A 461373-nucleotide genomic window follows, 5' to 3' on the forward strand; every position below is an offset into this window, starting at 1 on the left:
GGTTGGGTTTTTTTTCAACCCGTGGGGTGGCCCCCCCCCGGGGGGGGGCGCCTCAAAACCGTAGTTAAGGTCAAAACCGTAGTCAAAACCAAACCTATAGTGCTCTTCTGAATTTCAAAGCTGTATGTTCCTGTTGGGGGTTCTCGTTCTTAAGGCTGATTGTTTTTCATTCTTTGTTAGGAAGCTGTTTGGTGTGAGATGGCTTATAGTAGTAGAAAAGGATGGAGGGAAGGCTATGATTAAGAGTATTTATGAGACGCATGTGCATGTGCGGAGTTTGGAGGATTCGATTGAATTTTATAGACGTCTTGGGCTGACGTTTGTTCATAAAATTGAAGAGAGGCGCTGTGCTTTTTTCTTTGTTGGGGAACAAAAGCAGATGCTTGGACTTTGGGAAACCGATGAAAAAGAGTTGAAAAGTAGTCATTTTGCTTTTGGAATTGAAGCAGCAGATATTCATGAAGCGTTAACGTGGCTGCGTTCAAAAGGCATTGAACCGGAAGAGACGTCGTTTGGAAAGCCCCAAACAGAGCCGATTGTTCATACGTGGATGCCAGCGGCTTGCGTTTATTTTAATGACCCTGACGGCAACCGCTTGGAGTTGATTACGCTTTTGAATGATAAGCCCGTTATATCTAAGGATTTTCCTTATTTAAGTGAATGGAATAAAGAAACCGGGACGAAATTATTTTAGCTCAAGTGAAAAACGCACCATTGATCAACGTGTTTGATTAGCGGTGCGTTTTTTTTGTTATGGTTAACGTAGGTTTGATCTGTTTTGTTCCTTCTAGCAGTTGATTGGAGTCATTTCGTTATGTCTCCATCTTTTTATGTATCATAAACGTAGAATTGACATATTTATAAACATATAATATATTTGTTTATAAATTAATAAACAAAATAGAAAGGTGTCTATTTATATGGTAAACGATTTGTTTTGGGAATCATCTTTTGAAGAGATGAAGAAAGGGTACGGGGAAAGCGAAGATCACTACCACTGCTTACTGTGCGGTGAAAACATTGAAAAAGGCATTATTTATCCGGTGGAAGGTGTTTTTTATGAAGCAAAACGCTATATGAAGCTTCATGTGGAACAGCAGCACGGGTCTGTATTCCATCATTTAATAGGGCTAGATAAAGAGGTAACGGGTCTTTCTGATCATCAAAAAAATTTAGTGAAGTTTTTTAAGGAAGGAAAAAGTGACAGCGATATTCAAAAAGAAATGGGAATTGGCAGTTCATCGACCATTCGAAATCACCGCTTTACGTTAAAGAAAAAAGAGCGTCAGGCAAAAGTGTTTTTAACGCTGATGGAACTGTTGAACGACGGAGAAGAAGAGAAGAAGCTACCGGCATCCACTGCAGCGCCTAGAAGAAGTCAGCGCTACAGCGTCAGTGATGAAGAGCGTGAAAAAATTTTAGCGAAGAACTTTCCGCAAGGTTTAAACGGACCTCTTCGCACCTTTCACTTGCAAGAAAAACACCGTCTTGTTGTTCTTGAAGAATTAAGCGGACATTTTGAGTTTGGCAGCACGTATACCGAAAAAGAAGTGAACGATAGGTTAACACCTTTTTATGACGACTACGCCGTGCTGCGACGCTATTTAATTGAATACGGTTTCTTAGAGCGCAGCGCAGACGGAAGCAGCTACTGGAGAAAAGGAGAGACAGAGATGAGTATGGACTCAAAAGACTATAAAAAACAAATGAAGCAGCTAGCGAAAGAAGTAAAAACAGAAGGCGGCGTGTATCAAATTAAAAACCTTCACAATGATAAGATTTACATTGGCTCTACGCCTAACATCAAAACGTTAAACGGCGTAAAGTTCACGTTAAAGACGAACACTCATCAAAATAAAGAGCTTCAAAACGAGTGGAATACGTACGGGGCGGATGCTTTTTCAATTGAGATGCTGGAAACGATTAAAAGAGAAGAAGAAAAAGCACTTTCAAAAAAGGATTTGCTGAAACTGGAAGCGAAATGGTTAGAGAAGCTGCAGCCTTACGGCGAAAAAGGCTATCATTCGCCGAAAGCTGATACAAAGGAGAAATAGGTGTGAAGAATCAAGATGTTAAAAGTGAAGTAGTGGAATCAGAAAAATCCGTCAGTAAGCTGATGCTTGTGTTTTTGATTCCGCTCATGTTAAGTAACGCCATGCAGTCAGTTGGGCAGCTGGCGGGAAGTATTATTGTCGGAAGAGCGCTTGGAGTTGATGCGTTAGCCGCTATTTCTGCTTTTTTTCCTCTGTTTTTTCTGCTCGTGTCGTTTTCGATTGGAATTGGTTCAGGAAGTTCCATTTTAATCGGGCAAGCGTACGGGGCACAAAACGAAAAACGAGTCAAAGAAATTATCGGTACCACGCTCACGTTTACATTTCTAGTCGGAATTGTGCTTGCTGTTTTGGGAAGCATATTTGCTCCGGATATTCTTCGGATTATGGGAACGCCGGCTAATATTATTGACGTAACGGTTCACTACGCGCGCATTTTGTTTGTGGCGATTCCTGTTTTGTTTTTATACTTTGTTTATACGACGTTTATGCGCGGAACCGGAGACTCTAAAACGCCTTTTTACTTTTTAGTTGTGAGTACGGTCTTAAACATCATTTTTCTTCCGATTTTAATTTTTGGATGGATCGGAGTGCCAAAGCTTGGAGTGTACGGCGCTGCGTATGCAACGGTGTTTTCAACCGTATTAACGTTCATTATTATGATTATCTATTTACGCAAGAAAAATCATCCGTTAAAGTTTGACTCATCTATTTCATTAAAAATGGACGGAACGCTTTTAAAGCTGCTTATGCGTTTAGGGATTCCAGCGAGTATCAATATGATTTTAGTTTCTCTTTCTGAAATTGCGGTTATTACGTTTGTGAACGGGTTTGGCTCAGACGCTACAGCAGCGTACGGAGCGGTGAACCAAGTGGCAAGCTATGTACAAATGCCGGCAATCAGCTTAGGAATTGCAGTTTCTATTTTTGCGGCGCAGTCGATTGGTGCCAATAAACTTGAGCGTTTAAAAGAAGTTATCCGCTCTGGAATTATGCTGAATTACGTTATTGGCAGCGTATTGATTTTACTTATTTATCTCTTTTCCAATCAAATTTTAGCTCTGTTTTTAACAAGTCAGCATACGCTCCGTATTGCCGAAGAGCTGTTAGTTATAACACTTTGGAGCTATTTGATTTTCGGTCATGCGCAAATTATTACCGCTACGATGCGAGCAAGCGGTACGGTGCTTTGGCCTACGGTCTTTAGTATTATGGCTATTTGGTGTGTAGAAGTGCCCGTAGCTTACGTGCTGTCGCAGTTTACGCCTCTTGAAATTAAAGGGATTTGGATTGGGTATCCAGCGGCGTTTGTGGTTAGCTTAATCCTGCAGTACAGCTATTATCAATTTGTATGGAAGAAAAAGAAAATTGAACGTCTTGTCGGATAAAAAGCGAGCGGAAACGCTCGTTTTTTATTTTTTCTAATTAAAACACCCTTAGCTAAAAGTTTTAATAGGATAGTGCATATAACTTTTTGATGAAAAGAGGGTATGACACTATGAGTAAATCTGGATTTGTGCCGGATAATTCAAATATTAAAAAAAGCTCAGGAACGCCTAATCTGTCAGTAAACTATAAGCAAAATGTCCTGTTCAAACGAAATGACCAAAATATAGCGTATCAGCTAACCTCAACTCAGCTGCCTGCCATGCTCGGAGGTGCGTTTGTTGATTTATATATGACGAAAGGGCATATGAGAGAACCGCACTGGCATCCAAACGCGTGGGAATTAGATGTCGTCGTTTCAGGTGAAGTGCAGGTGTCTGTCTTAGACCCTGATACAAGCAGCATGCACAATTACCGAATAAAAGAAGGCGAAGTTGTTTTTATACCGATGGGCTGGTGGCATTGGATTGAACCGCTATCGGAAGAAGCGCATCTGCATCTCTTTTTTAACAATGATCAATTTGAGTCTACAGAAGGATCCGACGTGCTGCGCTTAACGCCTCCCATTGTGTTTCAAAAAGCGTATGGAGTAAGTGCAAGCGAAGTAGCAGAAGCCGTTGCTCCGATTACGGATACGGTTATCATTGGGCCGCCTAATAATCATTCTTTTTATCAAAAGAGCTGTTTTAAAGATGAACGTGATGAAAAGGTTGTTGTTAAAATAAACGAGAAAGTTGTGCCTGCTGAAGATAGGTAGCATAAAAAACCATTGAGCCTGGGGCCAATGGTTTTTTTTGATAAGTTTTATAAAAACAGCTCTTTGCGTTCTAAGTGCTTATACAGCCGCGTTGTGACTTGTTTTTGATTCCATTCGTTTTGCGGAAACTGCTGCTTGTCTACGTGAGAAACGGCCGGTTTGTAGGTTTTTTGAATCCGTTTGATATCATTAAAGGGTGCATTGGTTTCAATGTGATCAGCGAGCGTAAATACAAGAGAATGCAGCTTTGCAACATTGGGAATCGTAGCTGCTTGGCTGAAAATGGCTTTTGCGACGGACAGCTGTCTTTCATGTGCAGTAAAGATGTCTTGCTCATTACGCTCCTTTAAAAAAACAAGTGCTTCTTTTCCGTTAAGGCGAATCGATCCTTTTGGAAAAACAATGTTGCTGTGTTCAAAAGCACGCTTGTTTGTGACGATAATGCCGCCTAATTTATTTACAGCATCGACGACTGACTGCTGATCCATTTTGACATAATAATCAACAGGAAGCTTTGCATACGTTTCGACGTTCTTTACGACAGCATTCATATTTCCTCGATGATAAATGGTTCGCAGTGTTTCATTGCCGAGCTGAGTTGACCCTGGCAAGTGGGTCATTTTTATTGATTCATGCTGTTTATTAACAGTCATATATACAAATGACGTATTTTGATGGTTCTCTTGAATTAAAAGCAGGGAAAACGGTTGCCCTTTTTTTAAATTAACGTGTGTTTTGTTCCCATGCTCAAGCGGTACATACGTTTGTTCAACGGCGGCTTTCACCGTATGATAGCCCGCAAATGTGATGCTGACAAAACTGACGAGTAAAAATAGTACGAGACCGCCAATCCACTCTTTTTTTGCTTTGCTGCTCATCGTCTCACCTTTTTCTATCGAAGTCGTTCGTAGTATTGCCATCTTAAAAGGGGAGTAAAACAAATGAGCGCTATTTTTATTGCTTATCTCGCTTTTTCTTGGCGTAGGTTTTGAGCTCTGTAATTAAAATCGCTTGTTCTTCCGCATTGTTAAATGCTTCAATGCCATAAAGGTATTCGGTGTGCCGTTTTTCTTTCCACACGCAAAGTCCGGTAATATGAATGGGTTTTTCATTTAAATAAAAGCTGATTTTTAGCTGAATTTGATGGTTGAAAATAGGTAAATCAAGCGGCGTAATTATTTTGATTCCTTTTGGTGAAAGGTCGATAACGGACAAAGGACGTGGCTTAGAATCGATTTCTTTGTTGTCGTATTTAGCAATGGAAAACGTTCCAACAATGGGAGTCTCAAATAAAAAGCGAAATGGTTCTTCACGTTTAAGATGCATGTATCATCAGTCCTTTTCGTAATCTAAGTTTGTTAAGTAAGTATTCGATGAAAGTCCAAAAATTCCTACACGTTTTTCCCCATCACACATATAATGTTTATCGGTGTAGAAAATCTACCATGGCCGGTCTTTGGCCATGGCAGATTTTCTAGACCTAATCGTAGGCGATCCCCCTTGGTTGATCGTCTACGATTAGGTGAACCTTTGCGGGAGGATTCAAGCTTTATTAGTTATCGATTGCCGATTATAACTGCTTTTATAGTATCGGAAGTTTTGTTTGAAACTTTAAAAGGTGAGGAAAAGGTTTTGAAAAAAGCGCTACGCTAGAGTTGGATTGTATGTTAAAATTAAACTTTGTGAAGTAGCTGTATTACAAGTCAGCGTTCCTTCAACTAATTAGGAGGTGAGATGAATGGGCACTGATGACCCCATTTCGATGAAGGTTACTGCAAAACAAGATAGGGGCAACAAAGGTGTATGTGTTCCTCTCATTTCAACGAAGGAAAATACTCCTTAATGCCTCAATGATGTGAGGTGAAAAATCAATGATTAAAACATACTTATATGATGATGAAACAAAAGAAATGGTAACGAATCTTGATTTAGGAGACGTGCATGAGAAATTGCGCAATCCTGATAATTTGCTGTGGATTGATTTGTATGATGTCCACGGACAAGAGCTTGCTCAAATTGCTAAATTATTCGATTTTCACCCATTGGCGATTGAAGACTGCTTACACGACAGTCCTCGCGCTAAAATGGATGATTACGAAGACTATAAATTTTTCGTTTTTCACGCGCTTCGCTATAATGAAGAAAGTGATGACGAGATTACGACGCTTGAGTTAAATGCCTTTGTCGGATCAAATTACGTAGTAACAATTCATAAACATAAAATGGGCTGGCTTCGCAAAATGGATGCTGTGTGCTCACGTTATCCAAAGTTTATGAACCGCGGCGCCGACTTTTTATTATATGCTTTGATTGATGGCATCACGGACGAATACTTCCCGATTTTAGACCGAATCGACATGCGTATTGATGAATTAGAAGATGAAATCTACAACAAAGAAGTGCGCGGAGTGACGGAAGAGTTCTTGGCGTTAAAAAGAACGATTATCTTAATCCGTCGCGTTATTCTGCCTCAGCGCCGAATTTTCTTAACGGTTAATGGAAAGTGGAAATTCGATATACGAGAAGAAAATGTTCCTTTCTACATTGATTTGCTTGACCACTTAGAGCGTATTGTAGATTCTGCTGAAACGTTTAGAGACCTCGTAAACAGTGCGCTTGATACGTATTATTCTATTACCAATGCAACTTCATCTGAAAAGCTGAATGTCTTAACGCTGATTTCAACGATTATGCTTCCGCTAACGTTCGTAACCGGATTTTTTGGAATGAACGTACCGATTCCATATCAGAATTCCCACTGGGCTACTGCTGTTATTATCGTTATGTTAATTGTGTTAACGTGGGGAATGTGGAAATACTTTAAAAACAAACAGCTGTTATAACAAAAAGGCACTTGGCCATAAGCCAAGCGCCTTTTTTCTTTATTTTGTCACCGTTTTTGCTGTTGCTTTACTCGTATTGTTCGCTTTGTCTTTTGCGGTTACGCTTAAGACTGTTTTTTCTTTTTGCTTTTTAATTTTTACTGAGTATTGTCCTTTGCTGTTAGCAGCAGCAGAGCCAATGCTTTTTTTGTTGACTGTTACCGTTACGGTAGCATTTGCTTCTGCTTTACCTGTTACAGCCGTGCTTTTTGTTGTGACAGCATTTACGCTTGGTGCAGCAGGAGGAGTTTTATCGCTCACTTTTACAGTCGTAGCTTTACTTGTGTTGTTGGCTGCGTCTGCTGCTGTTACGCTGATTGCTGTACCTGCTTTTTGTTTTTTTATCGTAATGCTGTACTGACCTTTTGCATTGGCTTTTGCTTTGCCGATTTCTTTGTTGTTCACTTTCGCTACAACAGATGCATTTGCTTCTGCTGTTCCTTTAATAGCTGTATCCGCATCGCTGACTGGATTTACTTTAGGTGCATTTGGAGCAATAACGTCACGCACCGTTACTTTTACTTCTTCACTTTCTTGTTGTTGGCTGTTTGTAGCCGTGATGTACAAGACTGTGTTTTCTTTTTGTTTTGGAATTTTTACTTTGAACGCGCCTTTTGCATCAGCCTTTGCTGAAGCAATCACTTTCTTAGCGCTGTTTTTAACATTTACCGTAAAATTCGCTTTAGACGTTCCTGTTACATACTCATCTTTATTCGTCACCGCTTTTACCGCTGGTTTGGCAGGTGCTTTTTGAACAACTGCACGAATGCTCGTACTTGCTTTTCCGTTTGTGACAACTACTTGTAAAACGGTATCAGCTTTTTGAGCTGGAATGTTCACAGAGAACGTATTTTTTGCATCAGCTTTAACTGTGCCAAGTGTTTTTGAACCGTTCATTACTTTAACAGTTGAACCGCTTTGAGCTTTACCTGTAATAATTTTTTGCGTGCTGACAAATGGATTTACCTGCGCTTGCAGCTGCTGTGCACTTACAGCGCTGTACGCATTTAAACGTCCCCATCCTGATACGTAATCGTAGCCTGGAGCAGGGGGTTCTGCTGGACTTTCTTCATCATCGTATACAGGAGCATCTTTTTCATCAAATTTAATATCTTTAGCTGTATCGGTTAGGCGTTTTTCAACGTCTTTTGGCTTTAAGCCTGGGTTTTGGGATAGCAATAATCCCGCAACGGCTGCCACGTGAGGTGTTGCCATGGATGTTCCGCTTAAATAAGTGACGTTTCCGTCTGGAACAAGACTTGGAATATCAGAGCCAGGAGCTGTAATATCTAATCCTTTTCCATAGTTTGAGTAGTCAGATACGATATCTAAACGGTTTGATGCGCCTACTGAAATCGCATAGGCAGATGAAGCAGGGTAAGAAAGCTCTTCCATACCGTCGTTTCCACTTGCAGCTACAACTGTTACGTTATGGTCGTATGCATATTTTAATGAATATTCAAGCACGCGGCTGTAAGATCCGCCAAGGCTTAAGTTAATGACTTTTGCACCGTGATCAACCGCGTATTTAATACCGTACGCAATTTGTTCTGTATCTCCGCTACCAGATGCGTCTAGAATTTTAACCGGTAAAATTTTCGCATGAGAATTAATGCCGGCCATTGAATAGTTATTGTTTGCAGAGGCTGCGATAATACCTGCTACGTGAGTTCCGTGTCCATTGTCATCAGTTGCATTTGACGAACGATCCACGTAGTTATAGCCTGTTTTTGTATCCACCACGCCTTTTAAATCAGCTAGTGATGAATCGACACCCGTATCGGCAACGGCAATAACCGTATCTTTTAACTTTTGACCGTTTAGTAATTTTTCAAGTGATTCGTATTGAATATCGGCATGCTGAGTACCGTCATTTTTACCCGTATTGTTTAATGACCATTGATACGGATATTGTGAATCCATTGAAAGAGCGTGGTACTCTTGAACCGGCTCGATAAATTCAGTTTCAGGAAGTGCCTGAATTTGTTTTGCCGTCATTTTACCTTGAGCAGATGACGTGCTGAAGCTTTTTCCATTGCTGTCATCTAATTGAATAACAAACATATTATCAAAAGAAGCAGCTGATTGTTTTAATGGATTAATAGATTCAATGCTTGCTGATTTTGACTGTGCTTTTGTTTTAAATGATTTAGCATTTGCACCATCTTTTAATTTAACAATATAGCGAGTTTCAGCTTTTGTTGAAACGCTGTTTGCGCTGACTAACTTAGCTCTTACTAATACAGACGATACGTTTAAGTCCGTTACGTCTTTTAATTTGGTCTGTGCTGCTACTTTTTCTAAATCTTTCTTTAAAGCAACCGGAACAGATTTGTATGCGATGCTGTATAAATCATTGATTGCTTTTTGATCAGCACTTGTAATCATGTACGTGCTTGATGCGCCGTTTTTCGCTACATCTGTAAATAGACCTTTTAGCTGAACTAAATCTTTGTATACTTGTTCGCGCATCGATTTATCAATAATCATTTTAGAGCTGATAAACGGAGCGGCTTTGTAATAAAGAGAAGAAAGGTCTTTTCCGCTTGCTGTTTTTGAAAGCACAGCGTCACGAATCGTACGCAAATCTTTTAAAATACCTTTTCCGTTTTCTTTTTGGCTTGTACTTAATTCAGCCGGGCATTCTTCTGCCTCCATTTGAGAAGGGGGAAGCGAAGCGCCTTCATAGCTGATTGTGTAAGGAACTTCTGTTTTTAATTCCGGCTCAGGTTCCGAAGGAGTTTGTCCACCTTCTTCGGTATCATCTTCAACAATAAGATCTCCATCTCCGTAATACTCAACCTTTACATAATAAGGGCCAGTCCAAGCGATTGGAAAATCTAGCTGAGCAGGTTCATCTTTGTAAGAGTATCCCATATAACGGTCAAATGCCACGTTGTTTTTGGCATTTTCAAGACTAGAATAAACCGTGATATTTACTTCATCATCACTTTGAAGCTTAATTCGGTAGTGTGAAAACTTTGCTACCTCTTGCTTAGAAGGATTAATTTTGTACCAATGTGCTTGTTCTGGTTCTGTAAATGTTCCTTTTGCTGCTTTACCAATGCTTAATGTTTTTTCATTAGCAGGAGGATTGCCTGCCGCTTGTGTTTTGAGTAAGCCGAATTGGCTAAAACACAAGGTGAACATTAAAGCAAAAGCAATAAAACGATAAATTGACCCTTTTTTCATGTTAAACCTCCAAAAAAATATAGTAAAAAACAGGAATTACATACCTATTAAACCATAAAGTTTAAAAATTTGTAAATAATTACTGTTGCTTATTTTAGTATTTTGTCAAGTTATTAATCTCGCATAAGAAATGGTGAGATAAGTCCTAGTTGCAAAAAGTAGAAAAAATTGGAATAATAAAGATTGAGCCTGTTTATAAGAGGCGAGAGTAAGCTGAAAAGGGAAGAAGGGAATGAGAATTATTTTTCAAAGCAGAATTTACTGGAGAAAATCTGATCGGTTTCTTTTTACCTGTGTTTATAAAGAGGAAATCGGGCTATATAAATAAAGATTGGAAAAATTTTCAGTCTAATTAAGTTCATTTGTAGCATATAATACGAGCTGGATTTCTTTTATAATAAACAAAAGCAAAGAAAGAGCAAATGGTGAAAAGGAGTGAAAGAAGTTGTCAAATGTGATGCAACGACAGGAAAAACGAATGAAGTTTGATGCCGAACAGCTTGCACCCCTTGATATTGATGAAGAGATAAAGAAGTTGCTAACAGAAAAAGGATTGCCCAAAGAAGCTTCACCATTTCTAGAGTTCGTTTCATCCAAAGGAAAGCTAACAACGCTATGCGAAACATTTGAGTTATCATCTCGCTATCAACAATACTGGTTTTTAGGAACAACAGGCGCTGGAGATCCAATTTGTCTTCACCACCAAAACGGTTCTGTTGTACTGCTCGATACGTCCAACGATGACTGCGAGCGCTTTATTAATACAACTTTTCCACAGTTTTTAGCATGCTTAGATGTGTTTGAAGAACTAGTAGAAGAAACGATTCAAGCGAACGGAGAATCTGCATACTTAGAGCGACACATTCCTGCTGAGGTGCTTCAGCGATGCAAAAAACGTATGAATGAAATTGATGAAGCTTGTTTAGCCCCTTATTCTTTTTGGTTCAAAGAACTTTCTTTTTAATATAGTAGAAAAATAGACATGGCCATTTTGGTCATGTCTATTTAGTTGTGGCTGCAGGGCTAGTAATATAGATAGAATAAATAAAAATGATAGTATATAATGGATATAAATTCCTTTTTTGGAGGGGGAGGAGGGTGTAAATGATTTCTTTATTTGGATTAATGGGTGCCTTCTTTGTGCTGCTGTTTGGTGCGTCGTACTTCTTCTATAGAAAGAACTCGCCCGTGCAGTACGGGATTTCACTTAGCAGCATGTTAATAAGCATATTTCTATTTCTATATAGCATGTTTGGAGTTGGTGGCTTTGAAGGAATGGGTCTTGGTGCTTTAGCGTCTGCTTTGTTTGGAGCATCGGTTCTGAGCTTGTTCGTCAGCGTTCTTTTTAATATCATAAATAGACACGGGAAAGGTGCTGTGTGAAATGGGAGAAATAACCTTTAGAGAAGCAGTGCGGGAAGATTTAGATCAAATTGTTGGAATGCTTGCTGATGATATGCTTGGAAGCAAACGAGAGCGCTACGAATCACCGCTTCCAGCCTGTTATGTTCAAGCATTTCAGGCAATTGATGCGGATCCAAACAATGAACTGATTGTCGCATGTAAAGATAGTAAAGTAATAGGTGTTCAACAAATAACCTTTACGCCCCACCTTGCACGACAAGGCGGGTGGAGAGCAACGATTGAAGGAGTTCGAACCGCTTCATCACAGCGCGGAAAAGGGGTTGGATATCAGCTGATTACATGGGCGATTGAACGAGCGAAAGAACGTAATTGTCAGTTAGTACAATTAACAACCGACAAGGAACGGTCAGAGGCATTGCGTTTTTATCAAAAGCTTGGATTCACAGCTTCTCATGAAGGATTAAAGCTCCATTTGTAATTCGCTGTTAATGGGTGTAGCCCTGTGGTAAGAATTTTTTGATTAAAGTAAATTTTTTAGTTTAGTTCAATTGAAACGTGGTATACAAATAGTACAGAGCCGATAGAAATTTTTCTAAGGCTACTGTGAAAGGTAAATACTTAGCTTCATGAAGGGACTGGTTTAGTTTTGGAATACTTAACAGCAACTTCAGCAAACGTATTACCTCACATGAAAAGCAGATATTCTGATCTCACAATGGGTACTCTCGTTATGAACCGATATACGTAGCGAAAGGGCCTCACAAGGGCAAATGAACATGAAATGCAAATGAACATGAAATAATTAGCATGATATGAAGGGAAGAAGCTGCATCAGTTTTGATGCAGCTTCTTTTTTGTGAGATGCGGCAGGAAATCGTATACAAAATTTTGGCGGAAATTTATATGTAAAATCTATAAATTAAGTATAGTAAATTATTTTATCATCACGGATGAAATCATACATACAACAATTATGAAAGAAGCTAAAAGGCAGCTGGAACATTACCGCAAAAAAATCTTCAAATGAATGCACTACGAAATTTCTTATAACTTATTTGACACCTAAGGTATAAAAGAGTATAATTATGTTAAACATAGTAATTATGTCGGATAAGTAGGTTATGGTGCTGTGAACAAGACTTCTACTGATAAAGAGGAGATCTAGTCCAAATCGTACAGTCCGACTTTGATGAGATGCTTTCAAGCATCTTTTTTTTGTGCAAAAAAACAGCCGCAGGGGCTGTTATAGGGCAGTAATTCTTCCTTTGTAAGCATCAATCAACCGCTGGTTATGTTCATCTGAACCTTCCATGTTACCGCTTAAAAAGACAGGAGGCGTAATGCCACGGCTGAGCAGTTTTTGGATGGCTTTAGATAGGACATCGTTTAGGATAGCGCCTCCGATTACAGTAGAACCAGAAGCGAAAGAAATGTCTTGCTGATGAAGAAGAACGTCTCCTTTTGGAATGTGATTATTAATAACAAGATCCACGACATCATGAAGGTATTTTCCGCTTTTATGCCGCGAAGCCCGGCTCGTGGCATAAGAAGGAGAGGTAAGCCCGATCACAAAGGCGCCTTTTTCTTTTGCAATTAAAGCCACATCAATGGGAACAGGATTTACGCCTGACGTAGAAATGACAATCATAATATCGCCTGGTACGATATCTTCTTTTTCCATAAAGGTGGAGGCATAGTCGTTTTTACGCTCTAGCTGTGAAGAGCGCGAAGCTCCTTTATGAAGCATCAGTTCTTCTACAAAAATAGGATGAATCGGCGCAAGCCCTCCGGAACGGTAAAACACTTCTTCCGTTAAAATATGAGAATGACCGCACCCAAATAAATGAATGAGGTGGTGAGAAGCTAATTGCTGTGAGATTTTCTCGGCTGCGGATTCCATTGCCTGCTGTTCATGCGCCTCCACTTTAGCAAGCAGTTTTGTTAGTTCCTGTAGATATAAACTAGACATAAAAAAACTCCTTAGTTAAGATCGTGTCATGTTAATCGTAAACTTATAGCGGTCTGCTCGGTACGAAGACTTCACCACTTCAAGCGGCGTGCCGTCTTGCAAATACGTATTTCGTTGAATCAATAGAACGGGTGAATATGAGCTGATTCCAAGATGCTTCACTTCGGTTTCAGAAGCTAAAATGGATTCTAACGTTTGGTTGGCTTCGCCAATTTTCAGCCCGAGCTCTTCTTCAATATAGCGGTAAAGAGAGTCGTTAACAATGGATTCTGTTAATCCTTTGACTAAGTTAGCGGATACATACACGCTTTCAAGCGCCATTGGCACGTCGTCAGCTAAACGAATACGCTTGATTTCATAAACGGGCGCATGAAGAGAGATTTGCAGCTGCTCGGCAATTTTCTCTGAAGCTGCAATAATTTCAAAGCTCAGCAGCTTACTGCTTGGTACCATTCCACGCGCTTTCATATCTTCTGTAAAACTCGTTAATCCAACGAGCTGCTGCTCCAGTTTTTTTTCAGATACAAAGGTGCCGCGGCCTTTTTGACGGTATAAATAACCGTCGTTTACTAAATTGTTAATCGCTTGGCGAACGGTCATTCTGCTGATTTCAAATCGTTCTGCAAACTCTCGTTCAGAAGGAAGCGAATCATTTGGTTTTAACTCTCCGTTTTCAATTTGTCTTTTCAACTGTTCTTCAATTTGATAATAAATCGGAAGAGGTGAGCTTTTATCAATCACTTAAGTTCTCTCCTTTATGTAAACCTCCTCATCTAAAAAAGACGAGGAGGCTATAAATTAAACCGTAGTCGATACTTTAGCTAAAGCTTCTTGGTCCGCAATAATTGTAACACAGTGATGCTTCTTTAAAATAGAAGCAGGGAAGTCTTCTGTGATTTCTCCGTTAAGCAGCTGATACATCGCTTCTGCTTTGGCTTCCCCGGAGATAAGCAGTAAAATTTCTTTACTTTTCATAATCGATTCAATTCCCATCGTAATAGCCTGAGTAGGCACTTCGTCAAGAGAATTAAAGTAGCGCGCATTGGCTTTTCGCGTTGACTCTTCTAACGTCACAATATGAGTAGGAGAGTTGAATGACGTACCAGGTTCGTTAAAGCCAATATGTCCGTTTTGGCCGATTCCAAGAATCTGAAGGTCAATCCCTCCGTGATTTTGAATCATTTCATCGTAGCGGCGGCATTCTTCTTCAGGCGTATCAGCTAGGCCGTTAGGAACGTGCGTGTTGCTTACGTCAATATCAATATGATTAAATAACGCATCTGCCATATAGTAGTGATAGCTGTTTGGATCTTGCGGCTTCATACCGACATATTCATCTAAGTTAAAGGAAGTAACGTGTTTGTAAGACGTGCCGTGCTCTTTATGATCTTGAATTAAACGATCATATAATCCTTTCGGCGTGCCTCCCGTTGCAAGTCCCAGATTCATATTTGGCTTTTCATGAAGTTTGCTAATCAGCATATCAGCTGCTTTTGCACTCATTTCACTGTAATTTTTCACTTGGATGATATTCATTGTTAGTCCTCCTTTTTAAAGCTCAATGTGCCTCGGCAAAATGTCATTTCAACATCTAAATTTTCATTTAACACCACGATATCCGCATCTTTTCCAATTTTAAGGCTTCCTTTTGTATCAAACAGGTTAAGCTGCTTTGCTGGGTTTTCAGCGGTCATTTTTACGATGTCTTCTAATGAGCAGTTCGTAAAGCTCATCGTGTTTTTAATCGCATCGTTCATCTTTAAGATGCTACCCGCTAACGTTCCGTCTGCAAGGGTAGCCGTTGTGTCATTTACGTGGACAGGCTGTCCGCCTAAATCATACGTACCGTTTTTTAGCCATTTGGCACGAAGAGAATCCGTGATAAGAATCATGCGTTCACTTGTAATTTGATCGTACGCAAGCTTGACCATTTCAGGTCGGCAGTGGATGCCGTCTGTAATGAGCTCTACAAATAATTCATCTCTCAAATAAGCGGCGCCTAATACGCCCGGCTCTCTATGGTGAAGGCCGCGCATGCCGTTATATAAATGCGTAATATGAGAAGCTCCTGCTTCGATGGCTTCACCAACTTGATCATATGTGCTGTCAGAATGGCCAATAGAAGCGACGACGTTTGTTTCTTTTAAATAAGAAGTAAGCGCTAAGCCGTTTGGCTGCTCGGGAGCTAACGTAACAAGTTTAATATGTCCTCCGGCTGCTTTTTGCCACTCTTGAAACAGTGCTACATTCGGATCTTGAATGTGAGTAGGCGGCTGTGCACCCGCACGTTTTGGTGAAATAAACGGACCTTCTAAGTGAATACCAACTACTTCAGCATCTGCATCTGTTTGTTCTTCTATATAAGCCCCCGCATTGCGAAGCGCTTTTTCAACTGCTTCATTCGACTGCGTCATAGTGGTTGCTAAAAAGCTTGTTGTCCCTTCTTTTGGGAGCGTGCGCGCCATTGTTTTTAATGCTTCTGCTGTACCGTCCATCGCATCGGCATTGTTAACGCCATGAATATGCACGTCAATGGCACCAGGAATCACTTTATAGGAAGGAGAAAGCTCAATCACATGATCATTCGGCTGACGTAGGTATTGATGGATCTCTCCGATTTCAGTAATTTTCTTGTTCGTTAGTTTAATATACCCGTTTTTTAATGTCTGATTTTCACTATAAACGGTTACATTATAAATAATGATGGATGAATGTGTATCCATACATACACTCCTTTGCTCGTTGTATTGATTTAAGTGTAACGCTTTTTGGAATAGTTGTCTAGACCAGTTGTTTCTTTTTTGTGAACTAGAAAGTTTTGTAAGGGCTTTTAACATTGATATAGAGAGGTTTTTAAAAAGAAAATTGGTATAGACAACTATATATTTTATGTGCTAGTATGAGTCCATGCAGTAAAACCGCCGTTATTTCAGCTGATGATGTAATCATAGGCCGGGGATGAATGCGGTAACTTGTCATCCGATAAATATTGTTACGAAAATCCTTGCTCGTAACATCGGGTTAAATACGTTATACAAAGGGGATAGAAACATGCTGAATTTTTTACAACGTATTGGTAAATCGCTTATGCTGCCAATCGCAGTATTACCTGCTGCGGCATTGCTTCTTCGTTTGGGTCAAAAGGACTTATTAGATATTCCATTTATGGCTCAAGCCGGAGATGCGATTTTTGCGAATTTAGCACTACTGTTTGCACTCGGAATTGCTGTAGGGCTTTCAAAAGATGGAAGCGGCGCAGCAGCACTTGCCGGAGTCGTTGGTTATTTTGTATTAACAAAAGGAACTGTAGCTATTGATAAAGATATTAACATGGGTGTACTCGGCGGGATTGTCTCAGGGGTAACGGCCGGTTTACTATACAATCGTTTCTCAGCGATTAAGCTGCCCGAGTGGCTTGGCTTCTTTGCAGGAAAGCGGTTTGTGCCGATTATTACGTCAGTCGTTATGCTTGCGCTTGCAGGAATCTTTGGCGTTATTTGGCCGCCGATTCAAGATCAAATTAACAACTTAGGAACGTGGATTACAGGAGCAGGAGCGCTTGGGGCAGGTATATACGGATTTTTAAACCGTCTATTAATTCCAATTGGGCTGCATCACGTGTTAAACAGCTTAGTGTGGTTTGTATTCGGAGACTATCACGGCGTAACGGGAGACTTGAATCGCTTCTTTAAAGGAGATCCAACGGCAGGAACCTTCATGTCTGGATTCTTCCCGGTTATGATGTTTGGTTTACCGGCAGCTGCGCTTGCGATGGTTGCAGCAGCTAAAAAAGAAAAGCGCAAACAAGTCAGCGGTATGTTAATTGGGCTTGCGGTTACTTCTTTTTTAACAGGAATTACGGAACCAATTGAATTTTTATTTATGTTCGTAGCACCGCTACTATACGTTATTCATGCCGTTTTAACAGGAATATCGATGGCTTTAGCCGTTGCTCTTGGCATTCACGCTGGATTTGGATTTTCAGCAGGGGCCATTGATTTCTTCTTAAACTACGGAATTTCACAAAAACCGCTGCTGTTAGCGGGAATTGGAATTGTATATGCAGTGATTTACTTTATCATTTTCTACACGCTGATTAAAGCGTTAAATTTAAAAACACCGGGACGTGAAGATGATGAAGAAGTAGACACATCAAACGAAACGGTTGTAGCAACAGGCGATAAATATGTGGATATGGCATCGTATTTTATTGAAGATCTAGGCGGAAAAGAAAACTTAACCGTGATTGATAACTGTGCGACTCGTCTTCGCTTACAAGTAGCTGATGCCGGCAATATTAATGAAGCTGCCTTAAAGCGCCACGGAGCGAGAGGAATCATGAAGCTCAGCAAAACAAATGTTCAAGTCATTGTCGGAACAGAAGTAGAGTTTGTTGCAGACGCAATGAATCAATTAGTTAAATACGGCACGGCGTCAACCGGTGCACCTGTTGAACAACAGGCTGTTCAAGCAGACGCACACACAGAGTTTGTTTTACCGTTTGAAGGCGTTGTAAAGCCGCTTAGTGAAGTGGAAGATCAAGTGTTTTCACAAAAAATGATGGGCGACGGCTTTGCGATTGAACCAATTGAAGGAACGCTCGTATCACCGATTAACGGTGAAGTCATGACCGTGTTCCCAACAAAACATGCGATTGGCTTAAAAACAGCAGAAGGAATTGAAATCCTCATTCACGTTGGATTAGATACCGTGAATTTAAAAGGCGAAGGATTCGAAGCGCTTGTTCGAGAAGGTGACAGCGTTCAACAAGGGACGCCGCTTTTACAAGTGAATTTAGACTATGTTAAAAAGCATGCACCGTCTATTGTGACACCGGTTGTATTTACCAACTTGCCAGCGGATAAAGAAGTGAAGCTGTTAAAAACAGGCTACCAAAAGCAAGGCACAAAAGACGTTATTACATTTTAATAAAAAGGCTGGAACAAATGTGTTTTAGAAAAAGATCCGAATGATTCATCGTTCGGATCTTTTTCTTTTCTTCATAATTGCAAGAATTTTATGTTAAAATTTAGTGTGTTTGATACAGCTAGTGCAGAGCAGAGAGGAAGTAGAACAAATGAAAACAGAAACGGCATTATTCAAAGTAAAGGTGACAGCATGTTTATTATAGGAGCATTAGTAAATGGACTAGCGATTGTTGTAGGAACATTAATGGGCAAGCTTGCTCACCGCATTCCTGAAAAAGTAAGCGTGACGGTGATGCAAGTGATGGGGTTATCCGTTATCACGCTTGGTTTACAAATGGGTTTTAAAAGTCATCAGTTTTTAATTGTGATTTTGAGCTTAGCCATTGGAGCAGTTATTGGTGAGTTCATTGATTTAGATGAAAAGCTAAACCTTCTAGGCAATATAATTGAACGAAAATTTCAATCACAGCAAAATGACAAGCAAACATTCAGTATGTCACAGGGCTTTGTGACAGGAACGCTAATTTTTGTTATTGGAGCAATGGCAATCGTAGGAGCATTAGACAGCGGAATACGCGGCGATCACAGCGTATTGTTTACAAAAGCGGTGATGGATGGGTTTATCTCATTATTATTAACGACTACGCTTGGAATAGGCGTCATTTTCTCAGCTGTGCCCGTGTTTCTATACGAAGGCATTATTGCGTTATTTGCCACGCAAATTAATGCGGCTGTGCCGCAAGATTTAATGAATAGCATCATTGCCGAAGTCACAGGAGTAGGGGGCGTATTAATTTTAGCAATTGGGATTAATTTATTAGAAATTATTAAAATTAAAGTTGCGAATTTATTGCCTTCGATTTTAATTGCGGTTGTGATTGTAGTTGTACAGCATACATATTTTTTATGAAGAAAAAGCTTGTGAATAGTATTCGCAAGCTTTTTGTATCTATGAGCAAAAGTTAAGGGAATAGCAGGTATAAAGCGATGCGTGGATAATGGTATAAAATGAACCAAAAGCAAAAAGGAGGATTAAAAATGCCGAGTCCTGTTTTCAATAAAATGAATACGGTATTTATCCACGTAGCTCATTTAAAAACTTCGGTAAAATGGTATAGCGAGTTATTAAATCAAGAATACAAGATCAGCGAAGTTAAGAACCCAGTTTATAATCTTAACATTGATGGAGAAACAGGATTAACGCTAGACGCAGGTCCTGAAGGAAAAGAAAAACAAATAGCGGTTAGTCTCCATCCAATTTTTAATTTTCATACTGAAGATATTAAAGAAGCGTATGAATTTGTTAAAGGGCTGCACTATACGATTGATTCTCCGATTACTTCTTTTGAAGATTTTTCGTTTTTTACCATAAAAGATCCGGATGGACATGTGGTCATGATTTGTACAGGTTAAGTCGTTAGCTCCAAAAGTTTAAGGTATAGTATACTAAGAAGAAAACCCTAATGAGATGAAGTAAGGAGAAATACTGCTTATGAAAGACAATCAACAGATTACAGCTCTTATTGCTGCACAAGTGGAAAAGTTAGCACGTCAATTTGGCTATGACTTTTTATCTGAAAAACAAGGGAATCAAACGCTTTGTCAAATTCTTCAGCGAGATGAAGACGGATCTATTTTGGCAACGCCGCTTAGTTTTCATTTACATATGAATGAAGACAAAGGGACGGGAGATATTATTTACTACCATGAACAAGGAGAATTTAAGCGTCAGCAAGTGAATGTATATGAAGAAAACAGCCTTGTGAACGTGTTGTTATTTATCCAAGAGCGCTTAAAGGTCAATCGATAGAAGCGAGTTTCCTAACATATGCAAGAAAAAAGCAGGGAGTTAGTTCCCTGCTTTTTTTCTATGAATTGATATAGCGCAATCCTACGCGGTTATTAAAAATTTGGTTGTGATTTTTGAAGATAAAAGCACCTGCTGCGTGATCAATCACCAGCTCGTTGTCGTACACTTCTTCCATGTCATCATCAACAATAAATTCTAAGTCTTCAACCGTTACAACTTTTTCATAGGATTGAAGGCTGCGCTTTGAGATGATCTTCATTTCATAAATTGTATTAACAATATCGCAGCTTCCTCGATCAAAAGAAAGCTGAATCATTTGATTTTGTTCTACGTTCCGCAACGCTTCTTTTGCAGAAGGAGTGACGCGTATATTCATAATGATATCCTCCTTTTTCTATCCTCAAATTAAATTGTGTAAAATGTATTTAGCAATACTTTACTCGATTTTTATATCACCGGCAAGAAAAAAGCTTTCTTATATTATTTCCCTTTCGAACCAGAACAAAACGCTGCTTTTTTATCATCTTTCCATAAAGGCGTACATAGATATCACCTGTATATGATGAAAGGAAAAAGAATCGACTATAGAAAAGTGCCGATTCGTAATTCTTAGGTGTAAATGCTTAAAAATAGGAATATATTGTAATAAAATAAGAAGTTAAGTCATTTACCTATTTTAATAGTTATTGAGATAGTTTTGAATAATTGGTTTTATTTTCAATATATTGGGTACTTAAGTAGAGTACTTTGCACACGGTATTGCACCGAAAGACATCGGTTTATCGGACTAATTATTGTCTTATTTTGTCGAAGTAGTAGAATTTATGGAAACCATTCCTTATCATGTACAAAGTGACTAACAAAATACATAGGAGGTTCTGGTGTAGATGAGTGAGAAAGATCAAAACAGAACAACAGACGAAACAGCGGCTTCGCTAGAAACAGCGCCCGCTCCCAAAAAGGCACCGGCTAAATGGATTATCATTTTAGCAGCTTTAATTGTGATTATTGGAGGAGCAATTACATTTGCTACGGTATTTAAAAAATCTCCTAAGCAATTATACTTAATTTCTGAAGTAAATACGTATCAAAAAGCAGCTGATGAATTAGAAACAAAGTACAGTGAAACGATGGCTTATCAGGAAAAAGCGATGAAGCAGCCTTCTACTACAAATGCTACTATCAAAGGCGGCTTTAACATGGATTCACTTTCCTATGATCCAAGCTTTAAAATGATTCAAGATCTTATTAGTAAAGCGGAAATTAAAATTAAAGCGGAACAAGATCCGAAAAAAAGTGAAGGATACGGTTCACTGGCTCTTAATATCGGCGGTTCAAAAGCGCTTGACCTAGAAGGCTTTCAAACAAAAGAAAGAATAGGTTTTAAAGCCCCGATTCTTGCAAATGAATATTTCTATTTAAACTTAGACGAATATGGACAGGTAGCGCGTAAGTTCGATCCTTCTTATTCAGGTCCTGAAACGCTTGATATTAACACAAGCAACGTGAGTTTAGAAGACTTAAAGTTAACGGAAAAAGAAAAGACCTACATTGCAAAAGAGTACGGAACGTTCATTTATGATGAGCTAGACAGCGATTATTTTACCAAAGAAAAAAATGTGGATTATAAAACAAATGGCAAAACGCTTCAGTTAACAAGCGTGACGCTTAACATGTCTGATAAAGAAACAAAACAATTTATGGATAAGCTTATTGCGAAGGTAGCAAAAGATGACAAGCTTCATACCATCTATGCAAATCATGTATCTAAGCTGTTTAAATCTTCGGCAGCAACGAATCCAGAATTAAAAGATATGGCGGATCCAAAAGAATTGAAAAAATCAGTAAAAGAAAGTCTTCAAGACTTCCAAAAAGAAGCAAAAGATACGACTTACCCTGGCGGTGTTAAATCAACTGTGTACGTTCAAGATGATGTTGTGGTAGCTCGCGATATGAACATGGGCGTAAAAAATGCTTCTAACGATAAAGGCAAACTTAACGTAGTAACTAAAAATATTCCGTATGAAGATAACAAAACGGCTAAGCAGTTTAAAGCAGTTTTAGCGGATAGCACTACCGATGATGCGTTTACGTTTGATATGAAAAATAACGTAACAACGGAAAGTGAAAAACGAAAAGAAAACATGTCTATTCATTTGTTAACAAAAGATTCAAAAGATGAAGACACGAATATGACGTTTAAAATGAATTCAGTAATTAACGGTAAAACCGATGCAAAACAAACGGCTGACCGTACTTTCTCTTTAGACTTAGGTGATCAAGAAGATCTAGTAGTAAACGGAGAAGTAAAGCAAAATCAAGCAATAAGTGCTTCAAAAGGAAAAGCAGATTATTCGTTTGATATTCGTACAAAAATAGGACCAAAAGCAGATCCGGCAAACGTTACGTTAAAAATCGACTCTGCTTCTCAATTAAAAAAATCAGCCACTATTCCAGAGCTTGATGCGTCTAATGCAACAAATGTAAAAGATGTAACGCCTGAAGATATGCTGTCGATTCAAGAAAATTTCGCTAAAAATGTTCAAGGTCTCATGATGAATATGGGAACCGCTGGTTACTAAAAGGTGCAAAGCAGATGAAGATATATTTCTCTTTGACTCTTTTTACATGTAAAGCTCTATTGAAAAATATAAAATCTCTCATACTGCTAATAATGATCCCTGCTCTGTTTTTACTTGGAGCAGGGATCATTATTAGTCAGACCATGCAAGGTGAGGAGAAAGTCAATCGGTTTCCCGTGGCCATTGTGGATAAAGATGATACTGCACAAACGAAGTACGTCATCGAACAGCTGACTGAAGGTAAGCTTAGCAAGATTATGAAGCCTCTTTACACGAATGAAGAGAAAGCTAAACAGCTGATGCAGCAAAATAAAGTGGCAGCCATTGTAACGCTGCCAAAAGGTTTTAGTCACGATATTGCTCATGGAAAAAATCAGCCTTTACACGTCATTGGAAACAACAATAAGCCGCTTCAGTCACAGCTGTTTCGCTACGTGATGGAAAGTGCAGCCGACTACACGTCAGCCGCTCAAAGCGGTATTAATACGGTTGATACCTTTTTAGAAAAAGAAAATGTTTCCGATGAAAATAGACGCGCAGAGTTTAAGAAGAGCTTGGTGACGTTTGGGCTTCACGTGTTAGATAGAGGAAGTTTATTTGATGAACAAATAGAAACGAGTTTCTTTCAGCAGGATATGAAGCAATATTATGTCCTGTCTTTTGCTGCTTTGCTGCTTATGATTTGGAGCTACGGCGGATGGCTGCTTGCTAGTGAAACGCAGACTTCTCCCGTGCTGGCTCGAATGAAAACAAGAGGTGTATCGTTTGTCCACATTTATTTAGCGCAGCTGACGGCTCTGTTTGTTCTTTTGCTACCGGTATCTGTCGTTTTGTTTGGAAGCCTCATTAAAGGACTGAAACTGCCTGTAACCGGTACGTACGGAGAGCTTTTTTTAGGGGTAAGCGGAAGTTTGGTTGCTTTTTTATGTTTGTTTTTACTGCTTCGGGTTCTTTTTTTATCACAAAAAGCTTATCAAATAACCGGTTTGCTGTTTATTTTGCTGAGTGCGATGTTAAGTGGACATGTTGTGCCGATCGTCTATTTACCGGACTGGGCGAGTGGTTTTCAGAAATGGTCACTCAACACCCGTGTCTTGGAGCTGTTATTTTATGAATTTGATGGATATAACACAAACGAAGCTTTTCTTTACCTTAAGCCTATTCTCATTACGGCAGCAGGAAGTTTTGTTCTTGCCGTTGGCTACGTGATGATTATGCAAAGGCGGTGGAGAAAATGATCAGTGAAAAAATAAAGCAGCTGCTGAAGCGTCCTATGCTTATTGTCATGATTTTCTTTTTACCTTTAATAGGAACGGTCATCAGCAGCTCGTTTTTAGCAAAAGTACAAAGTGATTCAAAAATACCTGTTGCTCTTGTCGATCAAGATCATAGCAAAATGTCTAAACAAGTGGTGGATCGACTACAGAAAACAACAGAAATTCAGTTTATTTCCCTAAATGAAGAACAAGCGAGAAAGCAGCTGGCCAAAAATAAAATTGACAGCATTTTTATGTTTCCTAACGGATTTCAACAAGAAGTAGAAGCGGGGAATTATCAAGGAGTCATTGATTTGCTTACGCTGCCTTCCTCAGTTGCCACAGAAGCGGTTCGAGAAGTCGTGGCGAGTGAAGTGACAAGGTTAACGACAAATGTTAAAGCGGCAAATGAAGTGCGTTTTTTATATAGAGTTTATAACATTCATGCAGGACCGGATTTATGGAAAGAAGCGTATCGTTATACCGATAACCAGTGGAAGCCAAAGCCGCTGATGACAATTGATTACGAGGCGCAAGGAACGAAGCATACGAAGCAAGGGAGCGCTCAAGTGACCGGATACGTGCCGCTATGGGGATTCTTTACGCTTTTACTTTGCTGCCTCACATCAGATTGGATGATTAAAGAGAGGAAGCATCTTTTCAAACGAATGAAAACGATGCAAAAAGGGCTTTATGGTTATATTCGAAGCGTCAGCGCTGCTTATGCTGTGCTATACGTGTTTCAAGCTCTCATAAGCTTTGCTCTATTTAAATGGCTGTATGGAGTAGAGTCTTACAGTGTGCTGCTGTATATGTGTATCTATGTGATTGTGTGCGTTGCTTTTAGCACGTGGCTTGCAAGTGAAAGTCAGCGAGTTGGATCTTATTATATGATCAGCGTTGTCATGGTCACAGGACTCAGTATAATAGGAGGGAGCTTTTTCCCGGTAGGAGAGCTTTCTGCAACGATTGAAAGAATAAGTCAGTGGCTTCCGCAGCATCTGCTTCTGTATCAGCATGCACTGCCGCTTACGTTCATTTGGAAAGAGATAGCTGTTTCCATTGCATGTATATGTTTGTGCGCGTTTAAAATAGTGTGGAATGTGAGGAGCATCAAATGATTGAAATTAACAACGTTAGCAAAACATACGGAAAAAAACGGTCGTTAGCAAATGTTACGCTGACCGTAGAAAGTGGAGAAGTCATTGGCCTTTTAGGACCAAACGGCGCTGGTAAGTCGACGCTTCTGTCTATTTTGTCTACCATTACGGCTCCTTCAAGCGGGAATGTCACGATTGGGGGCTTATCGCTTAAGAAAAATCAAAAAGCGATTCGAGAAGTCATTGGCTATGTTCCACAGGACATAGCGCTGTGGGAAGAGCTTAGCGTAAAAGAAAACATGAAAATGTGGAGCAAAATGACTTCACGCTCTCTGTCGAATGTACAGCTTCAGTCTCTTTGCTCAGCTGTACAGCTCGAAGGAAGATGGAAGGAAAAAGTGAAAAATTTATCAGGAGGCATGAAGCGAAAGCTAAACATAGCCGTTTCACTTATTCATGAACCGTCCGTTTTGTTAATGGACGAGCCGACGGTCGGAATTGATTTGCAGTCCAAGCTTGAGATCATTCGTTATATTAAACAGCTGGCGGCAAAAGAAAAGACGATTATCTATATTACCCATGATTTGAATGAAATATTAGATGTATGTCATCGGTTTGCGGTCTTGAAGGAAGGAAAGCTGGAATTTGTCGGCACGATGGACCAAGCGAAGGAAAAGACTGGGGAAGAGGCAGAAGAGAACGTTGTGTATAAGCTGCTGCATGATTAAGATAAAGTAATGATAAAGTAATGATAAAAAAGAGCCGCTTCATGAAGAAGCGGCTCTTTCTATTATGCTTGTGTAACTTCTTGTTCTGGTGAATGACTTTCAGGCTGCACGCGTTCTTCTTCAGGAAGGGCACGTACTTCTACTTCTTTCATTTGGTGACCGTCCATTTCTTTTGCAATAAACTCGTATCCAAAAAGTTTGAACGATTCGCTTTCCTGGATATCGATATTTTGCATTAACATCCAGCCGCCAATTGTATCGATATCGTCGTTTTCAATTTCGATATGAAGGACTTCGTTAACTTCTTCAAGCAGTACTTTTGAGTTAAAGACAAAGTGCTGATCGCTGATTTTTTGAACAAGCGGCTTTTCATCTGTATCAAACTCATCTCGAATTTCTCCAACGATTTCTTCTAAAATATCTTCAACGGTAACGATACCAGCCGTACCGCCGTACTCATCAATCAACACAGCCATATGCGTACGTTTCTTTTGCATCGAGCGCAATAGGTCTTGAATCGCTACGGTTTCAATTACTTGAATAATAGGATTCATATAAAGCTTCACGCTTTGCTTTTTTAACGCATCGTTAATTACGACATCGTTTAGAATCTCTTTGACGTTGACTAAGCCGATAATGTTATCTTTGTCTCCGTCAACGGTAACAGGGTAACGAGTGTAGCGATCTTCTACAGCAAGCTTTAAGAAATCTTCAATGCTGTCGTCTTCAGAAACAGCTGAAATTTCTGTTCTTGGTACCATGATTTCGCGAGCAACACGGTTATCGAATTCGAAAATGTTGTTCACGTACTTATATTCAGACTGGTTAATTTCCCCGCCTTTAAAACTTTCTGATAAAATAATGCGCAGCTCTTCTTCACTGTGCGCAAGTTCATGCTCTGAAGCTGGCTTTAATCCAAACATTCCAGTTAATAAACGGGCAGAACCATTTAGTAACCAAATGAAGGGGAACATAATTTTATAGAATAAAATTAACGGACGAGCAAACAATAACGTAACGGTTTCAGCTTTTTGAATCGCAAATGTTTTTGGCGCTAATTCACCAACGACTACGTGAACAAACGTTACAAGCGCAAATGCGATAATGAATGAAAGAATATGTGTTAAAGATGCAGCAACACCCATTTTTTCAAACAGGGGTTCTACAATCTTCGCAACAGTCGGTTCTCCTAACCAACCGAGTCCTAAAGCAGTAATCGTAATACCAAGCTGACACGCAGATAAATATTCATCTAAGTGTGTCGTCACGGTTTTAACCGCATTCGCTCCTTTTTTTCCTTCAGCAACAAGTTGATCTACCCGTGAACTACGAAGCTTCACAATTGCAAACTCTGAAGCAACGAAAAAAGCAGTGAGTACAATTAAAATCGCAAAAATAATTAAGTTAATGGTTATCAATGAATATACTTACTTTATAATGCTATAAAGTAAGTAAACACCTCCTGTAAATAATAAATTTACGACAGCAGCAGCAGTAAAGAGTGCAAAAGAGTGACGCTTTCTGGTGAAAGCCGATTCATCATTACTTTTCGATCTTCTTCATTAAGCTTTTCCATAAGCGGTGCAACTTCTTTTAAACTGTCGTTTAGTACGTAAAATTTGGATGCTAATTCGTCTTTGGAGTGGCTATTCTCGGATTGCTCTATAGAAAATAGAGAAGAAATTTCTTCAAGAGAACGGCCTTCGCTTTTTAATTTTTCAATTAAGTAAAGACGTTTCAGCGCTTCTTCGTTATAAAAGCGATAGTTAGAAGCAGAGCGTTCTGCTTTTAACAAACCAATGTTGGTATAATAGTCAACCGTGCGTTTCGTTACATGTGCCATCTCTGCAAGTTCGCCAATTTTGTATGTCGCAACCCCATCAGAATACCACCTCCTTTAACTATGTCAACCATCACGTGATGGTTTTTATCTGTGTAACTATTTATCTTTTATCCTATCGTAATTAAGTATACGCGCGTAAGATCAAAAAGTTTCATTTTTTTATTAGCATTCAGTATATCTCAAAATAAGGTAGTTTGACAAAGATTTTATAAAAAAACTCGCTTATATTAAGCGAGTTTTTTAGTAGGATGACGTACGATAATGTGCATGCGTTCATACACATATTGAATACGTTCAGTATAATCTATGAACTCAGGGCTCATTGGAGATAGCTGATCAGCAATACGGTGCATAATAGCAGCTTCTTCTTTTAACGAATCTAAATTTTGAGTTCGGTCAATTCTTGCTTTAAATGTTAACGAAATCATGTTATTCACCTCGTTGTTATGTTACTTGTTATGAGGAGCTATGTCCGTGACTTTTATCACTCTCGTCAAAGGTGATAACGTAATTATTTGATGTTTGCCGGCATTTTGTGTAGGATGATTAGAAAAGGGTTTTTATGGGAGAATGAAATGAATTTAAAACGAATGCACCACGTAGCCATTATAGGAAGTAATTATGAACGTTCAAAAGCTTTTTATGTAAATGTGTTAGGATGCAAGATTATAGAAGAAACATATAGAAAAGAAAGAGATTCATATAAGCTAGATTTAGAAGTAGCTCCTGGCTATCAAATTGAGTTGTTCTCGTTTCCAAATCCGCCACGGCGTCCTTCAAGACCTGAAGCGTGCGGCTTACGCCATTTAGCTTTTGCGGTTGAAAGCGTAGAGGATTCCAAGCGTGAACTAGAGCAGCAAGGGATTGATGTGGAATCTATTAGGGTAGATGAACTAACGGGAAAAAAATTCACATTTTTTGCTGATCCGGATGGGTTACCGCTAGAGCTTTATGAAGAGAAAGAGGGGGAATAAGGAGTATGTGCAATTATTTATTTGTATACGGAACGCTTCTTGAAGGAGAAGGTAATCACGGATTGCTGCATCATGCGCGCCCTATTGCCAAGCAGGCAAAAACAAAAGGGAAATTATATGACACAAAGCAAGGCTACCCTATGCTTGATATCGACAGTGAACATATTGTGTACGGAGAAGTATATGAAGTGACCGATCAGCTTATGTGGAAGGCTCTTGATGAATTAGAAGGGTACATTCATGAAGGTCATAAAGACAATGAATATGATAAAGTTGTGCAAACGGTTGAAACGGACCAAGGTGAATTTGAAGCCGTTGTGTATGTGGCAAGCGATCGTTCGCTGCTGCACGAATTTATCCCGAGCGGAAACTGGCGCGTGTGGAAAGAAGATTTATTAGAAGGTATGCTGTATTTTGCTTACGGTTCATGTATGGATAACGATCGTTTTATTAAGCACGGGGTAGATCAGCATTTCCAAGACTGTCTCGGCAGAGCTGTTTTCAAAGGCTATACGCTTCGATATAACCACGTTATTCATGACGGAGGACGTGCAGACATGGTTGAAGAAGGCGGAGTCGTTGAAGGCAAACTGTACCGCGTGCCGCCTGAAGCAATTACGTACCTGTATGGCAGAGAAGGCGTAGATAATAACGGCTATCGTCCTGCTATTATTTCTGTCGAGCATGAAGGTAAGATGGTGGATCATGTTCTTACTTTTTTTGTGTTAAATAAAGAAAAAGAAGTCGCACCTCCGGATCATTATTCGACTGAAATTATTCGAGGGGCAACAGGTGTACTCAGCGAAGAATATGTTCAGAAGCTAATAGAACAAGTCCATGCGCTAAAAAATAGCGATGTTGTAAATAACTAATATAAAAAAAAGCAGGGACAAAAGTAGTTTAGTTGAAGAAAGCTCCGAACGATTACTCGTTCGGAGCTTTTTATTGTTATGGTGAACGTAGAGTTAATCTATTTAGCTGCTTCTAGCTGTTGATTGAATTGGTTTTGTTATGTGTTGAATTAGCTAAAGGAAACAGAGAATTCTGTTTGAAATACACCGTCTTTTGATAAACGGTTGATGCCTAATTTTTCTTTGAAATTTCCGTTGTGATCATGCGTATCTGCAATTCCAAACCAAGGTTCGATGCAAAGAAAAGGAGCGATTGTATGATTTTCTGCATCATACTTTGACCAAATACCGACATACGGGAAATCATTAAACTGAACGTTAATTTGATTTTCATTAACCGGCGATTTAATCGTAATTCCGTCAATATGACTAAAAATTAGCGCATCATTTGCAAATAAATCTGCGCTTAGCGGCAGCTGATGCAAATTTTCTGCAGCTCCTTTTTCATGAATAAGAGCGTCTTTTAATATAAATTCCTTCGGCGTAGTTTTAGAAGGCTCTATTTCTAAAAAGTAATCAGAAATCTGCTCGTTTTCACGTAACGGAATACGAAAAGCAGGGTGGGCTCCAATTGAAAAATACATATCGTCTTTATCTTCGTTCACTACTTTCCACTGAAAAGTTAATCGGTTATTTTCCAGACGGTAGCTGATTTCAACTGAACATTCAAACGGATATACGTCTTTAAAGCGGCCGTTTGTAGCAAATTGCAGCCGTGCCGTTTCGTTTGTTTGTTCGATCACGCTGAAAGCAGAATCACGTAAAAAACCGTGCTGTGGCAAAGAGTATTCGCGCTGATCAACGGTATACTGATCATTTTTTAATCGGCCTACGATTGGAAACAATACGGGGGATACTCGTCCCCAATAAGCGGGGTCTCCGCTCCACATGAACTGCAAGTCTTTTTCTTTATGAAATACTTCTACAACTTCCGCTCCTTTTTCTTGAATACTTACTTTCATTTTACTATTTTCTAGTACAATCATTACAACATCTCCCAAATCATTCTTGTACGCTCGAGCAGCCTCAAATGTACTGGCTTTGCCTATATTATACCCTTCTTGGCAAAAAAGGTATTAATTTCCCTATTTTTGTTCAAATTAATATAGAAAAAGGAGGGTTCAAATATGAATCATGCAACATTATTGCTCATTAAATTTGCAGCGGCACTTATTGCGTTTGGTATAGGCCTTGATTTGTTTTTTGATGCAACCATCGGAGACATTATTTCCTTTAGCTTGCTAACGACAGTTGTGACATATTTAGTAGTGGATCGAATTGTACTGCCTCGAGTGGGCAACCGTGATGCCATTATTGTTGAATTTGTTCTAACCTATATGAGCGTATGGATTTTTGGAACATTGTTATTAGACAGCTACGTTCAAATTGCTTGGGGAAGTATTATTTCTGCAGCTATTATTACATTTGCCGAGGTTTTTGTTCACCGCTACTTATTCAACCATATTGAAACGAAACATACAGCGAGAACGCGTCCCGCTTTTAAGCGAAAACTAGCGTATGACACAGAATTTGCAGAAGAACAGCATGTAGAAAACAAGGAAAATCCAAAATAAAAAGAAAGCTCACTTTTGAGCTTTCTTTTTTATGTGTTAATGCATAAGAGTCATTTCCTTTAAAGGCCAGTATTTCATATTGACTTCTCCTATGATCGAAGAAATCGGAGTGAGGCCAAAATGTCTGCCATCTCGGCTAATGCGTCTGTTGTCACCTAGCACTAATACGTATCCATCGGGTATCGTGCCGTCTTGAGACAGTTCGTACGTGGAAAAATTTTCAGTAAATCGCTCGTAAGCGGGTACTTTGGATAAATATTTATGAAGATGCGGTTCTTTTCTGACTTTGTTATTTATATACAGAACATCATCTTTGTATTCGACCGTTTCTCCTGGTAAGCCGACGATGCGCTTTACTAGAAAATCACTGCTATAGGGAGCTTGCAAAACGACAATGTCAAAGCGCTCCAGCTTGCTGTGTTTGTTAATAATAATTCGATTGCCTTCGTGCAAAATAGGCTTCATAGAATCGCCTTTTACAGTGTAGGGCTGAAACCAATAGTGCTGAACGACAACAGAAAGCAAAACAGTGCCGAGGATGACGCTTGTGTATGTAAGAATTTCACGCTTTAGTTTTTTATTGACCATAATGGATGAACACCTTCTTAACGGTAAGACTGTCAATTTAAGTTTTTCATAGAGATATAACAGTGTTGATTGTACCATTCAGAACTAAAGTTTTCCATATCTATATCTATCTGTTTATGCGTGTATGCCAAAAATATAAAAATATGCATGAGGGAACAAAAAATGAAAAGAGCCGTTATTCTAGGGAATAACGGCTCTTCTTTATTATAAGTGAGCGCGCTCAGTTCGAGTAGCTGGTTGATTTGGTTCTTCTTCCACAACAGGCTCAACAGGCTTATGCAGCTTGATTTCTTCTTCCAGCTCAGCAATTCGCTTGTTTTTCTGCTTCACTTGTCCTCTTAGTTGAACAATTTTTACAAAGCTCAATGAAGCAGCAACAACTCCTCCAAACACGGCCGTTGTTAAGATAATTAAAATAAGAGGCCATTTTTGTGAACCAAATACATAGTTAAATTGTACAGGATCGTTGTTAATTACAGCTAACACAGCAATGATAAGAGCAAATATAAGTCCTAAAATAAAAAAGCTCTGTCCTTTCATAAGCTGCACTTCCTTTCTTTACATGGTCATTACAACTTTTACAGCGTAACCACTCATCTTAAGTGTTTGCTATCTTGCTTATAGGTATACGTATCCACATTTAAACAAAATCAAACATTTTCTTGATTATATGTATCTTTCTTTTAAAACACAATATATCGATTGGTGTAGCAACTTTGACATGTCCAAAGACCTGGTATGTCGAATTTTTGGAATAAAGAGCTCGCGTATCCTTTTTGATTAAGCAGATTAAGCAGGGGGTGAGAGACTTCCATTTAAATCATATATGTACAAAGAGGCTGTGACATAACTGAATGAATCCAATCTAAAGACGAACAAATGAGATCCATGAGCTGAACCGCTTATGACACTGCAGTTGATTTCCATGCAAGACTTCGCTTTCCGCGGGCGGCCGCTGAGCCTCCTCGTCGCTTGCGCTCCTGCGGGGCCTCATCTGTCACGCTTTTCCCGCAGGAGTCTTCGTTTTACCCTTCAATCAACTGCTAGAAGGAACGAAACAGATGAAGCAGTATTCAAGTAACAAAAAAACGAACCACTCATCAAACATGTTGATCAATGGTTCGTTTTTCACTTGGGCTAAGATACTTTTGTCCCAGCCTCACTTTTATTAAAGCGGTTATATGAACTCAAGCTGAGACCTTGGCTTAATTGCATTAAACTATTTCATTATCTATCGCCCGGAGCAGGATGATCTACACCTTTGACATGATGCCGATGCTGGTTGTCTTCACTGGTATAAAAATCATAATAGTGAACGTGCATACCGTTGCCAATGGGAATAGCAGGGCCAGAGTAGGCTTTGTAATGATGTGTATGTCCGTCTTCAAAAACAACATAGCCTTCTGTATAGTGAATGTGGCTTCCATCCTCGCTTTGAATTGGAGGAGACGTTACATCGAGGCACTGATGGACATGTCCTGACGCAACAGAAGTGTAGTCGACTGAGCCATGATTATGATGAGGAACAAACCCTGAAATAAAATCATCTTTTCCTATTTTTTTCATTTTACTTCCCCCTACAAATTCAATTTTAAAAACTGTTTAAGTAAATTCTTTAAATTGGCATTTGAATTTCTCTTTTTAGTTAAATTCAAAAATACATGCTATTGATATGAACAAAGAAAAATAAATATGACTTTTGATAATCTGGATTTATAAAATAGGTAGTCTTCCTGTGTGTTTGCCGTTTCTACTTGATAACTTTCACATATATTTATTAAGAAAGGACAAGTTATGATACGAAAGGAAGTCAGCATAATGAGTTGGGAAAATAAAAAGAGTCTGTGTCAGGAGTTTGCGAGAATTCTAGGTGGACAAGGCAGTTTAGATGAAAATGGCGTTTGTTTGGTACAAAAGTTTCGGACGATTCGTTTTAAAATTTTAGGGCGTCCAACACGCTCTCCATTAGTTACTCCTCAATTTTTCACTTTTGAAGATTTAGATAGCAAGGGAAGAGCGCTAAATCTAGGTGAAACCGTGCTTTTGCAAGAAGAGGTAAATCCATTATTAACGGAGCTTAGAAAAAGAGATATTAAGGTTACAGCCGTTCACAACCATTGGCTATTTGAAGAGCCGAGAGCAATGTATATGCATTTTGAATCCGTAGAACCACCGTTAGATTTTGCACGAAAAGTAAGAGAAGCGTTTAGAGTATTAAAAGGATAAGAATCAGTTTTTTATAGAATCAGTTTATTCTTACTTACTGCTTTTAAAATTAGATTAATAAAACTTTAAACATGTATATTATATATTGGTTTATAAACTGCGCTTGAATGAACCTATCAGGTTAACTAATTTTTGAGCAGTGAGATTATTCGAGTACTTCTATCCAAATAAAAAAAGCACGCGTTCGCCGCGTGCTTTTTTTATGTATAAACTTAAAATGCGTTTAGGGTGTTATCGCTTAACCACTGTTTGCGTTCAGCTGCATCTTCGAATAACTCATCTGCATTTGTAAATTGAGAAGCAATGACATATTCAATTGTTGCAAGAGGAGCTGTTAGCAAACGCCAGTTTAATACGATTGTATTATCTTGAGTCGTAGCGTATTCTTCACCTAACTCGTCCCACTTAACAGATTCAGGAGCATTGTCTGCTGCTTTTTTAACAGATTTCAAAGCTTCTTGGAATTTTTCACCTGCGCGGCCTTGGTACCATTCTGTTAATAGTTGTCCAATACCTTCATTTGTTTGCTGCTCGTTCCAGCTTTCAGGTACTGTAGCAATGAATTTTGCACGGAATGTCATTTCAGCCTTTGCTACATCTCCACGAACGATGTTTAATCGATATTGACGTCCTAGGTAAGGGAATTTGTCTCCCTCTTCAAAAGAACCAGTTTTAGCTGCAGAAGCTGCTGCTTTAGGAGCCTCTTTTTTAGCTGTTTCTTTTTTTACTGCTTCTTTCTTTGGAGCAGCTGGCTTTTCCTCAGCTGGCTGTGAACCGTTTAGTTGTTTTAAAATCCATGTTGCTTTGCGTGCGATGATTGAACGCACATTGTTTTCATTAAGACCTCTTGGGATAATAACTTTTACCCCTTCTTTGTCACAAATTTGCACCGTGATATCGGTTCTATTTGGAACGACTTCAATTTTGTAGTCAATTGTTTGATTGCCTGTTTGATACGTATACATAAAATTTTTCGTACTCCTTTCTACAAATCTTCATTTTATAAGCAAAGGTAGAGTTTGGTCAAATGAAAGAATAATCAGACAGTTATCAACTGCTGTTGCAGCGCCTTGCAGAATGATATGTATTCCAATATTTAGTGGGAAAGCGCCAATAATAATTGCTTCAATTCTTCTTTAGTTTTTACAAAAACATATAAAAATATGCCGATACTACTAATATAGATTAGACATTCTATGTCTTTAGATGGTATAGGGAATGAAAAATAAAAAAAGCGTTTCAAAGTTTACATGTGAAATGCTATATATGATGGTCATAACACTTACTGTAATTGAAGTGACAAATTATTATCTTATTATGAAACAAGAGCAAGCAGCCTCGATTATGCTAGTGATTACATTTCTGTTTGCTTTTCTTACAACTACCGTGTTCTATTTTATCATACGTCGCTCTATAATGGCGGTTGAAAATTTAACGAAAGTAATGAAAGGGGTTTCGTAAGGGGATTTATTGATATTTGTTCAGTATAATAAACTGTAAGTATTGGTTTTTATGATAGCTTTCATAGAAAGAGATAATGAAAATTGACACGTTATAAAAGCAGTTGTATAGTGAGTACGCAAGGCGGCAGTCTGTCTTTTTTAATTCTTAGTAAACTTATAAGTTAAATAAAATATTTATACATAAGGAGACGAAGGGATGAAAAATGAATTCCGTTTGGCAACAAATGACGACGCAGATAACTTATTGAACTTAACTCTACAAGCATATAAGCCTATTCGAGAGATAGGCATTCCTTTCTTAGCAGCTACTGCTGATCTTGCCCTCGTTAAGAAAAATATTTCTCAAAACCTTTGCTATGTATATGAAGAAGAGAAAAGAATCGCTGCAACTGTGTCTATACGAATGCCTTGGGGAGAACATCCAGGTCCGTTTGCTGTTCCGCATCTTTGGTGGTTTGCAGTAGACCCGTCGTTTGCCAGGAAAGGCATTGGATCTAAGCTGCTGCATCTAGTAGAGGAAGAGATAATAAAAAATATGTTTAAATCACCAGGTGTGTCTTTAGGAACAGCAAAAGAACATCCTTGGTTAGTTGAGATGTATGAACGAAAAGGATATGTTCAAGCTAAAGAAAAGCACCTTGCAGAAGGTTATACGACCGTATTTCTTTATAAAAAATTTAATAAGGTACACTCTTTGTCATAAAAGATAGAGAAGTTCTCCAAATTAAGAAATGTGAAAGAGTGATAAATATGACAGATCAATTACTACTAAATACGCTAATAGACATACGCCGTGAGCTGCACCGGTTTCCAGAGCTTTCAATGAAAGAATATGAAACAACTAAACGTATTAAAAAGTGGTTAAAGCACTATGATATTTCTATAGCTGATGCATTCCAATTAGACGTAGGAGCAGTAGCGGAAATTGTGGGAGGAAAGCCGGGACCTACTATCGCAATTCGAGCTGATATTGATGCGCTGCCAATTGAAGAAAAAACCAATCTGCCATTTGCATCTGAAGTAAACGGAGTTATGCACGCATGCGGCCATGATTTTCATACAGCTTCTATAATCGGAGCAGCCACTCTTCTTAAAGAGCGTCAGCAGGAGCTTTGCGGTACGGTACGGTTTATCTTTCAACCGGCTGAAGAAACGGCTTCAGGGGCAAAAATGCTAGTTGAAAAAGGTGTGCTCGAAGGAGTAGAAGCGATATTTGGGATGCATAACAAACCGGATCTTCCTGTAGGAACCATTGGCATCAAATCGGGAGCTTTAATGGCAAGCGTTGATCGTTTTGAAATTGACATCAAAGGAGTAGGAGGTCACGCGGGCATCCCTGAAAAAACAGTAGATCCGATTGCTGCTGCTGGTCAAATTGTTACTAGTTTACAAACCATTGTCAGCCGTAATCTCAGCCCCTTTCAAAATGTTGTTGTCAGCATAACTCAAATCCATGGAGGGAGCTCGTGGAACGTCATTCCTGACAAAGTAACGCTTGAAGGAACGGTGCGTACCTTTCAAGAAGAAGCGAGAGAAAAAATACCGGGTCTTATGAAACGAACTGCTGAAGGGATTGGAGCAGCTTTCGGGGCTTCAGTAGACGTTAAATGGTATCCATATCTTCCTGTAGTAAACAATGATGATACGCTGGAAAAACTGGCTATTAACGCTGCAGAGAATCTTAGTTATCAAGTCGTAGAAGCTGAACAATCGCCTGGAGGAGAAGACTTTGCCGTATATCAGCAGCATGTACCAGGATTTTTTGTATGGATGGGTACAGCTGGAGAATATGAATGGCACCATCCTTCTTTTTCATTAAATGAAGAGGCATTGCTTGTAGCAGCTTCTTATTTTGCTAATCTAAGCTTTCATTTTTTGAATTCATTCCATTACCGAAAAAATTAAAATATTTTTATTTTTCTATTTACGGGGATGGAATTGTTTGATAAAATAAATTTTAAATTAAAAAGTTATCACGAGTGGACGAGAGATCTGGCTCTTTGACTCCACAGCAACCTACGAATGTAAGGTGCTCCTACCAGCAAAGCATGTGCTTTGGGTGATAAAACGGGTGAAAAACTCATTTTGCATCAAAGCAAAATGAGTTTTTTTTATTTTTCTAAAAGGAGAGGGTTTTATGAGTCATACAGCAGTTGCAGCACATACAGGAGAGAAAGCATTAAAGGAAGCAGTGAAATTATTAGGAAAGCATTATCAAGTAGCTTATCGTGAGTTAGAAACATTTTATGAAATTGTGGTCGAAAACCATGTTCGTACATATGCTGTAGGCATAGATATTAAAGATATACAAAAAGCAAATGAACTAGAAATTTATTCATCATGCTGTTCCAAGCTTGAGCGAGTAGGCTGTCTTTTATAGAAGAAGTCTGCTCGCGCCTCTATTTTTTAAGTGTTTTTAAATAGAAAGCATGGTTTTTGACAAGCAAAGAATCTGGTGGGTATAATCAATACTCAATAGATTTTAAAATTAATCATAAATTGTCGAAATTTTTACACAAATTAAAGGTTACATTCGAAATGAATTGTGGTATGTTATAAAACAAGAATATTTTATGAAAGGAGCATTGAAATGGAAATGTCTCTTGAACACGGAAACGATGCAGGAAGCGAACAGCTTATTGATCGTATCCTAGACTTTTTAGAAGATGACCAAAAGTAAAAAAAGAGTGTGCGGTGCTATCCCTAGCCGCGCACTCTTTTTTTATCATGTGCGTAAAGGCAGCGCCATACTATGATACATAGGGATAGAATGAAAGGGTCTCTGTCAAAGGGATTGACGAATGGTTTTGTTTGATAGAAAATTTAGAAAAAGGAAAGAGATGAAGGGTATGTCGAACAAAACATCTTTGTATCAAACAAAAGCACAGTTAAAAAAACTTGTAAGCGAATTGGTTTCTATACCTAGCGTGACAGGAACGATGGCAGAAGTGGAAATGGCTGAATCGATAGCGTCGTATTTATTGAAGCTGCCTTACTTTCAAAAAAACGAGCAAGTCGAGCTTCATTCAACAGGAGACGGGCGATCGATTGTCACAGCTTTTGTTCAAGGGAAAATTACGAATAAAACAGTTGTACTAGTAAGTCATTACGATGTAGTGGATGTACAAGATTATGGACAGTGGAAAAAGGATGCTTTTCACGCTGATACATTAACGAGTACTTTTTATAACCATATGGAACAAGTTCCGGCGCACGTACAAAAAGATATGATAAAAGGAGACTGGCTTTTTGGCCGAGGAACGATGGACATGAAAGCAGGCATTGCCCTGCATATCAGTATGGTTGAACGAGCATGCAACGGGGAGTTTGACGGAAACATCCTGCTGCTGTCAGTGCCGGATGAAGAAGTAAATTCGCTTGGGATGAGAAAAGCAGTGCCTGTTCTTTTAGAACTTGCCCGCAAACATCAGCTGGATTTTTCTCTCATGCTAAATGCAGAACCGGTGTTCAGCCGCTATCCTGGAGATCAAACGAACTATGTGTACTCAGGATCGATTGGAAAAATCATGCCAAGCTTTTTGTGTTATGGAAAAGAAACTCATGTAGGGGAACCGCTAGCTGGTTTAAATGCTAATTTACTAGCTTCTTATTTAACAAAAGAAATAGAATTAAACGTTGATTTTTGCGAAAAAGTAAGAGATGAAACGAGTCCACCTCCTACGGTGCTGATACAAAAAGATTTAAAAGAAGAGTATTCAGTTCAAGTTCCGCACTCTGCCGTTGTATTATTTAATTTATTTATGTTAAATCGCTCTCTTAAAGAAGTAACAGATCTGCTGTTGAAATCGGCTGACAAAGCGGCTTTGAATGTAAAAAAACATTATAATAAAGCCGCTAGGCAGTACGCTGAGGGAATGGAGGGTTCATCTCGTGATGTGAACGTATGGACGTATGAAGAACTTTATACTCATGCAGTCAAACAGCACGGCGAAAAATATGTGCACGAAATGGAAGCAGCACTTTTGGCACAAGAGGAGGATGACAGAAATAAAACCATTAAATTAGTAAACTCTTTAGCTGGTTTATGTAAAGAAGCAGCTCCGATGATGGTCTTATTTTTTACGCCGCCTTTTTATCCGGCCGTTTGTTCACATGATGATCCATTTGTACAAGAGATTTTGTCAAACGTACAGGCAACTGCCAAAGAGCAATTCCAATTGGAGCTAGTTGAACAAAGTTATTTTGGCGGAATTTCGGATTTAAGCTATGCCAGCCTGCAGCATCCGCTTCATACATTTAACACGTTAGTAGCCAATATGCCCCTATGGAATAAAGGGTATCATATCCCGCTAGAAGAGCTAGAGGAGCTGAAGATGCCGGTGCTGAACATTGGACCGCTAGGAAGAGATGCGCATCAATGGACCGAAAGATTAGACGTTCAGTATTCCTTTGAAATTTTGCCTCATTTCATTTATCAAGCTATAAAAGAAGCACACAAATAAACATCCGTCCGCGGATATTTATTTGTTGAATTTAAAAGAAGCTCCTTGTACGGTAATTTGTTGCGGTGTTAGAGCGTGATCCAATTCAACCAAAAATGGACGTTCTCCAACTTTTTTTAATGTATCATGGACAACACCTTGTGTTCCGCTGCAAAAAATAAGGTTTCCTCCATTGACATATAGTTTTTGACAACGTGCATCAAGTAAAGAGTCTTTGTAGCTTTCGCCAGACTGAACGTCCAGCAGTTTCGTCCACTTGCTGATGGATTCTTCGAGGTTATGTACAGCACAGTAAATATTTTTTAGCTGCAGCTGACCAGCTTGGTGGGAAGAAAGATCCGCTAGCTTTGGCTTGCGTTTTTCTTCTGGTTCACCCCATTCAATAAAAAAAGGAAGAGGCAGGGAATCGTGGTCAGCTTCAATAAAACACATTTTCCATTGAAGTCTTTCTCCATCATTGGTTTGGCGAGAACCCGCTACAGGACCTTTTACAGTGACGTTCTTGCTTTCCAGCTCTTTTATTAGCAAATCCATATCATCTGTACGAAGTGCAAATCGGCCAAAATGACCAAGCGGTGTATGTTCGTTAACAAGCTGCTGAATAAGGTCATTATCTGTAACGTTTTGAGCTAACGCGATATCTCTAAGCCCAAGCCATTCAATATAGCTGAGGTTAAAATAAGCCAACGTGTTAAAAGTGCCCCATTTTTCATGGATGCCGCCTTTAATGACATTTATTCCGTATTCGTTTAGTTCTTTCTGAGCTTTAATAGGATCAGGTGAAAAATGAACAAGATGATCAAAAGATAAGTGCATGGATAGGCCTCCTTTTAAGAGAGATTCTTTCCCATTATTATACGTTGTTTTCCTTTTCAAGAAGAGTAAAACGAATGATTATGTAAAATAAAAATCTTAAAAAAAGCAAGCCGCGTATGTTTTAAACTCGACTTGCTTTAGATTTATTTAGCGACCACAGCCATGCCCTTTAAAGCAGCAGCCAAATGATTTATTAAACCATGGATATGAGCAGCAAGGTGAACCGCAGCGACAGCGGCGACGGCTAGAACGGCGAGTAGAACGGCGAGTAGAACGACGAGTAGAACGACGAGTAGAACGGCGAGTAGTACGACGAGTAGAACGGCGAGTAGTGCGGCGAGTAGTGCGACGAGTAGTGCGACGAGTAGTGCGGCGAGTAGTGCGGCGAGTAGAACGGCGAGTAGAACGACGACGAGAGCGTCTGTGAAGAGCAGTTGGCTCTTGGTACATAAACGTTTCAAGCTCAGTAGAAGCAATCGCTTCTGTTGCTTCTCTAATTCTTTCAGCAGTGATATGCATATAAACACCTCCTGGCTAATTCGGTACATAATACAATATGTACAAGGAAGGCGTTTGGATATAGTGAAAACATGGAATTTGTCTAAATTTGTGAAAGAAATGGAGTGGTTTTCATGCTTCAAATCCTCGAACATCAAAGAGTGGATATCGCTCTTCAAATAGTAGCTGTGCAAGTAGAAGCTTATCAAGAAGAAGCAAGGCTCATTGGTTTTTCAGATATTCCTCAGCTTACAGAAAGCAAAGAAGATATTATGAAAAGCAAGGAAGTGTTTATCGGAGAAATGATTGAAGGTAAGCTAGCAGGAGTGCTGTCGTTTGAAAAAGAAAATGAGCGATTAACGATTTGCCGCCTCGTTGTGCGTCCTCGTTACTTTCGAAAAGGAATCGGAAGCTGTCTTTTAACACATGTACTTCAAAGATATTCTGAATGTGAATGTATAGTGTCTACAGCCGAAAAAAATACACCTGCGATTAAGCTGTACAAAGCACATCAGTTTTCAATTATAAAACACACTGCAGCTGCTGATAACCTTGTGTTAGTAACGATGAAAAGAGATTAAGACATCGCTAAATTAATCTAAAGGCCAACAAATGAGCTACATGAGCTAGTAGGAATCGACTGTTGATTTCCATGCAAGACTTCGCTTTCCGCGGGCGGCCGCTGAGCCTTCTCGTCGCTTGCGCTCCTGCGGGGTCTCATCTCTTCCGCTATTCCTCAGTAGTCTCCGTCTTGCTTTCCAATCAACACAGCTAGAATACTCATAACAATAAAAAAATCCGAACGCGTTGATTCTCCATCAAGAATCTCGATTCACCGTTCGGATCTTCTTTCGACTAAAATAATGTTGTCCCGGCCTCTACGATGAGAGTGTTTGCTCAGAATAATCTAGAGCTGTATGACGCTGAATCAGCAGTAAAGCAGCTAAAGTGACAACAGCTCCGATAATAAAAGGCAGCGTCATATTGAGTTTAAAGGCAAATGCACCAAGCAGAGGGCCAAAAATACGCCCTAAGCTATCCATTGAGGCGGTCAGCCCCGAAGCAGAGCCATATCCTACTTTGGTTCTCATTGTAATTAATGAGAGGACACAAGGACGAATAAGGGCATTTCCTGCTGTAAATATGCACAAAAATAAGGTAGCATTAACGGCACTAGAAGATAACAAAATAGACGTAAATCCTATTGCTGAAACTAATAAGCCAATGGCCATCAGCTTTTTTTCATTTCCTTTTTTAAATCGCTGCAGCACACCGCCTTGAATCAGCGCTTGAGTTAAACCGCTCGCCATAAACATCCATCCGATTGTCGTAGGAGTAGCATTAATTTTCGCTATTTGAAAAAATTGAAAAGTAGCTTCTAAACCAGCGAGCGTAAAAGTCGCTAAAAATGAAAGAACATATAAATACTTCATAGCTCCTTGAAAATCTGACGTGAAGTCATGCCATCTCGATGTCTGTACTTTATCAGCAGATTCTTTTCGTAAAGATTCTTTTAACGTAAAGAATGAGAACGCTGTCATAATCAGTGACAAGATACCAGAGATAACGAAGGGAACAAACAAGCCGAAAGATGAAAGGACGCCGCCTAATGCCGGTCCAAAAATAAAGCCTAAGCCAATCGACATTCCTAACAGTCCCATTGCTTTCGTTCGGTTTTCTTCATCTGTACTATCAGAAGCATATGCAAAAGCACAAGGAATAACAGCTCCTGCAAACAAACCTCCGATGATGCGCGACGTATACATTAAAGTCAGAGAGTTTTCTGCCACCGAAAAAAGAAAAAAGCTTGCGCTAAAGCCGAGTAAGCCCCAAAGTAAGATGGGACGCCGGCCTTTTATATCGGAAAGCTTCCCCCAAAAAGGTGCGGTAATAAAAGATGCGATCGAATAGCTAGCCATTAGTATTCCTAAATTGACCGTGCTTGCACCCGTGGCACGAATAACTTCAGGTACGATGGGGATGATCACTCCAAAGCCGACAAATACCATAAAAATAACAAACATTAACGTTCCAAGCTGTTTGTTCATATGCAATTAAGCCCCTTTCTCTGTAGAACATGCCGTGAGTTTAGTATACCAAATACAAAGAAGTTTTTTACGTATATTTGGTAAAAAGCGTTTTATTTACAAATGGATAACTATGTTAATATTTACCTGTTGTGCTGAGGATGATACAATTAAAAGAAAAGGGACGTGAAGTGATTGCCAATATGGATTGTATTTGCTGGGATCATAGGCGGTCTTTTAGGGTTTGGGGCGCTAGTGGATTATATAGCTAAGAAGAGAAGTATCGAATTAGATCCAGAAGAAGGAATAAAGAATGCTTCTGATGCAGAACAAATCTATGTGGAAAATTATCTTTATCAAACAAAAGAAAATAACAATCACTTTCAATAAAAAAAGCTTGGAGACGAATCTCCAAGCTTTTTTAATGCGGTAAAAAGATGAGCTGATAGAGGAATAAAACAGCAAAGACATACACAAGCGGATGGACTTGTTTGCCTTTTCCTTTTACCAGCTTCATTAACGGATAAGAAATGAAGCCAAGCGCAATTCCTGTTGCAATACTTGATGTAAGGGGCATCGCTAGAACAACTAAAAAGGCAGGGAACGCTTCATCAAAGTCATTCCAATTAATTTTAGCTACAGCGCCCATCATCAAGCTTCCGACAATAATTAATGCAGGTGAAGTAATAGCTGCTACGCCAGAAACCGAGCTTACAACCGGACTAAAGAACGCTGCCACAATAAATAAAATGGCTACCGTCACACCCGTTAGACCTGTACGTCCGCCTGCTGCTACACCAGATGAAGATTCAACGTAAGCCGTTGTTGGGCTTGTACCAAATAAAGCTCCAATCGTTGTACCAAATGAGTCAGCGAGCAATGCTTGACGTACGCGAGGCATCTTATTACCTTTCATAAGACCGGCCTGTTGAGCTACTCCTACCATTGTACCTGTTGTATCAAAAATTGTAACAAGTAAGAAAGAAAAAACAACTGTGTACAGATCATGATGAATAACATCTCCAAAAGCAGCAAAAGGATTTGAAATCATTAAGCCGTCTGGAAGGTGAGGAGAAGCAAACAAGCCTTTATCAAATGAAAGCTGTCCTCTAAAGAAAGCAATTAACCCCGTAATAATCATACCGAAGAATAAAGCGCCGTTTACATTTAGCGTATATAAAATGATTGTAATCGCAAGTCCAATCAGTGTTAAAACTACTTTTTCAGACTGCAAATCACCAAGTCCAATTAAATTTGACTTATTTGCAACAATAATACCGGCTGAACGAAGCCCGATAAAAGCAATAAATAAACCGATACCAGCACTAATCGCGTGCTTTAAATTGTTTGGAATAGCTTCAATTAATTTTTCACGAAACGATGTTAACGATAGGATGATAAAGATAATGCCCGCTACGAATACAGCTGAAAAAGCAGTAGCATAGTCGATACTTCCATTTGAACCAACAACTAAAGCAGCAAAGTATGCATTCATTCCCATACCGGGAGCAATAGCGATTGGATAGTTAGCTGCAAGAGCCATCCATAGCGTAGCTACGACTGCTGAAATAATAGTAGCTGTAAATACTTGATCAAAAGGAACGCCGGCGCTGGACAAAATAACTGGGTTCACAATGACGATATAAATCATGGTTAAAAACGTTGTAATACCAGCTAAAATCTCCGTTTTAGCATCCGTGTTATATTCTTTTAACTTAAACATAAGTAACCTCCAAAAATAACGAACATTAAAAGCAACATGATATATAATATTCGTTTTTTACTTGAAATGCAATAGATTTGCATATAAAAAATCAAAAACTAAAAAAGTGACGATAAAAGAGCTAAAACAAGTGTGAAATATTTCTTTTTTTCGGTGCTTTTTATAGTGTGTGCGTATAGAAGAGGCTCATACGAAAAAAAGCCGCTTGGGCTGCGGCGGCTATGTTGCTTGTTTTGAGGAAACGACTATTGGAAATTTTATTTTAATGGAAAGAGTTAAATCGTTATACGTATATTCCAAGCGTCCGTGGTAGTTGGAAACAAGTTCAGAAATGATCCACGTGCCAAGGCCTTCGTGGCGTTCTTTCTTTTCTGTAACATGAAAAGAAGTAAACAAGTGATCTTGACGCTCTCGTGATAAAGGAGCAGTAGAATTGCTGACTTCTAAAATGTAAATGCCACTTCGGATCATACTCGAAACGGTTATCTCTTTTTTCTCAGAAGAATGAGCGGCTTCTAAAGCATTATGCAGTAAATTCATAATGAGATTCATTTGGTCAAGGTGCTTTAAAGGCAGCTGTGATAACGGTGAATCTAATTGAACATTCATATGTATTCCCCACGTATGTGCTTGATTCTTGCTTTGATGTACAACAGAAGCAACGTGCGAATGTTCACCTTGAATATATGAATGGGTATCATTCAAAGCTTCAACGTAATCTTGAATGTACTCTTGTGCCTGCTGTCTTTGATTTGTTTCTAGAAGATAGGATACGGCGCTGACATGTTTAATAAAATCATGTCTTTCAGCCCTTAACGCTTGAAAAAGCTCATTGTTTTTTTGAATTTCACGTGAAGCACTGTTTTCCCGGTTGGTTACGAATATGTATTGTTGATAAGAGGAAAACATGTCGGTCATGTAACCAATCATTGCGATAACGGTTAGGGCAATGCTAAAAGGTGAAGATAGGCTAAATAAAAGCAGGAAAAAAGACGTCAGTACGATTGCTTTTTTTATCGTTAGTGGAGGAGCCGTTTGATATTTCTTTCTCCATATAAAAAATGAACCAATTATAAAAGAACAAAGTAGGAGATGTAAACTAACAGGCAGGTCTTTAAAAAAGAGGAGCACGAAAACCGTTAGTAAAACTAGTGTGTAAAATAGTTTCATTTTAGATAGTCCCTCCTTTAAAAGTATTCTTTTTGCAAGATGTCTAAATTTGTTTTCGTGATTAAAGCTGTTTTTTCGGTGCTTTGAAACATCACTGAGTAGGAGTGCTTAGTATACAGGGAGAAATTTTGAATATAGGAAATGTTGATAATAAAAGCTCGATGAGACCTTAGAAAATGACTCGCTGTTAATTCTTTTTCAATTTCGTTTAATGATTGATAAGTACTAAATTCTCCATGTATCGTTATGATTGTGGTAGAGCGACCTGTTCGTTCTGCAAATATAATATCTTGTTTGTTCAGCACTTGCATTTCGGTTTTTTGTTTTAAAATAAGCTTATCTCTTGTGTCAGTTGATTGTTTTTTTTGATGAAAACGCTGAATACCTTTTAACAGACGCTCTTTAGAATAAGGCTTCATAATGTAGTCTAAAACGTTGAGTTCAAATGCATGAACGGCAAAGCCGCTGTGCCCAGTGACAAAGATGACTTGAATATCAAGTGCGTAAGCATTGATAAAGTCTGCAAGCTCATAACCTGATAGCTTTGGCATTTCAATATCTGTAATTAATAAATCAATTTCATTTTTTTTAATTTCGTTATAAGCTTCCTCCGCGCTGCTAGTCGAAAAAAGTATGTCTATATCATCTTCTCTTTCTAAAGAAATCCTCAATTTTTCTAAATCATATGAATGATCATCCACTAATCCTACTTTCATAAATAAAAACCCTCTTTGTTTCATTCTATTGGATATTACCACACTATTTTACCATGATTTACAAGATAGAAAGGACGTTTCGCGACATAAAAAACCCTCTTTATGACAAGATGGAAGATGCTGTATGAAAAATAAGCTAAGATAGATTCAATCACAGTAAAAGGGGAGAGCAGATATGATTGAAATCAAAGGTGTGACGAAATATTTTAAAGAGAAAAAGCAAACAATTGCAGCTGTTCAAGATATTCATGTAACCATCGCACAAGGAGAAATTGTAGGACTATTAGGTGAAAATGGAGCGGGGAAAACAACTCTTTTACGTATGCTGTCGACTGTACTTGAACCATCGGAAGGTAATATGTTCATTCACGGAATAAACATTCATAAACAGCCTGATAAAATAAAGAAAAAAATCGGCGTCCTTTTTGGCGGTGAAACAGGTTTATACGACCGTTTGACTGCGCGTGAAAACTTAGCTTATTTTGCTAAGTTTTATGGAATGAGCAAACATGAAACTAAGATAAGGATTGAGGAACTGGCCAAACGTTTTGGAATGAAAGACTACTTGGATCGCCGCGTCGGAGGCTTTTCAAAAGGAATGCGTCAAAAAGTAGCCATTGCACGCACTATTCTTCATAACCCGGACATTATCCTATTTGATGAGCCGACTACAGGGTTAGACATTACATCAGCAAACATGTTTCGTGAGCTTATTAAAAGTCTGCAAAGAGAAGGAAAAACGATTGTTTTTTCCAGTCACATTATGGAAGAAGTGGAGATGCTGTGTCAGTCTATCATCATGATTCATAAAGGAAAAATGATTTATCAAGGAACAAATGAACAGCTTTATAAAGAAGAGGAAAGCACAGACTTAAACTACATCTTTATGTCGCGTATCGTGAGGGGGGCTTAATATGATTTGGCATATTTATAAAAAAGAGTTAATTGATTGTTTGCGAGATCGAAAGACGATTATCTTTAGTGTGTTGATTCCTATTTTATTAAATGTAGGGATGCTGTTTTTTGTAGATAGAATGATGTCTAGTAATCAACCTGATGGTATGTCCATAGCTGTTGAGAAAGGCTCAGATACAAGTGTAGTGGAATGGTTAAAGAAAGATAGAAACCTTCAAGTTGTGGAAAGCGAAGATCCGCTTCAAACAGTGGAAAAAGGCAAAGCATCAGTAGCTTTAAAAGTTGATAAGAAATTTTCTGATAAAATTCTCCATATGCAATCGCCGGACGTAATGATTTATACAAGTCCAGATAGCGTAGAATCTTCACGTACAACAGAGTACGTTACAGCTATATTAAATAAACAGAGAGACGGCATTATAAAAGAACGTTTAACACAATTAAATATTAATGATCAAACAATTCAGCCCTTCTATGTCAAGGAACAAAGCCTTTCAAATAAAGATAATAGTTCATTAATTATGGTGGCAATTTATGCTCCTATGATTATTGCTATAGGGGTGTTAGGTGGTATTGTACCTTCCGCTAATGATATTTTCGCAGGAGAAAAAGAGCGAAAAACGATGGAAGCTCTACTCATGGCTCCTATTAAAAGACTACATTTACTAATAGGGAAGTGGTTTACTATTTCTACATTTGGGGTCTTAAGCGGAGTGCTTTCTACTATTTCATTTGTGCTTTTTGTACGCTACTTTACCGTGACGTTAAATGATGCCTTGAATCTAAATAATCATCTCATTGCTTTTAGCGCTTCATTACTAGTGGCTATCACTTTGTTTGCCTTATTAGCAGGGCTAATTCTTTGTATCTTTAGTCTCTTAGCAAGTTCGGTTAAAGAAGCGCAAAGCTATACATCGCAAATTGTTACAGTAGCGATACTGCCATGCTTTTTACTGATGGGAAAATCCGTACACGAACTGCAGCCAAGCGGATTCTTAATTCCTATTTATAACGTATTTGCACTTATGAAACAGCTTCTCTACGGTGTCTATGACATGCAGAGTCTTGCCTACACAATAGGAAGCTTGTCGGTTTGTACAGTTGTTTTATTTACGATTGGTTATACGATGTTTACCAAAAGCCGCTGGGTGCTTGGTAAAGGTTAAGAGACTGGGCAAAAGTAGTTTAGTTGAAGGAAGGTCCGAACGATAAGTCGAGGTTCTTGATAAAGAATCCAACTCGTTCGGATTTTTTCATTGTTATGATTATCGTATGTGTAGTTGTTTATCTCTAGATTCAATTGATTTCGTTATGTCTCAACTGTTTGTGTAGGGAAAGAGCAATTAAAAGAGAATGTAGGAAGAAAGGAGAGTGAGACAGTTGCATCCTATTATAGTAGAAGAAATTCCTGACTCTATAAAAAAGTATGTGAAACAAATCGAAAAAGTGACGTTTCCAAAGCAGGGATGTACGTCGGATGTTGGTATCCTTCATACCGCTAAAGGAAGGTATGTTTTAAAGCGGACAAAAGGGGAAAAGTACAGAAAATGGTTATATAAGGAATATTATGTATTAAAGAATATACAAGCACTGGCAGAATGTCGAAGTCCGATCGTTTACAAATTCGTCAAAACAGCAGAAGAGAGCTGGCTGCTGCTAGAATTTTTTGAAGGAAAAACTGTAAGAGAGTATTTAGAGAAAGAAGATAATGAAGAAAAGCGCGAGCACATTGTCTACGAAATGGGGCGTCTTCTTGCTCGCATTCACGATGCGAAGTGTCCAGAACAATTAGTGAGTAAGCAGCTGTGGATCCACCGAATGCTGCAAGAGGCAGAGTACAATTTAATCCACTATAAGGTAGACGGAAATCAACAGCTGCTAAAACAACTGCAGAAGCAAAACATGATATGCAAACAAGAGGTGCTTATTCACGGAGACTACACGATTGATAATGTACTTGTGCACGACGGTCGGATAACAGCTGTTATTGACTGGAGCGGAGGAACTTGGGGAGACGCTCGTTATGATATGGCCCTTGCTGTTCGCTTTGAAGACGGAATTTTTACAGGTAAAGAGCGCGCGTGTTTTTTTAAGGGATACGGCAAGGGGATTTCACAGCACGAATTTTGTTATTTTGCAGAAGGATTGTACGAGTTTTTCTAAGCAATAATGACATCATTTTCTTCATTTGTTGAACGTCCACTTTCTTTGACGAATTCCTACTAGTTTTGTCACGTATGAAGGGATTTAAAAATTTCTCTCGAAATGGCTAGTAAATGAAAAAAATGGAGGGATGGAACATGACGATGAAAACGGTAGATGTGGCAAAAGCGCTAGGAATACATCCAAGTACGGTATTAAAGTGGGTCAAAATGGCAGATATCGAGCTAGAGAGAAATGAATCGGGACACTGTGAGTTTACAGAAGAAAATGTTGAAGCACTTAGAAACTTTCAAAAAAACCGCAATCGTCAAGCCGTCGTCAAAGTGGTAGAAAAAGTAGTGGAAAAAGAGGAAGTCGTTATATCTGATGAACGTGCACAAGACATGCAAAAGCAGCTTGATCAGCTTTTTTTAAGGCTAATTGAAAATGAAAAGCGTACAGAAGAAAAAGCGGGAGAAGTAGTGACTTTTCAAATTTTAGAGCATCGTTCAGAAATCGATCGATTAAATAAAGTTATTACGAAATTAGAAAATCGAGTAGTGGAACTTGAAAGTCAGTTAAAAAGTGAAGACAGCTTAAAAGGTAAAAAGCCTGTTCCGAGATGGAGAAGCTTTTTAACCGGTATTTTTAGCTATTAGCAGCGATTTACCATAACGGTAAATCGCTTTTTTTATGGAATTTTATGAAAAATACATCAATTTGTACAGAATTGTGGAAAAAAATCTCAATAATAGTTGACGAAACGCTTAGTAATTTGATAAAACTAATTAAGTTAAGAAAGTGAAATACTTTCGTAAATACATATTCGCTATCAGGCGATAGCGTTAAGGAGAGTGACAAGTGAAAAAAAGAGAAGAGCTCGTTCAAGAAATGGAGACGCTGTTTCGCTTTGTGTTCAGACAGCTACGCCAAGAAATTAATGAAGTATACAATTCAGAGCTATCAACAAATGAATTTATGGTGCTTCGTATGCTGGTTGATTCCGGCAGGCAGCGATCAACTGATTTATCAAAGTATCTTCAGGTTTCAGCAAGCCACATTACCGCGGTAACCGACTTGCTTTTATCAAAAGGCTACATTGCACGCAAACGGTCTGAAAACGATCGGCGTATTATTGATATCGAACTGACCAAGGAAGGACAGGATATTTTTAATGCTATTCAAGAGAAGAAACGAGCCTATTTCCTTGAGCGTTTTGAGCACTTTACAGATAAAGAAATTGAAACGGTGAATAAACTGTTTCACAAAATTAAAGGCGATCAAAAATAAAGCGCTTTAAATGCGGAAGAATAATCAGCGAACATGGCTTTCACTGATTATTTTTTTGTCTTAAAACGCAAAGAGTATGAAAGGCAAGTTAGTTGGTGAGAACATAAAATCAGCGTATAATAATAGAAAGAACACATGAAGGAGGTCATCTTTTTGACAGAACAATATGAAGTAGCAACTTTTGCCGGCGGCTGTTTTTGGTGTATGGTGAAGCCCTTTGATGAACAGCCAGGCATTATAAAAGTTGTATCTGGCTATACAGGCGGTCACAAAGAGAACCCGACGTACAAAGAAGTATGCTCAGAAACAACGGGCCACTATGAAGCGGTCCAAATTACATTTAATCCAGAGGTTTTTCCATATGAAAAGCTTTTAGAACTATACTGGCCTCAAATTGATCCAACTGATGCAGGCGGACAATTTGCGGATCGAGGCGATTCATATCGAACAGCTATTTTTTATCACAATGAACACCAAAAGGCACTAGCTGAAGAATCGAAGCAGCAATTAGAAGCAAGCGGTCGTTTTTCTGAGCCGATTGCTACACAAATTCTACCGGCAAAACCGTTTTATGAAGCGGAAGAATACCATCAAGGTTACTATAAGAAAAATAAATTCCGCTATGCTATGTATCGACGCGGGTCTGGACGTGATCGTTTTATTAAAGAAAACTGGAAAGACTTTGGACGCGACGAGCAGCTGAAAACGACATTAACGCCTATTCAGTATGAAGTTACTCAAAATGACGCAACGGAACCTCCGTTTCGCAATGAATTTTGGGATCATACAGAAGATGGTATTTATGTAGATATCGTATCAGGAGAGCCGTTGTTTAGTTCAACTGATAAATATGATGCCGGATGCGGATGGCCGTCTTTCACAAAAGCGATTAATAAAGATGAAGTAAAAGAAAACATGGACGTTAGTCATAATATGGTTCGTACAGAAGTACGAAGCAAGACGGCTAACTCTCATTTAGGTCATTTATTTGACGATGGTCCGCAAGATGCAGGCGGCTTGCGCTACTGCATCAACTCAGCAGCTCTTCGCTTTGTTCCGAAAGAAGATTTAGAAAAAGAAGGATACGGGGAATACACGGTTTTATTTAACAAATAAAATAATATGAGAAAAAGAGCGTGATTCAACTTAAAGTTGGCTCACGCTCTTCTTTTTGTGCTTTCTTTTGTTTTATTTTGGCTCGAATGAGGCTATAGAGAAAAAGGAAAGGAATGTAGCCATAAATAAAGTAAAAGCCGGTCATGGATAATCGTGTATTAAGCTGATCGATGGTTTCCCGATCATCAAAGAAAATAGAGAAACCAAGAAGAGCAATAAGAACGAATATGAGAAAAATCGTAGGCGGCTTATTAAATGTTTTACTAAATCCACGAATGGTACACCATACGCTGACAGCAATAGTAGGAAGAACGACTAAAAGCCACAGAGAAATTAAAATATATTCAAAACGCTGTAAAAAGGGGATTTCAATAATTTTGGCCATCGTTAAAGTTGGCCAGATCGTATGCATTAACTGTCCCTGGCTAAAGTAGGCAAATGAAACTAATGCTGTGCACAAGTATAAAAAAGCACTGAACAAAATCCCAAGCTGCCCCCATTTTTGGCTAGTAGCGCCGTTTTTTATAAAAGGATAGAAAAAAAGCACGGATTCAAATCCCAAATTCTCAAAAGTCATCATTTTAGTTGAAATTAAAAATTCCCATATCGTGTGGTCAAATAAAGGAAATAAATTATTAAGATGCCCATATTTTAATGGATAAAGTAAGGCAAATACGAGCGGCAAGGGAAGCATAACTCCAAAAAAAGCAATTCCAGTAATCACACGAAATCCACCGGAGACTGTATAGTAAATAATAGGTAAGTAAACAAGTGATACAATCCATGTTTCCAGCTGCGGAAACATCCATATTTGTAAAATTTCTACGTACGTCCGGTAAATGGTTAACGCAAAAATAAAATAATAAGCCGATGCCGCAAGAGTGAAAGCTCCTCCAAGGTATTTCCCAAAGTATAACCGGTGAATATCGACAATATCGCTGTTTTCACGGGTTAAGATATTAAAAATCATCGCTAATAAAATACAGACGCTGATCGCAGCAAGGAAGATAGATATCCACGCTTCATATCCAGCACCTTTAATAATATAACGCTGAAATCCTAGTATTCCAACGCCAATCTGAGTAGAGTGAACTAAGAAAAAAAGAAAAGAAGGGGAAACTTGATTTTCTTCTTTAATTGTATTGTGCATCTTTTCTTCCTCCTAGTTGCTAATACCGGTTTGAATAAGATGAACGCGAGCTTTTACTTCAATATTCATATCCGGATATTGCGCTTTGAATTTTTCACTGTTAAACCCTCGCGTTTTACTTCGAACATAATCTGTAAAACAAATGGGGTCGATTTTGTGCCGCTGAAGCTTCTTAATAAAGGCATCCCCGTCTTTTTCAATATCTTTTTGAAGCGTTTTTTCAACCATTTTAATACTAGCCGGGTCTGTTAAATCTATCCATCCAGGAAACTCTTTTACAAGGCCATTGATAGTTAAGTGCGCAATAATACTTGGATGTTGATGATTTCCTTTAATTTCATACTTTGTTTTGGTGCGCAAGTTTTGCAGTATAATTTCACCTTTACGGTCACTTTCTTTAATTTTTACTGAGTAGCGACCGTGCTTTGCTCCGCTTGTTAGCAGCTTAAATAAAAATGTTTCTTTCATTCCGATGGTTGTAACGACTTTTTGTTTTTTGAAAAGCGCCAGTCCCTTTAATTTAATGGCATCTTTTTGCTGCGCTAAAACAGGAAGATAAGGGTCGCGGTCGTCGCTAAAAAAACTGAATAAAAAAATTTGTAAATTGGTGTTAGGCAAATTTTCTGTGCGGATATTTTGTTCGATTAAATTAGAAATAAACTGATAGTCTTTAATTTTCTTTTTCGTAACAGAGCTCAATAATTCATGTGCGTTACCATCTGCAATGCTTAATTTAATATTACGTCCAAGGTCTGGATTTCTAGCAATTGTGTTTACTAATTCATCCACACCATGTGTTGCAAATTCTTTTCCCATGACGATGCTCCTTAATTGACCAAAAGCGACCGGAAGAGATGATTTATTGTTTAAACGAAGCGGAATATCAAAGGATGAATTAGCAGTAGCCGCAATAATACTAGGTTCTTCCGTTGGCCCGTACTTATAAATAGGGTATAAAATGGTTCCTCTGACTTTATTGCTTTGAGGAATATAATCATATCCGATGGAGTTGACTACTTGAATTTCGTCAATTGTTTCACGGTCTGCACAGCTTGTTAAGAAAGTAAGGCAAGTGCATAAAATAAGTATTCTCTTCATGACGTTTCCCCGCTTTACTCGTTATCTAAATTACTTTTTCGTTTAGTCTTATTCGCTTTATTAGGGTTATAGCGGAAGCGTTCTAAAGGACGCAAGTAGCTTGGCCGCTTTGCTGTATGACTATAGGGCAATCGCAGAAAGGTATCCCTATACTCTGTTGGACGAAACGGAAAAAGCGGAACAAGATAAGGCATGCCCAAAGATTTTAAACGAAGCAAATGAACCAGTAAGAAACAAAAACCAAAGGTAATGCCGACTAAACCAAACGCAGTAGCAAACAAAATAAACGGAAAACGTAATAAACGGATGGTGTTAGACATTTTAAAAATAGGCGTTGTAAAAGAGGCTAAAGCTGTCAGTGAAACAATAATAAGTAAAATATTGCTTGTTAATGCCGCTTCTACTGTTGCTTGCCCAATAACAATCCCTCCTACGATTCCCAGCGTTTGACCTACTTTTGTTGGAAGTCTGGCTCCGGCCTCTCGAAGCAGTTCAATGGTTATTTCTAAAAAAAGTACTTCGATGACCGGTGGAAAAGGAACGTTTGTCCTTGAAAAAATAATAGGCCCGAGCAAATCTTTTGGAAGCATCTCATAATGATACGTAACAATGGCTACATAAAGAGGCGTAGCAAAAATAGAGAAAAAGACGCCTAAAATACGAATAACTCGGAAAAAAGATCCTAGAACCCACGGCAGATAGTAGTCTTCAGGTGAAACAAAGAAGTCAAGCAGCGTTGACGGCCCCGTAACTGCGTAGGGTGAACCGCTTGAAAAGAAGGCAGCTTGCCCGTTTAACAGACTAAACAAGACTCGGTCAATCCGCTCTGTTGTTAAAAAAAGCGGAAACGCCGTAGAAGAATTATCGGAAATTAATTGATCAAGCATTGTACTATCAAAAATGACGTCGAAATCTATATCTTCAAGGCGCTGCGTCATAGTCTCTACGTGCTGAGGGTTCGTTACGCCTTCTAAGTAAACAAGAACGACGCGCGTTTTCGATTTGTTTCCTACGGTAAGTTCTTTAAAAATAAGATTTTCGGAAATGACCGTTTTTCTCATTAAATAGAGATTGACATCTAAATCCTCTACAAAACCAATTTTAGGACCAACAACGCTGAACTCATTTTCCGTTTCATTTTCTTTTCGAAAACCTGTATCAAAGCTTTGAACTTTAATAAGCGCTACTAGCTTATCGTCTTTATGTAATTGAAACATTACGTAGCCGCGCAGCATCTTTTCTAAAATCTCTTTTGTATCTTTTGTAACGGAAATATCTTCGATTGGCAGAACGTTTTCGACTTCTTGCACACTGCTTAACGTGAAGTCTAGTTTTTGAAAGGGCTCGAGTATTTTATCTTCAACGCTTTGCATGTTTACGAGCTGCTTAAAATAAGTAATGATGTATTTTCGATGCTGTGAGCCAATGGCTAATGTCATAAAGTCACTTGATTTCTTAAACTGTTTAATCAGTTCATCCAATGATTTTTTGGGCTGATCGTCTGCATTCTTTTTTTTAAATAAATGTTTAAACATAACCGTGCCCCTCACTTGACTTTCTATTACTGGTAGTTTGTTCATGTACTTCCTTTTTATTCGACTATTTTTTCTCAAGAAGAAAGGAAGAATATAAAGACAAACTTTACACTCTTTTACAGTGGGTAAACAGTGGATTTACGTTTGAATGGTAACTTTAGACATGTCGAAGATAATGAAATAAAGGAGCGGGTACATTTATATGAAGAAAAAATTAGCAGGTATTACACTGGCAGGAGCCGTAGCATTGGCCTCGTTTGGTGTAGGAAACTCACTTATTCAAACGGAAGCAAAAGTGGAGCACAAGTCAGCTAAGAAACCTCAAAATGTCATTATGATGGTAATGGACGGGACGAGTTCAAATGCTACTACACTCGCAAGATGGTACAAGGGAAAACCGTTACATATGGATCAGCTGATGGCCGGGGGAGTACGTGCGTATTCGGCAGAATCTGCTATTACAGATTCCGCTCCGGCAGCTACTGCTTTAGCAACAGGAAATAAATCAAATTCAGGCTATGTAGGTGTGCTTCCTTCAGTAGTGAATACACCTGGAATTAAACCCGTAGAAAAAGAAGATCAATTTCGTCCCGTAGCAAACGTTCTAGAAGGAGCAAAGCTTTCAGGGCGCGCGACAGGAATTGTGGCTACTTCTGAAATCCAGCACGCCACACCAGCTGGTTTTTCAGCCCACAACTATAACCGTGATGATTTTCAAACGCTAGCGGAGCAGCAAGTGTATCAAAACATTGATGTAGTGCTTGGAGGAGGTAAGCAATCTCTTCTTCCGGGAAAAGAAGAAAAAAGCCGGAAAGATAGTGAAAACTTAGTCAATGTATTGAATAAAAGAGGATATGACTTTGTAGAAAATAAAAAGGAATTAGAGCAGTCACGCGCCAAAAAAATCTGGGGGAGCTTCGCCGACCGAGACTTAGCGTATGATATGGACCGACCGCAGACAAAAGCAGAACAGCCAAAGTTGTCCCAGATGACAAATAAAGCAATAACAACACTATCCAAAGATAAAGACGGTTTTTTCTTATTTATTGAAGGAAGCAAAACAGATTGGGCAGCTCATGCGAATGATCCAATAGGCATGATTAGCGATGTACTAGCGTTTGATGAAGCAGTAGGCAAAGCAGTAGAGTTCGCTGAAAAAGATGGAAATACGATGGTTATTGCGATTGCCGATCACGGAAACAGCGGTCTTTCAATCGGTAATGCAAATACAACAAAAGGATATGATACCACACCTGTTTCTGCTTATATTGATCCATTAAAAAAAGCAAAAATGACGTTAGAAGGTGCTACGTCTAAATTAAAAGAAGATTTGTCAAATAAAGAAGAAGTAGCTGCTCTGTATGGTTTATCAAATCTAACTTCAGAGGAAAAAGCGCAGCTGACTAAAGCAAGAGATAAAAAAGAAATCAGTGCTGCACTATCGAAGTTATTAGCCAACCGAGCAAACCTTGGATTCACAACGGGCGGTCATACGGGTGAGGATGTATTTCTGTATTCATACGGCGTAAATCGACCAACGGGGCACTTTGATAATACGGATATTGCCAAACATATGGCTAAATCAATGAATATTAACTTAAACCAGTTAACAAATGAATTATTTATTGAAGCAAATAAAGCTTTTAAAGGCTCAAAGGTAGCGGTTGACTCAAAAGACAAAAACAACCCTGTGCTGGTTGTTACAAACAATAAGCGAACGGTGCGTTTTCCAGTAAATAAAAATATTGCTATTGTAAATGGAAAAGAAATTCAAATGGACAGCGTAGTGGTACAGGATAAAAAGAATCGCTTCTTTGTATCAAAACAAGCACAGCAAATTGTAAAAAATGAAAAATAAGAAATGAATGCAAAACAGGCCGGGTTATTAGGCCTGTTTTTTTACAAATAATAGATGGTTAATTAGGTTATGTAGCCTTTATAGAGGAATGAAGCTATTTATTTTACAAATAAATAGCTTTGAACACTTAAAGAAATGGAAAGTCTTCACGTTTAACTATATGTGATTTATACTATGAAATGGTATAATAATCATAGTTTTAAAAGGAACTAGTTCGGAATACATATGTAAGTTCATACCTTTGTATGCTAGAATTTTTATAATAAAATGAATAAAAAATACATAAATTCTTTTGGATGAAATCACAAAACCATGGTTGTTAAGGACAATATGTAAGTAATTACCTTTAATAAAAAGTAAAAAAATTAACAAAAGTATGGGTGAAAGAGCGTAGAACATGTTTTAATAGTAAGAGAAAACAAAATGATTGAAAGAGCGTGTCGCCTTTATCTAAAATGTTAAATAAAGATTTTGACATGCTGATTTACAGATTATAAAAAGGGTATTAAATCATTGTTAGGAAAATAAATGATAATGGATAAACGGTTTTTATGTCTTCTTCTAGAAAACCTACAATTATTGCAATATTCCCCATGAACAATCGTTGTGTGTTTATTAACGATTAGCGTCCGTGTAGATCATTCATCTCAACATAAAAACACTATAACGATGTGTAGACATGCATAAAACAGAATGGGCAATAGTTCGTACTATACTTTAACATTGTATCCTAGGGGGAGTCAGGATGAACAAAATCAACTTAATTATTGCCGATGATAACGAAGATTCGGTTGAAATTTTAGATTATTTTATAGAACAGCTTCCGGAATTTGAAGTGATTAGCATCTGCAAAGACGGAGAGCAGCTTGTACAGGAAGTGATGGCTAAGAGTCCAGACCTTTTGCTCGTAGACATTAATATGCCTACGATTAACGGTGTAGATGCAATAAAAAAGTGCCTGCGCATTAAGCCGAATTTAAACTTCATTTTTATCACTGGTTATGATGAATTTGCTGTGAAGGCATTTGAGCTGTCAGCACTGGATTACATTGTAAAACCGATTGAAAAAACCAGGCTTTATATGGCGTTAGAGCGGGCAAAAAACTCCATTGGAATTGATAAAAATCAGTCAAAAAAGCCAGGGGAGAAATTAAAAAGACTACCTGTAAAATTTAATGGTTCTACTTATTACATTCCAATTGATCAAATTATTTTTATCGAGAAATCCGGAAAAAAATGCTTAATCTATACTCAATCACGTGTCTATGAGACATATGAAAATATTAGTGATATCTATATGTATTTGAACCCTTCTGTATTTAGTCAAACACACCGGTCTTATATCGTGAATTTACAGAAAGTTTCGCACATCACACCAAAAAACGAAACATATCTTGTTTATTTCTTAGAAATTGATGAATATGCTCATATCTCAAAATTAAAAATCCAAGACGTTCAAAAACAGCTGCATCAGTTAATGACGAATTAAGAGATGCTGCTGCTTCTAAAATAGCTATGTTGATGAAAGGACGAAGCTTATGCAAGTTTCGTCTATTTCATGTGTCTGCTTTCGGAATAAATGATAGTAATATAGTTCTTATGAGAAGAGTTAGATAGAAGAAGTAACGTTGAATTGAAAGGAAAGCAAATGATGTCAATTACTGGTCACTATAATGAATTTACCGTATTTCTTGCTGTCATTGTAGGGATTCTTGCCTCTTATACAGCACTTGATATTATGAGCAAAATGATAAAAAAACAGCGGAACAATTATTTGTGGCTTACACTGTCAGCAACTTCAATGGGGCTTGGAGTGGGGGCGATGCATTATATTGCTATGCTTGCTTATTATGTTCCTGTTAGCTTTCATTTTGATGCTGTACTTTCTGTCCTTGCTTTAATAATAGCGATTAGCGGATCATTAGTTGCGTTTTGGACATTCTGGAAATGGCGCACGTCGGTATGGTCAGGGCTTATTTTAGGAAGCAGCATTCTGGGTACGCATTACATTGCAATGGCAGCAATCGAAACAGAAGCACGAATTCATTATGCCCTGCTATCTGTTTTGCTTTCTATCATCATCGCCCTGGTCGTTGCATTTTATGCGATGCACTTGTTTTTTCGTTCGAAAAGCGTGAAGGCTAATCCGTTTCTTAAACTTGTTAGCTCTATTTTACTGGGCATTGGAATTTCAGTTATGCATTTCATCAGTATGTATGGAATGAAGCTGCATATTGCACACTCAGTTGCTAGAAAATGGGGGCAGTGGCTGCCGTATCAAGCGCCATTTTCCAATATTATTGCAAGTATCACAATTACGCTACTCATTGTCTTCCTGCTCGTTGCAGCTTTTAAGCGTCAGGAAGAAGTGAGGGAGAGTCAATTAAAAGAAGAGTATTATCAATCTCTTTTTAACTACAATCCCAATATTGTGTGTGCGGTTGATTTGTACGGCAATATTCAAACGATTAATCCAAAAGGAATCGAGCTAACGGGATACACGTTGCATCAAATGGAGAAAATTCCGTTTCCTTATATGTTTAGAGAAGCTGAACAAGCTGAAGAATATATGTGGAAATCTCTGAGCGGAGACTCTGTTTATTATGAAGCAACGCTCATTCGCAAAGATAATCAGCCTGTATATGTTGAAGTAACGCAAATGCCTATTATTGTTCATGATCAAATTAAAGGCAGTTACGTCATCGCCAAAGATGTGACGGACCGAAAAAAGGCTCAACAGCAGCTGTTGGATTTACAAAAAGATTTAAAACGCACGCTTTCACAGCAAGATGGCGCTATTTTTAAATTTGTGAAAAACGATAAAGGATATATTCATACCATGTGCGAAGGAAAGATGGTTCGTGAAATGGGATATGAGGAAATAGATGTTGTTGGTAAAACACTTGAAGAATTTTTGCCTGAATCCTACGCAAAAGAAAATAAGAGATACTATGAGAAGGCATGGGCGGGAGAGAAAGTGTCTTATGAAGTACTTTTGAACGACTTTGCTTACTATACGAAGTTAATACCTCATATCTACAAAGGAGAAGTACAAGAGGTTATTGGTTCTATAGTAGATATTACTGATCTTCACGAAGCAAGAGAAAAGCTGGCTAAAAGTGAAAGCATGTATCGCTCCGTTCTCTCTACAATGTCAGAAGGTGTAGTGTTTCATGACCTTGAAGGAAATCTAATTGCTGCCAATGCATACGCTGCTAAAATTCTAAACGTGCCTTACGACCAAATATTATCGGTTAACCCTTTTGGTTTAGACTGGGAAATTATTCATCCTGACGGTACACCTTTTGCACTGGAAGACATTCCATCTGTTCGTTGTCTTCACACAAAAGAGCCTGTACGAAACACGGTCATGGGCATTTATTTAAATGAGAAAAAGTTGACTTGGCTTTCGGTGAATGCTGAACCTCTTCAAGAAAGCAAATATTATAAAGGCGTAGTTGTCACATTTTATGATATTACGAAGCAACAGGAACAAGAACACGATTTGCTTCATTCCAATCAGCAAATGATTATAGCAAAAGAAGAAGCCGAAAAGGCAAATCAAGCCAAGTCTGAATTTTTATCAAAAGTAAGCCATGAGCTTCGTACGCCTTTAAACAGTATTTTAGGCTATGCACAGATATTGGAAGAGCAAGGGGAAAAAGATTTAACAGAAAAACAATTGAATCGTATACGGAAAATTTTAAAAGCAGGTAATCATCTTCTTTATTTGATAAATGAAACGCTTGATTTATCGAAAATTGAATCAGGCCACTTAGCGATTAATCTTGAACCGGTGTCGGTAAAAGAGGCAATTGAAGACGCGCTTAAAATTATGAAACCACTAGCAAAAGATAAGCATAGTATACTTTATACTCGCTTTCACGCATACCAAGAAGTCTTTATTGAAGTAGATGAACTTCGGTTTCAGCAGATCTTATTAAATCTGCTTACAAACGCCATTAAATATTCGCCCGCTTATCGCGATATCACTATCTATACCGACATCACTCAGCATCACGTAACTATATCGATCGAAGATAAGGGTTTTGGAATTCCAGCTTCAGAATTAAATCGGATTTTTGAGCCTTTCTACCGTGTGAATAGACTAGAAAAAGACGGAACAGGAATTGGGTTGGCGCTTGTAAAACAGCTTGTTGTATTAATGAATGGAACGTACGGAGTGCGAAGTGAAGAAGGAAAAGGCAGTACATTTTGGGTGCGTTTTCCTATAGGCCATCCACCTGTTCCTAAACGATTATCCAGTGGAGGGGAAGCCGAGTCATTCTTAGGTTTTTCCATGCCAATTTCAATTGTGTATATTGAGGATAACGATACAAATATCGAGCTTATGCAATCGATTCTTTATCCATATAAAAACGTTAAGCTCTTAGTTGCCAAAACAGGAGAAAACGGCATCGGGCTAATCAGGTCCATTTCACCGGATATGATCTTAATTGATATTGATCTGCCTGATATGAATGGTTTTGAGGTATGCACACAGCTTCAGCTGGAAAAAGAGTTGAAGCATATTCCGCGAGTCGCCCTGAGTGCAAGCGCGATGCAAAGCGATATCGATCAAGCTTTTTTAGTCGGTTTTAGTGAATACGTAACAAAGCCTATTCATATTGCAACGTTTTTGAATGTATTAAAACGCTTAACAAAAGCTTAACAAAAGTTTAGAGGGCTTTTAATTGACTTATTAGTGGACTCTTTGTAAAATAAAAACAACTTAATACATTTACTTCTTAAGGAGTAAAGGGGAGTAGCGTCAGGGAAACCTGAAACAAAGTCGTCATTACATGGAGTATTCCATCGGCTTTGTTGGCATAATGATTATGCTTAGCAAGACCTTTGCCATATTTGGCAAAGGTCTTTTTGTGTTTTATTCCGGTAATGAGGATAAATAAACTTATACAAGAAATGAGAGGGGATTTTTATGGATGCATCGCTTTTGTTAGAGTATGGATGGGTATTGTTAGTGCTGGTTGCATTAGAAGGAATTTTGGCGGCGGATAATGCTCTTGTGATGGCTATTATGGTCAAACATTTACCGGAAGAAAAACGCAAGAAGGCATTATTTTACGGACTAGCCGGTGCCTTTATTTTTAGATTTGGTTCGTTGTTCTTGATTTCATTTTTAGTCGACGTATGGCAGCTTCAAGCTATAGGAGCCATTTACTTATTGTTCATTTCCATTAATCATATTGTGAAGCGATATGTGAAAAAAGACGATCATGAAAAAGTGAAAGAAGCAGACGGAAAAAAGGGCTCAAGTTTCTGGATGACGGTTTTAAAAGTAGAAATAGCAGACATTGCTTTTGCCGTTGATTCAATTTTGGCTGCTGTGGCTCTCGCTGTTACATTGCCAACAACAAATCTTCCTCAAATTGGCGGACTCGATGGCGGACAATTCTTGGTGATCTTCGCCGGAGGAATTATGGGATTAATCATTATGCGTTTTGCTGCAACTTGGTTCGTGAAGCTATTAAATACGCGCCCAGGCCTAGAAACGGCGGCTTTTGCTATTGTAGGCTGGGTAGGAGTTAAGTTAGCGGTGTATACCCTTGCTCATCCGGAATTAGGTATTATTAATGAACATTTCCCTGAATCAAAAGTGTGGAAAATTACGTTTTGGATTGTGTTACTTGGCATAGCAGCTTCAGGCTGGTTTCTATCTAAAAATAAAGAACAAATTGATCTTGAAGGCTCAGAGAAAGAAAAAGAATCGTTAAAAAAAATTGAAAATCAATAATATAGAAAACGCGCCTTCAATGCTAATTGAAGGTGTGTTTTCTATATTGAGACAAAATACCTAGTTTGGATTGTGTAGATAAAGGGTAAAAGAACTAACTAATGTTTAATTATTTTATATCCGAATGTTTTGCTTTTTCGTTCATATTCTGTAGAGAACAGAAGCAGCCGTGAGTAATTCAGTTCAATGAAGTTTATTTCAGTTTATAAACATATATTTCAAATGTATGTTAATTGGTAAAATTGAGCTATTATGGGTTATAATAAAGGGAAATTAAAAGGAGCAGAGCGCTTCTCAACCCTGTTCGTCATCAAAAGAATGGATATTAACATGGTATAAAGCAACTGAGTATAGTAAAAGAGGTGAAGCCAATGCTCACAAAAGTTCAAACGCCTCCATCGCTTGAAACGCTTGTACTGACGATTCAGCAAGGGGATAAACAATTACATAACGAAATGATTCAACAATATAAACCGTTTATTGCTAAAGTTGTTTCAGCTGTATGTAAACGTTATATAAGTGAAGCTGACGATGAATTTAGCATTGGTCTGATTGCATTTAATGAAGCCATTGAAAATTACACCATCCAAAAAGGCAGATCCCTTCTTGCATTTGCGGAACTTATTATTAAAAGAAGAGTAATTGACTATATTCGAAAAGAAAAGAGAAATCAAACGCTGCTCTATAGCCGAATTGAAAATGAAGGTTTTATTCAAGGCAAGGTAGAAAGGGATATATCGCTTTCTAACTATAAAAGGCAAAATGAAACTTCATATATTCAAGAGGAAATGACTTATTTTTGTCAGACGCTAAAAATGTTTAAATTAACTCTTGAAGACATTATTAACACATCTCCTAAACATAAGGATGCAAGGGGAAATGCAGTGGAAGTTGCATCCTTTATCGTCAGGGAAAAAGAATTAAAAGATAAGCTGTTTTTAAAGCGGCAGCTTCCTATTCGCTTGATTGAAAAACATGTCAAAGTGAGCCGGAAAACAATTGAAAGAAACCGTAAATATATTATCGCGATGGTTATTATATTAGCGGGGGACTACGTGTATTTAAAAGACTATATTATGTAAGAAAAAGGCACACGCAGGTGCCTTTTTTTAGCCATGTTATGAAGTTATGTTTTATTTTTGTGTGCTGCCGCTTAAGTGAGCTTGAGCTTGTTGCACCAAGCGTTTTGTGATTTCTCCGCCTACTGAACCGTTGCTGCGTGCAGCAGTGTCAGAACCTAGAGTTACCCCAAATTCTTGAGCGATTTCATATTTATATTGATCTAAAAATTGTTCTACACCTGGTGTTAATAGTTTATTTGTTCTAGCCATGATTAGTCATCTCCTTTTTTTTTAGTGGTACAGCAGTGAACTGCTGTACCTGTATTATTTGTTGTTTCCTATTTTGCATACTGGTAATGGTTTGCAAGAAAGTATAAAAAAGCCCAGCTTTCAAAGAAGCTGGGCTTTTTTATATATTATTTTACAACTGCATATTGCTCAAGAGACTGAGCAAATGACTTTTGAAGAGATTTTACTTGTTCTACGTATGCATCAGATACGTGTTGGAATTCTTGGCGCGTTTTCTTTTGCTCTTCTACTAATTGTGTTACTACTTGATGATATTGTTCTTGAGCTTGCTTTACTAAAGAATAGCTTGATTTGCTTTGGTTAAGAGAAAGCTCTTGTAATTTATTTAATGCTTCATGCGTGCGGTTTGTCCATTCTTCATAAGAATCGGCAACAGCGTTTCCAGCTGTTTTACGTAAGTTTTCAACTGTTTTTTGTTGAAGATCTTCTAATTCAGCTTTCCATTGTTTGTCTGTTGCTTGAAGTTGTTCAACTGCTTTTGTTACAAATTCTTGCTGTTGCTCAAGTGCTTTTAACGTCCATTGCTCAATTTGTTTGTTTCCTTCTGCAATGTTTTGTAACCCCTTTGTCCATTGTTCCCACATTGCATCAATTACTGTATCATACTTTACTGTTGACATAATCAAATTCCTCCTTGAATAATTTGGTCTGGCGAACAGTTATCGTAATGAACAAAACGTTAAAGAAGAAATTCGTAGTTGTGTGATAAACCTAACATTCCGCGCTCGCTGGTTGACCGTGAAATTTAACATTATATTAGGAAACGCAGATGTACTGCGTGAATCCCTTTAATCGTTTTCTTCCTCTTTTGATTCTTTTGACTTTTTAGAAGAAGAAGAGCTAAAAGGGAACAACATGTCGGTATACATGTGAAAAAATGAATCTAACATGTTTTGATACTGTTCAAGTGAATTAGCCCACATGCTTAAATATTGTTCGCCGGCATCTGTTAATGAGTAAATCCGGCGTGCAGGTCCTTCAGCTGACGTATCCCATTGCGATGTAATCAAGTTGTCTTTTTCAAGCTGTCTCAGCGTGCGGTAGACATTTCCCTGATCAACTGATGTGAATCCAAAGCTCATTAGTTGCTGAATGAGCTTGTAACCATGTAGATTCCAACCTCTTAAACTTAAAAGAAGAAAAGGAACCATCAAGTTTTTTGGTGCACCGCTAATCGATTTTTCTAAGTTGTTTGAATTAGAGGTGTTATCTTTTTCACTTGATCCCAAGGTAATCACCCCTTCGAAAAAAGAGAATTTGTTTTCCATATGTGTAATTTACACCTAGATGAAAAACTTGTCAACACTTTAAAACAGGTCTTTCAAATACAGGAAAAAAGAACGATTTTTTGGATTTCGACAAAAAGCGTCAAAAAAATTCAAAAATAAACAAAGATTTAGAATTGTTTATTTTGGAAAACGTATTTATAATAGTACATGTAGGTAATTTTTATAACATTTATAATTTGTTGGTAAGTGAATTGTGAAAAGATTTACATTATCCAATAAATAAACGCAAAATTGGTTGCGTTTACTTAGAGCTTCTAATATGTCGCTTGTCACATTAAGTGTCCATATTGAAAGCCATCACTTTTAACGTACACAAGAAAGGAGATGGAGTTTTGGAACAGCAAAAAGTATTTGATCCGTTTCAAGCATGGAAAGACGTATATGACAAAACCGAATCTTACTGGGGTAAAGTTATTGGGGACAATATGAATCGTGAAGAATTTTCCCAGCTCATGGGAAATGTGCTAAATATGAACCTTCAATATCAACAAGCAGTAAATGAAGTAACGGGGCGCTATCTGCACCAAGTAAATGTACCAACAAAAGAAGATGTAGCAAACGTTGCGTCATTAGTCATCAATGTGGAAGAAAAAGTAGAATTATTAGAAGAGCAATTTGACGATCGTTTTGGTGAATTAGAAGCACAGCAAGAAAGTGCATCTGCTTTGAAAAAAGATGTAACTAAGCTGAAATCTGATGTCAAATCGTTAGACAAAAAACTCGACAAAGTTTTATCTCTTCTTGAAGGGCAGCAAAAAACCCAAGACGAGTTAAAAGAAACTATTCAAAAACAAATTAAAACTCAAGGTGAGCAGCTTCAGGCTCAGCTGTTAGAAAAACAAGAAAAATTAGCTGAAAAGCCAAAGGCAGAAGCTAAATCTGAAGCAAAACCATCAAACGCTCAAAAAACTGAGCAGCCAGCTCGCAAGTAAGGTATAGGGGATTTTATAACAACATTAACTGCTGTATTTACAGTAAAAATCATCGCTGAAGAAGCAAGGGGGAAATTTTTCATGACAACATTACAAGGTAAAGTAGCAATCGTAACAGGCGGATCTAAAGGTATCGGGGCAGCAATTACACGTGAGCTTGCTTCTAATGGAGTAAAAGTAGCAGTAAACTATAACAGCAGTAAAGAATCTGCAGAAGCAATTGTAAAAGAAATTAAAGACAACGGCGGAGAAGCTATTGCGGTTCAAGCTGACGTGTCTTATGTAGATCAAGCAAAACACCTAATCGAAGAAACAAAAGCTGCGTTTGGTCAATTAGACATTCTAGTAAACAATGCTGGAATTACGCGCGACCGTTCATTCAAGAAGTTAGGTGAAGAAGATTGGAAAAAAGTAATTGATGTAAACTTACATAGCGTATACAACACAACATCAGCTGCGCTAACGCACCTTTTAGAATCTGAAGGTGGTCGTGTTATCAATATTTCATCAATTATTGGTCAAGCGGGCGGATTTGGTCAAACAAACTACTCAGCTGCTAAAGCAGGTATGCTAGGATTCACTAAATCATTAGCGCTTGAACTAGCTAAGACAGGCGTAACAGTTAATGCAATTTGCCCAGGGTTTATTGAAACGGAAATGGTGATGGCAATTCCTGAAGATGTTCGTGCAAAAATTGTTGCGAAAATTCCAACTCGTCGCTTAGGCCACGCTGAAGAAATTGCACGTGGAGTTGTTTACTTAGCAAAAGACGGCGCGTACATTACAGGACAACAGTTAAACATTAACGGCGGCTTATACATGTAATAAATGCTGGCCCTGACTTTTGTCGGGGCTGTGCTTGTTAACTAACTACTAATGGAATGAAAGGGTGTGTATATTCGTGGCAATTCCTTACGTGCAAGAGTGGGAAAAATTAATCAAATCAATGCCAAGTGAATATAAAAGTTCTGCAAGACGTTTTAAGCGTGCATATGAAATTATGACAGCAGAAGCGGAACCGGAAGTTGGATTAACACCAAAAGAGGTTATTTGGAAAAAGAACAAAGCAAAATTATACCGCTATACGCCAGTAAAAGATAACCTGCATAAAACACCAATCTTACTCGTATATGCATTGATCAATAAACCGTATATTTTGGATTTAACACCTGGAAACAGCCTTGTTGAATACTTATTAAACCGTGGTTTTGACGTGTATTTGCTTGACTGGGGAACTCCAGGGCTTGAAGACAGCAATATGAAGCTAGATGATTATATTGTAGATTATATTCCAAAAGCGGCGAAAAAGGTGCTGCGCACTTCTAAATCTCCTGATTTGTCTGTTCTTGGTTACTGCATGGGCGGAACTATGACATCTATTTTTGCTGCATTAAATGAAGACTTGCCGATTAAAAACTTAATTTTTATGACAAGTCCATTTGATTTTTCGGATACAGGTTTATACGGAGCATTCCTAGACGATCGCTACTTTAATTTAGATAAAGCAGTAGATACATTCGGAAACATCCCTCCAGAGATGATTGACTTTGGAAACAAGATGTTAAAGCCAATCACGAATTTCTATGGCCCATATGTAACGTTGGTGGACCGTTCGGAAAATCAGCGGTTTGTTGAAAGCTGGAAGCTAATGCAAAAGTGGGTTGCTGACGGAATCCCATTTGCTGGTGAAGCTTATCGTCAGTGGATTCGTGACTTCTATCAACAAAATAAATTAATCAATGGTGAACTTGAAGTTCGCGGACGCAAAGTAGATTTGAAAAATATTAAAGCTAATATTTTAAACATTGCTGCTAGCCGTGATCATATTGCGATGCCGCATCAAGTGGCAGCTTTAATGGACGCTGTTTCAAGTGAAGATAAAGAGTACAAATTGTTGCAAACAGGTCACGTATCTGTTGTATTTGGTCCAAAAGCAGTGAAGGAAACATATCCTTCAATCGGCGATTGGCTAGAAAAACGCTCTAAATAAAATAAAGAAGCGGCTGGGACAAAATTATTTTAGCCGAAGTGAAAAACGAACCACTGATATTAGTGGTTCGTTTTTTTGTTATGGTAAACGTAGGTTTCAAATATATAGTTGCTTCTAGCTGTTGATTGGAGGGCAAGGCGAAGACTCCTGCAGGAAAAGCGGAACAGGTGAGACCCCGCAGGAGTGTCAGCGACGAGGAGGTTCACGGGCCGCCCGCGGAAAGCGAAGTCTTGCACGGAAATCAACAGCGATGTCACGAGCGTTTCAGCACATGTATCCCATTTGTTCGTCTTTAGATTGGATTCATTTAATTATGTCTCAACCTCGTTTTTTTTTGTAAACAGACAATATTGATTGACGGTTCTTTATGCGGGCTGCTGGAATATATGATATCTAATGACAAGTGAGGTGACTTCTTTTATACTAATGTAGTCACCTTCTTGAACATGGGATTTTTTACATGGATATTGCAATCCGTGTAACAATGAGTATGCTTTGAGAAGAAAGAAGAAAACTATTAGTATTATAACAAAAAAGGAATGTCAGATTATGCCGCAACCATGGAAACGACGAGTAAGGCAGATGTCTTCAGCTCAAATTATTGTTACATTTTACATAGTGGCTGTTACGCTTGGATTTCTATTACTTAGTATTCCAGAAGCTTTAAAGCCGGGAGTGAAGTTAGCATTTATTGATCGCTTATTTATTGCCGTTAGTGCGGTAAGTGTAACAGGGCTGACACCTGTCTCTACTCCGGATACATTTAGTACAACGGGCTATTTTTTGCTCGCTTTTATTTTTCAAATCGGTGGTATTGGTGTAATGACACTCAGTACATTTATTTGGATGATTTTGGGTAAAAAAATCGGTTTAAAGGAACGTCAGCTCATTATGACAGACCATAACCAATCCCGCTTATCAGGATTAGTTGACTTGATGAGAAATATTTTATTTATTATTTTTGCCATTGAACTAGTTGGCGCCATTGTTTTAGGATTACATTTTCTCCGTTATTATTCGAGCTGGACAGATGCATTTTTGCATGGTTTCTTTGCTTCTGTCAGCGCTACAACAAATGCTGGCTTCGATATTACAGGATCTTCATTTATTCCGTATGCCCATGATTATTTTGTCCAAGTGGTAACCGTTATTTTAATTACGCTTGGAGCGATTGGATTCCCTGTATTAATTGAAATTAAGCACTATTTTTTAACATTTAAAGATAAGCGTAAATTTCAATTTTCGCTATTTACGAAGCTAACGACCATTATGTTTTTTCTGCTGTTAGCAGGGGGAACAATCTTGATTCTTGTGCTAGAGCATTCAGGATTTCTAGCAGATAAGTCTTGGGATGAATCGTTTTTTTATGCATTTTTCCAATCTGCTGCCACAAGGAGCGGAGGAGTAGCGACCATGAATATTAATGAGTTTTCACTTCCTACGTTAATTATGATGAGTGCGATGATGTTTATCGGTGCTTCACCGAGTTCAGTAGGGGGAGGAATTCGTACGACGACGTTTGCATTAAATATTCTTTTCCTGTTTTATTATGTCAGAGGAAATAAGACGATTAAAATCTTTCGCCGCGAAATTCATGAAGATGACATTATTAAATCAGTAGCTGTATCGATGTTAGCCGTAATCATTTGCTCGATTTCTCTTCTTATTTTAAGTATTACAGAACATTTTTCTCTCATTGAGCTTATTTTTGAAGTGTGTTCAGCTTTTGGGACAACAGGTTTATCAATGGGAATTACGGGAGGGCTTTCGGATATCGGCAAATGCGTTATTATGATTTTAATGTTTATTGGCCGAATCGGCATGTTTTCATTTATTTTAATGCTTCGCCGTCCAACGTCTGGACCGGATTATCACTATCCGAAAGAACGTATTATTATTGGATAAAAGAGGCTGAGGTAAAAATATGTTAGTTGAAGAAGAATCCGAACGAGCTTAATTCTTAATCAAGCTCGTTCGGATTTTTTTATGATGGTAAACATAGGTCTCATATGTTTAGCTGCTTCCAGCTGTTGATTGGAGGGCAAGGCGAAGACTCCTGCGGGAAAAGCGGAACAGGTGAGACCCCGCAGAAGCATAAGCGACGAGGAGGCTTACCGACCGCCCGCGGAAAGCGAAGCTTTGCACGGAAATCAACAGCGGTGTCACAAGCGGTTCAGATGAACTCATTTATCCCATTTGTTTGTCTTTAGATTAAAGTAATTTCGTTATGTTTCAACCGCTTTTTTACAGCTTTTTCTGCTTATATTACGCATCAGAAAGTGCATTCTAAGAAAAGGAAGTTCAATGGACTTCCAAGCATAGGAGGGATATATGATGGCAAAGCGTAAAGTAGGTTACAAATCAGCACTGACTAACAATAATACACCAAAAGAGAGCCTTTCAGATGCAGAATTTGCTGCTGAATATGCTGGCGGCGAGGAGCCGGCTAAAGGCGCGAATCGCAATTCGAAAAAAGGAAAGCAAGGTAAGTAACGATGAGCAAACATAAACAAAATAATAAGCATATCGCAAGCACTGAAGCGAAGCAAAAACAGTTACTGCAAGAAGAGTTCGGAGCGGAAATGGGCGATCCCAACGCAGCTAAAATATATGAATCCCTAGGAAAGACAAAGTCTGATAAAGAGCATGAAAAGAAAAAAGAATGTTAAAGAAAAAAACCTCGGATATCCGAGGTTTTAGCTTACAACTGGAAGGCCAAATGCCTCTACAGGTGCTGAATAAAGTTTTGTATCATTTGCTTTTTGATCATAATAAGCAAGAAGAACAGATGGTTGTTCATTTATTTTTCCCGTTTGTTTATAATACATATAGTCAAATGGAAGAATCTCTAAAACAGTGTGCTTGTATAATTCTTTTTCAGCAAGCTGTTCAGCTTCAAAAGCCTGTCCCATGATAGAAGGATTAGCAAGCATTTGCTGATAGTAATGAGAGCGGACTTGTTTTTCTACTTTATCGTCCCACCAAGGTTTACGAGGCTTATGCTTTTGGTTTTGTAAATAATCAATTTTCATAAACCCTTCAATCATTTCTTCATTTGAAAAATTCTCTGTTTCAATGTACTGTCTAAGGCGTTTGAATAAATCTTCAAGCTGATGGCCGATTCGAACCCAGCCCATTTCATCCCAATACGTCCCGAAGTTTTGGAAGAAATCAAAAGGTGTATCATAGCAGTGCTCTACTAAAAACTCTATTGTTTCATCCATTCGATGGTCATTCCAAAACTTTTCTAAAATATCTTCTACATGTTTAATGCGTACGACATCTGAAAATGGCAAGACGTTATTGCTTAAAATTTCATAAGGCGACTGATCCATGTATTGATAATTATAGTGAGGCGCACTTAAGCGTAAGCCTGTGCCGCGAAGCATTTTTAAAAAGCCTAGCTGAAGCTCTTCAGGGCGAAGTGCAAATACATCATTAAACGTATTCTTAAATGAGTTATAATCTTCGTCTGGCAGTCCCGCGATTAAATCTAAATGCTGATCGATCTTTCCGCCTTCTTTTACCATTGTTACGGTACGCGTTAACTTTTTAAAGTTTTGTTTGCGTTTGACTAGTTCATTGACAGCATCATTTGTAGATTGAACGCCAATTTCAAAGCGGAATAATCCTTTTGGCGCATTATCATTTAAGAACTGAATAACTTCTGGGCGCATAATATCGGCAGTAATTTCAAATTGAAATACGGTACCTTCACGATGTTCACCAATTAAAAATTGGAACATTTCCATGGCGTAGCTGCGGCTGATGTTGAATGTGCGGTCTACGAACTTAATCGTGCGCGCTCCGTTATCCATCAAATAGCGAATATCTTCTTTTACCTTTTCTCTATCGAAATAGCGAACGCCTACTTCAATAGAAGAGAGACAGAACTGACAGCTAAACGGACAGCCGCGGCTTGTTTCAATATATACAACGCGTTTTGAAAGTTCTTGACGGTCTTCTTCAAAACGGAAAGGAGAAGGCATTTCGCGCAGATCAATTTTATTGCGCTGCGGGTTTACAACTGGTTTTCCTCCTTTTCGGAAAGCCACGCCGCTTACGTTTTCAAACTGGCGCGCTCCGTGAAGTTCGTCCAACAGCTGCTTGAATGTTTCTTCTCCTTCACCGATCGCGATAAAGTCAGCTTCAGGAATACGCTCTAGCCAGTGAGTTACATCATAGGTTACTTCTGGTCCACCGAATATAATGATGAGCTCGGGATTGATCTTTTTTAGCATTTGTGCGACTTTAATCGTTTCTTCAATATTCCAAATGTAACAGCTGAAACCAATAATATCTGGGTTGCGTTTATATAAATCCGTGACAATGTTCATAGCAGGATCTTTAATCGTATATTCGGCCATATCCACTTTATAGTCAGGCTCGGCATAGGCTTTTAAACATCGAAGCGCTAAAGAAGTATGGATATACTTCGCATTCAATGTACTGACAACAATGTTCATTCAAAAAGCTCCTTTTAACTCGTAATATGAAATCAATTTACTATTTTAGCACATTTGAGAAATAAAGTATAAATACCTTGCCACTTTTGTTGTGGAGGGGAAAGGATTTCGGTAAAATGTAACAGAAACGTAAAAGAAGAAAGAGTCTCGGTTAATGTAAACCTTGGTGAACGAAAAAAATGAGGTGGAAAACGTGGAATATAAGCGAATTAAGCCAAAAAAAATATACGAAGAAGTAGCTGAAACGCTTCTTGAGAATATAAAAGAAGGCAGCTTAAAGCCTGGTGACCGTTTGGATTCAGTGCAGCAGCTGGCGGAAAACTTTCAGGTAGGGCGCTCAGCTATTCGTGAAGCTCTTAGCGCTTTGCGGGCGATGGGGCTTCTGGAGATGAAGCAAGGAGAAGGCACATTTGTACGCGAATTTAACTCTGATATGCTGTCTTTGCCTGTAACTAGCGCTGTATTAATGAATAAAAATGATATTGAATATTTGCTTGAAGTGAGAAAAGTATTAGAAATTGGAGCTGTTCGAGCGGCAGCTCAAAAGAGAACAGATGCGGACCTTAAACAACTGTCTGATAGCCTGGAGCAAATGAAAGGAGCGTTTGGCAATGAAGAGCTGGGAGAGAAAGCAGATTTTGCTTTTCATTTAGCCATTGCCAAAGCCTCGCAAAACCCTCTTTTAGTGAAGCTTATGAATAACGTATCAGAAATGATGATTGAAACGATGAAAGAGACAAGACGCATCTGGCTTTATGCGGAAGAAAAAACGGCTGAACGGATTTATAAAGAGCATCAGCAAATTTATGAAGCTATTCTTTCTCAGCATGCAGAAGACGCTCAGCATTTTATGATGAGTCATCTTGATAATGTTGAACACGTGTTAATGAAATACATACCAGAAGAAAAATAATGCCATTTCAGGTAGAAAAGTGTGCACCAAATAACAGAAAAACTAAAATTCAAGCACCTTCCGATAATTTATGCTTGCTCTATTGTGAAAAGATTTACATAATAGAAACTAGGATTGTCAAATGGAGGGTTACAAAGTATGAAAAAGCAATATAGAGATGATAGTTTAGCTTTGCATACAGATTTATATGAACTGAATATGGCACATACGTATTTTAAAGACCATATTCATAAACGCCGTTCTGTATTTGAAGCTTACTTTCGTCGGATGCCGTTTGAAAGCGGTTATGCTGTGTTTGCCGGGCTAGAAAGAGTAATTGATTTTATTGCTAATTTCAGATTTAGCGAAACGGACTTAGATTATTTATATGAAGAATTGCATTATGAAGCGGAGTTTATCGACTATTTAAAGCAAGTTCGCTTTAGCGGTAATGTTCGTTCGGTTGTAGAAGGCGAAATGATTTTTGCTAACGAACCGATGCTGCAAATTGACGCTCCTTTAGCGCAAGCGCAGCTTATTGAAACGCCGCTTTTAAATATTTTAAATTTCCACCCGCTGATTGCGACAAAAGCATCGCGTATTCGCCTGGCCGCGGGAGAAGATAATTTATATGAGCATACGGGTACGAATCAGCTTATGGAATTTGGCTCAAGAAGAGCACACGAGATGGATGCTGCATTTTACGGAGCGAGAGCTGCTTATATTGGAGGCTTTGATGCAACCAGTAATGTCAGAGCGGGGAAAGTATTTGGAATTCCTGTGTCCGGCACTCATGCTCACGCGCTTGTTCAAGTCTATCGTGATGAGTACAGCGCGTTTAAAAAGTATGCGGAATCACACCGTAACTGTATCTTTTTAGTAGATACATATAATACGTTAAAATCAGGTATTCCCAATGCTATTAAAGTAGCAAATGAAATGGGAGATCGCATTAATTTTATCGGTATTCGATTAGATAGCGGAAGACTTCCATATCTTTCTCAAGAGGCAAGAAAAATGCTTGATGAAGCCGGCTATCATGATGTGAAAATTTTTGCTTCGAATGATCTCGATGAGTACAGCATTCTAGATTTGAAAGCGCAAGGTGCCAAAATTGATGGATGGGGAGTTGGAACAAAACTCATGACATCTTTTGATCAGCCTGCGCTAGGAGCGGTGTACAAGCTGGTTTCGATTGAAGATGATCATGGAAACATGGTGGATACGATTAAACTGTCAGAGAATCCAGAAAAAATTTCCACTCCTGGTTTAAAAGAGGTATACCGAATTGTAAATCAAGTGAACCACAAATGGGAAGGCGATTATATTACGATGCAAGACGAAATGCCGAATGAAGAGCAGCATTTAAAAATGTTTCATCCTATTCATACGCACGTCAGCAAGTTTGTCACGAACTTTAACGCACGTAAAATTCACCAGCCAATCTTTACAGACGGCAAGCTGGTGTACGAGCAGCCTACCATTGAAGAAATGAGAGCCTACTGCTTACAGAACTTAAAGCATCTATGGGATGACTACAAAGTCATTACAAAATCGAACGAAGATGTATTCCGTCCTACAGAGTATCCGGTAGACTTGAGTACAAACTGCTGGGATAACAAAATGCAAAATATTGAAGAGACTAGAAGCAAGTTACTATCTGATACCGTACTTGTGTAGATTCCGTCAGCTAGTAATGAGAGGAGAGTTTTTTTATGAAAGAGCTACAAAAGCAAATTATTGAAGAAATGCACGTCCAAAAAGAAATTAATCCCGTGGAAGAAATTCGCCGCAGCGTTGATTTTCTGAAATCCTACATGAACAAATATCCGTTTTTACGTTCGTTTGTACTAGGTATTTCCGGCGGCCAAGATTCTACGTTAACTGGAAAGCTGGCGCAGCTAGCGGTTAATGAGTTGAACGAAGAAGCGGGAGAAGAGCGCTATCAGTTTATTGCTGTTCGTCTTCCATACGGTGTGCAAGCAGATGAAGCAGACTGTCAAGATGCACTTGCTTTTATTCAACCAACAAAATCTATTTCTATTAACGTAAAACCAGCAGTAGATGCTATGCTTTCTGCTGTTGAAGAAGCGGCAGATGATAAAGTTTCCGACTTCAACAAAGGAAATGTAAAAGCGCGTGAACGAATGATTGCGCAATATACGGTAGCGGGCATGTACAGTGGAGTCGTACTCGGAACAGATCACTCTGCTGAAGCTGTTACAGGATTTTATACAAAATTCGGTGACGGAGGAGCTGACTTAGTACCTATTTTCCGTCTGAACAAGCGACAAGGAAAACAAATGCTAAAAGAATTAGGCTGTCCCGAGCATCTATATATGAAAAAACCAACGGCTGATTTGGAAGAAGATCGTCCACAGCTTCCGGATGAAGAAGCGCTCGGCGTAACGTATGAGCAAATCGACGATTATTTAGAAGGCAAAGATGTAGGTGAACATGCAAGTAACGTCATTGAAGGTCACTTCTTAAAAACGCAGCATAAACGCCAATTGCCAATCACAGTATTTGATGATTTTTGGAAATAAATAAGTAAGAAGCTAAGACAACAGTAGTTTAGTTAAAGGAAGATCTGACCGGTGAAGATTCTTGATAGAGAATCTTCACCGGTCGGATTTTTTTAATGTTATGGCAAACGTAGGTTTCACGTATCCCAATTTCTTATTTTTTATGAAAAAAAGATAGCAAACAAAGAAAGGTATTTTCGAAAAACTAGTGAAATTAGAAAAACATAGGAGTATAATAGCATTAAGTCATCTGATGACCTGTTAACTAAAAGAAGTAAAATGATCAGCTTGGAGGGAGCAAATGATGAAAGTATCTTTATTTGCCACATGTTTGATTGATATGTTTCAAACAAATGTAGGAAAAGCGACGGTAGAATTGTTAGAACGATTAGGATGCGAAGTGGATTTTCCAAAGAGTCAAGTTTGCTGCGGACAGCCTGCATATAACAGCGGTTACGTAAAAGAATCAAAAGAAGCGATGAAAAACATGATAAAAGCGTTTGAACATGCAGAGTACGTTATATCTCCGTCTGGCTCGTGCGTGACAATGTTCAAAGAGTATCCCCATCTTTTTAAAGGTGATACTGCATGGTATGAACCTGCCGTGAAGCTTGCTGATAAAACGTATGAGCTAACGGATTTTATTGTAAACGTTTTAAAAGTGGAAGATGTAGGAGCCAGTTTAAATGGGAAAGCCGCTTATCATTCTTCTTGTCATATGACGCGTTTGCTAAACGTAAAAAAAGAACCTTTTACACTATTAAACAATGTAAAGGGTCTTGAAATGGAAAACCTTGAAAACAGTCATAACTGCTGCGGATTCGGCGGGACGTTTTCGGTTAAAATGGGGCAAATCTCTGAACAAATGGTCGATGAAAAAGTGAGCTGTATAGCTAAGACAAACGCAGAGTACTTAATTGGAGCTGACTGCGGCTGTCTTATGAATATTGGAGGAAGAATTGAACGAAAAGGACAGCCTGTAAAAGTGATGCATATCGCTGAAGTGTTAAATAGCAGAATGTAAAGAAAGGAGAATACCGAATGTCTATGAAAATAGGAAACGATCAGTTTAAAAAACGCGTCGATGATGGAGTCAATAATGCGTTTATGCGCTTTGCGGTTTCAGGTGCTCAAGAGCGCTTAAGAAGCCGTAGATTAGATGCGGCAGAAGAGTTAGGAAACTGGGAAGAATGGAGAGCGCTTGGCGAAGAAATTCGTCAGCATACGCTTGAAAATTTAGATTATTATTTAGAGCAGCTCACTGATAATGTAGCTAAACGCGGAGGCCACGTTTTTTTCGCTCAAACAGCTGAAGAAGCGAATGAGTACATAAAAAATGTAGCGAAGCAAAAACAGGCAAAGAAAGTGGTTAAATCCAAGTCAATGGTTACAGAAGAAATTCATATGAACGCTGCTTTAGAAGAACTAGGCTGTGAAGTTATTGAAACGGACTTAGGAGAATATATCCTGCAAGTAGATGATCACGATCCGCCTTCTCATATCGTAGCTCCTGCGCTTCATAAAAATAAAGAACAAATTAGAGATGTGTTTCAGGAAAAGCTTTCTTATAAAAAGACAGAAAAACCTGAAGAACTAGCTCTTCATGCCCGGGAAATGCTGAGAAAAGAATTTTTATCAGCAGATATTGGCATCACAGGATGTAATTTTGCGATTGCAGAATCTGGATCTATTTCACTTGTAACCAATGAAGGAAATGCAAGGTTAACAACAGCCCTTCCTAAAACGCAAATTACTGTTATGGGAATGGAAAGAATTGTGCCAACGTTTGAAGAATTTGAAGTGTTGGTAAGCCTGTTAACTAGAAGTGCAGTAGGTCAGCGGCTTACAAGTTACGTAACAGCGCTTACAGGACCTAGACTTCCTGGAGAAGTAGATGGACCGGAAGAGTTTCACCTAGTAATTGTGGATAACGGACGATCTGCGATTTTAGGAACTGAATTTCAATCTGTTTTACAGTGTATTCGCTGTGCGGCATGTGTGAATGTATGTCCCGTGTATCGCCATATTGGAGGACATTCATATGGATCTATTTATTCAGGTCCGATTGGAGCTGTATTATCTCCTTTACTTGGAGGCTATGAAGACTACAAAGAGCTTCCATATGCCTCAACGCTATGCGCAGCCTGTACAGATGCCTGTCCGGTCAAAATTCCGCTGCATGAGCTATTGCACAAGCATCGTCAGCGAATTGTCGAAAAAGAAGGAAAAGCACCTATTTCGGAAAAGCTGGCGATGAAAGCATTTGGCTTGGGAGCAGCTTCTTCTTCTCTATATACAGTGGGCGCTAAAGTAGCACCGGCAGCTCTTACTCCTTTTATGTCAGGAAGCAGTATTTCCAAAGGGCCTGGTCCATTAAAAGCGTGGACGGAAAGCAGAGAGTTTCCGGCGCCTACAAAAGAGCGCTTACGAGATTGGTTTGATAAAAGGAGTGATGATGATGAACGGAAGCATTCAAAATAGAGACAGTTTTTTAGACAATATTGCTGCTAATCTTAAGCGAAGCAGGCGAACAAGCGGCGTAGTAAAGCCACAATGGAAGCATGCTCCTCAGCATGAGGTCTACCGCAGCTATTCGCCAGATCAATTAAAGAAAGAGCTTGAAAACCATTGCGAACGTATTCATACTCGCTATGTAGAAACATCATCACAACACTTGCCAGCTGTCCTTGAGGAAGCCGTAGCGAACTATGGAAATGGTCTTGTCTGCACGTGGAATGATCCTAGGTTTTCCGAATATGGATTGAATCTGCTGATGGAGAAATGGGAAACAAGCAGTAGCCTTCATGTATGGAATTCTGGAAAAGGCGATGAGAATATTCAACTAGCTGAACAAGCAAATGTTGGCATTACCTTCAGTGATTTGACGCTAGCGGAATCCGGCACAGTTGTTTTGTTCAGTAGCGCTGAAAAAGGACGATCGGTAAGCTTGCTGCCCGCCACTTATATTGCAATCATACCTCAAAGCTCAATTGTTCCTCGCATGACACAAGCCGCTGAAATGATTCATGAAAAAGTAGAGCGAGGAGAAAAGATTGCTTCTTGCATTAACTTTATTACGGGACCGAGCAATTCAGCTGATATTGAAATGAATTTAGTAGTTGGTGTGCATGGGCCTATTCAAGCAACTTATATTGTAGTGAATGATCGATGAGGCTGTGACAAACGTATTTTAGCCCAAGTGAAAAACGAACCATTACTCAACGTGTTTGAGTAATGGTTCGTTTTCTTTGTTATGGTGAGCGTAGGTTTCATCCGTTTCGTTCCTTCTAGCAGTTGATTGGAAGGCAAAGCGAAGACTCCTGCGGAAAGAAAAGCCTTGCACGGAAATCAACAGCGGTGTAACAAGCGGTTCAGCTCATGTATCCAATTTGTTTGTCTTTAGATTAGATTGATTTAGTTATGAGCCTCTTTTATTCATGCTTTCTTTCTAAATAGCGGGATAATGTGAAGAAATGTCGTATTTTGAATAAACGTGCCTAATTTTAAAAAGGTAAAAAGCAAATCTTGTAGAATATTAAGTCTATAGATAAAAGGTGGGGAAATGGGAAGTGCAAAAGAAAGGAGCAATGAGCATGTCACCACACAGAGAATTAACATCTGAAGCTGAGCAAAAGCAGCAAGGTGAATTACAGCAGCTACGAGCTATTTTTAATGACGTATTAGATGCCATTGTCGTATTTGATGAGTATTTTCAAGTTATAAATGCAAATGAATCAGCCTGCGGGCTGTTTGAAAAAACAAAGGATGAGCTATTAACGTATCAAATGAAAGATTTTCTGATGTATTTTCCGTATGACATGATTGAAGCGTATTATCCAGCACTCTTAGAAGAAAGCTATTTCAAATATGAAGGCGCGATGACGCTTCGAAGCGGCATGATGAAACATGTTGAATTTACTTCACACAAACATAGTCACATGTCGGGCATTATTGTGTGTACATTTCGGGATATTACGCAGCACAAAATGATGGAAAATGAACGGTTTATTAGTCATCATATGTTTATGGATGTATTTAATGAAGCGGTAGACGGAATTGTCATTTTTGATCGAACGGGTCAGCTTATCGACGCGAACCCTTCATTTTGCGAACGATTAAATTATACAAGAGCACAGCTTCTAACCAAAACATTAGAAGAGCTTGTAGAACCTACTTATCATTATAAGGTGAAAAAATTATGGAGAACTCTGCATCAAGAAGGAAAGACAAGCGGTGAGCTACCGATCAGGCTCGAAAATGGAGACGTTACTTTTTTTGAATTTACCACAACGGCTAATATATACAGTCAATACTATATGTCCATTATGAGAGACGTGACGGAAAAACGGCTGATGGAGCAGCAGCTGTTGAGAAGCGAAAAAAATTTCAGGGCTATTTTTGAAAATGCGATTGAAGCGATCTTGATTTGGAGAGATGATGGTGAAATCTTGAACGCTAATCTTGCTTCTTCGCGTACATTTGAGCTGCCGTTAAACAAATTAATTGGAAGCAATTTGTATACATTTATCGATACAAAAAGCTTTAGTGCGTTAAAGGTGCTCCAAACGTTTCAAACAAAAGGAGAAATTCGCAATCAGCTTCCTTTTTACATGCCAAATGGAGAAATCAAACAGTTGGAATTCACAGGGAAAAAAGGCATTATAGAAGGAGACCATTTAACGATTTTTCGAAACATCAGTGAACGTACAAAAATCGAACAGGAGCTTCGGAATAACGAAGAGAAATTCAGACAGATTTTTAATGGTTCGATCGATGGGTTAGTTTTATGGGACGGCAAGCGAAATATTATTGATGTAAATTCTTCTCTTTGTGATATTCTCGAACTCAGCAAAGAGGAGATTTGTGCGCACTCCATGGAGGATTTTATTTCTTCAGCGAATTTGGATGCGGTCATTGAGCATAAAGAAACGATTGAGCAAAAAGGGGAAGCTGAAGGAGAAATTACGTACGTTACGGGGAACGAAAAAGTTAAAAATATCGAATTTTCCACGAAAAAAGATATCTTACCAGGTCTATATATGACGCTTTTAAGAGACGTAACGGAACGAAATCAAATGCAAGAGCAGATTCGAAAATCGGATACGCTTCAAGTAGTCGGACAGTTAGCAGCTGGGATTGCGCATGAAATCCGCAACCCGATGACAGCTTTAAAAGGGTTTGTTCAGCTGTTAGAAAGCAGCATTCAAGAAGACCACTCTCTTTATTTTGATATTATTAAATCTGAATTAAAAAGAATTGAAACCATTATTACAGAGTTTCTCGTACTCGCTAAGCCACAGGCCGTAAAGTTTGAAAAGAAAAATCTAGCTGCGGTTGTTAAAGAAACGATTGATTTATTAAATGCTCAAGCGCTTTTAGAAAATATTCAGTTTGAACTAAGTGTGTCTCCTCAGCTGCCAATGGTGTACTGCGAGCCGAACCAGATTAAGCAAGTACTAATAAATGTCATTAAAAATGCAATTGAAGTCACGTCAAACGGAGGAAGAATTATTGTTGAAGTCTACTCTACAGAGCCGCACTACGTGACGGTCTCCATTCGAGATCAAGGGGATGGAATGCCCGAAGAGCGCATCAAGCGCTTAGGAGAACCATTTTATACGACAAAAGAAAAAGGAACGGGACTCGGTTTGATGGTCTCATATAAAATTATCGAAGAACATAAAGGGCGAATTGAAGTGGAAAGCAAAATAGGAGAAGGCACAGCTTTTCATGTTATTCTTCCAGCTTAATTAGAAAGGATAAAAAAATATGTACTACGGAGAAATGAATTTATTTTCTGATTTGAAAATTTATATTGTAGCCTCGGAAACAGGGGTTCAACATATTTGGTTTGATAGCAATGATCATAATGAGCAGCTTAAAGAACTTGTCCATGACGAGAATTATCACCATGTGAAAGAAGCGAAGCGACAGCTGCAGGATTATGCTGAAGGGCGCACGCTAACATTTGATTTGCCTTTGGATATAAAAGGAACAGACTTTCAAAAAGAAGTGTGGCTAACGCTTAAAGGTATACCTTATGGACAAACGTGGTCTTATAGTGATGTAGCGGATTCTGTTAATCGCTCTAAAGCCGTAAGGGCTGTGGGACAAGCGAATCGTCGAAATCCACTGCCTATTATTTTACCTTGTCACCGTGTGATTGGAAAAAATGGAGCTTTAACAGGTTATGCAGGCTCCCAAACTCATATAAAAGAGAAACTATTAATGCTTGAAAGAAATGTAGCAAAAGGCGCTCTGGAGTTAAAATAACTATTCACCGTCCAATTTCCAGCCTTCTCCCTGCACAAAAACACCGTCAATTTGCTGAGGAGAAGGGAGGGAATTTAGTTCTTCATCTTTGGATAAATCGAATAGCTGATAATGCTGCTTACGATTCAGCGCTTTGTTTTTATCCGTTTTTTGCTCTGAACTCATATTTACTCCCCCTTATTCAAAAAGAATCCCCTATAATATATGTAGAAAAAGAAGAGAGTACTGTTACAATTGTGTTACAAATGCAGTTGAAAACCAGTGCTCAATAAAAAAAAGCCGCATAGCAGCGGCTTTTTTTATTGAGCAGATTGCAGCAAAACTTTTTGAATGGATTCCAAAGACGGGGAATGGATAATTCCATGCTCTGTAATAATGGCCGTAATCAGTTCGCTTGGCGTCACATCAAAAGCTGGATTGTACACAGAGATTCCGTCTGGAGCAATTTGTGTATCTTCAATGTGCGTTACTTCTTTAGGTGAACGTTCTTCAATAGGGATGCTGCTGCCGTCTTGAATAGATAAATCAAATGTGGACTGCGGCGCTGCTACGTAAAATGGAATACCGAATGCTTTCGCTAAAAGAGCAAGTCCATATGTTCCAATTTTGTTAGCCGTATCGCCATTTGCTGCAATGCGGTCAGCACCTACAATAATCCCATTAATTCCTTTTGTTTTAATGGTATGAGCGGCCATATTATCCGTAATCAGCGTCACGTCCACTCCCGACTGCTGAAGTTCCCAGGCTGTTAAGCGAGAACCTTGAAGAACGGGTCTTGTTTCACAGGCAAATACTTCAAGCGGAATATCACGCTGCTTAGACAAGTGAAAAGGTGCTAAGGCTGTTCCATAATAAGCTGTAGCAATTGAACCAGCATTACATATTGTCATGATTTTATCCTTCTTTTTAAATAAAGAAAGAGCATGATCCCCAATTCGGTAGCACGTTTCTTCATCTTCTACTTGAATTTGAATAGCTTCATGAACAACTTTTGTTTTAGCTTCATTAACGGACGAAGCGGATTCAGCGCTTTTCGCTACGCGCTCCAATGCCCAAAATAAATTGACGGCAGTAGGGCGTGAGCTAGCTAAATACTGTTGATCAAGAGCTAGCTTTTTGTTAAATTCCTTGACTGAATCTGTGTCATAGCTAAGCGCAGAAAGAGCAAGACCAAAAGCCGCCGTAATGCCAATTGCAGGGGCTCCGCGTACTTTCAAGGTAGTGATAGCATCCCATACGTCTTTAATGGTTTGCAGCTTAATATATTCAACGTTGCCAGGAAGCTGCTGCTGATCTAATAAAGTAATATATGATTCATTCCATTCCACTGAGCGCGGAAGTGATAGTGTATTTGTCATGCTGATACCGATCCTTTCATTGTGTACATTATTCGTTATCGAAGTAAATGTTCAAATTCATTTGGTGAAACGTCTTGTTGGTGCAGAAGCAAATAGCGTCCAATTTTTAACGCAGTACGTTTAGCGTTAATTTTTCTTTCCTCTGAAGAAATTTCGTCTAAGTCCGCCACGTGAGCTAAGCCAATCGTACGTCGAATGATTTCACATCCTGCATATCCAACAGCATCTTGCCACGTTTGCGTTAAAATTTCATGTAATAAGCGCTCATCTTTAGCGAAAGGTTCAGTGTTTTCAGCATGCCAAAGCGCAGTAAAGGTATCTTTGAATACGTTCCATGTGTTCGTAATGTGTGCAAATAACGGTTCGCGATTTGTTTCTCGAGAAAGAGCATTTAAAAATAAATTCGCAACAAATTGCCCTAAATCGAATCCAAACGGACCGTAAAAAGCAAACTCTGGATCAATCACTTTCGTTTCTTGACTGCTAGCAAAGATGCTGCCTGTATGTAAATCACCGTGGATTAGCGTTTGCGCATTTGTTAAAAATTTATATTTTAATTTTGCTGCTTGTAGCTTTACATCACCATCATTCCACAATTCTTCTACATCAGGACGCAGCGCTTTTTCAAATTCATTTGTATCAATATCAAAAAAAGGATCTGTAAAAACTAAATCTTCCGTAATATTGCATAAGTCGGGGTTGCTGTACTTAACAACTTCTTCTTTTTTATCCTGAGGTTTTAAGGCGAAATCAGACGTTTTGAACGCAATATGTCCTAAAAAAGAACCGATATGCTGTGAGATCAGAGGATAACTTTCACCTTGAATAAGTCCGGCGCGAGAAATCGTTAAATGAGACAGGTCTTCCATGACCGTAACAGCAAGCGTTTCATCGTGGTAATAAACAGCGGGCACAAGTTCTGGCGTAAATGCACCGAATTGCTTGAGCGCATTGCTTTCAATTGTGGCACGGTTCAAGGATAGAGGCCAGCTTTCGCCTACAACTTTTGCATAGGGAAGCGCTTGTTTGACGATAATGGATTTATTGGTTTGATCATTTATGATGTGAAAGACGAGATTTAAGTTGCCGTCACCAATTTCACGGGCAGTCAGTGCTTCTGTGGCATCAAAAAGACCTAGCTTTTTCACAAGTTTGATTGCTGAAATTTCTGTTAAAGGGTGATACTTCTCTGTTTTTGTTGTTGACATCGGAATCCCTCCATAGTTTATTAAACTGATTTGTTTACTAAGTTAATAGGTTTAAGAATATATGGAGGCTTTTATAATTTTAGAAAATATAAAAGCCTCTTTCGTTAGAAAGAGGCTTGATTGTAGTGTTCAAACCTCTTATCTGCCAGAAAAAATTACTTTCTGTTGGAATTAGCACCGTGCCTTTGTAAAACATGTTTTACGGGTGTGATCCATCTTAGGATGGAATGACGGTCGGTTGCTGGGCTTCACAGGGCCAAATCCCTCAGCCAACTCTTGATAAGAGTGCGATTACTTATTCAATTTTGATTTGTTTGAATATTTTATGATATCTGGTGAAAATCGTATCATGCAAAAAAACGGCTGTCAATACATAATTAATAAAATTCTGTACGGCGATCTGTAAAGACGGGAATTTGTTTACGAATTTCTTTTACAAGTTCCAGGTTAACGTCAGCACTTAAAAGTTCTTCGCTATCGCCAGCTTCAGCGATTATTTCTCCCCACGGATCGATGACTAAGGAATGTCCGGCAAATGTGTTATTAGGATCTTGGCCTACACGATTACATGCGATTACATAGCATTGATTTTCGATTGCACGGCTAATGAGCAGGGCTTTCCAGTGGGCAAGTCTTGGAGCCGGCCACTGAGCGACAACAAACAAGACTTCTGCTCCGCTGCTAGTATGAACCCGTATCCATTCTGGGAAACGAATATCGTAACAAATAACTCCTGCGCACAGTGACTGTTCAAGTGTAAAAAGGTTTTTTGCTGTTCCTGCTTCTAAATACAGGTGTTCATCCATTAATTTAAATAAGTGCAGTTTACTGTATTGTGATACTTCACGACCTTTTCGGTCAAAAATATACATCGTATTCGTGACGCCTTGCTCTGTTTTTTTCGCGATCGAACCTCCCACAATATTTACTGCGTTCGTTTTAGCAAACTGAGAGATTAATTGCTTGGCTTGCTGCCCTTCATCATCTGCAATTTCGTCTAGCCGCGTCAAATCATAGGCTGTATCCCATAGCTCAGGAAGCACAAGGATATCAGGGTTTTCTTTCAGGGCTTCCGTCATCTTTTGTTCGATATATTTTCGGTTTTTAGTTGGGTTTCCAAACGCAATATCAAGCTGCAAACACGTAATTTTTACACTCACTTTATCATCCGTCCTTTTTTTAGTAGTTGAAAAAAATGACTTTACAAGTTGAGTATTACAATATATTATTTGTGACTAGAATTTCAAGAATTTTTTGAGAAGGTGTGCGATGATGAAACAATTTGAGCAATCGGAACTATTAAAAAGTTTACCAAAACAATTTTTTGCATCACTTGTGGGCAAGGTAGGAAAAGTAATGGCCCAAGGGCACGACGTTATTAACTTAGGGCAGGGAAATCCTGATCAGCCTACTCCTTCACATATTGTAGAAACACTGCAAAAAGCAAGTGCTAATCCTATGCATCATAAATATTCTCCATTTCGGGGGCACCAGTTTTTAAAAGAGGCCGTTGCGACTTTTTATAAACGAGAATATGGCGTTGATGTGGATCCTGAAAAAGAAGTAGCTATTTTATTTGGCGGAAAGGGTGGACTTGTTGAAATCCCGCAGTGCTTGTTAAATCCTGGAGATACGGTGCTGGTTCCAGATCCTGGATATCCTGACTACTGGTCTGGAGTAGAGCTTGCAAAAGCCAAGATGGAAGTGATGCCTCTCACGGCTGAAAATCATTTTCTACCCGTATACGAAGAGATAAGTGAACGTGCTAAAGAACAGGCAAAGCTCATGTTTTTAAACTATCCGAATAATCCTACTGGTGCAGTGGCAACGGCAGAATTTTTTGAAGACACCGTGGCGTTTGCTGCCAAGCACGATATTTGTGTGGTACACGACTTTGCTTACGGAGCAATTGGGTTTGATGGTAAAAAGCCAATCAGTTTTTTACAGACTCCTGGTGCAAAAGAGACGGGAATTGAAATTTATACTCTTTCTAAAACGTATAACATGGCGGGATGGCGAGTTGGATTTGCTGTAGGAAATGAAAGTGTAGTAGAAGCTATTAATCTTCTTCAAGATCATATGTATGTCAGTCTCTTTGGGGCCGTTCAAGAGGCAGCAGCCGCAGCTCTGTTGGAATCTCAACAATGTGTGAATGATTTAGTTAAGCGCTATGAATCTAGACGCAATACCTTTATTCAAGGGCTTCGAGAAATTGGTTGGGATGTTACATCTCCAGCAGGCTCCTTTTTTGCATGGCTAAAAGTTCCTGAAGGATATACTTCCGAACAGTTTTCAGATTTACTCCTTGAAAAAGCCCACGTTGTGGTTGCTCCTGGTGTAGGCTTTGGAACATATGGTGAAGGCTATGTGCGCGTAGGATTGCTGACGGATGAAGAGCGCATGAGAGAAGCTGTATCTCGAATAAAAAAATTAAATTTATTTTAAAAACGCATTGACAATCCTTTTTGAGTTGGCTTAATATGTAAGAAGTTAACGAGATTAATAACCGATAAATCCTAGCGGTATTTTTTATTTAGTATATAATCTACGAATTCAATTTAAATAAATAGCAACTTTCTTATTAAGAGTAGGTGGAGGGACTAGCCCGATGAAGCCCGGCAACCGACTTAACGCATGTTAAGCACGGTGCTAATTCTTGCAGCAGCAGCTGAGAGATAAGAAGAGCAACGAAAGCCTCTTCTTAATCACAGAAGAGGTTTTTTTTATTAACGATATTAAACAGCAAGGGAGTTTTTAGCATAATGAGCGAAATCGTTGCAAGCTACTTACTACATGATAATAAAGGAAATTTTCATAAAAAAGCGGAAGGAATCGCTTTAGGACTAACCGTCGGCTCATGGACAGATCTGCCGCTTTTAGATCAGCAGCAGCTTCAAAAGCATAAAGGGCGCGTCGTGTCCGTAACTGAGCTTCAAGATTGCGAACGTGTAAACGGATATTTAGGCGGAGAAATTAAGCAGGCTATTGTCAAAATTGCTTATCCAACTGCCAACTTTTCAAGAGATTTACCGGCTATTTTAGTTACAGTTTTCGGAAAACTATCACTTGATGGAAAAGTGAAATTATTAGACTTGGATTTTCCTGATGAATTATTAGCTGAATTCCCAGGACCACGCTTTGGAATAGAAGGTATCCGAGAGAAACTAGGCGTTTATGACCGTCCGCTTGTGATGAGTATTTTTAAAGGCGTGATTGGAAGAGATATGACGTACTTAACAACTCAGCTGCGTGAGCAAGCGCTTGGCGGAGTGGATTTGGTTAAAGACGACGAGATTTTGTTTGATAGTGAACGAACACCTTTTGAAGCTCGCGTTACAGAAGGAAAAAAAGTACTGAATGAAGTATACGAAAAAACGGGACACCGCACGCTGTATGCTGTTAATTTAACGGGACGAACGTTTGAGTTAAAAGAAAAAGCGAGAAAAGCAGCTGAGCTAGGAGCCGATGCTCTTTTATTCAACGTATTTGCTTACGGGTTAGACGTACTGCAGGCACTTCGAGAAGATGATGAAATTAACTTGCCGATTATGGCACACCCAGCTGTTAGCGGAGCGCTTACGCCGTCAGAGTTTTACGGTTTTTCAAATTCATTGCTGCTTGGAAAGCTATTGCGTTTAGCCGGAGCAGATTTCTCACTGTTTCCATCACCATACGGAAGCGTAGCGCTTTCTCTTGAAGATACGACAGGCATTGCCTACGAATTAACGCGTCCTGTATACAAATATAAGCAGTCTTTCCCGGTTCCTTCAGCAGGAATTCATCCTGGAATGGTACCGCAGCTTGTGAAGGACTTTGGAATCGACAGCATTATTAATGCAGGAGGCGGAGTTCACGGTCATCCAGACGGAGCTATCGGAGGAGGAAAAGCATTCCGTGCGGCGATAGATGCAGTACTCTCTCATCAAACACTAGCCGAAAAAGCTGAAGAATCAAAAGAGTTGCAAAAAGCTTTGCAACTATGGGGAACAGTAGAGGTGAAAGCATGACATCGTTAAAAATCTTTTGTGACTTTGATGGAACAATTACAAATAGCGATAACATTATTGCTATTATGAAACAATTTGCTCCTCCGGAGTGGGAAAGTATTAAAGACGACGTGTTGGCACAGCGCGTCTCCATTCAAGAAGGAGTTGGGCAAATGTTTGCCTTGCTCCCCGTGGAATTAAAAGAAGATATTATTTCTTATATTTTAGAGACATCTGCTATTCGAGATGGATTTGATGATTTTATTGCCTATACAAAAGAGCACCATATTCCGCTTTATATTGTAAGCGGAGGAATTGACTTTTTTGTAAAACCACTTTTGGGAAATCGAGTTGCAGAGGAAATGCTCTACTGCAACGGATCTGATTTTTCCGGTGAGCATATTTCCATTACGTGGCCTCATACATGTGATAAACAGTGTACAAATGACTGCGGCTGCTGTAAGCCAACGATTATTCGCCATCTTGCAGATGAAAGAGATCATACGGTTGTTATTGGCGATTCAATTACGGATTTGCAGGCTGCCAAATTAGCTGATACGGTCATTGCACGTGACTTTTTAATTGAAAAATGTGAAGAGCTATCTCTACCGTATCGTCCTTTTTCTACTTTTTATGATGTAATTCATCATTTACAAGAATTAACAGAAGAGGTGAAAGCATGAGTATCATGGCTCAGCAAAGGTTGCATGAGCTTGCGGATATAAAAGATGAGTTGGCAGAGCGCGATTGGTTCTTCGGTACAAGCGGAAACTTAGCGATTAAAGTGGACCAAAATCCGACAACTTTCTTTGTATCAGCAAGTGGAAAAGACAAAAGAAAACGTACAAATGAAGATTTTTTATTAGTTGATCAATATGGAAAGCCTGCAGAAGACACGCATTTAAAGCCTTCTGCTGAAACGCTTTTACACGTTAAGATTTACGATTTAACGAATGCTGGGTGCAGTCTTCATGTACATACAATCGACAACAACGTGATCTCCGAACTGTACGGAGATGAAGGCGTTATTTCATTCAAGGGTCAAGAAATTATTAAGGCGCTAGGGATTTGGGAAGAAGATGCGGAAATTACTGTTCCGATTATTCCGAATTACGCAGATATTCCGACACTAGCAGAAGAGTTTTCTCATCATATAAAAGGCGATCAAGGCGCGATTTTGATTCGTAACCATGGGATTACGGTATGGGGAAAAAATGCATTTGAAACAAAAAAAGCGCTAGAAGCCTATGAATTTCTATTTAGCTACCACGTCAAATTACTGTCACTTAAAGGCATTAAGCCAAAGGTGCATTTATAAAAGGAGGAAACAACAATGGCGCACATTCGCTTACATGTAAACAATAAAAGAATTGAAACTCAAGAGGAAGTATCAGCTTTTCTGGCAAACAATGAAGTTATTTATGAAAACTGGGACATTACAAAACTTCCAGAAAATCTTCGTGAAAAATATGATTTAACTGATGAAGAAAAAACAGAAATTTTAAACGCTTTTGGTGAGGATATTAAAGATATTTCGGAACGCCGCGGCTATAAAGCTCAAGATGTTATCTCGTTATCGGAATCTACACCAAATATTGATGAATTGTTAAAAAACTTTCAGCGCAAGCATATTCACACAGATGACGAAGTTCGCTTTATTGTAAGCGGTCATGGAATCTTTGTTATTCAAGGAAAAGACGGCGAATTTTTTGATGTTGAATTAGAGCCGGGCGATTTAATTTCAGTACCAGAAAACATTCTTCATTACTTTACATTAATGGAAGATCGCAAAGTAGTCGCTGTCCGAATTTTCGTGACAACTGAAGGATGGGTACCTATTTACGCATAACAACTACTTGTAAAGCATAGGTCATCATCACCCCGCTTTTACATCTAAAAGCGGGGTATTCTTTGGATTATTATAAAACTAACTATTTTTATATGAATAATAAGTTTAATGGGAGGAACATCATGAAAAAGAGTAAAAAAATGCTGTGGCCACTTACTTTGCTCGTGCTTCTAATCTTTGCGCTGACTGCCTGCACGAAAGAACAGCCAAGTCTAAACGAGAAAGCACAGGCAGCTCCAGCGCAGCAAGCGGCTTCTGCTAAGCCTGTACAGCAAGAAGGAAAAAAGGTTACGAAAGATACAAAAATTGCGCTTATTTCTGAATTTACGTCAGGCACTCACGCTGCTCAGTACATAACAGGTGTGACAAAAGCGGCTAAAAAAGCAGGAGTACAGCTATCTGTTTCTGATTCAAACAATGATCAATCTAAAATGGCTGCTTATTTAGACACGGCTATTAACCAAAATGTAGATGGTATTATGATTGACCACGGCCGGGCTGAAACCCTTGAACCCGGCGTGAAGCGCGCGATTGCAAAAGGGATTCCGGTTATTGCAACCGATGTAGAACTAAAAGTAGAAGGCGTTACAACAATTGACCAAGACGATTATATGCTTGCGCTGCAAGGTCTGAAGCAAATGATGCAGGACATTAACGGAAAAGGAAACATTGTATATGCGTTTGTTGGAGGATTTGCGCCGATGGAAAAACGCGACAGCATTTATAAAATTATGATGAATCGCTATCCAGATGTAAAACAAATTGCCACATTTGGAAGCGCAACGGACAACACCTCATTAGACACACAAAATAAAATGGCAGCTGTGTTGAAGCAGTATCCAAATAAAGGAGACATTGCGGCCGTTTGGGCACCTTGGGACGAATTTGCCAAAGGAGTCACAAGAGCGATTAAAGAAGCAGGACGAGACGAGATTAAAGTATACGGAGTGGACTTATCTGATGAAGATCTGCAAATGATGCAGGCAAAAAACAGCCCGTGGAAAGCGTCAGCTGCCGTAAATCCAGCTTCAGTAGGAGAAAAGCAAGTTGATCTGCTTCTTAAAAAGATTTCCGGTCAAGAGATCCCTCGTTATTATTCTTTTGATCCGGTTTTAGTCAAACAAACTGATTTGCCTAATCAAACGATTAATATGGATCAGCTTAGTCAATACGTAGAAGAATGGGGCAAAAAAGAGTAGAAGTGGAGGGACAGACATGACGAACGAGCTTTCAATGAAGAACATTACAAAAAACTTTGGTTCTTTTCAAGCGCTGAGCAAAGTTGATTTTACTGTTCAAAAAGGGGAAATTCATGCTTTATTGGGAGCCAATGGTGCCGGTAAAAGTACGTTAATGAAAATATTATGCGGAGCTTACGACGAGTACGAAGGAAAGATCTGCAAAGACGGAGGAGAAATCTCTATTTCTTCTCCTAAAGAAGCTAAGCGCCAGGGCATCGGCATTGTACATCAAGAAGTCGATGTAGCGCTGATTCCTTCGCTGTCAGTAGCTGAAAACATTGTGTTAGACGTACAGGCTTCTAATAAAAGTAAGGCATTTGTAAACTGGAAATCTATTTATAAGAAAGCGGAAGAAGCCCTTTCTTTACTTGGTTCTTCTTTATCCGTTAAAAAAAATGTCATTGATCTAACTCTATCAGAAAAACAGCAGGTGCTTATTGCACGTGCAATTGTACAGAATGTTGATTATTTAATTTTGGATGAACCAACCGCACCTCTTAGTGTGGAAGAGACGAAACAATTGTTTTCTGTGATGAGAGAGCTGAAGAAAAGCGGAGTAGGCATTATTTATATTTCACATCGCCTTCAAGAAGTGGTTGATATTTGCGACCGCTTAACGGTGTTAAAGGACGGACGCTATGTAGCTACAAAAGAAACTTCACATACATCAATTGAAGACGTGATTACGCTCATGCTAGGAACGTCTTCTGTAAAGCAGTGGGTCAAAAAATCAGTAGAATTTGGAAACGAACTTTTACATGTAGAAGCATTATCTCTTCCAGGGCGCCTTTCGAATATCTCTTTTCATGTAAAAGAAGGAGAAGTAGTCGGTATTGCAGGACTTGTAGGAGCGGGGAAAACGGAGCTTTGCCGAAGTCTATTTGGTTTAGAGCAATATGTGAGCGGCAGCGTTCGGTTAAAAGACAAGAAACTAAAGTTGAATAAGCAGCCGTATTATTATATTGCACAAGGTCTTTCTCTTGTTCCTGAAGAACGAAGAAAAGAAGGAATTTTTGTTCATGAATCGATTGCCGATAACTTAGTTTTGCCAAGTCTGTCCCGCTTTACAAAGTATTCGTTTTTAAAGCGAGGAAAGATCAAAGAAAAAGCGCAGAAAACGACTGGGCAAGTGGGCGTAAAGTCTCATTCTATCGAGCAGTCAGTTGGAACGTTAAGCGGTGGAAATCAGCAAAAAGTAGCAATCGGAAAATGGCTTGTTACGGACTCTGACGTACTGCTGTTTGATGAACCAACTAAAGGAGTTGATGTCGGCTCTAAGCGAGAGATATTCGACTTAATTACAAATCTTGTGTCGCAGAAAAAAGGCGTTGTTTATGCAACCTGTGAATTTGAGGAGCTGCTAGGGGTAGCGGATCGAATTTATGTTATGTACAACGGAAAAATCGTGAAAGAATTATCCAAAGAAGAAGCAACTAGTGAAAAATTATTTTATTATACAGCAGGAGGAGTAAAAGGATGAGTGCGGAGTATGTAACAGAACCTGTAGCGAAACCAAAGAGAAAAATAAGTGTTTTCGACTTTTTTTATAAATATGGGACAGTCTTAATGATTTTTGTTATTATGATTATCTTCTCCATTGCCACACCTAACTTTTTAACAGGAGAAAACATTAGTGATATCCTGCGCTCTATTTCCATTGTTACCTTAATAGCGCTTGGTGTAACGATATCGTTAACCGTCAACGGACTCGATTTATCTGTAGGGTCTACGGCGGGGTTAGCCACTATTTTATCAGCCTCTATGCTTGTTTTACACAGACAAGAAATTGCAGTCGCTATCATTGTTCCGATTATTGCATCGCTTGTTATCGGGTTAGTAAATGCTTTTTTAGTAGTGAAAGTAAAGATTCCTGATATTTTAGCAACTCTTTCAATGATGTTCATCATACAGGGGATTTTATTAACGTATACAAAAGGCTCAGCTATTTATACCAATATGCCTTTACCAAGCGGAGACAGAGCTCCGGGAATTTTTATTCCATCTTTCCTTGCACTGGGGCAAGGTCATTTACTAGGTATTCCTGTCCCGGTTATCATTATGCTGTTGACTGTGCTGCTTGTTCATATCGTTTTTTCCTATACGAAGTTTGGGCGTTTTTTCTACGTAACAGGAGGGAACATAGAAGCAGCAAGACTTTCGGGTGTACCGGTTAATCGTTACCGTATGTATGCCTATATGTTTTCAGGTTTGCTTGCTGGAATTGGAGGAGTCGTTTTAGCTGCCCGTATTGGAGTAGGAGAAGTGAACGCCGGCTCACCATTTTTAATGGATGCCGTAGCTGCTACATACATTGGCTTCTCCGTATTTGGAGCAGGGAAACCGAATGTATTCGGGACGCTGATTGGCTCTATCTTAATTGGTGTGCTGTTAAATGGGTTAACGATGCTAAATGTTCCGTATTATATGCAAGACATTATTAAAGGAGCTGTATTAGCAGGAGCCTTGGCTTTAACGTATTACCGCTCAAAACAAACATCTACGGCTGTGTAAACAGCCGTTTTTTTCGTTTGAAATCGGGAAGAATAAGGAAAAACAATAGTATAGCCTATTATTTATGTAGAAAGAGGGAGTATAGATGAAACGTGTCGTCATTATAGGAGGAGTAGCTGCCGGAATGAGCGCAGCTTCACAGCTTCGCCGGATGAAAGAAAAAGAAGAAGTGGAAATCCTTGTGTTCGAAAAAGGTGGAGATATCTCTTACAGCGCATGTGGCATGCCTTACTATCTGTCAGGTGTTGTAAAAGAAAAAGACGATTTGGTTGCTCGGACGAAACAAGAGTTTGAAGAGCGAAACATCTCCGTCCATCTTTTTCACGAAGTAAAAGAAGTAAATCATACAAAAAAATACATAGTAGTGCAAAATGTAAAGGCGCAAACGGAAAAAGAGGTAACATATGATGAACTCATCATTGCAACTGGAACAACAGCTGTTAAACCCAATTTTATGAGTGATAACATGCCGAATGTATGCACATTAAAATCATTAGCAGACAGCGAAAGAATCTATACATATCTACAGGCTCACTCCGTAGAGAAAGTCACCATTATCGGCGGAGGATATGTCGGAATGGAAGTAGCTGAAGCAATGAAGGCTTTGGGAAAAGAAGTACGGGTTATTGAACAGGGAAAGCAGATTCTATCTATTTTAGATCAAGAAATGGCAGAGCATTTGCAAAAGCAGCTAGATGACGATATTTTATTTCATTTCGAAGAAGAAGTGGAAGCATTGCTGTATTCAGATGGTTCCGTCACTCACGTTCAAACAAACAGTCAAACGTATCAAACAGATTTAGTGATTGTAAATGTAGGAGTTCGTCCGAATACGCAATTCTTAGAAAGAAACGGACTAAGGATGCTTGAAAATGGAGCTATTTTAGTAAATGAGAAGTTGGAAACCAACGTGCCTCATATCTACGCAGCAGGAGATTGTGCAACGAGCTATCACCGCGTATTAAAAAAAGATGTTCATATTGCTCTTGGAACCATTGCCAATAAGCAAGGAAGGGTTCTTGGTTACCGATTAGGGGGAGAAAAGCGAGAATTTCCGGGTGTTGTAGGTACAAGTATTGTCAAAGTGATGGACTATGAAATTGGAAAAACCGGCATTTCAGAAAGAGAAGCAAGAGAAAATTCTCTTTTATACAAAGCCATCACAGCAGAGGCTCCGAGTCATGCTTCTTACTATCCAGGAGCTGAAAAGATTGTGATAAAACTTGTTTATCATCCTGAAACAAAAGAGATTTTGGGGGTTCAAATGATTGGTAAAGAAGGAGTATCAAAACGAATCGATGTATTTGCGACAGCTATTACTTGCCGCCTGACAACAGATGAAATAACCATGTTAGATCTTTCGTATGCCCCTCCCTTTGCTACGGTATGGGATGCTGTACAAATTGCTGCTCAGAAAGCTGAATAGAAAAAGATATAGAGACAAAAGTATGTTAGCTGAAGGAAGATCCGAACAAAGTGATTCTTGATTAAGAATCAACTTCGTTCGGATTTTTTTGTGGTGAGGACGAACGCAGGCTTCATATATTTAGCTGCTTCTAGCTGTTGACTCGAGGGCAAGGCGGAAATTCCTGCGGGACAAGCGGTTCGGCTCATGTATCCTATTTGTTCGTTTTTAGATTGTATTGATTTCGTTATGTTTCAATCTTTTTTCGATTCGACAAGCAGCATCTTTTGTCGAAAAACAAGTTGTAAAAAAAAGATAAATGGTATTCCTATAGTAATGTAAGCGTTTTTAAATTCCGACAAAATAATTTTTTTGCAAAAAAAATGTCTATTATTGCGACTCTATTTACATATTTAGTAGAATTTGTAATAATGCGTTATAAGCTAATTTCTTTGTCATAGGAGAGGATTTTGTGTTTGGAGTGAGAAATAGAACGAAATCAGAGAGATTATTAGTAGAAATCGTCCAAAAAAGACAAAAGATGGTGCAGCTCGGAGAAGAAAAAGGTTTGACTAATGAAGAAACCGTTACCTGTAGTCAAGAGCTTGATCAGCTCTTACTCGTTTATCAAAAGAAGCGTTTAAAAGAAGAGGAAGAAAAGACATCGTTTGCCACGCTGATTAGCCGCTTTTTATCTTTTTCAAAGCTGTAATACAGGACAAGCATTCGGGATCGGGCAGTAAAACAATCGTGCTGCCCGTGGCCTCTCTTCCCCTTTAAAAAATGTTAATTAAAAAGATCATAAACAAAATACCAAAAATAAACGAATAAGTAGCAAATCTTTCGTTTCCATCGCCGTGGCTTTCTGGAATCAACTCTTTATAAATAATAAAAAGCATGGCTCCAGCAGCAAAAGCTAATCCATATGAAACGAGAGAATCAACAAAATTAGTTAAATAAAACCCGAGTAAAGACGTTACAATCTCAACGGAGCCTGTAAGGGTAGCAATTAAAAATGCTTTTATTTTACTGATGTTTTGCTGAGCTAAAAATAGCGCGACCAACAGTCCTTCAGGTGCATTTTGAAGACCGATTGCAAGGGCAATTAAGTTCCCTGTATTTTCAACATTTGAAGCGTAGCTAACACCAACAGACAGTCCTTCAGGAAGGTTATGCAAAGTAATAGCGGAAACAATTAAAAGTGCTTTTTCATCAAACTGAATGCCGGTTTTAGAATGCTCAAGATCAATGTGAGGAATATTCTGCTCCAAGAGTGTTAATGTTACAACTCCAAGCAGTAAGCCAATGGCTAAGGAAAAAAAACCGCCACTTTGAAGAGATTCTGGAATCAAGCTCATAGTAGAAGCTGCTGTCATAATACCTGCAGTGAGCGCAAGAAGTATATCTTTCCAGCGATGAGTGAGTTCTTGATTCAAAAACAGAATAGGCAAAGCGCCTACTCCAGTCGATAGCGCAGAAAGAATGCTTCCAATTAGGACCTCAGTCATAAACCGTCTCCTTTTACGTATTCTTCTTTTTATCCTCAATTCACATCGTTCTTTTAGTGTATGTTTTTTTGGTTTCTATGAGCATGACTATTTTAAAAGTGAATAGCTTTATGCAATAACCTTACAAAAAAGTTGAACCAGTGAAGGTTCAACTTTTTAGGTAAAGTACAGCTCCTGAACTTGGTTAGCAATGTGCTCAAGCTTATTGGAAACTTGAGGAATGCCATATCCTACATACAAAGGAGATGTGGCAAAGCGAGGAATGATTTTCGCCGCAATTTTGCCGTTTTTAAGATTATAAAAAAATAAGTTGTAGCTCGTGCAGCTACGATGAAAATGATTTAATAAATAGTGAGCAGCCGTTTGAAGATAATCTGCAAATGCGTGCAGCTCTTTGTCAAGCTGATCCGTTATCACGTTAAATTCAAAAAAGCCCATTCTAGGTTTTACAGATAAATTAAATGTGACGTGTTCATTTTGGGCAATTGTGACTCCTTCAAACTGCTCTAGCTTCACATTTTCATTTACATCTATCTCATTTAAACCAATAATTTGCATATGAGGATGTCGTAATGATCCTCCGGACATGGGGCCGTGGTTTTTAAAGAAAAGAACAGAAGCATATTCTCCGCTGTTCATCATAGATATCCATCGTTCAGTAGCGAAGTTCAGCAAGGTGTACAGATGTTCCTTTGGATAAATAGATAGCTCCGAAGAACATTCATCGGTCTCAATAATAACCGTCTGATAAGCATCTTGCAGAACGGGAAACTTATTTTTCAGCCAAATGATAGGTCCTTGTTTTTCAATAATGCCTGTAAGAGATTCTACATCGCAAAAGGGACAGGGATTTTGCCGGTTAACGATTGTTTCAGGCTTTTGTGAACCAATCGCGGAATTAAATAATAAATGGGTTGGTTTCATAATCATTCACCTTTTTATGTAATGGTCATATGTTTATTGTATTAAAAGCATATGTATAAATCCACTTATATACATTTTTTATCAAAAAAATTGTACAAGCGGAGAGAATAACCGATGAAATAAGCCTGCTTTGATTGACTTTGAAGGGAAATTTTAGTATTATCTTGATATCAAGATAATATTAAAGGAACTGATTAAAATGACGAATGATGTAACTAGAGAAGAGTTAGACCAATCTCTTAAATTATTTATTGTACTATCTCGTGCCAATCGTTCAATTAATGATCATGTGCATAAATTTATTCAACAGCATGGAATGAATCCAACCGAATTTGCTGTCCTAGAGTTATTGTACCACAAAGGCCAGCAGCCTCTGCAGCAAATTGGCGGAAAAATTCTACTCGCAAGCGGCAGTATTACGTATGTAGTAGACAAGCTTGAGAAAAAAGGCTTCTTAGAGCGCGTTGCTTGTCCGAACGATCGTCGCGTAACCTATGCAGCTATCACCAAGCAAGGTAAGGAAATGATTGAAAGCATGTTTCCGAGTCACGAAAAAAGAATTCATGATATTTTATCCGTTTTATCTAGCGAAGAAAAGGAAGTTGCCATTTCGATGCTTAAGAAACTAGGGCACTATGCAGATGAATTTTTACCGGAATCGACTAATTAATTAAGGAAAGCTCGTTTGTTTCTGTTGAACAAACGAGTTTTTTTCTATGACTTCTTTCATGACCAATCGACATAAAAATAAAAAGTGACAAAAAATTGAAATTAACAGGAATACAGCTGGATAAAAACGAATTAGGTTACATACAGACAATAGAGGAAGGAGAACAAATGATGAAATTTGAAGATTATACATATACGCGACCTGATATGAATGAAATTGAAAAGCAATTTGAAAAGGCCATTACACATTTTACGGAAGCAGCGTCAGTCAGTCAGCAAAACGAGGCAATTCGTTTAGCAAATGATGCGTATTCCCAGTACAGCACAATGGGGAACATCTGCTATATTCGTCATTCTATCGACACAGCGAATGAATTTTATAAAGAAGAACAAGACTATTTTGATGAAACACAGCCGCTTTTAGAAGGATATGTAGAGAAATTTTACAAAGCGTTAATCTCTTCGCCTTTTAAACGGCAACTAGAAGAAAAGTGGGGCAAGCAGCTGTTCTCTCTTGCTGAAATGCAGTTAAAAACGTTCTCTCCGGAAATAGTAAAAGAGCTTCAGGAAGAAAATAAGCTATCGTCTCAATATACGAAACTAGTGGCGTCAGCTAAAATTGTATTTGAAGGAGAAGAAAGAACGTTAGCTCAGCTTGATCCGTTTATGGAGTCACCTGATCGAGGAATGAGAAAAAAAGCAGCAGAAGCGAAATTTCAATTTTTTACCGATCATGAAGAGGAATTTGATGATATTTATGACAAACTTGTAAAAGTGCGGACCAAGCTTGCTGAAAAATTAGGCTATAAAAATTTCGTAGAAGTGGGCTATGCTCGTATGTCTAGAATAGGCTACGATGCTGAAATGGTTGCCGCTTTTCGCAAACAAGTAAAAGAGTATATTGTTCCCCTTACTGAAAAACTAAAAAAGCGTCAGCAGGAAAGAATTCAAGTAGAGAGCTTAACTTATTATGATGAACCGTTTCAGTTTGAAACAGGAAACGCAGTGCCAAAAGGTGATGAAAAGTGGATTATTGAAAATGGACGAGTTATGTATAAGGAGCTTTCTAAAGAGACGGACGAATTTTTTTCATTTATGCTTGAAAATAATTTGATGGATCTAGTCGCTAAAAAGGGCAAAGCAGGCGGAGGCTACTGTACGTTTATTGAAGAATACAAAGCACCGTTTATTTTTTCAAATTTTAATGGAACATCAGGGGATATTGATGTGTTAACGCATGAAGCAGGGCATGCTTTTCAAGTGTATTCCAGCCGAGATATGGAAACCAATGAGTATCACTGGCCTACGCATGAAGGAGCTGAAATTCATTCGATGAGCATGGAGTATTTTACATGGCCTTGGATGGAGTTGTTCTTTAAAGAAGACAAAGATAAATACCAGTTTTCTCATTTAAGCTCAGGCTTAACCTTCTTACCTTACGGGGTAGCGGTAGATGAATTTCAGCATGCTGTATACGAACGTCCTGAGATGACGCCTTCGGAACGAAAACAAACGTGGCGAGAAATTGAAAAGAAATATATGCCTTCTAAAAACTATGACGGCCATCATTATCTAGAAAGCGGGGGCTTCTGGCAGCGCCAGCTTCATATTTACACGTCTCCGTTTTATTATATTGATTACACACTCGCTCAAATTTGTGCATTTCAATTTTGGAAAAAAGATCGAGAAAATCATGAGCAAGCATGGCAAGATTACGTTCATTTGTGTAAGCTTGGCGGAAGTAAGCCGTTTTTAGAATTAGTAGAGGAAGCGAATTTGATCTCTCCATTCGAAGAGGGTTGCGTGCAGTCTGTAGTAGATGAAATTGAAAACTATTTAAATAGTATTGATGATAAAAAGCTATAAAAAAAGAGATTGAGACACAACAAAATCAATCCAATCTAAAGACGAACAAATGGGATAAACAATCTAGTATGAATCGCTTGTTACACCGCCGTTGATTTCCGTGCAAGGCTTCGCTTTCCGCGGGCGGCCGGTGAGCCTCCTCGGCGCTCATGCTCCTGCGGGGTCTCACCTATTCCGCTTTTCCCGCAGGAGTCTTCGCCTTGCCCTCCAATCAACAGCTAGAAGCACCTAGATTAAATCTACGTTCACCCTCATAATAAAAAAATCCCAATGAGTTTGATTCTTAATTAAGAATCAAACTTGTTCGGATCTTTCTTCAACTAACATACTTTTGTTCCAGCCTCTTTTTTTAATGATTAATTTCTTGTTCCCATAAAGGAATCGTAAGGGAAACGCGGGTTCCTTCGCCAACAGTGCTTTTAATCTCAAATGTTCCTTTATGCTGATACAAAATGTTTTTAATCACAACAAGTCCAAGACCGGTACCTGAGGGCTTCGTAGTAAAAAAAGGCTTTTGAATGTGCGTAAGCAAATGTGAAGGAATGCCGACTCCTGTATCTTTAATGAAAATAGTAAGATCTTTAGTATGCTGAGTAACGTTTAAATGAATTTCTCCTCCGCTAGGCATAGCTTCAAGCGCATTTTTTAACAAATTAATGAGTACTTGCTTAATTTGATTTGCATCACAGCAGATGTATGTATGCGGGGCTTCCACCTGCGTTTTAACTACGACATTTTTTAATACACATTCTGATTCATACAGAAGAATAACGTCATTTAAAATAGTAGAGAATGCGTGCTTTTTCATAACCGTGTCATGAGGTTTAGCGAGCAATAAAAATTCTCCAACGATTGAGTTAATACGATTCAGTTCGCTCAGCATGATGGTTGTATAAGAATGATAGCGGCTGCTGTCTTCATGAATAAGCTGAATAAATCCATTCAGAGAAGTAAGCGGATTTCGAATTTCATGAGCGATTCCCGCTGCCATTTCGCCGGCTAAAGATAACTTATCGGTTTGGCGAAGAAATTTTTCTGTTTCTTTTTCTTCTGTAAGATCGCGTGAAATACCAAAAAGCGCAACGACTTGCTGATCACGATTAAAAATAGGTGAAACAGTGATTTCTACATCAATTATTTTTCCGTCTTTTCGCTTATCTTGAGTTTCAAAGGCTACCAGCTTTTCTCCTTTTTTAACCTTTTCTAATCGGCTTTCAGCGCCGCCCTTTAAGCCAGCAGGAATGAATGGAATGGCTTTTCCGACAATTTCTTCAGCTTTCCATCCGTATATTTGCTCAAAAGCATCGTTTACTTTAATCACTTTACCGTCTAGACTGAACACGGAAATGGCGTCGCGATTGTATGTAAAAAAAGATTGTAAATACTCTTGAGCTGAGTACAGTTCATCTTCGGTTTTGTTCATTTTGACCGTCTTAATAGCAATCAGTTTTTTAGAGAAATGAGCACAATACAACAAAATAATCATTGTGATCAGCGTAAACAAAATGAAATAAACGATATCTAATTTCACGAAAGTCACAGATGTAAAAAGAGTGTTGCTTACATAAAAGTACAAAACAATTATTATGGACATTAATGTAGAAATTACAATAGCGACATAGCTATAATAAATAAAGCTAACAATAATTCCAAGAAACAAAAATAAATAATTAATAACAGCAGGTTCAATAGATGTGATGTACGCAATATAGGCATAATAGCATATAAAAAAAGAATACATAATGATAGCAGGATGAAAATGAAAGTAGTACATAGCCGTCACTACCAATAATAAAATTCCTCCGCTTATAAAAACAATCATATGAGGATCAGCTGCAATAAAGTGGTATAACACAATGTGGACAAAATACAGCAGCCAAAAAATAAGTAAAAGAATAAAATTCCGTTTTTTTATGAGGTTGTGTGATTCCATAAAAAATCCCTTTCTTAAATGGTGAATAATTTTATAGGAGAATAACTTTATAGTCAGCTAGTCGCTCGATATAGTGATATATCACTCATATTAGCATAGTTACAACTGTGTGAATAGCCGAATTGAGTACTTAGACTAAGGAAGATAGATCTAGAATACAGCTAGTCATAAACTATTAAGGAAATATGAGGGGAATATGAATGAAATGAAGGGGATGTAAAGCTTTTGTGATAACCTTGTAAAAATGAACTTTTTTCTAATTGGATAGGCTATACTGCCAGTAGAGCCATATGAATGGTGACTACATAGAGGCTCAGATGATTCGAAAGGAGACGGTAAAATGAACAAAAGTTTATTAGTCAAGTTATTTGGATCACTTCTAGCAATTATGTTAATCACAGCATGCAACTCTCAAACGGATGAAAAAGATGCCACAGAACAGCAAACAGAACAGTCGGATGATACTCAAGCGGAGGATACAACTACAGATGATTCACAGGAAACAATGAAGCAAGACGAAGCAGATGATTCATCTGGGGATGAAGCAGCTGATGATCAAGAAGAATCAACGGATAGTGCTGACGAAAAAACAGATGAAAGCAAATAAACGTAAGTATTTCTATAAAAAAAAGCGACTCAAGTAGAGTCGCTTTTTCTATTAGTTTTGTACGGTGATTTCGCTTGCTTCATTTAACGTTACGTTCACTGTCGATACGTCTGCGTCATCTAAAAGTAAGTCTGTAATTCGATCTTCAAGCTGTTCTTGAATTGCTCGGCGGAGCGGTCTAGCACCGAATGCAGGGTGATAGCCAAGTTCAGCCAGTTTTTCTTTTACTTCAGCTGCTACGCTCAGCGTGATATTTTGTTCTTGTAATGTTTCTTTTAATTCAGCAAGCATAAGGTCCACGATTTTAATCAAGTTGTCTTTTTCAAGATGATTAAATTCAATGATTGTATCAAATCGGTTTAAAAACTCTGGTTTGAAATAAGATGAAAGTGAATCTAAAACGGATGCCTGTTTAAGTGCGTCATTTTCTGCGTCAAACCCAACCGTAATTTTCTTTTCACCTACACCAGCGTTACTTGTCATAATGATAACTGTGTCTTTAAAGCTTACTGTGCGACCTTGACTATCTGTTAGACGTCCATCTTCTAGAATTTGCAGAAACATATGCTGAACGTCTGGATGAGCTTTTTCAATTTCATCTAGTAAGATGATGGAATAAGGATTACGGCGTACTTTCTCTGTTAATTGTCCTGCCTCTTCGTGACCTACGTAGCCAGGAGGCGACCCGATTAATTTAGACACCGCGTGTTTTTCCATATATTCACTCATATCTAGACGAACCATAGCATCTTTTGAGCCGAACAGTTCTTCAGCTAATGTTTTGGTTAACTCTGTTTTACCGACACCTGTTGGGCCGACAAATAAGAATGAACCAATTGGGCGATGCTTCGCTTTTAATCCAGCGCGAGAACGTCGAATCGCTTTTGCTACTTTTTCTACAGCTTCCTGCTGTCCGATTACTTTTTGAGCTAAGTGCTCTGCTAAATGCTTCATTTTTGCTGATTCATTTTCTTGAAGTTTACCAACAGGGATACCCGTTTTCTTTTCAATAATTGCTTGAATATCAGCAATATCCACATTCATTTTTTGCTGTTCTTCGTTTAGTTGTTTTTCAAGAGCAGCTTCTTCATCTCGCAGTTTTGCTGCTACTTCATATTTTTCATCCTTTAGCGCCTGCTCTTTTTCTTTTGTAATTTCTTTTAAGCGAGCGGCCGCGTCGTCTTTATTTGTAATGCCCGCCTGTAAGTTCATTTTTGAACCTGCTTCATCTAGCAAGTCAATTGCTTTATCAGGCAAGAAGCGATCTTGAATGTAGCGGTGTGATAAATTTACACAAGCGCGGACTGCTTCATCTGTATAGCTAACGCCGTGATAATCTTCATATTTACTTTGGATCCCTTTTAGAATTTCAACGGCTTCTTCTACAGACGGTTCGTGAACCATAACCGGCTGGAAGCGTCGTTCAAGAGCCGCATCTTTTTCAATGGAACGGTACTCTTTTAAAGTTGTAGCTCCGACTACTTGAAGTTCGCCTCGTGCAAGAGCTGGTTTTAAAATATTGCTTGCGTCCATTGAACCTTCCGCTGAACCAGCTCCTACAAGAAGGTGAATTTCATCGATAAATAAAATCACGTTTTTTCGCTGTTGAAGCTCAGAAATTAACTGTTTCATGCGCTCTTCAAATTGACCGCGCACGCCGGTATTAGCTACGAGAGATGCTACATCTAACAGATATACATCTTTATTTAACAGCTTGGCAGGAACTTTTCCTTCCGCGATTTTTAAAGCTAACCCTTCAACAACAGCTGTTTTACCAACACCGGGTTCTCCGATTAGTACCGGGTTGTTTTTGTTTCTTCTATTTAAAATTTCAATGACACGCTCTACTTCTTCTTCTCGGCCAATAACAGGGTCAATTAATCCCGTTTTCGCAATTTGAGTTAAGTTTCGACCGAACTGGTCTAAAAAGCCTCCGCCGCCATTTCCTTGCTGTGGCTGTTCCGGTGCAGCTTGTTCGTGCGCCATTTGATTGAATAAATCATCGATGTTCATAAAGCCGCCACCTCCAAAACCTGATGGGATTTTATGTTCTTTCATTAGTGCTTGATAACATGTATGACATAAACGATATTGAGATTTTTGGTTATTTGTTTGTACATTTAATTGAATAGATGCTTCACGTTTATTACAGTTTTGACAAATCATTTAATTAGCCTCCCTAAATGATTTTAATCGAAGATCAGCAGGTGTTTGACCTTTCTTGACCTTTCGTAATTTCATTATACTTTGACCTTTTTTGACTTTCAAGTCTTTTGCTTAAAAAATTTTTGAAGGAAGTTCCTCGCTTATGTACAAAAGGTAGTACATTAAAAAAAGATGTGTTTTATGTGTACCCGTTCTATACATGTAAAAACATAAGAGGCATTTTGTACAATGATCTGCTGGGAGAGGGAATTAATATTAATAAGAAGAAAAGTGGAAAAATGAGTGCAGAGCTTACCGTTGGATAAAATAAGTTATTGACAGCAAGAAGGATAAAAATTATACTCAAGAAGGTTTGCACTTAACTGCGTAAAAGCATAAAAGCGTTTAAGTGGAAAAGAAAGATAGAAAGGGAATACCTCATGAAAAAAGAAATTTCATTTATACAATCAATAGCGGTGATTTTGGTGCTATTAGCTATTATTTTTGTTTCATTATTTACGTTAAAGCTGCCGCCTCATATTCCGCTGATATTTGGTGTAGCATTTATTAGTGTGATTGGCTTTTTGTTGAAATATAAGTGGACAGAAATGGAGAAAGGGATTTTAGACGGTGTCAGACTGGGCATTAAGCCTATCCTTATTTTAATGCTGATCGGGATGCTTATTGCGATTTGGATGGTAGGAGGAACGATACCGACGATTTTATCCTACGGCTTCCACTGGATTTCACCCCAGTACTTTTTAATTAGTGCTTTAGTTATTACCGTATTAGTTTCAACATTCACGGGAAGTTCATTAACAACCGTCAGTACGGTAGGGGTCGCTTTATTTGGCGTAGGAACTGCTATTGGTGTACATCCAGGGCTAGCAGCGGGGATGATTGTTTCAGGAGCTGTGTTTGGAGATAAGATGTCTCCATTGTCTGATACAACAAATTTTGCTTCTGGTATCGTTGAAGTTCCGCTTCCTAAACATATTCAGCACATTACGTGGACGACGGTTCCAAGTATTGTTATTACAGCAATCATTGCACTTGTAATCGGAATCAACGGAAATCAGGAAAGCGTCAATTACGGGGAAATTCAAGGAATTCAAGACGCATTAAAACATACGTTTAATTTACATGTGTTAACGTTGCTTTCTCCACTTTTAGTTCTTATTTTTTCGATGAGAAGAGTCGATGTACTGCCAACGTTAGTTTTAGGTATTGTAACGGCCATCATTACAGGAATGATCACACAGCATGAATTTACGCTGAGTCAATTGCTAGGCGTTCTTCAAAGCGGGCCTGCAGTAGAGTCAGGAAATGAAGTAGTGGATGCGATTGTGAATAAAGGCGGAATGCAGTCCATGATGTTTTCAATTTCCCTTATCATGATTGCCTTGTCGCTAGGTGGCTTGATGAGAGCCGTTGGAATTATTGATGCTTTGTTAGAAGGATTAGCAAAACAAATTCGCCGCAGCGGAGACGTTATTTTTGCTACGCTTCTATCTTCAATTGGAGTGAACGTTATTACAGGCGAACAGTATTTATCGATTCTCTTGCCTGGACAGACGTTTAAGCCGCTGTATGAAAAGTGGAATTTAGATCCAAAAAACTTATCACGAACGCTTGAAGACGGTGGAACGGTTATTAATGCTATTATTCCATGGGGGGTCAGCGGTGCTTTTATTTCAACTGCATTAAATATTCCTGCAGCTGACTATATTCCATTTACATTCTTTAGCATTTTATGTCCTATTTTTTCAATTATTTTAGCATATACAGGCATTGGCATTGCCAAGAAAAAAGCTCAGTCTTAACTGGGCTTTTTTTTTGGAAAAAGGACAGGTGAAAAACGACAAAAAAGTATCATTCCACTTTTCAAATCTATAATTTAATAATACAATTTACTATACGTCTTTCTTGTTAATGTATTTGGATGAATTCTTATTTCTTTATTGATGAAGAAATTTGAGTTTTGCGGTATGATAAATAAGCTGTATTGGCGATGGGATGAATGCCCTTTTTAGCAAACATTTAAGAAGGGTAAAGCCAAATGAAAACACTCATTATAAAAGAGAAAAGATATTTATTGAGGAGAGGGTTTCTGTTGAAAAAATGGGGCATCATTGCATTAATCACTGTAGCTGTGCTCGGTGTGACAGCGGTTTTCAACCGAGCTGAAAGTGATGATGTAAATAAAGAAAAATTGAATTTATTATCGCCTTATTCAAATAAAGTAGATGTATATAGCATTACGTATCCTAGTGATAATTTAAAGATAAAAGGGTTTTTAGTACAGCCTAAAGACATTGCAGACAAACATTATCCGCTTTTAGTATATAATCGCGGAGGAAATCGCGAACATGGCATGATTCGCGCAAAAACACTGCAGTACTTATCATATTGGGCAAGTAAAGGCTACGTCGTGGTTGCGACTCAATACAGGGGAAATGGCGGAAGTGAAGGTACAGAGACGTACGGGGGTAAAGATATTGACGACGTATTAAATCTTATTAAGTGGGGAGAACAGCTTCCTTATGTAAATCACCAGCAAAAGGTAGCGCTAGGATATTCACGCGGCGGCATGATGACGTATTTAACGATGAAAAACGGCGTTAAATTTGATGCAGTTGTCGTACAATCAGGTATTACAGACATGTTTCAATTCTATGATCAAAGAGGGCCTGAAATGAAACAAGTGCTGCGGACGATTGTAGGAGATCCGGCGCAGTATCCAGAGAGGTATAAAAGTCGTTCTGTTGTCTATTGGAGCGATAAAGTAAATTCACCTCTTTTGATTTTACAGGGTGATCATGATCGTAAAGTTCACCACACGCAGGCTGAAAAGCTTGTGAAACAATTAGATGAGCAGGGAAAAGAATATAAATATGTACTGTACAAAAACGGAGACCATCCGCTAACTGCTTATTATGATCAATATAACGCGGAAATTGATAAATGGTTTAAAATACATTTAGCTAAGCAGTAAAGAAATTGGAAGTAGTTTTGATGAATGGAAAAGAGCAGCTTGTTTTATCCTACTACATGTAAGCATATAAAAAGGGGATGAAGCAAAATGACTCAGTCTAAAAGTCAAAAAGAGCGTCAGTGGAATGTGCGAAAACAATCACAAAACCCATCGCATGGAAAAGTGAAATCTTTTGAAGAACTATCAGAAGAAATCACGCCTAAACGTAAATCAGGTAACCACCACATAAAGGAAGACACAAAAAAGGAGAGCTGAAGCTCTCCTTTTTCTATGTTTGTTTATGGATTTGTGGACCACATGCCCGCAGATTTGATAAAAATACGCGGATGCAATTTTAATTGTGCGACCATAATTTCTGCTAGGTCTTCAGGCTGCATCACTTTATCAGGATTGCCATCCGTTAAGTTTTCTTTATACGCTAATTCCGTTGCTACTGTACTTGGTGTTAGAGCTGTTACACGAATATTGTGTTTGCGCACTTCTAACGCTAGAGATTCAGTTAAGCCGAGCACGCCAAATTTTGAAGCGCTGTAAGCACTTGTAACGGGAGCACCTTTTTGACCAGCAGTGGATGAAATATTGATAATGTCTCCACCATTTTTTTCGATTAATTGAGGTAGAACGGCGCGCGTTACGTAGTAAACGCCCATTAAATTCACATCAATGATTTGTTTCCACTCAGCTGGGTCTAGCTCTAAAAAGCTTCCGAATTTACCGATTCCTGCATTGTTGATTAAGATATCTGTTGCCCCTAATTTTGTATGTAGATGCTCAACTGCTGCATTTACTTCTTCCATAGAAGAAACATCTGCTGTTGCATAAGCAACTTGTACATCAAATGCTTCTAGTTCAGAAGCAACAGCCTTTAAATCTGCCTCTGTACGAGCAATTAAACCGATATTTACGCCTTCTTTTGCTAATTCAATCGCAGTTGAACGACCGATGCCTTTTCCTGCTCCTGTAATAAGAGCTACTTTGCCTTTAAGTGATTGTGCCATGTATAGACTCCTTTCAATGTTCCGCATAAACATTCTTCATAATAACAAAGAATTATCCATTACTATCCTATAGAAATGCACAAATGATGTCAAAAATAAAGATTATTAAAATGGCTTCAAGTATAAATTTCCTTTTCATACAAAAACTATAGAGACTAAAAAGAAGAAATTCCGTTTCTTTTCGTTCAATGTAGTGGAGGATGAACAATGCGTATAAAAAAACTATCTGAGTTAACGAATAAATCCAAAAAGCGGAAAGAAAAAGCTGATGAATCGAAGGACACTAAGGACACTAAGGATACTAGTGCTTCTTCTACACAGGAAGAGCAGAAATTATCTGAGAGGGTGGGAGATAATTTATCCCGCATGAAAAAAGCACTGGGACAGAGCACGGATTTAGTTGTACGAGAGTTTCGAATTTCGATTGAAGAAAAATTCACTTTAGGTGTTGCTTACATCGACGGATTAGTAAATAAAGACGAAGTTGAACACTATTTTGGATGTTATCTATTTTTTTTAAAGTTGTCATTGTGTTCTATGCCATTTAGTTAAGTATCGTCCAATTGTGTAATTTACGGGTGCGCAATTTTTTAAGCTTTCCTTTAGGTCTAATTATTACAGGCGTGGCGTATTACATTATTCCCAACACAGCGTACTTCAATTATTTTGAAAAATATTACTGGCCGTTTTATTTATTTGTACTAAGCGTCTGTTTTCCGGCGTTATTTATTGCTCTTTCTTATATAAAGAAAAATAAGGCAGCTAAAGGCGATAGAAGCCAACAAACATAGCATTATTTATACGCATGTGGTATAATACGATGACAATTCAAGAAGAAACGCCGTGCACGTTTGTATATGTACGGGAGAGGTTCGAAAACTCCCTCTATAAAAAACTAAGATCATCGTTGATGACAAAAGACACGGTTTTAGCGTGTCTTCTTTCACGTGCTTTTCTATCAACGCGTCTTTTTGATGTGTATGCTGGCGAGGACGTGTATCTTAGTTGCTTTTTAGGGAGATTGCTGGAAAAGAGCAGTCTCTTTTTTGTGTTATAAAATTAGTCACAAAGGGAACGAACGGTTCAATAAAGTTTCTTCTTCTTTTGATTTCAATCAAAAAGGAGACGAACAATAATGATAAAAAATGAAAAAGCTATTGTTGTATTTAGCGGAGGTCAAGATAGTACAACATGTCTATTTTGGGCTTTGAAAAACTTTAAAGAAGTAGAAACGGTTACTTTTCAATATGGTCAGCGTCATAGTCAAGAGATAGAGGTAGCAAAAGCTATTGCAGCTGATTTAGGTGTGAAGCACACCGTACTAGATATGTCACTTTTAAATCAATTAGCACCAAATGCCTTAACGCGAGATGATATTGAGATCGAGCAAAAAGAAGGAGAGTTGCCTACCACATTTGTGGATGGCCGCAATCTGTTATTTTTATCATTTGCAGCCGTACTGGCTAAAAACAGCGGAGGCCGTCATATCGTAACAGGCGTTTGTGAAACTGATTTTTCGGGATATCCAGACTGTCGAGATGTATTTGTAAAATCGTTAAACGTCACGCTTAATTTATCAATGGACTTTGAATTTGTGATTCATACGCCTCTTATGTGGATTGATAAAGCAGAAACGTGGGCGTTAGCGGATGAGCTAGGGGCGCTTGAGTATGTGCGTGAAAAAACATTAACATGCTACAACGGTATTGTTGCTGATGGATGCGGCGAATGTCCCGCATGTCAATTGCGAAAACGCGGGTTAGATCAATACATGCAAACAAAAGAAGGGGGAGAGGAATAATGCTGCAACAAATGTATCCTCAAGTATTTCATGACTATCAATACGAACTGAACAAAGATATGCAGTTTGCTGCGGCACATTTTGTTCCTCACACAGAAGCAGGAAAATGCCGTCAAGTCCATGGACATACGTATTTCGTAAATCTAACTGTTGCCGGAGATACATTAGACGAAGCGGGCTTTTTAGTAAACTTTGCGCTATTGAAAAAAATTGTTTCTGGTCAATTTGATCATACATTATTGAACGATCATTCTATCTTTAACGAAGAAAATCCAAATGATTTTCCTACAACTGAAGTTGTTGCTCGTAAAATTTATGAGTTGGTTCAAGAATATCTAGACACACTACCAAATAAGCCTTCTTGCGTACAAGTATTCGTGCGGGAAACGCCGACAAGTTACGTAGTTTACCGCCCAAAGAAGGTGAAAAAACGTGGCTAATACAATTCCAGTACTTGAAATATTCGGACCAACGATTCAAGGGGAAGGAATGGTTGTAGGACGTAAGACGATGTTTGTTCGTACCGCGGGCTGTGATTATTCCTGCAGCTGGTGTGATTCAGCTTTTACGTGGGATGGATCTGCTAAAAACGATATTCGTCAGCTAACAGCAGAACAAATTTGGACGGAGCTAAAAGAAATTGGAGGAGAGTGCTTTGATCACGTCACCATTTCTGGAGGAAACCCTGCGCTTATCAAGGCAATTGGTTCACTTGTAGAGCTTTTGCACAGTCATGGGGTAAAAGCAGCTCTTGAAACACAGGGAAGCCGTTATCAGGATTGGTTCCTAAAGATCGATGATTTAACGATTTCTCCTAAGCCTCCAAGTTCATTAATGAAAACAAATTTCGCCGTATTAGACGATATTATAGAAACATTAATAAAGGAAAAACGCATGGCGCACATAAGCATAAAAGTCGTTGTATTTAATGATGAGGACTTTGAGTATGCAGCGTCTGTTCATGAACGTTATCCTGAGGTTCCATTTTTTGTTCAAGTAGGAAACGAGGACTTAACGACAATCGATAATGCGTCGTTAACACAAGAATTGCTTAAAAAGTATGAATGGTTAATCGATAAGGCAGTGGCAGCTAAAAACATGAACGATGTAAGAGTTCTGCCGCAGGTTCACGCCCTTGTTTGGGGAAATAAACGAGGCGTGTAAGCGCATAGCAAAAAATTTACAAAGAAAAATAAAAACAGATATATACAAAATAAAAAAACGCTGTTAGAATGACAATCGTAGAAAGAGAGGAAATACAAATGAGCGGTCGAAAAGATGAAGAATTAGAAGGTGTATCACTCCTTGGAAATCAAGGAACAAACTATTTGTTTGAATATGCACCAGAGATTCTAGAAGCATTTGATAACAAACACCCAAATCGTGATTATTTTGTGAAATTCAACTGTCCGGAATTTACGAGCTTATGTCCAAAAACAGGTCAGCCGGATTTCGCAACCATTTATATTAGTTACATTCCAGATGAGAAAATGGTAGAAAGCAAGTCGTTAAAGCTTTATTTGTTCAGCTTCCGTAACCATGGAGATTTCCATGAAGACTGTATGAACATTATTATGAATGACTTAATTAAACTGATGAATCCAAGATATATTGAAGTATGGGGAAAATTCACACCACGCGGCGGGATTTCAATTGATCCATATACAAACTATGGCCGTCCCGGTACAAAGTATGAAGAAATGGCTAATTATCGCCTGATGAATCATGATTTATACCCAGAAACAATTGATAATCGTTAATTCGAACAAACAGGTTGTGTATGCAACCTGTTTTCCATTGCAAAAACAACAGGTGAGAAGGTGAAAGAATGTCACAGAGATCAGCATTAGTATTAGGTGCAAGCGGACTTGTTGGTCAAGAACTTTTAAAAATGTTATTAAGCAACAGCTTATATAACCATGTGACAGTGTTTGTTCGAAAAAAGCTACCAATCGAACACACAAAGCTACGTCAGCTTGAAATTGATTTTTCAGAGCTTGATAAGCATGAAGAATGCTTTGCAGTTGATGATGTATATTGCTGTTTAGGCACGACAAAGAAAAAAGCAAAAACAAAAGCGAAATTCATTAGAGTGGACTACGAATTTCCTTTAAAAGCGGCTAAATGTGCAGAAAAATATCGCTGCAAAAACTTTTTAACGATCACAGCAATTGGTGCTGATCTTCGTTCGCCATTCTTTTACAGTAAAGTAAAGGGGCAAGTAGAAGAAGATATCGCAAGCTTGTATATCCGTTCTACTCACTTTTTCCGCCCATCGTTATTATTAGGCAAGCGCCAAGAGTTTCGCCTATTTGAAAAGATTGGGGGATACACGTTAAAGTCGTGTTCATTTTGCCTTGTAGGAAAGTGGAGAAAGTATCGTCCAATTAAAGCGTATAACGTAGCCAAATCGATGATGAAAGCTGCTCTTGAAGATAAATGTGGGGTTCATGTACATGAAAGCCAAGACATTTATACAGGTGAATGCTATTATTCGTTTACCAACGGCAAGCGAGTATTATCAAAATAAAGAAAAGCCTCTTCATAAGAAGGGGCTTTTTTCTATCTTCCGTCACCATCCGCATCTCCATCTCCACCGCTATCTCCATCGCCATCATGATCGTGGTTAGAAGCAGTTTCACTCCAGCTTGTGTAGGAGTTAGAATCTTCTTCGGCATAATTCATGGGTTCAACGGATGTTTTTTTATTTGAAGTTTGTTTGCGTTTAAAAACGAACTGCACGATGAAAAAAAGAATGACAATAAGAGCAACGATAAACAATACAGTATCAAACATGCTAGTAATTCCTTTCGGTAAGAAGTTAGTAGTAGCTTGTTGTTATTGTCACACGAAAATAAGCCCCTTTCAAGAAAAATGGGGCCTGTTTTTGTTTCTTTAAGGAAACTTTTTTTATCTCAACCATATATTATTGTATAAAGAAACATTTTAGAAAAGAGGGAATACAGTGAAAAAAAGTTCGAAGGATGTTAAGGTGCAACAGTATATTTACCTCATGTATAAGCTGGGGATTATTACAGAAGAACAAAAGAATCAATTCTTTCAAAATCAATAAAAAAGCAACCGCTTTTGCTGTCCGGCTGCTTTTTTCCTTTACATAGCTGGATTAATGATGATGTAGTTTTTATGGTTGACAACAGTTCGCTGTTCTAAGTCTAAATCGCGGTAGTTTGTCATGTAAGTCAAATCTACAATCACGGAGTTTTCATTTACTTTTTCGACAATGCCCTGTAAGCCATTTTTAAATTCTATCAAGTTTCCTACCTCTGCTATTTTCATGATTCATCGCTCCTTTGTTTTAAATTAGTTCATTATAAATTTTTTCAATAATTTTAATTTTAAAAATAGTAAAACTAGTTAGCGTTTTCTTTTTTACAATTTTGCCTTAAAACTGGGAATTAGTAAAGGGTTTTTTGAAAAAATATAAAATAAAATTGAAAAAACAAGTAAAATGTGCTGAGAAATAAAAGGAATTGATAGCTTTAACGAAAGAGAGAAGCAGGACAGTTCCATCTTTGTTCATCTTTCGTTATAATAAACGAGGTATAATCTTGTCATAAATTATAAGAATTAGAAGGTGTAGAAATTGAAAGATACTGGACTCGTGCTCGAAGGAGGCGGTATGAGAGGCCTTTATACAACTGGAGTTTTAGATTACTTTATGGAAAGAAATCTGTACCTTCCGTATGTAATTGGCGTTTCAGCCGGCGCTTGTCATGCCACTTCTTATTTATCTAGACAAATAGGAAGAAGTCGCAAAGCTAATTTAGATTTTTTAGAGGATCCTCGCTACTTGTCGTGGAAAAATTATTTTAAAACAAAAGAGATATTTGGAATGGATTTCGTTTTTGATGAAATTCCTAATCAGCTTCTTCCATTTGACTTTGAGGCATTTGCTGAGCGTACAGAGAAGCTTGTAGTAGGAGCAACGGACTGTGTGACGGGAGAACCCGTTTATTTTGATGAATATGACCGGGACATTTTGACAGCGGTTCGCGCTTCTAGTTCCCTTCCATTTTTAGCACCTGTCGTTACATATAAAGGAAAAGAGCTGTTAGACGGAGGAATTAGTGATCCGATTCCAATCAAAAAAGCAGTGCAGGATGGATATAGAAAAAATATTGTTGTGCTAACGCGAAACGAAGGATATCGAAAAAAGAAATCAAATATGCTTTGGTTATTGAAGCGCAAATATCGTCATTATGATGGGCTGACTCGTGCGCTTGAGAACCGCTATAAATTGTATAATGAAACATTGTCATATATTGAAGAACAGGAAAGACAGGGGAATATCTTTGTGATTCGTCCGCAAACCCCTCTTGTAGTAGGGAGAATTGAGAAGAATCGTGAGCGTCTCGACGCTCTTTACAACCAAGGATATAAAGAAGCAGAAGCTCAATTTGCATCTCTGCAAAATTGGCTGAACAGTTAAAAGCGAGGTGAAACTGAATGGATGAACAAACAGCAATAAACATGTTGAATGAGTTAAGTGAAGGAAAAGTAACCGAAATTAAAGTTAAAAAAGAAGACTTTCTTGCTTTTCGCCCTTTTTTAGTAAATCGCCCTGATTTCAAACATTTTCGTGGAATAGCTGGACGCGGTGGAGATTTCACCTATACGTATCTAGAAATTCCTAGGAGCTAAACGAAATGATGGCATTATTTGATTATGCCTTATATAATGAATGTATGAGCCTGTACAGTAGAGAATATACTGTTACAAGTGCTTGTGCGTTTATTTAGTAACGTACGGTAAGAACGAATAAACGTGTTTAGTTATAGGAGGGATATTATGGATGAGTTTCGAAAAAGTACAGCACCTTTTTATTTTGCAGATCATATATGGAAAGATAAAAATGGAATGACGACTTATGGGATGCTGTTAACGAACCGGCCCGAAGATGACGGGGACTATGACCTCCATTCGTTATTAGAAGAAGCATATGTAGATCATAAAAAAATTCTAATTACTACTGTTTACGACAACAGTGAACAGCAGTTGACCGGATACGTAATACATTTATCAGATGATCAAGACGTCTTTACGTTTATGGATGATACGGGTGCTAAGTTAGTGATTGATTTCTATGATGTTGTAGAAATTGAGATCGAAGATTAAAAAGAGCTGAATGTTGATTACAACATTCAGCTTTTTTGTGTAAAAGTAGATGAATTTAAATGTTTATCATAAGAATTATAAGGGAAAAACGAATGAAGAAATTTCTGATTAAACTGAAATAAATCGGGAAAATATACCTGCATTTTAGAAAAATTACCGTGATTATGACAAAAAACAAGGTACAATGTCATAATTGTGTTCCGAACGTAATTTTGTTCATCAAACTTAAAGAAATGTAATTGAATCGTTCGGTGAAACCCCTATATAGCTATGATAGAGTAATACCATACGAAATTTCAGGAGGTATTACCTATGAAACATAGTTATATGAAATCAATGGTAGTAGCTTGTTTAGCTACTCTTTCATTTATAGGTTTTAATGCAACAGCTACGGCTGCAACTAATTATAAAGTAGTCAAAGGCGATAGTCTTTGGAAGTTAGGTAAAAGATATAGTGTAACAATTGACGATATTAAAAAATTAAACAATCGTCAAGGAGATATGATTTATATTGGTGAAACATTAGCGATTCCGAGTAAGACAAAAGTGCTGGCTGCTGAAACAACGGAACCTTCAACGGCAGCACCGGCTAATACGGCTAAGCCAGAACCAAAACCAGAAGCCAAACCCGCAGAGCAGGCAACACCTGCAGTTTCAATCTCTGCAAGTGAAAAAGATTTATTAGCTCGCTTAGTAGAAGCTGAAGCAAAAGGCGAATCTTATGAAGGAAAAGTAGGGGTAGCAACAGTGGTGTTAAACCGTGTAGATTCTCCGAAGTTTCCAGATACGGTAACAGGAGTTATTAAACAAGTTGTCGGAAAAGCATACGCTTTTTCACCGGTCCAAAACGGATCAATTAACAAACCTGCTTCAGAAGATTCGAAAAAAGCAGTAGAGCAAGCATTGACTAGAAAAGATCGTTTAGACGATTCCATTTACTTTTATAATCCAAAAACAGCTACCGATAACTGGATTCGTTCACGTGCTGTAATTAAAACAATTGATCATCATGTATTTGCCAAATAAAAAAGAGCCGTTCTGGCTCTTTTTTTTTAGTCTAAAAAAATATCTCGTTCCAAACTGCCTTCAGAACCTGTTAAAACCAGACCAATATCGGTATCAGCTTCTAAGTTCTGAACGATGGTAAAAGGCACTTTATGTTGGTTAGCCGCTTGAATATAGGGGGAGAGGTATGAGTAAGACAAGGAGCCATTTAAAAACAAATGACCGTCTTTCAATTTTTTTAAAAGAGGCTTTATTTTTGCTGCATCCTTTTTCATGACTTGCCCTTTTTTTAGCGCAAGTTCAATATTCTCACGTAGAGCAGTTAAGAAATATCTTCTTTCGTCTCTTTTTGTTTCCTTTGCTCCGTACATTCCTCGTTCTAAGTATTCTTCTAGTTGATCAGACATTGCGTCACTTCCTTTCGTTATAAACTATAAACGATTATGGCTATAAGTAAAAGGGACAGGAAAAAAGGAAAATCACTGTGCTATATCACCTGTTTTTTTGCTGAGTACAAAGAAAAACAAAAAATGTGTTGAAATTTAGCCTGAAATATTGTTTAATGTAAATAGATAGGAAATCATATCGGTTTTTTATTAAAGGTTTGTAAGCGATTACAGATATACATACATAGCAGCGTTTGGGGAGACGCTCCTATGATTTTATGTTCAAAGCGCATTGTATAAAAAGGGGATTATATAGCTTTAGGGCATATACGGTCAAGCAAAGGGTCAGATAAATTAATAAAAAATCGTTATGTATTTTCATAAGAAGAACGGTCAACATTTTTGTTGAGCGTTCTTTTTATGCGTTCATATTATGTTTATTCCTCATTGCAGCAGACAGCAGATGCTGAAAATTGTAAAGGTCCATTCCTCGTTGCATCTCTCTTATTTTACATAAGTTACATGTAGTATGTTTCAAAGCCTTAAAAAATATATGTCTCTACGCTTGTTTAATCCTAACGAGGTGGTAGAAAAGGAATATTTTTTAAGAAATCACAAAAAAAGAGGCGATCGCCTATGCAAGAAGTAGGTGAATAACATATGTAATAAAGAGAATGAAATATAATTTGAGGAGGCATGTATCATGCAAGAATTTGATATTAATGACATAAGAAGACCATTCGGTGGTTTTGGAGGCTTTGGTCGTCCAGGATTCGGTTTCGGTCGCCCAGGTTTTGGTTTCGGTCGTCCTGGTTTTGGCTTCGGCCGTCCGGGGTTCGGCTTTGGCTTTGGTCGCCCTTGGGGTTGGGGTTTTGGAGCTCCATTTCTTGGAGGATTAGTTCTTGGAAGTGCATTAGGAGGTCCAGGTTATTACGGTTATCCAGCACCATATTATCCGCCGTACCCACCATATTATCCTTATTATTATTAAAACAATGAGCGCTGATAAAGCGCTCTTTTATTATGTTCAGTCCAAGATATATATAGAATGAATGCAAGACGTTACGTTTAGAAAATGATAACAGTTTTAAATAAGGAATGAACGCTTAAGCTAAAGAAGACAAGTTTTCCTTGCAACAATTGTTGATTTTGCTATAATAACTTCGGTGGCATTTTTGGTCACTGGGTGGGCGAGGGATAGATGAAAAGAAGGAAATTAGATTGAACGCATTATTTGAAAAGTTGTTTCGTTTAAACGACCACCAAACAACTGTTGGAAAAGAAAGCTTAGCTGGGGTCATTTCATTTCTTTCCATCGTGTATATTATTGCTGTTAATTCAACCATTTTGTCTGATGCTGGTATTCCGCTTGAAGCAGGAATATTCGCAACAGTAGCTTCGGCTTTTGTAGGCTGTGTTATTATGGCTTTTTGGGCAAACGCGCCTCTTATTCTGGTGCCAGGTATGGGGATTAATGCATTGTTTACGTATACGATGGTTCAATCAATGGGGTTATCTTGGCAAGAAGGGTTATTAGCAGTAGTAATATCCGGCTTTCTTTTTATAGCATTAGCTTTCTCACGACTGTCTGCCAAAATTGTCTCTTCGATTCCGCATTCGCTAAAAGAAGCGATAACAGTCGGTGTTGGCTTATTTTTAACATTTATCGGTTTGCAAAAAGGGAAGCTTGTAGTTCCAAGCGAAAACACTTTTGTAGCACTTGGAGACTTGTCAGATCCGTTTGTGATCAGTACGCTGTTGACGTTAATTATCACAATCGTACTGTTTATCCGAAATGTGAAAGGTAACTTTTTGTTAAGCATGATTGCTGGATCAGTCCTTGCCTTCTTACTTGGTGTAAGGAGCGGTGCAGAAAAAGGACAGTCCGCTGGGAGCGTGAACGACTTCTTTAGCAGCTTTGGTACATTGTCTTTTGGAGCTATTGGAGACGTTGCGTTTTGGGCAGCTGTCTTTTCATTAACAATGGTATTGATTTTTGAAAATATCGGTTTGCTGCATGGTCAGCTAGGTATGATGAATCAAGATAGCAAATTTCCCCGGGCCTTTCAAGCAACAGCCGCCTCAGCTTTGCTAAGCGGCGTGTTTGGAACAAGTCCAACGGTGTCTTCTGTAGAAGGAGCATCTGGTATTGCAGCTGGAGGGCGAACGGGTTTAACATCGCTGATTACAGGAGTTTTATTTTTAAGTTCACTTCTGTTTATTCCATTTATTAAGCTCGTTCCAGATAGTGCTATTGCACCTATTCTTATTGTTATTGGAGCATTGATGATTCAAAATATCAAAAACATCAATTTACAGGACTTAACAGAAGGTTTCCCTGCATTTTTAATTATTGCGCTTATTCCTCTTACGTACAGCATTGCTGATGGAATTGCATTTGGGTTCATTGCGTATCCACTGCTTAAATTATTCCTTGGTAAAATGCGTGAAGTATCGATGTTTATGTATGTAAGCGCGCTGTTGTTTTTCTTGAATTTTGTGCTGCATTATATTGCTTAAAATAGACAGCTGAGTACTTTTGCTCAGCTGTTTTTTGTATTTGCGGTAAAGAATCCTCTTTTTAGATATCATACTCCGTATTTCGTGTCCTTTGGCTAACTTTCGCTTCTAAAATGACGTTTCCTGCGTAAAGTAGTACAGAAGTCGGAGGGGGATATAAGGGGGAGAAAATGATGGGAATTAAATTAATTAAAATATCAGCCGTTTATTTTGGACTTGGCATCATATTGGGGTATTATATGTCAATTGTTCACAGCTACGCTTTGACACCTGTTCACGTGCACATCAATTTATTAGGATGGACGTCGCTTACGTTAGCGGGACTTATTTATTATTTGTTTCCTGCGTTTAGCGAAAGTAAATTAGCCAAACTGCACGTATGGTTGCATAATATAGGATTACCGGTCATGATGATTGGTTTATTTTTCATGATCGTACTAGAAAACCAAGCTTTTACACCCGTAGTGGCAGCAGGAGCAACACTTACGGCTATTGGCGTTTTAATTTTCGTATGTCACATCCTTAAAAATTTGAAATCTGAACGATAAACGAAGAAGGTCGTTGACGATGACTGCTAATTTCAAAAGGAAAAAGAACCAGCTATAGCGAATATACATGTAAACAAGGTGAAAGTGTGATTTACATAAAGGTGTGCTAGGCATCTTTATAAGGAGGGGTAAGCTGCAGGGAGTTCTAGCTCTTATAAAAGCCAATAAAAGGGCTGATTATAAGTTTCTTGCGGCGGAGATACTATGGGAGAACATCAACAATTAGTGCGTGTTAGGGAGCTAGCAAATGAAATTATTCGACTTCGTCTTCAAGACCGTACGACTTATGACGAATTAGAGTTGCAAAATAATGTAGAGTTGTTGTCTCGTTCTGTGGTTGACTTAGTAAACATTATGTTAGCCGAAGATGTGGATTCGTCTACGTCTTTAAAAGCTACAGTTTCTAAAATGAAAATGGTGTATAATAACATGCATCAAGCTGAGAAAAAAGATTATTTGCATTTCTAATTGCTAGGCTCCTTTTCGCCACAAACGAAATGGAGGTGTACGAGGCAGATGCTATCGTCACTAACGACTTCTGAAGCTATTGTAGCATCCGTTCTTGCACTGGTTGTCATTGCCGTTTCCATTATCTTTTTTGCCACTCTTATTATGGTTGTTGTTCGACGAGAAAGAATCAGCAGCTTGGTTAATCACGGAGAGCATGCAGATGGAAAGCAAAAAAGCTTAGGTGAATTTTTTCGTTCTTTACGGAAAAAATAACTACCGTTTTCTTATTAAATAGATAAAAGCGGTCAATTTAAACGTTGACCGCTTTTTTTAGATGGTTTGCTTATTTTTTTCTAAAACAATACCCGCTGCTTCACTAACAGATGACACAACAGCAGAGGCGTGGCGCTGCACAGCTTCAGGAGCTGTAGCCATAGCGAAACTGTTCGGCGTTAATTGAAACATAGGAATATCATTAAATGAATCCCCCACACATGCAATTTCCTCTGGTTTTAGCTGAAGATGATTTAATAAAATTTCAATGGCATTTCCTTTGCTGATATGTTTAGGCATAATATCCAAACACTGCTTGGCGGAAATATATGTATCAATATAATCACCAAACTCTTCGTTCACTTCTTTTTGCAGAGCTACCATTTCATCATGATCTCCAAGAACCGTGATTTTGGATGGAGAAAGAGCGTGACCAAATGAATCCGTCATTTCAATTTGTTCTTCGATAGGGAAAAACATGTGGGTTTCAATCGCTTCAATAATTTCATTTCGCTGCTCTACATAATTCGTGTCGTTTGAACAGACAAGCGTAATACGGTTAGGATCTATCGTTTTTTTATAAAGTTGAACCGCTAAATCATCTTTAAACACTTTTCCATGAAGTTCTTGATTTTCTTTGGTCCACACAAATCCTCCGTTTTGGCTAATGCGATGAAATGTATTATTAATATCAGTAGAAATCTTTAAAATTTCCGTATCCATTCGTCCAGAAGCAAGACAAACCTCTACTCCTTGGCGCTGAAGTTCACTAAGTGCGTCTGCATTATGCTGTTCTACGTATTTTTCTTCATGTAAAAGAGTGCCATCTAAGTCGCTTACAAATAATTTAATAATTGCTTTAAAATTCCTTTCCTTGAAAAATTTTCCGTGATAAGAGCGTTACAAATTTATTACATTTCTTATTCTATCAGTGTTTCCCAAGAAACTCATAAAAAAAGCTCAAACCGGCGGTGAATTTAAAGAGATTAAGACATAACTACATCAATTTTTTCCGCAGGAGTCTTCGCCTTGCCCTTCAAACAGCTAGAAACAGCTACATGAAATCAAGTTCACGATCACAATGAAAAAAATCCGAACGCAGTTGATTCTCAATTAAGAATCTGGATTTACCATTCGGATCTTTCTTCAGCTAAAATCCATTTGTCGCAGCCTTTTTTTCAGGTTTGTTCACTGTAAAAAAACAGCCACGGTCTAAAAGACCGCGGCCATATTTTACAATACGTTAAAATATTTCGCTTCAGGATGTGCAAAAACAAGGGCTGTAACAGAAGCTTCTGGTTCCATCATGAAACCGTCTGTTAACTGAATGCCGATGTCTTCAGGTTTAAGTAATTTAAACAGTTTTGCTTGGTCTTCAAGGTCTGGACATGCAGGATATCCGAATGAAAAACGCTGACCTTGGTATTTGGCTGAAAAACGCTCCGCCATTGTAAAGTCAGGCGAATCAGGGAATCCCCAGCGGTCACGAATTTGCTGATGAACACGTTCTGCTAATCCTTCAGCTAGTTCAAGCGCAAGAGCTTGGAACACGTGACTCTTTAAAAACTCGCCGTTTTCTTTGAATTTCGCCGCGCGTTCGCGAATGCCTGTTCCTGCTGTTACAGAGAAGAAACATACATAGTCCATCTCTTTTTCTTTAGGTTTTGCAAAATCAGATAAGCACAGGAACTGTCCTTTTGCTTGCCGAGGGAAGGTAAAGCGTTCAATTTCTGTTTTTTCATCAGCAGGATCATAAATAATTAAATCATTTCCGTCTGCTTGAGCAGGGAAGAACTGATAAATAACCGCTGGCTTAATTAAGTTTTCTTTTAGTGCCAGTTCGAGCAGGTCATCAACGGTTTCTTTTAATTGAACAGCGCGCTCGTCTTTTTCAGCAAGCAGTTTATTCACTTTTCCTTTTAGTCCTAAGTGATGGCCTAAAAGCATCTGCCAGTTAATATACGGAAGAACCTGTGCCAAATCGTAGTGTTTGACAACGTGCCGCTTTAAATCAGCCGGTACAAAAACAGGAGCGTCCGTTGAAATGGCGGATCTTTCTAAAACAGCGGTAGCTGCTTGAGCGGTTTGAGGCTGGCGTTCTCGAACCGTTACTTTCTTTTCTTGCCGCGTTTTTAAATCTGCTAAAAGCTGAATAACTTCTTCTTTGTTCTGCAGCTTATTTGCTAACGCTAATCCGTCCATCGCATCTTTGGCGTAGAGGACCGCACCTTCATATTCCGGGGCGATTTTAAAGTCAGTAAATTTACGGGAAAGGGCAGCGCCTCCTACCATAATTGGAACATCAATGCTTGATTGTGTTAAATCCTGGGCAGTCAAAACCATTTGCTGAGCTGACTTTACTAGAAGACCTGACAGGCCAATGATGTCTGGCTTTTCTTCTTTTACTGCTTCAATCAGCTGCTGGGGCGTTACTTTAATTCCTAAATCAATTACTTTAAAACCATTGTTGCTTAAAATGATGTCTACTAAGTTTTTACCGATATCGTGCACGTCGCCTTTAACCGTTGCAAGAATAACTTTGCCTTTTCCAGAATCATTTTCAGTTGCTTCCATATGAGGTTCTAAAAAGGCAACGGATGCTTTCATAACTTCCGCACTTTGAAGCACTTCTGCTACAATCAGCTGGTTGTCATTAAACAAACGTCCAACTTCCGCCATCCCCTTCATAAGCGGTCCGTTAATAATATCTAACGGATCATCATATTGAGCTAAAGCCTGTTCTAAATCAGGAAGCAATCCTTCTTTTGTACCTTCGACAATATACATTGCCAATCGTTCTTCGAGTGTTAACGTAGAAATTTCTACTTTTGCTTCTTTCTTTTTATCACGATAAAAGTCGGTAAACGTGCTTAACGTTTCATCAGTTGTGTTAAATAATAACGCATTAGCAAGCTCAATTTCAGCTTCTGGAATAGAAGCATAGCGCTCTAATTTTTCGGTATTAACAATGGCATAATCGAGTCCAGCCTGCGTACAGTGATAAAGGTAAACCGCATTTAGTACTTCACGTCCGACTGGAGGAAGACCGAATGACACGTTACTTACGCCAAGAATGGTCAGGCAATCAGGCAGGGCTTCTTTAATCATTTTAATTCCCTTAACTGTTTCTTCAGCAGAACCAATATATTGTTCATCACCAGTCCCTACAGGAAACACAAGAGGGTCAAAAATAATATCTTTTGGATTAAAGCCATGTTTTTCAACAAGCAGATCATGTGAGCGTTTAGCAATCTCTACTTTTCGTTCTGCAGTAACGGCCATGCCTGTTTCATCGATTGTACCGACAACCAGAGCTGCACCGAATTTTTTTACTAGCGGTAAGATTGCATCAAAACGCTCTTCACCGTCTTCTAAGTTAATGGAGTTAATAATGACCTTACCTTGTGAGTACGTTAAAGCTTTTTCAATAACTTTCTCGTCGGTTGAATCGATTACAAGAGGAACCTTCACTTTTTTTACAACTTCTTGAATAAATTCCTCCATGTCTTCCATTTCTTCACGGTCCGGATCCGCTAAGCAAATATCAATAACGTGAGCACCATTTTTAACTTGAGCACGCGCAATTTCAGATGCTTCTTCAATTTTTCCTTCCGCAATCAGACGCTTGAACTTGCGAGAACCGATTACATTCGTACGTTCTCCCACAAAAAGAGGGCGCATAGAATCGTCATATACAAGTGGTTCAATACCGGTTACAGCATGGTTATGCTCGGAGCGATCAAGCGAACGGGGCGCAACCTCTTTTACCGCTTCAGCCAGTGCTTTAATATGAGCAGGCGTTGTACCGCAGCATCCGCCTACAAAGTTCAGCCAGCCTTTATCAGCAAACCCTTTAATTTTTTGAGCAAGCAGCTCAGGGGATTCATGATAATTGCCTTCTTCATCCGGAAGTCCAGCGTTTGGATAACAGCTAACTGCTGAAGTGGCTAGGTCTGAAAGAGAGCGAATATGATCCGTCATAAATTCAGGGCCTGTCGCGCAGTTAAGTCCGACTGAAAGAGGCTTCATGTGTTCCAGTGATAAGTAAAAAGATTCGATATCTTGACCAGCGAGAGTTGTTCCCATCGGCTCAATTGTTCCTGAAATCATAATAGGAACTTCGATTTTTAGTTTTTCAAACGCCGCTGTAATGCCTAAAAATGCGGCTTTTACGTTCAGCATGTCTTGACAGGTTTCGACTAAAAGCAAGTCAACGCCGCCGTCTAACAAACCTCGAGCTTGCTCTTCGTACGATTCTACTAACTCAGGGAATGTAATACCTCCGGTAACAGAGAGAGTCTTAGTGGTAGGACCGATAGCTCCAGCTACGAACCTAGGCCATTCGGGAGTTGAATATTTATCGCGGGCTGCACAAGCAAGCTTCACAGCTTCGATATTCAATTCATAAGCCAAGTGACCTAAATCGTATTCATCAAGTACGGTAGATGTTGAGCCAAACGTATTGGTTTCAATGATGTCAGCACCTGCTGCAAAGTACTCTTCATGAATGCGCTGAATCACATGAGGCGCTGTTCGAGTCAAATATTCGTTGCAGCCTTCATATTCTTCGCCGCCAAAATCTTCAGCGGTTAAATCAGCATCTTGAATCATCGTTCCCATTGCTCCATCGATGACGAGTATTCGCTTCTTTAGTTGTTGTTCGATAAGTGAGCTCATTTATATCTTCCTTTCTGATGTAACAAGTTGCTTGTCATGAATATAGCGTGTTAGAATTTCGGTCATTTCATAGCGCATAAACGGCGTAATTAAGTAAATACCGTCAAATAACTCATATGCTGTATCAATTAAGTTTTTTGCAATCGCAAGACCTTCGACTTCACCGCGGATTCGGTCATTTCCCGTTGCATCCATGCGTTCTAGAATATCTTCTGATAATTTAATTCCAGGTACTTCATGGTGAATAAATCGAGCATTTCTTGCGCTTGTTAACGGCATGATACCGATATATACCGGTGTTGTTAAATGTTTGGTTGCTTCATATACCTCTTCAATTTGCTTAGTTGAATAGAGAGGCTGAGTAATGAAATAGTGAGCCCCGCAGTCGATTTTCTTTTCCAAACGCTGAACGGCTCGGTCTAAGTGACGCACGTTTGGGTTAAAGGCAGCTGCAATGGAAAAATTGGTTTTTTGACCAAGTGGTTTGCCGGAATAAGATAGTCCTTCATTAAACTGAGCGATTAAACTAATCAAGTCAAATGAAGATAAATCGTAGACCGAAGTGGCGCCAGGGAAATCGCCAACTTTTGACGGATCACCGGTAATTGCAAGTACTTGATTCATTCCTAGCGTATGAAGTCCCATTAAATGAGATTGAAGTCCAATTAAATTTCGGTCGCGACAGGTAATATGAATAAGCGGTCGTGCTTTTGTTTCTTGCTGCATCAGTGTTGCCATTGCCAAGTTGCTGATGCGAGGTGAGGCAAGAGAATTATCAGCTAATGTAATAGCATCTACGCCGACTTTATCAAGTGCTTTTGCGCCTTCTAAAAATTTCGTGGGACCAAGCTGTTTAGGGGGATCTAGCTCGACGATAACCGAGCGGCGCTTCTTCACAATTTCATGCATATGAGGTTTATCCTGCTGCTCACGCTCTTGAACCGTAACGGCAGGTCTCATTTTAACGACTTTGCTTGTAATCGGAGGCAGGTCTTTTAAGGCAGATGACATTGCGCGTACGTGAGCTGGTGTTGTACCGCAGCATCCTCCAATTAAGCGAACCCCTTGTTCGCGGAATAAACGCGCGCTTTCTACAAAGTAGTCTTCATTTGTTTCATATTCCAGCTTTCCTTCCACATACGCCGGAAGGCTGGCATTAGGATAAGCAGATAAGAAAGCACGATCAGGAAGCGGTACTTCTTCAAGAGACTGAATCATATGATAAGGACCTAAACGGCAGTTTAGCCCGACAACATCTGCTCCCAGCGCCTCTAATTCTTTTAATGCATCTGCTAAAGGACGGCCATCTTGCAGTACGCCAATATCATGCAGGGAAACGTGGGTAATAATAGGCTTATCCGTTTCTTTTCTTGCCAGTGTAAGAACGGTTTTTAATTCTTCGAAGTCATAGTATGTTTCAAACAAAAGGCCATCCACGCCTTCATTTAAAAGCCAAAACATTTGTTCACGAATGCTTCGCTTAACCTCTTCTAAACTAATAGCGTTTTTTTGGAAAGAACGAATTCCGCCGAGTGTACCAACCACGTAAGCCTGATCTTTTGCAGCTTGTTTCGCTAATTTTACACCAGCAACATTGATGTCTTTGACTGAATCTTCTAATCCATAACGGGCAAGTTTTTGATAATTAGCAGCGTACGTATTTGTTTGAATAACGTTTGCACCAGCTTCTACATAGGCTCTGTGAATACGAGAAACCTCTTCTGGTTTGGTGATGTTTAGTTCTTCAAAACAGCTGTCGATACCGTGTGAGTAAAGGAGGGTACCAGTGGCACCATCCCCAATTAAAATTTTAGACTTTAAATCTTCAAGTAACCCCATGTCAAAACCTCCTTAAATTGTTCCGCTTCTATTTCACGAGTGATTCGTTTTATGCAATATGCCGATAAAATAGAAAAAGTCTTCTTAAGAAGAAGACTTTTTTCGCCTTCTTATCTTCCAAGCAATAAATTGCTTGCTGGATTTAGCACCATGTCTCTAACGACTGGTTGCTGAGGTTTCAAAGGGCCAGTCCCTCCACCTCTCATGATAAGAATCAATTGTATATAATTGAAACATATTTTTTTAAATAGAAAGAATACTTATTTAATAATTTATCTGATTTTTAGAAATTATACAACATTAAATTGTGAATTTCCAGCAAATATTGAGGAAAATTTAAAAGCTAAAGGGAAAATATCCGTATATTTTGTTTGGAAACGACTGTTATGTTAGGGGTTAAGGAGTTTTTTGTGAGAAATACAAAAAGAAAATGAAAAAAATAAACGAAAAGGCACAAGCGCTGGGATATGCGTAGATTTCCACGTAAAAAGGCTCGTCTTTTTTTTATCGTTTCTACATATAGTGAACTATGAAGGGTAGAAGGGTGATGGGCATGAAAAGGTGGAAACTCACGCTGCAGGTTGCTGCTACGTATGTAGGCACCGTTGTAGGAGCCGGTTTTGCAACAGGCAAGGAAATCGTTCAATTTTTTACACAGTACGGGGAACTTGGAATGGTCGGAATTTTGGTCAGCGGCTTGTTTTTTATTTGGCTAGGTTCAAAAATGATGCTGCTTTCGCACGCAATTGGGGCTTCTTCTTATCAGCAGCTTAATACATATTTATTTGGTGATGTGCTTGGAAAAGCGGTAAACGGTGTAATGATTGTCATTTTATTTGGAGTAACTTCAGTCATGCTAGCGAGTACGGGGGCAATAGGAAAAGAACAGTTCGGGCTGTGGCCTCCTGTTGGGATGATTTTTACAATTGTTTTAACTTATATATTTATCGCAAAAGGAATTAACGGTATTTTAATGGTTAATTCTCTTGTTGTGCCGATGATGCTTTCATTTGCTTTTATCATCTTTATGCCGAATATCAGCTATTTCTCACTGATTCAAACGAAGCCGGATTTAACGCTCGTCACGCAGTGGAAGTGGGCGGTTAGTCCCTTTTTATATATTTCCCTGAATCTAGCTTTGGCTCAGGCCGTTTTGGTTCCATTAGGAAGCTCGGTGAAAGATAGGAGCGTGATTAAAAAAGGGGCCGTAATAGGAGGATGTGTACTTACGTTTATGCTTGTTTCTACTCATCTTGCCCTTTCCAATTTGCCTTATTCATTTCAACTTGATATTCCGATGAGTGCGGTTGTTAAAAATATCTCAGTGTGGGTGAATGTTTTATTTACGGTAGTTGTGTTGGGCGAGATTTTTACTACATTGATTGGAAATGTATTTGGCATCGCTAAGCAGCTTCAGTCATTTCTTCCCCTCAATGACAAACAAGCTTTTGCATTTATTATCTTGGCTTGCTTTATTATTGGGCAATTCGGATATGCCCAGCTTCTTGAATTTTTGTATCCCATATTTGGCTATATTGGACTAGCTTTTGTATGGATGCTATGTATTAAAAAAGAAAAAATAAGCTAAAAGCTGGATTTTAAAGAATAGATGTGAAAAAACGAAGTTAAATGATGTGACAAGTCGATTTTACTTTGCTATAATGTAAAACAAATAAGACTATAGCAGTCGAATATATTATTATCCTTCGGGGTCGGGTGTAAGTCCCAACCGGCGGTGATAAAGCGTATGCTTTTAAGCCCGTGACCCGTTTTCATACGATGTATGTTAGCGGTGGATCTAGTTAAAGTCTAGAGCCGACAGTAAAAGTCTGGATGGGAGAAGGATCAGGAAGCACAGTTGTTTTTTTGTGTTGAATTAATAAGGGGCACGCTTGCCTTTTTTAAAGCTACCCTTGTTTTTGTACACAAAATATAACTGTTTATTTCGTATACAATTAGCGGAATTTTGCATAGATAAAACTGATTCAGCTCAGCCGACCCCTTGGACATTTGTTCAAGGGGTTTTTTATTTTCAGTGGTTGGGGGAAAGATAAATATGAAAAAAAAGCAGCTGCTATTTCAAAACGGTATAAGAAATGGGAATAGCGCCAAAGCAGGTGAAGAAAATGTTCACAGGTATCATTGAAGAAATTGGAAAAATAAAACGTATTCAAAAGGCCACAGAAGCAATTGTTCTTACGATTGATGCGAAGACCGTGTTAGAAGATGTGAACTTAGGGGACAGTATTTCAGTTAACGGCGTTTGTTTAACCGTAACGGCTTACTCTCAAAATGAATTTACGGTCGATGTCATGCCGGAGACGATTAAAGCAAGTACCCTTCAGCTTCTAACCGTTGGAGCACGTGTTAACTTAGAGCGGGCGATGGCTGCAAATGGCCGGTTTGGAGGGCATTTCGTTAGCGGACACGTTGATGGAATTGGAACCATTGTAAGCAAAACACGTAAAGGAAATGCCTTTTATTATGAAATTCAAGTCGATCCTGAACTTCGTGAATTTATGATGTTAAAAGGATCTGTTTCCGTAGACGGAACAAGTCTTACTATTTTTGATGTCAGCAACCAATCATTTACTATTTCTCTTATTCCTCACACGGTGCTTCACACAGTCGTTGGAGACAAACAGCGAGGAGACAAGGTGAATATTGAATGCGATATGTTAGCTAAATATATGCATCAGATGATGACAAATAAGTCAACTCCTGGCGCCTCGAATCGTTCAGGTAACATGAAGGATTTATTGCAGCAGCATGGTTTTACAAATTAACAGTGAGGTGAAAGAGATGTTTCATAAAGTAGAAGAAGCCATTGAAGAGTTAAAAAAGGGAAAAGTGGTTATTGTATGCGATGATGAAGATCGAGAAAACGAAGGAGATTTTATTGCATTAGCCGAAAAAACGACGCCTGAGGTTATTAACTTTATGGCTACTCATGGAAGAGGATTAATTTGTACACCTGTTAATGAAGAAATTGCGCATAAATTGAATCTTCACCCGATGGTAGCGAACAATACGGATGCACATGGCACAGCATTTACAGTAAGTATTGATCATATTTCAAGTACAACAGGTATCAGTGCATATGAACGCTCTGCTACCGTTATGGCTCTTGTAAATGAAGCGACGGTAGCAAGTGATTTTCAACGCCCAGGACATATTTTCCCATTGATTGCAAAAGACGGGGGCGTTCTGCAGCGTGCAGGTCATACAGAGGCTGCTGTTGATTTAGCAGTATTAGCAGGAGGAAAGCCTGCGGGTGTTATTTGTGAAATTATGAATGAAGATGGAACAATGGCACGTGTACCGGATTTAACAAAAATTGCAGAGCAATTTGATTTAAAAATGATTACAATAAAAGATTTGATTGCCTACCGCCGCAAACATGATCAGCTTATTAGCCGTGAAGTAGAAGTGAGCTTACCTACGGCATTTGGTGAGTTTAAAGCTGTAGGATATACAAATAAACTTGATAATAAAGAACATGTGGCTCTTATCAAAGGTGATATTGATCATAATAGCCCCGTTCTCGTTCGCGTTCACTCTGAGTGTTTGACTGGAGATGTGTTTGGTTCTGAACGCTGCGACTGCGGTCCTCAGCTTCACGCAGCTCTTACGCAAATTGAAGAAGAAGGACGCGGCATTCTGTTGTATATGCGTCAAGAGGGCAGAGGTATTGGCTTACTAAATAAGCTAAGAGCATATAAGCTGCAGGAAGAAGGATACGATACCGTAGAAGCGAATGAAAAACTCGGGTTTGCTGCAGATTTACGAGAGTATGGAATCGGTGCTCAAATCTTAAAAGACCTTGGAGTCAAACAAATGAAGCTTTTAACGAATAACCCTCGTAAAATTACTGGGCTAAAAGGCTACGACCTTGAAGTGATCGAGCGAGTGCCTCTTCAAATGCCGGCAGTGGATGCCAATAAAAAATACTTAGATACAAAAGCTAAAAAATTAGGTCATTTATTACATTTATAATTTTACACTTTTTTTCGTTATAACAAATGAAGCTAATTCATGAAAAGAAATGTAAATAACTATATATTAATACTAGCAGGAGGAACAAAAGATGAATCATTTATATGAAGGAAATTTAGTAGGCACAGGATTAAAAATCGGAATCGTGGTAGGGCGTTTTAATGAATTTATTACAGGCCGTTTACTTAGTGGAGCAGAAGATGCACTCAAACGTCACGGCGTAGCTGATGAAGATGTAGACGTGGCTTGGGTGCCGGGCGCTTATGAAATCCCATTAATCGCCAAAAAATTAGCTGAATCTAAAAAATATGATGCAGTGATCACGCTAGGAACCGTTATTCGAGGAGCTACTCCACACTTTGATTTTGTATGTAATGAAGTAGCAAAAGGCGTTGCATCTCAAAGCTTACAAACAGGCGTGCCAATTATCTTTGGTGTATTAACAACTGAAACAATTGAGCAAGCAATTGAACGTGCAGGAACAAAAGCAGGAAATAAAGGATGGGAAGCTGCAGCATCAGCTATCGAAATGGCTAACCTTTCAAAAATGATTGAAGGATAATAGATACCATTCCAGTTTTTATAAGCTGAAGAGTTAAAAGAGGCTGAAACAAAAGTATGTTAGTTGAAGGAAGATCCGAACGATGAATCGTTCGGATTTTTTTATTGGTAGGGTGAACGCAGGTTTCAGGTATGTAGTGGCTTCTACCTGTAGATTAAAAGGTCAGGCGAAGACTCCTGCGGGAAAAGCGGGAGAAGTGTGACCCCCCAGAAGCGTAAGCGACGAGGAGGCTCAGCGGCCGCCCGCGGAAAGCGAAGTCTTGCACGGAAATCAACTGCAGTGTAGAAAGCGATCTATACTGTCTCATGTATCCCGTTTGTTCGCCTTTAGATTGGATTGATGTAGTTATATCTCAAGCTTTTTTGAATAGAAGCTAGCTATGTATAATTTAGCTAAAACGTCTTACTCTAAGTAATAATTAGGTCGTAAAAGGGAGACGTCTATGCCTCATTATACTGCTTTTTTTGCATTGATTATTATCAGCACAGCCGTTTTGCTTACAGTATTCATACGTAAAAAAGATAAAAAGCTAGTCGTTTTGCTCTTTTTTATCATTGGAATGGCTTATGTACTAGAGTATGTTGTATTTGTGGTGTTTGAAAGTTACGATTACGATCCTGATTTTATGACCCATGAATATTTTGATAATTTGTTCGGATCCTTAACTTCTCAAGCGTTTGCTTTTCCAATCATGGCTATGGTGGTAGCTGCTTATCAATTGAAATTTCGCTATATTTTAATCATTTCAGCTATGTTTATGGGGATTGAAGAATTATTTTTACACTGGGATATTTATACACATCACTGGTGGAAAACAGTTTATACAGGCGCTTTAATGACTATAGGCTTTAGTATTTCAAAGATTTGGTATGTATGGCTAACAGAACGGTATATGACATTTGTGCATTACGCTACATTTTTTCTCGGAATGCTCGCCATTACTTCTACTATTATGTTTATGCTGTTAGCATATTTTCATAATAATTGGTTTTATACGGGATGGTTTGCGTCGGCTACTCATGATTCCGTAAATGCCACGATGATTTACGTTTGTATTGTTACGATTCTCCTCGTTTGGAGTGTAGCCAAAGAATTTTTTATTGGGGCTGGGATGATTATAGCGGGGCTGCGTATAGTAGATATTTTGCTGATTCACTATGGGGTGTTGCTGGTATCTGTTACCACTTCACTTGTTCTTTTTACGCTTTTACAAGCGGGTGTATTCATTCTGAGCGTTATGCTTCAAAACTTTATTATGAAAAATTGTTATGGGACGAGCAAAAAAGACGTTGCGTTTCCAGCGAAGAACTACTAAGATAATACGTAACTCAAATAGTTTAGTTCAATAATATTTGAAACAAAGAAAAATGAATTGACGGTTATGCGTATTATTTGTAAGATAGGAAAGCAAATAATAGAAAGCCGAAACAGGGGAGTGAAGGATTCGTGAAAGAGTCCTTTTTTGTAGAAAAGGTACTTAATAATAATGTATTAATTGCTAAACACCTTACCTATGATGAAGTTGTGCTAATTGGGAAAGGAATAGGGTTCAATAAGAAAAAAGGCGATGAAATCGATGCAAAAGCCGTGGAGAAAATGTTTTTGTTAAAGAGTGAAGAAGAGCAAGAACAGTACAAGCAGCTTTTAGCGCAAGTGGATGAAGACGTGATTGAAATGATGAATGATATTGTAACGCACATTCAAAAGCGTGTTAACATTCCTTTGAATGAGCATATACACATTTCATTGACGGACCACATCGCGTTTGCGATAAAACGTTTTCAGCAGGGAATGGGGCTTAAAAATCCATTTTTACTTGAAACCAAAGCTTTATATCCAGAGGAATATACGATCGCATCTGAAGTGGTAGAAATTATTAGTCGCAAAATAGGCGTGCAGCTTCCAGTAGGAGAGATTGGTTTTATTGCGCTTCATATCCACAGTGCGCTGACTGAAAAAAACCTGCTGGAAGTGAATCAAGACTCGCAGCTTATTCAAACGATTATTAATGTGATTGAAGAATCGCTTCATCTGCAGGTAGACAAAGAATCTGTGCACTATATGAGATTGATTCGTCATTTGCATTTTGCGATTGATCGAGTAAAAACAGGAGAAAAAATAGAAGAGCCAAAAAAAATTGCTTTGCTATTGAAAGAAGAATATCCCCTGTGTTACAATGTGTCTTGGAAAGTGATAAAAGTAATGCAGCAAGCGTTACATTTACCTGTGTATGAAGCAGAAGCAGTTTACTTAACGATGCATCTGCAGCGACTTATAACAAAAACGGATTTATAAAATCATTTCAATACGTGTTACTGATACGATCAGGCATGAGTGAGAAATGAAGCGATGTGTAATTGGATGAGTGTATCCATTTATCGTTTCTTTTTCCTCATGCCTTTTTTTGTTATAAGAAAGCGCAATCATTTAAAGCTTAGGCTTCAGGACACTAGGAGATGTAAGGAGTTTTCCAGTTAAAGAAAGCGTTTTATGAAAGCGCGTTAATGATTCACGTATCAAATAAATAGCTTGTTGCACACTAAATATATAAAAGGAGGTAAGCGCCATGTTTAAAAAACTTTTTGGAGTATTACAAAAAGTCGGAAAAGCGCTTATGTTACCGGTTGCGATTTTACCGGCAGCAGGGATTTTACTTGGAGTAGGGACAGCGCTTCAAAACCCTACATTGTTGGATGCAGTACCGGCACTTGGTGCAGACTGGGTTCAATTGGTTTCAAATGTTTTGTCACAAGCGGGTCAAATTGTATTTGACAACTTGTCGCTATTGTTTGCCGTTGGTGTTGCCGTTGGTTTAGCTGGTGGTGACGGTGTAGCAGGTATTGCTGCAATCGTAGGTTACTTAATTATGAACAAAACGATGAGCACAATCTTAGTTGCTACAGGACAACTAGATCCTGACAAAATGGGTGCCAATCCAGCTTACACTAGCATCTTAGGAATTCCTACGTTAGCTACAGGTGTATTCGGGGGTATCATAGTAGGTATTTTAGCTTCATCCATGTATAATCGTTATTTCAATATTGAATTACCATCTTATTTAGGGTTCTTTGCGGGAAAACGATTTGTACCAATCATTACTGGGGTATTTTCAATTGTTTTAGGTGTTATTATGATTTTCATTTGGCCGCCAATTCAAAGCGGATTAAATGCTTTCTCTACTAACATGATTGATGCAAACCCAACCTTATCAGCTTTTGTATTTGGATTGATTGAACGTTCATTAATTCCATTTGGACTTCATCACATATTCTACTCTCCGTTCTGGTTTGAATTTGGTGATTACGTTAATAAAGCAGGTCAACATATTCACGGTGACCAAAAGATTTTCTTTGCTCAATTAGCAGATGGCGTGCCTTTAACAGCAGGAACATTCCAAGTTGGTAAATTCCCGTTCATGATGTTCGGATTACCAGCAGCAGCTCTTGCAATTTATCACGAAGCTCGTCCTGAAAACAAAAAATATGTAGCTGGTATCATGGGTTCAGCTGCTTTAACATCTTTCTTAACGGGTATTACAGAGCCGCTTGAGTTCTCATTCTTATTCGTAGCACCAGTACTATTTGCAATTCACGCAGTATTTGCTGGTTTATCATTTATGGTTATGCAATTATTAAATGTTAAAATCGGTATGACATTCTCAGGTGGGGTTATCGATTACGTTCTATTTGGAGTTATGCAAAACCGTACAGCATGGTGGCTAGTTATTCCAGTAGGCTTAGTTCTAGCAGTTATTTACTACTTCGGTTTCCGCTTTGCAATCCGTAAATTTAACTTGAAAACACCGGGTCGTGAAGATAAAGAAGAAGGAGAAGAAGATGTAAAAGTAGAAGCAGCAGAGCTTCCAACAAATGTTTTAGCTGCACTTGGCGGTAAAGAAAACATTACACATTTAGATGCTTGTATTACGCGTTTGCGTGTATCAGTAGATGACGTAGGTAATGTTGATAAAAACCGCTTGAAAAAACTTGGAGCAGCTGGTGTTCTTGAAGTTGGTAACAATATTCAAGCTATTTTCGGTCCGAAATCTGACACGTTAAAAGGTCAAATTCAAGACATTATGAATGGCAAAACACCGGTTGTCACAAAAGAAGAGACAAAAACAATTGAAAAACCTGTTGCAACATCTGAAGTAGGAAGCGATAATGGTAATGATATTGTTTCACCGATTGAGGGAGAATTGGTACCTTTATCGGAAGTACCAGATCAGGTATTTTCACAAAAATTAATGGGTGACGGTTTTGCGATTATTCCGAAAACAGGCACAGTAGTTGCACCAGTGGACGGAAAAATAGTAAACTTATTCCCGACGAAACATGCTTTAGGTATTGAATCAACGACTGGACGTGAAATTTTAATTCACGTTGGTATTGATACAGTTAATTTAAAAGGCGAAGGTTTTGAAGCTTTAGTTGCCCAAGGCGATGAAGTGAAAAAAGGACAGCCTCTATTGAAAATTGATTTAGACTTTGTAAAAGAAAATGCGCCATCGACGATTACGCCGATCATTTTCACGAATTTACAAGCTGATGAAAAAATTGATATCTTAAAGCAGGGCCAAGTTTCTCAACAAGAAGCAAATATTATTAACATTTCAAAGTAAAAAGGAGATTGATTTAACATGGCACAAAAAACATTTACAGTAACAGCAGACTCAGGAATTCATGCACGTCCAGCAACAACTTTAGTACAAGCAGCAAGCAAATTTGATTCTGATATCAACTTAGAATTCAACGGTAAAACTGTAAACTTAAAATCAATCATGGGCGTTATGTCTTTAGGTATTCAAAAAGGCGCTACAATCACTATCTCTGCAGAAGGTTCTGACGAAGCAGATGCACTTGCTGCTCTTGAAGATACAATGAGCAAAGAAGGATTAGGCGAATAATGACAAAGGAAATTCAAGGCATTGCCGCTTCTAGCGGCATTGCTATTGCTAAAGCATTTCGTCTAGAAAATCCAGAATTAACCGTTGAAAAAAAATCAGTAACTGAAGTTGAAGCAGAAGTAGCACGTCTAGAAGCTGCGCTAGAAAAGTCAAAATCAGAACTTGAAATTATTAGAGAGCACGCTCGTAAAGAACTTGGAGATGACAAAGCAGAAATCTTTGAAGCTCACTTATTAGTTCTAAGTGATCCTGAACTTATTAATCCAATTAAAGATAAAATTACAAATGAAAATGTAAACGCTGAACATGCACTTGATGAAGTAGCGGCAATGTTCATTAATATGTTTGAGTCAATGGACAACGAATATATGAAAGAACGTGCTGCTGATATCCGTGATGTAACAAAACGTGTATTAGCTCATCTTTTAGGTGTAAACGTTTCAAATCCAAGCTTAATCTCAGAAGAAGTTGTCATTATCGCAGAAGATTTAACGCCGTCTGATACAGCACAGTTAAATCGTAAGTTCGTAAAAGGATTTACAACAGATATTGGCGGACGTACTTCTCACTCAGCAATTATGGCGCGTTCCATGGAGATCCCAGCTGTTGTAGGTACAAAAACAGTTATGGAAGACATTCAAAACGGCGTATTAGTAATTGTTGATGGTTTAGATGGCGAAGTTATCGTTGATCCAAGCGAAGAAACAGTAAAAGCTTACGAGAAAAAAGCCGCTGAGTATGCAGAACAAAAAGCTGAGTGGGCTAAGCTTGTAAATGAAAAAACGGTTTCAGCTGATGATCATCACGTTGAACTTGCAGCTAACATTGGTACACCAGAAGATGTAAAAGGCGTATTAGAAAACGGCGGCGAAGGCGTTGGCCTTTATCGTACAGAATTCTTATATATGGGCCGCGAAGATCTTCCGACGGAAGAAGAGCAGTTTACTTCTTATAAAACAGTTCTTGAACGTATGGAAGGTAAACCAGTGGTTGTTCGTACTCTTGATATTGGTGGAGACAAAGAGCTTCCTTACTTAAATTTACCAAAAGAAATGAACCCATTCTTAGGATTCCGTGCCATTCGCTTATGTCTAGAGATGCAAGACATGTTCCGTACACAGCTTCGTGCGCTTCTACGTGCAAGCGTATACGGTAATCTGAAAATTATGTTTCCTATGATTGCTACTGTTGATGAGTTCCGTCAAGCAAAAGCTATTCTTTTAGAAGAAAAAGCTAAACTTCAACAAGAAGGCGTACAAGTTTCGGAAGACATCGAAGTAGGGATGATGGTAGAGATTCCTTCCTCAGCGGTAATCGCAGATTTATTTGCTAAAGAAGTAGATTTCTTCTCTATCGGAACAAATGATTTAATTCAATACACGCTTGCTGCTGACCGCATGAATGAGCGCGTGTCTTATTTATATCAACCGTATAACCCAGCGATTCTTCGCTTGGTGAATATGGTAATCAAAGCGGCTCACAAAGAAGGTAAGTGGGTAGGCATGTGTGGAGAGATGGCAGGAGATGAGATTGCAATTCCAATTCTTTTAGGTTTAGGCTTAGATGAATTCTCAATGAGTGCAACATCTATTCTGAAAGCTCGTTCTCAAATCCGTCAATTATCAAAAGCTGATATCGAACCTCATTTAGATACAATTCTATCAATGTCTTCTACGGAAGAAGTTATTGAGTTTGTAAAATCAACTTTTCATATTGGATAATAAAAAGGTGTGATCATATATGATCACACCTTTTTTATCTTTTAAGCGAAAATAGTAGGCAGAAGCATATTCGCAAACAGCATTGTAAGAAGTGCTGCTACGATCATGCCAAGGCTAGAAAAAGTACCTTCAATTTTTCCAAATTCAAAAGCTCTTGCTGTACCTGTCCCATGAGAAGCTACTCCTAAAAGAAGACCTCTTGCTAGAGAAGAGTGCAGTGCGAGGAGCTTAATCAGTTTTGGAGCGACCATACATCCTACTACACCGGTTATAATCACAAACATAATGGTAATATTCGGATCTCCTCCTAGCGTCTGAGATACATTAACAGCAATAGGAATCGTAACCGATCTTGGAATCAAGCTATGAACCAGCGTTGATTGTAAATGAAACACTAATGCTAACAGCATGGAAGATATCATGGCAGCAAACGTGCCAAGCCCTACGCTTAAGCTGATTTCAACACGGTGTTTTTTGAGCAAATCAAAATACTTAAACATAGGAACAGCAAAAGCAACGGTTGCTGGTCCAAGCATAAAGCTAATAGCACTGGCACCTTGCTTATAATGATCATAAGAGCCATTCGTCACTAATAAGATGCCAATTAAAAGAATGGGGGCTAGTAAAATAGGGGAAACTAGCATAGACTTATATTTTTTATAGAGCACTTTTGTACCGACATAAACGAGCAGTGTAAGCGGAAGAGCAATCCATGTGAGTAATGTCATTTTAGCGAACCTTCCTTTCTTCTTGAAATATGTTCTGCAATGATTCCCGTTACAGACATCACAATAATCGTACTGATTGTGATAATAATCACAATCTGGATTCCGAAATGCATCAATACATCTCCATAATTGATGAGTCCAACGACGGCTGGTATGAAAAATAGTAATAGTTCTCCCACTAACAGTGTTCCACCTTGTTCAACCCAGCTTAATTTAATTACTTTAAAGTACAGTAAGAAAAACAGTAAGAAAAATCCGATGATACTACCTGGCACTGGGAGGTCAAACCATTGTGAAATACTTTCTCCTATTAAAAACAGAGCCGTTAGTAATAAAATCTGTAAAATCACCATAATCAGTTTCATGATTAGCCTCCTTTATTTATGTTTTTATTCATTCATTTCTAGTTTGTTGAGACAATAATGGAGTCGTCTATGCTGAAAAGACGACTCCATCATGGGAAAAGAGAAACTATTTGGATTTTGCAAATGGGGATACAACTTCAGTAAATGAATGCTACACACTTATCTTACAAAAAATCGACTATAATATGAAATATATAATAACTATGATAACTATTCTTTTTAGTTATAGTTGAAAGAAATCTCTTTACAAATGCGTTGGTAACCTTTTCAAAAAAGAATTTGTGAAATATAAGGTCTAATTATTTAATAAAAGAGATGGAGACATGCCTAAATCAATTCAATTTAAAGACGAACCAATCGGATAAATGATTTAGTATGAATGACTTATTACACCGCCATGAAAAAAATCCGAACGAGTTGGATTTTCTATCAAGAATCAAACTCGTTCGGATTTTTAATTAAACTACTTTTGTCTCAGCTTTGTTAAACTGTACTTTTAATATAATCAATAAAAGCCTGTGTAGCGTAAGAGATATAGCGATCTTTTTTTACGATTAAAGCAATTTCCCACGGAATAGCATTCTCGAGATTAATTACTTTCACATGCTCCAAATCAAGCTTTTCACATAATGAATAAGGGAAAAGAGCAATGCCGAGATTAGCAGCTACCAGCTCTCCAATGAAGTCCCACTGAGAGCTTTTAAAAGCAATATTAGGTGTAAATCCATTTTTTAAACATTCGTTATAGACCATTTCATGCATGGTAAAGTCTTCATGAAAGGAAATAAGCGTTTCGTCTTTTAACTCTTTTAATGAAATCGTAGAATGCTGAGCCAACGGATGAGATTTATGAACAACAAGCTGCAGTGTTTCTCGGGCTAAAGGAGTCGTAAAAAACATGTTTTCATCAACTGGAAGTAAAACTACGCCCACATCCACTTCTCCTTGTTCCACAAATTTTTGCATTTTTTTAGCGCCATATTCCACTAATTGAATATGAATCTCAGGGTATTGCTCTCGAAATGCTTTAATAATAGTAGGAAAAAACAATGTACCAATAATAGGGGGAATGCCTATTTTGATGGTTCCTCTTTTTAAATGCATTAAATCATAGAGGGAATCCGATAAATCTCGGAGAGAAGATAAAATGCTTTCTGCTTGCTCGTACACAATTATTCCTGCATCGGTAAGCTGAACTTGTTTGCCAGCGCGATCAAACAAAGGTGTGCCGAGCTCTTCTTCTAATGATTTAACCATTTTACTGAGAGAAGGTTGCGAAATATGCAGCGCTTCAGAAGCTCTTGTGAAATTTTTATGTTTAGCCACTTCTGTTAAGTAATGCAAATGGCGAACATCCATTTTGTATACCTCCGTGTTCATACATGCTAATTAATAAGATACACACATTCTACCACATTCACAATCAGCTCTATACCTTTCTTTCCTATCAAATAAAATGATCAGTAGAAGAGGCAGTGAATACAAAAGAAATTGCCAACAATATATATTTACACATTGTTTATTTTAGAAGTATAATATATAAATCAGTAGAACGGTTACATATCGATCACAGAATCAATCAATAAGGTGGTTAGAACGGTTGAGTAAAGCAGATGAAATAAGAGATATCGTTTATATTAATGGCCATGTAAATAAAAAATGCTTTATTACATATGGAATTGAATTTAAAGAGTTTTATCATTCCCTTCCTACGCCGCTTGCAAATATATTATTGTTAAAGCACGGTTTTGAAGACAGTGATTACCATTACCAAACCCATATGGACTACGTAGAAGAAGAACAAATTCATCTTTTAGCAGAAGATGATGTTTATAATTATGGTGATTTTTGTTGGATTGATTTTGAGGATGTATCTTCGTTAGATTTGTTAGAACCTCAAGATATTGCAGCGCTGCTGTATTTAGGTCATTTAAAAAAACCGCTCAATTCGCCATTTAATAATAAACTCGGTAATCAATTTGTTTATTTAGCTCATGATGATGGATTTTATAACAAAATCTATTTTCGAGACGTATATGATATGAAGCATATTTTAAGCCGAATCATTCCGTTGAAAATGTCAGAAATTAAGCAAAAAAGATTTGTATTTAGAAGGAAGAAGTTAGAATATCCAATATTGCCGCTCGTGTTAGCAAATACGCTTCTTACTTTAACGAATGACGGTTTGTTTATTGATTTTGAACACATGGTGCAATCGCGTAGAGATATTAAAATTCCTTTGTATACAATCGGTGACTTTGACGACATGAATGAAATGTATAATGATCGGTTTGAGCACAAAGAGATGAGTAAATTGCAGGCGCATCTTGTTCTCACTCATAAAGAGCTAGAGTGGAGCATTGAAGAAGTTCAATAATCTAAAAAGAGGCTGAGACATAACTAAATGAATTCAACCTAAAGACGAACACATGAGATAGATGAGCTGGACTGCTAGAAGGAACGAAACAGATAAAACTATATTCACCATCACAAAAAAACGAACCACCAATCAAACGTGTTGATTAATGGTTCGTTTTTCACTTGGGCTAAACTATTTTTGTCCCAGCCTCTTTTTGAATAGCCGTATAAAATGGATTTTTCCATTCCATTAGTACGGCGTAGTTGTGTGAATCTTCATCTTCAATATAGTTTGCTGCGAGACCAATAGGCGATCTGCCACAGCGCATTAAAAAGGTCATAACCGGGTCGTAGAGAGTTCCAGCTGATACAAGGTTCATGTATTCAACGGGCGTGTACAAGGAAGACACTGATGCGTATCCAGGGATGCGGCATCCACCAAGCAGCCTTTCTAACTTGTAATGAATCACAACTTCATATAAAGACTGCAAAAGCAGCTTCCCAAGCCCCATCGATCGATGCGAAGGAGTGACGCATACGTCCACTACATAAAGTGTATTACCAGAAGGGTCGTGCGTATGAATATATCCGCTTCCTGTTACTTCATCCCATGTGTGAGCTTCATTTCCTTCCACTGAAACAATCGCGCTTGTGATAGATCCGCATATTGTCCCGTCTATCTCCACGCATAGCGCTCCATCCGGAAAAAGGGACACATGGTTATTTAACTGATCTTTGCTCCATAATAATTCAGAAGGGAAAGGAGGGGGGAAGCTTTCTTCTTGAATCCGAATCAACTCATCGAAGTCATTTGATGTATATGATCGTACCGTACATGTTACAGGCTTATTTTGATGAAAGACAAAGCATTGCTTTTTATACACTGCTTTTTTGCCTCCTTTAAGAAATAATTTTCAGATAATTAAGTATACCATATGAAAAAAAGAAATTATTTCATATTTATTGAAGAATTTGACGAGAACGTGATAAAGTTAAAAAGATTCGAACTATTAGACGAGGTGAAAGAAATGGATGTTGAATTAAAAGGAAAAACAGCGCTTGTATTTGCGGCGAGCCAAGGGCTTGGCAAAGCGATTGCTGCCAGGCTCGCAGAAGAAGGCGCAAACGTTATGATTGCAAGTCGTTCAGAAGAGAAACTAATCCAAGTAGCGGAAGAGATTTCATACCTTGGAAGCGGACAAGTGTTACATAAAACGGCAGATGTCACGAAAACTCAAGACATTCAAGATGTTATTCAATATACAGTAGATACGTTTGGAACCATTGATATTTTAATTAATAATACAGGAGGTCCTAAAGCAGGGAACTTCCTTTCGTTAACAGATGATGATTGGAAGCGTGCATTTGAGTTAAATCTCCTCAGTTATATTCGTATCATTCGTGAGGTAGTGCCCGTTATGAAAAAGAGCGGAGGACGTATTGTCAATATTGCTTCTTCTTCCATTAAAGAGCCAATTGCTGGACTTATTCTGTCAAATACCTTCCGTACAGGAATCGTGGGGCTTACCAAAACACTTGCTTCAGAACTAGCAGAGGACGGTATCTTAATTAACACGGTTGCCCCAGGAAGAATTGCAACAGACCGAGTGAAAGAGCTAGATACCACTCGTGCTGAAAAAATGGGAGTAGACGTTTCAAAAATTGAAGAAGAGATGAGAAACCAAATTCCTCTTAAGCGCTACGGTCAGCCTGAAGAGTTTGCAAAAGCCGTTGCTTTCTTTGTCTCGGGAGCAAATTCATATATGACAGGCCAGTCGTTTCTAATCGACGGAGGTATGGTGAAATCCATTTAGTTAAATAGAAAAACCCTGCAGCCGCAGGGTTTTTTGTTAAATCCAAGTTGTAACTTGATCTAATGGTAAACGGTCGCTAGCGTGTGCTTCTTTAGCCGCTTTTCCAACTGAGATAAGCATAACTGGAATGTATCGATCCTCAATTTTAAATTCTTCTACAAATTTTTGAGCGTTAAATCCGCCCATTGAGCAAGTGTCTAATCCTTTTGCTTTTGCTGCAAGCATGAATGTCATAGATGCAAGAGAAGCATTCGTAAACGCTGCATCGCGGGCGAAAGCACCGTTTTTATAAGCGCCGTTAATTTGTCCTGACAAAATATTTTTTACGTCTTCTGTCATGTGACCTGCTTCGACTAGTGGATTGTACACGTCATCTACATTTTTATTGGCTTCTAAATCACCTAAGACAGCTACTACAGCGCCTGCTTCTGTAATTTGTTTTTGGTTGTAAGCAATTGGAAGTAGACGTTCTTTCGCATCTTGGTCTGTAATAACAACGAAATGCCAGTGCTGTAAGTTCCAAGCTGATGGTGACTTCACTGTTGCTTCTAAAAGTTCCGTTAATTCTTCTTTGGTTAATTTAGCTGAAGAGTCATATTCTCGAATTGATGTACGTTCATTTACCACATCAAAAAAATTTTTTGTCATAATAAAAACCTCCGTTAAAAGTATGTATTTCTTTAGTGAATCGATGCACATTTTATAATGATACACTATTGAAGTCAATTTATATGCTTCTAGTATACCCGCTCTTATGTGCTGTCACTCACAAAAGAATGCATACACTTCTTACCATCGGCTTAGCGTGATTGACGAGATGTAAGATAAGCTTCAATTCGATCACAGGCTTCACGCAGCGTGTTCATGGAATACGCATACGACAGGCGTACATATCCTTCCCCGTGGGAAGAAAAAGCGCTGCCGGGTACTAGTGCAACACCTGCTTCTTTTACTAACTCCAGGGCAAAATCAAATGAATTGCTGTGGAAGTTCTGAATAGAAGGGAAGATATAAAAAGCACCCGTCGGCTTTTCTACGTCAAATCCCATGTTTACTAATCGGTCATACACATAATTCAGCCTTTGTTCGTATTCTTTTTTCATATCCACCGCATCGTTTTTACCTGCTGTCAGTGCCTCGAATGCAGCTGCTTGAGAGACAGAAGAAGCACAGCTCACGTTGTATTGATGAACTTTTAATATATGTTTGGCTAAATAAGAAGGAGCAAATAAAAGGCCAATTCGCCAGCCCGTCATAGAATGAGACTTTGATACTCCGTTAATAACAATTGTTTTCTCTCTCATAGAGGAAATGGAGGCAATGGACTGATGTTTTTTATCAAAAACGAGCTCGCTGTATATTTCATCAGATAGTACAAAAATATTTTTATCGCTTAAAAGAGCGGCAATTTCTTCTAATTCTTGCTGGGACAACGTCACTCCTGTAGGGTTAGACGGATAAGGTAAGATGACGCATCTTGTTTTAGACGTCAGATGTTGTTGGATTAAATCCGCTGTTAGTCGAAATCCTGTTTCGGTTGTATCAATATGTACAGGTTTAGCGCCGTTTAACCGGATAAGCGGTTCGTATCCTGGGTAAACAGGTCCAGGTAAAATAACTTCAGAATCTTCTTCTAAAATGGTGCGAAGAGCAATGTCAATTGCTTGACTAGCTCCAATGGTCACAATCACTTCATCCGCTGGGTTATAGTGCAAGTCATATTTTTCTTTGACAAATTGAGCTGCTGCCTCGCGCAGTTCTATTGTTCCAGCATTGTGGGTATAAGAAGTTTGGTTACCATCAATTGCAGATTTTGCCGCTTCTTTTACATGCTGTGGTGTTAAGAAATCAGGTTGTCCAATTGTGAGGGATAAAACATCTTGGTATTGTGAGACCATATTATAAAATGTACGTATTCCTGATAGTTCAATTTCTTTGACACGTTTATTGATTAAGTGCTCCATGGTTTCAAATCCTTCCGCGTATTTTCAACTCATTTTATCTTATCACAATGAAAATAGGTAAAAAACCACTATTTGCGCATTTTGCAAATAGTGGTTTTAAGTTAGGCGTTATATAGCTTATTATAAGCAGTTGTTAGTTCATAAAATTGTTCTTCGTCTCTGTTATCTAACGCATCGTCGATAAGAGATTTCAAATGCTGTTTATTAAAGTTTGTACTCATAGTCGTTAAAATACGATCAGCTTCTTTCGCGTAATAGTGTTGGTAAGGTGTGTACTGAGATGAGTGAGGATAGTGATTCATATTTTTGCGATAAGAACTCATAACATAAACCTCCTTTTTTAAAATAAAACGCAGCTTCTATTACTTGAAATGTACCCTTTCTATATAGTTGTTAACCCTGTTTTTAGCTGCGAATGTGCTGAGGTATGTGTTAGGAAATCAGAGGTTCCTCGCTTCACGTTCAATTCTAGATTCAAAATAATAAGCGCATAAAAAGACCTGCATATATATGCAGGTCTTGTATATTAGTCAGTGTGTATTTGGCCTTCACGCCAATAAACGGGGGAAACGTAGCCAAAATCAACTTCATGATCGTCCAATGTTACAACGCAGTGATCAGAGCCTTCTTGTTCTTTAATATCTTGATATACAGCTTCTTCTACGTTTTCAATAATGGTCATTTCATTATCGTCATTAAAAAGAATGACGGAGCCTTTCATATTACGAACACCTTCTTTTAAGATTATTCATTCACTTTGTGTAGTATAAACCGTTTTGGCTGTAGAGTCCACAGCTATCTTCGATTTCTTGTTAAAAATTTGTGAACAGGCTTTTAGGAATGAATAAGAAACCCTCTAAATAGAAGAGTAACCGACTTGTCTATTCTTTCTTGAAGGGTAGCAGAGTCGGGTTGGTTGGTACACCAGTAAAGAAGTGTGCCAAAAAAATTAAGTATAGCAATAGAAGCCATTTCTTCGGCAGGGATATCGACTATAAGTTCACCTCGGTCTTGTCCTGTTTGAAAAACTTTTGTAAAATGAGCACGCATTTTTTCAATTTGAAGAATTTCGGATTGTTGAAAGGAACTGTTGGTAATAGCAATATGAAACCAAGAACGGATTAGGTGAGGGTTCGCTTCTTCGTTTGATTGTGCTAGTAATAAAAACAGTTGTTTAACAATGGCAGCAGTTGATTCTTCTGTTTGAAGGAGCTGTTCTAATTTGTAGGAGATACGGTTTGTAAAATTAATTCCAAGGTAGTGAAGAACTTCTTCTTTTGTTTTGAAGTAATTAAAAAATGTTCCCTTTGCTACACCCGCTTCATGGGTAATTTGAGACACAGTCGTTTTTTGATATCCCTGCTGTTGGAATAAAGAGATAGCGGCTTTTTGGATGCGTTTTTTTGTTTCTTCTTTTTGTAATCCTCTGTTCATAAATTACACCTCGTTCGAATAGGAGTAGTCGTTTGACTCAAGTTCATAAGCTAGTATAGAGAAGTAAAGTAGAGCAATTAAAAAACTGAGCAGAGGATGAGACGAAAGGGATCGGCGCTCATGTTTTTATATAGTATATAATATTCTGTTAATTCATAAAACAATATTTTATGTATATGTTTTAGGGAAAAAGGATAACAAAATAAGAAAATTTTTCTTTACGGATATAAGAGGCGGTCACTATAATGGGAAATATGGACTATTAGATAAGCAGGTGAGATGAGAGGAGTAAGTATATGAATCCAGATAAAGGAATACTGTTGGAAAGTGGTACAAACGAACTGGAAATTGTCGAATTTGAGATAGGAAATGTTTGGTTTGGCATTAATGTAGTAAAAGTTAGAGAGATTATTAATCCCGTATCTATTACACCTGTTCCCAATGCGCATTCTTACATAGAAGGTATTATAGAGCTAAGAGGGGAAGTACTTCCTGTTGTTGACATAGCAAAAGCATTAAAAATGGAACCTTCAAATACGCCGGAAAAAGATAAGTTAATTGTTACAGAGTTCAATCAGCAAAAAATTGTCTTTCATACCCATGCAGTGACGCAAATTCACCGTATTTCTTGGAAAGAAATTGAGAAGCCTTCAGATTTGTATCAAGGTTTGGAAACGCAGATTACTGGAGTGGTAAAATTACACGGTCAAATGATTCTGCTGTTAGACTTTGAAAAGCTGATTTCTGACGTGAACCCTGATGCGGGTATTAATCAGTCGAAAATCAAAAAGCTAGGGGCTAGGGAGCGCTCTAATAAAAAGATTGTCGTAGCTGAAGACTCACCGCTGCTGCGCCGAATGATTGAAGATACTCTTGCACAAGCAGGTTATGAGAACACGGAATTTTTTGAGAACGGTGAGGAAGCGTGGAACTATCTGAGCTCAGTGATCGATGAAGGTGTGGAAATCAGTGATCAAGTCCAGCTGCTTATTACAGATATAGAAATGCCGCAAATGGATGGGCATCATTTAACTAAAAAAGTGAAAGAAAATCCTCAGCTTTCTATACTTCCAGTCATTATCTTCTCTTCTCTTATCACAGAAGATTTACGTCACAAGGGAAAGATGGTAGGAGCGGAAGGACAAGTAAGTAAGCCGGAAATCGGAGAGCTTGTTGAGTTGATCGATCTCTATATTTTGTAGGATCACAAAAAAGTGCCTGAAAGCAGATTGCTCCACTTCAGGCACTTTTTTAAAAATAACTTTTACCCAGCGGTTTAAACACAGGTGCTTGCCGTTTTCTTGGAGTCGAAACAGGGCTTTTCGCCGGCTGTACGAGATGACCCGTATATTTAGATAATAAGCGCTTCGCATAAGATAATGACATAGTCGTTTTGGGATTTCGATACTGATGGTTTAAATGGCCGAGGTGTGATAACTCTTTGAAGTCTTCTTTCTTTGGAGGCATATGGAAAAAGTAGTCTCCAACTGATACAAGTACATCTGATTTTTGTTGACTTTTACCAGGGTTTGGCGAAAAGTGAAGTCCTTCTTTTTTGGCTTTTCCTTCTAAAATTAGTTGATCTAATGCAATTTTCTTTAACGTATATAACTGCTTAGGATCAGGAGCAGCTTTTGCGTGACGATTTACAGTGAAAATAGCTTGTGCAATCTCAGATACAGACGGGGTCAAAGAGCCTTGTCCATTTGCTTGAGACATACGTTCACTCCCTTTCTATCATATCAGCTGTTCAACCTATAAGGTGAAAGCTGATACGTTCATTATAGCGTGTCTTGTCCCATTTGAAAATAATTACACGAAGAAGTATTTTGGTAATTAATGAAATTTCCTATGTATAGGGTTTGTTTTGTTACGCTTCCTTATACAAGTAAAGTGGAACAGCACGCCATACTTTCTATTTTAAAAAAATGCTGCTCCCACAGTTAAACCATCATTGATTAGTAAATCCCGAACTATTGAGCCATTCGTCGAGAAGGTCGAATATAAACACCAGTCCCATTTGGCACAATTTGAGCTAGCTCATTTACTTGGGCATTATACATGCGAATGCATCCTTTGGATACGGCTTTTCCAATAGAACTTGGATCATTTGTTCCGTGAATGCCATATGACTTTTTAGACAAGCTTAGCCACATTGTGCCAAAAGGCCCCCCGGGGTTTGGCTCCCGGTTAACGATAACAAAGTCTCCAGTAGGGGTTGTGCTCAGCATTTTTCCTGCTGCAATGGGATAGACTTTTTGTATGATATTATTTCTTCGTAATTCAAGCTGCTTTTCAGCAATAAACACGTGGATCGTGTAAGGAATGAGCTCTTTATCAGGGAGGTTTGGAATGATGATTACTTGCCCAGGCTTCAGCGTACTATGGCTTACAAAAGGATTAGCCATCCACAGATCTTCAACCGGAGTCCGGTAGTCACCTGAAACGCTTTGCCAGGTTTCACCGCGCTTTACTATATATCTCATTAACTTCGCTCCTTTGATATATGACTATGTTGTAACAGTATACGGTTGAAAAAAGTAAAAGTGACCTTTGTGAGCATAAAGTTATTTTGAAAAAGGTGTTGAAATTACATTGACTTATAAACATGGACTGATTGATATAGGCTCAAATACGATACGCCTTGTTATTTATGAATACAAAAAAGGCAGAGGATTTAAGCAAGTTGAAAACGTGAAAGTAGCTGCACGGCTTCGAAATTATTTAAGTAAAGAAGGAATGTTAACGGCTAAAGGAATATATACCTTGCTTGATACGCTTAAAACGTTTGGAGTTATTATCAAGCATCAGCAGCTGCCGCACGTTACCTGTGTGGCCACAGCTACCATTCGTCAAGCGGCTAATGCAAAAGAAGTTCTAGAGCTTGTAAAAAAAGAAACGGGCTTTTCTATTCAACTATTGTCTGAATATGAAGAAGCATATTACGGCTTTGTTGCCGTTATTCATTCTACTTCGATCGAAGAAGCCATTACAATTGACATTGGTGGGGGAAGTACGGAAGTTACGTATTTTCGCAATCGAGAGTTAGTGCAGTACCACAGCTTTCCGTTCGGTGCCTTATCTCTGCGTCTGCAGTTCGTCAAAGGCAATATTCCCACTGCAGAAGAAAAAGTAAAAATCCGCGATTTCCTGATCCGGTATTTCCATGCTGTCCCGTGGCTTTTAAATCGCCAAGTTCCGATTGTGGCAATTGGAGGAAGTGCAAGAAGTATGGTGCAAGTGCATCAAGGTTTTATCCACTATCCTCTCGCCGGGCTGCATCAATATGAAATGAATTTAGCTGATATATTGCATGTGAAATCCGCTATAGGCTCATTGTCTTATCACAATCTTCAAAAGCTAGACCGCTTGTCAAAAGATCGTGCGGATACAATTTTGCCAGCGATTGAAGTATTTCAATCATTATATGAAACAGTCAACGCGACTCGCTTCATCTTAAGTCGCAAAGGCTTAAGAGAAGGGGTGTTATTTAAGGAAGCGTCTGATGCTAATATCCAGCCAATGTACCCCGATGTCATACAGCAAAGTTTTCAAGAAATAATGGAAGAGTTTGAAATAAATAAAGATTATGTCAAACAGCTTACCCGCACAGCTATTATGATTTTTCAGCATCTTAAGGAGCAGGGACCAGTTGATTTAAAAGAGGATGACTTAGCGCTTCTTATAAAAGCTGCCCAAGTGTATGATATAGGAGAGTATATTGATGCGGAATCAAGCAGCCAGCATACGTTTTATGTGCTTGCTAATCGTACAATCGATGGAATTTCACATAAAGAACGTTTAAAGCTGGCACTTGTTTCTTCATATAAAGGGAAGTCTTCTTTTAGGCAATATGTTGCTCCTTTTAAAAAGTGGTTAACAAAAAAAGAACAAAAAAAAGTCCAGCTGCTCGGTGCGGTTTTAAAAATAGCTGACGGTTTACATGCAACAAAGCGAAATATTATTCAACATATTGACATGAAAAGCGATGAAAACACAGTTACGATTAAACTATTATGTACAAAAACCTTTCGTCCTGAACAATATCAGGCTGAAAAACAGAAAAAGCATCTAGAAAAAGTAGTGGAAAAAAATATTGTTCTTGAATTTGCTAAGCTTTAGAATAACGCTGAATCGGTTAGAATATTCAGTATAGCTAACTAGATTAAATCCATTATCCTGGAAGGTGAGGCTAATGTTAGAAAGTAATCGCACTTATAAGCAAACCATACAAGTGGCTGATTCAGCTTATTACAATAATCGTGAATTGAGCTGGCTGGCTTTTAACAAGCGGGTGCTGGAAGAAGCAGTAGATACGAAAAACCCTTTGCTTGAGCGGTTTAGATTTCTAGGAATTTTCAGTTCAAATTTGGATGAGTTTTTTATGATTCGGGTAGCCGGATTAAAAGATCAAGTGAAAGCTGGATTTAGCAAACCTGAAAACAAAGCAGGCTTAACTCCTAAACAGCAGCTATTTTCTATCTCCAAACAAAACCACGATCTAATCAAGCAGCAGTATGATACGTATATTCATACACTTCTTCCCGAATTACAGAAATACGGCGTGGAAATCATTGCGGTTGAAAAGCTGGAGAAATCAAATCTAGATAAGCTTGAACAGTATTTTGACGAGCAAATCTTTCCCGTATTAACTCCTATGGCTATTGATACCTACCGGCCGTTTCCTATGTTGATGAATAAAAGCTTGAACTTAGCAGTCGTCCTTTCAGAAAATTTAAATGATGAGCAGCAAATTGCTGAAATAAAAGGAAGGCTAGCTATCGTTCAAGTACCTTCGATGCTAACGCGCTACATTGAAATAGCCACATCAGATTCTACCCGTCTATTTGTATTGCTAGAGGATGTGATTGCCTATTTTATTAAGAAGTTGTTTAAGGGATATCGCGTTTCTTCCGTTTCTCAATTTCGAATTACCCGCAACGCAGATATGACTATTCACGAAGAAGACGCTCAAGATTTACTAAAAGAAATTGAAGAAGAATTGCAGAAGCGAAAATGGGGAGCGGCTGTTCGTCTTGAGATTAAGAGTCCATATGATCAGGGTGTACTAGCGTATTTAAAGTCAGTACTTGAAATTGACGATGAAGATGTGTATGAGATCGAAGGACAGCTGGATTTAACCAGTTTATTTTCGTTTTATAGATTACTTAAATCTACGCATGAAGAGTTGGCTGAAAAAGCCTTTATTCCTAAGCTTACAACAGAGTTACACCCGGATCAAAATATTTTCGATCAAATGATTCAAAGAGATATTTTGCTTCACCATCCTTATGAATCGTTTAAGCCGGTACTCGATTTTGTTAACGGTGCAGCAGACGATGAAAATGTGCTTGCTATTAAGCAAACGTTATACAGGGTAAGCGGAGATTCTCCCGTTATTAAAGCATTAAAACGAGCGGCTGCAAAAGGTAAACAAGTGACGGTACTAGTTGAACTAAAAGCGAGGTTTGATGAAGAGAATAATGTGCAATGGGCTAAAGAGCTAGAGCGGGCAGGGTGCCACGTGATATATGGAATGACGCATTTAAAAACGCATGGTAAAATTACGCTCGTGGTGAGAAGAGAAGGAGAGCATATTAAACGGTTTGTTCATCTTGGTACTGGGAATTACAACGATGCCACAGCAAAGATCTATACGGATATAAGTCTTTTTACTGTCAACCGAAACATCGGGATAGATGCGGCCAATTTTTTTAATTACTTAAGTGGCTATACGCAAAAACCAGTATATCATCATTTATCCGTTGCACCATTTGATATAAGAAATGATTTTTTGCACCTCATTGATCAGGAAATCCATTATCATAGACGGTATGGCAATGGAAGAATCATTGGGAAAATGAACTCATTGACGGATAAAATTTTAATTATGAAGCTATATGAAGCTTCTATAGCTGGTGTGACAATCGAACTCATTGTTAGAGGAGCGTGCTGCTTGCGCCCTCAAATTCAAGGCGTTAGCGAGAATATAAGAGTAAGAAGCATTGTCGGACGATTTTTAGAGCATAGCCGAATCTATTATTTTCATCATAATAAACAGGAAAAGTTTTTCTTTTCATCTGCAGATATGATGACAAGAAATATGGTGAAACGAGTAGAAATTTTATTTCCTATCTTGGATACACATTTGAAAAAAAAAGTGTGGAAGTGGCTTGAAGTTATGCTTGCTGATAATGTAAAAGCACGAGAACAAGACCAAGAAGGGAATTATCATTACGTCATAAAAAAAGACCATGAGCTCTCTATTAATAGTCAAGAGATTTTTTGTCAATATGCTCTTTGCGACGATCAAGAATAACATAAAAAAAGCCGAGTGCTCGGCTTTTTAGTCATGTTATTATCTAGGAATGGGACCAACAGGACCGTATCCAGGTCCGTAGTATGTGTTATAAACAGGAGCACCGCCTCCATAGCCGGCACCAGGGTAGCCTCCTCCAGGAAATCCACCGCCGTAAAACGGAACTGGATAAGGATAAGGTGGTGGACAGCACCCAGGTCTGCCTCCAAAACCGCCAACAGCTAGTCCGCCAAGCAGCCCACCAGCTAAGCCAGCAACAAAAGGAAATCCAAAAAAGCGCTCGTCGCCATTTGGAATATTACGATATCCTGTATAGGGATATTGATAGTACATATTTTAACCTCCTTGTCAGTTGTCTTTGTAGTGTATGGCTGAACAGAAGTTTTTGAGCCTGGTTTATTTCTTTAAGACTAGAATTAGGCGGTCATGATCAGCTAAAAAAAGACAATCAACATAAAAACGCCCTGTAAGGGCGTTTTTATGTTGATTGCAGGGTGAAAAGCGTAATTTCAGGCGTAGCTAAAAAACGAAAAGGAATGCGAGTGGTTCCTAAGCCTCTATTCACATAAAGCTTCATTTTAGAATCTCCAACTTCGTACATTCCTTCAGGGTAAACCGTCCCAAAGGGCGGTGTAATCAAAGGACCGTAAAAAGGAATTTGAATTTGGCCTCCATGACTATGGCCGGAGAGCTGAAGATCCACTGGAAAAGGAGCTGCTTTGACAGCAACGTCAGGTTCATGAATCATAGCAATAGAAAAAATATCCGGCTGTAATTGCCCTAGTGTTCCTTCATATTGTGGATTCCCAAGCATAATATCATCGAGTCCACAAATATGAATGTAGCTTTTATCAGGCATGAATACCGTGTCAACTTCATTTACTAAAAGTCTAAATCCTGCGTCTTCAATGGCTTGTTTATAGATATTTGTTCCATATCCTCCGTGATCATGGTTACCATATATGGCATACTTTCCAAGAGGAGCCTGAAGCCTCTGTAAAATCGGGGGAATTCTTTCTGGATGTGGGTATTCATTAGGTACATCCATTAAATCTCCGGTAAATAATATAATAGTAGGCTTCAAATTATTTATGGTCACCATAAGCTGTTCTAGTTGTAATAAATCATAAGAGAGTCCAAGATGAATATCACTAAATTGTAAAATTTTTATTCCGTTAAAGCTTTTCGGAATATTTTTAGAAGTAATTGTATGACGAACAATTTGCAGACGTCTAGGCTCAATATATTTGGCATATGTATACCCAAAAGACGTGGTGAGCAAAGACCCTAACGAAATAGACGCTAGTCCTTTCAAAAAAGATCGTCTTGTATACGTCTTTTTCATGCAAAATCAACCTATTCCTTATAGTTTTCAAGTTTTAATTATAGCATTGTTTTTTTTATCCTCACAACGAGAAGTCTGCTTTTAAGTTAAATAGATAAAAGTTTCACTTTATTCAGAAAAAATAGTAAAATGATAGTTGTACAACACTTATGTTTTGGGGAGGAATATAAATTGAAGAACAAGGTCGTAATTGTTACTGGCGGTTCAAGTGGCATGGGAAAACATATGGCGAAGCGATTTGCAGAACAAGGTGCTCATGTGGTAATTACAGGTAGATCAGCCGATCGATTACAAGAGACAGAAAATGAAATTAAAACGTTTGATGGACAGGTACTTTCAGTGGTGATGGATGTACGCAATCCAGAAGATGTGGAGCGCATGGTTCAAGAAACGGACAAGGCATTTGGACAAATTGATTTTTTAGTTAACAATGCTGCAGGCAATTTTATATGTGCAGCTGAAGACTTATCCATTAACGGATGGAACAGCGTAATTAATATCGTATTAAATGGTACATTTTATTGCAGTTCCGCAGTAGGAAAATATTGGATCAATAAAGGCGCAAAAGGGGCCATTACAAACATTGTAGCTACATATGCCTGGAACGCAGGAGCAGGTGTTATTCATTCAGCTTGTGCCAAGTCAGGAGTTTTAACCATGACGCGCACGCTCGCAGTAGAGTGGGGGAAGAAATATGGTATACGAGTAAATGCGATTGCACCGGGGCCGATCGAGCGAACAGGAGGAGCCGATAAATTATTTGAGTCAGAAAAAATGAAAGCGCGTACATTGGATTCTGTACCATTAGGACGCCTTGGAACTCCTGAGGAAATAGCAGGATTAGCTAGTTTCTTATTCTCCGATGAAGCGTCTTATATCAATGGGGAATGCATTACAATGGACGGGGGACAGTGGCTAAATCAGCATCCTTTTTAAGTTTGGATACGCACTAAAAAGTACAAAGCAATCCGAGAAGGACTAGCAAAATTATGCTATTCGTATTATACTAACGTAAAGTGAACAAGGAGAGGGGAGAGTTGAGTGGACCCGTTAGATGTATTAACAAACATAGAAAAAACTCTTCCGTATTATCAAGCAATTTTTAGTGCAGATGGACATAGAGTAATTGGCTATGAAGTGTTGGCGAGGTTTCAAAATGAAGGGGAAATTGAAAGTCTCGGCCCATTCTTTCATGATGATGCGATTCCGGATGAATATCGCATAGAAGTTGATTATGCTGTTTTAACACAAGCGCTCGAGCATATGTTGACCCAGGAAGAACAATTTTTAATTTTTATTAATCAGAACCCTAATTTATTAATGAACGATCATGGAGAATCCTTGCTGGAATTATTGCAACTTTTCGAAAATAAAGGATTATCGCTTGATCGAATTGTTCTCGAAATTACAGAACACAATTTTAGTGGAGATTTGGAATCACTTCAACACTTACTAAAGTATTATCAAACATATGGTATTAAGATTGCAATTGATAATATAGGAAAAGAAAGTAGTAATCTAGACAGGATTGGGTTGCTTTCACCAGATATCTTAAAAGTAGATTTACATATTCTGAGACAAACGGACATGGCGCAGTCGTATCAAGACGTATTGTATTCTTTATCTCTGTTAGCAAGAAAAATGGGTGCTACGCTTCTATACGAAGATATAGAAGCCTCCTATCAGCTGCAATATGCATGGAGAAACGGAGGCAGGTATTTTCAAGGTTATTATTTACATAAGCCGGCTGCTGAACTTGTCGATCCCAACATCTTAAAGGATAAACTAAAGGAACGTTTTGAAATGTATATCGCTCACGAAAAGAAAAAGCTGCTTGCTGTTTACCAGCTGACAGAACGTTTTCAAGATAAAATGCAGCAGGTAATGACAAAGTGCAGAAAGTTAGAAACGTATGACGATATGCTGCCTGTTATTGCAGAAGAACTATCCAACGTGTGTTTTCGCCTTTACATCTGCGATGAAAATGGATTTCAAAAGTCTTCTAACTATGTAAAGAAAAACGAGGATTGGATTCTTGAACCTGAATATGTAAAGAAAAATTGGAGCTGGCGCCCATATTTTCTTGAGAATATTATTCGAATGAGCTATGAAAAAAAAGGCATATTATCAGATTTGTATAATGATATTGAAACAGGTGAGAATATCCGAACTTTTTCGTATCCAATTGATAATATGCACTATATATTCCTTGATATTTCATATTCTTTTTTATACGAAAGAGACGTTTTGTAGAGAATAAATAAGTTGAAGTTAAACCGGCAACCAGCAAAAGTGGTTGCCGGTTTTTTATGTTTTTTTAAAGGAGAACGACAGTCGGTTATAGGGATATGCATAGGCAGGGAAAATTTCGGAATTCTAATAAAAAAGAAGTTAAGGAGCTGATTTAATTTGAAGAAAATATGCTTACTTGTCTTTTTGCTGATTGTCTTGTACTCAGGAAAATCTGTTCATGCAGAAGTATCAGGAGAGATTAGGCATGAAATCTTTATAAATTTGCAGGACGCTTATCAGGCTCAGCTAAGAGCTGCGTCTGCCCATACTAATCAAGACGCTGTTCGTGAGCTGAAATTGTTTTTAGATGATGAGTATGCATCTGTGTTTTTTAATGAGGCTCTCTTACAAAAAGCTCAAGGGTATGTCGGAGAGGGACCTGAATATTTAACACATTACATCCCTTTCTTTTCTTTTGATGAACAGACGAAGGTAGCTCTTCATTCCGACCAAAACAAAGCTTATGTCTATCAATTTTTTCCGGCTGTGCATAATGAACGGGTAAAATACCAAGATCATTACGAAATGATCACGTTAGTAAAAAAACAGGGGAAATGGAAAGTGCAAAAGTTTATATATAGTAAGAAACACTCAAAATAGCCGAGGAAAGCTTATTTTGAGTGTTTCTGTTATCCGATGTTAAGAAGCTTCTCAAGCGCTTGAAGGTCAAATCCTCTGATAATTTCCTGGTCAACACGAATGGTCGGAGTGGAATAAGACTCTAACTCAGTAGTCATTCGTTTTCGAGCAGAAGCATCTTTAGATACGTCAAATTCTTTATAGGAAACGTGATGATGCTGTAAAAACTGTTTAACAATTTCGCAAGGTGGGCAAGCTGGTTGTGTGTACAACTCTATAGATCTCAATGAAAGCACCTCCCTATATTAAAATGAATGGTGTTAAAGTAGAATGAAGTTTTGTATGATACATAGTATATCGCTATGTTATTATAATAAAAAACGACATATATCGCTATAATAAGGCATTTTCTTATGAAAAATCACGTAAAGTACTTGTGTTTTTTTAGTATGTGGCATATAGTGAAATGGTGTCTTTTAAGTATTAGTTTAGATAACGTATTTATTTGAATTGATATTGTAGAAAAGTCGAATGCGTAATGATGTAATAGGTGAAAGGAGAGATTATATGTCACAATTACAAGGTATTTTAACTCGTCTTGTGAATCTCCGTGAGCAAGCAAGTGGAAGTGAAGCGCCACAACGCTTCTTCGAAGTAGAGGGAAAAAGAATTTGCAGCGTGAAATATCATGCAAAAACTGAAACATACGAACTTGAAGTATATCAAGATGGTGAAAAGCCAGCCGTTTATCAATTTGATAACGTTGATATGATTGCAATTGAAATTTTTGAACTTATTCATTAAGGGATAAAGCAAAACGAATGCCGCAAAGGATTTTATACTTTGCGGTATTTTTTTGTTACTGCGTATGGAGTTTTTGCGGTGGCTTCCGCCCTATTTTCCCGAGAAATATCGACAAAGTGATAGCGGATTTTCTGATAAATAGAAGGAACGGGTCGAATGCTGTAAAAAAATCAAAATAAAAAATTCAGATAATTATGAACTTTCGTTGACACTTGTTTTAAAAAAATCTAGACTTAACATATAAGGGAGAACATCGATTGGGTCTGTTTCTATTCCCTCTTAAAGATTCGCATTTACGTAAGCAAGCTATTTTCATTTTGTAGCTTGTTCTTTTTCTCTTTACACACGTGGAAGTTATGAGAAATGGAAGGAGAATGTATAAATGATTGATATTGATCACAATCAGTTAAATCAAATTGAACTTCGAGATTTGCTTGTCACTTCTGATAAAGTTGCTCATGTTCAAGTGGGAAATAATTTAGAACATGCTTTGCTTGTGTTAACAAAGACTGGCTATACGTCCATTCCCGTATTAAATCCAAGGTTTCAGCTGCAGGGGTTCGTGAGTATGACGCTTATTTTAGATTCGATTTTAGGATTAAAGCGCATTGAATTTGAACGATTAGAAACCATGAAAGTAGAAGAAGTTATGAATCAAAATGTTCCTCGTGTCTCCATGAAAAAATCCGTATTAAAAGTCATAAATGCCATGATTAACCATCCTTTTTTGTGCGTAGAGAATGAAGATGGCATTTTTGAAGGGATTTTAACACGAAGAAATTTGTTAAAGTCATTAAGAAGGCAGTCCATCATTCTCCCGAAAGAGTTATTTCAATAATTTTTTTAAGAAATCGTGTTTCAGCCTATCTTTCTCCGTTTTTTTCTTATATGATAAAGGTAAAATGAAAGTAAAAAGAGGCTTGAAAGGAATAACTGAATGCAATTAATAGAATGTCGAATGCTCGTTGTATTAGCTCAAGAATTAAATATGAGAAAAGCTGCAGAGAGATTATTTGTATCACAACCAGCTTTATCACAGAGGCTGCAAACCATTGAAAAAGCATGGGATACACAAATCTTCATTCGTTCGCAAAAAGGACTGTCATTAACGCCTGCTGGAGAAAAGATTGTTCAATTTGCAAAAGAAGTGGTAGAAAAAGAAGATCGGGTTCGTGAGGACTTGCATCATTTAGATAATGAGGTATATGGTACACTCAAATTAGCGGTGGCTTCGATTATTGGACAGCACTGGCTGCCGGCGGTGTTAAAACGCTATATGGATCGTTACCCACATGCTAAAATCTCTCTTGTAACCGGATGGAGCAGTGAAATGCTTCGCTATCTGTACGAAGATGAGGTACATATTGGAATCATACGCGGAAATCCGGATTGGAAAGGTGTCAAAGAACATTTGTTTACAGATCCTCTTTACCTAGTTGATTCAGAAATTGAAAGGGCAGCGGAAGTAGTAAATACTCATCGACCATTTATTCAATTTAAAAGTGACTCAACGTATTATCAAGAAATTTTAGAATGGTGGCATCGAGAGTTTCATACTACACCGAAGCGTACGATTGTAGTGGATCAGATTGAGACGTGTAAGCAAATGGCTTTAAATGGTCTTGGCTTCGCTATTTTACCATCGATTGCTATTAAAGAAGCTGGAAGCCATATTCACCGGACGCCGCTTCTGAAAGCAAATGGAGAGCCAATTACGCGAGACACTTCTTTAGTTGGATATGAATCAGCGTTTAAGCTGAAGCAAGTTCGAGCATTTGTTGATATTGTACGTGAATATGTAAGAGAAACGGTCTAAAGCGAGCCTAGATGCTCGCTTTTTTTATTTGCAATCGTTATCTTTTTATTAAAACGATAATGATGCTTGTCATTGTGAAAGCATTTTGTTACATTAAATGAGACATTGCTTACTTAGGAGGAATACATAATGAAAATGATGGATGCTAATGAGATTATCTCATTTATTCAAAACAGCACAAAATCAACACCGGTAAAAGTTTACGTAAAAGGTGAAGTAGAAGGAATTGACTTTGGTTCATCTTCTAAAACATTCGTAACGGGAAACACAGGTGTAGTATTTGGCGAATGGAAAGAAATCAAAGCTGCTATTGAAGCAAACGAAGGAAAAATTGAAGACTACGTAATTGAAAACGATCGCCGCAACTCTGCGATTCCTTTATTAGATATGAAAGGAATTAAAGCTCGTATTGAGCCAGGCGCTATTATTCGCGATCAAGTTGAAATCGGGGACAACGCTGTTATTATGATGGGTGCATCTATTAACATCGGCTCGGTGATCGGTGAAGGAACAATGATCGACATGAACGTAGTACTTGGTGGTCGTGCAACAGTAGGTAAAAACTGTCACATCGGTGCAGGTTCTGTATTAGCTGGTGTTATTGAGCCACCTTCTGCAAAACCAGTTGTAGTAGAAGATGATGTAGTAATCGGTGCTAATGCTGTTGTTCTTGAAGGTGTAACAGTAGGTAAAGGTGCCGTAGTTGCTGCAGGTGCAATTGTGGTAGAAGATGTAGCTCCTTACACAGTAGTAGCAGGTACGCCGGCTCGCGTTATTAAAGAAATTGACGAAAAAACAAAGTCTAAAACAGAAATCAAGCAAGAATTGCGTCAATTAAACGAAGAATAAGAAAAACAATCGGTTTGCGCTTTTTCTTTGCTGAATTAATAGGTTTTAGCGATTGGGATACTGAATCCTTGAACGTATCATAGGGACAAGTTGGAAGCGTGGGCAACCACGCTTTCTTCTTTATTTCGTGAGGAGGACATACACATGGCTGAAAATGAATTTGTGAAAATAAGAAGAGAGCTACATAAAATTCCTGAATTAGGGTTTCAAGAGGTGAAAACACAGCGTTTTTTGCTTGATTATATTAAAACTCTTCCGCAAGAGCGCTTAGAAGTAAAGACGTGGAAAACAGGACTCTTTGTTAAAGTACATGGTAAAAATCCAACTAAAACAATAGGCTACCGAGCAGATATTGACGGGCTTCCTATCACGGAAGAAACGAATTATTCTTTTCAATCACAGCATGAAGGACTTATGCATGCCTGCGGACATGATATGCATATGGCCATTGGGCTAGGCGTACTGACTTACTTTGCTCAGCATGAAATCAAAGATAATGTACTGTTTATCTTTCAACCTGCAGAAGAGGGGCCAGGAGGAGCACAGCCAATGCTCCAAAGCGATATCATGAAAGAATGGCTTCCAGATTTCATCTTCGCCCTTCACGTAGCGCCTGAATATCCGGTTGGGTCGATTGCGCTGAAGGAAGGGTTGCTATTTGCTAACACGTCTGAGCTATTTATTGATTTAAAAGGAAAAGGTGGCCATGCTGCTTATCCACATACAACAAATGATATGGTAGTTGCTGCATGTCAGCTCGTTTCACAGCTTCAAACTATTGTTGCTCGCAACGTTGATCCGCTAGACAGCGCTGTAATTACAGTAGGAAAAATTCAAGGCGGGACGGTTCAAAATATTATTGCGGAGCGAGCTCGCATAGAAGGAACCATTCGCACGCTATCTCCTGAATCAATGACGCGTGTTAAAGAACGAATTGAAGCGATTGTTAAAGGAGTAGAAGTGGGGTATCAGTGTGAAACAGCCATTGATTATGGCTGTATGTATCATCAAGTATATAATCACCATGAAGTCACGCGAGAGTTCATGGAATTTGCCAAAGCGCAAACGAACGTGGATGTGATTGAGTGCAAAGAAGCAATGACGGGAGAAGATTTTGGCTATATGCTAAAAGATATTCCTGGATTTATGTTTTGGCTTGGCGTTCAGTCTGAATATGGGCTTCATCATGCAAAGCTGCAGCCTCATGAAGGCGCAATAGACATTGCGATTTCACTTATTACAAAATATTTTGAACATAAAGGCAATCAATAAATCGTATAATCATTTTTCCTTATGGCTAAATTAATACCATGAGGAGGTGGGCAACGATGGCACGAATTGGTGTAGAATACGGTTTAACAGATGTACAGGCTGCACTTCAGCAGCTCGGACACGAAGTGGTACAATTACGCAACGAAAGTGATGCACAAGGGTGCGATTGCTGTGTTGTAACAGGACAGGATTCAAACGTAATGGGGATTTCTGATGCAGTAACGCAAGGCTCAGTTATTACAGCTAGCGGATTAACAGCAGAAGAAATTTGTCAGCAAGTAGGCAACAAGGTACAAGGATAAAAGAAAGCCGAAGGATATAAATCCTTCGGCTATTTTTTATGCATGCTGAGGCTGCTTGGCATCTTCAGGCTGCTTTTTATCAATATTTACTTGATGAGGGAACGGAATATCAATACCGTTTGCGTCAAACGCTTCTTTAAACTCTTTGCGAAGCTGACGTTCAACTCCCCACTGTTCACCGTTTTTAGCTTTGCCAACTACACGAAGCACAACGTCCGATGCGCCTAGGCCTTGAACTCCTATCACGTTTGGGCCTTCTACAATGTTTTCATTTGTTGCAGCAACGCGCTCGCATACTTTTTCTAGTACGGAAATAGCTTTGTCAATATCATCATCATACGAAATGCCAATATCAATCAACGCACGCATATTGCCCCGGGAATGATTGCTTAAACTTGTAATTTCACGGTTAGGCACATAGTGTAGAGTTCCATCAAATCCGCGAATTTGAGTAGTACGAAGACCTACTGATTCGACAATTCCTGAAAAACTTCCGGTTGTGACATAGTCGTCAACATCAAGCTGTTTTTCAAGAAGCAAAAAGAAACCTGTTACAACGTCGCTAACCAGTCCTTGAGCACCGAACCCGATTGCTAGGCCAACAACTCCGGCACCAGCTAATAAAGCTGTGGCGTGGATATTTACTGCTTCAAGCAGCATGACGACAAAAATAAAAATAAGTACATATGAAAACACATTAACGGTTAAACTTTTGAGTGTGAGCATACGTCCGCGCGTAGCATTTTCGCGCTCACTCATTTTTTCAAAGGAACGTTCAATAACTTTTTTACCAATTGCTCGTACAAGTAAAAACACAATGGTAATGGCAATGAGTTTTAACACAATAACTCCAGCATTGGTAAGAAGCTGTTCCCAGTTGATGTCTTGCATCTTAAACATTAATTGTTCATCCTTCCTATGTTCTGTTTCAATATTAATAAGTGGGAATTTATTCTCTGGAAAATATTTTGTAAGAGTATGAGCACATTTGTTTATTCCCGATATTAGACATGCTAAACTGAGAAGGTAAATAAATGCAACCCTTTTATAGCATTTTTTTGCTGAAGTCAGGGTTTAATTTGCCCTAAAGGCGGGCATAACAACTATATTGCCATTATAAGGTGTTGTTTAAATTAATTCTTAATTAATATTGACTAAAAAAACAATATCCATTATAATGAAAACCGTTATAACAGTACATAAGTGAGAATGTTTTATACATTTTCTCATTTAATAATTATTTGGAGGGATCATGTATGCCAGAACGTATGGTAGGTAAACAAGCTCCACGCTTTGAAATGGAAGCTGTATTATCAAACAAAGAATTCGGTAAAGTTAGCTTAGAAGAAAATATTAAAAATGACAAATGGACAGTATTATTCTTCTATCCAATGGACTTTACATTTGTATGTCCAACAGAAATCACTGCACTTTCTGACCGTTATGATGAGTTTGAAGATCTTGACGCAGAAGTAATCGGTGTTTCTACAGACACAATCCATACACACTTAGCTTGGATCAACACTGATCGTAAAGATAATGGTTTAGGTGATCTTAAATATCCATTAGCAGCTGATACAAATCACGTTGTTTCTCGTGAGTACGGCGTTTTAATTGAAGAAGAAGGTGTAGCACTTCGCGGTTTATACATCATCAGCCCAGAAGGCGAATTACAATATTCAGTTGTAAACCACAACAATATTGGCCGTGACGTTGATGAAACTTTACGTGTTCTTCAAGCGTTACAAACTGGCGGACTTTGCCCAGCTAACTGGAAACCAGGTCAAGCTACTTTAAACGCGTAAGCACAACGTTTAAAAGGTCTAACGTCCACGTTAGGCCTTTTTTTCATCGGATAATAAAGAACATATAGTTAATAATAGTGAAAATAAGGGAGGCTTTTATTCATGAAATTACGTCAGCCAATGCCTGAGTTAACGGGCGCTACAGAATGGTTAAACGGAGAGGTTACAAAAGAGCAGCTAATCGGCGAAAAGCCAACGCTTATTCATTTTTGGTCAGTAAGCTGTCATTTATGTAAAGAAGCAATGCCTCAAGTAAATGAATTTCGCGACCAGTACAAAGATCAATTAAACGTAGTAGCAGTTCATATGCCGCGCTCTGAAGATGATTTAGACTTATCAAAGATTAAAGAAGTAGCAGCAGAACATGATATTACGCAGCCAATTTTTGTAGACAGTGAGCATAAATTAACGGATGCATTTGAAAATCAATATGTACCGGCATATTATGTATTTGACAAAACAGGTCAACTACGCCACTTCCAAGCTGGTGGAAGCGGTATGAAAATGCTTGAAAAGCGCGTGAATCGTGTATTAGGCGAGAACGAATAAATACAGGCAGTTGTAACAGGTGAAAAGCATTCGATGCTTAGTAGAACTTGCATCGAATGTTTTTCTTTTTTGTGTGTAGGAAGTAACTGATAAAGGAAATATAAAAATGTGGATTTTTTCTTGTGAGTTTACACCATACTAACACTAACAACATGATACGAAACTTACTATTGGAGGTAATTTACATATGAAATTAGGTATGATTGGCTTAGGAAAAATGGGAGCAAACTTAGTATTGAATTTACTAGATCATAACCATTCTGTGGTAGCATTCGATGTAAACAACGAAGCCGTACAGAAAGTAGCAGAAAAGGGAGCAGAAGGTGCTTCTTCCATTAAAGAATTAGTGAGCAAATTAGAAAAACCACGCATTGCTTGGGTAATGGTTCCAGCTGGGGAGCTCACAGAAAAAGTAATTTCTGAGCTCCAAGAACTACTTGAAGAAGGAGATATGATTATTGAAGGCGGTAATTCCAAGTATAAAGATTCTGTACGACGTGCTGCAGCTTCTGCTGAAAAAGGAATTCACTACTTTGATGTTGGAACAAGCGGCGGAATGGAAGGTGCCCGAAACGGCGCTTGTATGATGATTGGGGGAGATAAAGAAGCATTTGCTACAATCGAACCTATTTTCCGCGACATCAACGTAGAAAACGGCTATCTCTATTCAGGTGCAGCAGGAAGCGGCCACTTCTTGAAAATGGTCCATAACGGAATTGAGTACGGCATGATGCAAGCAATTGCTGAAGGTTTTGATGTGTTAGAGAAAAGTGAATTTGACTATGACTATGAAGCTGTAGCCCGCGTATGGAATAATGGCTCTGTTATTCGCTCATGGTTAATCGAATTAATGGAACGTGCATTTTCAAAAGATGCAAAACTGGACAGTATTAAAGGAGTTATGCATTCTTCCGGTGAAGGAAAATGGACGGTTGAATCCGCTCTAGATTTACAAGTGCCAACGCCAGTTATTGCTCTATCGTTAATGATGCGCTATCGCTCACTTGAAGACGATACGTTTACAGGTAAAGTAGTTGCCGCTCTTCGCAATGAGTTCGGCGGACACGCAGTAGAAAAACAATAAAAAAACAGGCTGGAACAAACGTATTTTAGACGAATTGAAAAACGAACCATTGATCAACATGTTTGATTAGTGGTTCGTTTTTTTGTTATGCTGGATAGTTTCGTCTGTGTAGATCTTTCTAGCAGTTCAACTCATGTATTCCATTTGTTCGTCTTTAGATTGAATTCATTTAGTTATATCCGAGCCTCTTTTTTATGACTATTTACCTTTTTTTGAAAAATTATCTAAAAATTATGGTAATTTATTTCGGAAACCGATATATTTAAATATGTGTGCCGCATTTTAGCTAAAGGAAGGACGGGGTATATGGAAACGTTTAAAAAACTAAAAGATTTTTATTTGCCGTACCGAATGTACTTTTTTTATTCTGCTATTTGCTTGTTGTTTGTAACCTCCATCACTGTGATTTACCCTATTGTGCTGCAATATACGATTGATCATATTGTGTTAGGAAAACAATATCAGCTAGTCGATAATGTAGCATTTATTTTTATTGGGCTAATGATTGTCAAAGGAATCTTTACATATATTCAGCAATATTACGGCGACTTATTTGGAATTAAGTCCGTGTATACTCTTCGCAATAAACTTTACCGCAAACTTCAGTATTTACCGTTTTCTTACTATGACAATGCTAAAACAGGGGACTTGATGTCCAGATTGACAGCTGATGTAGAAGGATTTCGTTTTTTTCTATCTTTTGGATTCTCAGAATTAATTCGCTTCGTTATTTTACTTACTGCCAGCTTTTCCGTTATGTTCTATTACTCTATTTCACTCACTCTCGTCACGATCTGCCTGCTGCCTTTTTTGGGGGTAGCTGTTTATCGCTTTGATAAGCGCGTTCATCCAGCGTTTCGCTTAATTCGCCAATCGTTTGGGGAACTTAATACAAATGTTCAAGAAAATATAAGCGGCATACAAACGGTCAAGTCATTATCAAGAGAAAAATTTCAAACATCTAAATTTAACGAGTCCAACGGAGTTTATAAAAATCGAAACATTGAAACCGCGAATGTGTGGGCAACTTATTTCCCCTTAATGGAGTTTATAGGAAACTTATCTATTGTTGGTCTCCTTGCGTACGGAGGAGCGCTTGTTATGAACGGAAGCGTACGTCCGGGAGAGCTTGTTGCTTTCTTTAGCTTAACCTCTTATTTAATGTGGCCTATTATGAATCTAGGGTTTGTTATCAATATGTTTTCACAGTCTAAAGCTTCAGGTGAAAGGCTGCTAGAAATTTTAGAAGAAGAAGAAAAAGTCCATGAGCATGCCGGAAGTTTCTCTATTAATGGAACGGTCGAGTTTCAACATGTTAGCTTATCCTATCCAAACGAAGAAAAAAAGTCGCTTGAGAACATATCTTTTTCTGCTTCTAAAGGAAAAGTAGTAGGTTTAATCGGAGCAACTGGAGCCGGCAAAACAAGCTTAACCCAGCTGCTCACGAGGTTTTACGAACCGACTTCAGGACAAATCTTAGTTAACCATCGTCCGATTAAAGAGTATCCGCTTCCTGTTCTTCGAAAAGAAATTGGCTTTGTACTTCAAGAAACCTTTTTGTTCTCAAGCAGTATAGGAACCAACATTTCCTATGGCGTGCCGGGTATTTCTAGAGAAGACATTATTGATGCTGCAAAACGAGCGCAGGCGCATGAATTTATTATGGAGCTTCCGGATGGGTATGACACGATGCTGGGAGAGAGAGGACTGGGGTTATCAGGCGGACAAAAGCAGCGCATTGCAATTGCACGAGCGCTTATCTTAAACCCTAGCATCTTAGTATTAGATGATGCCACGAGTGCTGTTGATATGAAAACAGAAAGAGAAATTCAATTGGCTTTAAAAGAAGTGATGAAAAATCGTACTACGTTTATTATCGCACACCGCCTTTCTTCTTTGCGACATGCCGATGAAATCTTAGTCTTGCATGAAGGTCAAATAAAAGAGAGAGGAAGCCATAAAACGCTCATTCAAAAGGAAGGGATTTATAAAAATATTTATGACATTCAATATGAAAGCAATACGTCAGTGATGAACGTATAACAAGGGAGGAATAGAATGGAAGCCGGAAAAAATAAAGTTGTGCGAGAGCGCTTTTATTATCAAACAGATCAAATCATTGATAAGATGTTTAACTGGAAGCAAATGGCCCGCTTGTTTCGTTATCTTCATCCATATCGAAAAAACTTGCTTCCTTTCTCGTTTCTTATGGTCATTATCACAACGGTCATTAGACTCGCTATTCCTATTTTGATAGGTGTATATACGCTTGATCATGCTGTAAAAGATAAAAATAGCACGCTGCTCATGCAGTTAGTTTTCATAATCTTTAGCTTGTATGTACTATCTTATATTTCGAATATCTTTCGAATTAAATGGATGAACCAACTCGGGCAGCACGTTATATATGATTTAAGAAAACATTTATTTACGCATATTCAAGGGCTGTCGCACCGGTTTTTTGATACGCGTTCAGGAGGCTCTATTCTTGTAAGGATCATGAATGATATTAACTCTCTTCAAGATTTATTTACCAACGGGGTAGTTAACCTGTTTATGGACCTCTTATTGTTAGTTGGGATTGTAGTTATATTATTTTCTCTCAGTCCTGCTTTGACATGTGCTGTTTTAATCATTTTACCGATTATGTTTTTGATTTCCACAAAGCTGAGAAGAAGAATTCGTCGGTCGTGGCAAGTTGTTCGTATGAAGCAGTCAGTATTAAATTCACATTTAAATGAGAGTATTCAAGGCATTCGCGTCACTCAATCATTTGCTCAAGAACAAGAAAATATGCTGTTTTTTGAGCGCATAAACAGTGAAAATTACGAGAGCTGGAGACAAGCTACTCGAAAAAATGCCATGTTTCGACCGTTTGTAGAACTCACAAATGCTGTCGGAACGGCTATTTTAATTTGGTTCGGTGCTGTACTTATTCAAGATGAACGGCTAACAATTGGTATTTTTGTATCATTTGCTTTTTATCTTGGAATGTTTTGGGAACCGATTTCTCGTTTAGGGCAAGTGTATAATCAATTATTAATGGGAATGGCTTCATCCGAGCGTATTTTTGAATTTCTAGATAAAAAACCTCTCGTCGCAGATTTGGAAACCGCTACGTCTTTAGAGGATATGAAAGGAAAAGTTGAGTTCAAGCACGTCTCATTTTCCTATGATGGGAAGCGGAAAGCTTTAAACAACGTATCAATTGACATAAAAGAAGGCCAGACGGTTGCTTTAGTGGGGCATACTGGATCTGGAAAAACGTCCATTGCTAATTTAATCACACGTTTTTATGATGTAAACGAAGGGCAGATTTTAATTGATAATATGCCTATTCAAGATATTACGCTAGCGAGTTTACGAGCGCAAATTAGTATTGTGCTGCAAGAAACCTTTATTTTTTCAGGAACTATTATGGAAAACATTCGGTTTGGAAAACCGGATGCTACTGATGAGGAAGTGATTAAGGCCGCAGAAGCGGTAGGGGCTGCAGATTTTATAAAGCGTCTGAAAAAAGGCTATGATACGGAAGTAGAAGAGCGTGGAAACGTCTTATCCGTGGGAGAGCGTCAATTGATTTCATTTGCTCGAACGCTGTTGGCTAATCCTCGTATTATCATTTTAGATGAAGCGACAGCAAGCATCGATACAGAAACAGAAGTGAAGATTCAACAGGCGCTTAAAACGCTGTTAAAAAATAGAACGGCCATCATGATTGCTCATCGGTTATCTACTATACGAGAAGCAGATAAGATCATTGTATTAGATCATGGAAGCATTATTGAAACGGGGAATCACGGGGAACTAATGCAGCAAAAAGGCGTATATTATTACCTTGTTCAAACCCATGCTACAGCTTAAAAACAGAGGGAGCTGATCCTTCTGTTTTTCTATGAGTGTGAGAAATAGTAAAGAGATATAAGTGTTAACGGGAAAATGAGGTTGATACAAAAGAATTGTGGTAAAATAACGGTAGTTCAGATTTTTTCCTGTACATAATGGAGGAATTCAAATGAAAAAAGAATTTGCAGTCATCGGATTAGGTAGATTTGGAGGAAGTATTTGTAAAACATTAAGCGATCAAGGAATGGAAGTTCTGGCGATTGATATTGATGAAGAAAAGGTAAATGAGTATGCTAACGTTGCTTCCCATGCAGTAGTGGGCGATTCAATGGATGAAGGGGTTCTAAAAAGTTTAGGAATTCGTAATTTTGATCATGTTATCGTAGCTATTGGTGACAATATTCAGGCAAGTATTTTGACGACCCTTATTTTAAAAGAGCTGGGGGTTGAGAAAATAACGGTAAAAGCGCAAAATGATTATCATGCCAAAGTATTATCAAAAATTGGCGCTAATTTTATCGTGCATCCCGAACGAGATATGGGCCGAAGAATTGCCAATAACATGATTTCAAACAGCGTGCTAGATTATTTAGAGCTATCTGAAGAACACAGTATTGTCGAATTAGTAGCGAGCAAAAGAATGGCTGGCAATACGCTGATTGAGTTAGACATTCGTGCAAAATATGGCATTAACATTGTAGCCATTAAGCGTGATCGAGATATCATCGTTTCTCCTCAGGCGTCCGAAACGATTCAAGAAGGGGACGTGTTGATTGTTATTGGAGCAGATGCAGATATCAACCGCTTCGAAAATAAATTTGCCAGTGCTTAATAAAAAAAGAGCAGATGCAATTGCATCTGCTCTTTTTCTTTTATTAAACCTCCATAATGATTGGTAAAATCATTGGACGGCGCTTTGTTTTTTCGTAAAGGAATGGAGCCAATGTATCTGTGATTTCATTTTTAATTTCAGACCATTGTGACGTACGACGTTCCATCACTTTGTTCAAGTGTTTTGTAATGAGGGACTGTGCATCATTAATTAAGTCGCCAGATTCGCGCATATAAACAAAACCACGAGAGATAATGTCTGGACCAGCAGCGATCTTGAAGTCTTTCATATTGATGCTTACAACCACAATAACAAGACCTTCTTCAGATAAAATGCGGCGATCACGAAGTACGATATTTCCAATGTCACCAATTCCGCTTCCGTCAATATATACAGAGCCTGAAGGGATTTTGCCGGCTACTGAAGCTTCGCTGTCGCTTAAAGCTAGCACCTCTCCATTATCCATAATGAAGCAGTTTTCTTCAGGAACTCCACAGTCTGTTGCAAGTTTGATGTGCATCTTCTGCATGCGATACTCACCGTGAATTGGCATAAAGTATTTTGGTTTCATCAAACGAAGCATTAATTTTTGCTCTTCCTGTCCGCCGTGTCCAGAAGTATGGATATCGTTTAGAGCACCGTGAATAACCTCTGCTCCTGCACGGAATAGCATATCAATTGTTTTGCTAACACTTACTGTATTTCCTGGAATAGGTGAAGATGAGAATACAACCGTATCTCCAGGGATAATTTGAATTTGGCGGTGAGTACCGTTTGCAATTCTAGATAGCGCTGCCATCGGTTCACCTTGGCTGCCTGTACATAAAATAGTCACGCGGTTAGCTGGAATTCGGTTAATTTGAGAAGGCTCAATGAACGTATCTTTTGGACATGAAATATATCCAAGCTGTTGGCCAATCTCAATAGCTGCTTCCATACTGCGTCCGAATACAGCAACTTTACGGTTATGCAATACGGCTGCTTCCACTACTTGCTGTAAGCGGTGAATATTTGAAGCAAACGTTGCAAAAATAATACGGCCGTCTACTTTACGGAAAATGTCATGAATGCTGTCACCTACGCGGCGCTCAGACATCGTAAAGTTAGGAATTTCACTGTTTGTACTGTCTGAAAGCAAGCATAGAACGCCTTCTTTACCGATTTCAGCCATTTTTGTTAAGTTAGCCGGTTCGCCCACTGGTGTAAAATCAAACTTGAAATCTCCTGTATGTACGATTTGTCCGTTTGGTGTTTTTACCACAATTCCGTAAGAATCAGGAATACTGTGAGTTGTGCGGAAGAAAGTTACCGATGTTTTACGGAATTTAATTACGTCATCTTCAGTAATCTCATGAAGCTGAGCTGTACGAAGCAACCCATGCTCGTCTAATTTGTTGCGAAGAAGTCCAAGGGCTAATTTCCCTGCATAAATAGGAATGTTTAATTCTCTTAATAAGTAAGGAATTCCGCCGATGTGATCTTCATGACCATGTGTAACGAAAAGGCCACGGATTTTATCTGCATTTTTTACTAAATAACTGTAGTCAGGAATAACGTAGTCAATTCCTAAAAGCTCATCTTCAGGGAATTTAATTCCTGCATCAATAAGAATAATTTCATCTTGAAACTGTACGGCATACGTGTTTTTACCGATTTCGCCTAGTCCACCCAGGGCGAAAACTGCCGTTTGATTATTTTTTACAAATTTCATTTTCATCATATCTCCAATACTTTAAAATCTTCATGCTGTTGTTCATATTCTAGATAGTCTCCAGTCACTGCTTGAACAAACTCAATATTAATTGAACGCGCTTTTAACTTTTGACGAACGTCACGCTCAGAATCTGCGTTCACATACACTGTTTTTGTATTTTCACGTACAGCTACTTCACTCATTTTTTCTTGAAAATAAACTTTAAAAATCATAACAAAAATCTCTCCTTAATTCCGAAATTCAAATAACTTATTTTATTATATTATAAAATGTGTATGTATTTCATGTATTTTCTAAAGAAACTTGCTTTCACTACATTTTAGTCATCTAAATATAACAAGTCAATTAATTATAGAATAATATTAATAGGAAACGGATACAAGACTATATTTTCCGGGCGTATAAAAAATAAGGGCTATTCCATTGTACGATGCAGACACACACTCTGCAAATTTTACAACAGAAAGCCCTAAAAAAATCGATTATGCCATCGTTTTTTTACGCAATAATTCATTCCAGCGTTTTAGCAGCCTTTTTCGAAAATCTTTTAACATGATTTTTCAGCTCCTTTGTTTTTTACAATACCTGCCTGTCTCTCTCTGTACTTTTATTATATGATGAAAAGGGAGAGGTTTCTCGTGGTTAAATATGGAAAAACTGCAAATAGGACCGTCCATTTATAGAGAAACCAGCGCTTGTTTGATATAATTGGAAAGGCTTAACAAAGAGATAAAAAATTATAAAAAATAAGGTGATAAACGTGGAACGAAAGATTATTTTTTTTGATATTGATGGAACGTTATTGGATCATGATAAAAAACTGCCTGCTTCTACAAAAAAAGCTGTCCAGCTGTTAAAAGAACAGGGGCATGAAGTGGCAATTGCAACTGGAAGGGCTCCTTTTATGTTTAAAGATCTGCGTGAAGAGTTGGATATTCAAACATATATTAGCTTTAATGGTCAGTACATTGTTTTAAATGGAGAAGTTCTTTATAAAAACCCGTTAAATAAAGAAGAACTTCAAGATTTAACAGCTTTTGCTGTTGAGCATGATCACCCTGTCGTATACATGGATCATGAAGATATGAAATCAAACATTGAGTTTCATGACTATATCGAATCCAGCATCAGCACGCTGAAAATTGGATTTAACCACCCTCACCACGATCCTACTTATTTCGAAGGGCGTGAAATTTATCAATCCCTCTTATTCTGTACAGCGGGAGAAGAAGCTCCTTATGAAGAAAAATTTAAGAAATTTGACTTTATTCGCTGGCATGAATTTTCAACTGATGTTTTGCCAAAAGGTGGATCAAAAGCGCGAGGAATTGAGACCATGATTGAAAAGCTTGGCTTTGACAAAAAAGATGTATATGCATTCGGAGACGGCTTAAACGATATCGAAATGCTAGAATTTGTCGGAAATGGAGTAGCGATGGGAAATGCGGAAGAAGTCGTGAAAGAAGTTGCTAATCTTGTTACAAAAGATGTAGCAGAAGATGGTATTCTCCACGGATTAGAGCTAGTAGGATTATTAAAGTAAGAAAAACGCGAGCTCTAGCTCGCGTTTTTTAGCGTTCATATGGAAAAGCATTTTCAGGTTCTTGAAATGGATTTTCTTTATTAATGTAATCATAAAACATAATTCCGTCTAAATGATCAATTTCGTGCTGAAAGACAACAGCAGGAAGACCTTTCAAACGAATTTTCACTTCTTCGCCTTCAAGCGTTGTGCCTTTTACTGTGATACGTGCATATCGAGGAACAAATCCTGGGATATCTTGATCGACAGACAAGCAGCCTTCACCGCCTGTAAGGTATGTCTTTTCAACTGAGTGGCTAATGATCTTAGGGTTAAATAATGCATAGCTGTATAGCTTGCCTTTTTCATCCGTAACGTGTACCCCAATCATTCGTTTTGATACATTAATTTGAGGAGCGGCAAGCCCGATACCAGATCGCAGTCCATATTTAGCAGCAATTTCAGGATCTTGGCTGTTTTTTACATATTCTAATAAGCTATGTAAAATCTTTTTGTCTTCTTCAGAAGCAGGTAACGGTACTTCTTTTGCTACTTCTCGCAGCGTTGGGTGTCCGTCTTGAATAATATCGTTCATTGTAATCAACTTTCACATCTCCCTAGGCTATTTTATAGGTATAAAGTGTACCAAATCCGTATAAAAAAGTCATTACCTCGACCTTGACCACATAAATGTTTCTACTAATTATATGTATCAAACATATGGAAAAACATGCATAAGAAAAAATAAAAGCGACCGTTAGCCGCTTTTATTGTATAATTACCAGCCGCCACAGCTGCAGCCGATAATAACTAATAAAATGAACAGTACGATTAATAACACAAAACCTTTATTAGAACCGCCACAGCCATATCCACCATAACCCAACATAATGTAACCTCCCGTAGTTATCAATCCCAAGGTAAAAAGTAATAAACTCCCTTTTTTTCCCGATTGGGTTAGTATAATATATTAAAAGGTGGAAAAAGGGTGTAGATAAATTGCTAATTCCCTACAAAAATTGTATAATGACCCATGAATAAGGGAGGATTTACCAGATATGAAATGCATCGGAAGATATATAGTTATCGGCATTGCTGCTATGTCACTAGCAGGATGTGCAGAGGGCTCATCGCCTGAGCTTGAGGTATATAATGGACTAGAAAAAGTGGTAGCACAAGAAAAGCAATTTGCTGATCAGCAAAAACCGTTAGCTGATTTAGAACAGCAAGAAAATGCGATATACGACCAAATTATTGAGCTAGGGATTAAAGATAAAAAGAAAATAAAAAATAAAGCACAAAAAGCGCAGCAGTTATTAGATGAGCGTGAAAGTAAATTACAAAAAGAAGAAAAAAGCATCAGCGCTTCGCAAAAACAATTTGAAGCGACAGAGCCGAAGATCCAAAAACTAGAGGATGGCAAAGCAAAAGAAGAGGCGCTTGAACTATCTTCGTTAATGAAGAAGCGTTATAAGGCGTACCAGTCCTTACATGATGTCTATCTTCATTCCATTGAATTAGATCGTCAGCTATATAAGCTCTTTGAAAAAGACAATGTGAAATTAGAGAATCTTGAAACACAAATCGCTTCGATCAATGCTACTTATAAAGAAGTTGAAAAGAAAAAAGAAGCGTTTAACACATTAACAGCTGACTATAACAAAGCCAAAGAGGATTTTTATAACAAAACGAAGTTAAAGGTGAAAAATAGCGAGGATAAATAAGAAGGCCTGTGAAGTTTACAGGTCTTTTTTTGGCTGAAAAGGAAGGTTTTCTGAAATAAAGAAAGAGTTTCGACATGATTCACGTAAAAATTACAAAAGGTTATTGTTTTAAAAAATCGTTTATTTGTGGCAAGATAGGAGATGTGCAGACGTAAAAAAAGAAAAGGTTATTATAAAACATATAATACAGTTTGCATCTGTGTAATAGTACAGCATGTCTTTTTTATGTGTTTTATTTCACAAACTAAAAAAGCGTAATTTCTTGATGTAAATGCATTGACGAACTGTTTTAGTGTATTGTAAACTAGGTAGCGTAGTAAGTGTTGTATTAATCATTTTTGCAAAATAATTAATACAGTTTAACGAAACGTTCGTTTCGCTTAAACTTTCCTTTTACGTAAATGTTTGCACAGAATTCGCTGGGGAATACATAGAAATGTTAAGGATTAGCGAATTCAAAAAGCTACTCGACAAAATATGACTTTTACTTGTCCATTTGGGACATTCTAAAAGCGTGTATGTTTGTTTGATTAGTAAAATGAATTTATACGGCTTAAATGAAAGGAAGAGGTGACTTAGATGGCTGCTAAAACTAAAAAGGCTATTATTGATGTATCAAAGCAACTTGATAAAATCGCTGAGCAGTACCAAACGTTCCAAATTCTTAATGAAGAGGGCGAAGTAGTAAATAAATCAGCGTTGCCAGATTTATCTGACGAAAAATTAAAAGAGTTAATGACTCGCATGGTATACACTCGTATTCTTGATCAACGTTCAATTTCATTGAACCGTCAAGGTCGTTTAGGTTTCTATGCACCAACTGCTGGGCAAGAAGCTTCTCAAATCGCTTCACATTTCGCATTAGAAAAAGAAGACTTCATTTTACCTGGGTACCGTGATGTGCCTCAGTTAATTTGGCATGGTCTTCCACTATATCAAGCGTTCTTATTCTCTCGTGGTCATTTCCACGGTAACCAAGCGCCAGAAGGTGTAGATATACTTTCTCCACAAATCATCATCGGTGCACAAATCGTGCAAACTGCTGGTGTGGCACTAGGTCTTAAAAAGCGCGGTAAAAAAGCAGTAGCAATCACTTATACAGGTGACGGCGGAGCTTCACAAGGTGACTTCTACGAAGGTATGAACTTCGCAGGTGCATTCAAAGCTCCAGCAATCTTTGTTGTACAAAACAACCGCTTTGCAATTTCAACACCAGTTGAAAAGCAATCTGCAGCACGTACAATCGCTCAAAAAGCAGCGGCTGTTGGTATCCCAGGCGTTCAAGTAGACGGTATGGATGCACTAGCAGTATACGTTGCAGTAAGCGAAGCTCGTGAGCGTGCAGTAAACGGTGAAGGTCCAACTTTAATTGAAACATTAACTTACCGTTATGGTCCACATACAATGGCTGGTGACGATCCAACTCGTTATCGTACAGCTGAGCTTGACACTGAGTGGGAAAAGAAAGATCCACTTGTTCGCTTCCGTAAATTCTTAGAAGCTAAAGGCATCTGGAATGAAGAAGAAGAAAACAAAGTAATCGAGCAAGCTAAAGAAGATATCAAACAAGCTATTAAGAAGGCTGACGATTATCCAAAACAAAAAGTTACAGATTTAATGGAAATCATGTACGAAACTATGCCTTCAAACTTACAAGAGCAATATGAAATCTACAAAGAGAAGGAGTCGAAGTAAGCCATGGCGCAAATGACAATGATTCAAGCGATTACTGATGCGTTACGCACAGAAATGAAAAACGACGAAAACGTATTAGTTTTTGGTGAAGACGTTGGCGTAAACGGTGGAGTATTCCGTGCGACTGAAGGTCTTCAACAAGAATTCGGCGAAGATCGCGTATTCGATACGCCATTAGCTGAATCTGGTATCGGTGGTCTTGCTGTAGGTCTATCGACTCAAGGTTTCCGTCCGGTTCCTGAAATTCAATTCTTTGGTTTCGTATACGAAGTACTTGATTCTGTATCAGGTCAAGCTGCACGTATGCGCTACCGTTCTGGCGGTCGCTGGAATGCACCAATTACATTCCGTTCACCATTCGGTGGAGGCGTTCATACACCAGAACTTCACGCTGATAGCTTAGAAGGTATCGTAGCATCTCAACCTGGTTTAAAAGTTGTAATTCCTTCAACTCCATACGATGCAAAAGGTCTTTTAATTTCATCAATTCGTGATAACGATCCGGTTGTATACTTAGAGCACATGAAGCTTTACCGTTCATTCCGTCAAGAAGTACCTGAAGAATCATACACAATTGATTTAGGTACAGCTGATGTGAAACGTGAAGGTACAGACGTAACGCTTATCGCTTACGGTGCAATGGTACACTCATCATTAAAAGCAGCTGAAGAACTAGAAAAAGAAGGTATCTCTGCTGAAGTAGTGGACTTACGTACAGTTCAACCTTTAGATATCGATACAATTCTTGCATCAGTTGAAAAAACTGGTCGCGTAGTAGTAGTTCAAGAAGCTCAAAAACAAGCTGGTATCGCAGCTAACGTTGTAGCTGAAATTAACGATCGTGCAATCTTAAGCTTAGAAGCACCAGTATTACGTGTAACAGCACCGGATACTGTGTTCCCATTCTCTCAAGCTGAGGGCGTATGGTTACCAGACCACAAAGATATCGTTGAAACAGCTAAGAAAGTACTTGAATTTTAATTAGCATTTTACTGTGATAGAAATCAGCTTTGTGCTGATTTCTGTCTTAGATAAAATAAACACTAACAAATTGAACGCAACTAACTAGGAGGGTGAAGACACGTGGCATTTGAATTTAAACTGCCGGATATCGGTGAAGGTATCCACGAAGGTGAAATTGTAAAATGGTTCGTAAAAGCTGGAGATGAAATTGATGAGGATGATGTACTAGCAGAAGTACAAAATGACAAAGCTGTTGTTGAAATCCCATCTCCTGTAAAAGGTAAAGTATTAGAAGTAAAAGTTGACGAAGGTACAGTAGCTACTGTAGGACAAGTTATCGTTACTTTTGATGCTCCTGGATACGAAGACTTAAAATTCAAAGGTGACGATCATGATGATGCACCAGCAGAAGAAGCTAAAGAAGAAGCTTCAACTGAAGAAGTGACTGAAGAAGCAACAGCTCCTGCAGCACAAGCTGATGTTGATCCTAACCGTAAAGTAATTGCTATGCCTTCAGTGCGCAAATATGCTCGTGAAAAAGGTGTAGACATTAAAGCTGTTCCTGGTTCAGGTAAAAACGGACGTATTGTTAAAGATGACATCGATGGCTTCCTATCTGGTGGTTCTACAGCTACAGCAACTGCTGAAGCTCTAGCTAAAGAGGAAACTGCTTCAGCTGAACCAAAAGCAGCAGCAGCACAAGCTATTCCTGAAGGCGACCTACCAGAAACTCGCGAGAAAATGAGCGGTATCCGTCGTGCAATCGCAAAAGCTATGGTTAACTCTAAACACACTGCTCCACACGTAACATTAATGGATGAAATCGATGTAACAGCTCTTGTTGCTCATCGTAAAAAATTCAAAACAGTTGCAGCAGATCAAGGTATTAAATTAACATTCTTACCTTACGTGGTAAAAGCGTTAACTTCAGCACTTAAGAAGTTCCCAGCTCTTAACACTTCAATCGATGACTCTACTGATGAAGTAATTCAAAAACATTACTACAACATCGGTATCGCTGCTGACACTGAAAAAGGTCTTTTAGTACCAGTTGTGAAAAATGCTGATCGTAAATCTGTGTTCGAAATTTCTGATCAAATTAACGACCTTGCTGGAAAAGCACGTGATGGTAAATTAGCCCCTGCTGAAATGAAAGGCGCTTCTTGTACAATCACAAATATCGGTTCTGCTGGTGGACAATGGTTTACTCCTGTTATCAACCACCCAGAAGTTGCAATTCTAGGTATCGGACGTATCGCTGAAAAACCAGTTGTACGCGACGGTGAAATTGTAATTGCTCCAGTATTAGCATTATCACTAAGCTTTGACCACCGTATTATCGATGGCGCAACAGCTCAAAACGCTCTTAACCAAATCAAGCGTTTATTAAATGATCCAGAATTATTATTAATGGAGGCGTAATAAATGGTAGTAGGAGATTTCCCAATCGAAACTGATACTCTTGTCATTGGTGCTGGCCCTGGTGGCTACGTTGCAGCAATTCGTGCAGCTCAATTAGGTCAAAAAGTTACAATCGTAGAAAAAGGTAACCTTGGAGGCGTATGCTTAAACGTTGGTTGTATTCCTTCAAAAGCATTAATCGCTGCAGGTCACCGTTTTGAACACGCTAAACATTCTGAAGACATGGGGATTATCGCTGAGAACGTAACAGTTGATTTCTCTAAAGTTCAAGAATTCAAAAACGGCGTTGTAAACAAACTTACTGGCGGTGTTGAAGGCCTTCTTAAAGGTAACAAAGTTGACATCGTAAAAGGTGAAGCTTACTTCGTTGACAGCGAAACTGTACGTGTAATGGATGAAAATTCTGCACAAACGTACAAATTCAAAAATGCTATCCTTGCAACTGGTTCTCGCCCAATCGAGATCCCTGGATTCAAATTCTCTGAGCGCGTAATCAACTCTACAGGTGCATTAGCGCTTAAAGAAGTTCCTAAAAAATTAGTTGTAATCGGTGGAGGTTACATCGGTACTGAGCTTGGTACTGCTTTTGCTAACTTCGGTACAGAAGTTACATTTGTAGAAGCTGCTGATGAAATCTTAGCTGGTTTTGAAAAACAAATGAGTTCACTTGTTAAACGTAACCTTAAGAAAAAAGGAAACGTTGAAATTTATACAAAAGCAATGGCTAAAGGTGTTGAAGAAACTGCTGACGGCGTACAAGTTACGTTTGAAGTAGGCGGAGAGTCAAAAGTAATCGATGCTGACTACGTATTAGTTACTGTAGGTCGTCGTCCTAACACTGATGAGCTTGGTCTTGAGCAAGTTGGCGTTAAAATGACTGACCGTGGTCTTATCGAAATCGATAACCAAACTCGTACATCTGTAAGCAACATCTTTGCAATTGGTGATATCGTAACTGGACCTCCACTTGCACACAAAGCTTCTTACGAAGGTAAAATCGCAGCTGAAGTAATTGCTGGCGAACCTGCTGAAATTGACTACTTAGGAATTCCAGCAGTTGTATTCTCTGAGCCTGAGCTTGCATCTGTAGGTTATACTGAAGCACAAGCGAAAGAAGAAGGATTAGCTGTTAAAGCTTCTAAATTCCCATTTGCTGCTAACGGACGTGCACTTGCACTTAACGCTGCAGAAGGCTTCTTGAAGCTTATCACTCGTAAAGAAGACGGAGTAGTGGTTGGTGCTCAAATCGCTGGACCTAGCGCATCTGACATGATCGCTGAGCTTGGTCTTGCTATCGAAGCTGGCGTAACGGCTGAAGATATCGCATTAACAATTCACGCTCACCCAACATTAGGTGAAATCACAATGGAAGCTGCTGAAGTAGCTATTGGAAGCCCAATTCACATTGTAAAATAAATAATGGTTTAAAAAGCTGATGCGTACGCATCAGCTTTTTTTTTGAAGAAAACGGTTTTCACAAAGCACCAGGTGCTTGTCAGACAGTTTTTGTTGCTGATGAGCACTCCTTTTTAGAAGAAACGTGTAAAAACGCTGAGGCAGTCTTAAATGAGCTCTAGATGCATACATATGAAGTGGGACGTGCTTTCTTATAGGTAGATAAAAAACTGCTCTTTTGGATAACGAATGAAAAGGCGGCGTAGGAGCTATGAAGACGTATTTCGTTTGGAGCTTACACATTGTTATTTGGATGGGTTATTCACTGGTTGAATTGCTATCAAAACGTGATCAGTTGACATCTAAAATTATTTTATTTTTAGTATTTGCTTATTTAGCTTACGGCATAGCAGAAATGAACGTCAAATCTAAAAGACTGGCGCTTATGATGACTGGTACAACTTCAGCTGTCTGCTTGACATGTTATCAACTAATTTTATTTTGCACAGCGTAAGATTGCATAAAAAAAGCGTTAGCTTATATAAGCTAACGCTTTTTTTGTCTTACACAGATTTCTTTTCTCTTTTCAATGCGCCTTCTTCTTTAAATGCTTTCATTAATGAGAAGACCGTTAGCACTAGCACAATTGAGAATGGAAGTGCTGCTATAATCGCAGCTGTTTGGAGCGCGTCCAAACCACCTGTCCAAAGCAGAATGATTGCTGTTAACGATTGAATTAAGCCCCACGTAAGTTTAATAGAGCCTGAAGGATTTAGATCACCATTTGTTGTCTGCATTCCTAAAACAAATGTAGCTGAGTCAGCTGATGTAATAAAGAATGTAGCAATTAAGCAAATAGCGACAATGGACATGAACGTACCAAATGGAAACTGTTCAAGTACATAGAATAAAGCAACTTCTGTTCCTTTATTATTAATAACATCCATAACAGGAAGGTCTTTAAAAAAGTCTAAATAGACCCCAGAACCTCCGAATACGGCAAACCATAAACCACCAAATACGGTCGGAACAGCTAGTACACCAATTAAAAATTCTCGAATGGTTCTGCCTCGTGAAATACGAGCAATGAACGTACCAACAAACGGTGCCCAAGCAATCCACCATGCCCAGTAGAAAATTGTCCAATCTTGAACCCAGGTGCTGTTATCAAACGGGCTCAATCGAAAACTCATTGACGGCAAGTTTTGAATGTAGCTGCCAATGGTTGTAACGAATAAGTCCATAATAAAGTTGGTTGGACCTGCAAATAACAAGAACAGCATTAGCAGAATAGCTAAAACAATATTAATGTTACTCAAATACTTAATACCTTTGTTCAGCCCCGTCTGTGCTGACAGCATGAACAAGAACGTCACGATAATAATAACAATTAATTGAGTCGTGAAATTGTTATCAATACTTGGCGACAAGTAAGAGGCTCCACCGGTAATTTGAATAGCGCCAAGTCCTAGAGATGTTGCTACCCCAAAGACAGTTGCAAATACGGCGATGACGTTTATGATCGTTCCAAGAGGCCCATCAACACGTTTTCCTAGTAGTGGACGTAAAATATTGCTGATGATGAACGGGTAACCTTTTCTAAATTGAAAATATGCAAGGGCCAGTGCAAGAACGGAATAAATAGCCCAAGGATGTAAACCCCAGTGGAAAAACGAATAGCGTAGAGCTGCACGAGCTGATTCTGCTGTACCGCCTTCACCAGAAGGTGGAGTATGAAAATGATTGATTGGTTCTGAGACACCCCAGAATACAAGACCAATGCCCATACCAGCACTAAATAACATGGCAAACCATGAGACATAACCATACTGAGGTTTTTCGTCAGGCTTCCCTAGTTTGATGTTTCCGTACTTCGAAAAAATTAAGTACAGTGTAAAAACTAAGAATAATGTAGCTGCTAGTAAGTAATACCAGCCAAATTTCTCGATGATAAAACTATGTATTGCCGATGTAACAGGTGTGAGCGCTGCGCTTCCTAGCGTAGATTCCGGAATAACACCCCATACGATAAATACTGCAGCAATAATAACCGAAATGATAAAAACGGGAGTCAGTTTTTTCATCGATTAACACTCCTTTCCTATTCTATTTTACATAACATAGTGTTTCATATAGCCTTTTCAGGTATATATGAAACCACATGGTTATACATTTTAGTGAAGTTTGTATGAAATGTCTACCCCATTAGTAAGAAAAAGCGGAAAGAGAACAAATTTTTATTTTTCGTAATTATTTTAAAGTGATGAAATAGATTTGAAATTAGACATTGTTTTTTCATATAAATAGATATGATGCTAAGCGTTCAGCTTTTTGAAAACAAATATAACATTTATGAGAAAAATATTTTTAATGTGACATACTAATTAGTTGTTGACATATTTAATGTGACATAATAATATAATATCAAGAGTTGTAAAACGCTTACAAAAAAAAGACGGTTAAAGGGGAGTTTACAAAATGGGAACAATCGTATGTCAAACATGTAACTGCACAATTGATCATTTCGAAGATGAGAAAGTGACGCGATTATACTCAACATGTAAAAGCGGAGAATGTCAAAAAGCAGATGAAGATTTAGATTAATCAATAAAAAAAGGTGCGGATTTCCGCACCTTTTTTATTGAATTGCTTTATGTTCTTTAATGACACGAAATGTTTTTAATTCAAAATCTTCCGGACCCTGCACTGGTAAACCTGCCTCTAAGTTTGTTTCAATATAGGTTAAATTTTCCTCAGTGATGATTTCCCCAGGAATAAAAATAGGAATACCAGGAGGATAGACCATCACAAATTCCGCAATAATACGACCTGCCGACTCATGAAAAGGTACCACTTCGGTTTCAGCGTAAAAAGCATCGCGAGGTGTTAAAGCCAATACAGGAATATCAGGCAATAAAATAGCCGGTTTTGCCGTTGTCTCAGAAAGATTATGGAATTTTGCAGATAACTCACGCAGAGCCGTGACCAGACGTAATAGATCTTCTTCTGTATCTCCAGGCGTGATAATACATAGAATATTATAAAGGTCAGACATTTCAACTTCGATATTATGAGCTTCACGCATCCATTTTTCTACGTCATAGCCCGTAATTCCTAAATCTGAAACAGAAATAATTAATTTAGTAGGGTCTAAATCATACGTAGCTTTTGTCCCTAAAATTTCTCTGCCTATACATCGGATATGCTCAATGGTATTAATTTCTTTTCGTGCTTTTTCAGCAAGAGAAATTGCACGTTCAGCCAGCTCTTTTCCTTCTGTAGCTAAACGTTTTCGTGCAACATCTAAAGAAGCCAGCAGCAGATAAGATGTTGATGTTGTTGTCAACATGCTTAAAATAGACTGTACACGTTTTGGAGAAATTAAGCCTTCGCGTATATTTAGAATTGAACTTTGCGTCATAGAGCCGCCTAATTTATGCACGCTTGTTGCTGCCATATCTGCACCGGCCTGCATAGCAGACAAAGGCAAATCATCATGGAAGTGAATATGAACGCCGTGAGCTTCATCAACAAGTACAGGCACTTGATACGAGTGGGCAATTTCTACGATTTTACGAAGGTCTCCGGAAATTCCAAAATAAGTTGGATTGATAACAAGTACTGCTTTTGCTTCAGGGTGCTGCTTTAAGGCTTTTTCTACAGAGTCCGATGTAATACCGTGAGAAATGCCAAGATTTTCGTCAATTTCAGGGTGAATAAAAATAGGCGTAGCTCCTGAAAAAACAATCGCACTCATAACAGATTTATGCACGTTTCTAGGAACGATAATTTTATCTCCAGGCCCACATGTCGCCATGACCATTGCCATAATTGCTCCGCTCGTTCCTTGAACAGAGAAAAAAGTATGGTCAGCACCGAATGCTTCTGCAGCTAAATCCTGCGCTTGTTTGATAATGCCTTTTGGCTGGTGAAGGTCATCAAGAGGACCGATATTAATTAAATCAATGGATAAAGCATCATCGCCAATAAATGAGCGGAATTCAGGATCCATTCCATTTCCTTTTTTATGTCCAGGGATATGGAATTGTGTTGGGTTTTTCTTAGCGTGATTAACTAATCCAGTAAATAATGGAGTTGAAAATTGAGAAGACAACTTTGCTATACACCTCTTTTATCATAAATTGTCAGTCCCTCTAAGCAAAGCTTAGAGGGACTTTGATTGTTTTTTTATCAAATTACAGCATTCAATTTTATATACCAAAAACTAGTGGCTGTTGAATTCTACATATTAAAATATCACATCTTTTTTCTATAAAAGAAATTCAACAGAAATTCTATTCGGCAGTTTTCTTGATTTTAACCATTATATAAATGAATGAAACGTGTATGTTTACTACTGTTTGATAATATAAATACAATTTTTAGTTAAAAAAATACAAGTAATTGTAAACTGCTTATTACTCATTATTTTATAGTTCTTTATGTTTTGAAAATCCCCATAAAACAAAAGAATTATAGCACTTATTAACCCATTTGCAAAGATATTTTAAAGAGAAAATAAAAAGAAAAAAAAGGAGAAATTCTTTTGTGTGAAAAGAGAATAAACTTTGTGTACATTATAGATTGTGATAGAGTTAAGAATATAGATATACATAGATTGAAGAAATAAATGGAGTGATGAGAAGTGGAATATCAATACCCTATCTCCCTTGATTGGAGTACAGAAGAAATTATTGATGTAGTGAAGTTTTTTGAAAGCATTGAACGAGCTTATGAAAAAGGTATTGAGCGTGATCACCTAATGGCAGTCTATCGCCGATTTAAAGAAATTGTGCCAAGTAAAGCAGAAGAAAAAACAATCTGTAACGATTTTGAAGATCAAAGCAAATACTCTTCTTATCGAACGATTCAAAAAGCAAAGGCTGCTTCTTCTGGAGATATTATAAAAATGTAAAAAATGAGGCTGGGACAAAAGTAGTTTAGCCAAAGTAAAAAACGAATCATTAATCAAATTGTTTGATTAATGATTCGTTTTTTTTGTTACGGTGAACATAGAGTTTATCTGTTTCGTTTCTTCGAGCAGTTGATTGGAGGGCAAGGCGAAGACTCCTGCAGGGAAATCAACTACGGTGTCACAAGCGTTTCAGCTTATGTATCCCCTTTATTGGTCTTTCGATGAGCTTCCTTTCGTTATGTCTCACCCTCATTTTTTTATATCAATTCGTTAAAATTATGCATATGCTTTTTTAGTTAGTTCATATAATGGAGTTACCGTATGAAATGTTTGTTCAATACGAGCCATCCATTCTTCGCCGTTCATTGCAATCGCTTCTTCTTTTGGAATTGTAATGCCGCATAGGATCTCAGCTTTTTTAACCGTCTCTAGACGTTCAAACAAACTCTCTAAGTCTTCAGAAGATAAGTCGCCCATTTTGTCACTATCAGGTTTTGTATGATCTTTCGACCAAACAAACGAGGCTGGGATATTTTGACGAATCTCCTCAATGTTTTGTTTTAGCAGCTTTCCAAATTGTTCTTTAATAGGTGATTCGTAAATGACGGCGAACCACACAAAGACATGTGTTTCCCAAAGGCCAATTTGAAAATGAGGGAGCTTTTTATACCCGCGTTTACTGTTAGCAAAGGCTACCCACGTATCTACTGGCGGGTTAACTGTTCTTCGTGCATGTTTGGCAATGTGTACGAACATTTCATCTCCACAAAGTGAAGAAAGAGTAGGAGCAAAATGATTGCTCAATTGTTCGAATTTTGGGCGTATCGTTGTCTTGATGGCTTCCATACGTGCATCAAGTCCCTCGATACGGAATACGTTAAAGTCATCTTGTGAAAATCCTGAGAATGCCATGTGAAACCTCCGTTTTTTAGTGAATATGTATAGCTGCTGTGCATCTATGCAAGTAAGTATGATTTACGCGAAGATTCTACCACATGACAAGCATAAACACCAATTAATTCGCATATGCTTGTCAAAACGTGTCTATCATTTTTTTATAGGTAATCACACAATTTAGTTACATGAGATTAGGTTTCGACATAGACTATATCAATCAAAATATCTGAAAATTTAGTTTTCTATAAGCGGGTTCAATAATTTGAGAGGGGTGTTTGAAACATGAAACAAGTGGTGAATATGTATAAGAAGAATGATGGACAAAAAAGATTAGGTGTAATTCGTTTGGAGTTAGATTACGAGTTAGCGACGTTATATGAAGCCATGATGGAGAATAATGAGGAACAAAAACAAAAATGTAAGCGAAAGCTCGAGAAACTTCGTGAAGAAATGATATCTCTTCAGTAGCAGATACGGGAATAAAATAGAACAAATAAGGGTAAACTGTAAAAAAGGATTAAACTGAATGAGCAGATTCATAAGTGGTAACAGAGCACGTGGGAGAAGAAGCGGCAGTTCTTCTCCCACGTGCTCTGTTAATTGACATCTTGCAGAGGTTTTTTTAAGCTTAAATAAGAGACGTATTTTTGAGGGGGAATTGAGATGACGCAACGCTGGAAAGAAATCGATACATACGTTAAAGAGTGGCTAAAAGAAGCTGGACAAAAAATTCAACAGTCGTTTAGTAAAGAACTTCTCATTCAAACGAAATCGAATCCAAATGATTTAGTAACAAATATGGATAAAGAAATCGAACAGTTTTTTATCTCAAAAATCAATGAAACCTTTCCGGAACATCATATTCTTGGAGAAGAAGGATATGGAGAAGAGCTTGAATCAGAAGAAGGAACGATTTGGATTATCGATCCAATCGACGGGACGATGAACTTTGTTCATCAGCAGCGGAATTTTGCTATTTCTATCGGTATATTTGAAAATGGTGTAGGACAAGCAGGTTATATTTATGATGTTATTCATAATGAGCTGTATCATGCTTTAAAAGGACAGGGCGCGTTTATGAATGACATCCAATTGCCGAAACTTGAACCTGTACCAGTTGAACAAGCTATTATTAGCCTAAATGCAACATGGGTAACGGAGAACCGCCGTATTGATCCTTCCGTATTAAGTCCGCTTGTGCGCAAAGTAAGAGGGACCCGTTCATATGGATCCGCAGCTATTGAGCTTGCTTACGTAGCGGCTGGACGCTTGGATGGATACATTACTCTACGTTTGGCTCCATGGGACTTTGCTGCCGGTAAAGTATTGATTGAAGAAGTTGGAGGAGTTATGACGGATTTAGAAGGAAAGCCGTTAGAAATTCTTGAAAAAAGCAGTGTATTTGTAAGCAAACCAACATTACATGACGAAATCTTTCGTACGTACCTTGAAGGAAAGTGGAATAAATAAAATAGAAGTGAAGACTTACGTGTAGGCAAAGAATTTTGTGATGAAAAAACGTCATGAACCATTTTGATGTTGCAAATGGCCATGACGCTTTCAATCATCGCAAAAAAATTACAGCTGCCCTTTTTCTCGCATTTTTTTCTTAGTCGTAAAGCCAAGGCCCATTACAACAATTAAAGCTGCGATAGCTAAAATGACTCCGAGAGCGCTTCCTTCTCCGATAAATATGCCGATTGACATAATTGCCGCAGTTGCGATAAATGCATATAAAACAAATACCCACTTAATGTTTCTCATGTTGATTCCTCCCATTTATAAAGGATATTTATAGTGTACAACAAAATCATTCTGCAATTCTAGAGTTAGTGTGATATAATAGCTTAGTTATTACAAGCATAGGAGTGAAATGCGTGAACATTCGTAAAGATTTACGTAATATTGCCATTATTGCCCATGTAGACCATGGGAAAACAACGTTAGTAGATAAATTATTACATCAGTCCGGAACATTCCGTACTAATGAGCATGTTGAAGAACGTGCGATGGATTCAAATGACCTTGAGCGTGAGCGTGGAATTACAATTTTAGCGAAAAACACAGCTATTAATTATAAAGATACGCGTATCAACATTATGGATACGCCGGGACATGCTGACTTCGGTGGAGAAGTTGAGCGTATTATGAAAATGGTAGACGGTGTTCTACTTGTAGTAGACGCATATGAAGGATGTATGCCTCAAACTCGCTTTGTATTGAAAAAAGCATTAGAGCAAAACTTAACGCCGATTGTTGTTGTTAACAAAATTGACCGTGACTTTGCTCGTCCAACTGAAGTAGTGGATGAAGTAATTGACTTATTTATTGAACTAGGTGCAAGCGAGGAACAAATTGAGTTCCCTGTTGTTTATGCTTCAGCAATCAACGGAACAGCTAGCACGAACCCTGAAAAGCAAGATGAGAACATGTCATCTCTATTTGACTCAATCATTGAGCACATTCCAGCACCGGTAGACAACAGCGACGAACCACTTCAATTCCAAGTGGCAATGCTTGACTACAATGACTATCTTGGTCGTATCGGTGTAGGTCGCGTATTCCGCGGAACAATGAAAGTAGGCCAGCAAGTTGCATTAATGAAGCTTGACGGTACGGTAAAACAATTCCGTGTAACAAAATTATTCGGTTTCCTAGGCTTAAAGCGTGTTGAAATCGAAGAAGCAAAAGCAGGAGACCTGATCGCTGTATCAGGAATGGAAGACATCAACGTAGGTGAAACCGTATGTCCGTTTGACCACCAAGATGCACTGCCAATTTTACGTATTGATGAACCTACTTTACAAATGACGTTCTTAGTAAACAATTCACCGTTTGCTGGTCGTGAAGGTAAATTTGTTACATCTCGTAAAATTGAAGAGCGCTTAATGTCTGAACTTGAGACGGATGTAAGTTTACGCGTGGAAAATACTGATTCACCGGATGTATGGGTTGTTTCAGGACGTGGAGAACTTCATTTATCTATCTTAATTGAAAATATGCGTCGTGAAGGATATGAGATTCAAGTATCAAAACCTGAAGTAATCGTTCGTGAAATTGATGGCGTGCGCTGTGAGCCAGTTGAACGTGTGCAAATCGACGTGCCTGAAGAACATACGGGTTCTATTATGGAATCGATGGGTGCTCGTAAAGGTGAAATGGTTGATATGATTAACAACGGCAGCGGTCAAGTGCGTCTGATCTTTATGGTTCCTGCACGTGGTTTAATCGGTTATACAACTGAGTTCTTATCGTTAACTCGTGGATTCGGTATCATTAACCATTCATTTGATAGCTACCAGCCAATGCAGCAAGGTCAAGTTGGAGGTCGCCGTCAAGGTGTGCTTGTTTCTATGGAAAGCGGTAAATCATCTACTTATGGAATCCAAGGCGTAGAAGACCGCGGTACAATTTTCGTTGAGCCAGGTACAGAAGTATACGAAGGTATGATCGTAGGAGAACACACTCGTGAAAATGATATCGTTGTTAACATCTGTAAAATGAAGCAAATGACGAATATGCGTTCTGCTAATAAAGATCAAACAACAGGCATGAAAAAACCTCGTATTATGTCTTTAGAGCAATCACTTGAATATTTAAACGAAGATGAATATTGTGAAATCACACCAGAATCTATTCGTTTACGTAAAAAAATTCTTGATAAAAATGAACGTGAAAAAGCAGCGAAAAAGAAAAAATACGCTGACACGAAATAATAAAAAAAGTAAGTCGTTAGCTCTATCTGCTAGCGGCTTGTTTTTTATCTATTATATCAGAATTTTCTATTTTTTGAAAGCGTTTTATAAAGAAGGGGTTTGGAAAGGAAAAAGGTGGCTTATATCGAATAATATAAAGTAAGGAATAGGGGGAAGAAGTATGGATGTAAAAGAACACCTTTCATTTTTTGCCGCTCTGTATCAAGTAGATGAACATGCAAAAATAGGAATGTGGCTGTTATACTTTACCATTTTAGGGCTATCTGTTCTCGTGTACAAACTCGGGTTTGCAAAGAAACTGCCGCTTTTAAAATCTGTGGTTATTTATCTATTTTTAGCTTTTGGATGTACGATTTTAACGTTTTTAGGCATTTTTTTACCTGTAGCTGAAGGGCTTGTGGTTGCAGCACTTGTATTAATTATTTATAAAATACGGCTGTATCAGGCTAAAAAGCAAAACTCCTCGTTGGGTTCATAAACGACTACATAAAAAGACGCTTGTAGCTACAAGCGTCTTTTTAGTATGATATAGCCGAAGACAAGAGCGGCTGTGAAAACTAAATGGCCAGCTGTCCAATAAAAAATCGCTACTGCATCATCCACCGCAGGCGTAGGCTTGAGCGCAAGCAGCGTCAACGGAAAATACAAAGGAATGGTTGGAAGTGTTAATAAAAAGGAACACAATACGATTTTTCGAATAGACATATTAATTAATTTACCTACTATGTAAACAAAAACGATCCCAATTGCAGCGGCAATGAGCAAATGAAAAACAAACTCTACCCATTCAGGCCATTGAATAGGGCCAATGATAGGAATAAAATCAACATTTAATAAAAGGGTATAAACTTGTTTGCCGGTTAGCCATTCTATCCATTTTAAACATAACCCAAGGATAATCCCGCTTAACATGCCAATACTTATTCCTAATCGGAGCACCTTACCAATCCTCCTCTGTCTTTTTCGACTCATATAGTTTAAAGTTGCCAGTAGCTATGCGTTCTTTTGTTCGTTTTTCAATCCGTTCAGAACATTCATTGCACATATATGTATGGATAGGACGGTTGCGCAGTCGTTTTGCTACGAGCGTTTCATCCTCAATTGTTTCAATTTTATCGCACATGACACATTGTACTCTCATTTCTATCACCTCAACTTCTCTATACATCATTCTAGCCGAAAATTCTTGTTTTATAAAGTTTTTTTGCGGTGCTGTCTCTCAGTAGAAAAGGAACGATAGGAAAACATTCCTAAAGAAGCAGGTAATTTTGCTTGTTAGCTCGAAGATAGTAACTAGTAAGTACATAAACAGTAGGAGGGATGAAAATGGCCAACGAAGTCGAGACTCAACTAGTAGATGCATTATACGATGAGCTACAGACAGAGAGATTTGCAACCATTTCAACTATTGATTTTGAAACAAACGGTCCAAATGTTAGTGCCATTTCGTGGTTAGTAGCTCCGACTAAACAAAAAATTCGATTTGCCGTAGATGTCAAATCGAGGATTGTAGAAAACATTAAACATACGAATAAAGCAGTGGTAAATATTCTTGCTAATGAATCATGCTACTCAATCAGCGGAATAGCTGAGGTAGTGCAAGAAAAGTTAGAAGGAGTAGCTTTAAAGCTGACGCTAATCGAACTAGATATTAATGAAGTAAGAGATGTTATGTTCTATGGTTCTAAGATTTCAGTAAACCCTTCATATGAAAAGACCTATGATCCAGTAGCAGCTGCTAAACTCGATAAGCAAGTAATTGAAGCGATAAAAAAAGCTTAGCAGCAGCCTGCCGCTAAGCGACTTTCTTATTCATTTTTTTGAAGATGATTATTAGATTGTTTTTCCTGCTCATTCTTTAAATTTTGCTCTTGTTTATTATTTAATTTTTGATTGTTTGTATCTGTTGAGCTAGGATTTCGGCGAATTTCTTCTGCAAATTCAGGCATCACTCGGTTTACAATGGCTGCTAATTCATCTAAAAATCCTGTAACCGGCCGACCTTTGCGAATTTCATTTCCAATTTGTTTTAGCCGAGCGACCGTATCAGGATCTGCAATAACAACAGAATTAGCGCCGTACGGATCAGCTTTCAGACCTTCGGCAACTGTATATTTGATTGAACTTACTTCTGAACGATCAATGTCTTTGCCGACGTCAATGCCTACGATTGCATACTTACCGAGCACAATGGCAGTAGCATCATTTACATTCGGAACGCTTGAAGCCAGTTCGACTAAATGAGCTGATATTTCATTAGCAGTACGCTTGTGAGAGCGCTCAGGAGATGAATTTTTGACCTGTACAATTCGATCTGTTTTTTGCCCTTCTTCAATGTCTGCTTGGTTATTGTTACAGCCGGTTAGTGTAATAAAACATAAGCTAATGGATAGAAAAAATTTGTTCATGTGGGAGACTCCTCCTTATGAATGACTCATTTTTTGTAGTAATTTGTATTTAGTTTCTAATAGTTCTTCTATCTTTATACACGTGTTCATATATTTAAAGAAAATGGTCCGTCCATTTAAGGTCACTTCACACATGTGCGTTACATAGTATATAAATGGATGGGTGCCTTGTTTCACTCCTTACAGGAAAAACAATCGGAGTAGGAGGCTGAATTATTGGGAAAAATTTATGTATTAGATACGAATGTTTTATTACAAGATCCGCATTCAATTTTTTCATTTGATGATAATGAAGTAGTGATTCCAGCCGTTGTGCTAGAAGAAGTTGATTCGAAAAAAAGAAATATGGATGAAGTCGGACGAAATGCAAGGCAGGTATCCAAACTCATTGATAACTTGAGACAACATGGAAAGTTATATGAGAAAATCCCTTTAGAAAATGGGGGCCATTTGCGAATTGAACTCAATCATCGCTCTTTTCAACAGCTTCAAGAAATCTTTGTGGAAAAAACAAATGATAATCGAATTTTAGCTGTTGCTAAAAATCTATCTCTTGAAGAGGAAACAAAAGAAGATGGACGTGAAGTGATACTAGTGAGTAAAGATGTGTTGGTACGTGTGAAGGCTGACGCAATCGGCTTAAGAGCAGAAGATTTTTTAAGTGATCGAGTAGTGGAATTCAATAGTATTTATACAGGCTTTTCGGAAGTCTATATTGCAAAAGAACTGCTGAGTCAATTTTACGAAAAAGGAGAACTGCTAACGTCTCAAATTGCGAACCACTCCTTTTTTGCAAATCAATTCTTAGTGATGAAAGATGCATTTGGGGGATCCGGATCAGCCATCGGCATTGTCGATCAAACAACAACGAAAGTAAAAAAGCTTTTATTTGAATATGATCATATCTGGGGAATCAAACCTCGAAATGTTCAGCAAATCATGGCTTTAGAACTTCTTCTTAGAGACGACGTTCAACTGGTCACGTTAATTGGAAAGGCAGGTACGGGTAAAACGCTGCTTGCTTTAGCTTCAGGACTTATGCAGACGGAAGATCTAGGATGTTTTAAAAAGCTACTTGTAGCTCGTCCAATTGTTCCTTTAGGAAAAGATATTGGATTCTTGCCAGGAGAAAAGCAGGAGAAACTTCGTCCATGGATGCAACCAATTTATGATAACCTAGAGTACTTATTTAACACTAAAAAACCTGGAGAATTGGATGCCATTCTAGCAGGGCTCAGTTCAATAGAAGTGGAAGCCTTGACGTATATAAGAGGCCGAAGCATTCCGGAACAGTTCATTATTATTGATGAAGCGCAAAATTTAACGAAGCATGAAATTAAAACAATTTTAACAAGGGTAGGGGAAAAGAGTAAAATTGTCCTTATGGGAGATCCGGCTCAAATTGATCATCCTTATTTAGATGAGTATAACAACGGATTAACGTACGTAGTTGAAAAGTTTAAAGAGCAAAAAGTATCGGGCCACGTTCGGTTAATCAAAGGAGAGCGCTCCGGGCTAGCACAATTAGCAGCTGATATTCTTTAAAAGAAGCGGGGTTCCTTTTGGAACCCCGCTTCTTTTATTATGTAACGATGATTTCTTCCACATATTTAATAGGGTTATTTCGGTTAGATCCGTCAGGTAAATAGACATAGATAGGCCCATCTTCTCTAAGAGGCTTTCCATCTTGGCTGAAACCAAAGATTAGTTTTTGTGCTTCTTCTAATGAAAAAGAAATCAGTGCGTCTTTTGTTTTAAATGAAACGTTGGTAGCTTCTTCAGTAGGTGAAGCGTTAGCTAGAAAAGGTGCAAATAAAATGCCGAATGTTCCATTTACTAGCTCCTGTTTTTTGAATTTCTTTTCGGTTTTTAACGTAGGAGGAAAGACGGCTCCCTCTTGAATTTCACGGTCCCAATGCTTCGAAACAGCCTTTGTGTACGCTTCTGTCTCGTCTTTTTGCTCCGGTGGATGTTCAAAGAAAACCTCCATATCGAGCTTGCGGTCATCGAAAATCCACACGCTTGGGTCGAGTGTCAGTGTATATTTTACTTTTCCTTTTAACATAATAATTGAATTCATCATAAATGCCCCCTTGCTAAAAGTATAAGCGCTTTCTACTTATTTGTCACTTTGATGAAAAAATTTAGTTGAGAGTGATTCTCGTATGATATAATGTAAAGGTCAACGAAAGTGCGAAATTTCCTACATCTATGGTAACGGTTTTGAGAAAGTAACAGTATAAAAAAGACGGCCAGCCTCACGGACATGTTTATCCTTGCTTTTTTGGAGCATAGCCTTTAAAATTGAGAGATAGATTAGGTAATCGCTCGCGAACGGAGGGATTGAGTTTGACGCCTGAGACAATGATAGATCATCGTGAAAAAGCGTATGCGTTGTTAAAAGCTGATGCAGATAAGATTTTGCAATTAATTCAAGTTCAAATGGATAACTTAACAATGCCACAATGTCCTCTTTATGAAGAGGTTTTAGATACACAAATGTTTGGTTTATCAAGAGAAATTGATTTTGCAGTTCGTCTTGGTTTAATTGATGAACGTGTTGGAAAAACATTGCTAGACCGCCTCGAGCGTGAACTTTCTGCACTGCATGAAGCGTTTACAAAAAAATAAAAATCACGCGATCGAAACTCAAACTATATACAAACGTAGTTTGAGTTTTTTATTACAGGTGGTTGAAATTTCCTAATTTACTCAAATTTGTACATAAAAGATGAAACGAAACAGAAACACGTCATTTTTAAAGGAAGAGGGTTATGGTAAAAAAAATATTTAGGCATTTTGACTATTCAATTGTAATTCCAGTGCTGCTTCTTTGTGCGGTTGGACTAGTTATGGTTTACAGTTCAAGTATGATTGTAAGTATTACAAGATATCATACATCAAGCGATTTCTTTTACAACAGACAAAAAATGTGGCTTGCTTTTACGCTTGTATTGTTCATTTTAACAATGCTAACACCTTACAAGCTGTATCCTAAAATACTGCCTTATGCGATTCTAGGGATTTTTGTACTGCTTTTGCTTGTGTTTGTAATGGGGCATACGAGTAACAATGCGCAAAGTTGGCTGCAGCTTGGCGGGGCAAACATGCAGCCGGCTGAGTATGCCAAGCTTGTTGTCATTTTATACTTATCGTATGTTTTGTCTAAAAGGCAAGAGTATATTGACAACATCAAAAAAGCTTTTTTTGGACCTATGGGTCTTGTATTTCTAATATTAGGCTTTGTAGCTATTCAGCCTGACCTTGGAACGGGATCAATTATTTTTGCTATTGCCGTTACCATTATGCTATGTTCGGGAATCTCTAAAAAAACCTTTTTCCGCATGCTAGCACTAGGTATCATTTTGCTTACGGTAATTATTACGATTGGTTTTTTTACAGGGCAGTTTACTCCCAATCGAATTGGCCGTTTTACCGGTGCATCAGATCCATTTACGAATGCTCAAGGAACCGGTTATCAGCTGGTTAATTCATATTTAGCAATAGGTACAGGAGGCTTAAAAGGCCTTGGTTTAGGAGAAAGTGTACAAAAGTATGGTTATCTTCCGGAGCCCCATACCGATTTCATTATGGCTATTATTGCAGAAGAATTAGGGTTCTTTGGAGTTATGCTTGTGCTGGGTCTTTTAGGCTTCTTAATTTTCAGGATTTTAATGCTGGCTAAAAAATCTCAGGATCCGTTTGCCAGCATGATTTGTATTGGAGTAGCCAGTATGATAGGTATTCAAACAGGCATTAACCTTGGAGGGCTTACGGGACTCATTCCGATTACCGGGGTCACGCTTCCGTTTATCAGTTACGGAGGGTCTTCGCTGCTAACGCTGATGGTATCTATGGGAATTATTGTAAATATTTCGTTTTTCGTAAACTATCAAAATAAAAAACAGAAAAATACGGAAAATATTGTGCTACATCCGAACAATACATCAACAACAAGCGATTGATTTTCGTGAAAAAAATGTGTAAAAAAAGCAAAAATTTATTGGAATTTTATCATTTTCCATTGATTTTTGCTTTTCTTTTATCCAATTTTGCTATATATTGAAGTTTATACGAAATTGAGAGGAGATTAGCAACATGAGTTTTGTAACTAAAAAAATCAAAAAAGTATTAGTAGCAAACCGAGGAGAAATTGCGATTCGTGTATTTCGAGCATGTACTGAACTGAATATTCGGACTGTTGCAATTTATTCTAAGGAAGACGCAGGTTCTTATCACCGTTACAAAGCGGATGAAGCCTATTTAGTAGGAGCGGAGAAAAAACCGATTGATGCTTATTTAGATATAGAAGGCATCATCGACATTGCTAAGTCTCATGATGTAGATGCTATTCACCCTGGCTACGGTTTTTTGTCAGAAAATATCCAATTTGCGAAACGTTGCGAAGAAGAAGGCATTATTTTTATTGGTCCAAAATCCAAGCATCTTGATATGTTTGGGGATAAAGTAAAAGCACGTCATCAGGCTATTCAAGCAGATATTCCCGTTATTCCTGGTACCGATGGTCCTATTGATTCAATTGACGAAGCAAAAGAATTTGCTAATCAGCATGGATATCCTCTAATGATCAAAGCTGCTTTGGGCGGAGGCGGTCGAGGCATGCGTATCGTTCGCGATGCAGACAGCCTGAACGAATCTTATGACCGTGCTAAATCAGAAGCAAAAGCTGCTTTTGGTAATGATGAAGTGTATGTCGAGAAACTAGTTGAAAATCCAAAACATATTGAAGTGCAAATTTTAGGTGATGAACAAGGAAATGTTGTGCATCTTTATGAACGCGACTGTTCTGTGCAGCGTCGTCACCAAAAAGTAGTAGAAGTAGCACCAAGTGTTTCTATAGATGAAGACTTACGTCTCCGCATTTGTGAAGCAGCTGTGCAGCTGATGGAAAAAGTGCAGTACATAAATGCTGGTACAGTAGAATTTTTAGTATCAGGAAACGATTTTTATTTTATTGAAGTAAATCCACGTGTTCAAGTAGAGCACACAATTACTGAAATGATTACAGGTATTGATATCGTTCAATCGCAAATTTTAATTGCAGACGGCTACGGGCTTCACAGCAAGGAAGTATCCATTCCTGCACAAGATCAAATTCACGTACATGGATATGCGATTCAATCTCGTGTAACGACAGAAGATCCGTTAAACAATTTTATGCCGGATACGGGTAAGATTATGGCTTATCGTTCTGGTGGCGGTTTTGGCGTACGTTTAGATACGGGAAACAGTTTCCAAGGTGCTGTAATTACGCCTTATTATGATTCACTGTTAGTAAAAGTAACAACATGGGCATTAACATTCGATCAAGCCGCATCAAAAATGGTACGAAACTTAAAAGAATTTCGTATTCGTGGAATTAAAACCAATATTCCGTTCCTTGAAAATGTAGTGAAGCATGATAAGTTCTTAACAGGTGCTTATGATACATCATTTATTGATACAACGCCTGAACTTTTTGTTTTCCCGAAGCGAAAAGACCGCGGAACTAAAATGCTTACATACATTGGGAATGTTACGGTAAACGGATTCCCAGGTGTATCGGAAAAGAAAAAGCCAATCTTTACAAAACCGCGCGTTCCTAGTGTGGATATAAGCAAACCAATTCAAAACGGAACAAAGCAGATTTTAGATGAAAAAGGCGCTGAAGGGCTAGTAAATTGGGTGAAAGAACGCAAGGAAGTGCTATTAACGGATACAACCTTCCGTGATGGCCATCAGTCTCTTTTAGCAACGCGTATTCGTACAAACGACTTAAAACAAGTAGCTAACCCAACTGCACGCTTGCTTCCAGATTTATTTTCTATGGAAATGTGGGGGGGAGCAACGTTTGATGTTGCTTATCGATTCTTAAAAGAAGATCCGTGGGATCGCTTGCTTACTTTACGTCAACAAGCCCCAAACGTTCTTTTCCAAATGCTTCTTCGCGCGTCAAATGCGGTTGGATATAAAAACTATCCTGATAATGTAATTAAAGAATTTGTTGAAAAATCAGCTTATGCAGGTATTGATGTTTTCCGTATCTTTGACAGCTTAAACTGGGTGCAAGGAATGACTCTTGCAATTGACTCCGTTCGTCAAACAGGAAAGATTGCAGAAGCAGCAATGTGTTATACAGGTGATATTTTAGATCCGACGCGCCGTAAGTATGATTTGGATTACTACAAGAACTTAGCAAAAGAGCTTGAGCAGTCTGGAGCACATATCCTGGGCATTAAAGATATGGCGGGTCTTTTAAAACCACAGGCAGCTTATGATTTAGTATCGGCTCTAAAAGAAACGGTTGATATTCCAATCCACCTTCATACGCATGATACAAGCGGAAACGGTGTATACACGTATGCAAAAGCAATTGAAGCAGGTGTAGACATTGTAGACGTAGCCGTAAGCTCAATGGCAGGCTTAACGTCTCAGCCAAGTGCTAACTCTCTTTATTACGCCTTAGAAGGTGCGGACCGCAGACCAAATCTAGATATTAAAAATCTAGAAGAGCTTTCTTACTATTGGGAAGACGTGCGAAAATATTACCAAGACTTCGAAAGCGGCATGAACGCTCCTCATACAGAAGTATATGTGCATGAAATGCCAGGCGGTCAATATAGCAACTTACAGCAACAAGCAAAAGCAGTTGGTTTAGGAAACCGCTGGGATGAAGTAAAAGATATGTATTCACGCGTGAATTTGTTATTTGGTGATATTGTAAAAGTTACGCCATCATCAAAAGTAGTTGGAGATATGGCATTGTTTATGGTCCAAAACAACTTGACAGAAGAAACGCTGTTTGAGCGCGGTGAAACGCTTGACTTCCCGGATTCAGTTATTGAATTGTTTGAAGGGTATTTAGGACAGCCTCACGGGGGATTCCCTAAAGAGCTTCAGCGCATCATTCTAAAAGGCAGAAAACCTATTACAGTTCGTCCTGGAGAACTGTTAGAAGATGTGGACTTCGATGCAGTGAAAGAAAAGCTGTTTAAAGACTTAAATCGTCAAGTAACGAGTTTTGATGCCATTGCTTATGCGTTGTATCCAAAAGTATTTATGGATTATCACAAAGCAGTCGAACAATACGGGGATATTTCTGTTCTTGATACCCCGACTTTCCTATACGGCATGCGTTTAGGAGAAGAGATTGAAATTGAGATTGAAAAAGGAAAAACCTTAATTGTTCGCCTTGTATCCATTGGAGAACCGCAGGCAGACGGTACGCGAGCAGTATACTTTGAATTGAACGGTCAGCCTCGTGAAGTCGTGATTAAAGACGAAAGTGTTAAAACAACCGTTACGGCAAAACAAAAAGCCGATCAAGCAAATCCGGCCCACATCGGTGCTTCAATGCCTGGAACCGTTATTCGAGTAGTAGTAGAAAAAGGCGATAAAGTCTCAAAAGGTGATCACTTAATGATCACAGAAGCAATGAAAATGGAAACAACCGTGCAAGCACCATTTGACGGCGTGATTAAACAAGTACACGTGTCGAGTGGAGATGGCATTCAGCCGGGAGATTTATTAATTGAATTAGAAAGCTGATCAAAAAAGGTACGAGCTCTGAGCTCGTACCTTTTTTGATCAATTATGTGTATGACGCGTTGCAAGTAAGGTTAAGTAGCTTAATACACCGAATAGGAAAGAGATAATTAAAGAATGAGCAAGCGCGAGCTCTAGCTGCAAACGTGTGACAACAACAAGCATACCGGAAACCGCCTGAAAAGTAACTAGAATGAGAGCAGCTAACCATCCGTAAAAAATATTTTTTTGATGGCGATAATATTTAACTGCATGGATAAAGGCGGCTAAAATCCATACAAACGTTAAAACAGCAGCGAATCGATGTCCCATTTGAATCCACTGATTCAAATCAACAGGCAGCCAACCGTTTCCGTTTGAACAAAATGGAACGTCTGGACAAGCTAAGCTAGCTTCTTTATGGCGAACAAGCGCGCCCGTGTACACAACGGCATATGTGTACAAGATAACCCCGTAAATATGTTTTTTCATTTTAGAGCCTAGCTGCATATTAGTTGCGTCGAGCTTTTGATCCACTTCAAAGATAATAAGTGTTAACAGCAGCACAGAAGCAAACGAAATAAGAGAAATACCAAAATGAAGAGCAAGCACTGCATCTGATTGCCCCCACATAACGGCAGCGGCCCCAATTAATGCTTGCAGTACTAGGAAGAAAAAAGAGATAAACGCTAAAGGTCTAACTTCTTTTATATGCCCTAGTGAAATCCATGCCCATACGCATAAAGCGAGCACAAGAAAGCCCGACACGCCAGAAACTAAGCGGTGGCTTAATTCAACAACGGTTTCAAATGTTAAAGGGTCAGGAATGAGCTGTCCATTACACAGAGGCCAAGAATCTCCGCACCCGTCTGCTGAACCAGTTTTCGTGACAAGGGCACCGCCAAGTAGAATAAGTAACATGGCCATGCTCGTCACAACGGATAAAAATTTTAATCCCAGTCGCACAATAATCACCATCCTAAAAGCAAAGTAAGTAATATAACGAGCTAAACAATTTATCCTAATCTTTTTGTATATTAAACATAAATTTCATTTATTCTCCATAAACTTGATTGAATTTGTTATAATGGTAGAAAGTGTAAGGTTTATTCATGAGTTTGACTCTGCAGATATGTAAAAGGTACCGTGCAGAAAACTATTTTACTTGCACAAATATCTTTTAACAAGTGACAGGGACATGCATTTAGCTCATGACAAAAAAAATCCATATTTTTTTCATGAATTATTCACAAAGTAACGGCAAAATATGGTTTAATAAACATGAGAAATAGATATTTCTCTACTATTTTACCGTTTACATGTGAAGCTTTTAAGTAGCTTTGGTGAGAGGAATATGACTTCTTTGTGAACAAAGAGGAGATTTTTGTAAAAATATGTTGAAAACGCCTTCATTTATAGACTCTTTATTTACTAGATAAAAGTCTGTGGATGAGTAAAGGAGGAAGCGCCATGGAAGATTCAAAAATGGTGGAAGATTCAACGCTTTCTGCATCGCCTAACACAGCTCATGTAAGCGAAAATAGTTCCGTTTGGTCAGACTTTTTAGCTACGATTAAAATTGGAATAGTCAACTCGAATTTCATCACCACCTTTACTGGTTTTTGGCTAGCTCTTTTCTTCAACGAACAACACTTCTTAGAAAACCTGGATAAAGCATTTTTTACTTTAATAGGTTCTTCACTTATCATCGCCGGTTCATGCAGTTTGAACAATTACATAGATCGTGACATTGACCCTCTAATGGAACGAACAAAGGGACGACCTACAGTGACAGGGAGTTTTACACCTTTGACGGTCCTTGGGATTGGAATCGGTTTTACGTTAACCGGCTTGCTTATGCTACTAGTTGTTTCTTCAGTAGCCGCTCTCATTGGATTAGCAGGAATACTTACATATGTAGTTCTTTACAGCATGTGGTCCAAAAGACTATACACAATTAATACAGTAATCGGAAGTATATCAGGAGCTGTCCCGCCTTTAATTGGATGGGCGGCTATTGATCCCAATTTACATGTAGTGGCTTGGGTATTATTTTTAATCATGTTTATTTGGCAGCCCCCTCATTTTCTAGCTCTTGCTATGCGAAGATGTGAAGAATACCGGGCAGCGGGAATCCCTATGTTGCCTGTTGTACACGGGTTTGAGCTTACAAAACGACAGATTCTCATTTGGATTGCTTGTTTGTTGCCATTACCTCTTTATTTATACGAATTAGGCACTCCATTTCTAATTTTGGCCACTGTTTTAAACATAGGATGGCTATTTTTAGGATTTGCTCAATACAATAAACAAGAAGACACAAAGTGGGCTAGCATGATGTTTGTCTACTCACTAAACTATTTAACTATTTTATTTGTCTCAATGATTGTCGCAACGCTTTTTGCCTAGATAAAATCTTTCACTGAATGCGACACTGCACAAGGGGGATTTCTTCTACATGTAGAATTCATTATAGAAGGAATAAGTTTTATGCTCAAGAGGGCATAGATGAAATCACGTCAATGAAAGAGAGGTTGGGGAATGGTATGAAAAAATGGCGATTGAACTTTCGCGTTTTGTCGTTATTTACGCTGCTTGCATTCGTGTTATCGGCCTGTGGAAAACCGTTTTTGTCAACACTTAAGCCTGCAGGTGAGGTAGCTGAAGAACAATATTCGCTTATGCTGCTTAGTACAGCCATCATGGTTTTAGTTATTATTGTTGTCACCATTATCTTTATATTTGTTATTTTGCGCTTTCGTCGTCGTAAAGGCGAAGAAAATGTGATTCCAAAGCAAGTAGAGGGAAGCAGAAAGTTAGAAATTATATGGACAGTGATACCTATCTTGCTGCTGATTATTTTGACTGTTCCAACGGTCATCTCAACATTTAAGCTAGCGGATGTAAAAGGAATGAAGGACAAAGATGCTGTCGTAGTAAATGTGCGCGCTAACTTGTACTGGTGGGAATTTGAGTATCCTAATCAAAAAATTATTACATCGCAAGATCTAGTTGTTCCAACGGATAAAAAAGTCTACTTTAACATTAAAGCTTCTGACGTCAAGCACTCATTCTGGATTCCTTCAGTTGGAGGAAAGCTCGATGCTAACACAGAAAATGATAATAAATTCTGGCTAGTGTTTGATTCTAAAAAATCGAAGGAAGCTAACGGGGTTTTCTACGGAAAATGTGCTGAGCTTTGCGGTCCATCTCATTCTCTTATGGACTTTAAAGTACGGGCTGTATCAAGCGATGAATTTGATACGTGGGCAAAAGATTTGAAAAAGGCAAAGCCTGATGTAGAAACAGCATCCGCAAAAGCTGGTCAAGAGGTCTTTAATGAAAGCTGTATCGGATGTCATGCTGTTGACGTCAAAGACAATCGTCCAGAACAAGCTCGTCAAGCACCAAACTTAGCCGGTTTTTCTGAACGTGAGCGTGTAGCTGGGGTGCTTCCTCACAACAAGGAAAATATCAAAAAATGGTTAAAAGACCCTGAAAAAGTTAAGCCGGGTAATAAGATGAGTGGTACATATCCTGACTTAACAGATGAACAAGTGAATGAGCTAGCAGACTATTTAATGAGTTTAAAAGAAAAATAAACGTCCAGTCGTTTTTAAAAGGGGAGGTTTAGCGATGAGTACACTCAGTCAAAAGAAGGGTGTAGGTGGAACAATTTGGGACTTTATGACAACCGTTGACCATAAGAAAATTGCCATTCTTTATCTAATTGCCGGCGGTATCTTTTTTCTAGTCGGAGGAGTGGAAGCGCTATTTATACGTATTCAGCTGGCTATACCAAGCAATGACTTTGTTAGTGCAGGAACGTATAATGAAATTTTAACAATGCATGGAACAACAATGATTTTCTTAGCCGCAATGCCGCTTCTTTTTGCCATGATGAATGCAGTTGTTCCGCTGCAAATTGGAGCTCGAGATGTAGCATTTCCATTTTTAAATTTGTTAGGTTTTTGGTTGTTTGCCTTTGGGGGACTCTTTTTAAATCTAAGCTGGTTTTTAGGAGGAGCACCTGATGCAGGGTGGACCTCATATGCTTCGCTGTCTATTGCATCACCTGGTCACGGAATTGATTTTTATGCGATAGGTTTGCAGATTTCCGGAGCCGGGACATTGATTTCAGGTATCAACTTTCTCGTGACAATCATTAACATGAGGGCGCCAGGTATGACTTATATGCGTATGCCGCTGTTTACGTGGACGACGTTTGTTGCATCAGCCCTTATTTTGTTTGCGTTTCCAGCACTAACGGTTGGATTGTTTTTAATGATTTTTGACCGCTTATTCGGGGGAAACTTTTTTGACGCCACAATGGGTGGGAACACCATTATCTGGGAACATCTTTTCTGGATATTCGGTCATCCGGAAGTATATATTTTAATTCTTCCAGCGTTTGGTGTTTTCTCTGAAATTTTACCTACTTTTTCAAGAAAGAGATTATTCGGGTACTCGTCGATGGTTTTTGCTACCGTATTAATCGGATTTTTAGGGTTCATGGTGTGGGCTCACCACATGTTTACAACCGGACTTGGTCCAATTGCAAATGCCATTTTTGCTGTCGCTACGATGGCTATCGCCGTTCCAACTGGAATTAAAATTTTCAACTGGTTGTTTACGCTTTGGGGAGGAAGTATTGAGTTTACGTCTCCAATGCTGTATGCTGTCGCTTTTATTCCATCATTTGTTATCGGGGGAGTAACAGGAGTTATGGCAGCTGTAGCACCTGCAGATTATCAATTTCAAGATTCTTATTTTATCGTTGCTCACTTCCATTACGTTATCGTAGGCGGTGTCGTATACGCTATATTAGCAGGTGTCACATACTGGTGGCCAAAAATGTTTGGGAAGATGTTAGATGAAAAGTTAAGCAAAGCAACGTTCTGGCTCTTTTTGATTGGTTTCCACTTAACGTTCTTTATTCAGCATTTCTTAGGACTAATGGGGATGCCTCGCCGCGTATGGACGTTCTTGCCTAATCAAGGTCTTGACCTTGGGAATGCAATCAGTTCATCAGGAGCTGCTTTCATGGCGGTTGCTACGCTCATTTTACTGGTTAATATTATAAAAACAACTGCCAAAGGACAAAAGGTAGGAGGAGACCCTTGGGGAGACGGACGCACATTAGAATGGGCTATTTCATCTCCGCCTCCAGAGTATAACTTTAAACAAACGCCGCTTGTACGCGGGTTAGATGCATATTGGATTGAAAAAATGGCAGGAAATAAAGAAATGACGCCAGCCGAACCTCTTGGTGATATTCATATGCCAAACTCGTCGTTTATTCCATTTATGATATCGCTTGGAATGTTTATTGCAGGGATTGGCTTTTTGTATCGAAATGATCATGCGTGGGGAGATATTGTAGGGATTATCGGAATGATCGTCATGTTTTTATCGATGTTCTTCCGTTCATGGATTGATGATCACGGCTTTCATATTCATAAAGAAGACTTAGTTGATGATGACAAGGAGGCGAAGATGTAATGGAGACTGAACAAAAGCTAACTGCTGAAACTTTCCCTGCTTCGCCTGAAAAAGCAACGCTTGAAGGGAAAAATAAATTTACTGGCTTTTGGCTCTTTTTAGGCGGAGAGACGGTTTTGTTTGCTTCACTTTTTGCTACTTATTTAGCTTTACGTAATTCAACGATGTCAGGACCTAAGCCAGAAGAATTGTTTGATATTAAGCTTGTTTTTGCAGCCACCATGATTTTATTAACAAGTTCACTAACAAGCGTATATGCTATGTATCATATGAAAAATTTTGAATTTAAAAAGATGCAGCTATGGTTAGGCGTTACGTGGCTTTTAGGTTTAGCGTTTTTAGGGCTAGAAATTTATGAGTTCAGGCATTATGTTCATGAAGGGCATACGTTTACAAGCAGCGCATTCGGTTCTTCTTTCTACGCGCTGGTTGGGACCCACGGAGCTCACGTAACGTTCGGATTGCTTTGGATTGGTTCTTTGATGATTCGAAATGCGAAGCGGGGGTTAAACTTATATAACGCTCCTAAATATTATGTCGCAAGTTTATACTGGCACTTTATCGATGTTGTGTGGGTCTTTATTTTCACGGTTGTATATTTAATGGGAATGGTGGGATAAGCTGATGACGACAAATCAATCAAACTCAGATAACCCAAGGCTCAATTTAGATTATCGTAAAAAAAGAAACGCAGAAGATATGAAAATGCAAGTTATCTCTTTTGGGATGATGTTGTTTCTAACGCTAATTGCTTTTTTTGCGGTTTATCAAGAGTTTAGCGGATGGTACATTATGCCGGTGATTGTGCTCTTGGCCGTTGTTCAAGTCATCTTTCAACTTTATTATTTCATGCATATGAACCACAAAGGACATACCATACCAGCATTTTTCTTGTATTCAGGTGTATTGGTAGCTCTTTTAACCATTTTAGCTTTTGTAACCATTATTTGGTGGTAAAGAAAAGGGCTGGCATGCGCCAGTCCTTTTCATCATCTGTAGAAGGAGGAATAGACGTTGATTAACAATTTGCAGATGTTTGGTTTTGAAGCACTTTGGAGTCCTTACTATTTTTTAACCATTTGTCTGGTGACCGCCTTATATTTTTTCATCGTTGGTAGATGGAGAGGGAACTTTATAGGAGCGGTGGCCGTAAACAGAAAAACAAAAGCGTATTTTGTTATTAGCATGGTTCTTTTATATATATGTAAAGGAGGACCTGTAGATTTACTAGGGCATTTTATGTTTAGTGCTCATATGACGCAAATGGCAATCGTTTACTTGGTGATTCCTCCGCTTTTTATTTTAGGAATTCCGCCGTGGTTAGCTCGTTCTGTTATTTATGTAAGAGGAGTTAAACCTATTTTTAAATTCTTTACACAGCCCTTAATTGCGCTACTATTATTCAATGGGTTATTCTCTTTGTATCATATTCCGCTGCTTTTTGATTTTATTAAAACGGATATGATGCTCCACGGAATCGTGAGTGTTGTATTATTTGTCGCTGCATTTTGCATGTGGTGGCCACTCGTTAATCAGCTAGAAGAAGAACAAAAGCTAAGTTCTTTAAAAAAACTTGGATACATTTTTGCAGATGGCGTACTCCTTACTCCAGCATGCGCGCTGATTATTTTTGCAAATCATTCTTTATATGCGACGTATACAGATTCAAGCGCTTGGGTACAAGCTCTTTCCCTTTGTGTACCGCCTTCTATGATTGCAAGTTTAGGGCAGCTTGCTCCCGAGATGTTTAATACGCTGCCGCCCGTGGAAGATCAGCAGCTAGGCGGCGTTATTATGAAGATTATTCAAGAAATTGTGTATGGAACGGTTTTAGGATTTATTTTTTTTCAGTGGGCTCGAAAAGAACGAGAGAAAGATACGTACATGCCCGATTTTACTGAGCCTCAAGATATAAAACCAAAGGAATTTTCGACTACTCCTCCTTTGAATTAAAAAAAGCGCAGTGTGATTACTGCGCTTTTTCTAATTCTATAGCTGAACGGTTTCAAGCTGTGATTTGATTTGTGCTAATATCTTTTCACACTGTTCTACAAGAGATGGTGGAAAGTATTCGCCGTCTCCATATTCTACACCGTGAGGATAATAATGTTTGCCTAGCAGAGGTGTCATAAGGTGAATAACAGCATGCCTGCCCCCTACATCGCCTGAAATAGCATGTCCTTGGACTCGCAAATAGAAGGTATCTCGCTGAAACTCGAATTTTCGATCGTACGTGACGCGTTCATAATCCCATTGTCCGGCGCGGACCAGACCAAATTGATGCATAATCTCATCTAATAAATCTAAATCAACCTTTAATGAATCAAATTTTGCATATTCAAATTTCATATGAACTCCCTCCCAAAACAGATATACCCCAATTAAATCATAAGCCGAATGGATAAAACTTGCAATATCTAATAAGGAAAAATGTAAACGTTATCTATTTTTATTTAAACGTTTTAAATACGAAAGTTTACTAAAAAGTTGGTCACACTATAAAACGAGCACACGATGTAAAGGAGGATGAAACAATGAAAACTGTACAAGAGGTAATGACAGCTGATACGGAAACATGCACCACGCTTGATAACGTATATGAAGTAGCAGTGAAAATGAAGGAATGGAATGTAGGAGCAATTCCAATTGTCGATAGAGATCAGCTAGTAGGAATGATTACAGATCGAGACTTAGTTATAAAAGGCATCGCAGAAAAGAAGCCAAATTCAAGTAAAGTAACGGATGTTATGAGTGAAGAGCTTATAACTATTACAGCGGAAGCCTCTGTAGAAGAAGCTTCTAAGCTTATGGCTCAACATCAAATCCGTCGTCTTCCTGTTGTGGAAAATCAAAAGCTAGTAGGGATTGTATCGCTAGGTGATTTATCAACGTTTCGCTATGCAAATGAACGTGCAGGAGAAGCGCTCTCAGACATTTCACAACAAACGCATTAAAAAGCGAAAGCCAACTGTTTGCAGTATATTCGTAAATAGTTGGCTTTTTCTTTTGTTTCCTTCATACCGATAGCTATTTTTTTTTGAATGCATGTATAATAGAGATAAAAATAAGTTAAACAGGTAAAGAAAACAGGTGTAAGGAGAGGAAGAAAAGCTGAAAAAAGTTATTTTTATTCTCGTATTAATAGTGGCATTTGTATACGCGGAGGATTATTTACCTCAGCTAGAAAAATATCTAACGGGTCAAAATATTGAGCAAAACCAAACGGATTCCAAAAGTCAGCCCACACAAGAAGTGGCTTCTTATGAAAAACAAAGTGAAAATATGATGAGGCTCATTGGAGATCATTCAGAACAGTTAATTGGAATGCTTGGAGAGCCGGATCGTATTGATTCTTCTGCATATGGCTATGATTGGTGGATTTACAAAAAGAATCGTCAAACTTATGCGCAGGTAGGAGTAGAAAATAATCAAGTCGTATCTGTATACGTCATTGGCTCAAAAACAAATACAGATCCTTTTGAGATTGGTGAGAAGCGAGAGGAAGTAGAAAAAAGAGTTTCACTTTCATCGGAACTCACGCTTCAAAAAGACGGAAATGAATACCGATTTCGTCTGAGTGAAGAGGATATGAAAATGCGTCCCATTATTAAATATGGAGATGTATACGTCCAACTATATTTTGATCAGTTCCTTAATACAATCTCAAGTATTCGAATTATGGACATGGACACGCTATTAAAACAGCGTCCGTACGAAATTGTTTACCGCGGCGAGCTTCCCACAGCTCCGTCATTGACATCGGAGGAGTGGAAAAGTGTCCAAGAAGGAGAAGAACAGCAAATTATCGATATTACAAATGTAATTCGAGACCGGTTTCAGCTGTCGCCTTTAGCTTGGGACGAAGCCACTGCCGGAGTAGCTTATTTACACAGCAAAGAAATGAGCGACTTAAACTATTTCTCTCACGTTTCACCAGCACAAGGTGATTTAGGCAACCGTCTGCAAAAAGGTGATGTAGTATACCGTATCGCGGGCGAAAATATTGCCTCGAATTATCAGGATGGAATCGCTGCGGTTGAAGGGTGGCTTAATAGTGAGGGACATCGTAAGGCTTTACTCAATAAAGAGTTTACGCGTCTTGGTGTAGGTGTATATGAGAAATATTACACGCAAAACTTTATCACTCCGATGAATGAATAGTAAGATTAAAACTTCCTTTTGAAAATTGGTCTACTCTTGTCCTCTTTCTCATAAGTTTTAGTAGAGGTTAGAGGAGGGACGAGAATGAAAGGAAGAATAGTAGGAATATTGCTCGTACTTTTCTTTGCATATACGACTACTGTACATGCAGCTGAAGGGCAGTGGGAAAAGCTTGATAACTTATCTGATCAAACGCTATCGCTTGTAGAGCAAAAGGAGTATAAAGCAGCCCAACATTTGTTCAGAAACTTTTCGAATGAATTTACCAGTCTCAATACAGCTTCTTTGGGCGTATCGGCCGAAGATATACGTATTTTAACTCTTTGTTATGAACAGGTAGAAAGGTCTCTTTTATCTTCTGATTCCAGTGATGAAGAACGTCTTCAAAAAGCTACTCAATTTCGATTGTTAGTCGATGCGCTGCACAGCAAGCATCAGCCTATGTGGACTGAGCTCGAAGGCAGTATGCTAGCAACATTTAAAGAGATGCGAAATGAAGCGGTAAAAGGAGAACAATCGGCTTATGAAGCGCAGCTTAAGCAATTTTTGAAGGAATATGATATGATCTTACCGAGCGCGCAGGTAGACGTGTCGTTTCCCTATGTACAGCGTGTGAGCGCGGACGTTCACTTTTTACAAACTGAAGGAACGCTAAGTGAGATTAACGATGAGCAGTTTAACCAAATGGAACAAAACTTAAAAGATTTTTTTGAACAAGTAAAAGAAAATCGTACAGACCCGTCTTTTATTTGGGTTACAATTACCACCGGAAGTATTATTATTGCTACACTTTTTTATGTAGGAGCGCGAAAATATTTTGCTGACCAGAAAAGAAAGTCAGCTAGAGGGCGTAATGATTGACGTAAAAGCGCAGAATTGTCTAAAATAAAAGAGTAGTCAAACACATAATGAAAGGTGTGGGTAAATGAGCTTTTTGATTTATTTTCTCATTATTATCCTTGTGCCAATTTGGGCACAGTTTAAGGTGAGAAGTGCTTACAAAAAATATTCAAAAGTAAGCAACTCATCAGGAATGACAGGCGCAGAAGTAGCAAGGAAAATTTTGGATGAAAACGGATTGTACAATGTTCACGTAGAGCCTGTAGGCGGATTTTTATCGGATCACTACGATCCTCGCTCAAAAGTCATTCGTTTATCAGAAGACAACTACTACGGAACGTCTGTCGCAGGCGCTGCCGTTGCGGCTCACGAAGTGGGACACGCGATTCAAGACAAAGAAAACTATTCGTTTTTACGCCTTCGTCACTCGCTTGTGCCGGTAGCAAGTTTAGGGTCTAACGTATCATGGATCTTAATTATGATTGGAATTATCGCGCAGGCTAGTGGGTTATTACTACTTGGAATTATCTTCATGGCAGCAGCTGTCGTATTCCAACTTGTAACACTGCCTGTTGAATTTAACGCTTCAAGCCGAGCGATGACGCAAATCGTCTCAGTCGGAGCGATTAGAAATGACGAAGAGCGCGAGACGCGTAAAGTGCTTAACGCAGCGGCTTTAACATACGTAGCAGCTGCAGCCGTAGCAGTTCTTGAGTTGGTTCGTTTAATCATGATTTATACAGGAATGAATAACGACGACTAAAAAAAATACCGCATTAGCGGTATTTTTTTATCTTTCAAGCGGTTTTTTATTTTCATCAAGGGTAAATCCTTCGCCTAAGACATCATGAACATCCGTAACTGCAACGAATGCGTGCGGATCTACAGAAGTAATAACTTGCTTTAAACGGAAAATTTCATTTTTACTAACCACGCAGTATAGCACGTTGGTATCTTGCTTAGAAAAAGAACCTTGTCCTTTTAAAATCGTCACGCCTCGATCCATTTCTTTCATAATTTTATCCGATATGGCTTCGTTATGATTTGAAATGATCGTTGCTCCTTTGGCGGCATACGCGCCGTCTTGCATAAAGTCAATAACCCGTGCAGCGACAAAGACTGCAACAAGTGTGTACATAGCTTCTCGGTAGGATAAATAAATGAGAGACGCACTAATCACAATAAAGTCAAAAAGAAACATCGTTTTCCCCATATTCCACCCGATATATTTTTGCACAACACGTGCGATGATATCGACTCCTCCTGTTGTTCCTCCAAACCTGAAAATAATGCCAAGACCCACTCCAATAAAAACACCGGCAAAAAGAGCTGCTAGAGTCATATCATGACGCAGGGGCATATTCACTGGGAAGCGCTGGAATATCCATAAAAATAGGGATAAGCTAACGACTCCGAGCATGGTATAAATAAATGCTGTTCTCCCTAATAGTTTCCACCCTACAAAAAACAAAGGAATATTTAACACTAAGTTAGAATAAGAGGGATCAATGTTAAATAAGAAAAATAAAAGCAGGGTAATGCCTGTGAATCCACCTTCAGCTAAATTGTTTTGCATGTTAAAATTAACAAGTCCAAACGCAAATATGGCAGCACCAAGCAGTATAAAAATAATATTTTTTAATCTGAGACCTTTCATACTTACAAACCTCCTATGACCGTTTTTGCACTACCTTATCATAAAGGAATATATTTCATTTCGTAAATAACTATCGAAAAGATTTTTGAAAATAGTAAAAAGTGATGATGTTTCTTCTAGTGCTATGTATTAGTAGTATCCTCAATTCGTAAAATATAGACAGATTTTTGAGAATTAAGGGCAACGTGAGGAATATTGTGAAAGAGCATCTGGTAAAGGCTTGGTAAGAAGAAGTAATTACACTAAATAATTTGAAGTAAAGATGTTATAATAGTAAGCTGAGTGTACTTCTAAAAGAGGTGAAATAAAAAGATGTCAAAAAAAACGATGGAGCAAATGCAACAAGAAGTTGATGCATATATTAGCCAATTTAAAGAAGGATATTTTAGTCCTCTTGCTATGCTTGCGCGCATGTCGGAAGAAGTGGGCGAATTATCGCGCGAAATTAACCACTATTATGGTGAAAAGCCGAAGAAAACGACTGAAGCAGAACGTACGGTCGAAGAAGAAATGGGCGACATTTTATTTGTATTAATTTGCTTTGCAAATTCATTAAATATTGATTTACAAGAAGCGCATGATCGCGTTATGAATAAATTTAATACGCGTGACAAAGATCGCTGGACGAAAAAAGAAGACTAAGGAGAGAAAAAGAATGGACAAAATTCGAATTGTACTTGCAGGACCAAGAGGTCGTATGGGAAAAGAAGCTGTATTATTAATAGAAGAAACAGAGCATTTTGAATTAGTAGCAGCGGTAGATCGTATCAATGAAGGAAAATACATAAGTGATATTGAAGGAATGCCAAATGTACAGGCACCAATCTACACGGATATTGAAAAATGTTTTCAAGACGTTAAGGCAGATGTTTTAGTTGACTTGACAACACCTGAAATTGGGCGCGTTCATACTAAAACAGCCCTAACATATGGAGTAAGACCTGTTGTAGGAACAACTGGCTTTTCAGAAGAAGATTTAAAAGAATTACAGCAGCTTGCTGAAGAGAAGGAACTTGGCTGTATCATTGCACCTAATTTTGCGATTGGCGCTATTTTAATGATGAAGTTTTCACAAATGGCAGCTAAGTACTTTGATGATGTTGAAATTATTGAAATGCATCACGATCAAAAGTTAGATGCACCATCAGGAACAGGCTTAAAAACAGCGGAGCTTATCAGTGAAGTTCGTGAAGCAAAAAAACAGGGTCATCCTGAGGAAAAAGAATTGCTAGAAGGGGCGCGCGGTGCAGATTATGAAGGAATCCGCCTACATAGCGTACGCCTGCCAGGGCTGATTGCTCACCAAGAAGTGATGTTCGGAGGATTTGGACAAACATTAAAAATCCGTCATGATTCATACAACCGTGCTTCTTTTATGTCAGGTGTGAAGCTAGCTGTTGACACAGTTATGAACGTAGACACACTTGTATATGGATTAGAAAATATTATTGACTAAGGAGCGAGAAAAATGAAAATCGCCTTAATTGCACATGATAAAAAGAAAAATGATATGGTACAATTCACAACAGCCTATCAAGCGATTTTACAGGAACATTCGCTGTTCGCAACAGGAACAACAGGAACGCGTATTTCAGAAGCAACAGGTTTGAAGGTTCACCGCTTTCAATCAGGACCGCTTGGAGGAGATCAGGAGATAGGAGCTTTAATTGCTCAAAATGAAATGGATATGGTTATTTTTTTCCGAGATCCGTTAACAGCTCAGCCTCATGAACCTGATATTTCAGCTCTGATGCGCCTATGTGACGTCTATGCGGTTCCTCTTGCAACGAATATGGGAACAGCAGAGATTTTAATTCATGGACTTGAACGAGGCGATTTGCATTGGCGTTCAATTATAAAAAAATAGGGTGAAGATAATGAAAGAAACAATAGATATCCTTGCCTTTGGTGCTCATGCCGATGATGTAGAAATCGGCATGGGTGGAACCATTGCAAGAATGAGTGAACAAGGTTTGAAGGTAGTTATTTGCGATTTGACGCAAGCTGAACTTTCTTCAAATGGAACGGTTGAAATTCGAAAACAAGAAGCGTCTAAAGCTGCTGATGTCTTAGGTGTTCATGAGCGAATTCATCTGCATTTACCAGACAGAGGTTTGGTTTTAAAGGCAGAGTATATAGCTGAAATAGCCTCAGTCATTCGCACGTATCAACCAAGGATTATATTTGCTCCTTACTTTGAAGATCGTCATCCTGATCATGGAAATTGTGCAAAGCTTGTAGAAGAGGCCATGTTTTCCGCTGGCGTTAAAAATTATATCGATTATAAAAAGCAAAAAGCTCATCGTGCTGAGTCTCTTTATTTCTATATGATAAATGGATTTCATAAGCCAGATTTTATCGTAGATGTATCAAGCACGTTTCAAAAGAAAGTAGCTAGTCTAGAGGCTTATGAAAGTCAATTTATAAAAACAGCAGATACGTTTGATACGCCGCTGGTAAACGGATATATTGAAACGGTAGAGAGCAGAGAGCGATTATTTGGCAAAGAAGTCGGGGTAGCATACGGTGAAGGTTTTTTATCTAAAAAACCGATTTTGATGTACGACGATTTAGTAGGTGGAAAATAAATGAAGTTAAAAATTGGTATTACATGTTATGCTTCCGTTGGAGGTTCAGGAGTGGTAGCAACGGAGCTAGGGAAGCTGCTGGCTGAAAAAGGGCACGAAATTCATTTTATTTCCTCTAGCATGCCTTTTAGATTGACGAAAGTATATCCAAATATTTATTTTCACGAAGTAGATGTAAATCAGTACTCCGTCTTTAAATACCCTCCGTATGATCTGGCTTTATCCAGTAAAATGGCTGAAGTGGCTAAAAGAGAAAAGCTTGACATTATTCATACGCACTATGCAATCCCCCATGCCGTTTGCGGGATTTTAGCTAAACAAATGGTGGAGCACGAAGTGAAAATTGTGACGACTCTTCATGGGACAGACATTACGGTTCTAGGAGAGGATCCATCGTTAAAAGACTTAATTAAATTTGGAATTGAGAAATCAGATGCAGTGACGGCTGTATCTCAGTCACTTGTTGATCAAACTCACCATTTGATTAGTCCAGATAAAGAAATTGAAACGATGTATAATTTTATTGATGAACGAGTTTATCATAAAAAAGAAGTGCAGTATTTAAAAGCGGAGTATGGCATATTAGAAAATGAAAAAGTCGTTATTCATATTTCAAACTTTCGTCAAGTCAAACGAGTTACAGATATAGTCAAAACATTTGCTATTATTAATAAAAAGCTTCAGTCTAAGCTGCTGCTTGTAGGAGACGGCCCTGAAATGACGGTTGTGTCTCAATTAGTAAGAGAGCTAAATCTTCAAGATTCTGTATTATTTCTTGGGAAACAAGAAAATGTAGCAGAATTATATTCGATTAGCGATTTAAAACTGTTATTGTCTGAAAAAGAAAGCTTTGGGCTTGTACTTTTAGAAGCTATGGCCTGTGGTGTTCCATGCATCGGAACAAATATAGGCGGAATTCCTGAAGTAATTGAACACGAAAAAACAGGATATATTTGCGAAGTGGGAGACGTCGAAGACGCAGCGAGCAAAGCAATTCAGCTACTTGAAAATGAACAGCTGCATCACCAAATGAGGGAAGCGTCTCTAAGCGCAGTTAATCATAAATTTCATTCAACAGAGATTGTGAGTCAATATGAAAAACTTTATTATAAATTGGTACAGGGTTGAAGAATGGAGGAAGTTATGAAAGAACCGTTCATTCATCCGCTTTATGTTATTGAAAAACTGGAGACAGCCGGTTACGAAGCGTATTTTGTTGGAGGAGCGGTTAGGGATCTCATTTTAAATCGGACGATTGGAGATATTGATATCGCTACGTCAGCTAGGCCTGAACAAGTGATGGAACTCTTTCCTAAGACGATTCATGTAGGAATCGAGCATGGTACGGTTGTCGTTGTCCATGAGAACGAGACCTATGAGGTAACCACTTTTCGCTCTGAGGGAGAATATGATGATTTTCGTCGTCCCTCGTCCGTTACGTTTATTTCGTCTCTGATAGAAGATTTGCAGCGTCGCGATTTTACAATCAATGCAATGGCTATGAATGCAAAAGGAGAAATCATTGATCCATTTAATGGAAGAGAAGATTTGCGAAACCAGTTAATTCGTACTGTCGGAAATGCTAAAGAACGCTTTCATGAAGATGCTCTTCGTATGATGAGAGCCGTTCGCTTTGTCAGTCAGCTGGCGTTTTCGCTGTCTGATCAAACTAAAAGAGCCATTCAACAATACGGTGAACTGCTGAGGCATGTTTCTATTGAACGCATTACAGTGGAATTCGAAAAAATGCTGAGCGGAAAGCGTCCGTCTTTAGCATTAGCACTTGTAGCAGATACGGAGCTGTATCGCTACTTGCCTCAATTGAATGTAGATCCGCAAAAATTCCGATCTGTTTGTGCACACGATTGGATGATGCTTCAGCGAGTATCGGAGTCATGGACACTTCTGGTACATCTACTCGACATTCAAGACAAGCAGGCATTTTTAAAAAGCTGGAAATTATCTAATAAGCAAATTAAAGATATTCAGCTTCAGTCTATTGGTCTTCGAGACGTTTTGGAAAATGGATGGTCAAAACGCATCATGTATACAATTGGAGAGCAGGCCAGCGTAAGCGTGAATCGTATTTTACAACTTCTTCGAAGCAATGAGCATATGAATGAACATGAGCTTCTTTACATCTATAGCGAGCTGCCTATTCATTCTTTAAAAGATTTAGATATAAATGGTCAAGATCTTTTAGTGTGGACAGGTAAAAAGGGTGGTCCATGGGTGTCTCAACTGTTAAAAGAAATTGAGGAGAAAGTTCTATACAATGAGTTAATGAACACGAAATCTTCAATAAGAAAGTGGGTGCAGTCTTGCAGTCAGATATAAGAAGAACGCTGCTTGAAATGTTTACGAACGCAGATGGGGACTATGTCTCTGGCCAAAAGATCAGCGATTTATTAGGCTGTTCAAGAACAGCTGTATGGAAGCATATCGAAGAGCTGCGAAAAGAGGGCTATGAACTTGAAGCTGTTCGTAAAAAAGGCTATCGTATTGTTGGGAAGCCGAACAAAGTAAGCAGCAACGAGCTTTTATTAGGGCTCCAAACAACAAAAATCGGTCAGTATATTCATTATGAGGAAAGCGTGCATTCTACTCAAAAGATTGCTCATCGAATTGCTCAAGAAGGAGCCAAAGAAGGAACGGTCGTAGTTGCTGAAGAGCAAACGGCAGGGAGAGGAAGACTTGATAGAGCGTGGTATTCCCCAAAATATACTGGTGCCTGGATGAGTATTATACTGCGTCCTTCTATCCCACCGCAGCAGGCTCCTCAGCTGACTCTACTATCAGCAGTGGCTGTTGTACAGGCCATTCAAGAAGTGACGAACCTTTCTCCAGACATTAAATGGCCTAATGATGTTTTATTAAATGGGAAGAAGCTAGTTGGGATTTTAACAGAAATGCAGGCTGATTTTGACCGGATTCATTCGGTCATCATTGGAATCGGCATCAATGTGAATCAGCAGGAAACGGATTTTAATGAACAAATCAAACACATTGCCACATCTTTACGTATTGAAAAAGGTGAAGAAATTAATCGTGCAGCTTTGATGCAAGCGTTTTTCTTAAAGTTAGAAACCCTTTACGAAGAATACTTAAAAAATGGCTTTGGTTTAATTAAAGTTCTTTGGGAAACGTATGCAATTAGTATTGGCAAGCGAATTATAGCGCGCACGATGACAGCCAACATTGAAGGCTTTGCAAAAGGCATAACAGATGAAGGCGTTTTATTGATTGAAGATGATGAAGGAGTTATACACCGAATTCATTCTGCAGATATTGAGCTCTCTGCTAAAAAATAGTAGAAAAATAAAGAAATTTTTATTATAATACGAGTATCAAGGTAGTATCGCAAGAACTTCACTTGATACTCGTTTGTTTATTTTTAATACGACAATAAATCTGCCTTGATCCATTAAGGACTAGGACAGAGGGATGACGCATAGGTAAGCACATTAGGTAAAGTGTGCTTTTTATAGATGAAGTCTGTCAAAGTCCTTCTTCCTTTTATAGGTAGAAGGGCTTTTTGTGTGCAGACGTGCGCTCATCTCCTCTGAGAAGGAGGAGAAAGTTAGTGAAAACAAAATTAGATTTTTTACGTATGAAACAAAACAATGAACCAATTGTGATGCTGACCGCGTACGATTATCCGTCAGCTAAGTACGCTGAGGAAGCAGGCGTAGACATGATTTTAGTAGGTGATTCTCTAGGAATGGTCGTTTTAGGATATGACTCTACGATTCCTGTAACGGTAGATGACATGATTCATCATACAAAAGCGGTTAAAAGAGGAGCTGCTGATACATTTATCGTCACCGACATGCCATTTATGTCCTATCACGTGTCGAAAGAAGACACGATGAGAAATGCTGCTCGCATTATGCAGGAAAGCGGAGCTCATGCTTTAAAAGTAGAAGGAGCAAATGATGTTCTCTATACAATTTCAGAATTGACGCAAGCTGGTATTCCGGTTGTTGCACATCTCGGGTTAACACCTCAGTCTGTCGGTGTTCTGGGCGGTTATAAAGTGCAAGGGAAAGAAGCGAAAGAAGCAAAACAGCTAATCCAAGACGCGATCAAGTGTGAGCAGGCGGGAGCTATTGCTGTTGTATTAGAGTGTGTTCCTAAACAAGTAGCAAAACAAGTAGCTGAACGCTTAAGCATTCCTACAATCGGAATCGGAGCAGGAGCTGACACGGATGGTCAAGTACTTGTATACCACGATATATTAACGTACGGCGTAGAGCGTGTGCCCAAATTTGTTCAGTCATTTGCGAAAATAAATGAGCCTATTTCACAAGGGCTTTCACAGTATGTAAGTGAAGTGAAAAAAAGAGAGTTTCCGAAAGAAGCACATACTTTTTCAATGAAAGAAGAGCAGTTAACGGCACTGTACGGAGGGAAATAAGATGAAAGTCATTACAACAATTAAAGACATGCAGCAGGAGATGAAAAAAGAAAAGCAGCTTGGACATTCAATTGGATTTGTCCCGACGATGGGCTATTTGCATGAAGGCCACGCTACTTTGCTTGGAGCAGCTCGCACAGAAAATGAAGTAGTGGTGCTAAGTATTTTTGTGAACCCGACTCAATTTGGACCAAATGAAGATTTTGATACGTATCCAAGAGATTTTGAACGTGATGAGCGCGTGGCAAAAGAAGCTAACGTCGACTATCTATTTTATCCTTCAGTAGAGGAAATGTATAAGTCAAGCCGTTCAGTTGCTATAACCGTGACAGATCGTGTAGACGTATTGTGTGGACAGAAGCGCCCCGGTCATTTCGATGGAGTAGCTACGGTACTAACAAAGCTTTTTCACATTGTAACTCCAGATCGTGCATACTTTGGTAAAAAAGATGCGCAGCAAGTTGCTGTAGTAGATGGCTTAATTGAAGACTTTAATTTCCCCGTGGAGCTTAGAGCAGTAGACACGGTGAGAGAAGCAGACGGATTAGCTAAAAGTTCTCGTAACGTATATTTAACAGATAAAGAAAGAGAAGAGGCACCTGTTTTATTTAAGAGTTTACAAACCGCTCTGCAGCTTCTTGAAAGCGGAGAGAAGCATGTAGAAATCCTTAAAGGGACCATTCGAAAAGAAATTGAGCAACATACGAGCGGTAAAGTGGATTATATCGATGTTTATACGTATCCAGAGCTAAAAACGATTAAGCAAGCCGCTGGCAAAATCATTATTGCTTTAGCTGTTCAATTCTCTAAAGCCCGTTTAATTGATAATGTAATTGTAGACGTACAGGGGGATAACTAAATGTTTCGCACGATGATGAATGCCAAAATACACAGAGCTCATGTAACTGAAGCCAACTTAAATTATGTTGGGAGCATCACCATTGATGAAGATATCATTGACGCAGTGGGAATCGCAGCAAATGAAAAAGTCCAAATTGTAAACAATAATAACGGAGCTCGCTTGGAAACGTACGTGATTCCCGGCGAACGCGGGAGCGGTGTAGTTTGTTTAAATGGAGCTGCTGCAAGACTCGTGCAGCCTGGAGATATTATCATCATTATCTCTTATGCGCTCGTAGCAAATGAAGAAGTAGCTCACCATCATCCAACCGTAGCGATTATGAATGAGCAGAATAAAATCCAACAATTGCTTAAACAAGAACCAGCTGGTACAATTCTATAAGAACAGTCCCCCTTTATGAGGGGGATTTTTATTTGAATACATACGCTAGTAAGTGAACGGTATAAACCTCTATACACACTAAAGTAAAACTTCTATGTATGAAAGCCTCTCTGTTTTTCACGAGAAGGAGTTGCGCTTTTAAAGCATATAGAGCAGGCTTTCACTTTATACTATAAAAAGACAGACTTGCGAGGTGTTGACCGTGAATAAACGCTTTGTTGTGGTAGATCTTGAAACGACGGGACATTCTCCAAAACAAGGAGATAAAATGATTCAATTTGCTGCTGTCATAGTAGAAGACGGCAAAATTGTTGAACGTTTTTCTAGTTTTTTAAATCCGGGTATGGATATTCCGCCTTTTATTACACAACTAACTAACATTCAAAATGATATGGTGAAAGATGCGCCTTTATTTGAAGAAATTTCACCTAAAATTATAGAATTGCTAGATGATGCTTATTTTGTTGCACATAATGTGGCATTTGATTTAACTTTTTTACAAGAAGAACTCTATCAGTGCGGAAGGGAGACGCTTTATAATTCAACGGTAGATACCGTCGAACTGGCCCGGATTCTGCTGCCTACAGTTGATGGGTACAAACTTAGCCAATTAGCTGAGTATTTACATATTGAACATGAAAACCCTCATCAAGCAGATAGTGATGCAGAAGTAACGGCACGTATTTTACTATTACTAATTGAAAAATTAAAGAAGCTACCTCTAACAACTTTAAAGCAGCTGTATGCGCTAAGCTTGCACTTTAAAAGTGAAATTGGAGAACTGATTCAACAAGTTATAGATGATAAAAGTTATGCCGAGGATGATTCTTATGAATTTATACATGGCATTGCGCTAAATAAATATCAGCCGCATTCAGCTAATGAAAAGCAGCACTCTCATACTTACGAAATATTTGAAGCTGAAAAGCAAAAGCTGTTCCATCAGGCTCTGCCATTGTTTGAAGAACGAAAAGGGCAGTGGGAGATGATGAACTTTGTACAAGAGTGCTTTGCAGGTAATGAGCATGCTTTAATTGAAGCCGGGACCGGTATTGGTAAAACCTACGCTTATTTAGTTCCTGCTGTGTTTTATGCTTCTGTTCATCATCAACCAGTCATTATCTCAACTAACACGGTAACGCTTCAGCAGCAAATCATCGAAAAAGATGTACCTATTCTAGAAAAGATTGTTCCGTTTCCTGTTACAGCAGCTGTTTTAAAAGGAAGAGAACACTACATTAGTATAAGAAAGTTTATTCAGCTCTTAAAAGAGCGCAATAATAATTACGATGCAATCCTCACAAAAGCGAAGCTGCTTATTTGGCTGACGGAAACGGAAACGGGCGACAGCGATGAAATAAACCTGCCTTCTGGCGGCAAACTTTTTTGGGAACAGCTAAATGAAAGCAATCCGTCTCCAAGTGATTTTAAGCATCCTTGGAAACTTTATTCTTTTTATGAACGAGCGCAGAACAGGGCGCAAAATGCCCATATAGTAGTGACAAATCATCGCTTGCTGTTGATGGATGTGATGAGTAATCATGAGCTGCTGCCTGAGTATGAACAGATTATTATTGACGAGGCTCATCACTTAGAAGACATTGCCGGAGAAGAGCTGGGAGAGCGCTTAGATTATTTTGCGGTTCATGCGCTATTAAACCGAATCGGAACCATTCAAGACAAAGGGCTGTTAAAAAAAATTCATCATACGTTTGTAAAATATAGCATCGAGCTTAACACTGAATTTCTTCAAAGGCTGTTTGTGCAGCTTCATTCTGAGTGCGATGACTTATTTCGTTTGATTCATTCTTTTGTCCAAAAAAGAATCGGCAATCAGCAGGGTGAGATTGGAAGAAGCAGCTATCGATATAAAGTGGAAAAAGAGCATGGGCATTACTGGACGGCTATTCAAGAAGCAGCGTCGCGCATTCGTTTTTTAATTCACGATCTTTTTACATGGAATGATGGGGCAAGACATTCTTTTGACGAACTATATGACAAAGTCACAAAAAATGAACAGTCGTCTCTTCATGAATTTCAAACGGCTGTTAAAGGATTTGAACACATATCTCAGCAAATAGAAAAGCTTTTGTTCAAACAGCAGAGTCATCACGTAACGTGGTTTGAGATTGAACCAAAAGGAGCAGCGAATGCTACGTATATCTATAGTCAGCCTACTTCCATTGCCGATACGCTGGCTGATGAATTTTTCGCCAAGAAACAAAGCGTTATTTTAACATCGGCTACATTGACGGTGAATGGAACATTTGATTATTTAATTCAAGAGCTAGGGTTATATGACTTTCAGCCTGCTCAACTCATTCTCCCTTCTGAGTTTGATTATGAGAAGCAAGCTAGAGTCTATATTCCTCAAGATATGCCTGCTGTTAACGAAGTATCATTATATGAGTATAGCGCTATGATGGCAGAAAGTATTCTTGACGTAGCTAAAGTAACAAATGGTCGTATGCTGGTGCTTTTTACTTCATATGACATGTTGAAAGCTACGTATGGTTATTTAAAAGAGTTAAACGATCTTGAAGAGTTTGTACTGCTCGGTCAAGGAGTCACAACTAGAAATCGTAATAGACTGCTAAAGGACTTCAGCCAGTTTGAGCATTCCATTCTATTAGGTACAAATAGCCTGTGGGAAGGAATTGATCTGCCAGGAGATTTATTATCATGTCTCGTAATTGTCAGACTTCCTTTTTCATCTCCAAATCAACCTCTGCTGACAGCTAAATTTGAGCAGATGAAAAAAGAAGGAAAAAGCCCTTTTATGAATTATTCACTTCCTCAGGCCGTTATCCGTTTTAAACAAGGATTTGGACGGTTGATTCGTTCGAAAAGTGACCGAGGAGCTATATTTATTTTTGATAATCGTATTACGCGAACAGCATATGGGTATCATTTCCTTCACTCACTTCCAAAAGTCCAGGTTGTTCAAAAAACGTTTTCGGATGTCTTACTGGACTACAAAGAATGGTGGAATGAAAAGACTTGAGCATACGCTTAAGTCTTTTTTTATGCATACTGTTTCTTCACTTGAGAGACGATAGTAATATACTATGATAAGCAAATGAGGACAGTGTATGATTAAAATATTAATAAGTGCCGTACTGTTTTTTAGTTTTATGAACTGTTCGGTTTCAGCAGCCGTCATTAAAAACGTAGATTTTGGTTTACAAGTTGATGAAGTAGTGATCACCTTTTTACCTCTTTCAGCTGGAGAAGCGAGTCTGATTCAAGACGGAAGCGGTGAGACTATTTTGATAAATACTGGGAATGCATCTTCCTATCCCGAGCTAAAGAAGTGGTTGAAGCGATATAAAGTGAAAAAAATCAACCAATTAGTGATTACGAAACAGCAAAAGTACTATGATTCAAATGTTCAGCGAGCTGTGAATGATTATCATATAGAGCGTATTATTGTCCCCGCTCAGTACCAGGCGGAATTTCAAACAGAGAAGTGGAAAGAAAATGATTTATTTCAGTTAACAAATAATATACACGTTGATGTCTTGCATGCATCGAAGCAAAAAATAGCGGCTATGGATCTATTATTTACGATCGGAGAACATCGGATTCTATATGCAATGAGCAGCTCAGATGAAGTAGAAGAAAAGTTTTTACGCATTCCTCTTACCCATGTAGATGTATTGAAAATTCCTGATTTTGGAGAGGGAACGTTTTTTTCGAATGCATTTTTGAAGCAATTAGATACACAGCTTGCGGTTGCGTTTACGAAACCAGGCCGTTCCTATTCCCCTCGACTGCTTTCAAATTTAACAGCTGAATGGATTGAGTTATATGATGTAAGAGAGGGGAGCGCTTACTCTATTAAAATGTCGCTAAAATCCTATGATGTGATGAAATTTTCTGCAAAATAAACAAATTTCCTTTTGCAAAAAGAGGTAAATTCCTTATAATATTATATATGTTTACTTATTTATTCGGTTTTTACGCAAAACGTACAGACGGGATTGATGAGTGAAAAAGATGACGATGGTTTTTGATACCTGTTATAATACGGATATCGTCATTTTTGCGTCGTGATAGACGAGCTAGGAGGTTTACAATGGAAAGTAGGATTGAAGTATTATCAACTGTCCGCGTGGAAAATTCCTCGGATTTATATAAAATTGTTGATAGTTTGAATCGCACGTTGAAAAAGCAAGATTTGATGTTCGGATTAGCGTTAGATGAAGAAGATCAAAGCAAAGCTGTATTTACAATTTATCGTACATAAGTAGGGATTTTATGAAAAAGTTAATTATTGTAGCGGTAGCTGCTGTGCTTTTAATTATCGGAGGCATTTCTTTTAGCATTTATCACTCGTCCGTTAAGGATGTTCAGTCTGCTGAGGAAAAAGCAGCATCCCAAGCAAAAAAAGAATTTAATTTGAAATCTGTCACAAGCACCCAGCCATATTTCGGCAATCATGCATTTTATGTAGTAGAAGGTACAAACCGAAGCAATCAAAAGGTAATTGCTTGGATGCCTAAAAGCAAAAAACAAACAGCTGTTTTAAAGAAAGCAAGCAGCGGGATCACAAAAGAGAAAGCCATTTCCATTGTGAAAAATGATAAAAACCCGCAGGAAATTAAGTCGGTGCGCCTAGGCATTGAAAATAAAAAGCCGCTGTGGGAAGTAACATATGTGGATAAAGATAAGAAACATTTAACATACTATTATCTTGATTTCTCTAGCGGTGAATTTATAAAACGATACAGCTTATCTCAATCATAAATCGTTTATACCATATGAAATACCATATGTGTCATAATATAAGATTTCAGCGCTTTATGAAAATGAAGCCAATTTTTTATCTATAATCAGCCCGCGGGCTGATTATAGCTTTAGTTCATAGGGGGAGATTTTAGTGAAGTTAGCAAAACGTGTATCAGCATTAACGCCATCATCAACATTAGCGATTACAGCAAAAGCGAAAGAATTGAAAGCGGCTGGTCATGATGTGATTGGACTTGGAGCAGGGGAACCTGATTTTAATACGCCGCAGCACATTTTAGAAGCGGCTGTTACAGCAATGAATGATGGTCAGACAAAATATACGCCAGCAGGCGGCCTTGCACCATTAAAAGAAGCGGTAATTGAAAAATTCAAACGCGACCAAGGCCTGACGTATTCACCTTCTGAAATTATTGTTTGTACAGGTGCTAAGCACGCACTGTATACGTTATTTCAAGTTCTGTTAGACGAAGGTGACGAAGTGATTATCCCAACTCCTTACTGGGTGAGTTATCCTGAGCAAGTAAAGTTAGCAGAAGGTACACCAGTATTCGTTGAAGGTTCTGAAAATAACGAATTTAAAATCACACCTGAACAATTAGAAGCGGCTATTACTGCTAAAACCAAAGCTGTTATTATCAATTCACCAAGCAACCCAACAGGTATGATTTACACAAGAGAAGAGCTTCAAGCTTTAGGAGAAGTTTGCTTGAAGCACGATATTTTTATCGTATCAGATGAAATTTATGAAAAGCTTGTATATGGTCAAAATGAACATGTATCGATTGCACAGCTTTCACCAGCGTTAAAAGAAAAAACAATTATCATTAACGGTGTTTCTAAGTCACATTCCATGACGGGCTGGCGTATTGGATATGCAGCTGGTGATGCTACAGTTATTAAAGCGATGACAAACCTAGCGAGTCACAGCACGTCAAATCCAACATCTATTGCTCAATATGCAACAATTGCTGCTTATAACGGCACTCAGGAGCCGGTGGAAATGATGCGACAAGCTTTTGAAGAGCGTCTAAACGTAATTCATGAAAAGTTGATTAACATTCCAGGGTTCTCATGCTTAAAACCACAGGGTGCTTTCTACTTATTCCCTAATGCAATTGAAGCTGCAAAGTTAACTGGTTTTGATACAGTTGATGCATGGGTAGAAGCTATTTTAGAAGAAGAGAAGGTAGCGCTAGTGCCTGGATCAGGATTCGGTTCACCAGAAAACGTACGTCTTTCTTATGCTACATCACTAGATTTGCTAGAAAAGGCATTGGAACGAATTCAATCATTCATGACTCGTCACATGAAATAAAAAAATAACAATAGGTAGAAACAAAAGAGTCTTTTAGCACAAATTACACGTGTTAGAAGGCTCTTTTTGTTTGTTACTTGTTATTATGTTTGTCGAAATGTATAATAGGATGGCATACATAATTACGAAATGTAAGTTTTTTGGAGGGATATTAATCGTGAAAATTACGATTTCAGAAGCAAGCAAGCATGTAGGAAAAGAAGTAACAATTGGTGCTTGGTTAGCGAATAAACGTTCAAGTGGTAAAATTGCCTTTTTACAGCTGCGCGATGGATCAGGATTTATGCAAGGGGTAGTTGTAAAAGCTGAAGTAGAAGAAGAAACTTTTAAATTAGCTAAATCTATGACGCAAGAATCATCACTATATGTAACAGGTATAGTACGTGAAGATGAGCGCTCACCGTTTGGCTATGAATTAACAGTTACAAGCCTTGAAGTTATTCATGAAGCTGTTGATTATCCAATTACGCCAAAAGAACATGGAACAGAGTTCTTAATGGATAACCGTCATTTATGGCTGCGTTCTAAACGTCAACATGCTGTTATGAAGGTTCGTAACGAAATTATTCGTGCAACGTATGAATTCTTTAACGAAAACGGGTTTACAAAAGTAGATCCGCCAATCCTAACAGGAAGTGCTCCTGAAGGAACAACAGAATTATTCCACACGAAATATTTTGACGAAGATGCATATCTTTCTCAAAGTGGACAGCTTTATATGGAAGCAGCGGCAATGGCGCTTGGAAAAGTATTTTCATTCGGTCCAACGTTCCGTGCTGAAAAATCTAAAACACGCCGTCATTTAATTGAGTTTTGGATGATTGAACCAGAGATGGCTTTCTACCAATTCGAAGATAACTTGAAAGTACAGGAAGAGTATGTGTCTCATGTCGTACAGTCTGTTTTAACAAACTGTAAGTTAGAGTTAAATGTACTAGGCCGTGATACATCTAAGTTAGAACAAATTAAAGCGCCATTCCCTCGTATTTCGTACGATGACGCTCTTAAATTCTTACATGAAAAAGGATTTACAGACATTCAGTGGGGAGATGACTTTGGAGCACCGCATGAAACGGCTATCGCAGAAAGCTATGACAAGCCGGTATTCATTACACACTATCCAACGTCATTAAAACCATTTTATATGCAGCCAGATCCAACAAATGAAGACGTAGTATTATGCGCAGACTTAATCGCACCAGAAGGCTACGGAGAAATCATTGGAGGCTCTGAACGTATTCATGATCAAGAGCTTTTAGCTCAGCGTGTAGAAGAGCACAAATTAGATACTGAAACGTATAAGTGGTATTTAGAGCTTCGTAAGTATGGCTCAGTTCCACATTCAGGATTTGGTTTAGGCCTTGAGCGTACGGTAGCATGGATTAGCGGCGTAGAACACGTTCGTGAAACGATTCCATTCCCACGCTTATTAAACCGTCTATACCCGTAAGGAAGTGAAAAAAGTATTCTGACTCTTGTAGTCAGGATACTTTTTTAGCTTTTTTTATGAATCATAAAAAGAAAAGAAAAACGAGGCTTTTACTTATATCATAAGAAAACAAAGGCAAACATAGAAAAGAGCCTAACTTAAAAGGGAGTTGCAATTCTCGAAAAAATAAGTTAGTGTAATATTCTTGGAAGGAAGTCATCGTTCATATATATTTTATATGTGCAGAGCAATGGTACGGTTTCAGCGGAAAGTTTTACATAGAAGCTTTTTTAGCTTCGAATAATTATTACTTTGACTATAAACTTCATGATATACTAACTACTGAGGTGTTCGGATATGAAAAAAGAAACGTTAATTGAATGGTTTGAACAAGGCACAGTTTCAATTCCGAAGCTGCTGTTTAATCACTATAGCGATTTGGGAATGAACGAAACGGAATTCATGACGTTAATGCATATTTATGTTTCCATTGAAGGCGGTGAAGGTTTCCCGACACCTAACGAATTGGCGGCAAAAATGAGTATTTCAAGTGCTGTCTGTATGGATACGCTGCGAGCATTAATTCAGCGCGGCTTTTTATCTATTGAGCAAGATCAACAGCAAAACGCCCTTATTTGTGAACGTTATTCATTAAAACCGCTTTGGGAAAAGCTTATTCATCATATGATGCAAGAAACAAGAGAAGTAGAAAAAAGTGAAGAAGAACAAGAAGAGCTTAATTTATATACAATGTTTGAAAAAGAGTTCGGCAGAGCATTGTCTCCGTTTGAATGCGAAACGCTAGCGATGTGGATTGATCAAGATCATCATGATCCTATTATTATTAAAGCGGCACTAAGAGAGTCGGTGATGTCTGGAAAATTAAACTTCCGGTATATTGATCGGATTTTATTTGAATGGAAGAAAAATGGTATTCAGACCATTGATCAAGCCCGCAAGCATAGCCAAAAATTTCGTCAAAATCAACAGCCCAAAAAACTATCTTCTGTTAACCCTTCTCAGTCTACATCAGCCATTCCTTTTTTTAACTGGCTAGAGCAATGACAGGATAAAAAGCTGTTTCAAGATCCAAGTAATTGAATCTTGAAGCAGCTTTTTTAAAAGAATATGGACAAAAGTAGCATTTGACAGGAACCCTATTGTAAAATAGGAGGGAACTACCTGTAAGGAGAAGGAGAACTAGTATGTTAACGTTAAAACAAATCAGACAGTGCCTAGATGCTATGGCGGAAATGTTTCCTGACGCCCACTGTGAGTTAAATCATCGGAATCCCTTTGATTTAGTCATTGCTGTGGCGCTATCTGCTCAGTGCACAGATGCTCTAGTCAACCGCGTAACAGCGGATTTATTCAAAAAATATCAAACGCCCGAAGACTATTTAGCCGTTTCGTTAGAAGAGCTGCAGCAAGATATTAGATCAATCGGCTTATATAGAAACAAAGCTAAAAATATTCAAAAGCTCTGCCGTATGCTCATTGATGAGTATGGAGGAGAAGTTCCAACAGATCGTGATGAGCTGACCAATCTTCCAGGAGTAGGGCGTAAGACGGCTAATGTTGTTGTATCCGTAGCTTTTGGAGTACCGTCAATAGCAGTAGATACGCATGTAGAACGTGTAAGTAAACGCCTTGGGATTTGCAGGTGGAAAGATTCTGTTTTGGAAGTAGAAAAAACGCTAATGAGAAAAGTTCCGAAAGATGAATGGTCAGTTACGCATCATCGACTTATCTTTTTTGGACGCTATCACTGTAAAGCACAGTCTCCTCAATGTCATGTCTGCCCGGTTCTTGATCTTTGCCGAGAAGGAAAGAAACGAATGAAAGGAAAAGAGAAGAAGATAGATGTTACCGATTGAAGTGCCGTCACATTTCATATGCGAACCATTCTATTCAAAAGAAGATCGGATTCTTGAAGTGGGTGGAAAAAATTATTTTGCTTATGATATTTTATACGATGTACATAAAGAAACGAAAACACCCTGGAGGGATGTTCAAAAGAATATACGGCCATTTTTTGAAAAGTGGGAAACTCAAAGGGAAGAACTGCATACGCTTTTTTCTCTGCGAAAAGCAAAAGAAGCAGCTCCTTGTATGAAACAAGCTGCTGCTATGTATATTAGTTTACTGTTTTGGATTAACGGACAGCCCGTTCGGCGTTTAAATCGGCTGCAAGAAGATATAGCGGACCTAACCTATAAGCCTATTAACTGTGCTGAGAGACTTGTGTTTTTGCTGCAACGAGTTTCTTCTTATCAAGCGTATATTCAGCTGACAGAGTTATTTAATGAGCTGCGTAAGCAGTATGCAAAAATGCTTATTCTTCACAAGAAATAAAGCCCCTACACGTGTAGGGGCTTTTTACTGCTACGTTAATTTTCAGTTGTTGGCTCTTGCTGCGGTGTAGCAGATGTTGACGGCGTCGATGGTGTAGCAGGGGTTGTTGGTGGTGTCTGACTTCCTGAGTCACTTCCACCGTTGTCTGCTGGAGGAGTTGTTGTGCCTCCGTTATTACTGTTGTTGCCGCTGTTACCATCGTTAGCATTGCCGCTATCATTATTGTTATTATCGGTATTGCCGCTATTGTTACCGCCGTTATTGCTGCCATTATTGTTGTTTTGGTTATCATCCGGCTGAGTAGATGAATCGTCACCTTGATCAGAGCCGTTGTTTTGATCAGGGTTGCTATTGTCTTCATTTTGATTATCGTCCGTTGTTCCGTCATCTTCAGGCTTAGTAGAATCATCTTCGGTAGCTTGATCTGATGAATCAGGGACTTTTACAGAAGAACTAGCGCTTTCGCCCGTATTTGTTGTTACGGTGAAACTATACGTTGCGCCTGGTGCTGGGTTGGAAATTGTTTTTCCACCGGCTCCTGCGCCAGATGCGAGTTGTTCAGAACCGTTAGGAGATGACATTGTGACTGTAAAGGTCGTATCACTGGCTGCGTTTGAAGCTGACCAGTTAACTGAAATTGCTCCTCCGCTATACGAAGCAGTAATTTTTGGCTTCACATCTTTATTGTCTTTATTGTCTTTTTTCTCTTTTTTGTCCTCTTTTTTCTCTTCTTTCTTTTCTTCTTTTTCTTTCTTCACAAACGTTTGAGATACTTTTGTCGGTGCAGTACCGCGTACAAAGTATTCTTTAGTAATTAAGCTCGAAGGAGTAGAGCCGCTTGGGCGTTTTAAGTCTTTGCCCGTTGGTTTTTCCACGGAACGTTCAACTACGCTGTCCGGCTGCTTGAAACTTCCTTTAGGTTTGCCTTCAGAAATATGAGTAATAACATGCTTAAAGATATTTTTTGCCATGCCTGTTTCATTAGGACTTAAAATATAGCCATCTTTAGCAGTTTCATAGCCTGTCCATACAGAAATCGTATAGTTTGGCGTAAACCCATTAAACCAAACGTCTTTTTCACCAGCGTCTGGAATGTTGTATCGTTGTTTTTCTGCAGCACTAAAGTTCGAAGTTCCCGTTTTACCCGCAATTTCTAATCCTGGTGTACGAACAGCACGAGCTGTACCATATGATTCGTTTACAACAGATTTCATCATGTCCGTCATCATAAATGCCGTGTAATCTTGCATTGCGCGTTTTGATTTTGGTGTTAAATCAATTTCTGTTCCATCTGGGAATTTTACCTTTGTCACTGTATGAGGTGCATTGTACATACCTTCATTTGCAAAAGCGCTATAGGCTCCAGCCATTTGTAGCGGTGTAACACCTGTACGGAATCCTCCGATAGAATAAGATTCAGAATAAGCTTCGCCGTCTTCTTCGTCTAATTTTAGCCCAAGGCCCGTAGCGAACTCTTTTGCTTTGTCCGCACCGGTTGCTTGAAACGCTTTTAAAGCAGGGATATTCAGTGAACGTCCTAATGCTTCACGCGCTGAAACCCAGCCTTTATAGTTTCGTCCGAAGTTTCGGATTGGCGTGCCGTTTGAATAATGATATTCTTCATCTTTTAGCGGTTGTCCAGTGGACCACTTTAAGTTCTCAATCGCTGGACCGTAATCTAAGATCGGCTTAATGGTTGAGCCGGGCTGGCGTCTCATATTTGTTGCAAAGTTTAAGCCGCCTGATACACGATTACGTCCGCCTCCAATTGCTTGAATACCGCCTGTTTCATTATCTACAACGACAAGACCTGCTTGGAATTTATCGTTCGGGAAGTTGACTACTTTGTTATTCATCACATCATCCACATAGTCCTGAGCATTAGTGTCAAGCGTTGTATAAATTTCTAAGCCCGCAGAAAATGGATCCGCGTCTGTTTTCTTTTTTACTTCTTCGATTACTTGATCAATAAATACATCGTACTTAGATGTTGATTCAGTTTGTTTAGCTAAGTGAGCCTGTACATCTACTTGTTTTGCTTTGTCGGCCTCGGCTTGTGTAATGAAGCCGTTTTTAGCCATTAAGTTTAATACTGTGTTACGGCGTTTAGTAGCATTCTCTGGGTTTGTAACTGGGTTATAAGTAGTTGGCGCTTTTGGTAAGCCTGCCAACATAGCAGCTTCATCAAGAGTTAAATCTTTTACGCTTTTAACTCCGTAAAATTTCTCAGCTGCTCGTTCAATACCGTATACTTCACCTGATGCGAAATATATTTTGTTTAAATACATTTCAAGAATTTGTTGCTTGGAATATTTACGCTCAAGCTGGTAAGCTAACCACATTTCTTGTACTTTACGTTTAACCGTCTTCTTTGGTGATAAGAACGAATTCTTTACCACTTGCTGAGTAATCGTGCTACCGCCCTCAGCACCGAAGCCGTTTTTAAAGTTCGCCATTAATGCTCCGCCAATTCGGTAAAAGTCGACGCCGTGATGTTTATAAAAACGAACGTCTTCCGTAGCGATAAATGCGTTTTTGACGACTTGAGGGATTTCATCGTATTGCACATATGTACGTTTTTGAGCTCCAATTTCTTTTACAACTGTCTTTCCATCGTTTGCATATACTTTAGATGAAAAAGAGTTTTTTAATACCGAGTCATCAACTTTTGGAGCATCGCTTATCATAGCAAAAAAAGTTCCCACTCCGGCAATGAGCCCGATGATTCCTATTAGTAAAACTGCGGCAACAATTTTACGAAATAGGCCTCCTTTTTTCTTCTTTTTCGGTTTTCCTTGAGATTTACCTTCTGGTTTGTTGTCATTCATAGCTCTTCGTCGTTCTTCACGAGAGCGATAATTATCTGACATAAAAACTCCTACCTTTCAACGCATTGTAAGAGAATGATTTCCGTAAACATATATATCATACTCTTAAAAGTATAATTTATCTATAGTTTTTATGTAATCGATTCTCGGATGGTAACCAAGTTCGATGAAATGTCCTTTTTTTTCAATATCTGCCTTAGGGATTGATTTTCGTCCATCTTTTTTCATGGCATCCCAATAAGGAAAAAGGAACTGTGCTTCGAACAAGTATATTTCTTGTAAAGTAGAGAACATTAATATAACGAAACAAATCCCGTTTTGTTTCACAATTTGCTTCATATGTTCAATTTGATGTTCATGAAAATTACGCAGCGGAAATGAGGTTTTATTTCTCGTTTCTTTTGCTTCAAAGTCAAGGTGTTTTCCCTTATAGACTCCATTATAGTCTGTAGTAGAAGCCTGTTTAAAATAAGCTTCCTTAATAACAGCGGCACTTCTCTTCGGATAGTCTACTTTTACAATTTGAACAGGGGTTGGTTTTTTGTGAACAATGGCTATTCCTTTTGAAACATAGTATTCGTTTGTTTCGTTTAAATCGTCCTCCAGCGTCATACCACGATTGCTATAGCTAGCTTCTAGCTTTTTAGGGGAAGGACTGCTGGTATTCAATGGCTTATAAGCCTTTCCGTTAGGATAGCGAATCATAACCATCACTCCTTTAGTGTAAATCTATTAAACAAACAAATTCTATTATACCAAATCCTACAAATAAAAATAGATGAAAGAAGATGAAGAGATGTCACTCAATAGTTCGGAACAAGCGCTGTTGACGGCGATTAAAAAAACCACAGACAAGCTGAATATTGATAATATATCAAGAACGCAGGCTTATGCAACTTTTTATCATAGATATCCTGAAGTAAAGTGGGCATTTCTCGCAAGTATGGTGTCACGAAACGCAGGATGGAATATGTGTGATTTGCAAGGGAAAAACATGAAAAAAGCGTTATCAAAGCAAACGCGCGATTTATTATTTTTGACGTATGAAAGAGCAAATTGGCTTATTTTTAAAGATGTCTTCCCGCAATTACTATTGTATGCTGTTTCGCGTAAAAAACATGTCTCTTACGTTCATTTACTTCCCTATTTAAATGTTTCATCTTTTATCGAAGAGCAGTGGAGACAATTTATGCAGAGACCTTGTGAACTGCAGCTTATTCATGCGTTAATTGTGAATGAGCAGCATGTTATTCAACAGCCCGTTATTGAACAGCCTTTTTATCAAGATAGAGTGTTTAAAACTACGCTGTTTTTTTTTCAAGATATATTCCACTTTAGTTCCGTCCTTTTTCCTACTACAAAAGGGGAGCTATACGGTTGTTCTGTTCATGATTTTACAAAAGTAAATAATCGGATTGATTTGGGAAAGAAATTAGCGGCTTTATTATTTCATGAAAAGTATTATCCCTTGTTTTATGAATTTTCTTTGAAAACAAAGCATACGGGTTCGAGATACGATTATGAGCAGTATTTTGTGAATGAAATCAGTTGCCGTACACCTGCTCTTCGAAAGGTGTATCCGGCTATTAGACATCATGAAAAGAAGAGAGAAGAGTGGTTTTTAACGAAAAAAGAGGAGCAAAAGCTTATGAAAAAGCCGTCTTTTCCAAAGAAAGTTCATTTTACAAAGTGGTATCTTCAAAAGCAACAGCAGCTGTATATATTAATGAAAGTAGCGCAAGTATTTAATGTAAATAAAAACGGTCACAAGTGACCGTTTTGTTCTTAAGTAGAAGGCTGGTTAGGACCGTTTAACTTTTTAGGATCACCGTAGGTTTTTGTTTCAGGCTTATTTTTAGGCTGTGATTTTTGCTGTTTGTTGGCCATATCTAGGCACCTCCTATCATGTTGTAATAAACGTTCAGCAGCGGAATGTATCTGCTTAGCTGAAATGTCTATACTAGTGTTTTCAATATGTTCACTTTCGATTCACCATAAACGAAAATGTCGAAAACATCTTTCTTTGACGAATAGAAACTAGTTTTGTCATGTGTGAAGGGACAATGAAGAAAAGAGAGAATACGTTATGCAAAGGAAAATTTGGAGGGATGGCGATGAAACAAAGTATGGTTAAAACAAGCGAAATGATGACTTTATTAGATAGCTTACTAGAGCAAGTAGATTTAGTGGATAAAACGATGTCTACATCTATAAATGAAGCATTTACACATTGTGAAGAAACATATATGGAACAAGTTCATCGCATTGACCAATCACTGCAAGAAATTGAAGTAGCTGTGTATGAAAGCATGCCTTCCGAAACAGAATGGAATAGAAGCCGAAGAGAAATGGTTCTTCATACAGTATAAAGACTGTTTATGTTACAATAGTCATCGTAGAGGTGACGAATAACGATGAATGAAGATGTGAAAAAAAGTACGGAGATCATGTTTCAATATAATGAAGTAGCTGTAGAACGATTAGCGTCTATTCAACAGGAAGAAAATTATGAAGTGAAATTTTTTGAAGAAGTAAAGCCTTATGGAGATATTTTCTTCAAAGAACTTGATGAATGGGCTAGTCTCGTAACGGAATGGCTGAAGAAAGAGCGACCAAAATATATTCATGTTAATCAAATAGAGACGTTAAAAGAAAATTTACAAAACGTTGTACTACAGTCGTTTTATCCCGAGACGCGAGAAAAGCGATTTAAAAAGATGTATCACTCAAATAAGTATGTGCTCGAGTCGATATTGAATAATTAATCCCGGCCTTCCGTTGAGACTTATAAGGTGGGGATTTTCTATGTATGAGATTGTGACAAAAGTATTTTACACGAAATGAAAAACGAACTATCGATCAAAACTTTTGATTCGTAGTTCGTTTTTTTTGATGAGAAGCATAGGTTTCATTTGTTTTGTTCCTTCTAGCAGTTGATTGGAGATCAACTGCGGTGTCATAAGCGGTTCAGCTCATGTATCCCATTTGTTCGTCTCAAGATTGGCTTCATTTTGTTATGTCCCAGCCTCTTTTTATCATATCAATCAAAGTCTTTTTGAGATTGGATAGAAACAGCTGGGTGATCTTGTGAAGCGACTGTATCGATATGATAATCAACTTTTTCAGTATGTTTAGAAGCAACGGTGTTATTTGTTTTAGTTGCTGCACTTTGGCCTTGCTTTTTATGATCAAAATGTTTTCCACGACTCATGAGATAGACCTCCTTTATTGAATACTACGTTAAAGCTTTTATAGTATAAACAAGTCAAAAAAGAAGTATGTGTCCACTTTATAGGAAACAAAGAAACCACCGATTTCTCGGTGGTAGTAAAAAAATTAATCATCTTGTGCACTAAAATCGGGCTTAGTAGCTCCAATTTGTTCGAGTTCACGTACAGCGGCTTTGTAATTCATAGGAGTTAAAAAACCTTTTAAATACTGCTGCTGAGCAAAATCGAGTAATTCATTACTTGACTGCGGCTCATACTGTTTCACCGCAATAAAAGCTTCTTGAAGTTCGTTCACATACATGTAAATTCCCTCCTAATCCCCATTTGTGCCACTACGTATCGTAGTATCACTTGTTCTTATCGTACCATATATTTAAATAATCTCGTTTTTTTGAAAAATTTAAACTTTCGACAGAAACCTACATATTTTTGAATGTGTTTTCCAAAAGTACAAGTAGACGAACGTCACCTCTTATTTCTGCATACATACTATATATTATGTAATATTAAAAAGGAGGTATTGATTTTGCATGTATACAAGTAAGCATTATCCGTATTATGAGCAACATCAACCAGAACGTTTTGATTTAAGTCAGGTACATCCATTTCCGCAGTATCATCAGCAGCCATGGACGGAAGCTTATATGCCGCAACATCCGTACGCTCAGCAACAAATGCCTTTTGGTCCTCAGCAAATTCCCTACATGAACGGAATGTACCAGCAGCCCATGTACAATAATGCAGGTGCGCCTTTTAATCCATACCCTAAAGCTCAGCAACAAAAGCCTCAGCCTTCTCAATTTCAGTCATTAATGTCTCAGTTTAAATCGAGTGATGGCAATTACGATATGAACAAGATGATGAATACTGCGGGGCAGATGATGGGAGCCATGAACCAATTAACATCCCTAGTTAAAGGGTTTTCCGGGATTTTCAAAGTATAAGGACTAGAAGGTGTTTTCTAGTCCCTGCTTATTATTTTTTCTTTTGATTTTTCAAATAGGTTTCTCCAAGAAGTGTAAATACTTCATTGTAAGTTAATCCAGACTGAGCATTTAAACGTTTGACTTCTTCGACATCTGTTGTTGATGAAGTTGAAATTTGATGCTTGCTTTTTTTCATAAAACCTCTCCTTCTCTATGTAAAATGAATAACATCCATCTTAGTATATTTCCAAATGTGCCCTACTATAAGTGGAAAAAAACGCCGAAGACACTCATGGTTCTTCGGCTTTTTTTTGCAATAAAGATGAGTGTTTAGAGAAATTAAGAGCGGCGTGAACGACGAGTAGAACGACGTGAACGACGAGTAGAACGACGTGAACGACGAGTAGAACGACGTGAACGACGAGTAGAACGACGTGAACGACGAGTAGAACGACGAGAACGGCGAGTAGAACGACGAGAGCGGCGAGTAGAACGACGAGAGCGGCGAGAAGAACGACGAGAGCGGCGAGAAGAACGACGAGAGCGGCGAGAAGAACGACGAGAGCGGCGAGAAGAACGACGAGAGCGGCGAGAAGAACGACGAGAGCGGCGAGTAGAACGACGAGAGCGGCGAGTAGAACGACGAGAAGAACGACGAGTAGAACGACGAGAGCGGCCAGTGCTACGAGAAGAGCGACGCGGCTTTGTTAGTGGACCGGCAGTTGGCTCTTGAAACATAAAAGATTTCAGTTCTGTACATTCCAGGGCTTCAGCAGCCTCTTTAATTTTTTCAGGTGTAATATGCAATACAAAAACCTCCTTGTCAATTGGACTAGGTCTTGCATTAATAGAATACGCACTGATGCTTGTCCTTGATATGAGTCAAAAGTGGAGTTTGCGCAAATAGTTGATGCGGTGGGGTATCATGGAGAATTTACCCTTCATATACTTTAATAATTGAAGAAAGGTGGTCGAATAATGAAGCAAAAAGAAATCCCTCAATACGCTCTGTTTGTGAATGTAAAAGATTTAAAGGAAATGCAAAGAGATATTTGGTCAGAAGAAGCGATTCAGGCAACGATGAAGTTTAACAAAAAACGCTACGATATTGATTTGCTGCTAAGAGGCTCCCACATTCGGAAGATGAAAAAAAAGTCATATTATATTGAATTTTATTCTCCAAAAATATTTCAGCGAGCCAAAGAAATACACCTAAACGCTGAATACAAAGATCCATCGCTTATGCGCAACAAATTGTCCCTCGATTTTTTCTCTTCTCTGGACGTTTTATCTCCGCATTCTCAGTTTGTCACCCTTAAGATTAATGGGAAAAATGAAGGAATATATCTTCAGCTCGAATCGGTAGACGAACTATTTTTGAAAAAAAGAAATTTAGCGGATGGATCCATATTTTATGCAGTGGACGGAGATGCGAATTTTTCTTTAATGAGCGATTTGGATAAAAGGCCGAAAACAACTTTGTTATCTGGATATGAAGATAAAGCAGTAAGAGAAGGGGATGAGGAAAAATTAGAAAAGTTTATATTTAATCTTAATACGTGGACAAATACGGAATTCGAACAGAATATTGAGAAGTACCTGAACGTCGACCGCTACTTATCTTGGTTAGTCGGTATTATTTGTATGCAGAATTACGACGGTTTTGTCCATAACTATGCTCTCTATCTAAATCATGAAAGCGGGCGCTTTGAACTGATCCCATGGGATTATGATGCAACTTGGGGAAGGGATGTAAATGGAAAAGTAATGGAAGGAGACTATGTCCGCGCACAAGGATTTAATACGCTTACAGCTCGCTTACTGGCCGTGAACAGCATTAAAAAGCGATATATTCAAAAAATGAACAATGTTCTAAATAATCAATTTACAATAGAATACATGAAACCAATCATTTATCAACTGCATGAGTATATTGCTCCTTATGTATTAAAAGATCCTTACGTAAAAGATAACTTGGAACAATTTTACAAAGAACCGGAATTTATGCTGTCTTTTATAAAAGAACGAACAGCGTATATTGAAAATAACCTTTTGACTCTTTAAAAAGAGATAGATTTATAGGCAATTTATAGGCAACAGTGGATTTTGTTAATAATAGGCAAATGCAGGAAATCAATAGCTGTACATGATACGTATATATACAGTATGAATGACCAATAAGGATAACTAATAAGGAGGAAAAACAATGAGTAACTATTACTATGGCCAAGAACAAGGGCAAAATCAAAATCCGCGCCAAAAATCAAGCCAAAAACGCAGCCGAAATATACAAATGCCTGATAAAGGCTATTCTTCTCACTTCAAACCCCTAAAAGGAAGAGTGGTGACCGTTTATCGTGGAGGACCTGAATCTAAAACAGGTTATTTAGTTGACGTGCAATCAGATTATTTAATCTTAGCAGTGGAAAGCAACAATAACAATAATAACAATAATGGTGAAAATAACAACCAAAACAACCAAAACAACCAAAATAACCAAAATAATAATCAACAAGAATATACACTTGTATATTATCACTTAGCCCATGTAAAAAGTATCACTGAAGATACTATGTCAAATTCGGCACAAACGTTTACTGGAATTAGCGCAGAATTAGAATTATATCGAGGAAAAACTTTTGCTACAACTTTATCATTGATGAAAACTAAATATGTGCAGGTTAACCAAGGTGGACCTGAGAAAAAAGCAGGTCAGCTTCTTGATGTCTTAGGTTCATTTGAATCTGCTTATATAGTATTACTCACAGAGGACGACGGTGTCATCTATATTAATACTGAACACGTTAAGAGTGTGAGTGAATATCAAAACAACAATGGAAATCAAACTAGTCAATCTGCAAATGAACTCTTAGTGAGCCAAGAACCAGAATATATGAAATCCAAAAGTTTTAACGATCTTTTTGCCCACCTTTCTCATAAATGGGTATCAATCAATAATGGAGGACCTGAAGCTGTAGAGGGCGTGTTAGTACAAAGCCGAAATGGTACATTTACACTTGTGCAGAATAATCAAGTATTACGCTTACAGCCAAGACACGTTAAAACCATTTGTGTAGGAGCAAAAGGGGCTTTTAAGCAAAACGATAACAATCAAAATAATGAAGAAACAGAAGAAAATGGAGAGACTGAAGCTGCGAAGTCTACAGAAGAACGCACAGGCGGACGTACGGGAAGTCGCACAGGCGGACGTACGGGAAGCCGCACAGGTGGACGTACAGGACGCCGCACGGGTGGACGCACAGACGATCGTTCTCGAGGACGCCGCACAGGTGATCGCTCGGGAGGACGCCGTACGGGTTCACGCTCTTCAGCACCGGCCGAGAAAGTTATTAAAACGAAAAATTATCGTTGGAAAGCATGATGAAATGGAACATAAAAGGTGCTTATAAAGCACCTTTTCTATCATATAGGAAAAAGGAGGAGAATGAGAATGAGTATGAATCATTATATCAATAAAATTGTAGAGTTAGATATTTCAGGTAAAACGACATTTGTTGGCAGACTTATTGATCTTGGATTAGATATTATGGTTTTGTATAATGGACATGATTATTTGTATATTCCTCTTTTACACATGCATCGTTTGCGGGAAGTATCAGAAGAAGACTATACGGTTTTACGTGAAATAGAAGAGAACTTAATAGAAGAAAGTCAGCGGATTTCTTATCGTAATATTTTACAGCAGGCAAAAGGGAAATTTATTGAAATTTATGTAACAGGAGGAAAATCATTGCATGGCTATATTACAAGCGTGCTGAATGATTATCTTGTGTTTTATTCTCCAGTGTATAAAAATGTCTTTGTTTCTCTGCATCATTTGAAATGGCTTACCCCTTACAGTAATGAGTTAACCCCTTATTCTTTAAGTGACAAAGAGCTCCCAGTAAGACCTGCCTCTGCACCTTTTGTCAGAAACTTTGAAGAGCAGCTTAAAAAATATGAAAATCAACTGGTTGTATTAGATTTAGGGGATCAATCAGAAAAAATTGGCGTACTTAAAGAAGTTTCTAATAATATTGTTGAACTAATTACGGCAAATGGAGAAAGTATGTATTGGAAGTTAGCTCACGTAAAATCTGTACACTTGCCTTAGAAAAAGAGACCTCGCTTTCGTCTCTTTTTTTATGTGCTTATCAGGACAAGTATATTGAATAAACAAATGAGACGATTTAAATTTTTTAGAAAATTATGTTGACAATACAGAAAATCTTTATTAAAGTTATTAACAACAAACGTTAATCACCAACAATTATATAGAACTCTTATCCAGAGTGGCGGAGGGACTGGCCCTGCGATGCCCGGCAACCATCAAATGAAACATTCATTTGAACGGTGCTAATTCCTGTGGAACATCAGTATTGTTCTAACAGATGAGAGAAATCGTGTATAAACGAACACTCTTCCATCTGTGAAGAGTGTTTTTTATTTTGAGTTAAGGAGAGAAATAGATGAAAATTGAAACATTATTAGTTCGTTCAGGAGTAGGCCGTGACCCTTCAACAGGTTCTATTACAACACCCATTTACCAAGCATCAACATTTGCTCATCCTGCTTTAGGGCAAAGTACAGGATTTGACTATGCACGTACGGCAAATCCTACTCGTGCAGCATTGGAAGAAGCAATTGCTGCTTTGGAAAAAGGAGAAGTAGGAGTAGCATTCGCTTCAGGAATGGCGGGGGTAATGGCAGTTTTAGCACTATTTAAAAACGGAGATCATTTAATTGTATCAGAGGATTTATACGGAGGAACGTACCGAGTACTAAATGAAATTTTTTCAGAGCAAGGAATTACTGTTTCATACGTCAACACAGCCCATCTCGAACAAGTAAAAGATGCGCTTCGTCCCAATACGAAAGCTTTATTTATTGAAACACCTACGAATCCAATGATGCACGTGACTGATTTGCCAGAAGCAATTGCGTTAGCTAAACAGCATGATTTGCTTACTATCGTTGACAATACCTTCATGTCCCCTTATTATCAGCGTCCTTTAGAGCTTGGAGCAGATATTGTGATACATAGTGCAAGCAAATACATTGGGGGTCATAATGATGTAGTTGCTGGTCTTGTAGTGGCTCGATGTAGTAGCTTAGGAGAGAAAATTCGTTTTTATCAAAATGCAGCTGGGGCAATCTTAGGTCCACAGGATAGCTGGCTGTTATTACGCGGTGTTAAAACGCTAGCGCTTCGTATGGAAAAGCATAATGAAAATGCACTGAAAATTGCAAATTGGCTTACTGCTCATGATCTCGTGGAAAAAGTGTATTACCCTGGTCTTGAAACACATCCAGGCTATGAAATCATGAAGAAACAAGCAACTGGATTTGGAGGCATGATTTCTTTTGCTGTCTCACACCCTGACATCGTTTCAGTACTTTTAGAAAATGTCAAAGTTATTACATTTGCAGAAAGCTTAGGGGGCGTGGAAAGTTTAATGACATTCCCAGCTCGTCAAACACATGCTGATATTCCGGAAGAAATTCGAAATCGTGTCGGAGTAACAAACTGTTTACTGCGATTATCAGTTGGAATTGAGCACGCAGATGATTTAATTAAAGATTTGAAGGAGGCATTTGATGCATACCAACAATAATAAATATAGATTTGGTACGAACTTAATTCATGCAAATACAGGAATTGACGGTCATTTTGGAGCGGTTAACGTACCTATTTATCAGGTATCTACATTTAACCAAGAAGATGAGACGAACAACGGCCGCTATGACTATTCTCGTTCAGGAAATCCAACTCGTGAGGCTTTAGAAAACAGCATTGCTCAGCTAGAAAATGGATACGCTGGTTTTGCTTTTTCATCAGGTATGGCTGCTATCTCATCGGTGTTATCTATTTTTGAATCAGGGGATGAAATTTTAGTTTCACATGATACGTACGGCGGGACATATCGTGTATTAACACGGTTATTTTCAAAGTTTGGTATCAAAACAACTTTTGTTGATACAACGAAGGTTGAGAAAGTAGAAGAAGCTATCACAAAAGATACGAAGGCTATTTATATCGAAAGCCCTTCAAATCCATTTTTACAGGTAACGGATATTAAAGCAGTAGCAAGTTTGGCGAAGGAGCGCAACCTCCTTACAATTGTGGATAACACGTTTTTAACACCTTATCTACAGCAGCCGATTGACCTTGGCGTAAATATTGTGATTCATAGTGCTACAAAATATATCAGCGGTCACAGTGACGTCATTGGCGGTCTAGTTGTGGTAAGCGATGAAAAGCTAGCAGAAGAAGTAAAGTTTGTACAAAATGCTTTTGGTGCTATCTTAGGACCGCAGGATTGTTTTTTACTGCTTCGAGGAATTAAGACATTAAAAGTTCGTTTAGATCAGCAGTTAAAAACAGCGCTGCAGTTTGCAAAGTGGCTTGAAGAACAATCTCTAGTGAGCCGTGTATACTACCCGGGTTTAAAAAGTCATCCAGACCACAAACTGATTTCAGAACAAGCAAATGGATATGGAGCTATGATTTCTTTCCAAGTACAGGATGAAAAAGTAGCGCGACATATTTTACAAGGAGTCAAATTGGCTTCAATTGGTGTTAGTCTAGGTGCAGTTGAATCCATTCTAACGCATCCTGCAACAATGTCTCATGCGAGTATCCCAAAAGAAGTGCGTGAAGAAAAAGGAATTACTGATTCACTTCTTCGCCTTTCAGTAGGGTTAGAGGAATTCGAGGATTTGAAGCAAGACTTTAACGCTGTTTTTCAAAGCTTAGAAGAAAAGGCGTTAATTAAATAAAGAAAAGAGACTGGGACAAAAGTATTCTAGTTAAAGTTAAACAAGAACTATTAATCAAAATTACTGATTAATAGTTCTTGTTTTTTGTTGTCACGGTGAACGTAGGTTTCATCTATTTCGTTGCTTCTAGCGGTTGATTGGAGGGCAAGGCGAAGACTCCTGCGGGAAAAGCGGAAGGGGTGAGACCCCGCAGGAGCACAAGCGACGAGGAGGCTCATCGGCCGCCCGCGGAAAGCGAAGTCTTGCACGGAAATCAACCGCGGTGTCACAAGCCGTTCAGCTCCTTTATCCCATTTGTTCGTCTTTACACTGGATTGATATCCGTTATATACAGCTATCTAAAAGGTTTGTGTATAGGGACGTAAGCGCAACTTTTTCATCAGAGGAAAGACTGCTGTTTAGAATTCTTTTTATGCCAAGATGATATTTTACATACGGTGTTTGCCGGACGCGTGGATGAGTCATTTCATCTTTTAAATCCTTCATAATGGCTTCGTGAAGCTGATCTTCACTTGTCATGGCTTGTTTAGAAGCGAACGAACGGTTCAACCATAGGGTTTGATAAGCTGCTAGTAAATGTTCAGAAGTCATTGTGCAAAGAGCTCCTTTAAATTAGTTTCTTCATTATAATAATCTATAGTTTACCATAAGTATTAATACGTGTACGTAACTTTTACAGAAGCAGATACAGTCAAGGACTGAGCTTGAATAGGGGGAGAGGCTGCTAATAACTTAGGCGAGGAGCCAGATGACTGATAGACGGGGCCTTCTTCGATTAAAATGGGGATTTGGTTAATAGGGAGCTGCAGCGTGTTGGCAATGGTAAAGGCCTTTTCTTTAGCGTTAAGCAAAGCTTTACTTATCGCTTCTTGTTCATATTTATCATCATTTGTAACGTGGAATTGAAGATCTTGCGCTACGTTGGCTCCGCTTGAAAAAGTAGCGTTATAGACATCGCCAGCTTGTTTTACATCTTGTACTCTTACTCTAAATAAGTGCTGTACTTCGTATCCTGTAAGAGTCGATTTTCCATCACTGTAATCATATTTAGGGTTTATGGTAAACGAAGCTGTTTCAATTTGCTGGTCATTGATTCCAAGTTTTTTTATCTCTTGCAGCAAAGTATTTGAAACAGCTGAATTTTCTTTTAAGGCTTCTTGAACGTCTCGATTTTCCGTGCGGGTTCCAATCGTCATGGAAATTTCATTGGGAACTGCTGAAACACTTCCTTCCCCAATTACTTTAATTTCTCTATTTTGTGTATCTACGCGCAGTTGCTGTGTAGGTTCATAAGGGAAATAAGAATGTTGCATACCAAAAACCTCCTTTATTGATCTTTAGTATATATATGATAAGAAAAGGAGATTAAAAACAAAAAGAGATTGAGACATAACTAAATCAACCGCTAGAAGCACCTACATACATGAAACCTACATTCACCATACCAATAAAAAAATCCGAACGAATTTGATTCTTCATCAAGAATCAAATTCGTTCGGATCTTCCTTCAACTAACATACTTTTCTTCAGCTTCTTTTTGTTTATTTCGATTCTTTTATTAAGATTTCTTTCATTTCAATGAATTGATTTTGAACATCGTTTGACGGTTTCTTTGTTAGTAAACTTACAATAATAACAGCTAATAAGCTTAAAAAGAACCCAGGAATCATTTCGTAAAGGGCATCCTTCAATGGAGTATTTACCCAAATTAATACTGTAGCAGCACCTACAATCATCCCTGCAAGTGCTCCCCATCGAGTCATACGCTTCCAGTAAAGACTTAGTAAAATAGCAGGACCAAAAGCTGAACCAAATCCAGCCCAAGCATATCCAACCAGCCCTAAAATCGTATCACTAGGTTTTAAAGAAAGCAAAATGCCAATAATTGCAACACCTAAAACCGCAGCTCTTCCAACCGTCACAAGCTCTTTGTCAGAGGCCTTGCGTCGGAAAAATGTTTTATAAAAGTCTTCTGTAACAGAGCTTGCCGTTACAAGCAGCTGAGAAGAAATGGTACTCATAATTGCCGCTAGTAAAGCTGCATATAAGAATCCAGTAATTAACGGATTGAAGAGTATATCCGCAAATTTAATAAAAATAGTTTCAGGATCTGCTAGTTTCATACCTGTTTTTTCTACATATGCAATCCCAACAAGTCCTGTCAGCATAGCACCAATAATAGAAATAATCATCCAGCTCATTCCAATACGACGTGCGGGTTTTAACTCCTTAACAGAAGAGATAGCCATAAAGCGAACGATAATATGAGGCTGCCCGAAATAGCCAAGTCCCCAGGCTAAGAAAGATATAATACCTAAAACGGTCGTACCTTTAAAAATGTCAAGATATGCTGGATTAATGTCCTGTACAATATCTATTGTTGTGTTAACGCCTCCAACATTGGTGAAAGCTACAATAGGTACTAAAACTAAGGCAAGAAACATAATAACACCTTGAACAAAATCTGTTAAACTAACGGCTAAAAATCCGCCGAAAAGGGTGTAGGCAATAACAACAGATGCTGTTACAAATAAGCCAATTTGATAATTCACACCAAATGCCGATTCGAACAATCGTCCGCCTGATACCATACCAGCTGAAGTGTAAAGAGTGAAGAAAATAAAGATAACAATCGCTGATACTGTTCGAAGAATCTTGGCATGGTCGCCAAAGCGGTTTTCAAAAAAGTCTGGAATTGTAATGGAGTCATTCGCTACTTCCGTATAAGTGCGAAGACGCGGAGCGAGGATTAAATAATTTAAATAAGCACCAATAGATAAACCTACTGCAAGCCATAAACTTGAAAGACCTGTCACATACATGGATCCTGGAAGCCCCATTAACATCCATCCACTCATATCTGAAGCGCCAGCTGAAAGCGCAGTAACGGCCGGACCTAGTCCGCGTCCGCCTAGCATGTAACCCGATACGTCTTGAGTTGTTTTTGTGTAGGCATACCATCCTATTCCAAGCATTCCTACAAAATAAATGCCCAGTGAAATATAAACACCAATATCCACCAAATCTCCCCTTTATGCATTTTTTATGCACGAAACGAGCACTGCTCGCCATGCAAACATCTTATGGTTTCTAAAACTAACAAACTTTTCCCTTACTATCAACCCACAAAACCGTAAATTACCTAAGTCTAAAATCCCCTAAACCTTTATATTATAGAGATGAAAACGTTTTCGAAATAAAGTAAAATAAAAATATTCAGAAATTTACAAGCGCATTTTTTATGCAATATTTTATGCAATAGGTAAAATGAAAAGAGCATTTTATAAAATGCTCTTTTGACATTCATGTATATTAGCGTGAGTTCGGGAATACGCGGCGAACAACTTCTGAAAACTCGTCAAATAGTCCAGAGACTGGTTTGCCGGTTTGAAGCTTGTCTACATATCCGTTCATACGGTTTACAAAGTCAGGGTTTGTTGATACAAACACTCGATGAACACTGCCGTCAGCTTTTCTCACTTCATGTGCGATCTTATGCTCCATATCTTTTGTGAGATTACCTTCTTTGTTATCGTCTAATACAGCTGCTACGTAAGCTGTATGATCGGTTACGATTACGTTAGCATCTTTAACGTTTTTTAACGCTACGATACGATCAGCAGCCACATCGGCTACTCTCATTCCGCCCGACTGGTTATATTGTTCTTTTTCGTTACGCTGTACATCTTGCGTATCGTTTACGTCATTCATTTTCGTTTTATTGTTTCCATTTTCATATGTGACGTTGCGGACTGTATCATCATCAATGACGCCATCTTTACCTTGATCTGCTGTGCTGCAGCCGAATAAAGAAAGGGTCGTCATGCAGCCTACAACAAACAAAAACGATTTCTTCATGATAGTATCACTCCTTATAAGTTTTAACCTTTCTTATAATTTGTTAAAAACGTGTGAAGCATACATGAAAAATATAAAAAAGCCTATACTATCGAAAAAGGAGGAATATGTATGAGTGGAATTCAACAAAGCATATTTGTGCTTCATACAAAAGAAGAAAACCATGAAGAAACAACAACGTTTGCACTAACTTCAGAAGAAGCTAAGTTATTATTTGAGACCCTGCAAAATAAACGAAAAGAAATTATCGATGCCCATATTGATAACATGTTGACGTAAGGAAGATCAATATTTTGCAAAACGGCTGAGCCATATGCTAAGAATGGCCCAATATTTGCATTCTACATATAGGTATAGTATAATGTAAACGCAACCAAATTTAATAAATGTAATGAATACTACGCTTGACCATACACTCGAATTAGATTTAGTGAAAATTCACTTGTTATAAAGGAGATCTACTTCGCGTAGGTCTCTTTTATAATATGTGAATTTTTTATTTACGGTATAAATGTAAATATAGATTAACATATTAAAATTTTTACATTTTCGGAGGTTTTTTACATGGCTACTACAGGTACAGTAAAATGGTTTAACAGTGAAAAGGGCTTCGGTTTTATCGAAGTACCAGGCGAAAATGACGTATTCGTTCATTTTTCAGCTATCCAATCTGAAGGCTTCAAAACATTAGAAGAAGGCCAAAAAGTTGAATTTGAAATCGTTGAAGGTCAACGTGGACCTCAAGCGGAGAATGTTGTAAAATTATAATTCAACGCTACATATGAAAGCTGCCGATAGGCAGCTTTTTTTATACAAATTTGTTTTATTTGTATGATTAAGAAAATAGATTAAAGTAGGGGAGAAGGGAAGGCATGAGTTCATTTCATTGCTGTGCCACATGTGAACATTTTCGAAGCATTAAATTGGATAAGGGAATGAAGTATCGATGCAAAAGACTAGGCTATGAAACCCGTCCTTCTTATCAGTTTACATGCTGGGAGCCAAAAGAAGTAGTTAAAAAGCTAATGGAAAAACGAAATCAAAAATGAGGATTGGACATAACGCAATCAATTCAATCTACAGACGAACAAATGAGATAAATGAGCTAGTAGGGATCGTTTTTTACACAACAGCTAGAAGCAGTTACATACATAAAACCTATGTTCACTCTACCAATGAAAAAATCCGAACGAGTTTGATTCTCCACCAAGAATCTCGATTCATCGTTCGGATTTTCCTTCAACTAAAATACGTTTGTCCCAGTCTCTTTTAATTATTCCTCGTTATTTGTACCTTCCTCTGAAGGTAAGTGCTTCCCGCAAAACTCTTTTACAGCTTCTTCTTCCTCTTCTTCAAGGTCGAAGTCTAATACTTTATTTGTTGAAACTTCGTAAAAATGAGTTTGGGCAATAGAAGTGTTATCTTCGCCTTTAATATATACTAAGCGTAGTGCTAGGTCGTTGCCCGTATATAATTCATCATCTTCTTCTACCTCAATGTATAAATGAAATTCATAGCGTTCACCTAGAAGGAGACCAAATGGATCCTGCAATTGTTCAGCTGTATATTCTTTAATTGTAAACATATGTACGTCCTTTCCATATATCAGTAAAATGCTTGCATCATCTATTATAGTTTTTCTTTGCAAAGAAAGAAAGTGCAGGCGTAATTCATGCACGGATTTATTCCTTGATCATTCTATTTAGCGAATCGATGGCGCAAGGACTTCGATGATTTACTTAAAGGCGGAAGAAACGCGCGTATGTTTTTGCTTATACATGGCAGCATCTGCTTTTTGAATTAATGTATCTAGGTTGGCGTCGTCTGAAGGCGCACATATAATAAATCCGTAACTCGCAGACAGTGCATATGCCTTATTAAATTCTTTCTTTTTATTTTCTAGCTGTTCATTAATATTTTGCCACAGCTTTTGTACGTATTCTTCCGTTTGTTCAGGAGCCATTAATAAAAACTCATCGCCTCCGTACCGAAAGAGCGTATCATCTTTGCTAATATAACCACTAATTGATTCTGCAATTGTTTTAATAACCCAGTCGCCTTCTCTATGACCGTATTGATCATTTACTAGTTTTAAAGAATTAATATCGATAAAACATAATAGAAAAGGTGTATCATTGGTTTTAGCTCTCAGCAGTTCCAGCTGCAGTTTTTCCATTCCGCTTCTTCGATTTAAAATTCCCGTTAGCATATCAGTTGAAGCGTGCAAGCTCAATTCATGCTCTACTGCTTTTAAATCGGTTATATCGGTAATACCTGCGAGTATGCAGCTTTCGCTTTGATACTCTAGTAATTCATAATTGATCATAACCCACTTAGAATCTCCATGTTCACGTGCTTCTAGGATGTAGTTTTTTACATATTTCTCTTGTTGAAGACGTTTTAAAATATCCTCTCGATCTTCATCGGTAGGATAGATTATAAACCCGTCTATTTGATCAAGATCTTGAGAAGCAAGATTGTAAAAATGAATAGCTTTATTGTTAATGAGCAGCACTTTGTGGTCGGATAATCTCGTTAATAGTAAAGGATAGGGATTAATTTTGAACAGCGTAAAAAAATTACGTTCGCTTTCTTTTAGCTGTAAATGATTCATATATTCTTTGTGACGGTATGTATAAAGAATGTATGAAATAAGTAAAGCGATAGCAACTGCTGCAGTTGTATTGATCTGCTTTGAAATAAGAGAAAAAGAATCTGGTACATATCGTGATAAGCCGTATAGTAAAAAAAGATGGTTAGGAATAAAAATGATGCACAGATGTTTTAATTTCATAGGACATAAAACAGCTGTGGAAATCAAAAGCATCATATACACGTCTACGCGACCTGTGAAAAGCTGACTGTTAATAGTAGAAAGGGCTGCAGCAAATACGTAATAAAATATATAGCCATATACAATGGTGCTTAAGTAGTTAGCAAACCGTTCTTTTCTCTTACTAACATAATAGAAAAATAAATAAAGAGAGGAGATAGCAAAACTAGTGAAATGAATACCAATTAGTGTATGTCTAAACTGAGATGTCCCCGCATGTTGAAGTAAAGAAAACCCTATATAAATATAAATAGGATAGGAAACTACAAGAGCAAGTGAAACTAGCTTGACTCTCTGTTGAAGCATCTCTGCATTCGTTTTATCGAACATTTTATCTTTATTAACTTCTCTTCCGGAAGGAAAACGATATTTCTTCAGAAAGGAGAAAGGTAAAAGCGAAAGAAGAAATGACATGACCATCATCTCCATATCTTTTTTTAGGTATTTTAGCATGTTTATATAAGAAAAGACATGAATTTTTTAGATGAGAATGTCTGCTTTTTGATCAAGAAAAAGCATAAAGATTTACATGATTAAAGGTGAGGCCAAAGAGCCTCACCTTTTTATTGAAGTTTATTGGATTCAGCATGCCGTACAAACATGGTCTCATCTTCTACTAAGCCGCAAGCTCCGCACTGAATACGTTTTTGCGGTCCGTTATAAGCAGCGTGAAAGGCATCGAGCGTATCGTTTGTGTATTCTTCTACGACGTCTCCGCTTCTTGGGTCCATTTTTACAGGTTTTGCATTTTGTTCAATGATATTAAAGCGCGTTCGATTTGTTTTGCAGCTAGGGCAAAGATAAGGGCTTCCCATTTTTAACATCTCCTTGAAAAATTTACTGTATTAATACCATGTCCGAATCCCCCAAAAACATACAAAAACTTATGGTTTTCTATCGAACGTTCATTCGTTAAAATAGAAGCAGGTGATGAAAATGAGAATACGAAAAAACTTACAAGAAGTAATGGATATCTTACAAACGAATCCGTCATATCAGAAAAATATTGTTCATTGGCATACAATCGAAGAGAAAGAAGCTAAAACTGCGCCATTTCCGGCTTCTTTGCATACGAAACTGCGGCAAGCACTTGAGAACCGAGGAATTGGTTCGCTTTATACGCATCAAAAAACAGCGTTTGATTTGGCGACATCTAAGAAGAATGTTGTGGCTGTGACGCCGACAGCATCGGGGAAAACATTGTGCTACAACTTGCCGGTACTCCAAAGTATTATGGAGAATGATCAGGCTAGAGCTCTTTATTTGTTTCCAACAAAAGCGCTTGCCCAAGATCAAAAAAGTGAATTAAATGAAATCATTGAAGAAATGGAAGTACCAATCAATAGCTACACGTATGATGGAGATACTCCGGCAAATATCCGTCAAAAGGTAAGAAAAGCAGGTCATATTGTTATTACGAATCCAGATATGCTTCATTCAGCTATTTTACCTCATCATACTAAATGGGTATCACTGTTTGAAAACCTGAAGTACATTGTGATTGATGAACTTCATACGTACCGCGGTGTTTTTGGAAGCCACGTAGCCAACGTTATACGCAGGTTAAAGCGAATTTGCCGCTACTATGGAAGCAATCCTATCTTTATTTGTACATCAGCGACCATCGCTAACCCAAAAGAACTCGCTGAACATTTAACGGGAGCTCATGTTATGTTAGTAGATAACAACGGAGCGCCTAGCGGCCGCAAGCATTTTATTTTTTATAACCCGCCTATTGTTAATAAACCGTTAAACATTAGAAGAAGTGCTACGCTTGAAGTGCGAAATATTGCAGGAGAGTTTTTGAAAAATAAAATTCAAACGATTGTATTTGCACGAAGCCGAGTACGAGTGGAAATTATTTTAACGTATCTGCAGGAGCTCGTAAAAAACCAGCTTCAAAATAAGTCTATTCAAGGGTACCGCGGAGGATATTTGCCGAAGCAGCGACGCGAAATAGAAAGAGGACTTCGAGAGGGAAGTATTTACGGGGTAGTCAGTACGAATGCTTTAGAGCTAGGAGTAGATATCGGGCAGCTGCAGGTGTGTGTGATGACAGGTTATCCAGGCACGGTTGCAAGCGCTTGGCAGCAAGCAGGACGAGCAGGGAGACGTCACGGAGAAGCCGTCATTGTGATGGTCGCAAGTTCAAGTCCGCTTGATCAGTATATGATTCAGCATCCGGACTACTTTTTTAGCAGAAACCCAGAAACAGCTCGAATTAATCCTGATAATCTTGTTATTTTAGTCGATCATTTAAAATGTGCGTCCTATGAGCTGCCGTTTAAGCAGGGAGAAACATTTGAGGGGGTAGAAATTGAAGACGTGCTGGAGTTTTTGCAAGAAGAGCGAGTGATTCATTTTAGCGGAGACAAATGGTACTGGATGAACGATTCGTTCCCAGCTCATAATATCAGTCTGCGTTCTGCATCCCAAGAAAATGTTGTCATTATTGATCAATCGGACGTTGCAAATGTGAAAGTAATTGGAGAAATGGATCGGTTTAGTGCCATGACGCTTCTTCATGATGAGGCGATTTACTTGCATCAAGGCATTCAGTATCAAGTAGAATACTTGGACTGGGATGAGAAAAAAGCGTATGTTCGTGAAGTCGATGTAGACTATTTCACCGATGCAAACTTAGCAGTTAACTTAAAGGTGCTAGAAGCTGATAAAGAACGGATGGAGAGAACATATTCAATTGGTTATGGCGATGTAATGGTCAGCGCTATGGCTACGATATTTAAAAAAATAAAGTTTGAGACGCATGAAAACATAGGGTCAGGTCCCATTTCACTTCCAGAAGAAGAGCTTCATACAAATGCCGTGTGGCTAAGCTTTGAAAAAGAACAGTTTTACGAATCTGAAGAACGATTGGAACAAGCGCTCATTTCCGTGGCAAATGCCCTTCAGTCAATTGCACCGCTTATGGTGATGTGCGATCCGTCTGATTTACATGTAGTGCCCCAGGTAAAAGCGGTGCACAACGAACAGCCGACTATCTTCTTATATGATCGATACCCGGGAGGCATTGGGCTAAGTGACAAAGTGTACGAACAAATGAATGATGTGCTAAGTCAAACCAATCAATTAATTGTAAATTGTTCTTGCGAAAGCGGCTGTCCGTCTTGTATCGGTATGGAAGCACAGGGAGAACACGCAAAAAGCGATGCGCTCGTGCTGCTACAACAACTGCAAAGTAGGTGAACTCTTGTCTTTTAAAAATAAATTAAACCGTATGAAAAAGCATCTTCACGTTACAGAAGCAAAGCCGCCGGTTGAAAGTAACCCGCAGCAACCTAAAAGCGCGTCTATTCCCTATGAGCAGGAATGGAAGGGAAATCATGCTGTTCCTTACTTTGCGGAAGACAGCTACTGTATGATAAGAGAGGTGGTTTACCCGCTCGACTACAAGCATGGACATTATGAATTTAATGAGCTGAAAAAAGTAGTGGAAGTATGGAATGGGTCTACAGTTGCTCATCCGCTTTCATCAAAAGGCCGCACATATTCAGATTTATTTTTCTTTGATACGGAAACGACGGGGCTTAGTACAGGTACGGGAACAACTATCTTTTTGCTAGGATATGCAAGGGTGCTAAAAGATTCCGTCGTTTTTCGTCAACATATATTAACAGAGCCAAGCGGAGAAGTAGCATTTTACGAAAGTTTCTTAAAAGAAGTAGACTATACGACGCTTGTGACTTATAATGGGAAATCTTTCGATTGGCCTCATGTGAAGACTCGTCATACACTATTGAGAGATCATTTGCCCAAACTGCCTAAGTTCGGTCACTTTGATTTACTGCATGCATCAAGAAGGCTGTGGAAACACAAAATGAATTCGGTTAAGCTTGCGAATGTCGAAAAAGAAATACTTGGAATTGAACGAGTTGATGATATTCCAGGTTTCTTAGCTCCCATGATTTATTTTGATTTTATTGAAACGAAAAATCCAAGAGGCTTATTCGACATTATGAAACATAATGAACATGATATTTTATCACTTATCACCTTATACATTCATTTATCAAAACATCTCCTTACTAGTGAGGAGTTTACAGAAAAAGAAACATATGAAGTAGCAAGGTGGTATGAGCAGTTAGGGGAGAATAAGCACGCTTTCTCTCTTTATCAGGGCGTAGCGGAAAAAGAAAAAGAAGAGCATGAAAAAGCTCAGCTAGCGATGGCTTATCATTATAAAAAAGAGAAGAGCTGGAAAGAGGCAGTGGACATGTTTGAACCCTTGGTTCAAACATGTGAAGGTGACGTCGCTATAGAAGCATTGGTTGAGCTAGCTAAAATTTGTGAGCATCGTCTCAAAGATGTGCATCAAGCACTTCTATATACTGAGCTCGCCTTGGAAAAGTGGAATCAACTCAGAGAAATGACTAAAAAAACGTCGAAGGAAGCGCTTGAAAAAAGACTTCTTAGACTAAAAAATAAATCAGCTAAAGCATAGACTTCAGCTGATTTATTTTAAAATATTCAGAATTATTATTCTTTCGTTTTTGTGGATGTTTTATATTGTTCTATTTTTCAGTCATTGATAAAATTAGTCAATGTAAGACTTATTCTTACAGCTTAAAAACAGAACTTTGGTGAGATGGAGAGAGGCCTCATGAAAAATGTGATTTTAGTATCATTTTTCGCATTAATTTGTTTAACAGTAATTGTCTTAAGCAGTTTGAAAAATTCGTATAACTCCTTTATGTAGGCCAAAAATAGGTGTTTGTCTTAGTACATGTACACTACCCTTCACATATTGTAATAGTGTAATAACTAAACAGTGAAAGGGGAAAAAGGATATGTATCCAAGACCAACAAAATGTATGCCACCAATTGTGCATCCAACAAAATGTTGCACGCAGTTTACTTCTCAGGAGGTAGTTGTACCTCACATTCATCCAAGTCATAATACATTGGTGAATCATACAAATGTGAAGCACGTACATTACTTCCCGCAAACGCAATCTGTTGTAAATGAAACTTCAAATCAACAGTTTTTTGGCGGTGCGCAGCAATATCCAACTCAAGTAGGGGGAGCAGGCTATCCAGGTCAAATGGGAGGCTACCCAGGTCAAGTAGCAGGTGCTGGTTACCCAGGTCAAGGAGGTTACCCAGGTCAAGTAGCAGGTGCTAGTTATCCAGGTCAAGGAGGCTACCCAGGTCAAGTAGGGGGAGCTGGTTATCCAGGTCAAGGAGGCTACCCAGGTCAAGTAGCAGGTGCTAGTTATCCGGGACACAAAGGTTGCGGCCAAGGAAGCTGTCATACAAAAGGCGCGCATCAAGGACCTAATTCAGGGTATTTTAGATAATGTACGTTAATAGGAGCTGATTACATCAGTTCCTATTCTATTTTGTTACAAAGGAGTTATATAATGAAGGTGCTGACGGTTACTGGTTATAAGCCATTCGAACTTGGGATTTTTAATGAAAAACATCAAGGCATTACATACATAAAAAAAGCGCTCTATAAAAAATTACAGGAATTAGTAGAAGATGGATTAGAATGGGTATTGATTAGTGGCCAGCTAGGAGTAGAGATTTGGGCAGCGGAAGTGGTATTTGATCTCCAGCTGGATTATCCCGAGCTTCAGTTAGCTGTTTTAACACCATTTTTGGAGCAAGAAGAAAAATGGAATGAAGCCAATAAAGAATTGTATGAATTCGTCTTAAGTCAAGCAGATTATGTAGATAGCATCACAAAAAAGAAATATGAAAGTCCAGCACAGTTTCGGTTAAAAAATCAGTTTTTAGTAGAAAAAAGTGAAGGTATTTGTTTAGTTTACGACGAAGAGCACGAAGGAAGTCCTAAATATATGTTAGAAACGGCTAAAAAACGTGCTGAACGAGAAGAATACCCTATTATAATGGTGACGTCTCACGACTTACAGGATATCGTGGATGAAGAAAAATTTTCGTCTTTTTAACGCCATTTGGTGAAACATTTTAAAAGATAAATTGACATTTGAAGCTATTTTTGAAAAAATGAATTATAATAAAGATAAGGTTTATCGTATTCGAGGTGATAGAGATGTTAGCTGATAAAATTCGTTTAACGGCCAAAGAAATTTTAGAAAAAGAATTTAAAACAGGCATGAGAGGCTATAATCAAGAAGAAGTAGATAAGTATCTAGATTCTGTTATTAAAGATTATGAAGCATTTCATGAAGAAATTGAAGCATTACAAACTGAAAATTTACGCTTAAAAAAGCAAGTAGAAGAGTTATCTAAAAAGCCGCAACAACCTTCGTTTACCCCGCCGCCGGCTCAACAGCAGCAGCAAGCGGGTACGACAAACTTTGATATTTTAAAACGTTTGTCGAACTTAGAAAAACATGTGTTTGGAAGTAAATTATACGAATAACCTAAAAATAGGAGTTGCATTCAACTCCTATTTTTATTATACTAAGGAAAGTCGTTATCAATAACGTTCGGGTAATTGCTGCATCACATATGAGGATGTAGAGGAAAGTCCATGCTCGCACAGACTGCGATGTCTGTAGTGTTCGTGCCTAGCGAAGTCATAAGCTAGGGTAGCTGTTAAAAGCTAACGGCGGGGAAAAAGCCTAAGTCTTTTTAAGATATGGCTTGACTACTCTGAAAGTGCCACAGTGACGAAGTCTTATCAGAAATGGTAAGAGTGGAACGAGGTAAACCCCTCGAGCGAGAAACCCAAATAATGGTAGGGGAACTTTCTGGAAGGAACTGAACGGAAGGAAGGACAAAATGGTTACATTTTGTAGATAGATAATTGCCACCGGAGTACGAGGTAGCTAGCCGCTTGCAGTACAATGGTACAAAACATGGCTTACAGAACGTTATTGAAAAGCAATCGACACTTGTTGTTATACACTATACTTTAATCCAACCCAGCTCTTCGTATAATGGAAGAGCTTTTTTTATGTCAAAATGACAGCTTATCATAAGCTGTCATTTTTTTGTACAATCAGACTGAGCTTGTTGTCAGCCTCAGGTCTTAGGAGAAAATAAAGCTCTAGCTCGTTTTGAAAAAACGTCATAATCCTTAAACTAAGTATATAGATAAGCGAAAGGAGGAGACAAAATGCAAAAAGTTGGTTTGTTTTTGATTGGAGCGGTAGCTGCTATCGTTCTTTTTGCAAATGCCGGTCCGATGGTAGGGCTTGCACTTGGCTTGGTTATTTTGTACGTAGCATTTAAAGGGTTTGTTAAAGCAGAGACCCCCTTTAAAAAATGGCTCTGGGGGTTTATTGGTGTTGTCGTACTCTTAACAACCGTTTCAAACCTTCCGGCCCTTGCAGGTATCATCGCAGCAGTCGTACTTTATATTGTATATAAAAAGTGGAACAGCAGCAGCTCTATAAAAACGGAAAAAGAAGATCCGTTTAAGCACTTTGAACGTCAGTGGGCTGACTTAAATCAAAAATAATAAAATTTCACTTTATTATCTAAGGAGATGAACAAAATGAGAAACTTATTTACTCGAATGAAAGAAACGATTTCTGCAGACCTTCATCAATTACTTGATCACAAAGAACAAAAAAATCCAATTGCTGCACTAAACCACTATTTGCGTCAATGCGAGCAGGAGACCGAAAAGGTAAGGCAGCTTGTTGAGCGACAGCACACGTTAAAAGAACAGTTTAATCGCGAATATCATCTGGCCCTTGATATGATGAAAAAGCGCCATGAGCAAGCACAAGTAGCACAAGCAGCTGAAGAAGCGGAATTACATGAATTTATTTTAAAAGAACATGCTCACTACGAAGAGAGAGCAAAGCGCGTAAAAGAATCTTATGAAGATGCATCCAAGCAGTTAGAAGAGCTTGAACAAAAGTATGAAGAAATGAAGCATAAGGTAAAAGATATGCATATTCGCCGTATGGAACTAATGGGGCGCGAAAATATTGCTCGTGCGCATCATCGTATGAATTCAGTAATGAAAACAGAAGCATCTTATACGTCTTACAGCCAGTTTGACGAAATGGAAACCTATATTGACCAGCTTGAAAATCAAATTAATACAAATTACTATAGACAAACGGTAGACAGCAAGATTGCTGAATTAGAAAAAAGAGTAAAATCATCGTAAAAAATCAGTGTTTCTGCATAAAACATGGTATTCTAAAAAAGGCGTAGGTTTCTGCGTCTTTTTAAGGTGAGAGAATAGATACCTGCAGCATCCAAAGAACGCTATGTCATCTACGAGGAGAAGGGAGAGAGAGCTGTGCAAAGCGTAAACAAAACAGAATTTCTTATGTTCATTTTTATTTGCAGTTTATTTGTCCTGTTTATTGAAATTATGTTTTTTCACAGCGGCTTGATCTTTTCTGTATTAATTGCCGGTGCGTTCATGTATATTGGGCGAAAAAAAATGAGAAGAAAACTAGGGCGCATTTTATTTTGGATTGGCGTTATTGGGCTTGTGTTGAATATATTTAATACAGTTGCCTTTAAGTTTTTAATTATTGCTCTTTTTCTGTATTTTTTACTTAGATTTATTCAATCAAGAAAGCATCCGGTTGAATTCAGACCAACTGACGAATTTACCCAGCAGCCAAACCAAAGTTTGGTGCAGGTCCGGCCGGTTTTGACGAATAAACTTCTTGGTAGTCAAAGAACCGAAGACTCCGTATACGAATGGGATGATATTAATATTCAAAGCGTATGGGGAGACATTGTGGTTGATTTAAGCAATACCGTTCTGCCAAAAGGCGATGCGGTTATTTTTATTCGTCAAGTGTTTGGAAATATTAAAGTGCTCATTCCTTACGAAACGGAAGTATCTGTGAATCATTCTAAACTAGCAGGAAACGTAACGGTTTTTGGACATCAGCGCGGCTTTTCGTTCAATGAAAATTTGTCTATCAAAACAGAGGGATTTGATCAATCTGCTCATAGGGTGAAGATTGTTACAACTGTTGTGATTGGAGATTTAGAGGTGCAAAGGATATGAGTATTCTTCAACGGCAGTTATTATGGGGGATTTTCCTAAGTTTTTTTGTATTTGTATCCGTGCTCCTTACCGTGTTTTTTGCATATCCTGTTTTTCAACTTAGCGACTTATGGAAAACAAGCGTATTGGGGATGCCTTTTGTGCTGTTTTCCTTCAGTTTGAGCCTTACGATTGGAAGCGTGATTGGAGGAATCATGGGGTTTATGTGGAGACAGCAGTGGACATATGTTGAAAACCGATTATATGAAATAGAAAATGGCCACCGGTATATGTCGGCAAATGAACCGCTTATTCAAGAAACGTCTCGAATTATAAGCCGTTTAAATAAAGTAGATTATAAAATGATTCTTCAAGCACAGCAATCTCAAAAGATGGCAACGGAAAAAGTGGAAAATCAGCAAAAGCAAGTGCAAGAAATTGTTTCTCAGGAACGAAATCGGCTTGCTAGAGAACTGCATGACTCCGTTAGTCAGCAGCTATTTGCCGCTTCGATGCTTATGTCTGCTATTACGGAGTCCAATCTTACGCTACAAGACTCTGAAGCTAAGCAATTAAAGATGGTTGAAAAAATGATTAACCAATCACAGCTTGAAATGAGGGCTTTGCTTCTTCATCTTCGTCCTGCAGCATTAAAAGGAAAATCGCTGCAGGCTGGAATGAAAGAACTGATGAATGAGCTTGCTCAAAAAGTACCGCTTGAATTAAATTGGAAAATAGAAGCATTTGAACTTGATAAAGGCATTGAAGACCACTTGTTTAGAATTTTGCAAGAATCCGTATCAAATACGCTGCGTCATGCCAATGCAACAGCTTTAGATGTGCTGCTGATTAAACGTGATTTTTCCATTATTTTACGTATTGTTGATAACGGAGTTGGTTTTGATGTAGAAAAGGAAAAAGTCGGATCGTACGGACTGCAAAATATGTACGAACGCGCAATTGAAATTGGGGGCCTATTAAAAATTATTAGCTTGCCCGACAAGGGAACAAAGCTAGAAGTAAAAGTACCGTTAGTAGAAAGAGAGGAGAAGCAAAATGATTAATGTACTGTTAGTGGATGACCATGAAATGGTTCGTATTGGCGTAGGAGCGTATTTGTCGGCTCAAGCAGACATTCATGTAATAGCTGAAGCAGCAAACGGCCAACAGGCCGTTGAATTAGGGCTTCAGCTGCGCCCGGATATTATTTTAATGGATTTAGTCATGGAAGAAATGGACGGGATTGAAGCAACAAAACAACTGATTAAGCAGTGGCCAGAAGCGAAAGTGATCATTGTCACTAGCTTTCTAGATGATGAAAAAGTATATCCCGCTCTAGAGGCAGGGGCAACAAGCTACTTATTAAAAACGTCTAAAGCAGGAGAAATTGCAGCTGCTATTCGCCGTACATATGAGGGGCAATCTGTATTAGAGCCCGAAGTAACCGGTAAAATGATGTCTAAAATGAGAAAACCGTCTTTACCTCATGAAGAACTGACAGCTCGTGAAATGGAAATTTTACTGCTAATGACACAAGGCAAAACAAATCAAGAGATTGCAGACGAATTATTTATTGCGCTAAAGACGGTAAAAACACATGTGAGCAATTTATTAAGTAAGCTGGATGTACAAGACCGGACTCAAGCCGTCATCTACGCCTTTAAACACAAATTAGCGCAGTGAGAATCGTTATTCAAAAGAGAATAACGATTTTTTTTGTGAAAAACCTATTTTTTTGCATGTATTCATTATAAAATAGCGATATGCGTAAAGGCAAACGCTTACGTAAAAGCACTATTTTGAGGGGTTGAGCACATGGAAAAGAAATGGTGGAAAGAAGCTGTTGCGTATCAAATCTACCCGCGAAGCTTCATGGATTCAAACGGTGACGGAATTGGTGACATTCAAGGGGTTATTTCAAAATTAGACTATTTATCTGATCTTGGAATTGATGTCATTTGGATTTGCCCGATTTATCAGTCTCCTAACGACGATAATGGCTACGATATCAGTGATTATAAAGATATTATGAAAGATTTCGGAACAATGGAAGACTTTGATGAGCTGCTAGATGAAGTTCACCATCGCGGAATGAAGCTGATTATGGATTTAGTTATTAATCATACTTCAGATGAACACCCTTGGTTTTTAGAATCCAGGTCTTCTAAAGAGAATCCATATCGTGATTATTATATTTGGCACGAAGGTAAAGATGGAAAAGAGCCAAACAACTGGGAATCTATTTTTAGCGGATCAGCTTGGGAGTTCGACGAGAAGACAAAAGAATATTACATGCACGTATTTTCTAAAAAACAGCCCGATTTAAACTGGGAAAATGAAAAAGTACGTCATGAGCTTTATGAAATGGTTAACTGGTGGTTAGATAAAGGAATTGATGGTTTTCGTGTAGATGCTATTTCGCATATTAAGAAAGTGGCCGGCTTCCCAGATCTACCGAACCCTGAAAAACTAGATTATGTGCCATCGTTTGAAGGGCATATGAATCGACCGGGAATTCAAGAACATTTAAAAGAGCTAAAAGAAAATACGTTTGCCAAATATGATATTATGACGGTTGGAGAGGCAAATGGTGTAACATCGGACAGCGCAGATGAGTGGGTAGCTGAAGATGGCGGAAACTTCAATATGATTTTTCAGTTCGAGCATATGGGACTGTGGGATAAAGGAGAAGAAAAACCGCTTGATTTAATCGAGTTAAAAACGATTTTAACTAATTGGCAAAATGGTTTAGAAAAAATCAACGGCTGGAACGCTTTATATTTAGAAAATCATGACCAAATTCGTTCTGTAAATAAATTCGGCAGCGTAGCTTACCGAGTGGAAAGTGCAAAGTGCTTAGCTGCACTATACTTTTTAATGAAAGGAACACCGTTTATTTATCAAGGACAAGAACTTGGAATGACCAATGTTAAGTTTGATTCTATTGACGATTATGATGATGTTGGTATGATTAACTACTACCGTATTCAGCGTGAAAAAGGCGATACACATGACGAGATTATGAAAGTAATTTGGGAAACAGGCCGCGATAATTCAAGAACGCCAATGCAGTGGAATACAGAAAGAAATGCAGGATTTTCTACTGGTACCCCTTGGATGAAGGTGAATCCAAATTACGTAGATATTAACGTAGAAGAGCAGAAAAGTGATGAAAATTCGGTACTGAATTTTTACAAACAGCTCATTAAAATTAGAAAACAGCATGATGTGCTGGTGTATGGAACTTATAAGCTATTGGCAGAAGAAGATTCCGCTATTTACGCGTATACGCGAACATTAGAAGGTAAAACCGCTGTTATTATTTGTAATATGTCACCGAAAAATCAAACGTTCGAGTTTCCTTCAGAGAGCTCGTTTTCAAACAGAGAAGTGCTGATTCATAATTATCCGTTGGATAAAAATGAAACGCTTGAAAAATGTACGCTGCACCCATATGAAACACGTGTATACTTACTTTCATAAACAAGTTGAGCAACCGATTGCGCAATTTTTAAAGTGAAAAGCTTTTAAAAACACATTTATAGGCGACATAGGTGAAGAAACTGCTGGCTCTGTCAAGAGCGAGCAGTTTTTGCATTTTAATAAAAAGACGGAGAAAGCTTTGACTACGGCGCATGTATATGGTACTTTTACACTTAGTGTAGATAATTAGAAACAAAATGAGGTTGAAAAATGACGAAATATAAAATTATTGCAACAGCAGCAATGGGAATTGAAGCACTGGTCGCTAAAGAAGTGCGTGCTTTAGGATATGAATGTGAAGTAGATAATGGCAAGGTTATCTTTGAAGGAGACGAGCTCGCAATTGCTCGCTGCAATTTATGGCTTCGTACAGCAGATCGAATTAAAGTGCAGGTTGGACAGTTCAAAGCTCGTACGTTTGATGAGCTTTTTGAACAAACAAAAGCATTAAATTGGGGAGATTATTTGCCCGTAGATGCACAGTTTCCTGTATCGGGAAAATCAGTTAAATCTAAATTGTTCAGCGTATCAGATTGTCAAAGCATTGTGAAAAAAGCAATTGTTGACAGCATGAAAAAACATTATAACAAAACAACAGGATGGCTCGAAGAAACAGGGTCAACGTTTAAAATTGAAGTAGCGCTATTAAAAGATGTTGCTACATTAACAATTGACGCAAGCGGTGCAGGGCTTCATAAGCGCGGTTACCGCGTGGGGCAAGGGGAAGCTCCTTTAAAAGAAACGCTGGCAGCGGCTCTAATTATGCTAACGCCGTGGAATGCGGATCGTCCGTTTGTCGATGTTTTTTGCGGTTCAGGTACAATTGCTATCGAAGCAGCGCTTATCGGTCAAAATATTGCACCAGGATTTAACCGTGACTTCTTATCAGAAGAATGGCCATGGATGTCAGCAAGTATTTGGGACAAAGCGCGCGAAGAAGCAGAAGACTTAGCGAACTACGACCAAGTGCTAGATATTGCTGGTCATGATATTGACCATCGTATGGTAAAAGTAGCGGAGCAAAATGCATTTGAAGCTGGACTTGGAGATTTAATTCAATTTAAGCAAATGCAAGTGCGCGATTTTACGACGCCGAAAGAATATGGAATCATTATTGGTAACCCTCCGTACGGCGAACGTTTAAGCGATCGTCCTTCTGTTGAAAAAATGTACGCTGAAATGGGCGAAGCGTTTTCTAAGCTTGATACGTGGTCGATTTATATGCTTACATCTCATGAACAATTTGAACAATACTACGGTAAAAAAGCAACGAAAAAACGCAAATTGTTTAACGGGTTTATTAAAACAGACTACTATCAATATTGGGGACCTCGTCCTCCACGCAACGATCAATAAATACAAAAGCCAAGCGGTGTAAAAACCAGCTTGGCTTTTGTACGTTATTTTCTTTTAAAACCTCGATAAGCTAGCATTCCAAACATGCCTATACCGAGCACGACAATTAATAAAATAAACCAAAATGTAGCATTAAGCAGGTATTTATATAGTCCGTCATAATAATCATGCATATACTCACCCCATTATGTTTTTTATAGTATGGGCGAGTAGCAGGGCAATATATGTATTCATTTCTTTTCAATAGCAGGCCTAAAACGAGAAATGATTAGCTTATTTCTAACATATTTATGAAAGGGAAATCTCATACTAAAACCTAAGAGGCGATAAAATGAGAAAGAATCGATCAGCAGGGATTTTTGGGGGCTGATGCTTCTTTCATGGTTAACCATCCCTTTTATAGGACGACAGCATATTAAGCGCTATTTATCATCTACTATGTTTATTTCCTTTTTAATCATGGTTGAAAGCTATATTGCTGAAAAAAAGAAGTGGTGGATATTCCCTAATCCTCCTCATCCATATCTAACAGGTGAAGCTGCTTTACTTTTAGGTCCATTTTTAGCAGGTTCTTTATGGATTAAAAAGTTCACATATGGCCATTTTGGAAGGTATATGTTATTAAATGCAATCGTAGATACATTTTTTGTTTATCCTTTTCAACGAGCTATGAGCCGTGCAAAGCTTTTTAGGGTAGGCACATTTAAAAAGTACCATTTGCTAGGTACCTTTCTGTTGAAAGCTGCTTTAATGTACGTTTACCAACATCTAGTAGTAGAGAAACTGAAACCTCAGCGTGCTTTAAAAAATAATCCTATAGAATAATGGGACAGGCAGGGAACCGTGATTTTCTTGCCTGCTATTTTAATGCCCCAGATGTCATTCCTGAAATGAAATGCTTTTGCAAAAACACGTACGCAATCAATAATGGGATAGAAGAAAGAACGACTGCTGAAAACAGCATAGGGTAATTAGTCAGAAATTCCCCTTGAAAGTCCAATAGTGCAATAGGCAGCGTTTTTACTTCTTTAGATTTTAACAATAGCAAAGGGAATAACAGATCATTCCACACAATCACAAACGAAAAAATTCCTACTGTAGCCATTGATGGTATTGAGAGTCGAAGAGCGATTTTTGAATATATTTTCCACTCTGACGCTCCGTCCATGCGAGCAGCTTCGAATAGTTCCCTTGGCAAAGTTTTCATAAAACCCGTGATAATAAACACACCGATGGGAAGCAAAAAACTTATAGAGACGATAATGACGCCTGTTAGCGTATTGACGAGTCCAAGCTTATTCATCAGCAAAAAGACAGGAATCATATTGACTTGAGTAGGGACAATCATTCCGCAAACAAAAAAGCCGTATACAATCCAGCCAAGCTTTTGAGGTAGTTGAATAATAGCATAAGCAATCATGCTTGAAAACCATAGAATAAAAAACGTGCTAAAGACGGTAACAATCACGCTGTTTTTAATATAGCCAAAGATGGGTTCATTGACGAGCAGCTGTTTATAATTTTCAATATTCCAGCCTGCTGGTAATCCGATTGGGTTGCTGTAAAGTTCAGGCGTTGTTTTAAAGGTTGTTAATAAAACCAAGCTTAAGGGCAACAGAATGATCAAACCGTATATCCCTAAAATCAGTTGTCTGAATGGGTTTTGTTTCATAAAAGAATCTCCTTTTACATTTTGGTCAAGCGAAGTACGCGAAATTGAAGAAACGTTAAAAGAGCAATTACAATCATAAATACAACTGAAATGGCAGAGGCATAGCCGAAACGAAAATTAATAAAAGCTTCGTGATAAAGAAGTGTCGAAAGAATTTCAGTTGAGTTGGAGGGACCTCCATTTGTCATTGCAATGATTAAATCAAATGCTTTAAAACTTTGTATGGTCGTATAAGCTACAACCATTGTCGTAGCTGGAGCTAAAAGAGGCCACGTAATGCGCTTGAATTTTTGCCATCGTGTTGCTCCATCAATACTAGCAGCTTCATATAACTCACTGGGAATAGCTTGAATTCCAGCTACAAAAATAATAAGCATTTGACCAGTATGTGCCCAAAATTGTACAAAAGCCAAGCTGTAAATTGCGATATGTCCATTTCCAATCCAAGACTGGGTCCAATGCTCAAGGCCTATTTTACTTAAAAACAGGTTAACTCCTCCAATGTTGGGGTCATACATAAAGTTCCACGTGAAGGCAATCGATACGGACGAAATAATCGTCGGTACAAAAAAGAGTGAGCGATAAAATGTATTCCATGCAGAATTTTTATAAAGTAAAAGTGCAAATCCCAAGCTCAATAAAGTTTGAAAGATCAGCACGCCAATTGTGAATTTTAAGTTGTTTGTAAGAGACTGTGTAAAAATAGCATCGTTTGTTAAAATTTCTTTGAAGTTTTGAAACCCTACAAATGAGAACTGAGAAGACAATCCATTCCAATCAGTTGTGCTTAAAAATAAAGCAGAAAGCGTTGGCAATGCAAAGAAAACAGTATATATGATAAAGCCGGGAAGTAAAAACAACCATAGATGTCGGCTTTTAGAGATACTTTTAAATGAAAAGAGAGGAAAAGAGAACGAAGGGGTTCTCTTTTCTTCTTCTTGAATAGACGTATTAGTTTTTAGCGACACGTTCTACCTCTCCTTGTGCTTTTTCAGCAGCTTTTTTCGCTGACATACCGGATAGTACGTCCTGTACAGATGTTTCAACAGCTTTTGATACGCGCTCATTTAAAATTGTAAATCGAGGTTGGAAGACCGTTTTTTTGCCTTTCCATTTTGCGCTTTCTTTGAGTTCAGGTGAATTATATTTCACGTCTTTGACCGTTAATAACTGGCCAGTAGCATTCGCATACTCAGAAGAAATCTTTGGATCTGCAAGGAAAGTTAAAAATTTCTTAGCAGCTTCTTTGTGTTTTGATTTTTCAGCAACACCTAATAAGAATGTCGTGGTATGAACACCTTCGTATTTTGCTTTATCTTGATCCACTGTAATCGGTGCAAGCAAACCTTGATCAATCTTCGGATTTTGCTGTTTGACTGTAGCCATCATATAAGAACCTTGAGCAAGCATTGCGCCTTTTTCCTGAGCAAAAAGTGCTGCAGCACTTTCTTTTTTCGTACCAAGAGCATCTTTTTGGAAGTAACCTTTGTCATTTAATTCTTTAATTTGGGATAGGGTTTTGATAAACCATTCATCAGTTAGCTTGCGCTTGCCCGTTTCTACTTCGTGAAGGGCGTTGTTTGTAGGTTCGTTATTCATAATCATTGGATTAATAAATTGAGAAGGACTTACGTCTCCTGAAAATAAAATCGGCGTGTATCCATTTTTCTTTAATGTTTCAGATGTTTTTAAAAAGCTATTCCAATCTTTAGGAACATCTAAATTTAATTTTTCAAAAATGCCTTTGTTATAGACAGGGATGTTATAGACTAGCTGATAAGGAAGAGCATATTGCGTATTATCCGCTTTCCCCGCTTGGATTAGCTTTTCGTCAAATTTGCTGAGTAAGTTTTGGTCGTCCAACTTTGCAAAACCGTTTGCTTTGCGAATCGTTTCAAATTGACTTCCTGGAAAACTAGCAAATACATCGATACCTTCTCCAGATAGTAGAGATCCTTGAATTTGTGATTGATAGGAATCAGAAGGAAAGACGGTCATTTCTACATGAATATTTGGATTTTTCTTTTCAAATTGCTCAATGATAGAATCAAAAGCTTTCGAATCTTCTCCTCGCCAATGCGTAAAGTTAATGGTTACTTTTTTAGAAGAGTCGCTGCTGTCGCCGCTTGTTGAACTGTTTTTGCCGCAGCCTGCGATGATCACGGTGAGCATTGCTAACAGAATTAATAATTTTTTCATTTTAGTTCCCCCACTTATAGAATTCATTTTAGATAGTTATTGGTCAATTTTGATACGGTTGGTAGATGCCTGGTCAAAGAAATGTGCATGATTCATTTGAAAATGAAATGGAAAGTGCTGATAAACTTGAATATGTTCATCCCCAGGGATTTTAGCCACAAAGAGCTGGTCTCCTAAACTACTGTATAGCATATACTCTGCTCCTAATAACTCAGACACATCTACCGGTAATGAAATATGAGGAGCATCAGAAGAGGCCCGTGTAATATGCTCAGGTCGAATTCCTATAGTAACGAACTGATTGTTGTAGCCTTTTTCATGTAACGAATACATTTGATTTTCTGTCAGTTGAAACTCATGTTCACTGATGTGCAGTTTGTTGTTCACTACTTTTCCTGTGAAAAAGTTCATTCCCGGTGATCCTATAAAACTAGCTACAAACGTATTCTCTGGAGCATTATATATTTGCATAGGTGAACCTATTTGCTGAATTTTTCCATCTTTCATAACTACAATTCTGCTTGCCATCGTCATCGCTTCTGTTTGATCGTGGGTTACATAAATAATGGTCGTCTGCAACCTCTGATGAAGCTTACTAATTTCAGCTCGCATTTGTACGCGAAGCTTGGCATCAAGGTTAGATAAAGGCTCATCCATTAAAAAAATTTGGGCATTCCGTACAATGGCTCTTCCTAAAGCCACCCGCTGACGCTGCCCTCCTGATAACGCTTTTGGCTTGCGTTTTAAATAGGGTTCTAAGTCCAAAATACGAGCCGCTTCTCGAACGCGCTCATCAATTTCTTGTTTTGGGACTTTGCGGAGCTGCAAGCCAAATGCCATGTTGTCGTAAACTGTTAAATGAGGGTAAAGCGCGTAGTTTTGAAACACCATTGCAATATCTCGGTCCTTAGAAGGTAAATCGTTTGCACGATCTCCATTAATAAGCAATTCTCCTTCTGTTATCGATTCAAGGCCGGCGATCATTCGAAGGGTAGTGGATTTGCCGCACCCTGAAGGGCCTACAAATACAATAAATTCTTTGTCTTGAATATGAAGATTGAAATTATCAACTGCAAGACTATCTTTTCGGTATTTTTTATACACATGCTGTAACTGCAGTTCTGCCATTTTTTCTCCTTTCAGCAGGCTTTTAAAAAAATAAAAGCCTCTAATTGCACAGACGGATTGTACGTGTATCTGGCAATTAGAGGCTATCGGTTGACCGGTAAGCCTGTATTATGTAGTTTTGAGTGATTGAATCTGTAAGTAATTTTAAAATATATTATTCCTATATGTCAAGTGAGAATTAAGATATTTTAATAAGTTCGATTATTTTCTTAAATGAAAGAAGCCACTTATTAAGCTAGAGATGCTGGTTTTGAGAATAAAACAAACAGCTGGTGTGTAGAATGATAGTATTCACTTTTATAGTAAGCACTACAGAGAGAGGATGTTTATAAATGGATAGAAACACAGAGTTCACTATGATTCGTCAAGCGTTGGAAAACAGCTATCATTTAATGCAGCAGGGAATAGAAGTAAGCGGAGAAACGCTTACTCAGCTGGAACAAGCAAAAGCCGAGTATGAAGCGGCCTTTTTATTGTCTCAGTCCACGGACTCAAAATTCCGCTGTAATTAATTTTTAATAGCACTTATTCCGTTTGTGCTCTATACACTCAGCTTTTATACAAAAAGGTTCTGTCCTTACAGGCAGAACTTTTTTATGTTCAGCTCTTTTTATTGACATTTTAGATAAAGTAGTCAATAATTAAGTTTTGCTTATATGAGAAATTTACTAGATAAAAAGAAGTGAAGCTAATTTTTATTGATAGATATTTACATAAATAAAGGAGTCAGTATCGATGATGAGAGAGCGGTTGCCTTTTACAATTGAGCGGGATGAAAACTTTTTTGACAAATTAAATGAATGGATAGGTGATGTTTTTTATGATCATCTTCCAGACGCGGGGTTAGAACTTCGGGATGAACAAATTTTTATGGCTTTTCAAATCGAACGAGCTTTTAAAGAAAAAAATGTAATATTTGCAGAAGCAGGTGTAGGAACAGGGAAAACTATTGTGTATTTACTGTACGCTATTTGTTATGCAAGGTATATTGGCAAGCCAGCTATTATTGCCTGTGCGGATGAAACATTAATTGAACAGTTAGTAAAAGCCGAAGGAGACATTGCAAAGCTCTCTGGTATTTTAGATGTTAACATGGATGTTCGCCTAGCAAAATCTCAAGATCAGTATCTGTGTTTAAAGAAATTAGATGCTGTGACAGCACGAACAGATAATGAAAACATTGAAGAAATTTACGATACGCTTCCTGATTTTGTTCATGATCATAGCGGTATGCAGTCGTTCTATCACTACGGAGACCGTAAAGAATATCCTCATTTAACGGATGAGGAATGGAATCAAATTAACTGGGATACGTTTCAAGACTGTTCTTCCTGTGAGCAGCGTCATAGATGCGGCTTAACGCTTTCACGTGAGCACTATAGAAAAGCACATGACTTAATTATTTGCTCTCACGATTTTTACATGGAGCACATTTGGACATATGAAGCCCGCAAGCGTGAAGGACAGCTTCCCCTTCTTCCTGAAAGCAGCTGTGTTGTATTTGATGAAGGTCACCTGCTGGAATTTGCTGCACAAAAGGCTTTAACATATCGCATTCAAGAAGATACGTTAGAAAACTTGTTAACGCGTCTATTAGAAAATGACGTGCGAGAAGAATTTGCTGTGAAGATCGAGCACGCTATCGATGTATATGCAATGTTCTTTGACCGTTTAAGTGAAGCAAGTACAGAAATCGTTGGTTCTAGCCGTAAAGAAGTAGCCCGCACAAACGGATTACAAAGTGTAGGAAAAGAACTTTTATCGCTGCTTGAGCATATCGGAAACGAGCTTGTGTTTGAGAGTGAGACCTATACAGTAGACGAGTATACGCTGCGAATTGTAGATGAGTACCTAGATCAAATTGATTATTCGCTGCGCTTATTTATGGACAACGAAAATGCCATCTACTGGGTAGAAGAAAATAACTGGCAGCTGACGTTGGTTATTATGCCGCAAGCAGTAAAAGACGTCTTAAAAGAACGAGTATTTGCGAAGAAAATACCATATATTTTCACTTCTGCGACTCTTTCAGATAACCAATCGTTCGATTATTTAGCATATAGCTTAGGAATTGCAAAGCCGCTTTCTTTTTCTGTTGAATCGCCATTTGATTATGATGAGCAAATGAAAATTGCGGTAAAAAATGTTTCGGATGATCAAGAAGAAGCGTTTGCTGAAAAATTCGCCTTTGCTGTTGCGCAGCTCGAAAAAACGAACGGACGAGCACTTTTACTGTTTAACAGCAAAGAAGAACTAGAGATGTTCAAAGAAGTTTCCAAAGAGTTAAATCAGTACACATTTTTATTTGAAGGCGATCAAGAAATCAGTAAATTAGTATCTCAGTTCCAAAGGGAAGAAGAAACGATTTTATGCGCTGTTCATTTGTGGGAAGGATTGGATATTCCTGGACCTTCGCTATCTAATGTAATTATTTGGTCTCTGCCGTATCCACCAAATGATCCGGTCTTTGAAGCAAAGCGCAATCAAGTAGTCGATCCATTCTGGGATGCAGATATGCCGTATATGCTTCTTCGCTTAAAGCAAGGAGTTGGAAGGCTGATTCGCTCTCATAACGATAAGGGTCTAATCACGATCTTTATGCCAAAAAGCACAGATTCAAAAGTGCGTTCAATCATTGAACAAAATGTCCCAACGAAAATAGAAAACGTATAAAAAAGCGCGGTTGTAGCCGCGCTTTTTTATACGTATAATAGATTGAATATTCAGTTATATACATGCCGTTACTATTATGATAAAATAATTTATGGTGAAATAAGGAAAGTAAGGAGGAAAAACAATGAGAGAAGACATACAGAAAATTGAGAAACAGTTTTATGAATACATGAATAAAATCAAAAGTTATCAAGAGGCAATCGGAGTGATGTACTGGGATTTGAGGACGGGTGCTCCAAAAAAAGGGGCGGATCAGCGTTCTGAAGTTATTGGCATGATTTCATCAGAAGCGTTCAATCTTTCTGTTTCTGATGAAATGGCAGGTTTTATTGAGAAATTAACGAACCCTGAGTCACAGCCTTACATAAACGATATTACGACAAAAGCAGTGGAAGAATGTAAAAAAGAATATGATTTAAATAAAAAGATTCCTCCGCATGAATATAAAGAATACGTTACATTAACTTCAAAAGCTGAGTCGGTTTGGGAAGACGCAAAAGAAAAAGCAGATTTTGCTTTATTTCAACCGTACCTCGAAAAAATTGTAGCGTTCAATCAGAAGTTTGTGGAGTATTGGGGGTATGAAGGAAACAAATATAACCGTTTATTAGACCTTTTTGAACCGGGGATGACGGTTGAAATCTTAGACGAGGTATTTGGAAAGCTACGGGAGCATATTGTGCCTCTTGTTCAGCGAATCGCCGGGTCGAATACAAAGCCAAATACGGAATTTTTATTCCGTACTTTCCCAAAAGAAGCGCAAAAGCAATTTAGTCTAGACGTGTTAAAAACGCTTGGCTATGATTTTGAAGCGGGGCGACTTGATGAAACAGTCCATCCTTTTGCTACTGGCTTAAACCCGGGAGATGTGCGCATCACGACTAAGTATGCTGAAAACGATTTCCGAACGGCTATTTTTGGAACGATTCACGAATGCGGCCATGCTTTATATGAGCAAAATATTTCAAAGGATCTTGTCGGTACGGTTCTATGTGAAGGTACTTCAATGGGAATTCATGAATCGCAGTCGCTGTTTTTTGAGCAGTTTGTCGGAAAAAATAAAGCATTTTGGCAGCATCATTACCACGTACTAAAAGAGCATGCGCCGGGACAATTTGACGATGTAGATTTAGAAGATTTTTACCGAGGAGTAAATGAGGCGAAACCGTCGCTTATTCGTATTGAAGCAGATGAGTTAACGTATCCTCTTCATATTATGATTCGTTATGAGATTGAAAAGGGATTAATAAACGGAGAATATAAAGTTGCAGATTTACCAGAAATTTGGAATGAGAAATACGAAGAATATTTAGGAGTTCGTCCAGGTCACGATGGAGAAGGCGTGCTTCAGGACGTACACTGGGCCGGAGGAAGCTTTGGGTATTTCCCTTCCTACGCTCTTGGCTATATGTACGCAGCTCAGTTTAAGCATACCATGTTAAAAGACTTGCCCAATTATGATGAACTCCTCGAAAAAGGAGAAATTTCGCCGATTACAAATTGGCTAACAGAACATATTCATCAGTACGGAAAAATGAAAAAGCCTCTTGAAATTTTAAACGATGTAACGGGAGAAGGCTTAAATGTAGATTATTTAATTCAGTATCTAGAAAAGAAATATGGAGAAATTTATCACGTATAAAAAGCGCTATAACCGAATATTATGTTTTGTATCACAAGTAAATGTTCGAAAATATCGTTTTTAGATATTTTCAAATAAAAGATTTGCTGATATAATACAATTAACTCAATAACGCACTCATATAATGACGAGAATAAGGCTCGTAAGTATCTACCAAACTACCGTAAATAGTTTGACTATGGGTGAGCGATGAAGTTTGTTTTTCACTTTTGTGCGTAAAAGCTCAAAGACATTGCTCTACTCATATACGAGTGCAGCTATGTTTTTGAGCTTTTTTAATACAAACGTTGGAGGAACGAACTATGAAAGCTTTGCAAAACAAAATTTTAACAGATGGTATCGTATTATCAGACACGGTTTTAAAAGTAGACACATTTTTAAACCACCAAATGGATCCTGTATTAATGAAAGAAATTGGAGAAGAATTCGCTTCGCGTTTTGAAGATGCAGGAATTACGAAGATTTTAACGATTGAATCATCTGGAATTGCTCCAGCGATTATGACCGCATTGAAGCTAAACGTTGAGATGGTGTTTGCTAGAAAAAGAAAATCTTTAACACTTCAAGACGGACTCATTACATCAAAAGTATATTCATTTACAAAAAAAGAAGAAAATGAAATTTCAGTTGCTGATAAATTTATTCAAGAAGATGACGTGATTTTAATTATTGATGACTTTTTAGCAAACGGTCAAGCTGCATTCGGCTTGATGGATATCGTGCAAAAAGCAGGTGCTAAAGTAGGCGGCATTGGTATTGTTATTGAAAAAGCGTTTCAAGATGGAGGAAAACAAATTCGTCAATCAGGCGTTAAAGTAGAATCATTAGCACGCATTCAGTCTTTATCAAATGGTAAAGTGACATTTGTTGAAGATAAACCAACAGTGGAGGTTTAATATGAATAAAGGAAAAGTCTTTTCACTTGGTTTACAGCATGTTTTAGCTATGTACGGAGGTGCGATTGTTGTTCCGCTTATTGTTGGAGGAGCCATTGGCTTGACTCAGCAGCAGCTTACGTATTTAGTGGCGATTGACTTATTTATGTGCGGTGTGGCAACGCTACTGCAAGTATGGAAAAATCGTTTTTTTGGAATTGGTCTTCCAGTTGTATTAGGGTGTACGTTTACTGCCGTAGGACCTATGATTTCAATTGGAGGTTCTTACGGCGTTTCCTCCATATATGGTTCTATTATCGTGGCTGGTTTACTCATCGTCCTTCTTTCTGCTTTTTTAGGTAAATTGGTTAAGTTTTTCCCTCCTTTAGTTACAGGTTCGGTTGTAACGATTATTGGAATTACGTTAATTCCCGTAGCGATTAAAGATTTAGCCGGAGGAGAAGGAAGTAAAGATTTTGGCAGCTTGAGCAATTTAGGTTTAGGTTTTGGCGTTTTGTTATTAATTATTGTTCTGTATCGATTTACAAAAGGATTTATGCGCTCCGTCTCTGTGTTATTAGGATTAGTTGTTGGAACAATTGCAGCGTCTTTTATGGGAAAAGTCGATTTTTCCGGCGTAAAAGAAGAAGCGTGGGTTCATATGCCACATGTGCTGTACTTTGGGATGCCAACTTTTAATATTATGGCCATTCTGACAATGTTCCTTGTTTTACTTGTTGGCATTGTCGAGTCAACAGGCGTTTATTTTGCTGTTAGTGATATTTGTAAAAAAGAAGTGGATGAAAAAGATTTGTCTAAAGGCTATCGTGCAGAAGGATTGGCCATTTTATTAGGCGGATTTTTTAACGCATTTCCTTATACAGCGTATTCTCAAAATGTAGGACTTTTACAGTTGTCAGGTGTTCGCACAAGAAATGTTGTATTTGCAGCGAGTGGAATTTTAATCGTTTTGGGTTTTCTACCTAAAATCGCAGCCGTGACGACAGTTATCCCGAGCTCTGTACTTGGAGGAGCAATGGTAGCTATGTTTGGAATGGTAATCTCTTCAGGTATTAAAATCCTTAGTCAAGTTGATTTAGCCAAACAAGAAAATCTTCTTGTGATTGCATGTTCGGTTGGCATGGGTCTAGGGGTGACGGTTGTACCTGAACTCTTCAAAAACTTACCAGAGAGTCTTCAAGTTCTTACTGGAAGCGGTATTGTAATGGGGAGCTTTACAGCAATCTTTTTAAATATTGTCTTTAATATGATGAAATCACCACGTACGCAAGTTGCAGAAACAAAGTTAACAAATGAAGTAGTATCGAAATAAAAAGAGGCTAGAACAAAAGTATTTTAGTGAAGAAGATCCGAACGATTAATCGTTCGGATCTTTTCATTGTCCTAAGGAACATAGCTTTAACAAGCGATCCATAGCAGATCATTTGTCCAATTTGTTCGTCTTTCCTATTAAGACCGTGTTTTGAAAAAGAGTGTATAAAGCATTTTCCCCACGTCAGGGTTTTTTGCCACTAATGAAATTTCTCTTTTGAATTTGAAGTCTGTAATGGGTAACGCTTTAATGTTTGAGCTTTGTAAATGGCGCATAAAAATTTCAGGGAGAATTGAAATACCTAAATTAGCTGAAATAAATCCCATAATACTTTGCGCAAATTCAATTTCATTGGAAATGGAAATTTTTAAGTTATGACGCTTGTACGCTTTTTCTACTAGTGTCCGAACATCGCACCTTGGGGGGAGAACTACAATGGGTTCTTCTTTGAAATCTTCAAATAATACGCTTTCTTTTTCGGCTATCGGGTGCTGATCATTCACAAATAAATAAAAGTCTTCTTTGAACAATAGTTTTGACCAGTAAGTATGTTGAACCTCTCGATCATCAAATAAAGCCCCGTCAATTTGATTGCTTTCTAACTGCTCTAACAAATCATAATAGTGATGCGAGGTTTTTATATCAATATGGCGATTGTGCTCTTTAGCAGAAGCCAGTTGATAAGGTAAGTAAAAAGCAGCCATACTTTGCCACGTTCCGATAGTTAAATCACAAGCTTCTTGCGTAGACACTAATTTTTTTTGAAGAGCATGAACACTTGAAAGTATGGATTCACCTTCTTGTAAAAGAATTTCACCCGCTGAGGTTAATTCTACTCCTGTAGCGGAGCGAATAAAGTGACACATGGCAAAAAGACGGACGCATTCGCAAATTAACATTTACTGGTTCAACAGCGGTTGGTAAACATTTAATGCGCGGTGCTGCGGATACTGTGAAAAAATTATCGCTGGAATTAGGCGGTCACGCACCGTTTATCGTAACAGAAAAAGCAGATTTAGACGCTGCTGTAAACGGCGTAATTGCTTCTAAGTTTGTCAACGCAGGTCAAACGTGCATCTGCACAAACCGCGTATATGTACAAGAATCCATTGCAGATGCTTTTGTTGAAAAATTTGCAGCAAAAGCAGCGCAATTAACAGTAGGAAATGGATTAGAAGAAGGTACACAAGTTGGACCGTTAATTAACGACAAAGTGGTTGAGAAAGTAAAAGCACAAATTGCGGATGCAAAAAGTAAAGGAGCTAAAGTTGTGGTTGGCGGACAAGCTATAACAACTAAAAACGGTTTCTTTATGGAGCCGACAATTATTACAAATGTAACTGATGACATGAATTGCATGTTTGAAGAAACGTTTGGACCATTGGCCCCTGTAGCAACATTCAAAACAGTAGAAGAAGCTGTAGAACGAGCAAACAATAGCCCTTATGGTTTAGCCGCTTACGTATTTACAGAAAACATTAAAGAAGCAACGTTTGTATCTGAAGAGTTAGAATACGGCATTGTAGGAGTAAATGATGGCTCTCCGTCTGCAGCTCAAGCTCCATTCGGCGGCTTTAAAGAAAGTGGTCTTGGACGCGAAGGAAGTCATTACGGCATTGACGATTATTTAGAAGTAAAATATATCTCAATGGGACTTTAATCAAAAGTAGAGGGACAAAAATATTTTAGTCGAAGTGAAACACGAACTAGCAACTAATAATCAAAATTATTGGTTGTTAGTTCGTGTTTTTTTGTTGTGAAGATGGACGTAGCTTTCATGTGTTTCGTTGTGTCCCAGCCTCTTTTTTATGCACTTTTGTAAAGAAAATTTGGAATAATAGTTCTTTAACGCAATTAATTGCATTTCTAGGATGTCTGTGCAAGAATAAGTATTTCAAAAATGGTTTAGCTTTGTTTAAAGCGTGGGTAATACAACAAACGCACATGATTGCTTGTTAGATGAAATAAAAAGCAGAACTTTACCACTGATAAATTACCCACCCTAGAACCAAAATAATAGTACTGAATGGTGAAAAATATAGGAGTTGATATAGATGATTACAGCAGAGAAAAACATAGTGAAATTTAAAGCAAAAGACGGACGTGAAGTCACTATTCGCCCTGCACAGGCAAGCGATGCAGAGCATATTACAACAGCGGTAAGAGAAATTATTGAGGCTGGGGAATTTATTCAAAAAGATGAGCCGCGTACAGTCCAAGAAGAGCAAGATTTTATTGCATCAGTAGAAAAGAACAATCACATGTACGTTGTAGCTGAAGTCGAAGGTGAAGTACTTGGAATTGCACGTGTTCTTAGAGGCGAAATTAAAATGAAGCGCCACACGGGGCTCTTCCGTACATGGCTTATTTCAAAAGCACAGGGAATGGGAATAGGAAAACAATTTATGAATTATACGCTAAACTGGTGCAAAGAAAATAATCTTCATAAACTTTCTTTAACTGTGTTTGCTTCGAATAAAGTGGCATACGAATTGTATAGAAAGGTAGGATTTGAACAAGAAGGCGTTATGAAAGAACAAGCTTATTTCAACAATGAATATGTAGATGAAATCTATATGTCCATTTTCTTTTCATAAAAAATAAGCACTTATTTTCGTCAATCCATAAATTGTATCTGTACATTCAGATTATTTGCGCTATAATAAAAGTGCACAACAAACATACATTTCTTCAAAACGTAGACTTTCCTGAGTTACAGGAAAGTTTTTTTATGTTTCGCTTCCATTCCACTAAAAAAGAATTGAATAAATCCCCAGCTATTACAAATGTTAAATGTAACGCAATCAAAGAGGTGAAGTGTATGCCAAAGATTATCTCAGTTGGATTTGGAGTTCCCCCTTATGAATTAACTCAGCAAGACACGCTGCTATTTGCAAAAGAACTTTTTTCCGAATCATTTAAAGATATTAATCGGCTGCTGACCGTTTTTCAAAATGGTCAAATTGAGAAACGTAATTTTGCCAAAGACTTATCTTGGTTTCAAGAAGATCATACATTTGAAGAAAAAAATGATGCTTTTATAGAATCTGCTGTTGAATTAGGTACAAAAGCGATTGAAGACTGCTTAACAAATAAGAACTATGTAAGTACTCCTTTGCCGTGTGGAGAAATTGAGGCTGTTTTTTATGTTTCAACAAGCGGTTTAGCTACGCCTAGCATTGAAGCGCGAATTATGAATAAGCTTGCGTTCTCAGACCATACAAAAAGAATTCCTATTTGGGGATTAGGGTGTGCTGGAGGAGCGTCTGGGCTTTCAAGAGCTTATGAGTATTGCAAAGCCTTTCCGCGTGCCAAAGTCCTTGTTTTATCCATTGAGCTTTGCAGTTTAACTTTTCAGCGAAATGATCGTTCAAAAAGCAACTTAATTGGTACGTCTTTATTTGCAGATGGAGTAGCGGCTGCTTTAGTCGCAGGTGACGAAGCTGATACCACTTTTGCCCTTGCAAAAAACTATCCTAACATTTTACATACACAATCGACGCTCATGCCCAATTCAGAAGATGTAATGGGGTGGGAGATTAAAAATGATGGACTATTTGTTGTCTTTTCAAAAGATATTCCCACGATTATCGATTCGTGGTTAGGCGGAGAAGTTGAGTCATTTTTACAAACTCGGCATTTGACCAGTCGCGATTTGAAGCATTTTGTTGCTCATCCTGGAGGGAAAAAAGTGCTTGAAGCATATGTATCAACGCTGTCGTTAAACGAAAATATGATTGCTGATTCCCTAGATGTACTTAAAAACCATGGAAACATGTCTTCGGCAACCGTTTTGTATGTGCTAGACCGCTTTATGAAGAAAGAAATTTCAAGTAAAGAATACGGTTTATTAACAGCTCTTGGCCCTGGATTTAGTTCTGAAATGCTTCTATTAGAGTGGAGGTAAAGCGATTGTTTTTTTATAGCTTTTTTGTATTTATTATCTTACAGCGTCTATGTGAATTGGTTATTGCCAAAAGAAATGAAGCTTGGATGAAGAAGCAGGGAGCATACGAAGTTGGTCAAAGTCACTACAAATGGATGGTAAGCATGCATGCCGCTTTTTTTGCTGCTCTTTTTACGGAAGTGTACGTGTTAAACGATGGAATGTATCGCTTTTCTTTTTTGTTGTTTAGCTTTTTTGTGCTTGTGCAACTTGCAAGAATATGGGCTATTTCTTCGTTAGGAAAGTATTGGAATACAAAAATTATCGTTTTGCCTAATGCGAAGGTTGTGCTAAGAGGTCCTTATCGTTTTATGAAGCACCCTAACTATACAGTAGTAGCGGCAGAATTGGTGTTAGTTCCGCTTATGTTTCAGGCATACTGGACGTTAGCTGTTTTTTCTGTTTTCAATTTGTGTATATTAGCCGTCAGAATTCCCTTAGAAGAGCAAGCGTTAACGAATGAAACAAATTACGGCGAAGTGAGGCAAAACAGGGGACGTTTCTTTCCTGTAAAAAAATCTTAAAACTAATTGAAAATGATTATCTTTCATGATAAGATGAAACAAATGATAAAGATTATCAATTTCATCAAGTAGAAACGGTGGTGGACGTAATGGTTAGTCTTTTTGTGATCGGAGCACTTGCTACATATGTTGGCGTCACAACGTATGTAATGAAAAATATTGAAAAAGCCCAGAAGGCGTAACATACATGCGATGAATAAAAAAAGCTGTCAAATTATTGACAGCTTTTTTTATTGTTTTTGTAACTAAAAATTCAGTTTTTTATGGGAAAACGCATGCGAATCAAGTAAAATAGAGAAAGAATAAGCAGAAATGAAGATGGATAGAGCACATTTAAATACAGTCTTGAATGAGGCAAAAGGGGTAGAGTAATAATGGGTAAAGTGAGTGTGAAACATCAAGAAAATCTCCGATTGGAAGCATCTCTTTTTCATTTACATAAGCAATTTCAAGCAGCTGGAGATGAACAGCAGGCAGCAAAAGCAATACAGCTGTTAAAAAAGTGGGTGAACGGCGAATTTGTTGTAGCATTTTGCGGACATTTTTCGGCTGGAAAATCGAGCATGATTAACGAATTAATGGGGCAAGCAATTTTGCCTGCAAGTCCTATTCCAACAAGCGCAAACTTAGTATCAGTAAAAGCAGGGGATGAGCATGCAACCGTTTATTATCGCAAACAGTCGCCGGTGCGTTATGAAGCACCTTATGAGTATGAGCAAATTAAGCAGTTTGCTGTGGATGGAGATGAAGTAGAGTCCATTCATTTATCGATAGATACAGATGCTATTCCTAAAAATGTTGTGGTGATGGACACACCAGGAATTGATTCAACAGATGATGCACATCGTGTATCGACCGAGTCAGCTCTTCACTTAGCGGACGTTATTTTCTACGTGATGGATTATAATCATGTGCAGGCAGAATTAAATCTTCAATTTGCAAAACAGCTGCAAGAAGCTAATAAAACGCTTTATTTAATTGTAAATCAAATTGATAAACACCAAGAAGATCAGCTAACATTTCAAGCATTTAAAGAATCTGTAGAAACGTCATTTTTAAAGTGGAATGTGAGACCAGAAGGAATCTTCTATACGTCGTTAAAAGAGCCAACCAACCGTCATAATGACCTTTCGTACGTAAAATCTCTATTACTTGCTATGATGACGGAAAAAGAAAACCGGCATCAGCATATTCAACATGCGATGCAAATGTTAATTGACGATCACCTTGCCTTTATTGAAGACCAAGAAGAAGAAAAGTTAACGATTCATGACGAGCTGCGCCATAAGCTGACGCTTGAGAATCATGAAATGAATAAGCATCAAAAAGAGCAGCTTCTCGAAAAAGAAGCGGAAATAAGGCGTGCTGAAAAGCAGCTAGCAGAAACGTACCAACAAGAAACAGGTAAGATACTAAGCAACGCCAATTTAACACCATATGAAATGAGAGAAAAAGCTAGGCTGTTTTTAGAAACGACAAAGCCTGATTTTAAAGTAGGTCTTTTATTTGCTAAGAAAAAGACCGAGGAAGTAAAAAAAGAGCGGCTGACGTTATTTTTTGATGATATGAAAGAACGAGCAGCTTCTCAGCTGCAGTGGCACTTGCAGCAATATGTGCAAGAGCTGGTGAAAAATCAAAATCTTACCGATCCGGATCTTATACGCCAGGTTCAGCAGTTTGAAATTCCGTTAGAGCCGCATGATTTAATTGAAACGGTAAAGGCAGGAGCTACGATTAATGGTGATTATGTTTTAACGTACGCAAAAGATGTAGCCGAGCATATTAAGAAAAAAGCGACGCGATTATTATACGAGCTTTATGCGCAAATTGAACAGAGCAAAATCGAGCAAGATGAAGTAAAGCGTAAAAAAATTTATCAACACTTGCAGGAATGTGAAGTATTTGAAGAAGCGTATACATCTCTTCAGGAAATGAAATCAAAATTGGCACGTACAAAAGCTTTGCTTCAATCTTTACAGCAAACTGATGACGACCTAACGGCAGAAGATACAAACGAGTTGTCATATATGTTACAAGAAGAATATGAAACGGGCATCATGAAAGCTGAAGAAAAGCAAGAAGCTGTGAGTGAGCAGCAGTTAGTTTCACAGCCTGAGGAAGCTGTGCATGAAACAGGAACGGAAAAGGTTCTTCAAGATGTATCAGCTGTTCTCGAACAGCTCCGTTCATTTGGAAAGTTAGACCGCTTTATTACCAGACTTCAAGAAAAGCGTAAAAAGCTATCAAATCAAACGTTTACTGTAGCTTTATTCGGAGCGTTCAGTGCCGGTAAGTCATCTTTTGCTAATGCGTTGATTGGAGAAAGATTACTTCCAGTATCTCCGAACCCAACGACAGCAACTATCAATAAAATTATGCCTCCAACAGAAAAACGGCCGCATAAAACAGCTGTTGTGCAAATGAAAACAAACGAGCAGATGATCCAAGATTTGAATGGTGCACTTAAGCTGTTTCACCATGAAGTAGAATCAATTGACGAAGCGTTAACAATTATTCCAACTCTGCAGGCAACAGAAGAGCTGCAGCTGCATTTGTCGTTTTTACAGGCAGTAGAAAAAGGCTACGGCGAAGTCAAGCAGCATATCGGTTCAGAAGTAGTGGTGGATATAGAAGGATTTCATGATTATGTAGCTAAAGAAGAAAAAGCGTGTTTTGTTCAATTTATTAACCTGTATTATGACTGTGAATTTACTCGCTTAGGCATTACACTCGTTGATACACCCGGAGCTGATTCAATAAATGCGAGACACACTGGAGTAGCGTTTGAGTATATCAAAAATGCAGATGCCATTTTATTTGTAACGTATTATAATCATGCGTTTTCAAAAGCTGACCGCGAATTTCTTATTCAGCTTGGCCGTGTAAAAGATGTATTTGCGCTTGATAAAATGTTTTTCTTAGTAAATGCAGCGGACCTAGCCAGCTCGGATACAGAGCTGCAGTTAGTTCAGACCTATGTAAAAGAACAGCTTGAACAGTATGGTATACGTTTTCCGCGCTTATACCCGGTATCAAGCTTGCAGGCTTTGCAAAACCATGAGGATAAAATGTTTCTGCCATTCAAAAATGCGTTTTACCGCTTCATAAATTATGAATTACCAGAGCTTGCTATCCAAAGTGTCTATGCAGATTTCGAACAAATTTTAGCAGTTTCCAATGAAATGAAACAGGTGCAAACAAAATCAGAAGTGGATAAAAAGCGATACATTCAATCTCTTCACATAAAAAATGAGCAGGTAGCAGCAAAACTGCATGAAATTCATTTTGAATATGAACAACAGCAGTTTGACCGAGAATTAGAAGAGCTCTTATTTTATGTAAAAAAACGTCTGTTTGTAAGGTACGATGACTTCTTTAAAGAAGCCTTCAGTCCGGCAAACTTAAGGGATGATCGAGGTGAAAAGCAAAAGCAGCTGCGCCTTTGTTTGCAGGAGTTGTTAACGTCTATTTCCTTCGACGCAACGCAAGAAGTGCGTGCGACCACTTTGCGAATCGAAAAATACATCGTAAAATTAATCGAAGACTGGCATCGAATGATCATTACAAAGCTACAGCGCTATGAACCGACGTTTACTCCAACGTTGAACTCGTTAGAGCCTCCAAATGGCAGTGAAGTTGTGACAAGTCATCAATTTGATGAGAATGAATCGTATCAAAAAGAGCTTTCACTGTATAAAAACAATAAAAGCTTTTTTGAAAAAAATGAGAAAGTAAAGCTTCACGCTGCTTTACTAGAACGTATTAAGCCGGATATTAATCACTACATTGCGAAAGAAGAAGCCGCTCTTCATTCACACTATACCAATTTAGTGAATCAGTACGTTTTAGCGCATAAACAGTCTGTATCTGAAGAATGGTATGATTATTACAAACAGCTGCAAGCGGCCGTGTCTGAAGAATTTCCAATTCAAGAATTGGTAAGTACAATGACGGTGCTAGAACATGTATTGGAGGAAAGAAAGGGTCATTAATTTTTATGTCTACACACATAAATAAACGTTTACAGGAAATTGAAAAAGAATATAATGTGGAAATTTTGTTTGCATGTGAATCAGGCAGCCGTGCTTACGGACTCGACACGTTAGCGAGTGATTTTGACGTCCGCTTTATATACAAGTATAAAGCATCACGCTATCTTCATCTCAATAGACCTCAAGAGGTCATTAATGTAGCAGAAGGCAATTATGATATGCAAGGGTGGGATTTGTACAAAACCATTTATTTGTTTACAAAATCAAACCCTTCGCTTTATGAGTGGCTATGGTCGCCTTTTGTTTATTATCAGAAGCCATCGTTTGCTGAGCCCCTGCGGCAAATGATGGCTCAATCATATTCCTTAAAAGCATTGGGGTATCATTATTTTAAAATTTTAACGATAAATAGTAAAAGAAATCTGACTTCTTCTGTTACAATAGAGGATATAAAAGTGATGCTTCAACTGATTCGTGCATTTTTATCACTGAAAGTAGTAGTAAAGCAGCGCAGTTTCCCTGTCATTTTATTTGCCGATTTATGTAAGCAGGCAAATCTCGACGATAGGCAGCAATCCATCATTGAGCAATTTGTACAGTGCAAGATAAGCGGGAAAGTTGCTTTTAATGAAAAGATGAAAAACTTTTTGGACAGCATTAAGAAAGAAGCTGCAGCGATAGAAAAAAGCGTAAAAGAATTACCGGAAAAGCAAATCAGTTATGAGGACATTAACTTATTTTTACTAACTCAGCATAATATAATGGAGGAACGAACATGAGTGTACATAAAGAAATTTCAGCCCATTCTAAAAAACAACACGAATTAGTACGTGCTTTTGCAAGCTTAGAAGCTCGACGCGAGCAAGCTATTGAAGCAGCTGTGCTTCTTTGCAAAGAAGGGAAACCCTTTTCTGTAGACGGTATTAATGCTGTAACAGCAGAAATTAATGAGCTGTCTCAAAAATATACCATCATTCCAGGCCGTAAAGTAGTGACAGAAGAAATGGTTAAAGAGTACGTAGCAAGAATATAAACGTGCTAAGCTCTGGTGTTTTTACCTTAATTTGAACAGGATATGACGTGCCGCTTGATCCATACTAATAGTGTACCAACGAGGTACAAATAGGAGGAGATAGCGATGGGTCGTCAAAAATTAGGTAATAAAAATGCGCAAGCGAATAACAATGCAAAGCATAATTATAACCAAGAGTTCTCTTCTGAGTTTAAAGCAAATCAGGCTCAAAAAGCAAAACGTGCAAAAAGTGCAAATGACACTTATGCTGGGGAGTTTGCTTCTGAGTTCAACGTGCAACAAAACCAAAACAATTCTGTTAACAAGAAGTTAGAAGCTAATAAAAGTGCAAATAATCAATATGGCCAAGAATTCGGCTCTTATGCTGAAGTTGAATCTGCCAAAATGAATAATGCTGCACAAAAAAAGCGTAAAAAATAACAGAACTGTTTCCAAAAGCGCCGAGATTAGTCTGCTCTGTCAGTAGATTAGCCCGGCGTTTTTTGTTGGGCAATATTTGCTTGGGTACGAGATGTCAATCCATCGCAAACTATAGATGAGGTGAAGCAATATGAATAAAGGAATTGTCATTGCTCTTTCATCAATCGGTTTAGCCCAAGCCTTAAAAATCCCCATTAAAAAGTATCAAACAGGAAAATGGGATATGCGGATGATTGCTGCGTCGGGTGGAATGCCAAGCTCTCATTCAGCCGGCGTATCTTCTTTAGCGACCTATGTAGCGTTAAAAAGAGGTGTTTCTACGATTGATTTTGCGTTAGCATCTGTTTTTGGAATTATTGTGATGTACGATGCACAAGGAATTCGAAGGCAGACTGGCGAAATTACTATTAAAGTGAATACGTTAGATGAAGAAATTGAAAAGCTTGCGGGTCTTCCAGACGGAGGCTTTCACGATTTGACGGAACAGCGCTTGAAAGAAATGCTTGGGCATCAGCCCGAAGAAGTGATTGGCGGAGCCATTTTAGGAGTAGCACTTGGAGCGATTGGCTATTTTTTAGAAGGGAAATCATAGTCAAATAGCCAAAAGTAAGCTAAGATAAAGAAGAACCTTTGCAAAAGGATGGGACGAAAAAGTGACAAAAACAGCTCAAACGGTTGAAGAGTATCTTCTTTATCTTGAAGAAAAAGGCTTTCATTTAGCAGAAGATGCACGTGGATTTATTTCATTTGGTCAGCAGTATACGCGTGCAGCTGACGAGATGGTCATATTTACAATTGAATGGACACTAAAAGTACAAAAAGAATTTGACGGCAGTTTTTTTGTATCGCTCCTCGAGAATTTGACATCAAATCGTATTAGCAATCAAAAACAAGCCATTCAATATTTAAAGTCATCAGGTATGATTTAAGCAGGATTACATTCCTGCTTCTTTTTGATTAATGGCTTGTCTGGCCAGCTGATCAGCACCTGCATTTTGAGAGCTAGGGATCCACTTTATAAAAAATAACTCAAATTGACTGGACAATTTGAGGGCTTCTTCCAGTAAAGGAGCAAACGCTTTATTTTTAACGTATTCTTGGTTCATTGCGCGGTCTACTAGCTGAGAGTCGGTTCGAAAAGATACGCTCGTATACTTTTTTTCTAAACAAATTTTTAATGCATGAAGAAGTGCATGGTACTCTGCTTCATGATTCGTCATTGTCCCAAGAGCAATAGCGTAACGATGATGTTCACCATTTCCTTTAATTAAAATACCAGCTCCAGAAGGACCAGGGTTGCCAGCAGTGGCTCCGTCTATATAAACTTCAATCATCATACAGCCTCCTTGTTAAAACAATATAAGCTTAAACCATGTTTTTTCATCAATAGTATTGTATCATAAGTACTTCAGCTATTTTATATTAGCACGTATAAACGCTAAAATCCGCTTATTAGGTAAGAAAACTGTCATGAAAAGACATAATAGAAGATAAAATACAAAAAAGCAGAAAAAGTGTTGAATTCAAAATTGCTGATGAAAGGAATGCTCGTTATGAATTTCCAAATTGAATGGCATTATAAATCCTCGAAACATAAACAGTTAATTTTCACCTCCGATTTCACAGATGCGAATGAGGCGCTAATGATTGTGGGTGATTTAGAAAAAACAGGTCGAACGAAGGAAATTTTTCTACTTGATGAGCAGCAGCAAAAATGGACTGTAAAAGAAGCGAAAAAGCTCTTACAGGAAGTACAGACAGAGCCCCACGATATTGTGGCATATTTTGACGGAGGCTATGAGCATGATACGCTCTTAGCGGGGCTTGGGGTTGTGATTTATTTTAAACAGAACAACAACTCTTACCGAATACGACGCAACTCAAGGCTGCAAGAGATTGAATCAAATAATGAGGCAGAGTATGCTGCTTTTTATTATTTAATACAAGAGCTTGAGGAACTTGGTGTTCATCATATACCGGTAACGTTTAGAGGGGACTCTCAGGTTGTATTAAATCAGCTAGCTGGGGAGTGGCCCTGTTTCGAAGAAGAGTTTAATCGGTACTTAGATCGAATAGAAGATAAAATGCAGGAGCTTGGTATCCGGCCGGTATATGAGCCTATTTCAAGGAAGGAAAATGAAGAGGCTGATCAGCTTGCTACTCAAGCTCTTCAAGGGATACCAATTGCTAGCAGGAAGCAAGTGTAACACACAGAACGAAATGGAGATGAACGAGAGTGGAACGTAAACAATTATTAGAAGAAGTAACGGAGTTATTGGATTACTACTGTAGTGATTGTTTTGTAAAAAAAACGTTTAATAAAGAAAAGGGCAAAACATACGCTCAGACGTTTTGTATTAAAGAGTGTACCGTAGGAGAAAAAATTAAGCAGTATGGAGATTTGCTGACTAAAAAGTAAGCGTGTATAATTTGCCGGCAGCAGCTTCATTCTATCCATATGGAGGTGTTCTTTCAATGGATAAGTTTTTAAATGAAGAAGTAACAACAGGATATAATGATTTAAAGCAAGTAGAAGTGTCTATTCAATCTGCTCAAAAGATGATTGGGACAGCTACGATGAGTATGAGTCCTCAGCAGCTTGAAGAGGCAACGAATGCGCTTAATGATGCAAAAACACAGCTTCAATCTGCCAAAGCTCATGGCACAGGAGTAGACGAGCAATTTCTTCAGCAGTGCATGCAGTCTATTCAAACATGTGAACAGCAGCTTACTGAGGCCAAACGCTAGGCATAACAAAAAAGAGACTCGGAAAAGAGTCTCTTTTACTATAAAATAAAAAGATCTATTTATGATAGCTTAGTGACATTAGCGGCTTGCGGGCCTCTATTGCCTTCTACAATTTCAAAAGATACCTCTTGTCCTTCTTCCAAGGATTTATAACCTTCGCTTTGGATGGCAGAAAAATGTACAAATACGTCGCTGCCGCCTTCAACTTCAATAAAGCCATAGCCTTTTTCATTGTTGAACCATTTTACTTTACCATTTTGCATAACTTGAATCCCCCTAGTACTGTGCAGCCTCATGCTGCTGAAACTCGAATTATCATTTCCAATAGAGGTAAATGATTGTTTATATTATATAATAAGAAGAAATAAAATTTCAATATTAAAATTTAACTTTTCTGAAAATTAAATTTTATTTAACGTAGGCGTAGTACAATTATAACTAAAAAAATTTCTTATGAGATGAAAAATAACTGAAAATTTAGTTTATAATAAAAGTATAGTCAGCATAATTTTAAAGCGGTGATAAGGAGTGGATCGTGTATGTATCGTACACAAGTAAATGGAAAAGAAATCATTTTGTTATTTTCAACGCTCGAAGCAGCAAAGAGCCGCAGCAACCTAGAGAAAGAGCAAATTTATAAGCGCGTATTGCATTTAAATGAGCAGCTGCTAATGTTTCAAAATGGAACAAGCTTCACCATTGGCGATCCGTTAGGATTAATTGTAGCTCAAGTGAAAAAAAGTGATTTGACAACCATATATATCGAACATATCATTGATAAACAGTTTATGTATGATGGAGAGGGGCATCGAGGTGAAGTAGTGTAACAAGGTGACACCTATATATGAAGAAGCGTACGGAGATACTCGTACGCTTCTTCATATATAGGATTAAAAATATGCGATTTTACAAGTATTAACAGGGATAAATAACAAAGTTTAATAAATTAAAGAAGAACAGTGAAACCATGAATAGCAATCACCTTTTTAGCTAAAAAATATAGATACACATCATCTTATGTAATGAGATAGTTAAGCTTTAAAATCAATGAACACGAGAGGTTTTATAAAGCTTAAATTGAAAAACGTGTGATTGTGACGTTAATTAGAAGTAAGGTTTGGAGGACGCTATGGAAAGTAGAAAAAAATTGGATTTACTTGCTCTTGCTTCTGTGCCACTTATCATGACCCTCGGAAATTCAATGTTAATTCCGGTATTGCCGGTGATTGAAAAACGTCTACAGATAAGCTCGCTGCAGGTATCCATGATTATCACGGTCTATTCAATTTTCGCTATTTTTTTAATCCCGATTGCTGGTTATTTATCAGATCGATTTGGCCGCAAGAAAATTATTATTCCAAGTTTGCTGCTTGCTGCAGTAGGAGGGGCTTTAACAGGCTGGGCTTCATGGCAAATGGCCAATCCTTTCTGGGTTATTTTAATTGGCCGCGCGATTCAAGGAATAGGTTCAGCAGGAGCTATGCCTGTTGTGATGCCTTGTGTAGGAGATATGTTCAAAGACGAGCAAGAAATTACAAAAGGACTAGGTTTAATTGAAACAGCTAATACGTTTGGGAAAGTACTAAGCCCAATACTGGGAGCTTTTTTAGCGGCTATGATTTGGTTTCTTCCTTTTTGGTTCATTCCTATTCTTTGCCTTATTTCGATTCTTTTGGTTATCTTTTTAGTAAAAGTTCCGAAAAATGATAGTTCTTCTGAATCTGAACAAAAAAAGAAAAGTATTAAGCAGTTTTTGAAGGATTTGAAGAAAACGCTCAAAGAAAATATTGGATGGCTTATGGCTATTTTTATTTTAGGCGCCATTATTATGCTTGTATTATTCGGTGTTTTATTTTACCTATCGACCATACTAGAGGAGCGTTATCATATTGTGAATACGAAAAAAGGTTTAGTGATGGCTATTCCTTTGCTCGCTTTATCTATTTCTTCTTTTGTGGCGGGGAAAAAAGTTGGAAACAATAAAATCGTTATGAAGTGGTCTGCTTTTTTTGGCTTCTTATTGTTAACATGTTCTTTCATCATTTTATTTTTTAATACGTCTCTTTTTAGTATTTTACTCACTTTAGTGCTTGGTGGAATTGGAATTGGAGCAGCTCTTCCCAGTCTTGATGCGCTTATTACAGAAGGAATTGAAAAGGAAGAGAGAGGAACCATTACGTCTCTTTACAGTTCGATGCGCTTTGTAGGAGTAGCAGCTGGGCCTCCCCTTTATACATTGCTTATGAAGTGGTCGGACATGGCTGTGTTCCAAACGTCTCTAGGGGTTAGTGCGGTAGGTGCCATTTTAGTTTTAAAAGCGATTAAACCAAAGCCTGAAGGTGGCGTAAAACTGAAGAAAGCTGAAGTGTGATTTTATGGAGCTGTCTTATGATAAAAGACGGCTCTTTGCTATTTAAAGACCCGTCAATATGCTTAAATTTATATTGTGTCTAGAAAAAATCCTTGAAATTTCTTATACTTCAATTTATAGACAGCAGATGCAATAGTTCTTATTTTATTGAATAAGGTGGTTTTGAATTGAGTATAAATTATCAGAAATTAAAAAGCATGGTGGATCATTATCAAATATTTGATCTTGTAGCGTATATAACAGAAGAAGTACAAAGCCTTCAACCAAAGAGCCTTACGGGGATTGTGAAAGAATGGTTAGCAAACTTACAAACGGAAGAAGAGCTGTACGAGCTTATCCGCTTTTGTGATGAAGCTTTATTAAATCGTTTAAGTCGAATGTTAACGACATATGGATATCGTCGATTTGGCTCGATTCGAATGGTGACTCTTTATTGTGATGATCTCCTGCGAGAAGGCAAGATACTCGACGCTGATGATAGACTTTCTTTATTAATTTCTCAGCTGGATACGGAATCAGTTAAAGAGGAACAGCTTGAGAAAATCTATTTTTTAAAGGTAAGAATTCTTTTAGAAATGAAACAAGTGGATGAAGCTTCTGAGTGGATGAAACAAGTAACGTCCCATAATCAAAAGGGTATGGCTGACAGATGGGGCTATTTTTATTTGCAGCTCAACGACAGAATGAAAGCTGAAGCCTGCTTAAAAGAAGGAACGACATATAAGAAGAATGGAGATTTTTGCTATGCAATGCTCGCAGACTTATATGCGTATGAAGGGAAGCATAAACAATCGCTTGAAAAAATTAACGAGGCTATTGTCCGCTACCCACAGCTTCCGTCTTTATATATGGATAAAGTGATGCGATTAAAAGATTTAAAAGAGTATTCTCTCTTGCTTGAAACAATTGAATTTATCGATTCAAAGTTACCCTATCACGATTATCAAGATTTTTTTACGCTGCTGCGCGCCGACATTTATTTTGAACAGCAGCAGCAATCTCAGCTTACGCATCTGCTATCGACCAAGCGATGCTTAAAAGATTCACCTTATCAAAAATTAATTGGAAAGAATACAGACGATAAATGCAGTACAATCAAGCTTCCTATTGTACCAATTGTTCAAAAAGATAATTATTGCGTGCCAGCTAGTATGAGTATGATGTTAAGGCTTTTACATACCGAAAAAACACAGGATGAGATTGGGACGCATATTTACGGAGGGTTAGGCTCCAAATTATCAACTGCGGTGAGCTACTTTGAATCTCTTGGCTTTGCAGCGATGTTTTTTACAGGCACAGGTGAACAGTTTAAAGAACTATTAGACAAAGGACTGCCTATTTTGGTCAGTCTGGAATTTGAACAAGCTTCCCACGTTCAAGTTGTATTTGGCTATGATGATGAACTTGAACTTTTTCATGTACAAGATGCTAATTTTCTAAGTCCAACGTATGTAGAATATAAAAATTTTGATCAGCATTACGCTAATTCGGGTTTTTTATCAATTGTTGCTTCTAAAGCGGCAGCGGATCTCGCTTCACTTTCTAAAGAGCAAGATATGTTTATTCGTCAGCTGTATGACTTAATCGAACTAGTTGAAGCGGATGAAGAGGCACACATTAATGATCTCGTTTCTTTACTAAAAGCAAATGAGCATGTTCCATTTGCCGCTATTTACAGTATGAAGCATTTGTATAGAAAAGAGCATGAAGCCTATATTCGTACGTGTATTAACCATGTGTTAGAGAAATATAGCAATCATGATTATCTTAAGCTTCACGCTGCATATGCCTTTTTTAAACTTGACGACAGTAAGGGAGCATCTTCTTTGTTACACCACATAGATAACAAAAAGCATAGCTCTTTTTATCACTATCTTAAAGGAAGAATTGCGCTGGATGAAGAGAAATATGATGAGGCTGTTGAAGCACTGCGCAGCTCGCTGCAATTAGACGTAGAGCAGCATTTGAACTGGAGCTATTTAGCACTTGCATATATGTACAAAGGAAACCTCGAAAAGGCTTTTGAATGCTCGACTATTTCCTTAAATATGTATGGCGATGAATCTTATACACAAATCAATCACGGACTTATTTTAATGGAGAAAGAAAGATACGCAGAAGCCAGAAATCTTTTCGACGCGTTATTAAAAGAAAACCCAAAAGATGCGCACAGCTGGTTTGAAAGAGCCCGTTGTGATGAACATTTAAAGAAGTTTCGTAAAGCTTACCGGGGATTTCAAGTAGCTAAACAGCTTTTGCCGACTGTTCCTTATCCATATCTTTCGATAGCTGATTTGCTACAATATCAACTAGAAAAAACAGACGAAGCTGAAAGCTATCTCAAAGAAGGCATGAAGCATCTCCCAAGCGACATGACAATTCGAGGAAGACTAGGCGATTTATACGTCGCGAATCAAAGGTACGAAGAAGCTATTGCTTTGTATAAAGAAGGCTTAAAAATAGAAGAAGATGCCCTTATGTATTTGGGCTTATCTTATGCGTATCTAGAAACAGGTGAACATTTAACGGCCGTTGATACGCTCACGCTTATTGCGCAGAAGTTTTCATCGAACAGCGACGTCCTGTTGGATGCAGGCAGTATGCTTTTAGATGCTGCAAAACAACAGGAGCTAGACAACCAAACGATAGAGTTTGGATTTGCTCTTTATGAAGAAGGAATTCATTTTGCTCAAACAGCGTTAGATGAAGTGTTAGAAGCATATACGAGTTATTTAGAAGACACGGCTTTACTGACTCGTGGAATTAAGTTTTTAACCGCAGAACATCAAGAGCGCCCTAATGAGATTTTGTACATGTGCTATTTAGGCATATTATACGAACAAGCCAAGCAGCTAACAAAAAGTGAGAAACTTTATCAACAAGCGCTTCGTATCAAGCAAGATGCTTTACCATATTATCGGTTAGGTGAAATATATCAATCAATGAATCGCACTGCTGAAGCAAAAGAGGCCTTTCAAAAATGCTTAACTCTTGATAAAACATTTGAAGCCGCTTGTATGAAGCTTGCTGAAATGGCTTGTGAAGAACAAAATCGGACGGCTGAAAGGAATTGGCTGCTTCAATGGATACAGCTGAATCCTATGGAAGTAAACGTTGAGCACGCAACTTCACTTTGTGAAACAGAGAAAGAGTATGAAGAGCTGTTAGAGGTATTAAAAAGCGTAGAGGAAATCGTTTTGCCTCAGTGGCTTGCTGACAGCCAGGCTCATGTGTATCGCCTAAAAGGAGACATTTCACAGGCTGAAACGTATTTAGAGAAGGCGCTTGAACTAGATCCACAGAATCCTGCTATTCGCCATCATCAGGCGAAATGGCTCATCATGGAGCATAGATATGAAGAAGCTAGAAAAATTCTTACAGAGTTACTAAGTGAGGATCCGGAAGATTACGCTCTATTTCAAACGGTCATGTCCAGCTTTCCAAATGGAAAAAAACTGTCCGGGCTTACGGCAGATTTAAAAAAGATAAAAATGGAAAAACACAGCAAAAGCTTGTTATTTAAAAACGCAGCCGAGGCTTTAAATGAGTATGCCGATTCGATCGTAGAAGAGCAGCAAGGATCTATCTTCAAACGAAGCTTAGCAAAGTTCAAAGCAAAAGCAAAAACGGTTACGCTGCTTGGCTTAACGATTGAACTGTATGAACTGGCTATAAAAACGGATCCGAATAATAAAGAGGCTGTGCATGCATTTGCGGCTTTTTACGAAGAGAAAGGATTAATTGAAGATAGCATCACCGTGCTGAAAAAATCGCTGCATCAAAGCTGGGATTTTGATGTTGCCTATCATTTAGCCAATATACTCGTTAATATCCATGAAAATGAACAGGCTGCACATGAAGCGCTAAACTTAGTTCAAAAACTTCTTGAACAGCAGCCGTATCATATAGATTTGCAGATATACCGAGCATTTATTTTGAGTGGCCTTGAAGAGGTAGAAAAATCGGAGACAGCTTTTCAAGAATTACTTCAACAGGAGATTTATCAGCCTGACATATATGCAGGACTAGCAAAACTGTATAATAAAACAGAACGTTATCATGAAACTGTTCAGCTTCTTCAAAAAGCGATTGAACAGCGTCAAGAGTATGAAGGTATGTATACTGATTTAGGTATCGCGTATCATTTAGAAGGTGAAACGGAAGCAGCAGCTTCGCTTATGATAACCAGAGTAGAAAGTGGAGACGAAGATCTTTTTATTCGCTATAACTTGGCATGCTATCTAGCTGTTCTTGGAAAAACTGCTTCCGCTCAGGAAGAATTGGATTATGTTTTAGCACACGATGAAACGGGAGAATTTTATGCAATGGCTATGGAAGACGATGAACTAAAAGGATTAACGGTAAGAAGGTAAAAAAAAGAAGCTGAGTTTCAGCTTCTTTTTTTTATCCCTCTTTTGCACCTTGTCTTTTCAAAGAAATGGATTCGGAAATTTCCAGTGCAAGAATGATAATGGTGCCAAGAACTAATCCGTTGCTTAAAAACGTAGTAACTAAAGGTGGCAGTGTTGAAAAAGCTTGAGAAGGCAAAAACATAACCCCTATCCCCGACAGCAACGCAATACCGGCTTTTTTCATTGCTTTTTCGGGCTGTTTGGCATGCTTGAATTCTCCAATTCCAAGAGCCATCATACCTGTAAAAACAGGAAAGATTGCCGCGTATCCGACGGCAGGAGGAAGAGCGGACATAATGGATGTTAAAGGAGTAAAGATACTCAGAAAAAGCAAAAGACCCGATGCTACAATAAAAGGAACTCGACTATAAAGATTTGTAGCTGAAATAAATCCACCGGAACCGGAAATAGGCACGGCACCGACACCTGAAAACAATCCTCCAAGCAGCTGACTTATACCCGAAACCATCCCCGAACGCTTAATATTGTCTTTTTCAATTTTTTCTCCTTTGTGTTTATAAACAGACTCAACAACACGAATAGAAGCTAGCATGTTTGTAATTAAAATGAGCGTCACAAAAAAAGCAGTGACAACCATATTCCATTCAACGCGAGGAGCTCCAAATACAAACACTTTAGGTATGTAAAATAACTGCGCCTGAAACTCGATAGGTTTAGCTAACCCTAGCATTGCAAATACTCCCCAGCCTACACCAATACTAATAATAATGCTGAGCTTATTTAACGTCCGGTGCGATAATAAATAAAAAGTCAGCAGCAAAATCGCAGCTGAAGCCAGCGCAATAGGAAGTTTAATAGCTGAATTCGTTTCTGTAATACCAAACATTCCTTTTAAAAAGGAACCGCTGAGCTGCGTCACTAATAAAATTAAATATGTACCGGTAACTGTCGGGGTAAAGTATTTTGCTAGTTTATCAATGAGACCAAGCAGGCTCATCAAAATAGCAATTATCCCGCTTATAAGGAGGGTGAACTGCAGCACGCGGAGCGTTTCAGAGTGAGAACCAAATAGAACGGTTCCAAGACTCGCATACAGAGAAAAGACGCCCCACCAAACACCAGCTGGCCCTTCCATGATGGGATATTTATGCCCTATAAATACCTGCAAGAGCCCGGATAAAGCTAAAATAAATAACGTTCGCTGTAAAAATTGAATAGAATCCGCTGCGTTTAAATGAAACTGAGAAGCAATTACAATAGGAACAATCATACTATTAGAAATCATAAATAAAAACCATTGTAGTGAAGCAATGGAAACTCGAAACATTCTTAACACCTCAATTAATGCCGACGAGCGGCTGAATGAACCAACAGGCTGCTCTATTATTTTACCATGGGATTTCCAATTTGTAAGCGATATCTTGTTAAAAGGAAGATGAGTAAAGTGTCAAAAAATTCAATATATTGTTGTAAAAAGAAGAAAGATAATTTATAATTTTCTTACAATTATAAATTATAAACATAAGAATAATTTATAATGAACTGACTAACAGTCAAGGAAGGAGGAATAAGACAAATGAAACTATATCTGTCGGTTGATATGGAAGGAATTACGGGACTCGTCGATCACACAAATGTTCTGCGGCAGAAAGAAAATTATGAAAGAAGCCGCAAAATAATGACGGATGAAGCAAATGCAGTAATTTATGCAGGATTTAGAGAACAGTGCTCAGAAGTTGTGGTAAATGACAGTCATTCGAGTATGAATAATCTCCTTGTTGAACGGCTTCATCCAGAAACTCAGCTTATTTCAGGAAGCGTAAAACCATATTCAATGGTACAGGGATTAGATCAGACTTTTGATGGTGCTATGTTTCTAGGATATCATGCTAAAGCATCCATGCCTGGTGTCATGTCTCATTCGATGATATTTGGTGCTCGCAATATGTACATAGACGATACGAATATTGGAGAGTTAGGCTTCAATGCATATGTCGCAGGCTATTACGGCGTGCCAGTTTTAATGGTAGTCGGTGATGACCAAACGGCGTTGGAAGCACAGCAGCTTATTCCAAACGTGACGACTGCTATCGTCAAACAGGCCATTTCACGTTCTGCAGCCAAAACATTAACCCCTAAGAAAGCAGAACAATTACTTCAAGAAAAAACAGCCGCAGCTATTCAACATAGACACCTTGTTAAACCTTTACTTCCACCTAAACATCCAACCTTACGAATAGAATTTGCAAATTACGGTCAAGCAGAGTGGGCGCACTTAATGCCGGGCACAGAAATTGAGCCTGGAACGACGACTGTTCGGTTTCAAGCAAAAGATATTTTAGAAGCTTATCAGGCCATGCTTGTTATGACTGAATTAGCGACGCGCACAACATTCTGTTAGAAGGTGGGATAAAGGTGAAAAGTTATATTTTGAAACGATTTTTATCCATGCTTGTTACGCTATGGGTAATTGTGACCTTAACCTTCTTTTTAATGCATTCGATTCCTGGATCTCCATTTAATGAAGAACGAGCGACAAGCGATGCAGTTCAAAAAAACCTGGAATCATTTTATCACTTAGATGAGCCGCTAGCTGTGCAATATATTCTTTATTTAAAGTCCATTGTTACCTTTGACTTTGGTCCTTCCATTAAACAGCCGTCTCAAACGGTTAACGACCTTTTAGGAAGAGGGTTTCCCGTTTCATTTGAACTTGGAATGGTGACGTTAATTCTTGCGGTGACTTCCGGTATTACACTAGGCATTATCGCTGCTCTTAGAAGGAATGGAATAATTGATTACATGGCGATGAGCATAGCAGTTATCGGATTGTCGGTTCCAAATTTTGTTATGGCCACGTTGTTAATTCAACAGCTTTCTGTTAATTTGAAAATTTTACCTGCCGCTACGTGGACGAGCCCTTTACATATGATTCTTCCGACTCTAGCTCTTGCCACAGGTCCTATGGCTATTATTGCACGTTTGACTCGCTCAAGCATGATAGAAGTACTAACTCAAGATTATATTCGAACAGCGCGTGCAAAAGGGCTTTCACCAGTAAAAATTGTATTTAAGCATGCGCTTAGAAATGCTTTAATGCCCGTTATAACAGTTCTTGGAACGATTGCAGCCAGCGTATTAACCGGCACATTTGTTATTGAACAAATCTTTGCTATTCCTGGCATGGGAAAATATTTTGTGGACAGTATTAATACGAGAGACTACCCGGTAATTATGGGCACGACGGTCTTTTACAGTTCGATTCTCATCATTATGCTTTTTTTAGTAGACATTGCTTACGGAATACTTGATCCACGAATCAAACTGTATAAGAAGGAGGGATAACGTGCTGGAAAAACAGGAGTATAAGCAAATTCCTGATGAGTGGTTTGTGCCAAAGAAAAAGAAGAAATCTGAAGCTGAAGCAGTTGTAAGGCCGAGTCTTTCTTATTGGCATGATGCTTGGCGCAGGCTTGTAAAAAATAAGTTGGCCATGCTGGGTCTCTTTTTTTTAGTCATTCTCGTTGTGATGGCTATATTCGGTCCTATGTTTTCACCCTACAGTGTAACGAAAGCTTCTTTTACAGAGCAAAATCTTCCTCCTTCAGCTAGTCATTGGTTTGGAACGGATGACTTAGGCAGAGATATGTACACCCGGACATGGTACGGGGCTAGAATCTCTTTATTTGTAGGACTGATGGCAGCGCTTATTGATTTTATCATCGGTGTCATTTACGGGGGATTCTCAGGCTACAAAGGCGGAAAAACAGATAATGTCATGATGCGCGTAATTGAAATTTTATATGGTCTTCCTTATTTATTAGTGGTGATTTTACTAATGGTAGTCATGGGCCCCGGGCTTTCTACGATTATTGTGGCACTTTCCGTTACAGGTTGGATCGGGATGGCGAGAATTGTACGGGGGCAAGTATTGCAAATAAAAAACTATGAATACGTGCTTGCATCCAAAACGTTTGGAACAAAAACTAGTCGTATCATTAAGCGAAACCTGCTTCCAAATACGATGGGACCGATTATCGTTCAAATGACACTAACCGTACCAACTGCCATTTTTGCTGAAGCTTTTTTAAGCTTTTTAGGGCTGGGTGTACAGGCTCCTTATGCCAGCTGGGGAGTAATGGCAAACGATGGTTTATCAACGATTCTATCAGGCTATTGGTGGCGTTTGTTTTTTCCCGCTTTTTTTATTTCTCTTACCATGTTTGCTTTTAATGTCCTTGGAGACGGACTGCAAGATGCACTTGATCCGAAATTAAGGAGGTAAGCAAATGGAAAAAATGCTCCAAATCAAAAACTTACACGTACAGTTTTCAACTTACGGAGGGCGAGTTCAAGCTGTAAGAGGCGTTAGTTTTGATTTACATAAAGGAGAAACACTAGCGATTGTCGGAGAGTCAGGGTGCGGAAAAAGCGTAACATCTCAAAGTATTATGAGGTTAATTCCGACACCTCCGGGCAGGATCACAAGCGGATCTATTTTATTTAAAGGCCAGGATTTAACGAAACTATCAGAAAAAAAAATGCGAGACATTCGAGGCGCTGATATTTCGATGATTTTTCAGGATCCCATGACTGCGCTTAATCCAACTCTTCGCGTAGGTGAGCAAATTGCAGAAAATATTATGCGCCATGAAAACATTTCAAAAGAAAAAGCCAAAGAAAAAGCATTTGAAATGCTGGAGCTAGTCGGAATTCCAAATCCTAAAGAACGCCTAAAGCAATATCCTCATGAATTTAGCGGGGGAATGAGACAGCGTATTGTCATTGCAATGGCTCTTGTATGCAATCCCGAAGTGCTAATTGCTGATGAACCTACCACAGCTCTTGACGTCACGATACAAGCGCAGATTTTAGAATTGTTTAAGGACATTCAGCAGAAAACGGATGTCTCTATTGTTTTAATTACCCATGATTTAGGTGTAGTTGCTCAGGTAGCTGACCGTGTTGCCGTAATGTATGCAGGAAAGATTGTAGAGATTGGAACAAGAAGAGACATCTTTTATACGCCGCAGCATCCGTATACAAAAGGATTGCTGCGTTCAGTTCCTCGGTTAGATTTATACGAAAGTGAACTTGTGCCTATTGCAGGATCACCTCCCGATTTATTTGCACCTCCATCCGGATGTTCGTTCGCACCTCGCTGTCCTTACGTAATGGAAGTATGTGACCGCATGTATCCTGCGTCAACAAAGCTGAAAGAAAGTCACCAAGTGCACTGCTGGCTTCAAGATGAGAGAGCCCAAAAATTTGTAACAACTATAAGCTAGATTTATAGATGAATAGAGAACTTATGAAAGAGGGGGAAATGATGAAAAAAATAGGGTCTTTACTAATGATGTGTGTACTTATATTTGCACTTGCTGCCTGTACGGCCACAAAAGATTCAGGCGCGGAGCCAGAAAAGAAAAGCAGTACAGCAAAAGAAGACGGTAAGGTCCTTTATATGAATAATGGCGCAGAACCTACGTCTTTTGATCCACCTATTGGATTTGATTCATATTCATGGAATATGCTTAATAACTTAATGGAAGGGCTGACTCGTTTAGGAAAAAGCGATGAGCCTGAAGGAGCAATGGCCGAGAAATGGGATATCTCTGAGGACAAAAAGGTCTATACGTTTCATTTACGAAAAGATGCTAAATGGTCAAATGGAGATGACGTGAAAGCAAGTGATTTCGTATTTGCTTGGAAGAGGCTGTTAGATCCTAAGACGGGTTCACCAGCGGCATTTTTAGGTTATTTCATCCAAGGTGGAGAAGAATTTAATACGGGTAAAGGTAGTGCTGATCAAGTAGGGGTAAAAGCGCTAAATGACAAAACCTTTGAAGTTACGCTTAAAAGCCCTCAAGCCTATTTCTTAAGCGTAGTTTCCAATCCAGCGTTCTTCCCAATTAATGAAAAAGTAGCAACAAAAAATCCGAAATGGTTTACAGAAGCAGATACGTTTGTTGCGAATGGTCCCTTCAAATTAACTCAATGGAAGCATAACAGTAATCTAGTCATGGAAAGAAACGATCAGTATTGGGATGCTGAAAATGTAAAGCTCGACAAGGTAAAATGGGCAATTGTTGAAAATACAAACACAGAATATCAAATGTATCAAAATGGAGAACTAGATGTTTCTGAAATTCCATCGGATTTAAGTGAAAAGCTGCTGAAAGATGGAGATGTTCATATCGAAGACCAAGCGGGAACTTACTTCTATCGCTTTAACTTAGATAAAGAGCCCTTTCAAAACAAAAATATCCGTAAAGCATTTGCAATGGCTGTAGATCAAGATCAAATTGTTAATTTTGTTACAAAGAATAAAGAAAAACCAGCTCGTGGGTTCGTATCTTATGGATTTAAAGATGCAGATGGAAAGGATTTCCGTAAAACGGGCGGCGATTTATTAAAAACAGATGGCAAAGAAGCAAAAGCACTTCTGAAAAAAGGAATGAAAGAAGAAGGATATAAAAAGCTGCCAGCTATTACGCTAACATACAGTACAGACGATACGCATAAAAAAATAGCAGAAGCACTGCAGCAAATGTTCAAAGAAAATCTAGGCGTAGATGTGAAGCTTGCCAATATGGAATGGAATGTTTTCCAAGAAGAACAAAAAGCGTTAAAGTTTCAGCTATCACGAAGTTCATTTTTAGCTGATTATGCAGATCCAATTAACTTTTTAGAGAGCTTCCAGACGGGTCATTCAATGAACCGTACAGCTTGGAGCAATAAAGAATATGATGAGTTAATTAAACAAGCTATGAACGAAACTGATAATAAAAAACGTTTTGAGCTTATGTATAAAGCAGAAGGTATTTTATTTGATGAGATGCCGATCATTCCTATCCATTTCTACAACTATGTGTTTTTAATCAAAGATAACGTATCTGGAATTGTTCGTCATCCTGTTGGCTATTTAGATTTGAAGTGGGCAGATAAACAGTAAAGTGGAACTTTTCGTCAGAGGGGATTTCAATTCCCTTCTGACCCAAGTTTCACTTTCTTCATTTCTTTACACAAAAGGAGTGTGACAGATGATAAAACCAAAACCATTACAAAAAGGTGATACAGTAGCTGTTATTGCGCCTGCTAGTCCGCCTAATCAGCACAATCTAAAAAAAGGAATAGAATATTTAAAGGGAATAGGATTAAACGTAGTAACAGGCGCACATTTATATAAAAAAAACGGGTACTTGGCAGGGACTGATGAACAGAGAGCAGCCGATATACATGCGATGTTTGCCAATAAGGAAGTAAAGGCAATTATTTGTGCATGCGGAGGGTACGGGACTGCTAGGCTTGCCTCGCAATTAAACTACGATTTAATCAAGCGAAACCCAAAGATTTTTTGGGGATATAGCGATATTACGTTTTTACATACGGCTATTCATCAGCGCACAGGTTTGGTTACCTTTCACGGGCCAATGCTTTCGTCGGATATCGGAAAAGAAGATGTTCATATAGAGACGAAGCAAGCTTTTTATCAATTATTTTCTCACCGTTCTTTTTGCTATACGGATCAAATTAGTTCGCTCGACACTATTTGTGAAGGAGAAGCAACTGGTCAGCTGATAGGAGGAAATCTTACTTTGCTGGTAAGCACGCTTGGTACACCATTTGAACTAGATACGAAAAATAAAATTTTATTTATTGAAGATATTGATGAAGAGCCGTATGAAATTGACCGCATGATGACACAGCTGTATATGGCCAATAAACTACAGGATGCAGCGGGAATTATTATCGGAGATTTTCATAACTGCTATCCTAAAAAACGTACAGAGTCGCTTTCATTGGAAGAGGCATTAACAAGTTACCTAACTTCTTTAAAAAAGCCTGTTATGAGAGGGTTTTGCATCGGACATTGCTCTCCTCAAACACCTGTGGCGATTGGAAGTTATGCCACGATGTCGACGTATGAACGAATGGTGGAATTTGAATCCGGTATTACATTACCAAAAGATAAAGTCGAACGCTGAAGGTTAAACCTGCGGGGAGGAGAAATAAGTGATGGATAAAAAAACGTATTACGTTTGTGTGGCTGTGGCGACTGTGTGGACTTCCTATGACTCTTGCAGAGAAATAGATGACAATGCAACAAGTGTCCCAGTAAAACTAGATAAATGGCTAGAACAATTAACGTATACACGTCGGTTGGAGCTTTGTGAGAAAAATTTAGTTCAAACGCAGCTGTTACTAGGAGAAGAAGTATACGTAACGGAACGGAAAGGTAAATGGGCAAAAATCGTTATTCCTTCTCAGTTTTCTTCTAAAGATGAAAGAGGATATCCCGGGTGGGTTCCTTCCCACCAACTGATTTCCCAAGCTGAATATTCTCCATTGAATAAACCAACGGCAGTGGTAACAGCAGCGATTGCGACACTGCAGCTAGCGGAAGAAGCCTTACAAATTAGTTATCAAACGCAGCTGCCTCTTTTAAAAGAAGATAAAGAATGGCTAGAGGTTCAAACGCCGGTTGGCAGTGGGAAAATAAAACGTCAAGATGCTGTTGTAATAGAGGATAGAAATCGTAAAGCAACAAAAGGAACTGGAGGTATGATTATTGCAGCAGGAGAACAGTTTTTGAATTTTCCATATTTATGGGGTGGCATGAGTGCTTGGGGATATGATTGTTCCGGGTTTGCCTATGCTACTCATAAAGCAAACGGCTATCTTATTCCAAGAGATGCCACCGATCAAGCAAGGCGAGGCAAAGAAGTAGGATTAGACTCTATTCAACCTGGAGATTTGCTGTTTTTCGCTCATGAAAAAGGTGAAGGTTCTATCCACCATGTTGGTATTTGGTATGGTAACGGAAAAATGCTTCATTCACCTAAAACGGGTAAAACCGTCGAAATCATTGAATTAAAAGGAACGCTTTATGAAGAAGAGCTGTGCGCAGCCCGGCGCTATTATTAGGAGGTGGCAGTTATGACAACAAAGCATTTGTTAGAAGTAAAGCAGCTGAGCAAGTATTTTTCGATTACGAATAAGCAGGTTTTAAAAGCAGTAGACGGCGTGTCTTTTCATATTTCAAAAGGAGAAACCTTTGGACTTGTTGGTGAATCCGGCTGCGGAAAATCAACTGCCGGGCGAACAATCATTGGGTTGTATAACCGTACATCGGGAGAGGTGCTTTATAAAGGAAAAAACGTGCATGAGCTATCAGAGAAAGAGAAATTTGCTTTTCATCGTAATATGCAAATGATTTTTCAAGATCCATATGCTTCACTAAACCCTCGTTCTACCGTAAAGGAGATTATCTCAGAACCAATGGAGGTTCACGGACTTTATTCGAATAAAAAAGAAATGCTGAACCGGGTGTATGAGCTGCTAGAAGACGTAGGGCTAAATCGTGATCATGCCAATCGCTATCCTCATGAGTTCAGCGGCGGGCAGCGCCAGCGCATAGGAATTGCGAGAGCTTTAGCGTTAAATCCAGAATGCATTATTGCAGACGAACCTATTTCTGCTTTAGATGTATCTGTACAGGCTCAAGTAGTTAATTTATTAAAGAAACTCCAAAAAGAAAAAGGATTAACTTATTTATTTATTGCACATGACTTGTCGATGGTAAAGCATATAAGCAGTCGTATTGGAGTTATGTATTTAGGGCATTTAGTAGAATTAACAACAAGTGCGGAGCTGTACCAAAAACCGCTTCACCCTTACACTCAAGCTCTACTGTCAGCTATTCCTATTCCTGATCCTGACGTTGAGGATAATCGGAAGCGAATTGTTCTTAAAGGAGAATTGCCAAGTCCAATGAATCCGCCCTCGGGCTGCGTGTTTAATACGCGCTGTCCTCTTGCAGTAGCAGCCTGTAAGACTCAAAAGCCAGAGTGGCAGGAAGTTGAAGACAATCACTTTGTAGCCTGTCACTTATATAATCAAAGGATAATGAGTAACAACTATATTGAAACAGCTGCGACAAAATGATGGAAAAAGCGAGAATGAAAATCGAAGATGCAGTTACTACGTGGAAGCGGAGTAATAATGGACTTATACGTATTCATATTGAAGGAAAAGAATCCATACGGATTAATTCTTTTATCCAACAACGAGCAGCAAGTACAATCAAACTGCTGCTTGCAATAGAAGCGTTTCGTCAAATTGATGCGGGCATCTTGGCTTTAACATCTGCCATTCAAAGAATGGAAAAAAACACGGTTGGCGGAGCAGGCGTACTTAAAGCTCTTCCGCAGTTAACACATATTAAAGTGGAAGAGCTGCTTACCCTTATGATAATTGTTTCTGACAACACAGCTACTAATGAGCTCATTTCTTTAGTAGGATTTGAAAAAATTAACGAATGTGCTAAAAATCTAGGATTAAAGAAAACCGTTTTAAACCGCTATATGATGGACGAAATCGCTGTTGAAAAAGGGATTGATAATTATACGTGTGCCTCTGATGTAGTAAAGTGTCTAAGGGAAATATATGAAGGAAGCCTTTTGCGGAAATCTAGTCGCGGAAAAATAATGAGAATGTTAGAAATGCAGCAGTTTCAGCATAAGCTTCCAGCACGTATAGGATCAGCGTTTCAAGCTGCGAATAAGACTGGAGAACTACAGGGAGCAGAACATGATAGTGCTATTCTCATGCGAGGTAACGAAACGTATTATGCCGTTGTTTTGATAGATGGACTAAGTGACAATGAACAGGGAAGGAGATTAATTGCTGATATTGGATATCTTCTGTCATCTAACATCTAAAAATCTCTTGACCATATACTTCAATAAGCGGGATTGGTTTGCTCCCTTTTATTTAATGTCTTCTATCAAAGAAAAACGCACATTTACTAATAATAAATGCTTGTCTTCTCAGATTTTGGCGAGACCGTTGTTTGCTGCGCTGGATTTGTGCTAGTAATAGATAAACATGTTCTTTTTCATAAAATTTTATGAAAAAATAACGATAAATCATTCATCCTATACCAACTTATTCATATTTTTTATATAATAGAATAATAGTATATATTTTAAACGAATAGTGAATGTCTATGCAAAGCAGCAAGGAGCATGAAATTATTCGATTCATAAATGGTGGTGTATGTATGGCAAACGAACATGTAATGATAGATATTATAAAAGCATTTAAACGCAATTCAACTGAATCCATTGCCATGGATTTAATTAAGGAAGTGCGAGGGACATTTAGTCCATTACCTAAATATATAGCGGATTTAATTGATGAGCTGAGAAAATTAAATTTAAAAGACGAAGTGATCAGTGTAATCTTGTATCAATCTGTATATGTGGCAGATCATCAATTTAATATTAAAGATACCATTACCAATCGTCAGTTTGTAAAAGATACGATTGAAATGGGCAGAAGATGGGTGCATCAGTACGGCCGAATTGAAACAGTAGAAGAAGCAATTCATATTGCAGAGCAAGTGTCTACAAAAGAGGACTTGCCTCATCATTTGCAAACAGCAACAATTGACGAAAAAATTACGCTTGAGGTGCAGCTTGATCATCAAACGTATGAAATGTTAAAAAATATAGCGGTTTATTATGATCATCATTCCTATGAACAGTCAATGACTGTAGCAATTAATCGTTTATATACGCAGCTGCGCGATGCACAATCAAAAAATAGTTAAATGTCAAATCTCACATGTTTCGTGCACCATGTGAGATTTTTTAAGATGTGAAAGAGGCGCAGATGAAAATGTCTTGCTCCATCATTCACCAAAAGGAGGGAGAACATAGATGAGGATATATTTATCTCCTCTTCAAAAAAAAGATGCTTCTAAAGTTTTTGAATATTGGTCGGATGAAGAGGTTACTAGATATATGAATATTGAGCCCTTTACGACGCTTTATCAAGCGGAAAGCATGATTGCACTTCTCCAAAGTTTGACGAAAGAAGGGAAAGCAACACGCTATGCTATTCGATTAAAGACTTCCGATGAGATCATTGGAACCTGCGGTCTAAACCGTATTGATTATGTTAAAAAGCAAGCAGAGATTGGGTATGATTTAGGCAGACCTTTTTGGAAAAAGGGCCTCATGACAGAAGCGCTCTGCCTTTTGCTAGAAAAAGCTTTTGAAGAGTTTCATATACAAGAAATTGAAGCAAAAGTTGATCCTAATAATAAAGATTCAATTACTCTTTTAAAAAAATTTTCGTTTCAACTAGAAGAGGCGTATGAGTCAGATGATTGTACTTGTTTATACACCGTCAACAAGGAAAAAGTGAGCGTGATATTGTCAGGACGTTCAAAAGGTAAGAAGTAAATCGAGCATAAGTTCTTTTGAAATAGTAAATATTTTTAGGCCTTAACCGATAACAAAGAAAAGAACGAATTGAAGGAAGGTCATGAATGAATCATCATACACATTTACTAGAAGGGACGTACAATGAGTTACTCGTTACACTCTCTTTCCTTATCGCTATTACTGCGGCGTACGCTTCTTTTGGGTTAGCTAATCGTGTAAAAATTTCCCGGGCAAAATTTATTCAGTTTTGGTTAATCAGCGGGGCATTTACATTGGGGATAGGCATTTGGTCAATGCATTTTATCGCCATGCTTGCTTTTCACCTGCCCGTAGATGTTTCATATAATTTATGGTTTGTTCTTCTCTCAATCTTGGGAGCAATAACGGGATGTTATATAGGCCTCTACCTCATTCACAAACAAAAGAAAAGTATAAAAGCACTTATCACTGCAGGGAGCTTTATGGGAGCGGGAATTGTTTTTATGCACTATTTGGGCATGATGGCTATGGAGCCAATTATGATTTCATATGATTCATTTATCGTTTTTCTCTCTATTCTTATTGCTGTTGCTGCTTCTAATACAGCTTTGTGGCTTGGTTTTTATTCAAAGCTAAATGAAGGGAAGCTTACCGTTTTTGCTAAGGTTATTTGTTCTACTATTATGGGCATTGCTATTGCAGGTATGCACTATACGGGCATGCAGGCAGCTTCTTTTTCAGGAATGTCAATGTTTGAACACTCAAACGGTTTTGCCTTAAATCCAATATATTTATCCGTCGTTATTGTTTTTTTTATTGTCTGCCTATTTACGGCTGTGTTTTTAACCATTTTTATGGATCGACGCGTACAAAAACAAGAAGTTTTAAAATGGGCTTTTTTTGAATCCGCCTTAGATGCTATTTTGGTGATCGATGAAAAAAGACATGTTTTATCGCTCAATTATGCAGCGGAAACGCTTTTCTCTCTTAAAGCATCAGATGTAATCGGGAGTAATGTTGTTAAGCTGCTGCCCTTCTATGAGTCTTCTTCTCTACAAGATGGACGAACTGAGCACTCCCTTTTGATAAGTAATAGAGAAGTTACGGTTGAGATAACGGTGATGGCGGTAGGAATTGAAGAGACGGTTGAGTATATGCTGTATATCCGCAATATGACGCAAGAGCGCGAAGCGGAAAAAACGTTGATTGAAGCAAAAAATCGCTATGAAAACTTGTTTTACTCCTCTCCATTGGCAATTATGGTCCATCGAGAAGAAGAGGTCGTGTCTGTGAATGATGCTATGATTCAGCTTTTAGGAGTAACGGAAGACCAGCTCGTTGGTAAATCGTTATATGATTTCTTTTCATCTGAACAAGTTCCTGATATTAAAAAAGGATTGAAGGCAGTAAAGGATAGAAAAGATGAGCCAAGATCTCCATTAGCTCAGTTGAAAATGTTTAATGCGTTAGGTAAGGAACTCTTCTTAGAAGTAAAATCTACGCTCATTCAAATTAATGGAGAGACGCTTTTTCAGACAGTAACTAGAGATGTAACGGAACAGAAAAAAGCTCAAGAATCGCTTCAATATATGGCTTTTCACGATATGCTAACAGATTTACCAAATCGAAGTATGTTTTCAAGCATTGTAGAGAAATCCATTGATTCAGCAGCTGCTTCAGGAAAAAAGCTTCATTTCTTATTTTTAGACCTAGATCGTTTCAAACAGGTAAATGACACGCTTGGTCATCATGCTGGAGATCAGCTTATGCTTCAGGTTGTTGATCGAATGAAGAGCTGCATAAGAAACCAAGATATGCTTTCGCGTTTTGGAGGAGATGAGTTTTTAGTTTTACTGCATGATAGGACTGATGAAGAAGTGAAAAAAATCTGTCAATCATTAAATGAATGCTTATCCACTCCTTTTGTAGTGCTATCGAGAGATGTTTATTTAGGGGTAAGCATCGGAGTTAGTTTATTTCCTAAAGATGGAAAAATGCTTGAAGTGCTAGTTCGCCATGCTGATTTAGCGATGTACGAAGTCAAAAAACAAGGGCGTAATCATTATCTGTTTTATCAAAAAGAAATGCAGGTTCATACTACGCGACGAATGAGAATTGAAGATGGATTACGCAAGGCTTTTGAGCTGGGCGAAATGGAGCTTCACTATCAGCCGAAAGTCAATATTCAAAGTGGCCATATTGTTGGGGTGGAAGCTTTAATCCGGTGGACTCATGCCGAGATGGGCGTCATTTCTCCTGCAGAATTTATTCCGATTGCTGAAGAAACAGGCGTTATTGTTACACTGACGAAATGGGTATTAAAAAAAGCGTGCCATCAAAATAAGTATTGGCAGCTTCAAGGACTTCCTCCCTTAAAAATGAGTGTGAACATATCAAGTGTGGATTTTGGGACAACTGATTTTGTTGATTATGTGTTAGGTGTCTTGCGTGAAGTAGAGTTAGAATCACGATATTTAGAACTTGAAATTACAGAAAGTGTAACGATGAAGCATGTTGAGCAAACAATCGAAAAGCTACAAATCTTAAAAGATGCAGGAGTATTTATTTCGATTGATGATTTTGGCTCAGGATACTCCTCGTTCAGCTATATTCAGAAGCTGCCTATTCATACGCTGAAAATTGACCGGTCTTTTATTAAAGATTTAGATCCTAATACAACGGAAGTATCGATTGTCAGAGCCATTATTACACTAGCCAAAAGTTTGCAGCTATCCGTCGTAGCAGAAGGTGTAGAAGAAATTGAACAAGTAGAACTTCTTCATAAAGAAAAATGTGATGAAGTGCAGGGATACTATTTCTCCAAACCGATTTCAGCGGAGGAATTTTATGAGAAATTTCATAAAATCGAAGAAAAAATGGAATTTGTTCATTAATGTAAAAAGCCGTTCTTATTTAAAAGAACGGCTTTTTACATTTAAGGTCAGAGCTAACAGTTTATACAATACATAGATTCCAAGGTATGCACCGGTTAATAAAAAAGCTGAATTTAAAAAGATTGCATGAATGCTCGTCATAAAAACAGTATGGTTTTTTAAGATACGATAGATAGAAGCAGCAGCTATATTTCCAAATACTAGCGCTGAAAGAAGGGCTAACGTATTAAAAACTAGCTCTGCTCCTTTCCATTTGAGTGAGAAAAAGAGCATGATAATAGGAATAATAATACTTCCAGAAACTAATAGAAAAATCAATGGACCATCTCCAATACGTTATCTTATTACAGTTACATAAGATAATGTTTTTGCTTATTTTTAGATAGTCTTCCCTTTTTATAGTCTGTTAAGCTTTTTTCTTCCATTTTTCACTTATATAAAAAAGTAAGATGATGGATAAAACCATTAAAATGATTTTGCCTTGCATAGATCCTTGTGAAATATGATAAACCGAATAAACTTCAATAAAAAGCGCTGGAATTTTTCCAAGTGCGCTAGCAGAAATGAATACCGCAAAGGAGCCTTTTCCTATAGCGCTGAGGAATGTAATGAGGCCTGATGGAACAAAGGGAAGTAAACGCAAAGAAAGAATCAATATAAAACTCTCTTTCCCTTGTACGCGCAGCAGCTTCAGCGACTTGGAGTGAGAAGGTGTTTTTGTATGAACAAGTGTACGGAAACCTTTTCGATACAGCCAAAAAGAGAGAGCTGCACCTAAAACTTCTCCAATAAAAGAAAGCAAAAATCCGTTCCAAAAACCAAATAATTTTACGTTTACGAACGTAAGGGGTGCACTTGGAAATACGCCCGTAATGCTAATAAGGATGTTCAAGAGAATGCTGATAAACCCAGCTGCTTCTAAATGTTCAAGCAGAAATGTTTGAAGATAATCAGTCATGGTTATACTCCCATTTATGTTTTACTTGTAGGGCTATTTTAGATGATTTTCTACTATTATATAATTTTTGGCATGAAATAAGTAGGTAAGCAGTTTATAAAAAGCAAAACAGGGTAACTACTTACTAATGAAAGATGATTTACTGATTTGAAGGGATGGACAACTCATGTTGAAATTTTTGCTTGTTATTGTAGTTGTATTATTAATTATTATGATTTTTAAACGCTTTATCCGAAAATGAAAATGCTAAACTAAGCAGCTCGTGGGATCTTTCTCACGAGCTCTTTTGCGGAGCTATTCAGTAGCTCAACAATACACTTTTTACCTGTGATGAATATCACTGCAGCTAGAGAAATGAAGGGGTAAGATAGAAATGGGAGGGAGGTATATGGAATTATTATTCTATCTCAGCACTTATTTATCAGGGGGAGCTATCGCATTATGGCTAATTAATGCAGCATTTAATGGATTATTAAAATAACAGAGGGAGAGAAAATGAACGATTCTAAAGGTATATTTAACGATAAAGAAAGAAAGCTTGCTCGCTATTTGGAGACGTACACAACTGAGCAGATTTTAACTGAAGCAGGCATGTCTTCGTCTGCTGCGCTATATGAGTTGAAAAAAATAAGATTACCGCGGGCAGTTGCTAATACGATTGTTTATTACGTACTGGCAACAAATAATCAAAAGCTGGTTATGTACAAACTGCTCATGTTAGCTGGCGTTTGTAAAAAGCTTGGCATTCAAGATGCACAGGCAGCCCTCACTTTTATCAAAAAATATTACGTTTGTCATCAGCATTTACACTAGAAAGTACATTTGTCTGAGGGGGAAAAGAGATGAATATTGTCCCGTTTAAGCAGCGTTCATCTGCAAAAAACGATCAAGGCAGAGAACAGCCGTTTCAATGTTTCATTGAGGGAGATCGATTTCAGTTAGATTTGTATATGACATATTTATTTCATCGCTGCCATCCTAGCAGGTATAGATATAACCGTGCTAACAGAAAGGGTAGGATGTAATGATAAGATACCAGTGGTAACGGCTTCATTATTCCATCAGGAAAAATGAAGCCGTTTGTTGTGTTAGAAAGAATGATTTACTATGATGTAGTTAATGATAAAAGAAAAAGGAAGGGAAGGAACGTAATGGATTTACATAAGTGGGAATATTGGATTTCAAAGCTCGAGCTTCAGCCTCATCCAGAAGGAGGGTATTATAAACAAACCTATCGCTCCAACGATGAAATTTCTGATAAAGAAGTGTCATCGCAGTTTGATGATAAACGCTTCCTATACACGAGTATTTACTTTTTATTAAGGTCTCAAGATGTATCGCATTTCCACCGGCTGCAATCAGATGAACTATGGTACTATCATGGGGGAAGTCCTTTAACCATTCATATTATTTACCGCGACGGAACCTATCAAGAAGTAAAACTAGGTACAAACTTAGAAAATGGAGAAGTTCCTCAATTTTTAGTTCCAAGAGATACGATTTTTGGTTCCTCTGTGGCAAATGAGAATACGTTTTCTCTCGTTGGATGCATGGTCGCACCAGGTTTTGATTTCCGTGACTTTGAATTATTCACAAAACAGCAGCTGCTTGATGAATTCCCCGAGCATGTTGTGATCATCGACAAATTAGGGTACGATAAATTGCCAAATGATTGAAAAGCATGCATCTCGGTTTGATGCATGCTTTTTTCATTTGAACCAGCCTTTTTCCTTAAAGCGAGTAATGGCTTCAATGCGGTTCTTTACTTCAAGTTTGTCTAGAATGGTAGAAATATAATTGCGCACCGTTCCAGTCTTAATAGATAGTTCGTCAGCAATTTCTTTTGTGTTTTTTCCATCAGCTACTAGAGCTAATACTTCTTTCTCTCTAGCTGTAAGAGGACTGGTAGATTCACTATATAAGTCATCCACTAATTCTGGGGCATAGAGGCGTCTGCCTGCCATCACGCTTCGAATGGAATTTGCGAGTTCTTCACTCGGACTATCTTTTAGCAAGTATCCGCTTACGCCGGCTTTCAAAGCTCTTTGAAAATAGCCGGAGCGAGCGAATGTTGTCAAAATGATGACTTTGCAGTTTAAATCTTTCAGTTCCTCTGCAGCTTCAAGCCCAGTTTTAAGAGGCATCTCGATATCCATTACGCATATATCTGGCTGGTGCTGCTTAGCAAGTGATACGGCTTGTTCCCCATTTGAAGCTTTTCCGACAACTTCCATGTCATCCTCTAAATTTAACAAAGAGCCTAAAGCCCCTAACATCATTTGCTGATCTTCGGCAATGACAATTCGAATCATAATTGTTCCTCCTTAATATGTTTAACGATGTTTGGAACTGTAATATGAATAATCGTCCCCCCTTGACTGGAGATATCAAGATGGCCGTTTACAAACTCCAGCCGTTCTTTCATTCCTAAAAGACCGTTTCCTTTCCAGCAGGTTTTCTTCGTATTGATACCAATTCCATTGTCTTCTACCGTTATGCCTACTTCTTTTGCAGACTGATGTAAAGTAATCGTGCAAACGGTGGCTTGACTATGTTTGACCACATTGGTTACTGCTTCTTTTAAGCACATGCTAAGAATATTTTCAATGAGCAACGATACATTCTCTAATGAAATGGCCTCTTCTCCTACAAACTTAATTTCGGCAGCTTCTAAAAGCTCTTGAACGCGTTTTAGTTCTTCACTAAGGCGGATTCCACGCATTTGAGAAACCATGTTTCTCACTTCATTAAGAGCCGTGCGCGCTGTTTGCTGGACATCTTTTAATTCTGATTTTGCTTTTTCAGGATCTTTTGTAATAAGTTTTCTTGCTAAATCACTTTTTAGACCGATAAGAGACAGCTTTTGTCCTAACGTATCGTGCAGATCGCGAGCTATCCGCTGGCGTTCTTCCTGTTTTACAAGCTCAGAAATACGTTTATTTGCATCTTCAAGCTGTTCTTCCAGACGGTCTCGCTTCTTCCGATTATAAATGCTAAATGGCAGTACAATCACACTGATGGAAATTACAAAAATGAAAGGCAGCTGTTTTAAAAAGATCTCCTCTTGCATAACAACGTTAAAGTTTACAGAAATAACGGTGCTAATTAAATGAACAGCATACAAAGTGAAGAAAGCGAGTCGTTTTTGGATATTTCCAATAAAATAAGCGATAAAAAAAGCAAAGTAAAAGGCAAAGTAAATATAATTGAAAATAGTTGTCAGGGCTAAGGAAATAACGATTAACAAAGCCGTCCATACGTAAACGGACTTGCCTGTTGAAACAAACGCAAAACGATAGAAAATAAAAAATAAGATGGTGAGTAACGAACCAACAATAATGTGATTCATGGATGAAGACTGTAAAATAAAATAAAATGGTAGAATGACAAATACCGTCCATATGTAAGGAGATAGCCCAGTGATTTTTTGGAAAAACGTATATTTTTTCATAAAGAACCTCGTTTACTTGTTAAAATACACTATTAGTTTACCACAAAGTAGAACGAAATAAGTTTAGAGAGATAGATAAAACAGTCAAGCTTTTGAAAGCTTGACTGTTTTGTTTTATTTTATTAAAGTTCTGCTTTTGTTTGAGATGAAATTCTGCTTGCTTTTGGTGCAGCTGAGCGTGTTTTTATTTCTTTAAAGCTCACAAACATTTTGTTTTCTTCATCCCATAGACGGAATCGAAGAGAGCGAAGACTTGTTGCGAGTGTAATGGTTGGTACATTTTGAAGAGGCTGTGTGTGTTGATGAACAGCTTCAAGCTTATAGTTGGGCACTCTTGGGCTTAAATGATGTACATGGTGAAACCCAATATTGCCTGTTAGCCATTGCAATAGTTTTGGAAGCTTGTAAAATGAACTTCCTTCAACGGCTGCTTTTACATAATCCCAGTGCTCATCTTCTTCAAAATAAGAATCTTCAAACTGATGCTGTACATAAAACAGCCAAATTCCAATTGAACCTGAAATGAAGAAAATCGGTCCTTGAATTAATAGGAACGCCTGCCAACCTACCAACCAGCAGGTCGCTGCTGCTAATGCAACGATCAATACATTTGTAAGATACGTATTCATTCTTTCTTGTTTCTTCGCATTTTTTTGATTGAATCGGTTTGTAATCAAAAATACATATATAGGTCCCACGCCGAACATAATGAACGGATTGCGATAGATACGGTAAGCGATTTTTTTCCAAATAGAAGCTTCTTTATATTCTGTTACGGTTAACACCCAAATGTCACCCGTACCTCTTTTATCTAAGTTGCTGCTTGTTGCATGGTGAATTGCATGGCTATGTCCCCATTGACTGTAAGGGAACATCGTTAAGACACCGGTAATGGTTCCGAGAATTTTATTGTGTTGTCTACTCTTAAAGAAAGAATAGTGACAACAGTCATGAAAAATAATGAATATTCTTACTAAAAATCCTGCTGCGATAACAGTTAGCGGAAATGCTAAAAAATAAGAAATTGAAAGGCTCTCATAAGCGAGAAACCACAGTGTGAAAAAAGGTAAAAAAGTATTAATCAATTGTCTTATGCTGTCTTTCATTACTGCTTTTTCAAAAGGTGCAACTTGTTTTCGTAAATTTTTTTGTTTTTGTATAGTCATATGAAATTCCTTTCATCACCGTATATTACCCTCAGTATAAAGAGATTTTTCTGACTATTTAAGACATACGTGTCATATAGAAACTATGACAGTTGTCATATATACGTAGGGGGAAGCTGTAAAAAATGAAAAAAAGCGGTATTTAACAGTCTGCGGTTCTGATAAAATTATACAGTGAAGGCTTATTGCTACGGAGTATTTAAGAAGAAAAAAGGAGTTTGAAATGAATAAAAGAAATAGATGGGTATATCTTCTTCTAGCTTTTGTGATCATGGGAGCAGGCCTTTTATCAAGAAAACTTACCGCGTATCTTCCTCACATCGTAAATATATATGCGGGAGATTCGTTATGGGCCTTAATGATTTTTGTCAGCGCGGGTTTTTCGTTTCCTGCATGGAGGACAAAAATGATTGGTATGTTTGCTATAGTGTTTTGTTACTTCATTGAATTTACACAGCTGTATCATGCTCGGTGGATTGATGACATAAGAAAGACTCCGCTAGGAGGGCTCATTCTGGGGTATGGCTTCTTATGGAGCGATATACTAGCTTATTCGATTGGAGTCGGGGTAGGAATGAGCTGGGAGTATTATAGACATCGATTTAAAAGATCCGCCTAGCAAATACGGATCAACGAATCTTAGAACTCAGCTGAGGATGGAATAAGCCGTAAGGTTATGAAGCAGGACGTATATACATAAAAATAAATTTATGCATAAAAATTTTTTACTTAAAACCAATTGTCTATTCGTTGAAGGAGAGGAAGAGAGGGGATTATTTGAACTTAATAGCCTGGATGATTATTGCATGTGAAATCGCTTTTTGGATAGTCATCGTTTTAGGATTAGCAGCAAGGTATATGTTTAAAAAACAAAAGCTCAGTTTTTTTATTTTAGCTCTAACACCTGTTGTTGATTTTTTTCTTCTGATTGTGACAAGCATAGACCTTTACGGAGGTGCTAGAGCGACGTATGCTCACGCTATTGCAGCCGTGTATATTGGAATTTCGGTCGCTTTTGGAAAAAGTATGATTCAATGGGCAGACGAACGCTTTCAATATTATGTGATGAAAAGCGGAGAAAAACCTCGTAGGCGCTATGGAAAAGAATATGCAAAGCATTATTTTAAGTCATGGCTACAGCATCTTGTTGCTTACGCTATTGGAGCAGCTCTTTTAGCGGCGATGATGTATATAGTACCAAATGGAAAAACCAACGTGCTGAAAAGTGTAGTGGAATTTTGGACAGTTATTGTAGGAATTGATTTCTTATTATCTCTTTCTAATTTCGTTTGGCCTAAAAAAGAAAAAGAGTCCGGTTATACCAACTCATAAAAAGACATCGTCATGCGTGTAAAACAAAAAACCTCCTTACGGGGAGGTTTTTTGTTTTACCATCCAGGGTATAGGTATATGAATGATGCTTGTCTGAGGTAGTTCAGTTTAGTTGCTTAAGCGGCTAAACTGCTTTTTGTGCAAATATATGTACAATTTATGTAGCGTGCATGATAAGAATTCTGTGTATTCCATATACTACCTCATATGAAAGGTAGACAAGTGATACAATACAGTTTGTTTTTAGGAGAGCTTTTATGAAAAAACGCCGGTTGGACTTTATTTTTTTATTTATTATTTTACTTTCCATTTATGCTTTCTTTTTTACCTCTATTGATGTTCATTGGAAGTATGCCTTAGTTGGATTATATGGGGTCATCATTTTCATTTGTATGTATTCACTTATGCTTGAAAATCGAACGCCTGAAAGTACGTTGGTTTGGATGTATGTCCTCTTTTTCTTCCCTGTTGCAGGCTTTTTCTTTTATTTGTATTCAGGACAGCTCTATTTAAAGGGGCATATGTTTAAAAAAAAGCGTATGCATAACCGAGAGATGCTTAGAAAGATGGCAGACAAAGAAACGACGCCTGATCTATCGCCGCTTCAATCGCATCAGCGTTACTTTGCTCAGTATCTTCAATGTGTATCTTTGACGAAGATGAATGTTCATACAAAAACCTACGTCCTTAAGAACGGGCAAGAAACGTTTAATGAAATCAAAAAGCATTTGCAATTAGCAAAACAGTTTATTCATATGGAATACTATATGTTTCACTCAGATTCTCTAGGAAAAGAAATCATTGATATTTTAATAAAAAAAGCAAGCGAAGGTATAGAAGTGCGCTTTACATTCGATACAATGGGAAGTTTTACACTATCGGGTTCAGATATTAAACGAATGAAAAAAGCGAATATTAAAGTGCATCCTTTCTTACCTATTAAGTATGGATTTTTCAATCAAAAATTTAACTTTCGAAACCACCGTAAAATAGTCGTAATTGACGGGGAAGTAGGTTTTGTAGGGGGATTGAATGTTGGGGATGAGTATCTAGGAAAAAACAAAAAAATTGGTTTTTGGAGAGATACTCATCTGATGCTAAAAGGAGAATCTGTTCAAACCTTGCATTCGATCTTTATGTTCGATTGGGAATACGTTTCTGGAGAATGCTTAATTAACAATGAAGCGTATACAAAGCCTCATCCTGTCGAAGGAGAAGGCTTTGTGCAAGTGGTGGCGACAGGGCCGGATACGCAGGAAAATATGAGTGATTATTACTATACTATGATTACAAGCGCGACGAAATCAATCTGGATTTCAACTCCTTATTTTGTTCCAAATGAAGCCATAAGAACCGCCCTTCGTATTGCGGCTAGAAAAGGTGTAGAGGTACGGATTATGGTACCAGAAATTAATGATGGCTTTCTGACTCAATATGGAACGAGGTCATATTTTGCTGAACTTCTTCGCTGTGGAATTGAAGTATATTCGTATAAAAAAGGGTTTTTGCATCAAAAAATTGTGATTATAGACGGAGACTTGGCTTCGGTCGGTACTGCAAATATGGATATGAGAAGTTTTCATCTGAACTTTGAAGTTAATGCATTTTTAATTGAAGGAGAGACGATTCAAACGCTCATCAAAAATTACGAAGAAGATATTGAAGACAGTCATTTGATTAAACCAGTAGCATTTTACAAACGAAGCTTAGTAGAACGTTCGAAAGAATCATTTGCTCGCTTATTTTCAGGTGTTTTATAAAATAAAGTTTGTTTTCAAAAAGCAGGAGGAAACGTATGGGTGAATCTCCATTTGTTAAAAAAGATACGTTTGGTCGAAAGTTACATCGCTTAAAAGAACGTACTAAGCCATTTGTCGTGCGTTTTTCACGGTTTGGTCATGTGGCTCAAGGTGTGGTCTATTTTATCATCGGTATATTAGCAATTCAGACAGCTTTCGGATTAAAAGGCGATTTAGTTACTTCTCAAGGAGCCCTACACACCATTGCAAAGCAGCCGTTTGGATTTTTAATTTTAATTATTTTGGCAGTAGGTTTAAGTGGATATGCGTTTTGGCAAATCATTTCTGCTATTTTTGATCCTCACCACGTTGGGCATGGCGTAAAAGGCGTTTTTACTCGTTTAGGCTATTTAGTGGTAGCCACGTTTTATATTAGTCTTTGTGTGAGTTCGGTAAAAATTTTGCTTCATGCTCACGTTCATACGTCAGGTAAGCATTATCAAACGGTATCAGCCAAGTTGTTATCTTATCCCTTTGGGCAAACCATCATTGCGCTTACAGGTATCGGCGTTATTATCTTTGGGATTGGACAAGTATATTGGGCTCTTTCAGGACGCTTCCTAAAAAAACTAAAGAAAAACGAAATGTCAAAAGAAGAGTGGCGATGGAGCGGGCATATTGGAAAAACAGGTATTATTGCTCGAAGTATCGTCTTTGGCATTATTGGCTTCTTTCTGATTCGCACGGCTCTTCAAGCAGATCCAGACGAAACGAAAGGGTTAGATGGAGCCCTTGCTGAAGTAGCACAGCGTCCTTTTGGGTCTGTACTGCTGGCTATCGTATCAATCGGGCTTATGGCATACGGAGTATATATGTTTGCAGAATCAAGGTATAAACGAATTGATCCTTAATAAAATTAAAAAGATGAAAAAGCTACTTTTTGGCCTTCTGCTCATATCATATAGCAGATAGATAATGAACAGGAGGAGAGGCAGATGCCATCGGTAGTAGGAGCCGTAAATATCTCAAATGTATTGGTTTCATCTTCAGTGGAGTTTGGTGATTGTCTGGCTATTAAGCCAAAGAGTACAGCTTTTACAACAGTCGGTTCTGGCAGCGGGAACACAGGGAATTTTATGAATATTACAAGCAGTACCAGTACCGCTAATACAATTGATATGGATATTAAGGATCAAAATGTAGTGGGAAATGCATAAGAAACGAAAGCTTATCGTCATCGGACGGTAAGCTTTTTTATTTGAATTTCACGTATACCCAGACGTTTCTTTACCACAATGTACCTCTAGGATTCTATCTTATAGGAGTAGTAAACTAGACAGGTGATGTCAAAAAGTGGGGAGGCGAAATTATAAAATGAAGAAAATATGTATGAGCCTGATCGTTCTCTGTCTTTTCAGTGGAGGATTGGCCCCGATGAGTAAAGGAGCCGCTGCTTCTTCAGTGGGCACTGTCAAAGGTGACAACGTAAACGTATATCGTTCTCCTTCCTTACATTCTTCTGTTATGCAAACAGTGAAAAAAGAAGAAGAATTTCCTGTCATTTCATCTGAAGCTGGAGATGCAGCTCAAGTTACTACTCATACGGTAGTGCCGGGAAATACACTATGGCTACTAGCTAAGCAATACGGTGTAACAGTCAGTGATCTAATAAAACAAAATCAGCTAAAAAAGACGGAGCTGATTCCAGGGCAAACGCTGAAAATACCACCAAAAGGCTTGTTACATAAAGTAGTATCAGGAGATACGCTTTGGAAAGTCTCCGTAAAGTACGGTGTAAAAGCAAATGAATTAACAAAGTTAAATCAGCTATCCTCAACAAATATTAAGCCCGGACAAACGCTTATTATTCCTGATTACTATGTACAAGTACAGCTTTTGGAAGGGAAAAAGGGCTGGATCAAAAAATCTGATTTAGTGCAAAAGAAGCATCAGCCTGTAGTTATGGGTTGGAGCTTTAATGAAAAAACAGCAGGCTATACAGAATCGATGAAGCAAAAGAATTTAGACGTTGTTTCACCTCGTGGGTTTACGCTAACGTCGAATGACAAAGTTGTTTCATCTTCTATAAATGAATCATATGTTCAAACGGCTCATAAAAACGGCAAAAAAGTCTGGCCGCTTATTGGTAACAATTTTGATGATGTACTTACAAGTGATGTGCTAAGCAATAAAGCAAAGCGGAAAAAGCTTGTATCATCAATAGAAAGTTCGCTAGTAAAAACAAACAGCGATGGGATCAATGTTGACTTTGAAAACATTAATATTAAAAACAAACAAGATTTTGTTTTATTTATTAAAGAATTAAAAGCAGCGTTAAAACCTCATGGTATGACTATTTCAGTAGACGTAACAAGAGAAAATAATGATCCTTTTTGGTCGGGAAGCTTTGATAGGAAACAGATTGGTCAAGTGGCAGACTATGTCATTATGATGGGATATGAAGAACACTGGGGAGGAAGTCAGGTTCCAGGATCTGTTGCTTCACTGCCTTGGGTGAAAGAAGGCACACAACTTCTTATGAAAGATGTACCTGCACACAAAATCCTTCTGGGAGTTCCTTTTTATACGCGAGAATGGAAAACGGACCTATCGACCAAAAAAGTTGTCACAAAAGACTTAACGATGAAAGAAGCCGAAGCTGTTATCTCTTCTAAAAAGTTAGCTAAAAAATGGGATAGCCAAGCCTCACAGTACTATGTAGAATACACGGAAAATGGTACGAAGCATCAAATATGGCTCGAAGACAAAGCATCTATGCAGCGCCGGGTTAAATTAATTAATGACTATCATTTAGGTGGGGCGGCAGCTTGGTATATTGGTTCAGAAACCTCAGATATATGGGAGTTATACAACTTTTAAATAAAAAACACACCTCTTGCTTGATTTAGTGAGGTGTGTTTTTTATTTGCATCATAATGAAGCGCATACATCTATTTACAAACGAGATAAATTTTACAATATTTGTTTTTCTTGAGTTAATTTATAACTATATTCCAAAATGAGCCTATTTAACCTTTTTTTAGTTGGAAACGCTTAATGACTTTACGATAAAGATAATTTATAGTAAATTCAGTTTCTATACAATAAATTTACTAAATGAACAATTAATTAATTTAATTATTAACTAAGTGAAAGGAATGAATGTTATGGGAAAAGTATTAGTAATAGGCTTTCCAGGTGAAGGGCATGTGAATCCTTCTTTAGGAATTGTAAAAGAGTTGATGATTCAAGGGGAAAAGGTCGTCTATTACGGCATTGAAGACTATGCTGAAAAAATTCGGAAATCAGGCGCGGAATTTCGTGAATACGAAGATTTTCGTCCAAGTCTTGATATGAGCAACCGGATGACAAACGAAGAGTCTTACGACCGCTATGAAATAATGAATTTGTTTTTAAATGAATCTGAAAATATTATTACTAAAATTATGAGTGAAACGAAACATGAAACATATGATTATGTACTTTATGATTATCACCTTTTAGCAGGTTCCGCTGTGGCCGACCTTCTTCAGCTTCCGAAGGTTTCTCTTTGTACAACATTTGCGTTAAATAAGGAGTTAGCAACTTGTATGATGCCAAGTGGTCAAACAGAACCTGACCAATCTTCCTTTTATCCTCAATTCGAAAAATCATTAAATAAGTTCAACAACCAATATAATACTCAGTTAAAAGATTCCATTGACATTATGTCGAATCCAGGGGATATTACGCTAGTATTTACGTCAGAATTCTTTCAGCCAAACGTATCTGAATTTACGAGTGAGTACAAGTTTATTGGTCCTTCAATTGTTAAACGATTAGACATTGAAGATCCTTCTTACTTACAAAATGAAAATGAAAAAATTATTTTTGTTTCTATGGGAACTATTTTTAATCAGCAGCTAGAAATCTATAACTTATGTGTAGAAGCATTAAAAGATTTTGAGGGTAAAGTTATTTTATCTATTGGTAAAAATACAAAACCTGAAGAATTAGCACACATTCCAGAAAACTTCGTTGTGAAACAATACGTACCGCAGCTAGAAATTTTAAAACGTGCGGATTTATTCATTACTCACGGCGGAATGAACAGCAGCAGTGAAGGGTTATACTACGATACGCCCCTTGTCGTTATTCCAATGGCAGTGGATCAATTTATGGTTGGCGATCGCGTGCAGGAGTTAGGAGCAGGTGTAAAATTAGATAAAAATAATGTATCTGCTGAGCTAATCAAAAAGACAGTTAACGACGTTTTAACTACTCACACATATAAACAGCATGCACAACAAATTGGAGAATCACTTCGCTCAGCGGGAGGATACAAGCAAGGAGTGAAAGAAATTTTCAATGTGGTGCCTGTCAAAGCGTAATAGATGTAAGGCAGCTAGATAACTAACAGAGAGGAGTAAATATAATATGCAGACTATAAAAAAAGCAGTTATACCAGCAGCAGGGTTAGGTACTCGTTTTTTACCCGTTACAAAATCTATCCCAAAAGAAATGCTTCCAATTGTAAATAAACCCGTAATTCAATTTATTGTAGAAGAAGCCTTAAAATCAGGAATCGAAGATATTTTAATTGTTACAGGAAACGGGAAACAAGCAATTGAAAATCATTTTGATCACAATATTCAGCTGGAGCACTTGCTTCATCAAAAGGGAAAAACTGAACTATTAGAAGAAATGGAGCATATCTCTGAACTAGCGAATATTCATTACGTTCGTCAAAAAGAAATGAAGGGCCTTGGCCATGCAATTGGCTGTGCTCGACAGTTTATTGGAAACGAACCGTTTGCAGTTTTACTTGGAGATGATTTAACAGACCCAGATCAGCCTTGTTTAAAACAGCTGATTGACCAGTACAACCAAACGGGATCATCGGTTATCGGCGTACAGCGCGTAGAGGAAGAATCCGTTCACCGTTATGGGATTATAGATCCAAAAGCAAATGAAAACCGGTTATACGAAGTGAATGGTTTTGTAGAAAAACCATCATTCGAAGAAGCTCCGTCTAATTTAGGAATTATTGGACGCTATGTATTTACACCTGACATTTTTGATTATCTTGAAACGCAGGAAGCTGGAAAAGGCGGGGAAATTCAGCTGACAGATGCTATTCAGCGTATGAATATAGACCGTTCTATTTATGCTTACGAATTCGAGGGCGAACGTTATGATGCAGGAGAAAAATTAGATTTTATTTTTACGACTCTTGCTTTTGCATTAAAAGATGAAGAATTAAAAGCACCTCTTTTGACCAAATTCAAAGAACTTATCAGCAAAGAAGAACAAAAAGAAAAAATTGCTGTACAAATTGGAAAATAACCTTCATTTACACACCTTTCTTCTAATTTTTCTTGAAGAAAGGTGCATTTTTTTGCGGAAATGGAACGTTTGACAGCTGAATAGAAAGGGTTGAAATGAGTTTATGTCGAAAACAGAAAATTCGTTTGTATCAGGCATAAAGATTGTATTTACAGACCGGGATTTTCGAACGATTTTTATTTCATTATTTATTATTGGATTATCTGTTGGCGGCTTTATGCCTTATTTAACGGTTTGGGCAACAAATACATTGCATGCCACTTCTTTTCAAGCAGGATTTTTATTTGTGCCAATGAGCATTATTGGTTTAGTCGTATCGTTTTATTTAGCTTCGTTATCAGACAAATGGGGGAAACGAAAGCCATTTATTATTTGGGCGTTACTGATCGGAACCATTTCAAGAATGCCGTTAGCGTTTACGCATTCTTATACAATAGCACTCGTTTTACTTGCTATAGGAGGGTTTAATGCGTTCTCTTTTTTCTTTGCCCTGCTGAATGATTTTATTGTTAAAAAGCAAGAAAGCAAATCGCAGGCAGGTACGATTACTGGTACCGTGCGAATGGCTTTTTCACAAGGCTATATTTTTGGACCTATGCTTGGCGCTTTAATTATTGACCACGGAGGGTATACTCTTTTATTTTTATTATCAGGGTTGTTATTGCTAGCAACTTTAGGGTGGGTTCTTTTTGCGCTTAAAGAAGACAGTATGCCTCAAACTTCAGTTCATGGATCTTCAAAAGCGCCAGCCGGTATACCTTCTGTATTAATAGCTGTATTCGTAGCAGCTCTTTTCATTTTTGCGGGTGATTCCGGGCGTTCTATGTATTTGCCACTCTACATAACGGATACGTTAAAACAATCCGTTTCGATTGTAGGGATTCTCTTTACTGTTACATCTGTTTTTGAGCTAGTATTTATGCCGTTAGGGGGCTATTTTTCTGATAAGATCGGAGTTAAACGATTCTTTATCATTGGAATTGCTTGCCAAGTGCTTTATTTTATTTTAACGAGCCTTCATTTACCGCTGAGTGGGTTAATTGTGCTTCAAGTATTTTATGCTTTTATTCTGTCCGCTACAATGGGAGTGGGAATGGTGTATGCTCAGTCACTCTCTCCGCGTCAAATTGGACTAGCCACAACGGCATATATGACCGCTATACAAACTTCAGCAGTTGTCAGTAGCTTAGCTATGGGGTCGCTAGTCAGCGTGATTCCGCTGCCTTCTACTTTTTACATTTTGGCTGTTTTCTCGGTTATTTCAGGTGTGATGTTCCTGTTTATGAAGCAAAAATCAGCTGAGGAAATGAGTTGAAAAGAAAAGTTAAGAAGAGGTTGAGACATTACCAAATTAATTCAATCTAAAGGCGGACAAATAGTATACATGAGCTGGACTGCTTGTGCCACCGCAGTTGATTTCCGTACAAGTCTTCGCTTTCCGCGGGTGGCGGATGAGCCTCCTCGTCGCTTGCGCTCCTGCGGGGTCTCATCTGTTCCACTTTTTCCGCAGGAGTTTTCGCCTTGCTCTCCAATCAACTGCTAGAAGGACCTAAACAAATGACACATACGTTCACCATAACAAAAAAAAACGAACCATTGATTAATGGTTCGTTTTTTTTACTTTCTCTAAAATATTTTTGCCCCCGCCTCTTTTTTATGAGGCTGTTTCTTGAATTTGTTCGCTGCGATTTTTATTTAAGATTTTGCGGTAGCGGTAATTAACAAAAGCTGCCGCTGCCATACCTACTACTGAGAGCATCGCATCAAAAATAAAGATAATTGAAATATGTCCCGTTTTAGACATGAGCCCTGTTGCTAAAGGCAATAAAATAGCAGCTAATCCAGCAGCCGTCGCGACAATTCCGGTAACCGTTCCTTTTTTGTTCCAGAAAAGCTCGGTCATAACAGTAATCGCTAATTGAAAGACCCCAGCCGTAGAAAATCCCATGAAAAAAGCAGCTGCAATTGCAATAGCAGGTACTTTAACAAAAAGAAGCGTAAGTACGGCTATAAGGGTAATCATCGGGTAAACGAGAATAACCGTTACAGGACGAAGCACGTTGCTTAATAATACAGCTAATACTAAAACAGAGATTAAAGCTCCGATGCTGTAGTAGCTTAAAAGGCGGACTGAGCTGCTTTCAGCCATACCTAATACTTGTTGACCATAAGTAGGGAGCCAAATTTGAGCCACCGTAAAAAGCGCTGTAGAAGTAAATCCAATCACAATAAGAGCAATTCCTTCTTGTTTCATTTTAGGAGCAGAGATAAATTTATTCTCTGCTGTATTTAGCTGTTGAACTGTACTCTGTTCGCGTTTATGATTGGGAAAAGGCAGTTTGAACATAAAGATCATATTTAGTAAATAAATAAGAGCAGGAAGAAAAAAAGCATACCCATAAAACAAATCACGATCTGCAAAAAAGGCAATCATAAACGGCAAAAGTGCCGCTCCTGCAGAAATAAATGCTTTTACAAGAACACTGGCTGAACCTGAAGATTTAGGAAAGACCTCAATCAAAGCAGGGTACGTTCCAGCATCCATAGCAGAGTTTGCAATACCAGCGATAATAGCAAAGATAAAGGCTGTTTGATAATTTGGCGATAATGGAATGCCAATTAAAAAAATCGCCATCGTCAGAGACGAAACCATAATCAAAGGCTTTCGTCCAACTTTATCAGACAAGACGCCTGATAGAGAATACGAAAGCAATTTTCCAATTCCGATAGCAGAAATGATATAGCTGATTCCAGCACCGTCGGTATTTAATTGTTTTGTCAAAAATGACATATTTGATGCAAGCATGATATTGACCATGCCCAGTAGAAAGTAGTTAATATACATACCTGAAGCTGACAGCATGTACTTATTTTTCATCGTTTACACATCCTTACGTAAAAAAGCTTATATGAACTGGATAAAAGTAATCACCCGTTCCTCCTTTTTTCTTCGTTATTTATAAACCTACTTCCATGATAAGTTTATGAAGACATTACCTTTATCTTTTATCATTACATCTATTTAGTCCTTTTTAGTATGTGACTAAATGCCTAGTGCTTCAAATCAATATGAAATCTATTCTAACATGTTTTTAGTGCTTTAAACCAAAAAAGTGATATTTTATAAAAAAATCCTGTCTTCTTTTGCGGATTCACAAAAGAAACCCGCAAAAAATGTTCACTTTAAAGCCAGGCTGCACAAGAAGTGCCTCCTAGTAGTGGTTATTAAAAAGGAGAAAAGGGTATTTATAAATTAAGGAAAAAGAAACAAAAGAAGAAAGGTGGAAACAATGAAACACAAAGTATTTTTTGATGCGCAATGTCCTTTATGTTACAACGTAAAAAAAATAATTAAAGCGCTGGACTGGACCAACCGAATCCAGTGGATTCCAGTTCAATACATTGAACGAACGGAGTATAGTTACTTAAAAGAAGAAGGAAGAGACTTATATGATCAAATTCATATGGTGACCAAAAAAGGAGAAGTTCTAGCAGGATTTGAAACGGTCAGACGCCTTTTAGCTGTTTTGCCTCTTACATTTCCAATAGGTGTGCTTTTGCATTTACCATTGATGAACAAAGCCTTTAGCCCGCTATACAAGTGGGTCTCCACAAACCGGTACGACTGGTTTGGGCGCTACGATTCTCCGCGAACCACATAAAAATATAAAAGGGACAAGCTTTGAAAAAGCTTGTTCCTTTTGTTTTGAAGACATTATACTTTATACATACTTTAATTTTAAAAAACGTTAATTTAGTGTGACTTAGACGCGTAAATTCTAGAAAAACAGCTATAGCTGAAAGGGAGAACTTATATGATAACAAAATGGACAGCTGAACGAATGCCCGATGTAACGGGAAAAACAGCCCTTATAACGGGAGGAAACAGCGGTATTGGATTTGAAGCTGCAAAGGCTCTAGCTGCGCGCGGAGCAGAAATCATTCTTGCTGTACGTAATGAAGCAAAAGGGAAAGAGGCTGAAAAGAGAATTAAAGCGGCTAACGGGAATGCTAAAGTGACGATTATGTCATTAGATCTCAGTGACTTGATCTCTATTCGACATTTCACCAATCAATTTCTTCAACAATACTCGTCTTTGAATCTTCTCATTAATAATGCAGGCGTGATGGTGCCGCCTCACAGCAAAACGAAAGATGGATTTGAACTGCAGTTTGGCTGTAATCATTTAGGGCATTTTGCATTGACGGGTTTGCTTCTTCCTTTGCTAATGGAAACTCCACATTCACGAGTCGTAACGGTAAGCAGTATAGCTGCTAATTCTGGAGAAATCTATTTTGATAATCTAGACGGGGAAAAAGGCTACAGTCCAATGAAGTTCTATAGACAAAGTAAACTCGCCAACCTGTTGTTTGCAAAAGAATTGCAAAAACGTTTAGAAGCAGCGGGATCAACGACAATTAGTGCGGCGGTGCATCCAGGCATTTCGAATACTAACCTATTATCACGCGGTTCAGGCAAAGAGCCAAACGCTTTGTTGAAGCTTTTGGTCAAGCTATTTAGTCAATCTGCAGAAATGGGCGCGCTGCCTACCCTTTACGCAGCCACTGAAGCAATAGAAGGCGGTGCGTATATTGGGCCGGACGGAAAAGATGCTAAAAAAGGATATCCTGTAAAAGATATGATGGGAGACGTTTTATTTAAACCGGACGTAGCAGAAAAACTATGGAGCGCATCGGAAGAGTTAACAAAAGTGACATATATATTCAAGAAAAGGTAAAAACCAGCGGCTATTGGTCGCTTTTTATCTTTTTTTGAATCAAAACATTATAACGTTATATTTACTTATTTAATTCTTTATGTTATTCTACATTTGTAAAAGCAGAAAAATAATTAACATTAGTGTAAGCGTCATCATAAGGGGAGTGAACGAAATGGAGAATCGGTTTCTATTACGGAATGTCAAATCGGTCACTGAAAAAGAGTTTGATATTGTTATAGAAAATGGAAAAATCTCTGAGATAGCAAAAGCTGGTGAAGGAAAAGCACCGCTTGTTTATGATTACTCAGGAACCTACATATCAAGCGGATGGATTGATTTACATGTTCATGCATTTCCAGATTTCGAGCCGTATGGAGATGAGATAGACGAGATAGGAGTGAAACAAGGAGTAACAACACTTGTAGATGCAGGTAGCTGCGGTGCTGATCAAATAGCAGATTTAGTTCAAAGCCAATATGCAGCAAAAACTAATTTGTTAGCGTTTTTAAATATTTCGCGTATTGGTCTAAAACGCACAGATGAGCTTTCAAATATGGAGTGGCTAAAAGCGGAAAAAATTTTGGAAGCCATGAAAGCATATAGAAGCATTATTGTAGGTTTAAAAGCCCGTATAAGTAAAAGTGTAGTAGGTAAAAGCGGTATTGAGCCTTTATATTTTGCTCGAAAAATGTCTAGTGAAATTTCACTTCCATTAATGGTTCATATCGGATCTGGCCCTCCTGCTATTGAGGAAGTTGTTTCGATTCTAGAAAAAGGAGACATTATTACTCACTATTTGAATGGAAAAGCTAATAATCTATTTGATAATGAAGGAAAGCCGCTTCCACTCCTAATGGAGGCCATCCAACGAGGTGTTCATTTGGATGTAGGGCATGGAAATGCAAGCTTTTCGTTTCAAGTAGCAGAAGCTGCCAAAAAGCATAATGTTAAATTCGATACAATCAGTACAGACATTTATCGGAAGAACCGACTAAATGGGCCTGTATATAGCTTAGCTCATGTATTATCTAAATTTCTTTATTTAGGATACAGCCTTGAAGAAGTAGTTAATGGTGTTACTGTTAATGCGGCAAAATGGCTTAACAGACCCGAGTTAGGAAGGATACAAGTTGGAGACCGTGCCAATTTAACTCTCTTTACTATAGAAGACGAGCCTGTTCTGTTTATTGATTCCGAAGGAGAGCAGAGAGAAGGTAAGCAAATAATTAAAGCAAAAGGAGTAGTTGTAAATGGAACGTTCATTGAATGCTAAATATGGCTTGAAACGAGTAATTAATGCGAGCGGCCGAATGAGCATCTTAGGAGTATCAGCACCAACTGATACAGTAATGGATGCAATGAAGCAAGGAGGACAAAATTACGTTGAGATTGCTGATTTAGTTGGTAAAGCAGGTGACTATATTGCTGACATTCTAGGATCAGAAGCAGCTGTGGTTGTTAACTCAGCTTCAAGTGGAATTGCTCTCTCTATTGCTGCTCTTGTTACACAAGGAAACCGCCGTAAAAGCGAGCGCCTTCATCAAGAGGTCATCTCCAAAAATGAAATTATTATGCTGAAAGGTCATAACGTACAGTACGGGGCCCCAGTTGAAACCATGGTTTATTTAGGTGGCGGAAAGCTTATTGAAGTTGGCTATGCTAATGAGGGTAGAGCGACTCATATTGAAGAAGCGATTTCCGAAAATACAGCTGCTATCCTTTATGTGAAGTCTCATCACACTGTTCAAAAAAATATGATTTCTGTGGAAGAAGCGTGGGAAGTTGCACAGAAAAATAATATTCCATTGATTGTGGATGCCGCGGCAGAAGAAGACCTTCAAAAGTATGTAAAATACTCAGACCTTGCGATTTATAGTGGTTCAAAGGCAATTGAAGGTCCAACATCTGGAATTGTTGGTGGTAAACGTAGCTACATTGAATGGTTGAAAGTTCAATTACATTGCATTGGAAGAAGTATGAAAGTTGGTAAGGAAACAACGTTTGGATTACTTCAAGCTCTTGATGAGTATCGCGAGAAAAAAGATAAAAGTGAACAAGAAAAAGAAAGTTTACAAGCATTGATGTCATTAAAAGATATAGAAGGCGTGAATGTGACAATTGTACAAGATGAAGCAGGTCGAGCTATATTCCGTGCACGAATTCAAATCAGTCCAGAACGGGCTAATACAACTGCGAAAGAGGTTGTAAAAGAGTTGTGTGAAGGTGAAATTGCTATTTATACACGCGATTATGGGATAAGACAAGGATATTTTGATATCGATCCCAGACCTTTAAAGGGCGACGATATACATGTAATTGAGTCTAGAATACGCGAAATTGTAGGAGGAAAGTGACATGTCAAACATTACAAAACGTTTTTATAAAGAGCGCGCAGCGTTAAACGTATTAGCAAACAGTATCGAAAATGCCAAAGAAGTATTTGAGGCTGCAGAAGGGCATGTCTTAGTAGGCGTGTTATCCAAGGATTATTCTACTGTTGAAGAAGCAGTAAAAGCAATGAAAGAATACGGAAAAGAAATTGAAGAAGCAGTATCAATCGGTTTAGGCGCTGGAGACAATCGTCAGGCAGCTGTAGTAGCAGAAATTGCAAAGAATTATGCTGGCAGTCATATTAATCAAGTATTTCCTGCTGTTGGAGCAACACGTGCTAATCTAAGTGAAAAGGATAGCTGGATTAATAGTTTAGTGTCCCCAACCGGCAAAGTCGGCTATGTAAATATTTCGACTGGCCCAGTTAGTGCAGCGCATGATGAACAAGCTATTGTACCGGTCAAAACAGCTATTGCCCTAGTACGTGACATGGGAGGAAACGCGCTCAAGTATTTTCCTATGAAAGGGTTAAGCTATGAAGAGGAATTCCGAGCTGTGGCAGACGCTTGCGGGGAAGAAGGATTCGCTTTAGAGCCAACTGGCGGAATTGATAAAGAAAACTTTGAAACAATTTTGCGTATTGCTTTGGAAGCAGACGTTCCAAAAATTATTCCGCATGTTTATTCGTCAATTATTGATCAGAAAACAGGAAAGACAAAAGTAAATGATGTACGTGAGCTTCTTGAAAAGATGAAAAAGTTAGTTGATCAGCATGGCTAAGAATTTTGCAGCATTTGGAGAGGTAATGATGCGTTTACAAGTACCAGGATATGAATTACTTTCTCAAGCTCATACATTAAGCTATTCGTTTTCTGGTACAGGGGTAAATGTAGCGGCGGGGTTAGCTAACTTCGGATATACGGGATATTTGATTTCTGCTTTACCGGATAACGCTGTGGGAGATGCGGCTGTATCTTATCTTAAAAAGTTAGGTATTTCACAGTCATTTATTAAACGCAGCGGAAAACATGTCGGTATGTATTTTTTAGAAAATGGATTTGGGTCCCGATCTAGCCGGGTTACATATACCAACCGTTTAGAAAGCAGCTTCAACAGAGCTCCTGAAGGCATATATGATTTTGAGAATATTGCGGAGAAAGTAGATGTGATGCATTTTTGCGGAATCTCTCTGGCAATGAATGATTCCGTCCGGTTCCATATGAAATCATTTGCCAAAGCGGTAAAAGAACGCGGTGGTATGGTCGTATTTGACTGTAACTACCGTCCGTCTCTATGGGGAGATGGAGGATATGAAAGTGCAAAACCTCATTATGAAGATATGCTGTACCTTGCAGATATCGTAATGATGAATGAACAAGATGCTATGCACATTCTTAAGATGGAAACAGAAGAAACAAGCAGAAGAGAGCAGCTGATGAAACTAATTCCAAAGGTGGCAAAGAAGTACGATCTTTCTGTCGTAGCCGGTACGCACCGATCTATTAATAAGGACAATAAGCACTCTTTGTGCGGTTTTATATATAAAAATCATACATTTACATTTTCTGATACGATTACTTTTTCTGTCTATGATAGAATAGGCGCAGGAGATGCCTATACAAGCGGCATTTTATATGGCGAGTTAGAGGGCTTTTCGACAGAAAAGACTGTTGCATTCGCTGTAACAGCGGGAATGCTTGCTCATACAATCGTAGGCGATACTCCTATGTCATCCCAGCACGATATACAAAAAGCGATGACAGAATCAGTAGGCGATGTAGAAAGGTAGAGGATGTAATAGTGAACGTATCTCGAAAAAAAGGACCATTGTATTTGCAAATAAAAAATATCTTAAAAGATCGAATTTTGCATGGCGTGTATCCCATTCAAACAAATATTCCTTCTGAACCGCAGCTGGAAGAGGAATTTCAAGTAAGTAAAATTACGGTTCGAAATGCTATTAAAGAACTTGTGAAAGATGGATATTTAGAAACAAAAAGCGGTAAAGGAACAAAAGTTATTCGAAATACATCCATTTCAAGGCTGTCAAAAGGAAAACGCTTTACCGAAGTATTGGTGGAAAAAGGGCATATCATTCAAAAAAGGCTGCTTGGGGCAGAGACAATTGAAAATGCACCAGAAACAACTTTATATAAGCTGTTCGGTGAGCAATGCATTCGAATAGAACGTCTTTACTATTTAGATAATGAACCTTATATTCATTACACGCATTATTTAACCATGCAGCGCATGGAAGGGATAGAATTAACACACTTAAATGCACAATCGTTATACGATTTGATTGAAGAACAGGATATTACATTGGAGAAATTTCGAGATCAGTTTGCTGTTGCAAAAGCTGATTCTTATGTAGGCGAAAGACTGAATGTGCAGGCCGGAGAAGCGCTATTAAAAAGATCACGGTATTCATATGATGAAGAAGGAAATATCATCGAATACAGTGAGGGCTATTATAATACAGAGATGCAGCAATACATTGTGAATTACGATATTTAAGAAGTGCGAGAAGAATACATATTCTTTTCGCCTGAAAAAATGAGAGCGTTTACTAAATGGGGAAAAAGAGGAATTTAGTATGGATATGTATCTATTGCTTGTGACATGCCTAGCCATTGTTATTGTTGTATTAGGGGTCTCTTGGTGGAAGTGGCACGCTTTTATCAGCTTAACCGTTGCCAGTTTATTTCTGGCTATTATGTCAGGGCTTTCAATGGACAAAATTGTGGGAGCTTATGAAACAGGAGTCGGCAGTGTTTTAGGTCACCTTGTTGGAATCTTGGCGCTTGGAACGATTTTAGGAAAAATGATGTCAGACTCAGGTGCTGGCATGCAGGTCGCGGAGTTTTTTATTAGGTTTTTTGGAATCAAAAAGTTGCCGTGGGCGATGCTCTTTGCTGGCTTTATAATAGGCATTCCGGTTTTTTTTGAAGTCGGAATTGTTATTTTACTGCCGTTAGTAATTTCTATTCATAAAACAACAAGACAGAATATTCTACTAATTGCACTGCCTGTAATTGCAGGACTATCGATTGTCCACGGTCTGGTGCCCCCCCATCCGGGAGCGATGACAGCCATTGGAATATATAATGCAGACTTAGGAAGAGTTTTGCTCTATTCATTGGTTATTGCTCTTCCAGCAGCAATAGTAGCAGGTCCTGTATTCGCAAAATGGGTGCATAAACGTGTGATTCCTGAAGGGGAACCTGAATTAATTCGTGTCAGCACTTCATCTGAAAAATTACCTAACACAGATATTTCATTTTTCATTATCTTATTACCTGTGTTATTAATGGTGTTATCTGTTATGGCTCCGTATATACCGCTTTCTAGCTTTTTAACTAAATTTTTTGGATTTATCGGCAGCCCTGTCATCGCACTTTTAATTTCTTGCTTTGCCGCATTTTATCTTTTGGGCATGCGTCAGGGAATGAAGAAAGGTGTGATTAAAAAATTAGTGGAAGAATCTTTACTTCCGGTCGGATCTATTATTTTAATTATTGGAGCTGGAGGGGGATTTAAACAAATTTTAATTGATAGCGGTGTAGGTACATCAATTGCTCAAATGTCTGAGCAATTATCGCTTTCTCCTATTGTCTTAGCATTTATGGTAGCAGGATTAATTCGTATTGCTACAGGATCGGCAACCGTTGCATTAACAACAGCTGCGGGCATTGTTTCACCAATCATTGTGCATATGTCTGGAGTCAATCTGGAACTGCTGGTTATTGCGACAGGAGCAGGATCACTAATGTTCTCTCATGTAAATGACGCAGGCTTTTGGCTAGTAAAAGAATATCTAGGTCTAACAGTAAAAGAGACGTTTAAAACATGGACGGTACTAGAAACCCTGCTTTCGTTTATTGCTTTTGGAGGCGTTCTATTATTTGATGTTTTTATTTAAAAATTGCCTCCTTCTGATTATTTTGGAAGGAGGTTTACTAGTTGACTTGAAATATAGTATTTGTAGAATAAGGAGGCAATGTATATGACCTGGTTAAAAGAAATACTTGGAACAGAAAAAGCTATTATTGCTATGTGTCACTTGTTACCGTTGCCCGGAGATCCATATTTTAATAATGAAAAAGGCATGGACTATGTGGTAGAAATGGCAAGAAAGGATTTGCATGCTCTTCAAGAAGGCGGAGTGGATGCCATTATGTTTTCAAATGAGTTTAGCATGCCATATTTAACGGATGTTAAAACGGAAACTGTAGCTGCGATGGCCCGAATTATAGGTGAATTGATGTCGGAAATTAAAGTGCCTTTTGGGGTAAATGTATTGTGGGATGCTAAGAAATCTTTGGATTTAGCGGCTGCTACAGGGGCTAAATTTGTTAGAGAAATTTTTACAGGCGTATATGCAAGTGATTTTGGTACTTGGAATACCAACGTTGGAGAAACAATTAGACATCAGCATCGAATTGGGGCACAAAACGTTAAATTATTATATAATGTTGTCCCTGAATCTGCTGCGTATTTGGCTGAGCGGGAAATTGAAAGTATTGTTGCATCTACGGTATTTAATAATAGACCAGATGCACTATGTGTATCTGGATTAACAGCAGGGGCCAAGACGGACGTGCAGTTATTAATACGCGTAAAGGAGGCTGTTCCCAATACAATTCTACTTGTTAATACAGGAGTTAATTTCACTAATTTCAAAGAACAGTTATCCATTGCTGATGGGGCAGTTGTAGGTACAACATTTAAATACGACGGCAAATTTGAAAACCATGTGGATGTTGATCGTGTAAAAAAATTCATGGACAAAGTAAAAGTTTTTCGTGACAATCTTTAAACGAAAGAAGGGGTAAAGATGAATCAATTAGCTTTTATTTTTGATATGGATGGCGTAATTGTCGACAGTGAACCTGTATACCGCATCCGTAATAAAGATATCTTTAAAAAGCTAGGAATAGAAGTAGATGAGGATACACAGCTCAATTTCATTGGAGGAACAGCTAAAAGAAAATGGACAATATTAAAAGAGCAATTTTCACTGTCCTCACCCAATTTGGAGAATACAAACTATCTGGTCAATTAACTTTTATTGTAGCAACGATTTAATAAAAAACGAGCCTTTTCATATTAATTAGAATCTTAACTATACAAATTAAACGTAAAAACAGCTCTGTAATCGGAGCTGTTTTTTGTTGCCTGAAAAGCTGTTTGTTAGAGATTTAAATAAAAAAAAGAATGTTGGATAGCATAATGATAAGTAAACGTACAATGAGTATGTTCTCTTTTGAACAATAAAAGCACTCAATAAAGCTGAAGAAGCGGAGGGAAGTAACAGTGCCTGACAAACCTAGTATTACCTCAAGTGAAATTGGAACGCTGTGGATGACATATCAGCAGAAAACGTTAATTATTTGCTTGTTAGATTATATGATTGAACATGCGGATGATGAAGATGCTAAAACAATTATGACGGACTTGCGTGAGCAGCTTATTATATACATACGAAAAATAAAAACAATATTTGAAAAAGAAGGAGCCGTAGTGCCAACCGGGCTTTCATCTCAAGACGTAAACGTACAGGCTCCAAAACTATTTACTAATGGATTTGATATTATGTTTCTTCGTGTCATCAAAGAAATTAGTATGGGGATGTATACATTAAGTTTAGGCAAGGCCTACAGAGAAGATGTGGTGAAATTTTATCAGGATTTAACAAAAATTACGCAAGAGTGCTACGATTCCTGTACGCAGTACTTATTGAGAAAAGGAATTTTATCACGCCCACCCTATATTCCAATGCCAACTACCGTTGAGTTTGTTTCAGATAGAAAATATCTGAGCGGCTTAAATGTATTTGCGGACAAAAGAGTACTAAATACGATGGAGCTAGCGCAGATTTATCATGGAGTCGAAACAAACATTGTCGGGATGAAGTTAATGAAGGCTTTTTCTCAAACGGCTAAGGATACCGAAGTGAAAAAGCATTTTTTGAAAGGAAAAGAGGTCAGTAAAAAAATTATTACGCGACTTGAAGAAATAATTATACAAGACGATATTTCACCTTCTGTTGCCTCAACAGGAAGCATAACCACTTCTGAAACGCCTGCTTTTTCGGATCGTTTGATGCTGACATGCGATATTTTACTAAGTAACTTCAGTATCGGAAGTCAGGCGTTTGGAGCAGCATTTAGTTTTCGAAGAGATATTGTGGCTAAAATGATGCTGATAGGAGAAGATGCGTTTCAATATGCAAGCGAAGCAACAGAAATTATGATTAAAAAAGGCTGGCTTGAAGTTCCGCCAAGTATGGATTAGCTAAAATGAAAGCCTCTTTCATGCATTGTAAATGGAAGTTTATATATCTTTACACACCTTTAACCTTTTATTCAAGTTGATTTAACAGACTGCGTGTACAGTTAAGTTATGTCAATAATAAACAGTAAAGGGTGTAAACAATGAAAAAACGTGCAATTGGAGCGGCAGTATTATCAGCGGTAACTGTAGCAGCGCTGGCATTTGGAACAAATTCACCAACAGATGCTAAAGCAGCTAAAGGCGTAAATAACCAAAAAGCTAAAAATGTTATTCTTTTTGTTGGAGACGGTATGGGTACCGACCATCGTGATGCAATCCGACTGGCCGCCGTAGGAGCAAATGGAAAGTTAGCAATGGATGATATGCCGGCAGTAGGGAGAGTCCATACATCTTCAGGAAATTCATTTGTTACGGATTCTGCAGCAGCTGCTACAGCCATGGCTTCAGGAGTTAAAAGTTATAATGGCGCTATTGGCGTAAATATGAAAGGAAAGCCTGTTCAAACAGTTTTAGAAAAAGCAAAATTAGCTGGGAAAACGACGGGGCTTGTGACAACAAGTCAAGTAACAGACGCAACTCCAGCTGCTTTTGGCGCACATGTTAAAGATCGAAGTGCTCAAAGTGACATCGCGAAGCAGTATCTTGAAAACAGTAAGATAGATGTGATTCTAGGTGGCGGAGAAGATTATTGGTACACAAAAGGAAATGAAGGTGCACACTCAGATGCCCCGCCAGAAGATAAAACTGAAGGAAGCAAAGGAACGCAAGGAAACTTAGTAAACAAAGCACAAAAACTTGGGTATACGTACGTTAATAACGAAAATGAATTAAAATATGCTAAGGGAACAAAATTGCTTGGTCTGTTTGCTAATGAAGAAATGTTTCAACAAGCTCCTGAAGGCCAAGGTGATGTGTACAACCCTCAAGTATCTCTAAAAGACATGACAAAAAAAGCAATCAATACGCTATCACAAAATAAAAAAGGGTTCTTTCTTGTAGTAGAAGAGGAGGCCATTGATGAAATGGCTCATAATAATAATGCTGAACTCATGATTAAAGCAGGTAAGCAGCTTGATGATACGGTGAAGATGGCTAAAGCTTATGCTAAAACACACCCAGACACTCTCGTATTAGTAACAGCTGACCATGCAACCGGAGGTTTAGCACTTGAAAAAGTAGACAATAAAGATAACGGTGGAGATGAAGTATCAAAAGAAGATGGGCCATTTGCAATCGCTCATTCAAAAGAGCAGTTCGTTGCGGATTGGACAACTGAAGAGCATACGTCATCAGACGTTCCTTTAAATGCAATGGGTGCCGGCTCAGAAAGATTTACCGGAGTATATGAAAATACGTATTTACATGATGCTCTTCTAAAAGCAATGAATTTAAAATAGGTGAGATAAAAGCACCGTGTTGATTGAATACACTTAGTATGTAAATCAACACGGTGTTTTTGCTTTGTTTGAGCAAGTTATGATGGAGTTTCTTCAAAGGTATGCTACGATAAGAATTATCTTGAATTGAAGAGGTGTCACAATGAAAATAGAAGTTTGGTCAGATTTTGTCTGTCCTTTTTGTTATATTGGAAAGCGCCGATTAGAACAAGCGCTTCAGCAATTTGCACACAAAGATGATGTGCAGGTTGAATTTAAAAGCTTCGAGCTAGATCCAAATGCCCCAGTTAATACTGGCAAAACGATTAATGAAGCTCTTGCTGCTAAATATGGAATGACCATTGAACAAGCAAAACAAGCAAATGAAGGTATCGGGCAGCAGGCAGCTAGTGTGGGCTTATCCTTTAATTTTGACGATATGAAGCCAACTAATACATTTGATGCTCACCGCTTAGCTAAATTTGCAAAAGCTCAAGGAAAAGAAGCAGCCATTACAGAAAAACTCTTATATGCATACTTTACTGAATCAAAACATCTAGGTGAAGAAGAGACGCTGGTTGCTGTTGCAGAAGATGCAGGTCTTGACCGAGAAGAAGCACGTCAAATTCTCGCGGATAAAAACGCATACGCAAATGAAGTGCGCAGTGATGAAGCAACGGCTCAGCAATATGGCATTAGCGGTGTTCCATATTTTGTTGTTAATCAAAAATATGCGATTTCAGGTGCACAGCCAGTCGAAACATTTGTAGGAGCTCTCCAACAAGTATGGGAAGAAGAAAATCCGACTCCCGCTTTGAAGAGCCTTTCTCCAGAAGGCGCAGATGATGCCTTTTGTGCAGATGGTCAATGTGCCGTTCCTGATTCCTCTAAAAACCAACAATAAATAAAAAGCAGAAGCGGAAATTTCGCTTCTGCTTTTTATTTATTTGCAAAAAAATTCACAAAAATACAAACACACGTTCTGTTTTTGTGTTATAATAAGTTTAGAAGCAACAAACCTCGATGAGTAAGCTCCAAAAATAAGCGATTAAAAGTGATCCCACCATGAACTAGCTTCCATTTAATCCTGCAGGGGGAATCTGAATGAAAAGCAAAGTGCGCATTATCCCATTTCAAGTAGTTGAACAATTGAATCAATTTAATGAAGTCCCAGAAGGAGTCGCTCTAATTGGAGCAGAGCAAGTATGGAAGCAAACAAAGGGACGGGGAATAACCATAGCGGTTTTGGATACCGGCTGTGATGTTACACATCCAGATTTGCAGGAGCGAATTATTGGAGGAAAAAACTTTACACAAGATGATCAGCAAAATCCAGATATTTTTCAAGATTATAATGGTCACGGCACTCACGTAGCAGGCACAATTGCAGCAGCGCATAATGGAACGGGTGTTGTAGGAGTGGCTCCTGAAGTGGGCTTACTTATCCTAAAAGTACTTGATGGAAATGGTTCAGGTCAATACGAGTGGATTATTCAAGGTATTAACTACGCCATCGAGCAAAAAGTAGATATCATTTCGATGTCGCTTGGAGGTCCGTCGGATGTGCCTGAGCTGCATGAAGCGATTCAAGATGCTGTTGATCAGAATATTTTAGTTGTCTGCGCAGCGGGAAATGAAGGAGATGGAGAAGGCTCCACAGATGAGTTTGCGTACCCTGGCTCATATAATGAAGTGATTACCGTAGGAGCTGTTGATTTAGAGAAACGATCTTCGGTATTTTCCAACTCAAACAACGAAGTAGATGTAGTAGCTCCGGGAGAGAAGATCGTATCAACTTACTTGAATGGAAAGTATGCCGCACTGAGCGGAACCTCTATGGCAACACCTCACGTAGCAGGGGCCTTAGGATTGATAAAAGTTCTTTCAAATGAAATGTTTGGAAGAGAACTTACAGAACCAGAGCTTTATGCACAGTTAATCAGAAGAACCCTTCCATTAAATGAATCACCAAGAGAAGTAGGAAACGGATTTGTGCACTTGACCGTTGTTGAAAAGCTGTTGCGTGAAATTCAAAGTCAAATGACTTCAGAGGTGATCAGATGAGAAGCAGTTTAGATATGTTAATGATGGAAAAGCAGCAGGCAAAAGCTCTTTATCACGAATACGTAAACAATCGAAGTTATTATGATGAAAAGACGGATGAAGAAAATAAAAATCTTTATTATCAAGATACGCTCTTTGAAAGAGAAGCCATGCAAACTTTGTTAACGGAAACGCATCAGCATTTGCTAAGTTATTCGCCGCATAAATATGTATACCCATGGGTGGATCTACAGGAGAATGGGGAGCTGAAAAGTCTATACTCAGGGAAAGGGATGGATCCGTTAGAAACTATACAGCAAGATATTGATCAACTTCAATCGTTTAGTAACTCCTCTCTTTCAAGCAATGACATACTGCTAAACTGTGAGCACGTTGTCCCGCAATCTTGGTTTGGAAAACATGAGCCTATGAGAGGTGACCTCCATCATTTATTTGCGTGTGAACCTTCTTGCAACAGCCGAAGAGGTAATTCTTCTTATATTGACTTCGCGGATTATACGCCGGAAGTAAAGCAATCAGATGTGAAAGAAGGATGTGGCAAAGCAGAAAAAGGTAAGTTTGAACCTGAATATGGAAAAGGAATTGTGGCTCGATCAACTCTTTATTTTTTAATTCGCTATCATAATAAAATTGACTCTTCGCGAGTAGATCTTCCTCTTTTACTAAAATGGCATGAAGAATTTACTGTTTCACTTTATGAAAAACATCGCAATGCAGCAATCTTTGAGTTGCAAGGCAACCGAAATCCTTTTATCGATTTTCCTGACAAAGCAGGTGCGTTAATGAGTTCTGCTTTCTAAAATAGCGAAGAGCTCCGCTTCAATTCGAAGCGGAGCTCTTTTGGATAATCTAATATGAAAATCCATATTTATCACTTAAAAGGGCGTCCATTTTATTTAATAAGCGAAAATATTCTTCTTGTTCTTCTACACTTAGAGCTGCTAGCATATCTTTTAAAAATCCATTTCGCTTCTCTGTAATCATTGAAACAAGTTTCTTGGATTCATCGGTCAATGAAACCCACACGACTCTCCGGTCTTTTTCGTCTCGCACGCGCTGAATGAGAGATTCTTCTTCCAATTGATTTAATAAGCTAGTTGTAGCGCCCGAGGTTAAGTGAAGTTTATTTGAAATATCTGCTACCATATACTTTGTGCCGCTGGCAATGTAGTTTAAGATATAAAATTTAGTGGGTGTTAAGTGATAAGGCTGTGTTTTTAATGTTTCTTCGACTAAATGTCGCATATATTGAAAAAAAGATGTGTTAATTTGATAAAGGTGTTCAATTTTTGAATCTAAATTGTTATCCATGCTAGCTTCCATCTCCTTGTACACTACGGACGTATATAAACTAACTCTAAAATAAAATGAAACAATTGTAAAGGATGGCAATGATTATCTTTAACCACCATTATTATTTTTAAATTAATACCTTTACGAAAAAATATCTTTATGATAAAGTTATTTAGGTGGTTAACCAAATAGATGATTGTAAAGAAACATATCTCATAATAGATGGAGATAATATCTTTATGAAAAAGCTATATAAAAAAGTAATTTCATTAGTGAAGTATTAAGGAGGAGTAATGAATGTCTAGAAGTCGCTTAATGGTAACAAATTTTATTGGAATCATCGTTATTTTAGCTTTATTAATTGGAGGAGGATATTATTACGTTCAAAAATCCAACTATATTACAACGGATAACGCTAAAGTATCTGGAGATGTATACAATGTAGTTGCACCTGCAGCAGGTAAAGTAGCAAGCTGGACAGTAGAAGAAGGAAATGATGTATCAAAAGATGCTGAAATTGCTAAGATTCAAGCTGAAAAAGGCTCTGTAGCTGCTACAGTACCAGCAGATGGAAAAATTATTCAAACAAACGTAAAAGAAAATCAAATGGTTCAAGCTGGACAGCAAATTGCAACCGAAGTAGATATGAAAGACCTATTTATCGTAGCAAATATTAAAGAAGATCAGCTTAAGGATATTAAAGAAGGCGACGATGTAGATGTAACGGTAGACGGAGACAGCAGTGCAAAAATCGACGGCAAAGTCGAAGAAATTGGATATGCAACCAATTCACTTTCATCTTTAACATCGAACTCAAGCTCAGATGGAAACTACACAAAAGTATCTCAAACGGTTCCTGTAAAAATTTCTATTTCTAATTATTCAGAGCATGTACTGCCAGGTATGAACGCCGAAGTAAAAATTTCGAAAGACTAATTCTTACTACAACAGTTCAAGAAGGGAGGAAATATGATGACAGCCAGTATAGAAAACACAAGTGATGGATCCATCAAAAAGCATATTCCGCTATTGATTGTTTTAATGCTTGGTTTGTTTCTTGCGATATTAAACCAAACGTTACTGAACGTGGCCATCCCGCATTTGATTACTGAGTTTGGCGTAACGGCAAATACAGCTCAGTGGTTGTTAACTGGATATATGCTTGTGAACGGGGCATTAATTCCGCTTTCAGCTTTTTTAATTGAACGATTTGGTGTGCGTCGCTTGTTCTTATTTGCAATGTTTTGTTTTACAGTAGGATCATTGATTTGCGGAATTGCACCTACGTTTTCGATTATGCTTACCGGCCGTTTAATTCAAGCTATTGGCGGAGGTGTCTTATCGCCTCTTGTTATGACTATTATTGTGTTTATTTTCCCTCCTCACATGCGAGGAAAAGGGATGGGGATTTTTGGTTTAGCCATGATGTTCGCACCGGCTATTGGACCAACGTTATCTGGATGGGTTATTCAAAACTATGATTGGCACATCCTTTTTAACGGCATGGTGCCATTAGGTGCCATTGTATTAATTATTGCTTTCTTTCAATTAAAAGACATTCAGCCTCCAAAGGATGTAAAAGTTCACATGCCTTCTGTTGTGACATCACTTGCAGGTATGGGATTATTGCTTTACGGATTTAGTGAAGCTGGAAATGACGGCTGGACGGATTCAGTTGTTCTTTCTACAATCATTGGCGGGGCAGTTCTTTTAATTATATTTGTTCTTCAACAAATTAAATCTGAAAAGCCGCTATTGGATATGCGCGTGTTTAAATATAATATTTTTTCACTATCAAATATTATTAGTATTGCGATTACAATCAGTATGTACGCAGGTATGTTCTTGCTTCCAATTTACTTGCAAAATATCCGCGGATATTCTGCTTTTGATTCAGGGCTGCTGCTGCTTCCTGGCGCACTTGTTATGCTGGTTATGTCGCCGATTTCAGGTACATTGTTTGATAAAGTTGGACCTCGTCCGCTAGCAATCGTTGGTATGCTCATTACATCTATTTCAACGTTTGAATTTACGAAGCTGACGATGGCTACACCGTTTACTCATATTTTAGCGATTTATATTATCCGCTCGTTCGGTATGTCACTCTTAATGATGCCGATTATGACAGCCGGTTTGAATCAGCTTCCGCAGCGACTAAGCAGTCACGGAACATCAATGTCTAATACGCTTCGTCAAGTAAGTGGTTCAATTGGTATTAGTTTAATGACGACCATTTTTACGAATCGTACAACGTATCATGTAAATGAAATCAGCAGTTCCATGAATACGTCTGATCCATTCTTTATGAACAGCTTTCATTTATTTGTACAAAAGGTAGCTGCTACTTTGCATTTATCACAAGATGCGGCTCAGCAGCAAGCGCTGACGATTTTATCTGGAAAAATGACGCAGCAAGGTACGATCCAAGGTATTAACGATGCCTTTTACTGGGCAACAGCAATTTCTGTTATCGGTTTAATTCTAAGTTTCTTCCTTCGTGACGTACGTAAAGATAAAGTAGTCCAAGAAAAGAAATCAGAAGCTCAAGAGGAAGATATTCGTATGCTTCCAGCTCCTAAAAGTATAAATTCATAAGGTGCTATAGAATCAAAAGTTCCTCATAAAAATGTTGGAGAGAAAGGGGTGGTGAGGTGGATGGATCCATTGATATTTGGTGAAGAAATTCAAAGAATTTCAATATCTTTAAACAAAAAAGTAATGACAAATGTAAAAAGCCTTTTACATCATTACGGAATTACCCCTTTTCAATATCATATTTTACTGATTGTTGAACGTGCACGTACAATGCCTGTCACCAAAGTGGCAGACGAGATAAAGGCGAGCCCAAGTGTTATTACAGCATCGATTACACGTTTGTATGAATTGAATCTTGTGGAGCGCTACCATTCAAAAAGAGATCGGCGTAAAGTTATGGTCGAGCTTACAAACAAAGGGAAACAAGTGATTCAAGCTGCTGAAAAAGACATGCAGCAAGGGGTTGAAAAACTGTTTGCTTGCTATAAAGAAGAAGAACAGCAGCAATTTCTCACGCTCTGTCGACAGCTAGATGAACATGTGACTTGAACTTGAGTAGAAAAAAGTATATTGAGTTAAGCGGAGTGAGTGTAAATGAATAAAGAAATGGTAAAAAACATTCGGAAAAACTACAATATGAATCAGCGAAACTTTGCTCAAGCAGTGAACTGCAGCTTTTCTTTAATTGCACTGGTTGAAGTGGGGAAGCGAAGAGTAACAAAAAACTTGGAAGACAAAATTAAGCAAGCATTTCAATTGAACGATGATGATTTAAAAACACTGCAAGGTTAATACAAAAAGTAGGTGTGAAACGAGCGCACCTACTTTTTTTCGTCTTGTTTTTTTGTAAGCGGATCTACCGTATGTTTGTAATCATAAGCTTTCGAAGTAGTAACTATGCATAGCAGTAAAATAACAAATACAATGATAATAGAGAGTGTAATAATGATGATCATATAAAACGTCCTTTCTTTTTCTTATTACGTATGCTTTCGGTCTTATTGGTAAAATTCCTTCTTTCTCCACATAGTGCAGAAACGACAAACGCATACTAGTAACAGTCTAGAATAAAGGAGTGTTTATAATGAATGAAAAAGAGTTGAAAAAACAATTAAAAAAGGTAGCGGATTATCCTGCATCTAAAGCAGATGGAGTAGACGAAGAGTTTTCTCGTGAATTAGCAGACCAAGACGATTTAGAAGCTCAGGCTAGAGCGAACGCTGCAGATGAGAGACAAAAAAAGCAAAAATAAAGCTGAGATAAAAGTATTTTAGCCCAAGTGAAAAACGACCCACTAATTGAAATGTTTGATTAGTGGGTCGTTATTTCTCAGCCTCGTTTATTATCTTTTCAAAAGCAAATAAATAAAGTAAGGAGCACCGATTACGGCAGCAATAATTCCTGCTGGTAGACCGTTAGGATCGGCAATGTTATGTCCTATTGTATCTGCAATCAGCAAAAGCCAGCCGCCAAGTAAAATAGCAACGGGAATAAAAAGCTGGTTTCTCGGTCCGACTAAGCCTTTGGCAATATGAGGAGCAAGAAGCCCAATAAAGGCAACCCCGCCTGTAACTGAAACTGCGGCTGCCGCTAATGCAACCGCTGCTAAAAGCAATGTTACACGTTCTTTCTCTATAGCGATGCCGACTCCAATAGCTGCAGCTTCATTTAAGTTAAAAATATTTAATGAATTTGCTTTGTACAATATAAAAGGAATCAAGACAAGAAGCCAAGGCAGAAGTGCCCATATAAAAGGCCAGTCTGTCCCCAAAATGTTTCCTGCAATCCATTTAGCAATAAAATCAACTTTAGCATGATCAGCTGATGACATAATCACCACCATCATTCCAGAAAGAGCCATCGAAAAACCTACGCCTGTTAAAATAAACTTTACAGGCTGCAGCCCTTGGCTTTTACTATATGCACAAAGGTAGATAAGGCCAGCTGTAAACAAGGCGCCGATGAACCCTACTAACGGAAGAGCATACACGAAAGAGCCAGCTTCAATTGGAAAAAATAAAAAGAATACGGCAATTGCGACGCCTGCTCCCGAATTAATTCCTATAATTCCAGGTTCCGCTAAATCATTGCGCGTAACACCTTGTAAGATAGCGCCTGATAAAGCTAGAGCCATTCCTGCTAAAAGAGTAATGATAATTCGCGGAAGTCGAATTGAAAAAAGAACAAACTCATCCGCAAAATTCCCTTTGCCAAAAAGAGTAGGAAACACTTTATTATAAGGAAGGGAGGCAGCACCAAGCCCCACTCCTATCACAATCGTTCCAAGAATCAAAACAGTGAGCAGCATCATAATTATTCGTTGTTTTCTAATAAGGGCTGGGTGGATCATGAGAATGCTTTTCCTCCTTTACGAACAATGATTAAAAAGAAAGGTAAACCAATCATGGATACAACTGCTGCTATTGGTGTTTCATAAGGCGCACTTACGGTTCGGCCCAACGTATCAGCGAGCAGCATAAACGCTGCGCCAGTGATAGCCGACATAGGGATAATATAACGATAGTCGGTTCCTACAATTCCTCGTACAATATGAGGAATCATCAAGCCGATAAACACCATGTTTCCGACTAGCGCAACAGAAGCACCTGCAAGAAGAACCATGACAACAAATAAAATGGTTTTGACCTTTGTTGTTTGCTGACCTAACCCCATAGCAACTTCTTCATTTAAACTTAAAATAGTAAGCTGCCGAGAAAGCAAAAGGGCAATGAATATACCTCCGACAATAAAGGGAACAATGATTTGAAGCTGTTCCCAAGAAGTGCCTACCATTCCGCCAGCAGTCCACATCGATACATCTTTTGAAATTTTAAAATAAATACCGACGCCTTCTCCAATCGCATAAAGAAACGCTGAAACGGCAGCCCCGGCTAGTACAATTCGAAGCGGAGAAAAACCACCTCTTTTTATAGCGGCAATTCCAAACACCAAAATTGCGCCAACCGCAGCTCCAATAAAGCAAGCAATCGTAATACCTAAATAATTTACAGAAGGGATAAAGGCAATGGTTACAGCTAAAGCTGCATTTGCGCCAGAAGTTAAGCCTAAAAGTCCTGGATCTGCAAGAGGATTTTTTGTCATACCTTGCATAATCGCCCCTGATACTGATAAAGCAGCGCCAACAAAAGCAGCGGCGATTTCACGAGGTAGGCGAATATCTCGGATGATCGAAATCTGTTCGTTTACACTGCTTGATGAAAGTGCTAGCCACACATCTTTTATCGATATGTCAGCAGCACCAAAAACCATGGAAAGACCAAACATTACGATGAATACGAGCAGCATACCTATTAATTTATATAAGAAAGGAATGAACCGCTGATTGTCTATTTTCATAAAACACCCATCTTTTCATATAAGAATAAATTTAGTAAAACAAAGTAAGAGGAATTCTAAAAAGAATTCCTCTTGAATGAATTACTTGCCAAGAAATTTTTGAGTAAAGAAATCTAGTTGATAATCTAATGTGATTGGATCATTAAAATAAAATTCTTTTGCATTTGCTTCAAATACGTGATTATTCTTTACAGCAGGAATATTTTTGTACGTATCTGTTTTCTCAAATGATGTATCTCCATCTTGGTTTTTGCTGAAGATTAAATAATCTCCGGCATATTCAGGAAGAACTTCTGGCGAAATCGCATAGTATCCATCTTTCAAAGCCATTTTCTTTACTTTCTCTGGCATTTTTAATTTCATTTCTTGATAAAGAATTTCCGTTCCGCGTCCCCAGTTATCGCCAAACACATACAACTGCTTGTCAAAGTTCTCAATAACTGAAACCGTGGTATCTTCGCCAATTTTAGCTTTGATGTCAGAACCAGCTTTTGCCGTACGCTTTTTAAAATCGTTTACCCATGACTGTGCTTCTTTTTCTTTATTTAATAGTTTTCCGATTTCTACATGCTGAGTAAGGTAATCTACTTTATCGTATGTATACGTAACGGTAGGAGCAATTTTTTTCAATTTATCAACGTTTTTTGTAGTAGATAAGCCAATAATTAGGTCGGGCTTTAATTTAATGATCTTTTCTAAATTTTCATCTGATACTTCTTCAACGCCTTTTAATTTCTTTTCAAAGCGGGGATTCATTTTAGACCACGAATCAACTCCGACAATATTGACACCTAACGACATGACGTTACCTGCGTAAGAGCCTAACACTACGACACGTTTCGGGTTAGCCGGAACTTTTACAGGACCGTCTTCAGATTGATATGTGATTGTCTTGGATCCGCTGTTTCCTTTATTAGAATCGTTTTTGCTTTCAGTTGAACCGCTGCTGCAGGCACTAATAAGTAGTACGAATATGAGCATGAATGGAAGCAGTAATTTTTTCATTTAGTTATCTCCTCTTAATAAGTTATACGTGATGCACATTGGTTTATTGGTTCTCGGGTCTCGTCCGATTTCAGCGTCGATATGAAACACTTTTTTTAGAACGTCATGCGTAATAACTTCGTTACACGTTCCAGCTTTAACAATTTCTCCATCTTTTAAAGCGATAATATAATCTGCAAAGCGAGCGGCTTGATTTAAATCGTGAAGCACCATTACGACGGTACGTTCTTGCTCTTTGTTTAGTTTTTGAAGCAGCTCAAGCACTTCTAACTGATGGGCCATATCTAAGTAGGTAGTCGGCTCGTCGAGGAATATAATGTCGGTTTCTTGAGCTAAAGCCATTGCAATCCACACTCGCTGACGTTGACCGCCTGAAAGAGAGTCAACGAGACGAAACTTGTAGTCTTTTATGCCGGTGACTTCAAGCGCCCAGTCAATCGTTTGATAGTCTTCTTTTGATAGACGTCCAAAACCTTTTTGATAGGGAAAGCGCCCATAAGACACGAGCTCGCCAACAGTCAACCCACTGGCACTTTCCGGCGTTTGAGGGAGAATGGCCATTTTTTTAGCGAGTGATTTTGTATGTTCTTTTGAAATGTTTTCCCCATCTAAAATAACGGAACCAGATTGATGAGAAATAATGCGGGTAATGGCTTTTAAAAGCGTTGATTTGCCGCATCCGTTGGAACCAATAATCGTTGTAATCTTTTTGTCTGGAATGTTAACGCTTAAATTCTTTACTATTAGACGTTCACCATAACTAATATGTAATTTCTCTGTATATAGGCGAACCATATCTGAACCTCCGTTTATATTTAATACAACAAATATATGATAATGATTATCAATATCGTTTTCTTTACATACTATAATTCGAACGTTTTCGTATGTCAATAGTTATTTTTATTGTCAAAACGGTGAAGAAGATGTATATTTAAATGAGAATGATAATCAATAACGGTTGATTATAAGGAGTGAACGTGCATGACACACCATGAACTTTTTGATGTGACAATTATCGGCGGGGGACCGGCTGGCCTTTACTCGGCCTTTTACAGTGGACTAAGAGAAATGAAAACAAAGCTGATTGAATATCAGCCAAAGCTAGGCGGGAAGCTTCACGTTTATCCTGAAAAAATGATTTGGGATGTGGGCGGACAAACTCCTGTGGCTGGTGCAAAGCTTATTGAACAGCTTGTTGAGCAAGGGCTGACGTTTGATCCAACTGTTGTTTTAAATGAGAAGATTGAATCCATTTCTCGCTTAAAAGATGGTATTTTCCAGCTAACGAGTTCTTCAGGTGAACATCATTACTCTAAAACTATTATCCTTGCTGTCGGAGGAGGTATTTTAAACCCGCAAAAGCTCAAAATTGAAGGAGCAGAACGATTTGAAGTAACAAACTTAAACTATACAGTTAAATCTCTGCAGCATTTTAAAAATAAAACGGTGATTGTTTCCGGTGGAGGCAATTCAGCCATTGATTGGGCAAATGAGCTAGAGCCCGTTGCTAAAAAAGTGTATATTACGTACCGAAACAGCGAACTAAATGGTCATGAAGCACAAGTGAGACAATTAATAAATAGCTCAGCTCGGTGTCTGCTTAACACATCTATTACAAAATTAGTGGCTGATGCGACGCATGAATTTATAGAAAAAGTTGAACTGACTAATCATCAAACCGGTGAAATTGCTTACTTGCCCATTGACGAAGTTATTATTAATCACGGCTATGAAAGAGACACAGAGCTGTTAAAGGGCAGTGAACTACATATCAAAACTATTGATGACTATTACATCGCAGGTAATGCAGCAAGCGAAACGTCTGTAGAAGGCGTGTATGCAGCGGGAGATATTCTCATGCACGAAGGAAAAGTCCATTTGATTACAGGTGCTTTTCAAGACGCTGCTAATGCCGTAAACAAAGCAAAAAAATTCGTTCAGCCCTCTGCTGCTAAGGCGGCTATGGTTTCTTCTCATAATGAAGTATTCAAAAAACGTAATTCAGCACTAATTAAACAAATGATGAAGTAAAGCGAGGTGCAGGGTGCATGTCGCTTCTTTCTCTACGGTGGAATTATCTACATGGAGAGGCAGGGAACGAAAAAAGAAAAGAGAAATATAATAAAAGAAAACGCTTACATTTTTCGGAAATGACATAGTGCTTGTGTGCATAAGGGGGAAGCCGTATGAACGAAAAAGAGAAATATCAGTTTGAAACAAAAGCCATTCACGCAGGGTATGAATCAAAACATCATTTTGATAGCTTAGCTCCGCCTATCTATCAAACGTCTACATTTACATTTTCATCTATAGAACAAGGTGCAAACCGGTTTAGCGGAGCAGAAGATGGTTATGTATATTCCCGGTTATCGAATCCAACGGTCACCATTTTAGAAGAGCGTATGGCACAGCTTGAAGAAGGAGAAGCCGCTTTGGCATTTGGATCGGGAATGGCTGCAGTATCCGCTGTATTGATTGGACTTACAAAAGCAGGCGATCATATTTTATGTTCTAAAGGAGTGTATGGATGCACATTTGGTCTCTTAGAAATGCTTGAGGAAAAATATCAAATCCATCATTCTTTCTCCCACTTGGAAACTGAGGAAGAAATTCTTGCTGCTATCAGAAAAGATACAGCATGTATTTATATTGAAACACCGATTAACCCGACTATGACTTTAGTAGATTTAGAGTTAGTTGCTTCTATCGCTAAACAAAAAGGAATTCCTGTGGTAGTAGACAATACCTTTTCAACTCCTTATTTGCAACAGCCGCTGAAGCTTGGGTGCGACTTAGTCATTCATAGCGCAACAAAATTTATTGGTGGACACGGAGATGTTGTAGCAGGAATTGTAGTAGGGAACGAAGAAGTTATTTCCGTACTGCGCAAAACGACGCAAAAAGATATCGGAGGCATTCTTTCACCGTTTGATGCTTGGCTATTACTCCGAGGCTTAAAAACGCTGGCCGTTCGAATGGATCGTCACTGTGAGAATGCTGAACATATCGCAAAACAATTAAGTCTCCACCCCAAGGTGAAAGCCGTTTATTATCCAGGTGATAAAAAAAGCACTGCTTATTCTCTCATGCAAAAGCAAATGAAAAAAGGAGGGGGGCTTCTCTCCTTTGAAGTGAAAGGAGGTTATGAAGAAACCGTAAAAGTGGTTAATCAGCTTAAGCTCATTTCTATTGCGGTGAGTCTTGGAGATGCTGAAACACTTATTCAGCATCCTGCCTCGATGACGCATGCAGTTGTGCCGGAACAAACTCGGAAAGAAATGGGGATTTCAAACGAACTCCTTCGTTTATCAGTTGGACTGGAAGCATGGGAAGATATTATGAGAGATTTACAGCAGGCATTAGATAGTATATAACAAACGTTCAAACAACGCTTGAAGTATCTTAAGGATATTTCAGGCGTTGTTTTTTGAATATCAACCGCATGTCATCACTCATACATCCTTTTTTGCGAATAGAACTTTACCTACATCTTTAGACAAATGTCCTAGACAGAAGAGATGCCTTTCAATAGACTAAAGGTTATCTGTAAAAATACAATATTTAGGTGAGGAAGGTGCTCTGCTATTATGCTTCATAACCCAACTGGAAAAAAACGTCTAGGATTGGCGTTTCTCCTCAGCACGCTTGCGATATTAGGTCCCCTTAATATCGATATGTATTTGCCAAGTTTCCCTGCTATTGCTGATCATTTAGATGCGCGAGCTTCACTTGTTCAGCTTAGTTTAACATCGTGTTTATTAGGCCTTGCCATTGGTCAAATCGTGATCGGTCCAATCAGTGATGCGAAGGGACGAAAACGGCCTTTACTTATCTCCATCTCTTTATTTATGATATCGTCCTTGCTCTGTGCTTTGGCTCCTACTATTACAGCTTTAGTCATCGCACGCTTTTTACAAGGGTTTACGGCTTCGGCAGGAGTTGTTCTTTCTCGAGCCATTGTCAGAGACGTTTTTAGTGGAAGAGAGCTTACGAAGTTTTTTGCTCTGTTAATGGTTATCAATGCCTTTGCGCCAATGATAGCACCAATGGCCGGAGGTGCTATTTTACTTCTTCCTTTTGCAAGCTGGCATACTATTTTCTTGTTTTTAAGTTTAATAGGTCTTTTAATTGTTCTAACAATCTCAATGCGTTTAAAAGAAACTTTGCCAATTGAAAATAGAACGCCAAGCTCAATTGGTCATTCCGTTCGCACGATGGGCAGTTTATTACAAGACCGTTCTTTTATTGGGTATGCCTTAATTGTCGGACTGGTCCACGGAGGAAGCTTTGCTTATGTATCAGGCACTCCATTTGTCTATCAAGGGATCTACCATGTTTCTCCGCAAATTTTCAGCATTTTGTTTGGGATTAACGGCTTGGCCATTGTGACTGGAAGCTTTATTATAGGGCGCTTTAGCGGAATTCTTCATGAAAGAAGCCTGCTTCGCATTGCCGTGATTACGGCTGTAAGTGCTACTAGCGTACTTCTTATCATGACCATGCTTAAAGGGCCGCTGGCTACGATTGTTATTCCCATTTTTATTTACATGATCTCTATAGGAATGACGATCACAGGCTCGGTGACATTGGCAATGAAAAATCAAGGACATAGAGCAGGAAGTGCGAGTGCCGTGTTAGGCATGCTTCCGCTAACTTTAGGATCAATTGTTTCTCCTTTAGTGGGTATTAACGAAACCACAGCGATTCCGATGGCTGCTATTTTATTTAGTACGGCGCTTTTAGGTTTTGTAGCTTTCTTTACGTTAACTAAAAACAAGAAAGAAACAGAAAAGTGCGAAGTTAATGAGTTTAAAACGGAGGTTTCTCCGTAATCACTTTTTTGATTGTTTGAAAGCATCACTCCTTTGTGAAAATGAGTGGTGCAAATTTATTCAAGTATTGGATAATATATGCTAACCTTAGGGCATGATCGAAAGGAGTGGATAATAATGAGTAAAGTAATTCCTGAAATAACCCTTAATGACGGGGTAACCTTGCCTGCTATAGGTTTTGGTACATATAAGCTTAACGGAAATGAAGGAGTCAACGCTATAACGAGTGCGATTGATGTAGGGTATCGTCTAATTGATACAGCTTATAATTACGAAAATGAAGGCACCGTGGGCCAAGCTCTTCGAAGAACACCGGTTTCTAGACAAGAACTATTCGTTACATCTAAACTCCCAGGGCGCTACCATATGTATGATAAAGCAATTCCTACTATCCAAGAATCTTTATATCGCGCGAATTTAGACTATTACGATTTGTATCTTATTCATTGGCCTAATCCTAAACAAGATCATTATGTAGAAGCTTGGCAAGCATTGATTGATGCGAAGCGCTGGGGCTTAATTCGTTCAATTGGTGTTTGTAATTTTCTTCCCGAGCATGTTGAGCGCTTGGAAAAAGAGACCGGCATTTTGCCAAGTATCAATCAAATAGAACTGCATCCTTTTTTTAATCAACATCAATATCGAAATTGGTATCAGGAGAAAAACATTCAAATTGAATCTTGGAGTCCGCTAGGGCGAGCAAGTGCTGTTTTAGAAAATGAAACAATTAAACAAATTGCCGGCCGTCATAATAAAACAGTTTCACAAGTAATTTTGCGATGGCATTATCAGCTAGGAGCGATTTCAATTCCAAAATCGTCATCTCGCAAGCGGCAGCTTGAAAACATATCCATTTTTTCATTTTCTTTAGATGAAACTGAGATGAATATGATTTCAGAATTAAATCGCGAGGATGGAAGACTTAATAATCAAGACCCCTCTGCTTATGAAGAATTTTAATTATAAAGCCTCACTTACTTTTTAAGTGAGGCTTTTCTTCTATTATGATTTTTAGTTATTTAAGCTTGAAAATAGTCCGTTTAGTTCTAACGATTGTAGAAGAAAATGTGTTAAAATATTCCGAAAAAAGGAGTGGTGAACCATGGGAAAAGTAGTAAAAGCGATTCAAGACGAATATCCGGATGATTTTGCATGGTGTTACGGATGCGGCCGATTAAATCAGGAAGGCTATCATTTTCGGACAGGATGGTTAGGAGAAAAAACCATTACCCTTTATACACCTAAGCCTGAACATACAGCTATACCAGGATTTGTTTATGGAGGACTTCTTGCATCACTGATTGATTGCCATGGAACAGGCTCTGCTTCTCTTGCTCTATACCGTAAAAATGGCTACGAAATAGGAGATTCAGCAGAGCCGCCGCGATTTGTTACCGGTTCTCTCCACGTGGATTTTAAAAAACCAACGCCGCAGGGTGAAGTACTAAAAGCAATAGGAACGGTTGAAGAAATTCACCCGAAGAAATGGAGAGTTAAAACAGAAGTATACGCGAGTGACATCATTGTTGCGACCGGAGAAGTTGTAGCAGTTGTTATGCCAAGTACGTTTAAACAAAAAGAAGACTAAAAAATGTAAAACAGTTACATAAAAAGGGAGGAAAAGGTATGGGTAAATGTAATTTAGACCACTCGGTAGAAGATGTACAGCAGAAGTTTAACTCGCAGTCACAATGGCTGCCAGAAGATATTCGCTCGTTATTTCATGAGTTTCTCGTACGAAATCCTTCGCAAACAACATTAAACGAGATGTTTCATTTGCTGAAGAAATATGATTTGGTTGATGAACAAGAAAGAAAAGAGCGAGATCGAAAAATCAAATGGCTGATATTAAATAAAGAAAATACGAACAACTAGAAGCAACTACATGCAGTAAACCTACGTTTACGACCACAGTGAAAAAGTCCGAACGAGTTGGATTCTCCATCAAGAATCTCGCTTCATCGTTCGGATCTTTCTTCAGATAAAATGCTTTTACCCCAGCCTCTTTTTAACGAGATTAAAAGTAATCACCACCACTTAAACCCGTCGTCTTCTAACAAATGATTTGAAGCCGCTGGTCCCATCGTACCCGCAGGATAAAAATGAAGAGGAAAACGTTCATCATTAAAAACTTCTAAAATAGGTTGCACCCATTTCCAAGATAATTCAACTTCTTCCCAATGAGCAAAAAATGTGGAATCTCCCTGTAAAGCATCAACTAACAGCAGTTCATAAGCTTCGGGTACTTCTCTTTGATTTGTTGAGAAATTGATAAAAATAGGTTCGATTTTATTATCATTCAAAGGGTTTTTGCTGTTTAATTGCAGTGATATACCTTCATTTGGGCTGATTTCGACAACCAAAAGGTTGGGAATAACTTCTTCGTCTGTATAAACATCCTTTAAAGGATGTTTAAATTCAATGACGATACGCGTGCATTTTTTACTCATTCTTTTTCCTGTGCGAAGATAGAAAGGTACTCCTTTCCAAAGCTCATGATCAATCCATACCCGCACTGCTATAAATGTATCATTAACGGAAGCAGCATTGATGCCGGGCTCATCTTTATATCCTATAACGGAACGATTTTGGATTTTTCCCGCTTCGTATTGACCTCTTATGACGTTCGAATGGATAAACTCTTTTTGTAGAGGACGAAGGCTTTTCATAATTTTTATCTTTTGTTGGCGAGTCTTTGCGATGTTAAGTGTCTTTGGCAGCTGCATGGCAGTCATCATAAGCATTTGAAGCATATGGTTTTGGAGCATATCCCTAATTGCACCGGCCTGATCATAGTAAGGCGCTCTTTCTTCTACACCAACTGTTTCACTAGCTGTAATTTGGACATTTGCAACGTAGTGATGATTCCATAGTGCTTGTAAAATAGGGTTTGCAGATGCTAAAGCCTCCAAATTTTGGATCATTGGTTTTCCTAGATAGTGGTCGATACGATAAATCTCTTCTTCATTGAACGTTTCAGTAAGCTTTTGATTTAACACTTGAGCAGATTGTAAATCGTGTCCGAAAGGCTTTTCGATAATAAGACGTTTCCAGCCTTTTGTAGATCCTAATCCGCCGCTGTTTATATTTGAAGCAATGACGTCTACAAATTCAGGAGCCACTGATAAATAGAAAAGACGATTTTCAGGAATATTTAATTCTGCTTCGCCTTCTTGAATAGCATGCAGCAACTGGTCATATCCATCACTATTGGTAACATCCATTTTATGATAGCGAACTGTCTTAAGAAATTCTTTTATCTTGGATTCACCTTGTCTAAAGCGCCTTGAAAAAGTCTTTACTGATTCTTCTACATATATTTGAAAGGCATCATCAGACCAGTTGCTTCTATCCGTACCAACAATAGAAAAGGAAGAAGGAAGCTTTTTATCTAAAAATAAATTATATAACGCAGGAAAAATTTTTCTTTTAGCTAAATCTCCTGTTGCTCCAAATAAGGTAAAGGTCATGGAATCCACTTCTAACGCTTGTGGTGAATGAGACTTGAGACAATTATCACGTGAACGAGCTACACTGCCCAATTGATCTCCTCCTTTATTTTAACGGTCTATTGCAGTGAATATAGTCTTTTACCACCTTTACAGATTACAGTATAGCAGGTACAATTTTCCTTTATAAGTAGACACTTTATTTTCATATAGTGTCTAAAACTATACTATTACGCATAAAAAGGGAGGAAAAAGGATTGAGCAGACTTTTTAGCAAAACGTTTAACTGTGAAAAGGAATTAACGTTAACGATTATTGGAGGCAAGTGGAAAATGCTGATTATGTGGCACCTAGGAAAAGAAGGGACGAAACGATTTGGGGAGTTAAAGTCCATGATGCCGGGAATTACTCAGCGAATGTTAGTAAGTCAGCTGCGAGAATTGGAAGAAGATCAAATCGTTCACCGAAAAGTCTATCCGGTTGTCCCTCCAAAAGTTGAATATTCCTTGACTGAACACGGGAGAAGCTTGATGCCCATCCTTGAGAGCATGGATGAGTGGGGAAAAAATTATATGGAAACCGTTATAGAGCCTGAAATGAATAATTCCAGCCATATGGGTTAAAATCTTTTGGTGAGAAGGATAAAACCACCCTTATTATTCAGAATTTTCTAAAATAAATACAAATGATACGCTGCATTGAAGCGTCCATAGTATATTTTTAGTGACTATATGTTTTAAAAGTGCCTACTTTTTTTTTGAAAGTAACGGTTTTACAATGAATTCATGCTAGATAACCCCATTTAATGAAGGAGTGAAGTAAGTATGGAACTTCAATTAGCATTGGATCTTGTAAATATTTCAGAGGCAAAAGAAGTAGTGCAGGAGGTTCAAGAGTATATCGATATTGTAGAAATTGGAACTCCAGTTGTAATTAACGAAGGGCTAAAAGCAGTCAAAGAAATCAAGGAAGCTTTTCCGTCTTTAAAGGTATTAGCTGATTTAAAAATTATGGATGCAGGTGCTTACGAAGTAATGAAAGCTTCTGAAGCGGGTGCTAGTATTATTACGATTCTTGGCGCTACTGATGATTCGACTATAAAAGGCGCTGTAGAAGAGGCCAAAAAACAAGGAACACAAATTCTTGTTGATATGATTAATGTAAAAAACCTTGAGCAACGTGCAAAAGAAGTCGATGCGCTCGGTGTTGACTATATTTGTGTACACACAGGGTATGATCTTCAAGCTGAAGGAGAAACCCCGTTCGAGCAGCTTCAAACGATTAAACGAGTTGTAAAACATGCAAAAACAGCGGTGGCAGGAGGTATTAAACTGAATACACTTCCTGAAGTCGTGCAATCACAGCCGGATCTTGTGATTGTAGGCGGGGGGATTACAAGTGAAAAAGACAAAAGAAACGTTGCAGAAGAAATGAAAAAAGTAGTCAAACAAGCAACTTTGGTCTAAAAATAAGCAAAAGTATTTAAGCCTTCAAAATTAATTAATCGGTAAATGGTTTAAAAAGAAGATAGCTAAGTTATTTTAGCTATCTTCTTTCCGTCATTTTTGATATAACCATTCATTGATAAGTGTCATTTTGACAGATAGATAGTTTCTTTAAAATTCGTTATTCGAAAGAAAAAGACGGCAGTTTTTCTGATATTTTAAAGTTAAGAAAGCGTTATCCGAACATTAGCGGAAGAAAGTCTAAAAAAATCTATGTCACACTTTTTAACAAAATACTTTGAAAATTATGAATCTTAAAAATATAATTAACTATCGACAATATTTAACATCTTCAAACCAAAAAAGGAGGGAGATATAAAGTGATGGAACATAAGAGGATAGTAGTGATAGGAGCTGGAATTGTCGGGTGCAGCATTGCCTACTATTTAAGTAAAATGGGGCAAAGAAACATAACAGTGATTGAGCAAGGCCCTTTGTTCGAAACGGGAGGATCTACTTCTCACGCTCCGGGGCTTGTATTTCAGCTTAGCTTTTCAAAAGTCCTGACAACACTAGCTTCTCAAACAGTCGAGACCTTTAAAGAGTTGAGTACAGATGAACAGCGCTCGTTTTATCCTGTCGGCAGTTTAGAAGTTGCCCGTACACCAGAGCGATTAGAAGACCTAAAGAGAAAGGCTGGTGTTGCCAGCTCATGGGGAATCGAAGCTCTTCTTCTTTCACCGCAGGAATGCGCGGAAAAAAATTCGTTGATTTGTCCTGATCGTATTTGCGGAGGTCTCTATGTTCCTTCAGACGGTATTGCCAAACCTTTGCATGCCGTTGATAAAATGACTCGTTTTTCTAAAGAGTGCGGAGTAGAATTTTACGGTCATACAGAAGTGACGAATATCGAAGTGACAAATGGTCAAGTAAAAGCAGTGTACACGAGCGCTGGAAAATTTGAAGCAGATGTAATCGTGTGCTGTGCCGGATTTTGGGGACCTCGCATCGGAGAAATGGTCGGTGTAACAATTCCTCTTCAGCCGATGGCTCATCAATATGTGTTTACAAATGATTTACTTGAATTAAACGGAGAAACGGAAGAAGTCGCGACTCCTCTTATTCGAGATCAAGATAATGCAATTTATTTTCGTCAGGTAGACAAAGGGCTTGGGATTGGATCATATCAGCATGAGCCGTTTCCAATCGAACTCAGTGACATTACAAAATACGGAGAAACAAAAGAAATGCCTTCTGTTAAACCTTTTACACCAAAAGATTTTGAAAAACCGTGGGAAGATGCATTGGAACTAATTCCGGCATTAAAACAGCCAGGAATAAAAAAAGGAATGAACGGCATTTTTTCCTTCACACCTGATGGGATGCCGCTGCTTGGCGAATCACAAGCAGTAGGGGGATTTTGGGTAGCCGAAGCCATATGGGTAACGCACTCTGCAGGTGTCGCTAGGCAAATGGCTGAATGGCTGATGAATGGTGCACCGACTGTGGATTTGGAGCTATGCGATATTAATCGTTTCGATACGTATGCATGCAGCCCTGTTTATTACAAACAGCGGTCTATTGAAGAATATGAAGAGGTTTATAGCATTCATCATCCATTTATGCAGCGAAAAGTATCGCGAAACATGCGCGTAAGTCCATTTTATATGCGTCAGCAAGAACTAAAAGCGTATTTTAACGAAAAAGCAGGGTGGGAGCAGCCGCAGTGGTATGAAGCTAACTATCCGCTTATATCCACATATGAAAAGAAGATGGTTATAAGAAAGGGGTGGTCGGCTGAATATTGGTCACCGATTATCGAGGCTGAACAGTTGCATACTCGTCAGTACGCGGCGATTTACGATACAACGGCAGCAAAGAAAAGGTTGGAAATTAAAGGGGAAGGAGCTCTCCAGTTTTTACAGAAGCTAACGACAGGAAATATAGACATTACAGTAGGGCAAAGCATACGTACGTGTATGTTGCATGAGCGAGGCGGCATAAAAGATCAAATAATGGTTATTCGCAAAAATATATCCACTTTCTTGATTGTTTGTACGGGAGCTGTAGAAGCAAGCTGGATTCAAAAACACGTGCCTCAAAACGGTCAAGTTGTTTTTCAAGATGTAACGTCAGGGACATGCAGTATAGCATTAATTGGTCCTAAAGCTACAGGAGTAATGAAGTCCGTGGTTCAATGCTCAGAACTTAGCAGCACTTGGATTGAAGGGCAAGCGAAAACCTTGTTTATTGAAAAGAGTTCAGTTCTTGCTCTGCGTGATTCCTACGGGGGAATGGAGAGCTGGGAGTTGATTACGACTTCTGATCAAGGTCTGAATTTATGGGATGTATTAATTGAGCAAGGACAGCCTTATCAGCTGATTGCCGCGGGAGACCGAGCTCTTGAAAATCTTCGAATTGAATCTTTTTCGTTAAAAAGCGGGAAAGACTTTTGGAGCGAGCATCATCCATATGAAGTTAACCTTCATGAAATGGTTGATTTAACAAAACCAGTTTTTATTGGAAAAGAGGCATTGCTTGATCGTCAGCGAAAAGATTCTGAAACAGTATTAGCGACGCTCATATTAGATGATCCTTCAGCGATAGTAATGGGATATGAACCGGTCTTTTATGGAGAAACAGCCCTCGGATTTGTGACAAGTGCCGGCTATTCATACAGCTTAGGAAAAGGAATTGTACACACTTTATTATCTCAAGCTGTACATGAAGAAATGGTTTTAGAAGTTGAATACTTTGGTCAGCGTTATAAAGCAACAATGATGACACACTCCCCAGCGGTAGTTTAATTGATCAATCGAAAGACAGGAGGAATGCAGATGTCAACACATTATGATGTCATTATTATCGGATTAGGAGCTATGGGGAGTACGGCTGCTTATCAGCTCGCCAAAAAAGGTCAGCGGGTATTGGGGTTAGAACAATACGGTCCCGCTCATGACCTAGGATCGAGTCACGGCGGTTCTAGAATCATTCGACAGTCGTATTTTGAAGACCCTGCTTACGTTCCATTATTGCTTCGCGCCTACGAATTATGGAATGAAATTGAAAGAGAAAGCGGTCAAGAAATTCTTACGGTTACCGGTGGACTTATGATGGGACCTCCTGATAGCTTGACGGTTTCTGGAAGCATCGAAAGCTCTAAACAGTGGAATCTTGCGTATGAGATTCTAGAAGCAAAGGATATTTACAAACGGTTTCCGGCGTTTACACCTTCACCTGCTACGGTTGCTCTATATGAAGAAAGAGCTGGATTCGTTAGGCCGGAAGCGAGCGTATATACTCACCTTCTTCAAGCAGAAAAGTACGGAGCTGAGCTTCATTTTTTTGAGGAAGTGGTGTCGTGGGAAGCTCATCCTTCTGGTGAAGGCGTGCGCGTTATAACAGCTAATGGAGTATATGAAGCTGGAAAAATCATTATTTCTGCAGGCGCTTGGGCACCTGATTTATTACGGGATTTGGGTGTTAGCTTACAAGTAGAGCGTCATGTGCAAATGTTTTTTGAACCAACACAAGGAATAGATATTTTTTCAGTGGGAAAACAGCCGATTTATATTTGGGAAGCAGATGATTATGTACAGTTGTATGGTTTCCCTTCGTTTGGATTAAAGGCTGAAGGAGCAAAAGTGGCGTTTTTTCGAAAAGGAACAGCGTGTACGCCGGAAACGATTGATCGAAATATATATGAAGACGAAGTGAACATGATGCGGCACTATCTAGCTCAAGGTATTCCACAGCTTAACGGTCGATTTTTACAAGGGAAAACGTGCATGTATACCAATACACCAGATGAACATTTTGTCATTTCACTGCATCCTGAATATCCTCAAGTAGCGATTGCAGCTGGATTTTCTGGACATGGTTTTAAGTTTGCAAGCGTAGTAGGAGAGATTTTAGCAGATTTAGTGATGGAGGGAAAAACTAATCACCCAATTGATTTGTTTACTCCGCAGCGATTTGCGGCGAATAAAATAGTATAAATCGTCGTCAGCTCTTGCGAATGGTTCTATTTAAATGTTTCTAGAGAAGCGAAGGAGGAATAGTAGATGGTTATGGAACATGGTTTAGTGAATGATAATGGGAGACTTGAGCCCACGTTGAGAGGAGAGCTGTATACATCTTCGGACATTTTTAAGTTAGAAAAAGATCATATATTTTCTAAATCATGGAGTTTAGTTGCATTTGAATACGAAATAGCGGAACCAGGACAATATATTACGACGAGAGTTGAAGGCGAAAATATTTTAATTACTAGAGGAAAAGATCACGTGCTGCGTGGATTCTTGAACGTATGTCGGCATCGAGGAGCTAAGCTGTGCAGCCAAGCATCCGGTAAAGCAGGTGTTATTCGCTGTCCATATCATTCGTGGAGCTATAGCTTAGATGGTGATTTAGTGGGTGTTCCTAACACAAGCCGCTGTCGAGAAGAACTCGTGCATAATGAAAATTACGGACTAACATCCGTTCACATTAAAGTGTGGCACGGCATGGTTTGGGTTAATTTATCTGACAATCCTATATCTGTTGAATATCAGCTAGACGCACAAATTTTTGATCGTTTTGGAGAACTTTATACGTTTGCTAGATATGAAATTCAAAACTTGAAATCCGCTCATCGTGAAGAATATGAAGTCGAGGCAAACTGGAAGCTTATTGTAGAAAACTTTCAAGAGTGCTATCACTGTTCCTCTATTCATCCTGAACTTACGGCAACGCTGCCTGAATTTCGTTCAGGAGTCGGCACTCAAAGTTCCGTGGGAGGCGGAGCTAAGTTTGGGAATGAATTAGAAGCTTTTTCAATCAGCGGGAAAGGAAGCCGTCCTATGCTAAAAGGATTGCTTCCGGAAGATGACCGCACGTATTTTGGCATTACCGTTCTGCCGCTTGTATTTATCAATTTAACACCGGATCACGTTATTATTCATCGTATTATTCCAATTAGTGCGGAAAAGTCTAAAGTGATTTGTGAATGGTTATTCGACCCGGAAGAAATGGCTAAGCCTGATTTTGACCCAAAAGATGCCGTGGAATTATTTCATCGCGTTAATTTACAAGACTTTGAAGCGTGTGAGTGGTGTCAAGAAAATATGAGCTCAAAATCTTATAAAGAAGGAGGTATTTTAGTACCTATCGAACAGCACGTTTCTCAATTTTACAATTATGTATTGGAAGCAATCGGTATGAAGGTCGAATAGTAAGTAGAAGTGGTCTGACACGTTACCTTGAGGTGTCAGATCACCTCTAACAATCTACTTTAAAAAAAGGGGGAAATAAATTGAGTACAAGCTCTAAACTAACAGAACCCATTATCCGCGTTACCGATGTTTCAAAAGTATTTGGCCGTCAACAAGAACAGGCTCTTAAGCTACGAGAAGCTGGAGAAAGTAAATATGAAGTCGAACAAGCTACTAAGACAACCGTTGCTATTTACAATGCTCATTTCGAAGTGAAAAAGGGAGAAACCTTTGTGTTAATTGGATTATCAGGAAGCGGGAAATCTACTTTACTTCGATGCTTGAACGGGCTTGTAGAACCGACAGAAGGGACGGTATATCTAGAAAACACAGATATTTCTCATATGCCAAAAAGACAGCTTCAGGAAGTCCGGAGAAATAAAATTGGGATGGTCTTTCAAAATGTGGGCCTCCTTCCAAACCGCACCGTGATTGACAACATTACGTTCGGTCTAGAGATACAAGGTGTATCAGCAAATGAAAGAGAAAAGCGAGGGAAAAAGGCTCTTGAAATGGTGGGCTTAAATGGACAAGCTTATAAAAGAATTTATGAATTATCAGGAGGTATGCAGCAGCGGGTTGGACTAGCGAGAGCTCTTGCTTCTGAACAGGAGATTTTGCTGATGGATGAGCCTTTTTCAGCTTTAGATCCTCTTATTCGAAGAGATATGCAAAAGCTATTTCTTGATATTCAGGGAGAAGTACAAAAAACAGTTATTTTTGTGACGCATGATTTAGATGAAGCATTAACTTTAGGCCACCGGGCTGCCGTGATGAAAGACGGGGAAATTGTACAACTTGGAACCGCTGAAGATATTTTAAGTCAACCGGCAACCGGTTATGTAAAGCTGCTTGTTCAAGACGTTAATTACGGCAAAATTCGCCTTGCTAAAGACGCGGTGGTTCCGGTAGAAACGGCTGCCTATGAGTATGAATCACCGCAAGTCGTATTAAGAAGAATGAGAACCAATCATTTATCTACTATTTTTGTTCTTGATAGTGCTGACCGCTTATTGGGCTTAATGAGCATTTATACGGTGATGGAGCTGATAGAAGCTCATAAGCATGATTTAAAAGGCAAAGAAATGACACAGCCCCATTGTGTTAATCCAGATATGTCTTTACAAGAAATGATTCCTTTATTTACAGACAGTCATTCGCCTGTAGTCATTGTTGATAATCATCATCGCCTACAAGGTATGATTTCCCCAAGCACTCTTATTGCAAATCTCACTGAACGTACTGCAGTGACTGAGCAACAAGAAGTTAAGTCATATCAAATGGAGGTCCGATAAATATGATGGTAAATTCCGCGACGATTCCTCGTATCCCTTTAGATAAATGGGCAAACTCATTTGTTGATTACATGATTGATAGTTTTTCAGGTGTATTTACTGGAATCAACCAGATAATGACCAGCTTAATAAGCAGTCTCGAATGGGTATTGACCGCTTCTCCTCCGTTAGTAACGGTCGTTGTTTTTGTTCTATTAGCGCTATGGCTAACAGATTGGAAGATAGCTGTATTTACGTGTTTTGGTTTACTTCTTATTATTAGCTTGAATTTATGGGAAGCATCGATGCTGACCTTATCTCTCGTTTTAGCTTCTACTATTATCTCACTTCTATTTGGCGTTCCTTTAGGCATATTATCACACCGCTTTAACAAAGTTGGAGCAGTGATAAAGCCCATTCTTGATATTATGCAAACAATGCCTGCTTTTGTTTACTTAATTCCGTCCGTACTTTTATTTGGATTAGGGAATGTTACAGCTCTTATTGCTACTTTTATTTTCGCAATGCCGCCTGCCGTTCGTCTGACGCTGCTTGGACTTCAGCAAGTTCCCCAAACCACTTTAGAAGCGGCAGAAGCTTTTGGAGCGACGGAATGGCAAAAATTAATTAAAGTCCAGCTGCCGCTCGCTTTGCCTATGATTATGTCGGGTGTAAACCAGGTTATTATGCTATCTCTTTCGATGGTTGTTATTTCTTCAATGGTCGGTGCAGGAGGCTTGGGTGCTGAGGTATTAAGAAGCATCAGTATGTTGGATGTAGGCTTAGGATTTATCGGCGGGATTGCAGTTGTCATTATTGCCGTTATTTTAGATCGTCTGACGCACCTTTCTACTCAAAAAAGAGAAGGTATTCAATCAAGTAAATAAAATGAATAAAGGTGGGAGTATATGAAACAATCAAAAAAAGTTCTTTTTATTATGCTAACAATCGTCATTATGCTGCTTGTCTCCGCATGCGGCAATAGCAATACGGCAAGCAGCGCGACGACTAAAAAAGAAATTACAATTGGATACATACCATGGGACGAAGCCGTAGCTGTTACGTTTCTATGGAAGGAATTATTAGAGGAAAAAGGTTATAAAGTTAAAGCAGTTCAAAGTGACGTAGCTCCGCTTTTCTCAGGAGTTGCTCAAGGAAACATTGATTTATTTTTGGATGTATGGATGCCGACCACCCATAGTTCTTATATGAAAAGATTTGGAAAACAAGTTGACGTGCTCGGTACTTGGTATGATCAAGCAGATAGCGGATTGGCCGTTCCCGACTACGTAGACGCGCAGTCACTAGCTGATTTAAAAAATAAGAAAGATGAGTTTAACGGAAAGATTATTAGTATTGAACCAGGATCTGGAATAAACGGTCTTACTAAAGATCATGCGATGCCAAGCTATGAGTTAAAAGACTGGAATTTAGTAGAAAGCAGCACAGCCGCCATGTTATCGGAATTAGATAAAGCCATTGCTAATAAAGAACCCATTGTTGTTACGTTATGGCGCCCGCACTGGGCTTTTGAAAAGTATAATCTCAGATACTTAAAAGATCCCAAAAATACGATGAATCCAACTGGACCTGAAAAAATACAGTCGATTAGCAAAAAGGCATTTAAAGAAGATTATCCAGAAGCAGCAAAGTGGATGGAAAATTTTTCTATTAGTGCCGATCAACTAGCATCTTTAGAATCAGAAATTAACAGTGCAAAAGACGAAACAAAAGGTGTGAAAAACTGGATTTCTAAAAATAAAAAAGTGACGGAAAGCTGGGTGAAATAATAGAAGGAAAGGAAAAGAAAAGGCTGTCTCATAAGTGAAGCTATTAACTTAGAGACGGTTTTTTTGTGAGAGAACTTTTTATCTGCAGCTTTTCTAACGGATTAAGTTCGGTAAAAGCTCAATAAATGAAAGTTTTTTAACCTGATATGTAAATTAAAAAAATATATTTAAATTAAAAAAAGTGGCATTGCTTTCTACTATCCAAGTACAATTTAAATAATGAATGCTTTACGTTTCGCATGTAAGTATTTATTTACACCTATATTCTCATAATTTATGTGATTCCCCAAAGCATAAATTACTTTTCATTACCTTATTGTGTACAAAAATATTGTAAGATAGGCTCATGCTTTTAACAGCATGGGCCTATTTTTATAGACAGCTTGAAAATAGATATTTCCAAACTGGAAAATTAATCTTTCCCTCTTGTACAATAAATATTCTTCTGCACAAAAATAGAGTGTATAATAGGAATGTTGAATTGATAGGAAAAAGAGAGAAGCCCTATCAAGTAAAGGAAGATGGAGTGGAGAGTGTGTACTGAAAGTGAAATTGTCCAGCGGCAAAAATAAACATGTTTTTCGAATGCTTCTAGAAGAATATCTAGAATGAAAGTAGGAACATTATGGAAAAGAAAATAAGGTTTGGCATCAAATCCAAAATTATTATTGGATATTTAATTGTTATTGTCTGTTTATTTATTGCATTTATTGTTTTAAACAGTCAAATTTCATCTTTGCAAAAAGAACGAAATTTTATCATTGATCATGATATTGAAGTGCATGATCTGACCAATCGAATTGAAAAACACCTGCTCGATATGGAAACCGGACAAAGAGGCTATATTATTACAGGAGAAGCGAGTTACTTAGAACCTTATAACAGCGCAGCATCAAGTTGGGAAAAAGATTATAATGCACTGTATCAGCTTCTAAATAATAATCCAAATCAGCAGGAGAAACTGGAGAAGATTAAAGGGAGCATTCAAGACTGGATTGAGGCCGCTGGTGAACCGACCATTGCATTAAAAAAAGAAAATAATACAAAAGAGCTTCAGCAGTTTTTTGAGAAAGATCCTGGGCGCCATTATATGGATGATATACGCAGCCAGTTTACTTCTTTTAGAAATGTAGAGAAAAAATCGACTGAAACAAGAGCAACAGAGTTAGACGAGAAAAATCAAAAAATTAAAATTGGACTTTACGGTTTGCTGTTATTTGTTACGCTTATTTCACTTGCTATCGCTATTGTTTTGTCCAATTCTATTGTGAATACGATTAAAGAAGTTACGCAAACGATCAAACGAATTACGGCTGCAAAAGGCGAGTTAAAAGGAAGAATTAAAGTTCGATCTAATGATGAAATTAAAGATTTAGGGATAGCCACGAACGCGTTGTTAGAAAATATTGAAGAGCGAAACTGGCTGCAAACGAACATTGCTCACGCTGTAACGATGTACCAAGGCATAGCATCTGTAGACAAGCTTGCGGAAAAATTTCTCTTTACGGTTTCAGAAATGACAGGAGCTTCTTTCGGAGCATTTTATGTTCGAGAAGAAAATGATAAAGGAGATCTATTCGTCAAACAAGCTGCTTTTGCAGATAGAAAAGGCGACGCGGGAAGAGAAAGCTTTTTAATAGGCGAAGGGCTCATTGGACAAGCTGCTTTAGAAAAAAGAACCCTTGTCATAAACGATGTACCTGACACATACCAGCTCATTGCTTCAGGATTAGGAGACGTAAAACCTAAGAGTATTTTTATTGTACCCGTCTTGTTTGAAGATGAAGTAATTGCAGTCATCGAGCTGGCATCGCTGCACGAATTTACAGTTTTAGAGCAAGAACTTATTAGTCAAGTGATTGAAACGTTTGGTCTCACTATCAATGGTGTAATCAGACGTATGGAAATTGCCCGTCTATTAAAAGAATCTCAGGCGATGACAGAAGAGCTCCAGGCTCAGTCTGAAGAACTTCAAACACAATCAGAAGAACTGCAAATGCAGTCTGAAGAGCTGCGTATGATTAATGAACAGCTAGAAGAAAGAACAAAAGATGCAGAAGAAAAATCGTTTGAATTAGAGGCTGCAAAAGAAGATTTAGAAGAAAAAGCGCATCAGCTGGAATTGAATTCTCAATACAAATCTGAATTCCTTGCTAATATGTCGCACGAGCTTCGAACACCGCTTAATAGCATTCTTATTCTGTCTGAAATGCTTGAGGAAAATGCGGCTAAAACGCTATCTGAAGATGAAGAAGAATATGCTCGTATTATCCATTCTTCAGGAAAAGACTTGTTGGCGTTAATCAACGACATCTTGGATTTATCAAAAGTAGAGTCTGGAAAACTAGATGTCTTGCTTGCTGAGATGAATATGAGTGAGCTTCCAGATCAAATTGAACGTAATTTCAGCCACGTTGCTGAACAGAAAAAAGTACAATTAAAAATTAATAAAGCACAAGATGTACCGGACATCATTCACACAGATGAAAAGAGATTCCAGCAAATTGTGAAAAATCTTTTATCAAATGCATTTAAATTTACGGAATCGGGATCTGTCACAGTATCCATTCAACGAGTAGCTGACCATCGTCTTACAACAGCTATGCGTACAGTGGATACGGATTGCTGGCTAGAAATAGCTGTAGCTGATACAGGGATTGGTATACCAAAAGAAAAGCATCAGCTTATTTTTGAAGCGTTTCAGCAGGCGGATGGAGCTACGGTTCGCAAGTACGGAGGAACGGGACTTGGCTTATCTATTTGCAGTGAGTTTGCAAAATTATTGGGCGGCTGGATTTCCCTAAGCAGTGAAGTAGGAAAAGGAAGTACGTTTACACTCTATCTTCCTAGTCTCTCTAACGGTCTTGTTGACTATAAAAAAGTAAATTTTGCATATGAAGAAGTAGCAGTATCTGTAGAAGAAGCTGAACCTGAAGCAGAAATAACTGAAATTGACCATCCTATACAACCAGTTGAACCTTCATTGCAAGATGATGAAAATGTGTTTCAGGATAAGCGAGTGCTCATCGTAGATGATGACCAGCGCAACATCTTTGCCTTAAAAACTGCGCTAGCTAAACAAGGTATGACCATTATGACAGCTCATAACGGAATAGAGTGTCTTGAAATGATGAAGGATAGTGAACCATTTGATCTCATTTTAATGGATATTATGATGCCGCAAATGGACGGATATGAAGCGATGCAGAAAATTAGAGGAGAGCTAAAGCTTGTTGATTTGCCTATTATTGCATTAACCGCTAAAGCGATGAAAAATGATCGTGAAAAATGCTTGGAAGCTGGAGCATCAGATTATATCAGCAAACCTTTAGATTTAAATCAGCTGTTCTCCGTTATGCGTGTATGGCTAGTAAATTAAGCGGGGTATGAAACATAAATGGATATGAAGCACCTAGATTTAAGTGAAGACTTAGTTATGAATAAAAAAACAGATTTAGAGATTGATTTACTGCTGACGGCTATTTATCGATTAACAGGATTCGATTTCAGGCAGTACGCTAAATCTTCTATCTGTCGCCGGGTCTATAATCGAATGAAAATTGAACGTATTCCAACTGTATCTCGATTGTTAGAAAAAGCGATTCATGAAGAAGAATTTATGAATCAGCTTTTAAATGATTTTTCGATAAATGTAACAGAGATGTTTCGCGATCCAAGCTTTTTTAAAGCATTTCGCACAAAAGTGATTCCGGTATTAAAGGATTATCCAGAAATTCGCATTTGGCACGCTGGCTGTGCAACGGGCGAAGAGGTATTTTCTATGGCGATTCTTTTAGAAGAAGAAGGGTTAATGGATAAAACGGTCATTTACGCAACCGATATGAACGAAGATGTATTAGAAAAAGCAAAACAAGGTGCTTTTTCTTTACGTAAAATGAAGTCATATACAAAAAATTATATTCAAGCCGGTGGAAAGAACGCCTTCTCAGAATATTATCAGACGGACCATCACTATGCATATTTTCATCCGTCGCTGTTAAAAAATATTATCTTTGCTCAGCATAATTTAGTCACGGATCAGTCATTTAATGAATTTCACGTCATCATTTGCCGAAACGTCCTTATTTATTTTACAGCTCAGCTGCAAAATCAAGTGTATAATTTATTTTCAGAAAGCCTGTGTGCAAAAGGATTTCTTGGGCTTGGTGATAAAGAAACGCTTCGCTTTGCTGAAGGAGGAGCTTCTTATATCGAGTTTGCAGGGAACGAGCGCATTTATCAAAAGCAATAAAAAAAGAAAGACCTCATTGGTGAGGTCTTTCTTTATTGTGCTTGTGCTTGAATCATAAGCACGCACATGTCATCAGGCTGATTTAACTTTTGTTCTTCTGAAAAAATTTCATTCATAAATGTCTGCGGATTTGTCCATTTTTGTTCAGTAAGCTTTTGAAGACGAAGAGCAGATTCATTTTCGCAAGGGCCCATTGATTCAAGAGCTCCGTCTGTAAATAGCAAAATTTGCACATCGTTCTCAAAGCTGACAACAGATTTCTGAACGTCCATTTCTTCAAAAAACCCTACAGGGCAGCTTCCTCGTTGAAGAGGAACGAGCATATGTTCATCCACTAACATATAACCTTCTGGATGCCCGGCATTCACATATTCTACTGTCTTAGCTTCCGTATCAATCACTAAATAAATAGCAGTGAAATAGTAAGGGATTTCATCTTTTTCGCTGTGCAATAATTCCATGTAGCGATTCAACTCTGTAATAACCTGCTCAGGGTCTACGAGGGACTTGATAGCTTCTCTGAGCACAGACGAAATAAACATACAAACAAGCGAGGCAGAGATGCCGTGCCCCATCATATCAAAAAGAATAATTCCGTACCGATGCTCGTCAATTTTGTGCCAATAGTACATATCACCTGCTAATTTAAAAGAAGGATAATAAGAAACTTCCATTTGAATATCTTTCTCTCGTAAAGGGGGACTAAGTAAGTTTTGCTGTACGTGCGTAGCTAAATCTAACTCAGTTTGAATTTTCTTTTCATGTTCCGTGTGCCAGTCAATTTCTGCTTTAAGGCGTAAGGCTACCCGCATACGAGCCAGCAGTTCCACTTTATTGATCGGCTTTGTGACGTAATCTGTTCCACCGGCGTCTAGAGCTTCTACTAATTTGCTGCTGTCTTCTAGAGCTGTGACAAAGATAATTGGAATATGTTTTAAGCGTTCTACCTGCTGGATTCGCCTGCAGGCTTCGATTCCATCGATTTCGGGCATCATAATATCAAGTAAAATTAAATCGACCGAATTCGTTTTTGAGTTCTCATCGTCCAGGTTAAGATAGTCAAAAAGGGCATGGGCAGACGTAAGAGACACACAGTTATCGTAGCCAGCGCCTTTTAAAATTTTTTCAATCACAAATAGATTGACTTGATTGTCATCTACTAGAAGAATGGTCATGCTTTATTTCCCCTTATTATGTTTGAAGACTAATGATTGAGTATGTAGTTTTCAAGCATTTTTTATACTTTTTCTGTTTTTCTATTTATCTATTATACAGAAAACACAGCGTTTAGGGTATTTTTTAAGATTATTCTTTTCTATTTAAAAAGCAACTTGTCCCCAGAAAAGGAGATAAATTACTTTTTATAGCAACTTGTATAACGCAAATATCCCGAAAGTCAGTACAACCGCTCCCGAAATATGATTTACCCAAATCAAGCTGTTATTCGTAAACTTCGACCGGGCAAGACTAATAGCAAAACTGAGCGAAAGCCACCAGCAGGCCGATCCTAAAAATACGCCTGCAACCATTGTCAACGCAGAAGCAACATCAAATGCTGATTTACTAATGCCTACACCAGAAAACACGCCAATAAAAAATAAGATCGTCATTGGATTCGTAACCGTTAAAAAAAGAACGGATGTATAAGAACGAAGCAAACCTTCTCCTTTAGCAGCAGCAGCGTGCTCTGCAGGTTGAGAACGAAAAGTTTGTACACCTAAATAACATAAAAATAATCCTCCAATCAGCTGAAGCCAAATCTTTTGGGTTAGTAAAAAGGTTGTAATGAACGTTAGGCCAAACGCAGCGATGCATCCATAAAGAGCATCTGCTGTAGCTGCCCCCAGCCCGGATACAAACCCATGCAATCTCCCTTTAGATAACGTGCGATTAATGCATAAAATACCGATGGGACCGACGGGTGCAGCAACGGAAAAGCCGATCACTAACCCCTTTAGAAAATAAAATAAGTTCATCTTTTAAGTTGCTCCTAAGAAGTTTTTCTTTAGTATAGTACAAAAGCAATCGTGAATGAAGCCAATTTTGAGAAAGTTGTTAACACATATTTTTAGTCTGTTCGGTTACATCATAATGATGTTATAAAAAACATCACTAGCAAATTTATTTTAATCATTAAAAAGTTAAAAAACTAAATTATTTTACACAGAAAATTAAATGTAGTAAAATAATTCACTGTTACATATATAGAAAGATCTACCACTAAAAAGTAGTCATTCGTAATGAGATGAAGAGAGGTTAGTCATCATGAGTAATCTGTTTGCAAAAAAAGATGTTAACAAGCTATTAGAGGAAAATGCGGCAAAAGAATCAACTAAGACACTAGGGTTATTTGATGTGATTTTGATGGGAGTAGGAGCAACCATTGGGACAGGAGTTCTGGTTATAGCAGGGTTAGTTGCCGCGAGGGATGCAGGGCCCTCGGTCTCCATTTCCTTTGTTATTTCTGCAGTAGCCTGTATTCTTGTTGCGCTGTGTTATGCAGAATTTGGTTCAGCTATTCCAAGTTCGGGAGGCGCATATACATACATATATGTTTCACTAGGGAAATTTGTAGCGCATTTGATAGGATGGTCCATCGTAGGATGCTATACGGTATCTTTAGCTTCCGTAGCGGGCGGATGGTCATCTTATGTGAATAATGTGCTTACTGAATTTGGTATTAGACTTCCTGAATCGTTCACGGCCATACCAAGCGGTGGAGGTATTATTAATCTTCCTGCGGTATTTATTGTCCTGTGCATGTCGTTTTTATTAACAAGAGGGGTAAAAGAAAGTAAAAAAATAAATAACTTAATGGTTTTAATCAAGATAGGTATTGTTCTGTTATTTGTAGCCGTCGGCGTCTTTTTTATTCATACAAATAACTGGCACCCATTTACTCCTTTTGGTGTGAAAGGAATCTTTGCAGGCGCAGCTTCCGTCTTTTTTGCATATAACGGATTTGATGCCATTTCTACTTCGGCAGAAGAAGTGAAAAATCCGCAAAGAAACTTGCCGCTAGGCATTTTGATTGCACTAAGTGTTTGTACAGTCATTTACGTAGTAATTGCATTAGTATTAACAGGAATGGTTTCTTATAAAGAGCTAAACGTAGGCGATGCGTTGTCATATGCGCTCAATAGTATAGGACAAGAATGGGCAGCGCTCATTGTATCTATAGGAGCGGTTATTGGTATTATGGCCGTCGTATTTGCTTATTTGTTTGTCGTGCCTCGCATACTGATGTCAATGAGCCATGATGGATTATTGCCGTCTCTTTTTGCGAAAGTAAACCGAAAAAACAGCGAACCTGTCATATCCACATGGCTTGTGGGCGCATTAGGCGCTGTTGTAGCTGGTTTTGTTGATTTAAAACAGCTGGCAGATTTAGCGAATATGCTAGCGATTGTCACGTTTGCTGCCGTTTCATTTTCGATTTTGGTTCTGCGAAAAACTCAGCCTAACCTAAAGCGCGGTTTCAAAGTACCTTTTGTACCATTTATTCCGATTATTGCTATTCTTTGCTGTATCTTTCTTATGTTCAACTTATCAATGAAAACGTGGATGTATTCAATCGGCTGGATGCTGATTGGCGTCTTTATTTACGTTGGATACGGTAGAAATAAAAAGAGCGTTTAGCAAAAAAAAGACTCTAAGCGAACAAGCTAGAGTCTTTTTGTGTATATATTTATCTTGAAAGTGAGCTATGAATATAACGTAAAAATTTATTTGAGACATATGTCCTTTTTATTTTAGGAAATGTTATTGTTTAATAAAAGAAACCGTTATGATGGAGAGGAAAACATGAGGGAAATTACGAGTGAGAAAAAGCTGATGGAGTATATAAATACTTATAAATTAGAGTCGGTTTTCAAAAAAGAGTTACTACCGCATTTGTCACTGTATGATGTTGAGGCAGGAGAACGTCTTTGTTCTCAAGGAGACGCGTCTCACTGTTTGTACATATTGGTGAAAGGCAAGGTTAAAGTTTATACCATATCGCCCGAAGGCAAGACGCTTGTTCTTTCCTTTAAGCAGCCCCTTGAAGTAATAGGCGATATTGAGTATGTACAAGATGTTGATATTATGAATACGGTTGAAGCCGTTTCACCTTTAGTTGTTATCGGTATATCATACAAACGATTAAAGCAGCATGCGAGCAATGATCCACAGCTGCTGACGTTTTTACTGGAAATGCTCACAAAAAAGTTTTGCGCAAAATCGAACTCGCTAAGCTTTAATTTAATGTACCCAGTTGAAGTGCGGCTGGCTAGCTACTTGCTCTCTATTTTTTGTGAAGAATCACATTTGGTTATGAACCAAAAAACAGAAAGCCTAAAAGATATAGCTAATTTAATCGGAACGACTTACCGGCATTTAAATCGTGTTCTTCAGAAATTCGTAGCGCAAGGAGTTATTGAAAAAAAGAAAGGCTCCATTATTCTTAAAGATAAAGAAAAACTGAGCTGTCTAGCAAACGACAATATATACGAGTAGACAAAGTAATAGATTAGTTGAAGGAGAGAGAGAGAAGAATGAAAACATACCGAACGCTTCTATTTGACATTGATAATACGCTTTTAGATTTTAACGCAGCCGAAGAGCAGGCTTTACAGCTTCTTTTTGCTAACCACGATATTCCGTTGACTGAGGAAAGCAAAAAACGTTATAGTATGATAAACCAGGGGTTATGGACAGCTTTTGAAGAAAATAAAATAAGCCGTGAGCAAGTTGTAAATACTCGCTTTTCTACTCTATGTAAAGAATATGGAATAGAAAAAGACGGAAAGCTACTTGAAGCAGAGTACCGAACGTATTTGAACAATGGCCATCAGCTAATTGACGGAGCATTTGAGGTAATTAAAAACCTGAGCTGTCACTATGAGTTATATGTTGTTACAAATGGCGTATCGGCTACGCAATATAAACGCCTTCAGGACTCAGGTCTATATCCTTATTTTAAAGAAGTATTTGTTTCAGAAGATACGGGCTTTCAAAAGCCTATGAAGGAATATTTTGATTATGTTTTTTCACGTATAACAGAGTTGTCCGTACATGAAACATTAATTATTGGAGATTCTTTGAGTGCAGACATTCAAGGCGGGCAGCTAGCCGGTATTGATACGTGTTGGTTTAATCCGCAGAAAAAAAAGAATGATACAAATTGGAATTCTACCCATGAAATAGGAAGGCTTCAAGAGCTTTATATCCTGCTGAACGTAAATAATGAAGTAGCTTCGGTACAAGTGTAAAAGTGTATAAACGTTAGAAAACGCAAAAAGTGCTAACCTTTTCTTTAAACAAAAAGGGTTGGCACTTTTTCTATTTTACGGCTTTCAAAGGCTTAAAATCTGCTAGGGATATTGGTCTATAAATAGGATGGTTAAAGTAATCAATACAAATTTAAACAGTTTTATCTCAAAAGCAATAGGGTATTTTAACAATATCCCAGATAAAGTAAGTAACTAGGAGGTCGTAAAAGATGATTAATGGAAAAAGTTTATCTCGTTCAGGAAAGAGTTCATATAGAAGAGAAACAGCGGTTGGAAAAACAGGAATGGTAGCCAGTGCCCATCCAATTGCAACCGACGCCGGAGAACAGGTACTAAGAGCTGGAGGTAATGCAATTGATGCAGCAATTGCCGTTCAGTTTGGGCTCAACGTTGGAGAACCGATGATGACCGGTATTGGAGGCAGCGGCTTTTTTATGGTATACCACAATGAAAGCAAAACAACTAAAATTTTTGACGGGCATTCTCAGGCTCCTAAAGCAGCTTATCCTGAAATGTTTCTTGATGAAGATAAAGAAGTTATTCCGTTTAGAAAGCGTTCTACTCATGCAACGGCAATTGGAATTCCAGGGATTTTAAAGGCGATGGAAGCAGCTCGTAAAGAATATGGAACAAAACCCCTTGCTGAATTGATTGAACCGGCTGCCAAAGCAGCAGAAGTAGGTGTGGAAACAAACTGGGTGCTTGGAGATATTTTAAAAACATATGCCTATCGACTAGGAGAACATGCTAAGCAGCTATATTCCCCAAACGGCAAGCCTATGCAAGAAGGAGATATGATTAATAAAAAAGATCTTGCTAAAACATTCCGCATTCTTCAAGAAAAAGGTATTGAGGCTTTTTATGAAGGTGAAATTGCAGAAGCCATTATTTCAACGATAAAAGAGCACGGCGGTTTTATGGAACTATCGGATTTGAAAGAATACGAGATTAAGATCGATGAGCCCGTGTGGGGAGATTATAAAGGATACCGAATTGCTTCTTCTAACATGCCTAGTGCAGGAGGAGCCACCGTGCTGCAAATCTTAAAGCTATTAGAGGACTTTGATGTGTCTCAGTACGACGTGAAATCTTGGGAAAAGTATTATTTGTTTGCAGAAGCTATGCGCATTGCATTTTCAGATAAAATTGCATTCTCTGGAGATCCAGCCTACAGTGATATTCCATTAAAAGGGCTTTTAAATGATGAATATATAAAGGAACGTCAAAAATTGATTAATTGGAAGCATAAAAATGAGAAAGTTGATTTTGGCAACCCGTGGAATTACGAGAAAGGCCAAAAAGTGAATGTTGTGCGTCAGCCTTATGAACCTGAACGTGAGCTTAGTGAAACAACTCACTTTACGGTAGTTGACCGCTGGGGCAATATTGTCGCTTGTACATCAACTGTGGAACATCCTTTTGGTACAGGAATTATGGTTAAAGACCATGGGTTTTTACTCAATAACGAGCTTACTGATTTTGATGCTATTCCTGGAGGGTTAAATCAAGCGGATGCAGGAAAGCGTCCGGTTAGCTGTAAAAGCCCAACCATCGTTTTTAAAGACAGCGAACCGGTACTCACTTTAGGGTCTCCAGGCGGACCAACGATTGTAGGGTCTGTATTTCAAACGCTTATTAATGTCTTAGACTATGGAATGGATATAAAAGAAGCCATTGAAGAACCAAGAATTTTTAATAGTACAGGATCACTTATCGGTTGGGAAGCCGGAGTGGATATGAATGCAAAAGGAGAGCTAGAAGCCATGGGGTTTAATTTTGGAGATGAGCCATTCCCAATCGGAAATGTTCAAGGTATTCAAATTGATAAAGAAACCGGCCGTTTATATGGAGCAGCTGATTCCAGCCGTGAAGGAAAAGCAACTGGTTTAGACTCTTAATATTCAAAAAATGCATTATACGCTCTCTCTTTTTACAAAAGGGAGAGCGTATAATGCATTAAAAAAGATAAAAATGAGTAGGTAAAAAGAAGGAATATTTTTTTCTGAAAACATACTTTAGACCTTTATTATTATCATCCTAATCTTTAGAAAGGAAAAAGAATAGAACGTTTTCATGTCCGGCTAATAAAAAAAAGGTACTGATTTTTCAAGAGATTGATAAAAACAGAATGGTCGGAAAGTATAAAAAACGGAATAGCGTTTTCAATGCTGGAAAGATAAAGTGTTTAACCATGTAGAAAGTATCAAACGCAACGTCTGGAAATCGTGGTTTGAAATGTAAAAAAAGCCGTACACTTTTGTTGGAAAAACGGTTACATAAAAAAGGCTCTTACACGTAAACTTTGGTCCTAGTTACAGCTCAATGAAAAAGATAAAAATGAGAAATAGCTACATTTGGCATGTTTGACTTTCGTCATTTATCCAAGTAATCTTTTGGTTGAACGGAACCGGTTCTGTTTTCGGATTTTTGATAGCTAATTGAATTAATAAATTTATATTCTTTACTAACACAAAAGGAGAAAACATATGAAAATGAAACGAGTTGCTAAGCATACAACTGCTGCTACATTGGCTGCAGCCCTACTAGTAGGCGGGGGATATCAAACATTTGCTAAAGGAAACGACAGCAAAGACTTTAATAATAGCTACGGAATTTCGCATATTACTCGCGATAATATGGTGAAAATTCCACAGCAGCAAAACAGTGATCAGTTTAAAGTTCCTGCTTTTGATGAATCAACTATTAAAAACATTGCTTCTGCTAAAGGAAAAAATGCATCAGGAAATACAATTGACTTAGATGTATGGGACAGCTGGCCGTTACAAAATGCTGATGGAACAGTAGCGACTTATCATGGATATCAAATTGTGTTTGCCCTAGCAGGTGATCCAAAAGATTCGAATGACACGTCTGTTTATCTTTTCTATAAAAAAGCTGGAGACAAATCAATTGACAGCTGGAAAAACGCTGGAAGAGTGTTTAAAGACAGCGATAAATTCGTTCCGAATGACCCGCATCTTAAAAATCAAACACAAGAATGGTCTGGTTCTGCCACGTTAACAAAAGATGGTAAAGTTCGTTTGTTCTACACGGATTATTCAGGTAAACAATACGGAAAACAAACGTTAACGACAGCTCAAGTGAACATGTCTCAGCCAAACGATAATACGTTAAAAGTTGATGGAGTAGAAGATTACAAGTCAATCTTTGACGGTGACGGAAAGATTTATCAAACGGTTCAGCAGTTTATTGATGAAGGCGGTTATGACACAGGAGATAACCATACGCTAAGAGATCCTCACTACATAGAAGACAACGGACATAAGTACCTTGTTTTCGAAGCTAACACAGGAACAGAAGATGGCTATCAAGGCGAAGACTCTCTATATAACAGAGCATACTACGGAGGAAACAATCCTTTCTTCCAATCTGAAAAGAAAAAGCTTCTTGAAGGATCTAATAAAGAAAAAGCTTCTTTAGCAAACGGGGCTTTGGGCATTATTGAGTTAAATGATGACTATACGCTCAAAAAAGTAATGAAGCCACTTATTACATCAAACACAGTTACAGACGAAATTGAACGTGCAAACATTTTCAAAAAAGATGGAAAATGGTACTTGTTCACCGATTCTCGCGGATCTAAAATGACGATTGATGGAATCGGACAAGATGATGTGTATATGCTAGGCTATGTTTCAAATACGTTAACAGGAAAATATAAGCCTTTAAATGATACAGGATTAGTTCTTCATATGGATTTAGATCCTAATGATAAAACATTTACGTATTCTCACTTTGCTGTACCTCAAACAAAAGGCGATAATGTCGTTATTACAAGCTACATGACAAATAGAGGCTTTTATGAAGACAACCACTCTACATTTGCACCAAGCTTCTTAGTGAACATTGACGGTTCAAAAACATCTGTTGTAAAAGATAGTGTTCTTGAGCAAGGTCAGTTAACAGTAGACGAAGACTGAGCGCTTTGCAATAGCAATAAAAGAAAATGGTGATTGTAATCACCATTTTCTTTTGTTTTATTCGATATAGACAAAAAAGAGAAAGGTGGGGGTTTGTTTGAAGAAAAAAGGTGCTTATAAATGGATAACGCTTGCCGTTCTTTTAGTTATAATAGCCGGACTTATTATAACAGCCGTATCCAAAAAAGAGGATACAAAAGACCCAGGAAAAGAAAAAGAGAATAAAAGTGAATCCACTTATCGCCCGGTGTATCACTTTAGTACGCCTGATAAATGGAAAAATGATCCTCAAAAGCCCATTTATTTTGACGGGAAATATCATTACTATTACTTATACAATCATGATTATCCTAAAGGGAACGGGACGGAATGGCGACATGCAACGTCTAAAGATTTGGTTCATTGGAAAGATGAAGGAGTAGCTATTCCAAAGTATACAAATAAAAATGGCGATATATGGTCCGGATCCGTTGTAGAGGATAAAGATAACACAGCAGGCTTTGGTAAAGACGCAATTGTAGCGATTATGACCCAGCCTTCTGCCGATGGACAAAAGCAAGAACAGTATCTATGGTATAGTACCGATAGAGGAAAAACCTTTAAATCGTATAGCAAAAATCCTATCATGCCTAATCCAGGCACCAAAGATTTTAGAGATCCCAAAGTCATATGGGATAATGAACATGACAAGTGGGTTCTCGTCATGTCAGAAGGTGAAAAAATCGGATTTTATGAATCTTCTAATCTAAAGGATTGGACGTATACGGGAGGATTTGTAACTAAAGATATTGGCATTACCGAATGTCCAGATCTTTTTCAAATGAAGGCAGATGACGGGACAGTTAAGTGGGTTCTCGGGACAAGTGCAAATGGAAAAGAAAGCGGAAAGCCAAACACCTATGCTTATTGGACAGGAAATTACGATGGAACAACATTCACTCCCGATATGGACGAGCCGCAATGGCTCGATCATGGCTTCGATTGGTACGGAGGAGTCACGTTTGAAGACGGTAAAAATAAAGATTCCTTAGAAAAACGCTACGCTTTTGCATGGATGAACAACTGGGATTATCCAGATAAGACGCCAACGATGAAAGAAGGGTTTAACGGCTTCGATTCAGTAACCCGTGAAATTACGCTTTCAAAACAAGACGACGATCAGTACAGCCTGTTATCAAAGCCTGTCGAAGAATTAAATCAGCTAACTGATTCAACAAACTCTGTTGAACAAGTAGAAGTAAACGGAGAGAAAAAGTTAAAGATAAAAGGTGAAGCTTATCAGCTTGATACAGATATTTCATGGTCAGATGCAGAAAATGTAGGCTTACGACTTCGAGAGTCCGCAGATCAAAAGCGGCACATTGATGTGGGCATTTTTGCAAAAGATAACGTCTCATATGTGAACAGAAGCTATAGCAATCAGCCTGATCAAAGCAAAAAGTATGTGGAAAGCCGTGATTACTTTAATGCAGGCAAGAAGAATGTTCATTTGAAAATATTGGTAGATAAAACAAGCATTGAAGTCTTTGTTGATGATGGAAAAACCGTGCATTCTAGCGAAGTGTTTCCGCGTCACAACGACCAAGGAATTACGCTTTTCTCTCAAGGAGGAACGTCTCTCTTTAAAAATATAGAAATCAAACATCTTCGCTCTCTTCAGTAATTTCCCTACTTTTAAAAAGAAGGAGCAGAATATCGCCTTATTGTGGTTTAGGACTAGATAGAAAGGGTACATGTCTACTAACAGCAAATGAAAGGGTGTTTATTCAAATGGAAGAGAAAATGAGACAACTAATAGAGGGACTTAATACCGATTTAGCGGGTGAATATTCGGCGGTTATTCAGTACACTTACTATGCGTCTACAGTAACCGGCCTAGAATATCAAATTTTAAAACCTTTCTTTGAAGGAGAAATTCCTGATGAGCAAGGACATGCCCTTTATTTATCAGAAAAAATCAAAAACCTTGGCGGTGAGCCAACAACAAAGCCGGCTGAGGTGAAGCACGTCTCAAACGTGACGGAAATGCTTAAAGAAGCGAGCAAGGCTGAAAAAGAAACTATCCAGCGCTACGAAGAGCGTAAGAAGCAAGCAGAAGAGTTAGGTTTAACAGAGCTTGTTGTAAAGCTTGAAGATATGATTGCAGATGAAACAAATCATATGGAAGAAATGGAACGTTTATTAAAAGATCCCCGATTAAGTTGATCATACAAAATACGTAAAAGCATCCCGTACCAAGTGTTACGGGGTGTTTTTTTGCAATTTAAAAAGGAAATAAAACATCATGTACGCATGTTTCTATCAATGAGATGAAAGTCATATTTTTGAAATTATCTATCGCTTTGAAAAAATTTATAGTAAAATAATTATTTGGCTGCATATGGCAGCAACTATATGCGGGGCATCACATACATATAAAGGCTAAAAGGGTATCCGTATATTGAAACCGCTTTTATCTTCTATAAGAAAAACCATGGTATGCCCGCAGTTGCAAGGAGAGAGAAAGATGAGGAAACGAATCATGACAGCGCTGCTGCTTGTCACTGTTTTAGCTGCAATGGAAGGAACCATTGTCAGTACGGCTGTTCCAAGAATTACAAGTGATTTGTCGGGCATTGAGCTAGTTAGCTGGGTATATGCCATTTATATGCTGACAACTGCTGTATCTACACCTATATACGGAAAGTTAGCGGATCTATTCGGCCGCAAAAAAGTTATGCTTGTTGGAATCATTATTTTCTTAATCGGATCGATACTTTGCGGACTTAGCTTTTCGATGCAACAATTAATTGTCTATAGAGCTATCCAAGGGCTGGGCGCCGGGGTCGTTATGCCGCTTACAATGATTATTATTGGGGACTTGTATGAAGAAGCAAAAGAAAGAGCCAAAGCGCAAGGGTGGATTAGCGCAGTTTGGGGAGTTGCGGGAGTTCTCGGGCCTCTTCTTGGGGGATTCTTAGTGGATACGCTGTCTTGGCGCTATATTTTCTTTTTAAATATACCGTTTGGACTAATGGCTTTTTTTGTTCTTTTAGTAAACTATAAAGAAGAAGTGGTAAAAGAAAAACGCTATATCGATTATATTGGAGCGGTGACTTTTTCAGTGGGAACAATTGCGTTTTTATACGCGCTTTTAACCGGAAGTCAGCATCAAAACTGGGGAGATCCGACCATTATAGGGTTATTTGTTCTAGCTGTTCTAACATTCATTGGCTTTATTTATATAGAAAAGAAATCTCCCGAACCTCTTATCCCGCTTGAACTGTTTTCCATTCGAAGTGTATCTGTTATAAACTTATTAACACTTCTTGTGGGATCAGTAGTTATTAGTATTACGGTCTACCTTCCAATTTGGAGTCAAGGAGTGCTGGGGAAAAGTGCAACCGCTGCTGGTTTTGTATTAATGCCTATGCCAGTATGCTGGACGATTGGTTCACTGCTTTCAGGGAATTTAGTAGGGCGTCTTAAAACGCACTCTATCCTTACGCTGGGCACGGCAATTGTAAGTACAGCTTGTTTTATGCTGTTTTTAGTTTCCACCCACTCACCCGTATTTTTAATTTATGTAGCCGTTGGGGTCCTTGGGTTAGGAATGGGGATTATTACGCCTATTTTTATGCTAGTTATTCAATCAGCGGTCCCGGCTAGCAAAAGAGGAGTAGCGGTGGCTCTTAATACGTTTACAAATACATTTAGTCAAACGCTAGGTTCTGCGGTGTTTGGTACAATCTTTAATTTAGTGACACTTTCACAAGCAAAGAAATTAGGGCAAGAAAATTTAAATGCTTCGTTTGAGACAGGCGGAGTACCAGCAGAAGAACTGTCAAAGCTGCATGAAATTCTTGCATCAGGTGTTCACATTATTTACAGTGGAACGTTTTTAGCTGCATTACTAAGCTTTGCTGTTTCATGCTTATTAGTAAAAAACGGACATAAAAAAATAAAGAACATCTCTATGCAAAAGTAACGGAAGAGATTGCTACAAAAGTATTTTAATTGAAGGACAATCCGAACGAGTTTGATTAAGGACCAAACTCGTTCGGATTTTTTTATTGGTATGGTGAATGTAGGTTTCATGTATGGAGGTGCTTTTAGCTGTTGATTCAGTTATGTATCAGTCTCTTTTTTAAAAGAATTATCAAAGAGAGAAAAAAAGATATTGTCTAATAACGTTCCGGAAAAATCGTTAACAGGAGGAAGAATTTTTATTATTGACGAAAATTTCTTATTTTTTGTTTTTTTAGTATGGACATTTACCTAGTTGTTTATTATTATGAATTCTATAAGTATTGAATTTTAAGCGCTTCCAAAAGAAACATTTGTCTTTCTCAGGAATACACTTGATTTTTAATTCATATACTGTAAGTGCTTAGATTAATCTTTTAATGGGGAAAAGAGAGGTTTATAAGACGTATTGAACAACGATGAGGGGGTATGGAAGATGACAAGCAGACGTTTAAAAGAATTCTTGAATAGTAATTTAGAAGATTTAAAAGATAAAGGATTATACAATGTCATTAATCCGGTAGAGGGGCCAAACGGACCTGTGATTCAAATTGAGGGAAAGCAATTAATTAATTTATCATCCAACAATTATTTGGGTCTTGCTACAGACGAGAGGCTTATTAACGCGTGCAACGAAGCTACTGAAAAATACGGAGTGGGGGCTGGAGCTGTCCGAACGATTAATGGAACTCTAGATATTCATATTAAGCTAGAGGAAAAGCTAGCCGAGTTTAAGCATACAGAAGCAGCTATAGCTTATCAGTCTGGCTTTAACTGTAATATGGCAGCCATCTCCGCGGTTATGGATAAACATGATGCGATTTTATCAGATGAGCTGAATCACGCTTCAATTATTGACGGATGCCGGCTATCAAAAGCAAAAATTATTCCTTTTAAGCATTCAGATATGGAAGATCTTCGTGCAAAAGCAGGCGAAGCACAAAAATCCGGTTTATATAATAAAATAATGGTAATTACCGATGGTGTATTCTCAATGGATGGAGACATTGCTAAGCTTCCGGAAATTGTAGAAATCGCAGAGGAATTTGACTTAATCACATACGTAGATGATGCTCACGGGTCAGGCGTATTAGGGAACGGCATGGGCACAGTCAAACATTTTGGCTTATCTGAAAAAGTAGACTTCCAGATTGGAACATTATCAAAAGCGATTGGAGCTGTAGGTGGGTACGTAGCCGGAAAAAAAGACTTAATCGACTGGTTAAAAGTAAGAAGCCGTCCGTTTTTGTTTTCGACTGCTATTACACCAGGCACGGCTGCTGCCTGTATGAAAGCAATTGAAATCCTAAGCACAAGTACAGAGCTGCAGCAGCAAATGTGGGAAAACAGTCGATATTTAAAGCAAGGATTAAAAGAACTAGGCTTTAACATTGGAGAAAGTGAAACACCTATCACTCCGTGCATCATAGGAGATGAAAACCAAACGCAGATTTTTAGTGAGAGATTAATAGAAGAAGGGGTATACGCTAAATCAATTGTTTTCCCAACCGTTCCAAGAGGGACAGGACGCGTTCGCAATATGCCGACGGCTGCTCATACGAAAGAAATGTTAGATGAAGCACTTCGTATCTACAAAAAAGTAGGCAAGGAAATGAAATTAATCTAAACGTTTAATCTAGGCAGTACACGAGGAGGATATTGACATGAAAAAAGTATTAATAACGGGTTCTTTAGGGCAAATCGGTTCTGAGTTAACGACGAAAATGAGAGAGATATATGGTTCAGAAAATATTATTGCCACCGATATTCGCAAAACGACGAGTGATGTCGTGACTTCAGGTCCATTCGAGATTTTAGATGTAACGGATCAGACTGCGTTATTTACGATCGCTAAAAAGCATAAAGTTGATACGATTATTCACTTGGCTGCGCTGTTATCAGCGACAGCCGAGCAAAAACCGCTTCTAGCTTGGAATCTAAATATGGGCGGATTAGTAAATGCGCTCGAAGTAGCACGCGAGCTTCAGTGTCAATTTTTCACTCCAAGTTCAATTGGTGCATTTGGTCCAACGACTCCAAAAGACTGGACGCCGCAGGATACAATTCAACGTCCTACCACGATGTATGGTGTTAATAAAGTAGCGGGTGAATTACTTTGCGATTACTACCACCATAAATTCGGAGTAGATACACGAGGGCTGCGTTTTCCAGGCTTAATTTCATACGTAACGCCTCCAGGTGGAGGAACAACGGACTACGCTGTTGAAATTTATTATGAAGCCGTTAAGCATAAGCGATATACGTCCTATATTGACAAAGGAACATATATGGATATGATGTATATGCCTGATGCATTGAATGCTGTTATCCAACTAATGGAAGCAGACGGTTCTAAGCTTAAGCACCGAAATTCATTTAACGTTTCTGCCATGAGTTTTGATCCAGAACAAATGGCGACTGAAATCAGAAAAACGATTCCGGAATTTGTTCTGAATTACCAAGTAGATCCTGTTCGACAAGCAATTGCTGAAAGCTGGCCTAACCATATAGATTCCAGCTGTGCGATAGAAGAGTGGGGATTTAAAACAGAATATAACCTAGAAAAAATGACGAGAGAGATGCTGGGAAAGTTAAAAGTTGAATCACAGCTTGTCTTAACGTAAGTAGAGAAAAATGATTTCTTCCTTGAAAGTAAAGTAAGCGCTTACAAAAAGGTAGGTTACTTGTTTATGCAAGTTCTACTTCGTAACAGTGGTGGACAGTACACATAGATCTCCTGATCCTTTAAGTGAGCGCTCGTTCGTTGAATAATTAGCACCTTTTTAGGTGCCGTCTGTTAAAATAATAAGGGGGTAGAAGGGAGGGAATGACAGTTGAGCAATAAATTTCAACAAGTTAATGATTTTTCAATGGGAAGATTAACATCTTTACTCGTTCTTTTACATAATACGGAACTAGCTGAAGGTATTGAAAAGGAAATTAATGAGAGAGGATACAGCTATACAGTAGGAAAAGTCGGAGCGATGGAGCTGTCTAAAGTCGTGGCGGCAATTGAAACGAGCGCCAAGACAAACAAAATTATTAATGCCCAGTCGTACCGGGAAGTTCACGCTCTTTATCATGCTATACTTGAAGCCATTCAAGGAGTTAGTCGAGGAACGCTTCAGTTGGGTGATATTTTACGAACGGTAGGACTCACATTTTCAATCGTGCGCGGAAAAATTGAGTTTTCAGGATCAAGCGATGAATGGATTAGCGTTTGTGTGTATGGAACGATAGGTGCGCCTAAAAAAGGCTTTGAACATGATACATTAGGCTTTGGTTTTAACCACATTTAAAAAATAATGAACGAAATAGTATGAATGTAAAAAGTGAGAGATGTACATAGCTGCTTTAAAGAAGATATTTTTCTTATTGAAAGGTTCTGTGCGGCGTGTTAACATAATGATTAATATAATAACTGCCTTTAAGACGGTCCAGAGAGGCCGAAAAGGACGGATCACTCATTTACTGCTTCTATGCCTATCTGTGCCCTTTTGCCCTCTGCGACAAAAGGGCTTTTATGTGTTACTTACTTCTTTTAAACGAAGTCCAGAGAGGCTTCAAAGGAGAATGGAGATATGTTATTTATCCATTCCTTCAAAAAAGAAAGAGCGTTGATACAGAAAGAATACACTGGAGGGTGGAACAACATGAATTATCGTAACAAGACAGTTGTAGCATCAGTAGCAGGTTTGACGTTAGAAGGGATGGACATTATGTTTATCTCGTTTGCTATGTCAATGATTATTGCTGAATTTCACATTGATTTAGCAACAGGTGGACTTATTTCTTCTATTACGAATATAGGAATGCTGATAGGTGGAGTCATCTTCGGAATTTTAGCAGATAAATTTGGAAGAGTGCGGGTTTTCACCTACACGGTTCTTCTATTTGCAGTCGGAACGGCATTAACAGGTTTTGCAGCAAATGTTGAACAAGTGTATGCTTCGCGATTTATTGCCGGAATTGGGGCTGGAGGAGAGTACGGGATCGGTATGGCTCTTGTAGCAGAAGCGTGGCCGAAACATAAGCAAGGACGAGCTTCATCCTATGTTAGTATTGGCGCACAATTTGGAGTGATCCTTGCGGCGCTTTTAAGTTCTCTGATCCTGCCGATTTTCGGATGGAGAGCGCTGTTTTTTGTCGGAATCATCCCCGTCATTTTTGCTTTTATGGTACGAAAAAATTTAAACGAATCTCCTGAGTGGCTACAAGCTCAAAAAGAGAAAACAGCGGTTGTTAAAAATAATGGTAAGCTTCGTCAATTATTCGCTACGCCTAGGACGGCGATGACGACTATTTCGCTGGCAGTGATGGCTACAGTCCAAATTGCAGGCTATAACGGACTTATGATATGGCTTCCATCTATGCTTCAGCAATCACAAGGCCTCTCTGTTTCAAGTTCAGCTCTTTGGACAATCAGTACAGCCGTTGGAATGATTATAGGCATGCTAACATTTGGTCAATTTATGGACCGTTTTGGATCGAAACGTACTTTTGGAATCTTTCTTCTTGCTTCAGCTTGTGCGGTATTTTTATACTCGTATGCCGAAGGAAGTGCAGGGCTGCTTATAGGAGGAGCTGTGGTCGGATTTTTCTCAAACGGAATGTTCGCGGGATACGGAGCGTTGATCAGCAGCCACTATTCAGTAGAAGTGCGCAGCACTGCAACGAACACCATTTTTAACTTTGGGCGAGCGCTCGGAGGGTTATCACCCATTCTTGTCGGCTATCTTTTGCAAAGCTATGATATGACAGTAGCGATGACGTACTTGGCGGGGCTGTACTGTATTTCGTTTATTTTTATGGTAAGTCTTAAAAGAACGGGAGAAAAGAAAGTGAAACAAATGAACGCTCAATCTGCTCTTTAAAATAAAAGATAGATTCTATGCTTTTCTGGAAAAAACCGCGCTTATTCAAAAGGGCGGTTTTTTTGAGTGTATAAAAAATAAATTCAGATGTTATATGGTTGTTTTTTCGCAGATGCTTTATTAACAAAGACACATTATCTATAAAAATATTTATGGATAAGTATATATTTTCTAATTTGTATTATAGTAATTCCTCTCTTACAATAGGGTGTGTAAGGCGGAAACAGAAAATACTATCTTTATTTACAGGAGGACGTTACTATGTCTAAACATATATTAATGGTCGTAACAACGGCTGACAAAATGAAAGAAAATCATCCAACAGGCCTTTGGCTTTCAGAATTTGGTGAAGCGTACGTAGAGTTCGAAAAAGCTGGATTTACGATTACTGTAGCAAGTCCTGTAGGAGGAAAAGCGCCGGTGGATGCTCGCAGCCTTGAAGGGGAGACTTCTCAAGAAATCTTAAATACAGCTAAGCATCTAGAGAATACCCTAAAACTTGATACAATTACAGACAGTGCTAAATTCGATGCTGTTTTCTTACCAGGCGGTCACGGCACAATGTTTGATCTGCCAGATAATCAAACACTCCACGCTTTAATTCGTGAACTATACGAAGGAGACAAAGTAGTAGCCGCTGTATGCCACGGACCCGCAGGCTTAGTAGGTGTTACATTATCAGATGAAAAGCCGTTGGTCGAAGGAAAGGATGTCGCTGCGTTTACAGATGATGAAGAACGTGAAACAACATTGGACCGCTTCATGCCGTTTCTTTTGGAAACACGTCTGCGTGAACTTGGGGCAAATGTAGTAACTGCTCCAAACTGGACAGATAATGTACAAGCAGATGGCAACCTAATAACAGGGCAAAATCCTCAGTCAACAATCAGTGTAGCAAAAGCAGTCGTGCAGCACTTATTGAAATAAGATATAAAAAAGCCTGTAGGCTTGTAGCCTACAGGCTTTTTTTATGAACACATCAAGAAAGACCGATGTGTATAGCATGGATGTTTTGCTGTCTTGGACTAGAGAAATCAATCATCATACAAAAAATATGATGGTCAGTGTAATAAATTCAAAAAGAGGGAAGCTTTTTATGGAGAATATTTTTTAAAGAAATGAGGAAAAACGATGTCAGAAATTATTATTAACGCCATTTTGCAAGCCAAGCCAGGAAAAGAAGAAGAGCTTCGATCAGAGTTAGTAAAAGTTATTGAACCATCAAGAGAAGAAAAAGGCTGTATTCAATATACTCTCCACCAGGATACAGACAAAGAAGGCACATTTGTTTTTTATGAGAAATGGAAAAGCAAAGAAGATGTTAAAGCTCACATTGAAACACCTCACTATCAACAATACAGACAGCAAACAGAACCGTTAATTGAAAGCAGAGCGGTACATCGTTTACAAGAAGTACGTTAATACAAAAAGTGGCTGGACCAAAAGTGTTTTAGTGGAAAGAAGATCCGAATGAGGAACCGAGATTCTTGATGGAGAATCAAACTCGTTCGGATTTTTTGTGGTTATGGTAAACGTAGGTTTCATTTAGTGAGACCACGCTGAAACCTACGCGATGAGGAGACTTATCGATCGCCCGCGGAAAGGGAAGGCTTGCACGGAAATCAACAGCGGTATAACAAATAATCCATACTAGCTCCTTTATCCCACCTGTTCATCTATAGATGGAATTGATTTCGTTATAACTCAATCTTTGTTTGTTATAAAGAACTAAAAAGCTGCAGAGGAAAAATAATTTCAGCTGCGAAAAGCGGATTCGAAAAGGGGGAAGACAGTGAAAGAAACAACAAATAATAGAAGCGGTGTTTGAGAAGCAGACAGGCGGGTAGATAAAAATTAGATGATATAGTTCAACAATTAACAAACTAAAAGGAGAGATCAAATCAATGCGTACAAATTTAAAACACTTTATTAACGGAGAATGGATTGAATCAACAGGAAACGAAACGTCAGATGTGATCAATCCTGCTACTGAAAAATCAATTGGTAAAATTAGCTTAGGTACAAAAGAAGATCTAGATAAAGCCGTGGCAGCAGCTAAAGCAGCTCTTCCCACATTTTCAAGAACAACAAAAGAAGAGCGAATTAAAATGCTTCGCAATATTGCAAAAGGATATGAAAAGCGTAAACAGGAGCTTATTGAAGTTATGACTGAAGAGCTTGGCGCTCCTTTAAAGATTTCAGAAGAAGTTCACTATGAAATGGGACTTAGCCACTTTAAAGAAGCAGCTAATGCACTTGAAGATTACACATTTGAAAAAGATCATGGAAGCTACAAGGTCGTGAAGGAGTCTATTGGAGTAAGCGGACTTATTACACCATGGAACTTCCCAACAAATCAGACTTCTACTAAAATTGCAGGAGCTATTGCAGCAGGAAGTCCAATGGTATTAAAACCATCAGAACTTACACCGTATGCAGCGATGATATTAGCAGAGATCATTGATGAAGCTGGTGTACCAAAAGGTGCTTTCAACCTTGTGAACGGAACGGGAAGCACAATCGGTGACGGTATTAGTTCTCACCCCGACATTGATTTTGTATCATTTACAGGATCAGGTGCTGTAGGCGAGAAAATTATGCAAAACGCGGCTAAAACAATCAAAAAAGTTGCGCTTGAACTAGGCGGAAAATCACCGCTAGTTGTATTAGAGGATGCGGATGTAGAAGAAGCGGCTAAAATAGCAGTTTCACACATTGCAATGAATACGGGGCAAGTATGTACGGCAGCAACGCGCATTATCATTCCTGCCTCTATGAAAGAAAAATTTGAAGAAGCAGTGAAGAAGGTTCTCCCATCATTCCCAGTTGGTGATCCATTAAATAAAGACAACGTAACTGGACCGCTCGTAGCGGAAAAACAGTGGGATCGCGTACAGGATTATATTAAAAAAGGAATGGACGAAGGTGCAACACTTCTTACTGGCGGAACGGGCAAACCAGACGGCTTAGAGACAGGATACTTTGTTAAACCGACAGTCTTTACTGACGTTTCAAATGATATGGTTATTGCACAAGAAGAAATCTTTGGACCTGTAACAACTATTATTACGTATGATGATCTAGAGCAAGCTCTTGAAATCGCAAATGATACAATTTATGGACTTGCAGGCTATGCGGTCGGAAAAGATCAAGAAACACTTGACTATGTTGCTAAAAATATTAGAGCTGGTCAAATCATCGTCAACGATGCCGAGCAAGACAGAGCTGCACCATTCGGTGGATTTAAGCAATCTGGTATTGGACGCGAGTGGGGAGCATTTGGTATTGAAGAATATCTAGAGCCAAAAGCGATCATGGGCGTTAAAGTTCCGGCAAAAGTATAATTGATGTAAAAAAAGAAAGGAGTTTTTCTCCTTTCTTTTTTTATGGATACATAAAAGAGAGCCAGTTAAAAAAAGAATAACCAAAGCAAAGGTGGATAGCATAAACGTGTATCACATATATGAAGTGACACGTTAAAGGAGGGAATTATAAATTGAATAGAGAGATGCACGGAAGTTCATCAACGGAAAGTTTCATTCCCATGAGCTCTATAGCCAGTGGAAAAGGAGTCGAAGTGGCACCGGATATCTACAGCTACACTACACAGATTGTTAACGTATGTTTTATAGGAAATCCAGACAAAGAAAATAGTTTTGTACTTGTGGATGCGGGAATGCCTAATTCGGCTTCTATGATTATCAAAGAGGCAGAAGAAAGGTTTGGAAAAGAAAAAAAACCAAAAGCAATTATTCTTACACATGCACATTTTGATCATATTGGATCTATTATTGAACTAGTGGAGAAGTGGAACATACCGGTATATGTACATCCACTTGAACTTCCATATGTGACGGGTAAAAAAAATTATCCTACACCAGATGGCACAGTGGAAGGCGGGCTCGTGGCAAAGCTTTCTCCGTTATTTCCAACGGAAGCCATTGATTTAGGCTCTCACGTGCAAGCTTTACCAGCCGACGGCTCTGTACCTCATATGCCGGAATGGGAATGGATTCACACCCCTGGTCATTCTCCAGGACATATTTCTCTTTTTAGAAAGCAGGATCTGGCGCTTATCGCAGGAGATGCTTTTGTTACCACTAAGCAAGAATATTTACTGGATGTACTAGAGCAAGAATTGGAAATTAGCGGTCCTCCTCGTTATTTAACTACGGACTGGGCATCTGCCAAAAGATCAGTTGAAGTGCTTCAGTCACTGCATCCGTCTGTGGCGGTGACCGGACATGGAAAACCAGTTTCCGGAGAATGGCTTTCAACTAATTTATTGAAGCTTACGAAGAATTTCGATGAAATTGCTCGTCCTGATTACGGCAAGTATGTATAAGGCTAAAGAAAAAATATTACTCTTTACGCAGCTCTTAAAAGCTGCAGGTGAAGATCAAAAGCTCTACGAACTCAGTGAGTTCGTAGAGCTTTTTTAGTTTTTCGTATAAAAGTAAAAAAAGTTATAACTTCCTTTATTAAAAATTTTGCTGAATAGCCTGCTGCGCTTCGCGTAAATGTCTTAGGTGTTCTTCCATTCGTTTTAATTCTTTATCACTAGACGCCTGTTTTTTTTGTTCGTTAATTTGCTGCTGAACGATAGTCAAATGCATTTGAGCATTTTGAAAATTAGCTCCATTCAAATTCATCTGCCCTTGATAAACAGCCTGTTCAGCTAATTGTAATGCTTCTTTAATATGAGTGTATGAATTCATGCCTCTCATCCTTCTGTATAGTATTTACAGTTAACATGCGCTGGTTTTTCGCAGCTATACAAATGATTTAGAAATAAAATAAAAATTACGTAGTACAAGCTAAGCAGGCTGCATACATTTATCATAGTTCAATTTATAAAATCTCAAAAGTAATGGAAGAAGGGATGTATGTGGGAGCTTTCTTTAGCTATGTATTATTAGGACTCTCGTTGGCGGCACCAATTGGTCCAATAAATGCAGCGCAGCTTGATAAAGGAATCAAAAATGGTTTTTTACATGCTTGGTTCTTAGGGATAGGAGCAACCTCGGTTGACGCTCTTTATATGCTTGTAGTGTATTTTGGATCCGTTCATTTTTTAAGCAGCGATTTTATGAAAACGTTTCTTTTTTCGTTTGGATGCTTCGTATTAATTTATACCGGTATTGAAGGGTTAATGAGCGCAGGGAAAATTACACAGCATCGGAACGCAAAAGGAGATTCTGTAGTAAAGTGTTTTTTTTCAGGTTTTTTAATTTCATTAACAAACCCGCTTACTATTCTTTTTTGGCTTGGTATTTATGGCTCTGTTTTAGCCAAAACAGCTAATACATACGAAACAGAACAGCTCATTTTATACAGCTGTGCTATTTTTACAGGGATTTTATGCTGGGATATTGCGATGGCAGCATTAGCAAGCACTTTTCGAAGGTACTTAGCAGCGACATTTTTGACTGCAGTTTCTGTTATATCCGGCCTTTCTCTAATAGGATTTGGTATATATTTCGGCTGGCAGGCTGTACAGCAATTGATTATTTAAGAGGGGAAAAAGCAGAACTGAATTTAAAGAGTTTTCTATCTGTTGAAAAATAGTAGAAAGCTGCCTCTTTTTGCGCATAATTTTTTCAAACTATCACACACTACATCGAGGCGTAAGGAGTGATAGTATGAAAAAGAAAATAGGCTGCGGAAGTCAGGTTGAAGGGAAATTAAAATGGTGGCAGCTGTCTTTAATCGGAGTAGGGTGCATCATCGGTACAGGCTATTTTTTAGGATCAAGTATTGCAATAAAAGCCACGGGTCCCTCTGTATTAATTGCTTTTTTACTAGCAGCAGTATGTACATTTGTTGTATTTGATGCTCTTGCTAAAATGAGTGCTCAAGATCCTCAAAAAGGTTCGTTTCGCTCCTATGCTAAAAAGGCTTATGGAAGATGGGCAGGATTTAGCAGCGGATGGGTGTACTGGAGTTCAGAGATGCTGATCATGGGGAGTCAGCTCACTGCTTTATCTCTTTTTACACGTTTTTGGTTTGACGGTATTCCACTGTGGGTCTTTGCCTCTATTTATGCTGTTTTAGGCATTGCTGTTGTATTAATCGGAACAAAAGGCTTTGAACGAATGGAAAATGTATTTGCTGTCACAAAAGTGGCTGCCATTTTAATGTTTATTGTATTAGCTAGTCTCGCTTTATTTGGATTTCTTGACCAAGGTGCCAAACAAGGAGTGCCACGAACGATAAGTGAAGTATTTCCCCACGGCTTTTTAGGTTTATGGGGCGCTTTGCTTTATGCCTTTTATGCTTTCGGCGGCATCGAAGTCATGGAAATCAAAGTCCATTTATAACGGCTTTAGAAACATATCATCTTCCATTTTTCCCTCATGTTTTTAATGGAGCAATGATTGTTGCTGGTTTCTCAACGATGTCAGCGTCTTTTTTTTCTGTAACGACAATGATTGTCACTCTTTCAGAAGATGGAGATGCCCCGGCATTGTTTTCAAAACAAAAAAAGAAAAAGCTGCAGTTTCCTTTACCGGCTTTACTTTTAACAACAGCAGGATTAGTTGTTTCTATTGTTCTTTCCTTGCTATTGCCTGGGAAAATTTATGAGTACATTACAACAGCAGCGGGACTGATGCTGATTTATAACTGGTTCTTTATTTTAATTTCTTTTCATCGCTTAATCAAACAAACCGTTTGGGATAAAGTAAAACAAGCTGTTGGCCTCTTATTAATCCTGCTAGCAGTAAGCGGTACGCTGTTAGAATCTGCAAGCAGGCCAGGTTTCTTTGCAAGCTTAGGCTTTCTAATTGTTATAAGCCTTGTTATTTTAAAACTGCGCCATAAGTGGAAAGAAGAAGAAGCCGCTAGCTAACATATATTTAATCTTTATGAGGGACACTATGCACGTTGTACAATTACAAAAATAAAAGGTGGTTATGATTATGCCAAAAAACAAGCAGACTCCTTCTTCACAAGTAGATCAAAAACAAGTAGTAGATGACAAAGCAAAAGCGCTACGAGAAAATAATTATGAAGATGGTCATATTCGCAAGATAACTCAAAGCGGAGCAGACGGCCAATAACAAAAAAAGACGCGTTCGCGTCTTTTTTTGTTGAAGTGTATCATCCTTACCAACGATGAGCTTTTGCATTACTTCGCAAGATGATGTTCGTTTGAGACATCTCTGTATGTCCATTTACTTGGGACTTTGAACGCTTCGGTCTCGTCCAGTTGTGGCGGAATAGTTCTGAATGCTGATCTACTTGATTTTTATCATTCATCATAATCACCTCAAGGATAGGATACTTTCACAAGATATTTACGGTGAAATATCTCTCTTATAGAATGGGATAAAAAAGAAGAAATACACCTAACACTTTTAACCATACATATAAAGGGAGTGCCTATTCATAAACTATAAAGGGCAACTTCTAACTTTGGGTTAAGCTTCGGATTTATAAAGTAAAACTGCCTTAGTGGGGACTAAGGCAGTTTTTTAGTGGAGTAATCAAACTTCAATAATGACAGGAAGGATCATAGGTCTTCTTTTGGTTTGGTTATATAAAAATTGGCCAAGCGTTGTCTTGATTTCTTTTTTCATAATGCTCCATTGGTGAACATGAGCTTTTTGTAATTGATTTACAATTTTAGTCACTTGTCGGTTAACATCTTTTAATAACTGCTCTGAATCTCTGGTATAAACAAAGCCTCGTGAAATGGTATCTGGGCCAGACACAATTTTCCCTTCCGCTTTATTCAGAGTAATAACAATAACCAGCATACCATCTTCTGAAAGCTGTTTGCGGTCACGTAAAATCGCGTTGCCGACATCTCCAATGCCAAACCCATCTACATATACATTACCTGCAGGGATTTTTCTTGTTTGAACAGCTGCTCCGCCCTTGATATCAACAATATCACCGTTATTTATAATAAAAATGTTCTCTTTTTCCACCCCGACGGATTCTGCTAATAAGCTGTGGTGATGGAGCATTCGAAACTCACCGTGAATGGGGATAAAATACTTTGGCTTCATCAATGTAGCCATTAATTTTAGCTCTTCTTGATAGCCATGTCCTGATACGTGCATACCTGTTGCGCTTCCTGAACCGTAAATCACATGAGCCCCGAGTGTGAAAAGGCTGTCGACAATACGAGAGATATTACGTTCATTGCCAGGAATAGGCCCTGCTGATAAAATGACCGTGTCTTCAGGAAGAATCTCTACTTGTCGGTGATTTCCGCTGGCTAATCTAGATAGAGCGGCCATCGGCTCGCCTTGGCTTCCAGTGCAGAGAATAGCGACTTGTTCAGGTGCAAGTGAATGTACTTCATAAGGTTCAATTAGCATCCCTTCAGGAATGGTTAAATACCCTTTCTCTAACGCAACTGATACAACGTTAACCATGCTTCTTCCTAGCAGCGCAAGTTTTCTGTTCGTTTTAATCGCTGCATCTACAATTTGCTGTACGCGGTTAACATTCGAGGCGAAAGTAGAAATAATCACTTTTCTCTTTGCTTTACGAAAAGCTTCTTCTACATGTCTGCCAACTAACTTTTCTGAAGGCGTAAATCCAGGGCGTTCAGCATTTGTACTTTCGGATATTAAAGCCAGTACACCTTCACTGCCGATTTTCGCCATTTTATGAAGATCTGGATATTGGTCGTTAACAGGAGTTAAATCAAACTTAAAATCCCCGGTATGCACAACAGCTCCTTCAGGCGTATGAAAGACAATGCCAAGACAATCTGGAATGCTGTGATTCGTTTTAAAAAAAGAAAGTGGAATATTGCCTAATGTAATTTCTGACTCTTCGTTGATTTCAATAAGCTCCGTCTCTGCAGATAATTGATGTTCCTGGAGTTTAATGTCAATTAATCCAAGGGTAAGGCTTGTTGCATAAATGGGAAGGTTCAACTGTTTTAAAAGATAAGGAATACCTCCAATATGATCTTCATGACCATGCGTAACAACCAGTGCTCGAACTTTTTCTCGATTCTCTTGCAGGTATGTAATATCAGGTATAATCAAATCAATTCCTAATAAACTTTCGTCAGGGAATTTAGAGCCGCAGTCAATTACAATGATGTCATCATCATATTGAACGGCATACATATTTTTTCCTATTTCATTAATGCCACCTAAAGCAAAAATGGATAGTGTGTTTCTATTTGTACTCACACTTATTTCCTCCTATATTTTCAAAATGAATATGCAGAATTTCTACTCTTAGTATGAACATTTATTTCTGGTGCATTCTGTTAAATATGGAGATTTTATTTTTATTTAATATGAGGATACAAGCAAAAAGAAAAGAAGGTCATTTTCCTAATACTACCTCTTATTTTCTTTTTATAACTCCATAAAATATAGACGTTACACATGGAGGTGGATGGAATGAGTAAACAAAATAAAAGCAAAAACCAAGGAGTCAGCAGCAGTGCAGCTGCTGTCGATAATGTGAATAAAAGTATTTTATCAAACGATATTCATACAGATGAGCTTCAAAAAGCAAAAGTAAGCCGTCATAACAAATAAAAGAATGACAACCAAAAGAGCAGCTTTGAGCTGCTCTTGATAAAATAGAGATAGGGAAGTGAAAAAACGTGTCAGAAAACAAAAGTTCTCAATATAAAGAAGAAAATAAGTCAACGCCTAGTCGTCCTCTTGAATATAAAGAACGCACAAATCAATCACAGAGTACACGTCAAATGCTGCGCAGCATTCTCGAATATTCGAGTCGATATCGTTAATAAAATTCTACATATAAAACTGTAAGGATAAGCGGGCAATATAAAAGTTGAAGCACCGCTTTAATACAAAAAAGCAAGCAGCTATGCTTGCTTTTTTGTATGTATAGCCTTATACATATTGAAAAAAAAACATACATACGGTATTTTAGATAAACGTATGTATAATGGTAAACCTGTACATGTATTTTTTGAGAAAAGAAGTGGGGGATTTTATGAATTTACATGATTTTGTTCATGGAGTAGATCCAACAATAAAGCTAGTTATTGAAGATGAGTTTCCTGGAACGCGGTGTGTAGGCGGAAAGTACGTTCCTAGCACACATTCTATTTTTTTATATGAAGAAGATATTAACATACAGTGTCAGCACTTATTTGGTTCAAATGAGTGTTTAGAATCTTATCAATGGATTATTTTAGCTCACGAATTAGGTCATGCGCTAGATGAAGACCTTTTATCTTTGAGTGCAAAGTTTGATCAAACAGACGATATAGGTCTTTTGTATCGAATTGAATGTAATGCTTGGGAGATAGGAGAGAAATTGATTCCTTTTATTAATTCAGAACTATTCTCATTCATAAAAGATCAATCGTTAGCCCATTACCATAAAGAGATGGAGAAGATTAGTTAGAAGAAAAAAAGTTCCTGTGACTTGTACTATAAGGAACTTTTCTTCTTCGAGTTGTTTATTACTTCAAATACTAGTTAATTATTACGCTGGCTGCTGGATCTGCCGCCTTTTTTTCCAATTTCCTCGTAAAATTCTTTACCTTGATTTTTGGAAGTAGCTTCTCCGCCTTTTTCACCAATTTCTTGGTAAAACTCTTTGTCATGATTTTTGGAAGTAGCTTTTCCACCTTTTCTTCCTGCTTCTTCACGACTCATTTTTTCATTCTTTTTATTAGTTGCCATCTTGCATCCCTCCTAATAAATTTGAATTCATAGTCTGTCTTCCCGGTCAAAAAAGGATTAAACTGGTTATTTTATATTTTTTCTAAAAATTAGATTTTTCTCAAAATTATCAGACCACGAAGCCCTGTATAGCAGTATTTATTAAGTTGAAATTAATCTTAAAAAATTTTATATGAAATATGATATGGTTAAGAGAAATAAGAAAAAGGAGCTTAGAAACATGTCAAAATATGTAGAAATGGATACCGCTTCGCTGCGACGGAAAATACAAGAATACAAAGAATTAATTTGGAGAGTAGGGCCAGGAAGTGAAAGAACTATAGAAGCTGTTCAAGAGATTCAAGGAATGGAAAAAGAGTTAAAAGCACGCAATGCAGAATTTGAAGCTACGGATTGGAAAACTTTTACTCAGGAAATAAAAGAAAACTACGACTTTACTTATTAAATAAGACACATTCATAATAATGTGATGAGGATAAATGTCTCCAAGTAGAAGGCTGTCTGTTTTCTACTTGGAAACGATAGAAGTAGTATGAAGACGATTAAGAAAAATGATCCAGTATGAGTGAAGCAAGTAATCCAAGTGCAGCAATCAATCCTGTAATAGACCCTCCCTCTTCATAGGCCTCTGGCATCATTGTAGAACCTACCATAGCAATAATACCACCGCCGGCAAAAGCAGCAATAGCAGCCATAAGTGTCTCAGATGCATGGTCTAAAAAAACAAATCCTGTCCATGAACTAAAAGCTGAAATGAACAAAACAGCTGCCCATAGTAAAAAAATTTTCTTTTTAGAGAATCCGCTTTTCACTAGACCGGTCGTACTGGACAGTCCTTCAGGAATATTACTTATAAAAATAGCGATAACAAGAAGCCAGCTAACGGTTGCATTTTCAATTAAGCTAGCCCCAATCATAATGGACTCTGGGATTGCATCCATTACGGTTCCTATAAATATAGCAATTCCAGAACTACTCGCAGCCATTTGTTTGGTAGACCGCTTTCTTTTATTCGCTCCTTGACGTGAAATTAGATAGTCTAAAAAAGTAAAAACGACAGCCCCGGCAAGAAAACCAAGAGAAGTAGCTTTTAACCCGCCGTTATGAACCGAGTCTCCAAGCAGCTCATAGGTAGATGCTCCGATTAATACACCTGTCCCAAAAGCCATAATATAACCAATTATCTTTTTGCCGATAGGCAAAAAAACTGCTGCCAAAGCACCAAGAAGGACAGCTGATCCTGAAATTCCGCCCCACATCGCAGCTTGCCACATGAAAAATCCCTCCTCATCTCTATTTTCTATGGATACTTTCCCTAAGAAGAGAAAGAAGAAACGTAAAAGGAGAAGAAAGGATTTTTTTCGATTAAGTAGTGGTTTCATTTCGTTCGCCTTAAAAAATAGAGTGTTCTAGCACCCTGAGCCTATATTTATTTTAAATATTCATAAAATTTAAATTATACTGAAATAAAAAAATATTTCACTAAGATGATTGATTTAATAAAGGTAAAAGGTTTTGTTAAGTGTTTTTCTGAAAAAAACAATTGTATTTCTGAGGGAAATTTATTATTATAAAATAAGTAATTATACAGTCGAATAGCTAAAAATAGAAAAAATAGTTTAGTTGTAAAGGTACTAGATAAAAATGGAAGGTTTTAAAAACGATAGCTGTTCCATCAGACACAAAAAGTATCTTTCCTAACAGAGCTATAACAAGTTTAGGAGGAGGAAATGGAATGGCAGACAAACAGCTAAAAAGAGGCTTAGAATCCCGTCACATTCAAATGATCGCGCTAGGCGGAACAATTGGCGTTGGATTATTTATGGGATCAGCAAGCACCATCCAATGGACAGGTCCATCGGTATTGCTTGCTTACGCAATCTGCGGAATGTTTATTTTCTTTATTATGCGTGCCATGGGCGAAATGCTGTACATGGAACCAAGCACAGGTTCATTCGCTACATTTGGCCACAAATATATTCATCCATTAGCAGGTTATATGGCTGCGTGGAGCAACTGGTTTCAATTTGTAATCGTAGGGATGTCTGAAATTATAGCGGTAGGAGCATATATGCATTACTGGTTCCCACATCTACCTGCTTGGGTACCAGGTATTATTGCCATGTTGATTTTAGGCACAGCCAACTTAGTTTCAGTGAAATCATTTGGAGAGTTTGAATTTTGGTTTGCGATGATTAAGATTGTAACGATTATTTTGATGATTATTGCAGGGCTCGGGTTGATTTTCTTCGGATTTGGAAACGGCGGAGACGCTATTGGATTATCAAACCTTTGGGCACACGGCGGCTTCTTTGCAGGCGGATGGTCAGGTTTTTTCTTTGCACTATCTCTTGTTGTTGCAGCTTATCAAGGAGTCGAGCTAATTGGTATTACAGCTGGTGAAGCAAAGGACCCTAAAAAAACGTTAAGAAACGCAATTCAAAGCATCATCTGGCGCATTTTAATTTTTTATATTGGAGCTATTTTCGTTATCGTGACGGTATATCCGTGGAATGAATTAGATTCTTTAGGGAGTCCATTTGTATCTACATTTGCTAAAGTTGGTGTTACGGCAGCTGCAGGTATCATTAACTTTGTTGTTATTACAGCAGCTATGTCAGGCTGTAACAGTGGAATTTTTAGTGCAGGACGCATGCTTTATACGCTTGGCGTAAACGGTCAAGCACCTAAATTCTTCACAAAAATTTCTCGTAACGGCGTTCCAATTTATAGCACACTCGCTGTTATGATTGGATTGGTAATTGGTGTTGTTTTAAACTACATCGCTCCACCGAATGTATTTGTTTATGTATACAGTGCGAGCGTGCTTCCGGGAATGATTCCTTGGTTCATCATTCTTATCAGCCAAATTCGTTTCCGTAAAGCTAAAGGTGCTGAAATGGATAGTCATCCTTTCAAAATGCCTTTTGCACCTGTAACGAATTATGTAACTATTGCCTTTCTACTAATGGTGCTTGTAGGCATGTGGTTTAATGATGAAACGCGTATTTCACTTATTGTAGGAGTTATTTTCCTCGCTCTTGTTGTCATTAGTTTTTACGCATTCGGAATAAATAAGCGTATGATACCTGATACAGAGAACGGTCAAATAAAGAAATAAATATGCTTTTTCATAAGTGAAAGGCAAAACAAAAAAACGGCTGAGAAAAGCCGTTTTTTTGTTTTGTTTAAATGAAAGATACAAGAAAAATGTCATTGTACGCTGATAGTTTGGATAAACTATATTCGTTCATATAACGTAAAGGAGCGAATGTTATGAGAAGCCACAGATATATTATCAAAGATTCACTAAAAGCTGATGAAGTTGCCAAGGATTTGGAACTGCAGCTGGATATAAACCGAATGTCGGATGTCAGAATTCTTTCGGTAAATGCACAAAACGAAATACTCGTTCAAATGCAGGAGGAGAACGAGGAAGCAGGAGATGTTATTGATGTATTTATGAAAGAGTATAAAACAGGAGAAATTATTGAATAGCATGTAATTGAGAAGAATATTGAGTGGTTTTGTTGAATAAATAAAAAGAAAACACCTTTATTTTTTATTGAAAAAGAAACGGACGTAAGAAAACTTCTTGTTTATCAAGAAGTTTCTTTTGTATCTGAACAGTAGTTTGTATACGTAGGGGAGAGGTGATGAAGGTGAAAAAAAATGGTGAAGGCCACGTCCTTTTTATTATTCTCGGAGGTCTGTTTATTTTAATAGGCACACTCTTTGCAAATACTTCCGTTTATTTTCTCATCTCCGGATGGATAGCAGCCGTCTGTTGTTTAGGAATCAGCGCTGTACTAAAGAAAGAAAAAACAAAATCAGTCAGTAAAGAGGAGGAAGAATAATAATTTTTATATAAAAATGGAAAGTAAATATATGAAAAGGAAGAATGGATATCCATTCTTCCTTAAGTCATGGTGTGTATGAAATTGTCTTAGAAACGTCCGCCGCCAAGTTGTTGCTCAGCTAATTGTACAAGACGTTTTGTGATTTCGCCGCCTACTGATCCGTTTGCACGTGCAGTAGTGTCAGCTCCTAAATTTACTCCGAACTCGCTAGCGATTTCATATTTCATTTGATCGATTGCTTGTTCAGCCCCGTATACTAATAATTCATTATTATTGCTGCTTTTGTTGTTTGCCATTGTATTCAACTCCTTTCTGTAACGTTAAGGTGTGAATAAAGGAAGAAGAATATGCAATAAACTGATATTTATTTTATAAAAAACGTATTTTTACGTTGTTTGTCCTTCTAGAAGCTTAACGGGAAGGCAGATTTCACGAGGTATATTGCTGAATTCTCCTTCAATTTCTTTTAGTAAAATATCAATGGCTGTTTGAGCAATCGATTCAATGGGCTGTTGAACTGTAGTTAGACCAGGTAACAAAGTCTGACTGGCCTCCGTTCCGTCATAGCCCACAATTTTTAAATCTCTTGGGATGTTTTTTCCTCTTTTTTGTGCTTCTGCAACTACTAAAGCTGCAAGTAAGTCATCACTTGCAAAAATACCATCTACTTCCGGATTTTCTTCAAAAACCTTAGAAATAGTTTCTCTCTGGATGTTGCGGTCGAAGGTATTTGAAATTTCATACGTGATAGGCTGTTTTCCGTACTTTTTCATCACGTTTTCATAAGCTTTCCTTCTTAAGTTAGCTGGAGTTTCGAGTTTAAGGGGGCCATTAATATGAATAATATGCTTACAATCTTTTGAAATGAGCAATTCCGTGGCTTGTTTTCCTCCAGAATAGTTATCAGAAGATACGGTAGGAATATCTGTTGATAAATAATGATCCACTGCAACTACAGGGAGACTTTGACTTTCTGAGTCAAAAATACCTCTATTATAAGTAACGGCAATCACACCATCTACCTGATTTCTGATGAGCATCTCTACATATTTTTTTTCTTTATCAATTCGATTAAGACTGTTGCAAAGAAGTACTTTGTAGTTAAGAGAAGCACATATACTTTCAATGTGAAAGGCTAACTCTCCGAAAAAAGGGTTGCTCGTTTGCGGGACAATCATACCGATTAAATTTGTTCGTTTATTAAATAATGAACGTGCAATATCATTTGGGAAATAATTAATTTCTTTCATTGCTTTATAAACATTTTCTCGCGTTTCTTTGCTTATGTAACCACGGTTATTTAATACACGAGAAACGGTAGTCGGTGAAACACCTGCAATTTTTGCTACATCACTAATCTTGGCTTTCATCTAATTTCCTCCTAATTTCTCCAAAACATTGCTTTTATAGTATATATCAGACATGTAAAAGCCTTAAAATAAATTGCAATTAAGCAAATAGCTTTCAGTCGTTACGTTTTCTTTTGACCAATAAAAATCTATGTAAAGATTGTAAACGGTTTATTAAACAATTTAAACATACCACAAAGCCCACTTTTACACCTAATACAATCTTTTTTTAAAATATAAAATGTGAAACCGGTTGACATATGAAACCGGTTGACATAAAATCAAATTGAAAGTGCTTTCATTTTGTTAGATAAAAGATTTTATATCTTAAGCTAAAGGGGTAACTAAAATGAAAAGTTCAAAAAGTTTATATTGGAAGCTGAGTGCATATTTTTTCTTCTTCTTTTTTACGTGGTCGTCCAGCTACTCTTTATTTTCTATCTGGTTAGGGCAAGAGATTAAGTTGAACGGATCAGCAACAGGCTTAATCTTTTCTGTGAACGCTATCTTTGCTTTGTGTATGCAGCCTTTGTACGGATATATATCTGACAGGATAGGTTTAAAGAAACACGTTTTATTTTTTATTAGCTGTCTTTTAGTGTTTGTAGGACCATTTTATATTTTTGTTTATGGACCTTTGCTTCAATACAATGTGTTGATAGGGGCTATTATTGGAGGCTTATATTTAGGAGTAGCGTTTTTGGCGGGCATCGGAGCGATTGAAACATACATAGAGAAAGTCAGCCGGAAATATAAATTTGAGTACGGAAAATCTAGAATGTGGGGGTCATTAGGCTGGGCTGCAGCTACGTTTTTTGCAGGACAATTATTTAATATTAATCCTCACATTAATTTTTGGGTGGCATCTGTTTCAGCGGTTATCCTAGTGGCTATTATTTTTTCTGTAAAAGTAGAAATGAGCAGTTATGAAATGGAAAAAGCTGAATCCGTCACGCTAAGAGATGTAGGTAGTTTATTTTTATTGAAGGAATTTTGGTTTTTTATGATTTATGTTGTTGGTGTTACATGCGTATATGGGGTATACGATCAGCAATTTCCTATCTATTATGCATCTTTGTTTCCTACTGAATCGATAGGTAACCAAGTATTTGGCTACTTAAATTCGTTTCAAGTATTTTTAGAAGCTGGAATGATGTTCGCAGCACCGTTTATTGTAAATAAGATCGGTGCAAAAAATAGTTTGATTTTAGCAGGATTTCTAATGGGATTTCGTATTATTGGGTCAGGACTTGTTGTTGGTCCAATCGGAATATCTTCAATGAAGCTTATTCATGCATTAGAACTTCCTATTATGCTCATTGCCATCTTTAAATATTTGGCAGCTAACTTTGACACGCGCCTATCTTCTATCCTTTATTTGGTTGGATTCCAATTCGCTTCACAAATAGGTGCTTCAGTCCTTTCACCCATAGCGGGAGGATTATATGATAGCGTAGGTTTTTCCCGTACCTATTTAATTATGGGAGGCATGGTTTTGGTATTTAACGTTATTTCCATGTTTACACTACTAAACTCTAAAAAACATAGATTTATAAGAAAAGATGTACAAGAAAACACGCAGATTATATAGGGGGATATGATGATGTTAACGATAAATAAAATCGAGCAAGCTCAAAATTCATTAAATGAAGCAGAGAAAAAGGTAAATCATCAATATCGGTTAGGGTATCATATTATGGCGCCAGCGAACTGGATTAATGATCCGAATGGGTTGGTTCAGTATAAAGGAGAATATCATGTTTTTTATCAACATCATCCTTATGACGAAAATTGGGGGCCAATGCATTGGGGACATGTCAAAAGCAAAGATCTTGTTCATTGGCAGCACTTGCCGATTGCTTTAGCTCCTGGAGATTCATTTGATAAAGATGGATGTTTTTCTGGAAGTGCCGTGGATAACGAAGGAGAGCTTACGTTAATTTATACAGGACATAATTATATAGACAAAGAGCTGGATACTTTTTTTCAAAACCAAAATATAGCTGTTAGTAAAGACGGCATTACCTTTGAAAAAGCAGAGGCCAACCCAGTTATTGCTGAGCCGCCAGCAGATAGCTCTCATCATTTTAGAGATCCTAAAGTATGGAAGCACGAAGGTTTCTGGTATATGATTCTAGGAAACTCAACAAAGAAACAAGAGGGCCGTGTTATCTTATACCGGTCTTCAAATTTACAAAAATGGGAATATGTTGGTGTTCTTGCTAAAAGCGATGGAGATCTAGGATACATGTGGGAGTGTCCAGACTTCTTTGAGTTAGACGGAAAGCATGTGTTAATGATTTCTCCTCAAGGGATAGAAGCAAAAGGTGATTCCTATCACAACCTTTTCCAAACAGGATATTTAGTTGGAGAATATAATTATGGAACCAATACATTTCATCATGGGTCATTTACTGAATTAGATTACGGCCACGATTTTTATGCTGTTCAAACACTTTTAGATGATAAAGGACGGCGAATTGCAATTGGCTGGATGGACATGTGGGAAGCTAATATGCCAACGAAAGAGGATGGATGGTGCGGTGCGCTAACGCTCCCGAGAGAACTAACTTTAAGAGAGGATAAAGTGTTAATGAACCCCGTCCAAGAGCTTACATCACTTCGGAAAACTCAGTATAATATGCTAACCAATAAAGCTCTTTCTAACAGCTATGTAGTAGAAGTAAATGAAGACTTGCTAGAGATACAAGTTGTATTTGATTTAGCGGACTGCCAAGCTTCATCGGTAGGAATAAAAATTCGTGGAATAAACAACGAAGAAACGCTTATGTGTTACAACCTTAATGAGCAAAAGTTATTGCTTGACTGTACTCACTCGGGAAAAGAAGATGGAGTGAGGAAAGTAGCGCTACAAGCAGGTGAGACACTAGCTTTACGAATATTTGTGGACCGTTCTTCCGTTGAAGTATTTGCAAACGAAGGACAAGCGACCATGACGAGCCGTATTTATCCAAAAGAAAGCAGGCTTGGAATTGAGTTATTTACTGAAGGAGGAAACGTAATCGTAAAAGAGTTAACGTATTGGAATTTAAAAGATATTTGGGGGTAAAATACAGAGGAAGAAGTATATTAATACTTCTTCCTTTTTTGAGCATTTAATAGCTCGTCAACAAAGTGGAGGTATATAAATGGATAAGGCACTTTAGATTAAAAGTACGGGCAAATACGATATAATAGTAAAAGAGATAATGAATGAAACAGCAACTGTCCTGCTCTAAGATGCCCAGAAGAAAGCAGGATAGAGCAAGGCTACTGCGCTTATAAAACAACAATCAGTAAAGAAAGAATTATGTTTTAAGACACAAAAAGAAAAGGAGATACGATGACTAATCAAAAAGAAACAGGATGGAATTTACGTAATAGCTATGCGGAGTTACCAAACATCTTTTTTACCCCTCTTGATCCTAATCCAGTGAGTTCACCTAAAATAGTTAAATTTAACGACTCTTTAGCCGCATCTCTAGGGTTACAAAAAGAACAGCTGCAAAGCCCAGAAGGAGTTAGTATTTTGGCTGGAAACAGTTTTCCAAAAGGTGCTTTCCCGCTTGCACAAGCTTATGGGGGGCATCAATTTGGCCACTTTAACATGCTAGGAGACGGCCGGGCTTTGCTGATAGGGGAGCAAGTTACGCCTTCGGGTGAGAAAGTAGACATTCAGCTTAAAGGCTCAGGCCGAACACCATATTCCCGCGGAGGAGACGGCCGGGCAGCTCTAGGACCTATGCTGCGTGAGTATATTATTAGTGAAGCCATGCATGCTCTTGGTATTCCGACTACTCGGAGCCTAGCAGTCGTAACAACAGGTGAATCCATTGTTCGTGAAAAAGAACTGCCGGGGGCGATTTTGACGCGTGTAGCTTCCAGTCACCTTCGTTTTGGCACATTTCAGTTCGCTGCAAAATGGGGAACGGTCGAAAACCTTCAAGCTTTAGCTGACTATGCATTAGAACGTCACTTTCCCCACATAGAAAAGAATGAAAAAAAATATTTATCATTGCTTCAAGAAGTGATTAAGCGTCACGCTACCCTAGTTGCTAAATGGCAGCTTATTGGTTTTATTCATGGCGTCATGAATACGGATAATATGACAATTAGTGGAGAAACAATTGATTATGGGCCATGTGCATTTATGGATACCTATGATCCAGAAACTGTATTTAGTTCAATTGATGTACAAGGGCGCTACGCTTATCAAAATCAACCAGGCATTACAGGGTGGAATCTTGCGAGATTTGCCGAGGCTTTATTACCGCTATTGGATCAAGATATAGAAAAAGCAGTTGAAATAGCGCAAAGCGCTGTGACGGAATTCCCAAAATTCTATCGGGAAAACTGGCTGGCAGGTATGCAGGCTAAACTTGGTCTTTTTAACGAAGAAAAAGAAGATGAAGCATTATTTCAAGACCTTCTTACAATAATGAAAACCTATAAAGCTGACTACACAAATACGTTTCGTGCATTAACCGCTGAAAAGTTAGAAAACAGTGATCTGTTTGAAAGCAAAAAATTTGCACAGTGGCATGAGCTATGGCAGAAAAGATTAGGTAGACAAAAACAATCTAAAGCGGAGTCACAAGAGCTTATGAAAAATAATAATCCGGCTGTCATTCCTCGAAATCACCGAGTGGAAGAAGCGTTAGACGCAGCACAAAAAAAAGACTACAGCGTCATGGAAACCCTTCTTGAAGTGATTTCTAGCCCATATGAATCTCCGGGTCAGCCAGAGTATTGTACACCGTCTGCTCCGTCTAAGCAGCCTTATCAAACGTACTGCGGAACTTGATTCTTAAATAAGAACTGCTATTTAAAAACAGCACAAATGATATCAAAAAGAGCTCTTTATAAAGAGCTCTTTTTGATTTTCTGAAAAATGTATTATTGATTCATTAAAATGATAGCGATTTCTCGTGAAAAGCTACATAAAATTTAACAGGATAAAAGAATCAAATTGAAAAGCAATTATCTAATTCTTTTGTCTCTCATTATTTCCAATAGGAACTATTATATAATAAATTATTCCACTAATTCACAAAAAATACATTAACAATATTTTTTTGAAAATGGCTTACTTTAACAATTGTAGAAGAGCTTATAAAAAATAGCAGGTTAAATATGATGGTGAATTTGCTCATTTAATTAAAAAGTTGAAGGTTTAAGACTTTATAACCAAATGAAAGATATAAGAGAAGAAAAATGAGATAATTACTCCATTTTACCTATTTGACTTTTCAATATTATGCAAGTAATCTTGGAAAGGTAATGGAACCGGTTCTGTTATTTCGCCAGATTGATATGACTTCTCGATACATAGAAAATGAATTGCTTGTGAGTGACACAAGAAAAGGTATTATACAAAAGGGAGAAAAACAGATGAATATTAAGAAAATCGCAAAGCAAACTACAGCTTTATCTTTTGCTACAGCTCTGTTAATAGGTGCTGGATCTCAAACATGGGCTGCTGAAAGCAATCATAAAGATACCAACAATAATTATGGAGTTTCCCATATTACACGTGATAACATGCTGAAAATTCCTCAGCAGCAAAAAAGCGAACAGTTTAAAGTTCCAGCTTTTGATAAATCAACAATCAAAAATATTGCCTCTGCAAAAGGGTATGATAAATCGGGCAATTTAATTGATTTAGACGTATGGGACAGCTGGCCTCTGCAAAATGCTGACGGAACAGTAGCCAACTATCATGGTTACCAAGTTGTATTTGCACTAGCAGGCGATCCGAAAGATGCTGATGATACATCTATTTATGTGTTTTATCAAAAAATCGGTGAAGATTCGATTGACAGTTGGAAAAATGCAGGAAGAGTGTTCAAAGACAGTGACAAATTTGTACCGAATGATCCTCATTTGAAAAAGCAAACACAAGAATGGTCAGGATCTGCTACTTTAACATCAGACGGAAAAATACGCTTATTCTATACTAACTTTTCAGGTACAAACTATGGAAAACAAACCATAACAACGGCTCAAGTAAATGTATCCCAGCCAAGTGGAGATACGTTAAAAATTGATGGTGTTGAAGATCATAAATCCATTTTTGATGGTGATGGTAAAAAGTATCAAAATATTCAGCAGTTTATTGACGAAGGCGCATATGGTTCAGAAGATAATCATACGTTGAGAGATCCTCACTATGTAGAGGATAAAGGGCATAAATACCTTGTATTTGAAGCAAACACAGGAACTGAAGATGGTTATCAAGGTGAAGATTCCCTTTACAATCGAGCTTACTACGGTGGAAATAATCCATTTTTCCAATCAGAAAAAGAGAAATTACTTCAGAGCTCTAATAAAAAGAAAGCCTCTTTAGCAAACGGTGCATTAGGCATTGTTGAACTAAATAACGATTATACCTTGAAAAAAGTAATGGATCCACTGATTACTTCAAACACGGTGACAGATGAAATTGAACGCGCAAATGTATTTAAAAAAGATGGGAAATGGTACTTATTCACAGATTCTCGCGGATCTAAAATGACGATTGATGGTATCGGCCAAGATGACGTATATATGCTAGGGTACGTATCAAATACGCTGACAGGAAAATACAAGCCGCTAAATGATACAGGACTTGTTTTACATATGGACCTCGATCCTAATGACAAAACGTTTACGTATTCACATTTTGCAGTTCCACAAGTGAAAGGAGACAATGTCGTAATCACAAGTTACATGACAAACAGAGGCTTTTATTCAGAGGAACATTCTACTTTTGCTCCTAGCTTCTTGTTAAATATTAAAGGATCAAAAACAGCTGTTGTGAAAAACAGTATTTTACCACAAGGGCAATTAAGTACGGATAAATAATTTTTAAAAACGAAAGAAGATGGCGGTAACTGCTGCTGTTTTCTTTCGTTTTATTATTTAATCAAAAATGTGCTGTAAACGCAGTGCTGATTAAAATAAAAAAGCAGTATATACATTAATAGTTATTTAAAGAAAATGAAACATTCAGACAGACTATAACTTCAAGAATGAAACCGGTTGACATGCAAGTTTGACTAACTTAATATATTTACATATAATGGTTTGAAACGTTTTCATAGATTAGTATCACATGAGGGTACTTGTAGATGAAATAGCTTGTAGTAGTAGGGAATGATCATTTTTTTGAAAGAGAAAATTCCAATCGTGAACTGAAAATAAAGAAGGTGCTTCTAATGAAACGAATTGATAAGGTATACAATCAGCTGTTGAGTAATTTTCAAGAGTTTACAGAAGTGGAACTTTTACATAAACAAGGAAGCTCAGCGATTGAAATTGCTGAACAGTTAGATTTAGAGAGATCTAATGTAAGCCTTGAACTTAACAAACTTGTCCGCCTGCAAAAAGTAATCAAAATTAAAATGTTCCCCGTTCGCTACGTTCCGCTAGAGGTTGTTGAAACCATTTGCCGTCACAAGTGGGATACGAATAAGATGGAAGTAGAAAAACTAGAGCAGCTATCTAATGGGGGTAAAGAAGAAGCTCTTCCTGCTAATCCTTTTGAATTAATGATTGGAGCTACCGGAAGTTTGAAAAAATCGATTTCTCAAGCAAAAGCTGCTGTTCTTTACCCGCCTAATGGATTACATATGCTGCTATTAGGTCCCACGGGATCGGGAAAATCTCTTTTTGCAAAACGAATCTATCAATTTGCCTTATATTCAGAGAGGCTAAAAACAGATGCTCCGTTCATTACCTTTAACTGCGCTGATTATTACCATAATCCTCAATTACTTCTTTCTCAGTTATTTGGTCATAAGCAAGGGAGTTTCACCGGAGCAACTGAAAGTAAAGTAGGTTTAGTAGAACAAGCAAATGAAGGGATTCTCTTTATGGATGAAGTACACCGGCTTCCTCCTGAAGGCCAAGAAATGCTTTTTTACCTCATTGATCAAGGTACGTACAATCGCCTAGGGGAAACAGATCATAAGCGAACGTCTAAGGTATTAATTATTTGTGCTACAACTGAAAATCCCGGTTCAGCCTTACTGCAAACTTTCTTAAGAAGAATTCCGATGACTATCCATATTCCCTCATTAGAAGAGAGGTCTTTAAAAGAAAAAATTCGCCTCACCACGTTTCTTTTAGAACAAGAGGCTAAGCGAATTAATAAAAAGCTAAGTGTCCACATTGATGTATTAAATGCTTTAATCCACACTGAAAAATTCGGGAATGTAGGGCAGTTAAAGTCGAATGTGCAGCTCGTTTGCGCACACGGATTTTTAAATAACCTTGATAGTAAACATATGGTGGAACTTACAGTGCGAGATCTGCCTGACGATATTAAACGAGATTGGATTTCAAATAGTAAAAATATGGAGCGCAGCAAAAAAATTTCTGAATATGTAAACCTTAAAACGATTATCTCCCCGGCTATGGAGAGCCAAGAAATAAAAATGGAGGAAGACGTATCATTTAATTTATATCAGTTAATAGAAGAAAAAGTAGATGTTTTAACAAAAGAAGGTTTATCTCAAGAAGATATCAATCAGTATATTCTTACCGACATTCATTTGAATGTTCGAAGCTTTTTTAATCAAAAAAATGGCCAGAGCTCTAATTTAATGAAATTCGTAGAAGACGATGTGATGCAGCTTACAAAAGAATTAAAACAGTTGGCTGAAAAAGAATTGAACTGTAAATTTGATCGCAGGTTTATTCATTTTTTAAGTATGCATATGGAATCCTTTTTAAAGCGAAAAAAACAAGTAGACGTATTAAATACAAAGGAGATAGATGAAATTCGCGAAACATATCCAAAAGAATATGCGGTAGCACTGCTTTTTAAAAATCGAATTGAAATGTGGTTTAACATTAGCGTGCCAGAAATAGAAGTCATTTATCTCACAATGGTTATTCAATCAATTCGAACGTTAGAAGAAAATAAACGAGTAGGGATTGTAGTTGCTGCCCATGGAAACAGCACGGCAACTTCTATGGTTGAAGTTGCTACGGAGCTTTTAGGAAGCACTCCTATTATAGCTATTGATGTGCCTTTGACGGTATCTCCGGTTGAAATTGTAGACAGGTTAATCCAAGGAATTAAGAAAGTAGATGAAGGAGAAGGCGTATTAATGCTTGTGGACATGGGCTCGCTTGCCATGTTAGAAAGCAAGTTGGAACAAAAAACAGGGACTAAAATTAAGACCATCAGCAATGTGACGACGTCTATGGTGTTAGACACCGTTAGAAAAGTAAATTATTTAGATTTAAATTTATATGCCATATTTGATTCGGTGCAAAAAGACTTTATGGAATTTATAGATAAGCAGCAGCACGTGTTTGGAAAAAAGAAAGCACTTGTTTCTATTTGTACAACAGGAAGCGGTACAGCAAAACAATTAGAAAAAATCTTAACGATTATTTCACGCAAAGTATCTCAAGAACCTATTAAAATTCTAACCGTTTCTTCTATTAAATTAGCAGCAAACATTCGAGAAATTCAAAAAGAATATGAAATTGTTGCAACGGCAGGCACTAAAAATCCAAGGATTGATGCGCCTCATGTATCATTAGAAGTTCTCATTGAAGGGCAGGGAGAGCGAATACTTCAACAGGCAATTACAAAAGAAACGATAAGCTATGATGACGAGAAAACCGAAGCGAATATTGTGGTGCGTGAACTTTGCGAAGAAAACTTGCGAAAGTACCTTCTATTTATTAATCCGTACCTCATAAGTGAAATTCTGTTAGAGTGGTTAAGTCATGTACAAGATGAGTTAGAAATGGAATTAAGCAACACTGTTATGATTCGAATTGTGATGCATACAGCCTTTGCTTTAGAAAGAATGATAAAAAATGAACCTCTTACTTTTCCCGAGGATGAAGAAATCACTCACGAGTTAGAAAACATTTATCAAAAAATGGAAAAAACATTACAAGCCGTCGAAAAAAAGCTGAAACTTACCTTAACAAGAGATGAAAAATTATTTATTGCCACCATTTTTGCGGATGAAATGTAAAAATCATATTATAATTTTGAGAAACTAGTTTGATTTATATGCCACTAGTTTCTTTTTTTATCCCATTTTTTAAATAACAGAAAAACCTGTATTAAAACGCATGACGTTTTGATACAGGTTTGTTTATTTTAAGGAACCTGTATCAACAACACAGAAAAAGGTATTGAAAAATAAATGAAAGCGCTTAATACTCTTTGTTGGCACGATACTTGCAATAAATAAGTGTAGAACGTAAAAGAGAGGAGCAAGTGTACATGATTTCAGTCATTATTAGTGGACATGGTGATTTCGCGCCAGCGTTAGAGGGGTCTTCCAAAATGATATTTGGTGAAGAGAATCACGTAGTAGCCGTACCTTTTCTAAAAGGAGAGGGTATCCAAACCCTTGAAGAAAAATATAAGCAGGCATTAGAGGAAATGCCCTTAGAAAATGAAGTGCTTTTTCTAGTCGATATTTTCGGAGGTACACCCTACAATGCGGCTACTCCATATATCCTTAAAAATAAAACAGCGGATATGGTATCCGGAGTTAACTTGCCTATGTTATTAGAAGTGTTAGCCATGAGGGAACATGTTACATTAAAAGAGATGCTAGGAAGATTAAAGCAGGTAAATGAAGAAAGTTTTCAAGTGTGCAGTGAACATTTGGAGAAAATCCAGCAAGCGAACCAAATCGGAGAGGATGGATTATTATGAAAATCGTTTTAGCAAGAATTGATGACCGCTTTATTCACGGGCAGGTATTAACAAGATGGATCAAAACAAATGCAGCAGATCGAATTATCATTGTTTCAGATGAGGTGGCAGCGGATGAAATGCGAAAAACGCTTATTCTTTCTGTGGCTCCTTCGAATGTAAAAGCGAGCGCTGTCTCGATTTCTAAAATGACAAAAGCATTTCACAGCCCTCGTTATCAGGATACAACAGCCATGCTGCTGTTTGAAAACCCCGCAGACATTGTCGCTCTTGTTCAAGCGGGCGTACCTATTGAGACAGTAAACGTAGGGGGCATGCGTTTTGCTAATGACCGAAAACAAATCACTAAATCTGTAAGCGTTACCGAAAAAGATATCGATGCTTTTGAGAAACTGCAGGAACTAGGCGTAAAGCTTGAGCTGCGCCAATTACCTTCAGATTCTAGTGAAAATTTTATTCAACTACTGAGAAACGAAACAAAAATCAAATAAGGAGATGAGTTTATGTCTTCCATACAAATTATTTTATTATTAGTCATTGCAGCAGTAACTGGCATCGCAAGCGTGTTGGACGAAGGGCAATCCCATCGTCCTCTCATTGCCTGCACGTTAGTAGGCTTGGTGCTTGGAGATTTAAAAACCGGCATTATTTTAGGTGGAACACTGGAATTAATGGCTCTTGGATGGATGAATGTTGGATTGGCGATGGCACCAGATACGGCTATTGCTTCTGTTATTTCAACTATTTTAGTTATCACAGCTGGTCAGGGGATTGGTGAAGGCATTGCGGTAGCCATAGCTTTAGCAGCTGCAGGGCAAGTACTCACCATTTTTGTTCGTACCATTACGGTATTTTTAATTCATCGAGCTGATAAGTACGCGGAAGAAGGAAACTTTAAAGGAATTGAAATTATGCATATTACTGCTATGGGTTTTCAGGCTCTCCGCGTTATGATTCCAACTTTAATTGTTACATTAATCAGCGTAAGCGCCGTGCAAACTTTCCTCGGAAATATTCCGGAAGTTATTACAAAAGGCCTGCAAATTGGAGGAGGCATTATCGTGGTCGTAGGATATGCCATGGTTATCAATATGATGAACATTCCTCATTTAAAGCCCTTTTTCTATATCGGGTTCTTATTGGCGGCATTTACAGGGTTTAACCTGGTAGGATTTGGAGCGCTGGGTCTTTGTTTAGCACTTCTTTATCAGCAAGTAATGCAGCAGCGAAATCAAATGCAGCCGGCAGGCGTTCCCGCAGCTACAGGGAGCGAACAAGTATATGATGATGACGATGATTTAGATGCCTAAACGGCGAACTTAAGGGAGGGATAGAGATGGAAAATGAAAAAAGATTAACGAAAAAAGATATCTTTAGCATGTTCATTCGTTCGAATTTTTTACTTGGTTCATTTAACTTTGAACGTGTTCAAGCAATGGGCTACTGTTATGTTATGATTCCAGCAATCAAACGCTTATATGGACCAGGAGCTCAGCGAAATGCAGCATTAAAGCGTCACTTAGAATGGTTCAATACACACCCATGGATTTCCGCACCTATATTCGGCGTCACGGCAGCAATGGAAGAAGAAATGGCAAACAAAAAAGATTTTGATGAAAAAGCTATCAGCGGAATGAAAATTGGATTAATGGGCCCGCTTGCTGGTGTAGGAGACCCTATTTTCTGGGGAACGCTTCGACCAGTTCTCGCAGCCCTAGGCGCCTCGCTTGCGTTAGGCGGTAATATTGCCGGGCCACTGCTGTTTTTTATCTTAATTAATGCAATTCGATTAAGTACAAAATATTATGGATTAAAATATGGTTACTTAAAAGGAACAGAAATTTTAAAAGATTTAGTAGGCAATCGAATTCAAAAACTGACGGAAGGTGCATCCATTTTAGGACTCTTCGTAATGGGAGCGTTGGTTTCGAAATGGACCACTATTAATATACCAGTGGTTGTTTCTAGGATCAAAGATGATTCTGGTAAAGTTGTGGTAAAAACCGTGCAAGACGTACTTGATAGTATTCTACCAGGGCTGCTTCCTTTAGCACTAACTCTATTAGTAGCATGGATGCTTCGAAAAGGTACAAATCCGCTGCTTATTATTTTCGGTATTTTCTTAATTGGTATAGGGGGTTATTGGATAGGCTTTTTAGGATGATAAATAAGAGGAGTCATCTATTCTTCTAGCATCTGCTGGTGAAAATGTTTTACATAACCAGTATGCAAATAAAGGAGGAAAGGAAGATGAAAAGAACCGTTAAAAAGTTATTGATGATTGGAGTCGCTTGTTCCATAAGCTTGTTTTCTGCATGCCCTGTATTAGCTGATAATACAGGGTATTATCAAGAAAAATACCGGAATCAATTTCATTTTTCTCCAGAAGCGAACTGGATGAACGATCCAAATGGAATGGTCTATTATAACGGAGAGTATCACCTTTTTTATCAGTATTATCCTTACGGTACCACTTGGGGACCTATGCACTGGGGGCATGCAGTTAGTACAGATTTAGTGAAATGGAAACACCTGCCGATTGCTCTTTCTCCAGACGAGAACGGAGAGATTTTTTCCGGAAGTGCCGTTATCGATTGGAATAATACCGCAGGGTTTGGAAAAGAAGCAATGGTAGCTATCTTTACACACTCGGGCAGAAAAGGACAAGTGCAAAGTCTAGCATACAGCAAGGACAGGGGAAGAACGTGGACCAAGTATGAAGGAAACCCTATTATGCCGAATCCCCCAGTTCCTGACTGGCGCGACCCAAAAGTGTTTTGGCATGACCAAACCAAGCAGTGGGTGATGTCTTTAGCTGCTAAAGATAAAATTATGTTTTATACATCACCTGACTTGAAAAATTGGAAATACGCTAGTGAGTTTGGACCTGATGGAGGCATCCAAGCAAACGGGCAAAGTGGTGCATACTCATATACTTTATCCGAACAAAAAGGTCAATCCTTTACTCTAGAGGGGGAAATTACGCTTGTAGAAAAGAATGGACGCGCAGGCGCAGGCGGTCTTGTTTTTCGTTCTAATAAAGACGCAACAAACGCATATACCGTCAATTTAGATGCAGAAAAGAACCTCTTAACACTTAACAAAGTAGAGAAAGGAAGCGTAACGACTGTTGTTTCAAAGCCAATGAGGCTTGATACATCACAAGCATATCATGTAAAAGTAGAAGCAAACAGTCACTACTTTAAGGTACTGCTAAATGGAAAACAGGTTCTAGAAGGCAGTGATGCGTCTTTTGAAAATGGTCAGTTTGGATTAACAGCATGGAATTCCACAGCTGTCTTTCGTCATGTTAAATTTACGAATCAATCTAATTTCATAACCAATCTATCTAACTGGAAACCTGTTACGGGAACATGGAATGATACTGCTGATGGAAAAACCGGTAAATCTGACAGCGACGGATACATTATGAGTGAAGAACAGGGAGATCAGTTTATTTACGAGTCAAATATGACATTTTTAGATGAAAACCCTGGTTCAGGTGCACTACTCTTTCGGGCAGACGCGGAAGCCAAAAACGGATATATAGCTAGCGTGGATGCTTCTAAGGATACAATCAAACTAGTAAAGCTTCAAAATGGCATTTCAACTGTCCTTGCCGAAACAAATGAAAAAATTGATACGAGCAAATCACATCAAGTAAAAGTAACTGCATCTGGAAATAAACTTGATTTGTATATAGACGATAACTTCACCCTTACTGCAAAAGATGAAACTTTTTCAAAAGGATTGTTTGGACTACATGTTAATCAATCTTCAGTCCGGTTTCAAGACGTTAACATGACCAAGTTTATTGATACAGATGAAAAAGAAATTAAAAATAAAAGTTTTGAAACAGGCGATCTCACCGGCTGGAAAACGATAAAAGGAAATGCATTCACAAACGATCATGTAACGGATGCAACCACAAATTGGAGCGGTCTCTTTGAACAAAAAGGAAAGTATCATTTATGGGGATTTTCCGATAAGCAAGATGGTGATAATGCCACTGGAGAATTACATTCGTCTTATTTTAAATTGAGCGGATCAGGTGAAATCAATTTGTTAATGGGAGGCGGAAACGACCCCGCAAACCGCTATGTAGCCTTAGTCCGGGCATCCGACGATAAAGAATTGATTCGTCAAGCGAATACAAAGTTTGCAGATGAAAAGTATCAGCGCTACGTATGGGATGCTTCTAAGTATATAGGAGAAGTACTGTACATTAAAGCCGTTGATCAAGCTGTAGGCGGATGGGGGCATATTAATCTAGATGATGTGAATGTATTTCATACAGAAAAAATGCCGGATAAAGTAGACAGTGTAGCAAAAGAACCGGAGGAAGCTAAACAAAGAGAAAGCGGAGAGATTTCAGATTGGAACACAGTGTCAGGAGAATGGGTGAATTCAACTCACGGAAGCAACGGAGGCATTTGGGAGTGTCCTACTTTACTCGAACTGCCGGTTGATGGAGACAGCACAAAGAAAAAATGGGTGCTGCAGGTCAGCATCAATGATGGAGCGGCAGCTGGAGGTTCAGGGATGCAGTACTTTGTTGGGGATTTTGACGGAAAAACATTTAAAAATGAAAACCCGCCAGAGGAAGTGCTTTGGACAGATTATGGTGCCGACTTTTATGCTGCTGTAGATTGGAGCGGAGTTGCAGGAGATAACGGAGAAAAGTATTGGCTAGGCTGGATGAGCAACTGGCAATATGCAAACAATACTCCCACTACTACTTGGAGAAGCTCTATGTCAATCCCAAGAAAAATAGAACTCACCAACACAGCAAAAGGGCTTCGTTTAAAACAAATACCTGTTTCAATTGATTCAATCCGCAATAAGCAAGAAAAAAAGATATTGAAGAATCTCATGGTTACTGAAAATGGAAATCTTCTTTCAGGCATACAGGAAAACAAATATGAAATTATGGCAGAATTCGATGTTTCTAATACAGAGGCACAAGAATTTGGTTTTCAAATTCAAAAAGAAGGCAGTGAAAATACGAAAGTCAGCTATAACATAAACAAACAGCGATTATCTGTTGACCGAACAAACTCTGGAAGTTTTGATTTTGGTGAAAATGTGAAAGGCAAACACTCTGCTTCCATGCTTCCAAAAGACGGAAAGGTTAAGCTTCATATGTTTGTAGACCAGTCGTCTGTAGAAGTATTTGGTAATGACGGCACGGAAGTAATAACAGACCAGCTCTTTCCAACGCTTTCAAGCAATAAAATAAGGCTTTATAGCAAAGGAGGCGCTGTAAAATTAAATTCTCTTAAGATGTATCCGTTAAAATCAATTTGGAATAAAAGTCCTGTTGAGACAAACTTATCAGGGTGGAAAAGCATTAGCGGACTATGGGCCGATACGATTAACGGGAAACAAGGACGAAGCAAAGAAGATGCCTTTACCTTATCATCAAAAGAAGCAAAAAATTTCACATATGAGGCAAAGATAAAGGTGTTAAAGGAGGCTGTTTCAAATTCTACAGGAGCAGGAGCGCTAGTATTCCGTTCGGGTGAACAGGCAAATAACGCTTACGCTGCGAATATAGATGTGCTTAATAATCAAGTGAAACTCATTGCGTTTAGAGATGGAATAGGAAAGGATCTCATTATTTACGACGATGGGGGAAAGCTGGATTTAAAACCAAATACGGATTACCATCTAAAAGTAAGGGCTGAAGGAGAGCACATTCAAGTTTATCTCGATGGCAAGCTGGTGATCGATACAATGGATCCTACCTTTTCAGAAGGTTATGCTGGGCTGAATGTGTGGAATTCTACTAGTTTGTTTAATGAAGTGAAGCTTGAAATAGTGGATTAAGGGATTGTGAAAGCTGCCGTTTACTAAGGCAGCTTTTATATAACATAAAAAAGTATGCTGCGGTGAAGTAGCATGCTTTTTTGAATTTCATAGGTTAATGAAGAGGATTTTTACATATGATAAATATCTTACTAATCTAATTAATCATACATTTTAGTTCTTAAAAGGTCTTTTGAAAAATCCTCATAAAAATATGATAAAATCGGATAGGATATATATTTCGAGGAAGGAAAGTGTTTTTTTATGATTATTGGTAACGAACAAGATTTAGAAAGTTTACGCAAAATTGGACGCATCGTTGCACTTGCGCGCGAAGAGATGAAAAACCAAGCAAAAGCAGGTATGACAACAAAAGAACTTGATATGATCGGTAAAAAAATATTGGATGAACATGGTGCTATTTCTGCACCTGAAAAAGAATATGATTTCCCAGGTGTAACGTGCATTAGTGTTAACGAAGAAGTGGCTCACGGTATTCCGGGAGATCGAGTATTAAAAGATGGCGATTTAGTAAATGTGGATGTATCTGCCGTACTTGATGGCTATTATTCAGATACAGGCATTTCATTTGTTATCGGGAAAGATGAAGAAAAAGAAAAGCTGTGTCAAGCTGCAGTAGATGCATTTTGGGCAGCTATGAAAAAAGTAAAAGCTGGTTCAAAACAAAACCAAATTGGTCGTGCTGTTTCTAACTTTGCACACCAAAACGGATACGCGGTTATTGAAAATTTAACGGGTCATGGTGTTGGCCGCAGCTTGCATGACGCTCCTAACCACATTTTAAACTATTATGATCCAATGGATAAAGCACTTTTGAAAAAAGGTCTTGTTATTGCTGTAGAACCGTTTATCTCTATGAAAGCTGATCATATCATTGAACGCGGAGACGACGGCTGGACGTTTGTTACACCTGATAATAGTCTTGTAGCACAATGTGAACATACGATTGTTGTAACAAACGGTGAACCGATTATTTTAACTGAACTATAATCAAGTTCCGCACGTCTTCTTATTTTTATGGATTCCATTAATTAAATTAATAAAAAGCTACTTCACTTAGCAATGTTTTTTTATTGTGTTATAGTGAGGTGGCTTTTTTGATTTATTACGCAATGAATGATGATCATATTGATTTGCTTTGTTCAGATAACGTTTGAAAGATAGTGTAATTGAATATGCTCAAGGGAATGCTAAACATAAATCAAAATGAAAAGGGGTATAAAATGTGGAATATGTAAAAAGAGAAACGGCTATAAGTGAACTGACGCATCATATGGATGACATTTTAAACAAATATAACCTTCAAGGCGTCTCCGTATATGAAGAAGAAGGAGAAGGTAATCACTATTATCTTGGCTACACAGTAAAAAAGAATGATCAGGTGTTTATGCTAAACAGACCTTATCTAAAAGATAAAGACGGGAAACTAGCAGTAGAAAAGCAAGAATGGACCGTTCAAGGTAACGAAGGAGAAACAAATGGACATGCTTCACTTGAAGATGCATTTCAAAAAATTGATGAAATCGTACATTAAATAAATTCGATGAATTTCACTGCGGATACTTTTCTTTGAACACTTGAGTACGAGCAGTAGAAGCGCTACTAGGTAACGGGTGTCTTTCATCTATACTATCTAAATTTTCTTTGCTTTGAAATCTAGAAAATTATATAATGAAAAATTGTTTTTTTAGGTTTTACTATATAAATACGGGGTACACATATAGTACAGCAGCTATCATGCAAATGGTTGTTGTGAAAGGTTAAATACTTAGCGTTTGAAGGGACTGATTAGTTTTGAAAGGCTTAACAGCGACTTCAGCAAATGTATTACCGCAAATTGAAAGCAGATATTCGTATCTGACACAAGGCACTTTGGTTATGAACCGATATACGTAACGAAAGGGCCTGACTAGGCAAACAAAGGAAAGACTGAATCAACTAGAAGAAGCCTGCATCTAAAAATGTAGGCTTCTTCTTTTTTACAGATGAAACTAAGGTGATGAGTGAGTACATAGCGGGTATAAATTAAAAAGATTCACATTCAGTCAATTTTCCGTACACGTTTTTCTTGAAAAAAGGTCATAAGTTGAAGATACTGTATATAACTATGTAAAAGAATTTTTGAAGACAAAATAGTAAATCTGCTTGAGGTGAAAATGATGAGAAAAGCAAATAAAAGTGAATTTCTGTGGAATACGTTAGACGGCTGGCTTTTTATCCCTAGGAACATTCCTTTACTATTCCTTTTTGTATTTCTCTTAGGGGTTTCTTACCTAGGTTGGGTTAAGCTGTTTCATAAATTCGTTTAGATACACCAATGAGCTGAAACAAAAAACTGTTTCAGCTTGTGGGCGTGGTGATTTATTTATTTTATGTATAGCTGTACCGTAATTTACCTGAATTATTCATTCCATCCTTTGCATACATCAACCCATTTTAAGCATTTCGAAAATTCTTCTAGTTCGGGTATTGTTAATTCGATTGCACTATTTCCACTTCCACAGGCAGGGAAAATGGTGACAAAACGTTTCAGAGATTCATCTAGGTACACGTGAACACCTTCATTAACGGCAAACGGGCATACTCCGCCTACAGCATGACCAATCAGCGTTTCTACTTCACTTGCTCCAAGCATTTTTGCTTTGGTTCCGAACTCTTCTTTATATTTTCGGTTGTCAATTTTTGCATCTCCCGCTGCCACAATCAATAAAACGGTTCCTTCTGCGTTAAAAGAAAGACTTTTTGCGATTCGTTGCGGCTCGCATTTTAAAGCTTGCGCTGCCAGTTCTACAGTAGCACTGGACTCATCCATTTCAATAATTCGATTCTCCATGTCATATTGTTTAAAATATGCTTTTACTTTTTCAATCGCCATTTTTTATATCCATTCCTTTCATTGAATCTCGCAAATATGTATGATTGCCTTACAGAGAATGTACAGTTGTTCTTTAAAGTGAAAAATTCTTATTATTTTAATATACAGAAATTATACACAACTTTGAAGTTAAAAGCACATATTCGTTTTAATTAAAAAAGTTACGTAAGTAAAGTATTTTTAACTGATTAAAGCAGGATTACGGAACCCTTTGACGAATGTAACTATGTCGGCTGCGAAAACATAGGCATTAGAACAAAAGATAAATGATGAAATTGAAAAGGCGCAAACGTTCTAGTGAAATGAGGAGAAGGAATGCCAAATTTACACACTGTCGTCAGTTTTTTTAGCAGTACATGTATGGCAACGATGAGTATGATTTATTTGTTTTCCCTTGTGCCGCGCGCATGGTCTTTTAAATTTCGATTTGGAGCCATGGTTATAGGAATCCCAGTCGGCATTATAATGGGACAGGTTGCTATGCTGATCGGCTGGCACCATCATTAAAACTTTGAACTTTTTAACAAAAAAGGAGACGTGTAAAATGAATATGGTTACATTAAACAATGGTTTAAAAATGCCTCAGCTTGGGTTTGGCGTATGGCAAGTAGAAGATAACCAAGCAGCAGCTGCAGTGTCAAAAGCAATTGAGGTTGGGTATACCTCTATTGACACAGCTATGATTTATAAAAATGAAGAAGGAGTAGGTCAGGCGATTAAAGAATCTTCTGTTCCTCGAGAACAGCTGTTTATTACAACAAAAGTTTGGAACAGCGACCAAGGCTATGAAAATGCATTACGTGCATTTGATGAAAGCTTAGAACGATTAGGACTTGATTATGTCGATTTATATTTAATTCACTGGCCTACGCCTCAATATGATGAGTACGTGGAGACGTATAAAGCATTAGAAAAGCTTTATCACGACGGAAAAGTAAAAGCAATTGGCGTCTGCAACTTTGAAATTGAACATTTAGAGCGCTTGTTAAACGAATGTGATGTAACACCGGTTTTAAACCAAATTGAGTGCCATCCGTATCTTGCTCAAAACGAATTAAAAGAGTTTTGCGCTAAACATAATATTTTTGTGGAAGCATGGAGTCCTCTTGATCAAGGCGGAGAAGTGTTACAAGACGAGGTTATTCAAAAAATTGCTGAAGTACATAGCAAAACTCCGGCTCAAGTTGTATTGCGCTGGCACTTACAGAACAACACAATTGTCATCCCTAAATCAGTTACACCGTCTAGAATAGAAGAAAACTTTAACGTGTTTGATTTTGAACTAACTGCCGATGATATGGCAGAGATTAATGGGTTAAACAGCAACCGCCGCAAAGGTCCGCACCCAAGTGACATGAACGTCCGATAACGTTTAAAAAATAAAATTTTGCAGCCGTGAATCATCGCTGCTATAAGAAAAAACCATTTTATTTCAGATTATTTAAAATTTTCTTAAATAATGATTGACAAATGATTAATTTAGCGCAATACTTAGTGTAGATACTCTAGTTGCTTTAAGATGTACAGCTTAAAGTGTATAGTGATTTAGTCATTTAGCGATTGTATGTATAAGTGAAATACTGATTATTAATAAAAGCCCATAGTGTAAGTAGGTTAGTTTATAGGGGGCTATATCAAAAGGAGCTTGTTTCCTCTTTGATATAGCCCCTTTTTGTGTTCAAAAAGAAAAGGTAGTCTACAGTTTAACAAGGGAGCGGGTATGATGTTTATTCAAATTGATGGAAATTCACTGACGTTCGACCAAATTTACAAAGTTATTTACCAAGGATACTCCGTGAAAATTAGCGATCACGCAGTTGAACATATACAAAAAAGCAGAACGTTAGTTGAAGAGAGCATTACGAACAACAACGTCATTTACGGAGTGAATACGGGATTTGGAAAGTTTAGCGATACGGTTATTTCAAAAACAGACTTAGCTGATCTGCAGATTAACCTAATTCGCAGTCATGCCTGCGGACTAGGAGAGCCATTCTCGTTAGAAGTAAGCAGAGTCATGCTGCTTTTACGAGCGAATGCATTAGCTAAAGGGTATTCCGGAATACGACTGGAAACCTTGCAGCTTCTTATCGATTGCTTAAATCAAAACGTAGTACCGGTTATCCCGAGTCAAGGTTCGCTTGGAGCTAGCGGTGACTTAGCCCCGTTATCACATCTAGCGCTGCTGTTAGTTGGAGAAGGAGAAGCTGTATATAATGGTCAGCGAATGCAAGGAGAAGAAGCTTTAAAGCTAGCGGGGCTTGAACCTATACAATTACAGGCAAAAGAAGGGCTAGCTCTAATTAACGGCACTCAGGCAATGACGGCTGTAGGCGTAGCTTCGTACCTTGAAGCTCAAAAGCTCGCTGATCTTGCGGACGGGATTGCAGCACTAACACTAGAAGGTCTGCAAGGTATTGTAGAAGCATTCATGCCCGAGTCTCATGCAGTAAGGCCTTATCGCGAACAACAGCAGGTAGCTGCCCGAATTCTTTCGTACTTAGAAGGCAGTCAATTAACTACTTCTCAAGGTCAAATAAGAGTGCAAGATGCTTATTCACTGCGCTGTATTCCTCAAGTTCATGGTGCTATTTATCAAGTTTTAAATTATGTGAAAGAAAAGCTTTTAATTGAGATTAATTCAGCAACCGATAACCCGCTCATCTTTGCCGACAGCGGCAAAGTAATTTCTGGAGGGAACTTTCACGGGCAGCCTATTGCGTTTGCTATGGATTTTCTAGGAATTGCAATGGCGGAGCTTGGGAATATTTCTGAACGGCGCATTGAACGAATAGTAAACCCTCAGCTTAGCGGGCTGCCGGCATTTTTAAGTACAGATCCAGGTCTAGAGTCCGGGCTCATGATTACTCAATACGCTGCTGCTTCATTAGTTTCCGAAAATAAAGTATTAGCGCATCCATCAAGTGTCGATTCTATCCCATCTTCAGCGAATCAAGAAGATCATGTCAGCATGGGAACGACTGCTGCACGTCATGCTTATCAAATTATCCAAAATACACGAAGAGTTTTATCAATTGAAGCAATTTGTGCGGCTCAAGCAGCTGATATTCAAGGGGTGGATAAACTGGCTTCGGAAACAAGAAAAATTTATTCAAGAATTAGAAAAACCGTACCAACCATTACTAAAGACCGAATTTTCTCACGTGATATTGAAGCGTTAGCAGCTGATTTCAAAACCTTTGTGCAAGATACTAATTATGAACTAGCGCTGTAATAAAAATGTTCGTTTAACAGTTTTTCATTTTTATAGAGGAGGAAAACGAAATGGAGACAAAACAAAGTGGAATAAAAGCACCTCGTGGAACAGAACTAACGACAAAAGGCTGGGTACAAGAAGCTGCTCTTCGCATGCTTCTAAACAATTTAGATTCTGAAGTAGCGGAGCATCCGGAAAAGTTAGTCGTATACGGAGGAATCGGAAAAGCAGCCCGTAACTGGGAGGCGTTCGATCGTATTGTCGCAGCGTTAAAAGAGTTAGAAGAAGATGAAACGCTTCTCATACAGTCCGGTAAGCCTGTTGCGGTTTTTAAAACCCACAGTGATGCACCGCGTGTTTTATTAGCGAATTCGAATCTTGTTCCTGCTTTTGCAAATTGGGAGACGTTCCATGAGCTTGATAAAAAAGGGTTAATGATGTACGGACAAATGACTGCAGGAAGCTGGATTTATATCGGAAGCCAAGGCATTGTTCAAGGAACGTATGAAACATTTGCTGAGTGTGCCAACCAGCATTTTAACGGAACTTTGAAAGGAACGATTACGCTAACAGCTGGATTAGGAGGAATGGGAGGCGCACAGCCACTAGCTGTTACGATGGCAGGCGGGGTTGTAATTGGAATTGATGTTGATCGCACGCGTATTGAAAAACGTATCGAAACAAAATATTGCGATACGGTAGTCGAAAGTGTAGATGATGCAATCACGTTAGCTGAAGATGCAAAAAGATTGGGCAAAGCGCTTTCCATTGGATTAGTTGGAAATGCAGCCGAGATTCTTCCTAAGATGATAGAGCGAGGATTTATCCCAGATATTGTGACGGATCAAACATCGGCACATGATCCGCTTAACGGATATTTGCCGATTGGAGTCAGCTTAGCAGAAGGAGAAAGATTGCGGAATACAAATCCAAATGAATATATAAAACAATCAAAAGCAAGTATGGCTATTCACGTTCAAGCCATGTTAGAGATGCAGAGAAAAGGCGCGATTGCTTTTGACTATGGCAATAATATTCGCCAAGTGGCGTTGGATGAAGGTGTCACGAATGCATTTGATTTCCCGGGATTTGTCCCAGCGTACATCCGTCCGCAGTTCTGTGAAGGAAAAGGACCGTTTCGATGGGTCGCTTTGTCAGGAAACCCAGAGGATATTTATAAAACAGATGAAGTCATTTTACGTGAGTTTTCGGATAATACGCATCTTTGCAACTGGATTAGAATGGCGAGAGAAAAAATTGAGTTTCAAGGATTGCCGGCTCGTATTTGCTGGCTAGGCTACGGAGAAAGAGCGCGCTTTGGAAAAATTATTAATGACATGGTAGCGAACGGAGAGCTGTCAGCGCCTATCGTTATTGGCAGAGATCATCTAGATGCCGGTTCTGTAGCTTCGCCAAATCGTGAGACTGAAGCAATGAAAGATGGCAGTGATGCAGTAGCAGACTGGCCGATTTTAAATGCATTAGTCAATACGGCAGCAGGCGCAAGCTGGGTATCTGTTCACCACGGAGGAGGAGTAGGTATGGGGTATTCTCTTCACGCTGGGATGGTTGTAGTGGCAGATGGGACGGAAGATGCCGCCAAACGTCTAGAACGTGTTTTAACAACAGACCCAGGCATGGGTGTTGCTCGTCATGTAGACGCCGGCTATGATAAGGCCATTCAAACTGCAAAAGAAAAAGGAATACAAATTCCCGCGTTAAATGAATAAAAAAGGAGGGATACGTATGACTATTACGTATATCAAATGCGCTGCACAAGTCATTACGGTTAAAGGAGGAAGTCAGCCTAGACGAGCGGAAGAAATGTCAGAGCTAGGCATTATTGAAAACGGCAGTATACTCGTGAAAAATGGAAGAATTGTATTTGTTGGGCCTGACGTTAAAGCTAAGGAATATCTTGAACAGATTCAGGAACAGGTTCATGTAATTGATGCCTCAGGAAAAATTGTAACGCCTGGGTTGATCGATCCCCACACTCACCTTGTGTTTGGCGGCAGTCGTGAAAAAGAATTAGAAATGCGCTTAAACGGAGCAAAATATATTGATATTTTAAAAGAGGGAGGAGGAATTTTACAAACAACCGTTAGTACACGACAAGCAACGGAAGAGGAGCTAATCAAGCAATCTACAAAACGTTTAAATAAATTTCTGCAGTACGGAGTTACAACTGTCGAAGCAAAAAGCGGGTACGGTTTAAATCTTAAAGACGAAATCAAACAATTAAAAGTAGCGAAGAAACTGAATGAACAGCATCCAGTAGATGTGGTTTCAACCTTTATGGGAGCTCATGCGGTGCCAGTTGAGTACAAAGGCAATGAAGATGAGTTTGTTCGTTTCGTTATCGAAGAAATGATACCAATCGTTGCAAAAGAAGAGCTAGCGGAGTTTTGTGATGTGTTTTGTGAAGAAGGCGTGTTTACAGTTGAACAGTCAGAGCGTATTTTACAAGCTGGAAAAGCATACGGACTAAAACCTAAAATCCACGCTGATGAAATTGTTTCTTTTGGCGGGGCAGAATTAGCGGCTAAAGTGGGAGCTGTGTCCGCGGATCATTTACTAAAAGCATCGGATCAAGGAATTAAGCAAATGGCTGAAAGCGGAGTTATAGCGGTGCTATTGCCGGGTACTGCATTCTTTTTAATGGAAGAGCCGGCGCGTGCTAGAAAAATGATCGAAGCAGGAGTACCTGTTGCTTTATCAACAGATCGAAACCCGGGTTCTTCTCCTACGGAATCACTTCCGTTTATTATGAATTTAGCTTGTTTAACGATGAAAATGACGCCAGCAGAAGTGTTAACGGCCTGTACGATTAATGCAGCTCACGCCATTTGTAAAGGGGATCAAATCGGAAGCATTGAAGTAGGTAAAAAAGCCGATTTAGTGCTATTTGACGCTCCAAATTATCAAACGCTGCAATATAACTATGCGGTAAATCTTGTAGACACGGTATTAAAAGATGGAAAAGTAGTGGTTGAAGGCGGTGTGTTACATGAGCTATCCGTACCCACAGCTTGATCGACCGCCTTTTTGCTGGCAGCGTCAAAGCACTCATGAACCAAAAGTAAGCGATTGGATTCAAACAGTTGAAGATGGGAGCAACTTCGACTTTCCATCGATAGATATTACGGTCTTAGGTGTGCCTCTTTCAAGGTCCTCCATTAGCGCTTCTGGAGCCAGTGAGACGCCAATGGCCATGAGGAAGCTCTGGAAATCCTTAAATCCGTATCATATTGAGTATGATACGGATTTAACTTCCCTGTCAGTGTTGGACTTAGGAGACGTTAAACAGCATGTAACGGATATAGAGAAATCCCATCAGCATATAAAAGAAGCGATGATGTCTATGCGGAAATATCATCCGCATGCGCTGCCTGTTATGCTTGGAGGAGATCATTCTATTACAGCTATGTTAGTAAAAGGGTGGAAAGCGTCACATCCTGAACAGAAGATAGGGATTTTACAGTTTGATACGCACTTTGACTTACGCAGTCTAGAAGATAATGGGCCTTCTAATGGAACACCTATACGAAATTTAATTGAAAGCAACACGATTGATGCAAGACATGTATGGAATATTGGACTTCACGGGTTTTATAATTCAAAATCGTTAAAGGAATATGCAGATAGTAAAGGCGTTCATTATGTAACGTTACTGCAAGCAAGAAAAGCGGGAATAACTCATACCGTGAAAGAAGCATTAAAACAGCTGAGCAAAGAGGTAGACATGATCTATTTAACCGTTGATATGGATGTGTTAGATATCGCTTACGCACCGGGAGTTCCAGCAGGAACGACAGGCGGAATGAGGACAGATGAGTTGTTTGAAGCAGTATACACCGCCGGGAGTCATCCGCTTGTTCAAGCAATGGATATTGTATGTCTAGATCCGCTGCGTGATGTAGGAGAAATTACCGTGAAAGCAGGCGTACACGTGTTTTTGAATTTTTTAACAGGCGTTGCAAACAGAAAGTAAGGAAGTGTGCTTCCTTACTTTTTTATATGGCTATTTTTATAAGATTCATAAACGATTGTTGAGAGTGGGATAAAATAATTTTAGGAGTGTGTAGGGGTTTTAGTAAATATATTTTTACTAAAATAAACGATTTTTATTGTTTTTATTCGAATTTAGTAATAATATATTTACTAAAGAAGGTGGATATCTCATGAAGGAAAAACTGGCTAAGGAATATATCGCTTTAATACCAGTTTTATTTGAAAGCTTTAAGAACTTAAACAAGAATGAAGTGAAATTAACACATTTACAAAATCACGTAGTTGAATTTATGTATATGCAAAAAAGAGATTTGAATATTAAGGAAATTAGCCAAGGGTTAAATATTGCCAAACAGCAGTTAACGAATGTTATCAGTGAATTAGTAAATGAAGGATATTTAATCAAAATGCCCGATTCGCGAGACAAGCGTGCAGTTTTAGTCTCATTAACATCTAAGGGAAAAAGTATTCAAGAGGAAAAATGGAGAGGGATTTATAGTAATTTTCATACAAATCTTGCGAAGTTAAATGAAGAAGAGCAATTAGACCTGCAGTTTGCTCTTCATAAATTAAATGTTTTGTTAAAAAAGATGGAGGGATAAATCATGAGTCAAAGAGAACGAATTTCACTTATTAGTGTAGGCGTTATAGGCGGGACAGTAATGGGAGTAATTTATAAAGATATATCCAACTGTTTGATTACAGGTGTTATTGTTGCTTCAATCATTACTGTAATGCTTAATCAAAAAGCGAAAAAAACAGCTAGATAGTATGAATAAAAGTAAGACAGCACCAGCAAGTGGCAAACTCTGCTATGGTGCTGTCTCACTTTTATAAAGTCATGAACATTACGAAGCCGAATATGTTTTAAGAGCCTTAATCATTAAATCCCAAAATCCGTCTACATCAAGGGTTAAACCAAATTTCGCATTGGGTTTCCTTCCTGTTACTCCCAGCAAATCAACTGAAGTCGTTCCAGCCGTGTATTCTCCGCGTGTTTCTACTACAATATTAACTTCTTTGAACGTAAATAGCTCTGGAGCTACGCAATAAGCAACGGTCAATACATCGTGAACGGGAGGGCCGTCAAAGTCAAAGGTTTCTTTATAGGCAGATTTAAAAAATGCTAATAATTCCCCGACCTTTTTTGCTACGTTATTATCAATGTTCATCACCTGGTTAATAACATTATCTGTTGCAACGGCTTGATGGGTAATATCTAACCCCATTACTACCAGTGGGATACCGCTATCAAACACTTTTTTAGCCGCTTCCGGATCTGCCCAAATATTAAACTCAGCCGTTGGCGTCCAGTTCCCAAATGTTCCACCGCCCATAAGGATAATCTCTTCAATGTTTTCTTTCATTTCTGGAGCTTTTATTAAAGCTAAGGCAATGTTTGTTAAAGGTCCTGTTGGTAAAAGCGTAACGCGATCTTCTGACTCTTTGATCATTCGTATAATAGTATCTACTCCGTGTTCTTCGCTCCAGCTGCGAGAGAGAGCCGGGAACTCAGGGCCGTCTAATCCTGAATCCCCGTGTATACTAGGCGCATTTTCACGTCTGCGCATCATTGGTTCGCTTGCTCCTTTTGAAACAATCACGTTATGTAATGATACCAAATCACACACCTTCAAAGCATTCATCGTCGTTTTTTCAATTTCTGCGTTTCCTGAAACAGTTGTAATGGCTAAAATATCTAATTCCGGTTGTGCGGCAGCCAAAATAATAGCAATAGCATCATCATGACCTGGATCACAGTCCATAATAATCTTTCGTTTTTTCATTATGATCACCTCTATAGAATGGATAAATTGCTGCTAATGTTGCAGGGATTTTATTTTTTCTAAAATAGCTTCTGTAAACTCCGACGTAGAGGCATGTCCGCCTAAATCTTTCGTTTTCACTTCAGCTTGGAGCGTTTGATAAAGTGCGTGTTCTACTGTAGCAGCCACTTCTGTAAGTTTACGATCCGCATGTTTTTCAGCCAGCCATTTCAATAGCATGGCTGCTGAAGAGATAATGCCGGTTGGGTTTGCTATGTTCAAACCTGCGATGTCTGGCGCAGAACCATGGGCTGCTTGGGCCATAGCGATATGTTCATTTGCATTAAGAGAAGGGGCTAATCCTAAGCTCCCTACAAGCTCGCCAGCTAAATCTGAAAGAATATCACCATACATGTTTTCTGTTACGATGACATCAAAATCGGCTGCACGACGTACGAGATGAGCAGCCATGGCATCGATATGGTAGTCGTCCACCTTTACTTCAGGATATTGCGCAGCTATTTCTCGACAAACGTTTAGAAATAGTCCGGTACTTAATCTTAAAACATTTGCTTTATGTACGATTGTTACTTTTTTACGGCGCTGCATAGCCAATGCAAAAGCTTCATGCGCAATTCTTTCTACGGCTTTTCGCGTAAATACGCCGGATGTCACCACAACGTCTTTTGTAATTTGCCATTCACCGTGCCCAGAAAACATATTTCTATCAGCATAGAATCCTTCTGTATTTTCTCGGACAATCACTAAATCAGCTTCTTTCACGACGCTTTTAATACCTGGCCTTGTTTTAGCAGGGCGAATATTCGCGTAAAGGTCTAAACTGTGACGAAGCTCTCCGCTAGGATTACGCTTTTCTTTGTGCTTGAGAGGATAAGCAGCAGAATCGTGCGGGCCAAGTATCCATCCATGCGTATGTTTTAAAGCATCTATTGTTACTTCTGGAAGAGGATCGTTATATTGTTTAATTCCTTCCCATCCCATCGGCAGATGAATCCATTCCATTTTTACTCCAGCTTTGCAAGAAGCATTTTTAACTACCTGAACTGCGGCGTCGACAATCTCCGGCCCGATGCCATCACCCGCCAATACCCCGATACGATAAACAGTCATTGTTTTGAACACCCTTTCATTATGCGCAATGCTTTTATAAATAGATTGAAGGTTTATAGTATTAATCTACTTAAAGAAAAGACAATAATAAAATAGTATTTTTTTATGTTTATAGATTAAATTCTTTTATCTTTCTTTTTGATGCTTTTTTAAAAAAAGAACTAGCTAATGCTTCATGCTCCAGATTTTCTATCAAACAGCTTCTTAATTGGCGCTGTTAAATTTTTAAAAACACCCAATTAACACCTAAAACACGATTTAATTATATCATAATTCAGAAAATTAAACGGTTTTACGTTGGCACGAAAATTGCTTGTACTGTATATGAGGAATGCAAAAGGAAGGAGCAATATGGAGCTGCAGATAAGGAAGCTGCTTTTAAAGAACGGGATGTCTGTTTAAAGCTATTATTTCATAATGAAGGGGAGAAGAAGAATGAGTGAACCGCAAAAAGAAATGAGTTCATTAAATCAGGTACGGAAAAAAGAGAGGAAAATAAACGTTTTTGCTTTATTGTTAGGCTTTCTTGTGATTGCTACTATTTTAACGTATATCTTGCCAGCCGGAGAATACGCACGTGTAGAAGTAGACGGACGAACAACGGTAGATCCTCAGTCGTTTAAATGGATTGATTCTACGCCAGTTGGATTCTTTGATATGGTCAAAGCGATACATACAGGAATGGTAGAAGGAGCCGACATTATCTTTTTTGTATTAATTATCGGCGGTTTCTTTGGTGTACTAAGCGCTACGGGTACAGTAGATGTATTAATTACAACGATGGCTAAAAAGCTTGCTACCCGAGAAAAGTTATTAATTCCTGTTATGATGCTATTTTTTGCGGTAGGAGGATCTTTAATGGGAATGGCGGAAGAAACGCTAGCCTATATTCCTCTTTTAATTCCGCTGGCACTTGCTCTTGGGTTCGACGCATTAACGGGAACTGCCATTGTTTTAATTGGAGCATCAGCTGGTTTTACTACGGCCGTTATGAATCCGTTTACAGTGGGTGTTGCACAAGGAGTAGCAGAGCTTCCTATGTTTTCTGGGATGGGCTTTCGCCTTATCTTATTCGTAGTTGTTTACGCTGTTTCAGTATGGTTTGTCTACCGATATGCAATGAAAGTTAAAAAAAGTCCTTCGATTGGAACATACGGAAAATACAGCATAACTAATGCAAATAAACTCTTAAACTCAGATGCAAAGTTAACTAGAAAGCATAAATGGATTATGGCAGCATTTCTTGTTAACTATGTAATTCTTGCTTTTGGGGTTATTAAGTATAAGTGGTACATTACCGAAATTGCCTCTCTGTTTGTCATTTTGACTATTGTGATTGGGGTTATTGGGAGACTGTCTGTTGAAAATACAGTTAAGTCGTTTACAAACGGGGCAGCAGCATTAGTTGGAGGAGCGCTAGTTATCGGAGTTTCTCGTGCTGTTCTTGTTGTTTTGAATGAAGGTCATATTGTAGATCCTATGCTTCATCAAGTATCTGGAACCATTCAACATATTCCGGGATATTTAAGCGTCATTGGAATCTATAACTTCCAAGCGCTGATTCACCTTATTTTAGCATCTGGAACAGGTCATACGATGCTGACAATGCCAATCATGACACCGCTTGCAGATTTGCTTGATATTACAAGACAAACAGCAGTATTATCTTTTTCTTTTGCAGACGGCATCGGAAACATTATTTTCCCGACGGCTGGAACATTAATGGCTGGCTTAGCGATTGCGGGAATTTCATGGACAAAGTGGGCAAAATGGGTGCTGCCGTTAGTCCTTATTCAATATGTGATTGGTCTAATAGCCGTTGTGATTGCTTATTTTATCAATTACGGACCATTTTAAGCATTAAAATTATATAGAAAAATATTATTCGCAAGTCGAGCTTACTAGTAGGAGGAATAGAAGTTGTTAACCTTAATCAAAAACGCAGAAGTATATGCACCACAGCCTTTAGGAAAAAAAGACGTATTACTTGCAGACAGCAAAATCATCCTTATAAAAGATTATATTGAGCATTTAAATACGTCCATTCCTATTGATGTTGTAGACGCCGCTAATCACATTATAGCTCCAGGCTTCATTGACTCACATGTTCATATTATTGGCGGAGGAGGAGAAGGTGGATATAAAACACGCACTCCTGAACTAATGTTAACCGATGCAACGACTGCCGGTGTTACAACTATTGTAGGTGTACTTGGAACAGACGGTACAACAAGAAGAATGGAAAGTCTTCTGGCCAAAGCAAGAGGATTAGAAGAAGAAGGAATTAGCTGCTTTATTCACACAGGTTCTTATCAAATACCAGTAAAAACGTTAACTACCAGCATCGAAGAAGATCTTATTTTAATTGATAAAATTATCGGAGTAGGTGAAATTGCCATTTCTGACCACCGTTCCTCTGAACCGACATTTGAAGAACTGGTAAAGGCGGCTTCTGCTGCCCGCAATGGAGGGATTCTATCAGGGAAAGCCGGAATATTAGAAGTTCATGTAGGGGATGGAAAACGGAAATTATCTTTATTAAATCAAATCGCAGATGAAACAGATCTGCCAATTCGTCAGTTTCATCCTACACATATTAATCGAAATGAAGAACTGTTTAAAGAAGGAATTCAATTTGCAAAACGAGGTGGCTATGTAGATTTTACAACTAGCACCATTCCATATTTTTTAGAAGAAGGCGAAGTTAAGTGCAGCAAAGGGTTACGTATCATGCTTGAAGAAGAAGTTCCAATCTCGAGCATTACGTTCTCATCCGATGGACAAGCGAGCCTGCCATTTTTTGATGATAACGGAGACTATAAAGGGCTTCAAGTTGGAAAAGTGTCTTCTTTATTTCAAGAAGTACGAGATGCAGTATTAGAAGAATCAGTGCCGTTAGAAACAGCTCTTCAAGTCATTACTTCTAATCCTGCCAAAGTATTAAAACTGTCCAATAAAGGGCATATTCAACCTGGAAAAGATGCAGATTTAGTCCTTTTAGACAAAGAGACACTAACAATTAAAACAGTTTTTGCTCAAGGTAAAGTAATGGTAAAAGACGGTGTCCCTGTTGTGAAAGGAACGTTTGAATAACAGGTTTTAAACATCATTTAACGAAAGTATCGAGAAAGAATACGAGCTAGTCAGAGAAAGATATTAAAATTTGCGTGGAAAGGATCTTTCAAATGAAAAAGAAACTTGTTTCATGTCTTATCAGCTTTACATTACTTTCTTCTTTGAGTACACCGCTGCTTGCAAAAGCACAAGAAAATACTGAAGACATTAAAGGCAGCCTTGTTATTGCAGGCGGAGGTATAGGGACATCTAATCACGAAATCTATGAAAAGTTTCTCTCGCTTGCTGGAGGAAAAGAAAAAGCAAAAGTAGGGATTATTCCAGCTGCTAGCACAACGCTGCAGTCTTCTAAAAAGTTTAAGGAAGACCTCGTAAAATACGGAGCAAACTCAGATTCTATTAAAATTCTTCCCGTTTCAAATCACGATTTTTCTGATACACAAAAGGACGAATCAACCTGGAAGAATCAAGTAAATGATAAGAAGTTATCCCGTACGATTAAAGGACTAACGGCAGTTTGGTTTGTTGGAGGAGATCAAACCAAAATTGTGGATTCTCTTCGTCAAAATAATGGAAGTGATTCTGAAGCGTTAAAAGCTATTTGGGATATATATCGTAAAGGAGCAGTAATCGGAGGCACAAGTGCAGGAGCTGCAATTATGAGTGACGTCATGATTACAGGAGGAGACAGTCTAGGAGCGTTAAAAGACAGTCTAGAAAACAAGGAAAATAAACATGTAAGCAAAAACCAACGCAGTCAAAAAGAGTACGAGCCTCTATCAATTCAAAAAGGGCTGGGGTTTTTCCAACACGGCATAATTGATCAGCACATGGATGAACGAGCACGACTTGGGCGACTTGCAGTAGCTGCATATACTTCTGAACGTGACAAAGAAAAAAACTTTGCATACGGTGTGGACGAAGATACGGCTATGGTCGTTAACAATAAAGATCAAAAGATTGAAGTTGTTGGACGAAGCGGAGTAGCCGTCTTGGATATGAGCAAAGCTGAGCTTGTATCTAAGCAGAAAGCTCGTTCGGGATTAGAGAATATAAAGGTTAGTTACTTATCTCCTGGAGATAAAATTAACTATCATTTAAAGTCATTTGAATTTCCAAAAGAGAGAGTAGAAACGAAGGGATTTGAATATTACTCGTTTAACGCACTGCCTGCTACGGGTGTTTTTACGCCATATGGAAGATTAAAGGCTTATTTATCCTATTCTCTTGTTGACAATGAATCGATGAAATCTGCGAAAAGCTATGTTTATGACAGTAAAGGGTCGGGATATGAAATTGCTTTTCAAAAGGACAATGATACAAACGGCTACTGGAGATATACTGACGGACAAAAAGATGACTATTCCATTGTAAATGTCAAAATGGATATTACGCCCAAAACCTTCAAATTCCAACCGGATAGAAAAACTAGTTTAACGTATAAAAAACCTACTTTTTCTTCATCTGAAAGTCCTGCATACGATTCGATTAAAGGTAATCTCTTAATTGCAGGAGGAGCGCTTGGCAGCAGCAATTCAAGCGTGTATAACAAGTTTATTAATCTTGCAGGAGGAAAACAAGCCAAAATAGGAATTGTGCCTGCAGCGAGTACTAAGTTCGACTCTTCTAATCAGTTTAAAAGTGATTTAATTAAATACGGAGTGAAAGCAGAAAATATAGAGATTTTACCTATCTCGAACCATGACTTTAAAGGAACTTCTGAAAATGAGTCGACTTGGAAAACAAATATGAACAGTGATAAACTAGCGCAAAAAGTTAAAGGGCTAACGGGCATTTGGTTTGTAGGAGGAGATCAAACCTTGATTACGGGCTCCTTGCGTAATGAAAATGGTTCGGACTCAAAAGTTTTACAAGCTATATGGCATACGTATAAAAACGGGGCAGTACTTGGCGGTACGAGCGCCGGCGCGGCAATTATGAGTAATACTATGCTCGCAGGCGGAGATAGCTACGGAGCGCTTTCATACGGATTTACAAACACATATGATGATATGAATCAGCAAGAAGGCGGGCCTGCTTATTTGGAAAAAGGTCTTGGCTTTTTCCAATACGGTCTTGTAGATCAGCATTTTGACAACAAAGCAAGACTCGGACGTCTTATTGCAACAGCATATGAAAAAGGAAATAAAAATCAGCTTTCATACGGAATTGATGAAGATACTGCTATGGTGGTAAATAATAAAGAAAAACAAATAGAAGTTGTGGGAAGAGGCGGTATTACGCTAGCTGACTTAGCGAAGGTACAGGCAAATGACAAATTTCCGAGTGATTACAAAAATATTCTTATCTCTTGTATCACTCCAGGCGACAAAGTAAATCTCACAACAAAAGAAATTGTCATAAACCCAGCTAAAACATCTACTAGAAAAAATGAATACTACAGTGAAAAAGTTGGACCAAATACAGGTCTTTTCTCTCCGCACGGTGTACTAAGAAAGTTTTTAGCTTACGATCTTGTTGATAACGCTCAGAGTAAAGAAATAAAGAGCTATGCGTTTAATCAAAACAAAGGTTTTGAGCTTACCTTCCGAAAAAGTGCTGAAAGCAATGGTTATTGGGCTTATACAGACGGTCAAAAAGACGATTACTCCATTGTAAAGGTAGCCTTAGATATCAAACCAATAGATGTAGATATTAGATGAAAAGAAAGTAATTCAATGCATCTAGCACTTTAGCATATTGTGCCTCCACCTATTAAAGCGGAGGCACTTTTTTCTACTTATTTTTATTTACAATAGGGACAAACGTCCGCTAGATGAAATGCAGGGCAACGTATAAAATGATAGGTACAGTATTCCAAGACTAATCTCTGAAGGCAAGCAAATTTAAAGGCCTGTAGAAAGGTGTTCATACGATGAAAAAGAAATTAGTTTTAATAACAGGAAGCAAGCAAACTAGAATCATTTTGCACGATCAATTAAAAGAGTTGCTAGACGATTACATTTTTATTGAATGCTTTGCGATTGACGAAGAATTACCGGGGGAAATTGATGGCGATGTTGTCCTCTACTCATCAGAGAGTATAAAGCACGAAATGAAGGACAGATTAGACGTTCAGCATGCACATGAAATTGTAGGAAATAGAACGATTCACCATAAGCATATAAATGAATTGCTGCAAATCCCCGCCCATACAAAAGTATTAATTGTAAACGATGACGATAAAGAAACCCTTAAATTAATAGAATCTCTCTATCAAGTAGGTATTAATCATGTTCAGTTTATTCCTTTTAAAAAGCAAAAGACCTATTACGAAGGTGTGGAAGTTGCTGTTTCTCCGGGTGAGATTCACTTATGTCCGCCATATGTAAAACATGTAATTGATATAGGCGTTAGGCTTTTTGATATGGCGACCATTTTTGAACTTATAAAATCATTTGGTTTTAATCAGTCTAATCATTCAATTATTTGGGATCGCTATTTACGAAATATTATTGAGCTGCAAAAAAAGCTAATAGAAGCAGAAGGGCAAATGAAAGAACTTCACCTCCATGTAAAGAGTGTTGTAAATGTAGTAGAAGATGGGATCCTGGCCGTGGATTTCAATAAAAGAATTACGTTATTTAATAAAAGGTTAGAATCATTGTTTCAGCTATCTTCTTCTGATGTTGTAGATCGTGAAATTCAACATGTCATTTCTAACGAAGGCCTTGTGGAGTTTATTACATCGTCCGACGAGAAAAGTCAGTACTTTAACGTAAACGGATACGAAATGGTTATCTATAAGTCTATGATTCAGGAAAGCAATACTACGGTAGCAACGTTTAAAAGTGTGAATCAAGCTGTTGAAATAGAAGGAAAAGCGCAGTCAGAACTTAGAAAAAACGGCTTTTCTGCTAAGTATAATTATCAAGATATTATCGGAGAACACCCAGCTTTGCTTAAAACGATTGAAATTTCCCGGAAAATGGCGGTTACTGAGTACCCTATTTTAATTCAAGGAGAAACCGGTACAGGAAAAGAGCTGTTTGCTCAGGCTATCCACAATCATTCTACACGTAAAAACGGACCGTTTCTTGCCGTAAATTGCAGTGCCATGACCGATACATTGCTAGAAAGTGAGCTGTTTGGGTATGAAGAAGCCAGTTTTACAGGAGCCCAAAAAGGTGGCAAAAAAGGGCTGTTTGAGAGCGCTGATAAAGGTACGATCTTCCTGGATGAAATTGGTGTGCGCCCATACGGGCATATAGAGAATCTCCTTAGACAAGAGATGGGAGTCTGCGCTTAACCCATTTACCACCTTGCTTACCCACAAAGGGAAACCCGGAGGGGACCAGAGCATGCAAGGAAAGCCCTAAGTTACCAAAATGACCTAGGTACGACTGAGGGGCAAGGTAAAAAATGTTATGAATAAGGATGAATGCTAAACTGCGTGAACCATAGTCCAAAGTGGAGTATCGTCGCCCGAAGTGAAGGGTCATTGAAACGCTTCGCAGTCAAGAATGGAAATATTGCCAAAGTTTCCATTGAACATACGTGATACGTATGGCAGACCAAAGACTGGCTAACTTGGATAACAAGTAACGGACGAAAGTGGCATCCGACATCATAATTAGTCTAGTTTCTATATGTACTAAATGGGGATTACCTAACTTGGAACGCCTCGTAAGGAGGCTATTGAGGATGATACCAAGTGTAAAAAGCAAGGTATGTGGCTCATGAAAATCCAATATGGTAACGGAGTTCTCGTAGTAGTCAGAGCGAGGGAAAGCCTCGTACAAGGCAAAGGAGAACAGTCTTTTCGACTAATATTAAATTGGGAAGGGGCGTGAGGCTCTTGCGAAGCCCAAAAATCGTATTAGGAAATCTAGCATCTCACAGTAACAAAGCAGGATATAAATACAAAAAATTATATCGGAATCTGTATAACCCATTATTTTTTCTTGATGCCTATCAAAATATATACGCCAGCGAAGGAAACATGACTGCTGGAACAGATGGAAAGACCATTGACGGAATGTCTACAGAAAGAATCTCAGCACTAATTGATAAGTTACGAGATTATTCTTACCAACCAAAACCAGTAAGAAGAGTTTATATTCCAAAGAAAAATGGAAAAATGCGTCCGTTGGGCATACCTTCCGTAGAAGATAAGTTAGTTCAAGAAGTCATCAAAAACCTATTACAATCCATCTATGAACCAACCTTTAGTAAGTTCTCTCATGGCTTTCGCCCTGAAAAAAGTTGCCATACAGCACTAATTCAGGTCAAAGGAACCTTTACTGGGAGTAGATGGTTCATTGAAGGTGATATCGAAGGTTTTTTCGACAATATTAATCATCATATCCTTATCTATACCCTAAGGAAGAGGATAGATGATGAACAATTTATTTCGCTTATATGGAAGTTCCTTAGAGCCGGATATTTAGAGGAATGGAAGTTTCATAAAACGTTTAGTGGTGCACCACAAGGTGGTATTCTTAGCCCTTTACTAGCAAATATTTATCTAAATGAGTTAGATAATTTTATAAATCGGTATAAGTCAACTTTTGATGTAGGAAAAGTTAGAAGGATAAACCCAGCTTATTCTAAAATACAACATCAAATAAACAGGGTTAAGAAAGAACTAAGGGAATCCAAGGAAATAGATGAAGTACGGGAAAAAGAATTAACCAATAAGGTACATGAGTTGTTAGCTGAAAGAGAACGTATTCCTCAACGATATCCGATGGATGAGAATTATAAACGAATTCAATATGTTAGATATGCAGATGACTTTCTCATTGGAGTTATTGGAAGCAAGGAAGATGCGTACAAGGTAAAAAAAGACATTGCTAATTTCTTGAAATCGGAACTTAAGCTAACATTATCCGAGGAGAAAACACTTATAACAAATACGAGGCATAAGGCTCGATTTTTAGGATATGACGTTAAAGTTTTGCGAGATTTCCACTCTAAACGACGAAGCGATGGAATAAAAACAAGAGCATTCTCGTTAAAATGTGAACTATATATGCCTACTGATCTTGTTTATAGTCGCCTGTTTAAAAAAGGGGTAATAAAGGTCAACCAAAAGACAGGTCAATGGAAACCAATGCACCGTCCAGAGTTAATTAAATTGGTTCCTCTTGAGATTTTAAGAAACTATAACGCCCAGATACGTGGAACCTATCAATATTACCAACTGGCAGTTAATGTGTGCCATCTAAACAGTTATAAGTATCTCCTTGAATATTCTATGTACAAAACCTTAGCAAATAAGTACCGTACTACCTTAGGTAAAGCTAAACAAAAATTTATGGTGAACGGAATATTCCAAGTCAGTTATATGACAAAGTCTGGTAAGAAAACGGAAGTGCTTTATGATAAGGGATTTCGTAGGAATAAAGCTCCTATAACTAAAAAGGATATAGAAAAACTTCCTTCGGAAGTATCATACCAATCCCGAACATCGCTTATCCAAAGGTTGATGGCTAATCAATGTGAATGGTGTAAGGCTGAAGAAGGCTCAATGGAAGTTCATCATGTTCGAAAGCTAAAGAACCTTAAAGGGAAAAAGAAATGGGAAAGACAGATGATAGCAAGAAGTCGTAAAACGATGGTACTTTGTCGAAAGTGTCATCATGACCTGCATAATGGGAAGCTAGACTGAAAAGATGGAGAGCCGTATACCTTGAGAGGGGTACGTACGGTTCGGGGGGGAGTTCTCGGAAACCTAAGACCGAGAGGTCTTAAGGCGCCGGGTTCTTACCCTACGATATCAGTCCGCGTTTACAAACTCAGCTTTTAAGAGTGCTTCAAGAAAAAGAAATTAGACGGGTAGGAGGGACAAGAGTTATTCCGATCAATGTAAGAATAATAGCAGCTACTCACAACAATTTACTACATAAAATGAAAGAAGGGTTGTTTCGAGAAGATTTGTACTATCGTTTACACGTATTATCTTTAACGATTCCTCCTTTAAGATATAGAAGAACCGATATTCCTTTACTGATTCATCATTTTATTTCTAAATCAAAAACGTGGACGCATATCCATCCAGAAGCGATGAAGCTGCTTATCGAATACGAATGGCTAGGAAACATAAGAGAATTAAAAGGAGTCATCGAGTATTTGCTTACTGTCTGCGATGAAAACGAAGTGAAAGCAAAAGACGTAGAGTATAGGCTTAGTAGTCAAAAGGAGGAGCATACTTTACATGAAATTGAAAATGAATCGGTTGACTTGATCGAACTTCAAGAAAATCACGCTCTGTTAGAAACGATAAAGCAGTGTAATGATACAGGAAAAGCAGCAAGCAGAAAGTGGATTACACAGCATTTAAAAGGCTTTACTCTTACAGAACAGCAGGTGAGAAATCGTTTGGATGTACTAGAAGAAAGAGAGTATATTATAAAACGCAGAGGCAGAGCAGGAACGAAAATAACAGAAAAAGGACTGCATTATCTATATCATTTAAAAACAAAACAGCACTTAATCAATCCTTAATATACGGAAGAAAGGGAAGCTTCACTAATCAAGTTTCCCTTTTCTATAAAATAGTGTCGTCATAGACTTGGCGTTTACGGCTGATTTCCTCCGTATACTTTTCCTGTAGAGGAAGTAATAACACCGCCGTTTACGTTTAAAGTATAAGCTAACCCTCCAGAACCCGTCCAAGTGGAAAGATTAAAAGTGCTGCCATTAAATAGTTTATAGATAGAAACGTTATTAAACGTCAGCGGCTGACCGCTTATACAAGTAGCAGGCGCCTTATTCGTTTTAGCTAGATAAACAGCTGCGTTTGTAGAGCCTGGCTGTGTTACTACTTTAGCTGAACCATCTTTTTCTACCAGAAGCGCTGACTGTTCATTAACAGCAATTCCTTTGGCGCTTGTTCCAGTTTCTTCTCCGTCTTGGATATTACGTGCAAGAAATGTTAAAAAGCGTCCCATTCTATCTCGTTGTTCAAAATGAGTGTCTGTTTGAATGTTATTATTATGCGGGGTTTGAATCAAATAATCTGTAAAAGAAATAAGAGAACTATAGGGATTGTTTAGCGCTGTTTTCGAATCTAAAGTTGTAGAGCCTGCTGAGATAGAGTCATAAACGTGATCACCTTGAATCATGGTGCCGGCACTTGTTCCTCCAAAAGGAATGCCTTGATTAATACGATTATTTAAGGCTGTAAGAGCTGGGGATCCTTCTAAGAAATCTACGTAATCAGCTTGATTGCCTCCAGCAAAAAAGATGCCTTCTGCCTTGTTAATTTTGTCAATTAAAGAAGAGTCTGAGCCTGCTCTTATTAAATCATCGACAACAATTGTGCTAACAGAGTTAAGGGGCTTACCTATGCTTTTGGCGAGGTCATAGATATATGAATTATAGGCGTCAGTACCCGTCGCTCTTATAACCAAGAAATCTCCGCCGTTTGCCTTTTGAATCATCCATTTGAATGCTTCATCTACATCGATGCTTCCGCCCATATAGACTTGTCCGAAGCTTGTACTAGTAGCTTTGTCTGCAGTACTTCCGACTTGATAAAGCGTATAAGGTGCAGAAGCAGCGGAAGTGGAGATTGGAAGTAAAAGAGATGCCGCGAGAACAGCACAAGTAATGACCTGCTTTTTAATACTTTTCTTACGTTCAGCTTTTTTCATAAAGTTCTCCTCCTTTAATAAGTGTTCATAAATGAACATGCAAGTTTTATACCAACTTATTGAACACCGGCAAAATAGTGAAAGAATGCTTTTTTTAAAAGCTCTATGTGTAATATAGGTTATTTATGGGTCATTATTAAGGTTTTTTACACCCGAAAAATGGCGAGAACGACTTTAACTTGGATATCTAATAGTGAAAAGAAATTGCAAAAGGTATATTACAAGATTACATCCCTCATTGAAAAATCACCTTTAAAAACTTAAAATTATAATAGAAAGGAAAAACAAGGATAAAAAGAAGAGCTGTCCGCAATAGCGCCTTATTTATCAAACAGACCTTCATTCTATCAATATCTTCATCTCTTAAACATTTTCCACCAGCATTTCTACGCAGAAAAATTATACATGAGAGGATCTGTCAAAATGAACAAACAGGAAAGTAGCTACAGATGGGTTGTTTTTGGAACCGCTTTATTAGCGTATTATTTGATTGTCAGTCAACGAACAGCCCCTGGACTTATTACAGAACAGTTAATGAAAGATTTTCACGTTTCAGCGTCTGTTATAGGATTAATGACTAGTATACAATTTTTAGCATATGCAGGTCTTCAGATTCCTATTGGTTTACTTTCTGACCGATACGGTCCCAATCGATTTTTGATTATAGGGTCGCTTTTAACGGGAATAGGAAGTCTTATCTACAGCACGTCTCCTAACGAATATGTGTTAATTTTCTCTCGTTTACTAGTCGGTACGGGAGACTCCATGATTTTTGTCAATTTAGTGTTAATTTTAAGTCAGTGGTTTAAGGGAAATGAGTTTGTAAAGCTATTAGGTTTAATTGGGCTGGTAGGAAGTGTAGGTTCATTATCAGCTACCGTGCCTTTGTCTATGTGGATTTCATTTTCAGGCTGGAGAGTTCCCTTTCTTAGCATAGGTCTAGTTTTAATGGCGGTATCCTACCTGCTTTATGTCGTTTTGGTGGTAAAACCTAAACGATTATTTCAAGATGATGCTAAAGCAAATAAATCCTCTGTTAAGACTTCGGAAAGCGTATGGGCGATCCTAAGGAGAGTGATGACGACTCGCCAAGCCTGGGCAACATTTCTTTGTCATTTTGGTGTAGTTGGTACATATATCGGTTTTATTGGTTCTTGGGGAGTTCCTTATGGAATGAATGTGTTCCATTTATCTCGCGCTGATGCAAGTCAGCTTATTATGTATGGTCTGTTTGGCGCTATGATTGGTGGACCTTTAATCAGCTGGATATCAAGCAGGTTAAATTCCATTAAAAAAATTTATTCACTTATTCATCTTATTGTGGTGTTTAGCTGGACTGGGTTATTACTTTCCGGCGTGAAACCTTCATTCATGCTAGTCGTTATTTTGCTTTTTATCATCGGCTTCGGAAACGGCGCAAGTGCTTTGACTTTTGCCGTAGTACGTCAATCTTTCTCACTAAAAGAAGTAGGAGTTGTATCAGGTTTTGCCAATATGGGAGGCTTTTTAAGCGCCGTATTATTACCTAGTATTTTCGGAAATGTCCTGGATTTATTCCCTGAGCGTTCACTGCATGTTGGTTATCATTATGCTTTTATGATTCCCATTTTGTTTTCAATGATGGGGTTGTTAGGTGTCTTACTAATTAAAGAGAAGGAAAAAAAGGAGCAGAAAGTGCTGAATGCTTCTTAATGTCTTATATAATGAGAATGAGAGACACGCAAAAAAAACGGGGCTGTCTGCGCCCACTCTGCGATACTACGAAAAGAAAGGTATTTTACCGTTTATCGAACAAAATGAACATGATCAGCTTCTATACAACGACCAGAATATCGAGTGGGTCAAGTTTGTTTTAGCTTTACGTGCAACAGGGATGCCGCTTGCCGAGATTAAGCAGTATATAGAGTCATATAAAAAAGGCGAAAGTATAATTAGCGAACGTAGAAACATGATGCTTCAGCATAAAAAGAAAGTGGAAGCAGACATGGCACAAACCTATCTGCATTTAGAACGAATCAATTATAAATTAGCACTGTGTGATACGTTGGAAGCCGGTTTAAACAATAAACAAATAAAAATCTAAATGCTGATAACAAAGAGGCTCCTCTTTATACACAAGCTATAGACCTCAGATGTAAAAAGCTAGGAAACAAAGAAAACAAGATAACTGCCCAGTTATCTTGTTTTCTTTGCACTATTTTAATATGTACTGCTTAAATAAAGAGCTACATCGCGAATTGCTTTATCAGTTTCACTTTCCATTAACTCTCTGTTCTTTGTATACGAATAAAGAGTGTCGCCGTGAAGAAGGTGGTCTGATAAATTTAATAAGCCGACAGCGCGCTTATTAAATTTATGAGCAATGGCCAAAGTAGTAGCTGTCTCCATATCCACACCGAGAAAACCTGCAAGCGACCATTCCTTTACCATGTCATGCGTCTCGATCAGCATGGCACCCATACTGACCGTATGTCCTTTTATATAGCTGTAGCCTTTTTGTTCACAATATCTACAGGCGGCTTCCACTAGCTCTTTGTCAGCTTCCACAAGCGTTTATTCTGGTAAATACCAGTGTGATACGCCATCCTGCATTTTTGCTGCAGATACAATTAAGATATCTCCATATTGTACAGTAGAAGATAAGCCTCCAAAATATCCCGTTTGAATAAATAAGTCGGTTCCGCTGCCGGCAAATTGATGTACGATGTTTGACGCCATCGGACTGCCATACACATTTGCAAATCCTATATTTCTGTTATTTAACTTACCTATTACCGTGTTCCATTTAGGCATATGAACATCAGTGGATAAGATCTCTTTCCATAAATTTATATTATCTTGAAATACCCACTCACCATACAGCTTCATCTTTTTCTCCTTATTATCTCATTTAGACTAGTTAGCAAAGAATTCTTCATTACTAGCTTTCATTCCTTTAATTTTTATAACTAACAAATATAAAAGAAATGAAGGTTCTGATTTTAAAATGAAGTTATACGTGCTTTTTTTACTCATTTCTCGACAAATATTTAGTATTAAAAAGGAATTCAGTAATAATAAAAGAAATTTCTTATTAGCGGTTATTTAAATTAGATAAAGCTGTGAGAAAAGATCCGTTTAGTTAATGAATAATAGGAGGGAAGGTACAGGTGTCAAATTATTTTCCCGTCATTAAAACAAAAAGGCTTACCCTAAGGGAATTTGAAACAGAAGACGCAAGCAATATTTTAAAATACTTATCTGATAAAGAAGTAATGAAACACTACGGACTAGAGCCTTTTAAAACGGTTGAAGATACTTTAAATGAGATTGCGTGGTATAAATCAATCTTAAACGAAAAATCTGGAATAAGATGGGGTATTGCTCTTAAAGAACAGGATGACATTATTGGCAGCTGCGGATTTCTTAATAGAGTTCATAACCATTACCGTGCAGAAATTGGATATGAGCTAAGCAAAGATTACTGGGGGAATGGGATTGCTAATGAGGCATTGGGCGCCGTTATAAAATATGGTTTTACACATTTAAATTTGCGGAGAATTGAAGCATTAATAGAGCCCGCTAATGCTGCTTCACAAAAATTAATAAAAAAGCATGGCTTTATAAAAGAAGGTTTATTAAGAAGCTACGAATTTACGGGTGGGAAATTTGATGATTTGTATATGTATTCTTTATTAAAGCAAGACTTTGAGAAGCTTCAAGCTTAGATAACGACATTAAAAATACAAATAGCACTATGACAGGGAAGGGGGAAAATGTATGGCCCATTTTAATGTTGATATTGTTCACTATCATCCTCAATTTGCTGAGGAAACGGTAAAAATGTGGAGAGATAGTAAAGAAAAAGCGATTGAACAAATGGAAATGCACAGTTTTGACTGTCATGTCTATTTTTTAAATCATATATTGTCAGCACACTATAAAATTGAATTAGCGTTAATGGATGAACAAATAGTAGGAATGATTGCTTATCATGCTGATGAAATTAGCCAGCTGTACGTTCATGTAGATTATCAAGGAAGAGGAATCGGACAGCTTTTACTCGAAAGAGCCAAGACAGAATCAAATGGAAAATTAATATTACGTACATTCGAACGAAATAAAAATGCCCAGAGGTTTTACGAGAAACACGGCTTCAGTATTATAAAAAGAGGATGTGAAAACGAAGAGCAATTACCCGATATTACATATGAATGGACAAGCAAATGAAGCATACGTAATTTTAATAAAGGAGCGGTTAGTGTGAATACGTTAGCACATGAAACATAACAACGCTGTCTATATGTCCGTGGTCCGCCTTTTACGAGTTTAGGATAGATGATTAATGCTAGCTATAAAAAGGAGGAGTTTAATATGATAACGGACAAACATTTTTTAAACGCTGTAAACAATACAAATGTTGATTTTACTGGATGGGATTTTTCTATTATTACTCGTACTGGTCATATGGATAGCGACATGCTTTCGTGGTCATACGGAAGTGAAGCTTTTCGTCTTATTCAAAACTCTAATGTCGCTTTAGATATGGGAACAGGAGGAGGAGAATTTTTATCTTTGTTACAGCCTTTTCCTCCCATTATGTATACTACAGAAGGATAAAAACCTAACGTTCCAATCGCTAAAAAACGTTTAGAACCGCTTGGTGTCAAAGTTGTTGAACGAACTGAAGACGAAAACTTACCGTTTAAAGATGATACATTTGATTTGATTTTGAACCAGCACGAATCTTTTTGTGCTTCAGAAGTAAGAAGGATTTTGTCAAAGGAAGGCACGTTTTTCACGCAGCAAGTGGGAGGGTTAGACTGTTCACGAATCAATGAATGTATAGGGGTTCCAATAAATAAAGAGTTTTGTAATTGGAATTTAAAGAAAGTAATAGAAGAGCTTAAACAAAGTTCTTTTAACATTATCTCTTGCAAAGAAGAGTTTCCTGTACAGAGATTTTATGATATTGGAGCGCTTGCCTTTTATTATTAAAGCTGAAGCAAAGTAAATAGTGTAAACTAATCACATATAAAAATCGGATCTCTAACTGGAGATCCGATTTTTATATGTGAATGATGATTGTACATACACGTTCTATTTCAGTTATGTAATGGAGCGTTTATGATCTTTAGTATGATTTTGTGATATACGAGAGTTTGTTAAAATGCAGTCTAATGCTCTTTTAGTAATGGGCATAAAAAAATTAAGCAGCACGCCGCCTAAAAACACGGTTAATAACGTTCCAACACCAATTGGTCCGTTTAAAATCATTGCAGCTAGTAAAAATGTGAAGTAAATCAATGTTCTTGCGAGAAATAAATTTGTTTTAACTAGTTTTTGTATGATTAATGTTAAGCGATCAATTGGAATGGGTGCAAAATTTGTATGTAAATAGGCAGAGGTTCCTACACCTATAATGATTAAACCAATTCCATAACAACATAATTTGCTGTACCATATCTCAAAGGGAGCCCAACTCTCTAATAAAAAAAGCCATATATCAATACCAAGACCCGTAATGAATGCGGTCAACAGTCCCAGTACTTCCGGCTTTTGTTTGCTTAAAAGAGCATTGACGCAAATTAAAACACTGGCAAGTATCATTTCCCAGCTTCCAACGCTAAGACCTACGTTTAGGGATAGTCCAACTAAAAGTGCATCAAAAGGTGAAGCTCCTAGGTTGGATTGGATCGTCAAAGCAATTCCCAGAGTTAATAGTAAAATTCCTCCTGCATAAACAACATATTTCACTGTAATCAGATCCTTTATTCATTATTTTTTGTTGCAAATGCAACTATTTTCAGGTACATTAAACGTATATTATTTTTATTGTATTTGCAACAAAAATATGTGCAAAGGAGATATTTATGAGTGAAATTCTGCGTGAAATTGGAATGATAGCAAGAGCATTGGATTCGATTAGTAATATAGAATTTAAAGAGTATGACCTGTCTAAGGGGCAGTATTTGTATTTAGTGCGAATATGTGAAAATCCCGGAATCATTCAAGAAAAGTTAGCTGAGATGATAAAAGTAGATCGAACAACAGCGGCTCGGGCTATAAAAAAGCTTGAAATGAATGGTTTTATTGAGAAGAAAGACGATCTCCACAATAAAAAAAATAAAAACCTTTTTCCTACTGAAAAGGGCAAGAACGTATATCCGTTTATAAAAAGAGAAAATGATTATTCTGATAAAGTGGCATTAGAAGGTTTTACCCAGGAAGAAGCAGATACCATTCTTAAGCTGGTTCAAAGAGTAAGGAAAAATATAGAAACAGACTGGGAGTTTGTCAAAAAAGGAAATAAGAGAAATTATTGAGGATATAAAGGAGAGGCGCATGTCAGTGATGATGGATATAAAAAAATGTACTCTTGAAGATGTAAATCACCTTAAAAATATTAGCTACAAAACATTTAATGAAACGTTTAAAGATCAAAATTCACCTGAAAACATGAAAGCTTATTTAGAAAAAGCATTTACAGTCGAACAGTTAGAAAAAGAACTATCAAATACGTCCTCGCAATTCTTTTTTATGTATGTTAACCATGAAATTGCAGGTTATTTAAAGGTTAATACGGATGATGCTCAATCTGAAGAGATGGGGGAAGAAGCGCTTGAAATTGAAAGAATTTATATAGGTAACAGCTTTCAAAAACGAGGGCTTGGTAAACATTTATTTAATAAAGCAGTAGAGATAGCAACGACACTTAATAAAAAGAAAATGTGGTTAGGCGTGTGGGAAAAAAATAAAAATGCGATTGCTTTTTACAAGAAACAGGGATTTGTTCAAACTGGATCTCACTCGTTTTATATGGGAGACGAAGAACAAATAGACTTTATTATGGTTAAAACACTTTTATAGTTTTTTAAAAGATAAATAAAGTATGATAAGGATTATTCACTAATTTAACTGGTAGAGGATAATCCTTATTGCATACAGAGGTTTTATGATTTTTTTCAAAGCAGATGCTTTTAGGGTAAGCAGTAAGCAAACTAATATGGCTGCTGTGCCAGCATATAGGAGAATGAAATTAATGTCACATGCTTACCAAAACGTTGGCTTTTTTCATTTTGGAAATTACATTTTTACTTTAATTCTATTTGAAATAACACATGTTAATTAGATACATATCGAATTAGAAAGGTTAAAAAATGAACGTTTTTACGCTCATTTTAAAAAATAACGGGCCACATCTCTTTCGGATTTAACTCATATTCTCCATTTTGCCTATACATAAAATGCTGCATAATTAACTCTCTGCGAATCGTTGCATAATCTTCATGATATTTTTTAATATGTTCATTTAATTCTTTTTCTTGATACGTTTTTCCGTGCTGTAAATCACGTATTAAATAGGCTAATATCACGTTCTTTTTCTTTCTTTGACTTGGAATGATTTTTAAAGTACCGTCACTATTTATAAAGTTTTTAACAATAGATAATTTGTCTTTATCCTGTAAATGGTTGTCTTGATTTTCCATCGAATCCTCTCCAATACTTAAAATAGCCTTCGAGTTATATTCAAGTCTTTCAAGGTCTAGATAAAAATAAACAATGTTCCCTTGTCTTCTTTGATAAACAATTCCTACATCTCTTAGCTTTGAAATATGATGAGTGATAGTTGAAGGCTGTAACCCCAGTTTGTAAGCAATTGCTTGCCCGTGAAGAGATCCTTTTTTTAATAGTGAAATAATTCTAATTCTGGTAGGATCACCAACGGCTTTATGGTAATTCACCAACTTATCTAATTGCATAGCTGAATACCTTCTCTCTTTAATTCGATATATATCTAATTAGATATTAATCGAATTAGATGTATATGTCAAAAAAATGAAAATATTTAAAGTGAAGACTTGTCACACTGTATATAAAATGCTCTGTATAATCTTTAAACTATAAAAAAGCACTTATTTCTTCGTATAATTTCACCATTATTTTTACCTGTTCTTTTTATTATTAAGAAAAAGTTACCATGTTTTCATCAAATAATACCGGAGAACATATTCAAAGAGATAAATGAATTATTAAAGATACATGTATGTAAATAATAAATGAAAAAGGAATGAGTAAATCATGACAGGAAATTCAAAAATTTTAATGGTTGTTACAAATGGACATACAATGGAAAACGGAGAGCTTGCTGGTATTTGGCTTACGGAATTTTCTGAAGCATATTTAGAATTTAAAAAAGAAGGATACGAAGTAGTCGTAGCAAGTCCAAAAGGCGGAACATCGCCTGTGGATCCTAACAGCTTAACAGATGATGTGACGGACGAAGACAAAGAAGCAGGAAAGCTTTTAGAGAATACAAAATCATTAGCTGATATAAGTTCACAAGAATTTGCAGGTATGTTTGTACCTGGAGGGCACGGAACAATGTTTGACTTTCCAGACGATACGCGCTTACATCGTTTGCTAACAGAATTTGCTGAAGACGACAAGCTAATTGCAGCGGTATGCCACGGACCGGCAGCTCTTGTAGGCGGAAAGCTTAAAAACGGTGAGCCGATTGTAAAAGGAAAACGTATTACAGCGTTTACTGATTCAGAAGAGAAAGATACAACGTTAGATAAATACATGCCGTTTCTTCTTGAAACAAAGCTTCGTGAGCTAGGCGCTGAGTTTATTGCAAAAGATAATTGGAGCGATCATATTGAAGTAGACGGAAAGCTTTTAACAGGACAAAATCCACAGTCTACTATCAGCCTCGCAAAAGAATTTGTACGTGCTTTAAACGCGTAAAAGTATGCATGACCTTAATAGGGTGAAATAAAATAGGAATTAAGGAAAATAAAAAGGGCAGCTATTTAAATAGCTGCCCTTTTATTTATTAGAAGATTTATTTCTGAAAATGTATGTAGTAATTCCTGTCACAATGATAACAGCTACAACACAAATGATCAGACGAACAATCTGTGTCACAAAGATATTATTTGCAATACTCATGTGTTTCGTTAGAATTAACGTTCCATAAGCAGCTAAAACAGATAAAAACATATTGACGATTCGTTGAGCCATGTTGTCGTTACTCCTTTCGCTTCACTACTTTACACTTTAACATATGTGCTCACTGTAAAAAATATCGAATTACAAGTATGTCAGAAAATCAGCACTCCAGGAAAAGAATCTACTTGTAAGGAAGTAGCTGATATTATATTAGTTATGACGACTAAACGCAGTTCAGGGAAGGAAATGGGATTCCTTTAGTCGAATTTAACATGCTTATATTCTTTTTTTAGATAGGTGGGAAAAGCTTGTTTGATAAATTGAAAAAGCTATTTATGGATAAACAGGATCAGGAAGCAGATGACAAATACATTTTAGTCCCTGAGAGTGAAATAAATGAGACTTTAAAAAGAGATATAGTAAAGTTGGAAGAAGTAGGAGAGGCATACTGCAAAAGTCTTCAGCACAAATATAGAAGTAAATTTGAACGTGATGGTAAGCAGAACTTAAAAATATGGGTGTGCCGAGATATTGATGGCGACCAACTGCCAAATCTAAGTTCGAAGCAGTGTTTAGAAAAAGAATATCGTTCCCAGATTGCAATAAACTTTGATGGATTTACAGATGAAGAAGATGCATACGTTTATTACATCCAGTTGTGGTATTACGTTGGTGGGTATTTTAAAGGGACAGGCACTTTGTATGATTTGTCAAAAAATCATTTAGAAGCTGATATTGAAGAAAAGTTAGAAGAATTACTGAACCAATTATAGATTTCTACTTAGCACTGAGATTATTTGTTAATACACAGGGGGAAGGAATATGAGGGGGCGGCCACAGTTAGAAATAGAAAGGGAAAAAGTTTATAAAACGAAAAAAAATCCTAACGGAACATTTATAGCGCGAATTATTCAAGTGCCTAAGGAAGAAAATATGTTAGATTTTATGCTGGAAATCAAAAATTTAAAGAAAAAGGAACTTTCTTATAGAAGTTTATTAGTAAGGACTGAAAACTGGTACTATTCTTTTCGTCTTGCTAGAGGAGATCTGAAATGGGTATCTTTGCATACAGTAGCGGTATGGGACCGGCTAGGACATAAATTAGTTGAGGTAGCGGCCCCAACCGGTAAGGAAAATTATCGTATTTCTAATGAACACTGTTCAGCTTACCGAGAAGAGTAATAATGACGATATAGTTAAGGAGAAAACGAATGAAAAAGCATTGCTGCGATTATATGAATTATCATGCGAACTTTACGTGTGATATTCATAGTGATCCGTTTGATTGTCCAGATAATCTTATCTTATTTGATAAAACAAATAAGGCATACGGTTTAATTATCCATGATGGTGGTTCATCCATCATTGGAATTTCATTTTGTCCATGGTGTGGTGCAAAGCTATGAATTAAGAAATGAAGAGGTATCTTTTGCTTAAGAGATCCTCTTCGCTCTTGGAATAGGGGGATAAAATCACGAACATAAATCAAAACAGTTTTACTATTGTATTGAATAAGCCTGAGAAAACCTTAGCAAGTAGCCATCTGGGTCTTGAACTATAAATTCTTTCTGAGTAAAGCCACTATAGTTATTTATCATAGTGTCTCTAAAAAGTGAAATATTATGGTTCTTTAAGTTTTGTAAAATAACCTCTATATTTTCTACTTCAATTTGAAAATTAATCCCTCGGCCATATGGGTATTCAAGTTCAGCAGTTTCCCAATGACCATTACATTGCTCAATCATCATTTGTGCTCCGTTTAGTGAAATAAATGCAAATTGGTCCTCAGTACGTTCATAGTTAAGTTTAAATCCAAGTATCTCTAAATAAAACTTTTTTGATTTGTGAATATCTTTTACTGATAGTTCTGGTATTAACTTATTAAATTTCATATAATTGCTCCTTTATTTACAGGGCTACTGTTTGTTTTAATAATACCGTATAGATATAAGCTGCACACGCCTTATTCTTTATTATGTAGAAGTAAAGCCAGAATTTCTTTTATGTTAACAAAAGGTGTATACGATATTCATAGTAGTTTAAAGCCATAGTATTGTAGATATAAAATACCGAAATGGGGGATTAGGCTTGATCTTACGTTATCTAGCTATGTTATCTGGGTTGGGAATAGCTTTATTAAACCTTTTTGATCTTATACATCAAGGGATTACGCGCTGGTTAATGGTTATCTGTGGCTTGTTAATTTTTATTAGCCATTTAAAATTCATCGTAGATAAGAAGTCAAAAAGAATAGATAATCAAAATAAGACCTACTGATAAGATTTTCTTTTGATTTAGTCCTGTTGATAAACGGTGTTATGTAAACGAAAAAATTTTTGAATATGTAGAGAAATAAAAGAGAGAATTATATGTTATAATAATTATGAATATCCAAATAAAGGAATTATTTATTATGATCAATCGTAAATTTAATTCTCTATTTATAGTCTATCCTATTGTTTTCTTTGTAGTGCGTACTGTTTTTTCTTTTGTGAAAAATAGCGCTGCGGAATCTGTCTATGAGACGTTAGCTATACTTGCCATGTATTACTTTGCAGTTAGTGTTTTCTATTCGATTGACTTGTATATGCAAAAGAAAAATAGTTAATAGATTAGAAAATGCTGAGAGTCAGAGTAAAAACAAACGATATGAAGGAGTCTAACAGTGCGCATTAAGAGCTA

Annotated in this window: 459 protein-coding genes, 1 other RNA gene, 4 pseudogenes and 9 riboswitches (1 of these 473 only partly in view); of the genes and pseudogenes, 333 read left to right on the forward strand and 131 right to left on the reverse strand. The window is 38.2% G+C overall.

Annotated features, from left to right (window positions below):
• Window positions 1-235 precede the first annotated feature (235 nt).
• The 4 genes from OK414_RS05690 (at window position 236) to OK414_RS05705 (ending at window position 4194) form a co-directional block, all read left to right on the forward strand.
• Window positions 236-694: a VOC family protein gene (locus OK414_RS05690; RefSeq protein WP_034653678.1), complete on the forward strand. Its 459-nt coding sequence runs from the start codon at window positions 236-238 to the stop codon at window positions 692-694.
• 226 nt (window positions 695-920) lie between these two features.
• Window positions 921-2054: a DUF2087 domain-containing protein gene (locus tag OK414_RS05695; protein ID WP_216874083.1), complete on the forward strand. Its 1134-nt coding sequence runs from the start codon at window positions 921-923 to the stop codon at window positions 2052-2054.
• A gap of 62 nt (window positions 2055-2116) precedes the next feature.
• Entirely contained in the window at window positions 2117-3439 is a 1323-nt protein-coding gene (locus OK414_RS05700; protein ID WP_252342938.1) for an MATE family efflux transporter, read from the forward strand.
• A 110-nt stretch (window positions 3440-3549) separates the two neighbouring features.
• Window positions 3550-4194, forward strand: coding sequence for a cupin domain-containing protein (locus tag OK414_RS05705; RefSeq protein ID WP_016763315.1), 645 nt, complete (start codon window positions 3550-3552; stop codon window positions 4192-4194).
• Window positions 4195-4241: 47 nt separating this feature from the next.
• Here the strand turns inward: OK414_RS05705 and OK414_RS05710 are convergent, their stop codons facing one another.
• The gene (locus tag OK414_RS05710; RefSeq protein WP_263045454.1) at window positions 4242-5072 is read right to left on the reverse strand and encodes an LCP family protein; all 831 of its coding nucleotides are present in this window, start codon (window positions 5070-5072) and stop codon (window positions 4242-4244) included.
• 76 nt (window positions 5073-5148) lie between these two features.
• A complete protein-coding gene (locus OK414_RS05715; RefSeq protein WP_263045453.1) occupies window positions 5149-5520 on the reverse strand; it encodes a PilZ domain-containing protein in 372 nt (123 codons plus the stop codon).
• 545 nt (window positions 5521-6065) lie between these two features.
• Here OK414_RS05715 and corA point away from each other — a divergent pair.
• On the forward strand, window positions 6066-7037 hold the full coding sequence (gene corA / locus OK414_RS05720) for a magnesium/cobalt transporter CorA (RefSeq protein ID WP_013055874.1): 972 nt from the start codon (window positions 6066-6068) through the stop codon (window positions 7035-7037).
• Between the two features lie 39 nt (window positions 7038-7076).
• Here corA and OK414_RS05725 read toward each other — a convergent pair whose 3' ends face one another.
• On the reverse strand, window positions 7077-10268 hold the full coding sequence (locus tag OK414_RS05725; protein ID WP_263045452.1) for a S8 family peptidase: 3192 nt from the start codon (window positions 10266-10268) through the stop codon (window positions 7077-7079).
• A 454-nt stretch (window positions 10269-10722) separates the two neighbouring features.
• Here OK414_RS05725 and OK414_RS05730 point away from each other — a divergent pair, with 454 nt between their 5' ends.
• The 3 genes from OK414_RS05730 to OK414_RS05740 all read left to right on the forward strand — a co-directional run bounded on the left by OK414_RS05730 (window position 10723) and on the right by OK414_RS05740 (window position 12111).
• On the forward strand, window positions 10723-11232 hold the full coding sequence (locus OK414_RS05730) for an SUKH-4 family immunity protein (RefSeq protein ID WP_230586621.1): 510 nt from the start codon (window positions 10723-10725) through the stop codon (window positions 11230-11232).
• A gap of 140 nt (window positions 11233-11372) precedes the next feature.
• Window positions 11373-11651, forward strand: coding sequence for a YesK-like family protein (locus OK414_RS05735; protein ID WP_263045451.1), 279 nt, complete (start codon window positions 11373-11375; stop codon window positions 11649-11651).
• 1 nt (window position 11652) lies between these two features.
• Window positions 11653-12111, forward strand: a complete 459-nt coding sequence (locus OK414_RS05740) for a GNAT family N-acetyltransferase (RefSeq protein ID WP_095379817.1) — start codon at window positions 11653-11655, stop codon at window positions 12109-12111.
• Between the two features lie 765 nt (window positions 12112-12876).
• On the opposite strand, the gene OK414_RS05745 is transcribed toward OK414_RS05740, so the two are convergent.
• From OK414_RS05745 to nagA, 4 genes are read right to left on the reverse strand one after another with little or no spacing between them, the layout of a single operon-like run.
• Entirely contained in the window at window positions 12877-13602 is a 726-nt protein-coding gene (locus tag OK414_RS05745; protein ID WP_013082151.1) for an SIS domain-containing protein, read from the reverse strand.
• A gap of 15 nt (window positions 13603-13617) precedes the next feature.
• Entirely contained in the window at window positions 13618-14343 is a 726-nt protein-coding gene (locus OK414_RS05750) for a GntR family transcriptional regulator (RefSeq protein WP_095379818.1), read from the reverse strand.
• Window positions 14344-14400: 57 nt separating this feature from the next.
• Window positions 14401-15138, reverse strand: a complete 738-nt coding sequence (gene nagB, locus OK414_RS05755) for a glucosamine-6-phosphate deaminase (RefSeq protein ID WP_033578330.1) — start codon at window positions 15136-15138, stop codon at window positions 14401-14403.
• A 2-nt stretch (window positions 15139-15140) separates the two neighbouring features.
• Window positions 15141-16325 (reverse strand): N-acetylglucosamine-6-phosphate deacetylase, encoded by a 1185-nt coding sequence (gene nagA, locus OK414_RS05760; protein ID WP_205662481.1) that lies wholly within the window; start codon window positions 16323-16325, stop codon window positions 15141-15143.
• A gap of 328 nt (window positions 16326-16653) precedes the next feature.
• Between nagA and nagE the strand changes: the two genes are divergently transcribed.
• The 4 genes from nagE to OK414_RS05780 all read left to right on the forward strand — a co-directional run bounded on the left by nagE (window position 16654) and on the right by OK414_RS05780 (window position 20340).
• A complete protein-coding gene (nagE, locus tag OK414_RS05765; RefSeq protein WP_034653643.1) occupies window positions 16654-18531 on the forward strand; it encodes an N-acetylglucosamine-specific PTS transporter subunit IIBC in 1878 nt (625 codons plus the stop codon).
• A gap of 189 nt (window positions 18532-18720) precedes the next feature.
• Window positions 18721-19440, forward strand: coding sequence for a DUF554 domain-containing protein (locus OK414_RS05770; protein ID WP_205663024.1), 720 nt, complete (start codon window positions 18721-18723; stop codon window positions 19438-19440).
• Between the two features lie 128 nt (window positions 19441-19568).
• The gene (locus OK414_RS05775; RefSeq protein ID WP_205662482.1) at window positions 19569-19943 is read left to right on the forward strand and encodes a VOC family protein; all 375 of its coding nucleotides are present in this window, start codon (window positions 19569-19571) and stop codon (window positions 19941-19943) included.
• 79 nt (window positions 19944-20022) lie between these two features.
• On the forward strand, window positions 20023-20340 hold the full coding sequence (locus OK414_RS05780) for a hypothetical protein (RefSeq protein WP_013082157.1): 318 nt from the start codon (window positions 20023-20025) through the stop codon (window positions 20338-20340).
• Window positions 20341-20398: 58 nt separating this feature from the next.
• Here the strand turns inward: OK414_RS05780 and OK414_RS05785 are convergent, their stop codons facing one another.
• Window positions 20399-20716, reverse strand: coding sequence for an iron-sulfur cluster biosynthesis family protein (locus OK414_RS05785; RefSeq protein WP_013082158.1), 318 nt, complete (start codon window positions 20714-20716; stop codon window positions 20399-20401).
• A gap of 511 nt (window positions 20717-21227) precedes the next feature.
• Here OK414_RS05785 and OK414_RS05790 point away from each other — a divergent pair.
• The 4 genes from OK414_RS05790 to OK414_RS05805 are packed head-to-tail and all read left to right on the forward strand — an operon-like array spanning window position 21228 to window position 26006.
• Window positions 21228-22922, forward strand: a complete 1695-nt coding sequence (locus OK414_RS05790) for a DUF6583 family protein (RefSeq protein ID WP_034653638.1) — start codon at window positions 21228-21230, stop codon at window positions 22920-22922.
• 14 nt (window positions 22923-22936) lie between these two features.
• On the forward strand, window positions 22937-24160 hold the full coding sequence (locus OK414_RS05795) for an ABC transporter permease (RefSeq protein WP_263045450.1): 1224 nt from the start codon (window positions 22937-22939) through the stop codon (window positions 24158-24160).
• The gene (locus OK414_RS05800; RefSeq protein WP_263045449.1) at window positions 24157-25299 is read left to right on the forward strand and encodes an ABC transporter permease; all 1143 of its coding nucleotides are present in this window, start codon (window positions 24157-24159) and stop codon (window positions 25297-25299) included. Before OK414_RS05795 ends, OK414_RS05800 begins: the two co-directional genes overlap by 4 nt.
• Entirely contained in the window at window positions 25296-26006 is a 711-nt protein-coding gene (locus OK414_RS05805) for an ABC transporter ATP-binding protein (RefSeq protein WP_263045448.1), read from the forward strand. The genes OK414_RS05800 and OK414_RS05805 overlap by 4 nt, the downstream gene beginning before the upstream one ends.
• Window positions 26007-26068: 62 nt before the next feature.
• On the opposite strand, the gene OK414_RS05810 is transcribed toward OK414_RS05805, so the two are convergent.
• The 3 genes from OK414_RS05810 to OK414_RS05820 all read right to left on the reverse strand — a co-directional run bounded on the left by OK414_RS05810 (window position 26069) and on the right by OK414_RS05820 (window position 28277).
• Window positions 26069-27424, reverse strand: a complete 1356-nt coding sequence (locus OK414_RS05810; protein WP_013082163.1) for a hemolysin family protein — start codon at window positions 27422-27424, stop codon at window positions 26069-26071.
• A gap of 59 nt (window positions 27425-27483) precedes the next feature.
• Complete coding sequence (locus OK414_RS05815; RefSeq protein ID WP_013055894.1) at window positions 27484-27849, reverse strand: MerR family transcriptional regulator; 366 nt, start codon at window positions 27847-27849, stop codon at window positions 27484-27486.
• Window positions 27850-28076: 227 nt separating this feature from the next.
• Entirely contained in the window at window positions 28077-28277 is a 201-nt protein-coding gene (locus OK414_RS05820; protein ID WP_013082164.1) for a hypothetical protein, read from the reverse strand.
• A 147-nt stretch (window positions 28278-28424) separates the two neighbouring features.
• Between OK414_RS05820 and OK414_RS05825 the strand changes: the two genes are divergently transcribed.
• Together OK414_RS05825 and OK414_RS05830 are read left to right on the forward strand one after the other, a co-directional pair.
• Complete coding sequence (locus tag OK414_RS05825) at window positions 28425-28823, forward strand: VOC family protein (protein WP_016763335.1); 399 nt, start codon at window positions 28425-28427, stop codon at window positions 28821-28823.
• Window positions 28824-28828: 5 nt separating this feature from the next.
• Window positions 28829-29695 carry a gamma-glutamylcyclotransferase gene (locus tag OK414_RS05830; RefSeq protein ID WP_013082166.1) on the forward strand — a complete coding sequence of 289 codons (867 nt, stop codon included), beginning with the start codon at window positions 28829-28831 and terminating at the stop codon, window positions 29693-29695.
• Between the two features lie 149 nt (window positions 29696-29844).
• Here OK414_RS05830 and OK414_RS05835 read toward each other — a convergent pair whose 3' ends face one another.
• Window positions 29845-30720: an aldose 1-epimerase family protein gene (locus OK414_RS05835; RefSeq protein ID WP_034653631.1), complete on the reverse strand. Its 876-nt coding sequence runs from the start codon at window positions 30718-30720 to the stop codon at window positions 29845-29847.
• Between the two features lie 141 nt (window positions 30721-30861).
• On the opposite strand from OK414_RS05835, the gene OK414_RS05840 reads away from it, so the two are divergent.
• Complete coding sequence (locus OK414_RS05840) at window positions 30862-31308, forward strand: YndM family protein (RefSeq protein WP_016763336.1); 447 nt, start codon at window positions 30862-30864, stop codon at window positions 31306-31308.
• Between the two features lie 36 nt (window positions 31309-31344).
• On the opposite strand, the gene lepB is transcribed toward OK414_RS05840, so the two are convergent.
• The 3 genes from lepB to OK414_RS05855 form a co-directional block, all read right to left on the reverse strand.
• Window positions 31345-31896 (reverse strand): signal peptidase I, encoded by a 552-nt coding sequence (gene lepB / locus OK414_RS05845; protein WP_263045447.1) that lies wholly within the window; start codon window positions 31894-31896, stop codon window positions 31345-31347.
• Between the two features lie 204 nt (window positions 31897-32100).
• Window positions 32101-32436, reverse strand: coding sequence for a lipopolysaccharide assembly LapA domain-containing protein (locus OK414_RS05850; protein ID WP_263045446.1), 336 nt, complete (start codon window positions 32434-32436; stop codon window positions 32101-32103).
• Between the two features lie 687 nt (window positions 32437-33123).
• Window positions 33124-33462 carry a YmaF family protein gene (locus OK414_RS05855; protein ID WP_013055902.1) on the reverse strand — a complete coding sequence of 113 codons (339 nt, stop codon included), beginning with the start codon at window positions 33460-33462 and terminating at the stop codon, window positions 33124-33126.
• 252 nt (window positions 33463-33714) lie between these two features.
• On the opposite strand from OK414_RS05855, the gene OK414_RS05860 reads away from it, so the two are divergent.
• On the forward strand, window positions 33715-34122 hold the full coding sequence (locus OK414_RS05860) for a DUF1259 domain-containing protein (protein ID WP_016763340.1): 408 nt from the start codon (window positions 33715-33717) through the stop codon (window positions 34120-34122).
• Between the two features lie 212 nt (window positions 34123-34334).
• Here the strand turns inward: OK414_RS05860 and OK414_RS05865 are convergent, their stop codons facing one another.
• On the reverse strand, window positions 34335-35087 hold the full coding sequence (locus tag OK414_RS05865) for a M48 family metallopeptidase (RefSeq protein WP_028414208.1): 753 nt from the start codon (window positions 35085-35087) through the stop codon (window positions 34335-34337).
• 301 nt (window positions 35088-35388) lie between these two features.
• Here OK414_RS05865 and OK414_RS05870 point away from each other — a divergent pair, with 301 nt between their 5' ends.
• From OK414_RS05870 to OK414_RS05890, 5 genes are all read left to right on the forward strand, one after another.
• Window positions 35389-35583, forward strand: a complete 195-nt coding sequence (locus OK414_RS05870) for a hypothetical protein (protein WP_228459472.1) — start codon at window positions 35389-35391, stop codon at window positions 35581-35583.
• 198 nt (window positions 35584-35781) lie between these two features.
• Window positions 35782-36288, forward strand: a complete 507-nt coding sequence (locus OK414_RS05875) for a GNAT family N-acetyltransferase (RefSeq protein ID WP_016763343.1) — start codon at window positions 35782-35784, stop codon at window positions 36286-36288.
• 47 nt (window positions 36289-36335) lie between these two features.
• Window positions 36336-37490: an amidohydrolase gene (locus tag OK414_RS05880; protein ID WP_205662487.1), complete on the forward strand. Its 1155-nt coding sequence runs from the start codon at window positions 36336-36338 to the stop codon at window positions 37488-37490.
• 62 nt (window positions 37491-37552) lie between these two features.
• A riboswitch (SAM riboswitch) is annotated at window positions 37553-37654 on the forward strand.
• Between the two features lie 68 nt (window positions 37655-37722).
• On the forward strand, window positions 37723-37965 hold the full coding sequence (locus tag OK414_RS05885; RefSeq protein ID WP_013082177.1) for a hypothetical protein: 243 nt from the start codon (window positions 37723-37725) through the stop codon (window positions 37963-37965).
• 469 nt (window positions 37966-38434) lie between these two features.
• Window positions 38435-40048, forward strand: coding sequence for a M20/M25/M40 family metallo-hydrolase (locus tag OK414_RS05890; protein ID WP_034653620.1), 1614 nt, complete (start codon window positions 38435-38437; stop codon window positions 40046-40048).
• Between the two features lie 18 nt (window positions 40049-40066).
• Here the strand turns inward: OK414_RS05890 and OK414_RS05895 are convergent, their stop codons facing one another.
• Together OK414_RS05895 and OK414_RS05900 are read right to left on the reverse strand one after the other, a co-directional pair.
• Window positions 40067-40864 carry a VOC family protein gene (locus tag OK414_RS05895; protein WP_043979727.1) on the reverse strand — a complete coding sequence of 266 codons (798 nt, stop codon included), beginning with the start codon at window positions 40862-40864 and terminating at the stop codon, window positions 40067-40069.
• A gap of 147 nt (window positions 40865-41011) precedes the next feature.
• On the reverse strand, window positions 41012-41383 hold the full coding sequence (locus OK414_RS05900) for a CotG/ExsB N-terminal domain-containing protein (RefSeq protein ID WP_216874129.1): 372 nt from the start codon (window positions 41381-41383) through the stop codon (window positions 41012-41014).
• A gap of 113 nt (window positions 41384-41496) precedes the next feature.
• On the opposite strand from OK414_RS05900, the gene OK414_RS05905 reads away from it, so the two are divergent.
• On the forward strand, window positions 41497-41943 hold the full coding sequence (locus OK414_RS05905) for a GNAT family N-acetyltransferase (protein ID WP_034653615.1): 447 nt from the start codon (window positions 41497-41499) through the stop codon (window positions 41941-41943).
• A 297-nt stretch (window positions 41944-42240) separates the two neighbouring features.
• Here the strand turns inward: OK414_RS05905 and OK414_RS05910 are convergent, their stop codons facing one another.
• Window positions 42241-43410: an MFS transporter gene (locus OK414_RS05910; RefSeq protein WP_013082183.1), complete on the reverse strand. Its 1170-nt coding sequence runs from the start codon at window positions 43408-43410 to the stop codon at window positions 42241-42243.
• 174 nt (window positions 43411-43584) lie between these two features.
• Between OK414_RS05910 and OK414_RS05915 the strand changes: the two genes are divergently transcribed.
• Window positions 43585-43779, forward strand: coding sequence for a hypothetical protein (locus OK414_RS05915; RefSeq protein WP_013082184.1), 195 nt, complete (start codon window positions 43585-43587; stop codon window positions 43777-43779).
• A gap of 31 nt (window positions 43780-43810) precedes the next feature.
• Here OK414_RS05915 and OK414_RS05920 read toward each other — a convergent pair whose 3' ends face one another.
• The 3 genes from OK414_RS05920 to OK414_RS05930 form a co-directional block, all read right to left on the reverse strand.
• Window positions 43811-45112 carry an NCS2 family permease gene (locus tag OK414_RS05920; RefSeq protein ID WP_013055916.1) on the reverse strand — a complete coding sequence of 434 codons (1302 nt, stop codon included), beginning with the start codon at window positions 45110-45112 and terminating at the stop codon, window positions 43811-43813.
• 219 nt (window positions 45113-45331) lie between these two features.
• The gene (locus tag OK414_RS05925; protein WP_034653610.1) at window positions 45332-46282 is read right to left on the reverse strand and encodes a sensor histidine kinase; all 951 of its coding nucleotides are present in this window, start codon (window positions 46280-46282) and stop codon (window positions 45332-45334) included.
• A 17-nt stretch (window positions 46283-46299) separates the two neighbouring features.
• Window positions 46300-46998: a LytR/AlgR family response regulator transcription factor gene (locus OK414_RS05930; protein WP_263045445.1), complete on the reverse strand. Its 699-nt coding sequence runs from the start codon at window positions 46996-46998 to the stop codon at window positions 46300-46302.
• Between the two features lie 175 nt (window positions 46999-47173).
• Here OK414_RS05930 and OK414_RS05935 point away from each other — a divergent pair, with 175 nt between their 5' ends.
• The 6 genes from OK414_RS05935 (at window position 47174) to msrA (ending at window position 52461) form a co-directional block, all read left to right on the forward strand.
• Window positions 47174-47911 (forward strand): ATP-binding cassette domain-containing protein, encoded by a 738-nt coding sequence (locus OK414_RS05935; protein WP_263045444.1) that lies wholly within the window; start codon window positions 47174-47176, stop codon window positions 47909-47911.
• Window position 47912: 1 nt separating this feature from the next.
• Window positions 47913-49079 carry an ABC transporter permease gene (locus tag OK414_RS05940; RefSeq protein ID WP_034653603.1) on the forward strand — a complete coding sequence of 389 codons (1167 nt, stop codon included), beginning with the start codon at window positions 47913-47915 and terminating at the stop codon, window positions 49077-49079.
• 205 nt (window positions 49080-49284) lie between these two features.
• Entirely contained in the window at window positions 49285-50076 is a 792-nt protein-coding gene (locus OK414_RS05945) for a phosphotransferase family protein (RefSeq protein WP_233335074.1), read from the forward strand.
• Window positions 50077-50213: 137 nt separating this feature from the next.
• Window positions 50214-50714: a MerR family transcriptional regulator gene (locus OK414_RS05950; RefSeq protein WP_034653601.1), complete on the forward strand. Its 501-nt coding sequence runs from the start codon at window positions 50214-50216 to the stop codon at window positions 50712-50714.
• A 202-nt stretch (window positions 50715-50916) separates the two neighbouring features.
• Window positions 50917-51345 carry a MarR family winged helix-turn-helix transcriptional regulator gene (locus OK414_RS05955; protein WP_013082191.1) on the forward strand — a complete coding sequence of 143 codons (429 nt, stop codon included), beginning with the start codon at window positions 50917-50919 and terminating at the stop codon, window positions 51343-51345.
• A 153-nt stretch (window positions 51346-51498) separates the two neighbouring features.
• Entirely contained in the window at window positions 51499-52461 is a 963-nt protein-coding gene (gene msrA, locus OK414_RS05960) for a peptide-methionine (S)-S-oxide reductase MsrA (RefSeq protein WP_216874133.1), read from the forward strand.
• A gap of 25 nt (window positions 52462-52486) precedes the next feature.
• Here msrA and OK414_RS05965 read toward each other — a convergent pair whose 3' ends face one another.
• From OK414_RS05965 to OK414_RS05975, 3 genes are read right to left on the reverse strand one after another with little or no spacing between them, the layout of a single operon-like run.
• Window positions 52487-53611 (reverse strand): GerAB/ArcD/ProY family transporter, encoded by a 1125-nt coding sequence (locus OK414_RS05965; protein WP_095379830.1) that lies wholly within the window; start codon window positions 53609-53611, stop codon window positions 52487-52489.
• A 12-nt stretch (window positions 53612-53623) separates the two neighbouring features.
• On the reverse strand, window positions 53624-54709 hold the full coding sequence (locus tag OK414_RS05970; protein ID WP_034653595.1) for a Ger(x)C family spore germination protein: 1086 nt from the start codon (window positions 54707-54709) through the stop codon (window positions 53624-53626).
• Between the two features lie 14 nt (window positions 54710-54723).
• Window positions 54724-56244: a spore germination protein gene (locus tag OK414_RS05975; RefSeq protein ID WP_016763360.1), complete on the reverse strand. Its 1521-nt coding sequence runs from the start codon at window positions 56242-56244 to the stop codon at window positions 54724-54726.
• Between the two features lie 202 nt (window positions 56245-56446).
• On the opposite strand from OK414_RS05975, the gene OK414_RS05980 reads away from it, so the two are divergent.
• From OK414_RS05980 to sigI, 5 genes are all read left to right on the forward strand, one after another.
• A complete protein-coding gene (locus OK414_RS05980) occupies window positions 56447-58102 on the forward strand; it encodes an alkaline phosphatase (protein ID WP_263045443.1) in 1656 nt (551 codons plus the stop codon).
• Window positions 58103-58847: 745 nt separating this feature from the next.
• A complete protein-coding gene (locus OK414_RS05985) occupies window positions 58848-59591 on the forward strand; it encodes a LytR/AlgR family response regulator transcription factor (RefSeq protein ID WP_016763362.1) in 744 nt (247 codons plus the stop codon).
• A gap of 144 nt (window positions 59592-59735) precedes the next feature.
• The gene (locus tag OK414_RS05990; RefSeq protein WP_263045442.1) at window positions 59736-62774 is read left to right on the forward strand and encodes a PAS domain S-box protein; all 3039 of its coding nucleotides are present in this window, start codon (window positions 59736-59738) and stop codon (window positions 62772-62774) included.
• A gap of 76 nt (window positions 62775-62850) precedes the next feature.
• Window positions 62851-62945: riboswitch (yybP-ykoY riboswitch) on the forward strand.
• A gap of 96 nt (window positions 62946-63041) precedes the next feature.
• On the forward strand, window positions 63042-63857 hold the full coding sequence (locus tag OK414_RS05995; protein WP_034653587.1) for a TerC family protein: 816 nt from the start codon (window positions 63042-63044) through the stop codon (window positions 63855-63857).
• Between the two features lie 371 nt (window positions 63858-64228).
• Complete coding sequence (gene sigI / locus OK414_RS06000; RefSeq protein ID WP_095379832.1) at window positions 64229-64939, forward strand: RNA polymerase sigma factor SigI; 711 nt, start codon at window positions 64229-64231, stop codon at window positions 64937-64939.
• A 51-nt stretch (window positions 64940-64990) separates the two neighbouring features.
• Here sigI and OK414_RS06005 read toward each other — a convergent pair whose 3' ends face one another.
• The 3 genes from OK414_RS06005 to phaQ all read right to left on the reverse strand — a co-directional run bounded on the left by OK414_RS06005 (window position 64991) and on the right by phaQ (window position 66495).
• Window positions 64991-65188: an alpha/beta-type small acid-soluble spore protein gene (locus OK414_RS06005; RefSeq protein WP_013055933.1), complete on the reverse strand. Its 198-nt coding sequence runs from the start codon at window positions 65186-65188 to the stop codon at window positions 64991-64993.
• 146 nt (window positions 65189-65334) lie between these two features.
• The gene (gene phaP, locus OK414_RS06010) at window positions 65335-65847 is read right to left on the reverse strand and encodes a polyhydroxyalkanoic acid inclusion protein PhaP (RefSeq protein ID WP_013055934.1); all 513 of its coding nucleotides are present in this window, start codon (window positions 65845-65847) and stop codon (window positions 65335-65337) included.
• Between the two features lie 168 nt (window positions 65848-66015).
• The gene (phaQ, locus tag OK414_RS06015) at window positions 66016-66495 is read right to left on the reverse strand and encodes a poly-beta-hydroxybutyrate-responsive repressor (RefSeq protein WP_013082201.1); all 480 of its coding nucleotides are present in this window, start codon (window positions 66493-66495) and stop codon (window positions 66016-66018) included.
• 353 nt (window positions 66496-66848) lie between these two features.
• On the opposite strand from phaQ, the gene phaR reads away from it, so the two are divergent.
• The 8 genes from phaR to OK414_RS06055 all read left to right on the forward strand — a co-directional run bounded on the left by phaR (window position 66849) and on the right by OK414_RS06055 (window position 72107).
• Window positions 66849-67448 carry a polyhydroxyalkanoic acid synthase subunit PhaR gene (gene phaR, locus OK414_RS06020; protein WP_034653582.1) on the forward strand — a complete coding sequence of 200 codons (600 nt, stop codon included), beginning with the start codon at window positions 66849-66851 and terminating at the stop codon, window positions 67446-67448.
• Between the two features lie 81 nt (window positions 67449-67529).
• Complete coding sequence (locus OK414_RS06025) at window positions 67530-68273, forward strand: acetoacetyl-CoA reductase (RefSeq protein ID WP_013055938.1); 744 nt, start codon at window positions 67530-67532, stop codon at window positions 68271-68273.
• A gap of 76 nt (window positions 68274-68349) precedes the next feature.
• Window positions 68350-69438 carry a class III poly(R)-hydroxyalkanoic acid synthase subunit PhaC gene (locus OK414_RS06030; protein ID WP_016763365.1) on the forward strand — a complete coding sequence of 363 codons (1089 nt, stop codon included), beginning with the start codon at window positions 68350-68352 and terminating at the stop codon, window positions 69436-69438.
• A gap of 121 nt (window positions 69439-69559) precedes the next feature.
• Window positions 69560-69778, forward strand: a complete 219-nt coding sequence (locus OK414_RS06035; protein ID WP_263045441.1) for a hypothetical protein — start codon at window positions 69560-69562, stop codon at window positions 69776-69778.
• 185 nt (window positions 69779-69963) lie between these two features.
• Window positions 69964-71343 (forward strand): TrkH family potassium uptake protein, encoded by a 1380-nt coding sequence (locus OK414_RS06040; RefSeq protein ID WP_256656514.1) that lies wholly within the window; start codon window positions 69964-69966, stop codon window positions 71341-71343.
• Window positions 71344-71468: 125 nt separating this feature from the next.
• Window positions 71469-71648 carry a hypothetical protein gene (locus tag OK414_RS06045; RefSeq protein WP_263045440.1) on the forward strand — a complete coding sequence of 60 codons (180 nt, stop codon included), beginning with the start codon at window positions 71469-71471 and terminating at the stop codon, window positions 71646-71648.
• Between the two features lie 121 nt (window positions 71649-71769).
• Window positions 71770-71931 carry a hypothetical protein gene (locus tag OK414_RS06050; protein ID WP_013055942.1) on the forward strand — a complete coding sequence of 54 codons (162 nt, stop codon included), beginning with the start codon at window positions 71770-71772 and terminating at the stop codon, window positions 71929-71931.
• Window positions 71932-71933: 2 nt separating this feature from the next.
• Window positions 71934-72107, forward strand: coding sequence for a hypothetical protein (locus OK414_RS06055; RefSeq protein ID WP_013082205.1), 174 nt, complete (start codon window positions 71934-71936; stop codon window positions 72105-72107).
• A gap of 27 nt (window positions 72108-72134) precedes the next feature.
• Here OK414_RS06055 and OK414_RS06060 read toward each other — a convergent pair whose 3' ends face one another.
• The gene (locus tag OK414_RS06060; protein ID WP_263045439.1) at window positions 72135-73904 is read right to left on the reverse strand and encodes a B12-binding domain-containing radical SAM protein; all 1770 of its coding nucleotides are present in this window, start codon (window positions 73902-73904) and stop codon (window positions 72135-72137) included.
• Between the two features lie 193 nt (window positions 73905-74097).
• Here OK414_RS06060 and OK414_RS06065 point away from each other — a divergent pair, with 193 nt between their 5' ends.
• The 8 genes from OK414_RS06065 to OK414_RS06100 all read left to right on the forward strand — a co-directional run bounded on the left by OK414_RS06065 (window position 74098) and on the right by OK414_RS06100 (window position 83594).
• Window positions 74098-74817: a FadR/GntR family transcriptional regulator gene (locus OK414_RS06065; protein ID WP_034653575.1), complete on the forward strand. Its 720-nt coding sequence runs from the start codon at window positions 74098-74100 to the stop codon at window positions 74815-74817.
• 138 nt (window positions 74818-74955) lie between these two features.
• Window positions 74956-76476 carry a nicotinate phosphoribosyltransferase gene (locus OK414_RS06070; protein WP_034653572.1) on the forward strand — a complete coding sequence of 507 codons (1521 nt, stop codon included), beginning with the start codon at window positions 74956-74958 and terminating at the stop codon, window positions 76474-76476.
• Window positions 76477-76511: 35 nt separating this feature from the next.
• Complete coding sequence (nadE, locus tag OK414_RS06075; protein ID WP_013082209.1) at window positions 76512-77342, forward strand: ammonia-dependent NAD(+) synthetase; 831 nt, start codon at window positions 76512-76514, stop codon at window positions 77340-77342.
• 283 nt (window positions 77343-77625) lie between these two features.
• Entirely contained in the window at window positions 77626-78345 is a 720-nt protein-coding gene (locus OK414_RS06080; protein ID WP_263045512.1) for a (Fe-S)-binding protein, read from the forward strand.
• A gap of 17 nt (window positions 78346-78362) precedes the next feature.
• Window positions 78363-79802: a LutB/LldF family L-lactate oxidation iron-sulfur protein gene (locus OK414_RS06085; protein ID WP_028407882.1), complete on the forward strand. Its 1440-nt coding sequence runs from the start codon at window positions 78363-78365 to the stop codon at window positions 79800-79802.
• Window positions 79780-80493 carry a LutC/YkgG family protein gene (locus OK414_RS06090; protein WP_034653565.1) on the forward strand — a complete coding sequence of 238 codons (714 nt, stop codon included), beginning with the start codon at window positions 79780-79782 and terminating at the stop codon, window positions 80491-80493. Before OK414_RS06085 ends, OK414_RS06090 begins: the two co-directional genes overlap by 23 nt.
• A 421-nt stretch (window positions 80494-80914) precedes the next feature.
• The gene (locus tag OK414_RS06095; RefSeq protein ID WP_016763376.1) at window positions 80915-83071 is read left to right on the forward strand and encodes a PAS domain S-box protein; all 2157 of its coding nucleotides are present in this window, start codon (window positions 80915-80917) and stop codon (window positions 83069-83071) included.
• 19 nt (window positions 83072-83090) lie between these two features.
• The gene (locus OK414_RS06100; RefSeq protein WP_263045438.1) at window positions 83091-83594 is read left to right on the forward strand and encodes a methylated-DNA--[protein]-cysteine S-methyltransferase; all 504 of its coding nucleotides are present in this window, start codon (window positions 83091-83093) and stop codon (window positions 83592-83594) included.
• Here OK414_RS06100 and OK414_RS06105 read toward each other — a convergent pair whose 3' ends face one another.
• The 4 genes from OK414_RS06105 to OK414_RS06120 form a co-directional block, all read right to left on the reverse strand.
• Window positions 83595-83759, reverse strand: a complete 165-nt coding sequence (locus OK414_RS06105; RefSeq protein ID WP_013082215.1) for a hypothetical protein — start codon at window positions 83757-83759, stop codon at window positions 83595-83597.
• A 134-nt stretch (window positions 83760-83893) separates the two neighbouring features.
• Window positions 83894-84952: an S-methyl-5-thioribose-1-phosphate isomerase gene (gene mtnA, locus OK414_RS06110; RefSeq protein WP_263045437.1), complete on the reverse strand. Its 1059-nt coding sequence runs from the start codon at window positions 84950-84952 to the stop codon at window positions 83894-83896.
• A 35-nt stretch (window positions 84953-84987) separates the two neighbouring features.
• Complete coding sequence (gene mtnK, locus OK414_RS06115; RefSeq protein WP_034653559.1) at window positions 84988-86160, reverse strand: S-methyl-5-thioribose kinase; 1173 nt, start codon at window positions 86158-86160, stop codon at window positions 84988-84990.
• A gap of 135 nt (window positions 86161-86295) precedes the next feature.
• A riboswitch (SAM riboswitch) is annotated at window positions 86296-86446 on the reverse strand.
• 91 nt (window positions 86447-86537) lie between these two features.
• On the reverse strand, window positions 86538-87320 hold the full coding sequence (locus OK414_RS06120; protein ID WP_016763379.1) for a carbon-nitrogen family hydrolase: 783 nt from the start codon (window positions 87318-87320) through the stop codon (window positions 86538-86540).
• A 112-nt stretch (window positions 87321-87432) separates the two neighbouring features.
• On the opposite strand from OK414_RS06120, the gene OK414_RS06125 reads away from it, so the two are divergent.
• The 10 genes from OK414_RS06125 to OK414_RS06170 all read left to right on the forward strand — a co-directional run bounded on the left by OK414_RS06125 (window position 87433) and on the right by OK414_RS06170 (window position 97864).
• Window positions 87433-88605 (forward strand): pyridoxal phosphate-dependent aminotransferase, encoded by a 1173-nt coding sequence (locus tag OK414_RS06125; RefSeq protein ID WP_025749446.1) that lies wholly within the window; start codon window positions 87433-87435, stop codon window positions 88603-88605.
• Window positions 88606-88735: 130 nt separating this feature from the next.
• Window positions 88736-88842: riboswitch (SAM riboswitch) on the forward strand.
• Window positions 88843-88922: 80 nt separating this feature from the next.
• Window positions 88923-90167, forward strand: coding sequence for a 2,3-diketo-5-methylthiopentyl-1-phosphate enolase (mtnW, locus tag OK414_RS06130; protein ID WP_025749445.1), 1245 nt, complete (start codon window positions 88923-88925; stop codon window positions 90165-90167).
• Complete coding sequence (locus OK414_RS06135) at window positions 90164-90829, forward strand: 2-hydroxy-3-keto-5-methylthiopentenyl-1-phosphate phosphatase (protein ID WP_028407890.1); 666 nt, start codon at window positions 90164-90166, stop codon at window positions 90827-90829. Before mtnW ends, OK414_RS06135 begins: the two co-directional genes overlap by 4 nt.
• Window positions 90826-91464: a methylthioribulose 1-phosphate dehydratase gene (locus OK414_RS06140; protein ID WP_013082222.1), complete on the forward strand. Its 639-nt coding sequence runs from the start codon at window positions 90826-90828 to the stop codon at window positions 91462-91464. Before OK414_RS06135 ends, OK414_RS06140 begins: the two co-directional genes overlap by 4 nt.
• A gap of 15 nt (window positions 91465-91479) precedes the next feature.
• Window positions 91480-91995 (forward strand): 1,2-dihydroxy-3-keto-5-methylthiopentene dioxygenase, encoded by a 516-nt coding sequence (locus OK414_RS06145; RefSeq protein ID WP_013082223.1) that lies wholly within the window; start codon window positions 91480-91482, stop codon window positions 91993-91995.
• 122 nt (window positions 91996-92117) lie between these two features.
• Window positions 92118-93194 carry a sugar ABC transporter substrate-binding protein gene (locus tag OK414_RS06150; RefSeq protein ID WP_016763384.1) on the forward strand — a complete coding sequence of 359 codons (1077 nt, stop codon included), beginning with the start codon at window positions 92118-92120 and terminating at the stop codon, window positions 93192-93194.
• Between the two features lie 16 nt (window positions 93195-93210).
• Window positions 93211-94716, forward strand: a complete 1506-nt coding sequence (locus OK414_RS06155) for a sugar ABC transporter ATP-binding protein (protein ID WP_034653547.1) — start codon at window positions 93211-93213, stop codon at window positions 94714-94716.
• A complete protein-coding gene (locus tag OK414_RS06160; protein ID WP_263045436.1) occupies window positions 94713-95747 on the forward strand; it encodes an ABC transporter permease in 1035 nt (344 codons plus the stop codon). The genes OK414_RS06155 and OK414_RS06160 overlap by 4 nt, the downstream gene beginning before the upstream one ends.
• Window positions 95748-95832: 85 nt before the next feature.
• Window positions 95833-97173, forward strand: a complete 1341-nt coding sequence (locus OK414_RS06165) for a CoA-disulfide reductase (RefSeq protein WP_034653543.1) — start codon at window positions 95833-95835, stop codon at window positions 97171-97173.
• Window positions 97174-97624: 451 nt separating this feature from the next.
• Window positions 97625-97864 carry an aspartyl-phosphate phosphatase Spo0E family protein gene (locus OK414_RS06170; RefSeq protein WP_016763388.1) on the forward strand — a complete coding sequence of 80 codons (240 nt, stop codon included), beginning with the start codon at window positions 97625-97627 and terminating at the stop codon, window positions 97862-97864.
• Between the two features lie 64 nt (window positions 97865-97928).
• Here OK414_RS06170 and OK414_RS06175 read toward each other — a convergent pair whose 3' ends face one another.
• Both OK414_RS06175 and OK414_RS06180 read right to left on the reverse strand, forming a co-directional pair.
• Window positions 97929-98660 (reverse strand): ZIP family metal transporter, encoded by a 732-nt coding sequence (locus tag OK414_RS06175; protein WP_016763389.1) that lies wholly within the window; start codon window positions 98658-98660, stop codon window positions 97929-97931.
• 156 nt (window positions 98661-98816) lie between these two features.
• A complete protein-coding gene (locus tag OK414_RS06180) occupies window positions 98817-99584 on the reverse strand; it encodes a DUF4931 domain-containing protein (protein WP_263045435.1) in 768 nt (255 codons plus the stop codon).
• A gap of 199 nt (window positions 99585-99783) precedes the next feature.
• Here OK414_RS06180 and OK414_RS06185 point away from each other — a divergent pair, with 199 nt between their 5' ends.
• On the forward strand, window positions 99784-100254 hold the full coding sequence (locus tag OK414_RS06185) for a MarR family winged helix-turn-helix transcriptional regulator (protein WP_013082231.1): 471 nt from the start codon (window positions 99784-99786) through the stop codon (window positions 100252-100254).
• Window positions 100255-100424: 170 nt separating this feature from the next.
• On the forward strand, window positions 100425-102119 hold the full coding sequence (locus OK414_RS06190) for a M3 family oligoendopeptidase (protein ID WP_034653538.1): 1695 nt from the start codon (window positions 100425-100427) through the stop codon (window positions 102117-102119).
• A gap of 80 nt (window positions 102120-102199) precedes the next feature.
• Here the strand turns inward: OK414_RS06190 and OK414_RS06195 are convergent, their stop codons facing one another.
• Both OK414_RS06195 and OK414_RS06200 read right to left on the reverse strand, forming a co-directional pair.
• Window positions 102200-102334: a hypothetical protein gene (locus tag OK414_RS06195; RefSeq protein WP_256656501.1), complete on the reverse strand. Its 135-nt coding sequence runs from the start codon at window positions 102332-102334 to the stop codon at window positions 102200-102202.
• 134 nt (window positions 102335-102468) lie between these two features.
• Window positions 102469-104052 carry a PAS domain S-box protein gene (locus OK414_RS06200; protein ID WP_205662497.1) on the reverse strand — a complete coding sequence of 528 codons (1584 nt, stop codon included), beginning with the start codon at window positions 104050-104052 and terminating at the stop codon, window positions 102469-102471.
• A 340-nt stretch (window positions 104053-104392) separates the two neighbouring features.
• Here OK414_RS06200 and OK414_RS06205 point away from each other — a divergent pair, with 340 nt between their 5' ends.
• Entirely contained in the window at window positions 104393-104659 is a 267-nt protein-coding gene (locus OK414_RS06205; RefSeq protein ID WP_013055972.1) for a hypothetical protein, read from the forward strand.
• Window positions 104660-104710: 51 nt separating this feature from the next.
• Here OK414_RS06205 and OK414_RS06210 read toward each other — a convergent pair whose 3' ends face one another.
• Window positions 104711-106825, reverse strand: a complete 2115-nt coding sequence (locus OK414_RS06210) for an ATP-dependent Clp protease ATP-binding subunit (protein WP_034653532.1) — start codon at window positions 106823-106825, stop codon at window positions 104711-104713.
• A 419-nt stretch (window positions 106826-107244) separates the two neighbouring features.
• On the opposite strand from OK414_RS06210, the gene nhaC reads away from it, so the two are divergent.
• The 3 genes from nhaC (at window position 107245) to OK414_RS06225 (ending at window position 110054) form a co-directional block, all read left to right on the forward strand.
• Window positions 107245-108627 carry a Na+/H+ antiporter NhaC gene (gene nhaC, locus OK414_RS06215; protein WP_034653530.1) on the forward strand — a complete coding sequence of 461 codons (1383 nt, stop codon included), beginning with the start codon at window positions 107245-107247 and terminating at the stop codon, window positions 108625-108627.
• Between the two features lie 290 nt (window positions 108628-108917).
• Window positions 108918-109799 carry an alpha/beta hydrolase family protein gene (locus OK414_RS06220; RefSeq protein ID WP_014461062.1) on the forward strand — a complete coding sequence of 294 codons (882 nt, stop codon included), beginning with the start codon at window positions 108918-108920 and terminating at the stop codon, window positions 109797-109799.
• Between the two features lie 87 nt (window positions 109800-109886).
• Window positions 109887-110054, forward strand: coding sequence for a DUF6254 family protein (locus tag OK414_RS06225; protein ID WP_263045434.1), 168 nt, complete (start codon window positions 109887-109889; stop codon window positions 110052-110054).
• Window positions 110055-110077: 23 nt separating this feature from the next.
• On the opposite strand, the gene OK414_RS06230 is transcribed toward OK414_RS06225, so the two are convergent.
• Complete coding sequence (locus OK414_RS06230) at window positions 110078-110797, reverse strand: 3-ketoacyl-ACP reductase (RefSeq protein WP_013082239.1); 720 nt, start codon at window positions 110795-110797, stop codon at window positions 110078-110080.
• Between the two features lie 207 nt (window positions 110798-111004).
• On the opposite strand from OK414_RS06230, the gene OK414_RS06235 reads away from it, so the two are divergent.
• The 6 genes from OK414_RS06235 (at window position 111005) to OK414_RS06260 (ending at window position 115128) form a co-directional block, all read left to right on the forward strand.
• Window positions 111005-111349 carry a hypothetical protein gene (locus OK414_RS06235; RefSeq protein WP_252342940.1) on the forward strand — a complete coding sequence of 115 codons (345 nt, stop codon included), beginning with the start codon at window positions 111005-111007 and terminating at the stop codon, window positions 111347-111349.
• 309 nt (window positions 111350-111658) lie between these two features.
• Window positions 111659-111702: riboswitch (PreQ1 riboswitch) on the forward strand.
• Between the two features lie 230 nt (window positions 111703-111932).
• A complete protein-coding gene (gene queC, locus OK414_RS06240; protein WP_034653525.1) occupies window positions 111933-112598 on the forward strand; it encodes a 7-cyano-7-deazaguanine synthase QueC in 666 nt (221 codons plus the stop codon).
• A complete protein-coding gene (queD, locus tag OK414_RS06245; protein WP_034653522.1) occupies window positions 112598-113038 on the forward strand; it encodes a 6-carboxytetrahydropterin synthase QueD in 441 nt (146 codons plus the stop codon). Before queC ends, queD begins: the two co-directional genes overlap by 1 nt.
• Window positions 113031-113762, forward strand: a complete 732-nt coding sequence (gene queE / locus OK414_RS06250) for a 7-carboxy-7-deazaguanine synthase QueE (protein ID WP_013082242.1) — start codon at window positions 113031-113033, stop codon at window positions 113760-113762. Before queD ends, queE begins: the two co-directional genes overlap by 8 nt.
• A gap of 98 nt (window positions 113763-113860) precedes the next feature.
• Window positions 113861-114358, forward strand: a complete 498-nt coding sequence (gene queF, locus OK414_RS06255) for a preQ(1) synthase (RefSeq protein WP_013082243.1) — start codon at window positions 113861-113863, stop codon at window positions 114356-114358.
• 68 nt (window positions 114359-114426) lie between these two features.
• A complete protein-coding gene (locus OK414_RS06260) occupies window positions 114427-115128 on the forward strand; it encodes an NAD(P)H-binding protein (protein WP_034653518.1) in 702 nt (233 codons plus the stop codon).
• A 32-nt stretch (window positions 115129-115160) separates the two neighbouring features.
• Here the strand turns inward: OK414_RS06260 and OK414_RS06265 are convergent, their stop codons facing one another.
• The gene (locus OK414_RS06265; RefSeq protein ID WP_016763399.1) at window positions 115161-115394 is read right to left on the reverse strand and encodes a hypothetical protein; all 234 of its coding nucleotides are present in this window, start codon (window positions 115392-115394) and stop codon (window positions 115161-115163) included.
• Window positions 115395-115709: 315 nt separating this feature from the next.
• Window positions 115710-115895, reverse strand: coding sequence for a YkvS family protein (locus tag OK414_RS06270; RefSeq protein WP_013082245.1), 186 nt, complete (start codon window positions 115893-115895; stop codon window positions 115710-115712).
• 307 nt (window positions 115896-116202) lie between these two features.
• Between OK414_RS06270 and OK414_RS06275 the strand changes: the two genes are divergently transcribed.
• From OK414_RS06275 to OK414_RS06290, 4 genes are all read left to right on the forward strand, one after another.
• The gene (locus tag OK414_RS06275) at window positions 116203-117048 is read left to right on the forward strand and encodes a patatin family protein (RefSeq protein ID WP_013055989.1); all 846 of its coding nucleotides are present in this window, start codon (window positions 116203-116205) and stop codon (window positions 117046-117048) included.
• A 17-nt stretch (window positions 117049-117065) separates the two neighbouring features.
• Window positions 117066-117260, forward strand: coding sequence for a hypothetical protein (locus tag OK414_RS06280; protein WP_013055990.1), 195 nt, complete (start codon window positions 117066-117068; stop codon window positions 117258-117260).
• A 147-nt stretch (window positions 117261-117407) separates the two neighbouring features.
• Window positions 117408-117734: a hypothetical protein gene (locus tag OK414_RS06285; RefSeq protein WP_013082248.1), complete on the forward strand. Its 327-nt coding sequence runs from the start codon at window positions 117408-117410 to the stop codon at window positions 117732-117734.
• A 312-nt stretch (window positions 117735-118046) separates the two neighbouring features.
• Window positions 118047-118760, forward strand: coding sequence for a cell wall hydrolase (locus OK414_RS06290; RefSeq protein ID WP_034653514.1), 714 nt, complete (start codon window positions 118047-118049; stop codon window positions 118758-118760).
• 26 nt (window positions 118761-118786) lie between these two features.
• Here the strand turns inward: OK414_RS06290 and OK414_RS06295 are convergent, their stop codons facing one another.
• Window positions 118787-119146 (reverse strand): YueI family protein, encoded by a 360-nt coding sequence (locus OK414_RS06295; RefSeq protein ID WP_016763402.1) that lies wholly within the window; start codon window positions 119144-119146, stop codon window positions 118787-118789.
• Between the two features lie 682 nt (window positions 119147-119828).
• On the opposite strand from OK414_RS06295, the gene OK414_RS06300 reads away from it, so the two are divergent.
• The 5 genes from OK414_RS06300 (at window position 119829) to OK414_RS06320 (ending at window position 122916) form a co-directional block, all read left to right on the forward strand.
• On the forward strand, window positions 119829-120116 hold the full coding sequence (locus tag OK414_RS06300) for a hypothetical protein (RefSeq protein WP_013055995.1): 288 nt from the start codon (window positions 119829-119831) through the stop codon (window positions 120114-120116).
• A gap of 230 nt (window positions 120117-120346) precedes the next feature.
• On the forward strand, window positions 120347-121645 hold the full coding sequence (locus tag OK414_RS06305) for an NCS2 family permease (RefSeq protein ID WP_013055996.1): 1299 nt from the start codon (window positions 120347-120349) through the stop codon (window positions 121643-121645).
• A 173-nt stretch (window positions 121646-121818) separates the two neighbouring features.
• Window positions 121819-122193 carry a hypothetical protein gene (locus OK414_RS06310; protein ID WP_016763404.1) on the forward strand — a complete coding sequence of 125 codons (375 nt, stop codon included), beginning with the start codon at window positions 121819-121821 and terminating at the stop codon, window positions 122191-122193.
• A gap of 204 nt (window positions 122194-122397) precedes the next feature.
• The gene (locus OK414_RS06315) at window positions 122398-122661 is read left to right on the forward strand and encodes a hypothetical protein (protein WP_216874147.1); all 264 of its coding nucleotides are present in this window, start codon (window positions 122398-122400) and stop codon (window positions 122659-122661) included.
• 48 nt (window positions 122662-122709) lie between these two features.
• Entirely contained in the window at window positions 122710-122916 is a 207-nt protein-coding gene (locus OK414_RS06320) for a hypothetical protein (RefSeq protein WP_013055999.1), read from the forward strand.
• A 57-nt stretch (window positions 122917-122973) separates the two neighbouring features.
• Here the strand turns inward: OK414_RS06320 and OK414_RS06325 are convergent, their stop codons facing one another.
• The 3 genes from OK414_RS06325 to OK414_RS06335 form a co-directional block, all read right to left on the reverse strand.
• The gene (locus OK414_RS06325; protein ID WP_264363532.1) at window positions 122974-123771 is read right to left on the reverse strand and encodes an HAD family hydrolase; all 798 of its coding nucleotides are present in this window, start codon (window positions 123769-123771) and stop codon (window positions 122974-122976) included.
• A gap of 378 nt (window positions 123772-124149) precedes the next feature.
• Entirely contained in the window at window positions 124150-127593 is a 3444-nt protein-coding gene (metH, locus tag OK414_RS06330; protein ID WP_016763407.1) for a methionine synthase, read from the reverse strand.
• Entirely contained in the window at window positions 127594-129432 is a 1839-nt protein-coding gene (locus OK414_RS06335; RefSeq protein WP_013082256.1) for a bifunctional homocysteine S-methyltransferase/methylenetetrahydrofolate reductase, read from the reverse strand. It lies immediately after the preceding gene.
• A gap of 107 nt (window positions 129433-129539) precedes the next feature.
• Window positions 129540-129646: riboswitch (SAM riboswitch) on the reverse strand.
• A gap of 339 nt (window positions 129647-129985) precedes the next feature.
• On the opposite strand from OK414_RS06335, the gene OK414_RS06340 reads away from it, so the two are divergent.
• The 9 genes from OK414_RS06340 (at window position 129986) to ptsP (ending at window position 140617) form a co-directional block, all read left to right on the forward strand.
• A complete protein-coding gene (locus OK414_RS06340; RefSeq protein ID WP_263045433.1) occupies window positions 129986-131020 on the forward strand; it encodes an amino acid/polyamine transporter II in 1035 nt (344 codons plus the stop codon).
• Window positions 131021-131130: 110 nt separating this feature from the next.
• A riboswitch (FMN riboswitch) is annotated at window positions 131131-131281 on the forward strand.
• 277 nt (window positions 131282-131558) lie between these two features.
• Window positions 131559-132218 carry a riboflavin synthase gene (gene ribE / locus OK414_RS06345; protein WP_095379841.1) on the forward strand — a complete coding sequence of 220 codons (660 nt, stop codon included), beginning with the start codon at window positions 131559-131561 and terminating at the stop codon, window positions 132216-132218.
• Between the two features lie 16 nt (window positions 132219-132234).
• Window positions 132235-133428, forward strand: a complete 1194-nt coding sequence (locus OK414_RS06350; protein ID WP_034655260.1) for a bifunctional 3,4-dihydroxy-2-butanone-4-phosphate synthase/GTP cyclohydrolase II — start codon at window positions 132235-132237, stop codon at window positions 133426-133428.
• Window positions 133429-133519: 91 nt separating this feature from the next.
• Window positions 133520-133990: a 6,7-dimethyl-8-ribityllumazine synthase gene (ribE, locus tag OK414_RS06355; RefSeq protein WP_013056007.1), complete on the forward strand. Its 471-nt coding sequence runs from the start codon at window positions 133520-133522 to the stop codon at window positions 133988-133990.
• A 442-nt stretch (window positions 133991-134432) separates the two neighbouring features.
• Window positions 134433-135305 carry a hypothetical protein gene (locus OK414_RS06360; RefSeq protein ID WP_034653504.1) on the forward strand — a complete coding sequence of 291 codons (873 nt, stop codon included), beginning with the start codon at window positions 134433-134435 and terminating at the stop codon, window positions 135303-135305.
• A 131-nt stretch (window positions 135306-135436) separates the two neighbouring features.
• On the forward strand, window positions 135437-136285 hold the full coding sequence (glcT, locus tag OK414_RS06365) for a glucose PTS transporter transcription antiterminator GlcT (RefSeq protein ID WP_013056009.1): 849 nt from the start codon (window positions 135437-135439) through the stop codon (window positions 136283-136285).
• Window positions 136286-136556: 271 nt separating this feature from the next.
• The gene (ptsG, locus tag OK414_RS06370) at window positions 136557-138611 is read left to right on the forward strand and encodes a glucose-specific PTS transporter subunit IIBC (protein WP_013056010.1); all 2055 of its coding nucleotides are present in this window, start codon (window positions 136557-136559) and stop codon (window positions 138609-138611) included.
• An 18-nt stretch (window positions 138612-138629) separates the two neighbouring features.
• The gene (locus OK414_RS06375; protein WP_013056011.1) at window positions 138630-138896 is read left to right on the forward strand and encodes a phosphocarrier protein HPr; all 267 of its coding nucleotides are present in this window, start codon (window positions 138630-138632) and stop codon (window positions 138894-138896) included.
• The gene (ptsP, locus tag OK414_RS06380) at window positions 138896-140617 is read left to right on the forward strand and encodes a phosphoenolpyruvate--protein phosphotransferase (RefSeq protein ID WP_013082261.1); all 1722 of its coding nucleotides are present in this window, start codon (window positions 138896-138898) and stop codon (window positions 140615-140617) included. The genes OK414_RS06375 and ptsP overlap by 1 nt, the downstream gene beginning before the upstream one ends.
• 41 nt (window positions 140618-140658) lie before the next feature.
• Here ptsP and OK414_RS06385 read toward each other — a convergent pair whose 3' ends face one another.
• The 3 genes from OK414_RS06385 to OK414_RS06395 all read right to left on the reverse strand — a co-directional run bounded on the left by OK414_RS06385 (window position 140659) and on the right by OK414_RS06395 (window position 143069).
• Entirely contained in the window at window positions 140659-141345 is a 687-nt protein-coding gene (locus tag OK414_RS06385; RefSeq protein ID WP_013056013.1) for an LrgB family protein, read from the reverse strand.
• On the reverse strand, window positions 141342-141710 hold the full coding sequence (locus tag OK414_RS06390; RefSeq protein WP_014461029.1) for a CidA/LrgA family holin-like protein: 369 nt from the start codon (window positions 141708-141710) through the stop codon (window positions 141342-141344). Before OK414_RS06390 ends, OK414_RS06385 begins: the two co-directional genes overlap by 4 nt.
• Window positions 141711-142193: 483 nt before the next feature.
• Window positions 142194-143069 carry a LysR family transcriptional regulator gene (locus tag OK414_RS06395; protein WP_016763413.1) on the reverse strand — a complete coding sequence of 292 codons (876 nt, stop codon included), beginning with the start codon at window positions 143067-143069 and terminating at the stop codon, window positions 142194-142196.
• A gap of 241 nt (window positions 143070-143310) precedes the next feature.
• Between OK414_RS06395 and OK414_RS06400 the strand changes: the two genes are divergently transcribed.
• Window positions 143311-144087, forward strand: coding sequence for a hypothetical protein (locus tag OK414_RS06400; RefSeq protein ID WP_013056016.1), 777 nt, complete (start codon window positions 143311-143313; stop codon window positions 144085-144087).
• A 169-nt stretch (window positions 144088-144256) separates the two neighbouring features.
• Here OK414_RS06400 and OK414_RS06405 read toward each other — a convergent pair whose 3' ends face one another.
• Window positions 144257-144952 (reverse strand): GNAT family N-acetyltransferase, encoded by a 696-nt coding sequence (locus tag OK414_RS06405; protein ID WP_016763414.1) that lies wholly within the window; start codon window positions 144950-144952, stop codon window positions 144257-144259.
• A gap of 144 nt (window positions 144953-145096) precedes the next feature.
• On the opposite strand from OK414_RS06405, the gene OK414_RS06410 reads away from it, so the two are divergent.
• On the forward strand, window positions 145097-145882 hold the full coding sequence (locus tag OK414_RS06410; RefSeq protein ID WP_016763415.1) for an SDR family oxidoreductase: 786 nt from the start codon (window positions 145097-145099) through the stop codon (window positions 145880-145882).
• A 36-nt stretch (window positions 145883-145918) separates the two neighbouring features.
• Here OK414_RS06410 and OK414_RS06415 read toward each other — a convergent pair whose 3' ends face one another.
• From OK414_RS06415 to OK414_RS06435, 5 genes are all read right to left on the reverse strand, one after another.
• The gene (locus OK414_RS06415) at window positions 145919-146530 is read right to left on the reverse strand and encodes a nitroreductase family protein (RefSeq protein ID WP_095379843.1); all 612 of its coding nucleotides are present in this window, start codon (window positions 146528-146530) and stop codon (window positions 145919-145921) included.
• A 152-nt stretch (window positions 146531-146682) separates the two neighbouring features.
• On the reverse strand, window positions 146683-147846 hold the full coding sequence (locus tag OK414_RS06420; protein WP_263045432.1) for an aminotransferase A: 1164 nt from the start codon (window positions 147844-147846) through the stop codon (window positions 146683-146685).
• Window positions 147847-147947: 101 nt separating this feature from the next.
• Window positions 147948-148169, reverse strand: coding sequence for an IDEAL domain-containing protein (locus OK414_RS06425; protein WP_013082268.1), 222 nt, complete (start codon window positions 148167-148169; stop codon window positions 147948-147950).
• A gap of 203 nt (window positions 148170-148372) precedes the next feature.
• Window positions 148373-148567: a hypothetical protein gene (locus tag OK414_RS06430; protein WP_013056022.1), complete on the reverse strand. Its 195-nt coding sequence runs from the start codon at window positions 148565-148567 to the stop codon at window positions 148373-148375.
• A gap of 113 nt (window positions 148568-148680) precedes the next feature.
• Window positions 148681-149280 carry a TetR/AcrR family transcriptional regulator gene (locus OK414_RS06435; RefSeq protein ID WP_013082269.1) on the reverse strand — a complete coding sequence of 200 codons (600 nt, stop codon included), beginning with the start codon at window positions 149278-149280 and terminating at the stop codon, window positions 148681-148683.
• A 296-nt stretch (window positions 149281-149576) separates the two neighbouring features.
• Here OK414_RS06435 and OK414_RS06440 point away from each other — a divergent pair, with 296 nt between their 5' ends.
• On the forward strand, window positions 149577-150482 hold the full coding sequence (locus tag OK414_RS06440) for a chemotaxis protein (RefSeq protein WP_016763419.1): 906 nt from the start codon (window positions 149577-149579) through the stop codon (window positions 150480-150482).
• Window positions 150483-150531: 49 nt separating this feature from the next.
• On the opposite strand, the gene OK414_RS06445 is transcribed toward OK414_RS06440, so the two are convergent.
• Together OK414_RS06445 and OK414_RS06450 are read right to left on the reverse strand one after the other, a co-directional pair.
• Window positions 150532-150999, reverse strand: coding sequence for a YkyB family protein (locus OK414_RS06445; protein WP_013056025.1), 468 nt, complete (start codon window positions 150997-150999; stop codon window positions 150532-150534).
• Between the two features lie 254 nt (window positions 151000-151253).
• Window positions 151254-151766 carry a L,D-transpeptidase family protein gene (locus tag OK414_RS06450; RefSeq protein WP_034653493.1) on the reverse strand — a complete coding sequence of 171 codons (513 nt, stop codon included), beginning with the start codon at window positions 151764-151766 and terminating at the stop codon, window positions 151254-151256.
• 109 nt (window positions 151767-151875) lie between these two features.
• On the opposite strand from OK414_RS06450, the gene OK414_RS06455 reads away from it, so the two are divergent.
• Window positions 151876-153402 (forward strand): Ppx/GppA family phosphatase, encoded by a 1527-nt coding sequence (locus OK414_RS06455; RefSeq protein ID WP_263045431.1) that lies wholly within the window; start codon window positions 151876-151878, stop codon window positions 153400-153402.
• A gap of 73 nt (window positions 153403-153475) precedes the next feature.
• On the forward strand, window positions 153476-155599 hold the full coding sequence (locus OK414_RS06460; protein ID WP_034653488.1) for an RNA degradosome polyphosphate kinase: 2124 nt from the start codon (window positions 153476-153478) through the stop codon (window positions 155597-155599).
• 39 nt (window positions 155600-155638) lie between these two features.
• Here the strand turns inward: OK414_RS06460 and OK414_RS06465 are convergent, their stop codons facing one another.
• Both OK414_RS06465 and OK414_RS06470 read right to left on the reverse strand, forming a co-directional pair.
• Window positions 155639-155932, reverse strand: coding sequence for a hypothetical protein (locus tag OK414_RS06465; RefSeq protein ID WP_013082274.1), 294 nt, complete (start codon window positions 155930-155932; stop codon window positions 155639-155641).
• 145 nt (window positions 155933-156077) lie between these two features.
• The gene (locus tag OK414_RS06470) at window positions 156078-156944 is read right to left on the reverse strand and encodes a metallophosphoesterase (protein WP_016763423.1); all 867 of its coding nucleotides are present in this window, start codon (window positions 156942-156944) and stop codon (window positions 156078-156080) included.
• 171 nt (window positions 156945-157115) lie between these two features.
• Here OK414_RS06470 and fadH point away from each other — a divergent pair, with 171 nt between their 5' ends.
• The 3 genes from fadH (at window position 157116) to OK414_RS06485 (ending at window position 159836) form a co-directional block, all read left to right on the forward strand.
• Entirely contained in the window at window positions 157116-157880 is a 765-nt protein-coding gene (gene fadH / locus OK414_RS06475; protein WP_016763424.1) for a 2,4-dienoyl-CoA reductase, read from the forward strand.
• Window positions 157881-157985: 105 nt separating this feature from the next.
• On the forward strand, window positions 157986-159197 hold the full coding sequence (locus tag OK414_RS06480; protein WP_013056032.1) for an EAL domain-containing protein: 1212 nt from the start codon (window positions 157986-157988) through the stop codon (window positions 159195-159197).
• A gap of 156 nt (window positions 159198-159353) precedes the next feature.
• A complete protein-coding gene (locus OK414_RS06485) occupies window positions 159354-159836 on the forward strand; it encodes a DUF3993 domain-containing protein (protein ID WP_034653485.1) in 483 nt (160 codons plus the stop codon).
• Between the two features lie 29 nt (window positions 159837-159865).
• On the opposite strand, the gene OK414_RS06490 is transcribed toward OK414_RS06485, so the two are convergent.
• Window positions 159866-160102 (reverse strand): glutaredoxin domain-containing protein, encoded by a 237-nt coding sequence (locus tag OK414_RS06490; RefSeq protein ID WP_013056034.1) that lies wholly within the window; start codon window positions 160100-160102, stop codon window positions 159866-159868.
• 280 nt (window positions 160103-160382) lie between these two features.
• On the opposite strand from OK414_RS06490, the gene OK414_RS06495 reads away from it, so the two are divergent.
• From OK414_RS06495 to OK414_RS06520, 6 genes are all read left to right on the forward strand, one after another.
• Entirely contained in the window at window positions 160383-160619 is a 237-nt protein-coding gene (locus OK414_RS06495; RefSeq protein ID WP_013056035.1) for a YkuJ family protein, read from the forward strand.
• Between the two features lie 382 nt (window positions 160620-161001).
• The gene (cbpB, locus tag OK414_RS06500) at window positions 161002-161457 is read left to right on the forward strand and encodes a cyclic-di-AMP-binding protein CbpB (protein WP_013082279.1); all 456 of its coding nucleotides are present in this window, start codon (window positions 161002-161004) and stop codon (window positions 161455-161457) included.
• Window positions 161458-161556: 99 nt separating this feature from the next.
• Window positions 161557-162435 (forward strand): LysR family transcriptional regulator, encoded by an 879-nt coding sequence (locus tag OK414_RS06505; RefSeq protein ID WP_013056037.1) that lies wholly within the window; start codon window positions 161557-161559, stop codon window positions 162433-162435.
• 129 nt (window positions 162436-162564) lie between these two features.
• Window positions 162565-163284 (forward strand): 2,3,4,5-tetrahydropyridine-2,6-dicarboxylate N-acetyltransferase, encoded by a 720-nt coding sequence (dapD, locus tag OK414_RS06510; protein ID WP_013082280.1) that lies wholly within the window; start codon window positions 162565-162567, stop codon window positions 163282-163284.
• 144 nt (window positions 163285-163428) lie between these two features.
• Window positions 163429-164556, forward strand: coding sequence for an N-acetyldiaminopimelate deacetylase (locus OK414_RS06515; RefSeq protein ID WP_016763428.1), 1128 nt, complete (start codon window positions 163429-163431; stop codon window positions 164554-164556).
• Window positions 164557-164612: 56 nt separating this feature from the next.
• Window positions 164613-164858, forward strand: a complete 246-nt coding sequence (locus OK414_RS06520; protein WP_013056040.1) for a YkuS family protein — start codon at window positions 164613-164615, stop codon at window positions 164856-164858.
• Window positions 164859-164894: 36 nt separating this feature from the next.
• Here the strand turns inward: OK414_RS06520 and OK414_RS06525 are convergent, their stop codons facing one another.
• On the reverse strand, window positions 164895-165758 hold the full coding sequence (locus OK414_RS06525) for a mechanosensitive ion channel family protein (RefSeq protein ID WP_016763429.1): 864 nt from the start codon (window positions 165756-165758) through the stop codon (window positions 164895-164897).
• Between the two features lie 356 nt (window positions 165759-166114).
• Here OK414_RS06525 and OK414_RS06530 point away from each other — a divergent pair, with 356 nt between their 5' ends.
• The 6 genes from OK414_RS06530 (at window position 166115) to OK414_RS06555 (ending at window position 172974) form a co-directional block, all read left to right on the forward strand.
• Window positions 166115-166663: a peroxiredoxin gene (locus OK414_RS06530; RefSeq protein ID WP_013082283.1), complete on the forward strand. Its 549-nt coding sequence runs from the start codon at window positions 166115-166117 to the stop codon at window positions 166661-166663.
• Between the two features lie 102 nt (window positions 166664-166765).
• On the forward strand, window positions 166766-167212 hold the full coding sequence (locus OK414_RS06535) for a redoxin domain-containing protein (protein WP_013056043.1): 447 nt from the start codon (window positions 166766-166768) through the stop codon (window positions 167210-167212).
• Between the two features lie 187 nt (window positions 167213-167399).
• Window positions 167400-168296, forward strand: coding sequence for a phosphogluconate dehydrogenase (NAD(+)-dependent, decarboxylating) (gene gnd, locus OK414_RS06540; protein WP_013056044.1), 897 nt, complete (start codon window positions 167400-167402; stop codon window positions 168294-168296).
• A 306-nt stretch (window positions 168297-168602) separates the two neighbouring features.
• Window positions 168603-170339, forward strand: coding sequence for an ABC transporter ATP-binding protein (locus OK414_RS06545; RefSeq protein ID WP_205662508.1), 1737 nt, complete (start codon window positions 168603-168605; stop codon window positions 170337-170339).
• 15 nt (window positions 170340-170354) lie between these two features.
• Complete coding sequence (locus tag OK414_RS06550; RefSeq protein ID WP_263045430.1) at window positions 170355-172160, forward strand: ABC transporter ATP-binding protein; 1806 nt, start codon at window positions 170355-170357, stop codon at window positions 172158-172160.
• A gap of 151 nt (window positions 172161-172311) precedes the next feature.
• Entirely contained in the window at window positions 172312-172974 is a 663-nt protein-coding gene (locus tag OK414_RS06555) for a potassium channel family protein (protein ID WP_013056047.1), read from the forward strand.
• Between the two features lie 43 nt (window positions 172975-173017).
• On the opposite strand, the gene rnjA is transcribed toward OK414_RS06555, so the two are convergent.
• Together rnjA and OK414_RS06565 are read right to left on the reverse strand one after the other, a co-directional pair.
• Complete coding sequence (gene rnjA, locus OK414_RS06560; RefSeq protein ID WP_013056048.1) at window positions 173018-174685, reverse strand: ribonuclease J1; 1668 nt, start codon at window positions 174683-174685, stop codon at window positions 173018-173020.
• Between the two features lie 5 nt (window positions 174686-174690).
• Window positions 174691-174900, reverse strand: coding sequence for a DNA-dependent RNA polymerase subunit epsilon (locus OK414_RS06565; RefSeq protein WP_013082289.1), 210 nt, complete (start codon window positions 174898-174900; stop codon window positions 174691-174693).
• Between the two features lie 548 nt (window positions 174901-175448).
• On the opposite strand from OK414_RS06565, the gene OK414_RS06570 reads away from it, so the two are divergent.
• Window positions 175449-176231 (forward strand): Cof-type HAD-IIB family hydrolase, encoded by a 783-nt coding sequence (locus OK414_RS06570; protein ID WP_095379846.1) that lies wholly within the window; start codon window positions 175449-175451, stop codon window positions 176229-176231.
• Window positions 176232-176259: 28 nt separating this feature from the next.
• On the opposite strand, the gene def is transcribed toward OK414_RS06570, so the two are convergent.
• Both def and OK414_RS06580 read right to left on the reverse strand, forming a co-directional pair.
• Window positions 176260-176814, reverse strand: coding sequence for a peptide deformylase (gene def, locus OK414_RS06575; RefSeq protein ID WP_013056051.1), 555 nt, complete (start codon window positions 176812-176814; stop codon window positions 176260-176262).
• Between the two features lie 174 nt (window positions 176815-176988).
• A complete protein-coding gene (locus OK414_RS06580) occupies window positions 176989-177099 on the reverse strand; it encodes a YjcZ family sporulation protein (RefSeq protein WP_016763434.1) in 111 nt (36 codons plus the stop codon).
• Between the two features lie 169 nt (window positions 177100-177268).
• On the opposite strand from OK414_RS06580, the gene OK414_RS06585 reads away from it, so the two are divergent.
• The 6 genes from OK414_RS06585 to OK414_RS06610 all read left to right on the forward strand — a co-directional run bounded on the left by OK414_RS06585 (window position 177269) and on the right by OK414_RS06610 (window position 183923).
• Complete coding sequence (locus OK414_RS06585) at window positions 177269-177934, forward strand: YkyA family protein (RefSeq protein WP_263045429.1); 666 nt, start codon at window positions 177269-177271, stop codon at window positions 177932-177934.
• Window positions 177935-178513: 579 nt separating this feature from the next.
• The gene (gene pdhA / locus OK414_RS06590; RefSeq protein WP_013082293.1) at window positions 178514-179629 is read left to right on the forward strand and encodes a pyruvate dehydrogenase (acetyl-transferring) E1 component subunit alpha; all 1116 of its coding nucleotides are present in this window, start codon (window positions 178514-178516) and stop codon (window positions 179627-179629) included.
• 3 nt (window positions 179630-179632) lie between these two features.
• The gene (locus OK414_RS06595) at window positions 179633-180610 is read left to right on the forward strand and encodes an alpha-ketoacid dehydrogenase subunit beta (RefSeq protein WP_013056055.1); all 978 of its coding nucleotides are present in this window, start codon (window positions 179633-179635) and stop codon (window positions 180608-180610) included.
• A 102-nt stretch (window positions 180611-180712) separates the two neighbouring features.
• Window positions 180713-182014 carry a dihydrolipoamide acetyltransferase family protein gene (locus OK414_RS06600; protein ID WP_263045428.1) on the forward strand — a complete coding sequence of 434 codons (1302 nt, stop codon included), beginning with the start codon at window positions 180713-180715 and terminating at the stop codon, window positions 182012-182014.
• Window positions 182015-182017: 3 nt separating this feature from the next.
• Window positions 182018-183430, forward strand: a complete 1413-nt coding sequence (gene lpdA, locus OK414_RS06605; protein WP_013082295.1) for a dihydrolipoyl dehydrogenase — start codon at window positions 182018-182020, stop codon at window positions 183428-183430.
• Window positions 183431-183680: 250 nt separating this feature from the next.
• A complete protein-coding gene (locus OK414_RS06610; protein ID WP_016763437.1) occupies window positions 183681-183923 on the forward strand; it encodes a hypothetical protein in 243 nt (80 codons plus the stop codon).
• Between the two features lie 49 nt (window positions 183924-183972).
• On the opposite strand, the gene OK414_RS06615 is transcribed toward OK414_RS06610, so the two are convergent.
• Window positions 183973-185493 (reverse strand): glycine betaine uptake BCCT transporter, encoded by a 1521-nt coding sequence (locus OK414_RS06615; RefSeq protein WP_034653471.1) that lies wholly within the window; start codon window positions 185491-185493, stop codon window positions 183973-183975.
• 394 nt (window positions 185494-185887) lie between these two features.
• Between OK414_RS06615 and OK414_RS06620 the strand changes: the two genes are divergently transcribed.
• The gene (locus OK414_RS06620) at window positions 185888-186013 is read left to right on the forward strand and encodes a GapA-binding peptide SR1P (RefSeq protein WP_013056059.1); all 126 of its coding nucleotides are present in this window, start codon (window positions 185888-185890) and stop codon (window positions 186011-186013) included.
• Window positions 186014-186047: 34 nt separating this feature from the next.
• Here the strand turns inward: OK414_RS06620 and OK414_RS06625 are convergent, their stop codons facing one another.
• On the reverse strand, window positions 186048-187523 hold the full coding sequence (locus OK414_RS06625; RefSeq protein WP_013056060.1) for an aminotransferase class I/II-fold pyridoxal phosphate-dependent enzyme: 1476 nt from the start codon (window positions 187521-187523) through the stop codon (window positions 186048-186050).
• A gap of 531 nt (window positions 187524-188054) precedes the next feature.
• Between OK414_RS06625 and OK414_RS06630 the strand changes: the two genes are divergently transcribed.
• Window positions 188055-188324 carry a UPF0223 family protein gene (locus OK414_RS06630; protein WP_013056061.1) on the forward strand — a complete coding sequence of 90 codons (270 nt, stop codon included), beginning with the start codon at window positions 188055-188057 and terminating at the stop codon, window positions 188322-188324.
• Window positions 188325-188600: 276 nt separating this feature from the next.
• On the opposite strand, the gene OK414_RS06635 is transcribed toward OK414_RS06630, so the two are convergent.
• Complete coding sequence (locus OK414_RS06635) at window positions 188601-189236, reverse strand: YktB family protein (protein ID WP_034653469.1); 636 nt, start codon at window positions 189234-189236, stop codon at window positions 188601-188603.
• Window positions 189237-189503: 267 nt separating this feature from the next.
• Here OK414_RS06635 and OK414_RS06640 point away from each other — a divergent pair, with 267 nt between their 5' ends.
• Together OK414_RS06640 and OK414_RS06645 are read left to right on the forward strand one after the other, a co-directional pair.
• Complete coding sequence (locus OK414_RS06640; protein WP_013056063.1) at window positions 189504-189689, forward strand: hypothetical protein; 186 nt, start codon at window positions 189504-189506, stop codon at window positions 189687-189689.
• Window positions 189690-189884: 195 nt separating this feature from the next.
• On the forward strand, window positions 189885-190691 hold the full coding sequence (locus tag OK414_RS06645) for an inositol monophosphatase family protein (protein WP_016763440.1): 807 nt from the start codon (window positions 189885-189887) through the stop codon (window positions 190689-190691).
• 108 nt (window positions 190692-190799) lie between these two features.
• On the opposite strand, the gene OK414_RS06650 is transcribed toward OK414_RS06645, so the two are convergent.
• On the reverse strand, window positions 190800-190985 hold the full coding sequence (locus OK414_RS06650; RefSeq protein ID WP_016763441.1) for a YlaF family protein: 186 nt from the start codon (window positions 190983-190985) through the stop codon (window positions 190800-190802).
• Window positions 190986-191098: 113 nt separating this feature from the next.
• Here OK414_RS06650 and typA point away from each other — a divergent pair, with 113 nt between their 5' ends.
• Entirely contained in the window at window positions 191099-192937 is a 1839-nt protein-coding gene (gene typA, locus OK414_RS06655; RefSeq protein WP_013056066.1) for a translational GTPase TypA, read from the forward strand.
• A 160-nt stretch (window positions 192938-193097) separates the two neighbouring features.
• Complete coding sequence (locus OK414_RS06660; protein WP_013082301.1) at window positions 193098-193415, forward strand: YlaH-like family protein; 318 nt, start codon at window positions 193098-193100, stop codon at window positions 193413-193415.
• Between the two features lie 26 nt (window positions 193416-193441).
• On the opposite strand, the gene OK414_RS06665 is transcribed toward OK414_RS06660, so the two are convergent.
• On the reverse strand, window positions 193442-193876 hold the full coding sequence (locus OK414_RS06665) for a hypothetical protein (RefSeq protein ID WP_205662509.1): 435 nt from the start codon (window positions 193874-193876) through the stop codon (window positions 193442-193444).
• 1 nt (window position 193877) lies between these two features.
• On the reverse strand, window positions 193878-194078 hold the full coding sequence (locus tag OK414_RS06670; RefSeq protein WP_013056069.1) for a YlaI family protein: 201 nt from the start codon (window positions 194076-194078) through the stop codon (window positions 193878-193880).
• A gap of 185 nt (window positions 194079-194263) precedes the next feature.
• On the opposite strand from OK414_RS06670, the gene OK414_RS06675 reads away from it, so the two are divergent.
• A complete protein-coding gene (locus tag OK414_RS06675; protein WP_013082304.1) occupies window positions 194264-194719 on the forward strand; it encodes a pyridoxamine 5'-phosphate oxidase family protein in 456 nt (151 codons plus the stop codon).
• A gap of 26 nt (window positions 194720-194745) precedes the next feature.
• Here OK414_RS06675 and OK414_RS06680 read toward each other — a convergent pair whose 3' ends face one another.
• Window positions 194746-195345, reverse strand: coding sequence for a YhcN/YlaJ family sporulation lipoprotein (locus tag OK414_RS06680; RefSeq protein WP_034653464.1), 600 nt, complete (start codon window positions 195343-195345; stop codon window positions 194746-194748).
• 216 nt (window positions 195346-195561) lie between these two features.
• Between OK414_RS06680 and OK414_RS06685 the strand changes: the two genes are divergently transcribed.
• A complete protein-coding gene (locus OK414_RS06685) occupies window positions 195562-196890 on the forward strand; it encodes a PhoH family protein (protein WP_013056072.1) in 1329 nt (442 codons plus the stop codon).
• A 37-nt stretch (window positions 196891-196927) separates the two neighbouring features.
• Here the strand turns inward: OK414_RS06685 and OK414_RS06690 are convergent, their stop codons facing one another.
• Window positions 196928-197428 (reverse strand): hypothetical protein, encoded by a 501-nt coding sequence (locus tag OK414_RS06690; RefSeq protein ID WP_013082306.1) that lies wholly within the window; start codon window positions 197426-197428, stop codon window positions 196928-196930.
• A 281-nt stretch (window positions 197429-197709) separates the two neighbouring features.
• Between OK414_RS06690 and OK414_RS06695 the strand changes: the two genes are divergently transcribed.
• The 3 genes from OK414_RS06695 to pyc all read left to right on the forward strand — a co-directional run bounded on the left by OK414_RS06695 (window position 197710) and on the right by pyc (window position 202893).
• Entirely contained in the window at window positions 197710-197976 is a 267-nt protein-coding gene (locus tag OK414_RS06695; protein WP_370506486.1) for a YlaN family protein, read from the forward strand.
• A 143-nt stretch (window positions 197977-198119) separates the two neighbouring features.
• Window positions 198120-199310 carry an FtsW/RodA/SpoVE family cell cycle protein gene (locus tag OK414_RS06700; RefSeq protein WP_016763444.1) on the forward strand — a complete coding sequence of 397 codons (1191 nt, stop codon included), beginning with the start codon at window positions 198120-198122 and terminating at the stop codon, window positions 199308-199310.
• 133 nt (window positions 199311-199443) lie between these two features.
• Window positions 199444-202893 carry a pyruvate carboxylase gene (gene pyc / locus OK414_RS06705; protein WP_016763445.1) on the forward strand — a complete coding sequence of 1150 codons (3450 nt, stop codon included), beginning with the start codon at window positions 199444-199446 and terminating at the stop codon, window positions 202891-202893.
• A gap of 39 nt (window positions 202894-202932) precedes the next feature.
• On the opposite strand, the gene OK414_RS06710 is transcribed toward pyc, so the two are convergent.
• Window positions 202933-203835, reverse strand: a complete 903-nt coding sequence (locus OK414_RS06710) for a COX15/CtaA family protein (RefSeq protein WP_034653460.1) — start codon at window positions 203833-203835, stop codon at window positions 202933-202935.
• Between the two features lie 504 nt (window positions 203836-204339).
• Between OK414_RS06710 and cyoE the strand changes: the two genes are divergently transcribed.
• The 6 genes from cyoE to ctaG all read left to right on the forward strand — a co-directional run bounded on the left by cyoE (window position 204340) and on the right by ctaG (window position 210324).
• Entirely contained in the window at window positions 204340-205278 is a 939-nt protein-coding gene (cyoE, locus tag OK414_RS06715; RefSeq protein WP_034653457.1) for a heme o synthase, read from the forward strand.
• A 137-nt stretch (window positions 205279-205415) separates the two neighbouring features.
• Window positions 205416-206471 carry a cytochrome c oxidase subunit II gene (gene coxB / locus OK414_RS06720; RefSeq protein WP_016763448.1) on the forward strand — a complete coding sequence of 352 codons (1056 nt, stop codon included), beginning with the start codon at window positions 205416-205418 and terminating at the stop codon, window positions 206469-206471.
• Between the two features lie 34 nt (window positions 206472-206505).
• Window positions 206506-208371, forward strand: a complete 1866-nt coding sequence (gene ctaD / locus OK414_RS06725; protein WP_013082312.1) for a cytochrome c oxidase subunit I — start codon at window positions 206506-206508, stop codon at window positions 208369-208371.
• Window positions 208371-208991 carry a cytochrome c oxidase subunit III gene (gene ctaE / locus OK414_RS06730; RefSeq protein ID WP_013056081.1) on the forward strand — a complete coding sequence of 207 codons (621 nt, stop codon included), beginning with the start codon at window positions 208371-208373 and terminating at the stop codon, window positions 208989-208991. Before ctaD ends, ctaE begins: the two co-directional genes overlap by 1 nt.
• A 4-nt stretch (window positions 208992-208995) precedes the next feature.
• On the forward strand, window positions 208996-209328 hold the full coding sequence (gene ctaF, locus OK414_RS06735) for a cytochrome c oxidase subunit IVB (RefSeq protein ID WP_013082313.1): 333 nt from the start codon (window positions 208996-208998) through the stop codon (window positions 209326-209328).
• A 57-nt stretch (window positions 209329-209385) separates the two neighbouring features.
• The gene (gene ctaG / locus OK414_RS06740; protein ID WP_034653453.1) at window positions 209386-210324 is read left to right on the forward strand and encodes a cytochrome c oxidase assembly factor CtaG; all 939 of its coding nucleotides are present in this window, start codon (window positions 209386-209388) and stop codon (window positions 210322-210324) included.
• Window positions 210325-210360: 36 nt separating this feature from the next.
• Here ctaG and OK414_RS06745 read toward each other — a convergent pair whose 3' ends face one another.
• Window positions 210361-210720: a YugN family protein gene (locus OK414_RS06745; RefSeq protein ID WP_034653451.1), complete on the reverse strand. Its 360-nt coding sequence runs from the start codon at window positions 210718-210720 to the stop codon at window positions 210361-210363.
• 185 nt (window positions 210721-210905) lie between these two features.
• On the opposite strand from OK414_RS06745, the gene OK414_RS06750 reads away from it, so the two are divergent.
• From OK414_RS06750 to OK414_RS06765, 4 genes are all read left to right on the forward strand, one after another.
• Entirely contained in the window at window positions 210906-211325 is a 420-nt protein-coding gene (locus OK414_RS06750) for a CBS domain-containing protein (protein WP_013056085.1), read from the forward strand.
• A gap of 190 nt (window positions 211326-211515) precedes the next feature.
• Window positions 211516-212532, forward strand: coding sequence for a CAP domain-containing protein (locus OK414_RS06755; RefSeq protein ID WP_029325123.1), 1017 nt, complete (start codon window positions 211516-211518; stop codon window positions 212530-212532).
• 84 nt (window positions 212533-212616) lie between these two features.
• Window positions 212617-213393, forward strand: a complete 777-nt coding sequence (locus OK414_RS06760) for a sporulation protein YpjB (protein WP_263045427.1) — start codon at window positions 212617-212619, stop codon at window positions 213391-213393.
• 64 nt (window positions 213394-213457) lie between these two features.
• Window positions 213458-214135, forward strand: coding sequence for a zinc metallopeptidase (locus OK414_RS06765; protein WP_095379851.1), 678 nt, complete (start codon window positions 213458-213460; stop codon window positions 214133-214135).
• Window positions 214136-214162: 27 nt separating this feature from the next.
• Here the strand turns inward: OK414_RS06765 and OK414_RS06770 are convergent, their stop codons facing one another.
• Window positions 214163-215029 carry a YitT family protein gene (locus OK414_RS06770; protein ID WP_013082317.1) on the reverse strand — a complete coding sequence of 289 codons (867 nt, stop codon included), beginning with the start codon at window positions 215027-215029 and terminating at the stop codon, window positions 214163-214165.
• A 312-nt stretch (window positions 215030-215341) separates the two neighbouring features.
• Here OK414_RS06770 and OK414_RS06775 point away from each other — a divergent pair, with 312 nt between their 5' ends.
• From OK414_RS06775 to OK414_RS06865, 19 genes are all read left to right on the forward strand, one after another.
• Window positions 215342-215671, forward strand: coding sequence for a nucleotide pyrophosphohydrolase (locus tag OK414_RS06775; RefSeq protein WP_013056090.1), 330 nt, complete (start codon window positions 215342-215344; stop codon window positions 215669-215671).
• A gap of 13 nt (window positions 215672-215684) precedes the next feature.
• Window positions 215685-216485: a 4-hydroxy-tetrahydrodipicolinate reductase gene (gene dapB / locus OK414_RS06780; protein ID WP_013082318.1), complete on the forward strand. Its 801-nt coding sequence runs from the start codon at window positions 215685-215687 to the stop codon at window positions 216483-216485.
• A 12-nt stretch (window positions 216486-216497) separates the two neighbouring features.
• Window positions 216498-216896, forward strand: a complete 399-nt coding sequence (mgsA, locus tag OK414_RS06785) for a methylglyoxal synthase (protein WP_013056092.1) — start codon at window positions 216498-216500, stop codon at window positions 216894-216896.
• A 10-nt stretch (window positions 216897-216906) separates the two neighbouring features.
• Window positions 216907-217617 carry a bacillithiol biosynthesis deacetylase BshB1 gene (bshB1, locus tag OK414_RS06790; protein WP_016763451.1) on the forward strand — a complete coding sequence of 237 codons (711 nt, stop codon included), beginning with the start codon at window positions 216907-216909 and terminating at the stop codon, window positions 217615-217617.
• The gene (gene bshA, locus OK414_RS06795) at window positions 217618-218745 is read left to right on the forward strand and encodes an N-acetyl-alpha-D-glucosaminyl L-malate synthase BshA (protein WP_034653442.1); all 1128 of its coding nucleotides are present in this window, start codon (window positions 217618-217620) and stop codon (window positions 218743-218745) included.
• A 15-nt stretch (window positions 218746-218760) separates the two neighbouring features.
• On the forward strand, window positions 218761-219954 hold the full coding sequence (locus tag OK414_RS06800) for a CCA tRNA nucleotidyltransferase (RefSeq protein WP_263045426.1): 1194 nt from the start codon (window positions 218761-218763) through the stop codon (window positions 219952-219954).
• Window positions 219939-220928 carry a bifunctional biotin--[acetyl-CoA-carboxylase] synthetase/biotin operon repressor gene (locus OK414_RS06805; RefSeq protein WP_016763453.1) on the forward strand — a complete coding sequence of 330 codons (990 nt, stop codon included), beginning with the start codon at window positions 219939-219941 and terminating at the stop codon, window positions 220926-220928. The genes OK414_RS06800 and OK414_RS06805 overlap by 16 nt, the downstream gene beginning before the upstream one ends.
• Before the next feature lie 272 nt (window positions 220929-221200).
• Window positions 221201-222034: a 3-methyl-2-oxobutanoate hydroxymethyltransferase gene (panB, locus tag OK414_RS06810; RefSeq protein ID WP_034653438.1), complete on the forward strand. Its 834-nt coding sequence runs from the start codon at window positions 221201-221203 to the stop codon at window positions 222032-222034.
• 1 nt (window position 222035) lies between these two features.
• Entirely contained in the window at window positions 222036-222893 is an 858-nt protein-coding gene (gene panC, locus OK414_RS06815) for a pantoate--beta-alanine ligase (protein WP_034653436.1), read from the forward strand.
• Complete coding sequence (gene panD, locus OK414_RS06820; RefSeq protein WP_013056099.1) at window positions 222894-223277, forward strand: aspartate 1-decarboxylase; 384 nt, start codon at window positions 222894-222896, stop codon at window positions 223275-223277.
• Between the two features lie 202 nt (window positions 223278-223479).
• Window positions 223480-226281 carry an ATP-dependent DNA helicase DinG gene (dinG, locus tag OK414_RS06825; RefSeq protein WP_034653434.1) on the forward strand — a complete coding sequence of 934 codons (2802 nt, stop codon included), beginning with the start codon at window positions 223480-223482 and terminating at the stop codon, window positions 226279-226281.
• Between the two features lie 88 nt (window positions 226282-226369).
• Entirely contained in the window at window positions 226370-227167 is a 798-nt protein-coding gene (locus OK414_RS06830) for a hydrolase (RefSeq protein ID WP_034653432.1), read from the forward strand.
• A 188-nt stretch (window positions 227168-227355) separates the two neighbouring features.
• Window positions 227356-227526 carry a YpmA family protein gene (locus OK414_RS06835; protein ID WP_013056102.1) on the forward strand — a complete coding sequence of 57 codons (171 nt, stop codon included), beginning with the start codon at window positions 227356-227358 and terminating at the stop codon, window positions 227524-227526.
• 11 nt (window positions 227527-227537) lie between these two features.
• On the forward strand, window positions 227538-228026 hold the full coding sequence (locus OK414_RS06840; protein ID WP_013056103.1) for a DUF5590 domain-containing protein: 489 nt from the start codon (window positions 227538-227540) through the stop codon (window positions 228024-228026).
• Between the two features lie 133 nt (window positions 228027-228159).
• A complete protein-coding gene (locus tag OK414_RS06845) occupies window positions 228160-229344 on the forward strand; it encodes a pyridoxal phosphate-dependent aminotransferase (protein WP_013082327.1) in 1185 nt (394 codons plus the stop codon).
• A gap of 157 nt (window positions 229345-229501) precedes the next feature.
• Window positions 229502-230794 carry an asparagine--tRNA ligase gene (gene asnS / locus OK414_RS06850; RefSeq protein ID WP_013082328.1) on the forward strand — a complete coding sequence of 431 codons (1293 nt, stop codon included), beginning with the start codon at window positions 229502-229504 and terminating at the stop codon, window positions 230792-230794.
• Between the two features lie 336 nt (window positions 230795-231130).
• Window positions 231131-231838: a DnaD domain-containing protein gene (locus OK414_RS06855; protein ID WP_016763459.1), complete on the forward strand. Its 708-nt coding sequence runs from the start codon at window positions 231131-231133 to the stop codon at window positions 231836-231838.
• 140 nt (window positions 231839-231978) lie between these two features.
• Window positions 231979-232650: an endonuclease III gene (gene nth / locus OK414_RS06860; protein WP_034653428.1), complete on the forward strand. Its 672-nt coding sequence runs from the start codon at window positions 231979-231981 to the stop codon at window positions 232648-232650.
• Window positions 232637-233128 (forward strand): YpoC family protein, encoded by a 492-nt coding sequence (locus OK414_RS06865; RefSeq protein WP_034653426.1) that lies wholly within the window; start codon window positions 232637-232639, stop codon window positions 233126-233128. The genes nth and OK414_RS06865 overlap by 14 nt, the downstream gene beginning before the upstream one ends.
• Window positions 233129-233163: 35 nt before the next feature.
• Here OK414_RS06865 and OK414_RS06870 read toward each other — a convergent pair whose 3' ends face one another.
• Together OK414_RS06870 and recU are read right to left on the reverse strand one after the other, a co-directional pair.
• On the reverse strand, window positions 233164-235998 hold the full coding sequence (locus OK414_RS06870) for a transglycosylase domain-containing protein (protein ID WP_034653424.1): 2835 nt from the start codon (window positions 235996-235998) through the stop codon (window positions 233164-233166).
• Window positions 235999-236061: 63 nt separating this feature from the next.
• Window positions 236062-236661, reverse strand: coding sequence for a Holliday junction resolvase RecU (gene recU, locus OK414_RS06875; RefSeq protein WP_014460963.1), 600 nt, complete (start codon window positions 236659-236661; stop codon window positions 236062-236064).
• Window positions 236662-236734: 73 nt separating this feature from the next.
• Between recU and OK414_RS06880 the strand changes: the two genes are divergently transcribed.
• The gene (locus OK414_RS06880) at window positions 236735-237730 is read left to right on the forward strand and encodes a DUF2515 domain-containing protein (protein ID WP_263045425.1); all 996 of its coding nucleotides are present in this window, start codon (window positions 236735-236737) and stop codon (window positions 237728-237730) included.
• A gap of 11 nt (window positions 237731-237741) precedes the next feature.
• Here OK414_RS06880 and OK414_RS29960 read toward each other — a convergent pair whose 3' ends face one another.
• Window positions 237742-237843, reverse strand: a complete 102-nt coding sequence (locus tag OK414_RS29960) for a hypothetical protein (RefSeq protein ID WP_016763465.1) — start codon at window positions 237841-237843, stop codon at window positions 237742-237744.
• A 227-nt stretch (window positions 237844-238070) separates the two neighbouring features.
• Here OK414_RS29960 and OK414_RS06885 point away from each other — a divergent pair, with 227 nt between their 5' ends.
• Window positions 238071-238325: a hypothetical protein gene (locus OK414_RS06885; RefSeq protein ID WP_013056112.1), complete on the forward strand. Its 255-nt coding sequence runs from the start codon at window positions 238071-238073 to the stop codon at window positions 238323-238325.
• A gap of 45 nt (window positions 238326-238370) precedes the next feature.
• Entirely contained in the window at window positions 238371-238721 is a 351-nt protein-coding gene (locus tag OK414_RS06890) for a YppE family protein (RefSeq protein WP_034653420.1), read from the forward strand.
• A gap of 275 nt (window positions 238722-238996) precedes the next feature.
• Here OK414_RS06890 and OK414_RS06895 read toward each other — a convergent pair whose 3' ends face one another.
• Both OK414_RS06895 and OK414_RS06900 read right to left on the reverse strand, forming a co-directional pair.
• A complete protein-coding gene (locus OK414_RS06895) occupies window positions 238997-239167 on the reverse strand; it encodes a hypothetical protein (RefSeq protein WP_170943810.1) in 171 nt (56 codons plus the stop codon).
• Between the two features lie 125 nt (window positions 239168-239292).
• On the reverse strand, window positions 239293-239487 hold the full coding sequence (locus tag OK414_RS06900; protein WP_013056115.1) for a YppF family protein: 195 nt from the start codon (window positions 239485-239487) through the stop codon (window positions 239293-239295).
• A gap of 229 nt (window positions 239488-239716) precedes the next feature.
• On the opposite strand from OK414_RS06900, the gene OK414_RS06905 reads away from it, so the two are divergent.
• On the forward strand, window positions 239717-240130 hold the full coding sequence (locus OK414_RS06905) for a YppG family protein (protein ID WP_013056116.1): 414 nt from the start codon (window positions 239717-239719) through the stop codon (window positions 240128-240130).
• A gap of 31 nt (window positions 240131-240161) precedes the next feature.
• Here the strand turns inward: OK414_RS06905 and OK414_RS06910 are convergent, their stop codons facing one another.
• Complete coding sequence (locus OK414_RS06910) at window positions 240162-240308, reverse strand: hypothetical protein (protein ID WP_016763466.1); 147 nt, start codon at window positions 240306-240308, stop codon at window positions 240162-240164.
• Between the two features lie 143 nt (window positions 240309-240451).
• Window positions 240452-240919: a CotG/ExsB N-terminal domain-containing protein gene (locus OK414_RS06915; RefSeq protein WP_263045424.1), complete on the reverse strand. Its 468-nt coding sequence runs from the start codon at window positions 240917-240919 to the stop codon at window positions 240452-240454.
• A 171-nt stretch (window positions 240920-241090) separates the two neighbouring features.
• Between OK414_RS06915 and OK414_RS06920 the strand changes: the two genes are divergently transcribed.
• The 6 genes from OK414_RS06920 (at window position 241091) to OK414_RS06945 (ending at window position 247316) form a co-directional block, all read left to right on the forward strand.
• Window positions 241091-242176: a CotH kinase family protein gene (locus OK414_RS06920; protein WP_095379853.1), complete on the forward strand. Its 1086-nt coding sequence runs from the start codon at window positions 241091-241093 to the stop codon at window positions 242174-242176.
• Between the two features lie 229 nt (window positions 242177-242405).
• Window positions 242406-243494: a spore coat protein gene (locus OK414_RS06925; protein ID WP_404932064.1), complete on the forward strand. Its 1089-nt coding sequence runs from the start codon at window positions 242406-242408 to the stop codon at window positions 243492-243494.
• Between the two features lie 69 nt (window positions 243495-243563).
• A complete protein-coding gene (locus tag OK414_RS06930) occupies window positions 243564-244226 on the forward strand; it encodes a hypothetical protein (protein ID WP_014460954.1) in 663 nt (220 codons plus the stop codon).
• 166 nt (window positions 244227-244392) lie between these two features.
• Window positions 244393-244510, forward strand: a riboswitch (SAM riboswitch).
• Between the two features lie 71 nt (window positions 244511-244581).
• Window positions 244582-245727: a trans-sulfuration enzyme family protein gene (locus OK414_RS06935; protein ID WP_263045423.1), complete on the forward strand. Its 1146-nt coding sequence runs from the start codon at window positions 244582-244584 to the stop codon at window positions 245725-245727.
• Window positions 245711-246892 carry a trans-sulfuration enzyme family protein gene (locus tag OK414_RS06940; protein WP_034653408.1) on the forward strand — a complete coding sequence of 394 codons (1182 nt, stop codon included), beginning with the start codon at window positions 245711-245713 and terminating at the stop codon, window positions 246890-246892. The genes OK414_RS06935 and OK414_RS06940 overlap by 17 nt, the downstream gene beginning before the upstream one ends.
• A gap of 133 nt (window positions 246893-247025) precedes the next feature.
• Window positions 247026-247316, forward strand: coding sequence for a hypothetical protein (locus OK414_RS06945; RefSeq protein ID WP_080967529.1), 291 nt, complete (start codon window positions 247026-247028; stop codon window positions 247314-247316).
• Here the strand turns inward: OK414_RS06945 and OK414_RS06950 are convergent.
• From OK414_RS06950 to OK414_RS06965, 4 genes are all read right to left on the reverse strand, one after another.
• The gene (locus tag OK414_RS06950) at window positions 247217-247483 is read right to left on the reverse strand and encodes a hypothetical protein (RefSeq protein ID WP_013082344.1); all 267 of its coding nucleotides are present in this window, start codon (window positions 247481-247483) and stop codon (window positions 247217-247219) included. The genes OK414_RS06945 and OK414_RS06950 overlap by 100 nt on opposite strands.
• Window positions 247484-247545: 62 nt before the next feature.
• On the reverse strand, window positions 247546-248205 hold the full coding sequence (locus OK414_RS06955; RefSeq protein WP_016763472.1) for an SIMPL domain-containing protein: 660 nt from the start codon (window positions 248203-248205) through the stop codon (window positions 247546-247548).
• Window positions 248206-248433: 228 nt separating this feature from the next.
• A complete protein-coding gene (putP, locus tag OK414_RS06960) occupies window positions 248434-249912 on the reverse strand; it encodes a sodium/proline symporter PutP (RefSeq protein ID WP_034653403.1) in 1479 nt (492 codons plus the stop codon).
• A 292-nt stretch (window positions 249913-250204) separates the two neighbouring features.
• Window positions 250205-250750, reverse strand: coding sequence for a YhcN/YlaJ family sporulation lipoprotein (locus tag OK414_RS06965; RefSeq protein WP_016763474.1), 546 nt, complete (start codon window positions 250748-250750; stop codon window positions 250205-250207).
• A 111-nt stretch (window positions 250751-250861) separates the two neighbouring features.
• Here OK414_RS06965 and OK414_RS06970 point away from each other — a divergent pair, with 111 nt between their 5' ends.
• From OK414_RS06970 to OK414_RS06980, 3 genes are all read left to right on the forward strand, one after another.
• Window positions 250862-251029 carry a hypothetical protein gene (locus OK414_RS06970; RefSeq protein ID WP_013056129.1) on the forward strand — a complete coding sequence of 56 codons (168 nt, stop codon included), beginning with the start codon at window positions 250862-250864 and terminating at the stop codon, window positions 251027-251029.
• 285 nt (window positions 251030-251314) lie between these two features.
• Window positions 251315-251518 (forward strand): cold-shock protein, encoded by a 204-nt coding sequence (locus OK414_RS06975; RefSeq protein ID WP_013056130.1) that lies wholly within the window; start codon window positions 251315-251317, stop codon window positions 251516-251518.
• 104 nt (window positions 251519-251622) lie between these two features.
• Complete coding sequence (locus OK414_RS06980) at window positions 251623-251799, forward strand: hypothetical protein (RefSeq protein ID WP_162837670.1); 177 nt, start codon at window positions 251623-251625, stop codon at window positions 251797-251799.
• A 224-nt stretch (window positions 251800-252023) separates the two neighbouring features.
• Here OK414_RS06980 and OK414_RS06985 read toward each other — a convergent pair whose 3' ends face one another.
• From OK414_RS06985 to OK414_RS06995, 3 genes are all read right to left on the reverse strand, one after another.
• Window positions 252024-252335, reverse strand: coding sequence for a DUF6509 family protein (locus tag OK414_RS06985; protein WP_013056132.1), 312 nt, complete (start codon window positions 252333-252335; stop codon window positions 252024-252026).
• Between the two features lie 150 nt (window positions 252336-252485).
• Window positions 252486-253997 (reverse strand): diguanylate cyclase domain-containing protein, encoded by a 1512-nt coding sequence (locus OK414_RS06990; RefSeq protein WP_034653402.1) that lies wholly within the window; start codon window positions 253995-253997, stop codon window positions 252486-252488.
• 149 nt (window positions 253998-254146) lie between these two features.
• On the reverse strand, window positions 254147-254398 hold the full coding sequence (locus tag OK414_RS06995; RefSeq protein ID WP_013056134.1) for a hypothetical protein: 252 nt from the start codon (window positions 254396-254398) through the stop codon (window positions 254147-254149).
• A 121-nt stretch (window positions 254399-254519) separates the two neighbouring features.
• Between OK414_RS06995 and OK414_RS07000 the strand changes: the two genes are divergently transcribed.
• From OK414_RS07000 to OK414_RS07060, 13 genes are all read left to right on the forward strand, one after another.
• Complete coding sequence (locus OK414_RS07000; RefSeq protein WP_034653399.1) at window positions 254520-256790, forward strand: DEAD/DEAH box helicase; 2271 nt, start codon at window positions 254520-254522, stop codon at window positions 256788-256790.
• 4 nt (window positions 256791-256794) lie between these two features.
• On the forward strand, window positions 256795-258045 hold the full coding sequence (locus OK414_RS07005; RefSeq protein ID WP_034653396.1) for a ribonuclease H-like domain-containing protein: 1251 nt from the start codon (window positions 256795-256797) through the stop codon (window positions 258043-258045).
• Window positions 258046-258391: 346 nt separating this feature from the next.
• On the forward strand, window positions 258392-258901 hold the full coding sequence (locus OK414_RS07010) for a spore coat protein (protein ID WP_034653393.1): 510 nt from the start codon (window positions 258392-258394) through the stop codon (window positions 258899-258901).
• Window positions 258902-258964: 63 nt separating this feature from the next.
• On the forward strand, window positions 258965-259516 hold the full coding sequence (locus OK414_RS07015; RefSeq protein WP_016763482.1) for a DUF1273 domain-containing protein: 552 nt from the start codon (window positions 258965-258967) through the stop codon (window positions 259514-259516).
• A 104-nt stretch (window positions 259517-259620) separates the two neighbouring features.
• Window positions 259621-259953, forward strand: coding sequence for a cell division regulator GpsB (gpsB, locus tag OK414_RS07020; RefSeq protein ID WP_013056140.1), 333 nt, complete (start codon window positions 259621-259623; stop codon window positions 259951-259953).
• A gap of 63 nt (window positions 259954-260016) precedes the next feature.
• An RNA gene (gene rnpB / locus OK414_RS07025) (RNase P RNA component class B) lies at window positions 260017-260405 on the forward strand.
• Between the two features lie 247 nt (window positions 260406-260652).
• On the forward strand, window positions 260653-260997 hold the full coding sequence (locus OK414_RS07030) for a hypothetical protein (RefSeq protein ID WP_034653389.1): 345 nt from the start codon (window positions 260653-260655) through the stop codon (window positions 260995-260997).
• Window positions 260998-261033: 36 nt separating this feature from the next.
• Window positions 261034-261660 carry a PspA/IM30 family protein gene (locus OK414_RS07035; protein WP_013056142.1) on the forward strand — a complete coding sequence of 209 codons (627 nt, stop codon included), beginning with the start codon at window positions 261034-261036 and terminating at the stop codon, window positions 261658-261660.
• Window positions 261661-261795: 135 nt separating this feature from the next.
• Window positions 261796-262524: a cell wall-active antibiotics response protein LiaF gene (gene liaF / locus OK414_RS07040; RefSeq protein ID WP_034653386.1), complete on the forward strand. Its 729-nt coding sequence runs from the start codon at window positions 261796-261798 to the stop codon at window positions 262522-262524.
• Window positions 262521-263567: a sensor histidine kinase gene (locus OK414_RS07045; protein ID WP_216874197.1), complete on the forward strand. Its 1047-nt coding sequence runs from the start codon at window positions 262521-262523 to the stop codon at window positions 263565-263567. The genes liaF and OK414_RS07045 overlap by 4 nt, the downstream gene beginning before the upstream one ends.
• Window positions 263560-264186: a response regulator gene (locus OK414_RS07050; protein ID WP_013082360.1), complete on the forward strand. Its 627-nt coding sequence runs from the start codon at window positions 263560-263562 to the stop codon at window positions 264184-264186. The genes OK414_RS07045 and OK414_RS07050 overlap by 8 nt, the downstream gene beginning before the upstream one ends.
• Before the next feature lie 132 nt (window positions 264187-264318).
• On the forward strand, window positions 264319-265986 hold the full coding sequence (locus tag OK414_RS07055; RefSeq protein ID WP_034653382.1) for a glycoside hydrolase family 13 protein: 1668 nt from the start codon (window positions 264319-264321) through the stop codon (window positions 265984-265986).
• A 210-nt stretch (window positions 265987-266196) separates the two neighbouring features.
• Entirely contained in the window at window positions 266197-267342 is a 1146-nt protein-coding gene (locus tag OK414_RS07060) for a THUMP domain-containing class I SAM-dependent RNA methyltransferase (RefSeq protein ID WP_216874199.1), read from the forward strand.
• Between the two features lie 44 nt (window positions 267343-267386).
• On the opposite strand, the gene OK414_RS07065 is transcribed toward OK414_RS07060, so the two are convergent.
• Complete coding sequence (locus tag OK414_RS07065) at window positions 267387-267515, reverse strand: hypothetical protein (protein ID WP_256656500.1); 129 nt, start codon at window positions 267513-267515, stop codon at window positions 267387-267389.
• 196 nt (window positions 267516-267711) lie between these two features.
• On the opposite strand from OK414_RS07065, the gene OK414_RS07070 reads away from it, so the two are divergent.
• Complete coding sequence (locus OK414_RS07070; RefSeq protein WP_263045422.1) at window positions 267712-268167, forward strand: hypothetical protein; 456 nt, start codon at window positions 267712-267714, stop codon at window positions 268165-268167.
• A gap of 34 nt (window positions 268168-268201) precedes the next feature.
• On the opposite strand, the gene OK414_RS07075 is transcribed toward OK414_RS07070, so the two are convergent.
• Genes OK414_RS07075 through OK414_RS07090 form a run of 4 tightly spaced genes read right to left on the reverse strand, consistent with a single transcriptional unit; the run spans window position 268202 to window position 272341 of the window.
• Window positions 268202-269014 carry a carbohydrate ABC transporter permease gene (locus OK414_RS07075; RefSeq protein WP_013056150.1) on the reverse strand — a complete coding sequence of 271 codons (813 nt, stop codon included), beginning with the start codon at window positions 269012-269014 and terminating at the stop codon, window positions 268202-268204.
• A 14-nt stretch (window positions 269015-269028) separates the two neighbouring features.
• Window positions 269029-269982 carry a carbohydrate ABC transporter permease gene (locus OK414_RS07080; protein WP_013082365.1) on the reverse strand — a complete coding sequence of 318 codons (954 nt, stop codon included), beginning with the start codon at window positions 269980-269982 and terminating at the stop codon, window positions 269029-269031.
• The gene (locus tag OK414_RS07085) at window positions 269966-271213 is read right to left on the reverse strand and encodes an ABC transporter substrate-binding protein (protein ID WP_034653376.1); all 1248 of its coding nucleotides are present in this window, start codon (window positions 271211-271213) and stop codon (window positions 269966-269968) included. Before OK414_RS07085 ends, OK414_RS07080 begins: the two co-directional genes overlap by 17 nt.
• A 36-nt stretch (window positions 271214-271249) precedes the next feature.
• Window positions 271250-272341: an ABC transporter ATP-binding protein gene (locus tag OK414_RS07090; RefSeq protein ID WP_263045421.1), complete on the reverse strand. Its 1092-nt coding sequence runs from the start codon at window positions 272339-272341 to the stop codon at window positions 271250-271252.
• A gap of 332 nt (window positions 272342-272673) precedes the next feature.
• Here OK414_RS07090 and OK414_RS07095 point away from each other — a divergent pair, with 332 nt between their 5' ends.
• The 5 genes from OK414_RS07095 (at window position 272674) to OK414_RS07115 (ending at window position 278864) form a co-directional block, all read left to right on the forward strand.
• Window positions 272674-272853: a hypothetical protein gene (locus tag OK414_RS07095; protein ID WP_016763491.1), complete on the forward strand. Its 180-nt coding sequence runs from the start codon at window positions 272674-272676 to the stop codon at window positions 272851-272853.
• 223 nt (window positions 272854-273076) lie between these two features.
• Complete coding sequence (locus OK414_RS07100) at window positions 273077-275014, forward strand: ATP-dependent DNA helicase (RefSeq protein ID WP_129707242.1); 1938 nt, start codon at window positions 273077-273079, stop codon at window positions 275012-275014.
• Between the two features lie 124 nt (window positions 275015-275138).
• On the forward strand, window positions 275139-276656 hold the full coding sequence (locus OK414_RS07105; protein WP_263045420.1) for a carboxypeptidase M32: 1518 nt from the start codon (window positions 275139-275141) through the stop codon (window positions 276654-276656).
• A gap of 97 nt (window positions 276657-276753) precedes the next feature.
• Window positions 276754-276855: riboswitch (purine riboswitch) on the forward strand.
• A 103-nt stretch (window positions 276856-276958) separates the two neighbouring features.
• The gene (locus tag OK414_RS07110) at window positions 276959-277552 is read left to right on the forward strand and encodes a xanthine phosphoribosyltransferase (RefSeq protein WP_013056157.1); all 594 of its coding nucleotides are present in this window, start codon (window positions 276959-276961) and stop codon (window positions 277550-277552) included.
• A 1-nt stretch (window position 277553) separates the two neighbouring features.
• Window positions 277554-278864, forward strand: a complete 1311-nt coding sequence (locus OK414_RS07115) for a nucleobase:cation symporter-2 family protein (protein WP_013082372.1) — start codon at window positions 277554-277556, stop codon at window positions 278862-278864.
• Window positions 278865-279001: 137 nt separating this feature from the next.
• Here the strand turns inward: OK414_RS07115 and OK414_RS07120 are convergent, their stop codons facing one another.
• Window positions 279002-279763 carry a LysR family transcriptional regulator substrate-binding protein gene (locus OK414_RS07120; RefSeq protein ID WP_034653363.1) on the reverse strand — a complete coding sequence of 254 codons (762 nt, stop codon included), beginning with the start codon at window positions 279761-279763 and terminating at the stop codon, window positions 279002-279004.
• Between OK414_RS07120 and OK414_RS07125 the strand changes: the two are divergent.
• From OK414_RS07125 to OK414_RS07170, 10 genes and pseudogenes are all read left to right on the forward strand, one after another.
• A pseudogene (locus OK414_RS07125) lies at window positions 279724-280524 on the forward strand (aldehyde dehydrogenase family protein); the annotation flags it as partial. The gene OK414_RS07120 and the pseudogene OK414_RS07125 sit on opposite strands and share 40 nt — an antisense overlap.
• A 394-nt stretch (window positions 280525-280918) precedes the next feature.
• The gene (locus OK414_RS07130) at window positions 280919-281461 is read left to right on the forward strand and encodes a GNAT family N-acetyltransferase (RefSeq protein WP_016763496.1); all 543 of its coding nucleotides are present in this window, start codon (window positions 280919-280921) and stop codon (window positions 281459-281461) included.
• A 224-nt stretch (window positions 281462-281685) separates the two neighbouring features.
• Entirely contained in the window at window positions 281686-282771 is a 1086-nt protein-coding gene (locus OK414_RS07135) for a type III polyketide synthase (RefSeq protein ID WP_263045419.1), read from the forward strand.
• Between the two features lie 5 nt (window positions 282772-282776).
• The gene (locus OK414_RS07140; protein ID WP_263045418.1) at window positions 282777-283334 is read left to right on the forward strand and encodes an isoprenylcysteine carboxyl methyltransferase family protein; all 558 of its coding nucleotides are present in this window, start codon (window positions 282777-282779) and stop codon (window positions 283332-283334) included.
• A gap of 374 nt (window positions 283335-283708) precedes the next feature.
• A complete protein-coding gene (locus OK414_RS07145) occupies window positions 283709-287326 on the forward strand; it encodes a dynamin family protein (RefSeq protein ID WP_263045417.1) in 3618 nt (1205 codons plus the stop codon).
• A gap of 5 nt (window positions 287327-287331) precedes the next feature.
• A complete protein-coding gene (locus OK414_RS07150; RefSeq protein WP_034653357.1) occupies window positions 287332-288105 on the forward strand; it encodes a DNA polymerase beta superfamily protein in 774 nt (257 codons plus the stop codon).
• Complete coding sequence (locus OK414_RS07155; protein WP_013082381.1) at window positions 288102-288359, forward strand: DUF2533 family protein; 258 nt, start codon at window positions 288102-288104, stop codon at window positions 288357-288359. Before OK414_RS07150 ends, OK414_RS07155 begins: the two co-directional genes overlap by 4 nt.
• 105 nt (window positions 288360-288464) lie before the next feature.
• Entirely contained in the window at window positions 288465-288779 is a 315-nt protein-coding gene (locus OK414_RS07160; protein ID WP_013056168.1) for a hypothetical protein, read from the forward strand.
• Window positions 288780-288909: 130 nt separating this feature from the next.
• A complete protein-coding gene (locus OK414_RS07165) occupies window positions 288910-289371 on the forward strand; it encodes a divergent PAP2 family protein (RefSeq protein ID WP_013056169.1) in 462 nt (153 codons plus the stop codon).
• A gap of 61 nt (window positions 289372-289432) precedes the next feature.
• Window positions 289433-289708 carry a DUF6123 family protein gene (locus OK414_RS07170; protein WP_013082383.1) on the forward strand — a complete coding sequence of 92 codons (276 nt, stop codon included), beginning with the start codon at window positions 289433-289435 and terminating at the stop codon, window positions 289706-289708.
• Window positions 289709-289714: 6 nt separating this feature from the next.
• Here the strand turns inward: OK414_RS07170 and OK414_RS07175 are convergent, their stop codons facing one another.
• Window positions 289715-290113, reverse strand: a complete 399-nt coding sequence (locus OK414_RS07175; RefSeq protein WP_016763502.1) for a reverse transcriptase-like protein — start codon at window positions 290111-290113, stop codon at window positions 289715-289717.
• A gap of 219 nt (window positions 290114-290332) precedes the next feature.
• On the opposite strand from OK414_RS07175, the gene OK414_RS07180 reads away from it, so the two are divergent.
• From OK414_RS07180 to OK414_RS07190, 3 genes are read left to right on the forward strand one after another with little or no spacing between them, the layout of a single operon-like run.
• On the forward strand, window positions 290333-290986 hold the full coding sequence (locus OK414_RS07180) for a ribonuclease H family protein (RefSeq protein ID WP_016763503.1): 654 nt from the start codon (window positions 290333-290335) through the stop codon (window positions 290984-290986).
• 29 nt (window positions 290987-291015) lie between these two features.
• A complete protein-coding gene (locus tag OK414_RS07185; protein ID WP_013056173.1) occupies window positions 291016-291198 on the forward strand; it encodes a zinc-finger domain-containing protein in 183 nt (60 codons plus the stop codon).
• Window positions 291199-291254: 56 nt separating this feature from the next.
• Complete coding sequence (locus OK414_RS07190) at window positions 291255-291527, forward strand: DUF2564 family protein (RefSeq protein ID WP_034653354.1); 273 nt, start codon at window positions 291255-291257, stop codon at window positions 291525-291527.
• A gap of 59 nt (window positions 291528-291586) precedes the next feature.
• Here OK414_RS07190 and cspD read toward each other — a convergent pair whose 3' ends face one another.
• Window positions 291587-291790: a cold-shock protein CspD gene (gene cspD / locus OK414_RS07195; RefSeq protein ID WP_013056175.1), complete on the reverse strand. Its 204-nt coding sequence runs from the start codon at window positions 291788-291790 to the stop codon at window positions 291587-291589.
• A gap of 276 nt (window positions 291791-292066) precedes the next feature.
• Here cspD and OK414_RS07200 point away from each other — a divergent pair, with 276 nt between their 5' ends.
• The 3 genes from OK414_RS07200 (at window position 292067) to OK414_RS07210 (ending at window position 298271) form a co-directional block, all read left to right on the forward strand.
• Window positions 292067-292354, forward strand: coding sequence for a hypothetical protein (locus tag OK414_RS07200; RefSeq protein ID WP_013082386.1), 288 nt, complete (start codon window positions 292067-292069; stop codon window positions 292352-292354).
• Window positions 292355-292656: 302 nt separating this feature from the next.
• Complete coding sequence (locus OK414_RS07205) at window positions 292657-293898, forward strand: MFS transporter (RefSeq protein WP_013082387.1); 1242 nt, start codon at window positions 292657-292659, stop codon at window positions 293896-293898.
• A gap of 167 nt (window positions 293899-294065) precedes the next feature.
• Entirely contained in the window at window positions 294066-298271 is a 4206-nt protein-coding gene (locus tag OK414_RS07210) for a tetratricopeptide repeat protein (protein WP_263045416.1), read from the forward strand.
• Window positions 298272-298302: 31 nt separating this feature from the next.
• On the opposite strand, the gene OK414_RS07215 is transcribed toward OK414_RS07210, so the two are convergent.
• A complete protein-coding gene (locus OK414_RS07215) occupies window positions 298303-299598 on the reverse strand; it encodes a purine/pyrimidine permease (protein ID WP_263045415.1) in 1296 nt (431 codons plus the stop codon).
• Between the two features lie 249 nt (window positions 299599-299847).
• Between OK414_RS07215 and OK414_RS07220 the strand changes: the two genes are divergently transcribed.
• The 12 genes from OK414_RS07220 (at window position 299848) to OK414_RS07275 (ending at window position 313380) form a co-directional block, all read left to right on the forward strand.
• Window positions 299848-300672 (forward strand): M55 family metallopeptidase, encoded by an 825-nt coding sequence (locus tag OK414_RS07220; RefSeq protein ID WP_047930914.1) that lies wholly within the window; start codon window positions 299848-299850, stop codon window positions 300670-300672.
• 14 nt (window positions 300673-300686) lie between these two features.
• Window positions 300687-301616, forward strand: a complete 930-nt coding sequence (locus OK414_RS07225; RefSeq protein ID WP_080743093.1) for an ABC transporter permease — start codon at window positions 300687-300689, stop codon at window positions 301614-301616.
• Complete coding sequence (locus OK414_RS07230; RefSeq protein ID WP_170959573.1) at window positions 301600-302556, forward strand: ABC transporter permease; 957 nt, start codon at window positions 301600-301602, stop codon at window positions 302554-302556. The genes OK414_RS07225 and OK414_RS07230 overlap by 17 nt, the downstream gene beginning before the upstream one ends.
• Before the next feature lie 4 nt (window positions 302557-302560).
• Complete coding sequence (locus tag OK414_RS07235) at window positions 302561-303559, forward strand: ABC transporter ATP-binding protein (RefSeq protein ID WP_263045414.1); 999 nt, start codon at window positions 302561-302563, stop codon at window positions 303557-303559.
• A 23-nt stretch (window positions 303560-303582) separates the two neighbouring features.
• On the forward strand, window positions 303583-305226 hold the full coding sequence (locus tag OK414_RS07240; RefSeq protein WP_263045510.1) for a peptide ABC transporter substrate-binding protein: 1644 nt from the start codon (window positions 303583-303585) through the stop codon (window positions 305224-305226).
• A gap of 88 nt (window positions 305227-305314) precedes the next feature.
• On the forward strand, window positions 305315-306259 hold the full coding sequence (locus OK414_RS07245) for a S66 peptidase family protein (protein WP_034653337.1): 945 nt from the start codon (window positions 305315-305317) through the stop codon (window positions 306257-306259).
• Between the two features lie 31 nt (window positions 306260-306290).
• Window positions 306291-307199 carry a C40 family peptidase gene (locus tag OK414_RS07250; RefSeq protein ID WP_263045413.1) on the forward strand — a complete coding sequence of 303 codons (909 nt, stop codon included), beginning with the start codon at window positions 306291-306293 and terminating at the stop codon, window positions 307197-307199.
• Window positions 307200-307211: 12 nt separating this feature from the next.
• The gene (locus OK414_RS07255) at window positions 307212-308219 is read left to right on the forward strand and encodes an ABC transporter ATP-binding protein (RefSeq protein WP_263045412.1); all 1008 of its coding nucleotides are present in this window, start codon (window positions 307212-307214) and stop codon (window positions 308217-308219) included.
• A 14-nt stretch (window positions 308220-308233) separates the two neighbouring features.
• Complete coding sequence (locus tag OK414_RS07260) at window positions 308234-308995, forward strand: serine hydrolase (protein WP_263045411.1); 762 nt, start codon at window positions 308234-308236, stop codon at window positions 308993-308995.
• 341 nt (window positions 308996-309336) lie between these two features.
• Complete coding sequence (locus tag OK414_RS07265; RefSeq protein WP_013056190.1) at window positions 309337-309888, forward strand: hypothetical protein; 552 nt, start codon at window positions 309337-309339, stop codon at window positions 309886-309888.
• Window positions 309889-309997: 109 nt separating this feature from the next.
• Window positions 309998-310525 (forward strand): GNAT family N-acetyltransferase, encoded by a 528-nt coding sequence (locus OK414_RS07270; RefSeq protein ID WP_034653330.1) that lies wholly within the window; start codon window positions 309998-310000, stop codon window positions 310523-310525.
• A gap of 86 nt (window positions 310526-310611) precedes the next feature.
• Window positions 310612-313380 carry an EAL domain-containing protein gene (locus OK414_RS07275; RefSeq protein ID WP_263045410.1) on the forward strand — a complete coding sequence of 923 codons (2769 nt, stop codon included), beginning with the start codon at window positions 310612-310614 and terminating at the stop codon, window positions 313378-313380.
• A gap of 15 nt (window positions 313381-313395) precedes the next feature.
• Here OK414_RS07275 and OK414_RS07280 read toward each other — a convergent pair whose 3' ends face one another.
• The gene (locus tag OK414_RS07280; protein ID WP_013056193.1) at window positions 313396-313698 is read right to left on the reverse strand and encodes a hypothetical protein; all 303 of its coding nucleotides are present in this window, start codon (window positions 313696-313698) and stop codon (window positions 313396-313398) included.
• Window positions 313699-313786: 88 nt separating this feature from the next.
• Entirely contained in the window at window positions 313787-314338 is a 552-nt protein-coding gene (locus OK414_RS07285) for a TVP38/TMEM64 family protein (RefSeq protein WP_263045409.1), read from the reverse strand.
• A gap of 495 nt (window positions 314339-314833) precedes the next feature.
• On the opposite strand from OK414_RS07285, the gene OK414_RS07290 reads away from it, so the two are divergent.
• The 3 genes from OK414_RS07290 to OK414_RS07300 all read left to right on the forward strand — a co-directional run bounded on the left by OK414_RS07290 (window position 314834) and on the right by OK414_RS07300 (window position 316014).
• On the forward strand, window positions 314834-315151 hold the full coding sequence (locus OK414_RS07290) for a hypothetical protein (protein WP_013056195.1): 318 nt from the start codon (window positions 314834-314836) through the stop codon (window positions 315149-315151).
• A gap of 29 nt (window positions 315152-315180) precedes the next feature.
• A complete protein-coding gene (locus OK414_RS07295; RefSeq protein ID WP_016763519.1) occupies window positions 315181-315363 on the forward strand; it encodes a hypothetical protein in 183 nt (60 codons plus the stop codon).
• Window positions 315364-315489: 126 nt separating this feature from the next.
• Window positions 315490-316014 carry a cupin domain-containing protein gene (locus OK414_RS07300; RefSeq protein ID WP_034655253.1) on the forward strand — a complete coding sequence of 175 codons (525 nt, stop codon included), beginning with the start codon at window positions 315490-315492 and terminating at the stop codon, window positions 316012-316014.
• Window positions 316015-316047: 33 nt separating this feature from the next.
• On the opposite strand, the gene OK414_RS07305 is transcribed toward OK414_RS07300, so the two are convergent.
• From OK414_RS07305 to OK414_RS07315, 3 genes are all read right to left on the reverse strand, one after another.
• On the reverse strand, window positions 316048-316650 hold the full coding sequence (locus OK414_RS07305; RefSeq protein WP_013056197.1) for a response regulator transcription factor: 603 nt from the start codon (window positions 316648-316650) through the stop codon (window positions 316048-316050).
• Window positions 316647-317789 (reverse strand): sensor histidine kinase, encoded by a 1143-nt coding sequence (locus tag OK414_RS07310; protein WP_016763521.1) that lies wholly within the window; start codon window positions 317787-317789, stop codon window positions 316647-316649. Before OK414_RS07310 ends, OK414_RS07305 begins: the two co-directional genes overlap by 4 nt.
• A gap of 122 nt (window positions 317790-317911) precedes the next feature.
• A complete protein-coding gene (locus OK414_RS07315) occupies window positions 317912-318955 on the reverse strand; it encodes a fatty acid desaturase (RefSeq protein ID WP_013082402.1) in 1044 nt (347 codons plus the stop codon).
• Window positions 318956-319178: 223 nt separating this feature from the next.
• On the opposite strand from OK414_RS07315, the gene OK414_RS07320 reads away from it, so the two are divergent.
• From OK414_RS07320 to OK414_RS07360, 9 genes are all read left to right on the forward strand, one after another.
• Window positions 319179-319574, forward strand: a complete 396-nt coding sequence (locus OK414_RS07320; RefSeq protein WP_016763522.1) for a DUF2809 domain-containing protein — start codon at window positions 319179-319181, stop codon at window positions 319572-319574.
• Window positions 319575-319732: 158 nt separating this feature from the next.
• Window positions 319733-320287: a hypothetical protein gene (locus OK414_RS07325; RefSeq protein ID WP_263045408.1), complete on the forward strand. Its 555-nt coding sequence runs from the start codon at window positions 319733-319735 to the stop codon at window positions 320285-320287.
• A 257-nt stretch (window positions 320288-320544) separates the two neighbouring features.
• Window positions 320545-322047 (forward strand): cardiolipin synthase, encoded by a 1503-nt coding sequence (gene cls / locus OK414_RS07330; protein ID WP_263045407.1) that lies wholly within the window; start codon window positions 320545-320547, stop codon window positions 322045-322047.
• Between the two features lie 35 nt (window positions 322048-322082).
• Window positions 322083-322937, forward strand: coding sequence for a DUF1206 domain-containing protein (locus tag OK414_RS07335; RefSeq protein ID WP_016763525.1), 855 nt, complete (start codon window positions 322083-322085; stop codon window positions 322935-322937).
• Window positions 322938-323021: 84 nt separating this feature from the next.
• The gene (locus tag OK414_RS07340; protein WP_016763526.1) at window positions 323022-323243 is read left to right on the forward strand and encodes a spore germination protein; all 222 of its coding nucleotides are present in this window, start codon (window positions 323022-323024) and stop codon (window positions 323241-323243) included.
• Between the two features lie 217 nt (window positions 323244-323460).
• Window positions 323461-324906 (forward strand): glycosyl hydrolase family 18 protein, encoded by a 1446-nt coding sequence (locus OK414_RS07345; RefSeq protein ID WP_034653318.1) that lies wholly within the window; start codon window positions 323461-323463, stop codon window positions 324904-324906.
• Window positions 324907-325193: 287 nt separating this feature from the next.
• A complete protein-coding gene (locus tag OK414_RS07350; protein WP_263045406.1) occupies window positions 325194-326396 on the forward strand; it encodes a macrolide family glycosyltransferase in 1203 nt (400 codons plus the stop codon).
• A gap of 46 nt (window positions 326397-326442) precedes the next feature.
• A complete protein-coding gene (gene galU, locus OK414_RS07355; protein ID WP_095379879.1) occupies window positions 326443-327351 on the forward strand; it encodes a UTP--glucose-1-phosphate uridylyltransferase GalU in 909 nt (302 codons plus the stop codon).
• Window positions 327352-327454: 103 nt separating this feature from the next.
• Complete coding sequence (locus tag OK414_RS07360; protein WP_263045405.1) at window positions 327455-328666, forward strand: sugar efflux transporter; 1212 nt, start codon at window positions 327455-327457, stop codon at window positions 328664-328666.
• Window positions 328667-328707: 41 nt separating this feature from the next.
• Here OK414_RS07360 and OK414_RS07365 read toward each other — a convergent pair whose 3' ends face one another.
• Complete coding sequence (locus OK414_RS07365; RefSeq protein ID WP_080743092.1) at window positions 328708-328887, reverse strand: hypothetical protein; 180 nt, start codon at window positions 328885-328887, stop codon at window positions 328708-328710.
• A 118-nt stretch (window positions 328888-329005) separates the two neighbouring features.
• The gene (locus tag OK414_RS07370) at window positions 329006-330229 is read right to left on the reverse strand and encodes an MFS transporter (RefSeq protein ID WP_263045404.1); all 1224 of its coding nucleotides are present in this window, start codon (window positions 330227-330229) and stop codon (window positions 329006-329008) included.
• A gap of 412 nt (window positions 330230-330641) precedes the next feature.
• Here OK414_RS07370 and OK414_RS07375 point away from each other — a divergent pair, with 412 nt between their 5' ends.
• From OK414_RS07375 to OK414_RS07445, 15 genes are all read left to right on the forward strand, one after another.
• Window positions 330642-331013, forward strand: a complete 372-nt coding sequence (locus tag OK414_RS07375) for a thiol-disulfide oxidoreductase DCC family protein (RefSeq protein WP_013082413.1) — start codon at window positions 330642-330644, stop codon at window positions 331011-331013.
• Between the two features lie 153 nt (window positions 331014-331166).
• Complete coding sequence (locus OK414_RS07380; protein ID WP_034653307.1) at window positions 331167-332090, forward strand: oxidoreductase; 924 nt, start codon at window positions 331167-331169, stop codon at window positions 332088-332090.
• A 154-nt stretch (window positions 332091-332244) separates the two neighbouring features.
• Complete coding sequence (locus OK414_RS07385) at window positions 332245-333345, forward strand: amidohydrolase/deacetylase family metallohydrolase (protein ID WP_095379881.1); 1101 nt, start codon at window positions 332245-332247, stop codon at window positions 333343-333345.
• Entirely contained in the window at window positions 333323-334426 is a 1104-nt protein-coding gene (locus OK414_RS07390) for a DgaE family pyridoxal phosphate-dependent ammonia lyase (protein WP_034653304.1), read from the forward strand. Before OK414_RS07385 ends, OK414_RS07390 begins: the two co-directional genes overlap by 23 nt.
• Window position 334427: 1 nt before the next feature.
• A complete protein-coding gene (gene dagF, locus OK414_RS07395; RefSeq protein ID WP_095379883.1) occupies window positions 334428-335183 on the forward strand; it encodes a 2-dehydro-3-deoxy-phosphogluconate aldolase in 756 nt (251 codons plus the stop codon).
• On the forward strand, window positions 335176-336192 hold the full coding sequence (locus OK414_RS07400) for a sugar kinase (protein ID WP_095379995.1): 1017 nt from the start codon (window positions 335176-335178) through the stop codon (window positions 336190-336192). The genes dagF and OK414_RS07400 overlap by 8 nt, the downstream gene beginning before the upstream one ends.
• A gap of 11 nt (window positions 336193-336203) precedes the next feature.
• On the forward strand, window positions 336204-336920 hold the full coding sequence (locus OK414_RS07405) for a GntR family transcriptional regulator (RefSeq protein ID WP_016763538.1): 717 nt from the start codon (window positions 336204-336206) through the stop codon (window positions 336918-336920).
• A gap of 79 nt (window positions 336921-336999) precedes the next feature.
• Window positions 337000-338325 carry a GntP family permease gene (locus OK414_RS07410; RefSeq protein WP_263045403.1) on the forward strand — a complete coding sequence of 442 codons (1326 nt, stop codon included), beginning with the start codon at window positions 337000-337002 and terminating at the stop codon, window positions 338323-338325.
• Between the two features lie 84 nt (window positions 338326-338409).
• Window positions 338410-339222, forward strand: a complete 813-nt coding sequence (locus OK414_RS07415) for a BtpA/SgcQ family protein (protein WP_016763540.1) — start codon at window positions 338410-338412, stop codon at window positions 339220-339222.
• Window positions 339223-339240: 18 nt separating this feature from the next.
• Window positions 339241-339468: an HAD family phosphatase gene (locus OK414_RS07420; RefSeq protein ID WP_016763541.1), complete on the forward strand. Its 228-nt coding sequence runs from the start codon at window positions 339241-339243 to the stop codon at window positions 339466-339468.
• Window positions 339469-339719: 251 nt separating this feature from the next.
• A complete protein-coding gene (locus tag OK414_RS07425) occupies window positions 339720-340700 on the forward strand; it encodes a DUF3231 family protein (protein WP_013082423.1) in 981 nt (326 codons plus the stop codon).
• Window positions 340701-340840: 140 nt separating this feature from the next.
• The gene (locus OK414_RS07430) at window positions 340841-342097 is read left to right on the forward strand and encodes an alkaline phosphatase (RefSeq protein WP_074894509.1); all 1257 of its coding nucleotides are present in this window, start codon (window positions 340841-340843) and stop codon (window positions 342095-342097) included.
• Window positions 342098-342239: 142 nt separating this feature from the next.
• Entirely contained in the window at window positions 342240-342980 is a 741-nt protein-coding gene (locus OK414_RS07435; protein WP_034653288.1) for a DsbA family oxidoreductase, read from the forward strand.
• A gap of 200 nt (window positions 342981-343180) precedes the next feature.
• Complete coding sequence (locus tag OK414_RS07440; RefSeq protein ID WP_047930890.1) at window positions 343181-344140, forward strand: S8 family peptidase; 960 nt, start codon at window positions 343181-343183, stop codon at window positions 344138-344140.
• Complete coding sequence (locus OK414_RS07445; RefSeq protein ID WP_047930889.1) at window positions 344137-344940, forward strand: endonuclease I family protein; 804 nt, start codon at window positions 344137-344139, stop codon at window positions 344938-344940. The genes OK414_RS07440 and OK414_RS07445 overlap by 4 nt, the downstream gene beginning before the upstream one ends.
• Before the next feature lie 49 nt (window positions 344941-344989).
• Here the strand turns inward: OK414_RS07445 and OK414_RS07450 are convergent, their stop codons facing one another.
• Window positions 344990-345451: a MarR family winged helix-turn-helix transcriptional regulator gene (locus OK414_RS07450; protein ID WP_016763546.1), complete on the reverse strand. Its 462-nt coding sequence runs from the start codon at window positions 345449-345451 to the stop codon at window positions 344990-344992.
• A 279-nt stretch (window positions 345452-345730) separates the two neighbouring features.
• On the opposite strand from OK414_RS07450, the gene OK414_RS07455 reads away from it, so the two are divergent.
• From OK414_RS07455 to OK414_RS07470, 4 genes are read left to right on the forward strand one after another with little or no spacing between them, the layout of a single operon-like run.
• Window positions 345731-346369 carry an HlyD family efflux transporter periplasmic adaptor subunit gene (locus OK414_RS07455; RefSeq protein ID WP_013056227.1) on the forward strand — a complete coding sequence of 213 codons (639 nt, stop codon included), beginning with the start codon at window positions 345731-345733 and terminating at the stop codon, window positions 346367-346369.
• 33 nt (window positions 346370-346402) lie between these two features.
• Complete coding sequence (locus OK414_RS07460) at window positions 346403-348028, forward strand: DHA2 family efflux MFS transporter permease subunit (protein WP_034653282.1); 1626 nt, start codon at window positions 346403-346405, stop codon at window positions 348026-348028.
• Window positions 348029-348088: 60 nt separating this feature from the next.
• A complete protein-coding gene (locus tag OK414_RS07465; RefSeq protein ID WP_034653280.1) occupies window positions 348089-348517 on the forward strand; it encodes a MarR family winged helix-turn-helix transcriptional regulator in 429 nt (142 codons plus the stop codon).
• Between the two features lie 45 nt (window positions 348518-348562).
• Window positions 348563-348760, forward strand: a complete 198-nt coding sequence (locus tag OK414_RS07470) for a helix-turn-helix domain-containing protein (RefSeq protein ID WP_016763549.1) — start codon at window positions 348563-348565, stop codon at window positions 348758-348760.
• A 29-nt stretch (window positions 348761-348789) separates the two neighbouring features.
• Here OK414_RS07470 and ytzI read toward each other — a convergent pair whose 3' ends face one another.
• Window positions 348790-348924, reverse strand: a complete 135-nt coding sequence (gene ytzI, locus OK414_RS07475) for a YtzI protein (RefSeq protein ID WP_016763550.1) — start codon at window positions 348922-348924, stop codon at window positions 348790-348792.
• Between the two features lie 128 nt (window positions 348925-349052).
• Between ytzI and OK414_RS07480 the strand changes: the two genes are divergently transcribed.
• Window positions 349053-349220 (forward strand): YfhD family protein, encoded by a 168-nt coding sequence (locus OK414_RS07480; protein WP_013082434.1) that lies wholly within the window; start codon window positions 349053-349055, stop codon window positions 349218-349220.
• Between the two features lie 90 nt (window positions 349221-349310).
• Here OK414_RS07480 and OK414_RS07485 read toward each other — a convergent pair whose 3' ends face one another.
• From OK414_RS07485 to OK414_RS07500, 4 genes are all read right to left on the reverse strand, one after another.
• Complete coding sequence (locus OK414_RS07485) at window positions 349311-350318, reverse strand: FecCD family ABC transporter permease (protein ID WP_263045402.1); 1008 nt, start codon at window positions 350316-350318, stop codon at window positions 349311-349313.
• Window positions 350315-351325, reverse strand: coding sequence for a FecCD family ABC transporter permease (locus tag OK414_RS07490; protein WP_263045401.1), 1011 nt, complete (start codon window positions 351323-351325; stop codon window positions 350315-350317). The genes OK414_RS07485 and OK414_RS07490 overlap by 4 nt, the downstream gene beginning before the upstream one ends.
• Window positions 351326-351406: 81 nt before the next feature.
• Entirely contained in the window at window positions 351407-352330 is a 924-nt protein-coding gene (locus OK414_RS07495) for an iron-hydroxamate ABC transporter substrate-binding protein (protein WP_016763553.1), read from the reverse strand.
• Window positions 352331-353125, reverse strand: coding sequence for an ABC transporter ATP-binding protein (locus OK414_RS07500; RefSeq protein WP_034653274.1), 795 nt, complete (start codon window positions 353123-353125; stop codon window positions 352331-352333).
• A 189-nt stretch (window positions 353126-353314) separates the two neighbouring features.
• Between OK414_RS07500 and OK414_RS07505 the strand changes: the two genes are divergently transcribed.
• From OK414_RS07505 to OK414_RS07530, 6 genes are all read left to right on the forward strand, one after another.
• On the forward strand, window positions 353315-354364 hold the full coding sequence (locus OK414_RS07505) for an NAD(P)/FAD-dependent oxidoreductase (RefSeq protein ID WP_016763555.1): 1050 nt from the start codon (window positions 353315-353317) through the stop codon (window positions 354362-354364).
• A gap of 155 nt (window positions 354365-354519) precedes the next feature.
• Window positions 354520-355707 carry a methionine gamma-lyase gene (gene megL, locus OK414_RS07510; protein WP_263045400.1) on the forward strand — a complete coding sequence of 396 codons (1188 nt, stop codon included), beginning with the start codon at window positions 354520-354522 and terminating at the stop codon, window positions 355705-355707.
• A 213-nt stretch (window positions 355708-355920) separates the two neighbouring features.
• The gene (locus tag OK414_RS07515; protein WP_016763558.1) at window positions 355921-357165 is read left to right on the forward strand and encodes a Bcr/CflA family efflux MFS transporter; all 1245 of its coding nucleotides are present in this window, start codon (window positions 355921-355923) and stop codon (window positions 357163-357165) included.
• A gap of 117 nt (window positions 357166-357282) precedes the next feature.
• On the forward strand, window positions 357283-358125 hold the full coding sequence (locus tag OK414_RS07520) for an aldo/keto reductase (RefSeq protein WP_263045399.1): 843 nt from the start codon (window positions 357283-357285) through the stop codon (window positions 358123-358125).
• Between the two features lie 142 nt (window positions 358126-358267).
• Window positions 358268-358753: a PaaI family thioesterase gene (locus OK414_RS07525; protein ID WP_034653271.1), complete on the forward strand. Its 486-nt coding sequence runs from the start codon at window positions 358268-358270 to the stop codon at window positions 358751-358753.
• A gap of 38 nt (window positions 358754-358791) precedes the next feature.
• Complete coding sequence (locus OK414_RS07530) at window positions 358792-359040, forward strand: hypothetical protein (RefSeq protein ID WP_013082444.1); 249 nt, start codon at window positions 358792-358794, stop codon at window positions 359038-359040.
• A 152-nt stretch (window positions 359041-359192) separates the two neighbouring features.
• Here the strand turns inward: OK414_RS07530 and zwf are convergent, their stop codons facing one another.
• A complete protein-coding gene (gene zwf / locus OK414_RS07535; protein ID WP_263045398.1) occupies window positions 359193-360707 on the reverse strand; it encodes a glucose-6-phosphate dehydrogenase in 1515 nt (504 codons plus the stop codon).
• A 164-nt stretch (window positions 360708-360871) separates the two neighbouring features.
• Here zwf and OK414_RS07540 point away from each other — a divergent pair, with 164 nt between their 5' ends.
• The 10 genes from OK414_RS07540 to OK414_RS07585 all read left to right on the forward strand — a co-directional run bounded on the left by OK414_RS07540 (window position 360872) and on the right by OK414_RS07585 (window position 374627).
• Complete coding sequence (locus OK414_RS07540; protein WP_013056244.1) at window positions 360872-361237, forward strand: winged helix-turn-helix transcriptional regulator; 366 nt, start codon at window positions 360872-360874, stop codon at window positions 361235-361237.
• Between the two features lie 201 nt (window positions 361238-361438).
• Window positions 361439-362080 (forward strand): 3-hexulose-6-phosphate synthase, encoded by a 642-nt coding sequence (gene hxlA, locus OK414_RS07545; protein ID WP_034653267.1) that lies wholly within the window; start codon window positions 361439-361441, stop codon window positions 362078-362080.
• A 362-nt stretch (window positions 362081-362442) separates the two neighbouring features.
• Complete coding sequence (locus OK414_RS07550) at window positions 362443-364866, forward strand: GcvT family protein (RefSeq protein ID WP_034655247.1); 2424 nt, start codon at window positions 362443-362445, stop codon at window positions 364864-364866.
• Between the two features lie 30 nt (window positions 364867-364896).
• Complete coding sequence (gene solA / locus OK414_RS07555) at window positions 364897-366057, forward strand: N-methyl-L-tryptophan oxidase (RefSeq protein WP_205662553.1); 1161 nt, start codon at window positions 364897-364899, stop codon at window positions 366055-366057.
• A 66-nt stretch (window positions 366058-366123) separates the two neighbouring features.
• Complete coding sequence (locus OK414_RS07560; protein ID WP_047930880.1) at window positions 366124-367272, forward strand: aromatic ring-hydroxylating oxygenase subunit alpha; 1149 nt, start codon at window positions 366124-366126, stop codon at window positions 367270-367272.
• 80 nt (window positions 367273-367352) lie between these two features.
• Entirely contained in the window at window positions 367353-368606 is a 1254-nt protein-coding gene (locus OK414_RS07565) for a quaternary amine ABC transporter ATP-binding protein (RefSeq protein WP_034653264.1), read from the forward strand.
• A gap of 2 nt (window positions 368607-368608) precedes the next feature.
• On the forward strand, window positions 368609-369472 hold the full coding sequence (locus OK414_RS07570; protein ID WP_016763567.1) for an ABC transporter permease: 864 nt from the start codon (window positions 368609-368611) through the stop codon (window positions 369470-369472).
• Window positions 369473-369493: 21 nt separating this feature from the next.
• The gene (locus OK414_RS07575; RefSeq protein WP_216874694.1) at window positions 369494-370375 is read left to right on the forward strand and encodes a glycine betaine ABC transporter substrate-binding protein; all 882 of its coding nucleotides are present in this window, start codon (window positions 369494-369496) and stop codon (window positions 370373-370375) included.
• 625 nt (window positions 370376-371000) lie between these two features.
• On the forward strand, window positions 371001-373754 hold the full coding sequence (locus OK414_RS07580; protein ID WP_263045397.1) for a CHASE3 domain-containing protein: 2754 nt from the start codon (window positions 371001-371003) through the stop codon (window positions 373752-373754).
• A gap of 18 nt (window positions 373755-373772) precedes the next feature.
• Window positions 373773-374627: a CheR family methyltransferase gene (locus tag OK414_RS07585; protein ID WP_016763571.1), complete on the forward strand. Its 855-nt coding sequence runs from the start codon at window positions 373773-373775 to the stop codon at window positions 374625-374627.
• Between the two features lie 32 nt (window positions 374628-374659).
• Here OK414_RS07585 and OK414_RS07590 read toward each other — a convergent pair whose 3' ends face one another.
• Window positions 374660-375802 (reverse strand): SpoIIE family protein phosphatase, encoded by a 1143-nt coding sequence (locus OK414_RS07590; protein ID WP_016763572.1) that lies wholly within the window; start codon window positions 375800-375802, stop codon window positions 374660-374662.
• 186 nt (window positions 375803-375988) lie between these two features.
• A complete protein-coding gene (locus tag OK414_RS07595; protein WP_016763573.1) occupies window positions 375989-376603 on the reverse strand; it encodes a LysE family translocator in 615 nt (204 codons plus the stop codon).
• 289 nt (window positions 376604-376892) lie between these two features.
• On the opposite strand from OK414_RS07595, the gene OK414_RS07600 reads away from it, so the two are divergent.
• The 16 genes from OK414_RS07600 to OK414_RS07675 all read left to right on the forward strand — a co-directional run bounded on the left by OK414_RS07600 (window position 376893) and on the right by OK414_RS07675 (window position 397065).
• On the forward strand, window positions 376893-378266 hold the full coding sequence (locus tag OK414_RS07600) for an amino acid permease (RefSeq protein WP_205662555.1): 1374 nt from the start codon (window positions 376893-376895) through the stop codon (window positions 378264-378266).
• Between the two features lie 165 nt (window positions 378267-378431).
• Window positions 378432-379124, forward strand: coding sequence for a Crp/Fnr family transcriptional regulator (locus tag OK414_RS07605; protein ID WP_095379895.1), 693 nt, complete (start codon window positions 378432-378434; stop codon window positions 379122-379124).
• A 38-nt stretch (window positions 379125-379162) separates the two neighbouring features.
• Complete coding sequence (locus OK414_RS07610; RefSeq protein WP_205662557.1) at window positions 379163-379879, forward strand: YjjG family noncanonical pyrimidine nucleotidase; 717 nt, start codon at window positions 379163-379165, stop codon at window positions 379877-379879.
• Between the two features lie 230 nt (window positions 379880-380109).
• Complete coding sequence (ggt, locus tag OK414_RS07615) at window positions 380110-381798, forward strand: gamma-glutamyltransferase (protein WP_263045396.1); 1689 nt, start codon at window positions 380110-380112, stop codon at window positions 381796-381798.
• A 588-nt stretch (window positions 381799-382386) separates the two neighbouring features.
• The gene (locus OK414_RS07620; RefSeq protein WP_016763578.1) at window positions 382387-383841 is read left to right on the forward strand and encodes a glycoside hydrolase family 68 protein; all 1455 of its coding nucleotides are present in this window, start codon (window positions 382387-382389) and stop codon (window positions 383839-383841) included.
• A gap of 97 nt (window positions 383842-383938) precedes the next feature.
• Window positions 383939-385504: a glycoside hydrolase family 32 protein gene (locus OK414_RS07625; protein ID WP_034653250.1), complete on the forward strand. Its 1566-nt coding sequence runs from the start codon at window positions 383939-383941 to the stop codon at window positions 385502-385504.
• Window positions 385505-385611: 107 nt separating this feature from the next.
• A complete protein-coding gene (locus tag OK414_RS07630) occupies window positions 385612-386046 on the forward strand; it encodes a ferritin-like domain-containing protein (RefSeq protein ID WP_013056263.1) in 435 nt (144 codons plus the stop codon).
• A 301-nt stretch (window positions 386047-386347) separates the two neighbouring features.
• Window positions 386348-387808 (forward strand): MDR family MFS transporter, encoded by a 1461-nt coding sequence (locus tag OK414_RS07635; protein ID WP_016763581.1) that lies wholly within the window; start codon window positions 386348-386350, stop codon window positions 387806-387808.
• A gap of 474 nt (window positions 387809-388282) precedes the next feature.
• A complete protein-coding gene (locus tag OK414_RS07640; RefSeq protein WP_013082466.1) occupies window positions 388283-389473 on the forward strand; it encodes a glycine C-acetyltransferase in 1191 nt (396 codons plus the stop codon).
• Window positions 389474-389510: 37 nt separating this feature from the next.
• Window positions 389511-390470: an L-threonine 3-dehydrogenase gene (locus tag OK414_RS07645; protein ID WP_016763582.1), complete on the forward strand. Its 960-nt coding sequence runs from the start codon at window positions 389511-389513 to the stop codon at window positions 390468-390470.
• A gap of 210 nt (window positions 390471-390680) precedes the next feature.
• Window positions 390681-391145, forward strand: a complete 465-nt coding sequence (gene hutP, locus OK414_RS07650) for a hut operon transcriptional regulator HutP (protein WP_013056267.1) — start codon at window positions 390681-390683, stop codon at window positions 391143-391145.
• Window positions 391146-391499: 354 nt separating this feature from the next.
• Window positions 391500-392720 carry an MFS transporter gene (locus OK414_RS07655; RefSeq protein WP_034653248.1) on the forward strand — a complete coding sequence of 407 codons (1221 nt, stop codon included), beginning with the start codon at window positions 391500-391502 and terminating at the stop codon, window positions 392718-392720.
• Window positions 392721-392981: 261 nt separating this feature from the next.
• Window positions 392982-393647 carry a type 1 glutamine amidotransferase domain-containing protein gene (locus OK414_RS07660; protein ID WP_034653246.1) on the forward strand — a complete coding sequence of 222 codons (666 nt, stop codon included), beginning with the start codon at window positions 392982-392984 and terminating at the stop codon, window positions 393645-393647.
• A gap of 204 nt (window positions 393648-393851) precedes the next feature.
• Window positions 393852-394142: a putative quinol monooxygenase gene (locus OK414_RS07665; RefSeq protein ID WP_034653244.1), complete on the forward strand. Its 291-nt coding sequence runs from the start codon at window positions 393852-393854 to the stop codon at window positions 394140-394142.
• Window positions 394143-394624: 482 nt separating this feature from the next.
• Window positions 394625-396064 carry an aldehyde dehydrogenase family protein gene (locus OK414_RS07670; protein WP_034653242.1) on the forward strand — a complete coding sequence of 480 codons (1440 nt, stop codon included), beginning with the start codon at window positions 394625-394627 and terminating at the stop codon, window positions 396062-396064.
• 152 nt (window positions 396065-396216) lie between these two features.
• A complete protein-coding gene (locus OK414_RS07675; protein ID WP_034653240.1) occupies window positions 396217-397065 on the forward strand; it encodes an MBL fold metallo-hydrolase in 849 nt (282 codons plus the stop codon).
• A 136-nt stretch (window positions 397066-397201) separates the two neighbouring features.
• On the opposite strand, the gene OK414_RS07680 is transcribed toward OK414_RS07675, so the two are convergent.
• Window positions 397202-397438, reverse strand: a complete 237-nt coding sequence (locus tag OK414_RS07680) for a hypothetical protein (protein ID WP_034653238.1) — start codon at window positions 397436-397438, stop codon at window positions 397202-397204.
• 170 nt (window positions 397439-397608) lie between these two features.
• On the opposite strand from OK414_RS07680, the gene OK414_RS07685 reads away from it, so the two are divergent.
• The 3 genes and pseudogenes from OK414_RS07685 to OK414_RS07695 all read left to right on the forward strand — a co-directional run bounded on the left by OK414_RS07685 (window position 397609) and on the right by OK414_RS07695 (window position 399781).
• Window positions 397609-398235 carry a LysE family transporter gene (locus tag OK414_RS07685; protein ID WP_080743096.1) on the forward strand — a complete coding sequence of 209 codons (627 nt, stop codon included), beginning with the start codon at window positions 397609-397611 and terminating at the stop codon, window positions 398233-398235.
• 127 nt (window positions 398236-398362) lie between these two features.
• Window positions 398363-399570, forward strand: a pseudogene (locus OK414_RS07690) (amino acid permease).
• A 70-nt stretch (window positions 399571-399640) separates the two neighbouring features.
• Window positions 399641-399781, forward strand: coding sequence for a hypothetical protein (locus tag OK414_RS07695; RefSeq protein ID WP_013082476.1), 141 nt, complete (start codon window positions 399641-399643; stop codon window positions 399779-399781).
• Window positions 399782-399827: 46 nt separating this feature from the next.
• Here the strand turns inward: OK414_RS07695 and OK414_RS07700 are convergent, their stop codons facing one another.
• On the reverse strand, window positions 399828-399980 hold the full coding sequence (locus tag OK414_RS07700) for a YpzG family protein (RefSeq protein WP_013056278.1): 153 nt from the start codon (window positions 399978-399980) through the stop codon (window positions 399828-399830).
• Between the two features lie 227 nt (window positions 399981-400207).
• Complete coding sequence (locus OK414_RS07705) at window positions 400208-401881, reverse strand: ribonuclease J (RefSeq protein WP_034653234.1); 1674 nt, start codon at window positions 401879-401881, stop codon at window positions 400208-400210.
• 216 nt (window positions 401882-402097) lie between these two features.
• Here OK414_RS07705 and OK414_RS07710 point away from each other — a divergent pair, with 216 nt between their 5' ends.
• The 3 genes from OK414_RS07710 to OK414_RS07720 all read left to right on the forward strand — a co-directional run bounded on the left by OK414_RS07710 (window position 402098) and on the right by OK414_RS07720 (window position 403082).
• Window positions 402098-402238, forward strand: a complete 141-nt coding sequence (locus OK414_RS07710; RefSeq protein ID WP_013082478.1) for a hypothetical protein — start codon at window positions 402098-402100, stop codon at window positions 402236-402238.
• Window positions 402239-402306: 68 nt separating this feature from the next.
• Complete coding sequence (locus tag OK414_RS07715) at window positions 402307-402453, forward strand: hypothetical protein (protein ID WP_155276310.1); 147 nt, start codon at window positions 402307-402309, stop codon at window positions 402451-402453.
• A gap of 212 nt (window positions 402454-402665) precedes the next feature.
• Complete coding sequence (locus OK414_RS07720; RefSeq protein WP_034653232.1) at window positions 402666-403082, forward strand: hypothetical protein; 417 nt, start codon at window positions 402666-402668, stop codon at window positions 403080-403082.
• Between the two features lie 77 nt (window positions 403083-403159).
• Here OK414_RS07720 and OK414_RS07725 read toward each other — a convergent pair.
• Window positions 403160-403363: pseudogene (locus OK414_RS07725) on the reverse strand (KGG domain-containing protein); the annotation flags it as partial.
• Window positions 403364-403583: 220 nt separating this feature from the next.
• Here OK414_RS07725 and OK414_RS07730 point away from each other — a divergent pair.
• A complete protein-coding gene (locus OK414_RS07730) occupies window positions 403584-403808 on the forward strand; it encodes a hypothetical protein (protein WP_016763593.1) in 225 nt (74 codons plus the stop codon).
• Between the two features lie 97 nt (window positions 403809-403905).
• On the opposite strand, the gene OK414_RS07735 is transcribed toward OK414_RS07730, so the two are convergent.
• Window positions 403906-404637 (reverse strand): ZIP family metal transporter, encoded by a 732-nt coding sequence (locus tag OK414_RS07735; protein ID WP_013082482.1) that lies wholly within the window; start codon window positions 404635-404637, stop codon window positions 403906-403908.
• A 461-nt stretch (window positions 404638-405098) separates the two neighbouring features.
• Here OK414_RS07735 and OK414_RS07740 point away from each other — a divergent pair, with 461 nt between their 5' ends.
• The 3 genes from OK414_RS07740 to OK414_RS07750 all read left to right on the forward strand — a co-directional run bounded on the left by OK414_RS07740 (window position 405099) and on the right by OK414_RS07750 (window position 407220).
• Window positions 405099-406484 carry an amino acid permease gene (locus tag OK414_RS07740; protein ID WP_034653229.1) on the forward strand — a complete coding sequence of 462 codons (1386 nt, stop codon included), beginning with the start codon at window positions 405099-405101 and terminating at the stop codon, window positions 406482-406484.
• A 155-nt stretch (window positions 406485-406639) separates the two neighbouring features.
• Window positions 406640-406861, forward strand: coding sequence for a hypothetical protein (locus tag OK414_RS07745; protein ID WP_016763596.1), 222 nt, complete (start codon window positions 406640-406642; stop codon window positions 406859-406861).
• A gap of 158 nt (window positions 406862-407019) precedes the next feature.
• The gene (locus tag OK414_RS07750) at window positions 407020-407220 is read left to right on the forward strand and encodes a hypothetical protein (RefSeq protein ID WP_016763597.1); all 201 of its coding nucleotides are present in this window, start codon (window positions 407020-407022) and stop codon (window positions 407218-407220) included.
• A gap of 89 nt (window positions 407221-407309) precedes the next feature.
• Here OK414_RS07750 and OK414_RS07755 read toward each other — a convergent pair whose 3' ends face one another.
• Window positions 407310-407519 (reverse strand): alpha/beta-type small acid-soluble spore protein, encoded by a 210-nt coding sequence (locus OK414_RS07755; RefSeq protein WP_013058452.1) that lies wholly within the window; start codon window positions 407517-407519, stop codon window positions 407310-407312.
• A gap of 90 nt (window positions 407520-407609) precedes the next feature.
• Complete coding sequence (locus OK414_RS07760) at window positions 407610-408593, reverse strand: LacI family DNA-binding transcriptional regulator (RefSeq protein WP_034653227.1); 984 nt, start codon at window positions 408591-408593, stop codon at window positions 407610-407612.
• Between the two features lie 328 nt (window positions 408594-408921).
• Here OK414_RS07760 and OK414_RS07765 point away from each other — a divergent pair, with 328 nt between their 5' ends.
• The 12 genes from OK414_RS07765 to OK414_RS07820 all read left to right on the forward strand — a co-directional run bounded on the left by OK414_RS07765 (window position 408922) and on the right by OK414_RS07820 (window position 426613).
• A complete protein-coding gene (locus OK414_RS07765; RefSeq protein WP_043979132.1) occupies window positions 408922-410163 on the forward strand; it encodes an MFS transporter in 1242 nt (413 codons plus the stop codon).
• 21 nt (window positions 410164-410184) lie between these two features.
• Window positions 410185-411642, forward strand: a complete 1458-nt coding sequence (locus OK414_RS07770; protein ID WP_205663028.1) for a glycoside hydrolase family 32 protein — start codon at window positions 410185-410187, stop codon at window positions 411640-411642.
• A 273-nt stretch (window positions 411643-411915) separates the two neighbouring features.
• On the forward strand, window positions 411916-413376 hold the full coding sequence (locus OK414_RS07775; RefSeq protein ID WP_034653221.1) for a protein adenylyltransferase SelO: 1461 nt from the start codon (window positions 411916-411918) through the stop codon (window positions 413374-413376).
• A gap of 587 nt (window positions 413377-413963) precedes the next feature.
• The gene (locus OK414_RS07780) at window positions 413964-415415 is read left to right on the forward strand and encodes a glycoside hydrolase family 68 protein (protein ID WP_205662559.1); all 1452 of its coding nucleotides are present in this window, start codon (window positions 413964-413966) and stop codon (window positions 415413-415415) included.
• Window positions 415416-415768: 353 nt separating this feature from the next.
• Entirely contained in the window at window positions 415769-418555 is a 2787-nt protein-coding gene (locus OK414_RS07785; RefSeq protein WP_205662560.1) for a sigma 54-interacting transcriptional regulator, read from the forward strand.
• A 254-nt stretch (window positions 418556-418809) separates the two neighbouring features.
• The gene (locus tag OK414_RS07790) at window positions 418810-419250 is read left to right on the forward strand and encodes a mannose/fructose/sorbose PTS transporter subunit IIA (protein ID WP_014460796.1); all 441 of its coding nucleotides are present in this window, start codon (window positions 418810-418812) and stop codon (window positions 419248-419250) included.
• The gene (locus OK414_RS07795) at window positions 419247-419741 is read left to right on the forward strand and encodes a PTS system mannose/fructose/N-acetylgalactosamine-transporter subunit IIB (RefSeq protein ID WP_013056296.1); all 495 of its coding nucleotides are present in this window, start codon (window positions 419247-419249) and stop codon (window positions 419739-419741) included. The genes OK414_RS07790 and OK414_RS07795 overlap by 4 nt, the downstream gene beginning before the upstream one ends.
• Window positions 419742-419753: 12 nt before the next feature.
• A complete protein-coding gene (locus OK414_RS07800) occupies window positions 419754-420560 on the forward strand; it encodes a PTS mannose/fructose/sorbose transporter subunit IIC (protein WP_013056297.1) in 807 nt (268 codons plus the stop codon).
• 26 nt (window positions 420561-420586) lie between these two features.
• Window positions 420587-421414, forward strand: coding sequence for a mannose/fructose/sorbose PTS transporter subunit IID (locus tag OK414_RS07805; protein ID WP_013056298.1), 828 nt, complete (start codon window positions 420587-420589; stop codon window positions 421412-421414).
• An 86-nt stretch (window positions 421415-421500) separates the two neighbouring features.
• A complete protein-coding gene (locus OK414_RS07810; protein WP_263045395.1) occupies window positions 421501-425079 on the forward strand; it encodes a GH32 C-terminal domain-containing protein in 3579 nt (1192 codons plus the stop codon).
• Between the two features lie 243 nt (window positions 425080-425322).
• Window positions 425323-426069, forward strand: a complete 747-nt coding sequence (gene map, locus OK414_RS07815) for a type I methionyl aminopeptidase (RefSeq protein WP_047930859.1) — start codon at window positions 425323-425325, stop codon at window positions 426067-426069.
• A 235-nt stretch (window positions 426070-426304) separates the two neighbouring features.
• Complete coding sequence (locus OK414_RS07820) at window positions 426305-426613, forward strand: DUF5634 family protein (protein ID WP_034653211.1); 309 nt, start codon at window positions 426305-426307, stop codon at window positions 426611-426613.
• An 867-nt stretch (window positions 426614-427480) separates the two neighbouring features.
• Here OK414_RS07820 and OK414_RS07825 read toward each other — a convergent pair.
• Entirely contained in the window at window positions 427481-427954 is a 474-nt protein-coding gene (locus OK414_RS07825; RefSeq protein WP_034653210.1) for a YbaK/EbsC family protein, read from the reverse strand.
• 315 nt (window positions 427955-428269) lie between these two features.
• Here OK414_RS07825 and OK414_RS07830 point away from each other — a divergent pair, with 315 nt between their 5' ends.
• The 8 genes from OK414_RS07830 to OK414_RS07865 all read left to right on the forward strand — a co-directional run bounded on the left by OK414_RS07830 (window position 428270) and on the right by OK414_RS07865 (window position 435955).
• On the forward strand, window positions 428270-428461 hold the full coding sequence (locus OK414_RS07830) for a hypothetical protein (RefSeq protein WP_034653208.1): 192 nt from the start codon (window positions 428270-428272) through the stop codon (window positions 428459-428461).
• A 37-nt stretch (window positions 428462-428498) separates the two neighbouring features.
• Window positions 428499-429323: an aldo/keto reductase gene (locus OK414_RS07835; protein ID WP_034653206.1), complete on the forward strand. Its 825-nt coding sequence runs from the start codon at window positions 428499-428501 to the stop codon at window positions 429321-429323.
• Between the two features lie 354 nt (window positions 429324-429677).
• A complete protein-coding gene (gene hutH / locus OK414_RS07840) occupies window positions 429678-431189 on the forward strand; it encodes a histidine ammonia-lyase (protein WP_205663029.1) in 1512 nt (503 codons plus the stop codon).
• Window positions 431190-431239: 50 nt separating this feature from the next.
• The gene (gene hutU, locus OK414_RS07845) at window positions 431240-432901 is read left to right on the forward strand and encodes a urocanate hydratase (RefSeq protein WP_205662563.1); all 1662 of its coding nucleotides are present in this window, start codon (window positions 431240-431242) and stop codon (window positions 432899-432901) included.
• Window positions 432902-432917: 16 nt separating this feature from the next.
• A complete protein-coding gene (gene hutI / locus OK414_RS07850) occupies window positions 432918-434207 on the forward strand; it encodes an imidazolonepropionase (RefSeq protein ID WP_205662564.1) in 1290 nt (429 codons plus the stop codon).
• Window positions 434182-435165, forward strand: coding sequence for an agmatinase family protein (locus OK414_RS07855; protein ID WP_205662565.1), 984 nt, complete (start codon window positions 434182-434184; stop codon window positions 435163-435165). The genes hutI and OK414_RS07855 overlap by 26 nt, the downstream gene beginning before the upstream one ends.
• Window positions 435166-435355: 190 nt before the next feature.
• Window positions 435356-435787, forward strand: a complete 432-nt coding sequence (locus tag OK414_RS07860; RefSeq protein ID WP_034653197.1) for a MarR family winged helix-turn-helix transcriptional regulator — start codon at window positions 435356-435358, stop codon at window positions 435785-435787.
• A 3-nt stretch (window positions 435788-435790) separates the two neighbouring features.
• Window positions 435791-435955, forward strand: coding sequence for a hypothetical protein (locus OK414_RS07865; RefSeq protein ID WP_168760527.1), 165 nt, complete (start codon window positions 435791-435793; stop codon window positions 435953-435955).
• Between the two features lie 78 nt (window positions 435956-436033).
• Here the strand turns inward: OK414_RS07865 and OK414_RS07870 are convergent, their stop codons facing one another.
• Entirely contained in the window at window positions 436034-436972 is a 939-nt protein-coding gene (locus OK414_RS07870) for a nucleoside hydrolase (RefSeq protein ID WP_034653195.1), read from the reverse strand.
• 33 nt (window positions 436973-437005) lie between these two features.
• Window positions 437006-438082: an isocitrate/isopropylmalate dehydrogenase family protein gene (locus tag OK414_RS07875; protein ID WP_205662566.1), complete on the reverse strand. Its 1077-nt coding sequence runs from the start codon at window positions 438080-438082 to the stop codon at window positions 437006-437008.
• 435 nt (window positions 438083-438517) lie between these two features.
• Between OK414_RS07875 and OK414_RS07880 the strand changes: the two genes are divergently transcribed.
• From OK414_RS07880 to OK414_RS07905, 6 genes are all read left to right on the forward strand, one after another.
• Window positions 438518-439939, forward strand: a complete 1422-nt coding sequence (locus OK414_RS07880) for a YfcC family protein (protein WP_263045394.1) — start codon at window positions 438518-438520, stop codon at window positions 439937-439939.
• Window positions 439940-440002: 63 nt separating this feature from the next.
• On the forward strand, window positions 440003-441175 hold the full coding sequence (iadA, locus tag OK414_RS07885) for a beta-aspartyl-peptidase (RefSeq protein WP_047930847.1): 1173 nt from the start codon (window positions 440003-440005) through the stop codon (window positions 441173-441175).
• Between the two features lie 92 nt (window positions 441176-441267).
• Window positions 441268-443820, forward strand: coding sequence for a cyanophycinase (locus tag OK414_RS07890; protein ID WP_205662567.1), 2553 nt, complete (start codon window positions 441268-441270; stop codon window positions 443818-443820).
• Window positions 443821-444032: 212 nt separating this feature from the next.
• Window positions 444033-445406, forward strand: a complete 1374-nt coding sequence (locus tag OK414_RS07895) for a sigma 54-interacting transcriptional regulator (RefSeq protein WP_230586578.1) — start codon at window positions 444033-444035, stop codon at window positions 445404-445406.
• 549 nt (window positions 445407-445955) lie between these two features.
• Complete coding sequence (locus OK414_RS07900) at window positions 445956-447770, forward strand: reverse transcriptase domain-containing protein (protein ID WP_263045393.1); 1815 nt, start codon at window positions 445956-445958, stop codon at window positions 447768-447770.
• 107 nt (window positions 447771-447877) lie between these two features.
• The gene (locus OK414_RS07905; RefSeq protein ID WP_256656512.1) at window positions 447878-448606 is read left to right on the forward strand and encodes a sigma 54-interacting transcriptional regulator; all 729 of its coding nucleotides are present in this window, start codon (window positions 447878-447880) and stop codon (window positions 448604-448606) included.
• 74 nt (window positions 448607-448680) lie between these two features.
• Here the strand turns inward: OK414_RS07905 and OK414_RS07910 are convergent, their stop codons facing one another.
• On the reverse strand, window positions 448681-449757 hold the full coding sequence (locus OK414_RS07910) for a cyanophycinase (protein ID WP_034653187.1): 1077 nt from the start codon (window positions 449755-449757) through the stop codon (window positions 448681-448683).
• 423 nt (window positions 449758-450180) lie between these two features.
• Between OK414_RS07910 and OK414_RS07915 the strand changes: the two genes are divergently transcribed.
• Complete coding sequence (locus OK414_RS07915; protein WP_263045392.1) at window positions 450181-451449, forward strand: MFS transporter; 1269 nt, start codon at window positions 450181-450183, stop codon at window positions 451447-451449.
• Complete coding sequence (locus OK414_RS07920) at window positions 451439-451840, forward strand: MerR family transcriptional regulator (RefSeq protein ID WP_264363530.1); 402 nt, start codon at window positions 451439-451441, stop codon at window positions 451838-451840. The genes OK414_RS07915 and OK414_RS07920 overlap by 11 nt, the downstream gene beginning before the upstream one ends.
• Window positions 451841-451956: 116 nt before the next feature.
• On the opposite strand, the gene OK414_RS07925 is transcribed toward OK414_RS07920, so the two are convergent.
• Together OK414_RS07925 and OK414_RS07930 are read right to left on the reverse strand one after the other, a co-directional pair.
• A complete protein-coding gene (locus OK414_RS07925; RefSeq protein WP_263045390.1) occupies window positions 451957-452304 on the reverse strand; it encodes a hypothetical protein in 348 nt (115 codons plus the stop codon).
• Window positions 452305-452310: 6 nt separating this feature from the next.
• Window positions 452311-452625 (reverse strand): hypothetical protein, encoded by a 315-nt coding sequence (locus tag OK414_RS07930; protein ID WP_263045389.1) that lies wholly within the window; start codon window positions 452623-452625, stop codon window positions 452311-452313.
• Window positions 452626-452906: 281 nt separating this feature from the next.
• Between OK414_RS07930 and OK414_RS07935 the strand changes: the two genes are divergently transcribed.
• The 3 genes and pseudogenes from OK414_RS07935 to OK414_RS07945 form a co-directional block, all read left to right on the forward strand.
• Entirely contained in the window at window positions 452907-453464 is a 558-nt protein-coding gene (locus OK414_RS07935) for a GNAT family N-acetyltransferase (RefSeq protein WP_095379935.1), read from the forward strand.
• 52 nt (window positions 453465-453516) lie between these two features.
• Window positions 453517-453966 carry a GNAT family N-acetyltransferase gene (locus OK414_RS07940; RefSeq protein WP_263045388.1) on the forward strand — a complete coding sequence of 150 codons (450 nt, stop codon included), beginning with the start codon at window positions 453517-453519 and terminating at the stop codon, window positions 453964-453966.
• 144 nt (window positions 453967-454110) lie between these two features.
• Window positions 454111-454728, forward strand: a pseudogene (locus OK414_RS07945) (class I SAM-dependent methyltransferase); the annotation flags it as partial.
• 117 nt (window positions 454729-454845) lie between these two features.
• Here the strand turns inward: OK414_RS07945 and OK414_RS07950 are convergent.
• Complete coding sequence (locus OK414_RS07950) at window positions 454846-455493, reverse strand: YczE/YyaS/YitT family protein (RefSeq protein ID WP_034653180.1); 648 nt, start codon at window positions 455491-455493, stop codon at window positions 454846-454848.
• Between the two features lie 116 nt (window positions 455494-455609).
• Between OK414_RS07950 and OK414_RS07955 the strand changes: the two genes are divergently transcribed.
• The gene (locus tag OK414_RS07955) at window positions 455610-456062 is read left to right on the forward strand and encodes a MarR family winged helix-turn-helix transcriptional regulator (RefSeq protein ID WP_034653178.1); all 453 of its coding nucleotides are present in this window, start codon (window positions 455610-455612) and stop codon (window positions 456060-456062) included.
• A 19-nt stretch (window positions 456063-456081) separates the two neighbouring features.
• Window positions 456082-456606, forward strand: coding sequence for a GNAT family N-acetyltransferase (locus OK414_RS07960; RefSeq protein ID WP_016763629.1), 525 nt, complete (start codon window positions 456082-456084; stop codon window positions 456604-456606).
• A 311-nt stretch (window positions 456607-456917) separates the two neighbouring features.
• On the opposite strand, the gene OK414_RS07965 is transcribed toward OK414_RS07960, so the two are convergent.
• A complete protein-coding gene (locus OK414_RS07965; RefSeq protein WP_034653176.1) occupies window positions 456918-457499 on the reverse strand; it encodes a metalloregulator ArsR/SmtB family transcription factor in 582 nt (193 codons plus the stop codon).
• A 319-nt stretch (window positions 457500-457818) separates the two neighbouring features.
• On the opposite strand from OK414_RS07965, the gene OK414_RS07970 reads away from it, so the two are divergent.
• Window positions 457819-458487 (forward strand): type 1 glutamine amidotransferase domain-containing protein, encoded by a 669-nt coding sequence (locus OK414_RS07970; RefSeq protein WP_034653174.1) that lies wholly within the window; start codon window positions 457819-457821, stop codon window positions 458485-458487.
• Window positions 458488-458568: 81 nt separating this feature from the next.
• On the opposite strand, the gene OK414_RS07975 is transcribed toward OK414_RS07970, so the two are convergent.
• On the reverse strand, window positions 458569-458763 hold the full coding sequence (locus OK414_RS07975) for a hypothetical protein (RefSeq protein ID WP_016763633.1): 195 nt from the start codon (window positions 458761-458763) through the stop codon (window positions 458569-458571).
• Window positions 458764-458999: 236 nt separating this feature from the next.
• Here OK414_RS07975 and OK414_RS07980 point away from each other — a divergent pair, with 236 nt between their 5' ends.
• Genes OK414_RS07980 through OK414_RS07990 form a run of 3 tightly spaced genes read left to right on the forward strand, consistent with a single transcriptional unit; the run spans window position 459000 to window position 460097 of the window.
• Window positions 459000-459464 (forward strand): hypothetical protein, encoded by a 465-nt coding sequence (locus tag OK414_RS07980; protein ID WP_095379937.1) that lies wholly within the window; start codon window positions 459000-459002, stop codon window positions 459462-459464.
• A gap of 49 nt (window positions 459465-459513) precedes the next feature.
• Window positions 459514-459873, forward strand: a complete 360-nt coding sequence (locus OK414_RS07985; protein WP_263045387.1) for a hypothetical protein — start codon at window positions 459514-459516, stop codon at window positions 459871-459873.
• A 29-nt stretch (window positions 459874-459902) separates the two neighbouring features.
• Window positions 459903-460097, forward strand: a complete 195-nt coding sequence (locus OK414_RS07990) for a DUF6980 family protein (RefSeq protein ID WP_234943491.1) — start codon at window positions 459903-459905, stop codon at window positions 460095-460097.
• A 93-nt stretch (window positions 460098-460190) separates the two neighbouring features.
• Here OK414_RS07990 and OK414_RS07995 read toward each other — a convergent pair whose 3' ends face one another.
• A complete protein-coding gene (locus tag OK414_RS07995) occupies window positions 460191-460583 on the reverse strand; it encodes a bleomycin resistance protein (protein WP_025601775.1) in 393 nt (130 codons plus the stop codon).
• Window positions 460584-461356: 773 nt separating this feature from the next.
• Here OK414_RS07995 and OK414_RS08000 point away from each other — a divergent pair.
• Window positions 461357-461373, forward strand: partial view of a hypothetical protein gene (locus tag OK414_RS08000; protein WP_263045386.1) — the 5' portion only. It continues 508 nt past the right edge of the window; 17 of the gene's 525 nt are visible here — the first part of the coding sequence; it begins with the start codon at window positions 461357-461359; its stop codon lies beyond the right edge, outside the window.

The organism is Priestia sp. JV24, assembly GCF_025910025.1.
Classification (GTDB): Bacteria; Bacillota; Bacilli; order Bacillales; family Bacillaceae_H; genus Priestia; species Priestia megaterium.

Coding starts and splice junctions, on each gene's coding strand:
- OK414_RS06855 (WP_016763459.1), top strand. CDS start 231,131: ATGAAAAAAGAAACGTTAATTGAATGGTTTGAACAAGGCACAGTTTCA.
- OK414_RS07805 (WP_013056298.1), top strand. CDS start 420,587: ATGGAAAATGAAAAAAGATTAACGAAAAAAGATATCTTTAGCATGTTC.
- gnd (WP_013056044.1), top strand. CDS start 167,400: ATGAAATTAGGTATGATTGGCTTAGGAAAAATGGGAGCAAACTTAGTA.
- OK414_RS07640 (WP_013082466.1), top strand. CDS start 388,283: ATGACAAGCAGACGTTTAAAAGAATTCTTGAATAGTAATTTAGAAGAT.
- OK414_RS07800 (WP_013056297.1), top strand. CDS start 419,754: ATGTCTTCCATACAAATTATTTTATTATTAGTCATTGCAGCAGTAACT.
- OK414_RS05860 (WP_016763340.1), top strand. CDS start 33,715: ATGAGTTGGGAAAATAAAAAGAGTCTGTGTCAGGAGTTTGCGAGAATT.
- OK414_RS07745 (WP_016763596.1), top strand. CDS start 406,640: ATGAGAAGCCACAGATATATTATCAAAGATTCACTAAAAGCTGATGAA.
- OK414_RS06050 (WP_013055942.1), top strand. CDS start 71,770: ATGATGGCAAAGCGTAAAGTAGGTTACAAATCAGCACTGACTAACAAT.
- OK414_RS05735 (WP_263045451.1), top strand. CDS start 11,373: ATGATTTCTTTATTTGGATTAATGGGTGCCTTCTTTGTGCTGCTGTTT.
- OK414_RS07320 (WP_016763522.1), top strand. CDS start 319,179: ATGAATAAAAGAAATAGATGGGTATATCTTCTTCTAGCTTTTGTGATC.
- OK414_RS07485 (WP_263045402.1), bottom strand. CDS start 350,318: ATGATCCACCCAGCCCTTATTAGAAAACAACGAATAATTATGATGCTG.
- OK414_RS07205 (WP_013082387.1), top strand. CDS start 292,657: ATGGAAAGTAGAAAAAAATTGGATTTACTTGCTCTTGCTTCTGTGCCA.
- OK414_RS07090 (WP_263045421.1), bottom strand. CDS start 272,341: ATGGCAGAACTGCAGTTACAGCATGTGTATAAAAAATACCGAAAAGAT.
- OK414_RS07045 (WP_216874197.1), top strand. CDS start 262,521: ATGAGTATTCTTCAACGGCAGTTATTATGGGGGATTTTCCTAAGTTTT.
- OK414_RS07530 (WP_013082444.1), top strand. CDS start 358,792: ATGGGTAAATGTAATTTAGACCACTCGGTAGAAGATGTACAGCAGAAG.
- OK414_RS06565 (WP_013082289.1), bottom strand. CDS start 174,900: ATGATTTTTAAAGTTTATTTTCAAGAAAAAATGAGTGAAGTAGCTGTA.
- mtnA (WP_263045437.1), bottom strand. CDS start 84,952: ATGACAAATACACTATCACTTCCGCGCTCAGTGGAATGGAATGAATCA.
- OK414_RS07075 (WP_013056150.1), bottom strand. CDS start 269,014: ATGAAACAAAACCCATTCAGACAACTGATTTTAGGGATATACGGTTTG.
- OK414_RS06890 (WP_034653420.1), top strand. CDS start 238,371: ATGAATGAAGATGTGAAAAAAAGTACGGAGATCATGTTTCAATATAAT.
- phaQ (WP_013082201.1), bottom strand. CDS start 66,495: ATGGAAAACAAATTCTCTTTTTTCGAAGGGGTGATTACCTTGGGATCA.
- OK414_RS06880 (WP_263045425.1), top strand. CDS start 236,735: ATGAAAGAAGATGAAGAGATGTCACTCAATAGTTCGGAACAAGCGCTG.
- OK414_RS05975 (WP_016763360.1), bottom strand. CDS start 56,244: ATGTTTAAACATTTATTTAAAAAAAAGAATGCAGACGATCAGCCCAAA.
- OK414_RS07825 (WP_034653210.1), bottom strand. CDS start 427,954: ATGGCGATTGAAAAAGTAAAAGCATATTTTAAACAATATGACATGGAG.
- OK414_RS07105 (WP_263045420.1), top strand. CDS start 275,139: ATGAGAGAAGACATACAGAAAATTGAGAAACAGTTTTATGAATACATG.
- OK414_RS06460 (WP_034653488.1), top strand. CDS start 153,476: ATGTTAGAAAGTAATCGCACTTATAAGCAAACCATACAAGTGGCTGAT.
- OK414_RS06950 (WP_013082344.1), bottom strand. CDS start 247,483: ATGACTTCTGAACATTTACTAGCAGCTTATCAAACCCTATGGTTGAAC.
- OK414_RS07790 (WP_014460796.1), top strand. CDS start 418,810: ATGATTTCAGTCATTATTAGTGGACATGGTGATTTCGCGCCAGCGTTA.
- OK414_RS06770 (WP_013082317.1), bottom strand. CDS start 215,029: ATGAAAGGTCTCAGATTAAAAAATATTATTTTTATACTGCTTGGTGCT.
- OK414_RS07680 (WP_034653238.1), bottom strand. CDS start 397,438: ATGAATTCATACACTCATATTAAAGAAGCATTACAATTAGCTGAACAG.
- OK414_RS05985 (WP_016763362.1), top strand. CDS start 58,848: ATGAACAAAATCAACTTAATTATTGCCGATGATAACGAAGATTCGGTT.
- OK414_RS06525 (WP_016763429.1), bottom strand. CDS start 165,758: ATGTTTAAGATGCAAGACATCAACTGGGAACAGCTTCTTACCAATGCT.
- OK414_RS05875 (WP_016763343.1), top strand. CDS start 35,782: ATGAAAAATGAATTCCGTTTGGCAACAAATGACGACGCAGATAACTTA.
- OK414_RS07050 (WP_013082360.1), top strand. CDS start 263,560: ATGATTAATGTACTGTTAGTGGATGACCATGAAATGGTTCGTATTGGC.
- OK414_RS06595 (WP_013056055.1), top strand. CDS start 179,633: ATGGCGCAAATGACAATGATTCAAGCGATTACTGATGCGTTACGCACA.
- OK414_RS07115 (WP_013082372.1), top strand. CDS start 277,554: ATGAATAAAGGAAAAGTCTTTTCACTTGGTTTACAGCATGTTTTAGCT.
- OK414_RS07305 (WP_013056197.1), bottom strand. CDS start 316,650: ATGATTCGAATTGTCATTGCCGAAGATCAGCAAATGATGTTAGGGGCT.
- OK414_RS07220 (WP_047930914.1), top strand. CDS start 299,848: ATGAAACTATATCTGTCGGTTGATATGGAAGGAATTACGGGACTCGTC.
- OK414_RS06395 (WP_016763413.1), bottom strand. CDS start 143,069: ATGGATGTTCGCCATTTGCATTACTTAACAGAAGTGGCTAAACATAAA.
- OK414_RS07550 (WP_034655247.1), top strand. CDS start 362,443: ATGGAACATAAGAGGATAGTAGTGATAGGAGCTGGAATTGTCGGGTGC.
- OK414_RS07095 (WP_016763491.1), top strand. CDS start 272,674: ATGGATAGAAACACAGAGTTCACTATGATTCGTCAAGCGTTGGAAAAC.
- OK414_RS07180 (WP_016763503.1), top strand. CDS start 290,333: ATGAATTTCCAAATTGAATGGCATTATAAATCCTCGAAACATAAACAG.
- OK414_RS05970 (WP_034653595.1), bottom strand. CDS start 54,709: ATGAAGAGAATACTTATTTTATGCACTTGCCTTACTTTCTTAACAAGC.
- OK414_RS06160 (WP_263045436.1), top strand. CDS start 94,713: ATGAGTGCGGAGTATGTAACAGAACCTGTAGCGAAACCAAAGAGAAAA.
- OK414_RS05695 (WP_216874083.1), top strand. CDS start 921: ATGGTAAACGATTTGTTTTGGGAATCATCTTTTGAAGAGATGAAGAAA.
- OK414_RS06980 (WP_162837670.1), top strand. CDS start 251,623: ATGAGTTCATTTCATTGCTGTGCCACATGTGAACATTTTCGAAGCATT.
- ggt (WP_263045396.1), top strand. CDS start 380,110: ATGATTAATGGAAAAAGTTTATCTCGTTCAGGAAAGAGTTCATATAGA.
- OK414_RS07915 (WP_263045392.1), top strand. CDS start 450,181: ATGAACAAACAGGAAAGTAGCTACAGATGGGTTGTTTTTGGAACCGCT.
- galU (WP_095379879.1), top strand. CDS start 326,443: ATGCAGACTATAAAAAAAGCAGTTATACCAGCAGCAGGGTTAGGTACT.
- OK414_RS07390 (WP_034653304.1), top strand. CDS start 333,323: ATGGAACGTTCATTGAATGCTAAATATGGCTTGAAACGAGTAATTAAT.
- OK414_RS06470 (WP_016763423.1), bottom strand. CDS start 156,944: ATGAAAAAGACGTATACAAGACGATCTTTTTTGAAAGGACTAGCGTCT.
- OK414_RS05850 (WP_263045446.1), bottom strand. CDS start 32,436: ATGAAAGGACAGAGCTTTTTTATTTTAGGACTTATATTTGCTCTTATC.
- OK414_RS07865 (WP_168760527.1), top strand. CDS start 435,791: ATGAGTCAAAGAGAACGAATTTCACTTATTAGTGTAGGCGTTATAGGC.
- OK414_RS06870 (WP_034653424.1), bottom strand. CDS start 235,998: ATGTCAGATAATTATCGCTCTCGTGAAGAACGACGAAGAGCTATGAAT.
- nth (WP_034653428.1), top strand. CDS start 231,979: ATGTTAACGTTAAAACAAATCAGACAGTGCCTAGATGCTATGGCGGAA.
- OK414_RS05800 (WP_263045449.1), top strand. CDS start 24,157: ATGATCAGTGAAAAAATAAAGCAGCTGCTGAAGCGTCCTATGCTTATT.
- OK414_RS06645 (WP_016763440.1), top strand. CDS start 189,885: ATGACGCAACGCTGGAAAGAAATCGATACATACGTTAAAGAGTGGCTA.
- OK414_RS06090 (WP_034653565.1), top strand. CDS start 79,780: ATGAACGGAAGCATTCAAAATAGAGACAGTTTTTTAGACAATATTGCT.
- OK414_RS06235 (WP_252342940.1), top strand. CDS start 111,005: ATGCGTATAAAAAAACTATCTGAGTTAACGAATAAATCCAAAAAGCGG.
- queC (WP_034653525.1), top strand. CDS start 111,933: ATGATAAAAAATGAAAAAGCTATTGTTGTATTTAGCGGAGGTCAAGAT.
- OK414_RS07240 (WP_263045510.1), top strand. CDS start 303,583: ATGAAAGAGGGGGAAATGATGAAAAAAATAGGGTCTTTACTAATGATG.
- lpdA (WP_013082295.1), top strand. CDS start 182,018: ATGGTAGTAGGAGATTTCCCAATCGAAACTGATACTCTTGTCATTGGT.
- OK414_RS06635 (WP_034653469.1), bottom strand. CDS start 189,236: ATGGCATTCTCAGGATTTTCACAAGATGACTTTAACGTATTCCGTATC.
- OK414_RS06025 (WP_013055938.1), top strand. CDS start 67,530: ATGACAACATTACAAGGTAAAGTAGCAATCGTAACAGGCGGATCTAAA.
- OK414_RS06230 (WP_013082239.1), bottom strand. CDS start 110,797: ATGGCACAATCACTTAAAGGCAAAGTAGCTCTTATTACAGGAGCAGGA.
- OK414_RS06280 (WP_013055990.1), top strand. CDS start 117,066: ATGGATGAACAAACAGCAATAAACATGTTGAATGAGTTAAGTGAAGGA.
- OK414_RS07775 (WP_034653221.1), top strand. CDS start 411,916: ATGACTAATCAAAAAGAAACAGGATGGAATTTACGTAATAGCTATGCG.
- OK414_RS07465 (WP_034653280.1), top strand. CDS start 348,089: ATGGATCCATTGATATTTGGTGAAGAAATTCAAAGAATTTCAATATCT.
- OK414_RS05870 (WP_228459472.1), top strand. CDS start 35,389: ATGATGGTCATAACACTTACTGTAATTGAAGTGACAAATTATTATCTT.
- OK414_RS06140 (WP_013082222.1), top strand. CDS start 90,826: ATGAGTATCATGGCTCAGCAAAGGTTGCATGAGCTTGCGGATATAAAA.
- OK414_RS07645 (WP_016763582.1), top strand. CDS start 389,511: ATGAAAAAAGTATTAATAACGGGTTCTTTAGGGCAAATCGGTTCTGAG.
- OK414_RS07410 (WP_263045403.1), top strand. CDS start 337,000: ATGGATATGTATCTATTGCTTGTGACATGCCTAGCCATTGTTATTGTT.
- OK414_RS06515 (WP_016763428.1), top strand. CDS start 163,429: ATGGCTGAAAATGAATTTGTGAAAATAAGAAGAGAGCTACATAAAATT.
- OK414_RS06310 (WP_016763404.1), top strand. CDS start 121,819: ATGGGAATTAAATTAATTAAAATATCAGCCGTTTATTTTGGACTTGGC.
- OK414_RS07515 (WP_016763558.1), top strand. CDS start 355,921: ATGCTTCATAACCCAACTGGAAAAAAACGTCTAGGATTGGCGTTTCTC.
- panC (WP_034653436.1), top strand. CDS start 222,036: ATGAAAGTCATTACAACAATTAAAGACATGCAGCAGGAGATGAAAAAA.
- OK414_RS07730 (WP_016763593.1), top strand. CDS start 403,584: ATGTCAAAATATGTAGAAATGGATACCGCTTCGCTGCGACGGAAAATA.
- metH (WP_016763407.1), bottom strand. CDS start 127,593: ATGAGCTCACTTATCGAACAACAACTAAAGAAGCGAATACTCGTCATC.
- OK414_RS07120 (WP_034653363.1), bottom strand. CDS start 279,763: ATGTTAATTTGCGAATGCGTCCGTCTTTTTGCCATGTGTCACTTTATT.
- OK414_RS07400 (WP_095379995.1), top strand. CDS start 335,176: ATGGCTAAGAATTTTGCAGCATTTGGAGAGGTAATGATGCGTTTACAA.
- hutH (WP_205663029.1), top strand. CDS start 429,678: ATGTTTATTCAAATTGATGGAAATTCACTGACGTTCGACCAAATTTAC.
- OK414_RS07290 (WP_013056195.1), top strand. CDS start 314,834: ATGAACGATTCTAAAGGTATATTTAACGATAAAGAAAGAAAGCTTGCT.
- OK414_RS06830 (WP_034653432.1), top strand. CDS start 226,370: ATGATTAAAATATTAATAAGTGCCGTACTGTTTTTTAGTTTTATGAAC.
- OK414_RS07000 (WP_034653399.1), top strand. CDS start 254,520: ATGAGAATACGAAAAAACTTACAAGAAGTAATGGATATCTTACAAACG.
- OK414_RS07765 (WP_043979132.1), top strand. CDS start 408,922: ATGAAAAGTTCAAAAAGTTTATATTGGAAGCTGAGTGCATATTTTTTC.
- OK414_RS07265 (WP_013056190.1), top strand. CDS start 309,337: ATGGCAAACGAACATGTAATGATAGATATTATAAAAGCATTTAAACGC.
- OK414_RS06200 (WP_205662497.1), bottom strand. CDS start 104,052: ATGGAATCACACAACCTCATAAAAAAACGGAATTTTATTCTTTTACTT.
- OK414_RS06610 (WP_016763437.1), top strand. CDS start 183,681: ATGAAGACGTATTTCGTTTGGAGCTTACACATTGTTATTTGGATGGGT.
- OK414_RS07335 (WP_016763525.1), top strand. CDS start 322,083: ATGGGTGAATCTCCATTTGTTAAAAAAGATACGTTTGGTCGAAAGTTA.
- OK414_RS06290 (WP_034653514.1), top strand. CDS start 118,047: ATGAAACATAGTTATATGAAATCAATGGTAGTAGCTTGTTTAGCTACT.
- OK414_RS05690 (WP_034653678.1), top strand. CDS start 236: ATGATTAAGAGTATTTATGAGACGCATGTGCATGTGCGGAGTTTGGAG.
- OK414_RS07385 (WP_095379881.1), top strand. CDS start 332,245: ATGGAGAATCGGTTTCTATTACGGAATGTCAAATCGGTCACTGAAAAA.
- OK414_RS05905 (WP_034653615.1), top strand. CDS start 41,497: ATGCTTCAAATCCTCGAACATCAAAGAGTGGATATCGCTCTTCAAATA.
- dapB (WP_013082318.1), top strand. CDS start 215,685: ATGGACAAAATTCGAATTGTACTTGCAGGACCAAGAGGTCGTATGGGA.
- hutU (WP_205662563.1), top strand. CDS start 431,240: ATGGAGACAAAACAAAGTGGAATAAAAGCACCTCGTGGAACAGAACTA.
- OK414_RS06990 (WP_034653402.1), bottom strand. CDS start 253,997: ATGTCATTTCTTCTTTCGCTTTTACCTTTCTCCTTTCTGAAGAAATAT.
- OK414_RS07910 (WP_034653187.1), bottom strand. CDS start 449,757: ATGAAAAAAGCTGAACGTAAGAAAAGTATTAAAAAGCAGGTCATTACT.
- OK414_RS06100 (WP_263045438.1), top strand. CDS start 83,091: ATGTACTACGGAGAAATGAATTTATTTTCTGATTTGAAAATTTATATT.
- OK414_RS07085 (WP_034653376.1), bottom strand. CDS start 271,213: ATGAAAAAATTATTAATTCTGTTAGCAATGCTCACCGTGATCATCGCA.
- OK414_RS06320 (WP_013055999.1), top strand. CDS start 122,710: ATGCTATCGTCACTAACGACTTCTGAAGCTATTGTAGCATCCGTTCTT.
- OK414_RS07590 (WP_016763572.1), bottom strand. CDS start 375,802: ATGACCATTCTTCTAGTAGATGACAATCAAGTCAATCTATTTGTGATT.
- OK414_RS07580 (WP_263045397.1), top strand. CDS start 371,001: ATGGAAAAGAAAATAAGGTTTGGCATCAAATCCAAAATTATTATTGGA.
- gpsB (WP_013056140.1), top strand. CDS start 259,621: ATGTTAGCTGATAAAATTCGTTTAACGGCCAAAGAAATTTTAGAAAAA.
- OK414_RS07415 (WP_016763540.1), top strand. CDS start 338,410: ATGACCTGGTTAAAAGAAATACTTGGAACAGAAAAAGCTATTATTGCT.
- OK414_RS07435 (WP_034653288.1), top strand. CDS start 342,240: ATGAAAATAGAAGTTTGGTCAGATTTTGTCTGTCCTTTTTGTTATATT.
- ctaE (WP_013056081.1), top strand. CDS start 208,371: ATGGAGACTGAACAAAAGCTAACTGCTGAAACTTTCCCTGCTTCGCCT.
- OK414_RS07100 (WP_129707242.1), top strand. CDS start 273,077: ATGATGAGAGAGCGGTTGCCTTTTACAATTGAGCGGGATGAAAACTTT.
- OK414_RS06885 (WP_013056112.1), top strand. CDS start 238,071: ATGAAACAAAGTATGGTTAAAACAAGCGAAATGATGACTTTATTAGAT.
- OK414_RS07015 (WP_016763482.1), top strand. CDS start 258,965: ATGAAGGTGCTGACGGTTACTGGTTATAAGCCATTCGAACTTGGGATT.
- OK414_RS07875 (WP_205662566.1), bottom strand. CDS start 438,082: ATGACTGTTTATCGTATCGGGGTATTGGCGGGTGATGGCATCGGGCCG.
- ctaD (WP_013082312.1), top strand. CDS start 206,506: ATGAGTACACTCAGTCAAAAGAAGGGTGTAGGTGGAACAATTTGGGAC.
- OK414_RS06940 (WP_034653408.1), top strand. CDS start 245,711: ATGCATACCAACAATAATAAATATAGATTTGGTACGAACTTAATTCAT.
- OK414_RS07665 (WP_034653244.1), top strand. CDS start 393,852: ATGTCAGAAATTATTATTAACGCCATTTTGCAAGCCAAGCCAGGAAAA.
- OK414_RS06225 (WP_263045434.1), top strand. CDS start 109,887: ATGACTCAGTCTAAAAGTCAAAAAGAGCGTCAGTGGAATGTGCGAAAA.
- OK414_RS07480 (WP_013082434.1), top strand. CDS start 349,053: ATGAATGAAAAAGAGTTGAAAAAACAATTAAAAAAGGTAGCGGATTAT.
- OK414_RS05745 (WP_013082151.1), bottom strand. CDS start 13,602: ATGTCTAGTTTATATCTACAGGAACTAACAAAACTGCTTGCTAAAGTG.
- OK414_RS07960 (WP_016763629.1), top strand. CDS start 456,082: ATGTCAGTGATGATGGATATAAAAAAATGTACTCTTGAAGATGTAAAT.
- OK414_RS07670 (WP_034653242.1), top strand. CDS start 394,625: ATGCGTACAAATTTAAAACACTTTATTAACGGAGAATGGATTGAATCA.
- OK414_RS07455 (WP_013056227.1), top strand. CDS start 345,731: ATGTCTAGAAGTCGCTTAATGGTAACAAATTTTATTGGAATCATCGTT.
- mgsA (WP_013056092.1), top strand. CDS start 216,498: ATGAAAATCGCCTTAATTGCACATGATAAAAAGAAAAATGATATGGTA.
- OK414_RS06930 (WP_014460954.1), top strand. CDS start 243,564: ATGAGTATGAATCATTATATCAATAAAATTGTAGAGTTAGATATTTCA.
- dapD (WP_013082280.1), top strand. CDS start 162,565: ATGAAAATGATGGATGCTAATGAGATTATCTCATTTATTCAAAACAGC.
- OK414_RS06060 (WP_263045439.1), bottom strand. CDS start 73,904: ATGAACATTGTTGTCAGTACATTGAATGCGAAGTATATCCATACTTCT.
- OK414_RS07420 (WP_016763541.1), top strand. CDS start 339,241: ATGAATCAATTAGCTTTTATTTTTGATATGGATGGCGTAATTGTCGAC.
- OK414_RS05895 (WP_043979727.1), bottom strand. CDS start 40,864: ATGCACTTATCTTTTGATCATCTTGTTCATTTTTCACCTGATCCTATT.
- OK414_RS07270 (WP_034653330.1), top strand. CDS start 309,998: ATGAGGATATATTTATCTCCTCTTCAAAAAAAAGATGCTTCTAAAGTT.
- OK414_RS06175 (WP_016763389.1), bottom strand. CDS start 98,660: ATGACTGAGGTCCTAATTGGAAGCATTCTTTCTGCGCTATCGACTGGA.
- ptsP (WP_013082261.1), top strand. CDS start 138,896: ATGACAAAGGAAATTCAAGGCATTGCCGCTTCTAGCGGCATTGCTATT.
- OK414_RS05805 (WP_263045448.1), top strand. CDS start 25,296: ATGATTGAAATTAACAACGTTAGCAAAACATACGGAAAAAAACGGTCG.
- queF (WP_013082243.1), top strand. CDS start 113,861: ATGAGCGGTCGAAAAGATGAAGAATTAGAAGGTGTATCACTCCTTGGA.
- OK414_RS07755 (WP_013058452.1), bottom strand. CDS start 407,519: ATGGCAAACAACAAAAGCAGCAATAATAATGAATTATTAGTATACGGG.
- OK414_RS06550 (WP_263045430.1), top strand. CDS start 170,355: ATGGAAGCCGGAAAAAATAAAGTTGTGCGAGAGCGCTTTTATTATCAA.
- OK414_RS06925 (WP_404932064.1), top strand. CDS start 242,406: ATGCCTGATAAAGGCTATTCTTCTCACTTCAAACCCCTAAAAGGAAGA.
- OK414_RS06760 (WP_263045427.1), top strand. CDS start 212,617: ATGAAAGGAAGAATAGTAGGAATATTGCTCGTACTTTTCTTTGCATAT.
- OK414_RS06360 (WP_034653504.1), top strand. CDS start 134,433: ATGCCTCATTATACTGCTTTTTTTGCATTGATTATTATCAGCACAGCC.
- OK414_RS06660 (WP_013082301.1), top strand. CDS start 193,098: ATGGATGTAAAAGAACACCTTTCATTTTTTGCCGCTCTGTATCAAGTA.
- OK414_RS06505 (WP_013056037.1), top strand. CDS start 161,557: ATGCAATTAATAGAATGTCGAATGCTCGTTGTATTAGCTCAAGAATTA.
- OK414_RS06430 (WP_013056022.1), bottom strand. CDS start 148,567: ATGAAAGGCTCCGTCATTCTTTTTAATGACGATAATGAAATGACCATT.
- OK414_RS07440 (WP_047930890.1), top strand. CDS start 343,181: ATGAAAAGCAAAGTGCGCATTATCCCATTTCAAGTAGTTGAACAATTG.
- OK414_RS06055 (WP_013082205.1), top strand. CDS start 71,934: ATGAGCAAACATAAACAAAATAATAAGCATATCGCAAGCACTGAAGCG.
- megL (WP_263045400.1), top strand. CDS start 354,520: ATGAACGAAAAAGAGAAATATCAGTTTGAAACAAAAGCCATTCACGCA.
- OK414_RS07160 (WP_013056168.1), top strand. CDS start 288,465: ATGGGTCGTCAAAAATTAGGTAATAAAAATGCGCAAGCGAATAACAAT.
- OK414_RS07110 (WP_013056157.1), top strand. CDS start 276,959: ATGAAAGCTTTGCAAAACAAAATTTTAACAGATGGTATCGTATTATCA.
- OK414_RS06420 (WP_263045432.1), bottom strand. CDS start 147,846: ATGGAGCACTTAATCAATAAACGTGTCAAAGAAATTGAACTATCAGGA.
- OK414_RS06300 (WP_013055995.1), top strand. CDS start 119,829: ATGCAAGAATTTGATATTAATGACATAAGAAGACCATTCGGTGGTTTT.
- OK414_RS07035 (WP_013056142.1), top strand. CDS start 261,034: ATGAGAAACTTATTTACTCGAATGAAAGAAACGATTTCTGCAGACCTT.
- OK414_RS06910 (WP_016763466.1), bottom strand. CDS start 240,308: ATGAAAAAAAGCAAGCATCAAATTTCAACTTCATCAACAACAGATGTC.
- OK414_RS07920 (WP_264363530.1), top strand. CDS start 451,439: ATGCTTCTTAATGTCTTATATAATGAGAATGAGAGACACGCAAAAAAA.
- OK414_RS07965 (WP_034653176.1), bottom strand. CDS start 457,499: ATGCAATTAGATAAGTTGGTGAATTACCATAAAGCCGTTGGTGATCCT.
- OK414_RS07710 (WP_013082478.1), top strand. CDS start 402,098: ATGAGTAAACAAAATAAAAGCAAAAACCAAGGAGTCAGCAGCAGTGCA.
- OK414_RS06185 (WP_013082231.1), top strand. CDS start 99,784: ATGACGAATGATGTAACTAGAGAAGAGTTAGACCAATCTCTTAAATTA.
- OK414_RS07655 (WP_034653248.1), top strand. CDS start 391,500: ATGAATTATCGTAACAAGACAGTTGTAGCATCAGTAGCAGGTTTGACG.
- OK414_RS07500 (WP_034653274.1), bottom strand. CDS start 353,125: ATGGTTCGCCTATATACAGAGAAATTACATATTAGTTATGGTGAACGT.
- OK414_RS05830 (WP_013082166.1), top strand. CDS start 28,829: ATGTGCAATTATTTATTTGTATACGGAACGCTTCTTGAAGGAGAAGGT.
- OK414_RS06155 (WP_034653547.1), top strand. CDS start 93,211: ATGACGAACGAGCTTTCAATGAAGAACATTACAAAAAACTTTGGTTCT.
- OK414_RS06435 (WP_013082269.1), bottom strand. CDS start 149,280: ATGAACAGAGGATTACAAAAAGAAGAAACAAAAAAACGCATCCAAAAA.
- OK414_RS07605 (WP_095379895.1), top strand. CDS start 378,432: ATGAGGGAAATTACGAGTGAGAAAAAGCTGATGGAGTATATAAATACT.
- OK414_RS07200 (WP_013082386.1), top strand. CDS start 292,067: ATGTATCGTACACAAGTAAATGGAAAAGAAATCATTTTGTTATTTTCA.
- OK414_RS05820 (WP_013082164.1), bottom strand. CDS start 28,277: ATGATTTCGTTAACATTTAAAGCAAGAATTGACCGAACTCAAAATTTA.
- OK414_RS07930 (WP_263045389.1), bottom strand. CDS start 452,625: ATGAAGCTGTATGGTGAGTGGGTATTTCAAGATAATATAAATTTATGG.
- OK414_RS07780 (WP_205662559.1), top strand. CDS start 413,964: ATGAATATTAAGAAAATCGCAAAGCAAACTACAGCTTTATCTTTTGCT.
- OK414_RS07375 (WP_013082413.1), top strand. CDS start 330,642: ATGAAACACAAAGTATTTTTTGATGCGCAATGTCCTTTATGTTACAAC.
- bshB1 (WP_016763451.1), top strand. CDS start 216,907: ATGAAAGAAACAATAGATATCCTTGCCTTTGGTGCTCATGCCGATGAT.
- OK414_RS06315 (WP_216874147.1), top strand. CDS start 122,398: ATGGGAGAACATCAACAATTAGTGCGTGTTAGGGAGCTAGCAAATGAA.
- OK414_RS06765 (WP_095379851.1), top strand. CDS start 213,458: ATGAGCTTTTTGATTTATTTTCTCATTATTATCCTTGTGCCAATTTGG.
- OK414_RS06260 (WP_034653518.1), top strand. CDS start 114,427: ATGTCACAGAGATCAGCATTAGTATTAGGTGCAAGCGGACTTGTTGGT.
- OK414_RS06125 (WP_025749446.1), top strand. CDS start 87,433: ATGAAACAATTTGAGCAATCGGAACTATTAAAAAGTTTACCAAAACAA.
- OK414_RS07175 (WP_016763502.1), bottom strand. CDS start 290,113: ATGATTGAAGTTTATATAGACGGAGCCACTGCTGGCAACCCTGGTCCT.
- OK414_RS06265 (WP_016763399.1), bottom strand. CDS start 115,394: ATGTTTGATACTGTATTGTTTATCGTTGCTCTTATTGTCATTCTTTTT.
- rnjA (WP_013056048.1), bottom strand. CDS start 174,685: ATGAAATTTGTAAAAAATAATCAAACGGCAGTTTTCGCCCTGGGTGGA.
- dagF (WP_095379883.1), top strand. CDS start 334,428: ATGTCAAACATTACAAAACGTTTTTATAAAGAGCGCGCAGCGTTAAAC.
- OK414_RS06190 (WP_034653538.1), top strand. CDS start 100,425: ATGAAATTTGAAGATTATACATATACGCGACCTGATATGAATGAAATT.
- OK414_RS07560 (WP_047930880.1), top strand. CDS start 366,124: ATGGTTATGGAACATGGTTTAGTGAATGATAATGGGAGACTTGAGCCC.
- OK414_RS07990 (WP_234943491.1), top strand. CDS start 459,903: ATGAAAAAGCATTGCTGCGATTATATGAATTATCATGCGAACTTTACG.
- OK414_RS07165 (WP_013056169.1), top strand. CDS start 288,910: ATGAATAAAGGAATTGTCATTGCTCTTTCATCAATCGGTTTAGCCCAA.
- OK414_RS06970 (WP_013056129.1), top strand. CDS start 250,862: ATGAGTGGAATTCAACAAAGCATATTTGTGCTTCATACAAAAGAAGAA.
- OK414_RS06335 (WP_013082256.1), bottom strand. CDS start 129,432: ATGGGGTTACTTGAAGATTTAAAGTCTAAAATTTTAATTGGGGATGGT.
- mtnW (WP_025749445.1), top strand. CDS start 88,923: ATGAGCGAAATCGTTGCAAGCTACTTACTACATGATAATAAAGGAAAT.
- OK414_RS06800 (WP_263045426.1), top strand. CDS start 218,761: ATGAAAGAACCGTTCATTCATCCGCTTTATGTTATTGAAAAACTGGAG.
- pyc (WP_016763445.1), top strand. CDS start 199,444: ATGAGTTTTGTAACTAAAAAAATCAAAAAAGTATTAGTAGCAAACCGA.
- OK414_RS07260 (WP_263045411.1), top strand. CDS start 308,234: ATGAAAATCGAAGATGCAGTTACTACGTGGAAGCGGAGTAATAATGGA.
- OK414_RS05725 (WP_263045452.1), bottom strand. CDS start 10,268: ATGAAAAAAGGGTCAATTTATCGTTTTATTGCTTTTGCTTTAATGTTC.
- OK414_RS07795 (WP_013056296.1), top strand. CDS start 419,247: ATGAAAATCGTTTTAGCAAGAATTGATGACCGCTTTATTCACGGGCAG.
- OK414_RS05790 (WP_034653638.1), top strand. CDS start 21,228: ATGAGTGAGAAAGATCAAAACAGAACAACAGACGAAACAGCGGCTTCG.
- OK414_RS06905 (WP_013056116.1), top strand. CDS start 239,717: ATGTATACAAGTAAGCATTATCCGTATTATGAGCAACATCAACCAGAA.
- OK414_RS05910 (WP_013082183.1), bottom strand. CDS start 43,410: ATGAACAAACAGCTTGGAACGTTAATGTTTGTTATTTTTATGGTATTT.
- OK414_RS07995 (WP_025601775.1), bottom strand. CDS start 460,583: ATGAAATTTAATAAGTTAATACCAGAACTATCAGTAAAAGATATTCAC.
- OK414_RS07055 (WP_034653382.1), top strand. CDS start 264,319: ATGGAAAAGAAATGGTGGAAAGAAGCTGTTGCGTATCAAATCTACCCG.
- OK414_RS06520 (WP_013056040.1), top strand. CDS start 164,613: ATGGCACGAATTGGTGTAGAATACGGTTTAACAGATGTACAGGCTGCA.
- OK414_RS07250 (WP_263045413.1), top strand. CDS start 306,291: ATGGATAAAAAAACGTATTACGTTTGTGTGGCTGTGGCGACTGTGTGG.
- OK414_RS05785 (WP_013082158.1), bottom strand. CDS start 20,716: ATGAATATACGCGTCACTCCTTCTGCAAAAGAAGCGTTGCGGAACGTA.
- OK414_RS06180 (WP_263045435.1), bottom strand. CDS start 99,584: ATGAAACCAACCCATTTATTATTTAATTCCGCGATTGGTTCACAAAAG.
- OK414_RS05965 (WP_095379830.1), bottom strand. CDS start 53,611: ATGCACAATACAATTAAAGAAGAAAATCAAGTTTCCCCTTCTTTTCTT.
- OK414_RS06680 (WP_034653464.1), bottom strand. CDS start 195,345: ATGAACAAATTTTTTCTATCCATTAGCTTATGTTTTATTACACTAACC.
- OK414_RS07600 (WP_205662555.1), top strand. CDS start 376,893: ATGAGTAATCTGTTTGCAAAAAAAGATGTTAACAAGCTATTAGAGGAA.
- OK414_RS06975 (WP_013056130.1), top strand. CDS start 251,315: ATGGCTACTACAGGTACAGTAAAATGGTTTAACAGTGAAAAGGGCTTC.
- coxB (WP_016763448.1), top strand. CDS start 205,416: ATGAAAAAATGGCGATTGAACTTTCGCGTTTTGTCGTTATTTACGCTG.
- OK414_RS07890 (WP_205662567.1), top strand. CDS start 441,268: ATGAAAAAGAAACTTGTTTCATGTCTTATCAGCTTTACATTACTTTCT.
- OK414_RS06005 (WP_013055933.1), bottom strand. CDS start 65,188: ATGGCTAGAACAAATAAACTATTAACACCAGGTGTAGAACAATTTTTA.
- OK414_RS07345 (WP_034653318.1), top strand. CDS start 323,461: ATGAGTAAAGGAGCCGCTGCTTCTTCAGTGGGCACTGTCAAAGGTGAC.
- OK414_RS06205 (WP_013055972.1), top strand. CDS start 104,393: ATGAACAAAAGTTTATTAGTCAAGTTATTTGGATCACTTCTAGCAATT.
- OK414_RS06745 (WP_034653451.1), bottom strand. CDS start 210,720: ATGAAATTTGAATATGCAAAATTTGATTCATTAAAGGTTGATTTAGAT.
- OK414_RS07660 (WP_034653246.1), top strand. CDS start 392,982: ATGTCTAAACATATATTAATGGTCGTAACAACGGCTGACAAAATGAAA.
- OK414_RS06935 (WP_263045423.1), top strand. CDS start 244,582: ATGAAAATTGAAACATTATTAGTTCGTTCAGGAGTAGGCCGTGACCCT.
- OK414_RS06750 (WP_013056085.1), top strand. CDS start 210,906: ATGAAAACTGTACAAGAGGTAATGACAGCTGATACGGAAACATGCACC.
- OK414_RS07235 (WP_263045414.1), top strand. CDS start 302,561: ATGGAAAAAATGCTCCAAATCAAAAACTTACACGTACAGTTTTCAACT.
- phaP (WP_013055934.1), bottom strand. CDS start 65,847: ATGTCAACAGTAAAGTATGATACAGTAATTGATGCAATGTGGGAACAA.
- OK414_RS06895 (WP_170943810.1), bottom strand. CDS start 239,167: ATGAGTCGTGGAAAACATTTTGATCATAAAAAGCAAGGCCAAAGTGCA.
- OK414_RS07610 (WP_205662557.1), top strand. CDS start 379,163: ATGAAAACATACCGAACGCTTCTATTTGACATTGATAATACGCTTTTA.
- OK414_RS06535 (WP_013056043.1), top strand. CDS start 166,766: ATGAAATTACGTCAGCCAATGCCTGAGTTAACGGGCGCTACAGAATGG.
- OK414_RS05740 (WP_095379817.1), top strand. CDS start 11,653: ATGGGAGAAATAACCTTTAGAGAAGCAGTGCGGGAAGATTTAGATCAA.
- ctaF (WP_013082313.1), top strand. CDS start 208,996: ATGACGACAAATCAATCAAACTCAGATAACCCAAGGCTCAATTTAGAT.
- OK414_RS07245 (WP_034653337.1), top strand. CDS start 305,315: ATGATAAAACCAAAACCATTACAAAAAGGTGATACAGTAGCTGTTATT.
- OK414_RS05795 (WP_263045450.1), top strand. CDS start 22,937: ATGAAGATATATTTCTCTTTGACTCTTTTTACATGTAAAGCTCTATTG.
- OK414_RS07505 (WP_016763555.1), top strand. CDS start 353,315: ATGACACACCATGAACTTTTTGATGTGACAATTATCGGCGGGGGACCG.
- OK414_RS05775 (WP_205662482.1), top strand. CDS start 19,569: ATGCCGAGTCCTGTTTTCAATAAAATGAATACGGTATTTATCCACGTA.
- OK414_RS07860 (WP_034653197.1), top strand. CDS start 435,356: ATGAAGGAAAAACTGGCTAAGGAATATATCGCTTTAATACCAGTTTTA.
- OK414_RS06865 (WP_034653426.1), top strand. CDS start 232,637: ATGTTACCGATTGAAGTGCCGTCACATTTCATATGCGAACCATTCTAT.
- OK414_RS06695 (WP_370506486.1), top strand. CDS start 197,710: ATGATAGATCATCGTGAAAAAGCGTATGCGTTGTTAAAAGCTGATGCA.
- OK414_RS29960 (WP_016763465.1), bottom strand. CDS start 237,843: ATGGCCAACAAACAGCAAAAATCACAGCCTAAAAATAAGCCTGAAACA.
- OK414_RS07065 (WP_256656500.1), bottom strand. CDS start 267,515: ATGCATGATTATTATGACGGACTATATAAATACCTGCTTAATGCTACA.
- OK414_RS07445 (WP_047930889.1), top strand. CDS start 344,137: ATGAGAAGCAGTTTAGATATGTTAATGATGGAAAAGCAGCAGGCAAAA.
- map (WP_047930859.1), top strand. CDS start 425,323: ATGATTATTGGTAACGAACAAGATTTAGAAAGTTTACGCAAAATTGGA.
- nagE (WP_034653643.1), top strand. CDS start 16,654: ATGCTGAATTTTTTACAACGTATTGGTAAATCGCTTATGCTGCCAATC.
- OK414_RS06650 (WP_016763441.1), bottom strand. CDS start 190,985: ATGAGAAACATTAAGTGGGTATTTGTTTTATATGCATTTATCGCAACT.
- OK414_RS07695 (WP_013082476.1), top strand. CDS start 399,641: ATGCCAAAAAACAAGCAGACTCCTTCTTCACAAGTAGATCAAAAACAA.
- OK414_RS07635 (WP_016763581.1), top strand. CDS start 386,348: ATGAGGAAACGAATCATGACAGCGCTGCTGCTTGTCACTGTTTTAGCT.
- OK414_RS07955 (WP_034653178.1), top strand. CDS start 455,610: ATGAGTGAAATTCTGCGTGAAATTGGAATGATAGCAAGAGCATTGGAT.
- OK414_RS07300 (WP_034655253.1), top strand. CDS start 315,490: ATGGATTTACATAAGTGGGAATATTGGATTTCAAAGCTCGAGCTTCAG.
- OK414_RS07155 (WP_013082381.1), top strand. CDS start 288,102: ATGAGTGTACATAAAGAAATTTCAGCCCATTCTAAAAAACAACACGAA.
- OK414_RS07975 (WP_016763633.1), bottom strand. CDS start 458,763: ATGGCTCAACGAATCGTCAATATGTTTTTATCTGTTTTAGCTGCTTAT.
- OK414_RS07060 (WP_216874199.1), top strand. CDS start 266,197: ATGACGAAATATAAAATTATTGCAACAGCAGCAATGGGAATTGAAGCA.
- OK414_RS06900 (WP_013056115.1), bottom strand. CDS start 239,487: ATGTATGTGAACGAACTTCAAGAAGCTTTTATTGCGGTGAAACAGTAT.
- cyoE (WP_034653457.1), top strand. CDS start 204,340: ATGGAAGATTCAAAAATGGTGGAAGATTCAACGCTTTCTGCATCGCCT.
- OK414_RS06955 (WP_016763472.1), bottom strand. CDS start 248,205: ATGCAACATTCTTATTTCCCTTATGAACCTACACAGCAACTGCGCGTA.
- OK414_RS07785 (WP_205662560.1), top strand. CDS start 415,769: ATGAAACGAATTGATAAGGTATACAATCAGCTGTTGAGTAATTTTCAA.
- OK414_RS07970 (WP_034653174.1), top strand. CDS start 457,819: ATGACAGGAAATTCAAAAATTTTAATGGTTGTTACAAATGGACATACA.
- OK414_RS07150 (WP_034653357.1), top strand. CDS start 287,332: ATGTCTACACACATAAATAAACGTTTACAGGAAATTGAAAAAGAATAT.
- OK414_RS07700 (WP_013056278.1), bottom strand. CDS start 399,980: ATGAATGATAAAAATCAAGTAGATCAGCATTCAGAACTATTCCGCCAC.
- OK414_RS07760 (WP_034653227.1), bottom strand. CDS start 408,593: ATGAAAGCCAAGATTAGTGATGTAGCAAAAATTGCAGGTGTTTCACCG.
- OK414_RS07010 (WP_034653393.1), top strand. CDS start 258,392: ATGTATCCAAGACCAACAAAATGTATGCCACCAATTGTGCATCCAACA.
- OK414_RS07215 (WP_263045415.1), bottom strand. CDS start 299,598: ATGTTTCGAGTTTCCATTGCTTCACTACAATGGTTTTTATTTATGATT.
- nadE (WP_013082209.1), top strand. CDS start 76,512: ATGAAAGAGCTACAAAAGCAAATTATTGAAGAAATGCACGTCCAAAAA.
- OK414_RS06835 (WP_013056102.1), top strand. CDS start 227,356: ATGGAAAGTAGGATTGAAGTATTATCAACTGTCCGCGTGGAAAATTCC.
- OK414_RS05825 (WP_016763335.1), top strand. CDS start 28,425: ATGAATTTAAAACGAATGCACCACGTAGCCATTATAGGAAGTAATTAT.
- OK414_RS07070 (WP_263045422.1), top strand. CDS start 267,712: ATGCTTCTTTCATGGTTAACCATCCCTTTTATAGGACGACAGCATATT.
- OK414_RS05855 (WP_013055902.1), bottom strand. CDS start 33,462: ATGAAAAAAATAGGAAAAGATGATTTTATTTCAGGGTTTGTTCCTCAT.
- OK414_RS05940 (WP_034653603.1), top strand. CDS start 47,913: ATGATTTGGCATATTTATAAAAAAGAGTTAATTGATTGTTTGCGAGAT.
- lepB (WP_263045447.1), bottom strand. CDS start 31,896: ATGGTCAATAAAAAACTAAAGCGTGAAATTCTTACATACACAAGCGTC.
- OK414_RS07740 (WP_034653229.1), top strand. CDS start 405,099: ATGGCAGACAAACAGCTAAAAAGAGGCTTAGAATCCCGTCACATTCAA.
- OK414_RS07525 (WP_034653271.1), top strand. CDS start 358,268: ATGGGAAAAGTAGTAAAAGCGATTCAAGACGAATATCCGGATGATTTT.
- recU (WP_014460963.1), bottom strand. CDS start 236,661: ATGATTCGCTATCCTAACGGAAAGGCTTATAAGCCATTGAATACCAGC.
- OK414_RS07520 (WP_263045399.1), top strand. CDS start 357,283: ATGAGTAAAGTAATTCCTGAAATAACCCTTAATGACGGGGTAACCTTG.
- cspD (WP_013056175.1), bottom strand. CDS start 291,790: ATGCAAAATGGTAAAGTAAAATGGTTCAACAATGAAAAAGGCTATGGC.
- OK414_RS07720 (WP_034653232.1), top strand. CDS start 402,666: ATGAATTTACATGATTTTGTTCATGGAGTAGATCCAACAATAAAGCTA.
- OK414_RS06085 (WP_028407882.1), top strand. CDS start 78,363: ATGTCTATGAAAATAGGAAACGATCAGTTTAAAAAACGCGTCGATGAT.
- hutI (WP_205662564.1), top strand. CDS start 432,918: ATGACTATTACGTATATCAAATGCGCTGCACAAGTCATTACGGTTAAA.
- OK414_RS07130 (WP_016763496.1), top strand. CDS start 280,919: ATGATTACAGCAGAGAAAAACATAGTGAAATTTAAAGCAAAAGACGGA.
- OK414_RS07750 (WP_016763597.1), top strand. CDS start 407,020: ATGAAGGTGAAAAAAAATGGTGAAGGCCACGTCCTTTTTATTATTCTC.
- OK414_RS07310 (WP_016763521.1), bottom strand. CDS start 317,789: ATGAAAAAATATACGTTTTTCCAAAAAATCACTGGGCTATCTCCTTAC.
- ytzI (WP_016763550.1), bottom strand. CDS start 348,924: ATGATCATCATTATTACACTCTCTATTATCATTGTATTTGTTATTTTA.
- OK414_RS07620 (WP_016763578.1), top strand. CDS start 382,387: ATGAAAATGAAACGAGTTGCTAAGCATACAACTGCTGCTACATTGGCT.
- OK414_RS06165 (WP_034653543.1), top strand. CDS start 95,833: ATGAAACGTGTCGTCATTATAGGAGGAGTAGCTGCCGGAATGAGCGCA.
- OK414_RS07575 (WP_216874694.1), top strand. CDS start 369,494: ATGAAACAATCAAAAAAAGTTCTTTTTATTATGCTAACAATCGTCATT.
- OK414_RS07835 (WP_034653206.1), top strand. CDS start 428,499: ATGAATATGGTTACATTAAACAATGGTTTAAAAATGCCTCAGCTTGGG.
- OK414_RS06965 (WP_016763474.1), bottom strand. CDS start 250,750: ATGAAGAAATCGTTTTTGTTTGTTGTAGGCTGCATGACGACCCTTTCT.
- OK414_RS06210 (WP_034653532.1), bottom strand. CDS start 106,825: ATGATTTGTCAAAACTGTAATAAACGTGAAGCATCTATTCAATTAAAT.
- OK414_RS05930 (WP_263045445.1), bottom strand. CDS start 46,998: ATGAAAGTAGGATTAGTGGATGATCATTCATATGATTTAGAAAAATTG.
- bshA (WP_034653442.1), top strand. CDS start 217,618: ATGAAGTTAAAAATTGGTATTACATGTTATGCTTCCGTTGGAGGTTCA.
- OK414_RS07810 (WP_263045395.1), top strand. CDS start 421,501: ATGAAAAGAACCGTTAAAAAGTTATTGATGATTGGAGTCGCTTGTTCC.
- nagB (WP_033578330.1), bottom strand. CDS start 15,138: ATGAATATCATCCAAGTGAAAAATTACAGTGAAATGAGTGCAAAAGCA.
- OK414_RS07460 (WP_034653282.1), top strand. CDS start 346,403: ATGATGACAGCCAGTATAGAAAACACAAGTGATGGATCCATCAAAAAG.
- OK414_RS05950 (WP_034653601.1), top strand. CDS start 50,214: ATGACGATGAAAACGGTAGATGTGGCAAAAGCGCTAGGAATACATCCA.
- OK414_RS06095 (WP_016763376.1), top strand. CDS start 80,915: ATGTCACCACACAGAGAATTAACATCTGAAGCTGAGCAAAAGCAGCAA.
- nhaC (WP_034653530.1), top strand. CDS start 107,245: ATGAAAAAAGAAATTTCATTTATACAATCAATAGCGGTGATTTTGGTG.
- OK414_RS07350 (WP_263045406.1), top strand. CDS start 325,194: ATGGGAAAAGTATTAGTAATAGGCTTTCCAGGTGAAGGGCATGTGAAT.
- OK414_RS06620 (WP_013056059.1), top strand. CDS start 185,888: ATGGGAACAATCGTATGTCAAACATGTAACTGCACAATTGATCATTTC.
- sigI (WP_095379832.1), top strand. CDS start 64,229: ATGCTCACAAAAGTTCAAACGCCTCCATCGCTTGAAACGCTTGTACTG.
- OK414_RS06410 (WP_016763415.1), top strand. CDS start 145,097: ATGGATGTTGAATTAAAAGGAAAAACAGCGCTTGTATTTGCGGCGAGC.
- OK414_RS05920 (WP_013055916.1), bottom strand. CDS start 45,112: ATGTTTAAGTTAAAAGAATATAACACGGATGCTAAAACGGAGATTTTA.
- OK414_RS07490 (WP_263045401.1), bottom strand. CDS start 351,325: ATGAAAATAGACAATCAGCGGTTCATTCCTTTCTTATATAAATTAATA.
- ribE (WP_095379841.1), top strand. CDS start 131,559: ATGTTCACAGGTATCATTGAAGAAATTGGAAAAATAAAACGTATTCAA.
- panD (WP_013056099.1), top strand. CDS start 222,894: ATGTTTCGCACGATGATGAATGCCAAAATACACAGAGCTCATGTAACT.
- OK414_RS06340 (WP_263045433.1), top strand. CDS start 129,986: ATGAAAAGGTGGAAACTCACGCTGCAGGTTGCTGCTACGTATGTAGGC.
- OK414_RS07275 (WP_263045410.1), top strand. CDS start 310,612: ATGAATCATCATACACATTTACTAGAAGGGACGTACAATGAGTTACTC.
- solA (WP_205662553.1), top strand. CDS start 364,897: ATGTCAACACATTATGATGTCATTATTATCGGATTAGGAGCTATGGGG.
- OK414_RS06285 (WP_013082248.1), top strand. CDS start 117,408: ATGGATGAGTTTCGAAAAAGTACAGCACCTTTTTATTTTGCAGATCAT.
- OK414_RS06580 (WP_016763434.1), bottom strand. CDS start 177,099: ATGTTGGGTTATGGTGGATATGGCTGTGGCGGTTCTAATAAAGGTTTT.
- OK414_RS05840 (WP_016763336.1), top strand. CDS start 30,862: ATGAATCATGCAACATTATTGCTCATTAAATTTGCAGCGGCACTTATT.
- OK414_RS05835 (WP_034653631.1), bottom strand. CDS start 30,720: ATGATTGTACTAGAAAATAGTAAAATGAAAGTAAGTATTCAAGAAAAA.
- OK414_RS07285 (WP_263045409.1), bottom strand. CDS start 314,338: ATGACTGATTATCTTCAAACATTTCTGCTTGAACATTTAGAAGCAGCT.
- hxlA (WP_034653267.1), top strand. CDS start 361,439: ATGGAACTTCAATTAGCATTGGATCTTGTAAATATTTCAGAGGCAAAA.
- OK414_RS06690 (WP_013082306.1), bottom strand. CDS start 197,428: ATGATGAATTCAATTATTATGTTAAAAGGAAAAGTAAAATATACACTG.
- corA (WP_013055874.1), top strand. CDS start 6,066: ATGATTAAAACATACTTATATGATGATGAAACAAAAGAAATGGTAACG.
- OK414_RS07370 (WP_263045404.1), bottom strand. CDS start 330,229: ATGAAAAATAAGTACATGCTGTCAGCTTCAGGTATGTATATTAACTAC.
- OK414_RS07895 (WP_230586578.1), top strand. CDS start 444,033: ATGAAAAAGAAATTAGTTTTAATAACAGGAAGCAAGCAAACTAGAATC.
- OK414_RS06920 (WP_095379853.1), top strand. CDS start 241,091: ATGAAGCAAAAAGAAATCCCTCAATACGCTCTGTTTGTGAATGTAAAA.
- OK414_RS07135 (WP_263045419.1), top strand. CDS start 281,686: ATGCCAAAGATTATCTCAGTTGGATTTGGAGTTCCCCCTTATGAATTA.
- OK414_RS07495 (WP_016763553.1), bottom strand. CDS start 352,330: ATGAAAAAATTACTGCTTCCATTCATGCTCATATTCGTACTACTTATT.
- OK414_RS06545 (WP_205662508.1), top strand. CDS start 168,603: ATGGAAACGTTTAAAAAACTAAAAGATTTTTATTTGCCGTACCGAATG.
- OK414_RS06585 (WP_263045429.1), top strand. CDS start 177,269: ATGAAATGCATCGGAAGATATATAGTTATCGGCATTGCTGCTATGTCA.
- queD (WP_034653522.1), top strand. CDS start 112,598: ATGCTGCAACAAATGTATCCTCAAGTATTTCATGACTATCAATACGAA.
- OK414_RS07570 (WP_016763567.1), top strand. CDS start 368,609: ATGATGGTAAATTCCGCGACGATTCCTCGTATCCCTTTAGATAAATGG.
- OK414_RS06495 (WP_013056035.1), top strand. CDS start 160,383: ATGTCACAATTACAAGGTATTTTAACTCGTCTTGTGAATCTCCGTGAG.
- OK414_RS07830 (WP_034653208.1), top strand. CDS start 428,270: ATGCCAAATTTACACACTGTCGTCAGTTTTTTTAGCAGTACATGTATG.
- OK414_RS06775 (WP_013056090.1), top strand. CDS start 215,342: ATGTCAAAAAAAACGATGGAGCAAATGCAACAAGAAGTTGATGCATAT.
- OK414_RS07630 (WP_013056263.1), top strand. CDS start 385,612: ATGGAAGAGAAAATGAGACAACTAATAGAGGGACTTAATACCGATTTA.
- OK414_RS06295 (WP_016763402.1), bottom strand. CDS start 119,146: ATGTCTGATCAACTAGAAGAATACTTAGAACGAGGAATGTACGGAGCA.
- OK414_RS06105 (WP_013082215.1), bottom strand. CDS start 83,759: ATGAGTTCAGAGCAAAAAACGGATAAAAACAAAGCGCTGAATCGTAAG.
- OK414_RS06440 (WP_016763419.1), top strand. CDS start 149,577: ATGAATCCAGATAAAGGAATACTGTTGGAAAGTGGTACAAACGAACTG.
- OK414_RS07430 (WP_074894509.1), top strand. CDS start 340,841: ATGAAAAAACGTGCAATTGGAGCGGCAGTATTATCAGCGGTAACTGTA.
- OK414_RS05900 (WP_216874129.1), bottom strand. CDS start 41,383: ATGCATATCACTGCTGAAAGAATTAGAGAAGCAACAGAAGCGATTGCT.
- OK414_RS07940 (WP_263045388.1), top strand. CDS start 453,517: ATGGCCCATTTTAATGTTGATATTGTTCACTATCATCCTCAATTTGCT.
- OK414_RS07295 (WP_016763519.1), top strand. CDS start 315,181: ATGAATATTGTCCCGTTTAAGCAGCGTTCATCTGCAAAAAACGATCAA.
- OK414_RS06670 (WP_013056069.1), bottom strand. CDS start 194,078: ATGAGAGTACAATGTGTCATGTGCGATAAAATTGAAACAATTGAGGAT.
- OK414_RS06375 (WP_013056011.1), top strand. CDS start 138,630: ATGGCACAAAAAACATTTACAGTAACAGCAGACTCAGGAATTCATGCA.
- OK414_RS05770 (WP_205663024.1), top strand. CDS start 18,721: ATGTTTATTATAGGAGCATTAGTAAATGGACTAGCGATTGTTGTAGGA.
- OK414_RS05885 (WP_013082177.1), top strand. CDS start 37,723: ATGAGTCATACAGCAGTTGCAGCACATACAGGAGAGAAAGCATTAAAG.
- OK414_RS05780 (WP_013082157.1), top strand. CDS start 20,023: ATGAAAGACAATCAACAGATTACAGCTCTTATTGCTGCACAAGTGGAA.
- OK414_RS07190 (WP_034653354.1), top strand. CDS start 291,255: ATGGATAAGTTTTTAAATGAAGAAGTAACAACAGGATATAATGATTTA.
- OK414_RS05935 (WP_263045444.1), top strand. CDS start 47,174: ATGATTGAAATCAAAGGTGTGACGAAATATTTTAAAGAGAAAAAGCAA.
- OK414_RS05995 (WP_034653587.1), top strand. CDS start 63,042: ATGGATGCATCGCTTTTGTTAGAGTATGGATGGGTATTGTTAGTGCTG.
- OK414_RS05980 (WP_263045443.1), top strand. CDS start 56,447: ATGAAGAAAAAATTAGCAGGTATTACACTGGCAGGAGCCGTAGCATTG.
- ptsG (WP_013056010.1), top strand. CDS start 136,557: ATGTTTAAAAAACTTTTTGGAGTATTACAAAAAGTCGGAAAAGCGCTT.
- OK414_RS06070 (WP_034653572.1), top strand. CDS start 74,956: ATGAAAAAGCAATATAGAGATGATAGTTTAGCTTTGCATACAGATTTA.
- OK414_RS06350 (WP_034655260.1), top strand. CDS start 132,235: ATGTTTCATAAAGTAGAAGAAGCCATTGAAGAGTTAAAAAAGGGAAAA.
- OK414_RS05705 (WP_016763315.1), top strand. CDS start 3,550: ATGAGTAAATCTGGATTTGTGCCGGATAATTCAAATATTAAAAAAAGC.
- OK414_RS06640 (WP_013056063.1), top strand. CDS start 189,504: ATGAAACAAGTGGTGAATATGTATAAGAAGAATGATGGACAAAAAAGA.
- OK414_RS07450 (WP_016763546.1), bottom strand. CDS start 345,451: ATGGATAACAATTTAGATTCAAAAATTGAACACCTTTATCAAATTAAC.
- pdhA (WP_013082293.1), top strand. CDS start 178,514: ATGGCTGCTAAAACTAAAAAGGCTATTATTGATGTATCAAAGCAACTT.
- OK414_RS06450 (WP_034653493.1), bottom strand. CDS start 151,766: ATGAGATATATAGTAAAGCGCGGTGAAACCTGGCAAAGCGTTTCAGGT.
- OK414_RS06425 (WP_013082268.1), bottom strand. CDS start 148,169: ATGAGTTCTTATCGCAAAAATATGAATCACTATCCTCACTCATCTCAG.
- OK414_RS06465 (WP_013082274.1), bottom strand. CDS start 155,932: ATGTACTATCAATATCCCTATACAGGATATCGTAATATTCCAAATGGC.
- OK414_RS06080 (WP_263045512.1), top strand. CDS start 77,626: ATGAAAGTATCTTTATTTGCCACATGTTTGATTGATATGTTTCAAACA.
- cbpB (WP_013082279.1), top strand. CDS start 161,002: ATGATTGATATTGATCACAATCAGTTAAATCAAATTGAACTTCGAGAT.
- OK414_RS05880 (WP_205662487.1), top strand. CDS start 36,336: ATGACAGATCAATTACTACTAAATACGCTAATAGACATACGCCGTGAG.
- OK414_RS06415 (WP_095379843.1), bottom strand. CDS start 146,530: ATGACAAAAAATTTTTTTGATGTGGTAAATGAACGTACATCAATTCGA.
- OK414_RS06700 (WP_016763444.1), top strand. CDS start 198,120: ATGGTAAAAAAAATATTTAGGCATTTTGACTATTCAATTGTAATTCCA.
- OK414_RS07360 (WP_263045405.1), top strand. CDS start 327,455: ATGTCGAAAACAGAAAATTCGTTTGTATCAGGCATAAAGATTGTATTT.
- mtnK (WP_034653559.1), bottom strand. CDS start 86,160: ATGTCAACAACAAAAACAGAGAAGTATCACCCTTTAACAGAAATTTCA.
- OK414_RS06390 (WP_014461029.1), bottom strand. CDS start 141,710: ATGAAACTGATTATGGTGATTTTACAGATTTTATTACTAACGGCTCTG.
- OK414_RS05925 (WP_034653610.1), bottom strand. CDS start 46,282: ATGAAACTATTTTACACACTAGTTTTACTAACGGTTTTCGTGCTCCTC.
- OK414_RS05865 (WP_028414208.1), bottom strand. CDS start 35,087: ATGTATACGTATCAAACAGGCAATCAAACAATTGACTACAAAATTGAA.
- OK414_RS07735 (WP_013082482.1), bottom strand. CDS start 404,637: ATGTGGCAAGCTGCGATGTGGGGCGGAATTTCAGGATCAGCTGTCCTT.
- OK414_RS06840 (WP_013056103.1), top strand. CDS start 227,538: ATGAAAAAGTTAATTATTGTAGCGGTAGCTGCTGTGCTTTTAATTATC.
- OK414_RS05890 (WP_034653620.1), top strand. CDS start 38,435: ATGTCGAACAAAACATCTTTGTATCAAACAAAAGCACAGTTAAAAAAA.
- OK414_RS07340 (WP_016763526.1), top strand. CDS start 323,022: ATGCCATCGGTAGTAGGAGCCGTAAATATCTCAAATGTATTGGTTTCA.
- ribE (WP_013056007.1), top strand. CDS start 133,520: ATGAATCATTTATATGAAGGAAATTTAGTAGGCACAGGATTAAAAATC.
- OK414_RS07855 (WP_205662565.1), top strand. CDS start 434,182: ATGAGCTATCCGTACCCACAGCTTGATCGACCGCCTTTTTGCTGGCAG.
- OK414_RS07315 (WP_013082402.1), bottom strand. CDS start 318,955: ATGACTATACAAAAACAAAAAAATTTACGAAAACAAGTTGCACCTTTT.
- OK414_RS06675 (WP_013082304.1), top strand. CDS start 194,264: ATGGCCAACGAAGTCGAGACTCAACTAGTAGATGCATTATACGATGAG.
- OK414_RS07585 (WP_016763571.1), top strand. CDS start 373,773: ATGGATATGAAGCACCTAGATTTAAGTGAAGACTTAGTTATGAATAAA.
- OK414_RS06385 (WP_013056013.1), bottom strand. CDS start 141,345: ATGACATTACTCACATGGATTGCTCTTCCGCTTACACTGCTCGTTTAT.
- OK414_RS05715 (WP_263045453.1), bottom strand. CDS start 5,520: ATGCATCTTAAACGTGAAGAACCATTTCGCTTTTTATTTGAGACTCCC.
- OK414_RS06995 (WP_013056134.1), bottom strand. CDS start 254,398: ATGGGAAGCCCTTATCTTTGCCCTAGCTGCAAAACAAATCGAACGCGC.
- OK414_RS07030 (WP_034653389.1), top strand. CDS start 260,653: ATGCAAAAAGTTGGTTTGTTTTTGATTGGAGCGGTAGCTGCTATCGTT.
- OK414_RS07595 (WP_016763573.1), bottom strand. CDS start 376,603: ATGAACTTATTTTATTTTCTAAAGGGGTTAGTGATCGGCTTTTCCGTT.
- OK414_RS07880 (WP_263045394.1), top strand. CDS start 438,518: ATGAGTGAACCGCAAAAAGAAATGAGTTCATTAAATCAGGTACGGAAA.
- OK414_RS07255 (WP_263045412.1), top strand. CDS start 307,212: ATGACAACAAAGCATTTGTTAGAAGTAAAGCAGCTGAGCAAGTATTTT.
- OK414_RS06445 (WP_013056025.1), bottom strand. CDS start 150,999: ATGTCTCAAGCAAATGGACAAGGCTCTTTGACCCCGTCTGTATCTGAG.
- cls (WP_263045407.1), top strand. CDS start 320,545: ATGAAAAAACGCCGGTTGGACTTTATTTTTTTATTTATTATTTTACTT.
- OK414_RS07985 (WP_263045387.1), top strand. CDS start 459,514: ATGAGGGGGCGGCCACAGTTAGAAATAGAAAGGGAAAAAGTTTATAAA.
- OK414_RS06985 (WP_013056132.1), bottom strand. CDS start 252,335: ATGTTTACAATTAAAGAATATACAGCTGAACAATTGCAGGATCCATTT.
- OK414_RS06555 (WP_013056047.1), top strand. CDS start 172,312: ATGAAAAAAGAATTTGCAGTCATCGGATTAGGTAGATTTGGAGGAAGT.
- OK414_RS05815 (WP_013055894.1), bottom strand. CDS start 27,849: ATGGCACATGTAACGAAACGCACGGTTGACTATTATACCAACATTGGT.
- OK414_RS06150 (WP_016763384.1), top strand. CDS start 92,118: ATGAAAAAGAGTAAAAAAATGCTGTGGCCACTTACTTTGCTCGTGCTT.
- OK414_RS06615 (WP_034653471.1), bottom strand. CDS start 185,493: ATGAAAAAACTGACTCCCGTTTTTATCATTTCGGTTATTATTGCTGCA.
- OK414_RS06135 (WP_028407890.1), top strand. CDS start 90,164: ATGACATCGTTAAAAATCTTTTGTGACTTTGATGGAACAATTACAAAT.
- OK414_RS07380 (WP_034653307.1), top strand. CDS start 331,167: ATGATAACAAAATGGACAGCTGAACGAATGCCCGATGTAACGGGAAAA.
- nagA (WP_205662481.1), bottom strand. CDS start 16,325: ATGGATACACATTCATCCATCATTATTTATAATGTAACCGTTTATAGT.
- OK414_RS05700 (WP_252342938.1), top strand. CDS start 2,117: ATGCTTGTGTTTTTGATTCCGCTCATGTTAAGTAACGCCATGCAGTCA.
- OK414_RS06145 (WP_013082223.1), top strand. CDS start 91,480: ATGGCGCACATTCGCTTACATGTAAACAATAAAAGAATTGAAACTCAA.
- OK414_RS07470 (WP_016763549.1), top strand. CDS start 348,563: ATGAATAAAGAAATGGTAAAAAACATTCGGAAAAACTACAATATGAAT.
- OK414_RS05710 (WP_263045454.1), bottom strand. CDS start 5,072: ATGAGCAGCAAAGCAAAAAAAGAGTGGATTGGCGGTCTCGTACTATTT.
- OK414_RS07145 (WP_263045417.1), top strand. CDS start 283,709: ATGGGTAAAGTGAGTGTGAAACATCAAGAAAATCTCCGATTGGAAGCA.
- OK414_RS06270 (WP_013082245.1), bottom strand. CDS start 115,895: ATGAAAATAGCAGAGGTAGGAAACTTGATAGAATTTAAAAATGGCTTA.
- OK414_RS07870 (WP_034653195.1), bottom strand. CDS start 436,972: ATGAAAAAACGAAAGATTATTATGGACTGTGATCCAGGTCATGATGAT.
- OK414_RS06530 (WP_013082283.1), top strand. CDS start 166,115: ATGCCAGAACGTATGGTAGGTAAACAAGCTCCACGCTTTGAAATGGAA.